Below are 455,157 nucleotides of genomic sequence, written 5' to 3'. Positions count from 1 at the left end.
TAATAGAGCTGCTGGCCCTCATCCAGTTCCAGCGAGGCCGGAAGGGACAGGCGCACCAGCATGTTCAGCAGGAAATAGGCGCCCAGCAGCAGAAGAAGCGAGGAGGACCGTTGCCTGAGCGCCGCAATCATGATCAGGCATCCTTGCCATAGGTCTTGCGCACGATATAGGCGCGCGGCTCATCATAGGAGCGGGTCAGCATTTCCGCGACGATGCCGGTGGTGATCATCTGAATGGCCGCCAGGAACAGCATGACGCCGACAAGCAGCAGCGGACGTGTGCCGATATCCTCGCCCATCAGCTTGATCACGAAGAGATAGAAGAGGATCAGCGCGCTGATCGACCCGATGAAGAAGCCGATCATGCCGAAGAAGTGGCCGGGCCTCTGGCGAAAGCGCATGAAGAACAGCACCGCCAGCAGATCGAGAATGACGCGGGCCGTGCGGGAAATGCCGTATTTCGATGTGCCGAACTGGCGGGCGTGATGGTTCACCACCGTCTCGCCAATGCGCGAGGAGGGGATGACGCTGGCCACCCAGGCTGGAATGAAGCGGTGCATGCCGCCCATGATCCGCACCTGCTTGATGATGCTCGCGCGGTAGAGCTTCAGCCCGCAGCCATAATCATGGATGCGCACGCCGGTGACCTTGCCGATCAGCCGGTTGGCGCACCAGGAGGGGATCTTGCGCAGCACCAGCGCATCCTGCCGCGCCTTGCGCCAGCCGCAGAGCAGGTCGAGATCGCGTGCTTCCATTTCGGCGATCATGCCGGGAATGTCATGCGGATCGTTTTGCAGGTCGCCGTCGAGCGAGGCGATCAACCGGCCCCGGGCGGCATCGAAACCGGCCTGCAAGCCTGCGGCCTGGCCGAAATTGCGCTGAAACTCGATGATCTTCAGGTCGAGATCGGGCCGTGCCAGATAGGTCTGCGCGCGGCTCAGCGTGCGATCGGTGGAGCCGTCGTCGATGAGGATCAATTCCCAGGGCTTGCCGAAATCCTTGAGCGCTTCGGCGATGCGCTCGATCATCCGCCCGACATTTTCCTCCTCGTTCATGAAGGGCACCACCACCGACAACTCGATTTCGGGTGCGGCAACGGCTGGCGAGGAGGTAACGAAGTGATCGGTCGGCACGCGGGGACTCCGGAAAAGACTTAGCCTTTGTATGGCCGGGTGTTATAGGAAGCCGCGCCCGCGCGCAATTCGGAACCTTGGGACGCCATGACGCTGACTGCCAAAGAAACACAGAAATCATGGCTTCGCCGCCACGGCGTGTCGCTGATCGCGGTCGTTGCCATCGCCGCCTACACGGTTTTCGTGCAATGGATCTGGGGCTGGGCCTCTGTGTTGTCGGAATGGCGGCAGGTGGGGCTTTCCACCGTGGCACTGGCGCTGCTGCTCCTCGTCTCCACCGCGCTGGTGCGCGCCTGGCGCATCTATGATTACTTCCCGGCAGAGACGGCGGGGCGGTTCACCGCGCTGTTTCATCTGGCGCAGGTGCATAATCTCCTCAACATCATGCTACCCTTTCGCAGTGGGGAAACCAGCTTTCCGCTGCTGATGCGCAGCGAGTTTTCCGTACCGTTGCTCAGAGCCTCCTCGGCGCTTCTCGTCATGCGGCTGCTTGATCTGCATGCGCTGCTGGCCGCGGCGGGCCTCGGTATCGTGTTGCAGCGGGACGCCTGGATGCTGCCGCTTCTGGCCTGGCTCGGTTTCCTGCTGCTACCCATTCTCGGTTACTTTCTGAAAGGCCCGGCCTTAAAGTTTGCCCGTGCCCGGCTTTCCGGCAAGGCGCTGGCGCTGGTGGAAGGAGTGGAGGCCGGGCTGCCGATCCGGTTTGCCGATTTTCTGCGCGCCTGGGCCATGACGGTGGTGAACTGGGCCACCAAGGTTCTGGTTTTTGCCTGGGTGCTGAGCCTGATGGGCGTTCAGCCGCTGATGGCTGCCTTTGGCGGTGCTTCCGGCGGGGAATTGTCCTCGGTGCTGCCGTTCCATGCCCCGGCGGGTGTCGGCACCTATCCGGCAGGCATTGTTGCGGGGGCTGCGGCCTTCGGGGCCGCGACGAGCAATGATCTGGCGCGCGCCGCCGTCAATCTGCATCTCATCGTGATCATCTCCGCGCTGACCAGCACGGTTCTGTCGCTGGTGCTGAGCCACGCCTTTCCGTCTAGAGCACGTCCCATGAACACGGGTTCACCGGACGTGCTCTAAGCTTTTGTTTTTACGCATTTCCGGACGGAAAACCGCCACTACACTTTTCCTGGAAATGCTCTACAGCGCCGTGCGTTTTATAAAACGCATAAAGGACGCTGTAAGACTTTAAATCTGCTGCATAATTTTCGCCTTAAATCGATTCCGATTTAAGGAATTATGCAGTAGGCGCGGGTGAGCGGGAAAATCCTTCCGACAGCTCGAAAAGGGAAGCGATTTCCCTTTTCGTATCTGCCCGGCCATCCGATTCTTACTGGAAGGCGGTCTCGAAGAAACTTCTGAGCTTGCGGCTATGCAGCTTTTCCTGCGGCATTTCGGCAAGCTTTTGCAAGGCGCGGATGCCGATCTGCAAATGCTGGCTCACCTGCGTGCGGTAAAAGGCGCTGGCCATGCCCGGCAGCTTCAATTCGCCATGCAGCGGTCGGTCGGAAACGCAGAGCAGGGTGCCATAGGGCACGCGGAAGCGGAAACCATTGGCGGCAATCGTTGCCGATTCCATATCGAGCGCGATGGCGCGCGATTGCGACAGCCGCTTTACCGGTCCGCGCTGGTCGCGCAGTTCCCAGTTGCGGTTGTCGATGGTGGCAACGGTGCCGGTGCGCATGATCCGCTTCAATTCGAAGCCCTGATAGCCGGTCACCTCCTCCACCGCCGCTTCCAGCGCCACCTGCACTTCCGCCAGTGCTGGGATCGGCACCCAGACGGGCAGGTCGTCATCCAGAACGTGGTCTTCGCGCACATAGGCATGGGCCAGCACGTAATCGCCCAGCCGCTGGCTGTTGCGCAGCCCGGCGCAGTGGCCCAGCATCAGCCATGCATGTGGCCGCAGCACGGCGATATGGTCGGTAATCGTCTTGGCGTTGGAGGGGCCGACGCCGATATTGACCATGGTAATGCCGGCATGCCCCTTTTTCTTCAGGTGATAGGCCGGCATTTGCGGCAGGCGGGCCAGCGGCGAACCGGAAGACGGCGCGCTTTCACCGCTTTTGGTGATGATATTGCCGGGTTCGACAAAGGCGTAATATTCTTCGCTGCCCTCTGCCATCAAAGCGCGGGCATAGGCGCAGAACTCGTCCATGTAGAACTGGTAGTTGGTGAAGAGCACGAAATTCTGGAAATGCTCCGCCCCGGTGGCCGTGTAATGCGACAGGCGCGCCAGCGAGTAATCGATGCGCTGCGCCGTAAAGGGCGCAAGAGGATAGGGCTGGTCAGGCGCTGGCTCGTAATCGCCGTTGGCGATCTCGTCATCCGTGGTGGAAAGGTCCGGCGTATCGAAAATATCGCGCAGCGTAATATCTGCGAGACCGTTGCCTTCCGCCTCCACATGCGCGCCTTCGCCAAAGGCGAAATGCAGCGGGATCGGCGTGGCCGATTCCGACACCCGCACCGGAACCTGATGGTTGCGCATCAGAAGCTCAAGCTGTTCCTGCAGGTAATGCCGGAAGAGATGCGGTCTGGTGAGCGTGGTGGTGTAGAGGCCGGGCGAGGTCACGTGACCATAGGAAAGGCGCGTATCGAGATGGCCGAAACTGTTGGTTTCGATGCTGACCTGCGGATAAAAGGCGCGGTAGCGCCCGGCAACCGGCGCTCCCTTGGCAAGCCCTGTAAAGGCGCCGATCAGGAAGCGGGTGTTGCGATCGTAAATTTCCGTCACGGCGTCGACCGCGGCGGCAGCGTCGGTGAAATAGCGCGCCTCATAGGCGGGCGGGCTGACGAAGTTCAAAGGTGTGTTGGGCGTGATTCGTGTGTTCATGAGACTTTATATAACGGTCTCTCTGACAAGCAAACGACAGGTGTCTCTTCAGAAGCAGCTATCCCGCCTTGCCACTGTTATCGCTCAGGATCGCGGAAAAGCCGCCGCCATGGCCATGGCGAAGAGGCCGGTTGTGATTGAGCACCAGCGTGGAAAAGGACACGGCAAACACGGCCATCAGCGCAGTAATGGCTGTCAATCGAATCGCTACAGGCATCATCGGCATATCCCCCTTGAATGTTGTTTTATCATAAAACAATCGGGCTGGTGCGAAGCTGTTGCCAGTACGCGGGTTGGTTGGGGCCAAGCCATATCCGGATGGCCCCGGGCCTGACAGTCTGTTCAAGAATTGCTGCTGGCCTGGCGAAAATAGTGATTTCGAGAACCGGAACGGAGCGTACTTAGAGCGCTTTTCGATCTGATTAAATCAGATCGGCGCTCTAAGCTTCTATTTTTGAAGCATAATCTTGCCGATCCTCGTTTCACTCCGGTCGGATTATGCTCTAACGTACGTGAGTACCGGAAGCGCAGAAATTGCCATTTGCAGACGGCCAGCGGCGATTCTTGGACGGAGTGTGAGGGATCAGAGCTTCGTCCAGGTCTGACTCTTGCATAGAACCGCCAGAACGCAGCCCTTCAATTGCAGCGAGGTGCCGGAGACTTCGGCGGAGCCGGTATAGGTCTTGTCGTTGGTGGGATCTGTGATCTCGCCCTTATAGCTTGCGCCGGTACCGGCCAGCTTGCCAATCATCTTGCCTGCATGCTTTCCGGTTTTCAGCGTGATGCAGAAATCCTTGCCGCAGATGCCAATGGCCGCGGTTTCGCCGCTGGCGGTTTTCCAGTTGCCCTCGATCGGCTCGGCGGCAAACGCGCTTCCGGCGGCAAGGGCTGTGATGAGCGCCGCAACGGCTGCAAAGTGTTTCATGGGTTTCCTCCTTCTCCTCCGATGATATCGGAGCCGCATCTTGTGGCAGGCGGTTTGAAAAGTAAATGACGCGCACGTAAGCGTAAGAATTTTCCCTGTTCCTGTTTCAGAAGGGTGCAGCCCAACCGCCAACGTGGTGAACAAAGGCTTAATCCAAACCCGTGAACATCCGGTAAAATTAACCGAAAGCCCCGGGATTGCAGGGCCTCTACGCTGGCTGGCAATACAGGTTTACAAAAGGTTTTCACAGTGTTTTCAGAGCATTAATCATGGATTTTAAGCGGATCTTGGCAGGGCGGTGGCATGATGGGTTTCAAGAAGCGCAGGGCAAACCTGCCGAATAAAAACAAGACAGGCGAGATGAAATCTGCGGGGTAAGCCGCCGGAAGAGCGGCTCCCCCGCCAGCATTCAAACAGGAAGATCCAATGGCAAAGCTGGACATGATGACCGAGAGCAAGATCGCCGGGAAAGGCGAGAGCCAGGCCGATACCTACCGCGTTCTGGGGCTGATGTATGCCACCGGCAAGGGCTGCGACCGCAACCTTGTGGCCGCCCATAAATGGCTGAACATCGCCGCCATCAAGGGCTGCGACAAGGCGGCCAAACTGCGCGCCGATCTGGCCAGCGCCATGCGCAAGGACGAACTTGCCGAAGCGCTTCGCGAAGCGCGGGAATGGATGACCATTCATTGATTTTTACTGCATAATTCCTGAAATCGGAATCGGATTTAAGGATAAAATTATGCAGCAGATTTAAAGCGCTACAGCGCCGTGCGCCATACATGGCGCACGGCGCTGTAGCGCGTTGTAAGCCGCTTATCTCAACGCCGCCAGCACCTTGGGCAGGCTTTCCGCAAACAGATCGAGATCGGGCTCCAGCCCTGCGCTGACGCGAATGCAGCGATTGAGCGGGGCGACCCCCGGCATGCGGATGAAAACCCCGTGCTGCATCAGGCCATCGACGATGGCGCGGGCAAAGGGCTGATCGCGCCCGCAATCGATGGCCACGAAATTCGTGGCCGAGGGCAGGGCGGTGAGCCCGTTTTCCGTGGCAATTGCCGCAATTCTCTCCCGTGCCACGGCAATTCTGCCGATGACCTGCCGCAGATAGGCCTGATCGGAGAGTGCCGCCAGCGCTGCCGCTGTCGAGCTGCGCACCATGCCGAAGTGATTGCGGATCTTGTCGAAAGCCGAAACCGTTCCCGGCATGCCGATGGCATAGCCGATCCGCGCCCCCGCCAACCCGTAGGCCTTCGAGAAGGTGCGCATGCGCAGCACATTCGGCAGATCGATCAATGCATCCGCCGGGGGAATGGCGTTGGCCGGCGCCGTCTCACCATAGGCTTCGTCGAGGATGAGCAAACACGTTTCCGGCAGGGCGCGGGCAAAACGCACCACATCGGTCGCATCCCACCAACTGCCCATGGGATTGTCCGGATTGGCGAAATAAACGAGCGGCGCATTTTCGCGCTTCACGGCCTCCAGGAGGCCATCCAGATCCTCGCGGTCATCGCGATAAGGCACGGTGACCAGCCGCCCGCCAAAGCCGTTCACATGAAAATTGAAGGTGGGGTACCCGCCGAAGGATGTAACCACCGGCAGGCCGGGCTCGATGACCAACCGCACCGTCAGCCCCAGCAGGTCGTCAATGCCCTCGCCGATGGCAAGATTGTCCGGTTTTACACCGTGATGGGCGGCAAGTGCCATCTTCAATGCGTGATTCTCCGGATCGTTGTATTTCCAGATGTCAGCCGCCGCTTCGCTCAGTGCTGCCATGGCGCGAGGTGAGGGACCGAAACCACTCTCATTGGCCCCGATCCGCGCCAGCACCGCCTTGCCCGTCTGCCGTTCGATGGCTTCGGGTCCCACAAAGGGCACGGTGGAGGGAAGAGATGCGATGAGCGGCGTGAAACGGCAAAAGCTTTGACTGGACATGGCAACCGGACTTAGACCAGGGCGAAGACGCCCCGCCTGGAATTGAACCACCACCATGCCCCAAGGCATCGGATGGCTATGGGTTTAAGACCGGCATTCCTAGAGCATTTCCAGGAAAAGGGGAAGCCGGTTTTCCGTTCGGAAATTCGTAAAAACAAAGAGTTAGAGCGTTTCGATGTTTCCGTGAAACACTGAAACGCTCTAACAGGTCGAAATCGACCTCACAATCACCTGGGACACGTCCGGTGAACATGGGTTCACCGGACGTGTCCCAGGTGATTGCTTTTACGCATTTCCGGACGGAAAACCGCGATTGCACTTTTCCTGGAAATGCTCCAGGCTGTTACCGCTGCAGGCGGCCTGTTCCGGGCTGTACCGTCTTTTGCCCTTGTTCCTTGTTGCCACCCATCACGAAATCCGTGCGGATGATGCGCTGAAGCAGTTGCTCGGAAATCGGCATGATGAATTTCACCCCGGCGCGGTTGCCGTTGCGATAAACCTCCGCACAGCCGATGCGCGTCGCAAGCCCGAGAATTTCCAGATAATAATGCGAGGGCAGGCCGATGCCCGTATCCATCTCGATCCCGGCGCCGCCGCGGGAAATATCCAGCACGGTGGCGCTGCGCATGGTGATGCCGCTCAGGCCTGGCCGCACCGCCATGATGCGCGCGGGACGGCGCACATAATAGCGCTCCCAGCGGCGCTCATACATTTCAGACGTCACAGTCGCCAGATGCGTTCCCGGAAGCATGGCATCTCCATGAAAAGGAATGGGATGATGATCACTTTGGCTGCAATCTCTTGCATTCAGGCAAATAATATGTGCTGCATTTTACGCAATTCGCCGATTTCGGGACGGTGGCGACAGGCTCAAATTTCAAAAGACAGCTTCACCACATGGTGCAGGAATTCGGCATCGATCAGCATGTTGAAACCGATCACCACCTTTTCCTGCTCGCGGCGCATCAGTGTGCAGCCGATTTCATCGCGAATGCCGAGGATTTCCAGATAGAAGTTTTTCGGCACCGGCAGGTAACGGCTCACCTCGAGCTCCGCGCCATGCAGCGAGATGGTGCGGATCAGGCAGCGCACCGTGGTGCGAGTGCTGAGATGATGACCAACAAAGATGATACGCCCGGGGCGATCCACTGTGAATTTTTGAAACACCTGATCGCGCGGGATCGTCTTCTTGGCATTGGGAACTGTCTGCAATGACATGACACCCTCCTGAATCTTCGTGCCATGACCTTAATTTACAGCAGCTTTCCTAATGCTTTATCTTCATTCGCCGTTAAAATTGCATTTTGCAACTTCATGGAAAGTCGCTGGGTCGCCGCCGCTTGACGCTCCCGGCTGGACTGGATAGGCCTGCTTCAAAACGAGATTGCCGGGCCGCAAGCCCGCGGAGGCTTTATGGCGGATCCAGTCATCATCATCGGCGCCGGTCAGGCTGCCTTTTCTTTTGCAAACCGGCTGCGCCAGCTGGGCCATGAAGCACCCGTCACGATGATTGGCCTTGAGCCGGAACCGCCTTACCAGCGTCCGCCACTCTCCAAGAAATATCTGCTGGGCGAGATGAGTTTCGACCGGCTGCTGCTGCGCCCTCTCTCCTGGTATGAAGAGAATGGTGTGGAGTTGAGGCTCTCCACCTGGGTGGAGGAGATCGACCGGGATCAGCGCCAACTGTGCCTGCAAAACGGCGAGCGACTCTCTTATAAAACATTGGTTCTGGCCACGGGCGCGTCTCCCCGCACGCTTCCCGCGCCAATGGGTGGCGATCTTGCGGGTGTCTACACCGTGCGAGACAAGCAGGACGCTGACAGGCTTGCCACGGTGATGCGGCCGGGCGCGCGCCTGCTGATCGTCGGCGGCGGCTATATTGGCCTGGAAGCCGCAGCCGTTGCCCGCCATCTCGGTCTGGAGGTGACGGTGATCGAAATGGCGGAGCGCATTCTCGCCAGGGTCGCAGCTGCGGAAACGGCGGATGCGGTGCGCGCGCTGCATCAATGCCATGGCGTAACCATACGGGAAAAGACCGGTCTCTCCCGCCTGATCGGCGAGGCAGAGCGGGTGGTGGCTGCCGAGCTTTCCGATGGCAGCGTCATCGAGGTGGATCTCGTCATCGCAGGCATCGGCGTTACGGCCAATGACGTGCTCGCTCGCAAGGCCGGGCTTGCCGTGCAGAATGGTATTGTCGTGGACGCGCATGCGCGCACCTCCGATCCCGATATCTTCGCGGTGGGAGATTGTGCCATGCTGCCCTATCAAGGCGCGCTCATCCGGCTCGAATCGGTTCAGAACGCTGTGGATCAGGCCGAAGCCGCCGCCGCCATGGTGGCTGGCGGTGACAAGCCTTATGAGCCGAAGCCCTGGTTCTGGTCCGATCAATATGATGCAAAACTCCAGATCGCCGGACTGAATCTCGGTTATGATGAAACGCTGACCCGGGCAGGCACGCGTCAGGGAAGTCTTTCTGTCTGGTATTATCGCCAGGATCGCCTGATCGCTGTCGATGCGATCAATGATGCAAAAGCCTATGTCACCGCCAAGAAGCTGCTGGACCAGGGCTTGAGCGCCGACAAGCAGATCGTCGCCGATCCGCAAAGCGATCTCAAACAGCTTCTGGCCTGAGCAACCTCCTGGCTGACAACAAAAAAGCCGCCCGATGGGCGGCTAAACGCTTGAAGTCTATGGCGGAGAGGAAGGGATTCGAACCCTCGATACGCTTTTGACGTATACTCCCTTAGCAGGGGAGCGCCTTCGACCACTCGGCCACCTCTCCGGTGCGGGTTGATTAGGGTGAAGCCGCTCCGATTGCAAGCGCTTTTCTCTCTTTCAACGGAGAAAAAGATAGGTCTCCACAGATGAGGTTGCGTGGGCTCAGTCTCTCCCCTTCGAGGGAATCAGCAAAGGCAAAAGCAGAATCGCTGTCCAGATTCGCGACAGGTCCACAGGCGAAAATGGCGCCTCGCACCGGTTCGCTTTGCTGCGGGCCGGTCCGGTCATGTCCGTCCAAGGTCGATTTTAAGGCCAGAATCATCGGTCACACCCGGTTTTCCCCAGGTCGGCAACTTCAGGCGCGAGGAAAGCCAGCCATTCTTATTTATTGTTTTTGAAGGCGTTTCTTAACGAAGTGTAAAAATTTAACGACGTCGGACGGGCTCTTTGTGTCCTTTAAGCAACATCGCTTCGGGAAGGGTAGCTGGAAAAGGGCCGGAACCGTGTTTGCCAATTGCATGGGCGGCAGCCTTTTGTATTTTCAGCATCAGAAGTCGATCGAGGCCGTTCGACTTCGCAGATCACAGGGGACGAGGCAGGGGACGCTGCCTTCAGCCGGTAAACAGATCAAAGAAACTTGACTGGAGGTCAATATGAACATCAAGAGCCTTCTTCTCGGCTCCGCTGCCGCTCTCGCTGCAGTATCCGGCGCTCAGGCTGCCGACGCAATCGTAGCTGCCGCTCCCGAGCCGGCTGAATATGTTCGCGTTTGCGACGCTTTCGGCACGGGCTACTTCTACATCCCGGGCACCGAAACCTGCCTTCGCGTTAAGGGCTATGTCCGTTTCGAAGTTCAGGGCAACAGCAATGACGGCGACTCTTCCTGGTCCGGTAGCCGCGACTGGAACGCCCGTACGCGTGGTCTCGTAACCTTCGACGCCAAGAACGACTCCGAACTCGGCACGATCGGTTCCACGATCACCGTTCGTACCTGGGCTGACGAAAACGGCGGCAGCCTCGAACTCGACGAAGCCTTCATCCAGGTTGCTGGCTTCCAGGTTGGTTCCTTCTACAACTACTTCGATACGGGTCTGTCCGGCGAAACCGACGACCTGGGTTCGAACCGTCTGAACTCGATCGCCTACAACTACAAGTCCGACGCCTTCTTCGCTGGCATCGCTGTTGACGAGCTGACCGGCTTCTACAGCCGTACGCGTGACCTCACCACTGGTCTTGCTGATCCGTATGGCAAGAACAACCGCGTTGGCGTTGAAGGCCAGATCGGTGGTTCCTTCGGTCCGGTTACCGCAACCCTGCTCGGCGGCTGGGATGCTGCTGCCAACGACGGTGCCGTGCGTCTGCTCGCTACCGCCAATGTTGGCCCGGGTGTTCTCGGCGTTGCCGGCCTGTACTCGACCGGCGCTTCTGCCTACTACGACAAGGCTGAGTGGACCATTGCCGCTGAATACGCTGCAAAGATCACCGATCGCCTGACCCTGACGCCTGGCGTTCAGTACTTTGCCAACACCGAAATCACCAGCACGTCCGGTGATTACGGCGGTCGCGACATCTGGAAGGGTGGTCTGACCCTCGACTACAAGCTTGCTGAAGGCCTGACCACGAAGGTCTCCGCTCAGTACCAGGATCATTCCTGGAGCAACAACGACGACGTATGGTCTGGCTTCGTTCGCCTGCAGCGTTCGTTCTAATTATCTCTTAGGAGATAAGAATAAGGCCAGGCCCCGTCGGGATACGGGGCCTGGTCTATATGCCGGGGGGCAAACAGCAAGAGCGGTTCATAGAGAGTTCTTCTCTATTTCCTAAACGACAAACTGGAGATCAAACATGAATATGAAGAGCCTTCTTCTCGGCTCCGCTGCTGCTCTGGCAGCAGTTTCCGGCGCGCAGGCTGCCGATGCTATCGTTGCCGCTGCCCCGGAACCCGCTGAATATGTCCGCGTTTGCGACGCCTTCGGCACCGGCTATTTCTACATCCCCGGCACGGAAACCTGCCTGCGCATCAAGGGCTATGTCCGCTTTGAAGTTCAGGGCGCCAGCGATAACAGCCTCGGCGATGACCGTAACTGGAACGCTCGTACGCGCGGTCTGGTGACCTTCGACGCCAAGAACGACTCCGAACTCGGCACGATCGGTTCCACGATCACCGTTCGTACCTGGGCTGACGAAAACGGCGGTAGCCTCGAACTCGACGAAGCCTTCATTCAGGTTGGTGGCTTCCAGATCGGTGAATTCTACAACCCTTGGGATAGCGATCTCTCCGGTGAGACCGACGATATCGGTTCGAACCGTCTGAACTCGATCGCCTACAAGTACAAGGCCGACAACTTCTTCGTATACGGCTCTGTTGACGAGCTGACCGGCTTCTACAGCCGCACCGGCGACCTCGCCATCGGCTACGACCCCTACGGCAAGAACAGCCGCGTTGGTCTTGAAGCTCAGGTTGGTGGCACGTTCGGCGTGATCAACGCCAACCTGCTCGGTTCCTGGGACTTCGCAACGAACGACGGTGCCGTTCGTGGTTTGGCCACGGCTGAAGTTGGCCCGGGCGAATTTGGCATTGCTGCCATCTACTCCACCGGCGCTTCGGCTTACTATGACCTTGCCAAGTGGACCGTTGCTGCTCAGTACGCTGCAAAGATCACCGACAAGCTGACCCTGACCCCCGGCGCTCAGTACTGGGGTGAAACCGAAGTTGACGGCCGTGGCGAATACTTCGGTCGCGACATCTGGAGAGCTGGTCTGACGGTTGACTATAAGCTGGCTGAAGGTCTGACCACCAAGGTTTCCGCTCAGTACGAAAACCACAACTGGTCTGGTGACGACGACGTTTGGCTCGGCTTCGTTCGCCTCGAGCGCTCGTTCTAATTCCAGAACAGCTTACGGAAAGCCCGGCCATTGTGCCGGGCTTTTTGCATTTTCAGGTCTCAATCTGGAGAGGCCGAAAACGGGCATTCGGCCAGATGTTTACCGTCAGATCATTGCCTCTATGATCTGGCAGGTCGCGTCTTAGAGCATAATTCGACCGGAGTGAAACGAGGATCGATAAAATTATGCTTTAAAAATAAAATGTTAGAGCGCCGATCTGATTCCATCAGATCGGCGCTCTAAGCATGTGACCAAACATCAAGCCAAAAAATGGCCAATCGTTGCTGCGAGAGGATCGAGATGCAGCACAGGGGTATGACCTTGGCCCGTTGCCACGATTTCCCGCGCGTCGGGATGGCGATTGATCATGTCCGCACAGGTCGCCTTTGAAAGAAGCCTGGAGTGTTCCCCGCGGATGATGAGCAGGGGAAATTGACGCAAGCTTTCAAATTGTTCCCAAAGCTCAGGAATGGGCTTATCGAAATCGATGGCGGTGATTTGCGATGCAATGGCTGCATCATAGTCGGAGCTGAAGTGTCCTCCGTCTTCGCGATAGATCGCCCGGCCCATCTCATCCCAGTCATCAGCGTTAAGAATCGGAAAAGCCGCTCCATGGATTTTTCGAAGCCAGTTGGCGCAAGCCTCCCAAGACCTGAGGGTGGGGCGCTCTGAAAGATAGGCCTTGATGTGTTGAAGGCCTTCAGCATCGATACGCGGACCGATATCATTGAGGACGATCCGACGGATCAGGGCAGGGCGCACCGGCGCCAGCAGATGCAGGATCAGTCCACCCCGGGAAGAGCCGATAAAATCGGCTTGCTGCACGCCTATCTGATCCAGCGCGGCCATCACATCCTGGGTTTCCTGCCAGAGATTGTAGTGGGCCGGATCGGGGTCGCGATCGGAATTGCCGCGACCGCGGGAATCCATGGCAATCACCCGCCGATGAAAGGGTGCGGCGGCCAGATACCTGGCCAGGCCATCGAAGTCGCGGTGGTTTCGGGTCAGTCCCGGCAGGCAGACCACGGGTGGCTGAGCGCTGTCGCGCCCATAAATCCGCAGATAGAGGGTTAGCCCATCCGCTGTCTTCACCCATGTATCCTGCACGTCGATCTGCTCTTCCATCAGATAACTGACCTTTCTTCTGCCGCAACGTTCATCGTCATGTTTCGGCAGAAGAAAAGAGACGTCAAGGGGCGCATTGCCGGGCGCGCCCTACCGTCCGAAGCGAAGGTCGTGCTCGATATCGGGCTGCTGGCCGAGACGGGTCTTGTAGATCTGATAGTTCTCCATGACCCGCTGCACATAGCTGCGGGTTTCAGGGAAGGGGATGCGCTCGATCCAGTCCACAACGTCATCGATTGGCATGCCGCGCGGATCGCCATAACGGCCCATCCATTCCGGAACGCGTTTCGGCCCGGCATTATAGGCGACGAAGGTGAGGATATAGGAGCCGCCAAAGGCGTCGATCTGCTCGCCGAGATAATGCGCCCCAAGCGTTGCGTTATAGGCAGCATCCTGGGTGAGTTTGTCCGGCGCAAAGGCCAGCCCATGCCGTTGCGCCACCGCCTTGGCGGTGGCCGGCATCAGTTGCAGCAGGCCCTTGGCATTGGCTGCTGAAACCGCTGCCGGGTTAAAGGCGCTTTCCTGCCGGGCGATGGCATAGGCAAGCGCCTTGCCGGAGCCGGATATATTGGCACTGGCGGGAATGACGCCGACCGGGAAGGCAAGGGCGGGCACGTTGATGCCACGGCCATAGGCGGTTTTGCCGATTTGCAGCGATAGTTGATGATTGCCCGCGCGTTCGGCCTTGGCCGCCAGCAGCGCCAGTTCGCCGGGACTGTCCAATTGTTCGGCCAACGCCCGATAGAGGCTCGCCGCACGCCAGCCATGCCCCGCCGCCTCATAGCGATCGATGGCTTCCACAGCCTCCCGATTGGCAAAATGGCTGCGCTCTTCCTGCGTCGGGGAGGGGTAGCGAATATCCAGCCGGGTCCGTTTCAGCCGCGCACCAGCCAGTTGTCCGTAGAAGGTGCCGGGATAATCCGCCGCCTTGGCAAAATCTTCCCGTGCGGCGGCGCTATTGCCTTGCGCTTCATCCGCACGGCCCAGCCAGTAGTAAGCCCGCGAGGCAGAGAGCGGTCGATTGGAGGCGGAGAGAATGCGGCGGAAATGCTGACTGGCCGTGCGCGGATCGTTCAAACCTCTCAGCGCGTACCAACCCGCGTGGAATTCCGCATCAACGATATCGACGGGATCGGTGGCCGAGTGGCGCGCCGCGACCTGATAGGCCGCTCGGAACTTCCCATCATCGGCAAGGCCTCGCGCCACGATCCGCCGCTCGTTCCACCATTCCCCAGGATTGACCAGTTGTGCGGGATCTCGCGGCGCCTGCATCAGAAGCTTGGCGGCTTCCTCATAATTTTCCTGCCGCCGCTGATATTCGATCCGCGCAAAGAGCAGCGCCGGGTCGGAGGCCCAACGCGCATCCACGGCCTTGATCAGCGCCACCGCGCGCGATGATTTGCTCAGCACCGCATCCCAGGCAGCATAGAGCGATTGCGCCTGACCGAGACCTGCAAAGCGTTTGGCTTGGCTGGTGCGGCCCCGATACATCAACAGGTCCATGCGGGCCTTATGGTCGGCGGCAGACAGAAGCGGTCCAAATTCCTTGAGGATCCGGTCTTCCGTCGCTGTATCCAGCGTCTCTTTCCGCCAGAGCGGCTTGATCAACTGCGCGGCCTTGCCCTGATCGCCTTGCGTCATGTGGGCCCGCGCCAGGATGATCGTGCCTTCGGTCGTCTCCGGCCGTGTGCCGCCAAAGGCGGCGATCACGGCACCGGGCTCCGGATTTTCGCGGTAAAGCGCCTTTTCCGAATTCGAGCGGAAGGCCGAAAGCCCCGGCCAACCCGCCAGTTCGCGCTGGGCGCGGGCAATTTCGGCAGAGGGAATGCCCGGCAGGCCGGACATGGCAATCGACCAGGTCAGCATGTGGCGGTCGAGCCCGTTCGGCATGGAATCGCGGATCGCAAGCGCCTTCAGCCCGTCACGATCCGAAAGCGCATCCAGCCCGGCTTTGAGGGCTGACGCCTGCACCGGCTGCGGCACGGTGCGGGGAATAGAGCCGGTGACGTCTGTGGTGGAGACGCTCGCGCCTAATGAGGGTGGGCGGTTGGCGGGCAGCGGCATATCCGGCGCGGCAAAGCCAACTGAGCCGCCGGTCAGCATGACAAGGCAGAGCGATAAAGCGGTGCTGAGCGGAAAGGACCGTCTCATCATTGGTCTCTCGGATGAAAACTGCATGCCTTCCATTAGCGTTCAGCCTGCTTAACGAAAGCTTACCATAGTGCTGACAATCCCGTGTTTCAATGAAAAGACCCTCCGGGCTTTTTCCTGACTTGATGATTGCAACGAAAGACAATGCTTCATGGACACCGTTCTTCCCGGGAGTGGGAGCGTCTTTCACAGCAAAATACGGCAATTGCGGGTCCTGCAAGGTTGAAAACCCGCTAAAGCGCGCTTGTATGGCTTTGATCTCGGCAGTAATGTCCGCGTTTATGGAGATATGGCACGGGGAGGAATCGCCGGCTTTGCTCCGGTTTATTGTGTTGCGCATCCTTCCCGAAAACCGGCTGGCACCTTTGGGCATGCGCTTTGGTGGAAGATACGGCCTTTGCATCAGGTGGCCGTCAGGAGTCTAGAATGTTCCAGGGATCCATTCCCGCACTGGTAACCCCCTTCACGGATAACGGAGCAATCGACGAAGCGGCCTTTGCCGCGCATGTGGAATGGCAGATCGGGGAGGGCAGTTCCGGCCTGGTGCCGGTCGGCACCACCGGCGAATCGCCGACCCTTTCCCATGCCGAGCATAAACGTGTCGTCGAACTGTGCGTCGAGGTGGCGAACAAGCGGGTGCCGGTGATCGCAGGTGCGGGCTCCAATAATACCGTCGAAGCCATCGATCTTGCCCAGCATGCCGAAAAGGCGGGCGCCGATGCGCTGCTGGTGGTGACGCCTTATTACAACAAGCCGACGCAGAAGGGCCTGTTCGCCCATTTTTCCGCCGTGGCGCAATCGGTTTCCCTGCCGATCATCATCTACAACATTCCGCCGCGTTCGGTCATCGACATGAGCCCGGACACGATGGGCGCGCTGGCAAAGGCGCATCAGAACATTGTCGGCGTCAAGGATGCTACTGGCAAGATCGAGCGTGTGTCCGAACAGCGCCAGGCCTGCGGCAAGGATTTCATCCAGCTTTCCGGCGAAGACGCGACAGCGCTGGGCTTCAACGCCCATGGTGGTGTTGGCTGTATTTCCGTGACCGCCAATGTCGCGCCGCGCCTCTGTTCCGAGTTCCAGGCCGCCATGGCGGCTGGCGATTACAAGACCGCGCTTGACTACCAGGATCGCTTGATGCCGCTGCACAAGGCGATTTTCCTTGAGCCGGGCCTCTGCGGTGCGAAATATGCGCTGCATCGGCTGGGCCGCATGGGCCGCACCAGCCGCCTGCCGCTGCTCTCCACGCTGGAACCCGCAACCGAAGCGGCAATCGATGCCGCCCTGCAACATGCCGGGCTCCTGAATTAAGGTCTGGTGCAACATGGAAAAGAGCTGTCTGGTTGTGGCGGCTCTTTTTTCGAGTGTAGCCTTGCACTACATAATACCAAGGCTCGAAGATGCTTACGCATCCTCGCCATGAAGAATTCGCAGTGGCAGTTCCCGTTGCCGCTTCTGCATGAAAGAATTGGAATTGGATCATGGCACCCAAAGGCAGCCAGCGCGTCGTCAGGAAAATTGTCGCGGAAAACCGCAAGGCCCGCTTCAATTACGAAATCATCGATACCTATGAGGCGGGCCTGGTGCTGACCGGCACGGAGGTAAAGTCCCTGCGCGATGGCAAGGCCAATATTGCCGAATCCTATGCCTCGGACGAGCATGATGAAATCTGGCTGATCAACTCGCATCTGCCTGAATATCTGCAGGCCAATCGCTTTAATCACGAGCCGCGCCGCCGCCGTAAGCTGTTGCTGAGCAAGCGTGAGATCAACCGCCTGCGGGCCGCGATCAATCGCGAGGGTATGACGCTCGTGCCGCTGAAGATCTATTTCAACGACAAGGGCCGCGCCAAACTGGAACTGGCGCTGGCCAAGGGCAAGAAGCTGCATGACAAGCGCGAGACCGAGAAGGAACGCGACTGGAACAGGCAGAAGAGCCGCCTGCTGAAAAGCGGCTGAGTTTCAAATTCCAGACAAAACAGAACAGGGCCTTATACGAACGGTCATTGAAGATGACCGTTCGTATTCCCTTTTCGAATATCTCAAGCCTCAGATGCAGTTGAGATATTCGAAATTCCTTCAAGGCGAGGATGCACTACAGCGCCGTGCGTTTTATAAAACGCACAAAGGACGCTGTAAGACTTTAAATCTACTGCATAATTCCTTAAATCGATTCCGATTTAAGGAATTATGCAGTAGCATCTTCGAGCCTTGGTATTACGGCCCTGTTTTGATTCCGTCTTATTCGCGGGGAAATTCCAGCCCCATTTCGCGGAAGCGTTCGGGATCGTCGCCCCAGTTTTCGCGCACCTTGACGAACAGGAAGAGGTGCACCGGCTGTTCCAGGATTTCGGAGAGTTCCTTGCGGGACGCGGTGGAGATGGACTTGATTGCCTCGCCATTCTTGCCCAGCACGATCTTTTTCTGGCTGTCCCGCTCTACATAGATGACCTGTTCGATGCGAACGGAGCCATCCTTGCGCTCCTCCCACTTTTCGGTCTCGACATGCGAGGAATAGGGCAGTTCCTGATGCAGCCGCAGGAAAAGCTTTTCACGGGTGATTTCGGCGGCAAGCTGGCGCATCGGCAGGTCAGAAATCTGATCCTCCGGATAGTACCACGGGCCTTCCGGCAGAGTTTCGGCCAGATAGTCCATCACATCCGTGCAGCCGGAGCCGGTGGTGGCGGAAATCATGAAGGTGCGCTCGAACTTGACCTGTTCATTGGCGGCAGAGGCGAGCTTCAGCAACTGCTCGGGCTGAACGCGGTCGATCTTGTTCAGCACCAGCAGTTTCGGCTGCGGCACATCCTTCAGGCTTTCGAGAATGGCCTCGGCATCGCCGCGCAGGCCGCGCTCGCTGTCGATGAGCAGCAGAATGACATCGGCATCCTTGGCTCCACCCCAGGCGGAGGTGACCATGGCGCGATCCAGTCTGCGGCGCGGCTTGAAGATGCCGGGCGTATCCATGAAAACGATCTGCGCCTGGTTATGAATGGCAATGCCGCGCATCACCGCCCGGGTCGTCTGCACCTTGTGGCTGACGATGGAGACCTTGGCCCCCACAAGCCGGTTGACCAGCGTGGACTTGCCGGCATTGGTGGGGCCGATCAGCGCCACGAAGCCGGAATGCGTGGCCGCGCCCGCAGCCGCGCTCTGGTCTTGTGAAGGGGTCGTGTCAAACTCGGTCATGGATATCCGTTCAAAGTGAGCGCTTCACGGCGTTCGTAAGCGCCTTATCTTTCTTGTGCATCGGATTTCCCCGAAAACCGGTTTCGACGTCTCGGTCCGATGCTCTATTTTCGCATGTCATCAGGGCAGGCCGCAACCCATTGCTGGGGGGAAGATTTACCGTGCGGACTGTGGCGGCTGCTCCGCCGCCTCCCACACACCTTCCCGCTCCAGCAGGCGTGTCGCTGCCGCCTGTTCCGCCGCCCGCTTCGAGCGGTCGATACCCTTTTCCGGCTCAACCCCTGGAATTTCCACCGTCACTGTGAAGCGCGGATCATGGTCCGGGCCGGAGCGCTCGGCAATGCGATAGACGGGCGTGGTCGCAAATTTCGCATGCGCCCATTCCTGAAGCTCTGTCTTGGCGTCACGCCGTCCGGCATTGGCGCCGCTGGCCCGTTCGGCCCAGAAGCGCAGCACGAAACGGCGGGCAGCCTCCAGTCCGTCATCGAGATAGATGGCCGCGATCAGGCTTTCCACCACGTCGGCCCGCACGTTCAGCATGTGCTTGCCGGTAAGTTTCTTTACGTCGGCACCGGTGCGGATGAAGCGATGCAGCTCCAACTCGTCGGCCACGGCGGCACAGGTCTCGGCGCTGACCAACTGGTTCAGCCGCACCGAAAGCTCGCCTTCGCTGGCGGTCTTGAACTGCCCGAACAAATGTTCGGCCACGCAGAGGCCAAGCACACGGTCGCCCAGAAATTCCAGCCGCTCATAGTCACTGCCCTTGGACGGGCGGGCGCTGGCATGGGTCAGCGCCCGGTCCAGCCGCTCCTTGACGGCGAAGCTATGGCCGATGGCGGTCTCGATCTTCTGCCGGTCGTCAGGTGAAAGGGCCTTCGGCGCCTTCATCGAACCACCCTGAAAATGCGATCCCAGCGCATATTGGACGGCCATTTCCAGATTTCGCGGAAGGACGTGTCGTTGCCGAGCGAGAAGAAGATGACCGAGGCGCGGCCCACGAGATTTTCGGCGGGCACATAGCCTACGTCGAAGCGGCTATCGAGCGAGTTGTCGCGGTTATCGCCCATCATGAAGTAATGGCCGGGCGGCACGACAAATTCCTGGGTATTGTCACCGCGCGAAAACGGCGTCTGGTCCAGCGTGTCATAGGTCACGCCATTGTCCAGGGTTTCGCGGAAGACGGGCACGTTGATGCCGGGATCCAACCGGTAATCGGAGGTGAAGCTGCCGTCCGGCACCTTCGGCACTGGCTGACCATTGACGTTCAGCACGCCGTTGATCACCTGGATACGATCACCCGGCAGGCCGACGAGGCGCTTGATGTAGTCGACATCCGGATTGGGTGGAAAGCGGAAAACCACCACATCGCCCCGCTTCGGCTCGCTGGAGAAGATGCGGCCCGAGAACAGATTGAGCGAAAACGGCAGCGAATATTTCGAGTAGCCGTAGGCGAACTTGTTGACGAAGATATAGTCCCCCACCAGAAGCGTCGGCATCATCGAGCCGGAGGGAATGGTGAAGGGCTGGAACAGCAAGGTGCGGATCACCATGGCCAGCACCAGGGCCTGAATAATGACCTTGATGTTTTCCCAAAGGGCACTCTGCTTCTTCTCGACCTTATCCGTCACGCCTGTCTCTTTCCTTGTTCATCAGACAAGGCTTCTCTAGTCCCTAAACAGGGCCTCGGCAACGGAAAAACCGTTGTATCACGCGGATGCGACAATCGCGGACCGGGCATGAGCCGCAGGAGATCAGGGATAAAAATCATGACGGGTGTCAGAGGTCGATCATGACCTCGATCAGGCGGCGATCGCGCCGCCTCGATAGGTGCATCCGAAGGCAGATGCTTTCCATGTCCGCCGGAGGCGCATGCCACCGGACAGTCTCTCCGCGACTGGCCATCAAAACCGCAGGCCAGCCATGCATTCACTGAATAGCGTTAGACGCTGCGGCGGAACATGCCGGTGTCGATCTGGCGCTGGCGAAATTCGAGATCGAGACGATCCTGAGCGCCGCTGAGATAGGCCATTTCCCGTTCCTGAACGCTGGGAACGCGGAGAGCGCGGGCGAATTTGCGAATGGGACCAAACATTGTCGTGTTTCCTTTTCCTCGTTTGCAAGGAAAAGATAATGCTGCTGCGCACAAAGCACCAGTTCCAAGCTGCTGGATCAGCTATGCGTAAAACGCATGTCAACGGATTTGTTGCCGGTATTTTACCTGGATATGATCATTTTTTGATCATATCCAGGCGGGTCAATCATAAACCCGCTTGGCCGTGGCAATGCAGTCCAGCTCCTTCAGTTGCGACAGCAGCTGGTTGAGCTGGCGCAGATCCCAGACCTCGAGGTCGAAGGCCATTTCCGTGAAGTCGGCGGCAATGCGCACCATGGTCAGCAGGCGGATGTTGATATCCAGCCCGGCAATCAATTGCGCCACCTTGGCCAAGGTACCCGGCTCGTTGATGGCATTCACCAGCACGCGGGCATAGAAGCGCGACTTGTTGGCCTCGTCCAGATCCCAGCGCACGTCGATCCAGCGTTCCGGCTCATCATCGAATTTCTGCAGCGCCGAGGCCTGGATCGGGTAAATGGTAATTCCCTTGCCCTCTTCCATGATGCCGACGATGCGATCCCCGGGCACGGCGCCTGCCGGGGAGAAGTGCACCTCGATATTGTCGGCCAAACCGCGAATGGGCAGGGGGTCGGGCGTCTGACTGTCGCCCGCGCCATTCTCCGCCGGGGTATCGGCCTTTTTGCGGCCCTCCGGCAGCTTGAACATCATGCCGCTGGCCGAACGCATGTTGAACCATCCCTGGTCCATGGCCGGTTTCACCGTGACGCGCTCGTCCTGATAATCCGGGAAGACGGCGCGCAGCACATCGAGCGAGGACATCTCGCCCCGTCCGACGGCGGCAATGGCATCCTCGACGTCGCGATGCGCCAGACGATGCAGCACCGGCTTCATCAACTCCTTGGAGAAAGGCTTTCCGGCACGCTCGAAGGTGCGCTCCAGAATACGATAGCCGAGGCCGGAATATTGCTTGCGGATGGCCATGCGCGTGGCGCGGCGAATGGCGGCGCGCGCCTTGCCGGTCACCACGATCTCTTCCCATGCGGCTGGCGGCACCTGCACGCCGGAGCGGATGATCTCCACCTCGTCGCCATTGTTGAGCCGGGTGACCAGCGGCATGATGCGGCCATTGATCTTGGCGCCCACACAGGTGTCGCCGATATTGGTGTGAACCGCATAGGCGAAATCGATGGGGGTGGCGCCGCGCGGCAGCGCAATCAGCTTGCCCTTCGGTGTGAAGCAGAAGACCTGGTCCTGGAACAGTTCCAGCTTGGTATGCTCCAGGAATTCTTCCGGATTGTTCGCCTCCGCCAGCGCCTCGATGGTGTGGCGCAGCCAGGAATAGGCATTGCTTTCCCGCGGCAGCAACTCACCTTCGCCGCTGGTCGGTGTTTCGCCGTCCTTATAAAGCGCGTGCGCAGCAATGCCGAATTCCGCGATCTCATGCATGCGCCGGGTGCGGATCTGCAGCTCGATACGCTGGCGGGACGGGCCGACGATGGTGGTGTGCAGCGAGCGGTAATCGTTCTGCTTCGGCGTGGAGATATAGTCCTTGAAGCGCCCGGGTACCACGCGCCAGCGCGTGTGGACGATGCCAAGCGCTCGGTAGCAGGAGGAAACGTCATCCACCAGCAGTCGGAAGCCATAGACATCCGACAGCTGTTCGAAGGAAAGTGACTTCGACTGCATCTTGCGGAAGACGGAGTAGGGCTTTTTCTGCCGCCCTTTGACCCCCGCGCCCAGCAGGCCGTTCGCCACCAGCAATTCGCGCAGTTCGTCCTCGATCTTGGTGATCAGGCCCTCATTGCGGCGGGAAAGCTCCTCCAGCCGCTTGGTGACTGTTTCATAGGCTTCCGGATTGATATAGCGGAAGGAGAGATCCTCCAACTCGTCGCGCATGTCCTGCATGCCCATGCGGCCCGCCAGCGGCGCATAGATTTCCATGGTTTCTTCGGAAATACGGGCGCGCTTGTCATCGCGCATGTGCTCCAGCGTGCGCATATTGTGCAGGCGGTCAGCGAGCTTCACCAGCAGCACACGCACGTCGTCGGAGATGGCCAGGAGCAGCTTGCGCAGGTTTTCCGCCTGCTTGGCCTTCTTGGAGACGAGATCGAGCTTTTTGAGCTTGGTCAGCCCCTCGACCAGCCGCCCGATATCCTCGCCGAACAGTTCGTCGATTTCCTGGCGGGTGGCGGTGGTGTCCTCGATGGTGTCATGGAGAAGCGCAACCGCAATGGTCGATTCGTCCAGATGCATGTCGGTGAGGATGGCGGCCACTTCCAGCGGATGCGAAATATAGGGATCGCCACTGGCGCGTTTTTGCTGACCATGCTTCTGCATGGCATAGACATAGGCCTTGTTGAGCAGCGCCTCGTTTGCGTCGGGCTTGTATTTTTGCACCCGCTCCACGAGCTCATATTGCCGCATCATTCCAAGGCTACTCCATCAAAAGAAAAAGCGCGCCAATCCGCAAGCGATTGGCGCACAGGAAACAGGCCGTGGGGAAACGGAAAAAGCCGGACCGTTGCGGCTCTTTCCCGGTTCCAATCAGTAATCGTCGCTCTTTTCCGGCGGTACGAGGCCTTCGATGCCGGCCAGAAGCTCTTCTTCCGACATCTGGTCGAAGGTCAGCGTCTCGGGCAGGTCGTCTTCCTCGTCGGCGCGGCCAATGATCTGGCCGGACTGCGGCTGGGCATCCTGCTCCGGCTCGTCCACTTCCACATGCTTCTGCAGCGAGTGGATCAGGTCTTCCTTCAGGTCGTCGGGCGAAAGAGTTTCGTCTGCAATTTCGCGTAGTGCAACTACGGGATTCTTGTCATTGTCACGATCGACGGTAATCTGCGATCCTTGCGAAATCTGCCTGGCTCGATGACTTGCGAGCAAAACAAGCTCGAATCGGTTATTAACCTTGTCAATGCAGTCTTCAACGGTGACGCGGGCCATTGCCTGTCCTTTTCGTTCTTTTTCCTCGAGGATTGGAACGGCGATACTAGGAATGGACCTAAAATTCAAGTTTTTCGTTCGTACCCCCAAAAGAGGGAGTACGGAACGAGTACCAAAAAAGGTCATGCAAAAAGGGCTTCTCAACCGACAGGTGCTTGGAATAAGCACTATCCTGCTTTAAATGAATCGTATATGAATAAATCATAATACATCGGTTTGATGACAAGTCTGATGTATGTCCGATGCGCCCGGGGGCAGCGTCGATGACGTAGGCAAGGAATGTTCGAAAATGTTTGATCCAAGGGAAAAGATCGCTCTCTTTATAGATGGTGCCAATCTTTACGCAGCATCGAAAAGTCTGGGCTTTGACATTGATTATAGAAAGCTTCTCAAGGCCTTCCAGAAGCGCGGCTACCTGCTGCGTGCCTACTATTACACCGCTTTGATTGAAGACCAGGAATATTCATCGATCCGCCCGTTGATCGACTGGCTGGACTATAACGGCTACAAGGTCATTACCAAACCCGCCAAGGAATTTACTGACTCCATGGGGCGGCGCAAGGTAAAGGGAAACATGGATATCGAGCTTGCCATCGATGCCATGGAGCAATCAGAAACTGTGGATCACCTGGTTTTGTTCTCGGGGGACGGGGATTTTACAACCTTGGTGGAGGCGTTGCAGCGCAAGGGTCGCAAGGTTTCGGTTGTATCGACGATGGCAACTCAACCGCCGATGATTGCCGATGATCTGCGCCGTCAGGCTGATCACTTCATCGATCTCATCTCGCTGAAGCCGGAAATTGGCCGTGATCCGAGCGAGCGCCCGATGCGCGCTGCCGAACCTCTGGCGGCGGATCCTGCATAAATCAGATACTCAGCTGTCCTCAGGGGCATGTGTTGGTTTTTTCAACGAAAAGCGCGGCTTTCAAGGGCTGCGCTTTTCGTTTTGCGCATGTTGACCGGCGGGCCGGCTTCTTTCTTGCGCACATCATCAAGCGTGATGACATTCATCTCAAACATTCGTTAGACGATTTGGGGTCTCTGCGGCATTCTGCCGCTGCGTGAAGAGGCAATCCACCTTCTCGCGCTGGTTTTCCGCCACCTGCGGAAACCCTTCAGCCGACGGCAGAGGCCGTTTTCGTCAACCCCCAAGCTCGTTCGTTGCGTGGTTCTCCCCCGCCACGGATTTTTGCGTCTAATCACGAGAACATGAGATGAACATTCAACGGAAATCCCAGATGGGCCTGCTGCGGCAGGTGGCGCGCCTGCTCGTCCAGCCCGTCGCCCTCATCAGCCGCCTGAACTTTCGGCGGCGGCAGGTGAATTCAGTGGCCGAACTCTCGGCGCATCAGTTGCGCGACCTGGGCCTGCAATCCCAGGCGCCCCCCTTCGATGCGGAGGAGCGGCTGCGGCAAGCAAAGCTTGACGCCAGCCTGCTGATGTTTGGCCTGAATGGACGATAATACCAAGGCTCGAAGATGCTGATGCATCCTCGCCTTGAAGAGATTTCGAATATCTCAAATGCATCAAGGCTTGAGATATTCGAAAAGGGAATATGAAGGGTCATCTTCGATGACTCTTCGTATAAGACAGATGCCGCCAAGCAGACATGCTTGGCGGTTTCATGCCGTTATTCGATTGGCAATGAAGCGGGTGATGCTGGGGCCAAGCGCCAGGATCAGCAGAAAGCGCACCGTTTGCAGGGCCATGACGAAGGGCATGTCCACCTTGGTGGAGGCTGCGATAATGGCAACGGAATCCAGTCCGCCGGGGCTGGTGGCCAGATAGGCGGTCAAAGGATCGACACCGAGGAAAACTGTGAGAAGGGCGGCAAGGCAGCCGCCAAATCCGATCAGCACCAGAACCGAGGCCAGCACCTGTGGAAATGCCCGAGCGGCATGGCGCAGGAGACGGCGGGTAAAGGCGAGCCCGATACGCCAGCCCACCATGGCATAGGCCAGTGCCAGCAGCCATTGCGGCAGCTCGATGGGAATGATGTCCAGCGAGTGCAGGAGCGCCATGGCGACCATCGGCACCATCATCGTGCCCGCTGGAATTTTCAACCGGTATCCCAGGGCCGAAAAGCAGCCGGTCACGACCAGAGTGATCCCCAAGGCTTTCCAGTCGACAGGGGGAAATAGCACAAAGGCAGGGGCGTGACCGCCCGGAACCTGAAAGATGAAGGCCGCCATCACCGCCGCTGTCGAGGCCACGCAAACCACGCGCAGATATTGCATGAAGGCGACGAGGCGGGCATCGGCTCCATAGGCCTCGGCCATCAGCACCATGGCGGAGGCAGCCCCCGCCGAGGTGCCCCAGACGGCGGTGGTGCCGGGCAGCACCTGCCGCCGCGCCATCAGATAGCCGATCAGCGAACTGAGCAGAATGACGGAGAGCACCGAGCCGAGGAAGATCGGCCAGTCCTGAAGAAAGCGCTTGAGAATATCGGCGTTCAGCGCCTGCGCAATCAGGCAGCCGACGATTGCCTGGGCGGCCAGATAGGGCAGACGCGGCAGCGACAGCCGCGCCCCGTTGGTGCCGAACACGATGGCGGCAATCATCGGCCCAAGCAGCAAGGCTGCCGGCAGACCGGCATATTCCAACGCGCCACCCAGGATCACCGAGAGCAGCACCAGCAGCCCCCATTTTACGGGCGTGGGCAGGCTGGTCAGCAGACCATCCGGCACTGCGGGATCGGTGGCTTTTTCGGCGGGGGGCTGTGAGGGCAGGTGATCAGGCATTCTCAAAAAATTCCGTGCGTCAGCCGGGTGCTTTCCCGCCGCCGCTTTCGGTTGCATATCGTGGTCGCATGAAAAGGTACATGGCCTCATCAGCAGGCGCTACCCCGGATAAAGGACGTCTCTTGCCTTATGGCAAATCCGAAATCGACACGCCATGCTTTTAAAGCATTTCCAGGAAAAGTGCGCAGCGGTTTTCCGTCCGGAAATGCGGAAAAACCAGAGAGTCAAAGCATTTCCAGGAAAAGTGCGCAGCGGTTTTCCGTCCGGAAATGCGGAAAAACCAAAGAATGAAAGCAGTTCCAGGAAAAGTGGAAACCTGTTCCCTCTGTCCCAGCCTATGCTGTATAAGCAATTCTATGGAATGGACGGATCAGGCGATTGTGCTGGGCGTGCGCCGCCATGGCGAAAACAGCGTCATTGCGGAGATGATGACGCGTGAGCGCGGGCGGCATCTGGGGCTGGTGCGCTCTGGCCGGTCGCGCAGCATGCAGCCCGTGTTGCAGCCGGGCAATGTGGTGGAAGCGGTCTGGCGCGCGCGGCTGGAGGAGCATCTGGGGGATTTCCGGCTGGAGCCCCTGCGGCTGCGTGCCGGAAAGCTGATGGAGAGCGCAACGGCTGTCTATGGTGTGCAGGCGCTGGCCGCCCTGCTGCGGCTGTTGCCGGAGCGCGATCCGCATCCCCATCTCTTCGAAGCATTGGATGTGATCCTCGATCACCTGGATGAACCGACGGCGGCGGGTGAGCTTTTCATCCGCTTTGAACTTGCCGTGCTGAACGATCTGGGATTCGGGCTTGATCTGGAGCGGTGTGCGGCGACGGGATCGGCGCAGGATCTGGCCTATGTTTCGCCGAAGACGGGGCGCGCCGTATGCCGGGTGTCCGGAGCGCCTTATGCGGATCGGCTTCTGGCCCTGCCTGATTTTCTGGTGCCGCAGGCCCAAAAGGCTGCTAGCCGGTCATCCCTGATGACGGGATTTCGATTGACCGGCTATTTTCTCGATCGCCATGTTTATGAGCCGCGCGGCCTGGATTGCAGCGCCGCACGCGAAGGCTTTCTTCAGGCAATGCTCAAGGCCTTGGCCCGTGTGCCTGCGCCAGACGAAACCGAGGCCAGGGCCTGAGCGGCTTCGCTGCTCTTCCGCAGGTGATTGCCGATGGCGCGACGCAGTTCCGTGACATTGCCATAAACGCCGCCATCCAGTTCGATCACCGGATACTTCACGGCGATGAACTTGATCCGGTTGCCTTCCGGAACGCTGATTCCGACGGGTACACCGCCATATTCGATAACTTGCTTTTCCATAATACGATCCCCGCCCGCGCAATGCAGGCCAACAGATGTTTCGATTGTGATGAGGTCAGCTACGATTGACGCGTCACATTCGACAGGTGTCGAGGCCAATCCGTTTGGATGTGCCGAGCGGGCAAAGGTGCCAGGAGCGCGCGGCAGGGTGCGATGAAAAACGCATATGCTTTACCTCCTTAATGGCGTGCCGGAATGGTCCGGCAATTCTGACTAAACTTGTCCATTGGACTGGGACAAAGGTAGGTTGAGACCGCGATTTCGTCAATGGGAGGAGTGCGAAAAATAAAATAAATTTTTGCGACAGCCGTTTTGAGGCGGAATAGGGGCAAAATGAATCCGTGGTGCCGCATTTGTTAAAATAGCTTTCGCCTCGCGCCGCTATGGCACAGGTGTAACGAGTTGTGGGGCAGCCTCTTCGCGGATGGGCCAATGGACCAGCGCAGCAAACAGGCCAAGACCCACGCCAAACCACCAGACCTCATCATAAGTTCCCATACGGTCGTAAAGATAACCGCCCAGCCAGACGCCGAGGAAGGAGCCGATCTGGTGCGACAGGAACACGATGCCACCCAGAAGCCCCAGATGGCGTGTGCCGAACATCAGCGCCACCAGCGCATTGGTGGGCGGCACGGTGGAGAGCCAGAGCAGCCCCATGACGATGGCGAAGAGGATCACCGACAGCGGCGATTGCGGCAGCAGCAGAAAGGCGGTGACCGCTATCGAGCGCGCGAGATAGATCAGCGCCAGTACATAGCGCTTGGGAATTTTCTGCCCGATCATACCCACCGCCAGCGAGCCGATGACATTGAAAAAGCCGATCAGCGCCATGGCAATGACGGCATAACGCGCGTCGATGCCGATATCCCCGAGATAGGCGGGAAAATGCGCGGTGATGAAGGCCACCTGAAAGCCGCAGACGAAGAAGCCGCTGGCGAGCAACAGATAGCTGCGATGGCCCAAGGCTTCCTGCAGCGCTTCACGCACGGTCTGCTCCCGCTCCATGCCGGAGCGCGGGCCGGATTTGGCATTGCCGCGCAGCGGATAGGCCAGAAGCGGCACGCCGAGCATGATGATGCCGAGCCAGGTGAGGCTGTCCGACCAGCCGAGATGGGCAATCAGCGCCTGCGAGAGCGGCGCAAACAGAAACATGCCGGCCGAGCCCGCCGCCGTGCCGATGCCGAAGGCCAGCGTTCGCTGCTCCGGCGTGACATGCCGGGCGAAGGCCGAGAGGATGATGCCGAAGGAGCCTGCCGCCACCGCAAGCCCAACCAGAATGCCGCCCCCAATATGCAGCCAGATCGGCGCTGCCGCATGCGCCATGACGAGAAGACCCACCATATAGAGAAGGCCGGAGAGGGTGAGCACCTTGGCCGTGCCGTATTTATCCGCAAGCGCACCGAAAAACGGCTGGCCCACACCCCAGGCCAGGTTTTGCAGCGCCATGGCGAGGCCGAAGGTGGAGCGGTCCCAGCCGGTATCCTGTAACATCGGCAGCTGGAAAAAACCCATGGCCGAGCGCGGCCCGAAGGTCAGCATGGCGATGAGCGAGCCACTGGCGATAACGGTAAGCGGCAGAGACGGGGCGCGGGCTGCGGACATGAGATTCTCCTTTTCGCCACAATGGCGGCAGGAACCGCAGATCGCAAATTCTAATTTATCAAGCAAACATCAAGACAATTGAACCTCATGCGCCGCCACGCCGTTTGATCGGCCAGCCTTCGGGGCGTTCTTCGAGCAGTTCGACGCGATCGCCAGTCGAAATCTGGCCGCTTCCACGCGGAACGGCATTCCATCCGAAGAGCGGTCCCGGCACGCGCCGGTCGCCGGACATGCGCAGACGGCCCATGGCGGGCATGGGAGAGGCGCCGTCGCGGGAGCCGCTCTCCTGGTCCTGGGTGATGATAATGCAGCGTGCGCAGGGTTTGACGAGGTCGAAGCGAATGCCGTTGATGGCAAGTGCCGCCCACCTGTCCTCGGCCCAGGCCTCCTCGCAATCCACCACGATATTCGGGCGGAAGCGCTCCATGCCAATCTGTCCCTCGCCTCGGCGCTCCATATCGGCATTGAGGGCCGCCAGCGACCCGGTGGTGGTGATCAGCACCGGATAGCCATCGGCAAAGGCAAGCGGGGCATTAGGCCCTGCCCATTCGGGATTTGCCACGCGCTCGGATGCCTTATCGAAGAACACCAGGGAAAGTTTCTGTCCCAGCCAGTCCGAAAGGGTCCGGTTGACAGGATCCGGAGCGCATGCTGCATCCACCGTGCTAGACCACACGGTGACGGCGCGCCGGCCTGCGGCCTTGCTTTCATGAAAGGTCAGGCTGCGGCCATCGTTCAGCGTCAAGGTTACCTGTCCTTCGCTCAACTGCGCCTGAAGGCGGGCGAGACCGGGAAGGCTGCGCTGGCTTGCAAAGGTTCCGCTTTCATCCACCAGCATCATGCGCCGGTCGCCTCTCAAGCCTTCCGGTGTGACGGGCGAGGTACGCAAGCCGATGCCGCGGGCGCTTTTCAGCGGATAGATCGCCAGTTTGCTCACCTGCATCGTCATGCCGTAATCTCCCGCAGAAAGTCCGTGTAAAACCGTTCCAGGCTCTCGTGCCGTTCTTTCGCCAGCCGCCGCCCGGTTTCGGTCTGAAAACCGTCACTCAGCTTCAACAGTTTTTCCACGAAATGATCGAGCGCAAAACGGCTGCCATCGAGCGACCGGTCGGCAGCCCGGGGATCGATCGGGTCATAAAGGCCCGATTTCATCCGTCCTGCTGTATAAAAGCATCGCGCCACGCCCATCAGGCCTATCGCATCCAGACGGTCGGCATCCTGCAAGATCTTTGCCTCGACGCTTTGCGGTGCAATGCCTGCCGAGAAGCTGTGGGTGAGAATGGCATGAGCGACCTGATCGATCCGCTCCTTTTCCCAGCCCATGTCCTTCAGGACGTGGCAAGCCTTTTCCGCCGCCAGCCGGGAAGCCTCGGACCGGAGCGGAGAATTCTTTTCCACCGAAACGCAATCATGCAGCAAGACGGCGGCGGCCAGCACGTCCGCGTCGCCGCCCTCCAGCGCCTGAATACGCATGGCATTGTGAAACACCCGTTGCAGATGCGCCAGATCATGCGATCCGTCATCGCTGACACCGGCATGCGGCAGGAGTGCCGCGGCCAGATCCTCGAAAGGGGCGAAAGGGTTGGGCAGGTGTGTCATGAATTGAGTCTCGTTTCCGGCGGGGGTGAGAGAACCTAGAGCATAGGACCGAAAAGTGGGAACCGGTTTTCGGGAGAATCCGATGCGAAAGAATAAATCAGAGCATAGGACCGAAAAGTGGGAACCGGTTTTCGGAAGAATCCAATGTGAAAAGACTAAATTAAACTCGCCCGGACAGTCACGGCTCTTGTGGGTGGAGCGCCATCTTGCCCGCACCTGTCCGGCCCTTCTGCCAGAGACCGACCAGCAGGCGGCGCGATGGCATTTCGATCAGCCGGTTGCTGAGCATGGCGGCGGCGAGCGCTGCCAGGAGAGAGATGAGGATGGCCGGAGCCGGGGCAAGCGCTGCCAGCGGCCCCTTTCGCAGGAGAAACATCACCGGCACATGAAAAAGATAAAGCGAAAAGCTGATGCGCCCGAGCAGCCGCAGCGCAGGCGTGCTGAAAAAAGCTTTTGCAAAGGCCGGTTCAGCCGCCAGCAGAAAGACGATGCAGGCGGCGATGGCTGCCGTCGTCAAACCCCAGAAGGGAGCAAAACCCGGAAAGACAAGGCGGCTTGCAAAGAAAAAGCCCAGCAGGAAGAGGCTGGTCATGCCTTCGACCGGGCCACGGCCAGCGGCAAGGCCCAGGCCATAGGCTCTGCCGGCCAGTGCGCCCAGCAGGAAATAGGGGAGTTTCGAGGGCAGCAGAATGCCGGGGCCGGGAAAGCCGAAATAGGCAAGCACCAGACAGCCGGCGGCGATGAAGCCGCCCAGCCATGCAAACCGTCCGATGTCGGAAAAGACAAGCCATAGCAGCAGGAAGAACAGGTAGAACTGGATTTCCGGCGGGATGGACCAGAAGACGCCGCTGGAGCCCAGCATGGCGAGATGGCGCAGGAGATCGAAGCCGGACGGAATGGGCTGCACATAGGATAGCTGCGGCAGAAAGGAGAGGGCGGCCACCAGCAGCACTGCCAGCGCATAGACCGGATAGATACGGGCAAAGCGGTGGACGAGATAATCGATTGCCGTCGCTGTGGTCAGCTCCTTGCCGCCATAGAGATAGGCCATGAGAAAGCCGCTCAGGGCGAAAAACAGCGCCACCGCTTCATCGCCGATATAGGCGCGCGGCCACCACGCCGCCTCCGGGAAAATCAGCGGCACATGCGACAGAACCACGGCAAAGGCCGCAAGCCCACGCACCCCATCCAGCGTTGCGATATGCCTTGGCGTCGAAACCATGCTTCAGCCCCCCTTAGAGCATGTCGCGCAAAAGTGTGCAGCGGTTTTGCGATAACGACATGCGTTAAAACAAGAACGTAAAACACGTTGCATGAGGCTGATAAGCCGCAACGTGCTTTAGTAAATGAGGGGTGAATGATTAGCACGTTCTTGGCGCAGAACGCTGCAATTGCAGGGACATGGTAAATACGATGGGTTATTGAAGATGGCAGTTCGTATTCCTTTTTGGAATATCTCAAGCCCTTGACGCACTTGAGATATTCGAAGTCTCTTGAAGGCGAGGAGGCTGACGCATCTTCGAGCCTTGGGATAAGGTGCTCCGGGTCGCTACACGCAGTTCACGAACCCGTGATGGTTTCAACTTTTACAAATTATTATCTATAACAATTGGCTTTTGACGAGGTAGCCCAAATCAGTCTAGCCATGGGGGGCGTCTTTCCTGTGCCGAGTATTCCGGACGCATAACAACAACCAGGTTAGACAGGGGTTTTCCATGACGAGTGTGTCTTCTGCCGCAACGTCGATCTTATCATCCTACACCACCTCCACCTCCAGCCTCGATACGGATGGTGACGGCACCGTTTCCTCCGCGGAACTCGCCGCCGCCGGTATCACCCGTACGCAGGACCCGACTGTGTTGACGGACAGTGCCGCGACCAGCGCGACCTCCCAGCTTTCCGGGGATATGGCGCTTCTGCTGGCGGGCGATGATTCGTCTTCCACCTCTTCCATCTCTTCCATGCCCACTCCGCCCTCTGCTGAAGAGCGCTTTGACAGCATGGACAGCGACGGCGACGGCAAGGTCACGGAAGAAGAGTTTACCGCAGCTGCCCCCGAGGGCGTTTCGGAAGAGCAGTCTGCGGCGCTGTTCGAAAAGCTGGATAGCGAAGGGACGGGCTATATTACTGAAGACCAGTTGGCTGCCGATCAGCAGCAGGGTGGGCCGCAGGGTGGACCGCCGATGCCGCCGAGCGATATGTCTTTGGCCAGCAGCCTTACCGATGACACCGACAGCGATTCCGACCTTCTGGGGATGGATGACATCTTCTCCCAGATGCGCAGCGTAATCGAAGCCTATCAGGCAAATGAGGCCTCGACGGCAACCACAACCACGACTGAGCAGGCCGCCTGATTGGTATTGTCTCCACTCACGGCGTCTTTCCGATGCGCTGCGCCATGATCGCGTAGGGCATCCGGACTTCTCTACAGCGCCGTGCGCCATATATGGCGCACAAAGGTTCGCTATAGCACTTTAAATCTCCTGCATAATTTTATCCTTAAATCGATTAGGATTTAAGGAATTATCCATTAGGAATTAAGGGTTTTGTCCCGCGGGGCTTTTTCCGTCTTCGATCGTTCATCCTGCCCGCTCCAGAAACCATTCATGGTTTCCAGCGCCAGATGCGGATAGGGAGCATGCAGGCCGTTCGCCTCGAAATCCCGGCGAATGCGTTTCATGAAATCACAATTCACCGCCCAGAAATCACCTGCCGCCGTCCAGTAGCGCAAGGTCAGCCCGACGCTGCTTTCTCCGAGATCGGCAATGAAGATTTCAGCCTGCGGCGTGGTCAGCACGCGGCCATCCTTGAGCAGCGTGCCCAGAAGATGCTCAGCGATGTTCAGATCGTCACGATAGGAAATCCGCAAGGTGATTTCATTGCGCCGCGTCGGCTCGCGGCTGAAATTGGTGATCGGCACATTCCACAGCGTCGAATTCGGCGCCAGCCGGTAGACCCCATCCGCCGTCTTCAGTTGCGTCGCGAAGAGCCCGATCTCCACCACAGTGCCCGCCACGCTGCCGGTATCGATATATTCCCCGACACGAAAGGGCCTCAGCACCAGAAGCATGATGCCCGCCGCAATATTTTGCAGCGTACCCTGCAAGGCAAGGCCGATGGCCAGCCCGGCGGCACCCAGGGCGGCAATGATCGAGGCGGTCTGCACGCCAAACTGGCCCAGCACGGTGATGAAAACCAGGATCAGCACGGCATAGCGCAGCGCGGTGGAGAAGAAACGGGTCAGCGTCTCATCGAAACCGCGAATGCGGCGCATACCGTCATAGCTCAAACGTTGCAGCAGATTGGAGAGATACCAGCCGCCCAGCAGCAGCAGGATGGCCCCTACCACCGAAAACGAATATTGAACCGCCAGCGCGCCCAGTTGCGCCAGCGCGGTGCGGGTGGCGAGAATGAATTCGGAAGCCTGTTCATCCATGAAAATTTTCCCGTTTGCCGATCATCTCAAACCGTCGGGGCGGCTTGAGTGTTTCCAGAAAAGGTGGAGTCCGGTTGTTCCCCCGGAAACGCATAAACATTTTAGGATGCCGAAATTCTCAGGGTTTTGAACCCTGGTGCGGCAAAGGGGAAAGAATTTCAGGCCAGGGATGTTCCCGCGAAAAGAGCAAAATCCGGCAAGGGTAGCACAAAGGGTGCATTGCCATCGGCGTCGCGCCCCCTGCCGATTCGGGTCACGGCATCCACCAGCCGGCCCTTGCGCTCCAGCAGCGCGTCGCCAATCTCGATCAGCCGCCGGTTCGGCGTTGCATAGGGAGAGGCTTGCCGCAGCCGCTGTGCCAATGCGGCGTCTTCCTCCTCGGGATAAAGGGAAAGGCTGGCGATCAGCGCCGCCGCCGGTGAGCGGGAAACGCCCATCCAGCAGTGAATGAGCAGCGGCGAGGCGCGATCCCAGGCGCGCGCAAAGCCTATCAACTGCCGCACATGCTCTTCCTGCGGCGCGATGAGATTGCCGGTTCCGGCAAAGCTGATGTCATTCATCACCAATTGCAGATGCCGTCCCGGCTCGATCACGGCAGGCCGATGAAAGGCATGGTTCTCCGCCATCAGGCTGACCATGTCGCGCGCACCGTGGCGCACTGCCATCTCCGCGATGCGGCCAAGCGGACTGACGAGAATGGCCGTCATGCCGCATGGTCCTTTTCCGCCCGGCGCGCGGCTTCGATGGTGTCGAAGCGGTCGGCAAACAATTTCTGGGCTTCGGTCGCGGGCAGGGGGGCAAGCGGCAGCATGTCCAGCGTAATGGCGCGGGGCTGGCCAAAGAATTTTCGGGCTTCCTCCTGCGTAAAGCCCGCCAGCACCGTCGCCTCGAAATAGGCAGCGATGGAATCGGCCTTCTTGATCAGCGCCTTGAGCGTGGCAGAGGGATGGGCCGGAAGGCCAAAGCGCAGGTGAATGGCAGCCTCCAGCCGCCGCTCCACCGTTTTGTAACCACCGCCGACCACGGCCTTGAAGGGCGAGATCATGTCACCGATTACATATTCCGGCGCATCATGAAGCAAAGTCATCTGCCGCTCGGCAGCGCTGGCCTTGGGATTGCAACGATGGAAAATCTCCTCCACCACCACGCAATGCTGGGCTACCGAAAAGGCGTGGTCGCCATGGGTCTGGCCATTCCAGCGCGCCACGCGCGCCAGTCCATGGGCAATATCGGAAAGCTCGACATCAAGAGGCGAGGGGTCGAGCAGGTCGAGCCTGCGGCCAGACAGCATGCGCTGCCAGGCGCGACCGGGGAGTGCGGCGCTCACGCCTCCTCCTCCGCCGTCGTCGGAAAGCTAAGCCCGGTCCAGGCCGGGAGGTGAACTGTCACCGCCACGTCGCCAGCCAGGATCGCCACGCCCGCCGCCATGGCTTCACCAGCCCTGTCGATGCGGATGATCGCCAGCGCCTGATCTGCGATGACCGTGCCGAGCGTCCCGAGTGGCTTGCCATTGGCCGTCAGGGCCGTACCGGTTGCGGGCAGGGCGGACGTGCCGGTGACGGTTGCCACGCGGCGGCGCGCCGTTTTGCGGTGATGCATGCGCGACACCACTTCCTGCCCGACATAACAGCCCTTCTTGAAGGACACGCCGCCATTCACATCCATCAGCACATCATGGGGGAAGGCGTCCTGCAGCGGATAGTCAAGCCCCGCCTCGGCAATGCCATGGGCAATCCGCAGGCGATGATAGGGGCTTGCATCGGGCTGCCCGGTCAGGCCCATCACGCGCCAGACCTCAAGCCCTGCCGCTGCGAAACGGCGGTCACGCCGGGCACCTTCGGGGGCAGGCTCATCCCAGCAGACGGTGACGCCCTCGGTCTCCTCCAACGTGATCGTCACCTGGGCGCGCAGCTTGTAGAGCGTCAGGCGACGCAGCAGCGCCTCCCGTTCGCAGGACTGAACCTCCAGCAGCAGATCGGCACCGTCACGCCAGATCAGGAATTCAAACAGAATCTTGCCCTGCGGCGTCAGCAATGCGGCAGGCAAAGCGTCATGCGCCTCCATGCCGGTGACATCGGCTGTCACCAGATTGTTGATAAAATGCTCCGCTTCCGGCCCATGCAGGCGCAGGAAAGAGCGATCAGGAAGCGCAATGGCTGGCATGGGGCACCGACTCGTCTTGTCCACTCGCTGAACATATGACGCTGAAACCCGCCCGTTTCAACGATGACCCGGATCAATCCCCGGCGGAGAAGAATTTCCACTGGCCATTGGGGGAAATGCCGATGCGGAAGAAATTGTAATTGCCGTATTCCAGCATGTTTTCAAAATCGCCGGCGGTCACCAGACGCATCAGTTCCACCTTTTCCGGCGCGGTCAGCGTATTCAGCGGCTTTTCGGCGAAATAGGGCCAGACATAGGCCTCATCCGGCGTTCCGGCATTCACATGCGCAAAACCGGTGGACAGGACATCCAGCATGATTGCCAGCACTTCCAGCCCATCCGGATCGCCAGAGACGCTCTTGATGATCTGGATGGGGTCGCTGCCATTGTCCTCGCCCAGCGCCAGTTGCGTGCCGTCCTTGCCCTGGGTAATGAGTTCGCGCAGGCGTTCCGGATCGCCGGAGGCGGCAGCCTCGACCATGCGTTCCCGCATCTTGCGCACGGCCTCCGGGGCCTTGCTGATGTCGTAGATCACCTCGACGGGCGGATCCTGCTTCTGCGGCGCGGGTGCCTCGGCGGCAGGCGTGGCGGGCTTGGTATTCTGAACCGGCTCCGGCTGCGGCAGGGTGGCGCCGCCCTGGGCGGGTGCCGGTTTTTCAGCCTGGGCCTCCTGCGGTTTTCCCTGCAATTCCGAAAGCGCAAGCGCCGGGGCGGGAAGGATCGCTGCAGAGCTTGCCAGGAGCGCGGCGCAAAGCATCACGCGGCCAGCCGTTGCGCGCCGGATAGTCCACAAATACTGCATGGAGTGCCTCTTACTGAATAACGCGCTTGGGCGAAAATTCGCCTGCCAGCATCCGTGCCCGCAGGGATTCGAGCATGGCTTCCGCGCCATCTTCACCATGAATGCGTATCGTTTCGCGCATCGCCAGCGCAATGGCAGCATCCGCAATGATTTCCGGCTCGATACCGTCCGCCATGCCATCGGCCCAGGCTTCATTCTGATATTCGAGGGCAGCCTGCATCTTTTCATGAACGATCATGTCGTCAATCTCGTTGCGGCGTGGTTCCATACTGCAGTCCTCGAAGCGTCTCGAATTACTCAACTGTTAAAGAGTTTATCAGTCTTTTACCAAAACGACATGGTCCGAAGCTTGATCAGGTGAATAATTGGTTAATTCCCGAAGCGCGCCGTCATTTCATCAACGACTGTTGCGCCCTCGGCACGATATTGGCTTTCTGCCATCCGCGCCGCCGATGTGCAAGTGGTATGCACTGCAGCAAAGGCCCTGTACCCCCGGTTGAAGGAGGCGGTCAATGCCTGTTTTCGGACAGGTTCCTTCTCTGCATCCTCGGCAATCAGCTTTTCCATGCTGGCCCGCCATTGCGGCTCGGCCTCCGTACCGCAGAGATTGCGCAGATAGGTGACGGTGCCGAGAATTTCTGCCAGCCGGTTGAGCTTGGCATCATAGGGCGTGGTTTCCGGATTTTCCGTCGGCGCCGATTGCGGCATGGGCGCCTGTATCGCCGTCGGCGGCACCGAGGCCGACATCAGGCAGAACACGGCAATCGTAAGAGGCAGCATTCTGGTCACGGTCTATCCATTCATCCGGCAGTCGAAACTTGGTCTAATCGCTCACAGCATTCCAGCACGCTATCCGGCACAGGCAGCCGGCGCACCTCTTCCAGTGTAAACCAGCCCAGGGAACCGGCATCGCTTGCCGCCACCGCCTCGCCGCCGGTGGATTCCACCCTGACCAGAAAAACCGAAAGCAGGAAATGGTGATGTGGCGGCCCCTCTGGCTCCGGCAGTAACTCATAGGTGGCAAACAGTTCAGGATTATGGCCGATCAACCCGGTTTCCTCGCGAAGTTCCCTAAGGGCTGCTTCTTGCGGTGATTCGCCGGGCTCTGCCTTGCCGCCCGGAAAGGCGTAGAGATCGGCAGCGGGCGGGTTGGAACGCTGCACCAGCAAAAAGCGCCCGTTGCGGACAACAATGGCGGAGGAGGCGGGGCGAGGGGCGCGCATCGGCGAGAGTTCCATTTATACCAAGGCTCGAAGATGCTAACGCATCCTCGCCTTGAAGGGATTTCGAATATCTCAATTGCGTTAGAGGCTTTAGATATTCGAAAAAGGAATACGAAGAGTTATTTTCAATGACTCTTCGTCTTAGGGTGTGTGGACATTCGCCCTTGAGCGGGCTGCAAACGGCAATTTCCTGCGCTTCCGGTGCTCATGTACTCAAGTACACTCCGCGCCGGTTCTCGAAAATCACCGTTTTCGCCACGCCCAAAGCCGAATGTCCACACACCCTAGAGCGGATTGCTTGACCTTGGGCGATGAGGCTGCCACACAGGACGCATGTGCGGACGTTTTGCCCTGACTGCCACACCCAATCAAGTGCGGGAGACCTTCGGCCTTGTGGAGGTCGATGGCTTTCCGCCGCGCTTCAACATCGCGCCCACCCAGCCGATTCTCGCGATCACGCAGTCCAACCGGCCCGATCCCGGCAGCAATCTGCCCGATCGTGAGGCCCGGCTGTTGCGCTGGGGTTTCCTGCCCGGTTGGGTCAAGGATCCTCGCGATTTTCCGCTGCTGATCAATGCCCGATCCGAAACCGCCATCGAGAAGGCGTCCTTCCGGGCGGCGATGCGCCATCGCCGGGTGCTCATTCCCGCCAGCGGGTTTTACGAATGGCGACGCCCGCCCAAGGAAAGTGGGGAAAAACCGCAGGCCTATTGGATCCGGCCACGGCAGGGCGGCGTGCTTGGCTTTGCCGGCGTGATGGAAATCTGGGCCAGCGCCGGTGGCAGTGAAGTGGAGACGGGCGCCATTCTCACCACGGCGGCCAATCATGCCATGCGGCCCATTCATGACCGCATGCCGGTGGTGATCGCGCCCGAGGATTTCACGAGATGGCTGGATTGCCGGACCCGTGAACCGCGCGAGGTTCAACCGCTGCTGAAAGCAGTGGACGATGATTTCTTCGAAGCCATCGCCGTTTCCGACAGGGTCAACAAGGTGGCCAATATGGGGCCTGAACTGCAAGAGCCCGTGGCGCTTGAAGATCCGAAACATGCCGCATCGGCACCCAAGCAGGACAGCACCCAACTCTCGCTTTTCTAAGCTCTTGTTTTTACGCATTTCCAAACGGAAAACCGGTTCCCGCTTTTGCTGGAAATGCTTTAGATTTTGAGATCAGGGTCAGAGCCGGACGCCGGTTTGGCGGTGCCTCTACTTCATGCGGCTTTTTTCACCGGCTTGCGCTTCAGCATCAGCGCAGCTGCGATGACGGCCTTGAGGCCAAGCGGGCGGTAATTGCTGGTGAGTTCCGGCTTGGCCGGGGCGGCGGTGTCTTTTGCGTGCGTCGTCATCGTTTTGCTCCCTCAAAGAGCGCTTCCCTAGAGTGATTTCTTGTCAACTCATCTGCTCACCCGCCGGGCGAAACCCGGTGAGAGCGATTCGACAGTCATGCGGCTGTCATAGGAGAACATGACAAACGGGAGCTTAACGCAACTTAATTTAGATCAACGGCAAACATATTTTGTGAGTTGCAAACTCAAAAAAATCACAACCCCCTGTCCATGGCCGCGCCGTCGTGGTCATGCGGCTCCTCTACGGTCAGGGTTCCGTATTTGCGCTTCCAGGCGCGCGCGCCGAAGGGGAGGGACAGAATGTAGAGAATGGCCGTGGCCGAGAGCACTTCCCAGGTATAGCTCATCAGCAGCGCCACATAGAGCACCACACAGAGCGTGAGCGGCAGCACGAGATCGCGGCGCACCTTCTTTTCCGACTTGCCGGACCAGACCGGAAGGCGGCTGACGAGCAGAATGGCAATCAGAATTGTGTAGGCGGCGGAGATGAAGGCAAAGCCAGGCGTTGCGGGCACGCCGAGAAAGCCGAGATAGACCGGCAGCAGCACGAGAAGCGCGCCTGCCGGTGCCGGAACACCGACAAAATAGGCCGATTGCCACGGCGCCTTGATGCCGCGCTCTTCCATGACGTTGAAACGGGCAAGCCTGAGACCCGCGGCGATGGCGAAGATCAGGGCGGCGATCCAGCCGAAGGAACGGGCCTGATCGAGAATGAACACATAGAGCACGAGCCCCGGAGCCACGCCGAAATTGACGATGTCGGCGAGCGAATCCATCTGCGCGCCGAATTTCGACGTCGCCTTCATCAGCCGGGCGATACGCCCGTCAATGCCATCGAGAAAGGCCGCGACCAGCACCATGCCGACGGCAAGCTCGAACCGCCCCTCGAAAGCCAGCCGCACGCCCGTCAGGCCCGCGCAGATGGCCAGAACCGTGATTAGGTTCGGCACCATCAGCCGGAGCGGAATTTCCCTCAGCCTTGGCCCGCGCGAGGCATCGCTGGAGCCGGTCTGGGGAGAATTGCTGTTCGGTGCGTCACTGCTCATGCTGAAACGATCTTCCGTTCTGTGTGGTCCGGGAGGCGCGCTTCTACGGTCCCGGACCCATGCCTTTCATGCTAGAGCGCTTCATTGTTTCACGGAAACATTGAAGCGCTCTAAATCTTTGTTTTTACGCATTTCCGGACGGAAAACCGGTTCCCACTTTTCCTGGAAATGCTCTAGGGTGTGTGGACATTCGGCTTTGGGCGTGGCGAAAACGGTGATTTTCGAGAACCGGAGCGGAGTGTACTTAGGTACATGAGCACCGGAAGCGCAGAAAATTGCCGTTTGCAGGCCGCCCAGGGGCGAATGTCCACACACCCTCTCAAGAGCGTCGGCTGATAACCGGGCCCTTGTTCGAGCCATATTCGGCGAGAACGGTTTCACCCCCCACCGAACGCTGGCCGACCGAGACACGCGGCTCGCCGCCTGCCGGGACATAGACATCAAGGCGCGAACCGAAGCGGATCAGGCCGAAGCGCTCACCGGCATCCAGCGGCTGGCCGGCTGTGGTCCAGCAGACGATGCGCCGTGCCACGAGACCGGCGATCTGAACAACGCCCAGTGCGCCATGCGGACCTTCGATCACCAGGCTGTTGCGCTCATTGTCGGTGCTCGCCTTGTCCAGCTCGGCATTGACGAACTGGCCTTCGCGGTAGACGGCGCGCACCACCGGGCCGCGCACCGGGGCGCGGTTGATATGGGCGTCGAAGACATTCATGAAAATCGAAATGCGCAGCATCGGATCGGTGCCAAGCTGCAATTCCTCCGGCGGCACCACCATCTGGATGGAGGAGACGCGGCCATCGGCCGGGCTCACCACCAGATCGTCATCCTGCGGTGTGGAGCGCTCGGGATCGCGGAAGAAATAGGCGCACCACAGCGTCAGCACCAGGCCGATCCAGAAGAGCGGCGCCCACAGCCAGCCCAGCACCACCGCGCCCAGGAAAAACGCCAGCACGAAGGGGTAACCTTCCTTGTGCACGGGCACGATTGTGTTTCTGATCGTATCGAACAAGGACATCAGCCGGATTTCTCCTTATGTGCCATGGGCGAAAGGCAGGCCAAGGCCGTGAACCGCCATCCCATGTGTTTAAAAACCTGAAGCGTGAGTAACCCGAAAAGCCTTGAGGAGCAATGCCGCGGGGCCTCAGTGCCGGTCAACTTGCCGGGGACATCCGTACCACAACGCCCAGATCGTCGCTTTCCCGCACCTGCCGCAGATGTTCTTCAGCCTCCGTCGCCTCCCGCTGGCGGTTCCACATCGAGGCGTAAAGGCCGTTTTGCGCCAGAAGTTCCGCATGGGTGCCGCGCTCGGCAATCTCGCCCGCGCGCAGCACGATGATCTGATCGGCATTGATCACGGTGGAGAGACGGTGGGCGATCACGAGCGTGGTGCGGTTTTTCGAAACGAGATCGAGTGCGGTCTGGATTTCCTGTTCGGTGGTGGTGTCCAGCGCTGAAGTGGCTTCGTCAAGAATGAGAATGGGCGGCGCTTTCAGCACGGTCCGGGCAATGGCGACACGCTGCTTTTCGCCGCCGGAGAGCTTCAGGCCGCGCTCACCGACCAGCGTGTTGAAACCCTGCGGCAGATCGCGGATGGCGCGGCCCACCTGGGCGATATCGGCGGCGGTTTCCACCTCCGTATCGGAGGCGTCCGGCCTGCCATAGCGGATATTGTAGGCAATCGTGTCGTTGAACAGCACCGTATCCTGCGGCACCATGCCGATGGCGGCCCTCAGCGAGGCCTGAGTGACCTGTCGCAAATCCTGCCCATCGACGCTGATCACCCCCTGCTGCACATCGTAAAACCGATAGAGCAGCCGGGAGATCGTGGATTTCCCCGCGCCCGAGGGGCCGACCACTGCCACTGTCTTGCCGGCCGGGACGGTGAAGGAAATGCCCTTGAGGATCGGACGGGCGGGATCGTAGGCAAAATGCACGTCGCGAAAGACGATCTCGCCCTTGTCCACGGCAAGCGGTACCGCATCGGCTGCGTCCTCGACTTCAGGCCGCACGCTCAACAGATCGAACATCTGTTCGATATCGATCAGCCCCTGGCGGATTTCGCGGTACAGCATGCCGATAAAGTTGAGCGGCACGGAGAGCTGCAGCAACAGCGCGTTGACAAAGACGAAATCGCCGACCGTCTGTTCGCCGCGCTGAACGGCAAGTGCCGAAAGCACCAGCATCACCGTCATGCCGATGCCGAAGATCAGGCCCTGGCCGAAGTTCAGCCAGCCAAGCGAGGTCCAGACCTGGGTGGCGGCCTTCTCATATCGCGCCATGGAGGCATCGAAGCGGCGGGCTTCCATGGCCTCGTTGCCGAAATATTTGACCGTTTCGAAGTTCAGCAGCGAATCGATTGCCTTCACATTGGCATCGGTGTCGCTGTCATTCATCGAGCGGCGGATGGCAATGCGCCAGTCCGAGGCCTTCACCGTGTACCAGCAATAGGCCAGGACGGTGAGCGCGGTGACGAGAAGATAGGAAAAACCATAGGCCCACCAGAAGATCGCCGCCGTCAGGGCAAATTCCAGAATGGTGGGGATGGAGTTGAGAATGGTATAGCGGACAATCGTTTCGATGCCCTTGGTGCCGCGCTCGATGATGCGGGACAGGCCGCCGGTCTTGCGTTCCAGGTGAAAGCGCAGCGACAGCGCGTGCATATGCACGAAGGTCTTGTAGGCCAGACGCCGCACCGCATATTGACCGACACTGGCAAACAGCGCGTCCCTTAGCTGGTTCAGCCCCCATTGCGCGATGCGGGCAAAATTATAGGCAATGACCAGCATGACGGCAGACAGCATGAAGACCGGCAGAAGACCCGTTGCATCCATCCGCCCGTTCAGCGCATCGGTCGCCCATTTGAAGAAATAGGGCACCAGCATCAGAACCAGCTTGGCGAGCACCAGAAACAGGCTGGCCCAGAGGACGCGATTTTTCAGATCCTGCCGTTCGGCGGGCCACATATAGGGCCAGAGATTGACGATGGTGCGCCAGGGATTGCTGGAATCGGCCGAAACCGTCTTGCCTTGCTGCTCAGTGGGCCGTTGCATGGAATTTCCGTTGATTGCCGCTGCGGCGCGGGGGAGTTGGCGCCAAAAAAGAAGCGGCCCGAACCAGAGCATCGTGCCGAAAACCGGAATCGTCACGATGCTCTGGATTCTTGTTCTTACATCGGATTTTCCCGAAAACCGGTTCCCACTTTTCGGTCCGATGCTGTAGCCGCTTCATACATCACTTATACCAAGGCTCGAAGATGCTAACGCATCCTCACCTTGAGGGGATTTCGAATATCTCAATTGCGTAGGAGGCTTGAGATATTCGAAAATGGAATTTGAAGAGTCATTTTCAATGACTCATCAAATTAATCAATCGAACCGCTGCTTTCAACGCTTGTGCTCCAGCATCCACTTACGGTGAATGGCCTCGGCCTCGTTATCCGGCAGCGACTGGTCCGGCACGTTGAAGGTCTGGCCGGGCTCGATCAGGTCCGGATTGGTGATCTGTTCGGCATTGGCCATGTAGATCGTGGTGTAGCGCACACCCTGGCCGTAGACGCGGCGGGAAATCTGCCAGAGCGTGTCGCCCCGGCGGATGATGACCGTGTTCGGCGAGGCCGTCAGCGGTGCTTGCGAGATGGTGGGCGGTTCACTGCCATTGCCGCTGGTGCCTTCCACCGGCTGGGTGGTCTGGGCTTGCAGCGTGGCCGGAGGCGTTTGCGGCTGCGGCATGGGTTCAAGGGCTGCCTCCACCAGCGGCCTGATCTTCGGCAAAGCGTCCGCCATGGCCGGGATAGAGGCCGAGGGAACAGCCTTCAGTGCTGCGAGCGCCTTGCCGGCATTGGCAGCCATACGGCTCATGAAGGCGGCGCTGTCAGCATCGCTGGCCGGGGCGGGGCGGAAGTCCGAGACAGCCTTCAAGGCAAATTCCGTGGCCGAGCGGGCTGCTGCCAGCGCATCCAGATCTGGCGTCTTGCCATCGGCAAAGAGATTGCTCAGAAGCGTGAAGGACTTGGCCAGCGTATCGCGCTGCCGGTCAAAGAAGCTGCGATCCGGGGAGACCGGAGCGGCACCGCCGGAGGCGGGTGCGCTTTGCGGCGCAACCACGGCGACCTGATCGCCTTCCGGACGGTTGAAGGGGACAGAGGCGCGCAGCGTAACCTTGCCGCTGGCATCCTTCAGGTCAACGCTGATGATGTGCTGGCCAACAGCCAGCGCAAGCTCGCCTTCCACCACGAATTTACCGTTCTGGTCCACATCGGAATCGCCGATCTTCTGGCTGTCGACAAAGGCGGAGACGGCGCGGCCCTTCGGCGCATTGCCGGCCACGAAGATCTTGTTGCCTTCCAGTTCCACGGCGGTGATCTGCAACTGTCCGCCCAGGGCTGCGGGAAGCGTCTGCCGCGTCGCGTCGGCTGGCGTATTGGCGCTATCAGCGACTGCGGGCATGTTTCCGGCGGTTGCCGCAGGCACACGGCCCTGCTTGGCGGCGTCGTTGATCTGATCCGGTGTCGACAGCAGGCGGCTTGCCTCGCCGGGCTTGCTGACCATGGCCAGCACATCGCCCTGGCTATTGGCCGGAACGGAGACGGTGGCCTGTTCCTCCGACTTGATCACTGCGCCGTCCTTTGTGGTGGCGCGCAGATCGAGCGCGTGGTCACCGGAGGGCAGCGGCTGATCGAGCACGATGGCAAAATCACCGCTTTGCGAGGCCGTGGCGCTGGCAATCGGCTTGTTGCCATCCACCACCTCGACCTTCGAGCCCGGTGCGGCGCTGCCGGCAATCACCGTCGAGCCATCCTTTTCAACGCGCAGCACGTCGAAACGCGGCGTGTTCGGGTCGCTCAAGGCTTCGCCCCGCAGCGTGCGGCCAACATCGGCGATGGCAGCGGCGGCATCGGCGGGCGAGGCAGGCAGCGAGGCCAGGAAGGCCAGCGCCTTGGCGGCCTGTTCCTTCGCCTTGGTGGCGCTGGCAGCAAGGCCTGTTTCAAGGCCTGCGGGAATGTCCTGGTCGGCCAGCGCCTTCAGTGCCGTCATCGCGGCGAGCTTGGCGGCGGAATAGGCATCCGGGGCGGGCGTCTTGCCATCGGCAAACAGGCCCTCCAGCGCGGTCACCTGCTGTTCGGCGGCGGATTTCAGCCGGGCCATCTTGGCGGCGGGGGCTTCAGAACTGGTCTGAGCCGGAGCTGCGGGCTCGGATGGTGTTTCCACCGGCGCCGTCTGCTGCTGGGCCTGCTCTTGTCCCGTTTGCTTGCCGCGGATTTGCGGCAGCACGAAAAAAACCATCAAGACTGTCGCAATGGCCAGCACGCCAAGGGCCAGCCAACCGGCACGATTTTTCATCACTCACGTCTCCGGGCGGGTCATTCCGCCATATCCCTCAAGAACTGCTAGCCATTTACGCTTCTTTTCACAAGCGACGCCGCAAGAGCCGCGCCAACCTGCCAGAGTGTTTCGCTTTTTCACGGAAACACCGAAACGCTCTAACTCTTTGTTTTCACGCATTTCCGACCGGAAAATCGGCCTCCACTTCTCTTGGAAATGCTCTGGGAATTATCGCCAGCTTTCCTTGCCCGTCGCTGTCCATGCCCCAGAAAAAGCAGCTGTTGACCTTGGACGAGCCCGGCTGGCATTGTGGCGCCATGACCATTCATAACAGCTCGATTCGATCCATCTGCGTCTATTGCGGCTCCAGGCCGGGGCGCGATCCCGCCTATATCGCCGCTGGCCGCGCACTTGGCCGGGCCATTGCGGCCAACGGCTTGAGGCTCGTCTATGGCGGCGGCACCAAGGGCATCATGGGTGCGGTGGCCGCAGGCGTTCTGGCCGAAGGCGGCCACGTCACCGGCATCATACCCGAATTCCTGGTGGATATGGAAGCCACGCGCCATTCTCTCGGACAGTTGAACGAGTTGATCGTGACGGCGGATATGCATGAGCGCAAGCACAAGATGTTCGAGCGCGCAGATGCCTTCGTGACGCTGCCGGGTGGCATCGGCACGCTGGAGGAGATCGTGGAAATCATGACCTGGGCTCAACTCGGCCGTCATGAAAAACCGATGGTCTTCGCCAATGTCTGCGGCTTCTGGAAGCCGATGCTCGATCTCATCACGCATATGCGCGAAGAGGGCTTCGTCCATACCGGCCACAAGGTGCAGCCGCTGGTGATTGACGATATCGAGGCCGTGGTGCCGGCGATCATGGATCGCTGGAACGAGCTTGGCTGGTTGAAAGGCGATGAAGAAGTCATCGCCCGGCTTTGAATTGAGAGCATTTCCAGGAAAAGTGTGCAGCGGTTTTCCGTCCGGAAATGCGTAAAAACAACTAGTTTGAGCGCTTCAGCATCGGCAGCGTGTAGATCACCAGCGCTGCCCAGATCAGCGGAAAGGCGATGGCCTTGGCGGTGCTGAAATCCTCCTCGAACACGAAGACGGCGATCAGGAAGATCATGGTCGGCGCGATATATTGCATGATGCCGATGGTGGAGAGGCGCAGCAGCTTGGCGCCGTTGGCGTAGAGAATGAGCGGCACCGCCGTCACCAGCCCGCTTGACGCGAGTAACAGGCTGTCTCCCATGTCTCCCCGCAGGAAATGCGCCTGACCGGTGATGGTGAGATAGATCAGATAGGCCGCCGCAAAGGGCGCCAGCAGCAGCACTTCCAGCAGGAAGCCCTGATTGGGGCCGATGGGCAGGGTCTTGCGGAAAAACGCATAGAAGCCCCAGGAGAAGGTAAGGCTCAACGCAATCACCGGCAGTTTTCCGGCATCGACGGTGAGAATGACCACGGCCACCACCACCAGCGCCAGCGCTGCGATCTGCGCCGGTTTCAGCCTTTCCTTCAAAAGAACCGCGCCGAGAAACACCGAAAACAGCGGGTTGACGAAATAGCCAAGGGCCGTATCCAGCGCATGTCCCGCGCCGATGGCCCAGACATAAATGCCCCAGTTGATGCTGATCAGCGCTGCGGTGACGGCAGCCATGCCCAGCATTTTCGGCGTGCGAAAGGCAAGTTTCAGATCATCGACCCGCTTCAGCGCGATCAGCACGATGCCAGCCACCGGAATGGACCAGAGCACGCGATGGGCAATGACTTCCGTGGGCGGAATGTGCGCAACCGCCTTCATGTAGAAGGGCAGGAAGCCCCACAGCACATAGGCTGACAGGGCGAAGAGAAAGCCTCTCATGCCATCGCCCTTATCCGCCGTCGTTACGACTTCCGTCATGTCTCTACCCGCCTCGTCCTGTTCATATGGAAAAGGCGTTACTCTTCCAACGTGGGAAGCTCCAATTCATTCCATTGAAGCATGGTTCAGTCGCGGTGATGGATACTCATTCCGCTGCGATTCGTCCTGCCAGCGACCGGTTCTTCATCAGCTTGTAGATCAGCGCATCCATCAGCGCCTGGAAGGAGGCGTCGATGATGTTTTCCGAAACGCCGACCGTCCACCAGCGCTGGCCGGTGGCATCGCCGGATTCGATCAAAACGCGGGTGATGGCCTCGGTGCCGCCATTCAGGATGCGGACCTTATAGTCCTTGAGTTCCAGATCGGAAATTTCTGCCTGGAACTTGCCGAGATCCTTGCGCAGCGCGATGTCGAGCGCATTGACCGGGCCGTCGCCTTCCGCCACCGACATCACCGTTTCGCCATCGATGATGATTTTGACCACTGCTTCCGACACGGTCTTGAGCTTGCCGTGGCTGTCGAAGCGGCGCTCCACCATGACGCGGAAGCTTTCGACGGCAAAGAAATCCGGCACCGTGCCGAGCGTGCGCCGCGCCAGGAGCTCGAAACTGCCGTCTGCCCCTTCATAGGCATAGCCGGAAGCCTCGCGCTCCTTCACCAGTGAGATCAGTGTGTCGAGGCGCGGATCGTCCTTGGCGACATCGATGCCGCGCCGCTTCAACTCGTTGATGAAATTGGCCTTGCCGCCCTGATCCGACACCATCACCTTGCGGAAATTGCCGACAGAGCCGGGCTCGACATGCTCATAGGTCTTCGGGTCCTTCAGCAGCGCCGAGGCGTGGATACCAGCCTTGGTGGCGAAGGCCGAAGCGCCGACATAAGGGGCCTGATGGTTGGGCGAGCGGTTCAAAAGCTCATCGAAGGCGTGGGAAAGCCCGGTCAGTTCCACCAGTTTTTCCCGGTCGATGCCGATCTCGAACCGGCTGGCATAGGTCTCTTTCAGGGCCAGTGTCGGGATCAGGGTCGTCAGGTCGGCATTGCCGCAGCGTTCGCCAATGCCGTTCAGCGTGCCCTGGATCTGGCGCACGCCAGCCTCCACCGCGGCCAGCGAATTGGCAACCGCCTGTCCGGTATCGTTATGGGCGTGAATGCCGAGGGAGGAACCTGGAATGCCCGAGGCGATCAGCGTGGTCACGATGTCACGCACCTCCGGCGGCTGTGTGCCGCCATTGGTGTCGCAAAGCACGATCCAGCGGGCACCGGCCTCGTAAGCCGTTTTGGCGCAGGCCAGCGCATAGGCCGGATTGGCCTTGTAGCCGTCGAAGAAATGCTCGCAATCCACCAGGGCTTCCTTGCCGGAGGCCGTGACGGCGGTGACGCTGTCGCTGATCGCCTCCAGATTTTCCTCGTTGCTGCAGCCGAGCGCCACCTTCACATGGTAATCCCAGCTCTTGGCAACGAGACAGACTGCATCGCTTTTTGCCTGCAACAGCGCGGTGAGGCCGGGATCGTTGGAGGCGGAGATACCGGCGCGCTTCGTCATGCCAAAGGCGACAAAGCTGGCCCGGCCCGTGCGCTTTTTCGAGAAAAACGCCGTATCCGTGGGGTTCGCACCCGGATAGCCGCCTTCCACATAATCCAGCCCGAAATTGTCCAGCATGGCGGAAATGGCGATCTTGTCCTCGACGGAAAAATCAATGCCCGGCGTCTGCTGGCCATCCCGGAGCGTGGTGTCGAAGAGGGTGATCTTTTCACGGGTCATGCTTGCCTCCTTAAAGGCAGAATAGGAGGTTATACGGGCTTTCCAGCAAACCGGTCAGTGGCGCGGATCAGCTGGTCGAGAATGCCGGGCTCGCTCATCGCGTGGCCTGCTGCCTCGATGATGTGAAAATCGGCATCCGTCCACACCTGCGACAATTCGTAGGCATAGCGCAACGGGCAGGGCATATCATACCGGCCATGCACGATCACCCCCGGAATGCCGTTGAGCGTGTGGGCGTTGTTCAGCAATTGCCGTTCTTCCAGCCAGCCTCCATGCATGAAGAAGTGGTTTTCGATGCGGGCAAAGGCCAGCGCATAAGTGTCCTCACCGAAATCTTCGATCCGCTGGAGATTGGGCACCAGCGAAATCGTTGCGCCCTCCCACTGGCTCCAGGCGCGGGCGCATTGCATCTGCACCGCCTTGTCGTCGCCGGTCAGGCGGCGGTGATAGGCCGCCATCATCTCATGACGCTCTTCCGGCGGAATGGGCGCAATGAAGTGCTGCCAGCGGTCGGGATACATCTGCGAGACGCCAAACTGATAATACCAGTCCAACTCGCCTTTGGTCAGCGTGTAGATGCCGCGCACCACCAGTTCGCTCACGCGCTCGGGATGGGTTTGCGCATAGGCCAGCGCCAGCGTCGAGCCCCAGGAGCCGCCGAAGACCAGCCATTTGTCCACGCCGATCATCTGGCGCAGCCGCTCGATATCCGCCACCAGATGCCAGGTGGTGTTGGCCTCCAGATGCGCATGCGGGGTGGAACGGCCGCAGCCGCGCTGGTCGAACAGGATGACATCATAAAGCGCCGGATCGAACACTCGCCGCTGGTGGGGATTCACCCCGCCGCCGGGGCCGCCATGCAGGAAGACGGCAGGCTTGGCGCCCCTGGTGCCGACGCGTTCCCAATAGATCCGGTGGCCGTCGCCGACATCGAGAAAACCGGTCTCGAAGGGTTCAATTTCAGGGTAAAAACCGCGCAATACTTCGCTCATGCCTCATCCTCCGGGGGCCAGTGGTCAGTGTCGTGATCGGGATGCTGCCAGCTTTCGATTGCTGCCCATTTGGCATCGTATTCCGGGCTGGAGAACGCCGTCTTTTCGAAAAGATGATCGATCCAGGGAAGGCGCTTGCCGTAATTCACCTGGATTTCCGGCTCGATCCTTTCGGGATGGTCGAAGGCGCCGATGGCCAGTTCTACCGCCTCGTCCGACTGATAGGTCAGCGGCGTGCCGCACTTGTTGCAGAAGCCGCGCTTGATCTTTGCAGACGAGCGGTAAAGCGTCGGCTGCCCGCGCGTCCAGGTCAGATGCGCCTGATCGGCGGTCACCAGCGGCGCGAAAAAGCTGCCAAACTGTTTCTGGCACATGCGGCAATGGCAGATGGACGGACGGCCAAGCTTTTCGGCGCGAAACCGCACTGCGCCGCATTGGCATCCGCCGGTAAAGGCTTCGCTCATGATCTGCTCCTATTCATCGCCGGGTTGGGAGAGCGGACCGCGCCAGAAGGGCGTATCCGTATCCGGATGCTGGTTTGAGACGATATCCGTCAGGAAAGGCGCGCTTTCAATGTCGAATTCCGTGCGGTGGCCCGGCAATCTTGCCAGATGATCCGTGAAGGGCAGCTTGCCCTCGATGCCGTACTGAACGGTGGGAGGCAGGGCTGCGGGATCATCGAAGGCACCAGCGGCAAGCGACAACCCATCTGGCGCTTCATAGGTGAGCGGCGTGCCGCAATCTGCGCAAAAGCCGCGCGTGACGAAGTTGGAGGAGGCGAAGTGTTTCGGCGCCCCGCGCGTCCACTCCACATCCGCCGGGTGGCAGGAGGCGAAGGGTGCGAAATAATTGCCGAACGCCTTCTGGCACATGCGGCAATGACAGATGGACACATCCTTCGGCTTGCCGTTCAGGCGAAAACGCACCGCCCCGCACTGGCAGCCGCCGGTATAGGAATAGATGGCCATGTCAGGTTTCCTCCGTCTCTTCCGCCAGCCAGTTTTCGAGCGTCAGGCCGGGTACCCGCGCAAATGCGCGGGTGTTGTTGGTGAGCAAGTCACTTGCGCCGGTCAAGCCTCATGCGTTAACCGCATCATCGTCAAGGCAATTCAGCGTTTCACCTCCCAGGTCGTCACCCGTTCGCCGCTCTCCTTGTCCTTGCCGTCCTTCAACTGAATGCCCTTGGCGGCGAGGTCGTCGCGGATCTTGTCGGCTTCCGCGAAGTTCTTTGCCTTCAGCATTTCCAGCCGCATGGCGACCAGCGCTTCGATGGCAGCTTTAAGGTCGTCGCTCACCTCAGCCTTTTTCGGCTGCACACCGAGAAGGGCAGCACTTGCCGCGAAAACGGCGAGCTTTTCAGGGTCGGCATTGGCCTCGCTTGCAAGCCCGTGCAGGGCCTGAATGGCAGCCACCGTGTTGAGATCGTCGTGAAGCGCCTCCAGAACACAGGCATCGGGCCTTGCCTGCGGATTGGCATCGGCCATGTCGATGGCGGGCCATTTCGACAGCAGTCGTTCTGCTTCCTCCAGCCGCTTCACCGAAAAATCGATCGGCTCGCGATAATGCGTCATCAGCATGGCGAGGCGCAGCACCTCGCCCGGCCATTTGCGTCCGCCGAAAGTTTCCGCGTCCAGAAGCTCGTTGATGGTGAAGAAGTTGCCCTCGGATTTCGACATCTTGCGGCCTTCCACCTGCACGAAGCCGTTATGCATCCAGACATTCGCCATCACCTCCGTGCCATTGGCGCAGCAGGATTGGGCAATCTCGTTTTCATGATGCGGGAAGATCAGATCAAGACCGCCGCCATGAATATCGAATATCTCGCCCAGATAGCGCCGGGACATGGCCGAGCACTCGATATGCCAGCCCGGACGGCCTCTTCCCCAGGGGCTGTCCCAGCCCGGCTCATTATGGCTGGACAATTTCCACAGCACGAAATCGCCGGGATGCTTCTTGTGCGCTTCCACCGCAATGCGGGCGCCCGCCTGCTGCTCATCGAGATTGCGCTTAGACAACTGCCCGTAATTGGCCATCGACCGGGTATCGAACAGCACTTCGCCGGATGCCACGTATGCATGGCCCCGGGCAATCAGCGCCTCGATGATCTCGATCATCTGGGCGATATTGTCTGTCGCCCGCGGCTCTACGGTGGGGGGCAGATTGCCCAGCCGGGCGACATCGGCATGGAATTGGTCCGCCGTTTCCCGGGTCACGCGGGCAATGGCCTCGTTCAGCGGCAGGTCCGGATAATCGCGCAGCGCACGCGCATTGATCTTGTCGTCCACATCGGTGATGTTGCGGGCATAGGTGACGTGGTTTTCGCCATAGATATGCCTGAGCAGCCGGAAGAGCACATCGAAGACGATGACCGGACGTGCATTGCCGATATGGGCAAAATCATAAACGGTGGGACCGCAAACATACATGCGCACATTCTGAGGATCGATGGGGCTGAACTCCACCTTCTCGCGCGTCAATGTATTGTAAAGCTTGAGGCCTGCGGCCATGGTCTACTCCCGAAATGATAATTCCCGGCTGGACCGGGTCGTTTGTCATCTGGAGCTTTCAGGAGACGAAAACGGCCGGGCCAGCGAAGCGCTAGCAAATAATGATCCCGCAGATGATGCAGAGGCTCGTTTTCATGGTTGCGAGTTATGGCGTGCTCTCCGGCGGCGGTCAAGGGGATGGCTGAACCGGAACGCGCCGTTTTTATGGGAAAAATTTGCTTTTCGAGCTTTGTCGCGTCAAAGCCCTTTTCTTCGCCCAGCTTCTTTGCGATAGCCCGAAACAGAATGCGCATATCGCAAAAAAGTGAGGTTCTGTGAAAGGCGCAAGCCCGGACTTGGAGATTGCCATTGGCGAGGCGGCCCGGCTGTTGTCGGATCGGCCCATTGCGATTTCCGTTTCCGATCCCGATGGCGTTCTGGGGCCATCGCCGGTGCTGGAATTTCGCCGCCATGGCCGCGTGCCGCAAAGCCTGCATCGCACGCTGCTCATCCGGGGCAGGGGCCGCTTTTTTGGGTGGACGCCGGATGATCTCGACGCCATTCGCCTGATCCCCTGCGTGGCGGCGCGGCCCGCAGGGCGTGCGCCTGTCGTGCGCTTGCGCCAGATGAGGCTTGTGGAAATCGGGGCGAGGATCGGCTTGGCCAGCCCCCGGGCGTTGATCCGTCTCGCCAAGCTTTTCGTGGCCGGAAACAGCAAGGGTGTCATCTTCCGCTTTGTGCGCTTTTTCGAGGGGCTGAGTGAGCCCTCCTATCGCGACTGGGTCTGGGCGGAGGGTGAGCGCCGCAAGGCGGAGGCACGCAATGCGCTCTCCGCGCCGCCACCGGTGACGGTCACCATCACCGGCGATGCCGCGCTTGCCGCGCTGAGCCGTGAAAGTCTCTCCCAACAGACCTATCCGGCCATCCGCGAAAGTGACGGACCGCCGCCAGACGGGCATGGCTTCTGGATGCGGCTGCCTGCCGGTGTCAGGCTCGCTCCGCAGGCGCTGGAAGATATGGTGCAAAGCCTGCTCGCCCGTTCCGCCGCTGCCGCCGTCTATGCCGATGAGGATGTGATGGAGAGGAGCGGACGCCGGCACAGCCCCTTCTTCAAACCGGCCTGGGACCAGCCGTTGGCTGAGGCCGGCTGGCTAAAACCCGATGCCGCGCTGATCCGCGCCAGCGCGCTGCCGCAGGATGTCGATGCCGTTTCCCTCACCAGCGCTGCGCTGCTGACGCGTGTTGCTGCACGGGGAGCAATCCTGCATCTTCCCCGCGTGCTTCTGCATCGCCCTGGTTTGGCAAAGCCTGCGTTGAATACCCGCCGCCCGTCGCCGGTGCTGAAGCCGGTGAGCGTCATCATTCCCACCCGCGACCGGGCCGATCTTCTGGCGGCCTGTCTCGAGGGGCTTTTGAACCGCACCCGCCATGCCGGGCTCGATATCCTCGTCATCGACAATGACAGCCGCGAGGATGCGACATTGACGCTCCTGTCGCGGATCGAGGCGGAGGGGCATATCCGGCGGGTGTCGATGCCGGGGGCGTTCAATTTCTCCCGCGCCTGCAATCTCGGTGTTTCGGAGGCCCGGCACGAGGCGGTGCTGCTGCTGAACAATGATGTGGAACCGCTTCAGGATGGCTGGCTGGCCGAAATGCTGGGCGAGATGGAGGATCCGCGCGTGGGTGCGGTGGGGCCGCTGCTGCTGTTTCCGGATGGTTATGTGCAGCATGGCGGCGTGATTCTCGGCCATGGCTCCATTGCCCGGCACAGTTTTCACTTCCATCATCCGGACGGCGGCGAGGATCGCGGGCTGTTATCCTTGCGGCGCAATCTCTCCGCTGTCACGGCAGCCTGTCTTCTGACACGCCGCAGCCTGTGGCAGGCTGTGGGCGGCATGAATGAAGAAATGTTGCCCGTTGCCTTCAATGATGTGGATTATTGCCTCAAATTGCGCAAACAAGGAGCGGTGATCCGCTGGACACCGCATGCGCGCCTGCTGCATCGGGAGTCGGTCTCCCGCGGCACGGATAATACCGATGCCAAGCGCAAGCGTTTTGCCGCTGAAGAGAAATATATGTTCGAGACCTGGGGCAGCCTGCTGCTGAACGATCCTTGCCATAATCCCAACCTGTCGCTGGCGGCGGGAGAATTCGTGCTGAGGGGCGCGCCGCGCGATGCCGCTGCCCGGAGCAGCGAATGCTGAAGGAAGGCTCGCGGGCTTCCTGCCTTCTCGATAAAGTGTTGACGCGGCCTCGCCTTCAGGGGCCGGGCAAGGGAAGGCCGCGCCGCCCGGTCAAGCGGATCATCGTGTTCGGGCGCATGCCCAATCCAACCTTCGATTATTATCTGGCCGCGCGGCTTGAAGCCCCCGGCATGCCGCCTTTTCAGGTCTGCGATATTCGCAGCTTTCGCGCCGAGGATCTGGAGGCGGAAGGCAGTTTCGTTCTGATTTGCCGCTATGCCTCCACCGCCGTTCTGCGGTGGATCGAAAGCCGCCATGCCAATCTTGCCGGTGTGGGACTGTTTCTCGATGACGATATTCCGGCGGTCATTACTGGCGACGATGCCGATCTGCCCTATCGGCTGTTTCTCTGGTATCGCGCCATTTTTCCGCTGCGGCGGCTGAACCGGCACCTGGATTGTCTCTGGCTGTCGACGCCCCGGCTGGCGGATGCCATCGGCGAGCCTGGCGCAAAACTCCTGCCGCCCGCCCCGCCCGAAAGGCTGTGGCGAAGCGCCAGCTTTGAGCTTTCCGTGGATCAGGTGGTGATCGCCTATCACGCCACCGGCGTGCATGTGGCGGAGCATCACTTCCTGAGGCCGATCATCGAAACGGTGCTGGCGGCGCGCCCGCAGGCGCGTTTCGAGGTGGTGGCGGGGCCAAATGCAGCTGGCATCTGGCAGGGGCTTGAGCGCTGCCATGTGCTCTCGCCGACGTCCTGGACCGATTATCTTGAAAAAATGGCCTCGGCGCGGGTGGATATTTTTCTCGTGCCGCTGACGCCCTCTGCCGTCAATGACTGCCGCGCGCCGACCAAGCGCATCGACGCGGCGCGGCTCAATGCCGCCGGGCTCTACTCCGCCTCGCCAAGTTACGGCTTCGGCCATGACCGGGGAGAAATCCATCTTGCCCATGAGGCGGAGGATTGGGTGCGTGCCATTCTGGCGCTGATCGACAATCCCGCTGAACGCAAGGCCGTGGCTGCCGCAACCTGCGCGGAAGTGGCCGCCATGACGGCGCTGGCCCGCGATGGGCTGCCGGGGTTCTAAATCTGTTTTTAAAACCGGTTCCGAATTGTTCTGGAACGCGCTCTGTTCCCTGAATCGGGAGGCTTTTGCCTCCCGCCATCAGGCAGGCATGTGGTAATCGACGATCCGGTTCTCGCGCACCACGAAGAGCTTGCCGGTTTCGGTCTGGTCAGGCCCCACCAATGGCAGCAGGGTCTTCGCCACGTCTGAAGGATGCGGCAGGGTGTCCGGGTCTTCGCCCGGCATGGCCTGGGCGCGCATGGCGGTGCGGGTGGCGCCTGGATCGACGGAGAGGACGCGCAGCGGCAGGCGCTGGCTTTCTGCCGCCCAGGTGCGGGCGAGCGCTTCCACGGCGGCCTTGGAGGCGGAGTAGGGACCCCAGAACGGCTTGCACTTATGCGCGGCGGCAGAAGAAAGGATCAGCGCGCGGCCCTGGTCAGATTTGGTGATCAGCGGATCGATGGAGCGGATCAGCCGCCATGTGGCGGTGACATTGATCGCCATGACCTTTTCGAAGACCTTGGCTTCCACATGGCCGATGGGCGAAATCACGCCCAGCACACCGGCATTGGCCACCAGAATATCCAGCTTGCCCCAGCGCTCGAAGATCGAGCCGCCCAGCGCATCGATGGCACCCATGTCGGCGAGGTCGAAGGGCACGAGGGTCGCGGACCCGCCGACGGCCTTGATGGCGTCATCAAGCTCTTCCAGCCCGCCCACGGTGCGGGCGCAGGCAATGACGTGTGCGCCTGCGCGCGCCAGTTCCAGCGCCGTGAAATAGCCGATACCGCGCGAAGCGCCGGTGACGAGCGCAATGCGGCCCTTGAGATCCACTGTCATGTTCTGCCCGCCCTGTCAGCCGTTGCTGGCAAGAACGGAAACCTTGCGGCCCATTTTCTCGCCTTCCTTGTCCAGAAGCCGCACCGGATAATCGCCGGTGAAGTAATGGTCGGTGAATTGCGGGTTTTCCGGATTGCGCGGCTCGCCGCCCACGGCCTTGTAGAGCCCGTCGATGGAGAGGAAGGCGAGCGAATCCGCGCCGATATATTTCGCCATGGCCTCTTCATTGGCATATTGATTGGCCAGCAGCTTGTCGGCATCCGGCGTGTCGATGCCGTAGAAATCCGGATGATAGATCATCGGGCTTGCCACGCGGATATGCACTTCCTTGGCGCCGGCATCGCGGATCATCTGGACGATCTTCAGCGAGGTTGTGCCGCGCACGATGGAATCATCCACCAGAATGACGCGCTTGCCTTCGATCATCGCCCTGTTGGCGGAATGCTTGAGCTTGACGCCGAAGGCGCGGATCTGCTGGGTCGGCTCGATAAAGGTGCGCCCGACATAATGGTTGCGGATAATGCCGTATTCGAAGGGAATGCCGCTCGCCTGGGCGTAACCCAGCGCGGCGGGCGTGCCGCCATCCGGCACCGGCACCACGACATCGCCGTCGCAGGGGGCTTCCAGCGCCAGGTTCTGGCCCATGTTCTTGCGCGTCTGGTAGACATTGCGGCCGCTGACCACGGAATCCGGACGGGCGAAATAGACATATTCGAACAGGCAGGGACGCTCCGGCACGGGCCGCGCAGGCGGGCGGGCGTCGATGGTGATCGAGCCATCCGGCTGAATTTCGCAGATGATCACTTCGCCATTCTTGACGTCGCGCACGAATTTCGCGCCGATAATGTCCAGCGCACAGGTTTCGGAGCAGAAGATCGGCTTGCCGTCGAGATCGCCCATCACGAGCGGGCGGATGCCCACCGGATCGCGCGCGGCGATCAGCTTGGTGCGGGTCATGGCGATCATCGCATAACCGCCTTCCATCTGCCGCATGGCGTCGATGAAGCGATCCGTGGTGGAGCTGTGGCGGGACCGGGCGATGAGGTGCAGCACCACTTCCGAATCCGAGGTGGACTGACAGATGGCGCCGGTGGCGATGATCTGGCGGCGGAGCGTCAGACCGTTGGTGAAATTGCCGTTATGGGCAATGGTAATGCCGCCTTCTTCCAGCTCAGCGAACAGCGGCTGTACGTTGCGCAGCGCCACTTCGCCGGTCGTGGAGTAACGGGTATGGCCGATGGCGGCAGACCCCGGCAGCTTCGCCAGCGTCACCGGGTTGGTGTAGTGATCTCCCACCAGACCCATATGCTTTTCGGTATGGAAGTGCCGTCCATCGAAGGACACGATGCCTGCCGCCTCCTGGCCGCGATGCTGGAGCGCATGCAGGCCCAAGGCTGTCAGCGTCGCGGCATCCGGATGGCCCAGAATGCCGAATACGCCGCATTCTTCATGCAGCGTATCGCCTTCGAGATCTTCGAGAAAGGTGGAGGAGGAATGGATCATCACAGCCGGCCTTTGTGAGGGTCAAAAGAAAAACGGTGTTCGTCCGCGAAACCTCTACCTTAGATAATAGGTCGCACGGCTCAATTCCATACTGCGCCTGAAAGGCGCAGCCAGTCCTGTCAGTTTCCGGTGGCCGGGGCGTCTTCGGCAGGCGCTTGCGCCTCCGGTGCCTGAGGCTGTTCCTTGCCGAGAATGCGGGCGCGCAATTGCGGCTCGATATCATCCGGCAAGACGGCTTCCAGCTTCATGACGAGCGCGTCGATGAAGGGCTTGGATTTTGCATTGTTGACCCAGGCCGGGCGCTGCTTGACGTCGATCAGCCAGTTCCAGAAGGCGACGGCGACAACGAGAAGCAGAAGACCGCGTGCCGCCCCGAACAGGAAGCCCAGCGTGCGATCCAGCGCGCCGATACGGCTGTCGATGATGAAATCGGCAATGCGCGACGTGATCAGCGAGATCAGGATCAGCGCCACGATGAACACCGCGCCTGCCGCACCCGCCATGGCGATGCGGTGATCGGTGGTGTATTTTTCCACATAAGGCAGGACGATCGGATAGAAGTAATAGGCGGCGGCAACCGCGCCCACCCAGCTTGCGATCGACAGGATCTCGCGGGAAAAGCCGCGGATCATCGCCAGGACGGCTGAAAACAGCACGACACCGATGACGACACCGTCGAAAATCGTAATGGGCATTCAGTTCAACTCCAGGGGCAGGCCGCACAGGCGGCACCCGCTTTTTCGTCAACATCCGGCTTTTTCGATCCGCTGCGGGTCTTTGCGGTCACCTTCCGGCTTCGGCAAAGATGCAGTGCACCAAGGCGGCCTCTCCTTACACCACGAATGAACGAAGTAAAAGGCGCAAAGGCGGCGCATTTCTATCAAAATTGTGAAGCTCGCCGTGGAAATTATCCAAGGTCTTTCATTCCGCTTCCGCCGCCTTCAATTTCCGCCCCGCAATCTGCACTACAAGGTCGGCAAGACTGTCGATGCGGCTGACGCGGCTGGCGCTCTTCGGCAGGTCGGCGGAGGCCGCAGGCAGCACCGCACCGGAGAAGCCCAGCTTCTCAGCTTCTTTCAGCCGATGCACGGCCTGCGAGACCGGGCGCACCGCCCCGGAGAGGCTGACCTCGCCGAAATAGACGCAATCGGCAGGTAGCGCCACGCCCGCCAGAGACGAAACGAGAGCGGCGGCAATGGCGATATCGGCGGCGGGCTCGGCAATGCGGTAGCCTCCGGCAATGTTGAGATAGACATCGTGCTGGCCAAGGCGCACGCCGCAATGGGCTTCCAGCACTGCCAGCACCATGGCGAGGCGGCTGGAGTCCCAGCCGATCACCGCCCGGCGCGGTGTGCCGAGCGAAGTGGGGGCAACGAGCGCCTGCACCTCGACCAGAACCGGGCGCGTGCCCTCCATGCCGGCGAAGACGGCAGCGCCCGGGGCCTTTTCGTTGCGCTCTCCAAGGAAGAGTTCGGAGGGATTGGCGACCTCCCGCAGACCCTTGTCAGACATTTCGAACACGCCGATTTCATCCGTCGGGCCGAAGCGGTTCTTCACGGTACGAAGAATGCGATAGTGATGGCCGCGATCGCCTTCGAAATAAAGAACCGCATCCACCATATGCTCGACCAGACGCGGACCGGCGATCTGGCCTTCCTTCGTCACATGGCCCACCAGCACCATGGTGGCCCCGGTCTGCTTGGCAAAACGGATCATGGCCTGCACACCGGTGCGCAATTGCGTGACGGTGCCGGGCGCGGAATCGGCAGTATCGCTCCACAGTGTCTGGATGGAATCGATGATGATCAGGTCAGGCCGCTTGCCCTCGGAAAGCGTGGCCAGAATATCCTCGACATTGGTTTCTGCTGCCAGCAGCACATCGGTATCGGCAGCCCCCAGCCGCTGCGCCCGCAGCCGCACCTGCGCCACCGCTTCTTCACCGGACACATAGATGACGCGCTGCTTGCGGCGCGACAGCGCCGCTGCCGCCTGCATCAGCAGGGTGGATTTGCCGATGCCCGGATCGCCGCCGATCAGCACTGCCGAGCCGCGCACGAAGCCGCCGCCGGTGGCGCGGTCCAGTTCGCCCATGCCGGTTGGAATGCGCGGCGCTTCCTCGATCTCGCCGGAAAGGCTGGTGAGCGTGACAGGACGGCCCTTTTTCGGCGCAACCTTGCCCGGCCCGCCGCCAATACCGCCCATCAGATCTTCTTCGACAATCGTATTCCATTGGCCGCAGCCGTCACACTTGCCCGCCCAACGATTATGGACGGTGCCGCAATTCTGGCAGACAAACTGGGTCTTGGCGCGGGCCATGCTGATCTTTCGCAATGAGAACAGAAAGTGAACTTTCTTTCAGTTAAGCGAAAGCGCCTGGCGAGACAAGGGGGCAGTCAATATTATTCGGCATCCAGATAGCGGCGCTCATAGCGCAGGCCAAGGCCGGTCAGCAATTCATAGCCGATGGTGCCCGCCGCCCGCGCCACATCGTCCACCGGCATGTTGGTTCCGAAAAGCTCGATATAATCACCTGCCTGAATGGCATCCGGGGGCAGATCGGTGACATCGAAAATCGTCATGTCCATGGTGATACGGCCAACGATCGGCACCTTGTGCCCGGCAATGAAGCCCTGGGCGCCGGCAAGGCCGGTCTGGCGCAAGGCCACGCCATGCCCGGAAAGATTGCGCAGATAGCCATCCGCGTAACCGGCGGCGACGATAGCAAGGCGGCTGTCGCGGGACAGCGCGTGGCTTGCGCCATAGCTTACCACCTGTCCCTTTTTCGCCTCGCGGATTTGCAGGATGCGTGCCTCTGCCGTCACCACCGGGCGCATGGGGTTTGCCACCCCTTTGACCGCTTCGCCGCCATAAAGGGCAATGCCTGGGCGGGTAAGGTCGAAGTGATAATCGCTGCCGAGAAAGGTGCCAGCCGAGGCGGCAAGGCTTGATTCAATCCCTTCAAAAGCGGCGCTAAGGCTGCGAAAAGCCTCCAATTGCTGCCGGTTCATCGGTGAGGCCGGGTCGTCGGCGCAGGCAAGGTGGCTCAGCACCAACACCGGCGAGAAGCTGGCGGGCCGAGAGACATCCTCTGCCAGATGCAGCGCCTCTTCCAGCGGCAGGCCGAGCCGGTTGAAGCCGGTATCGACATGCAGCGCGCAGGGGTGGTCGCCATGCTCGGAGACCGTCGCCATCCAGAAGGCAAGCTGTTCTTCCGAGGCGATGACCGGCACGAGGTCATGCTCGAAGAACAGGTGTTCCGTGCCCGGCCAGACGCCGGACAGCACGAAGATGCGCGCCTCCGGCGCATGCGGGCGCAGCGTCACGCCTTCTTCCGGCACAGCCACGAAGAAATCCCGTGCACCGGCATGGTAGAGCGTCTGGCCCGCATCCTCGATGCCGACCCCGTAAGCATCGGCCTTGACCACGGATGCGGCCCGCGCTTTGCCCGAGCGCCGCGCCATGTCGCGCCAGTTATCCGCCAGCGCACCGAGATCGATGGTCAGTCTCAGCGGCGCGCTGGAAAACGCATCGTCGGGATCGGGAATGTCGGGATCGGGAAGGAAGAAGGAATCGGTCATGAGGGCCTGCCGGATGATTTTTGGCAAACCTATCACTTTTCGACAAGACGAACATGGCGGTGCAGCATAAAGTGGCGTCATGTCCACCGTTTCGAACCCGGAATCCGAAGCTTATGCTGCGCCACGCCGTGAAGAATGCGTGCGCTTCTGGCGCGACACGCGGCTGGGCGGGCTGGAATGCATGTCTGCCCACTTCGTCACCCATCGGTTTTCCCCGCATGCGCATGAAAGCTTCGGCATCGGCGCCATGGAGGAGGGGCGGAAGGTGGCGACCATTCGCGGCGTGACCGAACATTCCGGTCCCGGCGATCTCTACCTCATCAATCCCGAAGCCATGCATGATGGCGGACCGGATGGCGGCGCCTATCGCTACCGGATGATCTATCCGGATACGGCCATGATGATGCGGCTGATCGAGGAGCTGACCGGCAGGCCGGTCAGCGGAACGCCGTTCTTTCCCCGTCAGAAGCTGACCGATCCGGCGCTGGCGGAAGCATTTCTTTCTGCCCATCAGCGTCTGGAGGCCGGTGGCGGCAGGCTGGAGGCCGAAGAGGTTATCTTGCGGCTGCTGGCAGCTATTCTGGGTCGGCATGCCGGTGCGCCGTTGCAGCTCGACAAAAGCCTGTGCAGCCGGGCGGCGGAAACCGCCAGGGATTATCTCGAAGCCCATTTTGCCGAGGATATCAGCCTCGACCGGCTGGCGGCGCTGGGTGGGATCAGCCGGGCGCATCTCATCCGCAGTTTTCGCAAGCTGTTTCATATCACGCCGCATGCCTACCAGACGCATTTACGCATCCGTCAGGCCAAGGCCCTGCTGCGTCAGGGGGAAAGGCTGGCGGAGGCGGGGTTTGCCTGCGGCTTTTCCGATCAGGCGCATTTCACCCGCGCCTTCAAGGCGCTCAGCGGCATGACGCCCGGGCTTTACCGGGCGGCTGCGGGATAATACGAACAGTCATTGAAAATGGCAGTTCGTATTCCCCTTTTTGAATATCTCAAGCCCTTGATGCATTTGAGATATTCGAAATTCTTTCAAGGCGAGGATGCGTGAGCATCTTCGCCTTGGTATAAGCGCGCTTCGGATCAGTGCCCGACAGGTGCTGCGGCCATGCGCCTTTCCAGATATTTGGCGGTGCGGGACAGCGGATAGCAGATGACGAAATAGAGCAGCGCCACCAGACCATAGACGGTGAAAGGCTGATAGGTGGCATTGGTGACGATGGTGCCCGCCTTGGAGAGTTCCACAAAGCCGATGATCGAGGTGAGCGCCGTGCCCTTCACCACCTGCACCGAAAACCCGGCTGTCGGCGCAATGGCAATCCGCAGCGCCTGCGGCAGAATGATCAGCCGCATCTGCTGGCTATAGGTGAGCGCCAGGCTTTTTCCGGCTTCCCACTGGCCCTTCGGCACGGCCTCCACGCAGCCGCGCCAGATTTCCGCCAGGAAGGCGGCGGTCCACAGCGTCAGCGCGACGCCCGCCGCAAGCCAGGCCGGAACGTCGATGCCGAACAGGCCCAGTCCGAAGAAGGCGATGAAGAGCTGCATCAGCAGCGGCGTGCCCTGAAAGAATTCGATGATACAGCGCGCCACCATCCTTGCGGTCCAGGCGGCGGAAATGCGCAGCATCAAAAGCGCAAGCCCCACCAGGCCGCCGCAGATAAAGGAGACGAGGGACAAGAGCAGCGTCCAGCGGGTGGCGAGCAGCAGGTTGCGGGCAATATCCCAAAGCGTGAACTGGATCATCGTGTCGACACCTGCGGAAAGAGGCGCTTGCCGATCATCGCCAGAAGCTGGCGCAGCAGAATGGCGAGCAGCAGATAGGTGAGTGTGGAGACCAGATAGGCCTCGAAGGCGCGGAAGGTGCGGGACTGGATGAAATTGGCAGCATAGCTCAGATCTTCCGCCGCGATCTGCGACACCACCGCCGAACCCAGCATGACGATGACCAGTTGCGAGGACAGCGCGGGCCAGATGCGTTGCAGCGACGGCACCAGAATGATCAGCCGGAAGGTTTGCATGGGTTTGAGCGCCAGCGCCGCCCCGGCCTCGAATTGGCCTTTCGGCGTGGCCTCGATCCCGGCGCGGATGATTTCGCAGCTATAGGCGCCGAGATTGATGATCATCGCCAGATTGGCTGCCTCCATTTCCGTCAGCTTGAAGCCCGCCGATGGCAGACCGAAGAAAATGAAGAAAAGCTGGATCATGAAGGGCGTGTTGCGGATCAGCTCCACATAGAGCGCAACCGGCGCGCCGGCCCATTTCGGCCCCAGTGCCCGGCACCAGGCGCAGACTACGCCAAGCGCCACGCCAAACACGCCGCCGATGGCGATCAGCTCGATGGTGACGCCGATGCCCTTGAGAATGATCGGATAATACTCAAGAAGCCAGCCGAATTGAAAGACATAATGCATGACGTGCAACCTTGCTGCGCCTCCCCGCCGGATCTCCTGCGGGGAGGCGGGCTGGAAGTAGAGCACGTCTTGTGAACACCGGTTCACCGGACGTGCTCTAAGTTTTGTTTTTACGCATTTCCGGACGGAAAACCGCGACTACACTTTTCCTGGAAATGCTTTATTACAGCTTTTCCGGCAGCGGCATGGCCAGCCACTTTTCCGAAATCTTGTTCAGAGAGCCATCGGCAATGGCGCCCTTGATGATCTCGTTGACCTTGCCCTTCAGCGCGGCTTCATTCTGGTTGAGGCCGATATAGCAGGGCGAGTTCTTGATCAGGAATTTCGGCTCCGGCTTCTTGGGCGGGTTCTTGGCGACGATGGCGGCGGCCACGACATTGCCGGTGGCGATCACTTCGACCTGGCCGGACAGGAAGGCGGAGATGGTGCCGTTATTGTCCTCATAGCGCTTGATGGTGGCATCGGCAGGAGCGATCTTCGTCAGTTCCAGATCCTCGATGGCGCCGCGCGTCACGCCGACCGTCTTGCCGGAAAGACCGGCGGCATCTTTGATGGCGACATCTGCGGGGGCGAAGACACCATTATAGAAAGGCGCATAGGCATCGGTGAAATCGATGACCTTTTCACGCTCGGCATTCTTGCCGAGGCTGGAAATGACCAGATCGACCTTGTTGGTCTGGAGATAGGGAATGCGGTTGGCGCTGCTCACCGGCACCAGTTCCACCTTCACCTTCAGCTTTTCGCCGATCAGGTTGGCCATGTCGATGTCATAGCCGGAGGGCTGCATATCCGGGCCGACACTGCCGAAGGGCGGAAAATCCTGCGGCACGGCCACGCGGATCGTGCCGCGCGCGGTGATATCGGCCAGCGCATCGGCATGGGCCGCACCGGTAAAGCCGATCATGGTGGTGAAGAGAGAGGCGGCAAGAAGCATGCGCCGGGAAAATGTCATGGCATTATCCTTTTCTAAGCTGAAGCGTGGTCCGGGTGGTGGGGATGGGGGCGCCGGGCACCGGTTTGTCCGGTGTCCGGGATGGCAGGGAAAGCGATTGCCGAAGATCGGCGAGCGGATCGCGGGTGAGCGTCAGGTCCAGCCCGGTTTCCACCTCGTCCAGATGCTGAACGGCCAGGGCGGCGGCGGCGGAAAAATCGTCGCGCTCGATGGCCTCGGCAATCCGGCAATGGCCTTCATGGGATTCGATGGCGTGAAACTCCGACTGGTACAGCATTGAAATCAGAATTGTGCGCGCCGTCAGGTTCTGCAGAATGTGGGTGAGGATGGGGTTGCCCGCCAACTCGGCGATGCGGATGTGGAAATCACCCATCAGAAACGTGAGCGTCTGCCGGTCACCTTCGGCAATGGCGGCCTTCTCTTCGGCAAGGTGATCGCGCAGCACCTGCTTTTGCGGCTCCGTCAGCGGCTTCATGGTGTTGAGAAGCCCGACCTCGACGATGCGTCGCGCCGCGTAGACCTGCATCGCCTCCGTGGTGGAAGGCTCATGCACATACCAGCCGCGCTTGGGGCTGACATGCACGATGCCGCGTGCCTCAAGCCGCATCATCGCCTCGCGCACACGGGTGCGGGAAACGGAAAAGAGCTCTGCCAGCTGGCTTTCGCCCAGCCGCGCGCCGGGCTTGATGCGCGCCGACAGGATCGCATTCAGGATCGCGCTGTCGATGCTGTCGGGAGGTTGGCCGGTTCGTGTCTTTTTATCTTGCATACAAGATTGGTAAGCAATCGCCGTGCCAAGTGGTTCTGGATGCCGAAATCACTGAAATTCAATGGCGGGTTGCAATCTTGCTGCTGGCTTCTGCCTAAATGTGCGGCGCTGACCTCAGCAAATGCCGCGCGGACAGGCATATAAAAACCCGCGCATATGTCGATGCGCGGGTTGAAAAATCGAATAATGCAAGTGCGGATCACGGCTCTTCGTATTGAATGAAGCTCGGGTCGGCGAGGTCGGCGAAGCGGGTGAATTCGGCCTGGAAGGCGAGCTTCACCGTGCCGGTCGGTCCGTGACGCTGCTTGGCGATGATGACATCCGCCGTGCCCTTGACCTTTTCCATCTGCGCTTCCCATTCCGCATATTTCGGATCGGCCGGATCGCGCGGTTCGGCGTTCTTCACGTAATATTCTTCACGGAATACGAAGAGCACCACGTCGGCGTCCTGCTCGATGGAGCCCGATTCGCGAAGGTCGGAAAGTTGCGGGCGCTTGTCATCGCGGCTTTCCACCTGACGGGAGAGCTGCGAGAGCGCGATGATCGGAACGTTCAACTCCTTGCCCAGCGCCTTAAGCCCCGTGGTGATTTCCGTGATTTCCTGCACACGGTTTTCGCCGGATTTTTTCGAGCCGGTCATCAGCTGTACGTAGTCGACCACCAGGCAATCGAGGCCGCGCTGGCGCTTGAGGCGGCGGGCGCGGGCCGCCAGCTGGGCGATGGAGATACCACCCGTCTGGTCGATGAACAGCGGCACCTTCTGCATGGTCTGGGAGAAGCCCACCAGCTTTTCGAATTCATGTTCGGTAATGTCACCGCGGCGGATTTTCGAGGACGACACCTCGGTCTGCTCCGACATGATACGGGTGGCGAGCTGTTCGGACGACATTTCCAGCGAGTAGAAGCCGACGACGCCGCCATTCCTGGCCTTGAAGGAGCCATCCGGCATGACCTCCGGCTCATAGGAGGCGGCGATGTTCCAGGCGATATTGGTGGCAAGCGAGGTTTTACCCATGCCCGGACGTCCGGCCAGAATGATCAAGTCGGAGCGCTGCAAGCCGCCCATCTTGTTGTCCAGCGAGACGATGCCGGTGGAAATGCCGGAGAGATTGCCATCGCGTTCGAAGGCAGCCCCCGCCATGTCCACCGCCAGCGCCACGGCATCGTTGAAGGACTGGAAGCCGCCGTCATACCGGCCATTTTCCGCCAGATCGAACAGGCGGCGTTCCGTGTCTTCGATCTGCGCCTGCGGCGGCATGTCCAGCGGCGCATCATAGGCGATGTTCACCATGTCCTCGCCGATCTGGATCAGCGCGCGCCGCAAAGCGAGGTCGTAGATAGCGCGGCCATAATCCTCGGCATTGATGATCGACACGGCTTCGGCGGCAAGGCGCGCCAGATATTGCGCAACGGTCAGTTCGCCCACTTTTTCATCGGAGGGCAGGAAGGTCTTGATGGTGACGGGGTTGGCCGTCTTGCCCATGCGGATAATGTCGCCCGCCACCTCGAAGATCTTGCGGTGCAGCGCTTCATGAAAATGCGGCGGCTTCAGAAAGTCCGAGACGCGGTAATAGGCATCGTTGTTCACCAGAATCGCGCCGAGGAGGGCCTGTTCAGCCTCGATATTGTTCGGCGCTTCCCGGTAATGCGGTTCGGCCGATGGAGCAGGGCCGAGCCTGCGCGCAGCGTCGTTCATGGTCGTCTTTCCATTTCGTCAGATGAGGGGCCATCTTACCCCAGGCGGCGGGCGGATAAATGCCGGCTGGTGATTCACACAGTGATTCACAGGCGCCTGCAGAAAGTACCGCCTCCGCGCCGATTCCGGTTGACTGTAACATCCCCGCGAATCAACGGGTATTATAAAGCAATGCATAAAAAAACGCCCGGCGAACCGGGCGTTTTCCTTCTCGCCTTACGGCCGAGGCTTATTCTTCGTCGCCGTCGCGGTCTGCATCCGGATCGAAGAAGTCTTCCGGACGAAGAGCGTCTTCGTCAACGCCGTAGATGGCGTCGGCGGAGGTGAGGCTTTCGCCCTTGGCCTGGCGCTCGGCTTCTTCAGCGGAACGGGCAACGTTGATTTCAACGGCGATTTCGACTTCGGCATGCAGGTGCATGGTGACCTTGTGCAGGCCGATGGTCTTGATCGGCTGGTTCAGCTCAACCTGGTTGCGGGCAATGGTGAAGCCTTCGGCGCCCAGTGCGTCCACGATGTCGCGGGCAGCAACGGAGCCGTAGAGCTGGCCGGTTTCGCCAGCGGCGCGAACCATGATGAAGGATTTGCCGTCCAGAACGTCGGCAACCTTCTGGGCTTCCGACTTGCGCTCGAGGTTGCGGGCTTCCAGCGTAGCGCGTTCGGCTTCGAAGCGCTTCTTGTTGGCGTCGTTGGCGCGCAGCGCCTTGCCGAGCGGCAGCAGGTAGTTACGGGCAAAGCCGTCGCGAACCTTGACGGTTTCACCCATCTGGCCGAGCTTGGCGATGCGTTCGAGAAGAATGACTTCCATTGTCGTTTCCTTTCAGTTCAAGTGCTTGTTTCGGGACCGTCAGCGACAGCCCCTATGCGGTGTTGCCGTCATTGTTGTCGCTCGCCCTCGGTGGCGTGAGGGCAACCGTCCGCCTGGTATCGATGAGGCCGAGAATCATGATGAAGAGAGCCGGCAGCGCCATGGCTGCGGCCATATAGGCCAGAATCAGCGCCGGAAGACGCCAGTCGCGGCCCCGGGTTCTCTGGTGGATCGAGGCAAAACCGGCCAGCAGGAAGCCCGCGCCGAAGGTGCCGCAGATCGTTGCTCCGATCAGCGCCGGAATGCCGCCAACAAAGCAGGCGATGATGCCGATCAGGAAGATGAAGGGGGTATTGCGGTTCATCCGCAGCGCCGACGGCAGGTCTTCGCGCGGGCGCAGACCCTGGCCCGAGGCACTGACGATGCGGGTGGCGATGTAATAGGCCGCAAACAAAAGCAGCACCCACATGCCACCTTGCGCGATCGGCAGGGTCAGCAGCAGGCTGGACTTGACGCTGCCGATGTTTTGCACCGGAAACGGCGTGCCCTGCTCGGCCATCGCCTGCTGCAGCCCATCCACCAGTGCCCCGACAAAGGCGGCGTTATAGCCCATCATCGCGCCCATGAAGATCAGGCTGATGGTGACCAACGCGCACAGATGCATCAGAATATCCGAGAGCGGATACCAGGCGAGAAGATTGTCAGGCCCGCCGATTTCCTGGGCCGGGCGCGCCAGATTGGCAAGATGGCTCAGCCAGCCTGCTGGAAGCAGGGTGGACATGAAAACGGAGAGCGCAAAGAGCGGCGAAACCAGGATCGCGCCCGCAATGGCTGCCGTGACGATTGCAACGATGGCGGTGAAATTGCCCCAGCGCAGGCCGACGATCAGCACGGGCAGGGCGGAAGCGGCGAAGAAAAGCGCCGAAAAGGAAAGCTGCACCGTTGCCGCCATGACCAGAAACACGGCGGTGATCCCGGCCAGAATGCCGGTCAGCAGCAATTTTCCATTCAAAGTCTTCACGTCGCTGTCCTGCTCTCAGGCAGTTAGAAAAGGCCGGTCTGGCGCTTCTCAACATAGGTTTGGAAAATTCCGATCCGCGCCCACCGCGAAAGGGAAACACCTCCGGCGGAACCGGAGGTGTAAAGTCTCATATTAAGCGACCACGTAGGGCAGCAGGCCCAGGAAGCGGGCGCGCTTGATGGCGCGAGCCAGTTCACGCTGCTTCTTCTGCGAAACGGCGGTGATGCGCGAAGGCACGATCTTGCCGCGTTCGGAGATGTAGCGCTGCAGCAGACGCACGTCCTTGTAATCGATCTTCGGAGCGTTGGCGCCGGAGAAGGGGCAGGTCTTGCGACGGCGATGGAAAGGACGGCGAACCGGGGAAGAAGATACGTCAGCCATTGTCAAATCTCCTTATGCACGGTCTTCGCGCGGACGGCGCGGACGGTCGCCAAAGCCTTCACGGGCCGGACGGTCGCCATCGCGGCGCGGACGGTCGTCGCGGTCGCGCTTCTGCATCATGGCAGACGGGCCTTCTTCGTGGGCTTCCACGGCGATGGTCATATAACGAAGAACGTCTTCGTTGATGCGCATCTGACGCTCGATTTCGTGGATGGCGGCTGCCGGAGCATCGATATCCATGAGAGCGTAATGAGCCTTGCGGTTCTTCTTGATGCGGTAGGTGAGGGACTTGAGGCCCCAGTTTTCTACGCGCCCGACTTTGCCGCCGAAGGATTCGATAACGCCCTTGTACTGTTCTACGAGGGCATCGACCTGCTGTGCGGACATATCCTGCCGGGCAAGGAATACATGTTCATAAAGAGCCATGGTGGTCTTGCCTTTCTTGCGGTTGTCTCACCCGGAACGGCGCTAAGCCTCAACGACTGCTCCTGATCGGCGATGCCGAGGCAAGAAAAGCGTTTGAACGAGACGGTCGAGAGCGGAGACACGGGAGGCCGGAACCCTTATGGTTCCTGCGGTTCCAAAAATGGAACCGGCCCTCCGTTCAGCCACCAGCCGAAGGACCGGGTGTTGCGAACAGCGCGCTTATACGCATTTTCGCGCCAAAGGCAAGGGTAGGGAGGCGGAATTACAGAATTCGCAGCACCGTATTGCCATTGTCCTCGCCAAAGGCGAAAGCGGGGGCAGAGCCCGTGGCGGCATCGCCTTCCAGCGACAGCGTTATTCTGTCTTCCGAGTTCTTGAAGGTGATGGTGAGGCGATCCTTTGAGGCGCTCACCGTCATATCGCTTGCCGTATATCCGCTGAAGCGCAGCAGAAGCGGCCCATCGGTCGTCACCTTGTCCTTGCCGTCGCCTGCGGCAAAGGTCAGCTCGGCGGTGCTGTCTGTTCCGGTCTGGTGGATGTCGATCGTGTCGTCACCCGTGCCGCCGCTGGCAAAAATACGGCTGCCTTCCAGATAGAGGGTATCGTTGCCGCTGCCGCCATCAATGCCGATCAGGGCCGAGCCGGAGGCCTTGATGGTATCATTGCCATCGCCACCGGCGATGGTCATCAACAGCTTGCCGAGCAGTTGCACATCATCGTCGCCCGAGCCCGCATCGAGACCGGTGATCGCACTGGCCTCGGCCTTGACGCTGTCATTGCCGTCTCCGGTAGAGATATTGGCCATCAGGCCGGTCTTCACCGCCAGACTGTCATCGCCGCCGCCGGTTTCGACATTATACAATGCGCGGCCTGTCAGCGTCAGGTTTTCATCCCCTTCCGTGCCGGAGACGCCGGTGACATAGCCCAGGCTCTCATTCACATCCGCGCCGTCCTGGCTTTCGCCATCGGCAAGGCTGAGAATTTCGATGATGCGGGCCAGCGCCCGCTGTCCGGCATCGCTGCGCGTTGAGGCGGTTCCGGTTGCTGGAAAGGAGGTGGCCAGGGAGGAGGGGGCGGGGGAACGGGAAAACAGCGCCGAGACATAGAGCGCCGCATTGGGATCGCGATAGAAGCTGTTGATGCTGGTCATGTCCCACTCTTGTTCCAACAGATATTAATTTAGGACTATCTGCTGAAATTGCCGCCGAGGCCAGCGATGGATGGGAACGGGGTAAGCGACAGGTTAAAGAAGCCGATCCTTGACCGCTTTGCGCAGCGCTTCGGGAACGAGGTTTTCACTCACCTCCACGCTGCGCTCACCAAACCGTTCCGGCCAGGTGATGCGGTAGCGGAACCCGTCCATGGAGCGGGTGGCAAGCGGATTTCCCTCGAAAAAGGTTTCGATGAGCGACCGTTCGGCATCGTCCAACTGCTCGGCGGCATAGACGCCGCAGCATTTCAGCTTGGCGCCTGCGCCGCCAAAGCCTGCAAATCCGCCGAGTTTTTCCAGATGCAGATCGCCCATCGCTATCCGTCTTCGGGGTTAGAGCATAATCCGACCGGAGTGAAACGAGGACGATCAAGATTATGCTTCAAAAATAAATCACGGTCATGAGGTTTCGGCGTCTGCCGGGGTTACGCCGACATCGCGCCAGGCTTTGTCAACGGCTGCCCGGACCGCTTGTTCCCCACCGAACAGCGCATCCGTGGCGCTCAGTGTCGCACCCGCGAACTGCGCCATGGTCATGTCCGGCTGGGTGCCGTTTTCCGTCATGGCATGATACCAGATCGGCCCGGCCTTGTCCCAGCTTTTTCCGCCGAGCGCCATGGCGGCCTTGTAGAAGGCGAGATTGGGAATGCCGCTCGATTCATGCGGATCCATACCATCGCGATACTGGCGAAAATGGCTGACCTGACCACCCATGGCGTGCGCAGCTTCGGGATCGGCCATGTCGCGCAGGCACGTATATTTGGCTTTGGCGGCAGGTCCCAGAATTTCATTGCCGATCAGCCAGTCGGCCTCCGTCACCGTTTCCTGGCGCAGCCATTGCTTGAAGATGGTGCCGAAGACGTCGGACAGGCTCTCGTTCAGGCCGCCCGCCTGATTTTCGTAATTGAGCCCGAGCGTGTATTGCGTCACGCCATGGGTCAATTCGTGGCCCACCACATCCGTGCCGCGGCAGAAGGCCACGAAGATCTGGCCATCGCCGTCGCCATAGGCCATCTGCGTGCCGTTCCAGAAGGCGTTGTTGTATTCCTCGCCATAATGAATGGAAGATAGAATGGTCATGCCATTGCCGTTGATGGAATTGCGGTCAAAAATCTCTCTGAAGAAGCGCGCCACACCCGAGGTGGTTTCAAAGGTAGTGCGGGCATCGGCATCGCGGGAGGAGGCCGGATCGGCAATCTGGACGCCGGGCAAGGTCATGCTGTGATTACAATCATAGACCGGAATCGACGGTTCCCGCGCCACCGTCACGGAAAAGGCGTGAAAGGCCTGCTTGGCCAGGGTCAGCTCCCGTGCGCTATCGCGAAAGCGGCGGATTTGCTGGTCCAGATTGAGCGTCTCGCTCAGCCGGTTGCGGGCGTCTTCCGGCAGGTCTGGATCCTCAGCGAGTGCAATCAACACTTTTTCAGGAACGATGCGGCACATCTGGCACATGAAACACTCCCTTGGATATGGACGATGTGGAAAATCTAAAATTCAATCTGGGGTTTATGGGTGTTTCAATGCGGGATTGCGGCAAGAGTTCCGTGTCAGGCAAACCATTACAGCGCCGTGCGTTTTATCAAACGCACAAAGGACGCTGTAACACTTTAAATCTGCTGCATAATTCCTTAAATCGATTCCGATTTAAGGAATTATGCAGTAGAAAAAATAAAGGGACCGGCATGGGAATGCCGGTCCCTTTGTCGTCTTGTGTGATCCGGTGCTGTCAGATCGCCATCGGATATTGCCGATGGATGCGTGCAATACCGGCCAGCACCTCGTCGGAAAGCGTAAGCTGTGCTGCACCGATATTGATCTTCAGCTGCTCCATGGACGTCGCGCCGATAATCACCGATCCCATGAAGGGCCGCGTCAGGCAGAAGGCGAGCGCCATTTGCGAAGGGTCGATATCATGGGCCTTGGCCAGCTCCACATAGGCGCGGGTGGCGGGTTCCTGGTGTTCGGTCAGCCGTCCGCCGAGATCGCCATTGATGGAGCCGCGCGAACCGGCGGGCTTGACGCCGCCCAGATATTTTCCGCTCAGCAGGCCTGCCGCCAGCGGCGAATATGCCAGCAGCGAGACGTTCTCATGGTGGGAAAGCTCCGCCAGATCGAGATCATAGCTGCGGTAGAGCAGGTTATATTCGTTCTGGATGGTGGCAACGCGCGGCAGCCCGTGCTTTTCCGCCAGCGTCAGGAATTGCTGCGTGCCCCAGCAGGTCTCGTTGGAAAGGCCGATGGCGCGGATCTTGCCGGCCTTGACGCAGGCGTCGAGGGCTTCCAGCTTCTCCAGCATTTCGGCATGCACCCTCTCCGTCACCTGGTTGGACGGATCGTAATTCCAGGCGGCCCGGAAATGATAATGACCGCGATTGGGCCAGTGGATCTGGTAGAGGTCGATATAATCCGTCTTCAATCGCGTCAGGCTGGCGTCCACCGCTTCGCGAATGGTCTTGCCGTTGATCGGCGCGCCCCCGCGAATATAGGGTCGACCGGCACCCGCAACCTTGGTGGCGAGGATCACATCCTTGCGCTTGCCGGTTTTGGCAAACCAGTTGCCGATCAGCTTTTCCGTATCGGTATAGGTGTCGGCCGAGAGCGGCGTGGTGGGGTAAAGTTCGGCGGTGTCGAAGAAATTGACGCCTTCGGAAAGGGCGTAATCCATTTGCTCGAAGGCTTCCGCCTCGCTGTTCTGGCTGCCCCATGTCATGGTGCCGAGGCAGATTTCCGAGACCGAGAGATCGGTACGGCCGAGTGTCCTGTATTTCATGCTGTCATCTCTATGGGCTTTGATGCGCTTGGGAGGCGCCGGGAGGATCGCGGAGCAATGTAGCCCGAAAATGACACACGGCAAGGCCATATAAACCATATAAACCCCGGATACTGTGTGGGGAGGCCTGTGCTAAGGGATGGGTCACGGGTTGACTCTCGAAGACAGTTTGTGAATTGGAGTGGGGAAAAGACAAGGGAGTACCCCAATGGGTGTGGCATTTACATTTCCGGGCCAGGGCAGCCAGGTCGTCGGAATGGGCAAGGATCTGGCGGAGGCCTTTCCGGAGGCGCGCGCCGTCTTTGATGAAGTGGACGAAGCGCTGGGTGAAAAGCTCTCCGCCGTCATGTTCGACGGACCGGCCGAGACGCTGACGCTGACCGCCAATGCGCAGCCGGCGCTGATGGCCGTTTCGATTGCGGTGCTCAGGGTCATGGAAGCGCGCGGCTTTTCGCTGAAGAACAAGGTCTCCTACGTGGCAGGCCATTCGCTCGGCGAATATTCGGCGCTCTGTGCCGCCGGAACCTTCAGCCTGGCCGATACGGCGCGGCTGCTGCGCATTCGTGGCAATGCCATGCAGGCTGCCGTGCCGGTGGGTGCTGGCGCCATGGCCGCCATCATCGGGCTGGAGCATCCCGATGTCGAGGCTGTGTGTTCAGAGGCCACCGCTTTCGGCGCCGTGCAGATCGCCAATGACAATGGCGGCGGGCAGCTGGTGATTTCCGGCGAAAAGGCGGCTGTGGAAAAAGCAGCGGCGCTGGCCAGCGAAAAGGGCGCAAAGCGCGCCATCATGCTGCCGGTATCCGCGCCCTTCCATTCGAGCCTCATGGGCCCGGCGGCGGATGCCATGCGCGAGGCCATTGCTGCCGTCGAGATGAAGGCGCCGGTGGTGCCGTTGATTGCCAATGTGCGGGCAGCCCCCGTCAGCGATCCGGCGGAGATTGCCCGGCTGCTGGTGGAGCAGGTCACCGGGCAGGTGCGCTGGCGCGAAACGGTGGAATGGTTTGGCCATAACGGCGTTTCTGTGCTGTACGAGATCGGCTCCGGCAAGGTGCTGACCGGGCTCGTGCGGCGCATCGACAAGAACCTGACGGGTACGGCGGTCAATGCGCCGGCGGATATCGAGGCAGCGCTGACGGCGCTCTTGGCTTGAACAGGACAGCAACGAGGAAAGACACATGTTCGATTTGACCGGCCGCAAGGCTTTGGTGACCGGCGCTTCCGGCGGCATCGGCGAGGAAATCGCCCGGGTGCTGCATGCGCAGGGTGCGACCGTCGGCCTGCATGGCACGCGGGTGGAAAAGCTGGAGGCGCTCGCCACCGAACTTGGCGAGCGCGTCAAGATCTTCCCCGCCAACCTCTCCAGCCGCGATGAGGTGAAGGCGCTGGGCCAGAAGGCCGAGGCCGAGCTGGAAGGTGTGGATATTCTCGTCAACAATGCCGGCATCACCAAGGACGGCCTGTTCGTGCGCATGTCGGATGCCGACTGGGATGCCGTGCTGGAGGTCAACCTCTCCTCCGTCTTCCTGCTGACGCGGGAACTGACGCATCCGATGATGCGCCGCCGCTATGGCCGCATCATCAACATTACCTCCATCGTCGGCGTGACGGGCAATCCGGGGCAGACCAATTACTGCGCCTCCAAGGCGGGCATGATCGGTTTTTCCAAGTCGCTCGCCCAGGAAATCGCGCCGCGCAACGTCACGGTCAACTGCGTGGCGCCGGGCTTTATCGAAAGCGCGATGACCGGCAAGCTGAACGACAAGCAGAAAGAATCCATTATGGGGGTCATCCCCATGAAGCGGATGGGAACCGGCGCGGAAATCGCGTCCGCCGTTCTCTACCTCGCATCCTCGGAAGCCAGCTATGTCACAGGGCAGACCCTGCATGTGAATGGCGGCATGGCGATGATCTGAACCGGTTTTCAGGCGCCTTGCCCGGGCAGGTTCCGGGTGGGCGGTCTGAAAGGGAAGACCCGTTGCGCCTTCGGCCCGACACGTCGGGAGAAAGCGCATCGGGGCCAGATCCGAGGTCGGGTGAACCCGGCCCCAATGGTGAAGGTATGCCGGGAAAGCCTCCATTTTCGGGCTTTGCGGCGAACTTAAACCATGTTAAGCGGGCGAGGACTGTGAGCAGTCGTCCCGGAAGCGGCAGGCCTCGCCTGCCCGTGAGCACGGAACGAACGTGTGAAGAGCGGGTTCAACGGGAAATGCCGGCTTGGGTATCATGCCCCTGCCGGCGCAAGACAGGGTGGGGATGCCATTACGGCTCCCTCGTGAAGAAGAGGTCGAGGAAACCGACATGAGCGATATCGCAGAACGCGTAAAGAAAATTGTTGTTGATCATTTGGGCGTTGAAGCCGACAAGGTTGTTGAAGGTGCCAGCTTCATCGACGATCTGGGCGCGGACTCGCTCGACACCGTTGAGCTCGTAATGGCGTTCGAAGAAGAATTCGGCGTTGAAATTCCGGACGATGCCGCTGACTCCATCCTGACGGTCGGCGACGCCGTCAAGTTCATCGAGAAGGCCCAGGCCTGATTGGTGGCAACAGCCATGCTGAAGGAGCCGGCTACTGCGCAATGTCTTGAATCGACATCGATTTAAGACAGCATTCCGCGGCGGATCCGATGTGTTATAGCATTCTGCGCTCTTGAAAGCGCAGAATGCTGTATACCGCTCCCGAAAGGCCGCTTGCGTGGCCTTTTTTATTTGACCTTCCAAGGCTTTCGGAACCGTCGTTCCAACGTTCTGGAAGAGGCGCTGAGGCGCGCATTCAGGCAGACCACGACCGAATAAGGATTTCGGACATCCGGCAGAGCCGCCGTGGCAGTGGTGCTGTGCATAGTTTTCAACGCGCATCCTTTCCGAAAACGCTTCACACTTCGGGATGCGCTCTAGCGAGTGGGGTGAACAGGCGCATGAGACGTGTCGTTATCACGGGAACCGGCATGGTTTCTCCTCTGGGGTGCGGAACGGAGATCACCTGGCAACGGCTGTTGGCTGGCCAGAGTGCGGCCCGCAAGGTCACCGAATTCGAGGTCGAGGATCTCCCGGCGAAGATCGCCTGCCGCATTCCGGTGGGCGATGGGACGGACGGCACCTTCAATGCCGATGACTGGATGGAGCCGAAGGAACAGCGCAAGGTCGATCCCTTCATCGTCTACGCCGTTGCCGCCGCCGATATGGCGCTGGCCGATGCCGGCTGGAAGCCCGAAAACGATGAAGACCAGTGCGCCACCGGCGTCTTGATCGGCTCCGGCATTGGCGGCATCGAAGGCATTGTCGAGGCGGGTTACACGCTGCGCGACAAGGGCCCGCGCCGCATTTCGCCCTTCTTCATTCCCGGTCGCCTGATCAACCTGGCTTCCGGCCATGTTTCGATCAAGCACAAGCTGCGCGGCCCAAATCACTCCGTGGTCACGGCCTGCTCCACCGGTGCCCATGCCATTGGCGACGCGGCGCGGCTCATTGCGCTCGGCGATGCCGATGTGATGGTGGCGGGCGGCGCCGAATCGCCGATCAGCCGCATTTCGCTGGCCGGTTTCGCAGCCTGCAAGGCGCTGTCCACCGATTACAATGATGAGCCGCAGCGCGCATCGCGTCCCTATGACCGCGACCGTGACGGCTTCGTCATGGGCGAAGGCGCTGGCATCGTCATTCTGGAAGAGCTGGAACATGCCAAGGCGCGTGGCGCCAAGATCATTGCGGAAGTGGTGGGTTACGGTCTCTCCGGCGATGCCTTCCACATCACCGCCCCCTCGGAAGATGGCGAGGGCGCTTACCGCTGCATGGTTGCCGCGCTGAAGCGCGCCGGGATTTCGGCGGATGAGATCGATTACATCAACGCGCATGGTACTTCCACCATGGCCGACACGATCGAACTCGGTGCCGTGGAACGTCTGGTCGGCGATGCCGCCCCGAAGATCTCCATGTCCTCCACCAAGTCGGCCATCGGCCATCTTCTGGGCGCTGCCGGCGCCGTGGAAGCGATCTTCTCCGCGCTCACCATCCGCGACGGCATGCTGCCGCCGACGCTGAATCTCGACAATCCCGATGTGGAAACGCGGATCGATCTGGTGCCTTACAAGGCGAAGAAAAAGGAAGTGCGCATCGCGCTTTCCAATTCCTTCGGCTTCGGCGGCACCAATGCGTCGCTGGTGCTGCGCCGCTACGAGGGCTGAAAAGCCTCGGTAAGAGAAATACGTGGCAAGGCGGTACCTTCGGGTGCCGCCTTTCGTGTTTAAGCAAGCGCCTGCCCATCACCTATTTGGCGAGGTTCTAACGGCATAATCGGCTTTTGCCGTACCGTTCATCCCCGTTTTGCCGTATTGCTTGCCCAAAAGCGGCGGGTTCGAATCGAAGAGGAGTGCCGGTGAACAACAGCATGGATCACGAGACCGCATCGACGAACGGCTCTTCCGGGGCCTCTGCCAAGGCATCGCCGCTGCCGAAATCTGCATCCGAGGCGCTGCGCCCGGAGCGGGTGCCGCAGCCGCCGAAGCGCTCGCGGCGCGCCCGCAGCCAGTTGATCGTTTTCCTGAATTTCGTGATGACGATGATGGTGTTTGCCGCCCTCGTCGCGGTTGCCGGTTTCTATTATGTCGTCTCCGCTTTCCAGGCGCCCGGACCTCTCTCCACCAATGCAAATTTCGTGGTGCGCAGCGGCTCCGGCCTCTCTGAAATTTCCAGCAATCTCGAACGCAACGGCATGATCAGCGACAGCCGGATCTTCCGCTATATGAGCGCCACCTATCTGAAGGACGGCGATACGCTGAAGGCCGGTGAATACGAGATCAAGGCCGGGGCTTCGATGAAGGACATTCTGGAGCTGCTGCGTTCCGGCAAGTCCATTCTTTATTCCGTCACCCTGCCGGAAGGCCTGACGGTGAAGCAGATGTTCGACCGGCTGAATTCCGATCCGGTTCTGGAAGGGGAATTGCCCGCCGAACTGCCGCCCGAGGGCAGCCTGCGGCCCGATACCTATAAATTCTCCAGGGGAACGCGGCGCACGGAAATCCTTGCGCAAATGCGGGAAGGCCAGCAGAAGCTGGTGGATCAGCTGTGGGAGCGCCGTGCGCCGGACCTGACGCTGAAGACCAAGCAGGAATTCCTGATCCTGGCTTCCATCGTCGAGAAGGAAACCGGCAAGGATGACGAGCGCGCCCATGTCGCCTCCGTCTTCCTGAACCGTCTGCAAAAGGGTATGCGCCTGCAATCCGATCCGACCATCGTCTACGGTCTGTTTGGTGGCGAGGGCAAGCCCTCGGACCGTCCCATCTATCAATCCGATCTGCAGAAGCAGACGCCCTACAACACCTATGTGATCAAGGGCCTGCCGCCGGGACCGATTTCCAATCCGGGACGGGCGGCGCTGGAAGCAGTGGCCAATCCCTGGCGCACCAGCGATCTCTATTTCGTGGCCGATGGCACCGGCGGGCACGTGTTTGCGGCAACGCTGGAGGAGCATAATGCCAATGTGCGCCGCTGGCGGCGGCTGGAGGCGGAAAAGGGCGCCGATCCCGCGACGGCTGTCGATGGCCAGCCCGAGGCCGATCCGGCCACTGTTCCGAAACCGGCCAAACGCAACTGAGCACAAAGCCGCTCTGACGTGTATTGATACTTGTCGTCCGAGGCAGGAGGTCGTAAAGCCAGTTTGGACCATTTACGGAAACTGGGAAGCCGAATGCATCTTCAATCCATGACCGGCTTTGCCCGTAGCGAGGGCACGACTGGCCGCTGCCGCTGGGCTTGGGAATTGCGATCCGTGAATGGCAAGGGCCTCGACATCCGGCTGCGGCTGCCGCAGGGGCTGGAGGCTTTGGAAAGCGATATCAGAGCCATTGTCGGCAGCCATTTGACGCGCGGCAATCTCCAGGTCAGCCTGACGGTCAATACGCTTGAGAACCGCATGGAAGCGGTGGTCAACGAGGATGCGCTGGCCGCCGTGCTGGCGTTGCGCGACCGGCTCGGGCCGCAGGTGGTGTCGCCCGCGCCGCTGACGCTGGATACGCTCATCAGCATTCGCGGCCTGGTGGATTTCCGGGAGGCTGAGGAAGACCAGGCCACGATTGCCGCCCGTCATGCCGCTCTTCTCGAAGGCCTGCGCACGGGCGTGGAAGCGCTGGCCGCCATGCGCGAGCGCGAAGGCGAGGCGCTTTCCACCATCTTGCTGACCCATGTGACACGGATTGAAGAACTGGCGCTGGCGGTGGAGGCCGATCCCTCCCGCAGCGCGGAGGAAATCGTTCATCGTCTGGAAGCACAGCTTGCCGCCCTTCTTTCGGCAGCGCCAACGCTGGACAAGGACCGGCTGCATGCGGAAGCCGCACTTCTGGCCACCAAGGCCGATCTGCGTGAGGAGATCGACCGGCTGAAGGCGCATGTCGCCGCAGCCCGGGAGCTTTTGGCCGCCGGTGGTCCGGTGGGACGCAAGCTTGATTTTCTCGCCCAGGAATTTAATCGGGAATCCAATACGATCTGCTCAAAATCCAACGCCGCTGCCGTCACGGCGGCTGGCATCGAACTGAAAGTCGTCATCGACCAGTTCCGTGAGCAGGTGCAAAATCTGGAGTAGCGCATGAGCACGGTCGCCTCGACTTCCGTTACCATAGCCCGCCGGGGGCTGATGCTGGTGATTTCTTCGCCGTCCGGCGCGGGCAAATCCACGATTGCGCGCACGCTGCTGGAGCGGGACAAGCACATCGGCCTCTCCGTCAGCGTCACGACCCGCCCGCGCCGCCCCAGCGAGATCGAAGGCGTGCATTACCATTTCATTTCCCAGCGCGAATTCGAACGGTTACGGGAGTCGGATTCGCTGCTCGAATGGGCGCAGGTTCACGGCAATTTCTACGGCACGCCGCGTGAGCCGGTGGATGCCGCCATGGCCGAGGGCCGTGACATGCTCTTCGACATCGACTGGCAGGGCGCCCAACAACTACAGGAAAAGATGCCGGCGGATGTTGTCTCCATCTTCATCCTGCCGCCCACGATGCGCGAGCTGCAATCGCGTCTGCACCGTCGTGCCGAGGATACCGAAGAGGTGATCCAGACCCGGCTGAAAAATTCCCGGGCGGAAATCGAGCACTGGCGCGAATATGACTATGTCATCGTCAATGACGATCTGAACACCGCCTTCAATGCCGTGCAATCCATCGTGCAGGCCGAGCGCCTGCGCCGCGATCGCCGTCACGGTCTCTTCGATTTCGTGACGACGCTGGTGACGGAAGATCCGTTTACCGAGTAATCTCCTGGACGTCTGCCCCTCAGAGCAGGTTGGCCAGCCGGCAGAATTCTTCCACAGATAGTGTTTCGGCGCGCCGCGCCGGATCGATGCCGGCTTTGATCAGCAGGGCTTCGCCACCAAGCGGTTTCAGGCTGGCACGCAGCATTTTGCGGCGCTGACCGAAGGCGGCTTGCGTCACTTTTTCCAGCTTGGCGAGATCGCAGGGCAGGGGATTGGCGCGTGGCGTCAGATGCACCACGGTAGAAGTGACCTTCGGCGGCGGCGTGAAGGCTTGTGGTGACAGGTCGAAGGCCATATGCGCCTCGGCCCGCCAGCCGCACAGCACGCCAAGCCGTCCATAATGGTCGTCATCTGCCTGCGCCACGATGCGTTCACCGACTTCCTTCTGGAACATCAGCGTCAGGGATTGCCAGAAAGGCGGCCATGTGCGGGGCATCAGCCAGTTGATCAGCAATTGCGTGCCGACATTATAGGGCAGGTTTGCGACGATCTTCACCGGCCCCTCGGGCGCCATGGCCTCGAAATCGGTTTTCAGGGCGTCACCCTCGATCACCTCCAGACGGCCAGGATAGTGTTCGCCGATTTCCGCCAGGGCGGGAAGGCAACGGCTGTCGCGCTCGACGGCAATCACCTTTTTGGCGCCAAGCGCCAGCAGGGCGCGGGTCAGGCCGCCCGGGCCGGGGCCGACTTCGAACACCGTTGCCTCGGTCAGGTCGCCCGCCGTGCGTGCCACCTTCTGGGTGATGTTGAGATCGAGCAGAAAATTCTGGCCAAGCGCCTTCTTCGCATCCAGGCCGTGGCGCTGGATGACCTCGCGCAGCGGCGGCAAACCATCGAGAGCCGCCATCAGTCCGCGCCAGCCTTGCGGGTCAATTGATCGGCCAGCTTCAGCGCGGCCACGAGGCTGTGCTCGCGGGCAAGGCCCTGACCGGCAATGCCGAAGGCCGTGCCGTGATCCGGCGAGGTGCGCACGAAGGGCAGGCCGAGTGTGACATTGACGGCGCCGTCGAAATCCAGCGCCTTGACCGGGATCAGGGCCTGATCGTGATACATGCAGACCGCAACGTCATAGCGCCTGCGGGCCTCGTCATGGAACATCGTATCGGCGGGCAGGGGGCCGAAGGCATCGATGCCCTCGGCGCGCAGCCGCTTCAATGCGGGCGCGATTACGGCATCATCTTCCTTGCCCAGCGCCCCGCCTTCACCGGCATGGGGATTGAGGCCGGAAACGGCCAGCCGGGGGGCGCTGAGGCCAAAACGGCTGGTCAGATCGGCATGAATGATCCGGCAGGTCTCGAGGACCAGATCCTCGGTCACGGCGGCCGGCACATCCTTGAGCGGGATATGAATGGTGAGCGGCACGGCGCGCAGTTTCTCGCCCGCCAGCATCATGACCGGACGATAGCTTTGCCCTTTTGCCTTCGAGGCAAGATCGGCCAGAAATTCCGTATGGCCCGGAAAGCCGAAGCCTGCCTCATACAGCACGGCTTTGGCGATGGGATTGGTCACGACCGCGCGGACGCGATTGTCCATGCAGAGCGAAACGGCGGTTTCGATGGCGGAAATCGTGCCGCGGGCGGTTGCCACATGCGGCTGCCCGGCCACCACGTCGATCCCCACGGGCACCGGCAGCACGGGCAGGGCATCGGCAAAATCGGCCTCTGCCTCTTCCGGAGAGGAGAGCTTGAGGGTGAGCGGAATGTCGAGCTTGCGCGCCCGGCTCTCCAGCACCTTCGGATCGCCGATGAACAGGAAGGGTTGAAGCGCCAGCTCCTTGCGCTGTTGCCACGCCGCCAATGTCACATCCGGGCCGATCCCGGCGGGATCGCCCTGTGTCAGCGCCAGCGGCGCCGTACCCCCGTGTTCAGCCATGGCCCTACCGTCAGTGTTCGATGATCTGGGCCTTGGACTTCAGCTCGGCCAGATATTTATCGGAATTGGGATCGCTCTTCGACTGCTGTGCCTTGCCGATATCCTCGGCGCGGAACACGGCCTCCGCCGCCAGATCGTCCGAAACCTGACGCTGGTTGCAGATGGCCAGATATTCGACGCCGCGATCGGTGACGCGGGTGCCCGTCGTGTTGCCCTTGGCGTTTTCGATCAACGGCGCCCAATCCGGCGGCAGTTCCGGCTTCATGACGCGGCCAAGATCGCGGATCGAAACATCGAGATAGTTGCGGGCGAAATCCATGGCCTGATCGCAGCCCGGGAATTTGCCGCGCGAGGCTTCTGCCTCGGCCTGACGCTTGCCCATGATGGCATTGCGCTTGGCCGTCGGAACGACGAAGATCACCTGCTTCAGGTAATATTCCGTAGTGACCGGCTTCTGCTTGCTTTCAAGCATCTTGGTCACCATTTCCTGATTGGTCATCTTGTTCTTGCCATAGCGGGCATTGACCAGACGCGGCCAGCTCATCTGCACGGCGATATAGTTCTTGAAATGCTCGGCGCCGACGCCCGCGCGATCCAGAATCTGGGTCATCTGCTGGACGGAGAGTTTGTTCGAGTTGGAAAAGCGCGCGAAAGCGGCATCCACTTCATCCGTGCTGACAGACATGCCGACGCGCGCGATTTCCTGGCGCTTCAACTGCTCGTCGATCATCTCTTCCTTGGCCTTCTGCTGAAGGTTGCCGGTTTCGTGACGCAGTTTGAGGAAGGCCATGCGGCGAGCCACGTCACCGCTGGTGATTGCGACCTTGTTGACCACGGCGGCGACATCCGTAGCGGCCAGTGCGGGGCGAACCGATGCGGGGCCAAAACCCGTCACGCCCGCAAAGGCGACCGTCCCCAACATTGCCACGCGCAGTATCCTATTGATCATCGCCAGTTCCTTTTCCCACGCCGCAGTCCTGAAAAGGCCGCGCCGCACCCTATGCGTCTATATTTCGGATGGTTTGCACAAAGCCTAAGGCGAAACAATGACTTTTTTAAGCAACGGCCATTGACATTTCTGCCTTGCGGAATGGCGAAGGCTCCGGAACGCCGATTTTTGAAATCCGCTTTCCGGAGCCTTGAACTCCATCAGTTGAAGCTTGCCACATCCGTATTGCCAACCTTCACATCGCCCAGGGTGCGGAAGGTCAGACGCGCGCCAATCGTCCAGTCATTCGCCGATTCGTCATCCGTATCGCGCTTGTTCTTGTAGACGATGGAGAAGATCGTGCAGTCATCCGCATAGGATACGCCGATCCCGTAGCGGTTGATATCGCTCTTCTTCACGTCCCAGGTCACGGAACTGAAGATCGACCAGAAGTCGCCAACCTTGACCGAACTGGTGTTCTGCACTTCCTCACGCTCGTAATCATAGCCGTAATTCGGCTGTGCGGCGATCTGGGTGTAGATGAAGTTGGTCTGGAAGGTGTCGTTATGATAGCCGACCGCCGAGTCCGTGCGCTGCACTTCGAAGGTCTTCTCGTCGAAGCGGCCATTGACCGAAGCGGTGATGCCGAGCGGCGTGTCGATGCCGAACATGCCGACATAATCCGACACGCTGGTTTCGAGGCCCGACTCGTTGCCCGCATAGACCAGATCCTGCGAGGCAAACGAGTTCTTACCCGCCAACTGATAGGACTGGCCGAAAATGCTCTTCAGCGTATAGCCGTTGTCGAAGGAGCCGGTATAGCGGAAGCCGACATTGGCGCGCGTGCCGCCCTCGACCCGGTCGTAGCCGGAGAACTTGTCCCGCTCGAACAGGTTGGTCGCGTCGAAGACGAAGCTCTGGGCATCCTCGTTCGGCAGCCGCCCGGCCATCTGCTCGTTCGGGCGAACGAAGATCTGGGCGATCGGCTCGATGACGTGACTGCTGTTGGCAGTGCTGAGCAGCCAGGGATACCGCACTTCAAGCCCTGCGGTCACCATGCCGCGCGTATTGGCGGTGGTGTCGTCATAGCTGCCGGCATAGCTGCTCGGCGCGCGCATATCCACGCCGAAGGCATCGCCGCGTGCAGCCAGGATCGGCGTGAGCAAGATGCCTTGCGGTGTATCGAAGGTGCGCTTCCATTCCGCTTCGGCGGAAAGGCGGCTGTCCGTGCCCTTCAGCCCCTGATACCGGTTGTTGCCGTTATTCAGGTTCAGAATGTCGTCATTGTAGCGGGTCAGCGTCGTGAAGTTGATGTTCGCCGACAATTCGCCGCCATAGACCGGTTCCGGCGCATAATAGCTGTAGTCGATGGTCGGCCAGACGATCGGCTGCTGGCGCTCGGCGACATCCTTCAGATCGGCATCCTGCACGTCGAAATAATAGGCGCGCATGTCGAAGAAGTTACGCTCGCCAAGCCCGGTCAGGTAGACTTGGTTGGTATGGGTCTTCTGGTCGAAGCCTTCCAGCCCGTAGGTGCGCGAGAAATTGTTGTCGCTCTGCACCATGGCGTCCCAGCCGAAGGTCCAGCGCGGATTGATCTGGAACTCGCCGGTCGAGCCCACCATGCCGCGGAAGTCCTTCTCCGCATCGGTGGTATTGGCGTCGAACTTGCCCGGATTGAGCTGGTCAATGCCTGCGAAGCGGAAGGTCGCAAGACCATCCTCGAACTGATGGCGTACTTCCGTATCGATGAGAACGCCCTGGCTGGTATAGCCGCCGACCTTGATGGTGGCATCGGTCTGCGGCGAGATCGCCCAGTAATAGGGGACCTTGAGGCCGAAACCGAGGTTTTGCGTCGTGCTCATTTCCGGGAAGAGGAAGCCGGACTTCCGCTTGACCGTATTGTCCGGCACTTCAATGGCCGGGATGGAGGCGATGGTCTGGCCAAACAGCTGGAAACGCGCCTTTTCCAGGCGAATCGTATGGGTCTTGCCGTTCTGCACGACACGCTCGGCCTTGATCTGCCAGAGAGGCGGACGGTTCTGCTCCGAACAGGGCAGGCAGGCCGTGTAGACGCCCTTATAGAGGATCATCTGGTCGCCGTTGACACGCTCGCCCTTCTGGGCGGCAAGACGCGTGTTGTCGGTTGTTTCAATGCGCAGGGCATCGACGAAACCATTGGCGAAGTCATCGGTGACGTCGAGCTTGTCGGAATAGATCCGGTTGCCGCCCGGCTCGATCAGCTCGATATTGTCATAGGCCATCATGCGGCCGGACTTCTGGTCGTACTCGACCCGCCGGGCCACCATCTGATAGCCGCCGTAATTCATCTGGACGCCGCCGGTGGCGACGACTTTCTGCGCATCCTTGTTGTAGACGAGCTCGTTCGCTGCGAGCATCAGCTTCGCATCGTCTGCAATCTTGGGCTTCAGCATGCCCTGGCCTGCCGCATCCTGGGCGCTTGCGCGTCCGGGCGGAACAACGGTGACGCCGATGGCGACACCAGCCAGAAGGGCCGTGAAAAGCCTCTTTAAATTCTTGCGGTCACTTGCCGCCACTAACCATCCTCCTGATGAAGCAGGATCGTCGCTCCGAGCGCCGTCGCTACGATGACGGGAACCCAGGTTGCGACGAACGGAGGCACCACGCCACTGCTTCCGAAAGCCTTCACGAGCACCGTTGCCACATAAAGCACGAAGCCCGAAATGATTCCACCCAGAATCACCGATCTCGATTGGTTGAACCGGCTGAATTTGAGCGACACGGTTGCCGCGATCAGCGTCATAGCAACGAGAAGGAACGGTGTGGAGAGCAGCGAATGAAACTGCGTTTCCAATGTCTTCGTCGATACGCCGAAGGATCGCGCAACAGCGATTTTCTGAGAAATATCATAAAAAGCAACGGTTTCCGGCTGTGCCAAACGCTCCTGCACAAATTCTTTTTTCAAATTGGTACGAACCTGTGTCGATGCCAGCCGCACCGGTGCTTCGCCCTCGCGGGTTTCGATCACCTCGTTAAGCAACCAGTAACCATTTTGCAACTTCGCGGTCCGCGCATCCTGTCTCAAAATGATCTCACCGTGGCTGTCGAAGTGGATAAACACGGCCTGCATCAAAAGCGAGCCGTTTTCCAGCACCGAACTTGCCCCGATGATCACATCGTCCTTGCCGGAGATCTGCCGCATCCAGGGAATGGAATTGCTGCCGGGGTCGGGTTTGCGCGAATCGCGCCAGTCGGCCTCCATGCGGGCCGCCTTTTCCTGGCCCATGGCCGCGAGCGGGTTGAGAACCACCACGCTGCCGACACCGAAAAGAAAGGCGCCGAACAGGAAGGGCGCCATGAATTGCCACACGGAAATACCGGCGGCCCGCGCCACCACAAGCTCGGAGCGGCGGTTGAGCGCAATCAGCGCCGTCATGCCGGCAAACAGGCTGATGAAGGGCACTGTCTGCAGCAGAATGGCGGGCAGGCGCACCAGCGTCATCAGGAACACGCCGAACAGCGTCGAATCGGCATTGTCGGAAAAGCGGCCGCTGACCTCGCTGAAATCGATGAGGAAAATGATCGAGCCGATGCCGATCAGGAACCAGAACACAGTGGTGACGTACCGCTTGAGGAAATAGCGGCTGAGCGTGCTGAAGATCACGATTGACCTCCATCCTGATTGCGCAGCGCCTTCGGCAGCCGTCCACGAAGCTGCTCCAGGGCGCGTTCGCCCAGCAGCCGAAGCGGGGCGGGCATGCGCGATTTCTTTTGCCGGATCAGGGCGGCCGTGGCGATGAAGCCGCTCAGCAGCGGTGTCGCATACATGAGAATGATGAAGGCGCCATTGTTCTCCGCCTTGTTGGCGGCATAAAAGGCCAGCCATCGGAGCAGCAGTGCCAGCGTCAGCGCCGAGACCATGGGATGCAGCCGCGCTTCCCTATGCGATCGGGCGTCACCGGCAATCGCCAGCGAAATCAGGGCGAAGGCCAGCGGCAGCAGCCATTCCGTCAGGCGTTTGTGCAGTTCGGCCCGGTACTGGCCGGGATGATCCTGATAGTCCTCGTCACTCGGGTCCGGATTGAGCAGGAAGCCGAGATCGCGGTCGCTCGGGCGCATCTTCGCCTTGCCGCGCGTTTCGGTGAGGTCCGACAGGTCGAAGGCGTAGGAATCGAAACGGACGATGGAGACGCTGCCGCCGGGCGCCTTTCGATGCACTTCGCCATCATGCATGATCAGCGCCGTGCCGGTCTCGTCCACCGCGCCTTCGCGGGCATAATAGATCAGCGCGTAGGCAGGATCTCGGTAATCGGCAACGAACAGACCTTTCAGCACGCGGCCCGCAAGCCGCTGCGAAATCTGCACGTAAAGCCCGTCCTCGATTTTGCGGAAGGTCTTTTCCTCGATCACCGTGGAGAGAAGGTCGGCATAGGCATTGGCGATCATCTGCCGCGCCGCCACCTTGACCTTGGGCTGGATGACATTGGTGATCACCAGAGTGATCAGGCTGATGGCGATGGCGAAGATCAGGAGCGGCCGGATGATGATCGAACGCGGCGCACCGGCGGCATCGATGACCGCCAGTTCCGAATCGTTGTTCATCGCCGTCAGGCTCTGGGTGATGCCGATCACCACCGCAAAGGGCATGACGATGGGAATGATGGTGGGCAGGATCAGCGTGGCGAGCGTTGCGAAGGAGCCGATCGACTGGCCGGTATCGGTGACGAGATTGATGCGCGCCAGCACCTGGGTGGTCCAGATGATCGCCAGCACCGGCAGAAGCGCCGTCAGGAACATCTGCGCCACACGGCGGGTAATATAGAGTTCGAGAAGTTTCATGCCGGACCCTTGCACGCTCGCTTAACGCTCAAGACCGCCACGGGCCTGCCGGAACCGCAGGCACATCACCATGAGCGAGGGCACCGCCGTCAGGGCATGGCCTGTCATGCGGCATTGCCGGAACCGGTCCTGGGGTCTGTGCATGAGCAATCCTCGGCCCTTGGGCATTTCCCGCCCGGAAATGCATGACAACAAAGAACTGGTTGCTACGCCATGCCGTCAGGAAGGACATTGGTCAAACGCGAGCCAGAACCATCACAGTCGAGGCGCTTCGATCTTCCCCATCGATCAAAACGGCCTTACTTCATCGTGCCGCAGCGACCTCACGGCGCCGGGCAACCGACCCTATTTGCCCACTGAGTGACGAAAAGACAAGTCCCACACCATCATTCCCCTGTTGAGGACGGGGCGGAACCCGATGCGCTCCTGCGGTTTTTCCGACGCTCTTGCCATTGTGCCACAGCCACGACGATGGCGAAGACGACGGGCGAGGACAGCCAGCCCAGCACGGCATCCGAAAGATAATGCGCACCGAAGGAGACCCGCAGAAGCGGCGTGAGCAGCGACACCACGATGATCGGCAGACCGAGGAAGCGCCGCGCCCGCACCGGCAGGAGCGGCAAAAGACAGATCAGCCATCCCGCACCGGCGGCTTCGCCGGAGATGAAGGAACAGTTCTGGTCACAGGTGCCGAAGGGGCTGCCCGCCGGGACGAAAGCGAGGTGGCCGCCGAACAGGTCCGTCTGGTTGGGGCGCGGTCGGCCCCAGTCTTCCTTCAGATACATGTTGACCAGCAGATAGGGGCCGATCATCACGCTGGTCAGCGCCAGGAAGAGCGGTTGCAGATGTTTGCGATCCGCCATGCCGCGCGCGCGCCTCAGGCCAATGATGAGCGCCACCAGCACGACCACCCCTGCGACATGCGGCATGTAGAACAGCAGTTTGCGCACCGCGCCGAGAAAGCCGTTCTTGCTCAAGGGAAAGGTGCCGCAGACGGCAGCGGCATGCTCCGGGCTGCAGGCCGTGCGGAAAAAGAAGAGCTGCGCCACATCGATATCGATCTGCGGCAGAGCATAGAACAAGGCCAGCAGCATGAACCATGCGCCAGTGAGAAGAATAGCTGCCCGGCCCGGATTGCGCTCCAGGGCGGTCAGGTCGTGAAAGAAAGAATGCGCCGCCATGAATTGAAAGCCGTCCCCAAGCTTCAAGATCACCCTGGCCATTCCCTCATTCCGGGGATGGCCTTGAGCGGCTGCTTATACATGCACTGATCCGAAAGAGCCACACACAGATGCGGGCAACCCGCGTTCACATTTGCCGGAGTGCTGGAAAAGTTTGGGTTTGCCGTTCCGGCTGTTGCATTCCGGGCCAAAAGGCTGATGATCTGGCGCTTGAAAAAACGGTATGACGGAGTGCCAAATGCCCGCAAAGATTGAGATTTCCTTCACAGACACTGCCGCGCTCTCCACGGGGCTGGCGCTGAGCCTCAAGGAAAAGCAGGCGGGCGGCATTGCCGCAGCGTCCCTTCTCGACCCGGGTTCCGTGTTTGAAAAGGCGGCAGCGACCGCGAAGTTTACCGGCAAGGCGCTTTCCGTGCTGGACCTGATCGCGCCCGCGGGCTCGCCCGCCGAGCGGCTGGTGATTCTGGGCGCAGGCAAGGCTGAGGATCTGACCGCGCATGACTGGCTGAAGCTGGGCGGCACCGCCAGCGCCAACCTGAAGGGGGCAGGCGAAGCGACGATCTTTCTCGATGCGGAAGGCTTGCAGCCGGGCGGGCGCGAGGCGGCGGATTTCGCGCTGGGCATGCTGTTGCGCAACTACGCCTTCGATACCTATAAAACCAAAAAGAAGGATGAGGACGACAAGCCGCCGGTCAGTGTGAAGGTGGAGATTGTCACCGATGCCGCCCGTGATGCGCACGCGATTTTTGAAAGCGATAGCAAGGGCGTGGCTGAAGGCGTGATCCTTGCCCGCGATCTCGTCAACCTACCGCCGAATGTGCTGGGGCCGGTGGAATTTGCCGAGAAGGCGAAGGCATTGGAAGCGCTTGGCGTCGAGGTGGAAATCCTCGATGAGGCGGCGATGAAGGCGCTTGGCATGGGCGCGCTGCTGGGGGTTGCGCAAGGCTCCGTGCGGCCGCCGCGTCTTGCGGTGATGCAGTGGAAGGGCGCTGGCGACGACCGCCAGCCTCTGGCCTTTATCGGCAAGGGCGTGGTGTTTGACAGCGGCGGTATTTCCATCAAGCCCGCTGGCGGCATGGAAGACATGAAGGGTGACATGGGTGGCGCTGCCGCCGTGATCGGCCTCATGCATGTGCTGGCGGCGCGCAAGGCCAAGGTCAATGCCGTCGGCATTCTCGGTCTTGTGGAGAACATGCCGGATGGCAATGCCCAGCGCCCCGGCGATATCGTCACCTCCATGTCCGGCCAGACCATCGAGATCATCAATACCGATGCGGAAGGCCGGCTCGTGCTGGGGGATGCGCTGTGGTACTGCAAGGAGCGCTTCAAGCCCGCCTTCATGATCAATCTCGCCACGCTGACAGGGGCGATCATGGTGGCGCTCGGCAATCTGCATGCCGGGCTTTTCTCCAATGATGATGCGCTGGCGGAAAACCTGCTGAAGGCCGGGGCGGAGACCCAGGAGCGTTTGTGGCGCATGCCGCTCGGCAAGGATTACGACAAGCTGATCGATTCGAAATTCGCCGACATGAAGAATACCGGCGGACGCTATGGCGGCTCCATCACCGCTGCGCAATTCCTGCAACGCTTCGTGGGGGATACGCCCTGGGCGCATCTCGACATTGCCGGTACGGCCATGGGCTCGCCCAATGACGAGATCAATGCCTCCTGGGCCTCTGGCTTCGGCGTGCGGCTTCTCGACCGATTGGTGCGGGACGCCTATGAGGGCTGAGGCAGCCGCCATGCAGGTTCTCTTCTATCACCTGACGGAAACGAAGCTGGAAGATGCCTTGCCGGCACTTCTGGAAAAGAGCCTGGAACGGGGCTGGCGGGTGGCGGTGGAAATGCGCGATGCCGCCCGCCGCGACCGGCTGGACCAGCATTTATGGACCTATCGCGAGGAAAGCTTTCTGGCGCATGGCACGGAGGCGGGGGGCTTTGCCGCCGAGCAGCCCGTGCTGCTGACGCTATCGGCCGCCAATGACAACAGCGCCACCGTGCGCTTTTACGTGGATGGTGCGGAGCCTTCAGGCGACATGGATTATGACCGCGTGGTCTTCGTCTTCGATGGCCACGACCAGGCGGAGCTTGAGCGTGCCCGCGCGCAATGGAAAAGGCTGAAGGCCGAAGGCCATGATCTGACCTACTGGCAGCAGAATGCCCAAGGCCGGTGGGAGAAGAAGGCCTGATGAGAGCGTTTCATTGTTTCACGGAAACATTAAAACGCTCTAACTCTTTGTTTCTACGCATTTCCGGAGGGAAAACCGGTTTCCACTTTTCCTGGAACTGCTCTAGCTATGTCCCGCCACTTCCGGCGGGGCAGAGGGGCGCTGATAGTGCAAAGTCACCACGGTGTAGCCCTCGGCGGCGAGGCGGTCCAGCAGCAGCGGCAGCATGGTGATTGTGCGGGCGTGGATGTCATGCATCAGGATGATGCCGCCCTGTTTCTTGTTCAATTCGGTCATGGCCCGGTCCAGAACCTGGGACGGGTCGTTCTTGAAATAATCCTTGGTGTCGATGTCGACATCCAGAACCACGGTGGAGCGGGCCGCCAGCGCGTGGCGCAGTTGCGGGGTATCCGAGAGATAGGGGAAGCGGAAGAAGCCGACCTCCTGCGCGCCCGTCGCCTGCTTCACGGCGTCACGGCCCATGTCGATTTCCTGCATCGCCTGTTCGAAGGCCATGGCCTTCAGGTCGTGATGATGAAAGGTGTGGCTTCCAGCCTCATGGCCGTCCTGAACCACGAGTTTGGCAAGATCCGGATGCGCCTTGGCCATTTCTCCCAGCATGAGGAAGGTGGCTTTCACCTGATATTGATCGAGAATGGCGAGGATCCGGTCCGTCTTTTTCGGGGCGGGACCATCATCGAAGGTCAGGGCCACTTCCTTGGGCTGAAGCTTCAGATCCTTCAGGCTGGAGACGATCAGCGTGCGTCCGGCCAGGGTGTTCGGCTTTTTGGCCTCGCCCGTCCACTTGCGCGGTTCCATCGGCACCGGATCATCGGCCTTGAGCGGCGCATGCGGCTCTGCGGCGGGCGCAAAGGCCGTCTGGGCGGAAAGCTTGGGCTTGGCCTGGCCACCGGCGCAGGCGGACAGGCTGAGAACGACGGAAGCGGCGGCAAACAGGCGGAGAAGCATGGAGGAAGGCTGCGCAAGAGAGGAGAAGCGGGGCAGGGCCTGAAACGAGGACGAAAACCAGGATGGTCGCCCCCGCGCTCAAGCTTATGCCGTGACTGGAAGAGCCCTGACAAATCGCTGCCTGTTGCATCTATCTCTAGGGGCGTCAGGGTTAATGTTTTCTTACTCGTTCATGTAGGTTTTAGAGCATGTCGCGCAAAAGTGTGCAGCGGTTTTGCGATAACGACATGCGTTAAACCAAGAACGTAAAGCACGTTGCATGAGGCTGATAAGCCGCAATGTGCTTTAGGAATTTCAACAGTATCGGGAGCGCCTTTCTGACGCTCCCGATCCTGGCTCATCCTGCTGCCCGCAGGCTTCCCGATGCACGGACGGAGCTGCCGCTGCGGCGGTTTTCATTGGCGGACAGCTTGAAATGCGAAATCAGCCGAGCCAGCGTTGCCGTGTCGTCGGCCAGCCGGTTGGTGCTGGCGGTGGTTTCTTCCACCATGGCGGCGTTGCGCTGGGTGACCTGATCCATCTGGCCGACGGCGGCATTGATTTCTGTCAGCTTGCCGGATTGTTCGCGGGCGGCATTGGCCATTTCATGCATCTGCGCATTGATTTCCACGACATGCTCGCGGATGCGCCCAAGCGCATCGCCGGTGGCGGTGACCAGCCGGACGCCGGAATTCACCTCGTCGGCGGATTTGGTGATCAGCGTCTTGATGTCCTTGGCCGCGCCCGCCGAGCGTTGGGCCAGTTCCCGCACTTCCTGCGCCACCACGGCAAAGCCCTTGCCGGCTTCGCCTGCGCGGGCGGCTTCCACACCGGCATTCAGCGCCAGAAGATTGGTCTGGAAGGCAATCTCATCAATGACATTGATGATCTTGCCGATTTCACCCGAGGCCTGCTCGATCCGCTCCATGGCGGCCACCGTGTCGCTGACGACGGAAGCGGACTCCTCCGTGCTGACGCGGGCGGCATCCACCATGCGGCTGGTTTGCGTGGCCCGACCGGTGGAGGTGTGGATGGCGGAGGTGATTTCCTCCAGCGCCGAGGAGGTTTCCTCCAGGGCTGCCGCCTGCTGTTCGGTGCGGCGGGCGAGGTCATCCGAGGCCGTGCGCAATTCGCCGGAGCCGGAATTGATCGTGTCGATCGCCGCTCGAACTTCTCCGACAATGCTCCGCAACTGGGTCATGGTGTTGTTGACATTGGCTTGAAGTTCGGCGAAGGCGCCCTGGAATTCGCCCTGCATGGCATCCGTCAGATCGCCATCGGCCAGTGAGGCAATGACCCGGCGGGTTTCGCCAAGGCCGGTATCGATGGATTGCACCAGGGCATTCATCGAGGCGGCAAAGGCATTGAGATCGGGAAACTCCAGATCCGCGACGATGCGGCGGGAAAAATCGCCGGTGACGGCGGCATTGACCACTTCGGCCAGCCGGTCGCGCAACTCGTCGCATTTGTCGCGCATATGCAGTTCCTGGGCGTTCATGGCGATGACCTTCAGGCCGTTTTCGCGGAAGACTTCCACGGCGCGCGCCATGTCACCCACTTCGTTGTCCTGATTTAGATAGGGCACGGTGAGCTTCAACTCGCCGCCCGCCAGTCGTCGCATCAGCGCCGTCAGCCGGGCAATGGGCGCGGAGACGCAGCGGAAGACGAAGATGATGGCGGAGACTCCGGCGATGGCGCCGAAGGCCAGGATCAGGGCATTTTCCAGCACGGCCCAATTGAAAGCCCGGGCGGCATCGGCATACATGGCCTTGGCGGCGTCCACATTGGCATCGCGAAAGGTATCGGCCTGATCGTCCATGGCCTCATAGACCTTGACCATCTCGCCAGTGAGAAGGGCTGCGGCCTGATCCTTGGCGCCTGCCTTGGAAAGGGCCACCATACGGCGGTCAAGGACGAGATAATCCTCGAGAAGCCGCTTGAACTCGCTATAGGCCTTCATTTCTTCCGGCAGCGAGACAAGCGTGTCATAGGTTGCCATGCGGCTTTTGAGCTTGGCGATTTCCTTGTCTATGGCCGTGCTGGCTGCGTCGATGGCTTCGGGCGTGCGGCTCAGCACATGGCGCGTTTCCAGCCCGCGCAGATTGGCCAGCGAGATATTGAGACGGTTGGTGATGTCGACGCTGGGAACGGCATCTTCCGCCAGGCTGGACACATTGGAGAAAATGCCGCGCATGGAGCCGAGCGCAAAGGCGCCCTGCAACAGCAGCAGCAACATCAAGACTGCGAAGGCACTGAAAAGCGAAGTTCTAAGCGAGAGATGTGCAAACACGTAGCCTCCTGTCAGCCGCGCGCGGGGGAGGACCGCAGACGGCTTTGTCAAAGAAAACCGGCAGGCTCTGCCTGCCGCTCTGGTTGCAGTGAAGCGCGCACGAAATCGCCTCCCGCCGGGGGCGAGCGGAAGGAGTGGGAGGAAGTGTGGCGCTGGCGAATTTCCCGCTTAGTTTGTGTATTAATTATTTAAAATATATTAAAGTAACCGGGCGAATTTGCCCTCCATTTTTAAGGGTAGCGTTTTCCGTGGGGAAAGGAGCAGGCGGCATCCTCATTTCGAGCTGCGGAGCGGCAGGGGGCCCTTGCCGTGATAGCCTCCGCGATGCCTGCGGTGGTGGAGTATATCTCCCGAACGTTTCGTAAAGCACCGAAATCAATCATTTCAGAACAGGTGGGCGAATTGTTCCGTCATTATTGCCGGAAATTTGATGTAAATATTTCAGATTATAAATCTGTAAATGAAGCAAGATGCTTTATTTGTGTGTGATTTTATTTTTTTTACATAATTTAACGATATGATATATTTATATTATAAAGGAAATTCTATATTTTATAAGTATAATATTTTTAATCATCGCACAGGTTTTGTAACGTAGAAATTGCAACCTTGTATTTCGAGGGTCATAGTGATGATATAAGAAATTTAGAACGAGCACGTTATGAAGAAAAAATTTTCGTTTTTCGGGGTGAGTGCCGAAATATTATTATATAGAAACGTCTATGTAATAATATTATTGATGATTTCCGGATTTTTGATTTTTTTCTGTCTGCTGTTTGCTTTGGTTGCAAATCGAATTTATGCCAAAGAGCAAGATTTTACACCGGCGAGTGTAAGAGATTTGCGTGGTGGAGGGCATCATGCCCATCGCTTTGAGGCGGTGACTTTACCATCGCCGCTTGAGGCATCCCAAGTATTGTACCCGGCCAAACATACTCATCTGGCCTCTGCCCCTGCGGCAAGTGGTCTGAAAACCATCGACGCCGGTTTGCCCTCCATGCCTTTCAGGCTGGTTCAGGCGGGTTTTTCTCCTTCTTTTTCCGGAGGAGGAAGCTGGATCTGGAATGTGCTGGAACTGGTGTTCATCAGTCTGACGGCCATTGCCACTGTCCGGCCGCTGATCGTTTCGGCCCTTGCGGTCTACTGTCAGCATTCCGGGCGGCTTTTCTTTCCAGCGGTCACGGGACGAACGGATCCTGCGGATTTTACGGCTTCTCTGGCTGTCAGCGTTCTGGTTCCGGCCTATAACGAGGCCAAGGTCATCGAAGCCACCGTTCGGCGCCTGTTGGAAAGCAGAGGTGTCGCCTTCGAAATTCTCGTCATCGATGATGGTTCGCAGGACGAAACGGCTGATATCGTCCGTAGAGCCTTTGCGCATGAGCCCCGTGTGCGGTTGATCGAGCAGGCGAATGGCGGCAAGGCATCGGCTCTCAATCACGGTCTGCACCTGTCGAGCGGAGAGATTGTCATCGCGCTGGATGCCGATACGCATTTCGAGGCGGAGACAGTGCTCTCTCTCGTTAAATGGTTCATCGACCCCGGGATCGGCGCCGTTGCCGGCAATACCAAGGTGGGCAATTGTCACAACGCCATCACCCGCTGGCAGGACATTGAATATGTCACGGTACAGAATCACGAGCGGGTGGCCTTTTCAAGCTTTGGCGCCATGATGGTGGTGCCGGGTGCCGCCGGTGCATGGCGGCGTTCTGCCCTACTGCAGGTTGGCGGATTTCCGCTGGACACGCTGGCCGAAGATCAGGATGCGACCATTGCCTTGCAGGCGCACGGCTGGAAGGTGATTTATGACGCCGAAGCAGTGGCCTGGACGGAAGCGCCCGATCGCTTTCGCGACCTGATGAAGCAGCGGCTGCGCTGGAGCTATGGCACCGTGCAATGTCTGCTGAAGCATCGAAACCTGTGCTTTTCCAGCAAGGTGCCGGGAATCGGCTGGATCGGCTTGCCTCAGGTCTGGTTCTTTCAGATCGGGTTTGCGATTGTCGCGCCGCTGATCGACCTGATGATGATCGTCACGGGTGGCGCGACGATGTTCTGGCTGATCAGGCGTGAGATGCTGCTGCCATGGATGCAGCCTGACAAGATGCTGTTCTGTTTTTCCAGCATGCTGCTCATCGAGCTCATTTGCGGCTCGATCGCCTGCCGGCTGGAACAGCGCCCCCATCGCTTCAATAGTTTTTCGTTCCTCACCCAACGCTTCGCCTATCGGCAAAGCATGTATCTGGTGGTGCTGAAGTCGCTCCATGCGCATGTGCTGGCACGGCAGGTCGGCTGGGGAAAACTTCCGCGCTCCGGCCTGTGCATCAGCCCCGAGCAGCACCCCGTTTCAACTATCATCAAGGAGGAACAATAGAGTCTTGTCCCGAGAAAACCGGACCCCATTTTTCTCAGGACAATGCTATTTGTTTTGCGCATTTCCGGACGGAAAACCGGACCCCACTTTTCCTGAAAATGCTCTATCTATTTGTTTTTACGCAGTCCGGACGCAAAACCGCTAACGCACTTTTGCTGGACATGCTCTAATCGCTCATCGCCTCTTCATATTCGGCGGAAAGCTCCAGCCATTGCTCCTCGGCATCAGCAAGCTTTGCGGCGGCTTCACCCCGCTGCTTTGCCTTTTCCGCGGCCTTGGCGGGGGATTTTTCGTAAAGGGCGGGATCTGCAAGTTCTGCATCAAGACCTTGAATCAAAGTCTCCAGCTTTTTCGTCAGGGACTCGATTTCGTTGATCTTTTTCTTCAGCGGCGCAAGGCTGGCGCGCTTGTCGGCGGCGGCCTTGCGCTGGTCGGCCTTGTTGACCTGGGCTGCGGGATTGTCCGGCTTGTCGTCGGCGCTCTTCTTGCCGGAGGCGAGGATGAGGCTGCGATATTCCTCCATGTCGCCGTCGAAACTGGAGACGGTGCCGTTATTGACCAGCCACAGCCGGTCCACCGTCGCCTCGATCAGGTGGCGATCGTGGGAGATCAGGATGACCGCGCCTTCGTAATCGTTCAGCGCTTCGATCAGCGCCTTGCGGCTGTCGATGTCCAGATGGTTGGTCGGCTCGTCGAGGATCAGCAGATTGGGCGCGTGGAAGGCGGCGAGCCCCATCAGCAGGCGGGCCTTTTCACCGCCGGACAAGTCCTTGGCGGCGGTATCCATCTTTTCGGTCGCAAGCCCCATCTGCGCCACGCGGGCGCGAAGCTGCGCTTCGCCTGCCTGCGGCATCAGGCGGCGAATGTGATCCACCGGCGTTTCATTGGGCACAAGATCGTCCAGTTGATGCTGGGCGAAAAAGCCGATGCTGAGATGCGGCGCCAGCTTGATCTCGCCCTTTTCCGCCTGCAAGCGCCCGGAGATGAATTTGGCGAAGGTGGATTTACCATTGCCGTTCGAGCCGAGTAGCGCGATGCGGTCATCATTGTCGATGCGCAGGCTGAGGTTCTTCAGGATCGGTTTGCCCGGCGCATAGCCCACGGCGCCGCCGGTGATGGCGACGATGGGCGAGGCGGGAAGCTTTTCCGGCTTGGGAAAGGTGATGGGGTGGACGTGATCTTCCACCACGGCGGCCACCGTGCCCATGCGCTCCAGCGCCTTGATACGGCTTTGCGCCTGCTTGGCCTTGGTGGCCTTGGCCCGGAACCGGTCGATGAAGCTTTGCAGATGCTTGCGGGCGGCGTCGTTCTTCGCCTTGGCCTTCATCTGCAATTCGTCGTTTTCGGCCTTTTGCCGCTCGAACTGGTCATAGCCGCCGCGATAGAAGGTCAGTTTCTTCTGGTCGAGATGGATAATGGAATTGACGGCGGTGTTCAGCAGGTCGCGGTCATGGCTGATGATGATGACGGTGTGCGGATAGCGGCGCACATAATCTTCGAGCCACAGCGTGCCTTCCAGATCGAGATAGTTGGTCGGTTCGTCGAGCAGCAGAAGGTCGGGCTCGGCAAACAGGACCGCCGCCAGCGCCACGCGCATGCGCCAGCCGCCGGAAAAGGAAGAGGCTGGGCGCAACTGTGCCTCGTGATCGAAGCCGAGGCCGGAGAGAATGGTGGCCGCCCGCGCCTCCGCCGAATGCGCGCCGATATCGGCAAGCCGCGTCTGGATGTCTGCGATGCGGTGCGGATCAGTCGCGGTTTCCGCTTCCGCCAGAAGGGCGGCGCGTTCCTTGTCCGCTGCCATGACGATGGAAATCAGCGAATCTTCCGTGCCCGGCGCTTCCTGCGCCACCTGACCGATGCGGGCCTGTTTGGGAATGCCGATCGAGCCGGTCTCGGCGGCAAGATCGCCGGTGATGATGCGAAACAGCGTGGATTTTCCCGCACCATTTCGCCCCACCAGACCGGCCTTGGTGCCGGCGGGCAGGGACAGGCTGGCATGGTCGATCAACAGGCGGCCGGCGATACGGGCGGAAACATCGGAAATCGTAATCATGGCCGGTGTTTTGGCGGATCAACCCGCCAAAGGCAAGAGGGGCTATGCCTGCTTCGGAAGCCGCTGGAAATAGACCAGATCAAGCGCCAGAGACGGTTTGCCCAGCACGGTGAGGATCATATGCGCCTGTCCGCGATGATGGGTCTGGTGATTGAACATATGCGCCAGCGTCTGGCCGAGCGGTTGACGCACCGGGTCCGGCGAGGTGACCGGGCGATATTCGATTTCGCCGGTGAGTTTCTCTTCCGTCAGCGTCTCGCAGAACTGACGCAGGCGGGCATCGGTTTCCACACGCGCCTGATGCAGGCTCTGGAAATCCGCACAAGGCTTTGCGTTCAGGCTGGTGTGTGTAGGACCTTCGCCGCTAAGGCGGCGCAGCCAGATCTGGTCGGCGACCACAAGGTGGCTGAGCGTGCCGAAGAGCGAGCCGAAGAAGGCGCCGGTTTCCCGGTGCAGCTCCTCCTCGCTCAGCGTGGCGGCGGCCTCGTAGAGCTTCTGGTTCGCCCATTCGTTATAGGCGGCAAACATGGTCCAGTGGTCCAGCATCTCGTCCTCCGATAGCGCTTTGAAAGCCATATCACTGATGAAGTACAATGGGGTTGATAACATGTATGAAATTTCCTGATTTGATTTTTGCGGGCATCTGGCCTGAACTCTGCGCGCAACAGGAGAGTTTTCATGACCATTACACTCTATTCGCTGGCCGGTGCCGATGTCTCGCGCCCCTTTTCACCGCATTGCTGGAAGGTGGTGATGGCGTTGCATCACAAGGGGCTGGCTTTTCAGGAAAAGCCCTTGCCCTTTACCGGCATCGCCACGGTGGAGGAGGGTTTTTCCAAAACCGTACCCTTGCTGAAAGATGGCGCGCATCTGGTGTCGGACAGTTTCAGGATCGCGCTTTATCTCGAAGAGACCTATCCGGAGCGACCGAGCCTGTTCGGCGGCGAGGGCGGCAAGGCCATGGCGCGCTTTGTGGAAGGGTTTTCCCAGACGGTGATCCATCCGGTCATCACCCGCATCGCGGTGGGCGATATTCATGCCATGCTTGCGCCTACCGATCAGGCCTATTTTCGCGAGAGCCGTGAAAAGCGGTTGGGCCAGACACTGGAGCAACTGGCCTCAAGCCGCGAGGCGCATGTGCAGGATCTTCCCGGTCTTTTGACGCCGCTGCGGCACATGCTGGTAAACCAGCCCTTCATTGGTGGGCAAACGCCGCTCTTTGCCGATTACATCGTCTTCGGGGCGCTGCAATGGTTGCGGATCGTTTCCGGTCTCGTGCCCCTGCCGGAGAGCGACCCGGTGCGCGGCTGGTTCGAAAGCCTGCTTGATCTTCACGATGGGGCTGGCCGGAAGGTGGCGTAATACCAGGAGTCATCGAAAATGAGCCTTCGAGCCCCAGAGCATGTCGCGCAAAAGTGTGCAGCGGTTTTGCGATAACGACATGCGTTAAAACAAGAATGTAAAGCACGTTGCATGAGGCTGATAAGCCGCAACGTGCTTTAGTATAACAGGCTGGTTTATGACGCGCAGGTGAAATTCCGCATTGCCTCTTGTCTTCACGAATCGCTCCGGGTAGAAACCGCCCACTTTCCCGGAAAACAAAGGAAGAAACGATGGCGATTGAACGCACTTTTTCGATGATCAAGCCGGACGCAACGAAGCGCAACCTGACGGGCGCCATCACCAAGGTTTTTGAAGACAACGGCCTGCGCGTCGTTGCCTCCAAGCGCGTATGGATGAGCAAGCGCGAAGCTGAAGGCTTCTACGCCGTGCACAAGGATCGCCCCTTCTTCGGCGAACTGGTGGAAGGCATGACCTCCGGCCCGACCGTCGTTCAGGTTCTGGAAGGCGAAAACGCCATCCTCAAGAACCGCGAACTGATGGGCGCCACCAACCCCGCCCAGGCTGCAGAAGGCACGATCCGCAAGCAGTTTGCCCTATCCATCGGCGAAAACTCGGTTCACGGCTCTGACGCCCCGGAAACTGCCGCTGAAGAAATCGCCTACTGGTTCTCTTCGACCGAAATCGTCGGCTGATTTCCAGCCCTCAATCTGGGCTGAAAAAGGCCGCTCGCGATTATCTGCGCGGGCGGCCTTTTCCGTTTAGGATCAGGCATCAGATTTCGGTGATGGATGCGAGATGCGCCAGCGCAGCTTCCACCCGGTTCTTGGCGTCTTCGGAAATGGGTAGAACAGGGCGCGGCGGTGCCGCTTCAAACAGGCCGAGGATCGCGCCTACAGCATACATAACTCGGAAGCTGCCATGCGCCTGGAAAAGTTGCCAGAGCGGCTCGAAACCCTTGTCGATTCTTGCCGCCTCGACCGCGTTGCCCTTTTGTGCAGCGCGTGTCAGCGCCAGGGCGGGCTTGGGAAGCAGCCCGGCAACCACGCTATACCAGGTATCTGCCCCGGCCAGCAGTGCCTCGCGCGCGCCCCAGTCTCCGCTATAACCAACCGCAAATGCTTCGGGCAGTCGACGGCGCAGGCTGGCAATCTCCGCCGCAAATCCACCATTGGCGGGTAGCGGCATCTTCACGGAAACAATTGTCGGCAGCTGCGACAGCCGCTCGATGAGATCGCCGGAGAAGGTAAAGCGGGTGGTCGTCGGGTTGTTGTAGATGACTAATGGCAGGTCGGTTGCACCCGCCACGGCTGCGAAATGCTGGTAAACCTCTTCCTCCGTCAGCGGCGTGTAGGAAACCGGCGCAAGCAGCAGGGCGGAAGCACCGCAGCTTGCGGCATCTCGGGCCAAAGCCTGCGCGTCATCCGTCCGCATAGCGCCGACGCCAACCAGAAGCGGAACTCGGTTTCCCACCGCATCGGCTGCGGCCTTCACTGCGCACCGTCTTTCTTCCCGTGTCAGAAATGCATAGGCTCCGGTGCTGCCCAACAGACCGATTGAGTCCACTTTTTCGGCAGCCAATCGTTCGGCGAGCCGGGCCACGGCAACACTGTCAACCCTCCCGGCTTCATCGGTCGGCGTTGGTGGAAATGCAGATAATCCTTCAAACATTGTGGTGATTCCCGAAAAAATATCATCATTTATGATGTATCAGGCTGCCCGAAGCCCGGCAATATACAGAGGGGGCGATCCTGTGCCGGAGATAGACTGACGGTGTCTCTGGCTGTGGCTGTGGCTGTGGCTGTGGATCTACTGCCACTTCGTCAGCGCCGCATCGTCGGCGTCGCGGGCGGCCACCCAGTCGCCTGCCTTGCCATCGGTGCTGTGTTCTTTCTTCCAGAAGGGCGCTGCGGTTTTCAGGAAATCCATGACGAAATTCGCGCCGTCAAAGGCGGCCTGCCGGTGGGAGGCCGCGGCAATGACCAGAACGATCTGGCCGCCGGGCTCGATCCGCCCGTGGCGGTGGATGGCGGTGAGGCCAAGAAGGTCGAATTTTTCGATGGCGAGGCCGGCAATGCGGCGCATCTCCGCCTCCGCCATGCCCGGGTAATGTTCCAGTTCCAGCGCGGCAAGCCGGTTGCCCTCGCTGCGGCAAAGCCCGGTAAAGGCAACCACGGCGCCGATATCGGTGCAACCGGCGGTCAAAGCTTCGGTTTCGATCGCGGTATCGAAATCCTCGCGCTGCACGCGAATGGTGGGCGCCACCATCTCAGCCACCGGTCATCGGCGGGAACAGGCCAATTTCGCGCGCGTCCGAAATCGGTTCGTGATGGTCCACATGTTCCTGATTGATGGCGATGCGGATCGCTTTCGGAAACTGAAAGGCCTCGGCGTAGTTTTCGCCAAGGCCAGTCAGATGGGCAATCAGGTCGGTGCCGGTCTTGACTGTATCCGGCAGGTCCAGCTCTTCCTCATCCTTGCCGATCCGCTCCCGCACCCAGGCGAAATAGACAAGCTTCACCATCTCATTCATCCACCATGTGTTTCAGGCCGGCCTTGAAGTAATCATAGCCTGTATACATGGTCAGAAGGGCGGCGATCCACAAGAGCGCGATGCCGATATGGGTGGTGTGCGGCAGCACCTTGTCGCCCGCCGGGCCAGCCAGCAGGAAGGCGAGCGCCAGCATCTGCACGGTAGTTTTCCATTTGGCGATGCGGGTGACCGGCACGCTCACCTTCAGTTCGGCCAGATATTCGCGGAGCCCTGAGACCAGGATTTCACGGCACAGAATGATGATGGCAGCCCAGAGCGACCAGCCTGCAATGGTTTTTTCCGTATCGGCGGCCATCAGGATCAGGCAGGTGGCGACCAACAATTTGTCGGCAATCGGGTCCAGCATGCGGCCGATATTCGAGGTCTGGTTCCAGATGCGGGCCAGATAGCCGTCGAAGAAATCAGTGATCGAGGCGACGACGAAAATGCCAAGCGCCGCCCAGCGGGCAAAATCCGTGCTCTGCAACTGACCTTCCAGAAAGAAGCAGACGACGATGAGGGGAACCGCCAGGATGCGGCCATAGGTCAGCAGATTGGGAATGCTATAAGTACGGGAGGCCATGATGCTCTATCTTTATGCGGTGCGGCGGAAGATGGCGGGGAAGGGGGGCAGACGTCAAGCCGGGAAAACCATAAAGTGGAAGTGGACGGCGGCAGTTTTATGATCGCAGGCCTTAATCCGTGCCGCTCTCATGGAAGTGATTGTAGATCTGCCGCGCCACGGCCTCGGAAATGCCGTCCACCGCCATAAGATCGCTGATCGCGGCGCGGGAAACGGCCTTGGCCGTGCCAAAATGCTGGAGCAGCGCCCGCTTGCGCGAAGGGCCGATGCCGCTGATCTCATCCAGCGGGTTCTTGACCATTTCCTTCTTGCGCCGCGCCCGGTGCGAGCCGATGGCAAACCGGTGCGCTTCGTCGCGCAGGCGCTGGATGAAATAGAGCACCGGATCGCGCGGCGGCAGGGAAAAATCCGGCTTGCCCGCCACGAAGAAGCGCTCGCGGCCTGCCTCGCGGTCCATGCCCTTGGCCACGCCGATGGCCGTTACGCAGTCCTCGATGTCCAGTTCCTTCAAAATTGCCCGCACGGCGGTCATCTGGCCCTGGCCGCCATCGATCAGGATCACGTCCGGCCAGGCGGGAAAGGCGGCGTCAGCGGCATCTTCCGGCAGGGGCTCGTTGCGATCCGGCTTGCCTTCTTCCTTCAGCAGCCTGGAAAAGCGCCGGGTCATCACCTCGCGCATCATTCCGAAATCGTCACCGGGGGTGATGTCGGTCGATTTGATGTTGAACTTGCGGTACTGGCTCTTCACGAAACCGTCCAACCCCGCCACCACCATGCCGCCCACGGCATTGGTCCCCATGATGTGGGAGTTGTCGTAGATCTCAATGCGGCGCGGCGTATAGGTGAGGTTGAAGGTCTCGGCAAAGCCCTTCAGCAACCGCGCCTGCGACGAGGTTTCCGCCAGCTTGCGCCCATGCGCCTCGCGGGCATTGGCCACGACATGATCCACCAGATCCTTCTTCTCACCGCGCTGCGGCACGAGGATCGTCACCTTGTTTCCGGCCTTTTCGGAAAAGGCGAGCGCCAGCAACTCCTGCTCTTCGACACTCTCCGACAGGAGGATCTGTTTCGGCACGGGCTTGTCGTCATAAAACTGCGCCAGAAAGGCGCTCAGCACCTCGGCGCTGGTAAATTGCGGATCGGCCTTCGGAAAATAGGCGCGGTTGCCCCAGTTCTGACCGGTCCGGAAGAAGAAGACCTGAATACAGGTCAGCCCGCCCTCGTGATGGACGGCAAAAATATCGGCCTCTTCCACGCCCGCCGGATTGATGCCCTGATGGCTCTGCACATGCGAGAGGCCTGCCAACCGGTCGCGAAAAACGGCAGCGCGCTCGAAATCCAGATCTTCCGCAGCCTCGTTCATGGCCTTTGCCATGGCTTCCTTGACGTTCTGGCTCTTGCCGGAAAGAAAATCCTTGGCCTGCTTCACCAGCAAGCCATAATCCGCATCGCTGATTTCATGGGTACACGGGCCGGAACAGCGCTTGATCTGGTAGAGAAGGCAAGGCCGGGTTCGGGTTTCGAACACGCTGTCGGTACAGGTGCGCAGCAGAAAGGCGCGCTGCAGGGAGTTGATGGTGCGGCCCACGGCGCTGGCCGAGGCAAAGGGGCCGAAATAATCCCCCTTTCGGGCCCGTGCGCCACGATGCTTGTAAATGGCGGGTGCGCGGCCATCGCCGGTAATCAGGATATAGGGAAAGCTCTTGTCATCGCGCAGCAGCACGTTGAAGCGCGGGCGCAGCCGCTTGATGAGATTGGCTTCCAGAAGCAGCGCCTCCACCTCGGTGCGGGTGGTGACGAATTCCATATGCACGGTTTCCCGCACCATGCGGGAGAGGCGGTTGGAGTGCACGCGGCCTTGCGCATAATTGCTGACGCGCTTCTTCAGGCTGCGGGCCTTGCCCACGTAAAGCACATCGCCCGCCGCGTTCAGCATGCGGTAGACGCCGGGGCTGTTGGGCAGTTTCTTGACGAATTCGGCGATCAGCTCGGCCCCGGTGAGGCCGGTATCGCTGAGGCTGTCTTCCGTCCATTCAATGCTCGGCAGGAGAGGCGCGCTCTCGATGGCGAGATCGTCGTCCTCCTCTTCCGTGCCATCATAGAGAATGCCGCCTTCCGGCTGCCTTCCTCCGTTCATTCCGCAATCTCCACACCATTCGCGCCCGGCCAAATCAGGTGCTGACCGCCATCGAGCGTGATCATTTGGCCCGTCATCGAGGGTGTGTCAAAAAGAAAGCGAATGCTGCGGCCGAATTCATCCAGCGACGGACCGCGCTTCAAAGGCACACTGTCGATCTGGGCCTGGAAATCCTCCTGCAATTGCCGCTCACTTTTCAAGGTAGGGCCGGGGCCGATGGCATTGACGCGCACGCGCGGTGCAAAGGCCTGGGCCATGGTGCGCGTGGCTGTCCAGAGCGTCGATTTCGATATCGTATAGGAAAAGAAAGTCGGTTTCAGCGCCAGCACCCGCTGATCGATGATATTGACGATCAGCCCTTCCTGCATATCCGGCAATTGCCGCAGAAAGCGATCCGCCAGAAGTGCTGGCGCCCGCACATGAATATCGAAATGCATGGCGAATCGTTCGGCGTCGAAGGCGTCGGCATTGTCCTCCGCAAAAATCGAGGCATTGTTGACCAGAAGCCCGATCGGGCCGAGCGCTGCATGCGCCCGCTCCAGCAACGTCCCCGTTTCCTCGAGATCGCGCAGATCCGCCTTGAAGGCTGCGGCAGTGGCGCCCTTTGCCCGAAGCGCCATGGCCAGCGCCTCGGCCTCCTCCAGCGAGGTATTGGCGTGAATGGCAACGGCAAAGCCATGGGCGGCAAGGTCTTCGGCAATGGCTCGGCCCAGGCGCTTGGCCGAGCCGGTAATAAGAGCAGTTTTCGCAATGGGGGAAGACAAGCAGAACTCTCCGTCAATGGTAAAGGTCATATAATGCATCGCAAGCCCGGTGGAAGAGCCGCACAGGCTGAAAGGGACCTGTAGAGTGCAGGGCGCTCTGCAACTATTAAAATCTATCGGGATAATCTGCCATTCGGATCAATCAGGGTAGAAAATAATAGCGGGCCGGATTCACCCTTTCAGCCTTCATCCATGGCGGGGATCCTTTTTCTCCTGAATTTCCAAGTATTAAAGATATGAACGGCAGTAAGAAGAAATTTACGAAAAATTAGGGTTAACAATTACCCTGTTGCAGGTAAGCAACGTCTCATTTTTGCCTGCCGCTTGCCGCAAAGAATTCACATTTCGGCTCTTTCAATTCCGTATTTGCAGCCCATTTTGATACACAAGCGAGCAGGAAATGTCCTGCAAGTGTCCGGGCCAGATGAGACGATGTTCGCCGGTGGCACGGGTGAAGCGGCAGAGCAGGGGACATGGTGGTCCCACTGACCCGCAAGAGATGAAATGGAAGTTTTTGACCGCTCCCGGGTGAAAAGCTTCAGAAGGAGAATTGGTATGCGTACTCTCGTTATGATTTTGCTGGCTTCTTCGGCTGGTCTTTCTTTCGTCACTGGCGCTCAGGCAGCTGACGCCGTCATGCAGGTGCCGGAAGCTCCGGCAGCCGTCGATACCCCGGCCCCGACCGGTTGGGCAGGCGCCTATGTCGGCGGCGCCGGTTCCTACACCGCTGGCCGTTCGCATGGCAGCGATTTCAGCGCCCGCGCTTTCGGCGGTCAGGTCTATGGCGGCTACAATCTCCAGAACGACAAGATCGTCTACGGCGCTGAAGCCGATGTCGGTTATTCCGGTCAGGATTCGGTTTCCGGCGCTGGTCTGAAGGGTAAGGAAGGCTGGAACGGCTCCGTTCGCGGTCGCGTCGGCTACGATCTGAGCCCCTTCATGGTTTATGGCACGGCCGGTGTTGCTGCTGCTGACACCAAGATTTCCGGTGCTACCGGTTCCGACAGCAAGACCCCGCTCGGCTACACGGTCGGCGCTGGTGTTGAAGCTCAGGTAACCAACAACATCACCGCCCGTGTCGAGTATCGTTACACCGACTACCAGAACAAGGACTACGATATCGGTGGTTCCAAGGTATCGCGCGGCTTTGACGATCATTCCGTCCGCGTCGGTATGGGCGTGAAGTTCTGATTGATCGGATAGAGTACCGAAAAAAGCCGGGCAGTCGCCCGGCTTTTTTTGTTTTGTTGAAGTTTCATACCAAGGCTCGAAGATGCTAACGCATCCTCGCCTTGAAAGAATTTCGAATATCTCAAATGCATCAAGGGCTTGAGATATTCGAAAGGGGAATACGAAGAGTCATTTTCAATGACTCTTCGTATCAGGCCTGCGGCCGCAGCAACTGATAGTTTTCGAACTTCTTGGCAAACAGCGAGGGCCATTCCGCTAGCGCCACATGGCCGTTTTCCCATTCGCCGGGGAAGCGCAGCATCAGGTAGCCCATCATGCCTGCCATGGCGAAATGGCCGCCATGCAGCTTCTTGCCGGTCTTGGGCATATGGGCTTCGAGATGGTCCAGGCCACGCGTCACCTTTTCCCATTGCCGGTCGATCCAGGGCTGATGCACCTTTTCCGGCGGGCGGAAGCGCTTTTCATACATGATCGCCACCAGACTGTCGGCAATGCCGTCGCACAGGGCTTCGAGAAGCTCGGCTTCGGTGCGCTTCTCATCCTTCTTCGGATAGAGCTTGCCGCCGGAAAGCCGGTCGAAATAATGCATGATCGAGCGGCTGTCGAAAATGCCCTGGCCCGCATCCGTCACCAGAGCGGGGATCTTGCCGAGCGGGTTGGCCGCGATCAGTTCCGCCGGGTTGGCGGTGGTATCGACCTTGATCGCCTCGATTGTCAGGCCGAGATGGCTGGCAGCCATGCGCACCTTGGCGGAATAGGGAGAGGCGGGAGAATAGAGCAGTTTCATGTTCTTACTCTTGGGCTTTTGTTGACATTCATTCTTCCCCCCGCAGCCAGAAGCAGCGCTGCGAGGCAAAACGGTCTTCCGCCAGGATCTGCTTGAGCTCCGGCAGCAGGCTGTGCAACTCATCCTTCAGGGTGAAGGGCGGGTTGACGATGATCAGGCCGGTGCCGGAAAGCCCCGTGCTATCGCGGTCGCTTTTCACCGACAGTTCGGCGCAGAGGATTTTCGGAATGCCGGTTTCCTTCAGCGCCTCGTGAAAGGCTGCAATCGGTGCGCCGCGCTTGATAGGATACCAGAGGCAATAGACCCCGGTGGAAAAGCGCCGCCAGGCTTTCGACAGTCCCTCGACCAGCCGTTCATACTCGCCCTCCACCTCGAAAGGCGGATCCACCAGCACGATGCCACGCTTTTCCTTGGGCGGCAGATGCGCGCCCAGCGCCAGCCAGCCGTCCAGTTCGGTGATGCGCGCCTGGAAATCGCCTTCGAACAGCCGGTAGAGGGCGCGGTAATCCTGCGGATGTAGTTCCATGGCCGAAAGCCGGTCCTGCGGGCGCAGCAGCATGCGGGCAAGCTTGGGCGAGCCGGGATAAAGCGCAACGCCGCCTTGCGGGTTCAGCATCCGCACGGCATCGAGATAGGGCGCAAGCAGTTCGGCGCTCCTTGCGGAGAGATCGGCGCTCAGAAGCTTGCCGATCCCGCCCTGCCACTCGCCGGTCTTCTGCGCTTCTTCGCTGGAGAGATCGTAAAGGCCGATGCCCGCATGGGTGTCGAGCAGGCGGAAAGCCTTGTCCTTCTGCTGAAGATAGACGATCAGCCGCGCCAGGATGGCATGTTTCAGCACATCGGCGAAATTGCCTGCGTGGTAGATGTGGCGGTAATTCATAAGCCGTTCCGATGCATGTCATGAAATCTCGCGATGGGCCTTTTGGGCACGGCGGCATTGGCCTATAAATCCATCCATGAACATCATGAATCCCATCCGCAAATCCTCCCTTGGTCATACGGCCTGTCCGCATGACTGTCCATCCACCTGCGCGCTGGACGTTGATCTGACGGCGGAGGGACGCGTTGGCCGTGTGCGCGGCGCGGCGGACAACAGCTACACCGCTGGCGTGATCTGCGCCAAGGTGGCTCGCTATGCAGAGCGGCTTTATCATCCCGACCGGCTGATGAAGCCAATGAAGCGCAAGGGTGCGAAGGGAGAGGGCGCCTGGCAGGAGATTGCCTGGGACGCTGCGCTGGACGAGATTGCCGAGGCCTTTCTCAAGGCCGAGGCAGCCCATGGCAGCGAGGCGGTCTGGCCCTATTTCTACGCGGGCACCATGGGACTGGTGCAGCGCGATTCCATCGAGCGGCTGCGCCATGCCAAGCGCTATTCCGGCTTTTTCGGCTCCATCTGCACCAATACGGCCTGGACGGGCTATGTGATGGGCACCGGCACCCTGCGTGGACCGGACCCGCGGGAAATGGCGGTCTCCGATTGCATCGTCATCTGGGGCACCAATGCGGTGGCGACGCAGGTCAATGTCATGACCCATGCAGTCAAGGCCCGCAAGGAGCGCGGCGCCAGGATCGTCGTCATCGACGTCTATGACAATCCGACCATGAAACAGGCCGATCTCGGCCTGATCCTCAAGCCCGGCACGGATGCGGCGCTGGCCTGCGCCGCCATGCATATTGCTTTCCGCGACGGCTATGCCGACCGGGCCTATATGGCGAAATACGCCGACGACCCGGCGGGGCTAGAAGCACATCTTCAGACGAAGACGCCGGAATGGGCCGCCGGGATCACCGGCCTTTCGGTGGAGGAGATCGAAACCTTCGCGCGGCTTGTGGGCACGACGAAGAAGAGCTTCTTCCGTCTTGGCTATGGCTTCACCCGCAGCCGAAATGGCGCAGTCTCCATGCACGCGGCCCTGTCGCTCGCCACCGTTCTCGGCAGCTGGCAATATGAGGGCGGCGGGGCTTTTCATTCCAACAGTGATATTTTCGGCCTCAACAAGGCCGAACTTATGGGAACGGCTTTTGTCGATCCTGAGATCCGCATGCTCGATCAATCGCAGATTGGCCGGGTGCTGACGGGTGACGCGGAAGCGCTTCGCCATCGCGGCCCGGTGGCGGCCATGCTGATCCAGAACACCAATCCGGTCAATGTCGCGCCCGAGCAGCGGCTGGTGAAGCAGGGCTTTCTGCGCCCAGACCTGTTCGTTGCCGTGCATGAGCAGTTCATGACCGAGACGGCGGAACTGGCCGATCTGGTGCTGCCCGCCACCATGTTCGTGGAGCATGACGATATCTATCGCGGCGGCGGCCAAAGCCATATCCTGCTGGGTCCGAAGCTGGTGGAGCCGCCGGAGACGGTGCGCAGCAATCTCTTCGTCATCGAGGAACTGGCGAAACGCCTGGGCGTGGCGGATCGGCCGGGCTTCGGTCTGAGCGCGCGCGACCATATCGAGCATATTCTCGCCGCCAGCGGCAGGCCGGATCTTTCCTTCTTCGAGGCGGAGAAATGGCTGGATTGCCAGCCCGCCTTTGAAGAGGCGCATTATCTGAACGGCTTTGCCCATCCCGACGGCAAATTCCGTTTCCGGCCGGATTGGGAGAGGACGCCCGCGCCAAACAAGCCGCCCGCGCGGCTGGGCTCGCTCGGGCCAGTATCGGCTCTGCCGGTGTTTCCCGATCAGGTGAATGTCATCGAACTGGCCGATGACGAGCATCCCTTCCGCCTAGTGACCTCTCCGGCGCGCAACTTCCTCAACTCCACCTTTGCCGAGACGAAGACCTCCGTGGCCAAGGAGGGCAGGCCGGAAGTGATGATCGCGCCGCAGGATGCCGCCCGCCTGGGCATTGCCGAGGGCGATATCGTCCGCCTTGGCAATCGGCGCGGCGTGCTGCGCATCCATGCCCGCATCACCGAGGCAGTGAAGCCGGGCGTGCTGGTGGCGGAAGGGCTCTGGCCCAACAAAGCCCATCTCGATGGCGAAGGTATCAACGTGCTGACCGGCGGGGATGCCGTCGCCCCGCATGGCGGCGCGGCTTTCCACGACAACAAGGTCTGGTTGGAGAAAGCGACCGCATGAAAATTGCCGATGAAAAGCGCATCGAGATCGTCGAGGACAAGACCCTGTGGAAGGGCTGGAGCCATCTGCGCAAGCTGGTCTTCGATTATCGCAAGCAGGATGGCGAAACCGCGCGGCTGAGCTGGGAGGTGTTCGACCGGGGCCATGCGGTGGCGGTGCTGCTCTACCACGCCGGGCGCGGCACGACGCTGCTGGTGCGGCAGTTTCGCATGCCGGCCCATATCATGGGCGATACGCCCTTTCTGCTGGAAGTGCCCGCCGGCATGACCGATGGCGAGGAAACCGAAAAGGCCGCCCGCCGGGAAGTGCTGGAAGAGACGGGCTATGCGGTCAAGACGTTGAAATTCCTGTTCTCCTCCTACATGTCGCCGGGGGCGGTGACGGAGAAGCTGCACTTTTACGCAGCAGAGGTGACGGACGCCGAAAAGGTCGCCGCAGGGGGCGGCCTTGCAGAAGAAAACGAGGATCTGGAACTGGTGGAACTGCCGCTATCACAGGCGATTGCCATGATCGACAGCGGCGAGATCGTCGATGCCAAAACGATCATGCTGCTGCAATGGGCGGCGCTTCACCTCTAACGCAGATGATGCCTTAAAATATTCTTAGATTTCAGTCGGAAAATCGCTGCGTTTTTTCTGAAATGCTCAAAGCTTTTCAGCCGCTGATCAGAAAATCCTTTGCATCGGCGGCAAAGGCGCTGCGTTCCACCTTGCCGTCGGCGGTCATACGCACGCGGCCTTCGGCCACCAGCGTCAGCGCCAGCGGATAGCTGCGGTGTTCGACGGTGAGCACGCGGGCGGCAAGGCTGTCGGCGGTGTCGGTGGGCAGGATGGGCACGGCGGCCTGGGTGACGATCGGGCCTTCGTCCATGCCTTCGGTTACGAAATGCACTGTGCAGCCGGCAAGCTTCATGCCCGCGTCCAGCGCCCGCTGATGGGTGTGGAGGCCGGGAAACAGCGGCAGCAGGGATGGATGGATATTGAGAATCCGGCCCTGATAAGGGCGGATGAAGTCAGGCGAGAGCAGCCGCATGTAACCGGCAAGGCAGATGAGATCCGGCTGGACCGCATCGAGCGCGGCCAGGATGGCGGCTTCATGGGCGGCCTTGTCCGCATACGCTTTGCGAGGGAAGGCCTGAGCGGCAATGCCAAGCTCACGCGCCTTTGCAAGGCCGCCTGCCTCCGGTTTGTCGGAGAAGACCGCGACGATTTCAGCGGGAAAATCCGCCTGCTCGCAGGCCTTGGCAAGAGCCAGCATGTTGGAGCCGCCGCCGGAAATCAGCACCGCGACGCGTTTGCGGGGGCCGGTCATAGGGCGAGCGTGCCCTTGTAGATCGTGCCATGGGCGCCGTCTTCCCGCGCCACCATCCGGCCAAGGCGCATGACGGTTTCGCCTTCGCCAGCCAGCACGGCGGAAACCTCTTCGGCCTTGTCGGCGGGCACCACGACGATCATGCCAACGCCGCAGTTGAAGGTGCGCAGCATTTCATTCTGCGCCACGCCGCCGGTCTTGGCTAGCCACGAGAAGACCGGCGGAACCGGGATGGCCGACAGATCGATTTCCGCCGCCAGATGCTTGGGCAGCACGCGCGGAATGTTTTCAGGAAAACCGCCGCCGGTGATATGGGCAAGCGCCTTCAGGGCCCTGGTTTCGCGGATCGCCTTCAGGAGCGGCTTCACATAGATGCGGGTCGGCGTCAAAAGGGCGGTGCCGAGCGAAATCCCGGCATCGGCAAACGGGGCCTGCGCCTCCCAGGTGAGGCCGGACAGGCCGACGATCTTGCGCACCAGCGAATACCCGTTGGAATGAACGCCCGAAGAGGCAAGGCCCAGAATGACATCGCCTTCGGCAATATCGCCCGCCGGCAGCAATTCGCCGCGCTCGGCGGCGCCGACCGCAAAACCGGCGAGATCATAATCGCCGCCTGCATACATGCCCGGCATTTCCGCCGTCTCGCCGCCGATCAGCGCGCAGCCTGCCTCACGGCAGCCGCTGGCAATGCCGCCGACAATGGCCGCACCCTGATCCGGATCCAGCTTTCCGGTGGCGAAGTAATCGAGGAAGAGCAGGGGTTCAGCCCCCTGAACCACCAGATCGTTCACGCACATGGCGACGAGGTCGATGCCCACCGTATCGTGGAGATTGGCGTCGATGGCGATCTTCAGCTTGGTGCCGACACCGTCATTGGCGGCCACCAGGATCGGGTCCTTGAAGCCTGCGGCCTTGAGGTCGAACAGGCCGCCGAAGCCGCCGATTTCGCCATCCGCGCCAGGGCGGCGGGTGGAGCGCACGGCAGGCTTGATCTTCTCGACCAGCAGGTTTCCGGCATCGATATCGACACCGGCGTCGCTGTAGGTCAGGCCGTTCTTGCCGTGCTCGCTCATCATGCGTCTCCCAGGCTCAGAATAGAAATCCAACAGAATAGGCGGAGAAAGCGCGCCCGTGAGCGAAAGCCCGCCGGAGGCGCTTCGGCCTTTGGCGCTGCCCTTCGCACGAAGACGGCGCGGTTTCAAGCGGCTGGCCTGCAAAACATGGCTTTTCCGCGCTTTTCACGGCTTCTCCCATGCTGTTCTCGATGCCCGCCTTGACCGCTGGGGAAAGCGCACTTTATCTCTCGTGGAAACCTCTTTGGAAGGAATGGAACATGGATAAACGCGTCAGCGGCTCGGTCCTGTGGCGGCAGGTGCTTTTTGCACTGGCGACGCTGGCGGTGATCGTCGTCTTTCTTTTCCTGTTCAGTTCCGTCCTGCTGCCTTTCGTTGCGGGCATGGCGCTCGCCTATTTCCTGGATCCGGTGGCGGACCGGCTGCAAAAGCTCGGCCTCTCCCGGCTCATGGCCACCATCGTCATTCTGACGTCCTTTGTCGTTGTGTTCGCGCTGTCGCTGATGATCATCATTCCGGTGCTGGTCACCCAGCTCAATGATTTCATCAGCAATGTGCCGGGCTATGTCAGCCAATTGCAGACGCTGATCACCAAATCCAATACCTGGCTGCCGAAGTGGCTGAACAACCAGATCGCCGGGCAGATGACGGCGATCAAGGGCAATTTTTCCCGTTATCTGGCCGAGGGCGCCGGTTTCATCGGCACGCTGCTGTCGCAGATCTGGAATTCCGGCAAGGCGCTGCTCGATATCCTGTCGCTGCTGGTGGTGACGCCGGTCGTCGCCTTTTACCTGCTGCTTGACTGGGACCGGATGATGGACAAGCTGGATAGCCTCATCCCGCGCAATCAGGTGGGTGCGGTCCGGGAAATCGCCCGCGATATGAACCGCACCATTGCCGGTTTCGTGCGCGGCCAGGGCTCGCTCTGCCTCATTCTCGGCATCTATTATGCGCTGGGCCTTTCGATCATCGGCATCAATTTCGGCCTGCTGATCGGCTTTTTCTCCGGCATGATCAGCTTCATTCCCTATGTTGGCTCCACCGTGGGGCTGCTGCTGGCGCTCGGCGTGGCAACGGTTCAGTACTGGCCGGATTACATCTATGTGGTGATCACCGCCGTGTTCTTCTTTTCCGGCCAGTTTCTGGAAGGCAATGTGCTGCAACCGAAGCTCGTCGGCTCCAGCGTTGGCCTGCATCCGGTCTGGCTGATGTTTGCGCTGTTTGCCTTCGGCGCGCTCTTCGGTTTTCTGGGGGTTCTGGTGGCGGTGCCGTGCTCGGCGGCCATTGGCGTGCTTGTTCGCTTTGCCGTGAAACGGTATCTTAACAGCGATCTTTACTACGGCGAACCGGCGACCATGATCGAAGAGGTTCGCCCTCCCGTGATTTCAGAGAAGTGAATGCGTGATATCAACAAGGGGGCGGCGCGTCGCACATCGGGCGAACAATTGCCGCTGGCATTTGCCCATCAACCCGCCTCCGGGCGGGAGGATCTGCTCGTGTCCGAACGTCTGGCGGCAGCCGTCGCCATTATCGATTCCTGGCCGGAATGGCCTTCTCCGGTGGTCATCCTCACCGGGCCGCAGGGCTCCGGCAAATCGCATCTGGCGGAGGTGTGGCGCAGCGAAAGCGGAGCGTCGGACATCCTGCCGCTTTCGGGCAGCAATGCTTCGGTCAAGGCGGGCGAGGGGCCGGTCTTGTTCGAGGATGCCGACCGGGCCGGCTTCGATGAGGTCGAGCTTTTCCACGTCATCAACAGCGTGCGCCAGCATGGCACCAGCCTGCTGATGACCTCGCGCAGTTGGCCGCTCTCCTGGAATGTCGCGCTGCCGGATCTGCGCTCGCGCCTCAAGGCGGCAACGCTGGTGGAAATTGGAGAGCCGGACGAGGCGCTGTTGTCGCAGGTGATTTTCAAGCTGTTTTCCGACCGGCAGCTTTCGGTGGATGACCGGATCATTGCCACCATCGTCAGCCGTATGGAACGCTCGCTGGCGGCGGCGCAGGAGGTGGTGGAGCGTATCGACAGGCTGGCGCTGGCGCGGCGTGCCCGCATTACCCGGGCGCTGGCGCTGGAGGTTCTGGCCGAGATGAATCCCGTTGATGACAGCCGGGGGGAATAACGCATCGTTCGTCACAGGAACGTCGTGTTGCTGTTATAAATCGCACGGAAGAATCGGGAATTTTTCGGGGAAGGAAGATTATGGACGGCGTGGCAACCGAGGCAGTCGCGGGCGAAATGGCGGAGAACGAACCGCGTGAGGATCTGCTCACCAGCCCCAGCCGGTTCATCAATCGCGAATTTTCCTGGCTGCAATTCAACCGCCGTGTGTTGGAAGAAACGCTGAACACCGCCCATCCGCTTCTGGAGCGCGTGCGGTTTCTTTCCATTTCCGCCGCCAACCTCGATGAGTTCTTCATGGTCCGCGTTGCGGGTCTGGAAGGCCAGGTGCGCCAGGGCATTGCGGTGAAGAGCCCCGATGGCAGGACGCCCGCCGAGCAGCTTGAGGACATTCTCAAGGAAATCGACAATCTACAGATGGAGCAGCAGGCTTCGCTCGCCGTGCTGCAACAATATCTCGCCAAGGAAGACATTCTGATTGTGCGCCCGGCAGCACTTTCGGATGAGGATCGCGCCTGGCTGGAAGGTGAGTTCGAGCAATCGATCTTTCCGGTGCTGACGCCGCTTTCCATCGATCCGGCGCATCCGTTCCCCTTCATTCCCAATCTCGGCTTTTCCATGGGGCTGCAATTGCTCAGCCTGCGCGGCAAGGAGCCGATGACGGCGCTTTTGCGCCTGCCGACGACGCTGGACCGCTTCATCCGCCTGCCGGATGACAAGACCACCATTCGCTACATCACGCTGGAAGACGTGGTGGGCATGTTCATTCACCGGCTCTATCCCGGCTATGAGGTCAAGGGCTACGGCACGTTCCGCATTATCCGCGACAGCGATATCGAGGTGGAGGAAGAGGCGGAAGATCTGGTGCGCTTCTTCGAAACCGCGCTGAAGCGCCGTCGCCGGGGCTCGGTGATCCGCATCGAGACGGATTCGGAAATGCCGGCGGCGCTGCGCCAGTTCGTGGTGGAGCAGCTTGGCGTGCCGGACAATCGCGTGGCCGTGTTGCCGGGTCTTCTGGCGCTCAACACCATGTCGGAAATCACCAAGGCGCCGCGGGAGGATCTGCGCTTCGAACCTTACAATGCCCGCTTTCCCGAGCGTGTGCGCGAGCATATGGGCGATTGCCTGGCTGCCATCCGCGAAAAGGACATGGTGGTGCATCACCCCTATGAAAGCTTCGATGTGGTGGTGCAGTTCCTCATTCAGGCTGCGCGCGACCCGGACGTGCTGGCGATCAAGCAGACGCTCTACCGCACCTCCAATGACAGCCCGATCGTGCGGGCGCTGATCGATGCCGCAGAGGCCGGTAAATCCGTGACGGCGCTGGTGGAGCTGAAGGCGCGGTTTGACGAAGAGGCCAATATCCGCTGGGCGCGTGACCTGGAGCGGGCGGGCGTGCAGGTGGTCTTCGGCTTCATCGAACTGAAGACCCACGCCAAGATGTCGATGGTGGTGCGGCGCGAGGATGGCAAGCTGCGCACCTATTGCCATATCGGCACCGGCAATTACCACCCGATCACGGCGAAGATCTATACGGACCTGTCCTTCTTCACCTGCAATCCGAAGATCGCCCACGACATGGCCAATGTCTTCAACTTCATCACCGGCTATGGCGAGCCGGAGGAAAATATGAAGCTCGCCGTTTCGCCCTATACGCTGAGAACCCGCATTCTCAAGCATATCGATGAGGAAATCCGCAATGCCAGCGAGGGCAAGCCCTCCGGCATCTGGATGAAGATGAATTCGCTGGTCGATCCCGAGATTATCGATGCCCTCTATCGCGCCAGCCAGGCGGGCGTGGAGGTGGATCTCGTGGTGCGCGGCATCTGCTGCCTCAGGCCGAAAGTGCCGGGGCTTTCCGAAAATATCCGCGTCAAATCCATTGTCGGGCGCTTCCTGGAGCACAGCCGCATCTTCTGCTTTGCCAATGGTCATCGGCTGCCCTCGGAAAAGGCGCTGGTCTATATCGGCTCGGCCGACATGATGCCGCGCAATCTCGACCGCCGCGTGGAAACGCTGGTGCCGCTCGTCAATCCCACCGTGCATGAGCAGGTTCTGTCACAGATCATGCTTGGCAATCTGATTGACAACCAGCAGAGCTACGAGATATTGCCCGATGGAACCTCCAGGCGCATGGATGTTCGACCCGGTGAGGAACCTTTCAACGCGCAACACTATTTCATGACCAATCCCAGCCTGTCAGGCCGGGGAGAAGCATTGAAATCGAGCGCGCCGAAGCTGATCGCCGGGCTCATTTCGGGCCGGAAGTAAGCATACGGATATTCATGACCCAATCAGAAGCGCAGGGGCGTTTGCCCGGCATAGCCCCGGTTTCCGTTGTCGATATCGGTTCCAATTCCATTCGACTGGTGATCTATGAGGGGCTTGCCAGAGCCCCGACCATTCTCTTCAACGAGAAGGTGCTGTGCGGCCTTGGCAAGGGTCTGGCCACCACCGGCCGGATGGATGACGAGGGCGTGCAGCGGGCGCTGGCCGCCTTGCGGCGCTTCCATGCGCTGTCGAAACAGGCGCGCGCCGTGTCCATGCATGTGCTGGCGACGGCGGCGGCGCGCGAGTCGGAAAACGGTCCGGCTTTCATTGCCGAGGCCAGCCGCATTCTCGATCATGACATTCGGGTGCTGACGGGCGAGGAAGAGGCGCTCTATTCCGCCTATGGCATCGTTAGCGGCTTTCACGATGTGGATGGCATTGCCGGTGATCTCGGTGGCGGCTCGCTGGAACTGGTGGATATTTCCGGCAAGCAGATCGGCAAGGGCATTACGCTGCCGCTGGGCGGCTTGCGGCTTTCCGAACAATCGGGCGGCGTGCTGGAAAAGGCGCGCGCCATAGCCCGCAAGCATGTGAAGGACGCCGCCCTGCTGAAGAAGGGCAAAGGCCGCGTTTTCTACGCCGTGGGCGGCACCTGGCGCAATATTGCCAAACTGCACATGGAAATCCGCGATTACCCGCTGCACATGATGCAGGGCTATGAATTGCCGCTCGGGGAAATGCTGCTGTTTCTCGATGAAATCATCTCCGGCGTGGCCGCCAAGACAGCCGCCTGGCAGACGATTTCCAAAAGCCGCCGGGCTTTGATGCCCTTTGGCGCCGTGGCCATGCGCGAAGTGCTGGATGCCATGCAGCCCGCGACCATCTGCTTTTCCGCGCAAGGCGTGCGTGAAGGCTATCTCTATTCGCTGATGAGCGAGGAGGAGAGGGCGCTGGACCCGCTGCTTGAGGCCGCCGATGAACTGGCGATCCTGCGCGCCCGCTCGCCCGAACATGCGCGGGAACTGGCCCGCTGGACCGGGCGGATGATGCCGCTGTTCGATGTGAGCGAAACCGAAGAGGAAGCGCGCTACCGGCAGGCGGCCTGCCTGCTGGCGGATATCAGCTGGCGCGCGCATCCGGATTATCGCGGGTTGCAGGCGCTGAACCTGATTGCCCATTCTTCCTTTGTCGGCATTACCCATCCGGGCCGGGCCTTTATTGCGCTTGCCAACTACTACCGCTTCGAAGGCTTGCATGATGACGGGCAGACCGGGCCGTTGGCAACGATTGCCACGCAGCACTTTCTGGACCGGGCAAAGCTTCTGGGCGGGCTGTTGCGCGTCGTCTATCTGTTTTCGGCGTCCATGCCCGGCGTGGTCGACCACCTTTTCTTCGAACGCTCAAGCCGCAGCGATCTCGATCTCGAATTCGTGGTGCCGAAGGGCTATGGCGATTTTGCCGGCGAACGGCTTGATGGACGCTTGCAGCAACTGGCAAAGCTGACGGGGAAGCGTCTCGCTTTCCGGTTCGAGTAGTTTCATTTGTTTTTTCTTATATACGAGAAGGCCAGATTCCGCTTTTTCCGTATATTCTCTAAGCCTTGCCGCTGGCCAGCGCCCGGCGAAAGGCATCCAGCGTTTCGGCGCTGACATAATGTTCGATGCCTTCGGCGTCGATGCGGGCGGTGCGCTCATCGACGCCGAGCATTTTCAGGAAGGCCTCGACGATCTCGTGGCGCTCGCGGCTTTCGCGGGCAAGCTTTTCACCGGCCTCAGTCAGAAAGACGCCGCGATAGGGCTTGCGGGAGATGAGCCCGCTTTCGGAGAGCCGCGCCAGCATCTTGGCCACCGTCGGCTGCGCCACCCCCAGCCGCTCGGCAATATCCACCTGCCGGGCTTCCTGGCCCTCGGCGATCAGATCGGCAATCAGCTCGACATAATCCTCCACCAGCGCGGCGCGCTGCGCTTCCCGCGTCTGGCGAAAGCCCTCGCAATGCTCTTCGGCTTCGGGAAGCGCGCTGCGACGGGAGTTATTCTGCAGATTGCGCGCCACCGGCCCTTCCTCGCTTCGTTGTGCTTCCCTTGGCCTATAACAATCCTTGGCTCGCTTGAACAGCTTAAGCGATGGCTTTCCAAGGTTGCATTCTTTTTATAAAGCCCCTGCAATGAATTATAGCCTATTGCATAATTCTTGAAATCGCGGCAGATTGTTGCAAATCATTCTCAACAAGGTTTTTGCAATGACGCAGTCGCAGATGGGGACCATGGCAGAGCAGGGCTGGAAATTCACCGGATCCGTACCGGACCGGGAAAGTCTGTCGGAAGTGCATGCCAGTGTCCGGGTGCCGAAGAGCGGATCCTGGGTGCGCAAGCTCTTTGCCTTTGCCGGGCCGGGTTACATGGTGTCCGTGGGCTATATGGATCCGGGCAACTGGGCCACCGATATCGCCGGTGGGTCGGCCTTCGGCTACACGCTGCTGTCGGTGATCATGCTGTCCAATCTCATGGCGATCCTGTTGCAAGCGCTGTCAGCGCGGCTGGGCATCGCCACGGGGCGCGATCTGGCGCAGGCCTGCCGCGATCACTATTCGCCGCCGGTACGCATCTGTTTGTGGATTGCCTGCGAACTGGCCATTATTGCCTGCGATCTGGCGGAAGTGATCGGCACGGCGATTGCGCTGCAGCTGCTTTTCGGCATTCCGCTGGTGATCGGTGCGGTGATCACGGCGCTCGATGTTTTCCTGCTGCTTCTGTTGATGAACAAGGGTTTCCGCTTTCTGGAAGCTTTCGTGGTCTCGCTGCTGTCGATCATCGCGCTCTGTTTCATCGTCCAGATCGCCATGGCGCAGCCGCCGATTGCCGAAGTGCTGAACGGCTTCATTCCGAAGAGCGAGATCCTCACCAACAAGGAGATGCTCTATGTGGCGATCGGCATTATCGGCGCCACGGTGATGCCGCATAATCTCTATCTGCATTCCTCCATCGTCCAGACCCGCGCCTATGAGCGCAATGACGAGGGCAGGCGAGAGGCTATCCGCTGGGCAACGGTGGACAGCACCGTGGCGCTGATGCTGGCGCTGTTCGTCAACGCTGCCATTCTCATCGTCGCGGCGGGCGTTTTCCATGCCAAGGGCCATACGGATGTCGCGGAAATCGAGCAGGCGCACCAGATGCTGTCGCCGCTGCTCGGCTTTGCCATTGCTTCGACGCTGTTTGCCGTGGCGCTGCTCGCTTCGGGCATCAATTCCACGGTCACGGCAACGCTTGCCGGGCAGATCGTCATGGAAGGGTTCCTGCGGCTTCGAATTCCCGATTGGGCGCGCCGCCTGATCACCCGCAGCCTTGCGATCATTCCAGTGGTTGTCGTCACCTATCTTTACGGTGACAAGGGCACGGCGGAACTTCTGGTGCTGAGCCAGGTGGTGCTGTCCATGCAATTGCCCTTTGCTGTGGTGCCGCTGATCAGCTTCGTCACCGACAAACGCAAGATGGGCCGGTTCGTGATTTCAAAGCCCGTGGCGGTGCTGGCCTGGGTGGTGGCGGCCATCATCATCGCGCTGAATATCAAACTGCTGTGGGATACGTTCAGCGGTTAATGATATCCGTAGCCAACAGGTCGCCCCAATCAGCGCGGCGGGCGGCCTTGAAGGCCTCGCCGTCGCGACGGCTCAGCATCACTTCGGCAAGCTGCCCGTCGCTCTCACAGAGTTTCAGCCGGGCAACGCCGCCGGCAATGCGCGGCGGCATCAGCACCCGCGCACCTTTGATGGTGGCGGGCTTGCGAGCAGCGGCGATGAAGATGTATTTCTCGTCTTCCCACGGCACCTCTCCCTGCTTGACCTGCCGGTGCAGACGCGAACGCGCGACGCGGCGGGAGAAATGGCACCAGTCCGATCCGTGTACAGGACAGGCGGCGTTATGGGTGCAGGGCGCCAGGATATGCGCCCCTTGATCGATGAGTGTCTGTCGGGCCACGAGAATGCGTTGAAAGCCCGCCGGGGTGCCGGGTTCGATGATGGCGATCACATCCCCCGTCATGGCCCAGAGCCTGGTCGTGACCTTTGCCACCGCATCCACCGGCAATTCATCGAGCACATAGGCCAGCGTGACGAGATCGGCTGGGGGCAGGGCTGGCAGGTTGCGGGTTATATCGCCCGCCTGCCAGTCGCATGCAAAAGGCAGGGCTGCGGAGAGTGTCTCTCCGACTTTGCGAATGGCTGGGCTTGCCTCCACCAAGGTTGCCCTTTCCAGCCCGTCCCAGCAATCGCTGGTGGCCCACAGCGCGGTGCCGGGGCCTGAGCCGACATCCAGCAGCGTCTTCGGCGCAAAATCGCTGCGGCTTTCCGCAACGGCTTCCAAGGCGGCGCGCACGGCGGCAAAGGTCGCGGGCAGGCGGGCGGCCAGATAGGCCTTTGCGGCCAGATCGTCGCCAATATGCAAGACCCCATCCCGCACCTCACGGCGATAGCGGCTGGACAGCCGCTCCGCCGCCTTCATCAGCGGCTCAAGCGGCTGGTTTTCAAGCAGGCGCTCCACGGCGCTTTTCAAGGAGGCGGGCAGTTCCACGACGAAGTTCCAGTGATTTATTGGGCGGTCTTACGCCAGATCGCGGGTTGCCGCCAGAGCCTGCCATTCCGGCTGGAGCAGTGACATCTGCACGAGGTCGGTAAAGCGGCCGTCCGGCCAGCCATAGGCGCCGCATTGCACGCCTTCCTGCCGGAAGCCAACCTTTTCATAAACCCGCTGCGCACGAAGATTATGGGCATGTGCACTGAGCCACAGGCGATAGGCGTTCAACTCCGTGAAGGCCCAGTCCGTCACGCTCTGCATCATGGCCGTGCCGATACCATGACCAGCCTGCTCCACCACGACACGTTTGATATAAATATTGCGGAAATGGTGGTGGATGTTTTGCAGAATGACCAGCCCCACGGGCACGCCGTCATCCTCACCGATCATCACGGCGGAATCGGCTTTCGCCATTTCCGCCCGGTATTCATCCTCGGTAAAGCGGCCTACCAGTTCCGCATAGCCGGGCTGCCGTTCCGCCGACATCATGAAGTCGATATCGGTCTCGCTTGCACGGCGCATGCGGATGGCTGGCATCAGGCAAGCTCCACGGCCTCGATCTTCTTGCCGACGAAGCGCAGCGCCACGCCGCCATTGATAAGCTTCAGCGCATAATCGCCGAAAAGCTCGCGCCGCCAGCCGCTCATGGCCGGAACCTCGGCCTTTTCGCCGTCCAGCGCAATCTTTTCCAGATCGTCGGTATTGGCGATCATCTTGGCGGCCACGCCATGCTTTTCGGAGGTGAGCCGCAGCAGCACCTTGAGAAGCTCCACCGCCGAGGCCGTGCCTTCGGGCACATGCGCCTGCCGCTGGATCTGCGGCCATTCGGCCTTGGGGATGGCGAGCGCGGCATTGACGGTCTCGACAATGGCAGAACCCGAAGACGAGCGTTCCCACCCCTTCGGGATCGTGCGCAGACGGCCCAGCGCCTCGGCATCCTTCGGCTGCTGTTGGGCAATTTCAAAGATCGCATCATCCTTCAGCACGCGCGAACGCGGCACGTTGCGGGCGCGGGCCTCGCGCTCGCGCCAGGCGGCGACGCCTTTCAGCACCATCAGTTCCTGCGGCTTGCGCAGCCGCATTTTCAGCCGCTGCCAGGCGTCATCCGGATGCAGATCATAGGTTTCGCGGGCTTCGAGGATTGCCATTTCCTCCTTCAGCCAGCCAGCGCGGCCTTCGCGCTCCAGTTCATCGCGCAGCTTCAGATAGACATCGCGCAGATGGGTGACATCGGCCAAGGCGTAATCGAGCTGTTTTTCCGAGAGCGGGCGGCGGCTCCAGTCGGTAAAGCGGGAGCTTTTGTCGATCTGCACATTCTTGATCTTCTGGACCAGCTGGTCATAGGACACGCTGTCGCCAAAGCCGCAGACCATGGCCGCGACCTGGGTGTCGAAAATCGGATGCGGAATGAGATTGCCGAGGTGAAAAATGATTTCAATATCCTGCCGGGCGGCGTGAAACACCTTGGTGACGGCGGAATTGGCCATGAGTTCGAAAAACGGCTTCAGATCCAGCCCTTCGGCCAGGGGATCCACGATCACCTCCAGCGTCGGGCTGGCCATCTGGATCAGGCAAAGCTCCGGCCAGAAAGTGGTTTCCCGCAGGAATTCAGTATCGATGGTGATAAAATCGGATTGCGCGAGTGTGGCGCAGGCCGCTTCCAAATCTTTGGTTGTAACAATCATTTCGCCCCAGCGTCTTTTTCGTAATCAGTCTTTAGTTCTCCCTCACACAGCGGATGTCAAGTTCATGACATGTTTGTGAGGACGCTTTGGCGGGCATCCACGATAATTTGAAGGCGATATAGCCTAAACGACACGAATATAGGACGTCATGCCGGTTTTCTGGTGTTCGATGATGTGGCAATGCAGCACCCAATCACCCGGATTATGCGCCACCAGGGCAAGCTGAACCTTTTCATCCGGCAGGACGAGATAGGTATCGGAGATCAACGGATCGACCGGGCCTTTCGATGAAGCGACCACCTTGAAATTCATGCCGTGCAGGTGAATGGGGTGGGCATGCGGCGTGGTGTTGACGAGATCGAAGACATAGCTTCGCCCCTGTTTCAGCTCGGCCAGCGGCGCCATCGGATCGGGCGTATCGCCCGGCCAGACCACCTTGTTGATGGCCCAGAAACTGTAGCCCAGTGTGCCGCAGATCGAATCGCGCGCGGCGTTTTCCGCCGTGGAGCTGAGGACAAGCGGAATATGCTCGGCGCTGCCGAGATCCGGTTCCTCGAAGGGATTGGGCTGTAGGGCCGGGGTATCGGAAAGCGTCCGCTTGAGGGAGGCGCCTGCCGCCTGGAAGCGCGCCACCACCTTCGGCGTGCTGGGGCGCAGGTCGACGAGGCTTGCTTCCTGTCCCTCGCTGTCGGGCATGCGGATGGCAAGATCGAGCCGCTGGCCGGGCGCGACCACCGCCATATCCAGAGGTTTCGGCTTTGCCAGCGGCTGGCCGTCCAGCGCCAGCACCATGGCCTCCGCGCCGTCGAGCTTCAAATTATAGATGCGGGTGACATCGGTGGCCGCCAGCCTCAGCCGCACCAGCCCGCCTGTGGGGGCCTGCATGCGCGGTTCCACCTGCCAGTTCGCGCCGCGCACCGTGCCGAAGGTTCCGGCGCGGGCGGTATCGCGCGGCTTGAAAAGCTCGATGAACTGGCCGTCTGACCCCAGCCGCCAGTCCCGCAGGTTGAGCGTCAATTCCGCATCGAACACCGGATCCTTAGGGTCTTCGACGATCAGCAGGCCGGTCATGCCATGGCCCATCTGCTCCAGCGTGCTGCAATGGGGATGATACCAGAAGGTGCCCGCATCCGGCGGTGTGAAGGCATAGTCGAAGTGATCGCCCTTGTAGACATAGGGCTGGGTGAGGAAGGGCACGCCATCCATGGCGTTTGGAATGCGAAGCCCGTGCCAGTGAATGGTGGTGGCATCGTCCAGCCGGTTGATCAGCCGGGCGGCAAAGGGCGCGTTCCGTTTCAGGCGCAGCACCGGCGGCATCGGGGAGGACTCACCGGGCAGGCTGTAGGTGAAAACGTTCTTCGTCGTATTGCGCCCATCCAGAATGGCGGTGGTGGTCTTCGCCTCGATTTCCAGCGGCGCTGCGGCCACGCCCGCCTCAGCAAAGCGATTGGCGGCAGCAAGGCCAAGACCGTAAGCACCGATGAGCGCTGAACCTTTAAGAAGCGTGCGGCGGGAAAGAGACGGCATGACAGGCTCCGAAACTGAATGTTCCCTCTTAAAGTTGAGGGGCAAATTCATCAATAGGGCGCGAGGCCGCAGGAATCACGAATCGTGTCACGCAGGCGGATGCGTGCCACAGAAGCGAAACCCGAGGAATGCGGGAGGAATGGGCGATCCGCCTTGACAAATCAGGCGCACCATGCGCGTTTCCGCCCAAATTCTCCGTTGCGGGCCGTGGGCTTTTCGAAGTCCGGGCCATGCCAAGATGTAAAGTCCAGGAACCTCCACAATGCATCGTTATCGCAGTCACACCTGTGCCGCCCTTCGCAAAGCCGATGTCGGCTCGACCGTTCGCCTTTCCGGCTGGGTTCACCGCGTCCGTGACCATGGCGGCGTTCTCTTTATCGATCTGCGCGACCATTATGGCATTACCCAGGTGGTGGCCGATCCCGACAGCCCGGCCTTCAAGGCGGCTGAAACCGTGCGCGGCGAATGGGTCATTCGCATCGATGGCGTGGTGAAGGCCCGCACCGACGAAACCGTCAACAAGACCATGCCGACCGGCGAGATCGAGCTTTACGCCCACGAGATCGAAGTGCTTTCAGTGGCGAAGGAACTGCCGCTGCCGGTGTTCGGCGAGCCGGATTATCCGGAAGACGTGCGCCTGAAATATCGCTTCCTCGATCTGCGCCGCGAAACCCTGCACCGCAATATCGTCAAGCGCACGCAGATCATTTCCGCCATGCGCAAGGGCATGGGCGAGATCGGCTTTGCCGAATACACGACGCCGATCCTGACAGCCTCTTCACCGGAAGGCGCGCGCGACTTCCTCGTGCCGAGCCGTATCCATGAAGGCAAGTTCTTCGCGCTGCCGCAGGCGCCGCAGCAATACAAGCAGCTGCTGATGGTGGCCGGTTTCGACCGCTATTTCCAGATCGCGCCCTGCTTCCGCGATGAAGACCCGCGCGCCGACCGTCTGCCGGGCGAGTTCTACCAGCTCGACGTGGAAATGAGCTTCGTGACCCAGGAAGATGTCTGGGAAACCATGGAACCGATGATGACCTCGGTCTTCGAACAGTTTGCCGAAGGCAAGCCGGTGACGAAGAACTGGCCGCGCATTCCCTATGACGAAGCCATCCGCAAATACGGTTCCGACAAGCCGGACCTGCGCAACCCCATCGTCATGGAAAGCGTGACCGAGCATTTTGCCGGTTCCGGCTTCAAGGTCTTCGCCAACATGATCGCTTCCAACCCGAAGGTGGAAGTCTGGGCCATTCCGGCAAAGACCGGCGGTTCCCGCGCCTTCTGCGACCGCATGAATGCCTGGGCGCAGAGCCAGGGCCAGCCGGGCCTGGGCTATATTTTCTGGAAGGAAGAAGAGGGTAAGGTGGCAGGCTCGGGCCCGCTCGCCAAGAATATCGGCGAAGAGCGTACCGCCGCCATTGCCGCCCAGCTCGGTCTCGGTGCGGGCGACGCCTGCTTCTTCGTGGCCGGTGAGCCTTCGAAGTTCTACAAGTTCGCCGGTGAGGCGCGTAACCGTGCGGCGGACGAGCTGAACCTGATCGACCGCGACCGTTACGAATTCTGCTGGATCGTTGATTTCCCCTTCTACGAGTGGAACGAGGACGAGAAGAAGATCGACTTCGCGCACAACCCCTTCTCCATGCCGCAGGGTGGCATCGAAGCCTTCGATTCCAAGGACCCGCTGGAGCTGAAGGCTTATCAGTATGACGCGGTGTGCAACGGCTTCGAAATCGCGTCCGGCTCGATCCGTAACCAGTCGCCGGAACTGATGGTCAAGGCCTTCGAAAAGGTCGGCCTCAGCCAGACGGATGTGGAAGAACGCTTCGGCGGTCTTTACCGTGCCTTCCAGTACGGCGCACCTCCGCATGGCGGCTGCGCCTTCGGCATCGACCGTGTGGTGATGCTGCTGGTGGGGGCGAAGAACCTCCGCGAAATCTCGCTCTTCCCGATGAACCAGCAGGCGCAGGATCTGCTGATGAACGCGCCGAGCCCGGCTACCCCCACCCAGCTCAGGGAGCTGGCGCTGCGCGTCGTGCCATCCAAAAAGGATTGATCGCTGGCGGCGGCCGGGCCGCTCAGGTGCAGTACCGGTATGTCTTATGAACCCTTGGTCGCGTCGGCGGCCAAGGGTTTTTTATTGCGGCCAGCAGGTGTGCCTGCTCGCTGCCGAAGTATTCAAGGATTTATTCTATATAGATTGAAATTCATATTTACTTACATCAAATAATAATAAAATACATATTGCTTAAATATATGTATTATATTCAAGTTTAATCTTTTTTTCAGAAACTTCGGAATAGTTTCGGCAATCTCAGGTAGAGAATTTTGGTTGCAAGGCGTGGGTTTCGGCAGGTGTCAAACCCATCCTGTTCACGCCGGTAAGGGCGGCGCATGCAGCCATGGCTCCTCTCCTGATTCATGCAGTTTCTATCATCCGCGCTTTTGATGAGCGGGGTCCGGGGGTCTTATGAGTATTCTGAGCAGAATCGGTATCGGCACGAAGATACTGGGGATCGTGCTGCCCTTGTGCGTCATCGGCATTGGCGCGTCAGCGCTCTTGTCGTTGAAGTTCAACGATTCGCTGGAGGTGAACAAACGCTTCATCGACGTCGATCAGGCAGCTGCGGTGACCCTCTCGCGTATCACCCGCAATTATCAGGGCGTCGGTTACCGGGCCTATGAGGTCTATGCGCGTCCGGCAACATCGGTCGGCGGTCAGCAGGCCCTGGCCAAGTACAAGGAAAACCGCGAGCAGTTGTTGACGCGGATCGATGAGTTCCGCCGCCTGAAGCCGGAATATGACGCTACTTTCCTGCCGGTGGTCGAGAAGACGCGCAAGGTTCTGGCGCTGGTCGACCAGTCTGTCGAGGCTGGTGCGAAGGATCAGAACGATCTGGCCTTGAGCCTTCTCGATCAGGCAGGTGATTTGATGACGCCGGTCGAGGACGATCTGCGCAAGATGCTGCAAAAATTCGTCGACCAGACCGCCACGGAAGCGTCCAAGCTGAAGTCAGACGCCGATAGTTCGATCCGCATCATTCTGGCCGGTCTTGGCGTTGTGTTTGCATTGATGATCGCCGCCACGGTGATCGTGTTGCGCAAGGGCATCCTGCATCCCCTGCATGCCGTTCGCCAGCGCATGGAGGCTCTGGCCAAGGGCGAGACAGCGGCTGAGGTTCCCGGCGTGGATCGTGCCGACGAATTGGGCGAGATGGCGCGCGCCCTGCTGGTCTTCCGGGAGAATGCACTGGCCCGCATTGAGGCCGAGCGTCGCGCCGATGAGCAGCGCAGCCTTTCCGAGGAGGAGCGGCAGGCCCGGGATGCCCAGAAAAACCGCGAGGCCGAAGAGATTCGCTTTGCCGTGGAGCAGCTTGGCGCCGGCCTTCGTCACCTTTCGGACGGCGATGTGGCTTACCGGATCGAGACGCCGTTTGCCGAGCGTCTGGACATGCTGCGCCGCGACTTCAACGAATCGGTGATGAAGCTCAACCAGACACTCACCGCCGTGGGCGAAAATGCCCGTGCCATCGATGCCGGTGCCAATGAAATTCGTGCGGCTGCCGATGATCTCTCCCGCCGCACGGAGCAGCAGGCAGCATCGGTGGAAGAGACCGCTGCCGCGCTTGAGCAGATCACCACCACCGTCAAGGATTCCACGCGCCGGGCGGAGGATGCCGGAAGCCTGGTCGAGCGGGCCCGCACGGGTGCCGAACATTCCGGTGAAGTGGTGCGTCAGGCCGTCGAGGCGATGCAGGAGATCGAGAAGTCCTCTGCGGCCATCGGCAATATCATCGGCGTCATCGATGAAATCGCCTTCCAGACCAATCTTCTGGCGCTGAATGCAGGCGTTGAGGCCGCGCGCGCCGGTGAAGCGGGCAAGGGTTTCGCGGTCGTTGCCCAGGAAGTGCGCGAGCTTGCCCAGCGCTCGGCCAATGCCGCCAAGGAAATCAAGACACTGGTGGCCAATTCCAGCGCACAGGTGGAAAACGGCGTGTCGCTGGTGGATCGCACCGGTCAGGCACTGGTGCAGATGGTCGAGGAAATCCAGGACATCAACCGCAATGTTCGCGCTATCGTGGAAGCCGCCCGTGAGCAATCCGTCGGCTTGCAGGAGATCAATACGGCGGTGAACTCCATGGACCAGGGCACGCAGCAGAACGCCGCCATGGTGGAGCAGCAAACGGCGGCAAGCCACAGCCTTGCCCGGGAGGCGGCTTCGCTCAACGAATTGCTCTCGCACTTCAAGCTGGGGCAGGGGGCCGGGCAGGCGCTGAGGCCCGCCACGAGCGCCAAACCTGCCGAAGCGGCGGCGGTGCGGCCAGTCACCAGCACGAGCGCCAAGCCTGTGGCTGCGGCAAAGGGACAAAGACCCATTACCTCACCCGCCCGCGCCATGGCCAGCAAGCTCGCACAGGCCTTCTCCGGCAAGGCCACCAGCGCAGCGGCTGTGGAGGCCTCCTGGGAGGAGTTCTGAGACCGAGTTGGACGGTTGATGTAAAACGAGAAAAGCCGGGGCAGTCTGCCCCGGCTTTTCTCTTTCAAGAGAGGCGCAAAGCGCGCTTCCTTGCGTTCTCCCTTATCATTGTGTGTTTTCACTCGGCCTCGTTGGCCGTGACCTTCGCACCCAGGAGTTTCGGCAGGGTTTCCGGTGCGCCCATGGCCGCACCCGCGATCATCGGGAAGGGCACCGGGTTTTCCGGTTCCGCGGAAATATCCAGGCTCTTCGGGTTATCGAGATAGGCGTTGACCGCTGCCGAAAGCTCCTGCTGGAACGCACCAAGCTTCGCCTGGGCCAGCATCATCGGCACCATGGCCTTGATCATCTGCGTCATGTCCTTGCCGGAAACGCCCTGCTGGGCACCGGCATAATCGAGCGCCCGCTTGGTAATGCCGGCATCGTCGAAGCGAATATCGGCGCCGAGGAAGGACATCTGCTGTATCAGGCCCAGCATGGCAATGCCGGCGGCCTGCTGTGCCTGCTGGCGAGCCTGCTCGTCGCCGTTCACCTCTTCCATGCGCTTGGCGGTTTCCTGGAACTGCTTCACCAGGTCCAGCGTGTAGCCGGAGAGGCTGAAGGCCATGCTGAGCTTGCCGACCCGATCGAAATTCAGGGTGTAATCTTCTATATCGATGGTGCCGGATTGCAGCTCCCAGCTTCCCTTCATCGCGACTTCACCCGACAGCGTCTTGAGATCGAGCTTCTCGATCGTCTCCTGGGCCTTCGGATCCTTGACATCGCTCAGGTCCACCTTGATGCCCTTGACGGCGCTGTCGAAGGCGAGCGATGCGCCGTCATCCTCCACCGACGTATTCACATCGGCGCTGGCGACGCTCACCACCGGCTTGCCCTCGCTGGTGATGCTCATGGGGCCGGCATGCGCCTTCTCATAGGTCATCATGGACGCAATCGTGTCGCCATTGGTGTTGGCGGGGATGGAAACGCCGGTCATGTAGAGATTGTCAGCCCGGATAGAGCTGGTTTCCTGCGTCATGTTGAGCGGCTGGAAATCCACCCGCTCGATTTCGTAGGAACCATCTTCATTGGCGGTGACGCCGCTGAGGCGCACGTCGCCCACCGGAATGGCGCTGGCATTGGGGCCGGAAACGGCAAGTGTCGCGCCCTTGAGCACGGCGTTGTCACCGGAAATATCCACGGAGACGGCGGCAAGCTTGACGCGGCCATCGCCATAGGCGGCATTGATCTTTTTCAGAAGGTCCTGGCCGTCCAGCGCCCAGGCGAAGGAGGGCATGGCAAGAATGGCGGCTGTCGCCATGAGGCGGCGGGTAAAATGAAATGTCATGGCGAAGTCCCCTTGAAATAGCTTTGCGCACATTTTTTCCAAGACGCGCGCTGAACTCGAGCCTGGAGCGCCGGTCTATCCGGTCGGACCGATACTTGATCCTGCCCCTCTCCAAGCAGCATGGTTTTTATAAGGCGGCTTATGCTGCCGCCAAGCGTTTTTGTGGGGCGCATGCAGATTTCGCAAAATATCGTAAGCTTGGGCAAAGCTGCTCATCCACAGGCAGAACCCCTTGAATCCTTGCTGTTCCGGGGCATCTCGGCTAGGGAAGAAACATGGGAAAAAGTCTTTTACCGCCTGATGACGGCGGCGATCACATCACTCCGGTCGATCTGAAGTCGGCGCTGGAAGAGCGCTATCTTGCCTATGCGCTCTCCACCATCATGCATCGGGCGCTGCCGGATGTGCGCGACGGGCTGAAACCGGTGCACAGGCGAATCATCCACGCCATGAGCGAGATGGGCATCCGGCCCAATTCCGCCTTCAAGAAATGCGCCCGTATCGTCGGCGACGTGATCGGTAAGTTCCACCCGCATGGCGACCAGTCGGTCTATGATGCGCTGGTGCGTCTGGCGCAGGATTTTTCGCAGCGTTATCCGGTCGTGGACGGGCAGGGCAATTTCGGCAATATCGATGGCGACGCCGCCGCCGCCTATCGTTACACCGAAGCGCGGATGACCGAGGTTGCAGCGCTGCTGCTGGAAGGCATCGATCAGGATGCGGTGGATTATCGGCCCACCTATAACGAGGAAGACGATGAGCCGGTCGTGCTGCCCGGCGCTTTCCCGAACCTCCTGGCCAACGGCGCGTCCGGCATTGCGGTGGGCATGGCCACCTCCATTCCGCCGCACAATGCTCATGAAATCTGCGATGCGGCGCTTTATCTGATCAAGAACCCCGGCGCGCCCGTGGAGGAATTGCTGGCGGACCCCGCCCATCCCGAGCGCGGCGGTATCGAGGGACCGGATTTCCCGACCGGCGGCATTATTGTCGAGAGCCGCGCCAGCATGGTCGAAACCTACCGCACCGGGCGTGGCGGTTTTCGCGTGCGGGCGAAGTGGGAGCAGGAGGATCTGGGCCGGGGCGGCTATCAGATCATCATCACCGAAATTCCGTTCCAGGTGCAGAAATCCCGGCTGATCGAAAAGATCGCAGAACTGCTGATTGCCCGCAAACTGCCGCTGCTGGAAGATGTTCGCGATGAATCGGCGGAAGATGTGCGCATCGTGCTGGTGCCGAAAAGCCGGACGGTGGATGCGACCCTGCTGATGGAATCGCTGTTCAAGCTCACCGAGCTTGAAAGCCGCATTCCGCTCAACATGAATGTGCTGAGCCAGGGCAAGGTGCCGAAGGTCATGGCCCTTAATGAGGTGCTGACCGAGTGGCTGGGGCACCGGAAGGACGTGCTGGTACGCCGGTCGCGCTTCCGGCTGGCGGCCATCGACCGGCGTCTGGAAATTCTCGGCGGCCTGCTGATTGCCTATCTCAATCTCGATGAGGTGATCCGCATCATCCGCGAGGAGGACGAGCCGAAGGACGTGCTGATCGCCACCTTCTCGCTCACCGACAACCAGGCCGAGGCCATCTTGAACATGCGGCTGCGCAATTTGCGCAAGCTGGAAGAGTTTGAAATCCGCAAGGAGCATGAGGCGCTCTCCGCCGAAAAGGCCGAGATCGAGACGCTGCTCGCCTCCGATGACAAGCTCTGGCAGACGGTGGCCTGGGAAATCGGCGAGGTGAAGAAGAAATACGCCAAGGCCACCGAGCTTGGCCGCCGCCGCACCGCCTTTGCCGATGCCCCCGATGCCGATCTGGAGGCCATTCAGCAGGCGATGATCGAGAAGGAGCCGATCACCGTCGTCGTTTCCGAAAAAGGCTGGATCCGGGCGCTGAAGGGACATATCTCCGATACGTCCGGTCTGACCTTCAAGGAAGGCGATGGGTTGAAGGTGGCCTTCCCGGCCCAGACGACCGACAAGATCCTGCTGGTGACCACCGGCGGCAAGGTCTACACGCTGGGCGGCGACAAGCTGCCGGGTGGCCGCGGCCATGGCGAGCCGATCCGTATCATGGTGGATATGGAAAACGACCAGGACGTGCTGACGGCTTTTGTGCATGATCCCGCCCGCAAGCTGATCCTGGCATCGACGGCGGGCAATGGCTTCATCGTGCCGGAGAGCGAAATTGTTGCCAATACCCGCAAGGGCAAGCAGGTCATGAATGTCAGCCTGCCGGATGAAGCCAAGCTCGTGGTGCCCGTGATGGGCGATCACATGGCCGTGGTGGGAGAAAACCGCAAGATGGTGGTGTTCCCGCTGGCGCAGGTGCCGGAAATGACGCGCGGCAAGGGCGTGCGCTTGCAGCGCTACAAGGATGGCGGCATTTCCGACATCAAATGCTTCGCGTTGAGCGATGGCCTGACCTGGGAAGACAGCGCCGGTCGCAGCTTCAGCAAGAACAAGGACGAGTTGATCGAGTGGCTGGGTGACCGCGCCAGCGCCGGTCGCACCGTGCCAAAGGGCTTTCCGCGCAGCGGCAAGTTCAGCGGTTGAGTTTTGACCCTGCTGCATAATTCCTTAAATCGGAATCGATTTAAGGATAAAATTATGCAGCAGATTTAAAGTGTTACAGCGTCCTTTGTGCGCCATATATGGCGCACGGCGCTGTAAAGCCCTTCTTTTGAATAAAACAAGCGGGGCAAAAAGCCCCGCAGCGTTTTGGAGCGATCACGCCTTCGCGGCGCGCCCTGCGGCACTGCGACGCTGTTTGCCGGAATCTGTCGTGGCATCCTGCCCGAAAACCTCCGGCGGAACTGGCCTGCCCATCAGGTAGCCCTGCACGTCATCGATCCGGAACCGGCGCATCAGCGCCAACTGCTCTTCGGTTTCGATGCCCTCCACCAGAATACGGTTGCCGCGATGGCGGATGAGGCTGATAATATCCCGCAACATGGTCTTGCCCATCTGCGTATCGCAATCCAGCAGGAAGGATCTGTCGATTTTCACGGTGTGAAAGTTGAAGAGCCGCAGCCAGGACAGACCGGCAAAGCCGGTGCCGAAATCATCGAGCCAGATCCGGATGCCGAGCGTTTCCAACTCTTTCAGGCAGCGCAGGATGTCGGACTGGCCCTCCATGTCGATGCCCTCGGTGATTTCAAAGGCGAGTTGGCTGCCATCCACACCGGTTTCCTGCAAAATGGTTTTGACGGCGGCAGCAAAGCCGCGCGCCTTCAATTGCAGGGGGGAGACATTGACGCTGACCAGTGGGGCTTTTCCCGTTGCCAGCATATCCTCGCAGGCCTGGCGAATGCTCCAGAGGCCAAGGCTGATGATGGAGCCGGTACGCTCGGCAATGGGGATGAAAAGGGCAGGGCCGACGGGGGAGCCGTCCAGCATCTTCAACCGCATCAGTGCTTCCGCTGCGGCCACTGCGCCGGTTTCCAGATTGTAGATGGGTTGATAGACCAGCGAAACCAGTTTGCGGCTGATGGCGACCTTCAGCAGCGCGGCGATGTTTTCGCTCTCGTCGCTGCTATGCGGATCGTTCGGATCGAAAAGCCGCACGCAGTTGCGGCCATTTGCCTTGGCGCTGTAGAGGGCGCGGTCGGCTTCGGAAATCAGCCGCTCCAGTTTCGGGCCCATCTGCTCGCGCGTATAGGCCGCGCCAACGCTGACGGTGATGATGGAGAGGCCGTCGCGGCGCTGATCATGCACCAGGGCCATGCGCTCCACGGTGGAGCGCATGAGTTCACACAGGGCGCGCACCTGCTGCTGCCCGGAAACCTCTGCCAGCACAATGAACTCTTCCCCGCCATAGCGTCCCAGCGAGGCATTATAGGGTAGCAGCGCTTCGTTCAGCGCATTGGTGACCAGAACCAGACACCGGTCTCCAGCCTGATGGCCATAGCAATCATTGTATTTCTTGAAGAAATCGACATCGACCAGAATCACGGAAAAGGCCGTACCGCTGGTTTGCCAGGCGCTCCAGCAATCCCTGAGGCGCTGGTCGATGGCGCGGCGGTTGTCGATGCCAGTGAGGTAATCGGTGTGGGACAGCCGGAACAGCGCCCGCCCGCGCTCTGTCGCCTCGCGATGCTGGTGCTCTGCCTCCAGAGCGTTCAGGAACACCTGATAGCGCTCCCGGTTCAGCCGCCAGTTCACGTAGGAGGTAAAGGTGAAGCAGGCGATATAAAACGTGCCGAAGGCGACGCTATAGTAGAATTCCCCTGGAAAGACCTGGGATACCGCCAGCGCAAACATCGCCATCACGACGCAGGATGTGACGACCGACAGCCAGAATTCGAAGCTGAAAAAAAGGTTTGCTCCCATCATGAAAATGGCGCCGAACACCATATAGAAGCGGAGATTGTCGATCTCGGCCGTGCCTGTCGCAGGATAAAGCCAGAAACCATAGCCGGCGATCAGGGCGAGAGCGCAAGTCAGGTCCAGCCACTGCGCCTTGGTGCCGCTCGCAACCTGTATTTCCATCATGACCAGCGCCCCGATGCCGACCACCAGGCGGGCAATGGTCGTTTCAACGATAACATCTTGCAAAAGAACATAATCGCTGAACGCAAACAGCAGGTAGACAAAGACCGAAACCCAGAGACCGTGGCGGGTTGCGGCAGCCCGGGTCTCTTCCGTGCGGGTTCTGTAGAGTTTCCACACCTCTGCCGGTGTCGGCAGCTCCCCCAAGGGCGCCGGTGCTGCCTCCATGGTCTGTGGCAGGGGCTGCTTCATGCCGTGATCCATCTGTTAACGCCGGAATCACCTGAGATTCGCGTCGAAAGCGTTGATTCGACGTTACTTGAGGCGGGCCATCCCTGTCTATTCGTTAGACACAGGTGTTTTTCCCGCTTCTGAAAAATTGTCCCGTTACGGGGCGGATCTGGCGAAAAATGCGTCACATGTATTATTCTAAAACGTTTAAGTCCAATAATGTGCACAAATATTGGTAGAATTAACCTTACCGCTACAAACTGGAGAAGACCAGTCGCATTTCGAAAAACCCCAATTATAGTAACCAAATTATTAACACCTCCCATAATTTACTAGCAAATAAGGAATGCCCCATATGAGAAACGTCGAAATTGCCTTGGACGGAGAAAGCCTGATTACCCCTGAGTCCATCGCCGCCGAGGTGGCCTCACCCGCCAACAGCCAGTTGGACGAGGCTGAACTGGCGCTGGCCCGCACCGAACTCGCCCTGGTTCTTGCCATTTCTCTGCAGCAGTTCGAACAACAGGTCGATCCGGCGCAGATCATCGCGCGCACGGCGATGGCGCTTCACGACATCCGTATCAAGACATCGCCGCTGGTTTGGCAGGCGCTGATCCCGATTGCCCAGAACCATCCGGTTTCCCGCTATTTCCAGCAGGATCCCTTCACTCGCTGGTCTTTTGAAAAGCCGCGCGGCTATTCCGGCGATGCACAATTGCTGGACTTCATCTACGGCCATCCGAGCGTTGCCGGCGAGATTGCCGCCTCGACGCCGCTGGGGCTCGCCCTTTACGATTACACCAAGAATGCATCCTCCTCCGTGGCCGTACGCGAGCGCCGCGATATCCTGACCCAGCATGTCGATGAGATTGCCGGTTCGCGTGGGCCCCAGGCCGAAATTCTGACCATTGCCGCCGGGCATCTGCGCGAGGCAAACCGGTCCAAGGCGCTGGCCGAGGGACGGCTGAAGCGCTGGGTGGCGCTCGATCAGGATCCCTTGAGCGTCGGCTCCATCGCTCAGGATTTCGCAGGCACCTGCATCGAGCCGATCGAAGGCTCCGTGAAGGACATTTTCACCGGCAAGCACCAGCTCGGCACCTTCGATTTCGTCTACGCTTCCGGCCTTTACGACTATCTGAACGATAAGGTCTCCATCAAGCTGACGCGCAAATGCATGGAGATGCTGAAGCCGAACGGCGTGTTCCTCTTTGCGAATTTCGCGGAAGACATCGTGGTGGACGGCTATATGGAAACCTTCATGAACTGGGCGCTGCTGCTGCGCACCGAGGCCGATATGTGGCGCATCATCAAGGGCAGCACGCAAGAGGGGCAGGTTGAAGCGCAGGTTCGGTTCGGCGCCAACCGTAACATCGTTTACGGCATCATTCGTAAACTCGGCTGAATTTTCCTACAGCGCCGTGCGCCATATATGGCGCACAAAGGTTCGCTGTAGCACTTTAGATCTGCTGCATAATTTTACCCTTAAATCGATGCCGATTTAAGGAATTATGCAGTGGCAGCTTGAAGCAGTTTCCGTTTTCCTCCCGGCGATAGAAACTGCTTTCTTTGCAAGGCGAGCTATCAAAAGCATCAGCCGGTCCGCTCAATGGGCCGGCTTGTTTTATTCTCCGGCATCCTGCTGGTAGCGCGTCCAGCCCTGGCTCATCAGATGTTCCTGCGGTAGAAAGCGCACCTTGTAGCCCATCTTGCGCGAGCCGTTCACCCAGTAACCGAGATAGACATGCGGCAGGCCCATTTCATTGGCGCGCCGTACATGATCCAGCACCATGAAGGTGCCGAGCGACCGGCGCTCCATGTCCGGGTCAAAGAAGGAATAGACCATGGAAAGGCCGTCGCTCATGATGTCCGACAGCGCCACCGCCACCAGTTGCCCCGGACCATCCTGACCCTCTTCCGGGCGGCGGCGATATTCGATCACCTTGGTGCGGACATGGGTGTCTTCCACCATGATGGCGAAATCCAGCGCCGACATGTCCGACATGCCGCCCTGCTGGTGGCGATGATCGAGATAGCGGCGGAAAAGTGAAAACTGTTCGGTAGAGGGCTGGGCCGGATAGGCTGTCGATACCAGATCGGCATTGGCCGCCTCCACCTTCCGCATGGTGCGGTTGGGTTTGAATTCCTTTGCCAGGATCCGTACCGAAACACAGGCGCGGCAGCTCTCACAGGCCGGGCGGTAGGCGATGTTCTGGGAACGGCGGAAGCCGCCCTGGGTCAGAAGATCGTTCATTTCCGTGGCGCGTGGCCCCACCAGATGGGTGAAGACTTTGCGCTCCATCTCGCCCGGCAGATAGGGGCACGGCGCGGGCGCCGTGAGATAGAATTGCGGAGAGGTCGTGGCCTGCGTGTTCATGCGCCGAAATCTGCCTTCTATTTCGACTCCTTAAACTACAAGCATGGCGCAAGTTTTACAAACGTCAACCGTCTGGAGAGCGAACGATCGGCAGGCTTACCGTTATCTGCCAGCCTCCGTACTTGTCTCTCTGCCCAAAAATGGTCTTCAGGCAGCGTTTGGCGGGCTTTGCTTACGAAAAACCCTATAGGGAGGAAGGATTTAGTTTGATCGCATAAAATCTGTGGATGTGTCGAAAGCCGCCTCATTGTCACATTTTGCAATCAATGGGGGTTGAGTTCGGGCGTGATTCGTCTTTAGAACGCAACATGAGTATTCCAGATTGCAAATCATCCATGGATTCCAGACATCTTCTGGATGTGTTCATTGCGGGGGTTCAGAAGGGCGGCACCACGACCCTTTTCAGCTATTTGCGCGAGCATCCGCAGATCAATGCCCCTAGCGGGAAAGAACTGCACTTCTTCGACAATGAGAGCATGGATTGGGAGAAGCCGGATTATCAGCTTCTCCAAGGGTTCTTTCCCGAGGCGCGTCCTGATGCGCTCGGAATGGATGCCACGCCCATCTATTGTTTCTGGCCGCAATCGCTGGAGCGGATCAAGGCCTATAACCCGCAAGCGAAATTCATTTTGCTGTTCCGGGACCCGTTCGAACGGGCCTGGTCGCATTGGTGCATGGAATATGCGCGGGATATGGACAGCATGCCATTCGCCGAAGCGATCCGGACCTATGAGACGCGGGTCGCGGGACTGGCAGAGAATGCAGCTGAAAGGCGGGTTTTCTCCTATCTGGAGCGCGGACGCTACGGGCAGCAGGTGGAACGGCTGCTCTCGCTTTTCCCACGGGAAAACCTGTTGTTTCTTCTCTCCGATGATCTCAAAAGCGACCCGCACGCAACCCTTCGGAGGATCTGTGGCTTCCTGAAGATCGAAGCCTTTGCCCACATCACCGAAAAATTCGAACATGTCAGGAAGGCGATCGACTATCCGTGTGCGCCGACGGAAGAGGATCTGCGCTTCTTTCAGGAGCGTCTTGGGGACGAGATGATGACGTTCCGTGCCCTGAGCGGGCTGGATATCGGGCATTGGCCGATCGTCACCGGCCAATGCAAGGCAATTTCAGTGCAGGCTGCCGAGCCGGTTCCGCTCAGAAAAGTCAGCGGATAAAGCCGGGGGAAACCCGCACCGCCGCTGTTCCCAGCAGCAGGTCATGGATCAAACGCGAGCGTTCGATGAATAGCCCGGCCAGCAGAATGAGCGGGGTGAGAACCGAGTTCAGGATCCAGAACAGTGCCAGATGGGCGATGGCGGTGACGAAGTCGATCCGCCCGCCGTCCAGCCGGATCAGGGCAATGCCCATGGCGCGCATGCCGGGCGTGGCCTGGGCGGGGCTGGCCATGGAAAGGCCGAAATAGAGACCCGCAACGAGAAAGAACAGGATGGGATAGAGCAACCAGCCCAGCCCCAGCGTAATGATGCCCAGAAAGAACACGGCCACGATGGCCACCAGCATCAGCAGGCCAACCAGCACATAATCGATCATGAAGGCAAAGACCCGCCGGGACAGCACACCGCTATAGGCGCGCCAGTCGGAGGGAACAGCGGTTGTCATCTGCGGTTCATAACTCATGATCGTCTCCTTCAACGTCGAAGGAATATATGGGAAGCCGGAGGGCGGAATGCAAATGACAGTGATGTCCTTGAGAAAAGGAGAATACGATTTTCCCTCCGGAAAAAACGTAGAAATCAGCCCTTGGCCAGTCGCCGCGCTGCCTCCACCGCAAAATAGGTGAGAATGCCATCGCAGCCGGCGCGCTTGAAGCAGAGCAGCGTTTCCATCATCACCCGGCTTTCATCGATCCAGCCATTCATGCCCGCCGCCTTGATCTGCGCATATTCGCCGGACACCTGATAGGCGAAGACCGGCAGGCTGAAGGCTTCCTTCAGCCGCCAGCAGATATCGAGATAGGGCAGGCCGGGCTTGACCATCAGCATATCCGCGCCTTCCTCCACATCGAGAGCTGCATCGCGCACGGCCTCGGTGCCGTTGGCAGGGTTGACGTAATAGCTGTTCTTGTCGCCCTTCAGCAGGCCTGCGGTGGAAATCGCCTCGCGATAGGGGCCGTAATAGCCGGAAGAGAATTTCGTGGCATAGGACATGATGCCCACCGACTGGTGCCCGGCGGCATCGAGCCCGTGGCGAATGGCGCCGATACGTCCGTCCATCATTTCCGAAGGGGCGATGATGTCCGAACCCGCATCCGCCTGCAGGATGGCGGCCCGCACCACCTGGTCCACCGTTTCGTCATTGACAATCTCGCCCTCACGCAAAATGCCGTCATGGCCGTGGCTGGTGAAGGGGTCGAGCGCCACATCCGTGATCACGCCGATATTCGGCACCGCCTTCTTGATCGCTGCGGTGGCCTGGTTGAGCAGATTGTTGGCTTCCAGAATATGTGAACCGGTCTGGTCCCGCAGGTCCATTTCAATATTCGGGAAGGTGGCAATGGCCGGAATGCCGAGATCGGCGGCTTCCTTGACGGCTTCAACGGCCTTGTCCACGCTCATGCGGTTCACACCCGGCATCGAGGCGATGGGATCGACGATGCCGCTGCCCGGCACCAGGAAGATCGGCCAGATGAGGTCATCCACCGTCAGGCGGCTTTCCTGCACAAGACGCCGCATCCAATCCGCCTTTCGATTGCGGCGCATACGCCGATGGCCGGTGATATGATCGACGAGATGGGTCTTGTCCTGCATGATGATCTCCGCGCCCGAAGAGGTTCGGGTCTGTTCCAAGATGAGCGCATGGCTTGAAAAAAAGCGGTTTGCCGTTTCCTTTGCAATGCGTTCCGGTCTGACACGGGCTTGCGATACCGCAAGTCTGCCCGCGTGTTAGCATTTCCCTTGCCGCTTGCCCATCATCGTCATTGACATGTGATCAGATGTCGCGTGCAGGGGCGCTGCCGCTTGTGCGGCAAGCGGCCGGCGTCTATCCTCGCCTCATGCAAGATGAGAGCGTTCATACCCCCAAACCAAGCCTCACGGATCTGTTGTTCGTGATCTTCCTGCGCATCGTTGCCGTCACGGGCCTGTGGCTTGGGCTGCAATTCTGGGCCTTGCTGGTGGGCTTCTCCCAGAACGGGGCAGGGCGCTTCGATCTCATGACGATCCCCTGGCGGGTGGCTGCCACTTCGCTTGCGGTGGTGTTTCCCGTGGCCTCCATCGGGCTGTGGATGACGGTTTCCTGGGGGGCGGTGATCTGGACGATCGGGGCGCTGGCGCAGCTTGCCATGCACCTTGGCTGGCCCGGAATTTTCGGCCCCAACATGCTGATCGTGCTGATGCATTGCGTCATCGCGCTCGTCTATCTGGCCTTCCGTCTGGCGCTGTTTCTGGAGTGGCGCCGCAAGGAAGAGGTAAGGCTTGATTTACCGTGATAAAATGAGACACTTCGGTAAGCCTCTGTTAAGCCTGCGTTTTAAATAGAATTTTATCGGTATTCGATACTGTCCCTCACAAGGCGGGAAAAAACAAAGCCGCCAGCGAAAACAGTGAGGCAAACAGTCATGACCAATACCAAGATCAAGCCGCAGGTGCCCGCTCTCGACCAGGACGAGCAGACCATCCGCTCTCTCTATCTTGATTCGCTGCATCTGGTGGAGCGTCTGCACCGCCGCCTGCTGGACGTCATCAAGGACGAATTCGACCGTCAGGGCCGCAATGACGTCAATGCCGTCCAGGCGCTTCTGCTGTTCAATATCGGTAACTCCGAACTGACGGCGGGCGAGCTGCGGTCGCGGGGTTACTATCTCGGCTCCAACGTGTCCTACAACGTCAAGAAGCTGGTGGATCTCGGCTTCATCAACCACGCCCGTTCGCGCGTCGACCGCCGCTCGGTGCGCATCTCGCTGACGCCTGCCGGCCAGGACATCGCCGAAACGGTTGCTAGGCTCTATGAGCGCCATGTCGGCTCCATCCAGAAGGTCGGCGGCATCGGCCCGGAAGAGTTCAACCAGATGAACAAGCTGCTGCAGCGTCTGGACCGCTTCTGGAACGACTCGATCATGTATCGGCTGTAAAATCCGCATTCGAAAAGGCGGCTTTCGCCGCCTTCGAAGGTTCCGTGTGCGGCATATGAATTTTATAATCCTGAAGCATGCATTCAACACACTGTTGTGACCGTTTCGCAACTGACAAGCTTTGGCCATATTGATATGGGAGCGCCAAAGTTTAGAAATGGCTGAAAACTTGGGTATCCCCCGCCATTTGCAATGGCGCGCATGGGCTCTATCTGAAGCATCATGGATGATGCGCACAGCCTGTTGGGTGAGCTGAGGGATTGAAGGACGATGGCAGACAAGAACAATCTGGTTGCGGTATCGCGCAGGGCCTTGCTTCGGGGCGCTGCGGGTCTCGGTGTGGCCACTCTGGCCGGCCAGGCTTTTGCGCAATCTGCTGTCGATGAGCTGATCAATGCACGCTCTCGCGGCAACTGGGACGATCAGTTCGACTCTCAAGGCTCGCGGGCTTCCGCGAAGGTCCTGTCCAACACGCCGATCCTGAGCCCGAACAATCTGCCTTACGTGCAGCAGGCCATCACGGCCTATCAGCAGATCGTGGCTGCCGGCGGCTGGCCCGCCATTCCCCAGACCTCCGTTCAGTTGCGCCTTGGGGTGATCGATCCGGCTGTGCAGGTTTTGCGCCAGCGCCTGGTCATTTCCGGCGATCTGGCCCAGGAAGCGGGCATGTCCAGCTCCTTCGACACCTATGTGGACGGTGCGGTCAAGCGCTTCCAGGCCCGCCACGGCCTGCCGATGGACGGCCAGCTTGGCGAATATACGCTGAAGGCGCTGAACGTGCCTGCGGATGTGCGCCTCAACCAGCTCAACACCAATCTGGTGCGCCTGCAATCCATGTCCGGCGATCTCGGCCAGCGTTATGTGATGGTCAACATTCCGGCCATGTATATCGAGGCTGTGGAGAACGACCGCGTGGCGCTGCGCACCAATGCGGTGGTGGGCCGCATCGACCGCCCGACGCATGTCATCAATTCGAAGATCTACGAAGTCATCCTGAACCCGTACTGGACCGCGCCGCGCTCGATCGTCGAAAAGGACATCGTGCCGCTGATGCGCAAGGATCCGACCTATCTGACGCGCAACAATATCCGCCTGTTCGATGGCAAGGGCCAGGAAGTGGCGCCGGAAACCGTGGACTGGAATGCGCCGAAGGCCCCGAACCTGATGTTCCGCCAGGACCCCGGCAAGATCAACGCCATGGCCTCGACGAAGATCAACTTCCACAATCCCAACAACGAATATCTGCACGATACGCCGCAGCAGGGCTTGTTCAACAAGCTGATGCGCTTCGAATCCTCCGGCTGCATGCGCGTGCAGAATGTTCGCGACCTGACGACCTGGCTGTTGAAGGATACGCCCGGCTGGCCGCGCCAGGAAATCGAACGCGTGATCTCCACGCGCCAGAACAATGTGATCAAGCTTTCGCAGGAAGTGCCGGTCTATATCGTCTATATCACCGCCTGGTCCACCCGCGACGGCGTGGTGCAGTTCCGCGATGATATCTACCGCCGCGACGGCGACCAGCAGCTTGCCCTTCAGTCCAATATCGGCGTGGAGCCGGTGCAGGGCAGCATCGAAGACGATAACCTGCCGCGTTAAGCGGAAGTGACAGGGTCTGGCCCGCTTCGGCGGGCCTTTTCTTTCAGGATTGCTGTCCGTGAAACCGCCCCGGTGATCCACCGGATTGTGAGCGCGTAGAATGCATTGCAAATGTCGCGCTCTGTATTGCTCTCGGCTGTCCGTAGCGCTACAGCAAGCAGCAGAAAAACCTTGAGCCCGGCTCGGGCTTTCGTTTCGTGTCTTGCCGCAGATCCGCTTAGAAAAACGCTTCACAGTTTTCGGCGGGCGGGGTAAGACGCCACGGCATCAACGCCTTCAGGAGATTGCGATCATGTCCAACACCGAAGCCTTCTTTTCCCGCCCCCTGGCTGAAGCCGATCCGGAAATCTTTGGCGCGATTGAAAAGGAACTCGGTCGCCAACGCCATGAGATCGAACTGATCGCCTCCGAAAACATCGTCTCGCGCGCCGTTCTGGAAGCGCAGGGCTCGATCATGACCAACAAATATGCCGAGGGCTATCCGGGCAAGCGCTATTACGGCGGCTGCCAGTTCGTGGATATCGCCGAGGAACTGGCAATCGAGCGCGCCAAGAAGCTGTTCGGCGTCAATTTCGCCAATGTCCAGCCGAATTCCGGCTCGCAGATGAACCAGGCCGTGTTTCTGGCGCTGCTGCAGCCCGGCGATACCTTCATGGGCCTCGACCTCAATTCCGGCGGGCACCTGACCCATGGTTCGCCGGTCAATATGTCCGGCAAGTGGTTCAACGTCGTCTCCTACGGCGTGCGTGAGGAAGACCACCAGCTCGACATGGAGGATATCGCGAAGAAGGCCGAGCAGTACAAGCCGAAGCTGATCATTGCTGGCGGCACGGCCTATTCCCGTATCTGGGACTGGAAGCGCTTCCGCGAAATCGCCGATTCGGTTGGTGCCTATCTGATGGTGGACATGGCCCACATTGCCGGTCTCGTCGCCGGTGGCCAGCATCCGTCGCCGTTCCCGCACTGCCATGTGGCCACCACCACCACGCACAAATCGCTGCGCGGCCCGCGTGGCGGCATGATCCTCACCAATGACGAGGATCTGGCGAAGAAGTTCAATTCCGCCGTTTTCCCCGGCCTGCAGGGCGGTCCGCTGATGCATGTCATCGCCGCCAAGGCCGTGGCCTTCGGCGAGGCGCTGCAGCCTTCCTTCAAGGACTATGCCGCCCAGGTGGTCAAGAACGCCAAGACGTTGGCCGAAACACTGATCTCGCACAATCTGGACATCGTGTCCGGCGGCACCGATAACCATCTGATGCTGGTGGACCTGCGTAAGAAGAACGCCACCGGCAAGCGCGCCGAGGCTGCTCTTGGCCGCGCCTACATCACCTGCAACAAGAACGGCATTCCCTTCGATCCGGAAAAGCCCTTCGTCACCTCCGGTATCCGTCTGGGTACCCCGGCGGGCACGACGCGCGGTTTCAAGGAAGCCGAGTTCAAGGAAATCGGCAATCTGATCGCCGAGGTTCTCGATGGTCTGAAGGTCGCCAATTCCGACGAGGGCAATGCCGCCGTGGAAGAAGCCGTGCGGGGCAAGGTCGTGACCTTGACCAATGGCTTCCCGATGTATCCCTACCTCTGAGCCAGGGTTTCGATGCGCTGCCCGTTTTGCGGTTCTGATGATACCCAGGTGAAGGATTCCCGCCCGGCGGAGGATAATACCTCCATCCGCCGGCGTCGGATCTGCCCGGATTGCGGCGGACGCTTCACCACCTTCGAGCGGGTGCAGCTTCGCGAATTGACGGTGCTGAAGAAGACCGGCCGCAAAGTGCCCTTCGATCGCAACAAGCTGGTGCGGTCCTTCGAAATCGCACTGCGCAAGCGGCCGGTGGATCGTGATCGCATCGAGCGGGCCGTTTCCGGCATCGTGCGGCGGCTGGAAAGTTCGGGCGAGACGGAAATTTCCTCCGAACAGATCGGGTTGCAGGTGCTGGAAGCGCTCAAAAGCCTGGATGACGTGGCCTTCGTGCGTTACGCTTCGGTCTACCGGGATTTTTCCCATGCCGAGGATTTCGAGCAGGTGATCAGCGAGATCAATGCCAAGATTTCCCGCGATAGCGATATCGAGTAGAGCGTGAACGACAGCATCCAGGATCGTCATTACATGGCAGCGGCCCTTCGCCTTGGCCGCTCGCATCTTGGGCAAACCTCTTCCAATCCCTCCGTCGGCTGCGTCATCGTCAAGGATGGCGAAATTGTCGGCGAGGCCGTCACCGCTGTCGGCGGCAGGCCGCATGCAGAAACCCAGGCGCTTGCCATGGCCGGGCCAAAGGCGCATGGCGCCACCGCCTATGTCACGCTGGAGCCCTGTTCCCATCATGGCAAAACCCCACCCTGCGCCAACGCCCTGGTTGCGGCGGGCGTTGCCCGCGTGGTGATTGCGGTGGAAGATCCGGACCCGCGCGTCAGCGGGCGCGGCACACGGATCTTGCGTGAGGCCGGGATCGAGGTGGTGACCGGCGTGCTGGCGCAGGACGCGCGGCGCCATCTTGCCGGCTACCTGATGCGGCATATCCAAAAACGCGTGCATGTGACTCTGAAACTTGCCGTTTCCGCCGACGGCATGCTGGGGCGCAAAGGGCAGGGGCAGGTGGCGATTACCGGCCCGATTTCCCGGGCGCAGGTGCAATTGCTACGGGCCGAAACGGATGCCATTCTGGTGGGGATCGGCACGGCAAGGGCAGATGATCCGGAACTGACCGTGCGGCTGACCGGTATGGCGCATCTGTCGCCGCTGCGTATCGTACTGGACCGGCGGCTTGAACTGCCGCTGACCTCGCGGCTGGTGACGGGGGCCCGGCAGTTCGCTTCCGTTTGCGCCTGCTGCGGCGGTCAAGGCTTTCTGGCCGATGACGGCCAGTGTGTCAGGGCAGCGGCGCTGGCTGAAAAGGGTGTCGAAATCATTGAAATGGCCGATGTGCCTGAGCTTCTTGCTCACCTGGCGGCGCGGGGCCTCTCCACCTTGATGGTCGAGGGCGGGGCAATGGTCGCAAAGACTTTCCTCGATCAGGGGCTGGTGGATCGCATTCATCTTTACGAGGGAGCGGATTTGATCGGAGCCGAGGGTATTGCGTCGCCGCTGACGAGGGCCAATATACCGAAGGATTTTGTGCTCTCCCGGCGCACCAGCTTCGGTGCGGACCGGTTTCATGAATATGAAAGAGATTTCTGATGTTTACAGGCATAGTCACGGATGTCGGCACGGTGGAGGCGGTCACGCCTTTGAAGGAAGGCGTGAAACTGCGCATCGCCACCCAGTATGATCCGGCCACGATCGATCTCGGCGCATCCATTGCCCATTCCGGCGTTTGCCTGACGGTAACGGCACTTTCCGATGCGTCCAGCAACAGCCGCTGGTATGAGGTGGAGGCCTGGGAAGAGGCGCTGCGGTTGACGACCATTGCCGGCTGGACGGCGGGGACCCGCGTCAATCTGGAGCGCTCGCTGAAAATCGGCGACGAACTCGGCGGCCATATCGTCTCCGGCCATGTCGATGGCAAGGCGGAAATCCTGACCATCCAGCCGGAGGGCGACGCCACTCGCTTTACGCTGCGCGTGCCCGAACATCTGGCGCGCTTCGTTGCGCCGAAGGGGTCCGTGGCGCTGGATGGCACGTCGCTTACCGTCAACGCCGTCAACCAGTGCGATTTCGATATCCTGCTGATCCGGCATACGCTGGAAGTGACCACCTGGGGTGAGCGGCAGGTGGGCGATTTCGTCAATTTCGAAGTGGATACCATGGCGCGTTATGCGGCGCGGCTTGCGGAATTTCCGCGGGTGACCGTGTGAAGAATCTTAGAGCGCTTTTCGATCTGATTGAATCAGATCGGCGCTCTAACATTTATTTTTGAAGCATAATCTTGTCGATCCTCGTTTCACTCCGGTCGGATTATGCATTACAGCGCCGTGCGCCATATATGGCGCACAAAGGTTCGCTGTAACGCTTTACATCTGCTGCATAATTTTATCCTTAAATCGATTCCGATTTAAGGAATTATGCAGTAGACGGCGATCCGGCTCCCCGTGCGGATCACGGGGAGCGTTTGTTCTCAGACGTGATAGAAGGTGATCGCGCCATCCTGCGTGCTGCTGGCGGCGACGATGCGGGTGACGTCAACATTCTGCGCTTCGATCTGCATCATCAGCCTTGGATTGGCGATGATCGAGGCCTGAAGGTTGCGCGCTTCCGGCGCATGCGGGTCAAGCGTCGGCAAGCCGTAGCTTGCGCCGCTCGCGGCGTCGATGGTCTGCACCGGTACGATATTGAAGCGCTTGAGGCTCAGGCTGCTCACGGCATGCCCGTTGTTTTCCTCGATCTGGGTGTCATTGGCAGCCATGGCCTCACCCCCAAAGGCAACGGCGGCCAGGGTGGAAGCGCTCAAAAATTGTCCGAAACGGTTCATCGCAATTCTCCTGTTCAACGATGACGATCGCTTTTTTCGCAACCGCAACATCAATGTGAAACCGGATCGCGGCCTTTTCCAGAGGGGTAGCAGCATGGCGGGCATTACAAATTCGTCACATTGACGATCATCAAAATGCCAGCTTTAGGGCGGGCTGAATTATCACATTGCCGCCTGTGGGAGCAGTCTGGATATCTTCGCCTTTACAAGGCGTTATGCATGGATCTTGCCCTATGCCCGGGTTGTGCTTTCTTGGTATGCGGCGGCGCAAGGGGCTGGGAAGAACACCTTTGTGAGGATTTCCCATAAACATCACTTTATCGTGTAGCAGCCTTGCGATCGCGGCGCGACATTTCAACGTCTGATCCAAGCTTTCTGGAAAAACACTTGCCATTCCGTGCGGGGCGTGGTTTGACCGCCCATCCAAATCATCGAAATTCACCTTCTGTCCGTTTCCGGGGTAATCGCTCATGGCTGACCAGTCTTCCGCGCCACATCTTCTTATTGTCGAAGCGCGTTTCTACGACGACATGGCCGATGCGCTTCTGGAAGGCGCAACCGCCGCGCTCGACGAAGCTGGCGCCAGCTATGACGTGATCACCGTGCCGGGGGCGCTGGAAATCCCGGCAGCCATTGCCATGGCGCTGGACGGCGCCGATAATGGCGGCATTGTTTATGATGGTTTCGTGGCGCTGGGCATGGTCATTCGCGGCGAGACCTATCACTTCGATATCGTCGCCAACGAATCCTCCCGCGCGCTGATGGATCTCTCCGTCTCCGAATCGCTGCCGATCGGCAATGGCATCCTGACGGTCGAGAATGACGAGCAGGCCTGGGCGCGCGTGAAGCGCACGGACAAGGACAAGGGTGGCTTTGCCGCACGTGCGGCGCTGACGATGATTGCTCTCAAGCAGAAATTCGGTGGCTGACAGCATGAGTTCCGAGCAGAATACCCCGCAAGTAAAAACCGCCAATCAGCGTGGCGCAGCAAGGCTTGCCGCCGTGCAGGCACTTTATCAGATGGATATCGGCGGCAGCGGCGTGCTGGAAGTCGTGGCCGAATATGAAGCGCACCGCCTCGGCCAGGAACTGGATGGCGAAACCTATCTCAAGGCCGATGCTTCCTGGTTCCGCTCCATCGTCTCCGGCGTGGTGCGTGACCAGACGAAGATCGACCCGCTGATCCGCTCTGTCCTGCAAGACGACTGGTCGCTGTCGCGCATCGACAGCACTGTCCGCGCCATCCTGCGCGCCGGCACCTTCGAGCTTCTGGAGCGCAAGGACGTGCCCGTTGCGGTGATCGTCACGGAATATATGGAAATCGCCCAGGCCTTCTTTTCGGAAGATGAGCCGAAGCTCGTCAATGCGGTCCTTGACCGGATTGCCAAGCAGGTGCGTGCCGCCGCGCCCAAGACGTAAAGGATCGTGCGATGGATGCTGCGCTTACTCTGGACGGACAGTTGCAGTCCGCGAAGCGCAACATCGCCTTTCTGACCGCAGCACAGGCGCTGCTCGGCTCTGTCGCACCGCTCTCCTTTTCCGTCGGCGGTCTTGCCGGTTATGCGCTGCTGGGTGAGGAAAAATCTCTCGCCACGGCACCCCTTACCGGCTTCAATCTCGGCGTGGCGCTCGGCGCTGTCGTCGTGGCGGTGACCGCCCGCTTTCTTGGCCGCAAGGCCGGTTTCATTCTGGGCGCCGGATTTGCCGCCACCGGTGGCCTGCTCGCGGCGCTGGCGCTGTTTCGCCAGGATTTCTGGCTCTTCGCCTCAGGCCTGCTGCTGATTGGTCTTTCCAGCGGCTTTACCCAGAAGATCCGCTTTGCCGCCGCCGATGCCTCGCCGAGCTTTTACAAGCCCAAGGCGATTTCCTGGATCCTTGCTGGCGGTATCGTCTCGGCCATTCTCGGCCCGCAACTGGCGATCTGGCTGAAGGATGCCTTCGCGCCGGTGCTGTTTGCCGGAGCCTTTCTCGGTCTCGTACCGCTTGCAGCGCTTGCAGCCATCGTTCTGTCCTTTCTCAAGCTGCCGCAGAAGCAGTTGGGAGGTGGCGATGCAGCGCTTGCCGCACGGCCGCTCACGGAAATCGTGCTGACGCGAAAATTTCTGACCGGCATGATTTGCGGCATCTCCACCTATGCCCTGATGACCTTCATGATGACGGGCGCGCCGCTGGCCATGGTGATCGGCTGCAATTTGCCCGCCGATATGGCGACGCTTGGCATTCAGTGGCATGTGATTGCCATGTTCGCGCCGAGCTTTTTCACCGGCATGGTGATTGCCCGCTTCGGCGCGGAGCGGGTGGTCGGCTGCGGGCTTGTCATTCTCATGGCATGCGCGGTGGTGGCGCATGCGGGCGTGGAGCTATGGAATTTCTGGGGCGCGTTGGTGTTGCTTGGCATCGGCTGGAATTTCGGCTTCATTGGCGCGACAGCCATCGTGGCCGCAAGCTACCGCCCGGCAGAGGCGGACAAGGTGCAGGGCTTCCACGATATCTTTCTGTTCGGCACCGTTGCGCTCTCGTCCTTTTCCTCCGGCAAGGTCTTTACCGCCTATGGCTGGTCGGTGATGAATCTGGCGATCTGGCCGGTGACGATCCTGTGCCTTGGCCTGATTCTCCTGCAATTGCGCGCTGAAGGCCGAAAATCCTGAACGGCTGAATGGCGGCAGTGTTCCTCCTGTCCAGGCCTTTCTGCGATAATTTCTTAACATTCCCTCAATGACTTGACGCCGCCCTTCAACAGGGCGCAGTCTGCCGCTTGCGCTTTGGAGGAGGCGCTGGTTTCGGTTTTGTCGCCATCGCCCAGAAACCGAAGCTCGCAGCATGGGCGAATCATGTTTGTGAGGGAGAGAGGAATGGCAGTTTTGACAGGCGTAATCCTATGCGGCCTGGTGTCGGTGGCCTATGCCATCTGGGCCACAAGGGCGGTTCTGGCGGCCGATCAGGGCACGCCGCGCATGCAGGAAATCGCAGGCTATATCCGCGAAGGGGCGCAGGCCTATCTGGCGCGGCAATATCTCACCATCGCCGTGGTTGGCGCCGTGGTTTTCGTCGCGGCCTGGCTTCTTCTATCCGGTGAGGCAGCCATCGGCTTCCTGATCGGCGCGGTGCTCTCAGGTGCCGCCGGTTTCATCGGCATGCATGTCTCCGTCCGCGCCAATGTGCGCACGGCGCAAGCCTCCGCGCAAAGCCTGTCTGCGGGGCTCGACATTGCCTTCAAATCCGGGGCCATCACCGGCATGCTGGTGGCAGGCCTGGCGCTGCTCGGCGTCTCCCTCTACTACCTCGTGCTGACGGCGGGGCTTGGCCATGCTCCCGGCTCGCGCGACGTGATCGATGCGCTGGTGGCGCTCGGTTTCGGCGCTTCGCTCATTTCCATCTTCGCCCGTCTCGGCGGCGGTATCTTCACCAAGGGGGCCGATGTCGGCGGCGATCTGGTCGGCAAGGTCGAGGCCGGTATTCCCGAGGACGATCCGCGCAATCCGGCCACCATTGCCGATAATGTCGGCGACAATGTCGGCGACTGCGCCGGCATGGCTGCCGATCTTTTTGAAACCTATGCGGTTTCGGTGGTCGCCACCATGGTGCTGGCGGCCATTTTCTTTGCCGGTTCGGCCATTCTCGAACAGGCGATGATCTTTCCGCTCGCCATTTGCGGAGCCTGCGTGCTGACCTCGATCATCGGCACCTTTTTCGTCAAGCTCGGCGTCAATGGTTCCATCATGGGCGCCCTTTACAAGGGGCTGATCGTCACGGGGCTGCTGTCCATCGGCGGGCTGGCGCTGGCCACCCAGGTTACGGTCGGCTGGGGAGAGATCGGTACGGTGGCGGGCATGCGCATCACCGGCACCAATCTCTTCGCCTGCGGAATTCTCGGCCTCGTGGTCACCGCGCTGATCGTGGTGATCACCGAATACTATACCGGAACCAACAAGCGTCCGGTCAATTCCATCGCCCAGGCATCCGTTACCGGTCACGGTACCAATGTCATCCAGGGTCTGGCGGTTTCCCTTGAGTCAACCGCGCTTCCGGCGCTGGTGATCGTCGGCGGCATTATTGCCACCTATCAGTTGGCGGGTCTTTTCGGTACGGCCATTGCCGTGACCACCATGCTGGGGCTGGCGGGGATGATCGTCGCGCTCGATGCTTTCGGCCCCGTCACCGACAATGCCGGTGGCATCGCGGAGATGGCGCATCTTCCCCCGGAGGTCAGAAAATCCACCGATGCGCTGGATGCCGTGGGCAATACCACCAAAGCCGTAACCAAGGGCTATGCCATCGGTTCCGCCGGTCTCGGCGCGCTGGTGCTGTTTGCGGCCTATTCCAACGACCTGCAATATTTTGCCGCCAACGGACAGACCTATCCCTATTTTGCCGATGTCGGCGAGATTTCCTTCAGCCTCGCCAATCCCTATGTCGTGGCCGGGCTGATCTTCGGCGGCCTCATTCCCTATCTCTTCGGCGGCATTGCCATGACCGCCGTGGGCCGGGCAGGGGGTGCCGTGGTGGAAGAGGTTCGCCGCCAGTTCCGCGAGAAGCCGGGCATCATGGAAGGCCGTGACAAGCCGGATTATGGCCGTGCCGTGGATATGCTCACAAGGGCGGCGATCCGCGAAATGATCCTGCCCTCGCTTCTGCCGGTGCTGGCGCCGGTCGTCGTTTATTTCGGCGTGTTGCTGGTGTCCGGCTCCAAGGCCTCGGCCTTTGCGGCACTGGGGGCGTCGCTGCTCGGCGTCATTATCAACGGGCTGTTCGTCGCCATTTCCATGACCTCCGGTGGCGGTGCCTGGGACAATGCGAAGAAGAGCTTCGAGGATGGTTTCGTCGACAAGGACGGCACGCGCCATCTGAAGGGGTCCGAGGCGCACAAGGCTTCCGTTACCGGCGATACCGTGGGCGATCCCTACAAGGATACGGCAGGCCCGGCGGTCAATCCCGCCATCAAGATCACCAATATCGTGGCCTTGCTGCTCTTGGCGATCCTGGCCGGATGACATGAAAAAACCCGCGGCAGAAAAGCCGCGGGTTTTTTTTGGGGCAATTGTTAGCGGGCTTACTTGAAGCCCAGCATGTTGCGCACGCTGTTGGCTGCGCTGCCTGCGCCGCCGGAGAGGATTTGCTGCAGGAAGGTGAGATCCTTGCCGCCCGTCGGGGTGGTGCGGGAAATCATGTCGAAGACCTTGCCATCCTTCAGCGTGTAGTTGGCGCGCTGTGCAACGGTGCCATCCTTGCTGAAATAGATCGCCAGAACCTGCTGGTCCACCAGTTGCGGCTTCATGAACGCCACGGGGCGCTTGCGGGTCTGGGAGATATAGTAGAACACCTCGCCGTCGAAGGTGGCGGTGGTGGATGGCGTGCCGAGCGTCAGGAGCACCTGTTCGCGGCTGGAGCCGGTTGGCACCAGGGCAAGAGCCTTTTCATCGATGATATAGCCGTTGTGATAGACTTCCCCGGTGGGCAGCACATTGGCCGTGGTGCAGCCGGAAAGGCCAGCCGCAATCATGACCGTGGCCGCCGCCATGCCGCGAAGAGCGGGACGGCCGGATCGACGCGGAGCAGATCTTTGATCGCCTGGAGTGTTTTCGCGTGTTTCCGGACGGAAAACCGGTTCCCACTTTTCCTGGAAACAGGCTAGCATCGGATTTTCCCGGACATCGGCCCCCAACCCCTGGTCCGATGCGCACGCGCCCGGCCGCAAATACCGTCTCTTCAAGGATGCGTCTCCCATCATATTCTCTGTCTTTGGCCGTTCGCCCAGTCGTTCCGCCGTCATGGCCATATCATTGTGGCCTTTCCGGGGACATGCCGCGGGCTTTTCAAGCTTCCCTGCACCGGATTTTGCGCATCCCGCCGTTTTCCCCGGTGGAGCCTGCAGGGCAGGAGGCCTGAAACCGATTGCAATTCGTGACTGCTTCGGTAAACCAGCTTTCGAAATCATGCAACATCGGCAAAGTGCCGCGTGCAAGTAAACCGACAAGGTTTTGGGGATGATATTCGGCCTTTTCCGGCAGCGGAAGAACAATCGCGCCATCATTGACCGGCAATACGCCACACTGACGGCGGCGGCGCGCCAGCCTGCCTTCTATGCGGCGCTTGATGTGCCGGATACGGTGATGGGCCGCTTTGAAATGCTGTCGCTGGTGATGATTCTCTATTTCCGGCGCACGGCGCGGTGCGAGAGAAGCGGTCAGGAAGTGGCACAGGCCATTGTCGACGCCTTCTTCGAGGATATCGATCATTCGCTGCGGGAACTGGGGATTGGCGATCAATCGGTGCCGAAACGCATGAAGAAACTGGCGGGAATGTTTTACGGACGCCTTGAAACCTATGGCAAGGCTCTCGATTTAGGGGACAGGACTGCCCTTGCCGCAGCTTTGAGGCGCAATATCCATCCTGAGCGGACGGATGCCCCGGACATGGCCCTGCTGGCCGGCTGGGCGCTTGAAGCGGAAGAGCGGTTGCGCGATAGCGCCGAAGAGGCCGTGCTGACGGGAGCCATCGACATTGTCCCGCCGTCACAGGAACAGGTTCAATCATGAAGATACACGAGCGGGGCGAAGACGCGCCCTTTTCCTACCCGGTCAAGGTCGGGCACATTTCCGCCAATCCGGTGCAGGTGCATGTGGAGGCCAACGAGGCCGAGCGGCAGGGCCTGGCAAAGCTCTGGCGGGTGCTGGCGGTCAAGTCGCTCAAGGCGGACTTGAAGATTTCGCGCTGGAAAAGGGACGGGGTGCGCATCAAGGGCACCGTGGAAGCAGAGATCGAGCAGGCCTGTGTGGTGACGCTTGAGCCGGTCGCCTCTTCCATTCGCGAAGACTTGGAGCAGGTCTATGTGCCGGAAGGCTCGAAGCTTTCCCGGTTGATGACCGAGGGGCAGGGCGAAATGGTGCTGGACCCGGACGGGCCCGACCTGCCGGAATCCTTCAGCGGCGACAGCATCGATGCCGGCGTGCTGGTCAGCGAATTTGCGGCGCTGGCCATCGATCCCTATCCGCGCAAGCCGGGAGTTGAATTTTCCGGCCATTCGGAAGATACCGGCGCGGAAGTCATACGACCGTCGCCATTTGCCGTCTTAAAGGACTGGAAAAAAGACTAGCAGTCGTGGTGGAAGGTCTGGCGTGGCCCAAAATGGATCACGGCGCGCTTTGACGGGAAAGTCCGGGGGCTTGAATACGGGAGCCATATTGTCTCTCAGGGTAAAACCGGTATTTTTGCCGGAATTTCGCCCCCGGTGAAAAAGAAGGAATAAAGGACGCGTGGTCAAGATTTCTCTCGATGTGATGGGGGGCGATGTCGGTCCCGAGGTTGTCATTCCCGGTGCCGCCAAGGCGCTGGAGCGGCATCCCGAGATCAGCTTCGTTCTGTTTGGCCAGAAGGCGCGCTGTGAGGCGCTCATTGCGCGTTATCCCAAGCTGAAGGAGCGCTCCGTCTTTCACGATTGCGAAGTGGCCGTCGGCATGGATGAGAAGCCGAGCCAGGCGCTGCGCCGTGGCCGCTACGTTTCCAGCATGTGGCGGTCCATCGAGGCTGTGAAGACCGGCCAGGCCGATGTCGCCGTCTCCGCCGGCAATACCGGGGCGCTGATGGCCATGGCAAAATTCTGCCTGCGCACCATGGCGAATATCGAACGGCCTGCCATCGCTGCCATCTGGCCGACATTGAAGGGTGAGAGCATCGTGCTCGATGTCGGCGCCACGATCGGCGCAGATGCCCAGCAGCTTCTCGATTTCGCAGTCATGGGCGGCGCCATGGCCCGGGCGCTGTTCGAGATCGAGCGTCCGTTGATCGGGCTGCTCAATGTCGGCGTCGAGGAGGTAAAGGGCCAGGAAGAGGTGCGCGAGGCGGGGCGGATGATCCGTGAGGCAGGCCTCGATACGCTCAATTATTTCGGTTTCGTCGAGGGAGACGATCTCGGCAAGGGCACGGTGGACGTGGTGGTGACCGAAGGCTTCACCGGCAATATCGCGCTGAAGACGGCGGAAGGTACGGCCCGGCAGATCGCCACCTATCTGCGCTCCGCCATGTCGCGCAGCCTGCTCTCCAAGATCGGCTATTTCTTCGCCAAGGGCGCGTTCGATCTGCTCAGGGAAAAGATGGATCCACGCAAGGTCAATGGTGGGGTTTTTCTGGGGTTGAACGGAATTGTGATCAAGAGCCATGGTGGCACCGACGCCGAGGGTTTCGCCGCGGCAATCGAGGTTGGCTATGACATGGCGCGGAACGGCCTGACGCAGAAGATCGAAAACGATCTGAAGCTCTACCATGCCCGTTTTCCCTCCAGTGTCGGCCCTGAAGCAGCTTGATGGATAGGATAGGAAAATGATTCGTTCAGTCGTGCGTGGATTCGGCTCCGCTCTTCCGCAGCGTGTGGTGACAAACAAGGAGCTGGAATCGCGCGTCGAAACCTCCGACGAGTGGATCGTCCAGCGCACCGGCATCAAGCAGCGCTATATCGCGGGCGAGGGGGAAACCACCGCCTCGCTTGGCGCCGATGCCGCAAAGGCCGCGCTCGACAAGGCCGGTCTTACCGTTGCCGATATCGATCTCATCATCTGCGCCACCTCCACGCCGGATAATACCTTTCCGGCCACGGCGGTGAACATTCAGGCGCGGCTCGGCATGACCCATGGTTTTGCCTTCGACGTGCAGGCCGTCTGCACCGGCTTCGTCTATGCCGTGACCACGGCGGATGCCTATATTCGCGGTGGCTTGGCCAAACGGGCGCTGGTGATCGGCGCCGAGACCTTTTCCCGCATTCTCGACTGGAATGATCGCACCACCTGCGTGCTCTTCGGCGACGGCGCAGGCGCCATCGTGCTGGAAGCCCAGGAGGGTCAGGGCCTGACGGCGGATCGCGGCGTGCTTTCGGCCCGGCTGCGCTCCGACGGTTCGCACAAGGACAAGCTCTATGTCGACGGCGGCCCTTCGACCACCGGCACGGTGGGACATCTGCGCATGGAAGGCCGCGAGGTTTTCAAGCATGCCGTGGGCATGATCACCGATGTCATCGAGGAATCCTTCTCCTCCTCCGGCCTTTCGGCGGAGCAGGTCAACTGGCTGGTGCCGCACCAGGCCAATCTGCGCATCATCGACGGCGCGGCCAAGAAGCTCAATATTCCCATGGACAAGGTGGTGGTGACCGTGGACAAGCACGGCAATACATCGGCCGCCTCCATTCCGCTGGCGCTGGCAACGGCAGCTGCCGACGGGCGTATCAAGCAGGGTGATCTCATCCTTCTGGAAGCCATGGGCGGCGGTTTTACCTGGGGTGCGGTGCTGCTGCGCTGGTAAAGCCGTAAAAACAAGTTGTTAGAAGAGCTTGACCGCAAAGGGCTCTATCAATACTCTCTCACGTTAACGATCAGAAGGATAATTGGACGGGATGCGATGGCTGGGAAAACAGTAACGCGGGCGGATCTGGCGGAATCGGTCTTTCGAAAGGTTGGCCTGTCTCGGACCGAGTCGGCGGAACTCGTGGAAACCGTCATCGACGAAATCTGCAACGCAATCGTTCGCGGGGAAACGGTCAAGCTTTCATCCTTCGCCACCTTCCAGGTGCGCAGCAAGAATGAGCGCATTGGCCGCAACCCGAAAACCGGCGAGGAAGTGCCGATTTCGCCGCGCAAGGTCATGACCTTCAAGGCCTCCAACGTTCTCAAGCAGCGTATCCTCAGATCGCATCTGGCCCGTAAGGCCAAGCAGAAGCCGCAGAACCCCGCCGGTTGATGCTACGTGCTTTAGGTTGTTGTTTTAACGCTTGTCGTTATCGCAAAACCGCTGGACACTTTTGCGCGACATGCTCCAGCTTTGATTGAAGAATCGGATTTGGCCGAAAGCCGGGTCCGATTTTCGGTCAGGCGCCCTATGCGGCAGTGATACGGAGAGTCATTGAAGATAACTCTCCGTATTCGCTTTTCGAATATCTCAAGCCCCTGATGCATTTGAGATATTCGAAATTCTTTCAAGGCGAGGATGCTTGAGCATCTTCGAGCCTTGGTATGAGTTGTGATCTTGCCTCAGAAGAGGCTTGAATTCTCTTTAACAAGCCTTTGAAATGGTAGCGATCCGGATTCGAGAGATTCGGTGCTGCCTTTTTGAGGAGTTTGCCTTGGACAAGAGCCCGGATGCTTTCCGCACGATCAGCGAAGTGGCGGATGATCTCGATCTGCCGCAGCATGTGCTGCGCTTCTGGGAAACCCGTTTTCCGCAGATCAAGCCGCTGAAGCGCGGCGGTGGCCGGCGCTATTATCGGCCGGATGATGTCGAACTGTTGAAGGGCATCCGGCATCTGCTCTATGATCACGGCTATACGATCAAGGGCGTTCAGAAGCTTCTCAAGACCAATGGCAATAAATTCGTGATGGCGGTCGCCACCGGCGATGTGGCCACGATGGAAGCGCTGGTGGCGGCGGGTCAGTCGCATGGTGACGATCCCAAGCTTGGCGATGACGATCAGGTCGTCGGCCAGCCCAAGGCGCGCGCCAGCCGCTTTTTCGGCTTTGGCGGCGGCGATGACGATATTCCGGAAGTGTCGCTGGGCAAGGGGTCGATCAACAAGGAGGACAGGGCTCTTTTGCAGGAGACCCTGTTCGATCTGTTGGAATGCAAGCGCCTGCTGGATCAGGTGCGGTAGAGCATTGTTCCGAGGAAAGGCGGAACCGGTTTTCCTGGAAATGCTCTGCAAACGCAACGGCGCACCCCTTGGTTGAAAAAATTTTCTTTTGTCAATTTTTTCGACCGGCATCTTTCAATATATGTTCGAAAGTGCTAACAAAACCGTGACCGCAACGGCGCGGTGATTTTGGCACGCCTGGACCATTTAGGTCCGGCCAAGCTTTTCCGGACACCATGACCAAAGACGCAACCATTGCCGTGGCGGCTGACGCGCCATCCTCTTGCCGTGCCTGCAATTCTCGTCTCTCGGGCCTGTGTGCCACCCTTTCGATCGAGGAATTAGTGGGGCTCAGCAGATATTCAGCCCGCCGCCGTTTGGAGCCGGGAGAGGAGATCATCGGGCAGGGAGAGATGATTCTGACCTGCGGCAACATTTTGAACGGTGTCATCAAGCTTTCGAAGATGACGGCGGATGGCCGTCAGCAGATCGTCGGCCTGCAATTTGCACCGCATTTCCTGGGCAGGTTGTTTGCCGAGCAAAGCGGTCTGACGGCGGAGGCGGCGGTGGAAAGCTATGTCTGCTCTTTTCCGCGCACGGCCGTTCACAAGGTTCTGGGGGATAATCCGGATTTTGAGCGTAAGCTGCACGAGCAGTCGCTTGCAGAGCTGGATCAGGCACAGGAATGGATGCTGACGCTGGGCCGCAAATCGGCTCTGGAGAAGGTAGCGAGCTTTCTGGTGCTGGTGGCCACCGAGATCGATCAGCGTGAAAGTTTCAGCACCAGTTTCGACCTGCCACTGACACGGCTGGATATTGCGGATTTTCTAGGGCTCACCATTGAAACGGTCAGCCGCCAACTCACGAAATTGCGTAAGGAAAAAATAATCACGCTTTCCGGCACTCGCCACGTGAACATTTCGGCGCCGAAGCAGTTAATGCGTCTGGCCGACAATGGAGATTACCTCAAATAAGGGTGAGGCAACACGGGCTACTCCATCGAGCCCGTGCCGGGATTGTAACGCTTGCCGCCCATCTGGCGGGTGAGGTCGATGATCTCGTCAACATCATCCAGCCCGCTATCGGCGAGGCGGTGCGCAAGGTCCAGTGCGTTCTCCAAGGCTTCCGGAGAAGTCATGAAGTCCTGGAAGGTTTTTAATCGGTCTGCTGCTTCCGCAGCCACGCGGTCTGGTGTCATGATCTCCCCAACATCTTCTGCGGCTTTCTAAGAATTTTATAGGGTTGCCGCTCTCCCACCGCCCGGCGTTGGACGGTCTGCCCCAAAACGTGTTGGCGATATTTCAACCTCGCTTTTCACGTCTCAGGTCCTGGTTCTGCTTGCATGCCATCATCGCAAGCCGCTGCACACTTCTGTCAGCGAGCTAAGCCAAGCTGTCTCCGCCTTTGGAGTCGCCGATTACGAACCCTGAAAATCGGCTTAAAAGAACTGTTCCAAAGGTACCAAAAAAAGTCGAAATTGATACCCCTAAAAAAATGGGGTATTTCAAAATTTCTTGAAGGGTTGCAGATGGCTTGTTCAATGGTTCGGACGGCGAACCATCCTGTGGAATCAGACAGATGCGGCTCATTGCCTGCGCGCATGCGGACATTTTCAGCGCATGCGTTGATGCGAGGTTAAAGCAACATTGCTTCACCCTATAAGCAATCATAGCACGTCCTTGGTCCTCAATTATGACGAAAAGGAAAAAACTAGGAATTTCTGATTTTTTCGCGCTAAAATGGTATGGTTCTGGATATCTGCTACCGTTGGCGCCGCCCTGAAGAGCAAATATCAAATGCGCTCCGCTGGAGCATTTCCGGTAAAAGTGGAAACCGGGTTTCCCTTCGCAAAGGCGTGGACACAAGGATCTAGGGTCAAAACTCAATAAGGATGGGTGTTCTGTTGAACGGGATGGGATTGAATGGCCGCGAACAAGCGCAAGGCAAGGCCCTGAGGCCTTGTCGAGCATTGTTCGCAATCAGGCTGCCCATCCCGCTCAACCCTTCGGGCAAGGCGTATTTTGCGCCTGCGGGCGTCGGAAAGGTTTGAAAATGATCGGCATTTCCTGCACCTTTCCTCCTACTCAGACACAAAATACGCCTTGCAGAACACCCATCCTGATTGAGTTTTGACCCTAGAGCACGTCAGCGCCCTCCGGGCAGGGAGGATCGGTCCGTAGGCCCTGCGGGCAGTTTTTCCTCGGTATTCTGCCTGTCTGCGGGAAGTGTGGGGGCGGCTTGGTTGTTTTGGTTGAGGCCATACCAGAGCCCGGCGCAGATCAACAGAACGATGACCATACCCAGCAACGGCAGCAGCGCTTTCTTGTCGTTCATGATCGTTTCTCCCTGTTTTGCCCTGGGGTGTGTCAGACAAACCGCGGTTTACGGCTGCTGTTCCCCGGCAGGTGAGCCACAGCTCTTTCATTTCAGGACTTTGCGTGTTTTTTGACTGCAATCCGTGTTTTTGCCCTTGCGCCGCCTGCGCAAAGACTCTAAGTGAACCTTGCTCTTGGAGCAGGTCGGAGCGTAGCGCAGCCCGGTAGCGCACTTGACTGGGGGTCAAGGGGTCGCTGGTTCAAGTCCAGTCGCTCCGACCATTTCTTCCCCCGTTACCATCTCATTGAATGAAAACGCTTTGTTGTCTCGCAGTTTGAAAATGCGGCGAGTTTTTGCTGTTTCTGTCTTGCGTTCTGTTTTTGTAATGTTATTACATTTCAAGCATGGAAACCGGGTAGGTTTTCCGGCAAACGGTGTAATCACGCTTGACGCCTCGCTCTGCCTTTCTTTAACTGGAAGGTGACGGTTCCCCGACCGCGAGGCGTTGGGGATGAAAAGGGAACACGGTGAGGGCCACCCGCATGGGACCAAGGCCGTGGCTGCCCCCGCAACTGTAAGCGGATTGCCGTCCATCCTCGTGTCCGCAAGGGCATGCCACTGTGCAGACGCCGGTTCGACCGGCCAGCGTGGGAAGGCAGATGGGCGACAGATATTCGTGAGCCAGGAGACCTGCCGTCCAACATAGTCCATCGTCACGGGCGGGGATGCCCGGAACAGGAGCAGATCATGGCTTTTTTCCTTGCCGCGCCAGGGCGCGGTCCAACGTGTTCGTCCATCCCGAGCGATCACGCCTGTTGGCTTTCTCTTGCCTGAGAAGCCGCCTTTCAAATCTTCTTGCAGTCAATTCCAGTCCTGAACCCGCAAGGCGTTCGGGTGCTGCTTTTCCATATCGGGAGACTTCCATGCTATTTCGTGGTTCGCGGCTTTTTTACGCCGTTCTTGCCGCTTCCGGCCTGACCCTTGCCGCGGGCGCGATGCCAGCTTTTGCCGAACAGACCCATTATCCGCTGACGCTCAACAATTGCGGGCGCAGCATTACCATTCAGCACGCGCCGTCTCGCACGGTTTCCATCGGGCAGAGCAGCACGGAAATTCTCTACACGCTCGGTTTGGCGGATAAGGTGGTGGGCACCGCCGTCTGGGTGGGGCCGGTGTTGAAGGGATATGAGGAGGTCAATGCCAGGGTGCCGAGGCTGGCGGATAATGATCCGAGCTTTGAAAGCGTGCTGGCCCGCAAGCCGGATATGGTGACGGTGCAGTTCCAGTGGCATGTCGGTCCGCAGGGGGCGGTGGCCAAGCCGGAGCAGTTTCAGGAGCTTGGCATTCCTGTCTACATCTCGCCATCGGATTGCGTCGGCAAGGAAAACGCCGCCGGAAGCGATGGCGTGCGCCATGACCGCTTTACCATGGACCTGATCTACCAGGAAATCCGCGAGCTTGCGGCCATTTATGACGTCAGCGACCGTGGCGAGCAGGTGGTGGCCGATCTCAAGGCGCGGGAGGCTGCGGCACGCGCCAAGCTCGCCTCTGCCAAGGGCAGGCTGTCCGCTGTGTTCTGGTTCTCCAGCCAGAAGGATGCGGACCCCTATGTGGCTGGCCGCAATGGCGCGCCGGGTTATATCATGGAGGCGCTCGGTTTGAGGAATGTGGTGGAAACCGACGACGAATGGCCCACCGTCGGCTGGGAAACGCTGGCCAAGGCCAATCCCAGCATGATTGTGGCCGCCAGCATGGATCGCCGCCGCTATCCGCTGGACAGTATCGAGGCCAAGCGCGATTTCCTGAAGAAGGATGCCGTCGCCAGCCTGATGCCAGCGGTCAAGGCGGGCCGGGTGTTTGAGATGGATGCGCAGTCCATGAACCCCACCATCCGCACCATTGATGGCATTGAAACCCTTGCCAGCGCCATCGCCGCCTCGGATCTCGGCCAGTGAAGGCGTCAGCAAGCCAGAGCATCAACCGCACCGGCCTTGTCAGAAACAAGGCCGGAGTGACGATCCTGTTGAAATGCGTGCTGGCGATCCTGGTTCTGCTGTGTGCCCTGTGGCTGGGGGCGGCGATTGGTGAAACCTCCATTCCTTTCTCCACCGTCGCCAAGACGGTGGCGAACCGGCTATGGGACGCGGGCTATCCGCTGGAGCCCATCGATGAAGGCATCGTCTGGAGCTACCGCCTGAGCCGCGCCGTGGTGGCGGCCTGCTGTGGCGGGGCGCTGGCGGTATCCGGCGCCGTGTTGCAGGCACTTCTCCGCAATCCGCTGGCCGATCCCTATATTCTCGGGGTTTCGGCAGGCGCTTCGACCGGGGCCGTCTCGGTTGTCATTCTCGGCATCGGCGGTGGGATTATCGGCCTGTCCACCGGTGCCTTTCTGGGCGCGCTGCTGGCCTTCGGCCTTGTCAGCCTGCTGTCGCTGAAGGCGGGCAGGGCGAGCAGCATGATCATTCTGGCCGGGGTGGCGGGCTCCCAGCTTTTCAACGCACTCACCTCCTTCATCGTTGCCAAATCCGCGACGGCGGAGCAGGCGAGGGGCGTGATGTTCTGGCTGCTCGGCAATCTCTCCGGCGTGCGCTGGCCGGATGCGGGACTTGCGGTTCCTGCGGCGCTGATCGGCCTGGTCATCTGCCTCACGCAGGCGCGGGCGCTGGATGCTTTCACCTTCGGGCGCGATTCCGCGGCCTCGCTTGGCATTTCCGTGCGGCGCACCGCCGCGCTGCTGATTGCCGCCTCGGCAATGATGACCTCCGTCATGGTCTCCCTCGTCGGGGCCATCGGCTTTGTCGGGCTGGTCATTCCCCATGCGGCGCGGTTGCTGGTCGGGTTTCGCCACGGGGCCTTGCTGCCGGTATCGGCGCTGATCGGCGCGGTGTTCATGATCCTTGCCGATATTCTCTCGCGCATCGTCATTCCCGGTCAGGTTCTGCCGATCGGCGTGGTGACCGCACTGGTCGGGGCACCAGCCTTTGCCATCATTCTCACCCAAAGGAAGGCCAGGTCATGATGCTTTCGGCACGCAATCTTTGCTGGGGCACGGGTGGCCGCACCATTGTCGATCATGTGAGCCTCGATATCCGCCGGGGGGAGTTTTTCGGCATTATCGGCCCGAACGGTTCGGGCAAGACCAGCCTGATGGCCTTGTTGGCCGGGCTGCGCCGCCCGCAGGCAGGCGAGGTGTTGCTGGAGGGGATGCCGCTTGCCGTGCTTTCTCCCCGCGCCATTGCCTGCAAGCTGGCACTGGTGGAGCAGCAGGCCGAGACCGGCGAACGCCTGACGGCCCGGCAGGCGGTGGAATTGGGTCGCACTCCCCATCTTGGGCCGTTATCGCCCTGGTCCAGTGCTGACGATGCGGTGGTGGAGGCCGCGCTGGAGGCTGTCGATATGGCGCCGCTTGCCGCCCGCGCCTGGCACACATTGTCCGGCGGGGAGCGGCAGCGCCTGCATATTGCCCGGGCCCTTGCCCAGCAGCCGCAGGTGCTTTTGATGGACGAACCCACCAACCATCTCGATATCGGCCATCAGCTTGGCCTTCTCGATCTGGTCAAGCAACAGTCGCTCCAGCATCGGACCGAAAAGTGCCAAGCGGTTTTCGGAGAAATCCGATGCGAAAACGAGGGCTCAGAACATCCTGACGATTCTCCTTTTCGGCACGATGCTCTCACCGTGGTGGCGGCGCTGCATGATCTGAACCACGCCGCCATGTTCTGTGACCGGATTGCCGTGATGCATGGTGGTCGGCTGGTGGCGCTTGGCACGCCGGATGCGGTGCTGACACCGGAACTCTTGCGCAAGGTGTTTGCTGTCGAGGCGGAGATTGCACCCTGTGCGCTCGGCGGTGGCCTTGCCATCCGCTATCTGCCGCCGCAATTTTCGAGAACGGCCGGCGCTCACGCGGCAGCCGCCGAATAACCCGACTTTTCGAGAGATCGGTCTTTTCTGCAAGGCTGCTTTTCAAGCGGCCCGGCAATCTTCTGCTCGCAAAGCCAACTTCTTGCCCTATATTGGTTGCAGTGCAGCATGTCCTTGATGAAGCGCAAGCGGTTCCTTGGGGTCGTTTCGCTTCCGGGTGCATGGCGTCTTCATCCATCGCATGCACCCATTCTTGTCAATTTACGTCTATCCTGGAGACTTCACCGTCCCGGATCGGCCCGAAGGACCATCATGCGCTTGAAAATTCCGAAATCCGTCTCCTCCATGATTCGTCAGCAGCGCCAATGGCAGAAGGCCGTGAACAGAGTGGTGCAGCAGGCGGGGCTTGGCCTGGGGCAGGAAGCCGCGAAGCCCAGAGCCAAACCGGCATCCGCCAAACCGGCGCCGCATCTGGAAGAGGTCACCGCCTTTGGCAGCAATCCCGGCCATTTGCGCATGCTGGCCTATGTGCCGCCGGGGCTGAAGCCCGGCGCGGCGCTGGTGGTGGTGCTGCATGGCTGTCAGCAGACGGCGGAGGAGTTCGACAGGGCCAGCGAATGGTCGGTCCTGGCGCGCAAGCATGGCTTTGCGCTGCTCTATCCGGAGCAGCGCCATTCCAACAATCCCAATCTCTGTTTCAACTGGTTTCGCCCAAGCGCCGTGGCCGAAGATCGCGGCGAAATCGGCTCCATCCGCCAGATGATCGATTTCCTGATTGAAACCCATGATCTTTCGCAGACAGCGGTGCATGTCGTGGGGCTGTCAGCCGGTGGCGCCATGGCGGCAGCCCTGCTGTCCGTTTATCCCGAGCGTTTCCGGGCGGGGGCGATCATGGCCGGGCTGCCGTTCGGCGCGGTGCGCGATGCCATGGGTGCGCTCGCCATCATGCGGCAGGCGCCGCAGAAATCCCCGCAGGAATGGGCGGGGCTGGTGCGTCAGGCAAGCCCCGAAACCGTGAACTGGCCGGATATCTCCATCTGGCATGGCACGGCGGATGAGGTGGTGGATATTGGCAATGGTCAGGCGCTGGTCAGCCAGTGGTTAGGGCTGAACGGGCTTGAGGATGTCGCTCCGCAAAGATCGGTGTTTCCCGGCGGCGAGCGGCTGTCCTGGCGCAATGCGCGTGATGATATCAAGGTGGAATATGCCATTCTCGATGGCTTTGCCCATGGCTTTCCGATCAGCCAGAAACAGGAAAGCCAGCCCTTCATGCTGGCTTTTCCGCTGTCGCTTGCCCACCTTCTGGTGGAGCGCTGGGGACTTTCACCGGCGGGACGCAAGGCGGCCTGAGGCCGTCCCTTCTGCCCAATCTTATTTCTGCTCGACCTTGACACCGTCCTGGCCGATGCTGAGTTCCACGCCCTTGGGCTTGGTCTGCTCATGGTAGATATAGGCGCCGAGACCGGCGACGACGACGATAAGCGCGCCGATGATGAGGTAAAGGCCGTTGCTGCGGTTCATGCCTGCTTTTTCTCCTGCTGAGACCTGTTGCCAGAGCAAAATGCGGCAATTTGAAGATTGTTCCATAAAAGCATGTCGCGCAAAAGTGTGCAGCGGTTTTGCGATAACGACATGCGTTAAACCAAGAATGTAAAGCACGTTGCATGAGGCTGATAAGCCGCAACGTGCTTTAGGGTCAAAACTCAATCAGGATGGGTGTTCTGTTGAACGGGATGGGATTGAATGGCCGCGAACAAGCGCAAGGCAAGGCCCTAAGGCCTTGTCGAGCATTGTTCGCAATCAGGCGGCCCATCCCGCTCAACCCTTCGGGCAAGGCGTATTTTGCGCCTGCGGGCGTCGGAAAGGTTTGAAAATGATCGGCATTTCCTGCACCTTTCCTCCTACTCAGACACAAAATACGCCTTGCAGAACACCCATCCTGATTGAGTTTTGACCCTAGAGCCCGACGGCCTGCTTCATGACGGGGTGACCCGGCAGCGTGTCAGTCTCTTCTACCCGCTTTCTCACCACGCGGCCCGGCAGCAGTTCGCCGTAGACTGTCAGGGTTTCCTGAACCATGGTTTCCAGCCGGTAGCCATGGCGGCGGGAAAGCGCGCCTGCGGTCAATCTGGCCCGGATAAGCGGATCGGCAAGCCGCAGCATGGCGCGGCTGAGCGGGCCGGGGTCGTCGCTATTGGCGACAAGGCAGCCATTCACATCATGCTCCAGCACGGTGCTGGCGCCACCCACCTGGGTGAGGATCAGTGGCAGACCGGCCGCTGCCGCCTCCAGCATCACATAGGACATGGCCTCGTAACGGCTGGGCGCAACCAGCGCATCGAAGGCCTGCATGGCGTCGTGACCGGCCATGTCGCTCTGGAGCCGCACCGTCTTTTCCAGCCCCTTGCGGGCAATAAGGCTGCGTAGGTTCGTTTCCATCTCGCCTTGGCCGATCATCAGCAGATGGGCGTTCGGCATGGCGGCCTTCACCTCGGCAAAGGCTTCGATCAACCGCTCCGGTGCTTTTTGGGCCACCAGCCTGCCGACAAAGCCAAACAGGAAATCGTTCTTGTCCAGCCCCAGCCGGGCACGCAAGGCACTGCGGTTCTCCGATGGCGGATAGGCCACGCCGTTGACGACGATGCGCAGCTTTTCCGGCGGGATGCCAAGACTGGCCGCATGGTGAAACTCATCCTGTGAAACACAGATGATCCTGTCGCTCAGAAAACGGCCCAGCATCCGCTCCACCGTGCCGTACAGCCGATGGCCATTGCGGCCAAGGGCCGGGTCCATGGTGCGGAAGGCGTGCGGCGTGTAAACAACCGGCGCATTGCCGAAGCCGCGCCCCAGCCGGGTCAGCGCGCCGGCCTTGGAGCTGTGGCCGTGGATCAGGTCAAAGGCGCCATGCTGGCGGATGATCTGCCGGAGCCCCATCAGGTCCTTCGCATCCCACGGGCCAACGGCGCGGCGCATGGCAAGCGGCACGACCCGGTAGAGGCCAAGCCCGTAAAGCTCCTCGATGAAACGGGTTTCCGCCCTGAGCGGCGAATAGACGGCGGTAACCTGATGACCGGCGCGGGTGAGCCCACCGCACAAATCAATAAAGTGGCGGCCCGAACCGCCGCCGCTCGGTTCCAGCACCTGCAAAAGCCGCAATGCCTCAGTGTCAGCCATGGATCCCCCCGGATAGATTTTGTTGTTGTTGCAGCCTTTGAGCCTGCCGGTCAAAGCGATGCTCTGGTTCTTTGTTTTCGCGTCGGATTTGTCCGAAAACCGGTTCCCGCCTTTCGGCCCGATGCTCCAGCCCCCGGCAGCCCCAGAGAATGCCCAGCAGCAGATAGACGTGGCGCCAGTGATCGATATCGATGACATTGCCGATACCGGCATGGCCGATCAGCACGATCCAGGCGATCATCAGATAGGGTTGCCACGGGCGGTTCCGCAGCAGATGCTTGAAGCCGAAGCAGATGCTCCAGGCCAGCAGCGAGACGAAGCAGGCAAGCCCCAGCCAGCCATAGCTCGTCAGGCATTTCAGCCAGATATTGTGCTCGTCTTCCGGAAAGATCTTGCTGAACACCATGGGGCCGATGCCGAGCGGCTTTTCCATCGACATCAGGAAGCCGATCTGGTGGCGTTCGAACCGGCCGAGATGGCCGCCATCATAATCCTGCACCAACTGGGTGCGGTTGGCGAAAAGGGCGCTGACCTTGTCGAACTGCAGCGCAATCCCCAGCGCCGTCACCATCAGCACGCCTGCAATCAGCGCCAGCATCAGGATTTTCAGGCGGAAGGCCGTGCTGCGCTCCTTGAGCAGCAGGATGAACACCATGGCCACCGCCGAGAACAGAAACAGCGCCCAGGCCGCGCGGGAAAAGGAGAGAAAAATGCCGAAGGCGATGATCAGCAGGCCGAGGATTTTCCAGGGCGCATCCATCAGCCTGCCGGTCAGCACGCCATGCATGAGATAAAGCGCAGGCGCGATCAGGAAGGGGCCGAAAACGTTCGGATCCTTGAAGGCGCCCATGGCGCGGTCGTAGCGGGTGAAAATGTCCGCGCCCGGAAAGGCATGGAAATAGCCGAGAATGCCAAGCGATGCCGTGATGACGGCGGCTGCCGCCCAGGCCTTGAACATCAGTTCCAGCCGCTTCGGCTCGTCCTCGATGATGGCGGCGAAGAACATGGAGGTCAGCGCCAGGAAGGCGGAGATGGCCATGTACATCGGCCCTTCGTCCAGATCGTCCATGACGGTCAGAGACATCAGTCCGCCGACATTGAAGACGAGAAGCAGCACGACCAGCGGCGCCACAGCCCGGGAAATCTTCAGCCCCAGCAGGAACCACAGCGGAATCAGCAGGCCCATGTAAAGCTCATGCGGCGCGGGCTCGTGAATGACGAAGCCCTGCAAAAACACGCCGAACGCCACCGCGCCGTTGCTGATGAGCTTGACCAGCGCCATGCCCGGGCGGAAACTCGCCCGGCTATGATGATCGACGGCGCTCAATAGGCATTTTCCGTATTCATGAGGCGGATGGGGGTCAGCAGCAGGATCTTGAGATCGAACAGCAGGGACCAGTTTTCGATGTAATAGAGGTCGCAGGCCGTGCGGGCCTTGATCTTGTCATCGGTATCCACCTCGCCGCGCCAGCCGCTGATCTGCGCCCAGCCGGTGACGCCCGGTTTGACGCGGTGGCGGGCAAAATAGCCCTCGACAATCTCGCCATAGAGCCGGTCGCGGGTCTGGGCGAGAACTGCATGCGGACGCGGACCGACCAGCGAAAGATCGCCGCGCAGCACGTTGAAGAGTTGCGGCAATTCATCCAGCGAGGTCTTGCGGATGAAGCGGCCAACGGGCGTGACGCGCGGATCGTTTTTCGTCACCGCAAGCTTTGCGGTGGGGTCGCTCATCTCCGTATACATGGAGCGGAATTTCAACACGTTGATGACTTCATTGTTGAAGCCATGGCGGCGCTGCACGAAGAGCACCGGCCCCTTGGAGGTGAATTTTACCGCCAGCGCCGTTGCCACCATCACCGGCCAGAGCAGCAGGATGGCGAGCGTGGCGAAGAACAGGTCAAAAGCGCGCTTGGCCACGGAATCCCAGTCGCGGATCGGCTTGTCCATCAGGTCCAGCATCGGCACTTCGCCGACATGGGAATAGGAGCGGGGCCGGAAACGCAGATTGTTGGCATGGGCCGCCAGCCGGATGTCCACCGGCAACACCCAGAGCTTTTTCAGCAATTGCAGAATGCGATCCTCGGCGCTGATCGGCAGCGAGATGATCAGCATGTCGATGCGGGTGCCGCGGGCAAATTCCACCAGTTCCGCCACGGTGCCGAGCTTGGGATAACCGGCGACGATATTGGGCGAACGGTCGCCGCCGCGATCGTCGAAAATGCCGCAGATGCGGATATCGTTGTCTTCCTGCTGTTCCAGTGCGCGGATCAACTGCTTGGCGGGCTCGCCGCCGCCGACGATGACGGCGCGGCGTTCGATCAGCCCGTTGCGCGTCCAGCGCTTCAGCGCCAGCGCCAGAGCGAAACGGCCAAGGCCGAAGATCAGGCAGGCGGCAAGCCCGGTGCCGGGCAGCCAGGACATCAGAAACGGTGTTGGCGCAAGCACAGGCGTTGTGATGCCCGCCAGCGCAAAGCTCAGCACCAGTGCAATGATGCAGCGTTTGACCGAGCGCAGCGGCTGGCGCAGCGTGGTGATCTGATAGCTGTCCGCCATGTGGCTGAGCAGGCTGTAGCCAAAGGCGATGGCGGCGGCGATGCCCAGTTGCGGTAGAATACCATCGGTTCCCGCAGTGAGAACCAGGCCCAGGATCGTCAGCGCAAGCAACAGCGTGAATTCGAAAATGCCGAGCTGGCCGATCAGCATGGCCGGAGATTTGTGCGTCTCGCGAAACTGGCTGGCAACCCGGTTGGCTGCCGGTGACAGCGTCGTTTCCGCCAGCGTCACGTCGCCCGCCGCTTCCGCGGTTTCCCGCAGTTTGCGGCGCAATTTCGCAACATCCAGAGATTCAAGATTGCTCATGACCGACATCCCTCCGGCAGGGCATGTCACGCAAGAGCGGCGGGCGGTATGGTCAGGTCCGGTAAAGGCGTGCCGCCTTTGCCGGTGTCCATCTGCCTGCTGCGCCTCATGCGCATGACCCGCATGGCCTGAAGCGTGCTTCTCAATCCCGGTTTCCCGAGGCACGCTTCAAGTCTTATTCCTGGGCATGACGTTCCCGCAAAACCGCTGAACACTTTTGCGCGCCATGCATTAGCAAGCCATAGCGGAGAGACGCTAAGAAACACCTAGTTAAAATGGTGGTTTTTTAGTTACCGGCCAAAGCCTGTTACAAAACGGGGCGGGAGGGGGCTTCCCGTTCCTCCGGCATTTGCGATCTGTAAAGCTCCAGCATGTTCGCGGCCATGGTGGCTGCGGAGAAACGCTGATGAAACGCCTCATGCTCTGGCATGGTGCGGGCCTTCCAGCCGGGCGAGGTGAGCGCCTCGGTCATGACGGCAGAGAGCCGGTCGGGATCGTCAGGCGGCACCAGGGCTGCGCTCTCCTTGCCCAACGCTTCCGGAATGCCACCGACGCGGCTGGCAATGACCGACTTTCCAGCCGCCACGGCCTCCAGCACGATATAGGGAAAGGATTCCGCCCGGCTTGGCACCACGACGATATCGGTCAACTGAAACGCTTCCGCAACGCGCATGGCAGGCAAGAGGTGGATGCGCCGCCCGAGGCCGCGCTTTTCGATCATGCCGGCATATCTGTCGCGATCCGGCCCGTCGCCGACGATTACGGCGGAGAGCGGCCTTTCAAGACGGCGTTCCGTGCGCTGAAAGGCATCGATGAAGACATCCGGGCCTTTCAGGTCGCGCAGCATGCCGATGAAGCCGAAATCCACGGCATTGGCGGCGGGCGGCACGGGCGCGAATTCGGCCTCGGCAATGCCGTTATGGATCAGCCGGAAGGTGTGGCGCGGCGGCCCCACCTTGCGCACATAATCCCGCTGCTCATGGGCGCAGACGAAGGCAATACCCTCCGTCTGGCGCTCCAGCAGCCGTTCCAGCGCAAAGATGGCTTCGCCCGCAAGCGTTCGCTTGCGGTAATGCAGACTGCCCCCATGGGGCGAATAGAAGCGGGCAACGCGAGACCCTTGCACCCGCAGCACTGAACCGATGATCCGGGCCAGAGCGCCACCCTTGGCGCCATGACCATGCAGAACATCCGGTCGCAAACTCTTGATCTGGCGATAGCAGGCATGAGCCGCGCCGATATCGCCAAATCCAACCGCCCGCCGGATCGGCAGACGGGTGAGGCCAAGCTTCAGCCTCGGTGTCAGCGCTTCGAAAAGCGCTTGTTCATAAGCCCCGCCCGTCAGGCTGTCGCAGATCACGCCCACCTCATGGCCCGCCGCATCATGCTGCTCCACCAGATCGCGGACATGGCGGAAAATACCGCCAATGGGCGAGCGGAAGCAGTGGATGATGCGAAGCGGGCGGGCTTCCTGCATCAGAACAGCCGTTCACGTACGTAAAGCGTATCTCCCGCCAGGATCGGATCGGTCACCGGCACCCGGCCGGTGGCAATGGTGCCGTTGACCTTGCGCGTCACATCCACGTCCCGCTGGTTGGCACGGCTGGTAAAACCGCCCGCGACCGCCACGGCATTTAGCACCGTCATGCCCGGCACATAGCTGTATTGCCCCGGCTGGCCCACTTCGCCCATGACGAAGATAGACCGGTAGCGATCCACCTCGATGCTGACATCGGGATTGCGCAGATAGCCCTGGCGCAGCTTCTGGGCCAGCGCGTTTTCAAGCTGCGGCAGCGTCAGGCCGCGTGCGGCCACCTGGCCGACAAGCGGAAAGGCAATGTAACCGGCCTGGTCCACGGTATAGGTATTGGTCAGGCTTGCCTGCTCGAAAACGGTGACACGCAGCCGGTCGCCGCTGTCCAGCCGGTAGGGCTGGATGGTCGCCTCATTGAAGACCTTCGGCGCGGGCCGGTAGGTCGAGCAGCCTGCAACGCAAAGGCAAAGCAGGGCGGCAAGTGCCAGAAACAGACGTTTCGCCATGGTTTTGCAGTCGCGCTCCCAGTCAGAATGGGTCTCTTATCGGTGATTATGGTTAACGGAGCGTAAAGTAGCATGCCCGAAGACTGATATTTCTCGAATTAACCCTTGAGTTACCATGTTGATTTACGGTCGCGTTACATTCGGGCGTGCGCTCAGGCGGAGCGCGCGCAAATCACCCATCCTGATTGAGTTTTGACCCTAAAGGAGCGCCGGAATGCCGGTTGGACCGAACACAGCGGATCAGGATGTCGACATCGACTTGGCCCAGCTTCTGCGCGCCGTCTGGCAGCGCAAGGGCAGGGTTGCACTGATCACCTGCCTGATGGCGGGGGCGGCCTTTGCCGGTGCAAGCCTCATCAAGCCGACCTATCGCGCCGAAACCACGGTGCTGATCGAGCCGCGCGCGCCGAATTACGATGCCGAAAACGCAAAATCCGCGGCCTCCGAGCCGGTTCTCGATGAGTTGAATATCGCAAGCCAGGTCCAGCTTTTCCGCTCCGCCGATCTCATCCGGCAGGTGGTGAAGGATCTGAAGCTTTATGAATTGAAGGAATTCGATCCCGATCTGCATCCATCGGCGCTGAGCGACCTGATGGTCATGCTGCATCTGAAGAAGAACCCGCTGGAGTTGAAGCCGGAAGACCGGGTGATCAAGACCTTCCTGGACAAGCTGCAGGTCTATCAGGTGGAAAAATCCCGCGTTATCGGGGTGGAGTTCTCCTCCAAGGATCCGAAGCTGGCGGCGGCCATTCCCAATGCCATGGTCAATGTCTATCTCGCCGTGCAAAGCGGCGCCAAGCTCGACAGCAATGAAGATGCCGCCCGCTGGCTGGAGCCGGAAATCGCCAATCTGCGCCAGAAGGTTGCCGATGCCGAGCAGAAGATCGCCGATTACCGCAAATCCTCCGATCTCATTCCGGCTGGCGATGCCAGTTCCTTCGCCTCGCGGCAACTCAACGATATCTCCGCCGAACTGGTGCGGGTGAGGGCGGATCGCGCCAATGCCGAAGCGCGGCTGGAAAACCTGAAGGCCGCCGTGAAAAGCGGCAGGGCGCCGGATGATCTCGATGTGGTCATGGCCTCGCCCGCCATACAGAGCCTGAAACAGAGCGAGGCGGCGCTGAAGGCGCAGATTTCCGACCTGTCGATCACGCTTCTCGACAATCATCCGCGTCTCAAGGCGCTGAAGGCGCAGCTTGCCAGCATGGAAACGCAAATCCAGACGGAGACGCGCAAGCTGCTCTCCAATGTGGAGAATGACGCCAATATCGCCCGGCTGAAAGAGCAGCAGTTGATGCAGCAGCTTGCGACGATCAAGACCGACACGGCGACGGCGGGTGAGAAGGAAGTGGGGCTGAAGGCGCTGGAGCGCGAAGCTGCCGCGCAGCGGCAATTGCTGGAAACCTATCTGGCTCGCTACCGGGAAGCCTCCAGCCGGATCGATCCCAATGCGACGCCTGCGGATGCGCGGGTGATTTCCCGTGCCATGGAGCCGGGCGAGCCGAACTTTCCCAAGGTTCTCCCCATCACCATCGTCGCTGGTGTGGCGACCTTCGTGGTCAGCACCGTCATCATCATGATTCTGGAACTCTTCAGCGGCAGGGCGTTGAAGCCGGTCGGTCCGGTGCCGCTGCCGGGCCGTGGCCCGATCCGCCGCCGGGAAGAGCCCGAGGTGGAGCCAACGGCCTTCCCGCACGCTCCCGAGCCTGCTCACCGCCCTTTAGAGCCCGCCATTGCCGCCTCGGCTGCAACGGCGCTCGCCGAAGGGGAGAGTACTGACATTAAGTCAGCACCGCTTCCTGCGGAAAGCGAATTTTCGATTGCCTCGGTGGCGCGGTATCTTTCCAAGCGCGGCGTTTCCAAGGCCATTGTTCTGTCGCCCGGCGGCGATGAGGGCTCTGCGGCCACCGTCATGCTGGCGCGCGAGGTGGCGGAAGCCGGGCGCAGCGTCATCCTGATCGATATGACCGGCTCTGCTTGTCCGACCCTGTTGATGGCGGCGCATCCCGATCTGCCGGGCGTGACCGATCTTCTCTGCGGCGATGCCGCCTTTGGCGAGACGATCCACCCGGATCGGCTTTCGCCCGCGCATATCGTGCCGCAGGGCGCAAGCGACATTCGTCAGGCGCTGCGCGGCATCGACCGTCTGTCGATGATTACCGATGCGCTTGCCGATGCCTATGATCTGGTGCTGGTGGAATGCGGGGCCGCAAGTGTAGACAATATCGCCCGGCTGTGCCGTGGCCGCGAGCAGGAAATCATCCTCTCCATACCCGAGCCGCAGGAAGAGGGGCTAGCGGCGCTGATGGAGGCGTTTGACGCCATTGGCCAGAGCGATGTGCTGCTGATGAGCGACAAGGCCGATCTGCCGTCCGACGCGGTGGAGGAGCGCAGTTTCGGTAAGGCGGTATAATTCTTACTCTTCTTCCGCGGTTTTGGCATCTTTCTCCGCCCTGAACCTCTGGATCAGGGCGTAAAGATGCGGATTGCCCTTGATTATCGTCTTGGTGCGGGTCACGCCGCGATGGGCAAGGGCGGCGAGCCGCCCTGCGGTGGTGATTGGCAACAGAACGTCGTGCTGAACGGTTTCGATGCTGCACCAGCGGCGCTTATAGGGCTGGTCGCCAAGGCCGAAATCGAAGAGGGCGACGCCATCTTCCAGGGCCTGTTCGATCACCAGCCAGAACAGCAGTTCGCCCGGGCTTGCTTCCGGCGCCAGGGCTTCATCGATGGAGCCAAACTGGCAGATGATGTGATCTCCCTTTCGCGACAGGCCGGCAATGGCCGCGATTTGCCCGTCCAGCGCACCGCGCATTCTGATGGCATGCAGTTCCAGCGGCACATCATAGCCGCCGGAGGACATTTGTGTGACGAGGTGGAAGAACGCCTGCGTCTCCGGGGCCTGAAAGACATTCGGCAGCCCGAGGGACCGGAAGCGATCCGCTTTCTGGCGAAAGAAACATTCGAGAAGGGCAGTTTTTTCGTCCTCGCCGGAGGCGACGACATGATCGAAGCCGCCTGCCGCTTCGATCTTGCGCAATTGATTGCGATATTTCTTGCGGCGGCGCTTGGCATTCAGCGGGGCGATCGTTTCGGCCATGCTGCCGCTGAGCGGCAGTTGGAAACTGTGATTCTGGTGCTCCACCGCATTCACCCCTGCAAAGGGATGGCGCTCCCCCCGCCAGTCGAACGGGATATTGGTGAGCGCTACAAGATCGGCCTCGTCCTTCAGTGCCTTGGAAATGGCATCCACCAATATTTTCTGCCGGGCAGCATCCGCGGTGCTGCGGTAGCAGGGGGTAAACAGGCCCGTATTGATATTGGTGAAGCGCGTGCCGATGAACTGCGCCTGCCGTACAAGACCGGTCCGCACCACTTCCAGCGGCAGGATAAATACGGTTTCGCCCTGCATGCGACCGCGCAAAATGGCGAGGTGGCTGCCATGGGTCTTTGTCCAGGCCCTGCACCAGTCATAGCCCTGATGCAGGGATGCGTAATTGTCCCTCTGCAAAAGCCGCCATTCCCGCTCCAGCGGCTCCATGGCGCGGTGCAACTCCACCGTCAGCATGGTTGGCTCGGACGTGTGATGGACGCTGTTGCTTTCAGGCGATAGGTGGACCACGTGTTTGTCCCGTGAGGCTGATGTCGCACGCGCAGTCTTCTCCGGCAGGATTTAAGCTTTTGCTATGAAATCCTGTGTTCTTCGCTTTGACCAGCACTTAGCGTTAAGATGCTGCTAAAGCATGTCGCGCAAAAGTGTGCAGCGGTTTTGCGATAACGACATGCGTTAACACAAGAACGTAAAGCACGTTGCATGAGGCTGATAAGCCGCAACGTGCTTTAATGCTGCTCATAGCGGTCCAGAAACGCCTCGGCGGAGAGGGTGCGGAAATCCTCGAGCGCTGCAAAAAGCCGGTCATGGTCCCAATCCCACCATTGCAGGCGATCCATGCGCTCGGCGACCGGGGCGGGAAAGCGCTCCCGGATGAGCTTGGCTGGAACGCCGCCGACAATCGTATAAGGCGCAACGGATTTCGAAACCACAGCGCCCGCACCCACCACCGCGCCATTGCCGATGGTGACGCCCGGCAGCAGCGTTGCGCCGTGACCGATCCAGACATCATGGCCGATCACCACCCGGTTTTCTCTTCGCCAGGCGAAGAAGTCCCCATCATTTTCCGCGCCCTCGAAGTAATCGGCGGCGCGGTAGGTGAAGTGGTGCAGCGTGGGCCGCCAGGTGGGATGGTTGGTGGCGTTGATGCGGACGGCGGCGGCGATATTGGCGAATTTGCCGATGGTGGCGCACCAGATGCTGCCATCCTGCATGATATAGGAATAGTCATCCATCTCGCAGTCTTCCAGCCGGCAGCGGGCGGCGACTTCGGTGTAGCGGCCAAGGGTGGAGTTGATGACGCTTGCGGTCTGGTCCACCAGCGGCTGGAGGGAGAGTTTGGTTGCCATGGGAAGCCTTGCGGGTTTGTTGCGCTAAAGCCCGTTGCGGCTTATCAGCCTCATGCAACGTGCTTTACGTTCTTGGTTTAACGCATGTCGTTATCGCAAAACCGCTGCACACTTTTGCGCGACATGCTGTAAACATCCAAGCATAAAGACCCATAGCATCACACTCTGATGACAGAGCCGTCACAGGATCATGACAGGCGCTATTGCCCTATGATCTATGAACCGGCCCAGCCATCCACTTGATCAGGAACATGGCGGGCACCACCCAGAAGACGCCGGACCCAAGGAAATAGAGGAGATGCACCCACCAGGGCGATTGCGCCAGTGCCAATGTGGCAATGGTGGTGGCGATCAGGGCGTAGAGAATGACCAGGGCTACGATCAGGAAGGTGCCGATGAATTTGCGCAATCTGACAGGCATGTGGATCCCTCCTCCTGGAAACTCGGACAGTTCTAGAGCATTTTCAGGAAAAGTGGAATTCGGTTTTCCGTCCGGAAATGCGTAAAAACAAAAAGTTACAGCGCTTCAGTGTGTCCATGAAACACTGAAGCGCTGTAGAGCATTCCTGCAAAAGTGTAGTCGCGGTTTTGCTTCGCAACTGCGCGCCGTCACAAGCGACTCCTTGTCGCAAAGGTCTGCCCTTGTCAGACAGGCCGGGCTGATGCACATCTTCAGCGGAAGAAGAGGTTTGACAAATGACAATGACCAGCACAGCCAGCCAGGCCACCCTCGTCGCAGACATGGACCGCCAAAGCCGCAATCGCCGCGCCGTGCGCCTCTGGCTTTGGGTGGTGATTGTCGCGGTGTTTTCACTGGTTCTGGTGGGTGGGGCGACGCGTCTGACGAATTCCGGTCTTTCCATTACCCAATGGAAGCCTATCCATGGGGTGATCCCGCCGCTGAATGCCGCGGAGTGGGAAGAGGAATTCGCGCTCTACAAGCAGATCCCGCAATATGAGCTGGTCAACAAGGGCATGACGGTGGAGGAGTTCAAGACCATCTTCTGGTGGGAATGGGCGCACCGTTTTCTGGCCCGCAGTATCGGGGTGATCTTCGCGCTGCCGCTACTGTTCTTCTGGCTTACGGGGCGCATCGAGCGGCAATTGCGCTGGCCGCTGGTCGGTATTCTGGCGCTTGGCGGTTTGCAGGGCTTTATTGGCTGGTGGATGGTGTCTTCCGGGCTCACAGAGCGAACCGAGGTGAGCCAATACCGATTGGCAACCCATCTGATCATGGCGTGCCTGATTTTTTCCTCGTCCGTCTGGGTGATGCGCGGTGTTTCCCACCACAGCAGCGATCATGCCGGGCAGCCCACGGCGCGGCGCTGGGCCTGGGTCTTGCTGGGGCTTGCCTTCCTGCAGATCTATCTCGGCGCGCTGGTGGCGGGGCTTGATGCGGGCCTTTCCTACAATACCTGGCCGCTGATGGATGGCGCGCTGGTGCCGGGCGACCTGCTGGTGCAGACGCCCGCCTGGATCAACTTCTTCGAAAACCCGAAAACCGTGCAATTCATCCATCGCCTCGGGGCCTATACGCTGCTGCTCGTGGCGCTGGCGCATATGGTTTACAGCCTGAAGACAGCACCCGGCACCACCCATGCCCGCCGCAGCGTCGTGTTGTTTGTGCTGATATGTCTGCAGGCCAGCATCGGCATCGCCACGCTGCTTTTGCATGTGCCGCTGGATATGGCGCTGACCCATCAGGGTGGCGCGCTGATCGTGCTCGGCTTTGCCGTGGCGCATCTGCGCGGTTTCTACGGGGAATATCCCGCAGAAACCCAGGTTCGAGTGACAACGTGAAAAATTCAGGTCAGCCGAAACGATAGCCCGAATACGGCTTGCCCATGAAACTGCCGCGAAACACGCGTTTTGCCGCATCCGTGCCGCCTGCACCGGCCGCCACAAACAGGGGCACGAGGTGATCGTGATCCGGCACATGGCAGGCGCGCGCATCCGGGTTTTCGGCCCAGGTCGCCAGCCGTTCGGCGCGGGCTTGCGGATCCGAAAGTTCCACGGCTTCGGTCAGCCAGTCATCGAAACGGACCGCTTCGCTGACATGCTCCGGCAAGGCGCGGCGGAATTCACGCATATTGTGATAGCTCATCCCTGAGGCGAGGATCAGCACATCCTCATCCCGCAGCGGGGCGAGCGCCTCGCCGATCTTGAAGTGGCTTTCCGCATCCAGCGTGTTTTTCAGGGAAATCATGGTGATCGGCACATCCGCTTCGGGATAGATCAGCATCAGCGGAATGAAAACGCCATGGTCGAAGCCGCGCTGGGCGTTTTCGGCGCTTTCTATGCCAACGGCGCCCAGCAGTTCGCGCGCTCGCGATGCCAGATCCAGCGCATTGCGGGCCGGATAGCTCAGTTCATAGGTATGCGCCGGGAAGTTATAGTAATCGAACAGCATGGGCGGGTTGGGCGCGGTGCTGACGGTGGGAACCGGTTCGGTTTCCCAATGGCCGGAGACGACCAGAACCGCCTTGGGCCTGCGGCCGATCTCCGCATCCAGCCCCTTGAGAAAGGCGCCGAGATCATCCCAGGGGCCGTGACCCTGGGCATCCTTTGGAAACTCCATAAAGGGCCAGGGTCCGCCGCCATGGGGAATGAAATAGACGGGAAAACGCTCACCCATTGCCTGCTCCAGTTCTCTTACGGAGAGCCGAGCAGCCTGCGGCCACACCTCTCCATTCCGCAAAAATTATGAAGCAAAAATAGCAAAGGGAAGAGGGTTGAGCGACCCCCGGAACGGCTGACGGATCGTTCATAAAAAATGAACGATCCCCCTTGATGGGCCACAGTGGTGGTGAACGATGTCAGGCCGACAGCATCAGATTCATGTTCTGCACGGCAGCACCGGATGCTCCCTTGCCGAGGTTATCCAGCAGGGCGACGAGATTGACCTGATCGCCGCCCGGCGTGCCAAACACGAAGAGCTTCATCGTATCCTTGCCCGCCAGTTCCTCGGCGTCGATACGAGAGAGCTTGCTGCTTTCCTCGAGTGGCACGACGGTGACGATGTCCTGTCCCGCATAGTGAGCAACCAGCGCGGCATGGATGGTTTCCAGCGTTGCGCCATTGCCCAGCGCCGGCAGCAGCAGCGGCACCTGCACGATCATGCCCTGCGGAAAACGACCGACTGACGGCGAAAACAGCGGCGCCTGCTGCAACAGGCCATGAACCTTCATTTCCGGCAGGTGCTTGTGCTTCAGCGTCAGGCCGTAGAGGAAATGATTGGCGGTGATGGCGTCTTCGCGGGTGGAATCCTCCATCTGCGCAATCATCTGCTTGCCGCCGCCAGTATAGCCGGAAACGGCATTGACCGTGACCGGATAGGTGGCAGGCAGCAGGCCGGCGGCGCTGAGCGGGCGGATAAGCCCCACCGCGCCGGTGGGGTAGCAGCCGGGATTGGCAACAAAGCGCGCCGACCGGATCTTCTCCGCCTGCGCCTTGTCCATTTCCGCAAAGCCATAGGCCCAGTCCGGAGAGACCCGGAAGGCTGTCGAGGTGTCGATGATCCGCACCCGGTTATTGGCCGATACCATGGAAACGGCCTCTTTCGAGGCGTCGTCCGGCAGGCAGAGAATGGCGATATCGGCACTGTTCAGCAGGTCTTCGCGGAGCGCTGCATTGCGACGCTCGGCTTCAGGGATGGACAGCAATTCCACATCGCGGCGTTCGGCCAGGCGGCTGCGGATCTGCAGGCCGGTGGTGCCGTGTTCGCCATCGATGAAGATTTTCGCTGTCATTTCATCCTCGCTTTTTCAAAGGCTTGCCGGAGCTTTCGGACTCACTCTAGAGCGGTTCAATGTTTCACGGAAACATTGAACCGCTCTAAAACTTTGTTTTTACACATTTCCAGACGGAAAACCGGTTCCCACTTTTCCTGGAAATGCTCTAGCAAGCATCTGATTCTTTTTGTTAACGGGCGCGCAGCCTCTTGGCACGCAGGCCCAGCATATACATGGCGATGGTTGCCCCCGCAATGGCCGTAATATCGGCATGGTCATAGGCGGGCGCGACCTCCACCACATCCGCCCCGCACAGATCGAGCGGGCTCAACCGTTGCAGGATGGAAAGCACCTTGGCACTGCTCGGGCCTCCCGCGACCGGCGTGCCGGTGCCCGGCGCGAAGGCCGGATCGAGGCAGTCTATGTCGAAGGTCAGATAGGCCGGATGCGGGCCGACATGGGCGATAATGCGTTCAGCCACCTGGGCCGCCGTCATCTCCTCCAGTTCATGGCCGAAGAGGATGCGAATGCCGCAATCTTCCGGCGCATGGGTGCGAATGCCGATCTGGATGGAGCGGGCCGGATCGATCAGCCCCTCATGCACGGCACGGCCGACAAAGGAGCCGTGGTCGATGCGCTTGTCATCATCGAACCATGTATCCTGATGGGCATCGAACTGGATGAGGGCAAGCGGCCCATGCTTAGCCACATGGGCTTTCAAAAGTGGCCAGGTGATGAAATGGTCGCCGCCGAGTGTCAGCAGGAAATTGACATTGTTCAGGAGGTGCGAGGCCTCCCGCTCGATGGTAGCGGGTGTTTCCCAGTGATTGCCGTAGTCCAGACGGCAATCGCCGTAATCCGCCACGGGCATCCGGGAGAACAGGTCGAACTCCCAAGGGTACTGCGGATCATTGTCGAAGATGGCCGAGGCGCGGCGAATGGCCTGGGGTCCGAACCGGGCGCCGGGCCGGTTGGAGGTCGCGGCGTCGAAGGGAATGCCCCAGATGGCCGTGTCCACACCGGTCAAATCCTTGGTGAAGCGGCGGCGCATGAAGGACAGCGCGCCTGCATAGGTGGGATCGGATGCGGCGCTTGTCAGGTCGGAGGCCGTGAAAGCGTGATCAATTGATTTTTGTACCAATGAATACCCCATATCGTCATCATGCGCCGCCGATATCCGGCTTAAGCGCTTTGAACATGCTCACATCTGTTTCGCCGGGTTTTCGGTGCCTCATGCCCCGTCCATCGCTGATCCCTCTCTCCTGCAATCAAAGATGGAAATATTGCCATGGGCCAGCCGCTTGAACGCCCGATCTCCGCGAAACCGCCAGTGTTTCTTTCAGAAAAAGCGCTCGTGTTAACTGACATAGATCAAGTCTTGGAAGAAGGGGTGTTGCTTGTCAAAATATAAGTTTAACAAGTCCTGATTTTTCGATGAAACATCTTTCCTGCGATTGTAAGCTTTAACACATTATTTCATAGGAAGGATCATTAGACACCCTCATTTGTGGGTGATAAGTCCTTCTCTGCATTCGTCATAAATTGCTTTACCCCAAAAATTAGGGGTAAAAAGAACTTTTGTAAACAGGCTAGGTGTTAAAAAATGTTCGCTACATCTTTTCCGCGTTCATCATGAGGTGGCGAAGCTCTCCGTGCGGCCGCGGTAGCAAGGGTTGTTGAAAATGTTTCTTGACAGAGCGCAGGCTGGCCGACGGAAAATGGGCGCGTTTACCAACTGCGTGCGTGCCCCTTATCGGCGTTCAAAGCCATAGGCGCGCTCGACGCGCGCAATGCGCACCTCATAGCGCTCATACCAGTCAGACCGGCCTGTCTTCTGCGCGATAACATGGTCGGCATGCTGTTTCCATGCACGGATGCTGTCTTCGTCGCGCCAATAGGAATTGGTGATGCCGAATCCGTCCGGACCGCGGACGGTTTCTCCGCCGAGATATCCTGGTTGCTCGCCGGCCAGGGCCTCCATCAGGTCAGCCATTTCGCCGTAGCCATTGTCTCCTGCCGTTCTGATGGAGGAAAAGCTGACGACGTAATAGGGCGGGGCGGGCAGGTTGGCGAAGGGGGATGTCATGACCTACGATCCCTATGGTGCGAAAATGGCGTCGATCGCAGGGTCCATCTTTAGGCTGTGATGAACAAATTCAATTTCCTGATGGGTGGGCGACGGTTCGCCATGTCATCGAGGAATTTTCTCTTGAAGCCACGAGCAAACAAAAAAGCGGAGCCGAAGCCCCGCTTTTGTCGTGGATGCAATGAAGCCAGCGATTAACGCTTGGAGAACTGGAAGGACCGGCGGGCCTTGGCCTTGCCGTACTTCTTACGCTCGACAACGCGGCTGTCGCGGGTCAGGAAGCCACCCTTCTTCAGAACGGAGCGCAGGCCCGGTTCGAAGTAGGTGAGGGCCTTGGAGATGCCGTGACGAACGGCACCGGCCTGACCGGAAAGGCCGCCGCCGTGAACGGTGGCGATGATGTCGAACTGACCGGAACGGGCAGCGGCCACGATCGGCTGCTGCAGGATCATCTGCAGAACCGGACGGGCGAAATAGGCGCTGTATTCCTTGCCGTTGATGACGATCTTGCCGGTGCCGGGCTTGACCCATACGCGGGCAACGGCGTTCTTGCGCTTGCCGGTGGCGTAGGAGCGGCCCTGCGCATCGACCTTGCGCTCATGGGCGGGAGCGGAGCCCTGAGCAGAGCCCAGATCCTTGAGGGAAGAAAGGTCTGCCATGATCAGGCGCTCCTTACGTTCTTGCTGTTCAGCTTGGCGACGTCGAGAGCGACGGGCTGCTGTGCTTCATGGGGATGGTTCGAACCGGCATAGACGCGCAGGTTCTTCATCTGGCGACGGCCAAGCGGGCCGCGCGGAATCATGCGCTCGACAGCCTTTTCGAGAACGCGCTCCGGGAAGCGGCCTTCGATGATGGCGCGTGCGGTGCGCTCCTTGATGCCACCCGGATAGCCGGTGTGCCAGTAATACTTCTTGTCCTGATACTTCTTGCCGGTGAAGACGACCTTCTCGGCATTGATGACGATGACATTGTCACCATCATCGACGTGAGGCGTGTAGGTCGCCTTGTGCTTGCCGCGAAGGCGCGTGGCGATCAGGGTGGCGAGGCGACCAACAACGAGGCCTTCGGCATCGATGATGATCCACTTCTTCTCCACCTCGGCGGGCTTCTGAACGAAGGTAGACATGGATTTCTGCTTTCCATCTGGTCCCTGGCAGCCGTGCCGCAGGGCGCTTTTTGTTGCTTGTCTTGCGGCTTGCAACCACAAGAAAAATGCCCAAAGGCCAACGGCTTTTGCGCTGGCGGTCTTATAGTGGCGGCTTCTGTTGCAGTCAAGCGGTGGCGATACCGCGGTCTTTTTGAAAAATCCATGTAATTCAAAGGGTTGAGTATATGGTATTATAATACCGTAAATTTTCCTTTTTGCCTGACGCCTTCCGGGTCTGGTTATGCTCTCCGGCTGGTTGATGATTTGATGGCGCAGGCGGTACTGAGCTTTGCCGCAATGGTTAACGGCTGGACCAAAGCTGCACAGGCAAAAGGTTTGCAATATAAATCGATTAAATTCGAAAACACGCAGGCTCGCTCCGCGTGCGGAAAGTTGAGAGGAAAAATCCCTTTTATGCCAAGGCCTAAGCATTTCGTTGAGCGCTAAATTACCCAAGAACAGATGCCGAATATTTAAGATACAAAAAGCGAACGATGTCGCTGCTTTGTGATCTGTGTCACACGCGGCAAAATGAGCCCAAAAATGGACGTTCATGGTGACAGCGTTAACATATGCCGGCCTCGTCCTAGGAAAAAGCGTCTTTTCAGCCTTTGGTTGAGTGTTTGGAGTTGCAATTTTGTGGAAGCGGCCTGTTTCGAAAGAAAACAGGCGGCGGCAGCTTCAAACGAATGCTCTTTCGCACTCCTTAAAGAATGAGGGGTATGATGACAGGCGGGATAGAGACGGGATGATCTTTGGGTCGGCTTGATGCCGCGAAAGGAGACGTCATGAACCATGATGCCTATGACAATGGGTTCCTAAGGCAGATTCTCTCCCGGGTGCACACAATTGCCGTGGTTGGCGCGTCTTTGCGAGACGACCGCCCGAGCCATTGGGTCACGGGCTTTCTCCTTGGAAAGGGATATAGGGTCTTTCCGGTCAATCCGGCAGCGGCGGGTCGGCATATTCTGGGCCAGCCTGTTTATGAGAGCCTGGCGGCCGTGCCGGAGCCCATCGATCTTGTCGATGTCTTCCGCAAGGCAGATGCCTTTTCGGGTGTGGTGGACGAGGTTCTCGCCCTTCCGCATCGTCCTCTGGCGATCTGGGGTCAGCTTGGTGTGCGCGACGACGCCGCTGCGGCCCGTGCCGAAGCCGCAGGCATTGCCATTGTCATGAACCGGGCGCTGGTCGCGGAATACCGGCTGGTCTATGAGGCGCAACATCCGGCTGCGCATCATGGAACGGAGCAATTTACACAGCCAGCCTCTTGAGGTTTCAGAGGCGGTGGTTGGGGATGATCCGCAGGAAGCCGGTGTCCAGATCCTCGATGGGCTGGCAGTTCAGCACCGGGCAGGCCGGGTTGTCGCGGGTCGGCACGGTGGCGCGCTCGGCATATTCATTGGAATTGCAGAAGCCGCGATCGCGCACATAACGGTCATAAAGCGTCATACCGGCCACGCGCTTGGAAGGATAGCGCAGGATGGTCGCGCCTTCGCTCCGTACTGCCTGGCGGACGCCTTCGCAGGTCATTGTGGTGCTGTTATAGCGCTGAATGGCGAGGGCGTCGGTGGCGACGAACGAGACGGCGAGCAGGACGCCGGCTGAGAACATGGATTTCATTGTCTTCTCCCTGTGAGCCCCATGGGCATGGCGGCTTTCATCACAAAGTCGATCGCGCCCCTTTTTGTTTCAAGAGTAAGGGGTATGTTTAACGCCTGTGTTTTCGGCATGAGGAGATCCCCGATGAATCATCAAGCCTATGACGACGCCTATCTGCGGGAAATCCTGACCAGCGTAAAGGTCATCGCCATGGCGGGGGCGTCTCCCAATCCGGATCGTCCGAGTTTTGGCGTCATGCGCTTTCTGCTGCAGAAGGGCTACCGTGTCATTCCGGTCAATCCCGGGCAGGCGGGCAAGGAGATCCTTGGGCAGAAAGTGGTTGCCCGTCTTGCCGATATCACCGAGCCGGTGGACATGATCGATGTGTTTCGCGCATCCGAGCATGTGGCGGGCGTGGTGGAGGAGGCGCTTGAGATGCGAGAAATGCCTGCTGTTATCTGGACGCAACTTGGTGTCAGCGATCCGGCAGCGGCGGCCCGGGCAGAGGCGGAAGGGTTGAAGGTGGTGATGAACCGCTGCCCGGCCATCGAATATCCCAGACTGATCGGCGGTGCGCCTCATTCTTGATCCTGGAGATCGTTCCAGGCAGCGGTTTTGCCGCATAACGCTTTGCAGGCAGATCAATCTGCCTCGAAACCGGTTGTAAAACGCAAAGCTATTCGTTTTCTTGACGATCTGGCCGGATAAGATCACCGCGTCCGCCGCGAGGTTTTTGTCTTCGTTGCGCAAACCGGTCAAATTGAAATCAAGAGATTTACATCAGAAAAATCTGATGGATAGGGGAGGATACCATGTCTCAGACCAATCCGGGGTTTTCAACGCTTGCAGTGCATGCCGGGGCGGAGCCCGATCCGACGACGGGTGCGCGCGCCACGCCGATCTATCAGACCACGGCCTATGTATTTCAGGATGCCGATCATGCGGCGGCGCTGTTCGGTCTCAAGCAGTTCGGCAATATCTATACCCGCATCATGAACCCCACCCAGGCGGTGCTGGAAGAGCGGGTGGCCGCGCTTGAAGGCGGTACGGCGGCACTGGCGGTGGCCTCAGGTCATGCGGCGCAGCTTCTGGTGTTTCACACCCTGCTCAATCCGGGCGATAATTTCATCGCGGCAAAGAAGCTCTATGGCGGCTCGATCAACCAGTTTGGTCACGCCTTCAAGAGCTTTGGCTGGGAGGTCCGCTGGGCCGACACCGCCGATCCGGAAAGCTTCTCGGCGCTGGTGGATGAGCGCACGCGGGGCATTTTCATCGAGAGCCTTGCCAATCCCGGCGGCACTTTCGTGGATATCGCCGCGATTGCGGCGATCGCCCGGCGTCATCGCCTGCCGCTGATCGTCGACAACACCATGGCCAGCCCCTATCTGGTGCGCCCGCTGGAGCATGGTGCGGATATCGTGGTGCATTCTGCCACCAAATTCCTCGGCGGCCATGGCAATTCCATGGGCGGCATTATTGTAGATGGCGGCACGTTCGACTGGTCGGAGCCGGGGCGCTATCCGGCCCTTTCGGAACCGCGCACCGAATATGGTGGGGTCATTCTTCAGGAAGCCTTCGGCAATATCGCCTTTGCCATCGCCGCCCGGGTGCTGGGTCTGCGTGACCTCGGCCCCTCCATCGCGCCGATGAATGCCTTCCTGTTGCAAACCGGCATTGAAACGCTGCCACTGCGCATGCAGCGCCATTGCGACAATGCGCTGAAGGTGGCGCGCTGGCTGAAGGACCATCCCAAGGTGGCCTGGGTAAGCTATGCCGGTCTGCCGGATGATCCGAACCACGCTCTGCAGCAGCGCTATTCGCCGAAGGGGGCAGGGGCTGTCTTCACCTTTGGCGTCAAGGGTGGTTATGCCGCCGGCAAGGCTCTGGTGGAAGGGCTGGAACTCTTCTCGCACCTTGCCAATATCGGCGATACGCGCTCCCTCGTCATCCATCCGGCCTCCACCACTCATGCGCAATTGACGCCGGAGCAGCAGGTGGCCGCTGGCGCCGGACCGGATGTGGTGCGGCTTTCCATCGGTATCGAAGATCCCGAGGATATCATTGCCGATCTCGAGCAGGCATTGGAAAAGGCGTAAACCCGATGTTTCTTCAACCTTTCGATCTGACGGGCATAGAGCCGGAGGAGGGCGCGCCCGCGCCCGACCGGCTGCTTGCCGGGGACCCGCAGTTTCTCAGCTGGAACCTCGAGGAGCGCGACGGCCTCTATTGCGGTGTCTGGCAGGCGACGCCGGGAAAGTGGCGGGTGGTCTACGACGAATGGGAGTATTTCCACATTCTCGAAGGGCACTCGATCCTGACACGGGATGGCGGCGAGCCCGTGCACCTGCGCAAGGGCGACCGCCTCATCCTGCGTCCGGGATTTACCGGGACATGGGAAGTGGTGGAGACCACCCGAAAGGATTATGTGATTCGTCTATAAAGACCTTTCACCACGTCAGGTCCAGCCGCTCCAGCCCGTGAAAGTGATAGACATCCTTGACGCTTGGGGGAGCGGCGAGCCTGAGCTTCGGCAGGCGCTTGAAGAGCAGGGGCAGGACGATGTTCAGCTCAAGCCTCGCCAGCGGCGCACCGATGCAGAAGTGGATACCGGCGCCGAAGGAAAGATTGGCGCCTTCATTGCGCTGCGGCTTGAAGGTCAGCGGATCGGTAAATTTCAGCGGATCGAGATTGGCGGCGGCAAGGATAAGGCCGATCCTGTCGCCGCGCTTCAGGGTAACGCCATCGATCTCACAGGGCTCCAGGCAATGGCGCTGGAAGATGTGGACCGGCGCGCAGATGCGCAGGCATTCCTCCACGGTGCGCTCGGTGGCCGCTGCATCCCGGAACAGATCCTCAGGAGCGAGCCCGCTTTCGAGAATGATGCGCACACTGTTGCCGATCTGGTGAACCGTCGCCTCGTGCCCGGCATTCAGCAGCACGATGGTGGTGGAGATCAGCTCGTCTTCGGTCAGATACTGGCCCTTGTGCTCCGTGTGGATCATGTGGCTCAACAGATCCTCGCGCGGCGTTTTCCGGCGCTCGGCAATCACCTGCCGCACGTAATCGGCAAATTCCCGGGCGGAGCGGTCCGCGGCATCCTCGTCGGCGCGGCTGCGCTTGAACATGTACATGCCGACATAGTCATGCGACCATTTCAGCAATTGCGGTCCCATATCGTCCGGTATGCCGATCATCCGGCCAATCATGGTCACGGGAATGATATCCGCAAAAGAGGAGAGCAGTTCCGTTTCACCGGTTCCCGCAAAATCATCGATCAGCCGGTTGGCGAGATCGGCGATCTCGCCGCTCATCTTTTCCACATGTCGGGAGACGAAGGCGCGGTTGACCAGAGTGCGCAGCCTTGTGTGCTCCGGTGGTTCAAGCTCGAGAAGCGACCATTCCTCCGCCTTGTCGAAGTGACGTGTATGGGCGGCCGGTTCCGGCAGACCCAGCTCCTCACGCGTGGCAATATGCAGGATCTGCCGGCCGAAGCGCTTGTCGCGCAGCAGGCCGTTCACCGCGTCGTAGCCGGTGAAGAACCATTGTTTCTGTTCCTGCCAGTAAAAGGTGGGGCTTGCCGCATGCAAGGCGGCATAGACGGGATTGGGATCGGCGTAAAAAGCGGCATCGCGCGCATCGAGGCTCACCTGTCTCGATGTCGCGTCGATGGAAAGAAAGGGAAAGGGCGAAACCCTATGCTGGCCGGTCATGAATACTCATCCGATGGAAAATGGCGCTTTTACGCCGGAGGCGTGATGCGCTTCGACAGCCGGCGCAGCGCAGCCACCTGCCGGTCTGCCTCGGAATCGATGGCGGCGGGCGTGCCGCTGTCTTCCGTCGGCGTAAGGCAGAAATAGCTGCTTTCCTTCGCCACCGCCACACGGTTTCGTCCCTCGGCCTTGGCGGCGTAAAGGGCGGTGTCGGCTCGGCTCATCATCTTATCGAAGTCGAAGCTTTCGGGAGGGCTGGCGCACAGACCGGCGCTGACGGTCAGCCGCACGATGCCGCTTTCGGTGGCAATCGGCGTGACGGCCACCATCTGACGGATCTGCTCTGCGTGAAACGCAGCCTGACGCAATTCGTCCACCGGCAGAATGGCGCTGAATTCCTCGCCGCCGCTGCGGGCGAACAGGCCCTTCGAGCCAATTGTGCCCCGCACCATGGTGGCGAAGGCCGTCAGCACCGTATCACCGGACTGATGGCCAAAGCTGTCATTGATATGTTTGAAGAAGTCGAGATCGAACACCAGAAGCGCCAGTTGCCTGTCCTTGCCGCATCTGGCTTTCATGGCTGGCAGCGATTCGATCAGGCCGCGCCGGTTCAGGGCGCCCGTCAGTGGATCGGTTCGCGCCAGATCCTTCAGACGCAACTCGCTCTTGTCCATGATGATCTTGGTCAACAGCACGATGGCCGCCACCAGGCAGATAATGCCGAAAACGCCGATATAGGGCACGATGGTCAGTTCCGCGAAAGAACCGGGCTGGTTCATCGCGGCATAGACGGCGACAAGAAGGTTGTTGAGGGCCTGGATAGACCAGACGCCTGTGAGGAGATGCCGGTATTTAGGGCTGCTGACCCGGCTCGTCGCAACGATCCGCGCCATGATCAGAAAGCCGACGATGTTCGGAACCTGATGCAGGACCACCTGAATGTAATAGATGTCGCGCGGCAGCGGCAAAAGCATGGCCATCGTCCAGACGGCCAGCGGCAGCAGCGATGCCAGGGAGGGGGATCTGTCGTCCAGCCGCCGAAGGCCCGTGATCCAGAAGGCCAGACCCAGCATGGCCAGAAGAGTAACGGTATGTGGCGGAATATTGAAAGGCAGCAATGGCCTTATGCCCACCACCACCACGCCGAGCCCATGGGCCGCAAAGCCGAGCGCAAGCCAGATGTAATAGGAGCGTTGCCGGTCATGCAACCATACGGTGATCAGCAGAATCGCGAGCGTCAGGGCCTGGATGCCCCAGATCAGGAAAGCGGTTCTGACATCGAACACGGCGGCCAGCCTCGAAAAGAAAGTTTTTCAAGTCTTATCGAACTGCAAAGGTGAACGTCCAGTTAAATTTCCCCGGTATTTCAGAGGGTTTGAAAAAGAGGAAAAAGTGATGATTTGCCAAAAAAGACAAATGAAAACAGAAATAAAACACGTTTTGCGAGATGGATGAAAAACTGCACGCCCTGGTGTTTTCCAGGGTGGTTGGAGCTGTGGCGAAAGCCTGTTTTTCTTGACCTCTCATTCACCATAGACTCGCTTTTCTGTGCGCCTTGTACAACCATTCTTGTGCCTATCCGGGTTTGGCAGGCGCAGCCCGCTCCGCTTGTGCTATGGAAAGCTCATATGTGCCGGAACTGCATGCCAGACATGCGGTGTGGGCATGATGGGGCAGCAGGGCATGGCCCGGATGTGGAGAGGCTTTGGAAAGCGGCGGCGGGAAGGCCTTGATTTAAGGATATCCCGGCCTGCAGTCTTGAAGTCGGGGGACCGGACGCTCTATGTAGGGATTGACATGAGAGGATTGATTCCCGCCCTGCATGGGTCTGGAATGGGTTGAAAAGGACGGACATGAAAAATCCAGTTGATACCGCCATGGCCCTGGTGCCGATGGTTGTGGAGCAGACCAATCGCGGCGAGCGCTCTTATGATATCTACTCGCGTCTGCTCAAGGAGCGCATCATCTTCCTGACCGGCCCGGTTGAAGATCACATGGCGTCGCTCGTCTGCGCCCAGCTGCTCTTCCTTGAGGCCGAGAACCCCAAGAAGGAAATCGCTCTCTACATCAATTCGCCGGGCGGCGTCGTGACGGCAGGCATGGCGATTTACGATACCATGCAGTTCATCCGTCCGGCTGTTTCCACGCTTTGCGTCGGTCAGGCTGCGTCCATGGGATCGCTGCTTCTGGCTGCCGGCGAAAAGGGCATGCGTTTTGCCACGCCGAATGCCCGCATCATGGTGCACCAGCCCTCCGGCGGCTTCCAGGGCCAGGCGTCCGACATCGAGCGTCACGCCCGCGACATCATCAAGATGAAGCGCCGCTTGAACGAGGTTTATGTCAAGCACACGGGCCGCACCTATGAAGAGGTTGAACAAACGCTCGATCGTGACCATTTCATGGAAGCGGGCGAGGCCAAGGATTGGGGCCTGGTCGACAGGATCCTCACCACGCGGGCGGAGATCGAAGGAGTAACGGCTTCTTGATCGGCTCTGCCTCTTGACTGCCCTTAATCCAAGGTCTGATCGGAACAAGGGCTTTAAAGGGTGGCCGAACGCGCGATGAAACGGTATTAAGGCTATGTTGAATTTTTATGACATAGTCTGGAGTTCGAGGTCGGAGGTTGTCGTTGCCGCCGGTTCGCTTATCTAAGGGTGTGAACTGGAGAGTCCCTTCGATTGAAATTCGCCCCGGCCACTGAAGGGGTGGCTGCCGGGGCGGTGTAGTGGACCGCGTGGCTTGACGCTGGCGCGGCGTGCTGGAAGGAAAAAGTTATGAGCAAAGTCAGCGGAAGCAACGGCGGTGACTCGAAGAATACCCTGTATTGTTCGTTCTGCGGCAAGAGCCAGCACGAGGTCCGGAAACTGATTGCCGGGCCGACGGTATTCATCTGCGATGAATGCGTCGAACTCTGCATGGACATCATTCGCGAGGAAAACAAATCCTCGATGGCGAAGTCCCGGGACGGCGTTCCGACCCCGCAGGACATCATCAAGATCCTGGATGAATATGTCATCGGCCAGAAGCAGGCGAAGAAGATCCTCTCCGTCGCTGTGCACAACCACTACAAGCGCCTCGCACATGCCTCCAAGGGTGGCGATGTCGAGCTTGCGAAGTCGAACATCCTGCTGGTCGGCCCGACCGGCTGCGGCAAGACCTATCTCGCCCAGACGCTGGCCCGGATCATCGATGTTCCCTTCACCATGGCCGATGCGACGACGCTGACGGAAGCCGGTTATGTCGGTGAAGACGTCGAGAATATCATCCTGAAGCTGCTGCAGGCTGCCGACTATAATGTCGAGCGCGCCCAGCGCGGCATCGTCTATATCGACGAAGTGGACAAGATCAGCCGCAAGTCCGACAACCCGTCCATCACCCGCGACGTGTCGGGCGAGGGCGTGCAGCAGGCCTTGCTGAAGATCATGGAAGGCACCGTGGCTTCGGTTCCGCCGCAAGGTGGCCGCAAGCATCCGCAGCAGGAATTCCTGCAGGTGGACACGACCAACATCCTCTTCATCTGCGGTGGCGCCTTCGCCGGTCTCGACAAGATCATCTCCGCGCGTGGCGAAAAGACCTCGATCGGCTTTGCCGCGACGGTTGCAGCGCCGGATGATCGCCGCGTCGGTGAGGTTCTGCGTGAACTGGAGCCGGAAGATCTGGTGAAGTTCGGCCTTATCCCGGAATTCATCGGCCGTCTGCCGGTTCTGGCGACGCTGGAAGACCTGGACGAGGACGCTCTGATCCAGATCTTGTCCGAGCCGAAGAACGCCCTGGTCAAGCAGTACCAGCGCCTGTTCGAGATGGAAGACGTGGAACTGACCTTCCACGAGGACGCCCTGCGCGAGATTGCCCGCAAGGCCATCGTCCGCAAGACCGGTGCCCGTGGTCTGCGTTCGATCATGGAAAAGATCCTGCTGGATACCATGTTCGAACTGCCGGAACTCGAAGGCGTGCGCGAAGTGGTCATTTCCGACGAGGTGGTGAAGGGTGCGTCCCGTCCGCTTTACATCTACGCCGATCGTCAGGAAGAAAAGGCCAACGCTTCGGCCTGATCACCGGCATCAATACCGATCAGAAGCCCGCCTTGTGCGGGCTTCTTGATTTCTGCAATGTGCAAACCGTCGTTTCCCCTGTGATTTTCCTGATCACACGCGCTTTCGGCCTATTTGCGCCAGCCGTTGAATGGCGATAGGATCGGCAAATGCCGTGATGCCGAAGAATCGCCTTTTGTCTCTCCAGTGTGGCGTAGGCTTCGGCATGCATCATGAAATTGGCCCACGGAAAGATCCCGGCGTTGCCGCAGGTGTTTCCACCTCGCGCCGCCTGGTCTCTGAGGGGCATGTGAACGATTTCGGGCTTGAATTGTACCTCTTCTCTCTCCACTTCTAGGAAGAGACAGGACCATGTCCCCCGCGGCTTTGATAGCGCGGATTTGGGTCCCGGCAACGGGACGATGAAAGGAACTGGAATGACTAAAGTGACCTCTGTCGCTGGCGAAACCAATACCTATCCGGTATTGCCGCTCCGCGACATCGTGGTGTTCCCGCACATGATCGTGCCGCTCTTCGTAGGGCGCGAGAAGTCCATTCGTGCCCTTGAGGAAGTCATGGGCTCCGACCGTCAGATCATGCTGGCCACACAAATCAACGCAGCCGATGACGATCCGGAACCTGCCGCCATTCACAAGGTGGGTACGGTTGCCAATGTGCTGCAATTGCTGAAACTGCCCGATGGCACCGTCAAGGTGCTGATCGAGGGCAAGGCGCGCGCCCGTATTTCCAGCTATACCGGTCGGGAAGACTTCTACGAAGCCCAGGCCGAAGTGCTGGCCGAGCCGGAAGAAGATGCCGTCGAGGTGGAAGCCCTGTCGCGTTCGGTGGTTTCGGAGTTCGAAAACTACGTCAAGCTGAACAAGAAGATTTCGCCGGAAGTGGTTGGCGCCGCAAGCCAGATCGAGGATTACTCGAAGCTCGCCGACACGGTGGCTTCGCACCTCTCCATCAAGATCACCGAGAAGCAGGAAATGCTGGAAACGGTGAGCGTGAAGACGCGTCTGGAGAAGGCGCTGGGCTTCATGGAAGGCGAGATTTCCGTTCTGCAGGTGGAAAAGCGCATCCGGTCGCGCGTCAAGCGCCAGATGGAAAAGACGCAGCGCGAATATTACCTCAACGAGCAGATGAAGGCGATCCAGAAGGAGCTTGGCGACGGTGAAGACGGCCGTGACGAGATGGCCGAACTGGAAGAGCGTATTGCCAAGACCAAGCTTTCCAAGGAAGCCAAGGAAAAGGCCGACGCGGAACTGCGCAAGCTGCGCCACATGAGCCCGATGTCGGCGGAAGCCACGGTGGTGCGCAACTATCTCGATTGGCTGCTCGGTCTGCCCTGGGGCAAGAAGTCCAAGGTGCGGGTCGATCTGAACCTTGCGGAGAAGATCCTGGACGAGGACCATTTCGGTCTCGACAAGGTCAAGGAGCGCATTGTCGAATATCTGGCCGTGCAGGCCCGCGCCACCAAGATCAAGGGGCCGATCCTGTGCCTCGTCGGCCCTCCCGGCGTCGGCAAGACCTCGCTCGCCCGCTCGATTGCCAAGGCGACCGGTCGTGAATATGTGCGCATGGCGCTGGGTGGCGTGCGCGATGAGGCCGAAATTCGCGGTCACCGCCGCACCTATATCGGCTCCATGCCCGGCAAGGTCGTGCAGTCGATGAAGAAGGCCAAGCGGTCCAACCCGCTCTTCCTGCTCGATGAAATCGACAAGATGGGCATGGACTTCCGCGGCGATCCTTCTTCGGCCCTGCTGGAGGTTCTGGATCCGGAACAGAACTCGACCTTCATGGACCACTATCTTGAGGTGGAATACGACCTCTCGAACGTGATGTTCATCACGACGGCGAACACGCTGAACATTCCCGGTCCCTTGATGGACCGCATGGAAATCATTCGCATCGCCGGTTACACCGAGGATGAGAAGCTGCAGATCGCCAAGCGGCATCTGATGCCGAAGGCCATCAAGGAACATGCCCTGAAGCCGGAGGAGTTCTCGGTTTCGGACGACGCCATCGTTGCGGTGATCCAGCAATATACCCGGGAAGCCGGGGTGCGCAGCTTCGAACGCGAGTTGATGAAGCTCGCCCGCAAGGCCGTGACGGAGATCATCAAGGGCAAGACCAAGTCGGTGGCGATCACTGCGGCCAACATCCATGATTATCTCGGCGTGCCGCGCTATCGTCACGGTGAAGCCGAGGGTGAGGATCAGGTCGGGATCGTCACGGGTCTCGCCTGGACGGAAGTGGGTGGCGAACTGCTGACCATCGAAGGCGTGATGATGCCGGGCAAGGGCCGCATGACCGTCACCGGTAATTTGAAGGACGTGATGAAGGAATCGATTTCCGCCGCCGCATCCTATGTGCGCTCGCGGGCCGTTGATTTCGGCATCGAGCCGCCGCGGTTCGACAAGTCCGATATCCACGTTCACGTTCCGGAAGGTGCGACCCCGAAGGATGGTCCGTCTGCGGGTGTGGCCATGGCAACGGCCATCGTCTCTGTCATGACCGGTATTCCGGTCAACAAGGATGTGGCGATGACCGGCGAAATCACGCTGCGGGGCAGGGTTCTGCCGATCGGCGGCCTGAAGGAGAAGCTTCTGGCCGCCCTGCGCGGCGGCATCAAGAAGGTGCTGATCCCGCAGGAAAACGCCAAGGACCTGGCCGACATTCCAGACAATGTGAAGAACGGTCTGGAAATCGTGCCGGTGTCGCGTATGGGCGAGGTGATTTCACATGCTCTCATTCGCGTGCCTGAGCCGATTGAATGGGATGGTACGGTAGAAACGCCCGCCATCGGCTCGGTGGAAGCCACCGAAGATTCGGGCGCAACCGTGGCACATTGAGGCCATTTGGCCTCATGCCTGCCTTAAATCCTCAAAAACCCAAGGGGCTGGCGCTTTTGCCAGCCCTTTTTTTGTGTAAATGCGCTGAGAACCCTTGTTTTTCAGGCAATACAGGTGCTTTTGGCTTGTGACGGGCCGGTGGATCGACGAGGTTCTCCCGGTTTGACGTTTTTGAGTCGTTTCATGCCATACAGAAAGGGTGGAAACATGAATAAGACTGAACTCGTATCCGCAGTCGCTGAAAAAGCCGGCCTGACCAAGGCTGATGCCGCGTCTGCGGTCGATGCCGTTTTCGACACGGTACAGGCTGAGCTGAAGAATGGCGGTGATGTACGCTTGGCCGGTTTCGGTGCCTTCACGGTATCGCGCCGCGAAGCCTCCAAGGGCCGTAACCCGTCGACGGGTGCTGAAGTGGACATTCCGGCGCGCAACGTGCCGAAGTTCACTGCCGGCAAGGGCCTGAAGGACGCCGTTAACGGCTGATGGATCGAGGAGGAAGTGATGGCCCTGGAGCATTTCCAGGAAAAGTGAAAACCGCTTTTCCCTCCGGAAATGTGTAAAAGCAAACCGCCGCACTTCTCTCCTGACAATCCTGGATAAATATCTGCAAAAAGCCCGGCCTCGTGCCGGGTTTTTTGTTTTGACGCATTTCCGGACGGAAAACCGAATTCCACTTTTCCTGGAAATGCTCTAATCCGGCAAATGAAACGCGCGGCGGAAATAGGAGCGGAAGGCCATCATGGCCGGGCTGAACTCCACATTGCGCCGCCAGGCAAGGCCGACATCCATGGAGGGGACCGGATCGCTGAGATTGATGGTTTCGATCCGCCGCCCTTCCAGCGACCAGGGGCGATGCACCATATCCGAAAGAACCGCCACGCCCTGGCCATTGGCCACCATGGATCGCACGGCTTCTACCGAAGAGGTTCTGAGCGTGATGCGCGGCAGATAGGGCGTCTGGCTCCAGTATTTCAGCGAGGTGTGCGAGGCCTCATCCACCGTCAGCATGATGTAATCTTCCTCCGCCACATCCTTGAGGCCGATGGCGGGCAGGGAAAGCAGCCGGTGGCGCGAGGGCACCCAGAGCCTGCGCGCCGAGCTTAAAAGCTTTTCCGTCGTCAGTTCCGAATTGAGAATGTTCGAAGTCAGCATCACGGCGATGTCGTAGCGGTTGGTCAGCAAGCCTTCCTCGACGCTTTCGCGGTTTAGTTCGAAGAGCTTGATGGTGATGCCGGGAAACTGCCGCCGCAGCCTTTCCATATGCTGAGGCAGAAAATAGCCGATCACCGTATAGCTGGCCGCAACGGTCAGGCTGCCTTCAACATCGCTTGCCGGCAGGGCAAGCTTGGTCATTTCCTCCACTTTCTGAAGGATGTCATAGGCCTGGGACAGCAATTGCCGCCCGGCAATGGTGAGATCCATTCCGTGAGCCGCGCGCTCGAAAAGCGCCGCGCCGACGGTTTCCTCCATGTCCTTGATGGCCGTGGTCACCGCCGACTGCGAAATGGCGAGATTGACCGCCGCCTGCGAGACCTGTCCCGCCTCCGCCGTGGCGACAAAATAGCGAAGTTGCTTGAGGCTGAGCGCCATGGAAAGGATCTCTTCCTGTATCTGTTTTTTTGATATTGATCTTCAAAAAACAGTATTTTTCAAATGAAAAAATCTTTCCTAGTCTCTGCCCATATCGCAAGCAGACCCTCTGATTGGGTAAATAACAGGCAGGTGGGACATTTCAGTGAAAGAGATAGTCGATATCAATTGCGACATGGGTGAAGCTTTCGGGCGCTGGCATGTAGGCGATACCCAGGATAGCGCCCTGATGGAACTGATCAGTTCCGCCAATATCGCTGCCGGGTTTCATGCAGGCGATCCCAATCTGATGGATGAGACGGTGCGGCTGGCGGTGTCGCATGGGGTGGGAGTGGGTGCCCATCCGGGTTATCGCGACTTGCAGGGTTTCGGTCGCCGCCGCATTCAGGGCACGGCGCGGGAACTGGTGAACGACATCGTCTATCAGGTAGGCGCCATTCGCGAATTTGCCCGCCGTCATGGGGCAAGCCTCCAGCATGTAAAGCCGCATGGGGCGCTTTATATGGAAATGGCCGTCAATAACGAGTTCGCGCAGATCTTCATCGATTATATGCGGGCGGTCGCCCCCAATGCCTATGTGTTCTGCATGGCCGGGTCCGCCACCGAGCGCGCGGCGCGGGAAGCGGGCCAGCCGGTTGCCCGCGAATTTTACGCCGACCGAGATTATGACGAAAGCGGCTCCATCGTCTTCACCCGCGATGCCGGCAGGCCCGACCCTGCCGCCCTGGCGCGCAAGGTGGTGCGGGCCTGCCGCGAAGGCAAGGTCACGACCGTGACCGGCCGGGATATCGACATTCCCTTCGAGACGATCTGTTTCCACTCCGATACGCTCGGAGCGCTGGACATCGTCAGGCAGATGCGGGCCGGGCTGCTGGCCGAGGGCATTCGCATCGCGCCGATTTCCGAAATTCTGAGAGCATAATTCGACCGGAGTGGAACGAGCACGACCAAGATTATGCTTCAAAAGCAAATAATTAAAGCGCCGGTCTGATTCAGTCATATCGAAAGGCGCTCTCAATAACCACAAAAGCGGAGAACAGCATGAGCACGCTGGAGATCAAATCCCCTTTGCCGGGCACTTTTTATCGCAAGCCGTCGCCGGATGCCGCGCCCTTCAAGGCCGATGGCGAAACGGTTGCGGCTGGCGAGGTGATCGGCCTGATCGAAGTGATGAAGACCTTCCATGAAATCCGGGCGGATGTCTCCGGCACGGCTGTCGCCTTCCAGGTGGATGATAATGAGCCGGTGATGGCCGGGCAGGTGCTGGCGGAGGTTCAGGCATGAGCATCACATCGCTGCTCATTGCCAATCGCGGGGAAATAGCGGTGCGCATCATTCGCGCCGCCCAGGCCATGGGCATTCGCACGGTGCAGGTTCATTCCGCAGCCGACCGGGATATGCTGGCGGTGAAGCTTGCGGATGAGGCGGTCGAAATCGGCCCGCCATCGGCAGCAAAGTCCTATCTGAACATTGAGGCTGTGCTGAAGGCGGCGCGGGAGACGGGCGTCGAGGCCATTCATCCCGGCTATGGGTTTCTTTCGGAAAATGCCGGTTTTGCCAAAGCGGTGGAAGAGGCCGGGCTGATCTTCATCGGCCCCAGACCGGAAGCAATCGCGCTTTTGGGCGACAAGGTGGAAGCGCGCAAGATTGCTGCTCGGGCGGGTGTTCCCACCGTCCCGGGTTCGGATGGTCGGGTGGATTCACTTGAAAAGGCCCGTCCGCTGGTCGAGGCTATCGGTTTTCCGGTGATGATCAAGGCTGCCGCCGGTGGCGGCGGGCGCGGCATTCGCATTGCCGAAACGCTGGAAGAGTTCGAACGGCTGTTTCCGCAAGCCTCCGCCGAAGCCCAGGCTGCCTTTGGCGATGGCGGGCTTTACATCGAAAAAGTCATCACCCGCGCCCGGCATGTGGAGGTGCAGATTCTCGCCGACGGGCAAAACGCCATTCACTGCTTCGAGCGCGAATGCTCGCTGCAACGGCGGCGGCAGAAGGTGTGGGAGGAAGCCCCCGCTTTCCGCCTGCCGGACGAGGCCAGAAAGGCGCTGTGCGAAAGCGCCGTGCGGCTGGCCCGCGAGGTGAATTACCGCGGCGCCGGCACGGTGGAATATTTGTACGACGACGAGACGGGCGATTTTTATTTCATCGAGGTCAATACCCGTATCCAGGTGGAGCATCCGGTGACGGAAATGATCACCGGCATTGATCTCGTCCAGGAAATGATCAGGATTGCTGGCGGCGCGCCGCTCTCCATCCGGCAGGAGGATGTGGTGGTGCGCGGCCATGCCATCGAATGCCGGATCACGGCGGAAGATCCCGCGAAAAACTTCCTGCCCGCGCCCGGCACGGTCTCGACCCTCACCATTCCGCAGGGGGAGGGGCTGCGCTTCGACAGCTTCCTCTATGAAGGCTACAGCGTGCCGCCTTTCTATGATTCGCTGCTGGGCAAGCTCGTCGTCTGGGGCGAAGACCGGCAGGCCTGCATTGCTCGTCTGAAGACAGCGTTGGCGGCCACTGACATAGGCGGCCTTGCCACCACCGTGCCGCTGCATGTGGCGCTGGCTGAGGAGCCTGCCGTGCTGGCGGGCGATGTCCATACCCGCTTTCTCGAACCCTGGCTGGAAACGGCCTTTCCCGCCACCCCGTCCAAGGAGCTTGTCTGATGCCGATGCGCTATACATTCGGGGGTGACGAACACCTCTTCGTGGAATGTAGCGAGGAGATGTCTCTGGAGGCTTTCTTCGCTTCGCTTTCCATGACCAACGGGGTGCGCCAAGCTGCCATCAAGGGTGTGACGGAAATCTGCCCGGCCAATGCCTCCTTCCAGATCAAGTTCGATCCCGACATCATCGATCCCGCCGACATGCTGCGCGAAGTGCAGGCCATCGAGGCGGCGGCAGCCCGCGCCGAGCCGGTGATTTCGACACGGATCATCGAAATTCCGGTGTTTTATGGTGATCCCTGGACGCATGAGACGCTGATGCGCTTTCGGGAGCGCCATCAGGACCCCGCCGGAACGGATCTGGACTATGCCGCGCGGGTGAACAACTACGGCACGGTGGAGGATTTCATCGCCGCTCATGCCGGTTCGCCCTGGTTCGTTTCCATGGTCGGCTTCGTTTCCGGCCTGCCCTTCATGTACCAGATGGTCGAGCGGCAGCGGCAGATCCAGGTGCCGAAATATCTGCGCCCGCGCACGGATACGCCCCGCCTGACGGTAGGCCATGGCGGCTGCTTCGGCTGCATCTATTCAGTGCGCGGTGCGGGCGGTTATCAGATGTTCGGCATCACTCCCATGCCGATCTACGATCCCACCCAGAGCATTTCCTATCTCAAGGACTTCATGGTGTTTTTCCGTCCGGGCGACATCGTCAAGTTCAAGCCGATCGATCGGGACGCCTATGATCAGGCGGTGGAAGATGTGGACAAGGGCCGCTTTACGCCGCCGATCCGCGAGGTGCTGTTCGATCTCAGGGAATTCCAGAAGGATATCGACGGTTACAACGCCAAGCTGGAGGAGGCGCTCCATGGCCATTAAGGTTCTTCATCCCGGGCTTGCAACCTCCATCCAGGATCTTGGCCGCCCAGGCTATTTCCATCTCGGCATTCCCCAGGGCGGGGCCATGGACCGGCTGGCCTTGCGGGCGGCCAATCTGCTGGTGGGCAATGAGGAAGGGGCAGCAGCCCTGGAAGCGGTATTTCTCGGCCCCAAGCTCGAATTCCAGCGGGATGCCGTGGTGGCCGTCACCGGGGCCGACATGCCGATCAAGCTGGACGGCAAGGAAAAGCCCGGCTGGACCGGCTTTGCCGTGCGCAAGGGGCAGGTTCTGTCGTTTGATTTTCTGCGCAAGGGCGCACGCATCTATATCGCCGTTTCCGGCGGGATCGACGTGCCGCTGGCGCTGGGGTCCCGCTCCACCTATGCCATTGGCGCGCTGGGTGGGTTCAAGGGCAGGGCGCTGGCCGAAGGCGATGAACTGCCGGTGGGCGCTGCAAGCAGCATTGCGGAAGGCCGCAGCGTGCCGGAAAAACTGCGCCGCGCGCCCGGCATGCTGGCGGAGTTGCGTGTTCTGCCCGGCCTTTACTGGCATCGAATCACCGAATCCGCAGGGCGCAATTTTTTTGAGGATGAATGGAAGGTGGCGCCCGAGGCCGACCGCATGGGCTATCGCTTCCGTGGCGGGCGCAAGCTGGATTTCGTGGAGCGTGAGCAACCCTTTGGCGCAGGCTCCGACCCCTCCAACATCGTCGACAGCTGCTATCCGTATGGGTCCATTCAGGTTCCGGGCGGGACCGAGCCGATCATCCTGCACAGGGATGCCGTTTCGGGCGGCGGCTATTTCATGATCGGCACGGTGATTTCCGCCGATATGGACCTGATCGGCCAATTGCAGCCGCATACGCCCACGCGTTTTATCAAGGTAGGCATGGAGGAAGCGCTTGCGGCGCGCCAGGCAGCCCTTGCGGATGTGAACCGGATTCGTGCGCTTTTCTGAGCATTTACAGGAAAAGTGGAGTCCGGTTTTCCGTAAAAAAATGCGGAAAGCCTCAAAACTGTTTCAAGCATCGGGCTTTTCGAGCCCGATGCTTATTAGGGGATATTGGCCGGTCATGCACCCGTTTCCGACCGCCGGTTGGCCTCGGCGGATGCCTTTATAGCGTCCCAGTCATCCGGGGTCGTGACGACCTCCTCGATCTTCGGCGGGATGTATATGCGGCCCGTCGGCGACGACTTTATATAAAGGTTCACGGTGTCGTTGACCGTTCGCGACAGCATCTCGTTGATGTTGTCGGTCTGTTTCTTGAACTCTTTTTCCTGTTTGATGCTCTGATAGATCGCAAGCCCGGCCCAAGCCGCCCAGGAGACGGCCCCCGCAACGGCAAAGACGGTCGAAAACACGCCGGTTGCGAGACCAATGGCTGCGCCGGTGCGGCCAAGAAAGGTCGAGTTTGCCAGCATATAGGCAACGCCGGTGATGCCTTCGAAGGCGCCCACCGTATCCGCTGCCGTTCCAATGCCCATGAAAATCAGATCCACAGGATCGCCGCCGCCCTGGTCTATGGCCTTGAGGAACTGATAATATTCCACCGGCAGCCAGCCCACCGCGGCAATGCCGCCCGCAATGGTGCCGGTATTCTTGAAAAAGGCTGTGATAACCTTGTTTTCCGCCACGGCCAGTTCACCGGCACTGCCTGTCAGTGAACCGATGAAGCTGAGATTGGACGATTTGACGGCGTCTCCCAGTGCCGCAGCGGTGGTCGCCAAGGCCGAGACGCTATGAATGATCACAAGGCCGATGCTGTCCCAGGTCGGGTTGGTCATGTTGAGACCGGCATAGATTGCTCGCGAGGCATTCAGCACCGTGGTCACGCCCGACAGCAAGGTCTCCTTGTATTTCGCGGAATCAACGCCGGCTGGCGCTGACGTTACGGTCTGGTCGATCAGTTTGCTGATCTGGGCCTTGATGGAATCGACACTGCCGCCCGGTTTCAGCAATCCCCACATCGCGGCGAAGATAGTGGTAAAGTTGCTTTTGTATTGAGCAATCGCATCCGCATTATTGGCGAAATAGGTATTGGCCAAGGCATCGGCACTGGGGGCGATGATCTTATCAAGAGCTGCTTTTTCGTCAGCTGTCGTGATCACGATGGGATCGATGATATTCGTGTCACCCAGCAATGTTTTCACAAGATTGGAGATCGTTTGCGACGTGCTTTTCAGGCTCGACTGCAGCAGATCCTTATCCAGGTAGGAGAGGTTGAGGTTGCTGACGGTCTTGCTCCAGGCCTTGTTATCCACCCCGAACATCGTTTTGGCTATCCCGGCGCTTGCCGTGCTGCCGATGAAGAACGGAGAACTGCCCCCGCTTGCCGCCATTCCTTGGCCCGCCAGCCCGGTGGCTTCCGTCAGCATGGTGATGACATCGTTGACCGAATAGGTGGACAGGTTGCCCGTTGCGCGCATGACCCGGGCCATGCCGTCTGTTTCGTTCGTCGGGACTTTCGAGACGAGACTGGCGCCCAGCAGCAGTCCCTGAAGAGCGGTCTGCACAAGGTTCTGATAGCCGTTCACATCGCCGCCAAGCGATTTCAACCCTGAAACGGCGCGCTCCAGATTGCCAGCAAGATCGGCGAGGCTCATTTCACCGGAAGCGGCTTTTTCCAGCAGAGGCTCCAACCGGTTGAGCACATCCTGCTTGAAATGTTCGCGGTCCTTGGCCTTGTCTGCGCCGGTACCATACCACTGCTCTGCCATGGCCTCGACGCTGGCGTCGAACAGCCGCGAGACGCCATCGCCATCCTTGTAGTTCACATCGGATTCGGCCACCTTCTGCAAGGCTGAAAGGTCGATATGGAGATCGCCAAAGACGTCTCCGCCCTGTTTCACCAGGCTGCTGTCCAAAACCGGAATGATGGAACCCAGACCCAGCTTCTGGTTGTCTGTCAAGCCGGTGCCCAAACCTTCATTGATCAGCCCATCGAGAGTCTCCTTGGCGTCGCTCATATGGGTGATGATGTTCTTGTCGAAAAATTCCGCGTATTTTTTCGCTGCCGCACTCGCCCCGGCCTTCACCATGTCGTCGGGCAGTACCATCGAATAAAAACTAAGCGCGGTGTTGTATTCCTGGCTGATGGTGTTGATATCCTTGCCTGCGGCAAGGCCCTCATCCAGAATGCCCCCCTGCACCACGTCCTTCTGATAGGCATCGAGGATTTTTTGCCTCAACGCCTTCATATTATTGTCCCGCGTCATCGTCTGATCCATCAGCGTCATCACATCCTGGTCCGTATCGGCCGGCGAGACGCGATAGCCTTCGAAAATCAGCTTATAGGCTTTCAGAACCTTCTCGGTCATTTGCGCCTTCACATCCGGGTCAGCGCCCAGAATCGCGATGGCATTGTTCAGATCGCCATTGACCTCATCGCCATTATTCGTGCCCCGTTCATTGTCGCCCAGATGATCGACATACTGGTGATAGGTCGACTGCGTCTGCAACAGATCGAGATACATGATGAGCTTTTGCTCAGGCGTGTAATTCTGCGGATTGCGCAGTACGTCCAGGCTTTCGAATGATTTGTCCTTCTGCTTGAGGCCATACATGAAGCCCTCGTTGATTTCGGTCATGAAATCAGAGTTGAACAGCAGATCAATCGTATCTTGAATCGGTGCCGTCGGATCTTCCGTACTGGTATCCGTGGTGGACGCCAACGAAACGAAGGAGGCTTTTTCGTCTCCTGTCGTCGTCAGGGAAAGGTTCGAGGTCGTTCCGTCCTTGATCGAATAAGGTGAGATGCGTGTGGTAGACGTGCCGGATTTGGATGACGATGTTTTTTCACTGCTCGAATCGTCGCCGGTTTGCTGCGGCGTAACGATGAGTGACGAATAATCCAGTGTATTCACGGTGGTGGTGACAGCCATTTCGTTCCCCTTATACGAAATATATGGCTGAGCCTGATTGCCCCTCATTGTTGAAAATTGATATGAAAGGTAACTTCCGCTCAATATTTCGTTTTTAGATTTTTCTAAAACATAAACCATTAAGGTTAAGTTTCGTAAATAAATAAACGTTGCTTTCACAGATCTGTCAATATTGTCTTGATGAGGAGGAAGATCTGCCGAATGCGAAAGTGACGGCTCCGCCGTCGCGTTGAAGCGATGGGTCGGTCTATGACCATTTCCAGGAAAAGTGCAGTCGCGGTTTTCCCTCCGCACATGCTTTATGATGCCGATAGGGAAGGGCGCGCCAGTATGCAACTTCATCGACGCTCCGCGCTCAAAGCCGTATGAGACGTTTGCGGCAATTGGGTGTGGGAGGGTCGCTTGATCGTTTGCTGGAGGTAAAGACGCTGAGCTGATACGACGGAGCCGCAGCCACGAAAGACCCCGGCTGCGCAGCGCAACACAGAGGCAAATAATCGAGCGTAACATAAGGAAAAATGGTGGGCGATGAGAGACTCGAACTCCCGACATCCTCGGTGTAAACGAGGCGCTCTACCAACTGAGCTAATCGCCCTTCGCGTTTTGCAGCTTGTCGCCGCCGCGTCGGTGGCTGTGATGTATTTCGTGTTTGCAAAAACCGCAAGAGTGTTGTGACGATTTTTTTGCATTTTTGGCGGATTTGCAGCCAAAATCGATCTAAATATATGAAAGAAAACAGTTCTAAATCGCTGTGTTTTGAAGGTCTTGGCCTCGTCTCCCGGTTTTCCCCAGGCATGTCTCCAAGAAAATTCAAAGGGTCACGATTTTGTCTTGAATGCTGCTTGACACCCATGAAGGAAGGACTTAGTTAGCCGCTCATCGAACGGCGGTTGCCGCTTCGGTGAGAGAGGAAAGCTTCTTTCCTTCAAGATTAGCGGGTGTAGCTCAGTCGGTTAGAGTGCCGGCCTGTCACGCCGGAGGTCGCGGGTTCGAGCCCCGTCACTCGCGCCATCTTGTCTCTCACGGTAAGTTGAATGGTGATCCATTCGGAAGTCTTCGGGCTTCATAATGCGCGGGTGTAGCTCAGTCGGTTAGAGTGCCGGCCTGTCACGCCGGAGGTCGCGGGTTCGAGCCCCGTCACTCGCGCCATTTTTCTCCACTTTATCCGAGTTGGTTGTCTCTTGTAGTTCTCGGAATTTAGCCTCTGTTCACACTTGCCTGAAGTGTTTATTAAACTCTTCATGTGCATGTGCGAAATGCATTTCGCGGACTTGCGCAACCTCTCAGGCTGCGCTAACCACGGCTCGTTGCAACAGTCTTTTTTCGCCTGCCGGCCCAAGGGCCGTAGATGTCGCCAGACGTTTTTTGCAGGCAGGGATGGATATGATGACTGAACTCCTCAGTTCCTACCTTCCGATCGTGGTTTTCATCGCCATTGCGATGGTTATAGGCCTCGCTCTCCTGATCACCCCCTTCGCAGTCGCATTCAAGGCGCCCGATGCTGAAAAGCTCTCCGCTTATGAGTGCGGTTTCAATGCCTTCGACGATGCGCGCATGAAGTTCGACATCCGATTCTATCTGGTGTCCATTCTCTTCATCATCTTCGATCTCGAAGTGGCTTTCCTGTTTCCGTGGGCGGTTTCGTTCGGTGCGATCGGCTGGTTCGGCTTCTGGTCGATGATGGTCTTCCTCGGTGTGCTGACCATCGGCTTTATCTATGAATGGAAGAAGGGAGCCCTGGAATGGGAGTGACCCGTCAGACAGGAACCCTGGTGGCGCCGCAGCCCAAGGGTATTCTCGATCCGTCGACCGGCAAGCCGATCGGCAATGACAGCGCCTTTTTCGGTGAAATCAATGACGAGCTGGCCGATAAGGGCTTTATCGTTACCTCGACCCAGGCTCTGATTACCTGGGCGCGGACCGGCTCGCTGATGTGGATGCAGTTCGGTCTGGCCTGCTGCGCCGTGGAAGGTCTGATGCAGGCTTCCGGCCCGCGTTATGATATGGAGCGCTTCGGCGTTGCGCCGCGTGCGTCTCCGCGCCAGTCGGACGTGATGATCGTGGCCGGTACGCTGACCAACAAGATGGCGCCTGCGTTGCGCAAGGTCTATGACCAGATGCCGGAGCCGCGCTATGTGATTTCCATGGGCTCCTGTGCCAATGGCGGCGGCTACTACCACTATTCCTATTCCGTGGTGCGTGGCTGCGACCGGGTCGTGCCTGTCGATATCTATGTGCCGGGCTGTCCCCCCACGGCAGAAGCGCTGCTCTATGGCGTGCTGCTGCTGCAAAAGAAAATCCGCCGTACCGGTACGATTGAACGGTAAGGGCGAGGGACCGAAGCTATGAGTGAAGCCCTTCTGGAGCTTTCGAACCACATCAGCGAAAAGGCAGCTGGCCTCATCACGGCTGCCGAGGTGGCGTATGGCGAGTTGACCGTCTCGACCACGGTGGACAAGCTGATCGAACTGGTGACCTTTCTGCGTGACGATCCGCGCTGTGGTTTCATCAATATTGTCGACGTCTGCGGCGTTGACTACCCGAAGCGGCTCGACCGTTTCGATGTGGTCTACCACTTTCTGTCGCCCAGGCAGAACCAGCGCATCCGCGTGAAGCTGCAAACGAATGAAACCACGCCGGTTCCGTCCATCTGTCCGATGTTCCCCGGCGCTGACTGGTTCGAGCGCGAGGCCTGGGATCTTTACGGTATCCTGTTCACCGGCCATCCGGATCTTCGCCGCATCCTCACGGATTACGGTTTCGAAGGGCACCCGCTGCGCAAGGATTTTCCGCTGACCGGTTTTGTCGAAGTGCGCTACGACGATACCGCAAAGCGCGTCATTTACGAGCCTGTCGAACTGAGGCAGGAATTCCGCAATTTCGACTTCCTCTCGCCCTGGGAAGGCACGGATTACGTGCTGCCCGGTGACGAGAAGGCTGCCAAGTAAGGGAGCGTGAAAGTCAGGCTCATGACCGAACATTCCGTCCGCAACTTCACGATCAACTTCGGCCCCGAACATCCTTCGGCCCATGGCGTTCTGCGTCTGGTCCTTGAGCTGGATGGCGAAATCGTCGAGCGCGTCGATCCACATATCGGCCTTCTGCATCGCGGCACCGAGAAGCTGATCGAGGCGAAAACCTATCTCCAGGCATTGCCCTATTTCGACCGGCTCGATTACGTCGCGCCGATGAACCAAGAGCATGCCTACTGTCTCGCGGTTGAAAAGCTGCTGGGGCTGAACATTCCGATTCGCGGTCAGTTGATCCGCGTGCTTTATTCGGAAATTGGCCGCATCCTGTCCCACATCATGAACGTCACGACGCAGGCCATGGACGTCGGCGCAATGACGCCGCCGGTCTGGGGCTTTGAAGAGCGTGAAAAGCTCATGGTGTTTTATGAGCGTGCCTCCGGCGCGCGCATGCACGCGGCCTATTTCCGTCCGGGGGGCATCCATCAGGATATCCCGCCGGAACTGGTCGAGGATATCGGTGCCTGGTGCGACCCCTTCCTCAAGGTTCTCGATGATATCGAAGGCCTGCTGACCGAAAACCGCATCTTCAAGCAGCGTAACGTCGATATCGGCGTTGTCAGCCTCGAGGACGCCTGGCGCTGGGGCTTCTCGGGCGTGATGGTGCGCGGCTCCGGTGCGGCCTGGGACCTGCGCAAGGCGCAGCCCTATGAGTGCTATTCCGAAATGGATTTCGACATTCCGGTCGGCAAGAATGGCGACTGCTATGATCGCTACCTGATCCGCATGCAGGAAATGCGTGAGGCGGTGAAGATCATGAAGCAGTGCGTCAACCGGCTGCTGGGAGATGCGAAGACCGGCCCCGTCTCCTCGCTGGACGGCAAGGTCGTGCCGCCGAAGCGCGGGGAAATGAAGCGTTCGATGGAAGCGCTGATCCACCACTTCAAGCTCTACACGGAAGGCTATCACGTGCCCGCCGGTGAGGTCTATGCCGCCGTTGAAGCCCCCAAGGGCGAGTTCGGCGTCTATCTCGTCGCCGATGGCACCAACAAGCCCTATCGTTGCAAGATTCGCGCTCCGGGCTTCGTGCACCTGGCGGCCATGGATTTCCTGACGCGCGGCCATCAGCTGGCCGACGTCACGGCGATCCTCGGATCTCTCGACATCGTGTTCGGTGAGGTGGACCGCTGATGCCAGCCGGGTTGCTGATGGATGAGACGGGATTTGCCGGTGCGGCTTGCCGCGCCGGATCCACCTTGTCGTCGGCTGCCGTTTTTCAAGACAAGACGGTCCGCGTGCCGCTTCGCTGTCGCGAAGCCCTGGCCTCGGCCGATAAACTGAATAAGGCGTGAGGAAGCATGTCCGTTCGTCGTTTAGCCGAAGATCAATTTCAGCCCGCGGCTTTCGCGTTCAACGCGGAAAATACCGCTTGGGCCGAGGCCACTATCCGCAAATATCCAGAGGGCCGTCAGCAATCGGCGGTCATTCCGCTGTTGATGCGGGCACAGGAGCAGGATGGCTGGGTCACCAAGGCTGCCATTGAATTCGTGGCCGAAAAGCTGCAGATGCCTTATATCCGCGTGCTGGAAGTGGCGACCTTCTATACCCAGTTCCAGCTGAAGCCGGTGGGCACGAAGGCGCATATCCAGATTTGCGGCACGACGCCCTGCATGCTGCGCGGCGCGGAAGATCTGATGCATGTCTGCAAGCGTAAGATCAACGCGGAGCCCTTTGAGCGCAATGCGTCCGGCACGCTGTCCTGGGAAGAGGTCGAGTGTCAGGGCGCCTGCGTCAATGCACCGATGGTGATTATCTTCAAGGACGCCTATGAGGATTTGACGCCGGAGCGTCTCGAGGAAATCATCGACGCGTTCGAGGCAGGCAAGGGCGCCGAGGTGAAGACCGGTCCGCAAATCGCGCGTGATTTCTCCGCCCCTGAAGGTGGCTTGAGCACGCTGACGCAAGAGATCAAGCCGGTTCGCTGGGCGGATGGCAATGGTGCACCGGTCCAGACCGAGGGCAGCGAGGTGCCGCCGTCCAATGCTGCGCGTCCGCAGACGGATACGCCGGTGACCGATCCGAAGCTGAAAACGCCAGCGACGGACAAGCCTGCCGCAGCAGAGAATGCGAAAGTCTCCGGCGACAACGCCGACAAGGCCAAGGGTTAAGATATGTTACAGGATCAGGATCGCATCTTTACCAATATCTACGGCCTGAAGGATAAATCCCTGAAAGGCGCGATGAGCCGCGGCCACTGGGACGGCACCAAGCAGATCATCGAAAAGGGCCGGGACTGGATCATCAACGAGATGAAGGCTTCCGGTCTTCGCGGGCGTGGCGGCGCAGGCTTCCCGACGGGGCTGAAGTGGTCCTTCATGCCCAAGGAAAGCGATGGCCGTCCGCATTACCTCGTCGTGAATGCCGACGAATCGGAGCCCGGGACCTGTAAGGACCGCGACATCATGCGCCACGATCCGCACACGCTGATCGAAGGCTGCGTGATCGCCGGTTTCGCCATGGGTGCGCATACCGCCTATATCTATGTGCGCGGCGAATATATGCGCGAGCGTGAAGCGCTTCAGGCGGCCATTGACGAGTGCTATGACTACGGCCTGCTCGGCAAGAACAACAAGAACGGCTGGGATTTCGACATCTACGTCCATCATGGCGCGGGTGCCTATATCTGCGGCGAGGAAACAGCACTGCTCGAAAGCCTGGAAGGCAAGAAGGGCCAGCCGCGCCTGAAGCCGCCGTTCCCGGCCAATATGGGTCTGTACGGCTGCCCGACCACGGTCAACAACGTTGAATCGATCGCGGTTGCGCCGACCATCTTGCGTCGTGGGGCCAGCTGGTTTTCCGCTATTGGCCGCGCCAATAATGTCGGCACGAAGCTGTTCATGGTGTCGGGCCATGTCAACAAACCCTGCACCTTCGAAGAAGCCATGGGCCTGTCGTTCCGAGAGCTGATCGAACGTCATTGCGGCGGCATTCGCGGCGGCTGGGACAATCTGCTGGCTGTCATTCCCGGCGGCGCGTCCTGTCCGGTCGTGCGCGGCGAGGACATGGCCGATGCGATCATGGACTTCGACGGCATGCGGGAGGTGAAGTCTTCCTTCGGGACCGGCGGCATGATCGTGATGGACAAGTCCACCGATATCATCAAGGCCATCTGGCGCATCTCGGCTTTCTTCAAGCATGAGAGCTGCGGCCAGTGCACGCCCTGCCGCGAAGGCACGGGCTGGATGATGCGCGTTCTCGGCCGCATGGTAAAAGGCCAGGCGCAAAAGCGTGAAATCGACATGCTGTTCCAGGTGACGAAGCAGATCGAAGGGCACACGATTTGCGCCCTGGGCGATGCTGCTGCCTGGCCGGTTCAGGGCTTGATCCGCAATTTCCGTCCGGAAATCGAAAAGCGGATTGACGAATATACCCGCAACGCCACCGCGCATGGCGCGGTCATGGAAGCAGCCGAGTAAGGACTGGGATCATGGCAGAGGCTTCACGCAAGAGATCGGATGCAGCATCGGACATGCCGGTGGATATCGCGCCGGTGCTCGAGTCCCTGAAGGATCTGCCGACCCCGCCGCTGCATCCGCTGATGGCGCATCCGGTTGCAGCCGCGACGGCCGCCACGGTGATCGGACTGGGCTTTGCCAGTCAGATGGCTGGCGCGATGATGGGAAGCTGGCAGAATGCCATGCAGGCCATGTTGCGCGGGCAAGAGCCGGAGCTGGTTGCGGAGAAGGAGGACCTGCCGGTCGAGCGTGAGGAGCCGGTTGTCGTTGCGCCAATCGAGCCCATCGCTGACGTCAAGGCTGCCATGCCTGAAAAGCCGGTGAAGAAGGCGGCGCCCGCTCCGCGCGCGAAAGCGCCGAAGGTCGACGTCAAGCCGAAGGCACCGGTCTCCAGGCGGGCAAAACCCGCGGCCCGTGAGGATCTGAAGGCAATTGCCGGCATAGGTCCAAAGGTCGAGGAGATGCTGCGCAAGGCAGGTGTGACACGGCTTTCTGACATCGCGCGCTGGAGCGTGGATGATGCGAAACGCATCGATGCAGAGTTAGGACTTGACGGACGCGTCCTGCGGGACGATTGGGTTGGTCAGGCAAAGCAAATCACGGGCGTCACCCCCTGACGCCCAAGGGTCGGGGTGAGGGTATCACCTTCACCAGCTAATCAGGAACTCTGGTGTCAGCCATGCATGTCGGCCATGGTGGACGGTGTCAGGGAACCGGAACAAGGACATGCGCAGCCGGGACGGAGACATCCGCCCGTGCCGCCTTTGTGCGGTTGTTGCGATGGACGTGAGACAGGAAGGCGAAAATGGCAAAGCTGAAAGTCGACGGTAAGGAGATCGAGGTTCCGGATCATTTCACGCTGTTGCAGGCGTGTGAGGAAGCCGGCGCCGAGGTTCCGCGCTTTTGTTTCCACGAGCGGCTGTCCGTCGCGGGCAATTGCCGTATGTGTCTCGTGGAAGTAAAGGGCGGCCCGCCCAAGCCCGCAGCCTCCTGCGCCATGGGCGTGCGCGATATTCGCGGCGGCCCGAACGGGGAATTGCCGGAAGTCTTCACCAATACGCCGATGGTCAAGAAGGCCCGCGAAGGCGTTATGGAATTTCTGCTGATCAACCACCCGCTGGATTGCCCGATCTGCGACCAGGGCGGTGAGTGCGACCTGCAGGACCAGGCCATGGCCTTCGGCATCGACAGTTCCCGCTATGGCGAAGACAAGCGGGCCGTCGAGGACAAGTATATCGGGCCGCTGGTAAAGACCGTGATGAACCGCTGCATTCACTGCACGCGCTGCGTCCGCTTCACCACGGAAGTGGCAGGCATCGCAGAACTCGGTCTGATCGGTCGTGGTGAAGACGCCGAAATCACCACCTATCTCGAACAGGCCATGACCTCGGAACTGCAGGGCAACGTGGTTGACCTGTGTCCGGTTGGCGCTCTCACCTCCAAGCCCTTCGCCTTTACAGCGCGTCCGTGGGAACTGGGCAAGACCGAATCCATCGACGTGATGGACGCTCTCGGGTCTGCCATCCGTGTCGATACGCGCGGCCGCGAGGTCATGCGCATCATGCCGCGAGTCAATGACCAGATCAACGAGGAGTGGATCTCCGACAAGAGCCGTTTCATCTGGGATGGCCTGAAGACGCAGCGTCTGGATCGTCCCTATGTGCGCCGCAATGGCCGTTTGCAGCCGGCAAGCTGGCCGGAAGCCTTTGCCGAGATCAAGACGGCAGTTGCTCAGACGAATGGTTCGAAGATCGGTGCGATCGCTGGTGATCTGGCATCGGTTGAAGAGCTTTACGCCCTGAAGGAACTGCTGGTTTCGCTCGGTTCCACCAGCTACGACTGTCGTCAGGATGGCGTGGCGCTGGATCCGTCGCTCGGTCGCGCCAGCTACCTGTTCAATCCCACCATCGAAGGGATCGAGCAGGCCGATGCGCTGCTGATCGTTGGCGCCAACCCACGCTTTGAGGCCGCTGTTCTCAATGCGCGCATCCGCAAGCGTTGGCGTCGTGGTGGCTTCCCGATCGGTGTGATCGGCGAAGCCGGTGAACTGCGCTATGAGTATAGCTATCTCGGTGCTGGTCCGGATACCCTGGCCGAAGTCGCCAATGGCAAGAACAGCTTTGCCGAGGTTCTGAAAAAGGCCGAGCGTCCGCTGATCCTCGTAGGGCAGGGGGCTCTGACGCGCGGCGATGGCGCTGCCGTTCTCTCGCAGGTGGCGGCGCTTGCCGTATCGGTCGGCGCGGTCAAGGATGGCTGGAACGGTTTTGCCGTTCTGCATACGGCAGCGTCGCGGGTTGGCGGTCTCGATCTCGGCTTCGTGCCGGGACAGGGCGGCAAGACGGCTGCGGAGATGCTGACCGCCATGGATGTTCTGTTCCTGCTCGGCGCGGATGAGATCGATCTTTCGGCAAAAACCGCGAAGCTCACCGTCTATATCGGTTCGCATGGCGATCAGGGTGCGCAGAATGCGGATGTCATTCTGCCAGCAGCCGCCTACACCGAAAAGTCCGGAACCTGGGTGAATACCGAGGGCCGCGTCCAGATGGGCAATCGTGCCGGTTTTGCTCCCGGCGAGGCGCGCGAGGATTGGGCCGTTATTCGCGCCCTGTCTGATGTGCTTGGCAAGAAACTGCCGTTCGACTCACTGTCGCAACTTCGCCAGAAGCTCTACCAGGCCTATCCGCATTTCGCTGAAATCGATGAGATCGCCGCCGGCGATGCGGCATCGATTGCCGCGCTCGCCAAAAAAGGCGGAGATATGTCTCAATCTGGGTTTGCTTCGCCGATCAAAGACTTCTATTTGACGAACCCGATTGCACGCGCTTCCGCGGTCATGGCCGAATGCTCGGCCCTGGCGCGCAACAATTTCAAGGCTGCGGCAGAGTAAGGGCAAGGGATCATGGATTCGTTCTTTTCTAGCTATGTATGGCCAGCGGCCATCATGATCGGCCAGTCGCTGCTGCTGCTGGTCTGCCTGCTTGTGTTCATCGCCTATATTCTGCTGGCAGACCGCAAGATCTGGGCTGCCGTTCAGTTGCGTCGTGGTCCGAACGTGGTGGGGCCCTGGGGTCTTTTCCAGTCCTTCGCGGATCTTTTGAAGTTCGTGCTGAAGGAGCCGATCATTCCGGCTGGCGCCAACAAGGGCGTGTTCCTGCTGGCGCCGCTGGTGGCCGTGACGCTGGCGCTTGCAACCTGGGCCGTCATTCCGCTGAATGATGGCTGGGTGATCGCCAATATCAATGTCGGCATTCTCTATGTCTTCGCCATCTCCTCGCTCGAGGTCTATGGCATCATCATGGGCGGTTGGGCGTCGAACTCGAAATATCCCTTCCTGGGTGCTCTGCGCTCTGCCGCACAGATGGTGTCCTATGAAGTGTCGATCGGTTTCGTCATCGTCACTGTTCTTCTGTGTGTCGGCTCGCTAAACCTGACGGATATCGTCCTGGCGCAGAAGTCCGGTCTCGGCACCATGCTCGGCCTGCCGCCGTCCATTCTGGACTGGCATTGGCTCGCCCTGTTCCCGATGTTCGTCATCTTCTTCATTTCGGCACTGGCTGAAACCAACCGTCCTCCATTCGACCTTCCTGAAGCAGAGTCCGAACTCGTTGCTGGCTTCATGGTCGAATATGGGTCGACGCCGTACATGATGTTCATGCTGGGGGAATATGCCGCCATCGTGCTGATGTGTGCGCTGACGACCATTCTGTTCTTGGGCGGCTGGCTTCCGCCGCTCGACATTGCGGTTCTGAACTGGGTTCCGGGGATTATCTGGTTCGTGATCAAGGCTGCGCTGGTGTTCTCGATGTTCGCCATCACCAAGGCTATCGTGCCGCGCTATCGCTATGACCAGCTCATGCGCCTCGGCTGGAAGGTGTTCCTGCCGTTGTCGCTGGTCATGGTCATCATCGTTGCTTTCGTGCTGAAGCTGATGGGTTGGGCGTGATGCGTGCAGCCTTTCCCTTCCGCAGATTTGGAGTTTGAAGATGGCAAGTCTCTCCCAGGCCGTCCGCTCGCTGTTTCTGAAAGAATTCGTCGGCGCGTTTTTCCTGTCGATGCGCTATTTCTTCAAGCAGAAGGCGACGGTGAACTATCCCTTCGAAAAGGGACCGGTCAGCCCGCGTTTCCGTGGCGAGCATGCGCTTCGCCGCTATCCGAACGGTGAAGAGCGCTGCATTGCCTGCAAGCTGTGCGAAGCAATCTGTCCCGCCCAGGCGATCACCATCGAAGCCGGCCCGCGGCGCAATGACGGCACCCGCCGCACGGTGCGTTACGATATCGACATGGTGAAGTGCATTTATTGCGGCTTTTGCCAGGAAGCCTGCCCGGTCGATGCCATTGTCGAAGGACCGAACTTCGAATTTTCGACGGAAACCCGCGAAGAACTCTATTTCGATAAGGCGAAGCTGCTGGCAAATGGCGACCGCTGGGAGCGGGAAATTGCCCGCAACATTGCGATGGACGCGCCTTATCGCTGATCGATTGAAAGAAGCCGGAGGGAGGGTTTTCATCCTCGCTTCGGCTTGACATCCGGAATCCAGGCTGGCCGCTCGGGTCTGCCGCATTTCAAGGGAGTTGTCGCCCAAGCGTCACTCCCGGGGAAGATGAAAAGGCACCATCATGGGTCTTCAGGCTATCTTTTTCTACCTTTTCGCCTTTGTCGCGGTGGCGTCGGCGTTCATGGTCATCTCATCCCGGAACCCGGTTCATTCCGTTCTGTTCCTGATCCTCACCTTTGTGAACGCAGCTGGCCTGTTCCTGCTGACGGGCGCCGAGTTCCTGGCGATGATCCTGCTGGTCGTCTATGTGGGCGCCGTCGCGGTTCTCTTCCTCTTCGTGGTGATGATGCTCGACATCGACTTCAACCAGTTCAGGGCGGGCGCGCTGAAGCATGCGCCGATCGCCGCGCTGATTGGGGCCGTGGTGGCCGCCGAACTGGTGTTCGTAATCGGCGGTTCGACGCTTTCGCCGCAGGCCAAGCAGGCCATCACCATGCCGATCCCGGCGCTGACCGAGCGTCAGAACACGGCAGCTCTCGGTGACGTGCTCTATACGAATTACGTCTACTTCTTCCAGATCGCCGGCCTCGTCCTTTTGGTCGCCATGATCGGCGCCATCGTGCTGACGCTGCGGCATCGCCAGAACATCAAGCGGCAGGTGATCGCCAACCAGGTCGCACGCGGACCGGCAACCGCCATCGAGGTGGTCAAGGTCAAGCCGGGGCAGGGGCTCTGACGGAGCGCAAGAGGTTTCAAGGATACGACTATGGAAATCGGACTTTCCCACTATCTCACCGTCAGCGCGATCCTCTTCATGCTCGGCGTTTTCGGTATCTTCCTGAACCGGAAGAACATCATCGTCATCCTCATGTCGGTGGAACTCATTCTTCTTGCGGTCAACCTGAATATGGTGGCGTTCTCGTCATTCCTCAATGACATCGTCGGTCAGGTTTTCGCGCTTTTCATTCTGACCGTCGCGGCCGCGGAAGCTGCGATCGGCCTTGCAATCCTTGTCGTCTTCTACCGCAACCGCGGTTCTATCGCCGTTGAAGACGTGAACATGATGAAGGGCTGACACGGCTATGTTAGTGTATAAGGCAATTGTCTTCCTCCCGCTGATCGGCGCGATCATCGCAGGCCTGTTCGGGCGCCAGATTGGTGCCAAGGCTTCCGAGGTGCTGACCACCAGCCTGATGGTGCTGGCCGCGGCCCTGTCCTGGTATGTCTTCCTGTCCGTCGGTTTCGGCGAGCATGTCGAAACCATCAAGGTTCCGGTGCTGCGCTGGATCCAGGTCGGCGGCATCGATGTCGAATGGGCGCTCAGGGTCGATACGCTGACGGCTGTGATGCTGGTGGTGGTGAACAGCGTCTCGACGCTGGTCCACCTCTATTCCATTGGCTACATGCATCACGATCCGCATCGGCCGCGTTTCTTCGCTTATCTGTCGCTGTTCACCTTCGCCATGCTGATGCTGGTCACGTCCGACAACCTGCTGCAGATGTTCTTCGGCTGGGAGGGCGTTGGTCTTGCCTCCTATCTGCTGATCGGCTTCTGGTTCAAGAAGCCGTCGGCAACGGCTGCTGCCATGAAGGCCTTCATCGTCAACCGTGTGGGTGACTTTGGCTTCATTCTCGGTATTTCCACGGTCTTCGTGCTGTTCGGCTCGATCAATTTCGAAACGATCTTCGCTGCCGCCGCGACCTATCTGCCGCATGAAGGCGCTGCGCCGTCTGAAGCTGTGATCAATCTCTTCGGCATGCAGCTTGACAAGGCGCATGCGATCACCGGCGCCTGCCTGCTGCTGTTCATGGGGGCCATGGGTAAGTCGGCACAGTTCCTGCTGCACACCTGGCTGCCGGACGCCATGGAAGGCCCGACGCCGGTTTCGGCGCTGATCCATGCCGCGACCATGGTGACCGCGGGTGTTTTCCTGGTGGCGCGCATGTCGCCGATCTTCGAACTGTCGCCGGATGCCCTGACCTTCGTCACGATCATCGGTGCAATCACAGCCTTCTTTGCCGCGACTGTCGGTCTGGTGCAGAATGACATCAAGCGTGTCATTGCCTATTCTACCTGTTCGCAGCTCGGCTATATGTTCGTGGCGCTTGGTGTTGGCGCTTATGGCGCTGCCGTGTTCCACCTCTTTACGCATGCCTTCTTCAAGGCGCTGCTGTTCCTTGGTGCCGGTTCCGTTATCCACGCCGTGGATGGTGAGCAGGACATGCGCCACATGGGTGGTCTCAGGAAGCATATTCCCGTCACCTTCTGGGCCATGACCATCGGGACGCTGGCGCTGACGGGGGTCGGCATTCCCGGAACCGTCATCGGTACCGCAGGCTTCTTCTCCAAGGACGCCATCATCGAATCCTCCTACGCCGCGCACGGCGCTGCCGCAGGGTTTGCCTTCGTGATGCTGGTGATTGCCGCTCTGTTCACGAGCTTCTATTCCTGGCGTCTGGCCTTCCTGACCTTCTTCGGCAAGCCGCGTGCTTCGCATGAGGTCATGCACCATGTGCATGAAAGCCCGCAAATCATGCTGATCCCGCTCTATGTGCTGACCATCGGCGCTTTGCTGGCTGGCTTTGTCTTCCACGAATATTTCTACGGCGAAGCCTATGCGGAATTCTGGAAGGGTGCTCTCTTCACCAGCGAGCACAACGAGATCCTGCATGAACATCATCATGTGCCGGTCTGGGTGCAGGTCAGCCCCTTTGCGGCCATGCTCATCGGTTTCGTGACGGCCTGGTTCATGTATATCAAGTCGCCGGAAACGCCGAAGAAGCTCGCCGAAAGCCAGTGGGTTCTCTACCAGTTCCTGCTCAACAAGTGGTATTTCGACGAACTCTACGATTTCCTCTTCGTCCGCTCCGCCAAGGCCCTTGGCCGGTTCCTGTGGAAGAAGGGTGACGTGGCGACCATCGATGCCTATGGCCCGAACGGCGTTGCCGCCGGCGTGGCAGGCCTGACCCAGCGCGTCGTGCGTCTGCAGTCCGGCTATCTCTATCATTATGCGTTCGCGATGCTGCTCGGTATCGCCGCGCTCGTTACCTGGATGATGCTCGGGAGTTCCTTCTGATGACCGATTGGCCCATTCTTTCAACGGTCACCTTCCTGCCGCTGGTGGGCGTCGCGCTGCTGCTGTTCATGCGCGACGACACCCAGTCCGGCCGCCGTAATGTGCTCACCATTTCGCTGCTCACAACGGTTGCGACATTCATCGTCTCTCTGTTCGTCTGGATTGGTTTCGATAATTCCAATCCGGGCTTCCAGATGGTGGAGTATCACGAGTGGCTGAATACAGGCATCGCTTACCATCTGGGCGTTGACGGCATCTCGATGCTCTTCGTGGTTCTGACGGCTTTCCTCATGCCCTTCTGCGTGCTGGCGAGCTGGGAATCGGTTGAGAAGCGCATCAAGGAATACATGATCGCCTTCCTCATCCTGGAAGTGATGATGGTCGGCGTGTTCGTTTCGCTCGACATCGTTCTCTTCTACGTGTTCTTCGAAGCGGGCCTCATTCCGATGTTCATCATCATCGGCGTCTGGGGCGGCAAGGATCGCGTTTACGCGTCCTACAAGTTCTTCCTCTACACGCTGCTTGGCTCCGTGCTGATGATGCTGGCCATCATGGCGATGTATTGGGATGCAGGCACGACCGACATCACGAAGCTGCTGGCGCACACGTTCCCGGTCCATCTGCAGATCGTGCTATGGCTGGCCTTCTTTGCCTCCTTCGCCGTGAAGATGCCGATGTGGCCGGTGCATACCTGGCTGCCCGATGCCCACGTTCAGGCGCCCACGGCAGGGTCCGTCATTCTGGCGGGTATCATGCTGAAGCTTGGCGGATACGGTTTCATCCGCTTCTCGCTGGCCATGTTCCCGGTGGCCTCGGATTATTTTGCGCCCTTTGTCTTCGCGCTTTCCGTCATCGCTATCATCTACACCTCGCTGGTGGCGCTGATGCAGGAAGACATGAAGAAGCTGATCGCCTATTCCTCGGTGGCGCATATGGGCTATGTCACCATGGGCATCTTTGCTGCAAACCATCAGGGTCTGCAGGGTGCGCTCTTCCAGATGATCAGCCACGGATTCGTATCCGGTGCGCTCTTCCTCTGCGTCGGTGTCATCTATGACCGCATGCATACCCGCGAAATCGCGGCCTACGGCGGTCTGGTCAACAACATGCCGAAATATGCGCTGGCCTTCATGGTGTTCACCATGGCCAATGTCGGCCTGCCGGGAACTTCGGGCTTTATCGGTGAATTCCTGACGCTGATTGGTGTCTTCCGCGCCAATACCTGGGTGGCGCTGTTTGCGGCCACTGGCGTGATCCTCTCGGCTGCCTACGCGCTCTGGCTCTATCGCCGGGTCATCTTCGGCGCGCTGGAGAAGGATGCGCTGAAGGGGCTTCTGGATCTCTCCGTCCGCGAAAAGCTGACGCTTTATCCGCTGATCGCGCTGACCATCCTGTTCGGTGTCTATCCGGCTCCGATCTTCGATGCGACCACCGCGTCCGTGAACATGCTTCTCAATAACTATTCCGCCGCATTGCAGGCTGCGCAGAATGTTGCGCTTCTTGCGAACTGACGACAGGACCCCTCGACATGACTGCTGAAACTCTCCTTGCAAGCCTGCATATCGTCACGCCGGAGTTGATCCTGGCGGTTGGCGCGCTGGCCCTGCTGATGATCGGGGTCTTCACGGCGCGGGCGGCTCTCGTCTCGGCGCTGGCGGTGATCCTCATGCTGGTGGCAGCTCTCGTCATCCTGCTCTCGCCGGCAGAGGGGCTGGCCTTCGGCGGCGCCTATATCGCCGATGGTTATGCGCATTTCATGAAGGTGCTGGCGCTGCTCGGCTCGATCGTGACGCTGCTGATGGCATCGGGACTGGCCAAGGCCAACAATCTCGACAAGTTCGAGTTCCCGGTGCTTGTGGTGCTGGCGACCCTCGGCATTCTGCTGATGATCTCCGCCAACAGCCTGATTTCGCTCTATCTGGCGCTCGAACTGCAATCGCTGGCGCTTTACGTCGTGGCTGCCATCAATCGTGACAGCCTGCGGTCGACTGAGGCCGGTCTGAAATATTTCGTGCTGGGCGCTCTGTCTTCGGGCATGCTGCTCTACGGCATGTCCCTGGTCTATGGCTTTACGGGCAATGTCGAGTTCGGCAAGATTGCTTCGGTTCTTAGCGCCGAGCATGTGAACCTTGGCCTGATCTTCGGTCTGGTCTTCGTGCTTGCCGGTCTCGCCTTCAAGATTTCCGCCGTTCCCTTCCACATGTGGACGCCGGATGTTTACGAAGGTGCGCCGACCCCGGTAACGGCCTTTCTGGCGGCTGCTCCCAAGGTTGGCGCCATGGCGATCACGGTGCGGATCGTCATCGAGGCCTTCCAGCCGGTGCATGGCCAGTGGCAGCAGATCGTCGTGTTCATTGCGATTGCCTCCATGGTTCTGGGCTCAGTTGCTGCCATCGGTCAGCGCAATATCAAGCGCCTGATGGCCTATTCTTCGATTGGCCACATGGGCTATGCGCTGGTGGGGCTGGCCGCCGGGTCCCAGACGGGTATCGAGGGCCTGCTGATCTACATGGCGATCTACCTGGTGATGAACCTCGGCAGCTTTGCCTGCATCCTGTCGATGCGGACCGCTGAAGGTGAAACGCTGGAAACGGTGGACGATCTGGCTGGTCTTTCCCAGACCAATCCGTTCATGGCTTTCGTGCTGACGGCTCTGATGTTCTCGCTGGCCGGCATCCCGCCGCTGGCCGGGTTCTTCGGGAAGTATTTCGTCTTCCTGGCAGCCATCGAAGCCAAGCTGTACGCCCTTGCCGTGATCGGTGTTCTGGCCTCTGTTATCGGTGCCTACTACTATCTGCGAGTCGTCAAGGTCATGTGGTTCGATGAGTCCAAAGTGCAGTTTGCCCGCACCTCGGCTACGCTCCGGGCGGTCTTCGGCCTGTCCGGTCTGTTCGTCATCGCCTATGTGCTGATCGGTGGTCCGGTCGGAACCGCTGCTTCGGCTGCCGCTGCGACACTGTTCCGTTGAGCGGCGTTTTCCGTGATAGCCGGAAGGCGCTTGACGCCTTCCGGCATGATGCTTTGGATGTGGTGCAATCCACCAATCTGGAATGTCTGGCGCGCGCGCGCGGTGGCGATGCCGGGCATTTGTGGATCACCGCCCGCGAGCAGACAGGCGGCAAGGGACGGCGTGGGCGTCCCTGGGTGTCCAATCCTGGAAATTTGTATGCCTCGCTGCTTCTGATCAATCCGGCGCCGCTGGAGCGCATGTCCTCGCTGCCGCTTGCGGTGGCGATTGCCGTTCATCAGGCGGTTCGCGCTGTGCTGCCTGCCGATGCTCCGCCGCTGGAAGTGAAGTGGCCGAATGATGTGCTGATCGGGCGCGCCAAGACCTGCGGCATTTTGCTGGAAGCTGAAATCATGCCGTTTGGCCAGCATGCGTTGGTGATTGGCATTGGCATCAATATCGCCGCCAAGCCCGATCAAACGCCCTATGCCACGACATCGCTGGCCGATCATGGTGCTTCGGTATCGCCGGAGGAATTGTTTGCTCATCTCTTCGGATCTATGGCGGATATTCTGGCGTTGTGGGATGAAGGCAGAGGCGTTGCGGAGGTGACGCACCGTTGGCGATCGATCGCCTGCGGAATTGGTGAGAAAATCACCGTGAATTTGCCTGATCAATCGATCTCCGGGATCTTTTCGGGAATCGACGATCATGGAATGCTGCTGCTCGATAGGGGATCGCAGGGTATCATGCCGGTTGCGGCGGGCGATGTTTTCTTCGAGCCGAATGGGCCAAAAGCAATATGACAGATAAAAACGAACTGGTGTTTCTGCCGCTTGGCGGCGTTGGCGAGATTGGCATGAATCTCGCGCTTTATGGCTATGGCACGCCAAAACACCGCGAATGGATCATGGTCGACTGTGGCGTCACCTTTCCAGGCCCCGATCTTCCGGGGGTCGATCTGGTGCTGCCGGATATTCGCTATGTCCTCTCCGAGCGCAAGAACCTCAAGGGCATCATCATCACCCATGCCCATGAGGACCATTATGGCGGCTTGAACGATCTGTGGAGGGGGCTGAACGTCCCGGTCTATGCATCGGCCTTCACCGCCGGGATGCTGGAAGCGAAGCGGGATTACGAGGGCTCGCGGGTGGAAATCCCGGTGACGCCGTTCAAGCCTGGTGACAAGCTTCATCTCGGCCCTTTCGTGGTCGAGGCCATTGGCGTCAACCATTCTATTCCCGAACCGATGTCGCTGGTGATCCGCACGCCGCTCGGCAATGTCGTGCATACGGGGGATTGGAAGATCGATCTCGATCCCTCACTGGGGCCGCTGACCGATGAAAATGCCTTCCGCACGCTGGGTGATGAAGGTGTACTTGCGGTGATGTGCGACAGCACCAATGCCATGCGGGAGGGAATTTCCCCGTCCGAGCAGGAAGTGTCTGAAGGACTGCAGAAAATCATTGAGAGCGCCGAGGGCAGGGTGGCCATCACCACCTTCTCCTCCAATGTCGGCCGGATTCGTTCTATTGCGCAAGCCGCGGAGGCGGCTGGCCGTGAGGTGCTGCTGCTCGGCAGTTCGCTGAAGCGCGTCGTGACCGTGGCTGACGATATTGGCCTGATGGACGGGATCAGGCCCTTTATCGCCGAGGATGAATATGGCTATATCCCGCGCGACAAGATCGTGGTGATCCTGACGGGCAGCCAGGGTGAAAACCGCGCAGCGCTCGCCAAGCTTTCCCGCGATGAAATGCGCAATGTGGCGCTCGCCAAGGGCGACACGGTGGTGTTTTCCTCGCGTACCATTCCCGGCAACGAAAAGGCGATCAACGACATCAAGAACGGCCTGATCGAACAGGGCGTCAAGATCGTGACGGACAGCGATGCGCTCGTGCATGTGTCGGGCCACCCGCGCCGCCGCGAATTGCTGCAGATGTATGAATGGACACGGCCACAGATTCTTGTGCCCGTGCATGGCGAGGCGGCGCATTTGATGGCGCAGCAGCAGTTGGCGCTGGAGGCTGGCATTGGTCAGGTGCCGCGTGTGCGCAATGGCGAGGTCTTGCGGCTTGCGCCGGGCAAGGCGGAAGTCATCGACGAAGCACCGCACGGGCGTCTGTTCAAGGACGGCAAGCTGATCGGTGATTTCGAGGAAATGGGCATTGGCGACCGCCGCAAGCTCTCCTTCGTTGGCCATGTCTCGGTCCATGTCCTGCTGGATGAGCGCTATGATTTCCGCGGCGATCCTGAAGTGGTTCCCGTCGGCTTGCCGCAGGAGGATGCCGAAGGGGATGACATGGAAGACATTCTCTATGATGCCGTGCTCGGCGCCGTGGAGAGCATTCCGCGTGCCCGGCGCAAGGATCTGGGCGCATTGCGTGAAAGCATTCGCAGAGCCGTGCGCTCTACGGCCAATGAATGCTGGGGCAAAAAACCGGTCGTGACGGTTTTTGTAACCAAGGTCTGATTGCGGACGCGGTCTTGGGCTGCTTATCTCGGCCAAAAGGGAGAGAGTTCATGCTTGGCCGCATCAACCATATTGCCATCGCCGTGTCGGATCTCGAGCCTGCGGTGAAGACCTATCGGGATGTTTTGGGCGCTGAGGTGTCGGTACCTTTGCAATTGCCCGATCACGGCGTGACGGTGGTCTTTGTGGAGCTTGCCAATACCAAGGTGGAACTGCTGGAGCCTTTGGGCGAGGCATCGCCCATTCGGGCTTTCCTGGAGAAGACTCCAGCGGGCGGCATGCATCATATCTGTTATGAAGTGGACGATATTCTTGCGGTGCGAGACAGGCTGCGTGCTACTGGTGCGCGTGTCCTCGGCGATGGTGAACCGAAAATCGGCGCCCATGGCAAGCCAGTGCTGTTCTTACATCCGAAAGATTTTTGCGGCACGCTGATCGAGCTTGAACAGGTTTGAGGCTTGAAGCCCATTGCGCAAAAGTGTGCAGCGGTTTGCGATAACGACATGCGTTAAAACAAGAACGTCAAGCACGTTGCATGAGGCTGGTAAGCCGCAACGTGCTTTGGCAGGTTTGACAGTACCCGCGCATCGGACCCGTTTTTCCGTTTTGTGAATTTCCTGACACAAAAAACGCTACATGCTTTTGATCGGCATGCTTTAAACAGGAAATGGATCGTAGAGGAGGAGAATCATGTCCTGGGTTACGGGAGGCGCCATCTATTTCATTCTGTGGTGGGTATGCCTTTTTGCCGTTCTGCCTTTCGGCGTGCGGACGCAGGATGATGCCCAGGAACTGGTGCCCGGCACCATCGGCAGTGCACCGGCCAAGTTTCGCTTCTTCCGCGTGATGGCCATCAATACGCTGGTTTCGCTGGTGATTTTCTTCGGCTGGAATATTGCCTCAAGCTATTACGGCTTCAGCTTTGAGGATGTGCCGCACATCATGCCGGATATTCGTTAGAGACTGTCCCAAGAAAAGGGAAAGCCGATGTTCCTGTAAAGGCCCTGAGTGCATTTGAGCATCAGGCTATTTCGGCAGAAGGCCAAAAAAAAACAAGGTCCGAAGACCTTGTTCTCAAGCATCGCGTGATCTTTCACCATTGCTGGGGCAGCGAACGAGCGCGCCTAAGATCTGATCCTCCCAAGACTTTACCGCGAACCGGCAGAAATTTAAGCTTTCTGCCTCTTTTGTGAGCGTAAATTAGCTCAAGAAATCCACCTTGTCATCCAATTTTTTGCAAAATTGCGACAGGCTGTGAAAAAAAATCCCTGAGCGAAAAAAGATAGGAGGCTGTCAAGTTTTTGACATGGTTGTCGTGCGGGCAAATGCTCACACTGCTTTGCGAATGCACGTCTTCAGTCTCTGGGCTACCCATTCGCGCGGGTTTTCTTCGCCTGCAGAACCCGTTATAGCATCGCAACGAAGAGCAGCGACCGGTTTTCGACGAAAGCCGGTGTGAAACGACACGCTTCAGCATCGGGTCGTTTCCAGTTTCGCCTGCGATGCTGTAGAAGGCTTCACCGAACAACATTGAAGGGCTGATTCCGCTGTTTTGCGGGCAGCCAAGGATACGGAAACCAGTATGCGCCTGTCTCGCTACTTTATGCCCATTCTCAAGGAAAACCCCAAGGAAGCGGAGATCGTCTCGCACCGGCTGATGCTGCGCACCGGCATGATCCGCCAGCAGTCACAGGGCATTTATTCCTGGCTGCCGCTGGGAAAGCGCGTGCTGGACAAGGTGAATGCCATCATTCGCGAGGAGCAGAACCGGGCCGGCGCCATTGAACTTCTGATGCCGACGCTTCAATCGGCGGAACTCTGGCAGGAAAGCGGGCGTTACGACGCCTATGGCAAGGAAATGCTGCGGATCAAGGACCGTCAGGACCGGCCCATGCTCTATGGCCCGACGAATGAGGAGATGGTCACCGACATCTTCCGCTCCTACGTCAAGTCCTACAAGAACCTGCCGCTGAACCTCTATCACATCCAATTGAAGTTCCGTGATGAGATCCGTCCGCGCTTCGGAACGATGCGCTCGCGCGAATTTCTGATGAAGGACGCCTATTCCTTCGACCTGACCAAGGAAGGCGCCGTCCACTCCTACAACAAGATGTTTGCGGCTTATCTGCGCACGTTCAACCGGCTTGGCCTGCGCGCCATTCCCATGCGTGCCGATACCGGCCCGATTGGCGGCAATCACAGCCACGAATTCATCATTCTGGCCGATACGGGTGAATCGGAAGTGTTCTGCCACAAGAGCTTCCTCGATCGCTCCATTCCCGGCGAAGATACCGATTTCGACGATGTTGCCGGTCTGCAGGCTATTTTTGAAGACTGGACGAAGGATTACGCGGCGACCTCGGAAATGCATGACGAGGCGGTTTATGACGCGATGCCCGAAGGTGAGCGCATCAGCGCCCGCGGCATCGAAGTCGGTCACATCTTCTATTTCGGCACCAAATATTCCGAGCCCATGGGTGCCAAGGTGCAGGGTCCGGATGGCAAGGAACATCTTGTCCACATGGGATCCTATGGTATCGGACCGACCCGCCTTGTTCCGGCCATCATCGAAGCCTCCCATGACGAGAACGGCATCATCTGGCCGGAATCGGTCGCTCCCTTCGATGTCGTGGTCATCAACATGAAGGCCGGAGACGAGGCATGCGATGCAGCGAGCGAGACGCTCTATGCAGCGCTGGCCAAGGCTGGCAAGGATGTTCTGCTGGATGACACCGATGACCGCGCGGGAACGAAGTTCGCCACCGCCGATCTCATCGGGGTGCCGGTGCAGGTGATTGTCGGTCCGCGTGGCGTCGCAAATGGCGAGGTCGAGCTGAAAAACCGCAAGACCGGCGAGCGCGAAACCATGACGATCGAAGCCGCCATCAATCGCCTGGCAGGCTGATATCCTTGCAGGAGACGAGAGTGAGTAGCGAAACCGCAAGCGCCGCTGCCATGGAGCACACAAGCCTGGCATCCGCGAAACCCTTCAGCGCTTTCGAGCGCATGGTGGCATGGCGTTATCTGCGCGCGCGGCGCAAGGAAGCGGTGATTTCCGTCATTGCCGGTTTTTCCTTCGTCGGCATCATGTTGGGGGTTGCCACGCTCATCATCGTCATGGCGGTGATGAACGGTTTTCGCACGGAACTCATTTCTCGAATCCTCGGCATCAATGGTCATATGATCGTCCAGCCGGTGGACAAGCCTTTCGACGATTATCCGGAGCTTGCCAAGAAACTCGCCGCAGTGCCGGGTGTGACCATGGCGCTGCCGCTGGTGGAGGGGCAGACGCTTGCTTCCGGCAAAGGCGGTGCAGGCACTGGCGCTCTGGTGCGCGGCGTGCGGGCCGATGACCTCATGAAGCTCAAGGAAGTCTCCGGCAATATCAAGACCGGCGACATGGTCGGCTTCACCTCCGGGCAGGGCGTGCTGATCGGCAGCCGCATGGCCAATGATCTGGGCCTGCAGGCAGGTGATACCATCACCCTGGTTTCTCCCGAGGGAGATGTGACGCCGATGGGGGTCAATCCGCGGGTGAAGTCCTACAAGGTGTCCGGGACGTTCGAGATCGGCATGTCGGAATATGATGCGTCAATCATCTACATGCCGCTGGAAGAAGCGCAGCTTTATTTCAATGCCGAAGGTCTGGTGCAATCCATCGAGCTTTTCGTTTCCAATCCGGATGACATCGATGCGCTGCGCCCGAAGGTGGAAGAGGCTGCCGGACGGCAAATCTTCATCAGCGACTGGCGGCAGCGTAACCAGACCTTCTTCTCGGCGCTGCAGGTGGAACGCAATGTAATGTTCATGATCCTGACGCTGATCGTGCTCGTCGCGGCTTTGAACATCATCTCCGGCCTGATCATGCTGGTGAAGGACAAGGGCAGCGACATCGCCATTCTGAAGACGATGGGTGCGAGTTCCGGATCGATCCTGCGCATTTTCTTCATGACTGGGGCGGCAATCGGTATTGCGGGTACATTGGCCGGTGTGCTGCTGGGCGTCATCGTCTGTCTCAATATCGAATCGATCCGCAGCTTCTTCTCCTGGGTGTCGGGAACGGTGCTGTTCGATCCGCAGCTCTATTTCCTCAGCAAACTGCCCGCGGATATGAGCTGGGGTGAGACGATTTCGGTCATCCTCATGTCGTTGACCCTGTCCTTCCTGGCGACGATCTTTCCTGCATGGCGGGCCGCAAGGCTCGATCCTGTGCAGGCTCTCCGCTACGAATAGGGACCATTGCCGGCCTTGATCGGGCCAAGGACGCAATCGAATTAGAGCGAATTGATGCGAAAACAGCCAGTTCTCGAACTTTCCGGCATTGATCGTACCTATGGACAGGGCGAGACGCTGCTGACCATTCTGAAAAATGCCGGTCTCAATCTCTATGAGGGCGAGACGGTGGCGCTGGTGGCGCCATCGGGAACCGGCAAATCGACGCTGCTGCATATCGCCGGCCTGCTGGAGCACCCCACTTCCGGCCAGGTGGTGATCGGCGGGCAGGATTGCACGGCGCTTTCTGAAGAGGGACGTACCGCCATGCGCCGAAGCCATATCGGCTTCGTCTACCAGTTCCACCATCTGCTGCCGGAATTTTCGGCGCTCGAAAACATCATGATGCCGCAGATGATTGCCGGTCTTTCCATCCCCGAGGCCAAGGAAAGGGCGAAGGCGCTGCTCGATTACATGCGGATCGGCCACCGCGCCGAGCATCGCCCTGCCGAGCTTTCCGGTGGTGAGCAGCAGCGCGTGGCGATTGCCAGAGCCGTGGCCAATGCACCGCTGCTGTTGCTGGCGGATGAGCCGACGGGCAATCTCGATCCTGAAACGGCGGCCTATGTCTTTTCCGCGCTGGAGGCGCTGGTGCGCCAATCCGGTCTTGCGGCACTGATCGCGACCCATAATCATGAACTTGCTCAGCGCATGGATCGCTGCGTGACGATCGTCGACGGTCAGGTCGTCGATCTGAAGCTCTGATATCACGGCCTTGCCAATCTGTTTTGATGGCCCCGGACGCCCCCGCGTCCGGGGCTTTTTTATTCCAAGGAGCGGGCAGGAACATTGCGGAACTTTTGAGTTGACGAGGAAACAAAAATAGAACAAATTAAAAACAGAAAGAGACAGGAGAAAGCCATGACTGACATTCTGCATGACGTCGCCGCATTCGCCTCCATCGCTGTTTTCATCGCCAGCCTGTCATTATTGGCCATGGCGATGTGATCCCCGGACGATTTGAAGGGGATAAGCCCTTTGCTTTCCCTCCTGCTCTGGACAGGGAAGGCAGGTGTCAGCACAATGAGGTGCTGATGCAGGACATGAAGACGAGTCCTGTCATATCCATGGTGTTTGCCGGGTTAGCCCGGTTTCATGGGGCAAAACATCATTCGATAGGACTTGAGAGACATGGGCGACGCTTCCGCGACGGTATCTTCCGCTGGCAATGCAGGGATTTCGGGCGGGCAAGGTCCGGGTTTCGTGCATCTGCGGGTGCATTCGGCCTATTCCCTGCTGGAAGGAGCCCTGCCGCTCAAGAAGATCCTGGGCAAGGCGGTGGCCGACCAGCAGCCCGCCATTGCGATTACCGACACCAACAACCTTTTCGTTGCGCTCGAATTTTCCCAGAAGGCGCTCGGGGATGGAATCCAGCCCATCGTGGGTTGCCAGCTTTCCATCGATATGGAGGATGGCAGCGAGGACAAGCGTGGCTTTTCCAAGTTCCCGGCCATCGTGCTGCTGGCGGCGGATGAGGCCGGCTACGAGCGGCTCGTCGATCTGGTCAGCCGGGCCTATCTGGAAGGCGACAACAGCCAGCCGGTGCATATCAAGCTGTCCTGGCTCGAGGAGGGCGGCACGGACGGCATGATCCTCCTGACCGGCGCATCCGGCGGGCCGGTGGATCTGGCGATGAAGGACGGACACGCGCCGCAGGCCAAGGCGCGGCTTCTGGCCTTGAAGGCGCTGTTTGGCGACCGGCTCTATATCGAGTTGCAGCGGCAGCAGGGGTATGACCGCCAGCATGAGAGCCGCATGGTGGCTCTTGCCTATGAGCAGGACATTCCGTTGGTCGCCACCAATGAGGCCTTCTTCCCATCCAAGGATGATTATGATGCCCATGATGCGTTGATGGCGGTGGCGCATAACTCCATCGTCTCCGACGACCGGCGTTTCCGGCTGACCCCGGATCATTATCTCAAAAGCCGCAAGGACATGCAGGCCCTGTTCAAGGATCTGCCGGAGGCTTTGGCAAATACGGTGGAAATCGCCAGCCGCTGTTCCTTCGTGCTCGATACCCGTAAACCCATTCTGCCGCGCTTTACCGGCGGCAGTGACGATCCGGAAGAGGCCGAGCGCGCCGAGGCTTCGGAATTGCGCCGCCAGGCGGTGGAAGGTCTGGATGAGAGACTGGCCGCGCTCGGCATGGCGCCGGGCTATACGGAAACGGATTACCGCGAGCGGCTGGATTTTGAACTCAGCGTTATCGAGCGCATGAAGTTTCCCGGTTACTTTCTCATCGTTTCCGACTTCATCAAATGGGCAAAGCAGCATGATATTCCCGTCGGTCCGGGCCGTGGTTCCGGTGCGGGGTCGCTGGTTGCCTACGCGCTGACGATTACCGATGTCGATCCGCTGCGATTTTCGCTGCTGTTCGAGCGCTTTCTCAATCCCGAACGCGTCTCGATGCCAGACTTCGATATCGACTTCTGCCAGGATCGCCGCGAAGAGGTGATCCGTTACGTGCAGCGCAAATATGGGCGCGAGCAGGTGGCGCAGATCATCACCTTCGGTTCGCTACAGGCGCGCGCGGCGCTGCGGGACGTTGGGCGCGTGCTGGAAATGCCCTATGGGCAGGTGGACAAGATCTGCAAGCTGGTGCCGAACAATCCGGCCAATCCGACGCCGCTCTCCAAGGCCATCGAGGAAGAGCCGCGTCTGCAGGAAGAGGCGGAGAAAGAGCCGGTGGTGGGCCGTCTTCTGGATATCGCCCAGAAGATCGAAGGCCTTTACCGTCACGCGTCCACGCACGCCGCCGGTATCGTGATCGGCGACCGCCCGCTGTCGAAGCTGGTGCCGATGTATCGCGATCCGCGTTCCGACATGCCCGTCACCCAGTTCAACATGAAGTGGGTGGAGCAGGCCGGGCTGGTCAAGTTTGACTTCCTCGGGCTGAAGACGCTGACCGTTTTGAAGACGGCGGTGAATTTCTGCAAGCTCCGCGATATCGACATTGATCTTGCCGCCATTCCGCTGGATGACGAGAAGACCTACCAGATGCTGTCACGCGGCGAGACGGTCGGCGTGTTCCAGGTGGAAAGTGCCGGCATGCGCAAGGCGCTGATCGGCATGCGGCCGGACTGTATCGAGGACATCATTGCGCTTGTGGCGCTTTACCGTCCGGGTCCGATGGAAAATATCCCGGTCTATAATGCCCGTAAGCATGGTGAGGAGGAGATCGAGTCGATCCATCCGAAGATCGATTATCTGCTCAAGGAAACGCAGGGCGTTATCGTTTACCAGGAACAGGTCATGCAGATTGCGCAGGTCCTGTCCGGCTATTCGCTTGGCGAAGCCGACTTGCTGCGCCGCGCCATGGGTAAGAAGATCAAGGAGGAGATGGACAAGCAGCGCGCCCGTTTCGTGGATGGCGCCGTGGCCAACGGTGTCTCGAAGAACCAGGCCGATGTGATCTTCGACCTTCTGGCCAAATTCGCCAATTACGGCTTCAACAAGTCGCATGCGGCGGCCTATGCCATCGTCTCCTACCAGACCGCCTATATGAAGGCGCATTATCCGGTGGAATTCCTGGCCGCGTCGATGACCCTCGATATGGCCAACACGGAAAAGCTGGTGGATTTCCGCCAGGATGCGAAGCGTCTCGGCATCGAGGTCATTCCGCCTTCGGTGCAGACCTCGTTCCGGCACTTCCAGACCGGCCCGAACCGCATCTATTACGCGCTCGCTGCCATCAAGGGCGTGGGCGAATCCGCGGTCGATCACATTGTCGAGGTGCGGGGTGAGACGCCCTTTGCCGATCTTGAGGATTTTTGCCTGCGCATCGATCCCAAGCAGATCAATCGCCGGGTGTTTGAAAGCCTGATCTCGGCAGGCGCTTTCGATTGCTTCGGGCGCGATCGCGCCGAGCTGATCGCCGGGCTTGATCGTATTATCGGCTATGCGCAGCGCGCCCAGGAAAATGCGGTGAGCGGCCAGTCCGACATGTTCGGGGCAGGGGCTGCCACCGGACCGGAGCGGATTTCCTTTCCGCCTTACACGCCCTGGCTTTCCTCGGAAAAGCTGATGCGTGAGTTTCAGGTGCTGGGCTTTTACCTGTCGGCCCATCCGCTCGATGCCTATCATCAGGTGCTGGAAAAGCTGCGGGTGCAGAATTTCGTGGATTTTGCCCAGGCGGTGAAACAGGGGGCGAGTGCCGGACGCCTTGCCGGGACGGTGATTTCACGCCAGGAGCGCAAGACCCGTACCGGCAACAAAATGGGCATCGTCACCTTCTCGGATGCCTCGGGCCAGTTTGAAGCCGTGCTGTTTTCGGAGGGGCTTAACCAGTATCGTGACATGCTGGAGGCGGGGAAATCGCTTGTGATCACAGTGGCGGCCGAAGAGCGACCCGAGGGCATCGGCCTGCGCATCCAGACCGCGCAGTCGCTGGAGGAAAAATCCCTGCAGATGCAGAAGGCTTTGCGCGTCTATCTGCGGGATTCCGCCCCGCTCCGGGCGCTTGCCGCCCATCTCAACACCAAGGGTGATGGGCTGGTTTCCTTCGTCGTGATCAAGGAAGACGGCCGCCGGGAAATCGAGGTGGAACTGAACCAGCGTTATCGCATCACCCCGGAAATCGCCGCCGCCATGCGCTCCGCGCCCGGCGTGGTGGATGTTGAACTGGTTTAGGGTTTATTCGCTCGGACCTGCGTTTCTGATTTCGTCGGGCGCCTGTTGACGACTGCACAATTCCTTAAATCGGAATCGATTTAAGGAATTGTGCAGTAGCCTTTGTGTTTCATCATTTTAATTTTCTTTATTTGTAAAATATCTACGATTAAAAGCTGCATTTTTAGTGTATCCATTTGAAATAAATTTCTATTTATATTTTTTATATATTTAAATTTGTAAAATATGTTTTATGTAACTATCAAAAATCTGTCATTTCCCTGATGCGAGGCATCCTCATCTTCATGCCAGGGCCAATCCAAACGGCCTGGACATGATGTGGGAAAGCCAATGACCGATAAAGTGACTGTCGATGGGGCAACGAGCACCCCTACGGACCACAACGCCAACACGATCAACTATGACAGCCTGAAGCGCGACGCGCAGCCATCCCAGACGCGCAAGGTGAGCCCGCATGATCGCTATCAAAATCTATCGCCGAACGACCGGATCGTTCAAGCTCTGCTCAATCACGACCGCTCGGTCGCTGATGACCTTCCCGAGGTCAATGCCGAGGATTACACGCCTGCGGCAGATCCGCCCGAGGTGACGCAGTCCGACATTCTGATCAGCGAGCACTGGATCGGTATGGCGGACCCCTCCGATACCTATGACAGTGACATTCAGACCCTGGAGGATACAAAGTTCTCTCTCGTCAAGGATGCGCTGGCGGGCGTGGACCGAGGCTTCGTCAACCCAGATAACATCAACAATCTCGGCAGCCTCTCGAACGAACAGAAGGCGGCGCTGCTGGTCGATCTGCTGGATATCAAGCAGGAATATAACGGCTATATGGACCAGTATGGCGATAGCGTTCCCGATGGTGAGGCCGCGGGCAAGGCAATCGACGACCGGATCAATGCCCTGATGGCCGATCAGGGCACGCAGGACTATCTGTCCGATCTCACCTCCAAGGTGTTGAAAGATTATCTGACCCGTCCCGAAAACGCCGGAATGCTGCAGCGGCTGGAAATGACCTATATGGAAGACATTGTCGGCGGCAAGGCCGTGGATCGCGCCCTGGCCGCAGGCAAATCCAAGGAAGATGCGCTCGGCGATTATCTGAGCGAACTCAAGACACTGACCAGCATCCTGCCCTCCGATTTCGTTGAGGATAAGGTGGGCTCGGCGACCGCGACCTATTCCAAGATCACCAATGACATGTTCATGGGCGATGGCACGCCGGGCGATCTCTCTGCCTTTACGCCGGATGCCAATGGCAATAACGCCGCCATCGACCCGGTGGTGCAGGCGATGATGCTGACCTTCCTGGGAGAGAATGCCGGAAATTCGAAGATGTTCGGCCCGGCGATTCAGGTCAATTACGCGCAGGATGTGACGCGCAACTTCAACTCCGTCATTGGCCTGATGCGTGGCGGCATGAAGCTTGATGATGCGCTGGCCAGCGCCATGAAGGCGTTCAAGGAAAAACCGGCCCCGCTGGGTGTTGAAAATGATGCCTACAAGGCCGGTGTAGCGCATGCCGTGCAGGTGCTGGCGGCAAGCGCGGTGCTCGTTTCCAGAAGTCTTGCACCGGGCCAGAAATGGCAGGCCGCCGATATTGCCGGTGCCATGGCCAGTGCCGTTCAGATCGTCGGCCAGACGACCGAGGGGCTTGCCAAGAACCTCGATTCTGCCGGCAAGGCGTTCAGCCTGTTCGGTACGGCCTCGGGTTCCTGGGGCCGGAACGTCGCTTCCGTCATCAATCCGAAAAATCTCGAGGCAGGCGGCAAGATCCTTGGCGGCCTGGGGGGCTTGGCGACGGCGGGCCTGTCCTTCTTCTCGGCCTCCCGCTCCCTGAAGGCGGGGGATGATCCCAAGGCCGCACTGGAGATCATCAGCGGCACCGCGACCCTTGCCAACAGCCTGATCGGCTTCAGCGAGGCCGCCATGCAGTTGACCAACATCGTGCCGCGCGTGTTCAACGCCGTTGCTGTGACCACGCCGGAATTCGTGACGCAGGCCACCAGCGTTCTGAAATACGGCTTGGCGGTCGCCGGAACAGCGACCGGTCTCGTTGCTTCACTGGCCGGAATGGCCCTTGGTATCTGGGATATGGCGAAGGGTGTGAAGAAGCTGGACAAGCTGGAATCCGACCTGGATGACAAGCTTTCGAAATATACCGGTCAGGAGGTGCATTTCGAATTCGGCCCCGATCCGAGCTTTATCTGGTAAGAACCATCGACTTTAACGATCATATATAGAAGGGGCATCTTCTGTGCCCCTTTTTTTATCTGGAAAGCACGGTGATGAAGTCGGTGCCATCCGCCGTTTCATCGCCCAGGCCGTGATCGCTGATAGTGATGGAGGTGCCTGCGGCAAGCTGGTGCTCTACGGTTTCCCGCAGCTCCTCAGGAATGTGAATGCGGTCCATGACGGCGGTGAGCGTCTGCCCGGGCGCCTGTTCCAATGTCATTGCCTGCCAGTCGGCATCACCGGTGGCGTGGTTGACCTTGGTGGCTTCCAGAAGGTGGGTGCCAAGCGGCTTGTCCGGCTGGTCGATCACAATGGCCTGTTCGGTGACAGGCGCAAACTTTCGGCGGATGAGAATTTGTCCCGCCGGGGGAACGGGCCTGCCTGTCGCTTCCCGCAAGGCCGCAAGCAGTTCCGGGGTCAGCATCGGCCCCTTGAGAGGCAGGTTTTTCCACCGCTTGAAGCCTTGAATAGCGTCCCGCGTCAGCTTTCCGGCCTGTCCGTCCACGCCGCCTGTTTCAAAGCCCAGTTCCAGTAATTGCTCCTGCACGTCATGCAGCATTTCCCGCTGGCCGCGGAGTGTAATGAGGATGCGCAGCGGCACGTCCGGGATGTCCACTTGAGGCGCGGCCGGTTCCGCCATCGCCACTTCCACAGGCTGCTTGCTTGCCATCGGCGGCACGCCGCGCAATTGCGCGTCGGAGAGAAGTTGCGGCCCCTGCTGTTGCCGTTCCGGGAAAAACAGCATGGGATGACCGATCGGAGCCGGGGCGACCGGCTGGTCGGTGATGACCACATGCGCCCCCAGCGCCGTCATGGCATAAAGCTTGCGGGCAAATTCCGCCGGCAGGCGCACACAGCCATGGGAGGCGGGAAAATTGGGAACACTGGAGGATTCATGCAGCGCAATGCCAGACCAGGTCAGCCTTTGCATCCATGGCATCGGCGCATTCGAGTAGAGATTGGATTCGTGATATTTCGCCTTCTGGATGATCGAGAAAATACCCGAAGGCGTATCATGCCCCTCCTTGCCAGTGGAAACCCTGGAATTGGCGACCGCCTTGCCATCCTCATAGACCGTCAGGGATTGCGTCTGTTTCGAAACGACAATCTGGATCGTGGCGGGATTGGCCGCAAGGGCAGGGGTGCACAGTGTCGACGCCGCAAGGGCAAGCAGAAGGGAGCGGACCGTCATGGTTCCTCTATATTCCAAAGCGTTTCCGGCTTTCGTGGAAACGCTTTCTCTTGAATTTGGGCAGCAGAGCCGTTGTAAAAAAGGTATGTGAAGTGTTAAGAATGGCAAAGGAAGTTTAACGACAGGTTTCCGCCTGTCGCATTTATCCCTGTCTCCCTGGCTTGTTTGCGCCAAAGGTGAAGCCCGTCTCAACCGCAGGCTTGCCAAATTTCTGACGCAGCGCATCCATGGCGGCTTCCGCCTTGGCGCGGCGGGTGGCATTGGCATCGACCAGATCGGGCGGATCGGCCAGCGCCGGATCGGCAAAATCGCTGACGCCGATGCCGATCAGGCGAAAGGCGGTGCCATCGGTCTCCTTTTCCAGAAGCTGCAGGCCAGTGCGGAAAATCCGGTCGGCGAGACGGGTGGGGTCTTCCAGTCGTCGATTGCGGGTGCGCAACTTGAAATCCGCCGTCTTCAGCTTCAGCACCACGGTATGGCCCGCCAGATCGCTTTTCTTCAGCCGCCAGGCTACCTTTTCGGAGAGCTTGCGCAGCACCGGCACCAGATCATCGAACCGGGCGATGTCGTCGGAAAAGGTGGTTTCGGCGGAAATGCTTTTCGCCGGATCATTGGGGTGCACCTCGCGGTCATCCACGCCGCGTGCCAGGCGGGCGAGACGCTGCCCCATGCTGCCATAGCGGCGCATCAGGTCGGTTTCCTCCATGGTCTGCAACTGGCCGATGGTGCGAATGCCGTCGCGTTCCAGCGTGGCGGCGAAGGCCTTGCCGACGCCCCAGATGGTGGTGACCGGCCTCGGCGCCAGAAAAGACAGGGCCTCAGCTTCGCCCAGCACGGAAAAGCCACGCGGCTTTTGCAGATCGGAGGCGACCTTGGCGAGAAATTTGCAATAGGAAAGCCCCACGGAAACGGTAATGCCGATCTCCTGCTCCACCCGCCGGGCAAAGCGGGCCAGCACCAGGGCAGGCGGTGCGTGGTGCAGCCGCTCCGTGCCCTTCAGTTCCAGAAAGGCCTCATCGATGGACAGAGGCTGAACGAGCGGCGTCAACTCCTCCATCATCGCCCGGACCTGCCGGCCGACGGCGACGTATTTCTCCATATTCGGCTTGATCACCACGGCGTCGGGGCAGGCCTCCAGCGCCTTGAACATGGGCATGGCGGAGCGCACGCCATGAATGCGGGCAATGTAACAGGCGGTAGAGACGACGCCCCGCTTGCCGCCGCCGATGATCACCGGCTTGTCGATCAGGTCCGGATTGTCGCGCTTTTCGATAGAGGCATAAAAGGCGTCGCAATCGATATGGGCAAGCGTTAGCTGGAAGAGTTCCGGATGGTAGACGAGGCGCGGGCTGCCGCAGGCGCCGCAACGCTTGCGCCCCGCCGGTTGCAGGGCAAGACAATCACGGCAAAATCCCTGATCGATCGGCGCGGCGGTCATGGCGAAAGGCCCGGAACATAAGTTGAACAAATTCACCTTATGCCGTGCATGGACAGTGCGCAAGCGCCTATGCCGGTTGCAAACAGCTATCGCTTACAGCGCCGTGCGCCATATATGGCGCACAAAGGTTCGCTGTAGCACTTTATATCTGCTGCATAATTTTATCCTTAAATCGGAATCGATTTAAGGAATTATGCAGAAAAGTGGCCAAGCAAGCGCTGTTCGGCATCCTCCCAGTCCATGGCGCGCACCACATTGGGCCCCGGTTTCGGGGCGTGGCGGTGAATTTCCGATTCCGGCATCAACTGCACCAGCAGGCAGTGCGGCACGGCTTCGCCGACCGAGTGGAGATTATGCGCCATGTCATCGATAAAGGCCACCGGCAGGGCGCGGTCACCGTGCAGCCGGTTAACGACCGGGCCTTTCGGGCTTTCGGTCGCGACCAGCGGAAAATCCAGTCCCAGACCGTCCAGAAGGGCGCGCCGATGTTGCGCATAGCGTGGCGGCATGGCGGTGAGAAACACCACATCGGCGCTCTGGCCGATGCGCTTCAGGCTTTCCACAGAACTGCCGAAAGGCTTTTGCCAGGTGATCTGGTTTTCGAAGAAGGCGTGCAGAATGTCCGTCACCAGCCCATCTTCCAGCGCGCGCTCGTCGGTACGGCTGATAATGTTGCCGTGCAACCGGAAAGAGCGCGGCAGCAGCCGGTGGCCGAGGCTTTCCAGATAGGCTTCGAAGGGACGCAGAAATTCCAGCACCACATCATCCACATCGCAGACGGCCAGCGGCCTTTGTGAAAGTGTGACATGATCGAGATCGGTCAGTTCGCTCATGGTCAGATCTCCCCGGAATCGAGGCCGGGCTTGACGTAATGCGCCCAGGCTGCCGCCACCGTTTCCGGCTTGGTGCCGCTTGCCTCTGAGAAGGCGAGAAGGCTTGGCTCATGCTGCATCAGAAAGTCCAGGAGACCGCCCAGAAAGGCAGGGCTGCCCATGGCGTCCCGCAATTGCTGCGGCTCCACCCCCGTCAGCGCCAGAAACCGGCCCAGCATATCCGGTTCTCCGGCCAGCCAGCCGAGTACGGCAATGGCGGTCTCTTCCGCAGCGTCGCCGCTCAAGGTTTTCTGCATGCCTTTGTCTTTCATCGCCAAGCCGTTTACCTTTTTCTCAACCAAATGCCGTTAATGTGCCGTTTCAGGAAGAATGAAATCTTTACGATGTTATCCTCCTCTTCCACCAGGAAGGCGGAGAAGGCAAGGAATGAAAATGCCGAAGAAGGTCATGATTGTTGAAGACAACGAGCTCAATATGAAGCTTTTCCGTGACCTTATCGAGGCATCCGGCTATGCCACCATTCAAACCCGCAACGGAATGGAAGCTCTCGATCTGGCCCGCAAATACCGGCCTGACCTGATCCTCATGGATATCCAGCTTCCGGAAGTCTCGGGTCTTGAGGTGACGAAATGGTTGAAGCAGGACAGCGAACTGCATGTCATTCCGGTGATCGCCGTAACCGCCTTCGCCATGAAGGGGGATGAGGAGCGCATTCGCCAGGGTGGCTGCGAGGCCTATGTCTCCAAGCCGATCTCCGTGCCGAAATTCCTGGAAACCATCAAGACCTATCTGGGCGACGCTTAAGGAGAAACGCCATGACCGCCCGGGTTCTGGTCGTCGATGATGTTCCGGCCAATGTGAAGCTGCTCGAAGCGCGGCTTTTGGCGGAATATTTCGACGTGTTGACCGCCGAGGACGGTTTCAAGGCGCTGGATATCTGCGCCAAGACGCAGGTCGATGTCATTCTGCTCGACGTGATGATGCCGGGGATCGATGGTTTCGAAGTGTGTGAGCGGCTGAAGGCCAATCCCCGCACGGCGCATATCCCGGTGGTGATGGTCACGGCGCTGGACCAGCCCTCCGACCGTGTGCGCGGACTGAAAGCCGGGGCGGATGACTTTCTGACCAAGCCGGTCAACGATCTCCAGTTGATTTCCCGGGTGAAAAGCCTCGTGCGGCTGAAGATGCTGAGCGACGAGTTGCGGATGCGTGCGGAAACCGCGCGCACCATCGGCATGGAAGAATTGCTGCGCATGACGGAAAACCGTCTGGACGAGGCGGGGCAGGTGCTTCTGGTGGATGGACGCGCCAGTTCGCAGGAGCGCATCATCAAGACACTCAAGCCGATTGCAGAAATCGCCGTTCTCTCCGATGCACAGGCGGCGGTGTTCGAGGCAGCGGAGCGGCCCTTCGACCTGATCATCGTCAACAGCAATCTTGAGGATTACGATCCGCTGCGGCTATGCTCGCAATTGCGCTCGCTGGAGCGCACGCGCTTCATTCCCGTGCTGTTTATTGCCGAGCAGAATGAGGAGAGCCGGATTGTTCGGGCGCTCGATCTCGGCGTCAATGATTATATCGTCCGGCCTATCGATCCGAATGAGCTGGTGGCACGCAGTCTGACGCAGATCCGCCGCAAGCGTTACAATGACCGGCTGCGGATGAGCGTGCAGCATACGATAGAACTGGCCGTAACCGACGGTCTGACTGGGCTCAATAATCGCCGCTATCTGGATAGCCATTTGCGGGTTCTGTTCGACCGGGCGACGGCGCGGAACCGGCCATTGACGGTGTGCCTGACGGATATCGACCGTTTCAAGCAGGTCAATGATACCTATGGGCATGAAGCGGGTGACGATGTGTTGCGGGAATTTGCGACCCGCATCCGCTCCACCGTGCGAGGCGCCGATCTCGCCTGCCGCTTCGGCGGGGAAGAATTCGTGGTGGTCATGCCGGACACGGCGCTGGATGCCGCCGCGAAAGTGGCCGAGCGCCTGCGCGAGGTCATCGAGCAGAAACCCTTCCGCCTGCAGGACGGAACCGAACTATCCATCACAGCTTCGCTCGGGCTGGCGGCCATTGCGCCTGAACTGCCTTCACCCGAGCATCTGCTGCGTCAGGCTGACCGGGCGCTTTATCAGGCCAAGAACAGCGGTCGCAACCGGGTTGTGGCGCTGGCGGCCTGAGACACTCATGCGGATGACGGTTGTCCGGCGTTGACGTCTTTGCCGTGGTGCACGGGCCGGAATGTTATCCACAGGCTTCTTCAGGTAGAAACCCCCCTCATTCGAAGGGTTCAAGATCCCGCGCATTCAGCATGGGTCCAGAGGGCCGCTTCATGCCGCCTGAGGTGGAGCGCTGCCGGTCGAGGCACACGAATCCTTGTCTCACACAGATTTTTTTAGCCCGTGATGCGATAGCTTATTCGAATATACATCTTCTTATGTTATAGAGAAACCGGGAATTCAGGGGGCCATTTACGTCTCGCGATGATGCACTCTTATTAAATACCCTAAAAATACGGGGGATTAATTTCAATGAGGTAATTATATTCCGTATTGCTTTGTCAAGGCGTGGTAAAGGCGCGGGAATTTGACAAAAGAAGAATTTTTTTTATTGAATATCTTCTGAAATAAGCTCTGAAAGGATTGAGTTCATAGCTTGTCAGTGATCGTTTTCTTGCCTGAAGTTTTTAACCATAAACCGGCGAGAAAAATACAACAGTTAAGAAAATCTTGCTTTTTTTTATAATATGCGCTTAGTTGGGACATCGACAGAGGCAAGACGGCTTGGCCGTAATGCTGTCTGTCTCCAGCATACCCCATGATGCTCAGGTCCGCCGCATCTCCTGGGTCGTGGGGTCGGTCGGCTGGCATGCGATTGTTCTACGGTTCCTCGTGCCGTTATTGCATGCCTGCCGACCCCCGATCAAAGCATCGTCCGAGAAAAGTGGAACCTGGTTTTCCCTCCGGAAATGCGTAACAGTAAAACGCCGCCCGCTCCGCAAGGAGCGGCGGCGTTTTTGCTTGCATCTACAGAGTTCTGTGTGCGTCTGATAAAATGCACGGCGCTGCAGAGATCATGACAAACAAAAAGCGCGCCACTGGGGCGCGCTTTTTCTGAAACGGGAAAGATCAAGCTTACTTGATCTTGGTTTCCTTGAATTCAACGTGCTTCTTGACGATCGGGTCGTACTTGGTCTTCGTCATCTTTTCCGTCATCGTACGGCTGTTTTTCGTCGTGACGTAGAAGAAACCCGTATCGGCTGTCGACAGCAGCTTGATCTTGATGGTGGTAGCCTTAGCCATGGTCGTCCTGCCTTACATGAAATAAACGAGCCGTGAACGACCGGTATGGCCCACGGCGAAGATGCGGCGGAAACTACAAATCGCTGCCGAAAAGTCAACCCCGCGAAGACTTGAAAAACAGTCTCGACACCGAAAGAAGCACATAAAGGCCGAAGAAACCGGAAATTGCCCAGGAGAAGCCCTGGTTGCCTGCCAAATCCATGGCGCTGCCCACAGCCTGAGGCCCGGCCACCGTGCCCACGGCGTAGCAGAAGATGAAGGCCGCATTGGCTGCTGCAAGGTCTGATCCCGTGAGTCGGGAGCCGAGATGGCTGAGGCCGATGGTATAAAGCCCGGAGACACAGCCGCCCCACAGCAAGAGCAGCAAGGCCATGGCCAGCCAGCTATGGGCAAGAATGGGGATGAGCAACGAGCCGCACAGCCCGATCAGCGCCAGCAGGAAGAGCAGCAGTCTGCGGTCCTTGAGAATGTCTGACAGCATGCCGAGCGGGATCTGGAAGACCATGTTGCCGACGCCCATCACGGTGAGCAACAGGGCCGATTGCGCCTCGGTAAATCCTGCCCGTGTCGCATAGATCGGGAAGAGCGAGAGCCCGCCCACCGAAGCCGCGCCGAAGACGAAGACGGCAGCGGTCGCGGTTGGCACCAGGAAGATGTAGCGGAAGAAATGCATGTCCGGCTTTTCATCCAGTACCGGGCTTTCATTGCGTGCCAGGAAGATCGGCACTGCCGCCAGGAGGATCGTCGCCGCGCCAATGGCGAAGGGCAGGATGCCCTCGCTGCCGAGGAAGGAGAAGAGGAAGGGGCCCGCCGCAAAGCCTATGGAAAGCACGGTGGAATAGATGCCGAGCACCAGCCCGCGCCGTGAGGGAGGAGCCGCCGCATTGATCCAGAATTCGGAGAGGATGAACAGCGTGGTTGTGGCACCGTGGAAGAAGAGCCGCAGCGGAAACCACATCCAGAAGGCTTCGGCATAATAGAAGCCGAGCGCACTGATGGCGGCGACGATCACCGCCCCGATCATGGTGCGCGCCACGCCGAAATCATGGGCAAGCCGTGTGGTGACCGGTGCCGCCATCATCGAGGCAATACCGGCCATGGCGGAGTTCAGACCGATCAGGGTGGACGGAATGCCGCGCTTTTCCAGGATCATGCTCAGCAAAGGCAGGCCAAGCCCTATGGCGATGCCAACGGCCGAAATGGAGGATATGGCGGCAATGAGCGATGGCCAGTGAATATCCTCGCGGTGCCCGTCGGTACAGTCTTGTTTCGTCATCGGCGATCGGTCGTCCCCTGGCCGGTCCTGAAGTGTGCTTACGCAGAGTGCCACCCAGGCGCCTTGCACCCATAAGCGCGGCATGGTCTGGAATGGCGCGGCATGTTCACACTCGAAAAGCCCCGGCTGTCAAGCCGAGGCGGTCGAATTGCTTATACTAACCCCTTTAAAGGCAGGAATCGGTCAAGCGGGCGGAAAACGATCCGCATCATCCTCCGGCCTGTCGTCTTCACCGCCGAAGCCATGCATGCGCAAGGCCCACTGCAGGCCGATCACCCCGCCCTTGATAGGCTGGATAATGGCGAGCGACAGGATGACCGCGATAGGCGACCAGATGGCAAGATGCGCCCAGGGAGAGATGTTGAACTGCATGTCCGTCAGCATGAAACCGGTGAGCAGCACATGCCCGACAATGACGATGACGATATAGGGCGGCAGGTCATCGGACCGCTGGTGCGAATAATCCTCGCCGCAGACGGCGCAGCGATCCACGGGCTTCAGATAGGCGCGGAACAGCTTGCCCGTGCCGCAATGCGGGCAGGAGCAGGCAAGGCCACGCTTGATGGCAAGACCGAGCTTGCGCTCACTGTCCTGCCCGCCGCCGAACCTTTGCGGCGCAATGCTTCCGGTCTTGTCCATGCTTTTCTCCCACGGTTATGCCGTCTTACCGTCTGCCGCGCCTCCTTGCGGTGCCGGGTATCTTCGGCCTGCGCGATGCCTTATGGAAGGAGCGGGTGCCGGCCGGCATTTTCCGCCCCTCGCTCAACATTTCAAAGCGAAGCGCGCCCGCCAGCGGCACGGCTTCCGCCAGTCGCACGCTGACGCTATCGCCCAATTGATAGCCAAGGCCGCTCTTTTCACCCGTCAGCGCCTGATGGGCCTCATCATAGAGGAAATAGTCGCGCCCCAGCGTCGAGACAGGGATAAAGCCATCTGCGCCGAATTGCGGCAATGTGACAAAGAGCCCCGATTTGGTGACGCCGGAAATCTGCCCGTCGAATTCCTCGCCCACACGCTCGGCAAGGTGATGAGCAATCAGCCGGTTGATGGTGTCGCGCTCTGCGGCCATGGCGCGACGCTCGAAGGTGGAGATTTCGGCGGCGATGTCATCGAGCGCGGCTTCTTCGTCCGGCGTGATGCCGCCTTCGCCAAGCCCCAGAGACCCCACCAGAGCGCGATGCACGATCAGGTCGGCATAACGGCGGATCGGGGAGGTGAAATGCGCATATTTCAAAAGATTGAGACCGAAATGGCCGATATTTTCCGGGCTGTAGACCGCCTGGCTCTGGGAGCGCAGCACCATTTCATTGACCATGGTCTGATGCGGCGTATCCAGCGCCTTGGCGAGAATGCCATTGAAAGAGTTGGAGCGCAGATTGCCCTTGGCAAGCGAAAGCCCGATCGTGCCGAGAAACTCGCGCAAGACCTCCTGCTTGGACAGCGTGGGTGCGTCATGCACGCGGTAGATCAGCTTCTGCTGCTTCTTTTCCAGCGTTTCGGCGGCGGCCACATTGGCCTGGATCATCATTTCCTCGATCAGCTTATGGGCATCCAGCCGATCGGGAATGAAAACGCGGTCCACCGTGCCGTCCGGCTTCAGGATGATCTTGCGCTCCGGCATGTCCAGTTCCAGCGGCTGGCGGCGGTCGCGCCCGCGCTTCATGGTCGCATAGGCGACCCAGAGCGGCTTGAGGATCGGCTCCAGCAGCGGGCCGGTCTTGTCATCCGGCTTTCCATCGATGGCGGCCTGCGCCTGCTGATAGGAGAGTTTGGCCGCGCTCTTCATCATGATGCGATGGAAGGTGTGGCCTGCCTTCCTGCCTTCCCTGGAAAACACCATGCGCACGGCAAGGGCCGGGCGGTCAACGCCTTCGCGCAGCGAGCAGAGGTCATTGGAAATCCGCTCAGGCAGCATCGGCACGACCCGATCCGGGAAATAGACGGAGTTGCCGCGCTTCAGCGCTTCGCGATCCAGCGGCGACTTGGCTCGGACATAATAGGACACATCGGCAATCGCCACCGTCACGATCACGCCCCCGGGATTATCCGGGGAGGGGTCAGGCTCGGCATAGACGGCGTCGTCGTGGTCCTTGGCATCTGCCGGGTCTATGGTGATCAGCGGCACGTGCCGCCAGTCTTCCCGATGCGCCATGGTGGCAGGCTTGGCCGCTTCAGCTTCGTCCAGCACCGATTGCGGGAAGATATAGGGAATGCCATGGGCATGAATGGCAATCATGGAAATTGCTTTTTCGGAGGCGACGGAGCCGACGACCGAAAGAACCCTGGCGCGCGGCAGGCCAAGGCGGCTACCAGCGCGGCCGACTTCCACCTCGACCAGATCGCCATCCTTCGCATCGCCGAGATCGGCGGCCTCGATGACCATTTCCTCGCCACGCCGCTCAATGGGCATCAAACGACCGCCGCCGCCCGGCATTTCCCGGAAGACGCCGAGCAGCGCGCCGCGCCGCTTGTCGATAACCTTGATGACGCGGGCCGTATAGGCGGGACCGGCGCGATCCTTGGAGGGGAAGATCTTGGCGAGAACCCGGTCGCCCAGCCCGCCCACCGGCGTCTTGCCCTTTTTCATGTCGGAGGAGGACTGGCGGATTGCGACGGCGGGAGCAACACCCAGTTCTTCTGGCCATTCGGCGGGCCGCCCGATCAGGTCGCCATCCTTGTCGCGGGTGGTGATGTCCAGCACCGTGACCGGCGGCAGCGCGCCGGGGCGGGTCAGGGACTTGCGGCTTTTCTGCACCAGCCCATCCTGCTCCAGCGCCTTGAGCGCTTCCTTCAGCTCGATCCGCGCATCGCCCTTGAGGCCAAAGGCCTTGGCGATTTCGCGCTTGGAGGCGCGGTCCGGGTTTTCGGAAATGAATTCCAGCAGCACTTCACGCGGCGGCACCGCCCCGTGAATGATCGGCTGTGGTGAAGCACTGCCCGCACCCTCCGCCTTGCGGCTCCGTGCTTTTCCGGTGCCGGTGGTGCGGATTTTCGGGCGCGGTAGTTTCGTCACTCTGAGCTCTTCTTCTTCGTGGTTTTCGCGGCAGGTTTCGCCTTGGTCGCGGCCTTCTTCGCCGGGGCCTTTTTAGCGGCTGCCTTCTTCGGTTTGTCTTCGCTGGCCTCGTCGCCCTCGGCCTTCGCCGCCTTCGGCTTGGCGGCGGCCTTGCCCTTGGCGGGGGCCTTCTTGGTTTTGCCGGCGCCTTCCTTGGCGGCGCGTTCGGTAATCAGGGCCAGTGCCTCTTCCACCGTCACGCTCTGCGGGTCCTTGCCCTTGGGCAGGGTGGCATTCACCTTACCCCAATTCACATAGGGACCATAGCGCCCATCGCGTACGGTGATGGCGCCGCCATCGGGATGGTCACCCAGTTCCTTCAGAGCCGCAGCCGTTGCGCCGCGGCCACGCGCGCCGCCCTTGGACTGCTTTTCCGCCAGCACCGTCACGGCCCGGTTGAGGCCGATGGTGAACACGTCTTCAATACTCTCGACATTGGCATAGGTTCCGTCATGCAGGATGAACGGTCCATAGCGGCCAAGCCCAGCGGTGATCAGCTTGCCGGTTTCCGGATGCTGGCCCACCTCGCGCGGCAGCGAAAGCAGGTTCATCGCCTTTTCGAAATCCATATCCGCTGGCGACCAGCCTTTCGGCAGCGAGGAGCGCTTGGCCTCCTTGCCATCGCCACGCTGTACGTAAGGTCCGAAACGGCCCGACCGCAGCGTGATCTCCTCGCCGGTGGCAGGATCCTGGCCCAGCGCCTTCGGCTCATTGCCCACGGCTTCCGCCTCCGCGCCGCCTTCGGACGAAAGCTGACGGGTGAAATTGCATTCCGGATAATTGGAGCAGCCGACGAAAGCGCCGTAACGCCCGAGCTTCAGCGACAATTGCCCGGTGCCGCAGACCTGGCAGGTGCGCGGATCGGAGCCATCCTCGCGCTTGGGGAAGACCAGCGGCGCCAGCGCCTCGTTCAGCGCGTCCAGCACGTTGGTGACGCGCAATTCCTTGGTGTCTTCGATCTGGGAGAAGAAATTCTCCCAGAACTCCCGCAACACGTCCTTCCAGTTCAGTTCACCGGCGGAAATCTTGTCGAGCTTCTCCTCCAGATCGGCGGTGAAGTCATATTCCACATATTTGGTGAAGAAGCTTTCGAGGAAGGCGGTGACGAGACGGCCCTTGGGCTCGGGGATCAGCTTGCGCTTGTCGATGGTGACATATTCGCGGTCACGCAGCGTTGCCAGCGTTGCGGCATAGGTGGAGGGGCGGCCAATGCCCAGCTCTTCCATCTTCTTGATCAGCGAGGCTTCCGAATAGCGCGGCGGCGGCTCGGTGAAGTGCTGGCTGGCATTGATCTTCTGCTTGGCAAGGCTTTCGCGGGCATTGATCTCCGGCAGGCGGCCATCCTCGTCATCATCGGCCTGCTCGCCGTCCTCCTTCTGATCGGTATAGGCGGCAATGAAGCCATCGAAACGGATGACGGAGCCTACGGCGCGCAGGCCTGCCTTCTCACCCTTGTTGTCGGCGAGGATCTCAACGGTCGTGCGCTCGATTTCGGCGGACGCCATCTGGCTGGCAATGCCGCGCTTCCAGATCAGGTCATAAAGACGCAGCTGGTCGCCATCGAGAGTGCGGCGGACCTGATCGGGTGTGCGGCGGAAATCGGTGGGGCGAATCGCCTCGTGCGCTTCCTGCGCATTCTTGGCCTTGGTGGAATAAAAGCGCGGCGTATCCGGCAGGTAGCGCGGACCGAACTGCTCCCCAATGGCGGCGCGGGCGGCCTGAACGGCCTCTGGCGCCATCTGCACGCCATCGGTACGCATATAGGTGATGAGACCGACGGTTTCGCCGCCGATATCCACACCTTCATAAAGCTTCTGCGCCACCTGCATGGTGCGCGAGGCCGAGAAGCCGAGTTTGGAGGAGGCTGCCTGTTGCAATGTGGAGGTTGTAAAAGGTGGCGACGGGTTGCGCTTGACGGGCTTCGCCTCCACCGATTCCACGGCAAAGCTTGCACCTTCCAGCAGCGCCTTCAGGCGGTTGGCGCTTTCAGCATTCTGGATGCCGCGCGCCTGCAACCGCTTGCCATCGGCAGAGACGAGGCGGGCCTCGAACTCATCGCCGCGCGGCGTCTTGAGCAGGGCGGAAAGGTTCCAGTATTCCTCGGAGACGAAGCGTTCGATCTCGCTTTCCCGGTCGCAGACCAGGCGCAGCGCCACAGATTGCACCCGGCCAGCCGAACGCGCGCCCGGCAACTTGCGCCATAGCACGGGAGAGAGGTTGAAGCCGACAAGATAGTCCAGCGCGCGCCGGGCCAGATAGGCATCCACCAGCGCCACATCGATATCCCGGGGCGCGGCCATGGCATCCAGCACAGCCTTCTTGGTAATGGCGTTGAACACCACGCGCTTCACCGGCTTGTCGCCCAGCACCCGCTTCTTTTTCAAAAGGTCGAGAACATGCCAGGAAATGGCTTCTCCCTCGCGATCCGGGTCGGTTGCGAGAATGAGGCCATCGGAGGATTTCACCGCATCGGCAATATCCTTGATACGCTTCTGCGAGGCGCCATCCACCTCCCACAGCATTTCGAAATCCTGATCCGGCAGCACGGAGCCGTCCTTGGCGGGCAGGTCGCGGACATGGCCGAAGGAGGCGAGCACCTTATATCCCGATCCGAGATATTTGTTGATCGTCTTCGCTTTGGCGGGAGATTCGACAACTACGACATTCATTGTGCTTCTCTGAACATGCCCCGTTTCAATACGCAATGCTGACAGGTCCGGCGGGATTCCAAAACCAGTTGTCCGACATGGACAGGGATTGGAGCGCGGTCAAGTCCCCCCGATAAATTTCTCGCCTACACGTTGATGCAACCAAAAATATAACAAGAAGTTTGTTGCAATCTTAAATGCACGCGTTATCATGAGATGTATGGTTGCAATAATGCATTTTCAAGTTGCATTTTCGGGTGCGAGACAGGGCAATGGCCGGCAAACGGGGCGCAGACATTCAACAGGGCGAAAGCATCGCCTACATCACCCAGATGCTGGGGGAATTGCGGGCGGTTGCCGAGAGGGAGGGGGCAGAGATGCTCTGCTACCTGATCGAGATGGCCTATATGGAGGCGGGCGACATTCTCAACGGCCGCCGGAGCCTGTCAATCGAGCATATTGACCGAGACAAGGCCCCCGGCGTGCCGGTTTAGCCGTCCGGCAATATCCAGTTCCAGGAGAACGAGATAGACGGCAGAAGCCGAGAGGCCGGTATGGCGGATGATGTCATCCACCTCGACCGGTGTGGGGCCAAGAGCGTTTACAACCATGGAGCGCTCTTTCTCATCCGGCGGCTCGTGCCAGGTCTCGCTCTCTTCATAAACCGGTTCCTCCACCTGCGGCGGGCTGAAAAGATCGATCTTGCTCAAGGGCGAGAGCGCTTCCAGAATGTCGCGAGGCTCGGTTGTGACGGTTGCACCGTTCTTCAAAAGCCCATTGGTGCCATGGCAGCGCGGGTCGAGCGGAGAGCCGGGCACGGCAAAGACGAGGCGGCCAAAATCGGCGGCAAGGCGTGCGGTGATCAGCGAACCGGAGCGCTGCGCCGCCTCGATGACGGCGACCCCCAGCGAAATCCCCGCAATCAGCCGGTTGCGGCGGGGAAAATCACGGGCACGAGGTTCCCAGCCAAAGGGCATTTCGCTGACCGCGATGCCCTTGCCATCCCAGATTTCCCGCAACAAGTCGATATTTTCCGGTGGATAGGGCTGGTCCAGACCGCCCGCCAGCGCGGCAATGGTGCCGGTTTCCAGGCTGGCGCGATGGGCGGCGGCATCGATACCCCGGGCAAGGCCGGATGTAATGGAATAGCCCGCCACGCCACAATCGCGCGCCAGCAGGCTTGCCATCTTCACGCCGCTGATCGAGGCATTGCGGGAGCCGACAATGCCGATGGAGGGGCGCTGGGCAAGTTTGAGATGGCCCTTCATGGCCAGAAGCGGCGGTGCGGCATCGATCTGCCGCAAGGCGGGCGGATAGTCCGGCTCGCCGATGCCCACAAGAGCGGCGCCGAACCTGGCGGCAAATTCCAGTTCACGCTCGGCTTCTTCACGGCTGGCGATGCGCACCGGCTTTGCGGCACCGCCCCGGCGGGAGAGCTCCGGCAGGGCGTCCAGCGCCCGCTCGGCGGTGCCGAAATTGTTGATCAGGTCCCGGAAGGTGGCGGGGCCGACATTGTCACTGCGGATCAGTCTCAGCCAGGCCAGTCGTTGTCTTTCCGTCAGGGCTATCCCTGTCCGTCCCGAACCGCCTGCCGTCATTCCGCTATCCCTTTTGACCGATCTTGCCTTCCGTGCCGGAGATCAGCCGCTCGATGTTTTCCTTGTGCTTCCACCAGGTGATCACCGTCATCGCGGCTGTTACCAGCGCCGTTTCCGGTTGATGGAGTAACCACAATGCAACCGGAATGACAAGGGTCGCAACCAGTGCGGACAGCGACGAGTAGCGGGAAAGTTTGGCGACCGACAGCCAGACGATGGCAAAGACCAGCACCATCAGCGGAAAGACGCCGAGCAGCGTGCCGATATAGGTTGCCACGCCCTTGCCGCCCTTGAAGCGCAGCCAGACGGGAAAGAGGTGGCCGATAAAGGCGGCAAAGCCTCCCAGCAGCCCCGGCAGGTGCACGGTTTCCGATCCGAACAGCGCCTGCGCCAGCACCGCCGCGACGGTGGCCTTGAGGGCATCGAGCAGGAGTGTTGCGGCAGCGAGCTTCTTGTTGCCGGTGCGCAGCACATTGGTGGCGCCGATATTGCCGGAGCCGATCTTGCGCACATCGCCAAGCCCCGCCATGCGGGTGAGGATGAGGCCGAAGGGAATGGAGCCGAGCAGGTAGCCGATGGCAAGAGAAGCGACCAGCGCGGTCATCGGAATCTGGCTGTAATCAATGCTGGGCATGGGGTGGCTCTTCAGGCAAGAGAGTGGACAAGGCGGCCGCCGACATAGGTTGCGACAGCGCGGCCGGAGAAACGGGCATCTTCGAACGGGGTATTCTTGGAGCGGGAGAGAAGGGCATCCTTCGCCACGATCCATGGCTCATCGACATCGATCAGCACGATATCGGCCTTCGCGCCCGGCTTCAACGTACCGGCCTCGAGCCCGAAGATTTCCGCGGGACGGGTGGACATGGCATGGATGAGGCGCGTCAACGGCACCTGACCGCTGTGATGCAGCCTCAGCGCCGCCGCCAGCATGGTTTCAAGGCCGATGGCGCCGTCCGCCGCATCCCCGAAAGGCAGGCGCTTGGTGTCCACATCCTGCGGATCATGGGCGGAGACGATGATGTCGATGTCACCCTTGGCAAGGGCCTCCACCATGCCGGTGCGGTCGCTTTCGGTGCGCAGCGGCGGATACATCTTGAAGAAGGTGCGGTATTCGCCGATGTCGTTTTCATTGAGCGACAGGTGGTTGATGGAAATGCCGCAGGTGACGTTTGCGCCGCGCGCCCGCGCCAGACGAATGGCTTCCACCGATTCCGGCACGGAAATCTTGGCGGCGTGATAGCGCGCTTTCGTCAGTGTCGCGATCCGCAGATCCCGCTCAAGCGGGATGAGCTCGGCCTCCTTCGGAATGCCGGAAAGGCCGAGCCAGCTTGCGAACAGCCCTTCATGCATGACGCCGTTGCCTAGATATTTTTCCCGCGCCTCCAGCGAGATCACTGCGCCGAATTCCCGCGCATAGGTCATGGCCCGGCGCAGCACCAGCGAATCGGAGAGCCCTTTGCGGCCGTTGGTGAAGGACACCGCACCGGCTTCCTTCAGCATGCCGATCTCGGTCATTTCCTCGCCATGGAGCCCCTTGGTCAGGGCTGCCGCCGGATGGATACGCACGGGCGAGCGGTCGCGCGCGCCGTTGCGGATGAATTCCACCAGCGCGATGTCGTCGATCACCGGATCGGTGTCGGGCATCATGATGAAGGAGGTGATGCCGCCTGCCGCGGCCGCGCGCCCGGCGGAGGCCAGCGTTTCCCGGTGCTCGGCGCCCGGCTCGCCCAGAAAGACCTGCGCATCGACCAGACCCGGCGCCGCGACGAGGCCGCTGGCGTCGCGGATCTCCGCGCCTTCCGGTGCACCCTGGTTCCGGGCCTCGCTGCCTGCGGCGAGAATGACGCCCTCGGCATCGACGATGATGCTGCCCATCTCGTCGAGGGAGCGGGAGGGATCGATGATGCGGGCATTGTTGATGACGAGCGGCTTGTTCATCTTCATTACCTTTAAGCGCGGGGCCGTTAAGCGCGGGGACCGTTGTTTTCGGAAACCAGCAGGGCCTCCATCACCGCCATGCGCACGGCAACGCCCATTTCCACCTGTTGCTCGATCACGCTTTGCGGACCGTCGGCCACGTCGGAGGCGATTTCCACGCCCCGGTTCATCGGGCCGGGATGCATGACCAGCGCATCCTCCTTGGCGGCTTTCAATTTTTCGGCATCGAGGCCATAGAAGTGGAAATATTCGCGCACCGAAGGCACGAAGGCCCCTGCCATGCGCTCCCGCTGCAGGCGCAGCATCATCACCACATCCGCATCCTTCAGGCCTTCCTTCATGTCGGTGAAGACCTCGACGCCCATCTCCGCAATGCCGGAGGGCAACAGTGTCGAGGGCGCCACCACCCGCACCCGCGCGCCCATGGCGTTGAGCAGCAGGATGTTGGAGCGCGCCACCCGCGAATGCAGCACATCGCCGCAGATGGCGACGATGATGCGCGACAGCTTGCCCTTGGCGCGGCGAATGGTCAGCGCATCGAGCAGCGCCTGGGTGGGATGTTCATGCTGGCCATCACCGGCATTGACCACCGAGCAGGCCACTTTCTGCGACAGCAGTGCGGCGGCACCGGCGGAGGAATGACGCACCACCAGCACATCCGGGCGCATGGCGTTCAGTGTCATGGCGGTATCGATCAGCGTTTCGCCCTTCTTGACCGAGGAATTGCCGACCGACATGTTCATCACATCCGCGCCCAGCCGCTTTCCGGCCAGTTCGAAGGAGGATTGGGTGCGGGTGGAGGCCTCGAAGAACAGGTTGATCTGGGTCAGCCCGCGCAAGGTCGTGGTCTTTTTCTCGCGCTGGCGGCTGATCTTGACGGCTTCATCCGCTTTGTCGAGAAGAAAGGTGATATCGGCTTCGGTAAGGCCCTTGATGCCAATGAGATGGCGATGGGGAAAGAAGACCATGGCTATACCCTCCGGAAGCGTTGCGGGGTCTATACTGGATGGAGGGCGCTAGGGGCAAGCCTCCACCACGCTCGCCCGTGTTTGTCCCCCGTTTTGGACCGCTTGCAGGAGTGGCCCATGTCGCATTCGGGCGGAAACATGTTAAAGACGATGGAAATCACTTATTTGCAGGCAGGTAAACGACCCGAATCTGGTGCCGGTGCCGCTGAAAGAACAAGAATGTTGGAACGCGTATGAGCCGGACGGAAGACATATTGCTGGAACTCAATCAGCCGAAGCCATGGTCCGGCGTGAATGCGTTCCGCACCGATCCGCTGCTGGTGGACCTGACCAGCGGGCTGAACCGGGCGCTGCGCGAGGATTACGATGCCCTTGGCCGTTATGTGACCTCGCACGAGGCGCAGGAACTGGCGCGCATGGCCAACCACAACCCGCCGGAGCTGCGCACCCACGGACCGCGGGGCGAGCGGCTGGATGTGGTGGAGTTTCACCCCGCCTGGCATGCGCTGATGCGCCGGTCCATGGCCAATGGCCTTCATTCCTCCGTCTGGGAAAACCTCCCCGAAGTGCGCGGACAGGATCACAAGGCGCGCGCCGTGCGCTTTTATCTCACCGCCCAGCTTGAATGCGGCCATCTCTGCCCGCTCACCATGACCAGCGCGTCCGTGGCGGCGCTGATGGCCTCGCCGCGCGTGCAGAAGGAATGGGCGCCGAAAATCCTCGCCCGCAAATATGACAGTTCCAACCGTCCCGCCATGCAGAAGACGGCGGTAACCATCGGCATGGGCATGACGGAGAAGCAGGGCGGCACCGATGTGCGCGCCAATATCTCCACGGCAGCCCGGGTGGGCGAGGGGATCTACCGGCTGTCAGGCCATAAGTGGTTCATGTCCGCGCCGATGAGCGATGGCTTCGTGATGCTGGCGCAGATGCCGGAAGGCATGGGATGCTTCCTCGTGCCGCGCCTTCTGGAGGATGGCAGCGCCAATGGCCTGCGCTTCCAGCGGCTGAAGGACAAGGTGGGCAATCGTTCTAACGCCTCCTCCGAAGTGGAATTCAGCGATGCCTTCGGCTTCCTGCTGGGCGATCCCGGCAGCGGCATCCGCACCATCCTTGAAATGGTGACGCTGACGCGGCTCGACTGCGCGCTGGCCTCCGCCGGCATCATGCGCGCCTCCATGGCGGAGGCGGTGCATCATGTGCGGGGCAGGGCGGTGTTCGGCAAGAAGCTGATCGACCAGCCGCTGATGATCCGCGTGCTGGCGGACATGGCGCTGGATGTGGCCGCCGCCACGGCGCTTTCCTTCCGCCTCGCCGAAGCCTTCGATCGCGCCCGCGAACGGGCGGCGGATGCGGCCTATGCGCGGGTGATGACGCCGGTGGTAAAATACTGGGTCTGCAAAATGGCGCCGCCGCTGATCTACGAGGCGATGGAATGCATTGGCGGCAGCGGCTATGTGGAAGAGCGCGCCATTGCCCGCCATTACCGCGAGGCCCCGGTCAACGCCATCTGGGAAGGCTCCGGCAATGTGATGGCGCTGGATGTGCTGCGGGTGCTGTCTCGCGGCAAGGATCTGTTCGACATGGTCTTTGCCGAACTGGAGCGCGATCTCGGCCCCTCGGGCCGCAAGACCATCGAAGTGCTGCAGGCTGCCATGGCGCTCTGCGAGCGCGACGAGGGTGCGGCCCGCCTGCTGGTGGAGCAACTGGCGCTCGCCGCCGCCGCCGCCGAACTTTACCGCATGGGCGCAGGCAAGATTGCCGATGCCTTTCTGGAAACCCGCCTGACGGGCGGCTGGCGCAATACCTACGGCGTGCTCGATGCGCGATTCGATGCGCGCTATCTCGTGGATCTGCTCTATCCGCCGGTGGATTAGAGCGCTTTTCGATCTGATTGAATCAGATCGGCGCTCTAACATTTTATTTTTGAAGCATAATCTTATTCGTCCTCGTTTCACTCCGGTCGGATTATGCTCTAGCTGATTTCTTCGTAAGTGAGGGCATTTGTTTCAAACCCGGATTTTCTGCCCATGAAATCTCAGGTCAGGACAGGTCATCCACAGCCCACCTCCAAAAATTAACCTTAACAAAAGGTTTACGTTGCCGCAGCGGCCTTAACCGCTCACTCTGTTTTCATTCAAATTGTTGGAAACGGGCGATGATGACGGGCCTGGGAAAATTGATGCTGCTGATCGTTATGATGACGTTTTTTGCAGTTCTGGCGCTGGATGTGGTGGTGCCCGCCGTGGTGCTGAGTCTCATGGCGGCATCCGTATGGCTGGTGGAGCGCTTGCCGGACGACCTGTTTTCGCGGGAGTTTGCGCCCCGGAAAGGGAGGGCGGCATGAAGTTCCTGCTGATCTTCTGGGCGGGGCCGATCCTGCTGCTTGGCAGCTGGTATTATCTTTCCCTGAACGACATGAGCTTCGGCGTCTTCATGCTGACGCGGCAGGCGCATGATCTGGTGTTTCAAGTCTATGGCAATATTCTCGGCCTTGCGCCGGAGACGATCCCGCCGCTGGTCATGCGGGCTATTGTGGTGGATAGCGCCGTGCTGTTTGCGCTTCTTGGCTTTCGCCGCCGGAAAAAGATCATGGCATGGATCACTGCGCGCCAGGTTCATACCAAGGCTCGAAGATGCTAACGCATCCTCGCCTTGAAGAGATTTCGAATATCTCGAATGCATTAAGGGCTTGAGATATTCGAGAGGAGAATACGAAGAGTAACTTTCAATGGCTCTTCGTATCAGTCCCGCCCGGCGGTGATCGAGAGCAGCCTGTCCAAGGCGCCCTGAAGAATGAAGCTCGCGGCAGCCGAATCGATGCGTTCGGCCCGTTTGGCGCGTGAGACATCCATTTCCAGCAGCGCCCGTTCCGCCGCCACGGTGGAAAGCCGCTCATCCCAGAAGACGAAGGGAATATCCGTCTTTTCCGACATGGAGCGCACGAAGGCGCGGGTGGCCTGAACGCGGGGGCCGGATGATCCATCCATGTTGATCGGCAGGCCGATGATGAAGGCCGCGACCTTTTCCTTGTCCGCAAAGCCCAGCAGCAACTCGGCATCCCTGGTGAATTTCACCCGTTTGATGACGGGCCTCGGGCTTGCGAAGCGCCGCCCGAGATCCGACATGGCAAGCCCGATCGTTTTGGTTCCGAGGTCGAGACCGGCCACGGCCTGGCCGGGTTGCAGCGTTGCCGCCAGTTCCTCGATGGTCAAAACCGTCATGATCGTCTTCCTGTCGTGAATACTGTGTTTATACCAAGGCTCGAAGATGCTCACGCATCCTCGCCTTGAAGGAATTTCGAATATCTCAAATGCGTCAGTGGCTTGAGATATTCGAAAAGGGAATACGAAGAGTCATTTGCAATGACTCTTCGTATGAGTCCTTTTCTCAGCCGACTTATGCCATATCTCTTGCCACCGGAACCATTTTCATCACCTGAAGAGGAAACTCCATGAAACTCACCTGGCTCGGCCATGCTGCCTTCCGTCTTGAAACGGCCAAGGCCAAGATCCTCATCGACCCGTTCCTGACCCATAATCCCGGTTTTGCCGGGCTGGACCTGAAGGATGCCGCCAAGGATGTGACGCATATCCTGCTCACCCATGGTCATGGCGATCACGTCGGCGATACCATCGCCATCGCCAAGGAAACGGGCGCAACCGTGCTTGCCAATGCCGATCTGGCGGGCTGGCTCGGCTCCAAGGGTGTCGCAAAGCTTGAAATGGGCAATACCGGCGGCACGGTGCATTTCGATGGCTTTACCGTAACCTTCACCAATGCGCTGCATTCGTCCGCGCAGATCACCGAGGACGGCGTTTCCCATGCGCTCGGCAATCCGAACGGCTTGATGATCCATTTCGATGATGAGGCCTCGCTGCTGCATATGGGCGATACCGACATCTTCTCCGACATGGCGCTGATCAACGAATTGCATCAGCCGGATCTCGGCATCGTGCCAGTGGGGGATCGCTTCACCATGGGTGGTGCCGTCGCAGCCCTTGCCTGCCAGCGTTTCTTCAATTTCAAGACCGCCATTCCCTGCCATTACGGCTCGTTCCCGATCATCGACGCCACGGCGGAGAAGTTCATTTCCGGCATGGAAGGGTCAAAAACGGCGGTGCAGGCACCGAAGCCGGGCGAAACGCTGACGCTTTGAAGGTGGAAATGCCGCGCAACGGGAAGCTCCCCGTTGCGCGTCTTTGGTTCGGACAGTATAGCGGGTGGCATAACTGATCTGGAGAATGCCGATGTCCGTTGATCTCGCCACCGTCAAACGTGTCGCCAAGCTTGCCCGCATTGCCCTGCCTGATGAAGAGGCCGAAAAGATGATGGGCGATCTGAATGGCATTCTGGGCTTTGTCGAGCAGCTTTCGGACGTGAATGTCGATGGCGTCGAGCCCATGACCTCCGTGACCCCTATGACCATGAAGAAGCGCCAGGACGCGGTGACCGATGGCGACAAGGCCGAAGACATCGTGGCCAATGCGCCGGAAACAGACCGGCATTTCTTCCTCGTCCCGAAGGTCGTCGAATAAGGCTTGATCGCCTTTTTCCGTCCATCCTCATTGCCTGCCGCGCGGCTGCGCGCGAAACACCGAAGCGAACCGATCATGAGCGAACTGACCCGCCTCACCATTGCCGAAGCCCGCGCCAAACTGGCCGCGAAGGAGATCAAGGCCGTTGAACTGACGGATGCCTATCTTGCCGCCATCGAGGCCGCCAATGACGCGATCAATGCCTATGTGACGGTGACGCCGGAGATTGCCCGCGACATGGCCAAGGCCTCCGACGAGCGCATCGCATCTGGCAAGGCCGGGGCTCTGGAAGGCATTCCGCTGGGGATCAAGGATCTTTTCGCGACGCGGGATGTGCATACCCAGGCCTGCTCCAACATTCTGAACCGCTTCAAGCCGAAATACGAATCCACCGTCACCCAGAACCTCTGGAACGAGGGCGCGGTGATGCTCGGCAAGCTGAACATGGATGAGTTCGCCATGGGCTCTTCCAACGAAAGCTCTTTCTACGGTCCCTGCGTCAATCCTTGGCGGGCCGCGGGTTCTGAGGAAAAGCTGGTGCCCGGCGGTTCTTCCGGCGGCTCTGCCGCTGCCGTTGCCGCTCAGCTCTGCGCAGGCGCGACAGCCACGGATACCGGCGGCTCCATCCGTCAGCCTGCGGCCTTCACCGGCACGGTCGGCATCAAGCCGACCTATGGCCGCTGCTCGCGCTGGGGCATCGTCGCCTACGCCTCCTCGCTCGATCAGGCCGGTCCGATTGCGCGCAATGTGCGCGATGCCGCCATCCTGCTGAAATCCATGGCCAGCACCGACGAGAAGGACACGACCTCCGTTGATGTTGCAGTCCCGGATTACGAAACGGCCATTGGTCAGTCCGTGAAGGGCCTGAAGATCGGTATTCCGAAGGAATATCGCGTCGATGGCATGCCGGAGGAGATCGAGGCCCTGTGGCGTCAGGGCATGGAATGGCTGAAGGCAGCCGGTGCCGAGATCGTCGATATCTCGCTGCCGCATACCAAATATGCGCTGCCGGCCTATTACATCGTCGCCTCCGCCGAGGCTTCGTCCAACCTTGCCCGTTATGACGGTGTTCGCTACGGCCTGCGCGTCGACGGCAAGGACATTGCCGACATGTATGAAAAGAGCCGCGCGGCAGGCTTCGGCAAGGAAGTGCAGCGCCGTATTCTCATGGGCACCTATGTGCTTTCGGCTGGTTATTACGATGCCTATTATCTGCGCGCCCAGAAGGTCCGCACGCTGATCAAGCGCGATTTCGAACAGGCCTTTGCCGCCGGGGTCGATGCCATTCTCTCGCCGATCACGCCCTCTTCGGCCTTTGCCATCGGCGACAAGGATCTCGCCGCCGATCCGGTGAAAATGTATCTGAACGACATCTTCACGGTCACGCTCAACATGGCGGGCCTGCCGGGCATTTCCGTGCCGGCCGGTCTCGACAAGAAGGGCCTGCCGCTGGGCCTGCAATTGATCGGCAAGCCTTTCGAGGAAGAAACCCTGTTCAAGACCGCCCATGTCATCGAAAGCGCCGCTGGCACCTTCACCCCCGCCAAGTGGTGGTGAGCCTCTGCATTTCCGGCTGATGGAAGAGGTTGACCGCGAGGCGGTCGGCCTGCTGGGCTGGGAGGCCTGGCGCTCCAATGGCCCCTTGGATCGTGGCATGGCCGATCCGAAAGTGGCGCAGAAGGTGCGGGATGCCTTTCTGCGCTTTCCCTTTGAGTATGCCAGGCCGATCATTCTGGCAGAGCAGCAGGGCAGGGTCGTCGGCTGGACCGCCCGGGACATGGCTGCGGACTCTCTTTCCGATCTGTGGATTGCCCCGGATCATCAGGAAAGGCGCGTTGGGCGGGCGCTGCTTGACCATGTCTGCGCTCAGATCGCCGCCGAAGGCTCAGGGCAGGCGGTGATTTCCACCCACCAGAACAATTTCCGCGCCATCGGCCTCTATAAGAGCTGCGGCTTCGACATCATCTGGCAGGGTATGGCGAAGGATTTCGTCATGGCCATCGAGATTCCACAGGTGCGGCTGCGTCGCAATCTGGGATAGAGACGCTCTGCCTCTGGTCATTTCAGTCCACCAATGTTCTAATTTCTGACGTGGGACATTGGAGGCAATCGTGGCTGCGATTCGTGGGGCGCATCCGGACGAACTGGGCATTCTGGCCGAAATCGGATTTCGGGCCTGGGAACGGGCGATGATTCCCGTCGGCGAAAGCCGGGCCATGGTGGAAAACGCCCGCATCGCCTTCAAGAACTTCACCCGGTCCTCACCCATCACCATTACCGTGGTGGAAAATCATGGCAGGCCCATGGGCTGGGCCGCACGGGAGATGCTGGACGAGCGTATTTCCGATTTCTGGATCGATCCCGATCATCTGCGCAAGGGTTACGGATCGGTCCTGCTGTCGGCGGTGGAAGATGCTATCCGCCATGCGGGCTATGAGGAAACCCGGCTGGAAACTCATGCCCGAAACCGCGAGGCCGTGCAGTTTTTCAAATCCCACGGCTTCGGCATTCAGTGGTTATCGGTGGTCTACAATCCAAAACTCGACCGGGACATGGAAACCGTGGGCATGGCCAAGCGGCTGGTGCAGGATGAGCGCCTGACCTATGGGCCGGGCGCTATATATTAACCCACCAGGTTGGTCAGGCAGTTCGCCGGCAGCGCATAGGCTCTGAGCCGCTTGCCGGCCAGATAGCCTTCATGCGGGGTGAGATCGGCCACCGCATCCAGCATCACGCCATGGCAGGCGACTGCACCTCCCGTTACGTAAAGCACCAGGGCATCACCCCTTGAGGATGTCAGCGGAAACTCCTGTTCATAGTAGTTTTTCGGAAATCCGCCCTGGGTGCGGGCAAGCACCGTGAAGGGTTCGTTGCGCAGCGTATGGAAGAGGTCTGCCAGAACATCGCGATTGTCCGCGACGATGGTGGCGGTGCCGACCTTGGTGGCTGTCTCGCCGATCTGGCGGGAAAGCTCCGCGCGGCCCAGATAGCGCGCCAGAACTGGCTTGCCGTTCGGCAGCCTGACCTCATGGGCATAAACGGTGAGCAGCGGGAAGAGCAACGCGACGATGCCGTTGATCGCCAGCGAGGCTTTCAGCCAGCGCGGCGAATGGTGCAGCAGATAGAGCACGGCCAGCATGGTGCCCGCCGCATAGGCGGTGGCGGCCCAGTTGGCATAGGCCCGGGACATCAGCGCCTGGAAGACGATGGCCAGCACAATCGGCCAGGAGAGAATGAACAGGTGCTTTTCCGAAGGTGTTGCTCGTCCGCGCACCAGCCGGATGAACACCACGATCATTGCGGCAAACAGCACCGGCCCGATCACGCCGAACTGGCTGCCGAGGAATTCCAGCGCCTTGCCGATCTTGAAGTTCAGCCCATGCCAGTCGGCATTTTCAGACGTATGTTTCAGCGTTGCGCCGCCATGGGTGGCGTTCCACCAGATATTCGGGGCAATCACGGCAAGAGTCGCAATGGCGGCGATCAGGCAGTCGCGCAGCGCCAGCCGCGCCTTGGGAATGAAGATGGCCGAAAGGGCCGCCGTGCCGACGAAATAGAGCATGGCATATTTCGAGAGCGTGCCGAAGCCGATGGCGATGCCCATCAGCAGCGCAAAGCCTGCCGAGCGCCGCTCGATCAGATGCGAATAGGCGTAGAGCGCCAGCGCCAGAAAGGGAAACAGCACCGTATCCGTGGACATGAAGACGGAAGAAAGCGCCACGCCCGGCAGGGTGACATAGCTCAGCCCCGTCCAGTATCCGGCCTCTTTCGAGCCGGTGAGGCGGGCGGTGGCCGGAATGAGGATCAGCGCCGTTGCCATGTGCAGAAGCGGGCTCGCCACCCTGATCCAGAAAATGTCGCTGGAGCCGCCCAGAACCGTAAACAGATGAATGACCCAGGCAATCATCGGCGGCTTGGAATAATAGCCGAAATCGAGCTGCCGCGACCATTGCCAATATTGCGCCTCATCCACGAACAGATCGGTGCCGTCGAAATGCAGCATCACAATCCGGTAGAGCGTGATGAGAAGAATGAGCGCAAGGCTCAGGCGCAGCGACAGCTTCATGGCGTCTCAGCTTTCCCGTTCGGTCGGCAGATCGGTCTTGCGGCCCTGATGCACCAGCATCAGGTTGCGGATATAGACAATGATGCCAAGCCCCTGGCCGAGAATGATGATCGGCTCGCCGCGATGGACGCCATAGGCCAGCAGCATGACGCCACCGATCAGCGAAAACCACCAGAAGGCCGTGGGCATGACGGAGCGCTTGGCCTTTTCCGATACCAGCCACTGAATGATGAAGCGCAGCGAAAACATCAGCTGCGCGATCACACCGAGGCCGAGCCAGACGAGATCGCTGGTGGAGTGGATTTTGAAATAGGCGAGAAGGTCGCTCATCAGGCTTTCCCGATTTCCTGCGGGCGCACGCGCTTGCGGCGTTTGATCAGCCATACCACGCCGATCAGATCGTAAATGCCGACAAGGCCCCGTTGCAGGTTGTTGTAGTTGGAGGTGCCGGCATGGCGATGCCGATGGCTGACATCCACATGCGCCACGGCCCAGCCATGGGCGGTGAAAAGTGCCGGTAGATAGCGGTGCATGTGGTTGAAGAAGGGGAGTTCCAGAAAGGCATCGCGGCGGAAAGCCTTTAGCCCGCAGCCGGTGTCGCGAGTGCCGTCGTTCAGCAGGCTCTGGCGAATGGCGTTGGCGGCCTTGGAAGCGAGCCGCTTCGAGAGCGTATCCTGCCGCTTGACGCGCTGGCCCGCAACCAGGCCAAGCGTGGCGGGACAGTCCGGCGCGATCAGCGGCGCAACGAGGCGCGGAATTTCGGCAGGCGGGTTCTGGCCGTCGCCATCCATGGTGCAGATGACGGTCGCGCGGGCAGCCTTCACGCCGGAATGGACAGCGGCCGATTGTCCGCCGGAGGCGGGATGATGCAGCGCCCGGACCCAGGGCAGCCGCGCCATGGCCTGTTCCAGCTTGGTCCGCGTGGCATCCGTCGAGCCGTCATCGATGAAGATCGCCTCGAAATCGAACCCCTCGCAGGCGGTGCCGATCTCGGAAATCAACAGATCGATATTGTCCGCCTCGTTCTTCATGGGAACGACGATGGAAAAGCGCGGGGTCGTGTCAGCGGGCATGGGGGTTCCAAAGGGTGAATATCGCGGGCTCCTTAACCTGTTTTCCGTGCCTCGTCACCAGAATTGCGGGGTTTGTGGCGCATTTACGCGGACCAATCCACGGCGAATGCTGCGATCGGAGCCGGTGGTTGCGCCGAAGTCTTGCACCTCGGGGCCAATTGCTCTAACCGGGAAGGCCAATACCATTCCGATAGAAGAGCATGTCATGACCCTTGTCGATACGCGCACGCCCGACCCGAAACGCCTGATTCCCGGCGCCACCGGCGACTGGGAAGTCATCATCGGCATGGAGGTTCACGCGCAGGTGTTGAGCCAGTCCAAGCTGTTTTCCGGCGCCTCAACCGTGTTCGGCAATGCGCCGAATTCCAACGTTTCGCTGGTGGATGCCGCCATGCCGGGCATGCTGCCGGTGATCAACGAGGAATGCGTGCGCCAGGCCGTGCGCACCGGTCTCGGCCTCAAGGCAAAGATCAACAACCGTTCGATCTTCGACCGCAAGAACTATTTCTATCCCGATCTGCCGCAGGGCTACCAGATTTCGCAGTTCAAGGACCCGATCGTCGGCGAAGGCAAGATCGTCATCTCGCTGGGGCCTGACCGCCAGGGCAATTTCGAGGATATCGAAATCGGCATCGAGCGTCTGCATCTGGAGCAGGATGCCGGCAAGTCCATGCACGACCAGCATCCCACCATGTCCTATGTGGACCTGAACCGGTCCGGCGTGGCGCTGATGGAAATCGTGTCCAAGCCGGACATGCGCTCTTCCGACGAAGCCAAGGCCTATATGACCAAGCTGCGCTCCATCGTGCGCTATCTCGGCACCTGCGACGGCAATATGGATGAAGGGTCGATGCGCGCCGACGTCAACGTTTCCGTGCGCCGTCCGGGCGAGGCTTTCGGCACGCGCTGCGAGATCAAGAACGTCAACTCCATCCGCTTTATTGGCCAGGCCATCGAATATGAGGCCCGCCGTCAGATTGCCATCCTGGAAGACGGCGGCGTGATCGATCAGGAAACGCGCCTGTTCGATCCCGGCAAGGGTGAGACCCGCTCCATGCGCTCCAAGGAAGATGCGCATGATTACCGCTACTTCCCCGACCCGGATCTGCTGCCGCTGGAATTCGACGACGCCTTCGTGGCCGAACTGAAGGCGCACCTGCCGGAACTGCCGGATGACAAGAAGGCCCGTTTCGTGGCCGAGCTTGGGCTTTCGGTCTATGATGCCTCGGTTCTCGTTTCCGAAAAGGCGATTGCCGATTATTTCGAGGCCGTGGCCGAAGGCCGCGACGGCAAGATGGCTGCCAACTGGGTGATCAACGACTTGCTGGGCGCCTTGAACAAAGCGGGCAAAGCCATTGAAGAGACTCCGGTTTCCCCTGCCCAGCTCGGCGGGATTATCGATCTCATCAAGGACGGCACGATTTCCGGCAAGATCGCCAAGGATCTCTTCGAAATCGTCTGGAACGAAGGCGGCGATCCGGCTGAACTGGTCGAAAGCCGCGGCATGAAGCAGGTGACGGATACCGGCGCCATCGAAAAGGCTGTGGATGACATCATCGCCGCCAATCCGGATCAGGTCGCCAAGGTCAAGGCCAAGCCGACGCTTGCAGGCTGGTTTGTCGGCCAGGTCATGAAGGCCACCGGCGGCAAGGCCAATCCGCAGGCCGTGCAGGCGCTGGTCAAGGCCAAGCTCGGCATTGAAGAGGAATAGGACGTGTTTTTCGTCCGCACCGCCACCGAAGGCGATCTGGAAAAGGTGCGCAGGCTTCTCTGCGAAACCTGGCACGCGACCTATGACGCGATCTATGGCGCGGTGAAGGTAGAACAGATCACCAGCCAGTGGCATTCGCCTGCTGCGCTTAAGGCACGGCTTGAACGGCGGGACGGCGAATTTCTGGTGGCCGATGATGGCCGCCAGATCGGCGGCATGGCCTTTGCGGCCATGGCGCCGAACATGGCCAAGACCGCCATGCTGCACCAGCTTTATGTGCATCCTTCCTTTCAGCGGCAGGGCATTGGCCGCGATCTGTTCGCGGAACTGGAAACATGTTTCCCCGATGCCGAGGTCATGCGGCTGGAGGTGGAGCCGCAAAACAGTGGCGCCATCGCGTTCTACACAGCCCATGGCTTTGTCGAGGTGGACCGGATCGACAATTGCGGCGGGGAGGCCAATGGCATTCCCGTGCTCGTGATGGAAAAACCGTTGGTGTAAGCCATGCAGCCCGTCATCATCCGCGAAGCTGAAGAAAAGGACGTGCCCGCCATCGTCGCGCTGTTTGCTGCAGACGCACTGGGCGGCCATGGCGATACGACCGATGCCGAGGCTTTGCCGTCGTATTTCAAGGCGTTCCGGCGGATAGCGGATTCAGACTGTCAAACGCTTTACGTTGCGGAACGCGCGGGCGAGGTGGTTGGGACCTTTGAAACCATGATCTCCACCACCATGACAGGCCGCGGCGGCTCCTCGATGATCATTGAGGCCGTGCAGACCCGCGCCGATTGCCGGGGGCAGGGCATTGGTGGCCAAATGATCGAATTCTGCCTGGAACGGGCGCGACGCGAAGGCCTGCGGCAGGTGCAGTTGACGTCCAATGCCGCACGGGTGGATGCGCATCGCTTCTACGAGCGGCTAGGTTTTGCCAAGAGCCATTTCGGCTTCAAATTCAAGCTGAAATGACGGTGAACACACCCGCTTTTGCTGGACAATCCCGCCGTGAGGCGTCATAAGCGGAACAGAATGAAAGCTGCCAGCGCGGCTGGCAGAGCCGAGGACGAGACATGAAGCAGCTTCTGTTGCAGATTTTCACCTGGTGGAGCGGCCAGACCGTTGGAACCCGTTTTTTCACCTGGCGCCATGGCAAGCGCGTCGGTGAGGATGAATTCGGCAATGTCTATTATGAGGGTCCGCTGTCCAGCTACGGCCTTCCGCGCCGCTGGGTGGTGTATAAGGGCTATGCGGAAGCCTCTGCCATTCCTCCGGGCTGGCATGGCTGGATGCATCATCGCACCAATACCCCGCCGACCCAGGATAATTACAAGCCGCGTGAGTGGGAAAAGCCGCATCACGCCAATCTGACCGGCTCGGCTCAGGCCTATCGCCCTCAGGGTTCGCTGGCCGCCACGGGTGAACGTCCGCGCGTCACCGGCGATTACGACGCCTGGACCCCGGGAAACTGAGGGCGTTGCAGGCTTTGGCCATAATTGCTGCGTAAAGCTGATAAGGCCGGTGGGACATCCTTCCGGCCTGCTTTTGTTGAAGTCTTCGGGTGGCAGCCCGGGCTTCGCGTTTATTGTCCGCATTTGCCTTGGATGCTCTCGTGGCGATCGCTGAAGGCGGTGCTCTGGTCAGGGAATGATGTTTCCATGCTGAATCTTCGGGTGCGCCACAGGCTGGTATCCGCTGCCGCTCTGGCGCTGGTGTGGGTTGCTGGTGTTTCCGAGGCACAGGCCGCGCGCATTGCCAATCCCGTGGCCGTGTTTTCCGGGCTCGATAAAATTACTGGCCGCATCACCGAATTCGACGTCTATGTCAATGAGACCGTGCAGTTCGGCGCGTTACAGGTGACGCCGAAAGCCTGCTATTCCCGCGATTCCAGCGAAGCCCAGCATGTGGATGCCTTCGTCCAGATCGATGAAATCACCCTCGATCGCAAGATTCGCCGCATCTTTTCCGGCTGGATGTTTGCAGACAGCCCCGCCCTCAACGCGGTGGAGCACCCGATTTACGACGTGTGGCTGAAGGACTGCAAACAGAATTCCGACGTGCCGAAGCCGAGCGGCAAATAACCTTTCGTTTCGGGAGAAGGGGGGAACTGATGTTCCGCCCTGAAAGGTTTCGGATGTTACGACAGCTTCATCACGATCATGCCAGAGAAGATCAGCATGGCCGCCAAAACGCGGGCGGCGGAAAGCTGGTCTGAAAAGAACACGATCCCGGCCACGAAGGCGCCGAGCGCGCCAATACCCGTCCAGACCATATAGGCCGTCCCAAGCGGCAGAGTGCGCATGGCAAGCGCCAGCAGGCCGAAGGAGCCCGCCATGGCGGTCAGCATGATCGCAGATGGGATGACGCGGGTAAAACCGTGGGATTGCTTCATGGCAATGGCCCAGATGATTTCAAGAAGACCGGCGATAAAGAGAAAAATCCAGGACATGACAAACCCCTTGCCGGGCCGTCCCGAGATTTCGACCGATTGGGGGGCAGGTCGTCCTGCATCACTATTGATATGGTGTAAACGCCTGATCGTTCAAGCCCGTTCGTCAGCTTCTCCTGGCAGCAGAAACGGCCTGTGATCCACGGCAACGGCCTTTTCCAGCATCAGGCTGTAGGCTGCCTTGGGAATGTCGATCGCGCCCAGGGTCTTCAGATGATCGGTGGTGAATTGCGTGTCGAGAAGTGTAAAGCCTTGCAGCCGCAACCGCTCCACCAGATGCACGAGACAGATTTTCGAGGCGTTGCTGCGGCGGGAAAACATGCTTTCCCCAAAGAAGGCGGCGCCCAGCGAAACGCCGTAAAGGCCGCCGACGAGTTCACCGCTTTCCCAGGCTTCCACGCAATGGGCGTGGCCCATGCGAAACAGCGCGCCATAGAGATCGCGAATCGTCTGGTTGATCCATGTGTTTGGCCGGTCCGGTGCCGGTTCGGCGCATTTGTCGATGACCAGATCAAAGGCTGTATCGAAGCGAATGTCGAAGGTTTTTTGCCGGACGGCCTTGGCGAGGCTCTTGGACACATGAAATCCGTCCAGGGGAATGATGCCGCGGACTTCGGGCTCGACCCAGAAGAGTTCCGGATCATCGGCGGCTTCCGCCATGGGAAAGAGGCCGATGGAGTAGGCGCGCAGCAGGATTTCCGGTGTAATGCCTGAATCCCTGCCGCGACGCCGTCCCATGAAACCTCAATCCTGTTTGCCAGCCAGATATTTCTCCAGCCAGTGGATGTCGTAATCGCCATTGGCGATATCAGGATTGGTAATCAGATCCTGAAACAACGGCAAGGTGGTCTTGATGCCGTCGATGACAAATTCGTCCAGCACGCGGCGCAGGCGCATCATGCATTCCACGCGCGTCCGGCCATGCACGATCAGCTTGCCGATCAAGCTATCGTAATAGGGCGGGATCTTGTAGCCGGCATAGGCACCGGAATCGACGCGAACGCCAAGTCCGCCCGGAGCGTGGAAATGGGTGATCTTGCCCGGCGAGGGCGCGAAGGTGCGCGGGTCCTCGGCATTGATGCGGCACTCGATGGCATGGCCATGGAACACCACTTCTTCCTGGGTGACCGACAGACCGGCGCCGGAGGCGACACGGATCTGCTCGTTCACCAGATCGATGCCGGTGATGGCTTCGGTCACCGGATGCTCCACCTGCAGACGGGTGTTCATTTCGATGAAATAGAACTCGCCGTTTTCATAGAGGAACTCGATGGTGCCCGCGCCGCGATATTTCAGCTTCTTCATGGCGTCGGCGCAGATCTGGCCGATCTTCATGCGCTGTTCGACATTGAGCGCCGGGGAATTGGCCTCTTCCAGAACCTTCTGGTGGCGGCGCTGCAGCGAGCAGTCACGTTCCCCCAGATGGATGGCATTGCCTGCACCGTCACCGAAAACCTGCACCTCGATATGGCGCGGCTTTTCGAGATATTTCTCCATATACACCGCGTCGTTGCCGAAGGCGGCAGCCGCCTCGGTACGTGCGGTGTTGAAGGCTTCCATCAGGTCGTCTTCGGTCTTGGCGACCTTCATGCCGCGTCCGCCGCCGCCGGCGGTGGCCTTGATCAGCACCGGGAAGCCGATCTTGCGGGCAATGTCCAGGGCCGTCTCGGGACGCACTTCGCCGTCCGAGCCGGGAACGACGGGGATGCCGAGTTCCTGGGCGGTCTGCTTGGCGGTGATCTTGTCGCCCATCAGCCGGATATGTTCCGCCGTCGGGCCGATGAAGGTGATGCCGTGGGCTTCGAGAATTTCGGCAAATTTGGCATTTTCCGACAGGAAGCCATAGCCGGGGTGAACGGCATCCGCGCCGGTGATCTCGCAGGCGGCTACGATCTGATGAATGTTCAGATAGCTTTCGCGCGAGGGCGGGGGGCCGATGCACACGCTTTCATCCGCCAGCCGCACATGCATGGCGTCGGCGTCGGCGGTGGAGTGAACGGCAACGGAAGCGATGCCGAGCTCTTTGCAGGCGCGCAGGACGCGCAGCGCGATCTCGCCGCGATTGGCTATGAGGATCTTCGAAATCGTGCTCATGCGCTTACTCGATGATGACCAGCGGTTCGCCGTATTCCACGGGGCTTGCGTCATCCACGAGGATTTCGACGATCTTGCCCGAACGCGGCGAAGGAATCTGGTTCATGGTCTTCATGGCTTCAATGATCAGCAGCGTCTGACCTTCCTTGACCGTGGCGCCGACTTCGATGAACGCACGGGCGCCGGGTGCCGGCGACAGATAAACCGTGCCGACCATGGGCGCGGTGACGGCCTTGGAAAGATCGCGGCCTGCGGGAGCCGCCGGGGCTGCAACTGCTGCCGGAGCAGCAACCGGAGCCGGTGCGGCAACGGCCTGCGGTGCATAGGTCTGTACCGGTGCGCTGATGATCTGCGGCGCGGCGCGAGAAACGCGGATACGCAGATCTTCCTGCTCGACCTCGATCTCGCTGAGATCGGTTTCATTCAGGATATTCGCCAGTTCGCGGATCAGCGCCTGGTCGATGCCGGATTTCTTATCTGCCATGGAAAGAGGTCCCTGTGTTTCTTCTTTTATCGGGTGAGGTTGTCCAGCGCCTGCAGCGCCAGGATATAGGAGTAAGGTCCGAAGCCGCAGATGACACCCTTGACCGCCGGAGCGATCATGGACTTGTGCCGGAATTCCTCGCGGGCGTGGACGTTGGAAATGTGCAGTTCCACCACCGGAACGGAAATGGCGCGGATAGCGTCATGCAAGGCAACCGACGTATGGGTGTAGGCGCCTGCATTGATGGCGACGCCAACCGCCTTGTCGGAGGCTTCATGCAGCCAATCCACCAGATCGCCTTCGTGATTGCTCTGGCGAAAATCGATGGTTACGCCCTGCGCTTCCGCGAATTGCCGGCACTCGGCTTCGATGTCGCTCAGGGTCTTGCCGCCATAAATCCCCGGCTCACGCTTTCCCAGCATGTTGAGGTTGGGGCCGTTCAGCACGAAAATGGTTCTGGTCATATACCGTTCCGTCGCGTTTCAACCGCCTCCTATAGACCGGCCAGCACGAGAGGAAAAGACCTTTTGGGTCTTCCTCATCCCGATGCCTATTCCTAAAGAGGCTTATCGTTCAATCCTATTTGGGAAAACTAGCAGGTTGACTTGCCGCAGCTGCGAAGGTTCTTCAGCTTCTGCTCCAGCTCGTCGGCGCCCACTGCACCGGAAATCACTTCATTTCCGACAATATAGGCGGGCGTACCGTTGATGCCGAGGTTCTGCGCCAGCTGATAGGCTTGCTGCACTGCCGCATCATTGGGGTTGTCGGCCATGGCCTTGCGCAGATCGGCTTCCTTCAGGCCAAGCGAGGTGGCGACCTCCATGGCGCTGGCTTCGGTGGCGCGGCCACCGCTGCCCAGAAGCTCACGATGAAATTCCCCGTATTTTTCCGGGGCAAGCTGCTTCAGCGCAGCCGAAACACGATGCGCCGCCACGGAATCCGGCCCGAGGATGGGGAATTCCTTCAGCACGAAGCGGACATTCGGATCTGATTTCAGGATCTGGTCCATATCCGACAGGGCGTGGCGACAATAGCCGCAATTGTAATCGAAAAACTCAACGATCGTGACATTGCCCTTGGGATTGCCGAGCGCGATATCCGTCTTGGCGTTGAAGATTGCGTCCTTGTCGGTCTTGACGGCCTGCTCAGCCGCGACCGCCCGGGCTGCTTCCTGCTTCTTTTGCAGCGCGTCCTGCACGTCCAGCATGATTTCCGGATGGGCGATCAGGTATTCCTTGATGAACTCGCCCATTTCCTGTTTCTGCTTGGCGTCCAGCGCATGCGCCGCGGAGGTAAAGCCGAGACCCGCGCTGAGGAGCGCGATCAATGCGGTGCGGGAAAACAGGCTCTTCATGTCGATCCTTCCGGGGATTGGTTTGTCCCGTTTTTGCCAGCGCGTTCCGCCAAGGTCCAGTGGGCTCGCACATTTCCCCAAGGAAACAGCAGAAAAAGGGCAGAAGCCGGCAATCTCACACTTGTGATCGCAAACGCGCTGGGAGAGAACGGGGCCTCATCGGAATTCAATAGTGAGCAAGCCGTGCCCCTTCTTTCCAATCGCAGCGCTGTCGATCCCTTTCATGCCATGGATGTGCTGGCGGAAGCCAATCGCTGCAAGGCAGAGGGCAGGCCGGTGCTGTCGCTGGCGGTCGGCCAGCCCGGCGCACCAGCCCCACGGCTGGCGGTGGAGGCGGCGGAAGCCGCGCTGAAGACCGGGCGGATCGGCTATACCGATGCGCTGGGCCGGGCCGATCTTCGAGCGGGCATCGCCAGCCTTTATCGCAGCCGCTACGGCGCGGATGTCGATCCGGCACGGATCGTTGTCACCACCGGCTCTTCCGCAGGCTTCAATCTTGCTTTTCTGACGCTGTTCGATCCCGGTGACGCCGTGGCGATTGCCCGGCCGGGCTATCCGGCCTACCGTAACATTCTGAAGGCGCTTGGCCTGACGGTGCTGGAAGTGCCGGTCGGCCCGGAGACCGACTATACGCTGTCACCGGAAAGCCTGGAGGCCGAGGCGCGGGCGGCAGATGTGCGGCTCAAAGGCGTGCTGCTGGCCAGTCCCGCCAACCCCACCGGCACCGTGACCGGGCGGGTGCAGCTAAAGCGGCTGGCCGACTGGTGCCACGACCGCGACATCGCTTTCATCTCCGATGAAATCTATCACGGTCTCACCTATGGGGCGGACGAAGCCAGTGCGGCGGAATTTGCGCCTGAGGCCATCATCATCAATTCCTTCTCGAAATATTACCGCATGACCGGCTGGCGTATCGGCTGGATGGTGCTGCCGGACACTCTGGTGCGCCCGGTGGAGTGCCTGGCGCAGAGCCTTTATATCTCCGCGCCGGAGCTTTCGCAGATTGCAGCGCTTGCGGCGCTCGAGGCGGGGGAGGAACTGGAAATCTACCGCCGCGCCTGCCGTGATAACCGGGATTTCCTGGCAAAGCGCCTGCCGGAGATCGGGTTGCCGTTGCTCTCGCCCATGGACGGAGCTTTCTACGCCTATGTGGATGTCAGCCGCTTCACCAATGACAGCATGGAATTTGCCCGCCGCATGCTGGTGGAAACCGATGTGGCCGCAACGCCGGGCCTCGATTTCGATCCGCTTGAGGGACACCGCGCCATGCGTTTTTCCTATGCCGGAACGCTTCAGGACATGACCGAGGCAACGGACCGGCTGGCTGCCTGGCTTCGTTGATTTTGCTTTGTTTTTCAGTGTCGGGGTGGTTAACAATTCCATAACGATCAAAAGCAAAAAGCCGTCCGCTGAGCGGACGGCTTTTTTCATTTCGCAAAACGGTAGCGGCTTAGAGCGTTTCATTGTTTCACGGAAACACTGAAACGCTCTAAGTCCTTGTTTTTACGCATTTCCGGACGGAAAACCGCAGTGCACTTTTCCTGGAAATGCTCTAGAGAAAGCCGCGCTTCTGCCACCAGCCGCCCTTCTTGGGCTTTGGCGCTTCCTCGCCAGAGGTAACCGACGTCACCACGGGCTCGGAGAAGGTCACATTCGACTCGCGATTGGTCCGAACCGGCTTGTCAGCCTCGGTGGTCTCCGGTTCAGCCGCTTCGGCGGGTTTTTCCTCTGCCGGGGCAGGGGCCGCTTCCACGGTTTCCACGGCCACGTCTTCGGCAATCACAGCGTCTGCCGGTGTCTCGGCGGGAACGGTCTCCACAGGCTCGACCGTCACAACGGCCTTGGCGCCGCGAGAGCGGCGCGGCTTGGCAGCCGGGGCTTCCTCAGTGACGGCTTCCGGTGCGGCCTCAGCGATAACGGCTTCTGTGACATCGACGGAAACGGCCTCGTCTGTGGCTTCCGTTTCAGCGGCGTCGTCGGCCTCGTCACCGTCCCCATCAGCCTCATCGCTGCCGTTTTCAGCCGCAAGACCATTCTCATCGCGACCGCGACGGCCTCCGCGCTTGCCACGGCGGCGGCGTTTACGGCGCTGGCTATCGCCATTGCTGCCGTCTTCCGATCCGTTTTCCGCTTCAGCGGTTGCAGCGCCTTCGGAATCCTCGGCATCGGCCTCATCGGCGTCGCCGTCAGCATCATCTTCGTCAGCGTCATCGCTGCCCTGAGCGTTCTGGGCGTGATCGCCATTGCCGTTGCGGCCACGACGGCGGCGGCGGCGCTTGCGCTTGCGGCCATTGCCGTCCTCGCCATTGCCCTGGCTTGCCTGGGCGGCGGGTGCTGCCTCGGCTGCCGTTTCGTCTTCGTCCTCTTCGATCTCGACGATCGGATCGTCTTCCTCAATCTCGGTGAAGAGCGGCATCAGGCTTTCGATCTTCACCGGATTGGCAACGGGTTCGCCGCGCTCGATGGCAAAATGCTGGTGACCGACGCTGCCATCCGCATCGATGACGATGGAAACGCCGAAGCGCTTTTCATAATCAACAATGGTGCCACGCTTGTGGTTCAGCAGATAGAGCGCCGTTTCCGGCAGGGTGCGCACGGTAATATCGTGCGTGGTGCTCTTCAGCAGGAATTCCTCGATACCGCGCAGAACGTGCAGCGCTACGGAAGATTGCGAACGAATGAGCCCCGTGCCGCTGCAATGCGGGCAGGTCTGGGTGGTGGATTCCAGCACGCTGGCGCGGATGCGCTGGCGCGACATTTCCAGCAGGCCGAAATGCGAAATGCGGCCCACCTGGATGCGCGCGCGGTCGTTCTTCAGGCAATCCTTCAGCTTCTTCTCGACAGCGCGGTTGTTGCGCTTTTCTTCCATGTCGATGAAGTCGATGACGATCAGGCCGGCAAGGTCGCGCAGGCGCAACTGGCGGGCCACTTCTTCCGCCGCCTCCAGATTGGTCTGCAAGGCTGTGTCTTCGATGGAATATTCGCGGGTCGAGCGACCGGAGTTCACATCGATTGAAACCAGAGCTTCCGTCTGGTTGATGATGATGTAGCCGCCGGATTTCAGCGTCACCTGCGGCTGCAGCATGCGGTCAAGCTGCGCCTCAATGCCGGAACGCGAGAAAATCGGATGAATGTCGCGATAAGGCTGCACCACCTTGGCATGGCTCGGCATCAGCATCTTCATGAAGTCTTTCGCTTCACGATAGCCTTCTTCACCGGACACGACGATTTCGCTGATGTCCTTGTTATAGAGGTCACGGATGGAGCGCTTGATCAGCGAGCCTTCCTCATAGACCAGGCAGGGCGCCGTCGAGTTCAGCGTCAGGGTGCGAACATTTTCCCAAAGTCGCATCAGATATTCGAAATCGCGCTTGATCTCGACCTTGGTGCGGTTGGCGCCTGCGGTCCGCAGGATAACGCCCATGCCCTGCGGCACGTCCAGCTCGCGGGCAATTTCCTTCAACCGCTTGCGGTCGGCGGGCGTGGTGATCTTGCGGGAAATGCCGCCGCCGCGTGCTGTGTTCGGCATCAGCACGGAATAGCGTCCGGCCAGCGAAAGATAGGTAGTGAGCGCTGCACCCTTGTTGCCGCGTTCTTCCTTCGCCACCTGCACCAGCAGGATCTGCCGGCGCTTGATCACTTCCTGAATGCGATACTGCTTGCGCGGCATCCGGCGCACGCGATCGGGAACCTCCTCCATCGCGTCTTCTGCGCCGACGGATTCGATGACTTCCTTTTCGCCTTCATCCTCTTCGTCGTCATCATCATCGTGCTGACGACGGCTATCCGCCTCTTCGGAAATCGAATCCGTATCGACCATGGCGGCAATGCTGCCCTTGCCGGAACCGTCATCCTCGCCGCCTTCGTCGCTTTCAACGGCAACGGGGGCAGCGGCTTCGCTTTCCTCGGTGGTTTCAGCGGCCTTCTTGGCACGGGGCTTGCGAGGACGGCGAGCTTTCGGCTTGACCTGTTCTTCTTCGACAGGAGCTTCAGCGGCCACCGGTTCCGCAGTTTCCGCGGGGGCAGTGGCTTCGGCTTCCGCAGCCTGCTCGGCGGCAGGCACAGCGTCCTCTACAGGCTGCGTCTTGGCGGCAAGGCCTGCAACCTCTTCGGCTTCATTGGCGAATTCTGCCGGGTCCTGAATGCTCGGCTGATCTGCATGGGCCGGATCGACACCGGCGGGCTCGAAATCACCATCTTCGTGGCGATTTTGCTCTTCGGCTTCTGCTTTCAGCAGGGCCTGACGATCAGCAAGCGGGATCTGGTAGTAGTCGGGATGGATTTCGGCGAAAGCCAGGAAGCCGTGGCGGTTGCCGCCATAATCGACAAAGGCGGCCTGAAGGGAGGGTTCGACCCGCGTGACCTTTGCCAGATAGATATTGCCGCGGATCTGTTTCTTGTGCTGGGATTCGAAGTCGAATTCCTCGATCCTGTTACCGCGTACGACAACGACGCGCGTCTCTTCCTCGTGAGACGCATCGATAAGCATTTTGTCTGCCATGGAAGTTCTGCTCCTCGGCGCGATCGGGTGCGAGGAATGCCGCGGGCCTGATGCCTGGCGGTGCTGCTCTCGAAGGCGATGCGCCGGATAAAGGTGCGCTTGTCAGTGGGGTTCTTCCGGGCAGCAGCGCGTCAGGAACCGGACCCTTGAAGGCCCATCTTCTGACGGAACTGAACATAACCTGCTGCAACGACATCAAATACCAAACAAGCGCGTCAATACCAAAGGCCCTGGGGCCCGATGAATGCTCTAATGAGCGGGTGGCGGTTTCCCGCCTTTGCTGTTTGCCGGCTAACCGGCCATTCGATTCAGTGTCGGGACAAAACATGCCTTGGCGGAGGATGAAACATCGGACAAAAGGCGCCAGGTCCCTCTAGGTTGGCAGCCACCACGACGATTCTATCCCGTCGACAATTTTAACCCTTATTTGCGTTGTATGTTTTCTCTGTCACAATGGCAAGCGGGAAACGGATGCGGCCATAATATTGATAAGAAGTGTAATTTAGGTGCGATGCAACAGGCCCGTTGCCCGAAAGGCGCAAAGGGCGGTAAGGATGAGCGTGCATTGCATCGGGGCTTTGAGAGGAGATCGGGTGAAGTCTGTTTTGCGTCTTGCCGTGCTGATCCTGCTGGCGCTCGGTCTCGGAGCTGCCGCTGCGCGGGCGGAGCCGCTTGCGGCCTATGCGGCGCGCATTGCAGGCGACGATGCCCGCACCCGGATCGTCATCGATTTCGATAAGAGGCCCGAGATTGCCATTCGCTACATCGCCAATCCGGATCGGATCGTGGTGGATCTGCCGGCCACCTCCTTCAGTTTTCCGGCGGATGATCTGGCGGCGCGGGGCCTGTTTCGCGCCATCCGTTTCGGCGCCATCGATGCGCGTCAGTCGCGGCTGGTGCTGACGGCGGGTGCCCGTCCGGCGAAGATAGTGCTGTCGGAGGTGCGCCCCAATGAGGATGGCAAGGGTTTCCGGCTGGTGCTCGATGCCGAGATGACGGATGCCGAGACCTTCGCCAAGCTGGTCAAGCCCGAGGCATGGAGCGATCCCGCCGCCCAGGTGGTGGCCGATCCGCCGAAATCCACAGGCGATTTCGTGATTGCCGTTGATGCCGGGCATGGCGGTATCGACGCCGGCGCAACCGGCAAATCGACCCAGACACCGGAAAAGACGATTACACTTGCCTTCGCCAAGGCGCTTGCCGAGAGGCTGAACAAGCAGAAGGGGATCAAAGCGTTCCTGACGCGGGACAAGGATGAGTTTCTCTCGCTGTCGCAGCGGGTGACGCTGGCGCGCCAGCACGGCGCCAATCTCTTCATTTCTCTGCATGCCGACATGCTGGGGCAGGCGGGTATTCGCGGCGCCACCGTCTACACGATTTCCGACAAGGCATCCGACCATCTTGCCGCCGCCGCTGCCGAGCGCGAAAACCAGTCCGATGAAGTGGGCGGCGTCGATGCCTCCAGCGAGCCCCCGGAAGTCTCGGATATTCTGGCGGATCTGACGCGGCGGGAGACGCAGGCCTTTTCCATTTCCATGGCGAAATCCGTGGTGACCTCCTTCGAAGGGCAGATCAACCTGATCAACAATCCGCACCGCTTTGCGGGTTTCCGGGTTTTGCAGGCGCCGGATGTGCCGTCCATCCTGCTCGAGCTTGGCTTCCTGTCAAACAAGGATGATGAGAAGCTGCTGCTCGATCCGGCCTGGCGGGGGCGTGTTGCGGATTTGCTGGTGAAGGCCGTCAACAAATATCGTGCGCCGCTGGTTGCCAATGGCGGGTGAAGCAATGTGATGGCGATGCGGTCTGTGTCAAGAATGACAGGCCAGGGGTTTCGATCCTCGAGAGCGCCGCAAACAGGTATCAAATGTCAAATTCATTCCAGTAGAAGGAAAGTTGAACGAAAGGGTTGTGGGTGAAGTGCTTGCGGCCCTATTTTGCTCACATTATCGCCGGAACAAGGATAAGACTTGCGCGGCATGCAGGCGTGATTTGCGAACTGCCTTGTAATTGCGGTGCGGCTATGCAAAACGCCAAAGCACATTGGAGCATGCCGTTGCAGAAAGCGTGCAGCGGTTTTGCGATAACGACATGCGTAACAAGTGCCGGTTCGTCTCGCTGTTTCCTGGAGCCTGTGAAACGATCCGAGTGGGGCTGACAGACCATCGCATGATAACCGAGAGCCACTGCCGGTAGCGGAAAAATGATAAGATTGATTGGATATCTCTTCGGACTGGCTTCGGTCATCGCCCTTTGCGTTGCCGGTGTCGGTGCCCTCTACCTGGCAAACCTCACCCGGGATCTTCCCGATTACGAGGTTCTCAGCCGCTACGCGCCGCCGGTCACCACCCGCATCCACGCCGGCAATGGTGCGCTGATTGCCGAATATGCCCATGAGCGGCGCCTCTTCCTGCCGATCCAGGCGATCCCGGACCGCGTCAAGGCGGCTTTCCTGTCGGCGGAAGACAAGAATTTCTACACTCATCCCGGTGTCGACCTTTACGGTCTTGGCCGCGCCATCCTCGTCAACCTGCAGAATTTCGGTTCCGGTCGCCGTCCGGTCGGTGCATCGACCATTACCCAGCAGGTGGCGAAGAACTTCCTGCTCTCCGCCGACCAGACCATGGACCGCAAGATCAAGGAAGCCATTCTCTCTTTCCGGATCGAACAGGCCTATTCCAAGGACAAGATCCTTGAGCTCTACCTCAATGAAATCTTCTTCGGTCTGAATGCCTATGGCATCGGTAGCGCCGCGCTGACCTATTTTAACAAGCCGGTCACGGAACTGACCATCGCCGAGACCGCCTATCTGGCGTCTCTGCCCAAGGGCCCGTCCAATTATCATCCCTACCGCCATACCCAGGCCGCCCTGGAGCGCCGCAACTGGGTGATCGACCGGATGGTGGAAAATGGCTTCGTGAGCCAGGCCGATGGCGATGAGGCGAAAAAGGAGCCGCTCGGCGTCAATCTCCGCCGGGGTGGCGGCAGCGTCTTTGCGTCCGAATATTTCTCGGAGGAAGTGCGCCGTCAGGTCATCGATAAATATGGCGAGAAGTCTCTCTATGAAGGTGGCCTTTCCATCCGAACCTCGCTCGATCCGCGCCTGCAGGTGGCGGCGCGCAAGGCGCTGATCGATGGCCTGATCAATTATGACGAGCGGCGCGGCTATCGCGGCCCCGTCAAGTCGATTGAGCTGGGGTCTGATTGGGGTGTGCCGCTGGCGGATGTGCCGACCCTGAGCGATGTGCCGGAATGGGAACTGGCGGTGGTGCTGTCGGTCTCGCCGAAGGAAGTGCAGATCGGCCTGCAGCCCGACAAGGACGCCGCCGGCAAGGTGGTGCCTGAGCGGATGACCGGGACGATTGCCGCTGCCGACATGGAATGGGCCTATCGCTCCGGGCGCGGCGACCGCAAAACGGCGAAATCGCCTGACGGCGTGCTGAAGACCGGCGATGTCGTTTACGTCGAGCGTCTGGGCGATGAAAATTCCAAACGCTTCCGCTTGCGCCAGCCGCCGAAAGTGCAGGGCGGCCTGGTGGCCATGGACCCGCATACCGGCCGCGTGCTGGCGCTGGTGGGCGGCTTCTCCTATGCGCAATCGGAATTCAACCGCGCCACGCAGGCCATGCGTCAGCCCGGCTCTTCCTTCAAGCCCTTTGTCTATGCCGCCGCACTCGATAGCGGTTATACCCCGGCTTCGGTTGTGCTGGATGCGCCGATCGAGTTTGTTTCCGGCGGACAGGTGTGGCGGCCGCAGAACGACGGCGGCGGTTCGGTGGGACCGGCGACGCTGCGCTTCGGCATCGAGCATTCGCGTAACCTGATGACGGTGCGTCTGGCCAATGACATGGGCATGAACCTTGTTGCCGAATATGCCGAGCGTTTCGGCATCTATGACAAGATGAACCCGGTTCTCGCCATGTCTCTGGGCTCCGGCGAAACCACGGTCATGCGCATGGTCTCCGCCTATGCGGTGATTGCCAATGGCGGCAAGCAGATCAAGCCGACGCTGATCGACCGTATTCAGGACCGTTATGGCAAGACCATCTTCAAACATGAGGAGCGGGTCTGCGAGGGCTGCAATGCCGAGACCTGGAACAATCAGGACGAGCCGGTGATCGCCGACAACCGTCTGCAGGTTCTCGATCCGATGACGTCCTATCAGATCACCTCGATGATGCAGGGGGTCATCCAGCGCGGCACGGCCTATGGCAAGGTCAAGCTGGACCGCGATGTGGCCGGCAAGACCGGCACCACCAATGATGCCAAGGATACCTGGTTCGTCGGTTTCACGCCGGAACTCGTGGCAGGTCTTTATATCGGCTACGACTCGCCCACGGGCCTTGGCCGGGGTGCGACCGGTGGCTCGCTGGCAGCACCTGTGTTCAACGAGTTCATGCAGGCTGCCCTGAAGGGCACGCCGCCCTCCAAGTTCCAGGTGCCGGACGGCATGCAGATGATGGCCGTAAACCGCAAGACCGGCATGGCCGCAGTCGAGGGCGATCCCGATACCATCGTCGAGGCCTTCAAGCCAGGGACAGGCCCGGCGGACAGCCTGTCCGTGATCGGCATGGACAATCAGGTGGCTCCGGAAGAAATCCTGCGGTCTTCGCCGCAGGTCAATCAGGCTGTGCAATCGGGCACGCCGGGTCTCTTCTGATCCGTCCTGAAGAGAGCGAGACTGCGGACTTTACTTCCACCGTCTCACTCTCTATGTCGGGCTCACGCAATCCATAGAACTGAGACAGGACAATGCGCAGCGAAATCGAGAATGTGGTTGATGAAATCAAGCAGGCCATAAGCCTGCTGAGGAGGCATCTTTGACTGGGATCAGGCGGTAAGACGACTGGACTGGTTGAATAACAAGGCAGAGGATCCCTCCCTCTGGAACGATGCCCAGGAAGCCCAGAAGCTGATGCGCGAGCGCCAGCAGCTTGATGAGAGCATCAATGGCGTAAGACGCCTCGAACAGCAGATGAAGGAAAACATCGAGCTGATCGAGATGGGCGAGGAAGAGGGCGATCAGGATATCGTTCGGGAAGCCGAGGAGGCGCTGAAAAGCCTTCGCGCCGAATCCGCACGCCTGCAGGTGGAGGCCATGCTGTCTGGCGAAGCTGACGGCAACGACACCTATCTGGAAGTGCATTCCGGCGCAGGTGGCACGGAGAGCCAGGACTGGGCCAACATGCTGTTGCGCATGTATATCCGCTGGGCGGAGCGCAATGGCTTCAAGGTCGAGGTGCTGGAAGTGCATGACGGGGAAGAGGCTGGCATCAAGTCGGCGACGATCCACGTCAAGGGCCACAATGCCTATGGCTGGCTGAAGACCGAATCGGGGGTGCATCGTCTGGTGCGCATCTCGCCCTATGACAGCAATGCGCGCCGTCACACCTCCTTCTCTTCGATCTGGGTCTATCCGGTGATCGACGATACGATCAATATCGAGGTGAACGAGAGCGATTGCCGCATCGATACCTACCGCTCCTCCGGTGCGGGCGGCCAGCACGTCAACACCACCGACTCGGCGGTGCGTATCACGCATATTCCGACCGGCATCGTCGTGGCTTGCCAGCAGGAACGTTCGCAGCACAAGAACCGCGCCAAGGCGTGGGACATGCTGCGCGCCCGCCTCTACGAGCAGGAACTGAAAAAGCGCGAAGATGCTGCCAATGCCGAAGCGGCGTCCAAGACCGATATCGGCTGGGGCCACCAGATCCGCTCCTATGTTCTCCAGCCCTATCAGCTGGTGAAGGATCTGCGCACCGGTGTGGAAAGCACCGCGCCTGATGACGTGCTGAATGGCGAGCTGAACCCCTTCATGGAGGCCGCATTGGCTCACCGAATCAGCGGCAAGGCAGATGCAGTCGCGGATATCGACTGATCGTTCTCATTCCTTTCAGAAGATTGACGGCGGGCTTGTCCCGCCGTTTTTTTGGCTTAGTGGCTTTCGCGGTCCACGCTGATCTCGCCGAAATCATCGACGACCACCGTCCAGGAATCGGCCTCCAGCGCTTCGGCATCGGTTTTCAGAAAGATGGTGGCGGAGAAGCCGAGGCCGCGATTGAGGCCGGAGGAATCATCCGGTCTGAGATCGGTAATGAAGGCATGCAGGGCGGTAATTTCCTGCAATTCTATGCTGTCGGCCAGCCGGGGGCCTTCCTCGGTCGCTTCCATCTGCTGCAGATAGACCTTTGCCGTCCGATCCGGCTGGCGGAGCGAAACCAGCCGGTAATAGCCGCGTTTTGCCTGGGCTCCCTTAAGGGCGGCAACATTGCCCGGTACCTTGATGATGCCATTGCTGGCGGCCACGCCGGGATCTTCCCAATAGCCGCCGCTGATGGCAAAGGTCACGTCCGGCGCCAGATGGGCAACATCCTCGGCCAGAGCAGGCAAGGCGCAAAAAGCCAGAAGCAGGGGAAGGGCGCTGAGAGTGATCCGCATCCCGTCGCCCTAATTGGCAAATTGTTCGGCGAGAATCCGTTCCGACCAGGAGTGATCCGGATCGGAGAGAATACGCGCCGTGACATCATCGGCCTGCTGGACTTTGACCGCGACCACCGATTTCACCTCGACATTATCCGCCACCGCATTCACTGGCCGCTTTTCCGATTCGATGATTTCGATATCCACCGTCACGCGGTCCGGCAGCAACGCGCCACGCCACCGGCGAGGGCGAAACGGGCAGACAGGCGTCAGCGCCAGAAGCGGCGAATCGAGCGGCAGGATGGGGCCATGTGCAGAAAGATTATAGGCCGTGGAGCCGACCGGTGTGGCAACGAGCAGCCCATCGCAAATCAATTCGTCCAGCCGCTCCTGACCGTCGATCAGCACGCGCAGCTTGGCCGCCTGATAGGACTGACGAAGCAAGGACACCTCGTTGATGGCCAGGGCCGTCGTCTCCGCGCCGTCGGCACTCACCGTCGACATTTTCAACGGATGAAAATCATTCTCGCTGGCTGCGGCGATTCGTTCGGGCAAGCCATCCAGACGGTAGTCATTCATCAGAAATCCCACCGTGCCGCGGTTCATGCCGTAGACCAGCTTGCCGCTGTTCATGGTTTCGTGCAGCACCTGCAGCATGAAGCCGTCGCCGCCCAGCACCACCAGCACATCGGCTTCTTCCCGCGGGCTGTTGCCATAGACGCGAATCATCTGGTCGCGGGATGCCTGCGCCTCCGCGGTGCCGGCGGCGAGAAAGCAAAGCGAACTGAAAGAACGCGCCATTCGGAAGGGACCTGTTGAAATCGGCTTTAGCTCTTAATTCGTCGCATGTGCGTTATCGTTTAACTGACGACAATTAAACGCGACCTGCTTTAGGTACATGATAACGCTGCGCGCCGCCAAGACTTTTCGCAGGCGCGGAATCCGTCCCGCCCATATGACAATTTTTGCTTTACACCGGTCAGAAATCTGCTAGGCAAGCGCCATGCCCTTGTAGCTCAGTTGGTAGAGCACCTGATTTGTAATCAGGGGGTCGCGGGTTCGAACCCTGCCGGGGGCACCATTTTTTCCCAGGAAAACAAGCTCACATTTGCGGAGCAAGATAGGCATAATAGGCCCATACGGCGGCAATGGCTGCGACAGCTGCGCCGATCTGCGCCGCCCGCCTCAAGCCCGGTCTCGGCTTTTTCGGCGGTTTGGGTTTGCGAAACTGGATGATATTGTCGTTCATGACCTCTCCCCGATCCATTACAGCGCCGTGCGTTTTATCAAACGCACAAAGGACGCTGTAACACTTTAAATCCGCTGCATAATTTTCCCCTTAAATCTCTCCGATTTAAGGGGAAAATTATGCAGCAGGTTGTGAATCTATCCAAATTACAGGCGGGTTCAAGTTCATCCCTTGAATTAGGCGCGCGCATAAAAACGAAAGCCCGCCATCGGGGCGGGCTTTCTGCCGGGGCATTTTTTACATGATCAAGCCATTCCCGCAGGATCGCCAGCGGGAAAGAGAGCCGGGTTCGGCACGGGATCGTTGGGGTTTTTCGTATCGCCTTTGTCTTTCACCGGCGGAGTGATCTTGCCATCCTGGGTCCGGTCCGGAATGCCCGGAGTAGACTGGGGCCCGCGCGGCGTGTCCTCCGGAGACGAAGGCGGGATCGTTGTGGGCATGGTCTTCCTCCTTTCCTGTGGAAAAGGAGAAACGAAGGGGAAGGGGGCTTGGTTCCAGCCCGCCTTCCCGTGAAATCAGCTCTTCAGCAGAAATTGCCGCGCCGCATAAAGCGCGATGGCGGCGGCATTCGAAACATTGAGCGATTTGATCGCACCCGGCATGTCCAGCCGTGCCAGAGCATTGGCGGTTTCCCGTGTTTTCTGGCGCAGGCCCTTGCCTTCTGAGCCAAGGACAAGAGCGATCTTTTCACCGCTGAAGGTACCTTCCAGCGGCTGTGGTCCTTCCGAATCAAGCCCGATCGAGAAGAAGCCGAGCTTGTGCAATTCGCCGAGCGCATCCGCCAGATTGGTAATCTGGATGTAGGGAATAAGCTCAAGCGCACCGGAGGCCGATTTGGCGAGGACACCGGATTCTGTCGGGCTATGACGCTGGGTGGTAATCACGGCACCCGCACCGAAGGCGACCGCGCTGCGCATGATCGCGCCGACATTATGCGGATCGGTAACCTGATCGAGAACCAGGAGAAGCGGACTTTCCTTCAGCGCTTCCAGCCGCCGCACGGGCAGGGGGCGTGTTTCCAGCATCACGCCCTGATGGATGGCCTCCGGTCCAAGAACGCGGTCAATATCCTGTGGACTGACGATCTCCAGCGGAAAGGCGGGTTGATCCGTTCCAAGCTCCAGCCGCTGCAGGGCATTTTGCGTGGCGGACAGCTTGATGATCTGGCGTTCCGGATTGTCCAGCGCCGCGCGCACCGTATGCAGGCCATAGAGAAAGACCTGATCGGGCTGAAGGCTCGGCGGTGTCCATTCCGCATTGGATTTTCGCCGCTTTTGCGGGGGTGTCGGTATCTCGCCGCGGTCACGCTTGGCGTCGCGCACCTGGCGGCGCAGCGTCGCGTAATGACTGTCGCGGGCGGAGTGATCTTTGGCTTTATCCTTGGTCATGCGGCTTTATAACGGCATGCGCGCGGCGTGCATAGGGCAGGTAAAGGCGGGGTTACCCACAGGCTGAAAAAACTTCGAAATTTTCGACAAAGGGCGTGTTGACATCTGGGTTTCGCCCGGTCATATAGCCGCCACGGAACACGACGCGAGGCGCTTCGGTTCCAGAGTAAGCTTGGTCGCTTGATCCGGTCGAATAGCTGGAGGGATGCCCGAGTGGTTAAAGGGGACGGACTGTAAATCCGTTGGCTCAGCCTACGTTGGTTCAAATCCAACTCCCTCCACCATTTCGACATTCGGATCGAACACCGCGGGTATAGCTCAATGGTAGAGCAGCAGCCTTCCAAGCTGAATACGCGGGTTCGATTCCCGCTACCCGCTCCAAGATATCTTCTTCTGCACTGATTTCCTTAGGTTTTCTCTCAATTTTGCGCGCTTTCGGCATTTTGCCGCTTCAGCCGCAGGCCTCTTGCGCATTTATAGCTTGCGCAATCCCCCCGAAAGCCTTAAACGGCGGCGCTAAACCGGTTCGCCGGGTCAACTTTTTTCGATCATAGGAAGAGTTCAAATGGCAAAGAGTAAGTTTGAGCGCAACAAGCCGCACGTTAACATTGGCACGATCGGCCACGTTGACCATGGCAAGACGTCTCTGACGGCAGCAATCACGAAGTTCTTCGGCGAGTTCAAGGCGTATGACCAGATCGACGCTGCTCCGGAAGAGAAGGCTCGTGGTATCACGATCTCGACGGCGCACGTTGAGTATGAGACGGCTGCTCGTCACTACGCTCACGTTGACTGCCCCGGCCACGCCGACTACGTTAAGAACATGATCACGGGTGCAGCGCAGATGGACGGCGCGATCCTGGTTTGCTCGGCTGCTGACGGCCCGATGCCGCAGACGCGCGAGCACATCCTGCTGGCCCGTCAGGTTGGCGTTCCGGCGATCGTTGTGTTTCTGAACAAGGTTGACCAGGTTGACGACGCCGAGCTTCTGGAACTCGTCGAGCTTGAAGTTCGTGAGCTTCTGTCGTCCTACGACTTCCCGGGCGATGACATTCCGGTTGTGAAGGGCTCTGCTCTTGCTGCTCTGGAAGATTCCAACAAGACGATCGGTGAAGACGCGATCCGCGAGCTGATGGCTCAGGTTGACGCCTACATCCCGACGCCTGAGCGTCCGATCGACCAGCCGTTCCTGATGCCGATCGAAGACGTGTTCTCGATCTCTGGCCGTGGTCCGGTTGTGACGGGCCGCGTTGAGCGTGGTATCATCAAGGTTGGTGAGGAAATCGAAATCGTTGGCATTCGCGCCACGACGAAGACGACCTGCACGGGCGTTGAAATGTTCCGCAAGCTGCTCGACCAGGGTCAGGCCGGCGACAACATCGGTGCGCTGCTGCGCGGTGTGAACCGTGACGGCGTTGAGCGTGGCCAGATCCTGTGCAAGCCGGGTTCGGTCAAGCCGCACAAGAAGTTCAAGGCTGAAGCCTACATCCTGACGAAGGAAGAGGGCGGCCGTCATACGCCGTTCTTCACGAACTACCGTCCGCAGTTCTACTTCCGCACGACGGACGTTACGGGCATCGTGACGCTTCCGGAAGGCACGGAAATGGTTATGCCGGGCGACAACGTCACGGTTGACGTTGAGCTGATCGTTCCGATCGCGATGGAAGAAAAGCTGCGCTTCGCTATCCGCGAAGGCGGCCGTACCGTTGGTGCAGGTATCGTTGCCTCCATCATCGAATAAGTCATACGGTTGCCTCTTCTGAGGTGACTGAAAAGACAGAAGCCCTGCCGGCAACGGCAGGGCTTTTTCGTTTTGAACATGTGACTGTTGCTCAAGTTTTCCTGCGCCTAGGCAAATCTTGTGATCAAGGCATTTGTTGTTTGTTAATGCATCTCCGGGTCGGCAATGATACCGAAGGAGCCGAGCAAGCCTTCCTTCCGCCGAAATTCCCGAATGGTGTGAACGGCATAGGGCTGAAAAAGGGGCTGTCGCTCGGCTCTGTCATCCATTAAGGATGACGGCCATTCCAGATGATTTCAGGAGTATGATCGTGGACAACAAGCTTCGGATTTATATCGGCTTTGATTCCAAGGAGGTGGTTGCCTACCATGTTCTGGTTCAAAGCATTCTCGAACATTCGAGCGTGCCTGTGGAGTTCACTCCGATTGTGCTCAGCAATCTCGGTGGCATTTTCACCCGTGAACGCAATGCCCTGCAATCCACCGAGTTTTCCTTCTCGCGCTTTCTGGTGCCCTATCTCAGCGGCTATCAGGGCTGGAGCATGTTCATGGATTGCGACATGCTGGCCCGGGCTGATCTAGCCGAGTTGTGGGCGCTGCGCGATGACAAATATGCCGTGATGTGCGTCAAGCACGATTACCAGCCGAAAATCGAGACGAAGTTCCTGGGCCAGACGCAGACCAAATATGAGAAGAAAAATTGGTCCAGCGTGATGTTGTTCAACAATGCCAAATGCACGGCGCTGACACAGGATTACGTCAACACGGCCACCGGCCTGCAACTGCACCAGTTCAAGTGGCTGGAGAGCGACGACCTGATCGGTGGCCTTCCAGTGCAATGGAACTACCTCGTCAATGAATATGACTATGACGAAACGGCGAAAATCGTGCATTTCACCGACGGCGGCCCCTATTTCGAAGAATACAAGAATGACGATTACGCCCAGGAATGGTTCGACGCGCGCGAGCGCATGCTGCACGTAACCCAAAGAACGGGTTGAAGATGTCGGAGCAGGGGATGGCGGGCGCGTTGCAGCCCTCGACGGCAGGGCTCTCGGATTTTGTCGGGTGGCAGGCGCTGTTTCAGCCTTTCAGCCACATTGTGCTCGTGGCCAACAGCGCCGAGGCCGATGTCGCACGGCTGGAGCGGGAACTGCCCGCCACCACGCTGTTCGTGTTTTTCAACAAGGTCTACAAGGTTCTGGATAAGCCCTTTGCCCGTCCGTCCCTGCTCGTGGCCCGCAGCGGATCGGTGGGCGCCAATATCGTCTATCGCAAGGAAGTCGCCGACGTCCTGCGCTATTTTCCTGGCTCCGATTTTCTCGGCATCATGAATATCCGCGCCCATCCGGGCGAAGTGTTCAGCCCCGCCGACCGGTTTGAACAGGCGGCTGTTGGGCATCTCGATCTCGGCAGCTATCTCTCCAGCTTCTATCCGGGCGATCATATCCCCACCAGCGGCTTTGCGCTGGCATTGTGGATGAGCGAGATGTTGCCTGGAAAATCTATCCTTCTCGAAGGGTTTTCAGCCAAAAGAAGCGAAAAATGGAAGATATTCCATTTGCACGACTGGACCTATGAACAGGTCGTGCTGCGGCTCTTCATCCATTCCGGCAGGCTGATTGCGCCAGGTGCGGCGGAAGAGAATCACTACGCCGCGCTGTTGAAGCGCTTTCCCGATCTCGATGCTGGCGCCGTTGCGCTTTCCGCCGCTGATGTGCTGGCAAGCCGGCTGGAAGGTGCCAATCAGGAAATCGACAAGTTGATCTCCGTGACGAAGCTGCAGCGCTGGTTCTACCAACTGTCGAAAAAGCTGAAACCGAAGACCCGCAAGCAGCGGCTCAACGCCAAAAAAGCGAAAAGCAAGCCTGCGGCGTGATAGGCTGCCCTGTTACGCTGCATTGCAAAAATGTGATTGGCCCTGTCGCCCAAATTGTATAGTTTATTCGATATATGATCGAGAGGTCCTGACCCGCAGCGCTGGGTTGGGGCGGCGTGTTTTACAGCCCAAGAGCAGCCATGATTCGTAGTATTGCAACCGCTTCGGCGGTCGTGGCCTCCTGTTGCCTTTTCCATTTTTCCTTTGCGCAGGCGGCCGAGATAGAAAAACCCCTGATCTGGCAGGTCAGCAAAAACGGTACCTCCGGTGTTGCGATCACCACCGGCGTGCGGTTGAAGACGGTTTATGAGCCGAAAATCGGCGTGGATACGTCGATTATCGCCACGCGAGCGGGCACGGTTGATTCGTCCACGCTGCCCATGCGGCTTTGGGGAAAGATTCGTCTCGATGATGGACGGCCGGTGGCTGTCGGGGCAACCTACCTTACAGCTGATTTCGATCCGAATGCCGGGGCCACAAGCCTTTTCCTGCAGCAGACGCATAACTGGATCGTTACGCCATCGCTTGATCTGGGATCGAGTCGCGTCCTGAAGGCGCACAGGATCAGCGGGGAGGGGGCCGGGCTTTTAGCCAGCCAGCGGTTCGATCTTTCCCTGTCCGATTTCAGAACCTCCGTTTTTACGGAAGCTTCCCTTGATTCGCTGGATTGGATCAGCACCGGAAGTATTGGAATCGAAAAGAAAATCTTCTCCGGCGCCTCGCTGTCCGCTTCGATTATCAATCTCACGGATACGCCACAGCCCGCCTTCAACGCCAGTTTCCGGCGGAACTGGTAGGGCAGGACGGCCTGTCGCGGCAGTGAGCCTCTGCTGAAAGCGGGAAAATGAAAAATTACGCTTGCCAATCGCTCGGCAGTCTCTTAAAGGAGCGCCGTACCGGTGAACGCGACGACACTGTCAGGCGCAGATGATGCCGGATACGAAGGGGTATAGCTCAGTTGGTAGAGCGGCGGTCTCCAAAACCGCAGGTCGGGGGTTCGAGCCCCTCTGCCCCTGCCATTTCCTCAAGGTTTGAATATCCTCGGATATCTTTGGGAATATGTGGCTTTTGAACGAAACGTTGTTTTTTCACTTGTATGTTGGCAAAACGGCGTTTATGTAGGCGAAAAACAGACACGCGGTGCGTGGGGCTGGTTGTTCAGCTTTACGCGCCGTAAATGCGTGGGCATTAGATGGCATCGAAGACCAATCCATTTGCGTTTCTGCAGCAGGTTCGTGCTGAGACATCCAAGGTAACCTGGCCTTCGCGCCGGGAGACGGGGATCTCCACGGCCATGGTCCTTGCCATGGTTTTCTTTGCCTCGCTGTTTTTCTTTGCGGCAGACCAGCTGATTGGTTGGGTTCTCAGCCTCGTGCTGAATGCCAGCATCTAAATCAAGGGCGGAGACGAACATGGCGGCGCGTTGGTATATCGTCCACGCTTATTCAAATTTTGAGAAGAAGGTCGCGGAAGACATCGAGAACAAGGCTCGCCAGAAAGGGCTTGAGCACTTGTTCGAGAAAATCCTCGTGCCGACCGAAAAGGTTGTCGAGGTGCGTCGCGGTCGTAAGGTCGATAGCGAACGCAAGTTCTTCCCTGGCTACGTGCTGGTGCGGGCGAACCTGACGGATGAGGCTTATCACCTCATCAAGAATACGCCGAAGGTTACCGGTTTCCTCGGTTCCGATAATAAGCCTGTTCCGATCCCGGATCACGAGGCTGATCGGATCCTCGGCCAGGTTCAGGAAGGTGTCGAGCGGCCCAAGTCCTCGGTTTCCTTCGAGATCGGCGAGCAGGTTCGCGTATCCGACGGTCCTTTTGCCTCCTTCAATGGCATCGTTCAGGATGTCGATGAGGAGCGCTCGCGCCTCAAGGTCGAGGTTTCGATTTTTGGCCGCGCGACGCCGGTCGAACTGGAATACGGTCAGGTCGAAAAGGTCTGATCGCTCGGGGCAAGTGCCCCGGATCGCGTGGGAGGATGGCGGCCTGAAGCCGGGCTTTCCAGACGTACCACGCAACCGCAGCCGCCAGCCGAGGCTGGCATAGGGGATCGGGAAACCGGTCCAAAGTGAAAGGCAGAGAGAAATGGCTAAGAAAGTTGCAGGCCAGCTCAAGCTGCAGGTCAAGGCAGGGTCCGCTAACCCGTCCCCGCCGATTGGCCCCGCACTTGGTCAGCGTGGCATTAACATCATGGAATTCTGCAAGGCGTTCAATGCCGCCACGCAGGAAATGGAAAAGGGTATGCCGATCCCGGTCGTCATCACCTATTACCAGGACAAGTCCTTCACCTTCGCAATGAAGCAGCCGCCGGTGACCTACTGGCTGAAGAAGGAAGCCAAGATCCAGTCCGGTTCCAAGACTCCGGGCAAGGGTGCCAAGGCTGGTTCCATCACCAAGGCTCAGGTTCGTGCAATCGCCGAAGCCAAGATGAAGGATCTGAACGCTGCCGACGTTGAAGGCGCAATGGCAATGGTTGAGGGCTCTGCCCGCTCCATGGGCCTGGAAGTGGTAGGTTGATCATGGCTAAGCTTGCAAAGCGTGTGCAGAAGATCCGCGAAGGCATCGATCCCACCAAGCTCGTTGCCCTGACGGACGCCATCGCCCTCGTCAAGGAGCGTGCGACCGCCAAGTTCGATGAAACCATCGAAATCGCCATGAACCTCGGCGTTGATCCGCGTCACGCAGACCAGATGGTCCGCGGCGTTGTCAACCTGCCGAACGGTACGGGCCGTGACGTTCGCGTTGCTGTTTTCGCTCGTGGCGCCAAGGCTGACGAAGCCAAGGCTGCCGGTGCAGACATCGTCGGCGCCGAAGATCTGCTGGAAATCGTTCAGGGCGGCAAGATCGACTTCGATCGTTGCATCGCGACCCCGGACATGATGCCGCTCGTCGGTCGTCTCGGTAAGGTCCTCGGCCCGCGTGGCATGATGCCGAACCCGAAGGTCGGCACCGTCACCATGGACGTGGCTGGCGCGATCAAGGCTTCCAAGGGCGGCGCTGTCGAGTTCCGCGTCGAGAAGGCTGGTATTATCCATGCCGGTATCGGCAAGGCTTCCTTCGACGCCAAGGCGCTTGAAGAAAACATCAAGGCCTTCGCTGACGCCGTTATCAAGGCAAAGCCGGCTGGCGCCAAGGGCAACTATGTCAAGCGCGTGGCGATTTCCTCGACCATGGGCGTTGGCGTCAAGGTTGATCCGTCGAGCGTTTCGGCCTGATTTCCGGGGCCGGAGACATCCGGTCCTCGCATAAAGTTTTCCGGTCCTTCGGGGCCGGGAAAATATCCGGCCTCAGGCCGGATATTCCTGTCCGAGATTGTGGGTGGCTCCGGCCTTAATATTCGCCTGCATGAGACGGGTTAGACCCGAGTTTTTAAAACGTCTGTAGACGTCTTGATGTTCGGTTCGAGCCTTCGAGCCTTGTGCCTGGATCATCCAGTGCCGGGGGACAGGATCCTCAAGCGTCGCTTGGGATCTTCATCGAGATCCCTCGCGGCAAAGGCAAACCCGGCAATTCTCTCTTGAGGGGATTGTCAACTGGAGACAGACAGTGGAAAGAGCGGAAAAACGCGAATTCGTCACGGAGCTGAACGAAGTCTTCAAGGCTTCCGGTTCGGTTGTCGTGGCCCACTATGCTGGTGTCACCGTTGCGCAGATGAACGACTTCCGTTCGAAAATGCGCGCTGCTGGCGGCACCGTCAAAGTCGCGAAGAACCGTCTGGCCAAGATCGCTCTTCAGGGCACGGAGTCGGAAGGGATGATCGATCTCTTCAAGGGCCAGACGCTGATTGCATACAGCGCCGACCCGATCACGGCTCCGAAGGTCGTCATGGATTTCGCCAAGACCAACGACAAGCTCGTTGTCCTCGGCGGTGCCATGGGTTCGACCACGCTTAACGCGGAAGGCGTCAAGTCGCTTGCGACCCTGCCTTCTCTGGACGAACTGCGCGCCAAGCTGCTGGGCCTTCTTCAGGCTCCGGCAACCAAGGTTGCAGGCGTCGTTCAGGCCCCGGCAAGTCAGCTTGCCCGCGTTTTCGCGGCCTACGCAAAGAAGGACGAAGCCGCTTGAGGCGGTTTTTCGCTGTTGAAAATTTTACCAGTTCGAACCGAACACAAAAGGAACTAGAAAATGGCTGATCTCGCTAAGATCGTAGAAGACCTGTCCTCCCTGACCGTTCTGGAAGCTGCTGAACTTGCAAAGCTTCTCGAAGAAAAGTGGGGCGTTTCCGCTGCTGCTCCGGTAGCTGTTGCTGCCGTTGCTGGCGGTGCAGGTGCAGCTGCTCCGGCTGAAGAAGAAAAGACCGAGTTTGACGTTATCCTCGTTGACGCTGGCGCCAACAAGATCAACGTCATCAAGGAAGTTCGCGGCATCACCGGCCTTGGCCTCAAGGAAGCCAAGGACCTGGTTGAAGGCGCTCCGAAGCCGGTCAAGGAAGGCGTTTCCAAGGCTGAAGCCGCTGACCTCAAGAAGAAGCTTGAGGACGCTGGCGCCAAGGTTGACGTCAAGTAATCTTGAAGTGTGGAAGGGAGAGAGGGTTTCCTCTCTCCCAACCTGCATTTCTCTGGAAGTTATTACCCAAAAGCCGGTAAAACGGCTTTTGGGTAATGGGTTCTCAAGAGGATGGTTGCGAATCGGCGTGCAAGGCAATCCGGCCTGCACAAGGATTTCGGAACGAGATTGACGATCCATGATTGACGGTGTCGCCTGGCCAGCGGTGACCGTCTGTTGCAGGCCCGGGTGCAAACTGACAAGGAGCGACGATGGCTCAGACCCTTACCTTTAACGGTCGCAGGCGCGTACGCAAGTTTTTCGGAAAAATTCCAGAAGTCGCAGAAATGCCGAACCTTATCGAGGTTCAGAAGGCATCTTATGATCAGTTCCTCATGGTTGACGAGCCCAAGGGTGGCCGTCCCGACGAGGGGCTGCAAGCCGTTTTCAAGTCTGTCTTCCCCATCACCGACTTTTCCGGTGCTTCGATGCTCGAATTCGTATCCTACGAATTCGAGCCGCCGAAGTTCGACGTGGATGAGTGCCGCCAGCGCGACCTGACCTATGCCGCGCCGCTGAAGGTGACGCTGCGCCTCATCGTATTCGATATCGATGAGGATACGGGCGCCCGCTCGATCAAGGACATCAAGGAACAGTCCGTCTACATGGGCGACATGCCGCTCATGACCAACAACGGCACGTTCATCGTCAATGGTACCGAGCGCGTCATCGTTTCGCAGATGCATCGCTCTCCGGGCGTGTTCTTCGACCACGACAAGGGCAAGAGCCACTCCTCGGGCAAGCTATTGTTCGCTGCCCGCGTTATCCCCTATCGCGGTTCCTGGCTCGATATCGAATTCGACGCCAAGGACATCGTTCACGCCCGTATCGACCGCCGCCGCAAGATCCCCGCGACCTCGCTGCTGATGGCGCTTGGCATGGATGGTGAAGATATTCTCTCCACCTTCTACTCCAAGGCTGTATACCAGCGCGACGGCAAGGGCTGGCGCGTTCCCTTCCAGCCGGAAACGCTGAAGGGCGCCAAGACCATTGTCGACATGATCGACGCCGATAGCGGCGAAGTGGTTGTGGAAGCCGGCAAGAAGCTGACCCCGCGCCTGCTGCGTCAGCTTTCCGAAAAGGGCCTGAAGGCTCTGAAGGCCTCCGATGAGGATCTTTACGGCAACTATCTGGCTGAAGACATCGTCAACTTCCGCACCGGCGAAATCTACATGGAAGCCGGCGACGAGATCGACGAAAAGACGCTGCCTGTCATTCTCGATGCCGGTTTTGAGGAAATCCCGGTTCTGGGCATCGACCATGTGAATGTCGGCGCCTATATCCGCAACACGCTGGCTGCCGACAAGAACGAGAACCGTCAGGACGCTCTGTTCGACATCTACCGCGTCATGCGTCCGGGTGAGCCCCCGACCATGGAATCTGCGGAAGCCATGTTCAACTCGCTGTTCTTCGACGCCGAGCGCTATGATCTCTCGGCTGTCGGCCGCGTGAAGATGAACATGCGTCTGGACCTCGACGTTCCGGATACCGTTCGCGTCCTGCGCAAGGAAGACATTCTCGCTGTCGTCAAGATGCTCGTTGAGCTGCGTGACGGCAAGGGGGAAATTGACGATATTGACAACCTCGGAAACCGCCGCGTTCGCTCGGTCGGTGAGCTGATGGAGAACCAGTATCGCCTGGGTCTGCTGCGCATGGAGCGCGCCATCAAGGAACGCATGTCGTCTATCGAAATCGACACCGTCATGCCGCAGGACCTGATCAACGCCAAGCCGGCTGCTGCTGCCGTTCGCGAATTCTTCGGTTCGTCGCAGCTCAGCCAGTTCATGGACCAGGTGAACCCGCTGTCGGAAATCACCCACAAGCGCCGTCTTTCGGCCCTTGGTCCGGGTGGTCTGACCCGCGAGCGTGCAGGCTTCGAAGTCCGCGACGTTCACCCGACGCATTACGGTCGTATCTGCCCGATCGAAACGCCGGAAGGCCCGAACATCGGTCTGATCAACTCTCTGGCGACCTTTGCCCGCGTCAACAAGTATGGCTTCATCGAAAGCCCGTACCGCAAGATCGTTGACGGCAAGGTGACGAGCGACGTGATCTACCTCTCCGCCATGGAAGAGGCGAAGTATTACGTGGCCCAGGCCAATGCGCCGCTGGAAACGGATGGCTCCTTCTCGGAAGAATTCGTGGTCTGCCGTCATTCCGGCGAAGTGATGCTCGCTCCGCGTGACACCATCAACCTGATGGACGTTTCGCCGAAACAGCTCGTCTCCGTTGCTGCCGCTCTCATTCCGTTCCTGGAAAACGATGACGCCAACCGCGCGCTCATGGGCTCGAACATGCAGCGTCAGGCCGTGCCGCTGCTGCGTGCCGAAGCTCCGTTCGTCGGAACCGGCATGGAGCCGATCGTGGCGCGTGACTCCGGTGCTGCCATCGGCGCTCGTCGCGGCGGCGTGGTGGACCAGGTGGATGCGACCCGTATCGTTATCCGCGCCACCGAAGATCTCGATCCGTCCAAGTCCGGCGTCGATATCTACCGGCTGCAGAAGTTCCAGCGTTCGAACCAGAACACCTGCGTCAACCAGCGTCCGCTGGTGACCGTCGGTGACGTGATCGGCAAGGGCGACATCATCGCTGACGGTCCGTCCACGGATCTGGGCGACCTGGCGCTTGGCCGCAACGCGCTCGTCGCGTTCATGCCGTGGAACGGGTATAACTATGAGGACTCGATCCTCATGTCCGAGCGCATCGTTTCGGAAGATGTCTTCACCTCGATCCATATCGAGGAATTCGAAGTCATGGCCCGCGACACCAAGCTCGGCCCGGAAGAAATCACCCGCGATATTCCGAATGTTTCGGAAGAAGCGCTGAAGAACCTCGATGAAGCCGGTATCGTCTATATCGGTGCTGAGGTTCAGCCGGGTGACATTCTGGTCGGCAAGATCACGCCGAAGGGCGAAAGCCCGATGACGCCGGAAGAAAAGCTTCTGCGCGCCATCTTCGGTGAAAAGGCATCCGACGTTCGCGATACCTCCATGCGCATGCCGCCCGGCACCTTCGGGACGGTCGTCGAAGTTCGTGTTTTCAACCGCCACGGCGTTGAAAAGGACGAGCGCGCCATGGCGATCGAGCGCGAGGAAATCGAGCGTCTCGCCAAGGACCGTGACGACGAACAGGCGATCCTGGACCGCAACGTCTATGGCCGTCTGCTCGACATGCTGCGCGGTCAGGTGTCGATTGCCGGTCCGAAGGGCTTCAAGAAGGGCGTCGAACTGTCCAACGCCGTCGTCTCCGAATATCCGCGCTCGCAGTGGTGGATGTTCGCCGTCGAGGATGAGAAGGTTCAAAGCGAGCTGGAAGCCTTGCGTGGCCAGTACGACGAATCCAAGTCGCGCCTTGAACAGCGCTTCATGGACAAGGTCGAAAAGGTCCAGCGCGGTGATGAAATGCCTCCGGGCGTGATGAAGATGGTCAAGGTCTTCGTCGCCGTGAAGCGCAAGATCCAGCCGGGCGACAAAATGGCCGGCCGTCACGGCAACAAGGGTGTCGTCTCGCGCATCGTGCCGATCGAAGACATGCCGTTCCTGGAAGACGGCACGCATGTCGACATCGTGCTGAACCCGCTTGGCGTTCCTTCGCGTATGAATGTCGGTCAGATCCTTGAAACCCACCTTGCCTGGGCTTGCGCCGGCATGGGTCGCAAGATCGGCCAGATGCTTGAGGATTATCGCAAGCATCTTGATATCAGCGAGCTGAAGGAGACCCTGACCGACGTCTATGCGAGCCAGTCGCATGACGAGGTGTCGAAATTCGATGATGACGCGCTGGTGCGTCTGGCCGAGCAGTCGAAGCGCGGCGTTTCCATCGCAACGCCGGTCTTCGACGGTGCGCATGAAACGGATGTTTCCGCCATGCTGACCAAGGCCGGGCTCGATCCGTCGGGTCAGTCGGTTCTCTATGATGGCCGTACAGGCGAACCCTTCGACCGCAAGGTCACGGTTGGCTACATGTACATGATCAAGCTGAACCACCTGGTCGACGACAAGATCCACGCTCGTTCGATCGGTCCTTACTCGCTCGTCACCCAGCAGCCGCTCGGTGGTAAGGCGCAGTTCGGCGGTCAGCGCTTCGGGGAAATGGAAGTCTGGGCTCTGGAAGCCTATGGTGCTGCATACACCCTCCAGGAAATGCTCACCGTGAAGTCGGACGACGTGGCAGGCCGTACCAAGGTCTACGAGGCGATCGTTCGCGGCGACGACACGTTCGAAGCCGGTATTCCGGAAAGCTTCAACGTTCTGGTCAAGGAAATGCGCTCGCTCGGTCTCTCGGTGGAGCTGGAAAATTCCAAGCTCGCGCCTGAAGAGGCGGCCAGCGAATTGCCGGACGCTGCGGAGTAACAGAGACAGTGGGGCGCGCGCCCGATTGGCGCGCGCCATGTCTCCTTCTGGTTGAAGAATTTCAATCAGAAGGGGACTTTTGCCGCATTCAGCGGTTATTGTCGTTTTAAGGTTCCTTTCGGCATCCCGGGAATTTGCCGTGAGTGAACCAAGCTCGAGGGCTTTAGGCCCCATAAGGAGATAGGCATGAACCAAGAGGTCATGAACCTTTTCAACCCGCAGATGCCTGCACAGCACTTCGATTCCATCCGGATTTCGATTGCGTCCCCTGAGAAGATTCTCTCCTGGTCCTACGGCGAAATCAAAAAGCCGGAAACCATCAACTACCGCACGTTCAAGCCGGAGCGCGACGGCCTGTTCTGCGCGCGCATCTTTGGTCCGATCAAGGACTATGAGTGCCTGTGCGGCAAGTACAAGCGCATGAAGTACAAGGGCATCATCTGCGAAAAGTGCGGCGTGGAAGTCACGCTGTCGCGCGTTCGCCGTGAGCGCATGGGCCATATCGAGCTCGCTGCGCCGGTTGCCCATATCTGGTTCCTGAAGTCGCTGCCGTCGCGCATTTCCACGCTGCTGGACATGACGCTGAAGGATGTCGAGCGCGTTCTTTATTTCGAGAACTACATCGTCATCGAGCCGGGCCTTACCGCACTGAAGCAGAACCAGCTTCTGTCCGAAGAAGAATACATGATGGCGGTCGATGAATATGGTGAAGACCAGTTCACGGCCCAGATCGGCGCCGAAGCGATCTACGAAATGCTCGCTTCGATGAATCTTGAGCGCATCGCGGGCGATCTGCGTTCGGAACTGGCGGATACCACGTCGGATCTGAAGCAGAAGAAGCTGATGAAGCGTCTGAAGATCGTCGAGAACTTCATGGAATCCGGCAACCGTCCGGAATGGATGATCATGAAGGTCGTTCCGGTGATCCCGCCGGATCTGCGTCCGCTCGTGCCGCTGGATGGCGGCCGCTTCGCGACGTCGGACCTGAACGATCTCTATCGCCGCGTCATCAACCGTAACAACCGTCTGAAGCGGTTGATCGAACTGCGCGCTCCGGGCATCATCATCCGTAACGAAAAGCGCATGCTGCAGGAATCGGTGGACGCGTTGTTCGACAACGGTCGCCGTGGCCGCGTCATCACCGGCGCCAACAAGCGCCCGCTGAAGTCGCTGTCAGACATGCTGAAGGGCAAGCAGGGCCGCTTCCGCCAGAACCTGCTCGGCAAGCGCGTCGACTATTCCGGCCGTTCGGTTATCGTGACGGGTCCGGAACTGAAGCTGCACCAGTGCGGCCTGCCGAAGAAGATGGCGCTGGAACTGTTCAAGCCGTTCATCTACGCCCGTCTCGACGCCAAGGGTTACTCCTCCACCGTCAAGCAGGCCAAGAAGCTGGTCGAAAAGGAAAAGCCGGAAGTCTGGGATATCCTCGACGAGGTCATCCGCGAGCATCCGGTTCTCTTGAACCGCGCACCGACGCTGCACCGCCTGGGCATCCAGGCCTTCGAACCGATCCTGGTCGAAGGCAAGGCCATCCAGTTGCACCCGCTCGTCTGCACGGCCTTCAACGCCGACTTCGACGGCGACCAGATGGCCGTTCACGTGCCGCTGTCGCTGGAAGCCCAGCTCGAAGCCCGCGTGCTGATGATGTCGACCAACAACATTCTGCACCCGGCCAACGGCGCGCCGATCATCGTTCCGTCTCAGGACATGGTTCTCGGCCTCTACTACCTGTCGATCATGAACCAGAACGAGCCGGGCGAAGGAATGGCCTTCTCCGATCTCGGCGAGTTGCATCACGCGCTGGAAAACAAGGTCGTCACCCTGCATGCCAAGATCAAGGGTCGCTTCAAGACCGTTGATGCCGAAGGCAAGCCGGTGTCGAAGATCTATGAAACCACGCCTGGCCGCATGATCATCGGTGAACTGCTGCCGAAGAATGCCAATGTGCCCTTCGACATCTGCAACCAGGAAATGACCAAGAAGAACATCTCCAAGATGATCGACACGGTCTATCGTCACTGCGGTCAGAAGGACACGGTGATTTTCTGCGACCGGATCATGCAGCTCGGCTTCCGCCATGCCTGCCGCGCCGGTATTTCCTTCGGCAAGGACGACATGGTCATCCCGGATTCGAAGGCGAAGATCGTTGGCGACACCGAAGCGCTGGTGAAGGAATACGAACAGCAGTACAATGACGGCCTGATCACCCAGGGCGAAAAGTACAACAAGGTTGTCGACGCCTGGGGCAAGGCGACCGAAAAGGTTGCCGAAGACATGATGGCCCGCATCAAGGCCGTCGAGTTCGATCCGGAAACCGGTCGTCAGAAGCCGATGAACGCCATCTATATGATGTCCCACTCCGGTGCGCGTGGTTCTCCGAACCAGATGCGTCAGCTGGGCGGCATGCGCGGCCTCATGGCCAAGCCGTCGGGTGAAATCATCGAGACGCCGATCATCTCGAACTTTAAGGAAGGCCTGACCGTTAACGAGTACTTCAACTCGACCCACGGTGCCCGTAAGGGTCTGGCAGACACCGCCTTGAAGACTGCAAACTCGGGTTACCTGACCCGCCGTCTGGTCGACGTGGCGCAGGATTGCATCGTCAACCTCGTAGATTGCGGCACCGACAAGGGCCTGACCATGACGGCCATCGTCGATGCCGGTCAGGTTGTTGCCTCCATCGGCGCGCGCGTTCTCGGTCGTACGGCTCTGGACGATATTGATCATCCGGTCACCGGTGAGCGTATCGTCGATGCCGGACGCATGATCCTCGAGGCCGATGTCATCGAAATCGAGAAGGCTGGCATTCAGTCCATCCGCATTCGCTCGGCCCTGACCTGCGAAGTGCAGACGGGCGTCTGCTCGGTCTGCTACGGCCGTGACCTTGCACGCGGTACGCCGGTCAACATGGGTGAGGCCGTCGGCGTTATCGCCGCACAGTCCATCGGTGAGCCGGGTACCCAGCTGACCATGCGTACCTTCCACCTGGGCGGTACGGCGAACGTTGTTGACCAGTCGTTCCTCGAAGCCTCTTACGAAGGCACGATCCTGATCAAGAACCGCAACATGCTGCGCAATTCTGAAAACGTCTTCGTGGCGATGGGCCGTAACATGGCCATCACCATCCTTGACGAGCGTGGCGTCGAACGGTCTTCGCAGCGCGTTGCCTATGGTTCGAAGATCTATGTGGACGACGGCGACAAGGTGAAGCGCGGTCAGCGTCTGGCGGAGTGGGACCCCTATACCCGTCCGATGATGACGGAAGTGGCTGGTGTCGTGCAGTTCGAGGACCTGGTCGACGGTCTCTCCATGCAGGAAGCGACCGACGAATCCACTGGTATCACCAAGCGTCAGGTTATCGACTGGCGTTCGACCCCGCGCGGTTCCGACCTCAAGCCGGCCATCGTCATCAAGGACGCTTCCGGCAACGTGGTTCGCCTGTCGCGTGGCGGTGAAGCCCGCTTCCAGCTGTCGGTTGACGCCATTCTCTCGGTCGAGCCGGGTCAGAAGGTCAGCCAGGGTGACGTGCTTGCCCGTTCGCCGATGGAAAGCGCCAAGACCAAGGACATCACCGGTGGTCTGCCGCGCGTTGCCGAACTGTTCGAAGCCCGCCGTCCGAAGGATCACGCCATCATCGCCGAGATCGATGGTACGATCCGCCTGGGACGCGACTATAAGAACAAGCGTCGCGTCATCATCGAGCCGGCGGAAGACGGTGTCGAGCCGGTCGAATACCTGATCCCAAAGGGCAAGCCCTTCCACCTTCAGGAAGGCGACTATATCGAAAAGGGTGATTACATCCTCGACGGTAATCCGGCGCCGCACGACATTCTGGCGATCAAGGGCGTGGAGGCTCTGGCTTCCTACCTCGTGAACGAAATCCAGGAAGTCTACCGTCTGCAGGGCGTTGTCATCAACGACAAGCACATCGAGGTGATCGTTCGCCAGATGCTGCAGAAGGTCGAGATCACCGACGCTGGCGACAGCCAGTACATCGTTGGTGACAATGTCGACCGGATCGAGCTGGAAGATGCCAATGAGCGGCTCATCGAAGAAGGCAAGAAGCCTGCCTTCGGCGATCCTGTTCTGCTCGGCATCACCAAGGCTTCGCTGCAGACGCCGTCCTTCATCTCGGCTGCATCCTTCCAGGAGACCACCAAGGTTCTCACGGAAGCTGCCATTGCCGGCAAGATGGACACGCTGCAGGGTCTCAAGGAAAACGTCATCGTCGGTCGCCTTATCCCTGCTGGTACCGGCGGCACCATGACGCAGATCCGCCGCATCGCCACCTCGCGCGACGACCTCATCCTTGAGGAACGCCGCAAGGGAACAGGTGCGGATATCGCAACCCCGATGCTGCGCGACATGGCGGGCGAGGGTGCCTCCGCTGCCGAATAAGGCTTGCGGAGCTTGGAAATAGAAAAGCCGTCGGGAGCGATCCCGGCGGCTTTTTTGTTGTTACGCATGTCTGGATCGAAAATCCCTTTCCTGTTTCCTGGAATGCTTTTGCACTCAGGAAGGTTGAGAAAGGAGGGGCAGGGCGATGGCGTGGCCATAGCCCAATAGTTTGGCGGCGTGCGTAATGGGTATCCAGGTGAAGGCAAGCCTGATCGGCGCATCACCGCCCGCCGGTGTCATTTCAAAATGCTCCCAGGCTTCTGGGGGTGTCTCTTTCACAGGCAGGTGAAAGAAGTGCCGCCGGTGAATGAATGTCCCGGTGATGGCTGGATCGTGAAAATCAAAACAGTTCAGAAATCGAATGTCGCCGGTGACGGGGAGGCCGGTTTCCTCCTGAAATTCCCGAAGAGCGGCCTCGCGAGGCATTTCACCTTCTTCGATCGTGCCGCCGGGCACTTGCGGCAGAAGATGAGGGTCATCGGGCTCGGTAAAGGCGAGCAGGCGGTCCGCAAAGGTTGCGTAGATCAGGGCCTTGTGCTTGACCGCCGCTTGCATGATGTTTTACCCAAAGCGAATGATCGCCACTTCGCCTTCCAGCGCGCCCTGATAGGCGGAGGCATGCGGCTCTTCCTCCGGCACTTCCATCACCATGCCGATCTGGTCGAGGTCGGCTTCCAGAAAGCCTTCTTCCGCAAGCGCGTTCAGCGCTTCGCGCACGGCCGTATCATCATCCGGGGCCTGCAGAAGAATATGAAGGTCTATACCGGTATCATCGCCTTCCTCATAGGCTTTGGCAATGATGATGAAGACCATCGGAGCATCAGAATTATTGTCATTGACGGGTGGCGTGATCATCCGATCGTCCTTGAGTGAGATGTGCTTCAGGTTTGGCCTGTCTGTTCTCAAACGCGCCGTGAAGCCGGAAGTTCACCAAGGTCGAAGACAGTGCAGACAGCGCGATTCGCATGTGGGGTAACGACCCGGCAACACACGCTGGCGCTTGCCTGAAGTCTTAGCGAAACAGCGGCCAAATGCGAGCGGAAATCCATTGCCTTCCCGGGAAAAAAGCTGATAAGAAGACATATGAACGTCACAAACCGGCGAAACCGGGTTTGCCGCCATTAATTTGACGCCAAGGCTTGACGGAACGGGGTGAAAACAGTAGTACGCCCCGCATCGGAGCCAATGTGAGGTTACGCTTTTCGGAACGCCTCGTCCCGGACTTTTCCTCAAACAGGGCTCCAAGCGCACATTGAACAGACGAATGCTGCACGCATGACGCACCTTTCGGTGCGTCCTCTGCTTTTTGTGGTCCATCCGGAAATGCGGATCGGGCCACATTCGCGCATGACGCAAGAGTGCGGCCACCGCCGGAAACGGCAAGACACCGGGCCTCGAAGGGGCCTCAGACTTAAAACATAAGGGATGGTTAGATGCCTACCGTAAATCAGCTGATCCGCAAGCCGCGTCAGGCGCAGGTAAAGCGTAATAAGGTTCCTGCCCTGCAGGAAAATCCGCAGAAGCGTGGTGTTTGCACCCGCGTTTACACCACGACCCCGAAGAAGCCGAACTCGGCTCTGCGTAAGGTTGCCAAGATCCGTCTGACCAATGGCTTCGAAGTCATCGGTTACATTCCGGGTGAAGGCCATAACCTGCAGGAACACTCTGTCGTCATGATCCGTGGCGGCCGCGTCAAGGACTTGCCGGGTGTGCGTTACCACATCATTCGCGGCGTTCTCGATACGCAGGGTGTCAAGAACCGTAAGCAGCGCCGTTCCAAGTACGGTGCGAAGCGTCCGAAGTGATTTCGGTCGTTTATTGAGTTTTCCGGCGCTGCGCGAGGTTCTCCGCGTGGTAAAGCGCCTTAACGTTTGAGAGACAAGAATATGTCCCGTCGCCATAGAGCTGAAAAGCGCGAAATCAATCCGGATCCGAAGTTCGGGGATCTGGTTGTCACCAAGTTCATGAATGCCATCATGCTGCACGGCAAGAAGTCTGTTGCCGAAAGCATTGTGTACGGTGCCTTCGACGCCGTACAGGCAAAGTCCAAGCAGGAGCCGATCGCAATCTTCCATCAGGCGCTCGACAATGTCGCGCCGCATGTTGAAGTGCGCTCGCGCCGCGTTGGTGGTGCAACCTATCAGGTCCCGGTCGACGTGCGTCCGGAGCGCCGTCAGGCGCTCGCAATCCGCTGGCTGATTACCGCTGCCCGCAAGCGCAACGAGACCACCATGGTTGATCGTCTTTCCGGCGAATTGCTGGATGCTGCGAACAATCGCGGCTCCGCCGTCAAGAAGCGTGAAGACACGCACAAGATGGCAGACGCGAACCGCGCCTTCTCGCATTACCGCTGGTAATCAAGACGATCGTATTTCGAAAGGCAGTCCAAAATGGCTCGCGAATATAAAATCGAAGACTACCGCAACTTCGGCATCATGGCGCATATCGACGCCGGCAAGACGACCACGACCGAGCGTATCCTGTACTACACAGGCAAGTCGCACAAGATCGGCGAAGTTCACGATGGCGCAGCCACGATGGACTGGATGGAGCAGGAGCAGGAGCGTGGTATCACCATCACCTCCGCTGCCACCACGACCTTCTGGAAGGGCCGTGACGGCAAGATGCGCCGCTTCAACATCATCGACACGCCCGGCCACGTTGACTTCACCATCGAAGTCGAGCGCAGCTTGCGCGTTCTCGACGGTGCCATCGCGCTGCTCGACGCCAATGCCGGCGTTGAGCCGCAGACGGAAACCGTATGGCGTCAGGCTGAGAAGTATCATGTTCCGCGCATGATCTTCTGCAACAAGATGGACAAGACCGGTGCTGACTTCTACCGCTCGGTGGAAATGATCAAGACCCGTCTCGGCGCCACCGCTGTTGTCATGCAGCTGCCGATCGGCGCTGAAACCGAGTTCAAGGGCGTTGTCGACCTGATCGAGATGAATGCTCTCGTCTGGCGCGATGAATCGCTCGGCGCTCAGTGGGATGTCGTTGAAATCCCGGACGATCTGAAGGACAAGGCCGAAGAATATCGCGAAAAGCTGATCGAGACGGTTGTCGAGATCGACGAAGAAGCGATGGAAGCCTATCTGAACGGCGAAATGCCGAGCAACGACAAGATCCGTGAACTGGTTCGCCGCGGCACGATCGACGTCAAGTTCCACCCGATGTTCTGCGGCACGGCCTTCAAGAACAAGGGCGTGCAGCCGCTGCTCGACGCCGTTGTCGATTACCTGCCGTCCCCGCTGGACATTCCGGCCATCAAGGGCATCGACTTCAAGACCGAAGCCGAAATCGAGCGTCACGCTGACGACAGCGAGCCGCTTTCGATGCTGGCCTTCAAGATCATGAACGACCCCTTCGTCGGTTCGCTCACCTTTGCCCGTATCTATTCCGGCAAGCTCGAAAAGGGCGCTTCGGTCATGAATACGGTCAAGGACAAGCGCGAGCGCGTCGGCCGTATGCTGCAGATGCACTCCAACAGCCGTGAAGACATCGAAGAAGCCTTCGCTGGCGACATCGTTGCTCTGGCCGGTCTGAAGGAAACCACCACGGGTGACACGCTCTGCGATCCGCTGAAGCCGGTTATCCTCGAGCGCATGGAATTCCCCGAGCCGGTCATCCAGATCGCGATCGAGCCGAAGTCCAAGGGCGACCAGGAAAAGATGGGCCTCGCGCTCAACCGTCTGGCTGCTGAAGATCCGTCCTTCCGCGTGAAGACCGACCATGAGTCCGGTCAGACCATCATCGCTGGCATGGGCGAACTTCACCTGGACATCATCGTCGACCGCATGCGTCGCGAGTTCAAGGTTGAAGCCACGGTTGGTGCTCCGCAGGTTGCTTACCGCGAAACCATCACCAAGGCGCATGAAGAAGATTACACGCACAAGAAGCAGTCCGGTGGTACCGGTCAGTTCGCGCGCGTCAAGATCATCTTCGAACCGAACCCGGAAGGCGAAGACTTCAAGTTCGAATCCAAGATCGTCGGCGGTGCTGTTCCGAAGGAATACATCCCGGGCGTTCAGAAGGGTATCGAAAGCGTTCTGACCTCCGGTCCGCTCGCTGGCTTCCCGATGCTCGGCGTCAAGGCGACGCTGGTCGACGGTGCATTCCACGATGTTGACTCGTCGGTTCTCGCCTTCGAAATCGCATCGCGCGCCTGCTTCCGTGAAGCAGCCAAGAAGGCTGGTGCACAGCTGCTCGAGCCGATGATGAAGGTCGAAGTCGTCACGCCGGAAGACTATGTGGGTGACGTGATCGGCGATCTGAACTCCCGCCGTGGTCAGATCCAGGGCCAGGAAAGCCGCGGCGTTGCCGTGGTGATCAACGCTCACGTGCCGCTGGCGAACATGTTCAAGTACGTCGACAACCTGCGCTCCATGTCGCAGGGCCGCGCTCAGTACTCCATGGTGTTCGACCACTATGCGCCGGTACCGAACAACGTCGCCGCCGAAATCCAGGCAAAGTACTCCGGTCAGAAGTGACCGGAGCCACTTAACCTTAAAAAACAATAGTTTTCCCGAACAGGGATAAAGAACGGAGAGCCGAAAATGGCAAAGAGTAAGTTTGAGCGCAACAAGCCGCACGTTAACATTGGCACGATCGGCCACGTTGACCATGGCAAGACGTCTCTGACGGCAGCAATCACGAAGTTCTTCGGCGAGTTCAAGGCGTATGACCAGATCGACGCTGCTCCGGAAGAGAAGGCTCGTGGTATCACGATCTCGACGGCGCACGTTGAGTATGAGACGGCTGCTCGTCACTACGCTCACGTTGACTGCCCCGGCCACGCCGACTACGTTAAGAACATGATCACGGGTGCAGCGCAGATGGACGGCGCGATCCTGGTTTGCTCGGCTGCTGACGGCCCGATGCCGCAGACGCGCGAGCACATCCTGCTGGCCCGTCAGGTTGGCGTTCCGGCGATCGTTGTGTTTCTGAACAAGGTTGACCAGGTTGACGACGCCGAGCTTCTGGAACTCGTCGAGCTTGAAGTTCGTGAGCTTCTGTCGTCCTACGACTTCCCGGGCGATGACATTACGGTTGTTAATGGCTCTGCTCTTGCTGCTCTTGATTATTCCAACAAGACTATCGGTGAAGACGCGATCCGCGAGCTGATGGCTCAGGTTGACGCCTACATCCCGACGCCTGAGCGTCCGATCGACCAGCCGTTCCTGATGCCGATCGAAGACGTGTTCTCGATCTCTGGCCGTGGTACGGTTGTGACGGGCCGCGTTGAGCGTGGTATCATCAAGGTTGGTGAGGAAATCGAAATCGTTGGCATTCGCGCCACGACGAAGACGACCTGCACGGGCGTTGAAATGTTCCGCAAGCTGCTCGACCAGGGTCAGGCCGGCGACAACATCGGTGCGCTGCTGCGCGGTGTGAACCGTGACGGCGTTGAGCGTGGCCAGATCCTGTGCAAGCCGGGTTCGGTCAAGCCGCACAAGAAGTTCAAGGCTGAAGCCTACATCCTGACGAAGGAAGAGGGCGGCCGTCATACGCCGTTCTTCACGAACTACCGTCCGCAGTTCTACTTCCGCACGACGGACGTTACGGGCATCGTGACGCTTCCGGAAGGCACGGAAATGGTTATGCCGGGCGACAACGTCACGGTTGACGTTGAGCTGATCGTTCCGATCGCGATGGAAGAAAAGCTGCGCTTCGCTATCCGCGAAGGCGGCCGTACCGTTGGTGCAGGTATCGTTGCCTCCATCATCGAGTAATAGCTGATCCCCAGATTGAATGGGCGCGGCCGTTAAGGCCGCGCTTATTTTTTGAAGACCATGTTGACGATTCGGGTGGGACGGTGTATGCCCCGCCTCACACAAAACAGACGGGCAGTTTGTTCGTCTGTCTTTTGGCTCTGCTAGGTTTTGTGGTTCTTTGGAACTGCGCGGGTAGGGCCCTGATACGGTAAAGTGACAGAGCCTCTGCTCTGTGATTTTTGACAATACGGGGCCGACCAGCATTGGTAATTCACTGTCTCTGCGCATGCGGGACGCAAGAAAAGAAACAAGGACAAGTCGAATGAACGGCCAGAATATCCGCATCCGCCTCAAGGCGTTTGATCACCGGGTTCTCGATGCCTCCACCCGCGAGATCGTTTCGACCGCGAAGCGCACCGGTGCAAGCGTCCGCGGCCCGGTACCGCTTCCGACCCGTATTGAAAAATTCACTGTCAACCGTTCGCCTCACGTCGATAAGAAGAGCCGTGAACAGTTCGAGATGCGCACCCATAAGCGCCTTCTCGATATCGTAGATCCGACCCCGCAGACTGTCGACGCGCTGATGAAGCTCGACCTTGCTGCCGGCGTGGACGTCGAAATCAAGCTTTAAGAAGAAATTCCGGCGAGAGCCGTAATAACAAGGAAGGTACGTGGCAAGACCTGCCAACGTCTTCTCGAAACGGGAAACCTGAAGGTCCGGAAGGGCTGGAATGGAATCCTTAAACAAAGAGGCAAGTCCGGGCTGTGAAGCCTCGACGGGACTCTCAAGAGGAATGAACCTATGCGTTCAGGTGTTATTGCACAGAAAGTAGGGATGACCCGGGTCTATAATGACGCCGGCGAGCATATCCCGGTGACGGTACTGCGCTTGGATAACTGCCAGGTGGTTGCTCAGCGCACCGTAGACAAGCACGGCTACACCGCTGTTCAGCTCGGTGCTGGTCAGGCCAAGGTCAAGAATACGTCCAAGGCCATGCGCGGCAATTTCGCAGCCGCCAATGTCGAGCCCAAGGCCAAGCTGGTCGAGTTCCGGGTGACGGAAGACAACCTCATCGAGGTTGGTTCGCAGCTTACCGCCGGTCACTTTGCTGCCGGTCAGCTCGTCGACGTTACCGGCACCACGATCGGTAAGGGTTTTGCCGGTGCCATGAAGCGTCACAACTTCGGTGGTCTTCGCGCAACGCACGGCGTTTCGATCTCGCACCGTTCGCACGGTTCGACGGGTTCGAACCAGGATCCGGGCCGCGTTTGGAAGGGCAAGCGCATGGCTGGTCACATGGGCCAGACGCGCGTCACCACCCAGAATCTCGAAGTCGTTTCGACCGATGAAGATCGCGGTCTGATCCTTGTGAAGGGCGCTGTTCCCGGCTCCAAGGGTTCCTGGATCATCGTGCGCGACGCCGTCAAGTCGGCTGCGAAGTAAGGGAGCCCGTTATGGAACTCAACGTCAAGACACTCGATGGCAAGGACGCAGGCAAGGTTTCTCTGTCCGACGCCATTTTCGGCCTCGAGCCGCGTGAAGACATCATTGCCCGCATGATCCGCTGGCAGCTCGCCAAGAAGCAGCAGGGCACGCACAAGTCCAAGGGCCGTTCGGAAGTCTCCCGCACCGGCTCGAAGATGTACAAGCAGAAGGGCACGGGTCGCGCTCGTCACCATTCTGCCCGCGCTCCGCAGTTCCGCGGCGGTGGTAAGGCTCATGGTCCGGTTGTCCGCAGCCACGAGATCGATCTGCCGAAGAAGGTTCGTGCGCTCGCTCTGCGTCACGCTCTGTCGGCAAAGCTCAAGGCTGACGAACTGATCATCGTCGATCAGCTGGTTGCTGCAGAAGCCAAGACCAAGGCGCTCGTCGGTTCGTTCGAAGCTCTCGGCCTCAGCAATGCGCTGGTAATCGGCGGCGCTGAACTCGACAGCAATTTCAAGCTCGCAGCCCAGAACATCCCGAATGTCGATGTTCTCCCGGTCCAGGGCATCAATGTTTACGACATCCTGCGTCGCGGCAAGCTCGTGCTTTCCAAGGCTGCGGTTGAAGCTCTGGAGGAGCGGTTCAAATGACTGATCTTCGCCACTACGACGTGATCGTATCTCCTTCGATCACGGAAAAGTCCACTCTGGTATCGGAACAGAACCAGGTGGTCTTCAACGTTGCCAAGACTGCTTCCAAGCCTGAAATCAAGGCTGCCGTAGAAGCACTCTTCGGTGTCAAGGTCACGGCCGTGAACACGCTCGTCCGCAAGGGCAAGATCAAGCGTTTCCGCGGTTTCGCCGGTAAGCAGAAGGACGTGAAGAAGGCGATCGTTACGCTCGCCGAGGGTCAGTCCATCGACGTCACCACCGGTCTCTGAGGAACAGAAAAATGGCATTGAAAAGCTTCAATCCCACGACTCCGAGCCAGCGTCAGCTGGTCATCGTTGACCGTTCGGGGCTCTGGAAGGGCAAGCCGGTCAAGACTCTGACCGAAGGTCTGTCGAAGAGCGGTGGCCGTAACAACTTCGGTCGCATCACCGCCCGCTTCATCGGCGGCGGTCACAAGCGCAGCTACCGCCTGGTAGACTTCAAGCGTCGCAAGTTCGACGTTGAAGGCACGGTCGAGCGTCTGGAATATGACCCGAACCGGACCGCGTTCATCGCGCTGATCACCTATACCGATGGTGAGCAGGCCTATATCCTGGCTCCGCAGCGCCTTGCTGTCGGCGACAAGGTCATTGCTTCGGACAAGGCTGTGGACGTCAAGCCCGGCAACACCATGCCGCTGCAGTACATCCCGGTTGGCTCGATCGTTCACAACGTTGAAATGAAGCCCGGCAAGGGTGGTCAGATCGCTCGTTCGGCTGGCACCTACGTTCAGCTGGTCGGTCGCGATGCAGGCATGGCGATCCTTCGCCTGAACTCCGGCGAGCAGCGTCTCGTTCCGGGTTCCTGCCTGGCCACGGTTGGCGCTGTTTCCAACCCGGACCACGGCAACATCAACGACGGCAAGGCCGGTCGTACCCGCTGGCGCGGTAAGACCCCGCATAACCGCGGTGTTGTCATGAACCCGGTCGACCACCCGCACGGTGGTGGTGAAGGCCGCACCTCCGGTGGCCGTCACCCGGTTACCCCGTGGGGCAAGCCGACCAAGGGCAAGCGCACGCGCAAGAACAAGTCGACCGACAAGTTCATCATGCGTTCTCGCCACCAGAAGAAGAAGTAAGAGAGGTAGTCAGAAATGGCTCGTTCAGTATGGAAAGGCCCGTTTGTTGACGGCTACCTTCTCAAGAAGGCTGAGAAGGTTCGTGAAAGCGGCCGCAGTGAAGTCATCAAGATGTGGAGCCGTCGCTCTACCATCCTGCCGCAGTTCGTAGGCCTGACATTCGGCGTCTACAACGGCAGCAAGCACATCCCGGTCAGCGTCAACGAAGACATGGTTGGCCACAAGTTCGGTGAATTCGCTCCCACCCGTACCTATTACGGTCACGGCGCGGACAAGAAGGCGAAGAGGAAGTAACGATGGGTAAGGCAAAAGCCGAACGTCGGCTGAAGGACAACGAGGCGCAGGCCGTTGCGCGTACGCTCCGCGTCAGCCCCCAGAAGCTCAACCTGGTTGCCGCGATGATCCGCGGCAAGAAGGTTGATCGCGCTCTGGCCGATCTGACCTTTTCTCGCAAGCGCATTGCCGACACGGTCAAGAAGACCCTCGAGTCTGCAATCGCCAACGCTGAAAACAACCATGACCTCGACGTCGATCAGCTGATCGTTGCCGAGGCCTATGTTGGCAAGTCGATCGTGATGAAGCGTTTCCACGCCCGTGGCCGTGGCCGCGCATCCCGCGTCGAAAAGCCCTTCGCGCATCTGACGATCGTTGTTCGCGAAGTTGAAGCCAATGGGGAGGCCGCATAATGGGTCAGAAAATCAATCCGATCGGTTTCCGTCTGGGCATCAACCGCACCTGGGATAGCCGTTGGTTCGCCGACAACGCGGAATACGGTCAGCTTCTGCACGAAGACCTGAAGATCCGTAAATACGTGATGCAGGAACTGAAGCAGGCCGGTATCGCCAAGGTGGTGATCGAGCGTCCGCACAAGAAGTGCCGCGTCACGATCCACTCGGCTCGTCCGGGTCTGATCATCGGCAAAAAGGGTGCGGACATCGAAAAGCTGCGCAAGAAGCTTTCCGAAATGACGAACTCCGAAACGCACCTCAACATTGTTGAAGTGCGCAAGCCGGAAACCGACGCTACGCTGGTTGCTCAGTCGATCGCCCAGCAGCTTGAGCGTCGTATCGCTTTCCGTCGCGCCATGAAACGCGCCGTTCAGTCTGCCATGCGTCTGGGTGCCGAAGGCATCAAGATCACCTGCGCAGGCCGTCTCGGCGGGGCTGAAATCGCCCGTACGGAATGGTACCGCGAAGGTCGCGTGCCGCTGCATACGCTGCGCGCCGACATCGACTACGGTACGGCCGAAGCTGAAACCGCTTACGGCATCTGCGGCATCAAGGTCTGGATCTTCAAGGGCGAAATCCTTGAGCACGATCCAATGGCCTCTGAACGCCGCTCGCTCGAAGGTGACAATCAGGGCGCCCCAAGCCGTGAACGCGGCGAGCGCCGTCGCGAAAACGCTTGATTGACGCTGGCGAAAGATAAGCTCGGAGAAGTAAGAAAATGTTGCAGCCAAAGCGTACCAAGTATCGCAAGCAGTTCAAGGGCCGCATCAAGGGCGTAGCCAAGGGTGGTTTTGAACTGGCTTTTGGCGAATTCGGCCTTAAGGCTCAGGAGCCGAACCGCGTGAATGCACGGGAAATCGAAGCGGCCCGCCGCGCGATCACCCGCTACATGAAGCGCGCCGGCCGCGTGTGGATCCGTGTTTTCCCGGATGTTCCGGTCACCGCAAAGCCCACCGAAGTCCGTATGGGTAAGGGTAAGGGCTCTGTCGAGTACTGGGCATGCCGCGTAAAGCCCGGCCGTATGATGTTCGAGATCGATGGCGTGAGCGAGGAAATCGCTCGTGAGGCTCTGCGCCTGGGCGCAGCCAAGCTCTCGGTCAAAACGCGCTTTGTACAGCGCATCGCAGAGTAAGGATCAAAGCCCATGAAAGCCGCAGAGGTTCGCGCCATGAGCGCCGATCAGTTGAAGGACGAGCTGGCCAAGCTGAAGAAGGAGCAGTTCAACCTGCGCTTCCAGAAGGCAACCGGTCAGCTGGAAAAGTCCTCCCGCATCAACGAAGTTCGCAAGGACATCGCCCGCGTGAAAACCATTGCCCGCCAGAAGGCGGCAGAAGCCAAGGCCTAAAGGAAGAAAAATATGCCGAAACGCATTCTGCAGGGCGTAGTTGTCAGCGACAAGAACGACAAGACCGTTGTTGTCCGCGTCGAGCGCCGTTTCGCTCACCCGCTGCTTCAGAAGACCGTTCGCCGGTCGAAGAAGTACAAGGCGCATGACGAGAACAACCAGTACAAGGTTGGTGACGTGGTTTCTATCGAGGAATGCGCACCGATCTCCAAGGACAAGCGCTGGACGGTCGTTGCCGCCCAGGCCTGATTTGCAGAGATTTTGGCCGGAGCCCTTGCGCTTCGGCCAAAAATCTGTATGAAGCACCGCAACGGCGCATGAACGCTCGCAAGGGCGTTCTTTTGCTTTGAGCGCAGGGAAGGTCCCTCAGAGGAAACCGCCTTGGCAAGATCCCCCTTCGCTCCAATTCCCGCGCACATTTGTTGCCTTTCCAGGCAGCGAATCGGTGCGCATCAAGCTATTACAGCGTCCTTCCCGTCACGGACGGGTTTGACGTGGTAAGTAATCCAGAGGCTGGATTAGGGGGCTTTGGCCCAACCGGTCCAGTATAACGAGAAGGCGACCTGACATGATTCAGATGCAGACTAACCTCGACGTTGCCGATAATTCCGGCGCGCGTCGTGTCATGTGCATCAAGGTGCTGGGCGGCTCCAAGCGCAAGTATGCTTCGGTCGGCGACATTATCGTCGTTTCGATCAAGGAAGCTATTCCGCGCGGCCGCGTAAAGAAGGGTGACGTGATGAAGGCGGTTGTCGTTCGCACCGCCAAGGACATCCGCCGCCCCGATGGCAGCGTCATTCGTTTCGATAACAACGCAGCTGTTCTTATCGACAACAAGAAAGAGCCGATCGGCACGCGTATCTTCGGACCGGTTCCGCGCGAACTTCGCGCCAAGAACCACATGAAGATCATCTCGCTGGCTCCGGAAGTCCTGTAAGGAGCGATGACGATGCAAAAGATTCGTAAGGGCGACAAGGTCGTCGTACTCACCGGCAAGGACAAGGGCCAGTCTGGCGAAGTTCTGCAGGTTCTGCCGAAGGAAGACCGTGCGGTCGTTCGCGGTATCAACGTCGTAAAGCGCCACCAGCGCCAGACGCAGAGCCAGGAAGCTGGCATCGTGAGCAAGGAAGCTCCGATCCATCTGTCCAACCTCTCCATCGTCGACAAGGACGGCAAGCCGACGCGCGTTGGCTTCAAGGTCGTTGACGGCAAGAAGGTTCGTTTTGCCAAGCGTTCGGGAGATGTGATCGATGGCTGAGACCAAGTACGAGCCCCGGCTCAAGGTTGAATATGTAAGCCGTATCCGTAAGGCTATGCAGGAGCAGTTCTCCTACGCCAACGAGATGCAGATCCCGAAGATCGAAAAGATCGTGATCAACATGGGTGTGGGCGAGGCAACCGCTGACTCCAAGAAGCCCACTGTTGCTGCTGCCGACCTCGCAGCCATTGCAGGTCAGAAGCCGGTGATCACCCGCGCACGCAACTCCATCGCTGGCTTCAAGGTCCGCGAAGGCATGCCGATCGGTGCGAAGGTTACTCTTCGCGGCGCCCGCATGTACGAGTTCCTGGATCGCCTGGTCAACATCGCGCTGCCGCGCGTTCGCGACTTCCGTGGTCTGAACCCGAAGAGCTTTGACGGCCGTGGCAACTTCGCCATGGGCATCAAGGAACACATTGTGTTCCCTGAGATCAACTACGACAAGGTTGATCAGATGTGGGGCATGGACATCATCGTTTGCACGACGGCCACCAAGGACGACGAAGCTCGGGCTCTTCTGAAAGAGTTCAACTTCCCGTTCCGTCAGTAACCGTAACGACGAGCGTAGAAGAGGAACTTCGATATGGCGAAGACAAGCGCAATCGAAAAGAATAAGCGCCGCCGCAAGACCGTCGCTCAGCAGGCCGAAAAGCGTGCTGCCCTTAAGGCGGTCATCATGAACCAGTCTCTTTCCATCGAAGAGCGGTTCAAAGCCACCCTGAAGCTGGCAGAACTGCCGCGCGATGGCTCCAAGACCCGTATTCGCAACCGTTGCGAAGTCACCGGTCGCCCGCGTGCATTCTATCGCAAGCTCAAGATGTCGCGTATCGCGCTTCGCGAGCTTGGCAACCTCGGCAAGGTGCCGGGCGTTGTGAAGTCGAGCTGGTAAGGAGACGGGTAACATGACGATGACTGATCCGTTGGGCGATATGCTCACCCGCATCCGGAATGGTGCCGCTCGCCGCAAGGCTTCGGTATCCACGCCGGCCTCCAAGCTCCGTGCCCGCGTTCTGGACGTCCTTCAGGCTGAAGGCTACATCCGCGGTTACTCCCAGGTCGATTACGGCAATGGCAAGTCCGAGTTCACGATTGAACTGAAGTACTACGAAGGTGCTTCGGTCATCCGCGAAATCGGTCGTGTTTCGAAGCCGGGCCGCCGGGTTTATGTCTCGGTTAAGTCCATCCCGCAGGTCGCGAACGGCCTTGGTATCACCATTCTGTCCACTCCGAAGGGCGTTATGGCTGATCATCAGGCTCGCGAACAGAATGTTGGCGGCGAGGTTCTCTGCTCTGTCTTCTAAGACAGCGCGGAGATCTCCCTAACGAACAGACAGGATAAAAACATGTCTCGTATCGGTAAAAAGCCCGTTCAGGTTCCTGCAGGTGTGACGGCGGCTGTCGAAGGCCAGAAGGTCACCGCCAAGGGTCCGAAGGGTGAACTTTTCTTCGTCGCGAATGACGACATCTCCGTGTCGCTCGAGAACAACGCTGTTGTTGTCAAGCCGCTCAACGACAGCAAGGAAGCTCGTTCCAAGTGGGGCATGTCCCGCACGATGGTCGAGAACATCCTGAAGGGTGTCAAGGACGGCTATGAGCGCAAGCTCGAAATTAACGGCGTCGGTTACCGTGCCGCCATGCAGGGCAAGAACCTGCAACTGGCTCTCGGTTTCTCGCACGACGTGGTTTATGAGCCCCCGCAGGGCATCACCATTGCCGTTCCGAAGCCGACGGAAATCGTGGTTTCGGGGATTGACAAGCAGCAGGTCGGTCAGGTCGCTGCCGAGATCCGCGAATATCGCGACCCCGAGCCCTACAAGGGCAAGGGCGTCAAGTATGCCGAAGAGCGGATTGTCCGCAAAGAAGGCAAGAAGAAGTAAGGAACGCGCGAAATGGCAAGCAGAAAAGAAGCACTTGTTCGTCGTGCCAACCGCGTACGGCGTCAGATCAAGGCGGTGGCCAATGGCCGTCCGCGTCTGTCGGTACATCGCTCTTCGAAGAACATTTACGCCCAGGTCATCGATGACGTGGCAGGCCGCACGCTGGCCGCTGCCTCGACGCTCGATACCGGCCTGAAGTCTTCGCTGAAGACGGGCGCCGATGTTGCAGCCGCCGCAGCCGTTGGCAAGCTCGTCGCCGAGCGCGCCACCGCAGCCGGTGTGACGGAAGTCGTGTTCGATCGTGGCGCCTTCATCTACCACGGCCGCATCAAGGCTCTGGCAGACGCTGCCCGCGAAGGCGGTCTGTCCTTCTAATAAATTGACGCCCGGGTCTTGTGATCCGGGCGCTTTTAGGGCATTAGCCCGTGTCTCGATTTCGCTTCCTAAACTCGAAAGAGGGTAGGGGCGAAATTTTTTGTAAACTGCCGTTTGCACCCGGAAAAGAAAAAGGAAAAGGACAATGGCACAGGATAAGCGTGGTTCGCGCGAAGAGCGTCAGAACCGTGAAGAGCGCGATAGCGAATTTGTCGACAAGCTGGTCGCCATCAATCGCGTCGCCAAGGTCGTAAAGGGCGGCCGTCGTTTTGGCTTTGCCGCTCTCGTCGTCGTTGGCGACCAGAAGGGCCGCGTTGGTTTCGGCCATGGTAAGGCTCGCGAAGTTCCGGAAGCGATCCGCAAGGCGACTGAAGCTGCCAAGCGCGATCTGATTTTCGTGCCGCTGCGCGATGGTCGTACGCTGCATCACGACGTCAATGGCCGTCACGGCGCCGGCAAGGTTCTGCTGCGCTCCGCCAAGGCCGGTACCGGTATCATCGCCGGTGGTCCTATGCGCGCTGTTTTCGAAACGCTCGGCATGCATGACGTCGTTGCCAAGTCCACGGGTTCTTCCAACCCGTACAACATGGTTCGCGCCACGTTCGACGCCCTGAAGCACCAGGTACATCCGAAGGACATCGCTGCTCAGCGTGGCCTGAAGTATGCGACCCTGCAGGCTCGTCGCGCCGCATCCGGCAACGCTTCTGAAGAATAAGGAGCTGGATAATGGCTAAGACTGAAGCAAAGAAGACGATCACGATCGAGCAGATCGGTTCGCCCATCCGCCGCCCGGAGATTCAGCGCAAGACGCTGATCGGCCTGGGTCTCAACAAGATGCACCGGGTCCGCACGTTGGAAGATACGCCTTCGGTTCGCGGCATGATCCGTGCTGTCCAGCATCTCGTTCGCGTCGTCGACGAGAAGTGAGACGGAGGAATTTGTCATGAAACTGAATGAAATCAAGGACAACGAAGGCGCCTCCAAGGATCGTATCCGCGTTGGTCGCGGTATCGGCTCCGGCAAGGGCAAGACCGGTGGTCGCGGCGTCAAGGGTCAGAAGGCTCGTTCCGGCGTGGCCATCAACGGCTTTGAAGGCGGTCAGATGCCGATCTATCGCCGTCTGCCGAAGCGCGGCTTCAACAACATCTTTGCCTCTGAATTCGTGACCGTATCGCTCGGCCGCATTCAGACCGCAATCGATGCTGGCAAGCTCGATGCCAAGGCAACGATCGACGCCGCTGCTCTCAAGGCTGCTGGCGTGATTCGTCGCCCGAAGGACGGTGTTCGCGTTCTGGCCGACGGTGAATTGACCGTGAAGGTCGCTCTGGAAGTGGTTGGTGCTTCCAAGGCCGCTGTTGAGAAGATCGAAAAGGCCGGTGGCTCGATCAAGCTGCTCGGCGCTGCCGAATCGGCTGAATAATTAAGACTGAGATCGCCCGGGGTGCTTCACACCGGGCGATTTTTCTCCCATATGTGTGCCTCGCGACCCACGGACGGTAAAAACCGTCTTCCGGGAGATTCGGAAAGCAGAGGGTGAGGCATTTGGTTGCATGGCAACCCTTCCGTCTCCCTGTTTTCTGCGAGTTGATGTAATTTTTCCTCCGTCTAGGCTTGCCAGCAAGCGCGAGCCTTCGGATGCTGTGACGCGGAGAATTGGATGGCTTCTGCAGCGGAACAATTGGCCTCGAACCTCAATTTTTCAACCTTTGCCAAGGCAGAGGATCTGAAGAAGCGACTGTGGTTCACGCTGGCCGCCCTTCTGGTCTATCGGCTCGGAACACATATTCCGCTGCCCGGTCTCAATCCGGAAGCCTATGCGCAGGCCTTCAAGGGGCAGGCAGGTGGTATTCTCGGCCTGTTCAACATGTTCTCGGGTGGTGCCGTTCAGCGCATGGCAATCTTTGCGCTCGGTATCATGCCTTATATTTCCGCCTCTATCATCGTGCAGTTGATGACGTCGGTCGTTCCTTCTCTGGAGGCTCTCAAGAAGGAGGGGGAACAGGGGCGCAAGATCATCAACCAGTACACGCGTTACGGAACCGTACTGCTCGGCACCTTGCAAGCCTATGGTATTGCGGTCGGCCTTGAGCATGGCAACGGTCTGGTGACCGATCCAGGTTGGTTCTTCCGAATTTCGACCGTCGTGACGCTTCTGGGCGGCACCATGTTCCTGATGTGGCTGGGTGAGCAGATCACCTCGCGCGGGATCGGCAATGGCATTTCGCTGATCATTTTTGCCGGTATTGCCGCAGGTCTGCCTTCGGCGCTCGCTGGTACCCTTGAACTCGGCCGTACGGGTGCGCTCTCGACGACGTTGATTCTGACCGTGATTGTCGTCGCGATCCTTGCCATTGCAATGATCGTGTTCTTCGAGCGGGCTCAGCGCCGGTTGCTGATCCAGTATCCGAAGCGCCAAGTCGGCAATCGCATGTTCCAGGGCGATACGTCGCACCTGCCTTTGAAGCTGAACACTTCCGGTGTGATCCCGGCGATTTTTGCCTCGTCTCTGCTATTGCTGCCGGCGACGGCGGTGGGCTTCACGGGCAGCCAGTCGCTGCCGGCCTGGGCGACGACGATCATCAGCGCCCTTGGGCATGGCCAGCCTGTCTACATGGTCTGCTATGCCGCGCTGATTGCCTTCTTTGCATTTTTCTACACGGCGATTGTTTTCAACCCCAAGGATACTGCGGATAATTTGAAGAAGCATGGCGGCTTCATCCCGGGCATTCGTCCGGGCGAGCGGACCGCCGAGTACATTGACTACGTGCTCACCCGCATCACCGTGGTCGGCGCGATCTATCTCGTCATTGTCTGCATCCTGCCTGAAATCCTCGTCGCAAATACCGGTGTGCCATTATCCCTTGGTGGTACATCGCTTTTGATTGTTGTCAGCGTCACGCTCGATACTGTAGCACAGGTACAGGGACATCTGATTGCCCAGCAGTATGAAGGCCTGATCAAGAAATCGAAGTTGCGTGGAGGAAAGAGGGGACGATGAGAATCATTCTTTTGGGACCGCCGGGGGCGGGCAAGGGAACGCAGGCGAAGCGCCTGACGGAAAAGCATGGCATCCCCCAGCTCTCAACGGGTGACATGTTGCGCGCGGCGGTTGCCGCGGGCACCGATATCGGCAAGCGTGCTAAGGCGGTCATGGATGCGGGAGGACTCGTTTCCGACGATATCGTCAACCAGATCGTTGCCGAGCGGATTCAGGAGCCGGACTGCTCCAAGGGCTTCATTCTTGATGGCTATCCGCGCACCGTGCCCCAGGCCATTGCGCTTGCCGAAAACATGAGCGCAAGCAATCTGAAACTCGACGCGGTGATCGAGCTTAAGGTTGATGAAGAGGCTCTAGTCGGCCGAATCGAGCGCCGTGTCGCCGAGACGATTGCAGCCGGTGGCACTGTTCGGGCCGATGACAATCCGGAATCCTTCCGTAAGCGGCTTGGCGAGTACCGGGAGAAGACGGCGCCGCTCTCGGAGTATTACCGTGGACAAGGCCAGTTGGTGGTTCTCGACGGCATGGCGGAGATGGATTCGGTGACCGATGCCATTGAGCGGGTGCTGGAGAAGGCTTAAACCCTCAGCGAGCTTCATGCTTTCGCAACAAGAATCTTCGCGGGGCCGGTTGCTTTTGTCAGCCGATTCCGTTAAAGACCGCGCCAACTCGCGACATTGAAGCGACCGGCGCGATCTTCCAAAGCTGGAAGACGGGTTCGGTCTTTTTGACTGTTGAGAACCCATTTTGTAATTGCGGCTCTTTCGGGCCGTGTAACGAGACACCACTTGCCGGATGGCAACTGGAACGCAAGGAGAATAGACGTGGCACGTATCGCTGGCGTCAACATCCCGACGGCAAAGCGCGTTGTAATCGCTCTGACCTATATTCACGGGATCGGCCCTAAGTTCGCTCAGGAGATCATGGACAAGGTCGGTATTGCTGCCGATCGTCGCGTTCATCAGCTGACCGACGCTGAAGTCCTGGCAATCCGCGAAACCATCGACCGTGACTATCAGGTCGAAGGTGACCTGCGTCGCGAAACCGCGATGAACATCAAGCGTCTGATGGATCTCGGCTGCTACCGTGGCCTGCGCCATCGTCGTGGTCTGCCGGTTCGCGGTCAGCGCACGCACACCAATGCCCGCACCCGCAAGGGTCCGGCAAAGGCGATTGCTGGTAAGAAGAAGTAATTTCCGGAGAATTCCGGGGAACGAGGCCGGTGCGACAGTGCCGGCCTTCTTTGAGTTTGGAGGGCTGGTGTTCCGGCTTTCCGGTGGAGCCGCTGGTGTTACGGCGGTGAAGAGATCAATGAAAGGAAATTGAATGGCCAAGGAAGCCACTCGCGTCCGCCGTCGCGAACGCAAAAACATTTCGTCCGGCGTTGCGCACGTCAACTCGACGTTCAACAACACCATGATCACCATCACGGATGCGCAGGGCAATGCGATTGCCTGGTCTTCCGCAGGTGCAAAGGGTTTCAAGGGCTCGCGCAAGTCCACGCCGTTCGCTGCTCAGATCGCTGCCGAAGACTGCGCCAAGAAGGCTCAGGAACATGGCATGAAGTCTCTCGAGGTAGAAGTCTGCGGTCCGGGTTCCGGTCGCGAGTCGGCTCTGCGCGCGCTGCAGGCTGCCGGTTTCATGATCACCTCCATCCGCGACGTTACGCCGATCCCGCACAACGGCTGCCGTCCGCGCAAGAAGCGCCGCGTCTGATCATTCTTCATCCCGCCGGCTTTCAGCTCCTTGCCGGAGCCGGTGCTTCTCATGCTCGGTCGTCACGATTGGATGGTGACGACGAACGGAAGGTAAAAATATGATTCAGAAGAATTGGCAGGAATTGATCAAGCCGAACAAGGTGGAGTTCACCTCGTCCGGCCGCACCAAGGCGACGCTGGTTGCAGAACCGCTGGAGCGTGGCTTTGGTTTGACGCTGGGCAACGCGCTGCGCCGCGTTCTCCTGTCGTCTCTGCGTGGCGCAGCTGTTACGGCTGTGCAGATCGATGGCGTGCTGCATGAGTTCTCCTCGATTCCGGGCGTTCGTGAAGACGTGACGGACATCGTGCTGAACATCAAGGAAATCGCCATCAAGATGGATGGTGACGATGCCAAGCGCATGGTCGTGCGCAAGCAGGGTCCGGGTGTCGTGACCGCTGGCGATATCCAGACGGTGGGTGACATCGAGATCCTGAATCCAGACCACGTGATCTGCACGCTGGACGACGGCGCCGAGATCCGGATGGAATTCACGGTGAACAACGGCAAGGGCTATGTTCCGGCCGAGCGTAACCGGGCGGAAGATGCGCCGATCGGTCTCATTCCGGTGGACAGCCTGTATTCGCCGGTCAAGAAAGTGTCCTACAAGGTGGAAAACACCCGCGAAGGTCAGGTTCTCGACTACGACAAGCTGACCATGACGATCGAGACCAACGGTTCGGTGTCGGGCGAGGATGCGGTAGCGTTTGCTGCGCGCATTCTTCAGGACCAGCTCTCGGTTTTCGTCAATTTCGACGAGCCGCAGAAGGAAGTCGAGGAAGAGTCGGTTACGGAACTGGCCTTCAACCCGGCGCTGCTCAAGAAGGTCGACGAACTGGAACTTTCGGTCCGTTCGGCCAACTGCCTCAAGAACGACAACATCGTCTATATTGGCGATTTGATCCAGAAGACCGAGGCGGAAATGCTGCGGACGCCGAATTTCGGCCGCAAGTCGCTGAACGAGATCAAGGAAGTCCTGGCTTCCATGGGCCTGCACCTCGGTATGGAAGTGCCCGCCTGGCCGCCGGAAAACATCGAAGACCTCGCCAAGCGCTACGAAGACCAGTACTGAGCCAATAAGAAAGGCAGGTTTATCTCTGCCTTTTCCAGTCAAACTGCAGGCGCATGCCTGTATGTGTCAGGAAACGGCAGGAACGCCAGCGAGCGAAACCTGCGATAAAGGAGAATAGCAATGCGCCACCAGAATGCCGGCCGCAAGCTCAATCGTACCGCCAGCCACCGCAAGGCAATGTTTGCCAACATGGCTGCTTCGCTCATCACCCATGAGCAGATCGTCACCACCCTGCCGAAGGCGAAGGACCTGCGTCCGATCGTCGAGAAGCTGGTAACCCTCGGCAAGCGTGGCGACTTGCACGCTCGTCGCCAGGCCATCTCGCAGATCCGCGATCAGGATGCTGTTCGCAAGCTGTTCGATGCCATCGCAACCCGTTACGCTTCGCGCAACGGTGGTTACCTGCGCATCATGAAGGCTGGCTACCGTCAGGGCGACAACGCCCCGCTGGCCGTCATCGAGTTCGTAGAGCGCGATGTCGATGCCAAGGGTGCAGCCGACAAGGCTCGTGTTGCCGCTGAAGCAGAAGCTGCTGAAGCCGCATAAGTTGTTGCTCCGGTTTCGGAGACAGAAGGCCGGGTGAGCGATCACCCGGCTTTTTTGTATTTACGGATAAAATAAAGCGCGTTTTGGTAAACTGGGGCGTTTCTGCTCGCTTGAGTTAAAGCATGTCGCGCAAAAATGTGCCACGGTTTTGCGATAACGACATGCGTTAAAACAAGTACTTAAATCGCGTTCCATGAGGCCGATAAACCGCAACGTGCTTTAGTGGGATTGCTGTGGCTGCACGAATTTACGTTTATCCGCTTTTCTGCGCATCAGGGCGGGCCGTATCATTCGGTAGCCCAAAAGCAGGATAACGATGCCGGTATAAAAGGCGGGCTCCAGCGTGAAGGATTTGCGGGACAGCACGAAATGCAGCAGCCCGGCGGGCAGGATGATATAGACGGCCTTGTGGAGGGTGATCCAGCGGGGGCCGAGCTTGCGCATCGACCAGCGATTGGATGTCAGCGCCAAAGGGATCAGCAGAAGCAGGCCCAGCATGCCCAGCATGATGTAGGGACGCTTGAAGATATCGCTGGCGATGGAGGCGAGGATCATGCCGCGATCGAGCGTCAGATAGATCGTGAAATGCGCCAGAACGTAATAAAAGGCGAGCAAGCCGAGCGCGCGGCGATAGGCGATCAGGTTCAGGCGGGCGAGATCGCGCAGGGGCGTGATCAGAAGACCGAGGCACAAGAAGCGCAGCGCCCATATGCCGAGGCTATGCTCGAAGGTGCGAACGGGATCTGCGCCCAATTGATCGGTGAGACCGAGATAAAAGGCGTAAATCCCGGGCAATAGACCGAGGATGTAAAGCGCCCAGATCGACGGTTCGCGATAGCGGGCAGGGGGTGCGTAGGCGGCCATGGTCAGTAATACTTCGTCAGATCCATGCCACTATAGAGGCTTGCCACCTCATCGGCATAGCCATTGAAGGGCAGGGTGTCGATCCGCTTGCCGCCGAACAGGCCGCTGCCTTCACCGATGCGGCGCTCTGTCGCCTGGCTCCAGCGCGGATGGTCTACCTTCGGGTTCACATTGGCGTAGAAGCCATATTCATTTGGGGCCAGAATATTCCATGTGCAGGGCGGCTGCTTTTCCGTGAGTGTGATCTTCACGATGGATTTGATGCCCTTAAACCCGTATTTCCATGGCACGACGAGACGGATGGGGGCGCCGTTCTGGTTTGGCAGCGTTTCGCCATAAAGGCCGGTGGCGAGAATAGTCAGCGGATGCCGGGCCTCGTCCATGCGAAGGCCGTCGAGATATGGCCAATTGATTGGCTGGAAAAAGCCGCTTTGCCCAGGCATTTCCTCCGGGCGAACGACGGTCTGGAAGGCCACGTATTTCGCATTGCCAAGGGGCTCTACCTTGTCCAGCAAAGCCGAAAGCGGAAAACCGATCCAGGGGATAACCATGGACCAGGCCTCCACACAGCGCATGCGGTAGACCCGTTCCTCCATGGGGAAAGAGGAGAGGATTGTTTCGATATCGATGGTTTGCGGCTTGGCAACGAGCCCGCCCACTTCGATGGTCCAGGGGCGTGGCTTGAACTTGCCGGAATTTGCGGCGGGATCGCTCTTGTCCGTGCCGAATTCATAGAAATTGTTATAGGTGGTCACATCCTTCTGCGGCGTCAGCTTGTCAGCAACCTTATACGCGCTGGGTTTGGCAGCAAGCGGCGCGGCCAGGGCCTTTCCCGCCAGCCCAAAAGCCAAGCCGCCCGCAGCCGCGCCAATCAGGCTGCGGCGGGAGAGGTAGAGATCATGCGGCGTGATTTCGCTTGAAGGAATATGGGGAGGGCGAAAGGCTGGCATGAAGCGGGCTCCTCGAAGAATGTCCGGGTTATGTGATACTATACGTAGGGCGGGACGATTTGGTTTCAGCTTGGAATTATGCCAGAAATAAAAGCGGTTCTCCGCAAGAAACATCACGTTCGCGTGTTTTACCAAGGCTCGAAGATGCTAACGCATCCTCGCCTTGAAGGAGTTTCGAATATCTCAAATGCATCAACGGCTTGAGATATTCGAAAGAGGAATACGAGGTGTCATTTTCAATGACTCCTCGTATGAGCTTGCGTACCGTTTTCCGCCCTGCCGATAGTGACAGGCCCGGTAATTTACCCTAGGAAAACACAAAATCAGCGACGATATCGCGCGTCGCGCAGAACTTTCGAGGTAACGCCCATGCCAGCCTATCGTTCAAGAACCACGACCCATGGCCGCAACATGGCCGGTGCGCGCGGCCTTTGGCGCGCCACGGGCATGAAGGACAGCGATTTCGGTAAGCCGATTATTGCCGTGGTCAATTCTTTCACCCAGTTCGTGCCGGGCCATGTGCATCTGAAGGATCTTGGCCAGCTCGTGGCCCGCGAGATCGAGGCGGCTGGCGGCGTGGCGAAGGAGTTCAACACCATCGCCGTGGATGACGGTATCGCCATGGGGCATGACGGCATGCTGTATTCGCTGCCTTCGCGTGAGATCATCGCCGACTCGGTGGAGTATATGGTCAATGCGCACTGTGCCGATGCCATGGTCTGCATTTCCAACTGCGACAAGATCACGCCCGGCATGCTGATGGCCGCTTTGCGGCTGAACATTCCGGCGGTTTTCGTTTCCGGCGGCCCGATGGAAGCGGGCAAAGTGGTACTGAACGGCAAGACCCATGCGCTGGATCTGGTGGACGCGATGGTGGCTGCCGCCGACGACAAGGTCTCCGACGAGGACGTGAAGGTTATCGAGCGGTCTGCCTGCCCCACCTGCGGCTCCTGCTCGGGCATGTTCACGGCCAATTCCATGAACTGTCTCACCGAAGCGCTCGGCCTGTCCTTGCCCGGCAATGGCTCGACGCTGGCCACCCATGCCGACCGTAAGCGGCTGTTCGTTGAGGCGGGTCATCTCGTCGTCGATCTCGCTCGTCGCTATTATGAGCAGGAAGACGACAGCGTGCTGCCGCGCAAGATTGCCTCCAAGCAGGCTTTCGAGAACGCCATGGCGCTGGATATTGCCATGGGCGGCTCCACCAATACGGTTCTGCACATTCTCGCCGCCGCCTATGAGGGCGAGGTGGATTTCACCATGGATGATATCGACCGCCTCTCCCGCAAGGTGCCGTGCCTCTCCAAGGTCGCACCGGCCAAGAGCGATGTGCACATGGAAGACGTACATCGCGCTGGTGGCATCATGCGCATTCTCGGCGAACTGGATCGTGGCGGGTTGATCAATCGCGATTGCCCGACGGTTCACGCTCCGACGCTGGGTGATGCCATTGACCGTTGGGATATTACCCGCACCCATTCCGAAACCGTGCGCGACTTCTTCCGCGCTGCGCCCGGCGGCGTGCCGACCCAGGTTGCCTTCTCGCAAAGCGCGCGCTGGGATGAACTGGATACCGACCGTGAAAACGGCGTGATCCGTTCTGTCGAGCATCCTTTCTCCAAGGATGGCGGTCTTGCCGTGCTGAAGGGCAATATCGCGCTGGACGGCTGCATCGTGAAGACGGCAGGCGTGGATGAATCCATCCTGAAGTTCACCGGCCCGGCCAAGGTCTATGAAAGCCAGGATGCCGCCGTGAAGGCGATCCTTGGCAACGAAGTCGTGGCCGGTGATGTGGTGGTGATCCGCTATGAAGGCCCGAAGGGCGGGCCGGGCATGCAGGAAATGCTCTATCCCACCAGCTATCTGAAGTCCAAGGGCCTCGGGAAGGCTTGCGCGCTGATCACCGATGGCCGCTTCTCCGGTGGTACGTCGGGCCTTTCCATCGGCCACGTCTCGCCGGAAGCGGCCAATGGCGGCACGATCGGTCTGGTGCGGGATGGCGACACCATTGAGATCGATATTCCCAACCGCACCATTCAACTGGCCGTTCCGGAAGCTGAACTGGCCGCGCGTCGCGCCGAGCAGGATGCCAGGGGCTGGAAGCCCGAAGCCCCGCGCAAGCGCAATGTGACGACGGCGCTCAAGGCCTATGCGGCCTTTGCCACCAGCGCCGACAAGGGCGCGGTGCGCAAGCTGCCGGAATAAGGTGTTTTACAGTCATCTATGACAAAAGGGCCGCATGTGTTGCGGCCCTTTTTGTTTGTGTTCTGCTGTTCCGATGGATCCTCGGGTCAAGCCCGAGGACGACGGTGAAGGGGATATATCGGCCACTGCATAATTCCTTAAATCGGAAACGATTTAAGGATAAAATTATGCAGCAGATTTAAAGTGTTACAGCGCCGTGCGTTTGATAAAACGCACGGCGCTGTAAGAACCGATGGCGTTATCGAAAGTTGCGACTGCCTTCAAATCGCGCCGAAATCGTTGCGCAGCATCTGGAGCAGTTCCATCTCGGAGATGGGCTCCACCAGTTCCTCCCAGCTTTCCACCGGGGAGAAGCCAAAGCGCTGATAGAGTTGCAGGGCGCGGGGGTGGTCCAGGGTGTTGGTCATCACGGTGACGGTTTCCGGGGCGGTGGACCAGGCGGCGTAAAGGGCTTGCAGCAGGAACCACTTGCCGATGCCAAGGCCGAGCGCGTGTTCGAACAGGCCGAAATAGGAAAGCTCCACCAGCTTGTCGTTTTCCTGCGAAAGCTCGAAGAAGCCCGCCGGAGCGCCGTTGACGTAAAGTACGGACACGGAAACCTTGGGATCGTGGATGATCGTCTTCAGGTCCGGATCGGAAAGGCGAAGACGTTTGTACCAGTGCCAGCGCCCGCCCACCTGACGATAGAGGAAGCGGTAGAAGGGCAGCGGAATTTCCGTGGCGCGGATGATCGCGGTCTGGATATTGACCGGCACCGGCAGGCTCGCCTTGGGCGGGCTGGTCATTTCCAGTTTCGTCACATGCGCAGTCAGTGGTTCCGGCAGGGCTACATCCAGCTTGGCCGCCGGGCCGGTCACCACCGGCGTATCCTTTTTCGAGCCCCATTCCGACCAGGAGCCATCATAGAGGCTGTTGTCACGGTGGCCAAGGGATTCCAGCGCCAGTGTCACCACAGCCGCCGTGACACCTGAACCGCAACTGGTGACGATGGGCTTGGTGAGATCGACGCCGGCCTCGTGGAAGATCGAGCGCAGGGTGGCGAGATCCTTCAACCGGCCATTTTCGCCAAGAACGGAGGCCGGTACAGATCGTGCTCCCGGCATATGGCCGGAGCGCATGCCAGCGCGGGGCTCGGCCTCATCTCCGGTGAAGCGGCCAGCGGGACGGGCATCCGCCACCTGCTTTTCCGCGTTTTCAACGATGTCGCGCATCTCCAGATAGCTGGTGACGCGCTCTTCCTTGAAGACGGGGTTAAAAGTGACGGGCTTCGGTTCCGGCAGGTCGGTTTCCAGCGAGCGGTTCTCCGCTTTCCAGCCGTCCAGGCCGCCATCCAGCACGAAGACATTGGGGGCACCCATGATGCGGAGCATCCACCATACGCGCGGCGCGGAATAGAGGCCTGGACCGTCATAGACGACGATCGTATCGGTTTCGGCAATGCCGAGCTTGCCGATAGCCTCAGCAAAAGATTCCGGTGAAAGTAGCGTATGCGGCAGGCCAGAGGAGTGATCCGCAATCTGGTCGTGATCGAAGAAAACTGCGCCTGGAATATGGCCTGCCGCATATTCGGCAGCGGCATTACGATTATGGGACGGGAGGTAACATGACGCATCCACAATCCTGAACTGCGGGGCGCCGAGCTGTTTTTGAACCCACTCGGCAGAAACAATGAACCGGCTTCTTTCCGCAGACATGCTTCTCTCACTTTCGCTGTCATGGCCGAGGCGAAGGTGATCCGCAGGATCCGTGATCGCCTCGGAGGTTTTGTTTGCGTAGGAGGCAATTCGAGAAGAGGTGGAGGCCGTTATTCCGGCACGCCGAAGCGGATGCGGAAACGCCGGTTTTCCTTGCCCTTCTTTTCGATTTTGGCGATGTGAATCGCCCCCACTTCCTGTGTTTCAGAAACATGTGTGCCGCCGCAGGGCTGGCTGTCAACGGCGGAGTTTTCACCGATGCAAACAAGGCTAACACGTCCTAACCCCATGGGCGGACGGACATTCTTGCTCTTGACGATACCGGGATTGGCGGCAAGCTCGGCATCCGTAATCCAGGTGACGCTGATGGGGTGATTTTCGTTGACGAGCCGCATCAGTTCCGCGGTCACGGCATCCTTGTCGATGGTTTCCGACATGTCGAAATCCACCCGGCTTTCCTCCTCGCCAACGGCAGCGCCGGTGATGGGGAAGGGGCAGACGACGGAGAGAAGATGGCAGGCCGTGTGCATGCGCATCAGCCGGTAGCGGCGCGGCCAGTCCACATGCAGCACCAGCTTTTCCCCTACCACCGGAGCGGACTGATCCGCCGTCGGGTTTTTAAGCATGTCCGAGTGGAAAAGCTCCAGCGGATGATGCAGGATGATGCTCTTGTCGGCGCCGTGGCGCGTCTCTCCCAGCATGATCCGGCTGCCATCGGCCCGCTCCAGAAAGCCGGTATCGCCCGGCTGTCCGCCAGAGGCGGCGTAAAAGCAGGTCTGGTCCAGCTCTATTGCGCCGTCGTCATGCACGGCGCTGACATATGCCTCAGCCGTCGAGAGATAGAAATCGTCACGATAGAGAGGCAGTGTGGGCATGAAGGATCAAACCTGTTCGTAGGGTACGGTCATTTCACTCTTCTGCGTCAGCCAGCCGGGCAGGGGCAGACCCTTATCCTTCAGGAAAGACGTGTTGAAGAGCTTGGACTGGTAGCGATTGCCATAGTCGCACAGAATGGTCACGATGGTGTGGCCGGGGCCGAGATCGCGGGCCAGCCGGATGGCGCCGGCAATATTGATGCCGGAAGACCCGCCAAGGCACAGGCCCTCTTGCTCCACCAGATCGAAAACGATGGGCAGCGCCTCTGAATCAGGGATCTGATAGGCGAAATCCGGTGTGAACCCTTCGAGATTGGCGGTGATGCGGCCCTGGCCGATGCCTTCTGTGATGGACGAGCCGGAGGATTTCAGTTCGCCGTTCTTGTAGAACTCGTAAAGGGCTGCGCCTTCCGGATCCGCCAGGCCGATCTTCACGCCGGGTTTGAGGTTTTTCAGGCCAAGCGCCGTGCCAGCCAGCGTACCACCCGAGCCGACCGCGCAGATGAAACCATCCACCGCACCGCCGGTCTGCTCGAAGATTTCACGGGCTGTGGTTTCCACATGGGCGTCCCGATTGGCGGTGTTGTCGAACTGGTTGGCCCAGATTGCGCCGTTTGGCTCTGTCTTGGCCAGTTCGGCGGCAAGACGCCCGGACAGTTTCACATAGTTATTGGGGTTTCTGTAGGGAACGGCAGGCACTTCCACCAGTTCCGCGCCGAGAAGCTTCAGCGCATCCTTCTTTTCCTGGCTCTGGGTTTCCGGAATGACGATGACGGTGCGATAGCCCAGCGCCTTTGCCACCATGGTCAGCCCGATACCGGTATTGCCAGCGGTGCCTTCCACGATGACGCCGCCGGGCCGCAGCAGACCACGCCGCTCGGCATCACGGATGATGTAAAGTGCTGCGCGATCCTTGACGGACTGGCCCGGGTTCAGAAACTCGGCCTTGCCCAGAATGGTGCAGCCCGTGGCCTCGGATGCGGCCTTCAGGCGGACCAGTGGGGTGTTGCCGATAGCGTCGATAACGGAAGGATGAAATGCCATGGATGTGCTTTCTGTTTCCGGAAAGATAAAGAGCGTCTTTTCGGTCTACAAGCCTTGCATGACAAGAAATGCAATTTCCTTCCACCCGACCCCTTGGGAAAAGCCTACTCCCGCACCCCGGATTTTGCCCCCGCGCTGATCTCCTGATAGGCAGAGAGCGCCGTTTCCCGGGCCTTACGGTGGTCGACAATCGGTTGTGGATAAGTTTCGCCCAGCACAACCCCGGCCTTGCGCAGCACCTGTTCCGGCGCCTCGAACGGCTTGTGAATGAATTCATTCGGCAATTTTGCCAGCTCCGGCAGATAGCGCCGCACGAATGTGCCCTCCGGGTCGAATTTTTCGCCCTGGGTGATGGGATTGAAAATCCGGAAAAAAGGCGCGGCATCGGCGCCGGACCCTGCCACCCATTGCCAACTGGCGGCATTGGAGGCGGGATCGGCATCCACGAGCGTATCGGCAAACCAGGCTTCGCCGTCGCGCCAATCCACCATCAGATCCTTGATCAGGAAGGAGGCGGTAATCATGCGCAGCCGGTTATGCATGTAGCCGTGCTGCCACAATTGCCGCATGGCCGCATCGACAATGGGGTAGCCGGTCCGGCCCTTCTGCCAGGCCCTCAGGCCTGTCTTATTATCCCGCCAGGGAAAGTCGTCAAAGCGCGCATTCCAGTTGCGGCGGGGAAGCTCCGGGAAGTGAAAGAGAAGGTGGTAGGAGAAATCCCGCCAGACCAGTTCCTTGCGGAAATGCACATAATCCTCTGCGGCAACGCTGGCTGGCAGGCCGATGGTGGCATGCCAGATCTGGGCCGGGGAAATTTCCCCCAGCGCAATATGCGGCGATAGCATGGAGACATGCGGTTCCGCCGGAAAATCGCGCCCGCGCCGATAGCCGCGCAGGCCCTTCGATATAAAATGCTTCAGCCGCTGATGCGCCCCGGCTTCTCCAGGGGTCCACATCTCCCGAAAGCCCCCCGCCCAGTCCGGCTTGGTCGGCAGAAGAGCCCAGTCGTCCAGCGCCTCGCTGTCCGGCCACCGATCCGGTGCGGCAATCGCTTTGGGTGCGTCGATGGGCGCGGTCGGGTCGCCACCCGCATCCACAGCCTTCCAGAAGGGCGTATAAACCCGGAAAGGCGTGCCGCCGGTCGTCTTCAGCCGGGTTGGTTCATGCAACAATTGCCCGCCAAAGCTTTCCACCGTCAATCCGGCGTCGCGGAAATGCTGTTTCAGCGGTCCGTCGATATCCATGCCTACCGGTTCATAGCGGCGGTTCCAGTGCAGGGCTTCAGCGCCCGTTTCCTTAACGAGGGCTTCCAATACCTTTTGCGCGTCACCGCGCCGGAGGATCAGGCGGCTGCCACGCGTCTCCAGATCCTTGGAGAGCGCGGACAGGGAATGATGCAGCCACCAGCGTTGCGCCGAACCCATCGGCCCCGTGCCGCCGTCTTCGGGTTCAAGAATAAAGACCTGTATCACCGGACCGCCCCGGGCGACCGCTGCGGAAAGAGCGTGATTGTCGGAAAGCCTCAGATCCTTTCGGAACCAGAGGATGGTCGGGGAGGAGCGCTGCATGAAATCTTCCTGATCGTTTGGGCGCATTACGATGCACACAGGTGGTCGGATCACTTTTTGGGATTGGAAGCGCCGTGTCCCATCAGGCGTCCGATGACGCCCAGCACGAGAAAACAGGAGAGGGATGCAATGGCCCCGATAACCCAGAAGCCGAAGCCGAGCGCCAATCCAACAGCGCCGGAAAGCCACATGCCGGCCCCCGTCGTCAGCCCGTGGACGGTGCCCTTGGAAAAGACGATCATGCCAGCGGCCAGAAAGGCAACACCCGATGTTACCGCTTCAACCACCCTCAAAGGGTCGATCTGCGCAAGATTGGCGTTGAAGATCGGCATATGCGCCGCTTCCGTGGAGAGAATGGCAAAAACGGCGGCAGCGAGCGAAATCAGGATATGGGTCCGTAGCCCTGCCGCCTTGTCGTGGCGTTCCCGTTCGATACCGATCAGGGCGCCGAACAGCATGGCCCCCATCATGCGCGCCAGCATGATGGAATAGGGTAGCCTGTGGGCGGGAAAGAGTTCGTTCAGCAGGGTGTCCATGGCCACAAAAAGCGGCTGCATGGCAAAGGTTCCCTGCGCCTTCTCAGGCGTATTGGGCAATCTTGGCCTGGCGCTTCTGTTCCGCGGCGATCATCTGCATGATCTGCGTGGCGCTTTCACGGGCATAGAGCCGGTGAGGGTTTTCCGAAACCCGGGCGGTGGTGATCAGGCAGGTGAAATTGTCCCGCTCATACCAGCGAAAGTCCACGACGTTTTCCATGTTCACAAAGAAAGGGAATCCATCACCATCGTGAAGCTGAAGCCACATCGTACGTCCATTCTTCTTGTTTATCGTCAAAACCTCATGAACAGATGTAGCAGGTAAAAATGAACGAGCGGTTGCGCCTGCCGGAACTCCTGTTCTCGTCTGTGGTTCGCCTGAAGAGGCCCTTTCTGGAAAATCAGGAGAACGACCATGGACGAAAAGACACCCCGCGCGCCATCCGCCATGCCGCCGGGTACGCCCGATCGCGAACTGACCAATCGGCAGGGGCATCCGATCAGCGATAATCAGTCGCAGAGAACCATCGGCAGCCGGGGACCGGCAACGCTGGAAAACTATCAGTTCCTGGAGAAGATCACGCATTTCGATCGTGAACGGATACCGGAGCGTGTGGTTCATGCCAGGGGTTTCGTCTGTTACGGCGTGTTCGAGGCAAGCGGAAAGATTGGTGAGGAGCCAGCTTCCACCTATACCCGGGCCCGGCTTTTTCAGGAGGCTGGCAAGAAGACGCCGCTCGCCATCCGCTTTTCCACCGTCATCGGCGGGCGGGATTCCTCCGAGGTGGCCCGTGATCCACGCGGTTTTGCGGTAAAGTTCTATACGGAGGAAGGCAACTGGGATCTGGTCGGAAACAATCTCGCCGTCTTCTTCATCCGCGATGCCATCAAGTTTCCGGATGTGATCCATTCGCTGAAGCCCGATCCGGTGACCTTCCGGCAGGAGCCGAACCGAATCTTCGACTTCATGAGTCAGACGCCGGAATCCATGCACATGCTGACCCATCTGTTCAGCCCGAGGGGTATTCCGGCCAGCTATCGCCACATGGAAGGCTTTGGCGTCAACACCTACAAGATGGTCAACGCCAAGGGCGAGACGGTCCTCGTCAAATATCATTTTCATCCGCGTTGCGGGCTTGCCAGCCTGACGGCGGCGGAAGCGGCAAAGGTACAGGGCGAGGATCTCGGCAGCGCCTCTCGCGACCTTTATGAGGCCATTGAACGCGGCGACTATCCGCAATGGGACATGTTCGTTCAGATCATGCAGGATCATGATCATCCGGAACTGGACTGGGACCCGCTGGACGATACCAAGATCTGGCCGGAAAAGGATTTTCCGCTACGCCATGTGGGTGTGATGACACTCAATCGCAATGTCGATGATTTTTTCAACGAGAATGAGCAGATCGCCATGGGCACCGGTGTTCTGGTGGACGGGCTGGATTTTTCCGATGACAAGATGCTGGTGGGCCGCACCTTTTCCTATTCGGATACGCAGCGCTACCGGGTGGGGACCAATTATCTGCAATTGCCCGTCAACCAGCCCAAAAACGCGCGTGTTGCCACCAATCTCAGCGGCGGTGCCATGTCCTTCCGCCGTGATATTCCTGAGGGGCAGAACCCCCATGTGAATTATGAGCCTTCTTTGCATCACGGCCTTGAGGAAAGCCGCCGTGAGGAGCCGAACAATCCGCCGGAGATTCACGGGCGACTGACCCGAAGCGTTCTCGAGCGCCGCAACGATTATCTGCAAGCGCGGGGACGCTATTGCACGATGATGGATTGGGAGCGGGATGATCTGGTGCAGAACATGGGGGATCTCCTGTCGCAATGTGAGCGGGATGTTCAGGAGCGCATGGTCTGGCACTTTTTCATGGTGCATGACGATTATGGCCACCGTGTTGGGGAGAGAATTGGCCTTGCAGCCGAAGATGTCGCGCATCTCGAGCCTTTATCGACCCAAGTGCTGACGGAGGGCGAGAAAGTGCGCCTTGCAAACCTCGGTCGTAATGGCGATGCCATAGACAAGACCGTTTGGGGACAATGGACCAGTTCGGTGGAAAATTATGCCGCCACGGCTGAGGATGTGTTGCACGGGCGGTTACCGTCGAAGCGCTCCGCGTAAGCTTTAAAGAAAAAAGGCCTGCGCAATGCGCAGGCCTTTGAAAACTGGCTCCCCGGGCCGGATTCGAACCGGCGACCTGTCGATTAACAGTCGAATGCTCTACCGCTGAGCTACCAGGGAATGTTGCGGTCGGTTCGTTTCGTGCCGTCCGCGTCGGTGAGTGGGCTTCTACTCAGCCTTTCCACGTTTGCCAAGCCCCTTTTTGAAAAAAAGTGCAGGCTTGTTTTCTTTTCCCGCCTTTCCCATGTCTCGGATGTGGATAACGCAGCATGACTGGTCTCGGGAAGGCATGGAGATTATGCGGAAACGCTCGATATATCATGTGGATACGCAAAGAGGCCGCCTGGTGATGGGTCGGGTGGAAGTGCCGTTTCCGCGTAGCCGGACAGGGCGGATCGCCACAGGAGGCCTGCTGATTGCCGGTGGCTGTCTCGGCTTTCTGCCGGTTCTGGGCTTCTGGATGGTGCCGCTCGGCGTCATCGTGCTGTCGCATGATTTGCATAGTGTCCGGCGCTTTCGCCGCAGGACGAGCGTGAAGTGGAAACGGTGGCGCAAGGGGCGTGAGGGCGCTCAGGCGAAGTAGCGGCGGCGCGGTTCCACGGCCCGGGTTTCCTGTACGGCGGGCAGGCTTTGCAGCACGCGTTTTGCCGGGAGAATGGCAATGACCTCTGTGCCTTCTCTCAGTTTGGAATTGAGCTTGAACTCGCCGCCATGCTTGGTCAGGATGGCCTGTACGATCGGCAGGCCCAGTCCCGTGCCCTGTTCGGCACTCTTGATGGCAATGGAGCCCTGACCGAAAGCGGAGAGAACCACCGGAATCTCTTCCTCCGCAATGCCGGGACCATTGTCCTTGATGGCGATGTACTGGCCGCCGCCAGCCGTCCAGCCAACCCGCACGCGGATCTCGCCGCCCTGGCTGGTGAATTTCACGGCATTGGACAGAAGATTGAGAATCACTTGCCGCATGCCTTTCTCATCGGCCCAGACGGGCGGCAGATGCGATTCGAATTGCTGGACGATGTGGATGCCCTTGGACTTGGCGCGCAACTGCACCATGCCCACACAATCCTCGGCGATTTCCAGCAGCGATACCGATTCTTCCGAAAGGTCGTATTTTCCCGCCTCGATGCGGGAGAGATCGAGAATCTCATTGATGAGATTGAGCAGATGCTGCCCGGAGCGATGGATATCGCCGGAATATTCCTTGTAGAGCGGATTGTTCAGCGGCCCCAGCACCTCATTGGCCATGACCTCGGAGAAGCCGAGGATCGCGTTGAGCGGCGTGCGCAACTCATGCGACATCGAGGCCAGGAAGCGGGACTTCGCCATATTCGCCTCTTCCGCCCGCCGCCTTGCCTCATCCGAGAGCGATTTGGCCACTTCCAGCTCGGCGATCAGATCGTCTTTCTCACTCTGGAAAGAGAGAAGTTTGAGGTTCGAGGCATAAAGCCGGCCGGTGATGTAGATAAAAAACAGAACGCAGGTGGCGAAAGTGGCAGCCAGCACCAGATCCCCGGTCTGCCGGGTGAGCGTGGCCTGCAAGGTCAGCGTTGCGGCAGTGGGCAGAAAGCCGAAAAGCACCGCCTGCCGCAGCATCAGATTGTTCATCGCCGTGACGCAGAGTGTCACCAGCAGAATGCTGCCCTTGAGGTAGACCTCCATGGTGGGCCCGCAGAGCTGGCAGCGCGGCAGCACAAAGGCTGCCCAGCAGCAGCCCATGGCAAATTGCCCCGCCAGCAGCGCGCTACGCCAGCGTCCCTGGTGGTGGGAGGCAGACAGGCGTTTGCCTGCCTTGCTGATCAGCAGCAGGTGAAGGGCATGGATGCTCAGCGTCAGCAGCGCCCAGGCGTAATAGACCGGATTTGCGGTGAGATAGATGGCAAGGCCTGCGGCAATCATCACCAGAAAGGGCGTGACACCGGCATTTTGCAGACAGGCCTGAATATGAAGAGCCAGCAGATCCTTTTCGAAGGCGGGCTGGCCGCCATGGCCGGATTGCAGGCGTTCTCTGGTCGCGCGAACGGCCTTCGCGGTCGCCTTGTTACGAGAACCGCGTGAAAGATCGACAATATTCTTGTCTGTCGAGTGAGAGATGCCGTATCCCATGATGGTTGTAAATTTTCCGCGGATGGCCTCAGACTAGCCATGAAGTCTTAAGAGTACCTTTCTGGAAACGCTTTGTTTGCCACTTTCGCAAACACCCTGTTATGAAAAAGGGCTGGATTGTGACATTGCCATACCGGCCAATCCTTGCTGCAGTTGCCGTTCTGGCCCTGATTGCGGGGGTGGCGTTGTTTTTTCTGAACCGGCCGGACGTGGTTCTGACCGGGCCTTTCATTGCAGCCGATGGCGAAACCGTGCTGACGCGCGGCGCGCGCCTGCGGATGAAAGGCTATGACGCGCCCGAGCTTGGCCAGCGCTGCCGTCGCGAGGACGCCATGCCCTGGCCCTGTGGCGCGCTGTCGCGGGCGGAGCTGCAATCGCTTCTGGCCCAGGCCGGTGTCACCTGCCGGCAGGTGGATACGGATGATCTCAAGAGGCTGGTGGTTTTGTGCGATGCCCAGGGCCGTGACATTGGCGCGGAGATGGTGCGCGCCGGTCTTGGTCTCAACAATGGCGGCTACGAAGCGGAAGAAAAGGAAGCCCAGACCCGCAAGGCGGGGCTCTGGTCCGGCAGCTTCGAACGACCGGAGGAATGGCGACGGCTTCACCCGCGCAGCGAAATCAACCGGATGGATAAAAACTGAGGCCGCCTATGTCTTTTGACGGAGCGGGTGAGCGGGAGGTGGAGATGCTACGGCAGGCCATTCTGGGCTGTCGCCTCTGCCGGGATAGGCCGCTGGGGGGAGAGGAGCGCCGCCTGCCGCATGAGCCACGCCCGGTGGTGCAGATGTCTGCCAAGGCTCGAATCCTGATTGCAGGCCAGGCGCCCGGCAAGCGGGTGCATGAAACAGGCATTCCTTTCAACGATCCGTCCGGCGAGCGGCTTCGGGATTGGCTCGGCGTCGACCGGCAGGCCTTCTACGATCCGGCGCGCTTTGCCATCATTCCCATGGGGTTCTGCTTTCCCGGTTATGATTCCAAGGGCTATGATCTTCCGCCGCGACGCGAATGTGCGCCGCATTGGCGGGCACGGGTCATGGCGCTCTTGCCGCAGGTGGAACTGGTGATTGCCATCGGTCAGCATGCGCAAAAATACCACCTCGGCAAACGGGCGAAGGCCGCAATGACGCAGACGGTGCAGCATTGGCGGCATTATCTGGAGCCCATGGAAGGCGGCCCGCCCGTGCTGCCTCTGCCGCATCCGAGCTGGCGCAATAGCGGCTGGCTGAAGCGGCATCCCTGGTTTGAGGCGGAATTGCTACCCGTGCTGAAAAAGGAAGTGGATCGTCTTGGTACATGAAAGCATTTTGCTTTCATGTCGGGATTTTTGCGCTATACCGGAAAAAAATTCCGAAGGGGTACCGATGGATCGCCTGGACCGTAAAATTCTTCGTATCTTGCAAGAGGACTCCACTCTTGCCGTTGCCGATCTGGCGAAAAAAGTCGGCCTCTCGACGACGCCCTGCTGGCGCCGTATCCAGAAAATGGAAGAGGATGGGGTGATCAAGCGCCGCGTGGCGCTGCTGGACCCGGTCAAGGTCAATACCAAGGTCACTGTCTTCGTCTCGATCCGCACCAACAGCCACTCCATCGAATGGCTTAAGCGATTCTCCGAAGTGGTGGCGGAATTTCCCGAGGTGGTGGAATTCTACCGCATGAGCGGCGATGTGGATTATCTGCTGCGCGTGGTGGTGCCGGATATCGCGGCCTATGATGCCTTTTACAAGCGGATGATTTCCAAGATCGAGATCCGCGATGTCTCCTCCGCTTTTGCCATGGAGCAGATCAAGTACACCACGGAATTGCCGCTGGATTACATGGTGCTGGACAACCAGAAATCCGGCGAGGAATAATACGAAGAGTCATTGAAAATGACTCTTCGTATTCCCTTTTCGAATATCTCAAGCCCCTGATGCATTTGAGATATTCGAAATCTCTTCAAGGCGAGGATGCGTTAGCATCTTCGAGCCTTGGTATAAGAGCCGCAAACGGAAAGGGCAGCTTGCGCTGCCCTCTTGTCTTGTTTTGCCGTTTACAGAAAGGCTCTATTTTTCCAGACGCGCCAGCAGGGACGACGTATCCCAGCGATTGCCGCCGAGCTTCTGCACATCGCCGTAAAACTGATCGACCAACGCGGTGAGCGGCAGGGTAGAGCCATTCTGGCGCGCTTCCGCCAGCACGATGCCCAGATCCTTGCGCATCCAGTCTACCGCGAAACCGAAATCATACTTGCCCACGGCCATGGTTTTGTGGCGGTTTTCCATCTGCCAGGACCCGGCGGCCCCCTTGGAAATCACCTCGACCACCTTTTCGATATCAAGACCGGCCTTCTTGCCGAAGTGAATGGCTTCCGCCAGCCCCTGAACGATGCCGGCAATGCAGATCTGGTTCATCATCTTGGTCAACTGGCCGGATCCTGCCGGACCCATCAGGCCGACCATGCGGGCATAGGCATCGATCACCGGCCTTGCCTTGGCAAAAACCGCCTCGTCACCGCCGACCATCACGGTCAGGACGCCGTTTTCCGCACCGGCCTGGCCGCCGGAAACCGGAGCATCGAGAAAATTGCAGCCCTTTGCCCTGGCGGCTTCATAAAGCTCGCGGGCCACCTCGGCAGAGGCGGTGGTGTTGTCGATCAGCACTGCGCCGGGCTTCATGCTGGAGAGCACGCCATCGGCGGCAATGGTCACCGAACGCAGGTCGTCATCATTGCCGACGCAGGTGAAGACGAAATCGGCCTCTGCGGCGGCTTCTGCCGGTGTCTTGCCAAGTGCGCCGCCGAATTGCTTGACCCAGGCCTCCGCCTTGGCGGTCGTGCGATTATAGACCGTCACCTCGTGGCCGCCCTTGACCTTCAGGTGACCCGCCATGGGATAGCCCATGACGCCGAGCCCGATGAATGCAACCTTTGCCATGATAACTCCTTGGTAATTTCTCTCCGGGAATGGCAGCATCAACCGCGCAAACGGGCAATGACCAGATGGCCGGGCGAGGGCTCGCCGTCCTGCATGCGCACATTGATGTCGGTGATTTCCAGCACGTCGAAGCCGGTTTCATCCAGACGCTGGCGGATATAGCTTTCCGCATGCACATAGCGCTGATGCGGGCCAACCTTATAGGCCTCGCCTTCCCCCATGGTCTCGGAGGAAAAGGCAAAAATGCCGCCCGGTTCCATGTTTTCCGCGGCCCCGAAGAAGATGGGCTCCAGGGCGCCAAGATAGGGCAGCACATCGGTGGCGGTGATCAGATCGAAGGGAGCTTCGTCGTTATCTTCAAGGAAATCCTCGACCTCAGCCACGAACAGGGTCTCGTAAAGATCCTTTTCATGGGCGATTTCGACCATGTTTTCGGAGATGTCGATGCCGGTGATGTCCTCCACCATATCGCGAAGCGCGCCGCCGGTGAGGCCGGTGCCGCAGCCAAGGTCCAGCATGCGCTTGAAGGGACCGAGTTTCAGCGCCTGGAAGCGCTGGCGCAGCGCCATCGGCACGGCATAGCCCAGCTGCTCCACCAGAATATCCTCGAAGCTTTCGGCATGCTGGTCGAACAGCGTCTGCACATAGGCATCCGGTGCGCGCGGCGGCGAGATGCCGCGCCCAAGGGCTGCAAGGCGGACGGACGCGCCGCCGTGATCGTCCGGATCAATTTCCAGACATTCATGATAGGCGGCAACGGCGGCATCGACATCGCCGGATTTTTCCAGAGCCAAAGCCCGATTATAGGCTTCGGCCAGTTTTTCCTCATCGATCTTCGCCATCGCGCATCTCCATCTTTTATGCTGGAGGCTGTAATGGCTTAAGGGCGATTTTGCAATTGCGCGGGCGACGGAAGCGTCAGTGCAGAATGAACTCCCCCTTCAGGGCGCGCCATTCATTCGCGGCAATCAGCTTGCGGTGGACATAGCGCACCGAGTGCAGCGGCCCATCGAGCTTCTCCTCCCAGAATTTCAGAAATCCGCGCATCTCCGGAAAGTCCGGGGCGAGATCGTAATGCTGCCAGATATAGGTTTGCAGCAGTGTTGGGTGGTCGGGCATTCGGTAGAGAATCTGGGCCGTGGTGAGACCATAGCCTTTCAGCATCATTTCCATGTCTGCATTCATGGCGTCCTCGCATCATGTTCCCTTTGGATTGCGCGGCGAGCCTTTCCTCGTGCCAGCCGTGCATATCCAAGGGTTACAGTACATGCTTAACCAAGGCTTAACTTGGGCGTCACAAATGTCATATTCCCAAATAAGATCAGGATGTTAGCAGCATGTTGCGGAGAGTGCTGCCATTCCAGCTATCTTTTCAGATGCTGTGTCAGGCGCCGCTCGATGGCAGCCCAGCTATGGCGCAGCACCTCAACGATCGTGAGGTAGAAAATCGCTGCCCAGAGATAGGTCTGGTAATCGAAGGTACGGGAGAAGGCATATTGGGTTTCTCCCATCAGGTCCAGCACCGTGACGATGGACACCACCGCCGAGCCCTTGATCATCAGGATGATTTCATTGCCATAGGGGCGCAGCGCCACGATCAGCGCCTGCGGCACGATGATCTTGCGGAAGGTAACGCCTTTGGGCAGGCCAAGCGCCGCAGCCCCTTCGCGCTGGCCGCGCGGCACGCTGCGAATGGCGCCGCGCAGGATTTCCGCTTGATAGGCAGCGGTGTTCAGCGTCAGCGCCAGAATGCCGCAATACCAGGCATCGCGGAAAAACCACCAGAGATCCATGGCCTGCAGCACGGGCCGGAAGCTGCCGAGCCCGTAATAGATCAGGAAGAGCTGCGCCAGCAGCGGGGTGCCGCGAAAAACGTAGACATAGGCATAGCTCACGGCACCCGCCAGCCGATTGGACGACATGCGCCCGAAGGTGATCGGCACCGAAAGAAGAGCACCGAAGACAATGGAAATGCCCACGAGCGACAGGGTGGTCCACAGGCCCGAGAGGAAGCGCGGGCCGTAGCGGAGGAATTTTTCCTGGTCCCAATTGCTGATCATCATGGCAATGAGACCGAGCCCGAGACAGATCCACAGCAGCATCATCGCGCCGCCGATGACCCTTGCGGGCGTGGTGGGTCTGCCGGCTTGCGGCGGGGCAGGGCGCGGCGGAATCAGTTCCTTCACGGTGCTCATCGGCTGACCTCCGCGCGCTTGCTGCGTTTTTCAATATAGCCGATGGCGATGGAGGAGAGCACAGCCAGCACCAGATAGAGCCCGCAGGCAAGGCCGTAAAAATAGAAGGGCTCCTTGGTGACGCGGGCGGCAACCCCCGTCTGGCGGATCAGATCTGTCAGGCCCACCACCGAAACCAGCGCCGTGTCCTTCAAAAGATTCATCCAGAGATTGACGATGCCCGGCAGGGCGATGCGAATGAGCTGCGGCAGGATGATGAAGATCATGGTGCGCACATGAGAAAGCCCGATGGCATAACCCGCCTCATATTGGCCGCGCGGAATAGCCTTGAAGGCCGATTGCAGCACCTCGGAACAGTAGGAGGAAAAGACCACCGAAAGCGCGATCATCCCCGCCACGAAGGCATTGATCTCGATTCGCTCCTCGATCCCCATGCTCGCCAGCACGAATTGCAGGAAGATCTGCAGGCCGTAATAGACGATGAACAGCGTCAGCAGTTCCGGCAGGCCGCGAAAGATCGTGGTGTAGATCCCGGCGGCGCGGCGCAGGATCGGCTCCTCGCTCTGGCCAGAGAGCGCAATCAGGAAGCCCAGCACCAGACCAACGGGCAGGGTGGCCGCCGCCAGCGTTACCGTCACCTTGAAGCCGAAGGCCACTTCATCGCCCCAGCCGGTATCACCGCAGGCCAGAAGGCTGCCTTGGCCGAAGAGGGTGAAGACCCCCGCCGGTCCGCAGAACGGATCGAAATAATAGGAAATGGAGGCCCAAAGACCCCCGAGCGCGGAAAGCAATCCGCCCATCAGCCATATCCCCTGTGAGGCTTATGCAAGCCTTCTGTTGTTTTAGAGCGCTTTTCGATCTGATGGTATCAGATCGGCGCTCTAAGTTATTGTTTTTCCGCATTTCCGGACGGAAAACCGGTTTCCACTTTTCCTGGAAATGCTCTAGACGCCGAGCCCGGAAATTTCCGGCTGCACACCGGATTCCGCTTTTCTTGAGGCGTTCTGTCGTTTTCATGCATTATCGAATCTGAAAACAGCCCGGCGGCGTATGCCTTCGCCACCGGGCTGCCGCTCATAGCTTACTTGGCGTCGCCACCATAGACGTCGAAGTCGAAATACTTCGCATTGATCTTCTGGTAGGTGCCGTTGGCGCGGATGGCGTCGATGGCCTTGGAGAAGCGGTCGGCAAGCGCGGTTTCGCCCTTGCGCACGGCAATACCTGCGCCGACGCCGTTGATCTGCTCATCGATCGGCAACGGGGTGAGGATCTTGCAGCAGGCGCCGGCTTCGCTCTTGGTCCACTCGGTCAGCACGACGATATCGTCCACTGCTGCGTCGATGCGGCCGTTGGAAATGTCGAGCTTGTATTCATCCGCTGTCGGATAAAGCTTCAGCTCGGAATTCGGCATGTGCTTTTCCACGTAGTTGGCGTGGCTGGTGGAGGTCTGCGCCCCGATGATCTTGCCCTTCAGGTCGTCGACGCTCTTGATCGGCGAATCCTTCGGTACGGCCACGGCCGGCGGCGTGTTGTAGTATTTCTTGGAGAAATCGACCTTCTGCAGGCGCTCCGGCGTGATGGACATGGAGGCGACGATGGCGTCGAACTTCTTGGCCTGGAGGGCGGGGATGATGCCGTCCCAGTTATTGGTCACGAAGGTGCAGGTCACCTTCATTTCCGTGCAGAGCGCCTTGGCGATATCGATATCGAAGCCGGTCAGCGTGCCATCGGCTTCCAGATTGTTGAAGGGCGGATAGGCGCCTTCCGTGCCGATCACGAGCTTTTCTTCGGCCATCGCGCTGCCGGAAAAGAGCGACAGGGCAACCAGCGAAGCGGCGGCCAGAAAACGGGTGGAGATACGCATGAGATCCTCTCTGTTGGTTGCCGGAGCCTGGGTTTTTCTTTCTCCGGCGTCGCGACCGGCCAAGTTTGGGTGAATGGCCGGAACGTTTGGCCAGTTTTTCCGTTTTTGCGAAAATTGCAACCTGGAAAGTCACCTTGCCGCCTTTCTCTCCCCAAATTGAAAACAGTGTTCAGATGCGGTTCATTCTGCCTCGGCCATTTTCTTGCCTGGGATTGGGCGTGTAACGGTGCCGGTGTGATTTGCAGCTAAACTGGAATAACGCACGATACTTAACCATAATGAGGAACACTTCATGGCAGGACAGGTGAAACTGACAGGTCCTATACTGGTTGCGATGGCAGCAATCGCAACCTCGTCGTTCCCGGCCTTGGCGAATACTTCTTTCGCGACGGCCATGTCTTCGGATGCACACGCGACGAAACTTGCACTCGCCTCCAGCACGGCGCTGCCCGATGGAGACGGCGTGGACCTGATGCGGGTGGGCGGCGTGGTGCTGGCCCAGGCCGAAGAGCAGGTGACGCCTGAGGAATTGCTGAAGCGCCGCCAGAAAGAGAAGCAGGGCGGCCAGGGAGAGGGCGAGCCGCAGCAGCGCCAAAAGCCGCAAGGCGAAGGTGAGCAGCGCCGTCCGCAACGCGAGCCGCAGGCCGAGCCGCAAAATGCAGCCCCGCAGCAGCAGAAGCAGAAGCAGCGCGGCGAACCGGCACCTGCCGAGCCGCAGCAGCAACAGCGCCCGCGCGGCGCCCCGGCTGAGGGCATGCCGCCGCAGCAGGAAAAGCGCCGCCAGCCTCAGGCTGAAGGCGGCCAGCCGTCCGAACCCGCGCAGATGCGGCAGCAGGGCGAGCGGCCGGCAGAACCCATGCCCGGCGCTGACCCGGCGCAGATGCCGCCACAGAAGCGCCAGAAGCCAGCCAATGCCGAAGCGCCGCAGCAGCCTCAGCCGGGTGAGCCCACCGGCCAGCCGCGCCCTGAAAAGCCAGCCGCAGCGCCAAAGGCAAAGCCTGCCGAAGCTCCGGCCAATGCAGCAGAGCCACCAGCCGCGCCACAGCCCAAGCCGCAGGACCAAAAGAAGCGGCCTGCCGCAGAACCGGGCGCCGAGCCTGCGCCTCAGGGTCAGCAGCCGCAAGCAGCCCCTGTTCCGGGCGGTGAGCCGCAGCCGCAGCGCCAGCAGCCGAAGAATGGCCAGCCGCAGCCGGCAAACCCTGCCCAGCCGCCCGTTCCCGGTGCCGCGCCAGAAGGTCAGCGCCCGCAAAACGGCCAGCCGCAGCAGCCGCCCAAGGGCGAGAAGCCCGCCAGCCAGCCAACGGGCGAGCAGCCAGCGATGCAGCAACAGCGCGAGCAGCCGGGCGCGCGTCCGGGTGAGCAGCCGCAGCCCAATGCCGTGCCCGGTCAGGCTCCCGGCCAGCAGCGTCCGCCGTTGCCGCCCGGCGCGGGGCAGGGTGCAAACCCGAATGGTCAGGATGCCAACAGGCCGCAGCAGCAGGGTGACAATCGCAACCGTCAGCCGGGCCAGCCGGGTCAACCCGGACAGCCTATCCTGCCGCCGCTGACCGCCACACAGGGCCAGCCGGTGCAGGGGGCACCGGGCCAGCCTCTCCCTCCCGGTCAGCCGGTCAAGCCGGGTGATCCGCGCCGGATCGAGGAAGCGGTCACGCCGCGCTTCTCCGACCAGCAGCAACAGCTTTCGCCGCAGGAAATCCAGCGTCTCAAGCGTCTGGCCGACCGCCCGCAGGATACGGATGAAACCATCATCCTGCCGGTGGATCGAGGCGCGCCGGTGCTGGACAGCGACAAGGACAATAACTGGCGTCGTGGCCTTTCCGATGACCAGTTGCGCCGTCTGCGCCGCGAAGCGGACCGCAATTATGTGGTGCCGCAGACCGATGAACAGGCCCAGCAGGAGTTTTGGAGCGAGCGCCGCGAAGATGTTCGTATCGAACGGATCGACCGGTTCCAGGGCCGCCGTCTGGATGCGCCGCCGCGTTACGATTATCCGGAGGATGTGCGCATCGAGCGCCGCTTCGACGACGACCGCGCCGTGATGGATTACGGCGGCCAGATCGTCATCCGTAGCGACGATAACCGCCGCTTTGCCGAATATGGCCGTCCGCCGGTCTATGAGGATGTTGGCAATGGCCGGGTGCGTGTCACCGTGTTTAAGGAAAACGGCGACCGTATCGTCACGCTGCGCAACCGCTATGGCCAGTTGATCCAGCGGTCCCGCATCGATGCCAACGGGCAGGACTATGTGCTGTTCTTCTCGCCGGATCTCTATTACGCGAATGACAGCCAGCCCTATGTCTACCGCGATCCGGGCGCCAGCCTGCCGCCAATGCGCCTTCGCGTGCCGCTCGACCAGTATATCGTCGATGTAGCCAGCGAACCGCAGCGGGATTATTACGACTTCTTCGAGCAGCCGCCGGTGGAGCCGGTGGAGCGGGTCTATACCATCGATGAAGTGCGTAACTCCGCCCGTATCCGCGACAAGATGCGCCGCGTGGACCTCGACACCATCACTTTCCCGACGGGAAGTGCGGAAGTGACGATGAACCAGGCGGGCACGCTGAAGCGCATTGCCGACGGTATCAACAAGGTGCTGCAGAAGAACCCGGCGGAAACCTTCATGATCGAAGGCCATACCGATGCCGTGGGTTCGGCTGAGTCCAATCTTGTGCTGTCGGACCGCCGCGCCGAGGCCGTGGCCAATATTCTGACCCAGGTCTACAATATTCCCCCGGAGAACATGGTGACCCAGGGCTATGGCGAGCAATTCCTGAAGGTCATGACCTATGGCCCGTCGCAGGAAAACCGCCGCGTAACCATCCGGCGCATCACGCCGCTGGTACGCCCGGTGGAAACCTCGCAGCAGTAGGCGACACGTGAGAGCCCCCCGGAAGGTTCAGCCTTCCGGGGGGCTTTTTAGAGCGCTTTTCGATCTGATTGAATCAGATCGGCGCTCTAACATCTTATTTTTGAAGCATAATCTTTTCGATCCTCGTTTCACTCCGGTCGGATTATGCTCTAAACCGAAAGCGGCGGCAGGGTTTTCAGGACCGTTTCGATGAAGTCTGCAATCCCTGCCGTATCGTTAAGGTCAAAGACCGGAAGCGGGGTCTCTTCCACTGCATGATCGGCGGCGATGGCGAGGATCAGCGGGTCGTCGGGCGCAAGCGGCGTCAGGCGTTTTGCCTCCAGCCGCCGGGCCTCGATTTTCGGGATCGGCTCGCGCTTGTAGCCTTCCACCAGCACCAGATCACAAGGGGAAAGCCGGGCGAGGATGGCCGTCAAGGGCGGTTCCGGTGCCCCGCGCAATTCGTGCATGATCGCGAAGCGCTGGTCCGACACCAGAGCCACCTCCCGCGCGCCGGCCTGCCGGTGGCGGTGGCTGTCGGCGCCGGGGCGGTCGATATCGACATCATGGTGGGCATGCTTGACGGTGGAGACCGTCCGGCCACGGGCGGTAAACTCCTGCACCAGCCTTTCGGTCAGTCCGGTTTTGCCCGAATTCTTCCAGCCGGTAATGCCAAAGACGTGCTGATGTCTCATGATTCGTCCGTGAGAGCGGCCTCGGCTATCGCAAGGTCATCCCGGGTGTTGATGTTGAAAAAGGGATCGAGCGCGCCTGCTGATGTGGGGGTGAAGTTTACCGGAACCACCCGATGCTGGGCCAGAAAATCCGTGACCCTGCGGCTTTCGCCCTCGCTCAACCAGCGATGCAGCGTTTCTCCAAGGCCTGTGGGCCAGAGTGCGGCCACCGGATGCAGCCGTCCGCCGGAGGAGGCCACGGCAATCGTTTCCGCATCCTCCAGGCCGCTTGCAAGCCGCGATACCAGATCGGTGGGCAGAAAAGGGCAATCCACGGGCGCTGTCAGCACATGGGGGCAGGCATTTCCTGCCGCAAAGCGCATGGCGGCGGCGATGCCCGCGAGAGGGCCGGGACGGTCCGGAAGATCATCGGCCAGCAGAGGATAGCCTTCCGCTTCCAGTACAATATTGCTGTTGATGGCAAGCAGGCTCACCTGTGGCTGAAGCCGTTCGATGATGTGGTGAAGCAGCGGCCTGTTGCTGAGCATGACATTGGCCTTGTTCTCGCCCATGCGGCGCGACAGGCCACCAGCCAGAATAACGCCGGGAAATGTCGGGCCTGCCGTCATGCCTCGCCTTCCGTGACCGCCGTTGCGGCGATAATGGTCCGACGCTTCCTCTCCCGGCTGAACATGTAGAGGCCGGAGGCAACGACGATCATCATGCCGATCAACATCGGCAGGTCCGGCACCTCATGAAAGATCAGGAAGCCGAGCCCGATGGCCCAGAGCATGCTGGAATAACGGAAGGGGGCGATAAAGGAAATCTCGCCGCTGCGCATGGAAAGAATGATGCACTGGTAGCCCCCCATCAACATCAGTGCCGCTGCAGCCAGCAGCGCAAAGGACGGCAGGTTCACGGGTTGCCAGCCCTGATAAGCCATGAGCCCGAAGCCCGCCACGCTGTTGCCCATGGCCGTCAGCAGGGTCACCACGATGGACGGCGTATCGGCATGAATACGCGTGGTGACGAGATCGCGCGTGGCGGCCAGGAAAACAGTCATCACCACATAGAGCGCGGGCAGGGTAAAGCCCTCCGCGCCGGGCCGGATGATGATCAGCACGCCGACAAAGCCTGCAATGATCGCAAGCCAGCGCCGCCAGCCCACCGGATCGCGAAAGACCAGAGCGGCGCCAAAGGTCACGGCCAGCGGCAGGGACTGCAGGATGGCGGCAGCATTGGCCAGCGGAATAAGGGAAAGCGCCGTGAGATAGCAGACGGAAGAAAGCATTTCACAGGCCACGCGCACGCTGATCAGCGGATTGCCGAGCGGTTTCAGCGATGGGCGAATGCCTTGGGCGCGCATCAGAAGATAGATGAACAGACAGGCCAGCGCGCCGCGAAGGAAGATGATCTGACCCACGCCCAGGCTATGCGTCAGGCTCTTGGTCATGGCGTCGTTAATGGTAAAGCCCGCCATGGCCGCCGCCATGAACAGCGCGCCTTTCCTGTTGTTCATGCCTGTCATGCTATCCCCTGGAGCCATCGGCCCCTATAAAACCAAGGTCGATTCCCATGGTTGGGGTGAGACTGCGGCAAAAACAACCGGCAGGCAAGCCTCTCAGCCGCCGGTCACGCTCATATGGCGAGCCACGGCCGGCTGGCGGGTGCGCCGGTCGATAATGAAATCATGGCCCTTCGGTTTGCGGCCGATGGCCTCGTCGATGGCTTCTGACAAAAGCTGGTCATCCGGGCTGGCGCGCAAGGCGGAGCGCAGGTCGGCGGCATCGTTCTGGCCGAGACACATGTAAAGCGTACCGGTGCAGGTAAGGCGAACGCGATTGCAGCTCTCACAAAAGTTATGCGTCATCGGCGTGATGAAGCCCAGCTTGCCGCCGGTTTCCGCCACCGTCACGTAGCGGGCAGGGCCTCCCGTACGGTAGGGAATATCCTTAAGCGTGAAGAGCCCGGCCAGCCTTTGCCTGACCTCCGTCAGCGGCAAGTAGCGATCCGTGCGGTCCTCATCGATCTCTCCCATCGGCATGGTTTCGATCAGGGTGAGATCCATGCCGCGCCCATGGGCGAAACGCAGGAGATCGGGGATTTCCGCCTCGTTGAAATCCCTGAGCGCCACGGCATTGAGCTTGATGTGAATGCCAACGGCCAGCGCTGCTTCTATGCCCTCCATCACCCGCGCCAGATCGCCCCAGCGGGTGATGCTGCGGAATTTGCCGGGATCGAGCGTATCCAGCGAAACGTTGATGCGCTTCACGCCGGCCTTGGCCAGATCCTTTGCATGGCGGGCCAGTTGCGAGCCATTGGTGGTCAGCGTCAGCTCCGTGAGTGCGCCACTTTTGAGATGGCGCGACAGGCTTTCTATGAGGAACATGATATTCTTGCGCACCAGCGGTTCGCCGCCCGTCAGCCGCAGCTTGCGCACGCCCTTGGCAATGAAGGCGGAACAGAGCCGGTCCAGCTCTTCCAGTGTCAGCAGGTCTTTTTTCGGCAGGAAGGTCATGTTTTCCGCCATGCAATAGGTGCAGCGGAAATCACACCGGTCCGTGACGGAAACGCGCAGATAGGTGACCGCACGTCCAAACGGATCGATCATTTCAGACGGGTGTTCGCCCAAAGCCGGATGATGCGACTGCTGATGCTCCGGGATAAGCCCCCGATCGCCGGACCATTGATTCACTGAGAACCTCCTGCACTACAGCGCCGTGCGCCATATATGGCGCACAAAGGTTCGCTGTAGCGCTTTATACCTGCTGCATAATTCCTGAAATCGATTCCGATTTCAGGAATTATGCAGTAGCCCGTTATGTGGCGAGAGGATTGGCATGCGTCAAGCCGATTGATGAAAAACAGTTGCATCCTGAGGAGCTGAGGAGTAGCCCAAGCTGAAACAGACAGGATCGGGATTGCTGCTGATGCAAGACGCTTGGCCCACGGAAATCCGCATTTCACAGGATCGCCGCAGCCTCACCATCACCTTCGATGACGGGCAGAGCTTTCCGTTGAGCGCGGAAATGCTGCGCGTGCTTTCGCCTTCGGCGGAAGTGCAGGGGCATGGGCCGGGGCAGAAGATCACCGTACCGGGCAAGCGCCATGTGGCTATTCGCGCCGCCGCGCCCACCGGCAACTATGCCGTCCGTCTCGCCTTCGATGACGGCCATGACAGCGGCATTTTCACCTGGACCTATCTGCGTGAACTTGGCGAGACGGGCACGGAAAAATTCGCCGCCTATGAGAAGGAATTGGCTGAAAAGGGCTTGAGCCGGGACTGATACGAAGAGTCATTGAAAATGACTCTTCGTATTCCTTTTTCGAATATCTCAAGCCTCTGACGCAATTGAGATATTCGAAATCCCTTCAAGGCGAGGATGCGTAAGCATCTTCGAGCCTTGGTATGAGTGACGGGAACAGCCCGTTCCGGGGTCAACTTTGAACCGTCTCACCGGCGGTAGATCAGCCAGCTTTTGCTGAATTCCTTCTGCATGCCCGCTTCGAAGAGGCGGCTGCAATTGCGTCCGGAATTCTTGGCGCAATAAAGCGCCAGATCGCTGCGGCTGTAGAGTTCGTTGCCGTCCTCGCAGTCCGCGGCCATGGCAAAGCCGAGCGAAACGGTGACGGGGCCGTAATTGAATCCCGTTCGCGAATTGCGGAAAGGCGTTTGTTCCAGGCTGATACGGATGCGCTCACACAGCATCTGCACCTCATGTGCCGAAATGCCTTCCAGGATGACCGCGAATTCTTCACCGCCGGTGCGAGCCACAAAGGCATCGAGATGCACATTGTTGCGAATGACGCCGGCCACGGTTGCGAGGATCTTGTCGCCGACGGGATGACCGAAACTGTCATTGATCTTCTTGAAGTGATCGATGTCGATCAGGATCAGCGCCGTCGAGGCAAGGCCGACGGAATGGCTGAACAGGGCGGCAAGCTTTTCATCGAAAGCGCGGCGGTTTGCCAGCCGCGTCAGCGAATCCGTGTTGGCGATGCGCTTGTACTCATCCAGTTCCCGGCGCACGGCGTCCATTTCCTGGGATTTCTGGCTGACGCTTTCCGCCGTCTTTTCCCCATGGGCCATGGTGTCGCCCGTGGCGCGGGAGAGGATGGTGATGGCGTTGCGGATGATATCGACGCTCGCCACATTCTTGGCATCGATACGGGAATAGGTCTCACCGAGAATCTTGCTATAGGTCTCCAGCGAGTCCTGCTCCTTCTTCAAAAGGTGCAGCAGGCTTTCCAGCTCCGATGCCAGCCGCGAATGCGCGCTTTCGATGATCTTTTCCGAGCTGTGCAGGCCGAATTGAACGGCGATTTCGTCCAGCTCTTCCTGGGTGGTTCGGCTGCCGAGCGCGTTCAGCCTGCGCGTCAGCGCCGGGTTGGAGCCGATATAGGCCTCATAGAACAACTCGTAATTGCGGGGAATGGGCGGCAGGCCCATGGAGCGCATGGCAAAGGTAATCTGTGCTGCGATGTCGGCACTTTGCGCCTTTGGCGTCGCTACCGTGCTCATGACGTGCCCCACTCTTTTCGTCATATTTTGATAGAGCCTTATGCAAAAATAGTGTTCAAACGCTTAAAGCGGAAGCATATATTTTACGATATATTTTCGCTATTCTGCTAGTGGATTGATTTTTCTGCGGTTGCCACACCCACGCCGAAAGCTGAGTGAAATTCATATCTGCATTTTTGAACGGTTTTACACGCCGTGCAAGGGGTATCTCGCTGCACATTATTGGGTGTATCCGGTTGATGCTGGTATATTTTTATAGGGAAATTTACTTTTTTAGTTTCTTCGCGTAATCGGCAATACAGCTTTTACGGTAAAGACTAGCAACTTAAAGAGATGTTTTCTACCTTATGCAACCGAAAATCTCTTAATAAACTGCGTAAAAATTTTATGATCCGGTTGTGGATATCTCAAAAAAAGAGCGAGGACAAAGCATGCCCTCGCTCTGGTAGATCGCCGGGTACGTGCCTCAGATCAGAGATTGAACTCCTGGAAGAAGTCGTTGCCTTTGTCGTCGGTGACGATGAAGGCGGGGAAGTCTTCCACTTCGATCTTCCAGACGGCTTCCATGCCAAGCTCCGGATATTCCAGCACCTCGACCTTGCGAATGCAGTCCTGCGCCAGACGGGCTGCCGGGCCGCCGATGGAGCCGAGGTAGAAGCCGCCATGGGTCTTGCAGGCCTCACGCACGGCACGCGACCGGTTGCCCTTGGCCAGCATGACCATGGATCCGCCGAAGGATTGGAACTGATCGACATAGCTGTCCATGCGGCCAGCCGTTGTCGGACCGAAGGAGCCGGAGGCGAAACCTTCCGGTGTCTTGGCGGGGCCAGCGTAATAAACCGGATGGTTCTTCATGTAATCGGGCATGCCTTCGCCCTTTTCCAGCCGCTCGCGGATCTTCGCATGCGCCAGGTCGCGCGCCACGATGATCGTACCGGTCAGCGACAGCCGCGTCTTGACGGGATGTTTGGTCAGTTCGGCCAGGATGGCGCTCATCGGCTGGTTCAGGTCGATCCTGACCACGGAGGAGGAAAGCGCGCTTTCATCGATATCGGGCATGTATTTCGACGGATCGGTTTCAAGCTGCTCGATGAAAATGCCATCCTTGGTGATCTTGCCCTTGGCCTGGCGGTCGGCGGAACAGGAGACACCGAGACCGATCGGCAGCGATGCGCCGTGGCGGGGCAGGCGGATGACGCGCACGTCATGACAGAAATACTTGCCGCCGAACTGCGCGCCGACGCCGAGCGACTGGGTGAGCTTGTGAATTTCCTGCTCCATCTCCAGGTCGCGGAAAGCGTGGCCGGATTCGGAGCCTTCGGTGGGCAGGTCGTCCAGATAGCGGGCGGAGGCGAGCTTTACCGTCTTCAGGTTCATCTCCGCCGACAGTCCGCCGATGACGATGGCAAGATGATAGGGGGGACAGGCCGCCGTGCCGAGCGACAGGATCTTGTCCTTGAGGAAATCGATCATCCGGTCATGGGTCAGAAGCGAAGGCGTGCCCTGATAGAGGAAGGTCTTGTTGGCCGAACCGCCGCCCTTGGCCATGAAGAGGAATTTGTAGGCGTCCTCGCCTTCTTCATAAAGGTCGATCTGGGCGGGCAGATTGGTCTTGGTGTTCTTTTCCTCGAACATCTTCAAGGGCGCCAGCTGCGAATAGCGCAGGTTGCGCTTTTCGTAAGCATCGCGAACCCCCTTGGCGAGCGCCTCGTAATCGCCGCCCTCGGTCCAGACCCGGCGGCCCTTCTTGCCCATGACGATGGCGGTGCCGGTATCCTGGCACATCGGCAAAATACCGCCCGCGGCAATATTGGCGTTCTTCAAGAGGTCATAGGCCACGAAGCGGTCATTGTCGGTCGCTTCCGGGTCTTCCAGAATGGAGGCCAGTTGCTTGAGATGGCCGGGGCGTAGCAGGTGGTTGATATCGGAGAGCGCGGTCTCGGCCAGAAGCCGCAGGCCCTCAGGATCGACGGTCAGAATTTCCTGACCTTTGAAGGTTTCGACCGAGACGTAATCCGAGGTGAGCTTGCGGTAAGGAGTCGTGTCTTTGCCGAGAGGAAAGAGATCATCAGCCATCGCGGGACCTTTCATGCCGGAAGGGAGTGCATTCCGGTTTTCGTTAGTCCCGCGAAGGGCTGTTTGCAAATGATTCTAAAGTGGAGTTTGCGGCGCAACATTTGCGCCGCAACAATCACTTCGGTCCGATCATCAGTTCGGGCCGCACATACTGGTCGAATTCCTCATTGGTCAGATAGCCGCCGCCCACGGCTTCCTCGCGCAGCGTCGTACCGTTCTTGTGGGCGGTCTTGGCGATCTTGGCGCAGATGTCGTAGCCGAGTTTGCTGTTCAGTGCCGTCACCAGCATCAGCGAATTTTCGACGCCCTTCCTGATATTGTCTTCGCGGGCCTCGATGCCCACCACGCAATTATCCGTGAAGGAGACGGCGGCGTCGCCCAACAACTGCACGGATTGCAGGAAGTTATAGGCCATCATCGGGTTATAGACATTCAGCTCGAAATGGCCCTGGCTGCCCGCAAAGGTAATGGCCGCCTGATTGCCGAAGATATGGGCGCAGACCTGGGTCATGGCCTCCGATTGGGTCGGGTTGACCTTGCCGGGCATGATCGAGGAGCCGGGTTCGTTTTCCGGCAGCGCCAGCTCGCCGAGACCGGCGCGGGGGCCGGAACCGAGGAAGCGGATATCGTTGGCGATCTTGAAGCAGGCGGCGGCGGCGGCATTGATGGCGCCATGGGCAAAGACCATGGCATCATGGGCGGCCAGCGCTTCGAATTTGTTGGGAGCCGTGACGAAGGGCAGGCCGGTGATCTTGGAGATTTCTTCCGCCACCTTTTCGGCAAAGCCGACCGGTGCGTTCAAGCCGGTGCCGACGGCGGTGCCCCCTTGCGCCAGTTCGTAAAGGCCGGGCAGGGTCAATTCGATCCGCTTGATGGCGGAGGCGACCTGGGCGGCATAGCCGGAAAATTCCTGCCCCAGCGTCAAGGGTGTTGCATCCTGCGTATGGGTGCGGCCGATCTTGATGATATGGGCGAAGGCTTTCGCCTTGGCATCCAGGGCTTCATGCAGGTGCTTGAGGCCCGGAATGAGGTGATGCACCACATGTTCCGCCGCCGCGATATGCATGGCGGTGGGATAGGTGTCGTTGGACGACTGGCTCATATTGACGTGATCATTGGGATGGACGGGCTTCTTGGAGCCCATCACGCCGCCCAGCATTTCAATGGCGCGGTTGGAGATGACTTCATTGGCGTTCATGTTGGATTGCGTGCCGGACCCGGTCTGCCAGACCACCAGCGGGAAATGGTCGTTGAGCTTGCCCTCGATCACCTCCTGCGCAGCCTTTATGATAGCCTCGCCCAATGCGGGATCCAGCACACCCAGCGCCATGTTGGCGCGTGCCGCCGCCTGCTTGACGATGCCAAGCGCACGCACCACCGGCAAAGGTTGTTTTTCCCAGCCGATCTTGAAGTTTCCGAGCGAACGCTGGGCCTGCGCGCCCCAATAGCGGTCGCTGGCAACGTCGATGGGGCCGAAGGTATCGGTTTCGGTGCGGGTGGCGGTCATGATGTCCTCAATTCAGTCATTGCGTGCAAGGCACTCAAAGGGGATGGTTTCAAGCTACCCCGATAAAACATGAGTATGTGATACATGTTTTTTCCTCAGGGTCAAACACCGTCAGATCGCGCAGATGTCATCAAAGTTTGATGCAGATCGCGGCGTCATGGTTACTAATCCTTAACCGGTTTCTCCGTTAAAGTTGACGGGCGTTAACTATATGTAGGGCGTTAGCTTGAAATGCGATGGGTCCCTTTGGGGATCGTTGTCACGCCCCGGCAAGGCGTTCCGGCGCGATGGGGCGTATCATGGGTGTGTTGTGCAGATATCACGCCCAACCACTGAAAAGGGCAGAGGACGAAACATGCCTTAAATGTGCATTGCCAGTGAAAGGCGAAGCACATTAAGGGAACCGGCAATGAATGCGGACATTTTATTCCGAGTCTGCCCACGGTCTTTCTGAATGGGGAAGCAGTTGCATAAAGCCAAGTTTCACAGGGCGCTGGTCGCCGCCCTCCTGACAAGCGCGACACTGGTGGCGGGCCTGCCGCAGCAGGCAAGCGCCACCACGCTGATGGATCTTCTGCGCGGCGGTCCTGCCGCCCAGAAGCGCCAGGCTCCGCCGCAGGAGGTGATCCCGCCGCAGCAATTGGCGGATCCGGAGCCCTTGCCCAAGGTTTCTGCTCCGAAATATTACACCTACAAGGCCGAAGCCCAGCGTCCGATCGTGATCAAGGCGCCGGAAACGCCGATCCCGGTTTTCGGCACCGATCACGATATTGCCCAGGCGCAGCTAGCGATGTCGCAGGTCAAGGTTTCGGCCACGCCGGACGTCGCCCAGGCAGTGGAGACCTATTACAACAACAAGGGCGCGTTGATCTGGACGACCGATGCCGGTCCGACCGACAAGGCCAAGCAGGCAATCGACGCGCTGGCCGCCGCCGATACGGTGGGGCTGGAGCCTGCCGATTACGCGGTCAAGGCTCCCGAGGGGCTGGACGGCCTTTCGGCGGATGCCCGCCGTGTCGAGTTGATGAAGTTCGAACTGGCGCTTTCAGCCAAGCTCCTCACTTATGTGCAGGACACGACCCGCGGCCGTATCGACCCCAACAAGCTCTCCGGCTATCACGATTTCAAGCGCAAGGCCGTTAATCTGACGCCGGTGCTGGACATGGTCCGCACCAGCCCGGACGTTGCCGCTTATCTGCGTGGCCGCGATCCGAACAACGCCCAGTTTGCCGCCCTGAAGGCGGAACTGCAGAAGCTTCTGAACGAAGATAAGCAGGAACAGCAGCAGCCTGTGCGGATTGCGCCGAAAACGCTGGTAAAGCCCGGCGATACCAGTGCCGAACTGCCGAACATCATTGCGGGCGTAAAGGCCTATGGCAGCGATGCGCTGAAGACCGAGCACGCGCTGACGCTGACCAATTATACCGGCAGCCAGGATTATACGCCGGAACTGGTGGCTCTCGTGGAAGGCTATCAGAAGGAGCGGGGCCTGAAGGCCGATGGCGTGGTGGGCAATGCAACCATCCGCACCATGGTTGGCCATAGCAATGCCGAGAAGATCGAAAAGCTGGTCGTGGCCATGGAGCAGATGCGCTGGCTGCCCGCCGATCTCGGCCCGCGCTATGTCTTCATCAACCAGCCCGCTTTCGAGGCCTATTACATCAATGACCACCAGCAGCAGCTGGCCATGAAGGTGGTTGTGGGCTCGCCGCAGCACCAGACCTTCTTCTTCCAGAACATGATCCAGACGGTGGAATTCAACCCCTATTGGGGCGTGCCGCGGTCCATCATCGTCAACGAGTTCATGCCGAAGCTGCGGCAGGATCCGAGCTATCTGGACCGGCTGGGTTATGAGGTGAGCTATAAGGGCCGCAAGGTGTCCTCCTCGCAGCTCGACTGGAACAGCAATCCGGATGTGGATGTGCGCCAGCCGCCGAGCAGCGACAATGCGCTGGGCGATCTGAAGATCCTCTTCCCCAACGCGCATGCCATCTACATGCACGATACGCCGGCCAAGAGCTTCTTCAAACGTGACATGCGGGCACTGAGCCATGGTTGTGTGCGTCTGGCCGAGCCGCGCGTCATGGCCGCTGCCGTCATGGGCACCACCGTGGATGACATCAACCAGCAGATCGCATCCGGACAGAACCGCGCCGTGCAGGTGCCGCAGAAATTCCCGGTCTATGTGGCCTATTTCACCGCATGGCCGGATAAGGATGGCGTGGTGCGCTATTACGACGACGTCTATGGCCGTGATGAAGCCACACGCAAGGCCTTCGTTACGACTTCGGAAGCCCGTGCCGCCCAAAGCTGAGGCGGGATCGTTTAAGAGCTAAGAAAAAGCCCGGTTTTCCGGGCTTTTTCTTTGTATTTAGAGCGTTTCATTGTTTCACGGAAACAATGAAACGCTCTAAATCTTTGTTTCTACGCATTTCCGGACGGAAAACCGGTTTCCACTTTCCCTGGAAATGCTCTAGGCCAGTAGCCGCTCAGCCAGTGGCACGGTCAGTTCGTCGAAATGCGAAATGACCAGTGTTGCGCCCAGCGTGTGGATATCCTCGTCCGAATAGCCGAAGGGCACGGCAATCGAGGGAATTCCGGCATTTTTTGCGGCAAGGATGTCATTGACGCTATCGCCCACCATCAGCGCCGGGGCGCCTGCGGCTCCGGCCCGTTCCAGCGTGCCCAGAATGTGTCCCGCGTCGGGCTTGCGCATGGTGAAGGTGTCGCCGCCGGTAATGGCCGCGAAATAATGGGTGAGGCCAAGGCCGTCTAGCAAGGTGCGGGCGAGGCCCTCAAGCTTGTTGGTGCAGACCGCAAGGGTGAAATCTGCCGCCTTCAGCCGGTCGAGCGCCTGCACAAGGCCGGGATAGGGCTTGCTGTCACCCGGCATATTCGCCCCGTAATGGGCGATGAAGCGGTTCATCAGGTCAGGCATTTCCTCATCGCTCACGCTCTGGCCGCGCAGCCGGAAGGCGCGCTCGATCATCATCCGTGCGCCCTGGCCGACCAGATGGGTCAGATCGTCATAGGTGACGGGCTCAAGGTCGCGGGCGGCGATGGTGTGGTTGAGGCTCGCCATCAGGTCGGGAGCGGTATCGACGAGGGTGCCGTCGAGATCGAATATGATAACCGGCTTGGTCACGCGCATCTCTTTTTGTCTATCGGTTTTCAGGGCAGGGCGCCTGCATAGGGGTAGGGGGCGAAAGGGTAAAATGCAATGCCGCTTGCACCGTGCAATGGCCATGAAGGGGCTTTTGTTTGTCGTGCGGGACGTGTAAGAGCAGGCACGACCGGGTGACGGTCTGACAGACAGGGGATAGGGCATGGATGTTCGCCAGATGAAGATCAAGGCAGCGGAGACCGCCTTGTCTTACGTCGAGGACGGGATGCGGCTTGGCATCGGCACGGGCTCGACAGCGGAAGAATTCGTGCGTTTGCTGGCCGAAAAAGTGGCGAACGGCTTCCAGATTCAAGGCGTGCCGACATCGGAGCGCACGGCCCGCCTCTGTGTCGAGCTGGGGGTGCCGCTGAAATCCCTCGATGAAATGCCGGAACTCGATCTCACCATCGACGGCGCGGATGAGCTTGACGCGCATCTGACCCTGGTGAAGGGCGGTGGAGCCGCCCTGCTGCGGGAGAAGATCGTGGCGGCTGCCTCCAGCCGCATGATTGTCATTGCCGACGAAACCAAGGTCGTTGAAACCTTGGGCGCCTTTCCGCTGCCCATCGAAATCAACAGTTTCGGCGCGGTTGCCACCCGCATCGCCATCGAAAAGGCGGCATCCAGACTTGGCCTTTCCGGCAGCGTCGCGTTGCGCAAGGCGGGCGACGAGGTGTTGCGGACGGATGGCGGGCATTACATCATCGATGCTTCTTTTGGCCGCATTCCTGATGCAGTGGCCCTTTCAGCAGCATTACACGCGATTCCCGGTGTCGTGGAGCACGGGTTGTTCATTGGCATGGCTTCGCTTGCCGTTGTCGCCGGTCCGGCGGGCGCGCGCGTGGTCGAGCCCCTTCGTTAACAGGAGCATGAGTTTATGAAGAAATATCAAGCGTTCGGCCGCATGGCCGCCGGTGTCATGGTTGCAGCATCGCTTCTGGCGGGTCCGGCAGCAAAGGCCCAGGATGTTTCGGATGCTCAGGTGCAGGCCGCTCGGGCTGCGATCACCTCGCTCGGCGTCACCAACATCTTTGACAATATCCTGCCCAACCTTGCAGCGCAGCTGAAGGGCCAGCTCATTCAGGGCTATCCGAACCTGCAGGACCAGATCAACAAGACGGTGGACCAGCAGGCGATTGCGCTGGCCTCGCGCCGTGGCGATCTGGAAAAGGAAGCGGCTGTGGTTTACGCCAAGGCCTTCACCGAGGATGAGCTGAAGCAGATCTCCGCCTTCTTCAACAGCCCCGCCGGAAAGAAGCTGCTCAAGGATCAGCCGGTGGCCAATCGCGAACTTGGCAAGGCTGCCGATATCTGGGCCGCCGGCATTGCCCGCGACCTGGAAAAGAACACCAATGACGCCCTGACCAAGATTGCCGGCGCACAGCTGAAGGATGCCAAGATGCCTGCCGCCGATGCTCCGGCTGCCCCGGCACCGGCCCCCAAGCCCTGATGGCTTGAAGCAACGTTAGAGCATAATTCGACCGGAGTGAAACGAGGATCGATAAAATTATGCTTCAAAAATAAAATGTTAGAGCGCCGATCTGATTCAATCAGATCGAAAAGCGCTCTAAATTCGGAAAAGCCTGGTTCGTCCGGGCTTTTCTTTTTTGTCCTGCCTTCCGGCTCGCTGTCGATGAAAATGCCGAAGCCATCCTATATAGGGAGGGTGGTTCTTCCTCGCGTCGCTTTCCCTTTTTATCCCGGAGTTCCCATGGCGTCTTTCGATTATGATCTCTTCGTTATCGGTGGTGGTTCCGGCGGCGTGCGCAGCGCCCGCCTTGCGGCGGCCATGGGCAAGCGGGTGGCGATTGCCGAGGAATACCGCTTTGGTGGCACCTGCGTCATCCGCGGCTGCGTGCCGAAAAAGCTCTTCGTCTATGCCTCGCAATATCATGAGCATTTCGAGGATGCGGCAGGCTTCGGCTGGACGGTCGGTGAAAGCCGCTTCGACTGGAAAGCGCTGATTGCCGCCAAGGATCAGGAGATTGCCCGTCTTGAGGGGCTCTACCGGCGTGGCGTCGAAAATGCCGGTGGTGAGATCATCGAAAGCCGGGCCGAGTTAACGGGGCCGAATAGTGTGCGCATCGTCAAGACGGGCAGGGAGGTGACGGCGGAGCGGATCGTCATCGCCGTCGGCGGCGCCCCCAATCCGCATGCCTCGCTGCCGGGTCATGAGTTGTGCATTTCCTCCAACGAGGCTTTTCATCTGGAAGCGCTGCCGCGCTCCATCGTCATTGCCGGCGGTGGCTATATCGCCGTGGAATTTGCCAATATCTTCCATGGGCTGGGGGTGGATACCACCCTGATCTATCGCGGTGCCGAAATCCTATCCCGTTTCGATGGCGATCTGCGCCGGGGCCTGCACAAGGCCATGGAGGAGAAAGGCATTCGTATTATCTGCTCGGATGTCCTGGAGAAGGTGGAAAAGACGGCCGCTGGCGGGCTGGTTGCCCAGACCAGGAATAATGGCCAGCTTTCCGCCGACCAGATCATGCTGGCGCTGGGGCGCGATCCCAACACCACCGGTCTTGGACTGGATGCGGCGGGCGTTGCCACCGATCAGCGAGGCGCCATCATTGTCGATGCCTATTCCCGCACCAATGTGCCGAGCATCTTTGCCCTTGGCGACGTCACCGACCGGGTGCAGTTGACGCCTGTGGCAATCCACGAGGCCATGTGCTTCATCGAGACCGAATACAAGGGAAATCCGACCTCTCCCGATCATGATCTGATCGCGACGGCGGTGTTTTCCCAGCCGGAAATCGGCACGGTTGGCCTCAGTGAGGAAGAAGCTGCGAAAAAATTCACCGATGTCGAGGTCTATCGGGCGGAATTCCGGCCGATGAAGGCAACGCTGTCCGGGCGGGCGGAAAAGATGATCATGAAGCTGATCGTCAACAGCGCGGACCGGAAAGTGGTTGGCGCGCATATTCTTGGCCATGATGCGGGCGAGATGGCGCAGCTTCTCGGCATTACGCTGAAAGCGGGCTGCACCAAGGATGATTTTGACCGGACCATGGCCGTGCATCCGACGGCAGCGGAAGAACTGGTGACGATGTATAGCCCGAGCTATCGCATCAAGAACGGCGAGCGTGTGTAACCGGAAAAAGTCTTTCGGCCTTCGCGTTTCAGGCGCGAAACTTCTGCTTTCCAAGCGCCTGTTAAGAGTTTATAAGCCCGCCATTCAAAAGCGGCCGTTGTGCGGCCGCGTTATTATCGGGTGAAGACGATGGCGCAGAATTGGACACCGAACAGCTGGAGGCAAAAGCCTATCAAGCAGGTTCCGGCCTATCCGGATCTGGAGGAGTTGAAGACGGCGGAGCAGAAGCTCGCCTCTTATCCGCCCCTCGTTTTTGCCGGTGAAGCCCGCCGCCTGAAGAAGGCGCTGGCCAATGTGGCGGAAGGCAACGGCTTCCTGCTGCAGGGCGGCGATTGCGCCGAAAGCTTTGCCGAACACGGTGCCGATACGATCCGCGACTTCTTCCGCGCCTTCCTGCAAATGGCTGTCGTGCTGACCTTCGGCGCCCAGCAGCCGGTGGTGAAGGTTGGTCGCATCGCCGGTCAGTTCGCCAAGCCGCGCTCCTCGGATTTCGAGAAGCTGGACGGCGTGGAACTGCCGAGCTACCGCGGCGACATCATCAACGGCATCGAATTCACGCCGGAGGCGCGTATTCCCAATCCGCATCGTCAGCTCATGGCCTACCGCCAGTCGGCTGCGACGCTGAACCTTTTGCGCGCCTTCGCCATGGGTGGCTATGCCAACCTGGAAAACGTGCATCAGTGGATGCTCGGCTTCGTCAAGGACAGCCCGCAGGCGGACCGCTACCGCAAACTGGCCGACCGGATTTCCGAAACCATGGACTTCATGAAGGCCATTGGCATTACATCGGAAAACAATCCGAGCCTGCGCGAAACGGACTTCTTCACCAGCCATGAAGCGCTGCTTCTGGGCTATGAAGAAGCGCTGACCCGCGTCGATTCCACCTCGGGCGACTGGTACGCCACCTCCGGTCACATGATCTGGATCGGCGACCGTACCCGTCAGGCCGATCACGCCCATGTGGAATATTGCCGCGGCATCAAGAATCCGATTGGTCTGAAATGTGGCCCGTCGCTGCAGGCAGACGATCTGCTGAGCCTGATCGACATTCTGAACCCTGCCAACGAAGCGGGCCGTCTGACGCTGATCTGCCGTTTCGGTCATGACAGGGTGGCCGACCATCTGCCGCGCCTCATTCGCGCTGTGGAGCGGGAAGGGCGCAAGGTCGTATGGTCCTGCGATCCCATGCATGGCAACACGATCACGCTCAACAACTACAAGACCCGTCCGTTCGAACGGGTTCTGTCGGAAGTGGAAAGCTTCTTCCAGATCCATCGCGCCGAAGGCTCTCACCCGGGCGGCATCCATATCGAGATGACCGGCAAGGACGTGACGGAGTGCACCGGCGGTGCGCGCGCGCTCTCCGCCGAGGATCTGCACGACCGCTACCACACCCATTGCGACCCGCGCCTCAATGCCGATCAGGCGCTGGAACTGGCCTTCCTTCTGGCCGAGCGCATGAAGGGTGGGCGTGAAGAAAAGCAGATGAAGGTTGCTTCGGCTTAACAGCTGCAAACATAGCCTTTAGAGCGCCGATCTGATTGAATCACATCGGCGCTCTAACCTTTTATTTTTGAAGCATAATTTTGTCGATCCTCGTTTCACTCCGGTCGGATTATGCTCTAAACCGGAGCTTCATCCGGCTATGGAATGACGAAAAGCCGTGCGGTGGCAACACCGCACGGCTTTGTCAATTTTGGCATCTTGAAGCGTGGAGGCGTTACTTGCCTCCGGTTCCGTCCAGTGCATTTTGCTGAAGACCGGACAGAAGATGCTCGCGCTCGAAAGCGATGTGGCGGCGCAGGCCTTCGAAAAAGCCGCGCAGCATATAGCCTACGGCCTCCACGTTCACCTGATCGCCACTGCCCAGTTTCAAGAGCGCATCGGTGAGTTCCTCGGCGAAGCACTCGTCTTCGCAATGCTCGAATTTCAGGCGGTTCAGCGTGTCCTGAAGGGTCTGGTTGCCGCCATTGCTGCGCTCCAGCCCGGCAAAAAGCACGGTCTCCTCGTAATGGTGCGCGCCCTGAATGAGCGGCCCTAAGGCCTTGGCGGCATAGATACATTTTTGCCGGTTGACGTTTGCAGGCAGCGAGTCGGCGATTTCCTCAAGCTCGCGACACAGCGCCAGTTGTTCGTCATGCGCGCGCGCCAGCCATTCCAGCCCACCCTCGCAAGCAGGGGCAGCAAAAGTCAGCGGAGAATTCTGGCTATTGTCGTTCATGCTATTGGCGTTGCGTTGCATCCTGCGTCTCCAACGGTCAGCCGAAAGCCGGCCTTTACTGGCGATGGTTTCGGGAAGTTTATGCAATTTTTGATTGCGTTCCCAAGGTTGGGAAAAGGAGGCCTGCTGCAACAGACGCTTCTTTCCCTTGTTGTCCTGTATCGTTCCGAGCCCGCTGAAATGCATTGATTTAAATCAAGGCTCCTTGCGCTTCCCGGTGGCACACCAGCAACGACGCGGGGACTCTCCGCTCTCGCACACCAAGCGTTGGGGGATGCCAACAATGAACTACACTTTCGAGACCCTGGTGCTGGCCGTTCTGGCCTTCGCCGCGCTGCTCGGGGCGGGTTTCGCCTATGACAGCCTTTTTGCCGCCCATATGTGGGTGGCCTTCTTCGTGCTGCTGGCCGGCACGGTTTTCATGCTGCGGCATATCAAGTTCGCACCGCTGGCCGTGGTCAGCGGCGAGCGTCAGGCCGCGGTTTCCAAATCCGAATATTTCGATGATCCGATCCGCTACGGCGTCATCGCCACGGTCTTCTGGGGTGTGGTTGGCTTTCTGGTGGGTGTGCTGATTGCTGCCCAGCTCGCTTTTCCCGATCTCAATGTTGCGCCCTGGTTCAACTTCGGCCGCCTTCGGCCGCTGCACACCTCGGGCGTTATCTTCGCCTTTGGCGGCAACGCGCTGATCGCCACCTCCTTTTACGTGGTACAGCGCACATGTCGGCAGCGCCTGTTTGGCGGCACCCTCGGCTGGTTTGTGTTCTGGGGTTATAACCTGTTCATCGTCATGGCCGCCACCGGCTATCTGCTGGGCATTACCCAGGGCCGCGAATATGCCGAGCCGGAATGGTATGTGGACCTGTTCCTCACCATCGTCTGGGTCGGCTATCTCGTTGCCTTCATGGGCACGATCCTGACCCGCAAGGAGCCGCATATCTATGTGGCCAACTGGTTCTACCTCGCCTTCATCGTCACGATTGCCATGCTGCATATCGTCAACAACCTGGCGATCCCGGTCTCCTTCCTTGGCGTGAAGAGCTATTCGGCCTTCTCCGGCGTACAGGATGCGTTGACGCAATGGTGGTATGGCCACAATGCCGTGGGCTTCTTCCTCACCGCAGGCTTCCTGGGCATGATGTACTATTTCGTGCCGAAGCAGGCTGGCCGTCCGGTCTATTCCTACCGCCTGTCGATCATCCACTTCTGGGCCCTGATCTTCATGTATATCTGGGCCGGTCCGCACCACCTGCATTACACCGCCCTGCCGGATTGGGCGCAGACGCTGGGCATGGTCTTCTCGATCATGCTGTGGATGCCCTCCTGGGGCGGCATGATCAACGGCCTGATGACGCTTTCGGGCGCCTGGGACAAGATCCGCACCGACCCGATCATCCGCATGATGGTCATTGCCATCGCCTTCTACGGCATGTCCACCTTCGAAGGCCCGATGATGTCGATCAAGGCCGTCAACTCGCTCAGCCACTATACCGAATGGACCATCGGTCACGTTCACTCCGGTGCGCTCGGCTGGGTCGGCATGATCACCTTCGGTGCCGTCTACTACCTGACGCCGAAGCTGTGGCACCGTGAACGGCTCTATTCGCTGCGGCTGGTCAACTGGCACTTCTGGCTCGCCACCCTCGGCATCGTCGTCTACGCCGCCGTCATGTGGGTTGCCGGTATCCAGCAGGGCCTGATGTGGCGCGAATACGATAATCAGGGCTTCCTGGTCTATTCCTTCGCCGAAGTCGTCGCTGCCATGTTCCCCTATTACGTGCTGCGCACGCTGGGCGGGGCGATGTACCTGGCCGGCGGTTTGATCATGGCCTGGAACATCTTCATGACCATTCGTGGCCATCAGCGGGTTGAGGCTCCCATTCCGGGTGCTGTCATTCCGGCTCATGTCCAGCCTGCCGAATAAGAAGGAGGGCTTCCATGTCCATTCTTGACAAACACCAGATCCTTGAAAAGAACGCCAGCCTTCTCTTTCTCGGCTCGCTGCTGGTCGTGACGATCGGCGGTATCGTGGAAATCGCACCGCTTTTCTACCTTCAGAACACCATTGAAAAGGTGGAGGGCATGCGCCCTTACAGCCCGCTGGAACTGGCGGGCAGGGACATCTACATCCGCGAAGGCTGCTACCTCTGCCACAGCCAGATGATCCGTCCGTTCCGCGACGAGGTGGAGCGCTACGGTCACTACTCGCTGGCGGCGGAAAGCATGTACGACCATCCGTTCCAGTGGGGTTCGAAGCGGACAGGGCCTGACCTTGCCCGCGTCGGTGACCGTTACTCGAACGAATGGCATGTGCAGCACCTGAGCGATCCGCGTTCCGTGGTGCCAGAATCGATCATGCCGAAATACGCCTTCCTCAAGGAAACGCCGCTGAAGATCACCAATGTCTCCATGGACCTGAAGGTGAACAGTGAAGTGGGCGTGCCCTATAGCCAGGAGATGATCGACAACGCCAAGGCCGATCTGATGGCGCAGGCTGATCCGAATGCCGATACGGCGGGTCTGCTGGCACGCTATCCCAAGGCCAAGACCGGCGATTTCGACGGTGATCCCACCCGCGTCACCGAAATGGACGCGCTGATCGCCTATCTGCAGATGCTCGGCACGCTGGTGGACTTCACCAAGTATGACGACGCAACAGGCTATCGGTGAGGTGCGGCCATGGAAGGAACCGAAATCTACACGGCCATGCGCCATTTCGCCGATAGCTGGGGTCTGCTGGCCATGACCCTGTTCTTCATCGGCGCAGTCATCTTCGCCTTGCGGCCCGGCGGCAAGAAAAACGCCGATGAAGCCGCCAGCATCCCTCTGAGGGAGGACTAATCATGTCGGAAAAACATATTGACGAAATCAGCGGCGTCGAAACCACCGGCCATGAATGGGACGGTATCCGCGAACTGAACAATCCCATGCCGCGCTGGTGGGTCTATACCTTCTACGCCACCATCGTCTGGGCCATCGGCTATACCGTGGTCTATCCGGCCTGGCCCACGCTGACCAGCAATACCAAGGGCCTGCTGGGCTATACCAACCGTGCGGCCGTGACGGAAGAAGTGGCCGCCGCCAAGAAGGCGCAGGCCGTGTTTACCGACAGGATTGCCGCGCTGCCGGTGAAGGATATTCTGGCCGACAAGGAGCTGACCCAGTTTGCCCTGTCCGGCGGTGCTGCGGCCTTCAAGGTCAATTGCACGCCCTGCCACGGCTCCGGTGCAGCGGGCGGCCCCGGCTATCCCAACCTCAATGACGATGATTGGCTGTGGGGTGGTGATATCGACGCCATCTACACCACGCTGCAACACGGCATTCGTTACACCAGCGATCCGGAAACCCGGACCTCCGAAATGCCGGCATTTGCCGAGATCCTGAAGCCGGAAGAAATCCGTCAGGTCGCGGCCTACGTGGTCAGCCTCACCGGCACGCCTTCCAATGCGGCGCTGGTGGAGCCGGGCAAGGCGGTTTTCCAGGCCAATTGCGTGGCCTGCCATGGTGAAAAGGCAGAGGGCAACCGCGATGTCGGCGCTCCCAACCTTGCCGATGCCATCTGGCTGAAGGTGAAGGGCGAAACCGAGATTGCCCAGCAGGTGGCCCATCCCAAGCATGGCGTCATGCCTGCATGGTCGGCCCGCCTCGGCGATACCACCGTCAAGGAACTGGCGGTTTACGTCCACTCGCTTGGTGGCGGTGAATAAAGGGCTGGCTGCGGATACCGCAGCCAATCACCTCAAGCCATTTCAGGCTCCGGCTGCAAGGCCGGGGCCTTTTTCGTTTTGTGCGTCAGTTCCTTCGCTGCCCGCCAGACGCGCAGGAAATTGCCGCTATAGACCTTGCAGATCCGCTCCTCCGGCCAGCCTGCCTCCAGCATGGCGCGGGTGAAATTGCGCAGATCCGCGCCGCTCTGCATGCCGGTGGGAATGCTGCAAATGCCGCCATCGAAATCGCTGCCGAAAGAGAGATGGTTCCACGGGTCATCCGTGATGCCCATGGAGGCGATGAGATCGGCAAGCCGCTCGTAATAATGCACCACGAAGGCCAGATCAGCGTCGCGGTCGGGCTGTCCATTGGGCAGGCGGCTGTGCTTCAGGAAATAGGGGGAGAGGATCACGCTGATCGTGCCGCCGGTTTCCACGATGGCGCGCACGGCGTCGTCGGAGAAACCGCGTGACAGATGCCAGGACCAGCGTTTCTCACCGGCTGCTGTGACGCTGCGGGCGGCGGCATGCGAGGCGAGCAGCGGTGCGCCCCGCCGCTTGCAAAGCTCAGCGACCTCAATGACGGCCTTGCTGCAACTATGGGAAACATCGATCATCAGCCCCAGATCGATGCAGCGCTCCACGAAGCGGCTGCCGAAGGCGGAAAGGCCATCGGCGCCAAGACGCCAGGGGTTCATCGGCTTGTAACCGGTCTTGCAGATGTCCGTATGGCTGAAGTGGTTCAGGGTAATGTAAGCAGCCCCTTCCCGGGCAATCTGTGCAAGGCGCTCCAGCCGCAGCGCTTCGCTTTTGCGGCCATAGCCGCCCAGCACATGCGCGCCTTCCACGGCGAGAATGACGCTTCTCACCCCTTCCGCCTTTGCCTCGCTCACCTGCTGCGGTGTCGTCGTCAGCCGCAGCAGGCCCCGGCTTTCGGCTATGATCCGCGCGACATAGCGCTGATGCTCCTTCCAGTTTTCCCAAGGGTCGAGCAGGAAGGCGGGCAGGAGGTTTTCCCAGAGCGCATGGGCGCTGAAACAGGCGCCGCCATAGCCGCCGGCCAGAAAATCCGGCCCGCTCACATGTTCGCAGATCGGCTTGTTCTGGCCCTTCGGGGTGGTCTTCTTGATCAGTTTCAAGCTCAGCGGCTCGGCGCGGGGCTTCCAGTCGCCCTTCCAGAAATCGTAATCCCCAAGCCAGCTGAGATAGAGTGAATCGAGATGCGTATCGATGGGATAGGCTTTTGCATGGACTTTTTCGAGATAATCGTCGCGCATTGCCCTTGTGCGGGCGGTCGCCTGCTGCTTTGTCATGATTGCCCCCAATCCAAAATTTGAGAAAAATTCAATTAAAATAATCTATTAAGCCGTCTCCACACAGTGGTGTTCATAGCTTAAAAGCAAAAGTCGTGCCACTTTTGATGGTAGGTTTTGCTTTCCTGGGGTCTCCGGCTTTTTCCGGGGGCAATCTTGCGGCGCTTCGCCGCTGCTTGATTTAAGTCAAGGTGTCTTTGTCCTGTCCGGGAGAAAAGGGAGCCTGAAGCATGAGGTCAGGCCCCGATGAAGAACCAAAACCCTAGCGATCCAGCTGATCTGCCCGTGATCGAGCGGGCGGATGTGCAGCCCGTAAACTCTGCAAAGGTCAGAAAGCCTCTTTATGAGGCACGCAAGAAGATCTTTCCCAAGCGTGCCAGCGGTCAGTTTCGCCAGTTCAAATGGCTGGTCATGGCCGTCACGCTCGGGATTTATTACCTCACGCCCTGGATCCGCTGGGATCGCGGTGCTTATGCGCCGGATCAGGCGGTGCTGATCGATCTGGCGCATCGCCGCTTCTATTTCTTCTTCATCGAGATCTGGCCGCAGGAATTCTTCTTTGTCGCGGGCCTTCTGGTCATGGCGGGGTTCGGGCTGTTTCTCATCACCTCTGCGGTGGGCCGGGCGTGGTGTGGTTACACCTGTCCGCAAACCGTGTGGACCGATCTCTTCCTGGTGGTGGAGCGCTTCATCGAGGGCGACCGCAATGCCCGCATCAAGCTCGACACCGCGCCCTGGAGCTTCGACAAGCTGCGCAAGCGGGTGGTCAAGCACGCCGTCTGGCTGGTGATTGGCGTGCTGACGGGCGGGGCCTGGATCTTCTATTTTGCCGATGCCCCGAGCCTTCTGAAGGAGGTGGTGACGGGCGAGGCCGCGCCCGTGGCCTATATGACCATCGCCATCCTCACCGCCACCACCTATCTGTTCGGCGGACTGATGCGCGAACAGGTCTGCATCTACATGTGCCCCTGGCCGCGCATTCAGGGCGCGATGCTGGATGAGAATTCGCTGGTTGTGACCTATAACGACTGGCGCGGCGAGCCGCGCTCGCGCCATGCCAAGAAGGCAGCGGCGGCGGGGCAGGCGGTGGGGGATTGCGTCGATTGCAATGCCTGCGTCGTCGTCTGTCCCATGGGCATCGATATTCGCGACGGTCAGCAGCTCGAATGCATCACCTGCGCGCTGTGCATCGATGCCTGCGATGGTGTGATGGACAAGCTGGGCAAGCCGCGCGGTCTGATCGCCTATGCGACCCTTGCCGAATACCAGAGCAACATGGCGCTCGCGACCGATAATGGTGCTGGACCGATTGATCCGCAGCGCGTGCGCAAGGCCGATGGCGGTTTCGTGGATCAGGTGCGCCATTTCGACTGGCGGGTGATTTTCCGGCCCCGGTCGCTGCTTTACCTCGGCGTCTGGTCGGCGGTGGGCATTGCCATGCTGGTGGCGCTGCTGACCCGCGAGCGGCTGGAAATAAACGTTCTGCACGACCGCAATCCGCAATATGTGCTGGAATCCAGCGGTTCGATCCGCAACGGCTATACGCTGCGCCTGCTCAACATGATCCCCGCGCCGCGCGACATCACCGTCACCCTCGATGGCCTGCCGCAGGCGGTGATGAAGGTGAATGGCATGCAGGAAGAACCGGGGCGCGCCTTCATCGTCTCCGTCGAGCCGGATGAGGCGACCACCCTCAAGGTTTACGTCACGCTGCCCGGTGAAGCCGTGGTGGAGCGGGCCGAAAGCTTCCGCTTTATCGCCAGGGATCCGCAATCGGGCGAGCAGGCAATCTACAAGGCCACGTTCAATGGTCCGGAGCAGGGCCGTGGAGGCAGGAAATGAGCGCGAATACCGAAAAACCCTTCGTCTTCACCGGCTGGCACATGCTGGCCACCATCTGCAGCTTCTTCGGTGTGATCATCGCCGTGAACTTCACCATGGCCTATTACGCCACCCATAGTTGGAGCGGCATCGTGGTGGAAAACACCTATGTCGCCAGCCAGCAGTTCAACGATACCACGGCCCGCATCCGCGCCATTCTCGATAGCGGCGTCGAGGGCCGGATGAGCGTGAATAAGGGGCTGATCGTCTATGATCTGGATATTCCGGGCAAGGGGCCGGTGATCGCCGATAAGGTAACGGCGAATTTCAAGCGGCCCGTCGGCACTGCGCAGGATTTCAGCATCGAGCTACAGGCGGAAGGGCCGGGGCATTTCGTGGCCCGGCATGAAATGGGTTCCGGTCACTGGATCTATGAAATCATCGCGCTTCGCGATGGCCAGATGGTCATGCATGAAGCCAACCGCATGGCGGTTCTGGAGGAAAAATAATGAGCTGCTGCGCGCCCGGCACCGAAAGCGCCCTTGAAATGGCGCGCTCGTCACTGCCTTCTGTCGAGGAGATCCGCCTGTCCAGCCGCGCGCTGGGCAATGGGCTCAGCCAGATCGATTTCAGCGTTCCGGGGGTCTATTGCGGCACCTGCATCACCAGTCTGGAGGCGGCGCTGAAGGCGGTGCCCGCCGTGGAGCGGGCGCGCGTCAACCTCTCCACCCGCCGGGTCTCGGTGGTCTGGCGGGAGAAGGAGGGGTTCGACCCGCAAGATCTCGCCCGGGCCATCGTGAATACCGGCTATGGTTGCCATCTTTTCAGTCCCGACGAGGAGCATTCCGATGCGCTGCTGAAGCAACTGATCCGTGCCGTTGCGGTTTCGGGTTTTGCGGCAACGAACATCATGTTGCTTTCCGTCTCCGTCTGGTCCGGCGCGGATGCCAGCACGCGCGATCTCTTTCACTGGATTTCCGCGCTGATCGCCGCACCGGCGCTCATCTATGCCGGCCGCTTCTTCTATCAATCCGCCTGGAGCGTGCTGCGTCACGGGCGCACCAACATGGATGTGCCGATCGCCATCGGCATTACCATGTCCTACGGCTCCTCGCTGTGGGAGACGATCCATCACGGCGAGCATGCCTATTTCGATGCCACGGCCTCGCTGCTCTTCTTCCTGCTCATCGGCCGGGCGCTGGACCATATGATGCGCGACCGGGCGCGGTCTGCTATCAGCGGTCTTGCCCGGCTCAATCCGCGCGGCGCAACCGTCATCCTGCCGGATGGCAGCCGCGAATACCGGCTGGTGGATGATCTGAAGGTGGGCGACCGGATTGCCCTTGCCGCCGGTGAACGGGTGCCGGTGGATGGCGTGGTTCTGTTCGGCGCGAGCGATCTGGATCGCTCCATCGTCAATGGGGAGAGCACGCCGCATCCGGTCAAGGCGGGTGATGCCGTGCAGGGCGGCACGCTGAACCTGACCGGGGCGCTGACGCTGGAAGCACGGGCTGAGGCGCGCAATTCCTTTCTGGCGGAAGTGGTGCGGCTGATGGAGGCTGCCGAAGGGGGAAGGGCGCGCTATCGGCGCATTGCCGACCGTGCCGCGCAGTTCTATTCCCCCGCCGTGCATCTTCTTGCCATTACCGCCTTCTTCTCCTGGGGGCTTTATGATGGTGACTGGAAACATGCCATGCTGGTGGCGATTGCCGTGTTGATCATCACCTGCCCCTGTGCGCTGGGGCTGGCGGTGCCGGTGGTGCAGGTGGTGGCGGCGGGCCGCCTCTTCCGCAACGGCATCATGGTCAAGGACGGATCGGCCATGGAGCGGCTGGCGGAGATCGATTCCATCGCCTTCGACAAGACCGGCACGCTCACCCTTGGCCGTCCGCGTCTGGTGGAGACCCAGGGCGCAACGGAGAAGACCCGCGCCATTGCAGCCGGTCTTGCCGCCGCGTCACGCCACCCGCTGTCGCTGGCGCTTTATGAAGCCATTGGCGGTGGGCGCAGTTTTGAGGAGGTGCGGGAAATTCCCGGCGCGGGTGTCGAGGCTGTGAGTTCCGAAGGTGTGTTCCGGCTCGGCAGCCGCAGCTTTGCCTGTAACGGCGATGTGGTGGAGCTCAAGAATGCGGCTTTGTCAGAGGTGGTTCTGTCATTGAACGGGCGTTTCATGGCTGCCTTCCGTTTTGAAGACAGTCTTCGTCCCGGTGCCGAACAGGCGGTGGCGTCTTTGAAAGCCAAGGGGCTGCGGCTTGCCGTGCTTTCCGGTGACAGGGCCGCTGTGGTGCGGGCTCTGGCCGAGCGGCTGGGGCTCGCCCGGGCGGAGGCCGAACTGTCTCCCGCTGACAAGGCGCGTTTCTGTGCGGAGGCGACCGGCGCCGGATGCAAGCTGCTGATGGTGGGCGACGGTATCAACGATGCCCCCGCTCTGGCTGCGGCACATGTGTCCATGGCCCCCGCCACGGCGGCGGATGTGGGGCGGCAGGCGGCGGATTTCGTGTTCATGCATGACGGCCTGGAGGCGGTGCCCTTCGCCATCGACATGTCGCGTCGGGCCGGACGGCTGATCCGCGAAAACTTCGTGCTCGCCATCGGCTATAATGTCATTGCCGTGCCGATTGCCCTGCTGGGCTATGCCACTCCGCTGATTGCCGCCGTCGCCATGTCCACTTCCTCGATGATCGTGGTGGCCAATGCGCTGAGGCTGAACGCTTTCGGTCTTGCGGAACGCAGGAAAAATGCCGCCACCGCCGCGCCCCTCCAACCCCAGCGCCAGCCGAGGCTTGCCGCATGAACATGCTGATCTACCTCATTCCCATTGCGCTTTTCATGGGTGGACTCGGGCTTTTCGCCTTTCTCTGGTCGCTGAAAAGCGGCCAGTATGATGACCTGGAAGGCGCGGCCTGGCGGGTGATCACCGATGATGATGAGCACCCTTCTGCCTGATTATCGGGCAGTTCAAACGTTTTTATAGGCAGTTCAAGGGGGGAAGCCTTGAAAAATTTGTCTGCCTGCCAATTGTTGTTGCACTTGCCCACTCCACCGAGGAGTGCCAAAACAGGCATCCTTCCTTGGTAAAAAAATATTGGAGCATGAATATGCAACAAGCGGAAATCGGACTGATCGGTCTCGGCGTCATGGGGTCCAACCTGGCGCTCAACATTGCCGAGAAAGGCAACCGCATTGCGGTTTTCAATCGCACGCCGGCGCGCACCAAGGAATTTCTCGGCGAAGCGGGCGATCTTGCCGCCAACATCATTGGCTGCGAAACCATCAAGGAGTTCGTGGCTGCCATTCGCCCGCCGCGCCCGATCATCATCATGATCAAGGCCGGTGATGCCGTGGACCAGCAGATGGAGCAGTTGAAGCCCTATCTGGAAGCCAATGACATTCTGATCGACGCTGGCAACACCAATTTCCGCGATACGATCCGCCGTTTCGACCATCTCAAGGGCTCCGGCCTGACCTTCATCGGCATGGGCGTTTCCGGTGGGGAAGAGGGCGCACGTCACGGCCCTTCCATCATGGTGGGCGGCACGGAAGAGAGCTGGAAGCGCGTTGAAAAGGTGCTGACCTCGATTTCCGCCAAATTCAATGGCGACCCCTGCGTGGCCTGGCTCGGCACCGACGGTGCGGGCCATTTCGTCAAGACCATTCATAACGGCATCGAATATGCCGACATGCAGATGATTGCCGAAATCTATGGCATTCTGCGCGACGGTCTCGGCATGAGCGCCCAGGACATTGGCGGTGTGTTCGGCCAGTGGAATACGGGGCGTCTGAACTCCTACCTGATCGAGATTACCGAAAAGGTGTTGAAGGCCAATGATCCGATCACCGGCAATGCCATGGTCGACATGATCGTTGACGCCGCCGGCCAGAAGGGCACCGGCAAGTGGTCCGCCATCGAAGCGCAGAACATGGGCGTTGCGGCAACCGGTATCGAGGCCGCTGTGGCAGGCCGCGTGCTGTCGTCGCAGAAGGCCGAGCGCGAGGCTGCGGAAAAGATTTTCGGCCTGCCCGCCCCGGCGGACAAGCCGCATGACGGCATGGCCTTCCTCGCCGATCTGGAAAATGCGCTGCTGGCTGCCAAGATCGCCGCCTATGCCCAGGGCTTCGCCGTCATGGCCGCTGCTTCCAAGGAAAATGGCTGGTCGCTTCCCATGCCGACCATTGCCCGCATCTGGCGCGCAGGCTGCATTATCCGCTCGCAGTTCCTTGATGAAATCACCTCCGCCTTCACCAAGCAGCCGGATGTGGCCAACCTGATCGTCACCCCGGCCTTCTCGCAGATGGTGAAGGATACGGATGCATCGCTGCGCCGTGTAGTCTCGTACGCCGCTCTTTCCGGTATTCCGGTTCCGGCGCTCTCTTCCGCCCTTGCCTATTTTGATACCTATCGCCGGGCACGCGGCACGGCCAACCTGATCCAGGCCCAGCGCGATTTCTTCGGCGCCCATGGTTTCGACCGTGTGGACGGCAAGGATTATCACCACGGCCCATGGGGCTCGGGTGCGGCCATCTACTAATAGATTTTGTGGTGATGACGGAGAGCCCCGCTGTTTTAGCGGGGCTCAGACTGCGGACAAAAGGGCCGCAACCTCTCCTCGGTCATGGTCGGGCTTGATCCGACCGTTCATAAGTCGTTGAAACCATGGATCCTCGTGTCAAGCCCGAGGGTGGCCGAAGGACAACACAGAGGTTGCAGCATGTCGCGCAAAAGTGTGCAGCGGTTTTGCGATAACGACATGCGTTAAAACAAGAATGTAAAGCACGTTGCATGAGGCTGATAAGCCGCAACGTGCTTTATTCATCAAGCTGAAAAGATGAAGCCGATGTCCGATACCCTCACCATTCTCGGCAGCAAGGGTGGCCCCGCCATCCGTCCAGGCGGCCCTAACCCCACCTCCATGCTGCTCTCCCTTGCAGGGCGGCAGATCGTTATCGATTGCGGCCTTGGCGTCACACGGGGGCTGGTGGAGACCGGGCTGTCGCTCAAGCAATTGGATCTGATCTTCATCACGCACTTGCATTCCGATCATGTTCTGGAGCTTGGGCCTTTGTTGCATACGGCCTGGACGACAGGCCTTGCATCGCCTGTCCACCTCTATGGTCCGGCGGGAACGCGGCAGGTCTGGCAGGGATTTCTCGCCTCGCTCGACTATGACATCCGTACCCGCATCGAGGATGAGGGCAGGCCGGATCTTTCGAGCCTGGTCAAGATCATCGAATATGGCGAAGGGCCAGTCTTTTCGGAAGCTGGGCTCACGGTCATCGCTCTCCGTGTCGATCATCCCCCGGTGACGGAGTGTTTTGCCCTTCGCTTCTCCGATGGGCTGAAAACCGTTGTGCTCTCCGCCGATACGGCCTTCTTTCCGCCGCTGGCGGATTTTGCCGCCGGTGCCGATCTGCTGGTGCATGAAGCCATGCTGCCGGAGGGAGTGGAAAGCATCATTGCCCGCACCGGCAATGGCGCAAGGCTGCGCGAACATCTCCATGCCTCGCATACGCTGGCGGCGGATGCCGGACGCATCGCGGCTGAGGCGGGGGTGCGGACATTGGTGTTGAACCACCTCATTCCGGCGGATGATCCCGCCTTTAGCGAGGAGGATTGGCGCCGCGCCCTTGCGCCGGTGTGGAACGGCCCGCTGGTGATCGCCCGGGACGGTCTTTCCGTCGCGCTTTGAGCGCGGCTCTTATCCCCAGACCGGCTGGCTGATGCTTTGCAGCATATCGGGGCTGATGCCGTCGATACTGGCAATGACAGCCTTGGCGAGTTCGCGGCCCGCATGGCGGAAGTCTTCCGTGGCGGTAATGATGCCGGGGGTGATCCAGGAGAGGATCGGCACAGATTGCTTGGAGACGAGATCGAGATCGCGCCCCGTCATCTTGCCTGCGGCTTCGATCCCGGCATTGACGGCGATGGCCGCACTGCCGGCTGAGGCAATGATCCCGTCCGGCGCATCGGGTGCGCGCATCAGCGCCTCGATGGCATTGCGGATTTGCTCCAGCGGGGCATCGATGTTGATCGTGACCGGCACCTCCGTTGCGCCGCAGGCGCGCAGCCCGGCCACGAAGCCGTCGCGGGTGTGGCGGTAATAGGTGAGCTTTTCCGGCGGCGGCAGCAGGGCGATGCGCTTGCGGCCACGCTTCACCAGTTGCTCCACGGCCTGCCGGGCAAAGGCTTCATTGTCATAATCATGGAACGGGTGGACAAGGCCGGACGCCGTGCGCCCATGGGTGGCGAACGGCATGCCGCGTTCGGTCAAAAGTCGCACGCGCGGATCGTCCGGCTCGGTGCGGGAGATGATCACGCCATCCGCTGATCCGGTTTCCAGGATATATTGAACCGGCAGCATGGGGTCCTTGCTGTGAGAGTGTGGGGTGACAACCACATGGTAAGGCGTGCCTGACAGCACCTCCGAGATCCCGAAGATAATTTGGCTGCTGAAGCCCATGATTTCCTCGTCGATGCTGAGCACCAAGGCGATGACATTGGTCTTGCCGGTTCTGAGGCGCACCCCGGCGCGGTTGGGCTGGTAGCCCACCTGCCGCGCCACCATGCGAACTCGCTCCTTGGTTTCGGCACCGATATCCGGCGCATCCTTGAGTGCGCGGGAAACCGTGGTGATGCCAAGCCCGGTCATGAAGGCGATCGTCTTCAGTGTCGGGCGTTCGCGGGATGGGGCGGTATGCTTCAGATCGTCGTCCATGGGTATTCCGTCGCAAGGCGGTTTTGCTGGAGACTGGATTTCTTGGCCCGTTACGGAAACGCCAAGCGATCCAGATCTGTCTTTTTACGCATTTTCAGATGGGATGCTCCCAATTTTTCTGAAAACTCCTCTTCCGTCTTCTTGTCCAAGGGGACGTTTTGACAGTTGCGGTGTTTTCGCCCGGAAAAAACTGAAACGATACAGTTATTGTGATGCCTGAATTTGACGCGTTTGCCTACAACTTTTGGAGGATTTTCCTCTGAAAAACATATTGCGCCGCCGAAGGCTGTGGCGAAGGTATGGGCAAAAATGACTGATTTTTATGCGGATTTCGGATTGATGCGGTGCAAATTCGCCAGTTTTGAAGGCGAATTTGCTTCTGGTTTCGCCCTTTGTTCTTCCCGAAAAAATCATGACTAAAAAAATGTAAGCCGGTGGTTGCGTGGGCTTTCACTTTGCCGTAGGTTTTTCCGGCAACGTTTCAGTGAGGGAGGAGACTCAATGAATTTCCGGTGCATCGCGGCTGTTCTGGCAGCCAGCGTCGCCGTGCCTTTCGGTGCGGCCAGCGCGACAGATCTGGAAGTGACACACTGGTGGACCTCGGGGGGTGAGGCCGCCGCCGTTAAGGAACTGGCCAAGGCTTTCGATGCCACGGGCAATAAATGGGTGGATGGCGCCATTGCCGGGTCCGGCGGTACTGCCCGTCCCATCATGATCAGCCGGATTACCGGCGGCGATCCGATGGGGGCCACCCAGTTCAACCATGGCCGTCAGGCGCAGGAACTGGTGGAAGCAGGTCTGATGCGTGACCTGACCGATCTTGCCACCAAGGAAAAGTGGAAAGAGGTCATCAAGCCGGCAAGCCTGCTGGATAGCTGCACCATCGATGGCAAGATCTATTGCGCGCCGGTGAATATCCACAGCTGGCAATGGCTCTGGCTGTCCAACGAGGCCTTCAAGAAGGCTGGCGTCGATGTGCCGAAAAACTGGAATGACTTCGTGGCCGCGGCGCCTGCGCTGAAGAAGGCCGGTATCCAGCCGCTGGCGCTCGGCGGGCAGCCCTGGCAGGCCAGTGGTCTCTTCGACACGCTGGCGCTGTCTTTGGGCGGCAAGGACCTTTACATGAAGGTCTACAAGGATAAGGACGCCGATGCAGCAGGCGGCGCCGATATGGCGAAGGTCTTCAAGGCCGCCGCCGACGCCCGTGACATGGCCAAGGGCAGCAATGTTCAGGACTGGAACCAGGCGACCAACCTCGTCATCACCGGCAAGGCTGGCGGACAGATCATGGGTGACTGGGCGCAGGGCGAATTCCAGCTTGCCGGACAGACGGCAGGAAAGGATTACAGCTGCCTTCCCGGCCTCGGCCTCAGCGATTACATCACCACCGGTGGCGATGCCTTCTATTTCCCGCTGTTGAAGGACAAAGAGAAGGCGAAGGCCCAGGAAGTGCTGGCCTCCACCATCGTCAGCCCGAAAGCGCAGGTGGCCTTCAACCTCAAGAAGGGGTCGCTGCCCATTCGCGGTGACGTCGATCTTGCATCCGCCAATGACTGCATGAAGAAGGGCCTTGCCATTGTGGCCAAGGGCAATGCATTGATCAGCACCGACCAGTTGCTCTCTGCCGATACGCAGAAGCAGAAGGAAGATCTGTTCTCGCAATTCTTCGCCAATCCGTCGATGACGGCGGATGCCGCGCAGAAGCGCTTTGCCGAGATCATCAGCAGCGCGGACTGACAGTTTGCTCACCTGAGGAGTGCGCTGCGGCGGGTCCGTTTACATGGGCCTGCCGCACGGTTCCTCATGGCGAAAGGCATGCTGTTGCGATGAGAGAAGGAGGCTCCCATGGCGGCCACGGGCCGGACCGGCAGACCCAACCAGTTATTTCGCAATCTCAATGCAAAGATTGCTTCCATTCCCATGATCCTGATCGCGCTGGTCGTCTTTCTCGGCGGCAGTGTCTGGACGGTGGTTTATTCCTTTACCAATTCCAAGCTCCTGCCGCGGCTGAATTTCGTCGGCCTCGATCAATATGATCGCTTGTGGGCGTCCGCCCGCTGGATCGTCTCGATCCAGAATCTGGCGATCTACGGCATTCTTTCGCTGATTTTCAGCCTGGTCATCGGCTTCGTGCTGGCGGCGCTGATGGATCAGAAGATCCGTTTCGAGAATGTCTTCCGCACGATTTTTCTCTATCCCTTTGCGCTGTCCTTCATCGTCACCGGTCTGGTCTGGCAATGGGTGCTCAATCCGGAATTCGGCATCCAGTCCGTCGTGCGTTCGCTGGGCTTTACGGACTTTACCTTCGATCCGCTCTATAATCCTTCCATCGTCATCTACGGCATCCTGATTGCCGGGCTCTGGCAGGGCACGGGGCTGGTCATGTGCCTGATGCTGGCGGGCCTGCGTGGCATTGATGAAGACATCTGGAAGGCTGCCCGCGTCGATGGCATCCCGATGTGGCGAACCTATCTCTTCATCATCATTCCGATGATGCGCCCGGTGTTCATCACCACGCTGGTCATCATCGCCAGCGGCATCGTCAAGGTTTACGATCTCGTCGTCGCCCAGACCAGCGGCGGCCCCGGCATCGCTTCGGAAGTGCCCGCGAAATATGTCTATGACTACATGTTCCAGGCGCAGAACCTGGGGCAGGGCTTCGCCGCCTCCACCATGATGCTGCTCACCGTCGCCATCATCATCATTCCCTGGGCCTATCTGGAATTTGGAGGGAAGAAGCGTGGCTGATCACTCCGCACTCAATTCGGTCGCCGCCGGCCTCGATCCTGCGAAATCCCGGCTGGGCGAGGGCCCGAGCGGGCGCAAGCCGAAGCCGATCCTGTCCCGGCGTAACATCATTCTCTATGGCCTGTTGTTCGTGGCCGCCGCCTATTACCTGCTGCCGCTTTACGTGATGGTCGTGACCTCGCTGAAGGGCATGCCGGAAATCCGGATGGGCAACATCTTTTCCCCGCCCATGGAAATCACCTTCGAGCCCTGGGTGAAGGCCTGGGCTGAGGCCTGCACGGGCCTCAACTGCGACGGTCTTTCGCGCGGCTTCTGGAATTCGGTGCGCATTCTCGTGCCGTCGGTGCTGGTGTCGATCATCATTGCCTCCGTCAGCGGCTATGCGCTGGCCAACTGGAAGTTCAAGGGCGCGGAACTGTTCTTCTCCATCCTTGTCATCGGCGCCTTCATTCCCTATCAGGTGATGATCTATCCGATCGTCATCCTGCTCCGCGAAATCGGCATTTACGGCACGCTGACGGGTCTGGTGATCGTGCACACCATTTTCGGCATGCCGATCCTGACGCTGTTATTCCGCAATTACTTTGCATCGCTGCCGGAGGAATTGTTCAAGGCGGCACGCATCGACGGCGCAGGCTTCTGGCAGATCTATTTCCGGATCATGCTGCCCATGTCGCTGCCGATCTTCGTGGTGGCCATGATCCTGCAAGTGACCGGCATCTGGAACGACTTCCTGTTCGGCGTCGTCTTCACGCGGCCCGATACCTATCCGATGACGGTGCAGCTCAACAACATCGTCAATTCGGTGCAGGGCGTGAAGGAATATAACGTCAACATGGCCGCCACGATCCTGACCGGCGCCGTTCCCCTCATCGTCTATTTCATTTCCGGGCGTCTTTTCGTCCGCGGCATCGCTGCCGGTGCTGTGAAGGGATAATCCATGAATACCAGTGTATCCATTCGAGACCTTTCGCTGAATTTCGGCGCCGTCACGGTGCTGAAAGACCTGAACCTCGATATCAATGACGGCGAGTTTCTGGTTCTGCTCGGCTCTTCCGGCTGCGGCAAGTCCACTTTGCTCAATTGTATCGCGGGCCTGCTCGATGTGTCGGAAGGGCAGATCTTCATCAAGGGCCGCAATGTCACCTGGGAAGAGCCCAAGGATCGCGGCATCGGCATGGTGTTCCAGTCCTATGCGCTCTATCCGCAGATGACGGTGGAGAAGAACCTGTGCTTTGGCCTTGAAGTGGCCAAGGTGCCGAAGGCCGATATTGAAAAGCGCGTGGCGCGAGCTGCCGAAATTTTGCAGATCGGCCCGCTGCTGAAGCGCAAGCCCGCTGCCCTTTCCGGCGGCCAGCGCCAGCGCGTGGCCATCGGCCGGGCGCTGGTGCGCGATGTCGATGTGTTTCTCTTCGACGAGCCTCTTTCCAACCTCGATGCCAAGCTGCGCTCGGAGCTTCGCGTGGAAATCAAGCGGCTGCATCAGTCGCTGAAAAACACCATGATCTATGTAACGCATGACCAGATCGAGGCGCTGACGCTGGCCGACCGCATCGCCATCATGAAGGGCGGCGTGATCCAGCAGCTTGCCGATCCGATGACGATCTATAACCGCCCGAAAAACCTCTTCGTCGCGGGCTTCATCGGCTCACCGTCGATGAACTTCTTCCGGGGCGACGTGGTTGAGCGTGGCGGCAGGCTGGTCTTTATCGTTGGCGGCCAGGAATTTTCGCTGGATGGCTATACGGCGGAAACACCGCTGGCCCCCGGTCAAAAAGTGGTGCTCGGCGTGCGCCCGGAACATATCGCCGTCGATGGCGATATTGCGCCGGGGCAGGAGGCGCATGAAGCCGTGGTGGATATCGAGGAGCCGATGGGCGCCGACAACCTGTTATGGCTGAAGCTTGCCGGGCAGGTCATTTCCGTCCGCATTGCTGGAACCCGCCGCTATGCGCCGGGCAGCAAGGTTCGCCTTGCCTTCGACATGTCGGTCGCCTCGCTTTTCGATGCGGGGACGGAAGAGCGGATTTGAGACACGAGAAGGAGGCAGCCCCCATGCCCAATGATCTTGATCTTTCCGGCCGCTGGGGCCTTGCCACGACGGGCGGAGACCATTCTTGCGAAATCCCTCTGCCCGGCGATGTGCACTCGGCGCTTCATGCTGCAGGCATTATTCCCGATCCCTATTTCGGGCGCAATGAGGAGGTTGTGCAATGGGTCGCCCATGAAGACTGGGTGCTGACACGAACGTTCAGCCTCGATCATGTCGATGGCGGCTGGTATCTGGATGTCGATAATCTCGATACGGTGGCGGTGGTCTTCATCAACGGCATTCCGGTTCTGTCGGCGGATAATTGCTTCCGCCGCTATCGTCCGGATATTTCCGAGGCGCTTCAGCCCGGTGAAAACACCATCCGCATCGTTATCCATTCATCCATCAAGGCCGGTGCCGAGCGGCAGGCGCGCCAGCCGTTTTATATTCCCTACCACCCCGGTAATTCGCCGATTGCCAATGGCAATATGCTGCGCAAGCCGCAATGCCATTTCGGCTGGGACTGGAATATCGCCATCGCCCCGCTCGGGCTTTATGGCCGCATTGCTATATGCAAACTCGATCCGGCACGCATCGAGCATGTCGAGGTCAGCCAGTTGCACCATGCGGAAGGTCGCGTGGATGTGACCGTGAAGGCGACCCTTTATGCCCGCGAGCCTGCCGTGGTGCCAGTGCATTTCGAGCTGGAAGGCGAGCGGGTACGGCTGGATTGCGGCATCAATGCCGGTGAAACGGTGATCACCCATGTGTTCGAGGTGGATCATCCGCGTCTTTGGTGGCCATCCGGCAGCGGGGAGCAGGCGCTCTACGATCTCAGGGTCTCGGTACCGGGCGCAACCGTTGAAAAGCGCATCGGCCTTCGTACTGTCGAGCTTCTGACCGATGCGGATGAGGTGGGCAGCCGTTTTGCCCTGAAGGTCAACGGACGGGAAATCTTCTGCCGGGGCGCCAACTGGATCCCTGCCGATGCTCTTTATTCGCGCTCTGATGCATCAAAGGTGGAAGATCTGCTGCAATCCGCCAAAGACGCCAATATGAACATGATCCGCGTCTGGGGTGGCGGCTTTTATGAGGCGGACTGGTTCTACGCGCTCTGCGACCGGCTGGGTCTGATGGTCTGGCAGGATTTCATGTTTGCCTGCAATCTCTATCCCTGCTCGGAGGATTTTCTGGAAAATGTCGCTGTGGAGGTCGATTATCAGGTCCGCCGCCTGCAATCGCATCCCTCCATCGCGCTCTGGTGCGGCGATAACGAACTGGTCGGCGCGCTCACCTGGTTCGAGGAAAGCCGCACCAACCGGGACCGCTATCTGGTGGCCTATGACCGGCTGAACCGGGTGATAGAGCAGGGCGTCAAACGGGCCTTTCCGCAGGCCATCTGGTGGCCGTCAAGCCCCGCTTCCGGCTATCTGGATTACGGCGATGCCTGGCATGCCGATGGCTCCGGCGACATGCATTACTGGTCCGTCTGGCACGAGAACAAGAGCTTCGACAATTATCGTTCCGTGCGCCCGCGCTTCTGCTCGGAATTCGGCTTCCAGTCCTATACCTCGCTGCCGGTTATCGAGAGCTTTGCCGAGGCGAAGGATATGAACATCGCCTCGCCGGTGATCGAACTGCACCAGAAGAATGCCGGTGGCAATGAGCGCATTGCCGGCACCATGTTCCGCTATTTCCGCTTTCCCAAGGATTTCGCCAATTTCGTCTATCTCAGCCAGATCCAGCAGGGGCTGGCGATCAAGACGGCGGTGGAATATTGGCGCTCGCTGAAGCCGCACTGCATGGGCACGCTCTATTGGCAGCTCAACGACACATGGCCCGTCGCCTCCTGGTCCAGCCTCGATTATGGCGGCAACTGGAAAGCCATGCATTACATGGTGCGGCGCTTCTTCCAGCCGGTAACGGTGGCGGCCATTCCGAAGGAAGATGGCCGCACGATCGATTTTTCCATGGTCAACGATACCGCCGAGGCGGTGGACATGGAAATCGATATCTTCGCGCTCACCCTGCAAGGCAAGCAGATCTGCCTGAAGGCCGCCAAGGGCCGCTGCCCGCCGGATCGGGCGGAGATCATTGCCAGCATCGCGCTTGCCGATCTGCCGGAGGCAAGCCTGGTCGGCTGGAGTTTCACCGCCGGAAACGGCATGACGGGCGAGGGGCATTATGCTCCGGTGAGCTACAAGACGTTGGACTTGCAGCCCTCGGGTGTCAGCCTGACGAGCCGGATGCTGGAAAATGGTTCGGTGGAACTGACCGTTTCCGCCACCGGTCTCGCGCTCTTCGTGATGATCGAAAGCCGGATACCGGGTCGCTACAGCGACAATGCCTTCGATCTGGCGGCGGATGAAAGCCGCAGAATCATCTTCACGCCGCAATCGCCGCTGGAGGGCGGTGTGGTGCCGCAATTCACCCTTTACGATCTTCAGTCCTGCCAGGCGCTGGGCTGAGTTTGGTTCTTATACGAAGAGTCATTGAAAATGACTCTTCGTATTCCACTTTCGAATATCTCAAGCATTTGACGCAATTGAGATATTCGAAATCCCTTCAAGGCGAGGATGCGTTAGCATCTTCGAGCCTTGGTATTATACCTGCCGGAAATTCCCCGGCAGGCTTTCCTGAGGAGGAGTCCCCCCATGTCCGCTCTTGGTTTTCAACTTTACAGCGCACGCAATTTTCAGCCCTTTTCCCATATTTTCCCGAAACTGAAAAAGGCCGGTTACACCCATGTGGAAGGCTATGGCGTGCTCTACGCCGAAGCCGACGAGGCCGGGCTGAAGGCCCTGAAGGATGATCTGGACCGGAACGGTCTGACCATGCCTACTGCCCATTTCAGCCTCGACATGCTGGAGAAGGAGCCGCAAAAGGCGCTGTCCATCGCCCGCACCCTCGGGATCGAGGCGATTTATTGCCCCTATCTCATGCCCGACCAACGTCCCAATGACGCCGCAGGCTGGCATGCTTTCGGCCAACGGCTGGAAAAGGCCGGTAAGCCCATCGTTGATGCTGGTTTGACCTTCGGCTGGCATAATCATGATTTCGAATTCGTGGCGCTGGCCGATGGCTCTACCCCGCAGGACCAGATTTTCGCGGGCGGACCCAGCCTCAAATGGGAGGCCGACATCGCTTGGGTCATTCGCGGTCTTGCCAATCCCTCCGACTGGATCGAGCGCTACGGCGACCGCATCACTGCCGTGCATGTGAAGGATATCGCCCCTGCCGGCGAGAATGCCGATGAAGACGGCTGGGCCGATGTCGGTCACGGCACCGTGGACTGGAAGACGCTGACGCCTGCGCTGCGCAAGCTGAACGTCAAGCATTTCATCGTCGAGCATGACAATCCGAACGATATCAACCGGCTGATCGACCGCTCCGCCGCTTCCTTCAAATCCTACTGAAACCTATCAGGATATTCTCCCATGACTGGTGAACTTGGTGTCGGCATCATCGGATGCGGCAATATCTCTGCGGCATATTTCACGCTTGCGCCCCTCTTCAAGGGGTTGAAAGTGGTGGCCTGCAGCGATCTCAACATGGCGGCGGCAGAGGCCCGCGCCGCCGAATTTGGCGTAAAGGCCCAGACCGTGCCGGAGCTTCTCGCCAATCCGGATGTGCATGTGGTGGTCAACCTGACCATTCCGGATGCGCATTATCCCGTTTCCAAACAGGCGCTGGAAGCAGGCAAGCATGTCTATTCCGAAAAGCCGCTGGTTCTGAGCCTCGAGGCAGGGGAGGATCTGCGCCGCCTTGCCAAGGCAAAGAACCTTTCCGTCGGCTGCGCGCCGGATACGTTTCTGGGCGGGGCGCATCAACTGGCACGGCGCTATATCGATCAGGGCGGCGTGGGCCGCATCACCTCCGGCACCTGCCATGTGATGAGCCCTGGCATGGAAATGTGGCATCCCAATCCGGATTTCTTCTTCCTGCCGGGTGGCGGGCCGATTCTGGATCTTGGACCTTACTACATCGCCAACCTCATCAACCTGATCGGGCCGGTGAAGCGCGTCGGCGCGTTGACCTCCATGGCCAGCGAAACGCGCACCATCACCAGCGAACCGCGCAATGGCGAGGTCATCCCGGTGAAGACGCCGACCAATATCCATGCTCTGCTGGAGTTCGTGAGCGGCGCGACCATCACGCTTTCGGCAAGCTGGGATGTCTGGTCGCATCGCCATGCCAACATGGAGCTCTATGGCACCGAGGGTTCGCTGTTCGTGCCGGATCCCAACTTCTTCGGCGGCACGGTCGAGGCCTCGGGCCGCAACAAGGATATTCAGCCGCTTGACGGCTGGGATCACCCCTTCGGCATCAACAACCAGGAAAGCCCTCATGGCCCCCGCGCCAATTACCGCACGGCAGGCCTTGCCGACATGGCGGTGGCTATCCTTGAGGGCCGGGATGCACGCTGCTCGCTGGACCGGGCGCTGCATGGCGTCGATGTAATGACCTCTATCCTCAAGTCCGGGGAAACGGGCGAGTTCATCACGCTTTCCACCACCTGCACCCAGCCGGCTGCCCTTGGCGAGTTAGAGGCGCGGGCGCTGCTGAAGTAAGATATTGCTGACGCATTGAAAGAGCACCGGCTCGCAAAAGCGGGCCGGTGCTCTTGTATTCTCGACTCATTCAGTCGAAAACATCAGCCGCGGCGGGAGGCTCCCAGATCCCGCCCGATAAAACGGAGGAATCCCCATGTCCTGGCAAGCTGCCGAAAATCGCTATGAACGGATGATCTATAACCGCTGCGGCAAGAGCGGCCTGAAGCTCCCGGCCATTTCGCTTGGCCTCTGGCACAATTTCGGCGATGACACGCCGCATCAGTTGAAGCGCGACATGTGCCGCCGCGCCTTCGATCTCGGCATTACCCATTTCGATCTCGCCAACAATTACGGCCCGCTGCCGGGTTCGGCGGAGCTGGCCTTCGGCGAAATTCTGAAAACCGATTTTGCGGGCCTTCGCGATGAGCTGATCATTTCCTCCAAGGCAGGCTATCACATGTGGCCGGGGCCTTACGGAGAATGGGGCAGTCGCAAATATCTGATCTCTTCCTGCGACCAGAGCCTGAAGCGCATGGGGCTGGATTATGTCGATATTTTCTACTCTCACCGGTTCGATCCGGAAACGCCGCTGGAGGAAACCTGCGGTGCGCTGGACCATATCGTGCGGTCGGGCAGGGCGCTTTATGTTGGTATTTCCTCCTATAATTCCCAGCGCACCCGCGAAGCCGTCGCCATCATGAAGGAGCTCGGTACGCCGCTTCTGATCCACCAGCCCAGCTATTCCATGCTGAACCGCTGGGTGGAGGATGACACGCTGCTCGATACGCTGGACGAGGTGGGCATGGGCTCCATCGTCTTCTCGCCGCTGGCGCAGGGCATGCTGACCACCAAATATCTGAAGGGCATTCCCGAAGACAGCCGTGCGGCGCAGAACCACTTCCTCAAGAAGGATTTCATCCGCCCCGAGATCATCGACAATATCCGCAAGCTCAACGAGATTGCCGAGAAGCGGGGGCAGACGCTGGCGCAAATGGCCATTGCCTGGGTGCTGCGCGGCGGTCGCGTCACCTCGGCGCTGATTGGCGCTTCCCGCGTGTCGCAGATCGAGGATTGCGTGAAGGCGCTCGACAAGCTGGATTTCACCGAGGCTGAACTGGCCGAGATCGAGGTCTACGCCAAGGAGGCCGATATCAATCTCTGGGCGCAGTCGGCAGAACTGGATAAATAACAACAAAAAGCCCGCCGGTCTTGCGAGCGGCGGGCTTTTCAAATTCTGACATCACTCAAACCAGACGGCTGCGCACCACAGCGGCTTCGATGAAGCTCTTGAACAGCGGATGCGGTTCCAGCGGGCGAGATTTCAGTTCCGGATGGTACTGAACACCGATGAACCACGGATGATCGGGATATTCCACCGTTTCCGGCAGCACACCATCCGGCGACAGGCCCGCAAAGACCAGACCGCAATCTTCCAGCCGCTCGCGATAATCGATATTGACCTCGTAGCGATGGCGGTGGCGCTCGGAAATCTCAGTCGAGCCATAGACCTCGGCGATCTTCGAGCCTTTCTTCAGGCTGGCCTTATAAGCGCCGAGACGCATGGTGCCGCCGAGATTGCCGGAGGCGGACCGCTTCTCGAGCTCATTGCCCTTCATCCATTCGGTCATCAGGCCAACCACCGGTTCCGCCGTCGGGCCGAATTCGGTGGAGGAGGCCTTTTCGATGCCGGCAAGATGGCGGGCTGCTTCCACCACGGCCATCTGCATGCCGAAGCAGATGCCGAAATAGGGCACCTTGCGTTCACGGGCAAACTGCGCCGCCAGGATCTTGCCTTCCGAACCGCGCTCGCCAAAGCCGCCCGGCACCAGAATGCCGTTGACCTTTTCGAGATAGGGCGCCGGGTCTTCCTTTTCGAAAATTTCGGACTCGATCCACTCGAGCTTGACCTTGACCCTGTTGGCGATGCCGCCATGGTAAAGCGCCTCGATGAGCGACTTATAGGCGTCCTTCAGGCCGGTATATTTGCCGACGATGGCGATGGTGACTTCGCCTTCCGGCGTGCGGATACGGTTGCAGACCTCTTCCCAGGCATCGAGACGCGGCTTGGGCGCGGGTTCGATGCCGAAGGCCGCCAGCACTTCGTTGTCGAGGCCTTCACGGTGATAGGCCATCGGCACGTCGTAGATATTCGCCACATCCAGCGCCTGGATGACGGCTGAGGGCCGCACATTGCAGAACAGCGACAGCTTGCGGCGTTCAGCCTCCGGGATTTCCCGGTCGGCCCGCACCAGCAGAATGTCGGGATGAATACCGAGCGCCTGCAATTCCTTGACGGAATGCTGGGTGGGCTTGGTCTTCAATTCGCCTGCCGCCGGAATATAGGGCATCAGCGTCAGATGCAGGTAAACGGCGGTGCCGCGCGGCAGCTCATTGCCAAGCTGGCGAATGGCCTCCACGAAGGGCATGGCTTCGATATCGCCGACCGTGCCGCCGATTTCGCAGATCACGAAATCATAGTCTTCATTGCCTTCGATAATGAAGTCCTTGATCTCGTTTGTGACGTGCGGAATGACCTGCACGGTTGCGCCGAGGTAATCGCCGCGCCGTTCCTTGTCGATGATGTTCTTGTAGATGCGACCCGTGGTGATGTTGTCGGTCTTGGTGGCAGAACGGCCCGTGAAGCGTTCGTAATGGCCAAGGTCGAGGTCGGTTTCCGCCCCGTCATCGGTCACGAAGACTTCGCCATGCTGCGTCGGGCTCATCGTGCCCGGATCGACATTGAGATAGGGGTCCAGTTTGCGCAGGCGCACGCGGTAGCCCCGCGCCTGCAACAATGCTCCGAGTGCCGCGGCCGCAATTCCTTTACCAAGAGAGGAAACCACGCCGCCAGTGATGAATACATATCGCGCCATGGGCTTCACCGGATACCGTTTCAGATTCGATTCCGCCAGTCCTAATTTCATCAGACCACGGAAATACACACAAAGAAAAACCGGCGGGCTGTTTTTTAAGCCCGCCGGAGCGAAGGGAAGGTCAGGCGATCAGTTGCCCGTCGGTACGGAACCCGGCTGTGCCGGAGCAGGCGTTGCGGCATTTCCGGCCGGAGCAGGGGTTGCTGCGCCATTGGTCGCCGGAGCCGCGGGCTGGGCCGGGTTTGCCGGCTGAGACGGCGCGCCGGGAAGCTGATCGAGGATATTGCCGGCGGGCGCCTGCTGACCGCTCGGAATGCGGTCCAGAATATCGGTCGGACGCGATTCGTAGCGGGAGAGAATGCCAAGCGCCAGCGAGGTGATGAAGAACAGCGTGGCCAGAATGGCCGTGGTACGGGTCAGCGCATTGGCCGTGCCGCGCGCCGACATGAAACCGGAACCGCCGCCAATACCGAGACCGCCGCCTTCGGAACGCTGAATCAGCACGACGCCGACAAGCGCGATCACGATCATGAGGTGAATGACGATCAATACGGTCTGCATGGATTTTCCATCCTGCCCTTATCGGGCCTGTTCTAAAAAAGCATTCGGCGGCTCTCTACACGAGGAACCGCCGTAAAGAAAGCCCCTTTGCCCAAGTCCCTGAAACAAGTTCCTGAAAACTGCAGGGGCGTTTTGCTGATCCTGCTGGCCTTGGGGCTGGCCGGATCAGTCCAGAAGCTCGGAATAAGCCCCATAGATGGCGAGGAAGTCGGTCGCTTTCAAGCTGGCGCCGCCGATCAGCGCGCCATCGACATTGGCCACGCCCATCAGTTCCTTCGCATTGCCCGGCTTCACCGATCCGCCATAGAGAATGCGCATCTTCCGGCCGTTTTCACCGAAGCGCTTGACCAGTTCGGCACGCATGAAGGCGTGAGCTTCCGCGACATCATTGGCGGTCGGCGTCAGTCCCGTTCCGATGGCCCACACCGGTTCATAGGCAATAACGGTATTATCCGCAGTGGCATTGTCCGGCAGCGAGCCCGCGAGCTGGCGCTTGAGGATGTCCAGCGTCTGGCCCTGCTTGCGCTCATCTGCCGTTTCACCGATGCAGACGATAGCCACCAGCTCGGCGGCATGGGCGGCTTCGGTCTTGGCGCGCACCAGGTGATCGGTTTCGGCATGGTCGGTGCGGCGCTCGGAATGGCCGACGATGACATGCGTGCCAAAGCAATCGGCAATCATTTCGGCTGAAATATCGCCCGTATGGGCGCCGGCGGCGTTCTGGTGGCAATCCTGGCCGCCAATGGCGAGCGGGCTATCTTCGCAGAGCGCGGTGGCCACATAGAGCAGCGTGGCCGGTGGGCAGATGAGGCTTTCGACCTTTTCAGACAGCGGGCCCTTGACCCCTTCGGCAATCGCCTTGATCTGGTCCAGCGAGGCGCGCGTGCCGTTCATCTTCCAGTTTCCCGCAACAAGCGGGCGTACATCCGGTGTCATATTTCGTCCAACCCAACCCAATTCCGTTGAAAAACAGCAGTGACAGAATAGGAGGCAAGTTGCAACGCAACATGCCTTAAATCAAGGCAGAAGAGCAAAACGCCCTTAATTTCTGTCATAAAACTGCAAGAATGGCGGAGAATCTGCCGTTTTGCGCATGTTTGACTGTGGAAAGTGACTGTTTTATCGCCATGCGTGTATTTTGTGTTTTTACGCCTTACCGGAGAAGCCAGTTCAGGACGGCGCGCCAGTCCGTCATTCTGACCGGCGTGCCATGGGTGCCGGTGAGGAACAATGTGAATTTGGTGGGATAGCCGCCGCGATGCAGCCGCTCGTAAAGGCCGGTTTGATCGCCCGCCGCATAGACATTGTCGCGGCTGCCATGGGTGAACCAGATCGGTAGTTTGGCGCGGAAAGCTGCACTGGTGGTGAAATTGGGATCCGTTGCGCCCCCCATGATCGCCATGCCGGAAAGGGCGCGCACCGCCTGTTCCTCTCGCGTCATGCCCCAGCAGATGAAACTGCCCATGGACGCGCAGGCCAGCACCACCGGCTTGCCGCCAGAGCGGTTGTGCGCCTGTTCGATCAGGGCGGCAATCTGATCCACGCCCATCTTGTCGAACGAGCGTACCGTCGGGGCATAATAGGTGCCGCCATTTTCCACTGCCAGATTTTTCAGCCGGTTGAAATTGCCGCCGAACTTGTAGTCATCGGATCCCAGTCGCCGGTCACCGCCGCGGCCATGAATGAAAATCACGGTGAATGCGGCACCATCCGCCGGGCCTGTGCGGGTGACGTCCAGCTTGCCTGCCGCGCCCAGATCCAGCGTCTCATCCTTCTGATATTTGCGAACGCCTGAAGACACGTAGGGCGCCTTGACGCGCCGCTCCGGGATCTGGTCGCGCCCATTGATGTCACGCATTTCCTGATAGTCGATAATCTGGAAATCGCCGTTATCGCGGCTTTCCAGCACGGTCTGGCCGGAAAAGAGATCATCCTTGAAAGGCATCAGATTGGCGGCGGAAGCGGGTGCTCCCGCGAGGCACAGCCCCGTTGTGGCAAGGCAGAGCAGGGCGCGGCGGAAATCAATTGTGGACATCTGCATGAGGCAAGAAACTCCTTCGGCAAGCAGCCTTGCCATGGGTGCTCAGGAAACGCAAAGATTTCCGCACATTCGGGGCGGTGAGCGGCTCAGTGTTCAACGAGGCTCGGCTGCGAAAGTTGCAGCTGATATTGCCTTGGGGCCGCCGGACGGGTAGAAGGCGAACAAACCGGAAACTCCCTCTCTGTCCGGTGCTTCAAGCGCCTTCCGCCTGATCGCGGGTTACAGAAAGCGATAGAACGACACGATGGACGATAACGATCTCTTTGGCGATTTGCCGCAGGCCGTTCCTGCCAAGCCGGAAACGGTGAAGCCGGAGGCAAAGCCAGCTCCACCCGCGCCGCAGGGCGGCGATGAATACGGTGCTTCTTCGATTCGCGTTCTCGAAGGGCTGGAGCCGGTGCGCATGCGTCCCGGCATGTATATTGGCGGCACGGACGAGAAGGCGCTGCACCATCTCTTCGCGGAAGTCATCGACAACTCCATGGACGAGGCGGTGGCGGGCCATGCCAATTTTATCGATGTCCATCTCGATGCTGAGGGTTTCCTGACCGTCACGGATAACGGGCGCGGCATTCCGGTGGAGAACCATCCGCAGGTGCCCGGAAAATCGACGCTCGAAGTCATCATGACCAAGCTGCATGCCGGCGGCAAATTCGATGGCAAGGCCTATGAAACCTCGGGCGGTCTGCATGGCGTGGGCGTTTCGGTCGTCAACGCGCTGTCCGACAGCCTGGAAGTGGAGGTGGCGCGCAATCGCAAGCTCTATCGCCAGCGCTTCTCACGCGGAATTCCGCAGGGCGGGCTGGAAGAACTGGGCGATGTGCATAACCGGCGCGGCACCCGGGTGCGGTTCCATCCCGATCCGCAAATCTTCGGCGATCATGCGAAATTCGATCCGGGCCGCATTTTCCGCATGGCCCGCTCCAAGGCCTATCTGTTCGGCGGTGTGGAAATTCGCTGGTCCTGCGATCCGGGCATCCTGCCTGCGGGCGGGGATATTCCGGAAAAGGCCGTCTTCCATTTTCCAGGAGGTCTGAAGGATTATCTGGCGGCGACGCTTGGCAAGGAATTCACCGTTACGCGGGAAATCTTCGCCGGAAAGTCGGACAAGACCAATGGTCATGGCGCGCTGGAATGGGCCATCACCTGGTATGGCGGCGATCCGCAGGTTCATTCCTATTGCAATACCATCCCCACGCCCGAAGGTGGCACGCATGAGGCGGGCCTGCGCATTGCGCTGCTCAAAGGCTTGCGAAACTACGGCGAACTCACGCAAAACAAGCGCGCCCAGCAGATTACCACCGATGATGTGATGATTTCGGCAGTCGGCATGCTGTCGGTCTTCATCCGCGAGCCGGAATTCGTGGGTCAGACGAAGGACAAGCTGGCGACGGTGGAAGCCCAGCGCATCGTTGAAAACGCGCTGCGCGATCCCTTCGATCATTATCTGGCGGATAATCCGGCGGAAGCGGCGAAGCTCCTCGATTGGGTGATCGAGCGCGCCGAAGAGCGGCTGCGCCGCCGCAAGGAAAAGGAAGTCAACCGCAAGACGGCGGTGCGCAAGCTGCGCCTGCCGGGCAAGCTTGCCGATTGTGCGCAGAACACGGCGGAAGGGGCGGAACTCTTCATCGTTGAGGGTGACTCGGCTGGTGGCTCCGCCAAGCAGGCGCGCAATCGCGCCAATCAGGCCATTCTGCCGCTCAGGGGCAAGATCCTCAACGTGGCCAGCGCCGGACGCGACAAGCTTTCCGCCAATCAGCAGATTGCCGATCTTATCCAGGCGCTGGGCTGCGGCACCCGCACCAAATATCGTGAGGAAGATCTGCGCTATGAGCGCATCATCATCATGACCGATGCGGATGTGGACGGCGCCCATATCGCCTCGCTGCTCATCACCTTCTTCTATCAGGAAATGCCGGAATTGATCCGGGGCAGCCACCTCTATCTCGCCGTGCCGCCGCTTTATGTGCTGCGGCAGGGGGCGAAGACGGTCTATGCCCGCGACGATGCCCACCGCGCCGAACTGATGGAAACCACCTTCAAGGGCAAGAAGGTCGAAGTGGGCCGCTTCAAAGGTCTGGGCGAAATGATGCCGCAGCAGTTGAAGGAAACCACCATGGACCCCGCCAAGCGTACGCTGTTGCGCGTGGCCATTGATGATGTCGATTTCGAAGGTACCCGTGATGCGGTGGATGCGCTGATGGGCACCAAGCCGGAAGCCCGTTTCCGCTTCATCCAGGATCGTGCCGCCTTCGCGGAAAATCTGGATATCTGAGGCGCTTTCCGCTTCGTTTCCCCGAATAGCTACGTTTTTTCAAATGCCGCCCTTGGGCGGCATTTCGTTTTCACGCGTTTCCGGACAAAAAGCTGGTTCGCACTTTTGGGTCCGCTGCGCTGCAGCCGCAAACGACAAAGGCCGCGAAACGTGAAGTTTCGCGGCCTTTGTTCATTGTGCTTGAATAGGCTTAGTTGAAGCGGCCTGCGGCATGGGCCAGCATGGTATAGACCTTGCCGGTGTCCGAGGTCAGGTAGGACTGGGTGATGGTCTTGTCCCGGTCCGTACGCGCCACATCCGAGAGCAGCTTTTCGAAATCAGCGATGTAGCGATCGACAGCGGTGCGGAATTCCGGTTCGCGGTCGTATTTGCGCTTGATCTCATCGAAGGTCTGCTGACCCTTCAGCGTGTAGAGGCGACGGGTGAAGACATCGCGCTCGCCACGCTGGTAGCGCCGCCACAGTTCCACAGACGCGTCGTGATCGATGGCGCGGGCGATATCGACCGAAAGCGAATTCAGCGACTCGACCATGTGGCGCGGATTACGGGTATCGGTGGTGCGCTGCGGCTCTGCGGGCTGACGCGGCTGGGCCGGGCGGGCGGCGGGCGAGACGATGGTCTGCTCTTCGCGGGATGCGCCGCGCAGCAGGTCGCTGATCCAGCCGCCACCCTGGCCGGACTGCGAGGCCGGAGCGGAAGTCTGCATCGGTGCCTGCTCCACGGAGAGGCTGCCACGCAGGCCAAGCGGAGCCTGGCTTGCCTGTTGCGGAGCAGGGCGGGCTGGAGCCGGTGCGGTTTGCTGGCTGTAGGACGCTTGCGGGGCAATGGCAGGCTGCTGCGGACGGGGTGCCGCCGGTGCAGGTGCCGGACGCGGCGCGGGTTGCGAGGCGCGGGGAGCGGCTTCGGCGATTTCCATTTGCTGGGCCGAGCGGCCAACCAGTTGCGAAATATCCTGCAAGGCCTTTATCTGCTCGGCCACGGCGCGACGCATGGCGCTGGCGCTTTCCTTGGCCTCTTCCGGCAGGTCGAAGGCGCCACGCTTCAATTCCGAGCGGGTCAGATCCAGTTCCTTGCGGATTTCCTGGGCGGAGCGGCGGATTTCGTCGGTCGCGCCGGAGAAGCGGTTCATTGCTTCTTCGACCGCAGACCGGACGGCCTCCTTCATCTGTGTCGCCGTGCCATCCGACTTCTGACCGGCCTCTGCCAGGATGCGATCCACATCGGAGAGCGAGGAGGCAAGACCACCGCGCAGGCGATTGGCAAGCTCGGTGGAACGCTTCTCGGCTTCGGAGAGGGTCCGCTCGATGGAGCGTGTGGCCTCTTCACCGGCGGCCAGCAGCGAATCCCGCATGGAACCGGCCGTCGATTTGGCCTGCTGCTCCGTCTCGCCCAGAATCTGGCCGAGATCGGCAAAGGACGACTGGATGGTGTTGCGCAGATTGCCGCTCATCTGGCCGGAGCGCTGCTCCAAGTGGTCGAAGGCACCCTCGACCATGCCAGCCAGCGACCGCATTGTGTTTTCGATTTCCTCGGAGCGCTTGACGAGACCGATGGAAAGATCGCGCAGCGCCTGCTGCCGCTCTTCCAGCGTTCCCGCCAGATTGGACTGGGCCGCAGCCAGAAGATCGGAGGCCTGACCCAGCACCTTGGCGTGATCGCCGAAGCGCCCGACAATGCCGGTGACCTGCGACAGCGCCTGATCCGACACATTGGACAACCGCTCCAGATTGCTTTCCAGCAGGCGTCCGGAGGTGGACAGCACGTCCGCAGCACGGTTTGTGGTGGCGGCAAGCCGTTCGGTGGTTGCGCCGAACTGCCGGTCGGCATCCGAAACGGTCTGGGCAGCCTGCTCGACAAGACCGGTGAGGGCCTGATTGGTCTCGGTCATCCGCTCGATCATGTGACCGGCGGTGCTGGTCAACGATTCTTCCGCTGCGTGCAACTGACGGGCGGCATGCGACGCGCGCGCCGTAATGGCGTCGGTCACCTGGGCATTTTCCTGCCGCAGGCGCTCGGCGCTCTGTTCGGCAGCCTGGGCGATGCGCTCGGCGGCTTCACGACCGATTTCGGCATATTGCTCGACCGTCGGCTTTGCCTTCTCCTCGATGAGGCGGGCAAGCTCGGACGAGCGACCGGCCAGCATGGAGTTGAGCTCGCGGGTCCGTTCGTCCAGGGTAGAGCGGATGGCGTTTCCGCGTGCATCCAGCGCCTTTTCGACGCTGTCCAGCGTAGAGGAAATCTCGCCCGAGGTGTTTGCAAGCGCAGAACGCAGCGCTGCTGCCCGTTCTTCCAGCGCCCGTTCGGCTTCGGTCATTGCGCCGGTGATCGAGCCTGCTCGGGCGGCGATGCTGTTCTCGGCCTCGGACGCCTTGCGGATAATGGCATCGCCAGCTTCGGCGAAGTTCTGCACGAGACCCGCGCTTTGGCCGGAAAGCTGCTCGTGCGTCTGGCTGATCCGGCGGGTCAGATCTTCGGTCTGCTGACGGATCGAGCGGGTGAACTCTTCGTTGCGGGCATTGATGGTCTGAGAGAAATCCTCGCTGGTGCGACCGAGCGTTTCGGCGGATTTCTGTGCCTGCTCATCGATTTCACGGGCAGCACCCACCACGGCGTCACGCAGCGAGGTGGCAAGCCCTGCGGCCTTGCCTTCAATAGTGTTGTTGACGTTCTGAAGGCCGATATTCAGCGCACGATCCATGGTGGACAGGCGTTCGTCGATCATGGACGTGCCACTGTCGAAGGTCTCGGCCAGGCGCTGGCTGGCGCCGCCCAGCGTTTCTTCCAGCCGCTGCGTCGCATCGCTGCTGACCCGTTCGAGGTCGGAGACCTTTTCCGTAAGCTTGGCCGCCACGCGTTCGCCCGCATCCGTAACCTTGGCATCGACGCCGTCGAGGCTGCCATGGATACGGTTTTCCAGCGAGCCGAGGCTTGTTTCGATCCGCGCCGTGGTGTCGTTGAGACGTCCGGCAACACCGCTGATCGAACCTTCGATCCGGGACGAGAAGTCCTCGGCGGTGCGGCTGATCTCGTTGGCGGCCTCGCCGAACTGGCTGGCAATGGTGCCGGCAGAGCCGCGAAGACGCTCTTCAAGCGCGCGGCTGCTGGCGTCGATGGTGGCGCGCAAGCTGTCCTGCTGCTCTTCCAGCGTCATTTCCAGCATGCCGGCGCTGGCGGCAATGGTGGCGCCAATCGCCGTCCCCTGTTCCGACAGCGTATTTTCCAGGGCGTCACGGGCATCCTGCAGGCTGGAGGAGAGAGCGGCGCTGCGCTCGTCCAACGTCGAGCGGATGCGGTCGTGATTGTCCTCGAAGGTGCTGGACAGGCGGCTGACCGAGCTGTTCAGATCGTTTTCGATCTTCGATACCCCTTGGCCCAACAGGCTTTCCACGCGCTCGGCGGATTGACCCAGCGTCTCGGCGAGGCGCTGTGAATGGGCGTCGAGCGACTGGTCGAGACGGCCCTGATTGTCTTCGTAAGCCGCGCGGATCGCATCGGCCTTGTTGCCAAAGGCGAGCGCAATGCGGATATCGGCTTCGGTCGCCGTATCCATCAATTCCGTCATACGGCCATCGATCAGATCCTTGAGCTGGCCGTGATTGGCTTCATAGGCCGCACGGATTTGCTCGGCCTTGCTGCCCAGGGCTTCCTCGATCCGCCGATCCGCCTGACCGACGGTGTCAATGAGGTCACCGACCTTGGCGTCGATGGTCTGGGCAAGACGGCCTTCATTTTCCTCGTAAACAGCCCGGATGGCGTCAACACGGTTACCGAGTGCCAGTTCGATCCGCATATCCGCCTCGCTGGCGGTATCGATGAGCTGTTCCACCTTGCTGTCCAGCGTCGCGGTTAGGCGCGCCTGGCTTTCCTCGTAAGCCGCGCGGATGGCATCGGCTTTGCCGGTCAGCGCCTGCTCGATCTGAATGTCGGCCTGACCGACGGTCTGGATCAGGTCGCCGACCTTGGCGTCGATGGTCTGGGCGAGGCGGTTCTCATTTTCCTCGTAAACCGAGCGAATGGCATCGACGCGGTTTCCAAGCGCCAGTTCGATGCGCATATCGGCTTCGTTGGCGGTGTCGATCAATTGCTCGACCTTGTTGTCGAGTGCAGCCGTCAGGCGGCCCTGGCTTTCCTCGTAAGCGGCGCGAATGGCGTCGGCCTTGCCGGTCAGCGCCTGCTCGATCTGGCTGTCGGCATTGCCGACGGTCTGGATGAGTTCACCCACCTTGGCGTCGATGGTCTGGGCGAGGCGGCCTTCGTTTTCCTCGTAAACTGAGCGAATGGCATCGACGCGGTTTCCAAGCGCAAGTTCAATGCGCATATCGGCTTCATTGGCGGTGTCGATCAATTGCTCGACCTTGGTGTCGAGCGTTGCCGTCAGCCGCGCCTGGCTTTCCTCGTAAGCGGCGCGGATGGCATCGGCCTTGTTACCGAAGGCGTCTTCAACACGGCGATCCACTTCGGCGGCGGTTTGGGCAAGCTGTTCGACCTTGGCGTCCAGAACCGATGTCAGCCGCTCGTGATTGGTCTCGTAAGCAGCGCGGATGGCGTCCGCCTTGTCGGAAAGCGCCGCCTCGATCTTGGCGTCCGCGCCTTCGGCAGCCTGGATAATGCTGTTGGCCTTGTGATCCAGAGTGGCGCTCAGGCGGCTTTCACCCGAAGCAATTGCCTCGGAAATGCCGCTGGAGACGGAGTTGAGCGTTTCCGAGATGCGCGCTTCGCTGCCCACCAACTGGTTGACGATGGCATCCGAACGGCTGCCAAGCGTTTCCTCGAAGCGCTCATGCGTGTTGCTCAGCGCCTGGGTCAGCGCGCTGCCACGCTCTGCCATGACCTGATCGATACGGCGCTGTGCTTCGGAAATCGTGTCGTCCAGCTGCTTGCGGCGCAGTTCCAGCGCTTCAGCAAGCGCACGCGAGTGCGTGGCAAGCGCTTCCGCCATGACCTCCTGCGAACCGCCGAGCGTTGCGGCAAGCGCCAGCGACTGATTGGTCATGTTCGAGCCCAGGCGCTCGATAGAGGTGGTAAGAATGCCGTCGATGGCATCCGAGCCGCCCTTCAGCGTTTCGTTGATGCGCGACAGGCTTTCCATCAGCTTGCTGTCCAGCGAACCGGCGCGCTGATCGAAGGCATTGGCGAATTCCGCCATACGATCATCGAAGCTGGCATTGATCTGGCCGATGGTGGCCTGCAGGCGATCCTCGAACAGGCCGGAGCGCAGATCGATGTCGACAATGGCTTCGTCGGCATTGTTCTGCAGGCTCTGGCGGAAGTTGACGGCCTTTTCTTCCAGCGAGTTGTTCAGGCGGTTCAGCACGCCGTCCAGGCTGGTGTTGATCTTGGTTTCACCCTCGGTGAAGCTCTGGGCGATCTCGCGGGTGCGTGCCACCAGCGTTTCATTGAGCTGCTTGGAGCGCTCGATGAGGGCGGCATTGAGCTTGTCGGTGCTGGCGTCCAGCGTCGATGCGCGGGTTTCGAACTGGCGAAGGATTTCCTCGCCATGGGTCGACATGGAGCTGGTGAGCGTTTGCAGGCGGTTGTCGAACTCGCTGGTGAGCGAGAAGCCGGCAGCGCCCAGCGCTTCCACCATTTCATCGGTCTTGGCGGTGAGGATGGTGCCGAGCGATGCGGCGGCGGCATCGGATTTTTCCATGATCGAGGCAGCACGCATGTCGATCATCGAAGCAAAGGCTTCGCCGGAGGTGGCCAGCCGCACGCCGATCTCTTCGGTGGCGAGAGACAGTTCTTCCTTCAACTGGTCATGGGCGCCGACGATGGACGAGCGAATGCGATCGGCATGGTTGACGATGGCATCGCGCTCTGCGGCCAGTTCCTGCACCAGGGTGCGCACGCGCAGCTCATTATCCGTATAGCTGCGTTCCAGCGCCGTCACTTCGGAATGAACGAGCGTTTCCAGTTCGGTGGCGCGTGCAATGGTGCGCTCGATGCCCTCGTTCATGGCGGAAACTTCGCGGCGCACCGCCTGACCCACGGACATGATCCGTTCGGAGGCGATGGTTTCCGGCTCCGCCAGCCTGAGCGCCACTTCCGCCATGGAGCGGGCGGCGTTGCGCAGGTCACTGGCCCGCGACATCATGATGGCAAAGGCGAAGAAGACGAAGATCGGCAGGATGGTGCCGACGAGAATGGCAATGATACCCGGATTGGCGATGAAGGCCGCAAGCCCGCCGGACCAGATGGATGAGCCGTAAAGGATCTGCGACAGCGCAAAGCCGCCAAGGCCCCAGATCACGGATACGACAGTGGCATTGCGAAGCGCCGCCCCCATGGAGGCACCTTCCAGCGATTTCAGGATGGCCTGAGGCGCCTTGCGCGACCCGTCATTGGCGGGCGCAAGTGCTGGCGATTTCGGCGCGGGTTCTGCTGCTGCACGTTCCGTGCGCTGCGGGCGAGGGTCGGCAGGCGTGGTGCGGGCAGGCTGCTGCTTGGCCGTTTCAGGCATCTTGGCCTCCGGGGCTCGTGGCCGTGCGGGCGGCGCAGGCGTATCGTCTTCCTCCTCGAAGTCGATCCGCAGGGCTGCCTCAAGGGCCTGGAAAGCGCTATCGTCAATCGATTCGCTTGTCTTTTTGTTCGCCATAGGTACGCCTCGCTTACGCCTACTCAGACCGCTCGCGGGCCTGATCGCTTTCGCGGCCCGGCAATGCGGCTAACCCTTGAGATCCCGGCTCACCGCCATCCCGAGCCGGATCCCGGCAGTCTCATGGCCATGCTTCCTGCGGAAAATGACGGTCTACCCATACCACCAGAAGCCGCGTTCACAAAGCTGGACACACTTTGCCTGCCTATCCGTTCCGTAGTGACACATTCCAGATAACGATACAATTAACGGCGCATGTTATCCCACGGTCTTCCTTTCATTATTAACACTTTTTAAACATGTTGAACGGGTGAAAGTGGCGGATTTGGCGGCATTTGATGAAAATTAACCATAAGGCAATTTTTCTTCATGAGCGGTGCCTGAATTTAACCCCAATCCCACCCTTTGAAGGCGATCCTCACAAACAACGTCCATCAAGAGAGGATGCCGTTTTCCATGCCCGCTGCTCCCGCCGTTTTTGAAAGCCCTGATCTGCCTTCCGAGCCAAGCCTGCCCGGGGCGCGGCCCATCGATCTTGCGCATCTGGCGGTGCAGACCATGGGGGATCGTGCGCTGGAAGCTGAAGTGCTTCAGCTTTTTGCCCGCCAGGCGCGTGGCAGCCTGCAGGAACTGGCCGCGGATAATGCCAATCGCAAGGCCGTTGCGCACAAGCTGAAGGGCGCGGCTGCCGCCGTGGGAGCCTTCAATGTGGCGGCGGCTGCAGCCCTGGTCGAAAGCGGGCAGCAGGATGCCGCAGCGCTCGCTGCCGTAGGGGCGGCCGTGGTAGAGGCGGAACACTTCATTCTCAAATTGCTGCGCGGCTAGAGCGTTTCATTGTTTCGTGGAAACATTGAAACGCTCTAACTCTTTGTTTTTAAGCATTTCCGGTGGGAAAACCGGTTTCCACTTTTCCTGGAAATGCTCTGGAGTTTGTCAGGGAAAAGCAGAATCTGGTCTTCCCGAAAAGACATCTGAAATTCAAAAAGGCCCGGCAGACCGGGCCTTCAATCCTATTCCTTGATGGAGCTGACCGTCGTCTGGTCCATCTGACGGTTGAGCCTGAGCCCGATGACAGGGATCATCCGGTCTTCCACCTTCACGGAAATGGTGATGTTCATCGCCTTGTCGTCCTCGACGCTGGCCACCATGGCGCCGTTCAACTTCTGGCGGTTGATGCCCATGACGGCCTTGGAGCCAGTGATCTGGCCCGAGACGATATCCAGCCCCTTGCCGTCGGCGCCATCCAGGAACTTGCCCTGATAGCTATTGCCTTTCAGCGAGATGACCGCATTCATCGGCTGCGAGAACACGCCGACCCGGCAGGTGCCGCCGAGCTTGATGCCGACATCGGAGCCGTCCGCCGGTTCACCGGTGAGGTTGCAGGTGAATTTCGTGCCCTTGTATTTTCCGGCGACGATTTCACCCGGACCGCTCCACAGACCGGCAACGGATTGGAAAAATTCACGATCCTTTTCCGCAGCAAAGGCTGCGGAAGCGGGGAGGGCGGCGGCACATGCGATGGCAAGACTGCCGAGAAGCGAAAACAAACGGGAGGGCATCGGCTTTCCTTGGCGCGATCGACACAAATTCATGATCCCAACATACGCCAAAGATGGTTAATTTTCCCTTTCACTTCCGGTTTTGTCCGTAACGCCTCATCAGGCACACGCGTTGCAGCATTGCGTTCAAGTCTCTGTTTTATTTTTGTTTTTGTCGGTCATGGAGGGTGTGAGGTCGGAGGCGAAATCACTAATGCCCGGCCTTTTCAGAGCCTTGAATTCCAAGGGGCGGCAGAGATCCATGGCAGCAATGCCGATTCTTGCGGTCATCAGACCGTTGATGACACCCTCGCCCAATCGGGCGGAAAGGCGTGAAGCAAGTCCATGGCCCAGCACCTGCTGGGCAAGGCCGTCGCCGATCGCAATCGATCCGGTCACGGCCAGATGGGCGAAGACATCCTTCAGCAGCCGCAGCATGCCGAATGAGCCCGGCCTGCCGCCATAGAGTTCCGCCATGGCCCGCACCAGCCTCACCACTTCGAAGAGGACATAGGCGAGGTCCACCAGTGCGCGCGGGCTGACGGCGGTGACCACGGAGACACGCTTCGATGAGTTGACGATCAGCATCCGCGCCTTGGCATCCAAAGGTCCAAGCAGTTCACGTTCCGCCAGCGCGATCAGGTGCGGAGCGTCGATCACGTCACTCTCGGCCTCTTTCAGGGTCGTGCGTCCGCGCGCCGTTTCCGGGCGGTGACCCGTCAGCGCGATGACCTCGCCCACCAGCTTGCGGGCTTCGGACGCCGTACCTTGCAGCATCAGGCCGGATGCCTTTTCCTTGATCGACTGCACCGCATTCAGCCGGTAGATACCTGCTACCTCGCGGGCCACCACCGCAAAAAGCGCCAGAAGGCCGATGCCCAGCACGGCAAGTGCTGTGTAGCCAAGCCAATCGGACCGGTTGAAGAGGTCGCGGATCAGGTCGTCGATCCAGACACCGAGCGCCAGTGAAAACAAGGTGCCGAAGGCGGCAGCCGCCAGCCTGCCGAAGGAAAAGCCGCGCTTGCGCCGCACCGGCAGCGGCGGCGGCGGATCGGCTGCGGTGAGTTCCGATAGAAACGGGTCCTCGTTCTCCGGCACGAGTAGGACGGCGCTGTCGAAGCTTTGCGGCGGGCGCTTGATCTCCTCGGCACGAAGCTGCCCCTGGTCTTCGTCCAGTGCGAAGGCTGCGGGTCGGCGGCGCGCGCGGTCATCCATGGGGGGCTTGGTCATGCGAGACGGTCTCCGAGCAGGAATTGCAGGGCGCGGTCCAGACGGATATGCGGCACCGAAAGCGTGATGCCGCCACCGGTTTCTTCCAGTTCCGGCGGACGGAAACGAACGATGTTGAGGTCGGGAAGGTCCTGAGTGTCCACCTCCCGCCCTTTCTTGCCACCGAAGAGAAGGGAGATGTCCCGCGGCAGGTCGCCGGGGAAAACAGCAGTCTTGCGCTTGCCGTCGAAGCGCTCGCGGCCAATGGTTTCGCCTTCCATCGGCGTACCCACCACCACGGGCAGGGCCTGACCGTCCTGCTTGACGCTGGCCTCGCGGGTGGCGCGCACGGAGGCCAGCGCCAGCACCTCGATGCCAGCGCCTGCCATGCCCATGCGGGTGATGGCACCATCCACCAGCCGCCTGGTGATGGCCTGCAATTGTTCATGGCTTTCATGATGCAGGTGATCTGCCTTGGTGGCGGCGACCAGCACCTTGTCGATGCGTCTGCCGATCAGGCCGCGCAGCCAGCTGCTGGTGCCGGGACGGAAGCAGGAGAGAACGTCGCCAAGCGCCTTTTCCAGATCCTGAACGGCTTCCGGCCCGCGATTGATGGCCTGAAGCGCGTCGATCAGCACGATCTGCCGGTCAAGGCGGGCGAAATGTTCGCGAAAGAACGGTTTGACCACCACGCTCTTATAGGATTCGAAGCGCCGCTCCATCATGGCCTGTAGCGAGCCGCGCACCGCCTTGGCACCGGGTGCCAGCGGCAATGGCGCGAAGGTGAGGGCAGGCGAACCTTCCAGATCGCCAGGCATCAGGAAGCGTCCCGGCGGCAGCGTGGAGAGCGAACGTGAGTCTGCCTTGCAGGCCTTCAGATAATCGGCAAAAGCCGCCGCCAGTTCGCGTACCTCGGCCTCATCGGCGGGGGCATCGGGATCGAGCCTGCCGGCCAGCGCCAGCCAGCGGGCGGACAATTCGGCGCGAATGCCGGTTCTGGCCAGTTCGATGGTGTTGGCGCTGAAGGTGCCATAGTCCTGCGCCAGCAGTGGCAGATCCAGCAGCCATTCGCCGGGATAATCGACGATATCGATGGCAAGCTTGCCGCGCGAGAGCAGCCTGCCCCAGCCGCTGGCGCTCTGGTAATCCACCACCAGCCGCAATTCCGAAATCGCCCGCGTCGAATCCGGCCAGAGACGGTCGCGCACCAGGGCGCGGATGTGGTCTTCATATTGAAAGCGGGGCACGGCATCGTCCGGCTGCGGTTCCAGCATCACGCGGGATATGCGGCCACTCTGCATGGGCTCGAACAGCGGCAACCGGCCCCCATTCAGCAGATTATGGACGAGCGAGGAAATAAACACCGTCTTGCCCGCACGGGAAAGGCCCGTCACGCCCAGGCGGATGGAGGGATAGAGGAGGTTCGAAGCCCGGTCGGTGAGGTTGTCGATGGCAATGCGCGTTTCATCGGCGAAACTGGTCAGGGATGGCGTCACGATCCGGCGGGTCCTGTCTTCGGTTTGACCTGTCATCGGACGGGAAGCGAAGTGAATGCTCCCCGTCTTTGCTGTACGGCGGCAAGGCGCGCCAATCCCGCGACCGGCATGGGCCGATGGCGGATGTCGGTGGTTTATATAAGGTGTTTACACGCCGTTTGAAGACGGAGATCAGGCCGCCACAAAATCAACGAGATGCCAACCGGCTCGGGTGTCATCGTTCCCGGTGATTGCATCGAGCACGGCGAGACCTGCTGGCGGATAACCCTGCGGAATGGCAGAGGCCAAAACGTCGCCGCCGGCCAGCAGATGAAGCAGTTCCTCCATGGCTGGATTATGTCCGATCATCATGACGGAAGCGGCGGGGCCAGAGGACTGCAAGAGTTCGAGATAGGTTTCCACCGGAGCGTTATAGAGCGCATCGATAAACCGGAAGGGCACATCCATGCCGCAGAGCCCGCGCGCCAGCGCATCGGCGGTTTCGCGGCAGCGGCGGGCGGTGGAAGAGAGCACGAGATCGGGGCGGTATCCCTTGTCCAGCGCCTTGTCGGCCACCACTTCCGCCTCTGCATAGCCATGGCCGTTCAGGGCGCGATCAAAATCCGTCTCCCCGGGCTTTGCCCAATCGGCGCTGGCATGGCGGAGCAGAAAAATACGGAAGGGCGGCGGAAGAACGGCTGGCATGCACGAGGATCCCGAACTGAAGCTATTTTTTCTTTAGAGCATTTCCAGGGAAAGTGGAAACCGGTTTCCCGTCCGGAAATGCGTAAAAGCGGACGCGCATTTCCAGGGAAAGTGGAAACCGGTTTTCCGTTCGGAAATGCGTGCCCGCAAAGAAACAACAACAAGATTGGGGATGGAGGAAAATTCCGGGAGCCCAAATATTAGGCAGAGGACTTGTTGCCTCTTGTATAAACGATAACGGTCTTCACCGGATAAGGCGTGGCCAGGGTTAAAACAGGACGCTGTCACCCGAAAATGACTTGCCTTCCTATCCGCAGAATTGCTTAAAAACAGGGACTTAACCCCGGAACATGTTGGTGGCAAGACGGTTGGATGACGGTTTCAGACCGGCCATGCAGTGCGCAAACACGCCCCTGGAATGGCATGGGTACTGATTGTAAAACCGATTAAAAACTAGTCCTTTAGCCGATTTTTATGACAAATTTAAAAATGGTTCCAAGCCTTTCTTGAGGCTTGAATGCGACCCTTTGAAGAGCTATACACCCGCCAGTGAGATGTTCTTCAGGAGAATCGCGTTGAGTGAGAAGATCAATCTTAGCGACTATGTGCTCTCGGAAGACGATGAGTTCATGAACGCCAATCAGCGCGCTTACTTTCGCGCTAAGCTGATTGCCTGGAAGAATGACATTCTACGGGAAGCGAGGGAAACCCTCGATCATCTGGCCGAAGAAAGTGCAAATCATCCGGACCTCGCGGACAGGGCTTCGTCGGAAACCGATCGTGCCATTGAGTTGCGTGCCCGTGACCGCCAGCGCAAGCTGATCTCGAAGATCGACGCGGCGCTTCAGCGGATCGAAGATGGCACCTATGGCTATTGCGAGGAAACCGGGGAGCCGATCGGTTTGCGGCGCCTGGATGCACGGCCGATTGCAACGCTTTCGATTGAGGCGCAAGAGCGCCACGAACGACGCGAAAAAGTCTATCGCGACGAATGAAGAAGGATCAAGGGCTCGCTTCGGCGGGCCTTTTTGTTGATCGAAAGTGATGGCTGCTGTTTAGAGCATTGTCCGGCCGGAGTGAAACGAGGGCCGAAAAGCGCTCCAACCTTTGCTTGCGCATGCGAGCCTTGGGTTCGGACCATAAACGAGAACATAGAAAAAGCCGCTCAAGCCTTGGCCTGAGCGGCTTTATTCATGTGTGCGTCAATTCTTGGTGGCGTTCATTTCCCCGAAAATTCGGGCAATTTCATCCTGAAGATTACCATCGGCCGGTTTTTCCTTCTCGACCGTTGACTGACCTGCAGGCTGCGGCGGGCGGATGGGCGGCACAGCGCGCGCCACGGGCGGCTCGATCGTGGGTCTGGCGGGACGTGGCGGTGTGATGTCCGCTTCCGTCTGCATTTGCGCATCCAGAATTTTTTCAAACTCACTGCGCAGCTTGGCGTCATCCGGCTCCGGGCGCGCCTGCGGTTCGGGTGCTGCGGGGCGCGCGGCAAAACGTTCCGGCGGAAACGGCTGTACCTTGGGTGTCAACACCCGGTCGCGAGCGGCGTCCAGAATGGCGGAAGCGTCTTCCGATTTCAAAGGTGCCGCTACGGGTTCGGGTTGGACCTCAGTTTTCGCGGCCTCGGGGGCGGGCGGAGCCGGTTCGGCTTTTACTGGTTCATTCCGGCTGGCTTCAGGCTTTTGCGGCGGCTGAGCCGTGACCTCGGGGGCCGCAACCGGCGGAACGGCAGCTTCCCGCACCACGGGGTCTGCCTCTACGGAGGGAGTGGTGCGGGCTACAGCTGCTTCCGCTTTGGCAACGGCGGTCGCAGCAGGAGGCTCGGGAGCGCGGGGGGAAGCCGCTGGGCGCGGCTCGGCCTTCACAGGGGCAGTTGCTTGCGCTGCCGGGCGCGGCTCTTGAGGCTTGACGCTCGGGACAGGCTTCTGCGCTTTTTCGGCGGGAGCAGGTGGAATGATGGGCTGTGCCGGTGCTTCTGGCGCAAGAGCGCGCGGCGCGATCTGCTGCTCTGTCTGCTGCTGATCGGTCACGGTGAGCGGCGATGCCGCCAGTTGCTCCGGCTGGCGGGCAGCAAGAGCCGCCTGGGTCGCGAGTTCTCCTGCCAGATAGGTCTTGGGCTCTCCGATGCCGCTTTCAATAACGATGTCGCTGGGACCGCCGATCAGGATCAGATGTTCGATATTGTCCCGTCGCACCAGAACCAGTCGCCGTCTCGCATCCACCGCCGCCGCATCCAGAACCTGCAGGCGCGGCTGACGATTGCGACCGCCGCGAACGAAAGGCGAGGGCGCGCGATTTTTCAAAATCCAGAGCACGACCACAAGCACCGCCAGCGCCAGAAACACGCCAAGCGCGGCAATCAGAAAGCGGCCTCCATAGGCGTTCATAATATCGTCCATCATGGTCGCTGTCTCCGTCGCATCCTGAACTCACATCGGCAAGGAATGATCGCAGCATTCCCGCTCTCTCACGAGCCTCTATTTCGTTTATCCCCTCAGGAAAACCGTTTTCCCCCGTTCCTGACAGATTTCGTAAAGAGGCAGCCGCACCGGCCAGCCTCTCTTCACGGGAGCTATGTAACGCGGTTTAACCACTTGGGAAGGTGGCATGGCCCACAAGAATGCGGCAAAGCTGAGGGATTGGCTGTGAATGGCCGTATTTGTGGGGGTGCCGGAGCTTTTTGACGGTTCCGCAAGTTGATAAAGATAGGTGTGGCAGCGATTCTCGCTGCCGGGGCGTTTCCACTGCCGAAGCGCGCGCCTTAAGCCTGATGAGGAACGAATGACCAAGCCGCCGCAGACCGATGACAGCCTCGGGCCGCTCGTCGATCGCCGTCCGCATGGCGGGGCCGCCGTGAGGATCATTATCCTCGCCTTCGTGCTTCTGGCGGCCGCCGCAGCGCTGGTCGTCTTCAAGAATGCCCTGGACAATCAGATCGTTCTGGGCGTGTTGGGCATTCTGGCGATCGTCGGCATCTTCTTTCTTGTCTCAGCCGTCATTGGCTTTATCGAGGTCATGCCGCAAACGCCCTCGGACGGTCTGGGCCGCGCCTTTCTCGACAGTCAGAGCGAAGGCACGGTGATTACCGATTCCCGGGGCCGGATCATCTATGCCAATGCCGCCTATGGCCGGATGACGGGCGCGCGCCGCGCCACAGACGTGCAGACGCTGGAAACCCTGCTCTCGCGCCATCGCGAGGCGGGCGAGGCACTCTACAGGCTGATCAATGGCCTGCGGGAAGGGCAGGAGGGCTATGAGGAATTCCGGCTGCTGAAGCCGCTTGGGCCTTATTCCGATAACGGTTCGGGGGCGCACTGGTATCGGCTGCGCGCGCGCCGCCTTGTGGGGCAAGGCGACGGCCTGCAAATCTGGCAGATCGCCGATATCACCTCCGAGCGGGACGATCAGGAGCGGTTTTTCAAGGAGTTGCAGAACGCCATCGATTATCTCGATCACGCGCCTGCCGGCTTTTTCTCCGCCGGGCGCAAGGGCGAAATCTTCTATCTCAACGCGACGCTGGCCGAGTGGCTGGGTGTGGATCTTACACAGTTTTCTCCCGGCTCCGTTTATCTCGCCGATCTGGTCGCGGGCGAGGGCATGGCGCTCATTCAGTCTGTACAGGCGCAGCCCGGGCTGACACGTACGGCAACGCTCGATCTCGATCTTCGCCGGGCCGATGGCCGCAGTTTCCCGGCGCGGCTTGTGCATCGCGTCCGCTCCGCGCTGGATGGCGCGCCCGGCGAAAGCCGCACCATCGTGCTTGCCCGGCAGGAAGCCAGCAACGGCGACCGCTCGGACACCGTCGCCTCCATGCGGTTTACCCGCTTCTTCAACAATACGCCGATGGCAATTGCCTCGGTGGATGGCGCTGGCCGCATTCTCCGCACCAACGCTCCGTTCCTGAAGTTTTTCGCCGATGTGGTGTCGCGGGACGAAATCGACCGGAAGGCAAAGCTGGAAGTGGTGCTGCATGCAAATGAGCGTGAGCGCTTTGAAGAAGCGCTGTCCGCCGCGCGTGACCGGCAGGTGGATATCGCCCCGATCGATTCCCGCCATCCCAACGACGACAGCCGCCACTTCCGCTTCTATGTGAATGCGGTGATCGACCAGAGCGATGAGGCGCCGGAAGAGGCGGCTATCGTTTACGCCGTGGATGTGACGGACCAGAAGGCACTGGAAACCCAGATGGCCCAGACGCAGAAGATGAATGCCGTGGGCACGCTGGCGGGCGGCATTGCCCACGACTTCAACAACGTGCTGACGGCCATCCTCCTGTCCTCCGACCATCTGCTGCTGCAGGCACGGCCCTCCGATTCCAGCTTTGCGGACCTGATGGAAATCAAGCGGAATGCCAATCGTGCCGCTGTGCTGGTACGGCAATTGCTGGCCTTCTCGCGCAAGCAGACCATGCGCCCGAGCGTGCTGAACCTGACCGATGTGATCGGCGATCTGCGCATGCTGGTGGATCGGCTGATTTCCGGCACCAATGTGAAGCTGCATGTGGATTACGGGCGCGATCTCTGGCCGGTGAAGGCCGACCTTTCCCAATTCGAACAGGTGCTGATCAATCTCTGCGTCAATGCCCGCGACGCCATGCCGGAAGGTGGCCGGATCACCATCAGCACCCGCAATATTGCCTCGGTCGAGGCGGCGGCCTTCAATTATCGCGGTCTGCCAGCAGAGGAATTCGTGCTGGTGGAAGTTTCCGATAACGGAACCGGTATTGCGCCGGAAATCATGGACAAGATTTTCGAGCCCTTCTTCACCACCAAGGAGGTGGGCAAGGGAACCGGGCTCGGTCTTGCCATGGTCTATGGCATTATCAAGCAGTCCGGCGGCTACATTTATCTTGAATCGGAAGTGGGTGAGGGAACCTCCTTCCGCATCTTCCTGCCGCGCTTCATTCCCGAAACTGCTGCCGTTGCGGCCGCTATTGCCGCGCCGCAGGAAGGCAAGGAGGCCGTCGTGCCTGCGGCGAGCGTGCCGGTCTCGCAAACCTCGGGGTCCGAAAACGAGCCTGCCGATCTCACAGGTAAATCTGCCGTGGTTCTCCTGGTAGAAGATGAGGATGCGGTGCGCCGAGGCGGCAAGCGCATGCTGGAAACCCGGGGTTATACCGTGCATGAGGCAGGTTCCGGTGTCGAGGCACTCGACATCATGGAGGAACTGGACGGCAAGGTGGACATCGTGGTGTCCGATGTGGTGATGCCGGAGATGGATGGACCGACCCTGCTCAGGGAATTGCGCAAGAAATATCCGGACCTGAAGTTCATCTTCGTTTCCGGCTATGCCGAAGACGCCTTTGCCCGCAACCTGCCGGCGGACGCGAAGTTCGGCTTCCTGCCCAAGCCCTTCTCGCTCAAGCAACTGGCCGTCGCCGTGCGGGAAATGCTGGACGCCTGATAACTGGTTTGGCCAGCGCGCATGAAAAAACCGGGCCGATAGATGATCGGCCCGGCTCCTTATTTTTCAGCAGTCATTCGATTTCAGCTCATCGCCACGGCAATTTCCGCCGCCAGACGGGCATTGTTTTCCACCAAGGCAATATTGGTGGCGAGGCTGCGGCCTTCCGTGAGATGGAAGATGTTGTCCAGGAGGAAGGGCGTAACTGCCTTGCCCATAACCTCTTCGCGCTCAGCATTGGCAAGGGCGCGGCCGATATAGATTTCCATTTCCTCGCGCGGAATTTCATCGTCCTCCGGCACGGGATTGGCAATCAGCATGCCGCCATCGATGCCCAGTTGTTCACGCACCTTCTGGAAATTGGCAATGGCTGCCGGGCTTTCGAGCGTCAGCGGGCTCTTCAGGCCGGAATCCCGCGACCAGAAGGCGGGGAAGACGTCGCTGTCATAGGTCACGACCGGCACGCCACGGGTTTCCAGCACTTCCAGCGTCTTCGGAATATCGAGAATGGCCTTGGCGCCGGCACAGACAACGATGACCGGCGTCTTGGCAAGTTCTTCAAGGTCGGCGGAAATATCGAAGCTCTCCTCCGCGCCGCGATGCACGCCGCCGATGCCGCCCGTGGCGAAGACGGAGATATTGGCGCGGGCGGCGGCAATCATCGTGGCGGCAACGGTGGTTGCCCCTGAGCGACGCTCGGCAATGGCAAAGGCCATGTCGGCCCTCGATACCTTCATCACATGTTTGAGCTGGGCCAGCTTTTCAAGTTGATCGCCCTCAAGGCCGACATGCAGAACACCTTCGATGATGGCGATGGTGGCGGGCACCGCACCGTTTTCGCGGATGATCGCTTCCACGCTTTTCGCCATCTCAACATTCTTCGGGTAAGGCATGCCGTGGGTGATGATGGTGGATTCCAGCGCGACAATCGGCGCATTCCGGCTTTTGGCCGCAGCCACTTCACGGGAATAGACAATGGGAAGAAGCGGGGAGGTGACTCGGGTCATGATCAATCCGGATTATGGCTTTGGCAGGTGGCAGCTTCAAAGTCTTGAAGGCTGGGGCACCTGCCGGAGAGCTGTGGCAAGCATATCGGCGTCGAGATTTTCGACGGTTGCGTGAGGGGATAGCAGGGTAAGCCCTGCCAAGGCAACACCATGACGCAGGGCTTGCCCCAGATCCTGGCGCCGCGAAAGCCCAAAAAGCACACCGGCGGCAAGGGAATCACCCGCGCCGGTCACATCGGCAATGGCGGCAAGGGGCGGGGGTTGCAAAATCCAGGCTTCCATCCCGGCAAAGGCCACCACGGGACCGGCGCCATGGGTTACCACGCCGCCTTTAAGCCCCGCCTTCCGCAGCAGGTCCGGCCACTTCGACGGATGGTCCGCCTCGGCCGCAGCTACGACGGCGGCTTCGGCGCGGTTGAGGAAGAGATAATCCAGGCCTTCCAGGCATGATGCATAATGTCCGACCTTGGCCGGGGAGATGGCAATGGCTGCGAGAGGACGGTTGAGTTGGCGCGCGCGGGCTGCAATGGCCGCCAGGGTTTCCGCCGGAAGATTGGCATCTACCAGCACGGATTTTGCATCCTCAAAGGCGGCGCGAACGGCTTTGATCTGAAGGCGGCGCGGGGTGAAGAGGCGATAGAGTTCCATATCGGCAAAGCCGATCACCAGATTGCCGTCCCGTTCCAGAATGGCGGTGTAGCTCGGCGTGGCGCGGTCGAGAAACGTGAAAGGCCGGTCGTCGATCCCGGCATCCCGTGCCGCCTCTCCTACCCGCTCGCCCAGTCCGTCGCCGCCGCGCGGTGTGATCATGGCGATGTCCAGACCAAGCCGCGAAAGCGCGCGTGCGGCGTTGAAGGCGCCTCCACCGGGTTCCTCGATCCACGTGCCCGGATTGGAGGCACCCGGAACGGTCTCGCCGCTGATGCGGCCACGCCGGTCTATATGGGCTCCGCCCAGCACCAGAATATCCATCGTCACGCGCAATCCTCGCTCGGTTTTACGCCGAATCGCTGTCCGTCCAGACCGTCGCCACATACTCTGGAAAGACCGAGGGGCCTCCCGGCGAAGTCTATGAAAACATTAAGAGAACAAAACCCGGAAAAAGAAATGATGGCAATGGGTTGAGCCAGGGTTGAAATATGAGAACAAAAAGAGTACATATTCCGCATCGGCTGCTTCGTTGCCTACGAGGCTTCAATAACCTAAAGGTGGTTACCATGTCACAAAATTCTTTGCGGCTCGTAGAGGACAAATCGGTGGATAAAAGCAAGGCATTGGAAGCAGCTCTGTCGCAGATCGAGCGCAATTTCGGCAAGGGCTCGATCATGAAGCTCGGTGCCAATGAAAAAGTGGTGGAGATCGAGACGGTATCGACCGGCTCTCTCAGCCTGGATATTGCGCTTGGCATTGGCGGTCTGCCCAAGGGGCGTATCATTGAAATTTACGGCCCGGAAAGCTCGGGTAAGACGACACTTGCGCTGCAGACCATTGCTGAAGCGCAGAAGAAAGGCGGCATCTGCGCCTTCGTGGATGCCGAACATGCGCTGGATCCGGTCTATGCCCGCAAGCTCGGCGTCGATCTGCAGAACCTGCTGATCTCCCAGCCGGATACGGGTGAGCAGGCGCTGGAAATTACCGACACGCTGGTGCGCTCCGGCGCAATCGACGTCCTCGTGGTCGACTCGGTGGCGGCGCTGACACCGCGTGCCGAAATCGAGGGCGAAATGGGCGATAACCTTCCGGGCATGCAGGCGCGCCTGATGAGCCAGGCGCTGCGCAAGCTGACGGCTTCCATCTCCCGCTCAAACTGCATGGTCATCTTCATCAACCAGATCCGTATGAAGATCGGCGTGATGTTCGGCTCGCCGGAAACGACGACAGGCGGCAATGCGCTGAAATTCTACGCTTCCGTGCGTCTTGATATTCGCCGTATCGGCGCGGTCAAGGAGCGGGAGGAGGTGGTGGGCAACCAGACCCGCGTGAAGGTGGTGAAGAACAAGATGGCGCCGCCCTTCAAGCAGGTGGAATTCGACATCATGTATGGCGAAGGCGTTTCCAAGACGGGCGAACTGGTCGATCTGGGCGTGAAGGCGGGCATTGTCGAAAAGTCCGGTGCCTGGTTCTCCTATAACAGCCAGCGTCTGGGGCAGGGGCGTGAGAACGCCAAGACCTTCCTGCGGGACAATCCGCAGCTTGCGCAGGAAATCGAGATGGCGCTTCGGCAGAATGCGGGTCTCATTGCGGAACGGTTCCTGCAAAATGGCGGCCCGGACGCCAATGATGGCGATAGCGCCGAAGAATAAGGATCTGTTCTGACGGGCGGATCGAAGACATGAAGGGCCGGAGATATCGAATCTCCGGCCCTTTGCTTTCTCCTGCTGGACAGGCGGCATGACGGGCGATAAAAGCCGGTGGTTTCAAAGGTTCGTCCGGTTTGGACATTCTATCAAGGGCATCCCATGAGCGGCGTAAACGACATTCGATCGACCTTCCTCAATTACTTCAAGGCCAATGGCCATGAGGTGGTTGCGTCGAGCCCGCTCGTGCCGCGCAACGACCCGACGCTGATGTTCACCAATGCGGGCATGGTGCAGTTCAAGAACGTCTTTACCGGCCTGGAGCAGCGCAGCTATTCCACCGCCACCACGGCGCAGAAATGCGTGCGCGCCGGCGGCAAGCATAACGACCTGGACAATGTCGGCTATACGGCGCGGCATCACACCTTCTTTGAAATGCTGGGCAACTTCTCCTTCGGCGATTACTTCAAGGACCGCGCCATCGAACTGGCCTGGAACCTGATCACCAAGGAGTTCGGTCTGGCGAAGGACAAGCTCTGTGTTACCGTCTATCACACCGATGACGAGGCCTTTAATCTGTGGAAGAAGATTGCCGGCCTGCCGGATCACAAGATTATCCGCATCCCGACCAGCGACAACTTCTGGGCCATGGGGGATACCGGCCCTTGCGGACCCTGCTCTGAAATCTTCTACGATCACGGCGATCATATCTGGGGTGGCCCGCCCGGCTCGCCGGAGGAAGACGGGGATCGCTTCATCGAGATCTGGAACCTCGTTTTCATGCAATACGAGCAGATCAGCAAGGAAGAGCGCATCGATCTGCCGCGCCCATCCATCGATACAGGCATGGGTCTGGAGCGCGTCGCTGCCGTTCTGCAGGGCGAGCACGACAATTACGACATCGATCTGTTCCGGGCGCTCATTCAGGCCTCTGTTGAACTGACGGGCGTAAAGGCGGAAGGCGAGCGTCGGGCAAGCCACCGCGTCATCGCAGACCACCTGCGCTCTTCTGCTTTCCTGATTGCCGATGGCGTGCTGCCGTCCAATGAAGGCCGTGGCTATGTGCTGCGCCGGATCATGCGCCGCGCCATGCGCCATGCCGAGCTTTTGGGTGCGCGTGAGCCGATCATCTACCGGCTGTTGCCGGTGCTGGTGCAGCAGATGGGCCGCGCCTATCCGGAACTGGTCCGGGCCGAAGCGCTGATCTCGGAAACGCTGAAGCTTGAGGAAACCCGCTTCCGCAAGACGCTGGAGCGCGGTCTGGCGCTTCTGGCCGATTCGACCTCCTCGCTTGCCAAGGGCGACAGCCTGGACGGCGAGACCGCCTTCAAGCTCTACGATACCTATGGCTTCCCGCTTGATCTGACGCAGGATGCGCTGCGTGCCCGAGGCATTGGTGTGGATATCACCGGTTTCAACGATGCCATGCAGCGCCAGAAGGCGGAAGCCCGCGCCAATTGGGCCGGTTCCGGCGACAAGGCGACGGAAACCGTGTGGTTCGAGCTGAAGGAAAAGTTCGGTGCCACGGAATTCCTCGGCTATTCCGCTGAAACCGCGGAAGGGGAAATCCAGGCGCTGGTACGCGATGGTGCGGTGATCGAGACGGCCAGCGCGGGTGAAACCGTGCAGATCGTCGTCAATCAGACGCCGTTTTACGGTGAGTCCGGCGGTCAGGTCGGCGATACCGGTGAAATTATCGGCGAAGGTTTTGCACTCGACGTTACCGATACGCAGAAAAAGGGCGAGGGTCTTTTTGTCCATATCGCCCGGGTTCGTGAGGGCAGCGTCAAGGCGGGCGAGCCCGTTACGCTGAACGTCGATCATGCCCGCCGTGGCCGTCTGCGCGCCAACCATTCCGCAACTCATTTGCTGCATGAGGCCTTGCGCGAAGTTCTCGGCACGCATGTGGCCCAGAAGGGTTCGCTAGTTGCGCCTGAGCGCCTGCGTTTCGATATTTCCCATCCCAAGCCGATCACCGCGGAAGAACTGAAGCGGGTCGAAGAGATGGCCAATGAGATCATCGTTCAGAATTCGCCGGTGACGACCCGCCTGATGGCCGTGGATGACGCCATTGCCGAGGGCGCGATGGCGCTGTTTGGCGAAAAATATGGCGATGAGGTTCGTGTGGTTTCCATGGGCACCGCTACCCATGGTTCCAAGGCCGGAAAGCCTTATTCCATCGAGCTTTGCGGGGGCACGCATGTGTCTGCGACGGGCGATATCGGCCTCGTGCGGCTCGTTTCGGAAAGCGCCGTGGGTGCTGGCGTGCGCCGCCTGGAGGCATTGACGGGCGAAGATGCCCGCGCCTATCTGGCTGAGCAGGATGAGCGGGTGAAGACGCTCGCGACGGCGCTCAAGGTGCAGCCCGGTGATGTCGTGACGCGCGTCGAGCAATTGGTGGACGAGCGCCGCAAGCTGGAGCGGGAACTGGCCGAAGCCAAGCGCAAGCTTGCCATGGGCGGTGGTGCCAGTGGTGGCGATGCGCCGCGTGATGTCAACGGCATCAAGTTCATCGGCAAGGCTCTTTCGGGCATTGAAGCCAAAGATCTGAAGGGCATGGCCGACGACGCCAAGGCCGCTTTGGGCTCCGGTGTCGTGCTGCTGGTGGCTGTCGCGGATGACGGCAAGGCAAGTGCTGTCGTGGGTGTGACCGCTGATTTGACGGAGCGCTTTTCGGCCGTGGAACTGGTGCGTGTGGCGTCCGCTGCCCTGGGCGGCAAGGGCGGCGGCGGTCGCCCGGATATGGCACAGGCAGGCGGTCCCGATGGCTCCAAGGCTTCCGACGCCGTGGAAGCCGTGGCTGCAGCCTTGTCGGCTGGGTAACGGCTCAGGCCTTTGAGAGAATTTTCGAGAGTTGCAAATCCTCCGGTGAAATCTTTCACCGGAGGATTTTTTATTGGGCTGCCATCTGCGCTCCGCGACAGGCACAAACTCCTGAAGGTGAAGAATTGGCGCCGTGAAGAGGTTTTTACTGCTGCGCCAGAAACCCCAGTAGCACCTTCATTGCCGCCTCTGCACGGGCAGGATGGGCCTGCTGGATGGCCCGGATGACAGTCACATGGAGCGAAACGGACTGGTCCATTTTTTCCAGAGACGCACCCGCATACCAGATCCGGCGGGAGTGGGTTTGCAGCGGTTGAAGGGCGGCGATCAGGAAGGAGTTGGGGCAGGCGGCCTCCATGACGTCATCGAAGAGCTTGTCGGCAGTCAAAAATGCCTCGATGTCACCTTCCGCCGCAGCACCCGTCATGGCCTTCGCGCACTCCACCAGGGATTGACGCTGGCCTTCCGTTGCTGCGTCAGCCACCAGAGCCGCTGCCATGGGCTCCAGTTTCTGACGAACAGCCATGATCTGCTCATGATGTTCCGGATGAATTTCGGAAATCTGCAAGCCGACGCGGGGGCGGACAAGAATGAGCCCTTGCCATTCCAGTTTCTGAATGGCCTCCCGCACAGGCGTTCGGCCCTGGCCCGCAAGCTCTATCAATTCCTTCTCCGTGACAGTCAGTCCCGGCGCCAGTTTCAGAGTAACGATAGCCTGCTCAAGACTCCGGTAGGCTTGACGGCTCAGTGACGTCGGCATGTCCTGCATGAAAAAGCGTGTCCTTTTTTGATGCAGAGATTATACCTGATATATCACAAAAGGCCAGCACTAACTGAATTCCATGGTTGCTGATATATCTCAGAAGAAAAGCCAGCGCCCGCACATACGGTCGCTGGCTTTGCCTAGGGGGAGATAAGACTCATAGAGCATGTCGGGTGACACGGGTTCACTGGACATGCTCTAATTTCTTGTTTTTGCGCATTTCCGGACGGAAAACCGCGACCCCACTTTTCTCGGGACAATGCTCCAGGTTACCGGAGGACTTTTCAGGCCGTCACCACATCAATCCAAGATATAGATGACGAAGAGGCAGTTAGAATTGCCTGCTGCGTTCTACCAACATTTTCATTTCTTCTTGCTCGCGGCGCAACGCGGTGACCGTCGAAATAACAGAAGCGACGAACATGGCGCTGATCAAGGCAGCAAGAACACAAAGAATAAAGAACATGATCTTATCCTTTCTGCTCGTGTTCTTCATGCAGCTAACGTTTAGACTGCGCTAAAGTTCCCGAGCGGAAAAACATGCTCTTAAACTTTGTTTTTACGCATTTCCGGACGGAAAACCGGTCCCCACTTTTCTCGGGACAATGCCCTTATCTGTCATGTCGGTATAAACTGTACTCGCGAAGCCGTGATGGGCGCGCTACAATTTGGCCTTTTTCATCGGGAAAAAAAGATGAAGCGCGTCAGCGGATAACCGCGACACGCTTCATCATCAGTCTGGATGGATGCCGCTTGGCTTCATCGCCACCGGATGGTGAGATCGATGCGGCACGAAGCCAGCGAAAATGTCTTAGCGCATGCTCTCGTAACGGGCAGTTACAGAGGGGCCATACATGGAGGCAGTCTTTTCCTCGTTCATGTGAAACCCGATGCTGGTTGCGAGCATAGCGCCGATCATGGCAGTCCATACCAAGTTAATCATCGTCACTTTGTCGAGCATTGATTTCATCCTTTTGTAAGGCTTATCGGAACGGTCTACCCTCGTGACCGCCTTGCCCCCGATAAGCAGTGAACTCCATTTACGATGGCCGGGCTGAAGCTGCCCTTAACACTCCGTTCATCTGGCGTTCATCTTTCCCGCCATCAGAAGGTATGCCTGCCGTCAATGATCGGTTCCGAGATCCAGCAGAAGTTCGAGAAGAAGCGACGCGAAAATTGCAACGATAATAGTAACCGCAAGCATTCTTCTCTCCACTGGCCTCGTTTCCGGCCATGGTCAAAGGTATAAGCCCTTGGCTCTGAAACGGTGCTGAATGCGGCATTCATCCGGCATTCATGCGGTCAGCCGCCCAAAAGATGAACGGCGCCATTCATTTTCGCCGCTTGCGGAGCGCCAGCCGGCATGACAAGAAGTGACGCGGGGCGGGTGTCCCTGAACACGCGTGACCCCCGCAGGACACAGGTGGCCTCAGGCTTTTAAGGGCGGACCGCCGATGAGCATAATAGGGTGAAAATGACGATTGCCTTTTATCCCGGCTCCTTCGATCCGATGACCAACGGGCATCTGGATGTTCTCGTTCAGGCGCTGAATGTCGTGCCTCGGGTGATTGTCGGCATCGGCGTTCATCCCGGCAAGGTTCCGATGTTTTCCTTTGAAGAGCGCGCGGATCTGATTCGCCGCAGCCTTCACGAGGTGCTGCCGCTCCGGGCAGGGGATATCGAGGTGATCGCCTTTGACGGTCTTGCGGTGGATGCGGCGCGTGGCCATGGCGCGACACTTCTGGTGCGCGGTCTGCGCGATGGCTCGGATCTGGATTATGAAATGCAGCTAGCCGGCATGAACCGGCAGATGGCGCCGGATATCCAGACGATTTTTCTGCCCGCTGGCACGGCTTCCCGGCCCATAACGGCCACATTGGTGCGTCAGATCGCCACCATGGGCGGTGATGTGAGCGCCTTCGTGCCGAATGCCGTCCTGCAGGCGCTGAAATCGCGTATTTGAGGGCGGGGTTGCCGTTCTCGCACAGTCAAGGCGGGCCGAGGAGTGCCCCCTTCAACGGAGTCTTTCATGAAACTGATCAAATTCGCCCTTGCGGGGCTTGTGACGCTGCTGGCCTCTTTTTCACTGGCCAGCGCCCAGTCTGCCGATAATTATCTGACCATTCAGTTGAAGGATGGCCCCGTTGTCATCCAGTTGATGCCGGATGTGGCGCCCAAGCATGTGGCCCAGATCAAGAAGCTGGCCTCCGAAGGGCAGTACGACAATGTTGCCTTTCACCGCGTGATCGAGGGCTTCATGGCGCAGACTGGCGATGTTCAGTATGGGAATATGAAGAATGGTTTCGACAAGGCGCGCGCCGGTACCGGCGGCTCGAAGCTGCCCAACCTGCCGGCAGAGTTTTCCAAGGTGCCGTTCCAGCGCGGCACGGTTGGCATGGCCCGCTCGCAGGATCCGAACTCCGCCAATTCCCAGTTCTTCATCATGTTTGCCGACGGTAGCTTCCTGAACGGTCAGTACACGGTGGTCGGCAAGGTCGTGTCCGGCATGGAATTCGTGGACAAGATCAAGCGCGGACAGGGCGGCAACGGCGAAGTGTCGGATCCGGACCGCATGGTCAAGGTTACGGTTGGCCGTCCGCAATAAAGATGATAAGGGCGGCGGCATGAATGGCCGCCGCATCGTGGAAACGGCGGCAGGATAAGCCGTAAACGGGCGGGAGCCCGCCAAAGGAGAGAAACATGGCCGAGATCAAGGATCCGGAAAACACCATCATCATGGAAACCACCAAGGGCAAGGTGGTCATCAGCCTGTTCCCGGATCTGGCCCCCGGCCACGTGGCCCGGATCAAGGAACTGAGCCGCGAAGGTGCCTATGACGGCGTTGTTTTCCACCGCGTCATCGAAGACTTCATGGCCCAGACCGGCGACGTACAGTTTGGCAAGAAGGGTGCGGAAACCTTCAACCCGGCCCGCGCCGGCATGGGCGGCTCTTCCAAGCCGGACCTGAAGGCTGAATTTTCCGCAACGCCGCACGTTCGCGGCACCTGCTCCATGGCGCGTTCGCAGATGCCGAACTCCGCCAACTCGCAGTTCTTCATCTGCTTCACCGATGCACCCTGGCTGAACAAGCAGTATTCGGTCTGGGGTCAGGTCATCGAAGGCATGGACGTGATCGACCAGATCAAGCGCGGCGAGCCGGTGAAGGATCCCGACTCCATCGTTTCGATGAAGGTTGCTGCCGACGCCTGATGTCGTCCTTTTTGAAAGCCCGTCTAGAGCATTTCCAGGAAAAGTGTATTTGCGGTTTTCCATCCGGAATTGCGTAAAAACAAAAGCTTAGAGTACGTCCGGTGAACCCGTGTTCACCGGACGTGTTTTAGCGTGATCATGCTGGGCGGGTTTTCGCGTTTCCAGATGTGTGAAAACCATGCGTGTAGATCTGTTCGATTTCGACCTGCCGGAAGACAATATTGCGCTGAGGCCCGCGAGCCCGCGCGATCATGCGCGTTTTCTTGTCGTGCGCCCGGGGGCTGAGCCGCATTTGCAGGATGCGCATGTCTATGATCTTCCTTCTTTTCTGAAGCCCGGCGACGCTCTGGTGTTCAACGACACCAAGGTTATTCCCGCGCAACTGGAGGGATTGCGGCTGCGCGACGGGGCTGAGCGCACACCGGTCTCTTGCACCTTGCATATGCGGGTCGCCGCCAATCGCTGGAAGGCCTTTGCCCGCCCCGGCAAGCGCATCAAGGAAGGCGATCGCATCGTATTCGGCGGTTCTGACAACAATGCCTGCATGCTGGGTGAACTGATCGCCACCGTGGCGGAAAAAGGCGAGGCAGGTGAAATAGACCTGGCCTTCGATCTTTCCGGGCCTGACCTCGATCAGGCGATCGCCACGGTCGGGCATATTCCGCTGCCGCCCTATATCGCGGCCAAGCGTGCCGAGGACGAGAAGGACCGCAGCGACTACCAGACCATTTACGCCCGTGAGGAAGGGGCGGTTGCCGCACCCACCGCTGGGCTGCATTTCACGCCGGATCTTTTTGCCGCCCTCGACAGGGCCGGGATCGAGCGGCATTTCGTGACACTGCATGTCGGGGCGGGAACCTTCCTGCCGGTGAAGGCGGATGATACCGCCGATCACAAAATGCACCACGAAATCGGCCATGTTTCGCAGCAGACGGCAGCGGCGCTGAATGCCGTTCGCGCCCGGGGAGGGCGTATTGTCTCCGTTGGCACCACCTCGCTTCGCCTTCTGGAAAGTGCGGCGTCCGAGAGCGGCGAAATCCTGCCCTGGTCTGGCGCCACGGACATCTTCATCACGCCGGGCTATCGTTTCAGGGCGGTGGATATGCTGATGACCAATTTCCACCTGCCGAAGTCCACGCTGTTCATGCTGGTCTCGGCCTTTTCGGGGCTTGAGACGATGCAGGGCGCCTATGCCCATGCCATTCGTGCCGGCTACCGTTTCTATTCCTATGGCGATTCCAGCCTGCTCTTCCGGAAAGACAAAGAATAATGAGCGAGCAGTTCACCTTCACCCTCAAGGGCACCAGCGGCAAGGCGCGGCTGGGCGAGATCACCATGCCGCGCGGCACCATCCGCACGCCTGCCTTCATGCCGGTCGGCACAGTGGGTACGGTCAAAGCGATGTATCTGGATCAGGTGCGGGAAGGGGGGGCCGACATCATTCTCGGCAATACCTATCACCTGATGCTGCGCCCCGGGCCGGAGCGCGTGGCACGGCTTGGCGGTTTGCACGAACTGATCCGCTGGCCGCATCCGATCCTCACCGATAGCGGCGGTTTCCAGGTGATGTCGCTCTCCGGCCTGCGCAAGCTCAACGAGCAGGGTGTGACCTTCAAGAGCCATGTCGATGGCTCGCTTCACCATATGTCGCCGGAACGCTCCATCGAAATTCAGGGCCTGCTGGATAGCGATATCCAGATGCAACTGGACGAATGCGTGGCGCTTCCCGCCGAACCGCGTGAGATCGAACGCGCCATGGAGCTTTCGCTTCGCTGGGCGGAACGCTGCCGTGTTGCCTTCGGCAACCAGCCGGGCAAGGCGATGTTCGGCATCGTGCAGGGCGGCGATCAGCCCGCTTTGCGCGTCCGCTCGGCGGAAGGGCTGAAGCAACTGGATCTGAAGGGCTATGCTGTCGGCGGCCTGGCCGTGGGCGAGCCGCAGGACGTGATGCTCTCCATGCTTGACATCACGCTGCCGGTTTTGCCGACGGAAAAGCCGCGTTACCTGATGGGCGTCGGCACACCGGATGATATTTTAAAATCCGTGGCGCGCGGCATCGATATGTTCGATTGCGTCATGCCCACCCGCTCCGGCCGCCATGGTCTTGCCTTTACCCGGCGCGGCAAGGTGAATATCCGCAATGCGCGCCATGCCGAAGATATGCGTCCGCTGGATGAGCAGTCATCCTGCCCTGCGGCGCGCGATTATTCCCGCGCCTATCTGCATCACCTCGTGCGCTCGAACGAGGCGTTGGGCGGCATGCTGCTCTCCTGGAACAATCTTTCCTACTATCAGGAGCTCATGCAGGGGATTCGCGCCGCGATTGCGGAAAACCGGTTTGAGGATTTCATGGCGGAAACCATGGAAACCTGGGCCAGAGGCGATATCGATCCGGTTTGATCAGCGGTCAGTGCTGTGCTGGCCGCTGCGGCTCGGCTGCATAAACTGCAGCTTCAAAGCCCTGAAGGCTTTCATCGCTGCGCAAGGTCAGCGCTTCCAGAATGCTTTGCTGGATGGCTTCCCGCAATTGCTGTGATGTTTTGATCGTCTGTTTTTTATCCAGCCATTGTGCCGCCTGCATCAGATTGGCGCCTTCACGCACCATGATGCGATGGGCTCTTTCAAGAGCCCAATTCTCCCATTGATCGACAGTAGACATATCATGTGCCCCGTATTGCCCGCCGCATTCAAATCGATCTGTCAGCGATTCATTCGCTAAAAGAACAATACCAAAAGTTATGATTCGCTAAAAAGCATTTTTGTTCCGTGTCTTGAGTATAAAACCCGCAAAAAATTGGGGGTCGATTATATGTTTGTTTTCACTTACCTTTTTGGCTCGTCATTCTGGAGTGCCGGGAACATGCTCCCGAAAATGGAGCAAAGTCATTTGCTCAAGACCTTGCAGGGTCACAATAAAAAACCCGGCCTGAGAGCCGGGTTACTGTTTTAAAACTGCAAGTTTTACCCTTTTCAAAGGATAAAGACGTCAGAATTTGTATCCGACCAGCAGGCCAGCGCGCGTCATGCCGTCATTGGGATCGCACAGATTGGCGTTGGATGTATGCTCGATCTGACCGACCAGGCTCCAGTTCTTGTCCAGACGATAGCCGACAGCCGCATGTTCGCGAAACAGCACGCGGCAGCCGAGATCCGGGCCGTTTTTATGCTGATCGTCAATGGCGCCATCATGGACGACGCCGCCAAGACCGATTTCGGTGAAGATCCGGTCTGAAATATCGAAGGTCCAGGCCAGACCGCCATAGAGCTGGTTGTTCATGCTGCTGGTGCCAACTTCACCGCCGAGGAAGGGGCGGGGATGTTTGAGGCTGTCCATCAAGCTGGGAGCATCGCCCCGATCAAAGGGATCGAAAAAGGCCGTTCCCTCGAAAGCGACACCGGTTTCATGGTCCTGAAGTGAGCCCACAGCGCCAAGCCGCACTTCATCCAGAATGTGGTCGCTGCCGGCAAAGGAGGGGAAAGCAAACAGTGTGGAAGCCGCCAAAATCATCATGGCGGTTGCTGTGCTCTTCCTGCATATCATAAGGGTTGTCCCCGGAAATCCATTGATTCGTAGGGACATATTGCGCGGATTTTTCGGCTCATGGAAAGTGACAAAAAGGCACTTCCGACATTTATTGGCAATTACGGCTGCCCGTAGCCCAGCGTTTGACGTCGGTGGAAATGCGGGCAGAGAGAGGCTCATTCATCAGCGGGCCGAAGGCTTGCAGCCGTGCAGGCTGACCTTCTGCCATGACCACCAGTTGCGGTCTTATGTCAGACGACCCCTTGCGGACAAGGAGAACGCGCGGCTGGCCGGAAAAGGAATTCAGTTCCGCATCCATACGGTATGGCTTGAAGGCCGGGTCGCCGGATTTGAACCAGCAGGCCGCGGCCGCCATGGTAATGCCTTCCATGGTCTGCAGCGCGGAACGGTTTTGCGGCGGCGGGGCGCTCGGTTTGCAGCCCGCGATAAAGGAAAGAGCGGCCAGGGCGCTGGCCAGCAGTATCTTGCGCATTCACGTCCCCCGAGCGCTCCGGTGCTGACACAGCCACGGCCTAGCTCATTTCATAGAGCGCCGTGCCGGAAACCGAAATCGTCACGAAACTCTAGTTTCTTGTTTTCGCATCGGATTTCTTCGAAAACCGGTTCACGCTTTTCGGTCCGATGCTGTAGTCATGCCTTAAAGCCCGTTGCGGCTTATCAGCCTCATGCAACGTGCTTTACGTTCTTGTTTTAACGCATGTCGTTATCGCAAAACCGCTGCACACTTTTGCGCGACATGCTTTAGTGCCCGGCCTGTCCCAATGGGACAATCCAGGCACTTTCCCGTAGGGATGGATTATGTCCGAAGCGTGTTATGCTGCTGCAATAACATCGAGAGCGGAGGCAAAGATACCGCGTCCGTCATTGCCGCCATGGGCGGCTTCGATCAGGTTCTCCGGATGCGGCATCATGCCGAGAACATTGCCACGGGTGTTGATAACACCGGCAATGTCGTTCAGCGAGCCGTTGGGGTTGGTGCCCTCGGCATAGCGGAACACAACCTGACCGTTATCTTCAAGCGATGTGAGCGTCTCTGTGTCGACGAAATAATTGCCGTCATGATGGGCAACGGGGCAGCGGATGATCTGGCCCTTTTCATAGGCGCGGCTGAAATCCGTGTCGTCATTCACCACTTCAAGCTTCACCTCGCGGCAGACGAATTTCAGCGATGCATTGCGCATCAGCGCGCCGGGAAGGAGGCCTGCTTCCACCAGGATCTGGAAACCGTTGCAGACGCCCAGAACCTTCACGCCCTGTTCGGCTTTGGCCTTGATGGCCTGCATCACCGGCATCCGTGCGGCAATGGCGCCGCAGCGCAGGTAGTCCCCATAGGAGAAGCCGCCGGGAATGACGATCAGGTCGACATCCGGGATCTCGGTTTCCGTCTGCCAGACGGTGATCGGCGCCTGTCCGGAGATCTTGGTCAGCGCGGCAATCATGTCGCGGTCACGGTTGAGGCCGGGAAGTTGAACGACGGCTGATTTCATGGCTCTTGCTGACACCTTGCTCGGGGTTGAAGATGAAGTCCGGGTGGTATCCTCCGGCGGCAGGGCCGCCGGCGGTCGCACTCAATCGAGTGCGATCGTGTAGTTTTCGATCACGGTATTGGCTAGAAGCTTTTCGCACATGGCCTTCAGCTCTTCTTCGGCCTTTGCCTTATCGGCGCTGTCCAGAACCAGATCGAACACCTTGCCCTGACGAACCTGATTGACGCCGTCGAAACCCAGCGCGCCGAGCGCGCCTTCGATGGCCTTGCCCTGCGGATCGAGAACGCCGTTCTTGAGGGTGACGGTCACGCGTGCCTTAATCACTATCTGTCTCCAAAACCTTACTTGACCAGAACCGGGCCGGTACCGCGCACGGGTTCGTTCTCGTTGATAATGCCCAGACGGCGGGCCACTTCCTGATAGGCTTCCAGAAGGCCGCCCATGTCATGGCGGAAACGGTCCTTGTCCAGCCGTTCCTTGGTCTCGATGTCCCAGAGGCGGCAGCTGTCGGGGGAGATTTCGTCCGCCAGCACGATCCGCATCATGTCGCCTTCGTAAAGACGGCCGCATTCGATCTTGAAGTCCACCAGCTGGATGCCGATACCGAGGAACAGCCCGCTCAGGAAATCGTTGACGCGGATGGCGAGCGCCATGATGTCATCCAGCTCGGCGGGGTTCGCCCAGCCGAAGGCGGTGATATGCTCTTCGGAGACGATCGGATCTTCCAGTGCATCGGACTTGTAATAGAATTCGATGATGGAGCGCGGCAGAACCACGCCTTCCTCGATTCCCAGGCGGCGGGAGAGCGATCCGGCGGCGACATTGCGCACCACGATCTCCAGCGGAATGATCTCCACTTCCTTGATCAGCTGCTCGCGCATGTTGATGCGGCGGATGAAGTGGGTGGGAATGCCGATCTTGTTCAGATGGGTGAAGACATATTCGGAAATGCGGTTGTTGAGGACGCCCTTTCCGTCGATGACGTCATGCTTCTTCTTGTTGAAGGCGGTGGCGTCGTCCTTGAAGAACTGAATTAGCGTGCCCGGCTCGGGACCCTCGTAAAGGATCTTGGCCTTGCCTTCGTAAATACGGCGGCGACGGTTCATAACGGCTTGTCTCTGCGGTTGGCGTCTCGCGGGGGACGCGAAGTGTCACTGTTGAGGCGGTCCCTTAGCGGAAAACGCGGGTTTTCACAATGCAGCGATTGACCCTTCCTTCGATTTCGTTGTGACAAGATTTTGCGGCATTTCAGGCACCGCACTTCTTCTTACATCGTTTTGCGGCAATGGGGAACGAAGCTCACGGTTCAGGCCGCGAGAAAGCGGGGAAAACCCGCCTTCGCTGCGTTTAATACCAAGGCTCGAAGATGCTAACGCATCCTCGCCTTGAAGGAATTTCGAATATCTCAAATGCATCAGGGGCTTGAAATATTCGAAAAGGGAATACGAAGAGTCATCTTCAATGACTCTTCGTATAAACCGTCACAACTTGCCAAGGAACTGGGCGAAGACCATCGTGCCTTCGGGCCAGGGACCGTGGCCCGACTCGCTGTTGATATGTCCGGCCTCGCCTGCATCGATCAAAAGGGCTCCCCAGGCTTTGGCGATGTCTTCGGCATGATCGTAGCTGCCGAAGGGATCGTTGCGGCTGGCAATCATCAGCGTTGGAAATGGCAGGGGATCACGCGGATAAGGCCCGAAGGTCATGAGGTGTTTGGGGCGGATGGCGGGATTGGCGACATCCGGCGGCGCCACGAAGAACGCGCCGGCCACCTTCTTGCGAAAATGCGGAACGGCGTGAACCGCCGTGGGCACGCCCAGCGAATGCGCGACCAGCACCACGGGCTTTTCCGCACTATTCACCTCGGTCACCAGCCGTTCGACCCAGTCTTCACGGACCGGTTTCGACCATTCGGCCTGCTCGACGCGGCGGGCTGAGGAAAGTTTGTTCTGCCAGCGGCTCTGCCAATGGTCCGGACCGGAATTGGTATAGCCGGGAACGATGAGGATATCTGCTTCTGATGACTTCATGGGCCTTATCTGCGTGTCTGCGGCGCCGACGTCAAGAGAGGGGTAGCCTGCGACAGATTGTGCTTGTTCTGGTTCAAAACCGGAAATAGAGTGCAACTTAATACTCGCATTATTCTTTCCTTTATCAATTCCCTCTAAAAACCTTCTATATTTTGGGGTTTTCTCAAGTGGCTTCGCTCTTCTACGTTCCAACATTAATGTTATGCCTGCTGGCAGGCTGGGTCATCATCGGCTCGCTCACCTTGATCGGGTGGCGGCGCGAGAGAACCCGGCTGGAGCTTTGGGTGTGGAGCCTCGGCTTTTCGATCGGCGCGGTTGGCGTGCTTTTGCTGGCGCTGCGGGGGATTGCACCTGCTCTGTGGTCCATCGGCTTTGGAAATGCGCTGGTGTCCATCGGCGTGGGGTATGTCTGGCAGGGTTTTCGGGCCTTCGATGGCAGGCGGGTCTTTCATGTGCCGGTCGTGATGACGGGTGTGCTGTGGATGGCCGCCTATCTCGGCAGCCCCGCCTTTGCCGCCGACATCAATGCGCGCATCGTGCTGAGCTCGTTGCTTCTGGGTATTCAGCTTGGATGGCTGACCTATGATATCTGGTCCGGCTATCGTCAGGAACCCTTGCCCACGAGACCGGTGCTGGCGGTGTTGATCGGAATCTACGCTCTGCTCAATCTGTGCCGGGTACCGCTCAGTTTTATCTTTCCGGTGCAGGAGATGGGCAGCACCACAGGTTCCATATGGTACGGACTGCTGACCTTTCTGCTGCATATCGTCTCTCTGCTCAGTGGTATCGGCATTTTTTCGCTCAGCCGAGAGCGGGTCATGCTGCAATACAAGATCGCCTCGGAAACCGATGCGCTTACCGGCATTCTCAATCGGCGCGCCTTCATGAAACGGTTGGAGCACGAACTGCCCCGTGGCGGCTTTCTTGTCTTGATGGACGTGGATCACTTCAAGAAAATCAATGATACCTTCGGCCACATGGGCGGCGATACCGTGCTTGCCGGTCTGACCAGCCATGTGCGCTCGCAATTGCCGCCTGACACGAACTTCTGCCGGTTCGGCGGTGAAGAATTTGCCCTGTTTCTGAAGGATTGCAGCCGCCAGACCGCCTGGGAGTTCTGTGAAAACCTGCGTCTTTCCCTTGAGCAGACGGTTTTTAGATGGCAGGACAAAACCATTCGTGCCACGGTGTCCATCGGCGTGCGTCGGGCGGCAAGCGGTGGCGCGGATATGGAAGCGGTTGTTCTCGGCGCTGACCGGGCGCTCTATGCGGCCAAGAACGCCGGGCGCAACCGTGTCGTCCTGTGCGACGACCGCCCGCTGGACGATATGCACCTCGACAATCAGGCTTCCTCTTCTTTCGTTGCGGATGTGGCGCTCGAAACCGACAAGCATGTTGCCTGAAAGCCGTTTTCTCTTCCGTTACATAGCTTTGGGCCTATTGCTTACTGCATCATTCCTCAAATCTGATTGGATTTAAGGATAAAATCATGCAGCAGATGCAAAGCGCTACAGCGCCGTGCACAAACGCGTGTCCTGTGAAAATCCAGGTTTGACAAATTCCATTCGGCGGTGATTTTCTTCCAGCGTATTTTGGAGGAGTTCATGCTTAAATCTATGACTGGCGCAGCCTTGCTGTCGCTTGCTTTTCCTTGCCTTTCCTATGCCGCCACTTGCGAAGACATTGCCGCGGAAGGCAACCATCCCAAGGGGATGACCATCACCACGGCCCAGTCCAAACCGCAGGGCGATGCCGATACCAAGATTGCCTATTGCCTTGTGCAGGGGCAGGTGGCGCCGCATCAGGGCATCGATGGGCGCGCCTATGCCATCCATTTTGAAATGCGCCTGCCGGATCAGTGGAACGATCGTTTCGTGCATCAGTTCAATGGCGGCAATGATGGCAAGGTGCTTCCCGCAACCGGGCCGCTGCTGGGGGGCAACAAGGCCGATACCGCGCTCAGCCGCGGTTATGCGGTGGTCTCCAGCGATGCGGGCCACGATGAAAAGGCTTTTGCCGACAAGGGATTGGCCGGCGGTGCTGCCTTCGGCTTCGATCCGCAGGCCCGCAGTGACTATGGTTATGGCGCGGTCGAGAAGCTCAATCCGCTGGCCATGGCGCTGGTCGAGCAATATTACGGCAAGAAGATTGCCTATCGTTACGGTATCGGCGGATCGAATGGCGGTCGCCACGGCTTGATGGCAGCCACCCGCCTGCCGGATCAGTTCGACGGTATTCTCGTTGGCTATCCCGGCATGAACCTTCCGCGCGCCGCCATCCAGCATGCCTGGGACGTACAGTCCTGGTCCAGTGTCGATAACGACATTACCAAGGCCTTCAGCCCGGCAGATATGGCCTTGCTGGCCAAGGCCATTGTCAAGGCCTGCGATAAGCTCGACGGGCGGGAGGATGGTCTGGTGGGTGACGCTGCGGCCTGCCAGAAGCAGTTCAATATTTCCAGCCTGCAATGCAGCGGCGACAAGACCGCAGATTGCCTGAGCAAGCCGCAGATCGACGCCCTGCGCAAGAGCCATGCAGGCCCCAGCGACAGCAAGGGCAAGGCACTTTACAGCAGCTGGATCTGGGATCCGGGCATGGCCTCGCGCAATTGGCGCGGCTGGAAGCTGGAAAGCCAGGTTGCTCCCTGGCAGAACAAGCCGATCATCGCAGTCATGGGGGCGGCTTCGCTCTCGCAGGTCTTCACCACGCCGCCGACCGATCCGGGCAAGGATCCCGATTCGCTGATCGCCTATTTGCGCAGCTTCGATTTTGACAAGGATGCGCCGAAGATCGATGCGAAGACAGATGTTTTCAAGGAATCCGCCGTGGATTTCATGATCCCGCCCGGTACGGATAATCCGCGTCTTTCCGCCTTTGCCAAGGCGGGGCACAAAATGATCGTCTTTCACGGCAATGCCGATCCGGTATTTTCCGTGGTCGATACCGAGCGCTGGTATGACCGGCTGAACCGTAATCATCATGGCAAGGCGGGCGAGTTTGTGCGTTTCTACGCCATTCCCGGCATGCCGCATGGCGCAGGCGGTCCGTCCTATGACGATTTCGATTTCTTCTCGCCGCTGGTGGACTGGGTGGAGAAGGGCAAGGCCCCTGAGGGCGTCAAGGCCACGAAAACCGCAGGCAATGCCGAGGCTGCCGCGCTTTCGGCGCCGGATTACCTCTATTGCCCCTATCCGAAGGTGGCGCGGCCTAAGGGCAAGTCGGCTGACGCTGGTCTAGCCTGCCGATAAAGCGGGTATGCATCATGAAAAAAACTGGCCGGAAAACTCCGGCCAGCTTTATTTTGGTGATTATGTTCAAGCCGCCACGGCTGCCCGGTTGCTGGCCGCGCCCAGCTTGCGCTCGGCCCGCTCTTGCTGCGGTGAGCGGCCAAAGAGCTCGCGGTAGCATTTGGAAAAATGCGAGGCGGAGACGAAGCCGCAGGCCACGGCCACTTCCACCACCGGCATCGAGGATTGCACCAGCAGATGACGGGCGCGGTCGAGGCGGATTTCCAGATAATAGCGGGCAGGGGAGCGGCCCATTTCCTGCCGGAACAGCCGTTCGATCTGGCGGCGGGAGAGATCGACCTGATCGGCGATTTCCAGAAGCGACAGCGGCTCGGAAAGGTTGGCTTCCATCAATTCGATGATCTGCAGCACCTTGTTGTTCTGCACGCCAAGACGGGCGCGCAGCGGCAGGCGCTGGCGATCATTGGCAGCGCGGACGCGGTCCGTCAGATGCTGCTCGCAGACACGGTTGACCAGCGCTTCGCCAAAATCCTGGCCGATCAGATTGAGCATCATGTCAAGAGAGGCGGTGCCGCCGGCGCAGGTGTAAAGATTGCCGTCCACCTCATAGAGATCGGCATAGACTTCCGCCTGCGGGAAGGCTTCCGAGAAGCCCGGCAGGTTTTCCCAATGGATGGCGCAGCGCTTGCCGTTGAGCAATCCGGCCTGCGCCAGCACATGTGCGCCGGTACAGAGGCTGCCGATGGCCACGTTGCGGTTATAGGCTTCGCGCAGCCATGCATTGACGGATTTGTTGTTGAAGTCTTCCACATAGACGCCCGAACAGACGATGGCCATGTTCGGCCGGTTTTCACCGGAGAGAAAGCGCCGCTCATCGGCCAGCGAGGTGTTCACCTCTATGCTGATGCCGGAAGAGGAGGAAACCTTTTCCCCGTCCGTGGAGGCAAGCCGCCATTCATAGGCATTGTAGCCCAGCATGCGGTTGGCGATGCGCAGGGTTTCGATGGCTCCCGCAAACGGCAGAAGCGTGAAATTGGGAACGAGAAAAAATACGATACTGCGTTTCGTGGAAGGGGTTTTGCTCATCTCGACACCGTGCTCTTGACAGAAGCCAAAGGTTGCGCGGATTTCGCAGCCCTGATGGCTCAAAAGCGACAATAGCATGAGCTATAACGCCATCAACGGCTACCCGGGGTTTTTTACAGACCTTTTATGGTGATGATTGTCGCCATGGCTGAAAAATAAGCGGAAACAGCGGGTAATGACTGCTTTTTCATCGGTTTTTGAAGCTTTTAAAAGCAAACGGCGCCTGCCGCTGGATCGGCAAGCGCCGCTTTTTGATCAAATTTCATACGCGCTACCGTCTTATCGTTCGCCAGCCGGCCAGCCGATGTCCTTCAGCGTTTCCGGGGCAAGCGACTGAATGGCGCGTTCCGTTGCCCGGCGTTCCCGCCGCGCACGATAGCTCAAGAGAGCCCGCAGGAACCATTCCTTGCCTGCCGCAAAGATGGTGGCTGCAAAGGATGACCGGCGTTGCCGGGAAAGGGAATAGGGGCTGCTGATCAAGGCCATGGGATATCCTCCTTCGGTGTTGGGTTTGCCTTTCCATGCGTGATGCCTGATAAATATCCATCACAAAAGCGAATGTTTTTGATGTCTGTCATCGCTTGTCGTGATGTCAGGTTGTTTTCACGAGCTGGATTGTCTGCCGCCTTTGACATTCAGGCAAACGAAATGATATGAAGGAATGGTACAGAAAAATTGAAGGTGGATGATGACATCCTTTCAGCGCCCAAGCCTGCCGCTTCTCGAAAACGACGTATTGCGCACCTTTGTTGCCATCTCCGAAACCCGCAGCTTCACCCAGGCTGCGGAGCAGGTTTTCCGCACGCCCTCGGCGGTATCCATGCAGATCAAGAAGCTGGAGGAGCAGCTTGGCGTGCCTCTGTTCCGCCGCGATGCGCGCTCGGTGTCCCTGACGCCGCACGGAGATCTGCTGTTGAGCTATGCCAAGCGCATGCTCTCGCTGAACAACGAGGCGGTCTCGCGCTTCCTGACACCGGAAATGAGTGGCGTGGTCCGGCTCGGCGCGCCGGATGACATTGGCGAACTGCTGCTGCCGGGCATTCTGACCCATCTTGCCGAGACCTGGCCGCAACTGGCCATCGATGTCACCATCGACAACTCCATGCCGCTGCGGCGTGCGGTGGAGGAGAAGCGGCTGGATTTGACGCTGTTCAATTTTCTGGATGGCATGGCCAGCGATCCCTCGCTTACCATCATGCGGGAAAAGCTGGTCTGGGCGGGCAAGAAGCATGGACAAGCACATCTGAAGACGCCCCTTCCGATCTCTGTGTGGAATGAGGGCTGCGTCTGGCGGGTGCGGGCGCTGGAGGAATTGACGAAGCAGGGCCGGGAATTCCGGATTGCCTATTTCTGCGGCCACCGCATGGGCCAGGTCGCGGCGATCAAGGCGGATATCGCCGTGGCGCCGCTGGCGCGTTTCCTGTTGCAGGATGACATGATGGAACTGACGGAGCGCGACGGTCTTCCCGATCTCGGCACTTACGACATCGGCCTTGCAACACGCGACGACGCCCCCCAGCCCGTCAAGGCCGTTGCGGATTACGTGCGCTGCGTGCTGGGCGACAAGAGCGTCACCTCGGAGTTTCTGGCGGCCTGATATTCCGCTGCCTGCATTGAAACGCCTTAATCGATTTCTACATGTAGCGGGTCGATCAAGGGAGATGCCGATGACTGTGCAGCAAAGTTTCGAAATCTCGCCGCAAAGCCCTGGCGTGGTTTCCAGTCGTCGATCGCCCCTTCTCACCATTGCGCGGTTGATCCGAAATCCGCTGGAAGCCATCCCGCCGGAAGTTTTTGTGCATCCGCTGGTCTATGCGGAATTCGGCAACGCCCCGCGCCTCTATATCTCCGATCCGCATCTCATCCATGAAGCGTTGGTGAAGAACAGCGCCTCGCTCAGCAAGGGCGAGGATGTGCGCCGCGCTTTGGGTCCCGCCCTTGGCGACGGCTTGCTGACAGCGGATGGCGCACACTGGAAATGGCAGCGCCAGGCTGTGGCCTCCGCCTTTCAGTGGGAAAAGCTCAAGAGCTTCCTGCCCACCATGATCGATGCCGCAGAGCGACGCCGCGATCTGTGGGCGCTTTCCCATGACAGCGCTCTCGATATCGGCCACGAGATGATGCAGACCACCTTTGATATCATCGTTGAAACCATGATGTCGGGGCGCAACAACATTGATGTCGAGGCGGTTGAACGCAGCGTCAGCGATTATCTGGAGCCGAGCAGTTGGGTGGTGGCGCTCGGGCTTTTGAAAGCGCCGGAATGGGTGCCCTATCCGGGCAAATCCCGGGCGGGAGCTGCCGTGACCTATCTGCGCCAGGCCATGCGCACCATGCTGGAAAAGCGTCGGGCAAACCCGGATTCGCGCGATGACCTCGTGGCCATGCTATTGAATGCCCGTGACCCGGAGAGCGGACAGTCGATGGATGACGATCAGATCATCGACAATCTGATGACCTTCATGACAGCAGGCCATGAAACGACGGCGCTGGGTCTTGCCTGGACCTTCCATCTCCTTTCCCGGCATCCGGAGATCGAGCAGCAGGTCTGCCGCGAAATTCATGAGGTGGTCGGCAAGGGTTCGGTCCAGCCCGAGCATATCGACCAACTGACTTATACCAAGCAGGTCTTCAACGAGGCCATGCGGCTTTACCCGCCAGCCCCGATCATCGTGCGCACGGTGGAAAAACCCTTCCGTCTGGGAGAGCATCTGCTGCCGAAGGGTCTGGTGCTGCTCATCCCCATTTACGCCATTCACCGCCATCAGGCGCTGTGGGATGAGCCGTTGCGCTTCGATCCCTCCCGTTTTAGCGAGGAAGAAGCGAAGGGCCGTCACCGCTATGCCTTCATGCCCTTCGGTGCGGGGCCGCGTGTCTGCATCGGCAGCGCCTTTGCCACCATGGAAGCGGTGACCATTCTGGCTGTGCTGCTGCAGCGCTTCCGTCTGCAATCCGTCGGGGATGAAAAGGTGGAGCCGCTGATGCGCATCACGCTTCGCCCGAAAAAGCGGCTGTTCATGCGATTTTCCGAGCGGCCACCTTTCTGTGCCATATCCTGAAGAAGGTTCTTACAGTCCGTCCAATAATCGCCGCTGGCCGTCTGCAAATGGCAATTTCTGCGCTTCCGGTACTCACGTACGTTAAGTACGCTCCGTTCCGGTTCTCGAAATCACCATTTTCGCCAGGCCAGCAGCAATTCTTGAACAGACTGTTACCAGATACCTTTGCTCACGCCGTTCCAAACCCAGGCCCAGAGCGTCGGCGGAAACCGCAGGGCAGAGGGGCCGGATGCGGGCTTGGGCCTCAGGTTTCCAGTCAAGGCATCCTCAATCGCCTGACAGACACTGGGCAGGGCAGCGGCGGTGAGCAGCATTGGATAGGTGGAGAGGAAATCTCCGGCAGCGGGTTCTGTCCGCGCTTCATAAAGCGTTTCCCCCGTATCGGTTCCGGCATCGACGAGGTGGATCGTTGCGCCGAAATTCTCTCTGTCGCCCAGAACCAGCGACCAATAGCCGCCCATCTGGCCGCGATAGATCGGGTTGATCCCTGCATGCAGGTTCAGTACCGGGCAGGGCATGGCAGCCAGCATGCTGCGGGTCATCAGTCTGGTGCTGACAAGCAGGATGACGGCAGGCTGAAGGGCCGTGACAGCCTCCAGCGTTTCCGGCGCATTGATGCTGCGCACCGAGGTGACGGGCAGGGTAGTATTGAAACGTGGATCGGCACCGTGCTGTTGGCAGATCGCTTCCATCCTGCGGCCTGCCGCTCGGCGCAGCAGCTTGGCGGCGGCCATGGTGGCTAACTGCCCGGCCGCTTGCAGCCGCCCAAGGCGTTTTGCTCTTCGACGGAATATCTCGCCCTTGCCTTCCGGCTCCTCGATCAGCACCTGCACGGCATCGAAACGCTGTGCCAGCGCATTGATCACCATCCACGGATTGGGGCCTCCGGCAGTCATCACCAGGATAGGGCTTTTGACCGGTGATGGGAGGGCATCAGTGCTCATCTCGATCTCCTTTTGAGAGACGAGCTTTATCGCAAGAGGTTAAATTCCTCCTACAGCGCCATGCGCCATATATGCCGCACAAAGTCGCTGCCTTGTTTTGAACTTTTTTCGTTCAGCCGCGTTGTTCCATTCGCAAAGCACGCCCTGTGCATCAAAAAGAGGATTGGGATATGAACTCGAAGAAACTTGCCGCCGCCGCTGCCGTGTTGATGGCTGTCGCCACTCTGTCATCTTGCGGCAACACGATCCGTGGTATGGGTAAAGATGCTGCAAACACGGTGAATGCGACCGAGGATGCTGGCCATCGGGTCAAGCGGGCTGCACAGTAAGCATGCATCCACGCGCCGCATGAGGCCAAGCAAAGGACGTGCCGCCGGACCAACCGCGCGGCGCGCCAAAAAAAGGGTGAACGCGTAGTCTTTCGGTGAAGATGAGGGAGGCAATCATGTCACTCACCAGTCTGGCGAAGCTCAGTGCAGCCTATATGTTCGTTGTCATGGCCTCGGCCTTGGCCCATACGGCGTTTCAGGCGCAGCCAACCCATATGGCCGGTAATCTGGTTCAGGAAGCGGGCCAGAGCGCAAACGGCAATACCGTCGCGCTCCAGTAGACGCCATCAGGCCGCTTTTTTCACAGCCGCTGCCTTTTTGACTGAAGGCGTGCGAACGGCCTTTTGCGGCACCAAAGCTAAAATTTCATCCGTCAGGCGCTCGGCGTTTTCAATCGCCTTTTTGACGTTGCTGACTTCGCTTTCCTTCAGCCCATGCAACAGACCGCCCTTATCGAAAATATCGCGATAGGCGGCGCGCTCGGTAATAGCCGTCGCCAGCACCGGAATGCGAAGTTCGCCAAGAAATTCCCGTGCGGCATGAAGAGCCCTGGTGGTAACGGCAGCGTTGACGCGGGTGAGCACCACGGAATGCGGGATTTTGACCTGGCAGCGCAGATCGAGTTCTTTCAGCAGGTCCAGAACTTCCGCCGCACCTGCGGCATCCATGGCGCAACCCTGCACCGGAATGAGCACATGATCTGCAAGCCCCACGGCCTTGGCCAGCAAGGCATCATGCGACGATGGCAGATCGATCAGGACCTGCCCGCCCTTTTTCTTCGCCTTGGCCACCACATCTTCAATGTCGTCTTCGCAGGCTGGCAGGACGGAAAGGCCCTTTATTTCCTCGGAAATATCCAGCCAGCGGCTGATCCAGCGGCGCGGGTCGGCGTCGACTATCGTCACGCGCTGGCCGCGGCGCACAAGATCGGAGGCCACGAGCAGAACGGCAGTGGTCTTTCCGGCACCACCCTTGGTATTGGCAAATGTGATCAAAGGCATGATGAAAGATCCCTTACGGAGGTGGAGGGGTTATTTTTCGCATGTCATTCTCGCAAAACCCCTGCGCGTTCTGGGAGATATACCCAGGGGTCTCGCCCGCATGTTCTTGAAATCGCTGTCATGAATCGGCGACATAAGGATGATTGTTAAGGAAAAGTTAAAATTGTAAAGATCGGTTACTTGACCTAAGGTAAGTGGTGCGTGACCTGTCAGGAAACGACGCTTCTCACATGAGATGAATATGCATCGATATTTGTTTGTTATTGCTATTCTTTCTTTGTTTTTAAGTGCGGCGCAGATTTCTTCTGCGGAGCTTGCGCCAAGCTGTGGAGACGAAGTCTGGCAGGGTGCAACCTATACGATTTGCCGTTTTGATCCGGCGAAGGAAACCATCCGGATCTATAATAAGCGCACGGACGGCACGCCTTACGGCAATTTCGATTCGCTCATTCAGGGGCTCTGGCAGGAGCATCACATCCTCACCGTCGCGATGAATGGCGGCATGTATGAGGACGATCTTTCGCCTGCCGGTCTGTTCATGGAATATGGCCAGATCCGTCACCCCGCTAACCTGAGGGATGGCTGGGGCAATTTTCATCTGAAACCGAATGGTGTGTTCTATGTGGCCGCAGACAAGGCAGGCGTGATGGAGACCTCTGCCTTTCTGGCGCAGGTTGGCCGGGCCGATTTCGCCACCCAATCCGGCCCGATGCTGGTCATCGATGGCAAGATCCATCCGCGCTTTCTGCCCGATAGCGACAGCCTGAAGATCCGCAACGGGGTCGGCGTGGACGTTAACGGGCAGGTCTTTTTCGCCATCAGCCAGGGCCCTGTGCGCTTCTTTGACTTTGCCACGTTGTTTCGCGACAGGCTGAAGACGCCGAATGCGCTTTTTCTCGACGGCAGTATTTCCAGCCTCGCAATCCCGGAGCAGGGACGCATCGATCGCGGCTTTCCCCTTGGCGTCATCATCGCCGTCATCGGCACGCGGCCCTGATCAGGGTTGGAATGGCTCAGTCCGTACCGGCAGGGCAGGCACATCGAAGGCGGCCGGGGCCAGGCCCGCCCGCTGCCGCTCCACCATCATCTCATAGGCCCGCTCCAAATGGCGGGTAAAACGCTCGGTATCGAAAAGCGGCGCCATGAAACGATTGGCCTCAATCTTTTTTCGCAGGGCCAGACGTTTTGCCGTGTCCGTTGCAAGCTCTATCGCCAGCGCTTCATAGCCGGCCTCATCCTCTGCCAAGAGTTCCGGGACATTCAGCGCGCTGAGCAGGCTTTCGGAAACACGGGAGGCGAAATTGCTGCCCCTGCGGGCAATGACTGGCAGGCCTGCCCAAAGCGCATCGGACGTGGTGGTGTGGCCATTATAGGGATGGCTGTCCAGCGCGAGGTCTGCGGCCCTGAGCCGTGCGATGTGGCTGGCATAATTGGCGCGGGTGGCGAAAGCCACCTGATGCGAAGCCACGCCGTGAGCGTCCAGAAATGTCAGAATATTGCGCTGCGCCACCGCATCACCGCACATCATCCACAGTACGGCATTCGGCACCGACCTCAAAATGGTTGCCCAGGAGCGCAGCGTTGCAGCGTTCAGTTTGCGGATGCCGTTGAAGGAGGCAAGGATGAGCGCCTCTTCCGGCAGGCCGAGTTGCGAGCGTAAAGTCGCCTCGGGCAAAGGGCGCAGAAAGGCATCGTTTGACTGGTAGCACTCCGGCAATCGGCAGAAGGCTTCGTGGTAATGCGGCTGCATGCCATCGGCCAGCACGATCCGGTCTCCGATGACATAGTCGCAATCAATGCCGTAAGCGCTGCCCGGAAAGCCAAGATAGGCCGCCTGGACCGGCGCAAGCCCGCGATTGACCAGATCGACACGAGCATCGCGTGTATGGCCCTTCAGATCGACGAGAATATCGATGCCGCGGGCACGGATCACCTCTGCGGCGCTCTCGTCATCAAGATCGGTGATAGAGACGAGATTGGGACAGGATGTGCGAAAGCCCTGATCGGTCGCGGCCACATCCGGATCGGTATAGCAGAACAGCGTCACATCGAACCGCGCCGGATCGTGGCTGGCCAGCACACCGCGAAACAGAATCATGGTGGCATGCTGGTCGGAGACATCATTGCTGAGATAACCGATACGGATGCGCTCTGCCCACGCATGCGGCATGGCCCGGCGCGCGCTGCGGCTTTCCGCCGTAAAGGCCGTTCCCGTCGGCATGCGCCGGTTCAGCCCGTTCAGCGCCTCATCGGCGCACCACATGATGTGTTCGTGCGGATCGTCCACCAGAAAGGCCTGGGGAGCGCCGCGCTGCATCAGGGCTAGCAACTCGGCATCACCTGCCTCGATCTCGTCCAGATAGGCCTGTTCCCGCAACAGACGGCGGAAGGTGGTCAGACTTTCGACATCAAAGGGCCGCATCGCCTGCGAGCGGCGCATCAGCGCCAGGGCAGCTTCCTTCTGATGAAGATTGAAAAGCAGCCGCGCCGCCATCAGCAGAAGGGTCGGCGCTTCTGCCTGATGCACATCGGCAGCCTTTTCATAGTAGTGCGCAGCCTCCGCATTTCGCTCGAGCTTGACGCTCGCCTGGGCCGCCATAAGCAGCAGCGCCGGATGCGGTTTGGGAGAGCGCAACAGAGGTGCTGCAAGCGTCAGGCAGTGATCATAGGCGCCATTTCGATAGGCTTGTACGACCTTTTGAAAGGCGTCCGTCATCGGCTTCCTATACCTTTGCCTTGGGATAGGCGCGTTCCAGGCCGCCGGAGCGTTTCAGCCCCTGCTGAAAGGCCTGATAGGCCGGTTCCTGGCTGGATTTGGCAATTTCCATCAGCCTTACCTGCACCCGGCCCGGGGCCTCGTTGCCCAGCCACTCGCCGCACCGTTCCAGTTTCAGCGAGTTCAGGAAACGCGATTTCGCAGCCGCATCGAGATAGGCGAAAACGCCTTCGGCCAGGGCTTCATCCTGCTGCGGATTCTCGAAAAGCAGCTTCAGGAAGGACTGATCGGCTTCGCCAAGAGCGGCAAGCTTATCGGCGACGGTCTGGCGATCGGGAAAGGGCGATGACGACATGGATGCTCTCATAATAGGCAGATATTGGATGTAGGAAACCAACTAAGGCCGCTAAGCTTGAGCCGGGCTTGCCCTTTCGCCAATGGAAAAGGGCGTGCTGCGCGGCGGCTCGGCAGGCACGGCAAAGTCGGCGGGTTCCAGGCCCTGGCGGGCGCGTTCGATCATCATGGAGAACGCTTTTTCCAGGTGCCGGGCCATGCGTTCGCTATCGAACAGCGGCATGAGTCGCCGGTTGCGGCGCAGCTTTTCGCGAATCTCCAGCCGCTTTTGCCCGTTCTGCGCCAGCTGAACGGCACGGGCGACGAAATTTTCCTCGTCGTGCGCCACCAGTTCGGGTAGGCCCACGGCGCGGAGCAGGCTTTCGGAAACGCGCGAGGCAAAATTGCTGCCCTGTCTGGTCAGAACCGGCAGGCCCATCCAGAGCTGCTCCGAGGTTGTCGTGTGGCCACTACAGGGGAAGGTGTCCAAGGCCAGATCGGAGGCGGGCAGCGCGGCGAGATGATCGAGATGGGACAGTGTCGGTCTGAAGACGATCCGGCTCGTATCGACGCCAGCTCTGGACACGGCGCCCAGAAACCGGGCATTCGCGCCATCATCGCCGCCCAGAAGGTAAAGCAGACTGTCCGGCACCGCCTTCAGCACCCGCATCCACAGGTCGAAGGTTTCCGGGGTGATCTTGCGGATGGTGTTGACGGAGGAAAACACCAGACGGTCTTCCGGCAATCCCAGCGCAGCGCGGCTGAGGGGCGGTGGCAGGGGGCGATACACCATATCGTTGGGCTGATAGCTTTCCGGCAAAAGACAGAAAGCCTCATGATAATAAGGCCTGCTTGAGGGGGGCGTGACGACGGCATCCGAGAGAATATAGTCGCAATCAATGCCCCGCGCCGAACCGGGAAAGCCGAGATAAGCCACCTGAATCGGTGCCGGACCGCTATTGACCAGATCGATCCAGGCGCCACCGGTATGGCCTTTGAGATCGACAAGAATATCCACCCCCTGCGCCCTGATCAGCCGATGCGCGTCTTCGGTGGAAAGATCCTTGAGATCAACGATCCGCCCGGCATGGCGCTGGCGAAAGCCCTGGTCAGCCCGTTTCAATGCCTGTGGCGTATAGCAGAACAGCGTAAAATCGATCGCCTCGGGATCGTGAAAATCCAGAACACCCTGAAGCAGTTGGATCGTCGCGTGGCAATCGGAAAGATCGTTGGAAAGATAGCCGACGCGGGGCCGTGCGCCGAAGACATGCGGTCTGGCGCGGCGTCTCAGCCGGTCTTCTTCACGATAGGGCTTGCCGCCCTGCATGCGGGTGACGGCGCGATTGAGAGCTTCGTCTCCGCACCAGTAGAGGTTTTCAAGCGGGTTTTCGATGGCTGCGGCAAAGGCATCGCCCGCCGCAAGGGCGGCGCGAAGGCTGGCATTGGAGACGCGCGCCTCATCCACATCCAGCCGGCGATGCAGGCAATGGCGATAGACAGCTGCCGCGTCAGCATTCTGCGGATCGAGCGCCAGCAGAGCCTTGGCGTAATCGAAGGCATCGCGGGCGCGGTCGGCCTTCAGCATCAGCGAGAGGGCCAGGGACAGCATCAGCTTGCGATCCGCTTGCGGGTCATCGGCTGCGCGCGCAAAGAGATGGGCCGCCGCTTCCGCTTCGCCAAGCTTGGTCTTGGATTGCGCCAGAAGCAGAAGTGCCTGCAAGGAAAGAGGGGTGGCAGCGTCCTCGGCCAGAAGAAGGTTTGCCGCTTCTGCATGCCGGTTGCTGCGATAGAGTTCCGCGGCCTGCGCGATCACCTTGGACATTTCGTCTCGATTCCCCTGCTGTCGGGGCCATTTGTGGTGCTGGCGCTGGCGCGAGCCTTGCGCTCCCCTTCTGCCCTTGGTTGACTTTGTTGGTCTCACAGCAAAGTCTGGGCGAATAAACGGAATCACTTGCCTTCGCATCTTGCTTAAATACGTTCTCTGGACATGCGGAAAACCGGTTCCTACTGTTTTGATGATTGCCTGTTGGAGACCTCATGCCGCAACTGACCGTCTGCCTGATCAGCCCCCGCGATTTTACCGCAGCACATCCATCCATCGATCAGGCGCTGGCCTTCGCAGCCGCGCGGGATGCGTTGCTGGTGCTGGCCGATCTGGCGGGCGATCCGCAAAAGGCGGCCTATGCGCAGGAAAAGGGCGAGGGCCGGGTTCGGACCCTGTCCGGCGATACACTGAGCGGCGCACTTCTTGCCGCAGCGCAGGCTGCCGAGACGCCATTCGTCTTCATCGCTACCGATGGTGATCGCCTGTCAGCCGATCCCACAGCCATGCCCTTCGATCTTGAAGACCTGCCTTTCGACCATATCGGCGTCCTCCCAATGCTGGAAGAGGTCATCGGGGCGGGTGAGAACCCTGCAAGGCTCTCGATTGTTCTTAATCAGGCCGCGCCGGGCGAGCGGCTTGCAGCCTATGCCGGAGCGCTGCCGCCCGGTCATCCGGGCCTTCATGCCATCTGGCGGCGAGAGCCGCTGATCGCGGCGCTCGATCTGTTCCACCGCATGCACCCCACCAGGGGCGCCTACGCCTTGCCGGCGCTTTCGCTGGCGTTGATTGCTTCGGCGAAAATGGCTGAGGATCGCTCCATCGTCTATCATCGTGCTGCCGATGGCTGGGCAAGTGCGCCTGATATCGAAGCGTCCCGCCGCCAGCAGTTCGAAGCAGCGGGGCTGCCGGAGCAGGCGGCCCGCTATCGAAACCTGTTCCGCTATCTCGATCTCTTTATTCTGGTGAACAAGGCAGGCTCGCCGCTTTCCATTGACGAGCGGCAGCGGCTGGGCACCGATATTTCCAATCTGTTTCTCGGCGCTTTCATCCGCGATGTCGCTGACAATGCCGAAGCCTATGACAGCTCGATCATCGATATGGCGCAGATGGCATTGGAGGAGGCCGACAATTTCAACCGCTTCCAGATCGGCATGGTGATGGCCGATCGCGCCATGCCCGGCCTCAAGGACCGCTACGTGGCTTTCGTTCAGGCTGCCGTTTCCGGCACCTGAACGAAACATATTATCTCAAGGCAAAGATGCATCCGCATCTTCGCCTTGAGATATGCGGAAATGGAATACGAACTGTCATTTTCAATGATTTTTCGTAGGTCCGGTTTTATTCAGCCGCAAGCGCCATGGGCGGCGCGGTCCTGTTGACCATGGCGCCGACGATGCCGGAAAGATCGATGGTGCCGATGATTTTTCCGGTCTTGTCGGTTACGTGGGCGGCGCTCACTTCGCTTTCCACCATGGCTCTGGCAGCGGTTTCCAGCGTCGTTGCGCCCCTCAGCTTGAGATGGGAGGAGAGCGTGCGCGGTTGGCTCATGATGGTGGAAATGCGGATCACCCGGCCTCGATTGACCTCGCGTACGAAGGCGGAAATGTAATCATTGGCGGGGTTCAGCACGATGTCCTGACCGCTGCCCTGCTGCACCACTTCGCCATCGCGAAGAATGACGATCTTGTCACCCAGCCGCAGCGCTTCATCCAGGTCATGGGTGATGAAGACCACGGTCTTCTTCAATTCGTCCTGAAGGTCCAGCAGCATGGTCTGCATATCGACGCGGATCAGCGGGTCCAGTGCTGAATAGGCCTCGTCCATCAGCAGGATATCGGCATCATTGGCCAGCGCCCGCGCCAGCCCGACACGCTGCTGCATGCCGCCGGAAAGCTGGTTGGGATAGTGGTCCTCATAGCCGTTCAGGCCAACGCGTTCCAGCCAGTAGCGGCCCGTCTTCACACTTTCACTGCGCGGCACGCGCTGGATGTCCAGGCCGTAAACGGCGTTTTCCATAACGGTACGGTGGGGCAGAAGGCCGAACTTCTGGAACACCATCGCCGTCTTGCGGCGGCGGAAGTCTCTGAGCGCCGAAGGCGTCATGCGGCAGACATCGTCGCCGTCATAGAGCACCTCACCCGCCGTCGGCTCGATCAGGCGATTGATGTGGCGGATGAGCGTCGATTTGCCCGAGCCGGAAAGGCCCATGACCACGGTGATTTCCCCGCCGGGCATGGAGATGTTGATATCGCGCAGGCCGATGACATGGCCGGTATCACGATTGAGCTCGGTCTTGCCGATGCCGTTTTTCGCCGCCTCCAGATGCCGGTCCGCCTGTGGACCGAAGATCTTGTAGAGATTGCGGATTTCAATGCCCTGGCTCGAGCGGTTTTCAGTCTTGTTCATGCCGTTTCTCCGCGCCGGGTTGAAAGGATCGGGTGAAGGTGTGCAGCAAGGCAATCATCCATGCACCACCTCCGTATGCTTCTGCAGACGGCGGCCATAGGCCTGGCTGGCGCGGTCGAAAATGATGGCGATGGCGACGAGCGCAAACCCGTTGAGGAAGCCCACCGTGAAGAACTGGTTGGTAATCGCCTGCAACACGTTCTTGCCCAGACCGCCCACGCCAATCATCGAAGCGACGACCACCATGGCCAGCGACATCATGATCGTCTGGTTGATGCCGGCCATGATATTGGGCAGTGCCAGCGGCAATTGCACATTGAAAAGCTTCTGGGTGGACGAGGAGCCAAAGGCATCCGCCGCTTCCAGCGCTTCCCTGTCCACCAGCCGGATCCCGAGATTGGTGAGACGGATAATCGGTGCGACGGCATAAATCACCACGGCAATCAGCCCCGGCACCTTGCCGATGCCGAAAATCATCACCACCGGAATGAGATAGACGAAGCTCGGCATGGTCTGCATCACGTCCAGCACCGGGTTGAACACCGTCTGTGCCCGGTCGGAACGCCCCATCCAGATGCCGAGCGGAATGCCGATGACGACGGCGCAAAGCGTGCAAACGGTCACCATGGCCAGTGTCACCATGGTGTCTTCCCAGAGACCGACAAAGCCGATCATCAAAAGCGCTGCCGCCGTGCCCAGCGCAATTTTCACATTGCGGCTCAGGGCCAGCACGATCAGCGCAAAGGCCAGGATCACCAGAAACCAGGGGCTGTCGGTAAAGAGATGCTGCAGCCAGTTCAAAAACCATTGCAGTGGTCGGGTCAGCGTATCGAGTATATCGCCATAAGAGCGGACGAAGCTTTTGAAACCGTTGTCCACCGTCTGGCGGAAGCTGCGCATGATGCCGCTATCGATTTCCGGAAAGCGGCAGAGTGCATGCGGCAGAAAAGTGCAGAGTGCAGAAGCCATATGCATTCCTTTCTCTGAGGTGCTCCGGCTGGGCGATGATGGCGCCACCCGGATATTTTGAAAAACAGGAACCCTTATCTGCGCCGGGATGGGCGCAGATCCGAATTTGTTCGGAGGTCCGTGACCGGTTGTCGGTCAGGGCAGGGCGTCGAATGTGGACTCTATCGTCCGGATTCGCCTCTGATTAAAGCTCCGCCTTGACCTTCTCCGCCACCTCGGGCGAGACCCATTTGGTCCAGACGTCCGGGTAGGTCTTCAGGAAATATTCGGCGGCTTCCTCGTTATCGGCCTGGTTTTCGCTCATCCAGGCCAGTACCTTGCCGATGGTTTCGTTATCCCACTGGCGCTGCTTGACGTAATCCATGGCAACGCCCGCCTTTTCGGCGAATTTCTTCGTGACGACCGTATAGACATCGGTGACCGGATAGTCGTTGACCTTGGGATCGGTGCAATCGGCCACCGAGGTGCAGCGGTCCCACTCGGCCTTGTCGAAGGCGACCGGCATGCTGAGCTTGACCATTTCATATTTGCCAATCACCGGCGTCGGCGCCCAATAATAGCCAAGCCAGCCTGCCTTCTTCTCGAAAGCATTGGCAATGGAGCCGTCCAGAGCCGCAGCCGAACCGCTATCGACCAGCGTAAAGCCCTTGTCCGAGGCTTTCAGCGCCTTGTAGAGATTGTTGGTGGTGATCTGGCAGGCCCAGCCAGAGGGGCAGTTCATGACTGCGCCCTTGGAGGGATCTTCCGGCGCCGGGAAGAGTTCCGGGTGCTTGAGGGCGTCTTCCACCGTCTTGATATCCGGATGGGCATCGGCCACGAATTTCGGGATCCACCAGCCTTCGACACCGCCATCCTTGAGGATCGCCGCCGCCTTGATCAGGCGACCTTCCGAAACGGCATCGGCCAGCGGTTTCTGAATGGTGTTGACCCAAAGTTCCGGCGCCAGATCCGGCTCGCCCTTCTCGTTCATCGAGGTGAAGGTCGGCATGGTATCGCCGGTGACCATGTTCACATCGCAGCCATAGCCTTCCTGCAGGATGAACTTGTCGACATAGGCGGCCACGCCCGCCGAGGCCCAGTTCATTTCCGCTATGGAAACGTCACCGCATTCCGCTGCCTGCGCCGAGCCTGCAAGTCCATAGACCCCGGCGGCGAGAATGGTGGAAAGGAACAGGTTTTTCATATCGGTCTATACCCCTTTTTGAATGTGTGCCCTTCTGGACCCCGAGCCGGTTTCCGCACGCGCGGATCAGGTTGCAAACCGGCTGCAAACTTTGCCCGAAACAATGGAAGGAGCAGGTGCTCCTTGCGGATGAGAAAGGAACGGGCGGGAAATATTTTTCTCTTTGCGACGCCGGGAACCTACGGAATTTCGTCGGAAGATCAACCTCTTTGTGGAAATTTTTTGAACAATATGTCGCAAATGAGCTATGCGTGGGGCGGGCACGTAAAAGAATTGGCCGGTAATTTTGCCGGGTTTCCAGGCGGTTGAAACTCTGGTGGTATGGTCCCCTCGGCATTGCGCTCCCGTCCCTGGCCATTATAACTCCCCAATCATGTAACGCTTCTTCTTCTTCCCTGTTCCATGGGAAGGGAAGGATTTTCTAAAGCAGACTCACAAGGGATACGGTATGGCGCGCAAGGTGATGTTGCAGGGAACGGGATCGGATGTCGGAAAGACAGTTCTGGTCGCCGGTCTTTGCCGTCTGGCGCGTCTTAAGGGGCTTTCCGTCAGGCCATTCAAACCGCAGAACATGTCCAATAATGCCGCCGTCACCGATGACGGCGGCGAAATTGGCCGGGCGCAGTGGCTGCAGGCGCTGGCCTGTCAGGTGCCTTCTTCGGTGCACATGAATCCCGTACTTTTGAAGCCGCAAACCGAGACCGGAAGCCAGATCGTCGTGCAGGGCCGGGTCTTCGGTCAGGCGGCCGGGCGGGATTACCAGCGGCTGAAACCGCAATTGCTGGCCTCGGTTCTGGAAAGCTTCGAGGAGGTCAGCCGGGGGGCGGATCTTGTCATCGTCGAAGGGGCTGGCTCTCCCGCCGAAATCAACCTGCGCGCCGGTGACATTGCCAATATGGGCTTTGCGACCCGCGCCGATGTGCCGGTGGTGCTGGTGGGGGATATTGATCGCGGCGGCGTCATTGCCTCGCTTGTCGGCACCCATAAAGTGCTGCCGGAGGAAGACCGGCGCATGGTGCAGGGCTATCTGATCAACAAGTTTCGCGGCGACCAATCCTTGTTTGCCGATGGGATTACCGCCATCGAGGCGCATACCGATTGGCCCTGTTTCGGCATCGTGCCGTGGCTAAAGGCTGCGGCGCGGTTGCCCTCGGAGGATTCGGTGGCGCTGGAGCGGTTGACGCGGCAGAGGGAGGGCGCGCTGAAGATTGCCGTGCCGGTTCTTTCCCGCATCGCCAATTTCGATGATTTCGATCCGCTGGCTGCCGAACCTGCCGTGGAGCTTCACTATGTGCGCCCCGGCGAACGGCTGCCATCGGATGCCGCGTTGGTCATCCTGCCCGGGTCGAAATCCACCATTGGCGATCTGGAGGATTTGCGCGCCCAGGGCTGGGATCAGGATCTTGCCCTGCATTTGCGCCGCGGCGGGCGCATCATCGGCATTTGCGGCGGCTATCAGATGCTGGGCCGCACCGTGGCCGATCCGCTGGGGCTGGAAGGCGCGCCGCGCATGGTGGCGGGCCTTGGGCTGCTGGATGTCGAAACGGAAATGGCTCCGGAAAAGACGGTGCGCAACAGTCAGGCGCATTCGCTGGAGTTCGATGTGGACCTGACCGGCTATGAAATTCACCTCGGCCTGACCACCGGGCCGGATTGCGACCGGCCAGCGCTTGCCATCGAGGGCAGGGCGGACGGCGCCTGTTCGGCGGATGGGCGGATCATGGGCACCTACCTGCACGGGCTCTTTGCCAATGATGCCTATCGCACCGCCTTGCTCAGAAGCTTCGGTGTGAGCGACACCACGGAAAATTACCGCGCTGGCGTCGAAGCCGCACTGGATGACGTGGCGCGGGAGTTGGAAAGCGTGTTGAGCCCGCGTTTCCTGGAAATGCTGTTTGGGTAATACGAAGAGGCATTGAAAATGGCAGTTCGTATAAGGCCCGATATCACTCTTCCGGCGCTTGGGAGCGGCGATTTTTATTCAGGTAATCGGCAATCAGCCAGACGATCAGTGCCCAGGCGCTGCCCACTGTCCAGCCGGCCATGACATCGGTGGGCCAGTGCACACCAAGAAAAATCCGGCTGATACCGATCAAGAGCGTCAGAAAGACGCCGCAGCCGAAGACAAAGGCGCGCAGCCGCCAGTTTGGCTGGCTTCTGGCCAGCATCGCACCGAGCGTCAGATAGGTGATTGCGGACATCATGGCATGGCCGCTCGGGAAGCTCATGGTCTGCACTTCCACCAGATGCGGCACCACGTCTGGCCGGGCGCGAGAAAACAGCAGCTTCAGACCCGTTTCCGCCGCAGCCCCCAGAGACATCGCCAGCGCAATCAGCGCCGCATTGCGGTATTTGCCCGCCGCCACGAGATAAAGCACGGAAAGCACCGTTACCAGCGTGATGATGGTAAAGCCGCCAAGGCTGGTCATGTCGCGCACGGAATTGATCAGCCAGGGCGGACCGACGGATTGCGAGAGATCGCTGTTATTGCGGAGCGCCAGCAAAATGGCACGGTCGAAGGCGTGGGAATCCTGATCGAACACATCCTCTGCCAGCTTGCCAAACAAAAGCAGCAAACCCGCCACAAGCGCCAGGCTCGCCAGAAGCTTCGGCTCCAGCCGGTTTCTGATACTGAGAAGGTCGAGCAGGCGTTCCATCGATTCCTTTTTCCCTTACAAAGCCTTGGTCTCCTTTTCGGAGGTAGCAAAGCACCATGTCCGCTTCAGGGCCGCGTAATCATAAAGCTCGAGCAGGATCCCCTCTGTTGAGGCTGTCAGCCGGAGCTGGCTCGGCGCACGACCGGCAACCGCGGTGTTGCTGGCCCAGAGCAGATCATTATTGCGGCTCATGAAAACCAGATTGCCATCGGCTTCAACGCGCAAGGTGCCGGGGAGTTCTGTATCTTTTGTCGTCTCAAGCATGGCCCAGACCACCTGACCGTTATTATCGGTCAGCAATGGCCCTTTTTCCGGGTGGTTCGTCAGCCGTGCCGCGCCATTGAAGGTGGAAAGCGATTGTCCGGGGGCGAGCATGGCATTGCCGCGATTGTCGAGGCGGCTGAGATCGGCCATTTCGCCCACGAGGGGCAGTTGCATGAGAAATTTCACATCGGCAAGCCGCCAGCCATTGGCTTCGGCGGCGGCGAGCAGCACCGTCAGCTTGGCAAGGGAGGCGGAAGGGGTCATGTCCACCGGGTTCAGCGCCCCGATCCCGGGAAGCCAGGCCCCGGCGGCATAGGCGTTGTAATCCACCGCGCCATGCTGAACCTGCGTATTGTCCATGATGATGACGCCTGCCTCATTGGCGGCGGAAAGCGCCTTGTAGATCGCGCCTTCCTCCGGCGTTCTCGGATGACCGCTTGGGAAATTACCCGCGCCATAGGACCGCAGCACCAGTCCGCGCACGCCTTGGGCCACGAAACCGTTGATCAGGTCGGCCAGCAGAGCGGTGCCCTGTTCGGGATGATAGGGCGCGGGAAAGGCACTGAGTTCAGCCACCCTGAGGGCGGGCAAGGCATTGCGGATGGCAACAAGTTGCGCGGCCGTGGCTGCCCGGGCTGCCCTGTCGTCAAGGCTGGCGGTGCGCGAGACCGGTGCCGGTGGCAGAACGCGGGCATCGAGCGTGAAGCGAATGCCGTGACGGCCCAGCGGTCCATTATTCGGCGCATCGAAACCGCGAAACTGGCCGGTATCCGTCTTCACCACCCGCGAACCGCGAAACAGCAGGCTGTCAAAGAAAACGCAGACATCCGGAATGCCGGATTGTGCGGCGGCGATAGCGCCGCAGACATTTTGAAAGGCATCGGT

At 59.6% G+C, this 455,157-nt stretch carries 427 protein-coding genes, 10 tRNA genes and 1 riboswitch (2 of these 438 only partly in view); of the genes, 226 read left to right on the top strand and 211 right to left on the bottom strand.

Annotated features, from left to right (window positions below; all coding sequences use genetic code 11):
- Both QO005_RS02735 and QO005_RS02730 read right to left on the bottom strand, forming a co-directional pair.
- On the bottom strand, window positions 1-131 hold the start of the coding sequence (locus QO005_RS02735; RefSeq protein ID WP_307156409.1) for an ArnT family glycosyltransferase. The gene continues 1,357 nt to the left of window position 1, outside the view; only the first 131 of its 1,488 coding nucleotides appear in the window; it begins with the start codon at window positions 129-131; the stop codon falls past the left edge of the window.
- A gap of 2 nt (window positions 132-133) precedes the next feature.
- On the bottom strand, window positions 134-1,132 hold the full coding sequence (locus tag QO005_RS02730) for a glycosyltransferase family 2 protein (RefSeq protein ID WP_307156408.1): 999 nt from the start codon (window positions 1,130-1,132) through the stop codon (window positions 134-136).
- A gap of 87 nt (window positions 1,133-1,219) precedes the next feature.
- Between QO005_RS02730 and QO005_RS02725 the strand changes: the two genes are divergently transcribed.
- Window positions 1,220-2,209 carry a lysylphosphatidylglycerol synthase domain-containing protein gene (locus QO005_RS02725; RefSeq protein WP_307156407.1) on the top strand — a complete coding sequence of 330 codons (990 nt, stop codon included), beginning with the start codon at window positions 1,220-1,222 and terminating at the stop codon, window positions 2,207-2,209.
- A 250-nt stretch (window positions 2,210-2,459) separates the two neighbouring features.
- On the opposite strand, the gene QO005_RS02720 is transcribed toward QO005_RS02725, so the two are convergent.
- The 3 genes from QO005_RS02720 to QO005_RS02710 form a co-directional block, all read right to left on the bottom strand.
- Window positions 2,460-3,962, bottom strand: a complete 1,503-nt coding sequence (locus QO005_RS02720; protein ID WP_307156406.1) for an AMP nucleosidase — start codon at window positions 3,960-3,962, stop codon at window positions 2,460-2,462.
- Window positions 3,963-4,020: 58 nt separating this feature from the next.
- Entirely contained in the window at window positions 4,021-4,182 is a 162-nt protein-coding gene (locus tag QO005_RS02715) for a hypothetical protein (protein WP_307156405.1), read from the bottom strand.
- Window positions 4,183-4,545: 363 nt separating this feature from the next.
- Complete coding sequence (locus QO005_RS02710) at window positions 4,546-4,887, bottom strand: DUF2147 domain-containing protein (RefSeq protein ID WP_307156404.1); 342 nt, start codon at window positions 4,885-4,887, stop codon at window positions 4,546-4,548.
- 426 nt (window positions 4,888-5,313) lie between these two features.
- Here QO005_RS02710 and QO005_RS02705 point away from each other — a divergent pair, with 426 nt between their 5' ends.
- Entirely contained in the window at window positions 5,314-5,580 is a 267-nt protein-coding gene (locus tag QO005_RS02705; RefSeq protein WP_307156403.1) for an SEL1-like repeat protein, read from the top strand.
- 123 nt (window positions 5,581-5,703) lie between these two features.
- On the opposite strand, the gene QO005_RS02700 is transcribed toward QO005_RS02705, so the two are convergent.
- From QO005_RS02700 to QO005_RS02690, 3 genes are all read right to left on the bottom strand, one after another.
- The gene (locus QO005_RS02700) at window positions 5,704-6,822 is read right to left on the bottom strand and encodes a pyridoxal phosphate-dependent aminotransferase (protein WP_307156402.1); all 1,119 of its coding nucleotides are present in this window, start codon (window positions 6,820-6,822) and stop codon (window positions 5,704-5,706) included.
- A 343-nt stretch (window positions 6,823-7,165) separates the two neighbouring features.
- The gene (locus QO005_RS02695) at window positions 7,166-7,573 is read right to left on the bottom strand and encodes a PilZ domain-containing protein (RefSeq protein WP_307156401.1); all 408 of its coding nucleotides are present in this window, start codon (window positions 7,571-7,573) and stop codon (window positions 7,166-7,168) included.
- Window positions 7,574-7,692: 119 nt separating this feature from the next.
- Window positions 7,693-8,040: a hypothetical protein gene (locus tag QO005_RS02690; RefSeq protein ID WP_307156400.1), complete on the bottom strand. Its 348-nt coding sequence runs from the start codon at window positions 8,038-8,040 to the stop codon at window positions 7,693-7,695.
- Window positions 8,041-8,235: 195 nt separating this feature from the next.
- On the opposite strand from QO005_RS02690, the gene QO005_RS02685 reads away from it, so the two are divergent.
- Window positions 8,236-9,453, top strand: a complete 1,218-nt coding sequence (locus QO005_RS02685; protein WP_307156399.1) for an NAD(P)/FAD-dependent oxidoreductase — start codon at window positions 8,236-8,238, stop codon at window positions 9,451-9,453.
- Window positions 9,454-9,513: 60 nt separating this feature from the next.
- Here QO005_RS02685 and QO005_RS02680 read toward each other — a convergent pair.
- Window positions 9,514-9,604: transfer RNA gene (locus tag QO005_RS02680), tRNA-Ser, on the bottom strand.
- A 589-nt stretch (window positions 9,605-10,193) separates the two neighbouring features.
- On the opposite strand from QO005_RS02680, the gene QO005_RS02675 reads away from it, so the two are divergent.
- Together QO005_RS02675 and QO005_RS02670 are read left to right on the top strand one after the other, a co-directional pair.
- The gene (locus QO005_RS02675; RefSeq protein WP_307156398.1) at window positions 10,194-11,249 is read left to right on the top strand and encodes a porin; all 1,056 of its coding nucleotides are present in this window, start codon (window positions 10,194-10,196) and stop codon (window positions 11,247-11,249) included.
- A 136-nt stretch (window positions 11,250-11,385) separates the two neighbouring features.
- Window positions 11,386-12,426: a porin gene (locus QO005_RS02670; protein WP_307156397.1), complete on the top strand. Its 1,041-nt coding sequence runs from the start codon at window positions 11,386-11,388 to the stop codon at window positions 12,424-12,426.
- Window positions 12,427-12,684: 258 nt separating this feature from the next.
- On the opposite strand, the gene QO005_RS02665 is transcribed toward QO005_RS02670, so the two are convergent.
- Both QO005_RS02665 and QO005_RS02660 read right to left on the bottom strand, forming a co-directional pair.
- Window positions 12,685-13,551, bottom strand: a complete 867-nt coding sequence (locus tag QO005_RS02665) for an alpha/beta fold hydrolase (protein WP_307156396.1) — start codon at window positions 13,549-13,551, stop codon at window positions 12,685-12,687.
- Between the two features lie 90 nt (window positions 13,552-13,641).
- Window positions 13,642-15,654: a lytic transglycosylase domain-containing protein gene (locus QO005_RS02660; protein WP_370877994.1), complete on the bottom strand. Its 2,013-nt coding sequence runs from the start codon at window positions 15,652-15,654 to the stop codon at window positions 13,642-13,644.
- A 474-nt stretch (window positions 15,655-16,128) separates the two neighbouring features.
- Here QO005_RS02660 and dapA point away from each other — a divergent pair, with 474 nt between their 5' ends.
- On the top strand, window positions 16,129-17,013 hold the full coding sequence (dapA, locus tag QO005_RS02655; RefSeq protein WP_307156395.1) for a 4-hydroxy-tetrahydrodipicolinate synthase: 885 nt from the start codon (window positions 16,129-16,131) through the stop codon (window positions 17,011-17,013).
- A 170-nt stretch (window positions 17,014-17,183) separates the two neighbouring features.
- Entirely contained in the window at window positions 17,184-17,660 is a 477-nt protein-coding gene (gene smpB, locus QO005_RS02650) for an SsrA-binding protein SmpB (RefSeq protein ID WP_307156394.1), read from the top strand.
- 282 nt (window positions 17,661-17,942) lie between these two features.
- Here the strand turns inward: smpB and era are convergent, their stop codons facing one another.
- From era to rpoZ, 6 genes are all read right to left on the bottom strand, one after another.
- Entirely contained in the window at window positions 17,943-18,890 is a 948-nt protein-coding gene (gene era, locus QO005_RS02645) for a GTPase Era (RefSeq protein ID WP_307156393.1), read from the bottom strand.
- A gap of 156 nt (window positions 18,891-19,046) precedes the next feature.
- Entirely contained in the window at window positions 19,047-19,778 is a 732-nt protein-coding gene (gene rnc, locus QO005_RS02640; protein WP_307156392.1) for a ribonuclease III, read from the bottom strand.
- Complete coding sequence (gene lepB, locus QO005_RS02635) at window positions 19,775-20,518, bottom strand: signal peptidase I (RefSeq protein WP_307156391.1); 744 nt, start codon at window positions 20,516-20,518, stop codon at window positions 19,775-19,777. Before lepB ends, rnc begins: the two co-directional genes overlap by 4 nt.
- A gap of 311 nt (window positions 20,519-20,829) precedes the next feature.
- A complete protein-coding gene (locus tag QO005_RS02630) occupies window positions 20,830-20,982 on the bottom strand; it encodes a DUF3563 family protein (RefSeq protein ID WP_307156390.1) in 153 nt (50 codons plus the stop codon).
- Window positions 20,983-21,144: 162 nt separating this feature from the next.
- Window positions 21,145-23,391, bottom strand: coding sequence for a RelA/SpoT family protein (locus tag QO005_RS02625; RefSeq protein ID WP_307156389.1), 2,247 nt, complete (start codon window positions 23,389-23,391; stop codon window positions 21,145-21,147).
- Window positions 23,392-23,508: 117 nt separating this feature from the next.
- Window positions 23,509-23,904, bottom strand: a complete 396-nt coding sequence (gene rpoZ / locus QO005_RS02620) for a DNA-directed RNA polymerase subunit omega (RefSeq protein WP_307156388.1) — start codon at window positions 23,902-23,904, stop codon at window positions 23,509-23,511.
- 289 nt (window positions 23,905-24,193) lie between these two features.
- On the opposite strand from rpoZ, the gene QO005_RS02615 reads away from it, so the two are divergent.
- Window positions 24,194-24,769: a LabA-like NYN domain-containing protein gene (locus tag QO005_RS02615; RefSeq protein WP_307156387.1), complete on the top strand. Its 576-nt coding sequence runs from the start codon at window positions 24,194-24,196 to the stop codon at window positions 24,767-24,769.
- A 349-nt stretch (window positions 24,770-25,118) separates the two neighbouring features.
- Window positions 25,119-25,367: a YjiS-like domain-containing protein gene (locus tag QO005_RS02610; protein WP_307156386.1), complete on the top strand. Its 249-nt coding sequence runs from the start codon at window positions 25,119-25,121 to the stop codon at window positions 25,365-25,367.
- Between the two features lie 159 nt (window positions 25,368-25,526).
- Here QO005_RS02610 and QO005_RS02605 read toward each other — a convergent pair whose 3' ends face one another.
- Window positions 25,527-26,645 (bottom strand): AbrB family transcriptional regulator, encoded by a 1,119-nt coding sequence (locus tag QO005_RS02605; RefSeq protein WP_307156385.1) that lies wholly within the window; start codon window positions 26,643-26,645, stop codon window positions 25,527-25,529.
- Between the two features lie 356 nt (window positions 26,646-27,001).
- Between QO005_RS02605 and recO the strand changes: the two genes are divergently transcribed.
- Window positions 27,002-27,766 carry a DNA repair protein RecO gene (recO, locus tag QO005_RS02600; RefSeq protein WP_307156384.1) on the top strand — a complete coding sequence of 255 codons (765 nt, stop codon included), beginning with the start codon at window positions 27,002-27,004 and terminating at the stop codon, window positions 27,764-27,766.
- On the opposite strand, the gene QO005_RS02595 is transcribed toward recO, so the two are convergent.
- The 5 genes from QO005_RS02595 to QO005_RS02575 form a co-directional block, all read right to left on the bottom strand.
- Window positions 27,703-27,948, bottom strand: coding sequence for a hypothetical protein (locus tag QO005_RS02595; protein ID WP_307156383.1), 246 nt, complete (start codon window positions 27,946-27,948; stop codon window positions 27,703-27,705). The genes recO and QO005_RS02595 overlap by 64 nt on opposite strands.
- A 381-nt stretch (window positions 27,949-28,329) precedes the next feature.
- Entirely contained in the window at window positions 28,330-29,550 is a 1,221-nt protein-coding gene (locus QO005_RS02590) for an MFS transporter (protein ID WP_307156382.1), read from the bottom strand.
- An 85-nt stretch (window positions 29,551-29,635) separates the two neighbouring features.
- Window positions 29,636-30,493: an MOSC domain-containing protein gene (locus tag QO005_RS02585; protein WP_307156593.1), complete on the bottom strand. Its 858-nt coding sequence runs from the start codon at window positions 30,491-30,493 to the stop codon at window positions 29,636-29,638.
- A 2-nt stretch (window positions 30,494-30,495) separates the two neighbouring features.
- Window positions 30,496-31,149, bottom strand: a complete 654-nt coding sequence (locus QO005_RS02580) for an HD domain-containing protein (RefSeq protein WP_307156381.1) — start codon at window positions 31,147-31,149, stop codon at window positions 30,496-30,498.
- Window positions 31,150-31,327: 178 nt separating this feature from the next.
- On the bottom strand, window positions 31,328-32,371 hold the full coding sequence (locus QO005_RS02575; protein ID WP_307156380.1) for an acyltransferase family protein: 1,044 nt from the start codon (window positions 32,369-32,371) through the stop codon (window positions 31,328-31,330).
- A 493-nt stretch (window positions 32,372-32,864) separates the two neighbouring features.
- On the opposite strand from QO005_RS02575, the gene QO005_RS02570 reads away from it, so the two are divergent.
- Window positions 32,865-33,503: an EF-hand domain-containing protein gene (locus QO005_RS02570; protein ID WP_307156379.1), complete on the top strand. Its 639-nt coding sequence runs from the start codon at window positions 32,865-32,867 to the stop codon at window positions 33,501-33,503.
- 176 nt (window positions 33,504-33,679) lie between these two features.
- On the opposite strand, the gene QO005_RS02565 is transcribed toward QO005_RS02570, so the two are convergent.
- The 8 genes from QO005_RS02565 to QO005_RS02530 all read right to left on the bottom strand — a co-directional run bounded on the left by QO005_RS02565 (window position 33,680) and on the right by QO005_RS02530 (window position 38,773).
- On the bottom strand, window positions 33,680-34,585 hold the full coding sequence (locus tag QO005_RS02565; RefSeq protein ID WP_307156378.1) for a mechanosensitive ion channel family protein: 906 nt from the start codon (window positions 34,583-34,585) through the stop codon (window positions 33,680-33,682).
- A gap of 158 nt (window positions 34,586-34,743) precedes the next feature.
- Complete coding sequence (locus QO005_RS02560; protein ID WP_307156377.1) at window positions 34,744-35,292, bottom strand: tyrosine phosphatase family protein; 549 nt, start codon at window positions 35,290-35,292, stop codon at window positions 34,744-34,746.
- Window positions 35,289-35,876, bottom strand: a complete 588-nt coding sequence (locus QO005_RS02555) for a YfbR-like 5'-deoxynucleotidase (RefSeq protein ID WP_307156592.1) — start codon at window positions 35,874-35,876, stop codon at window positions 35,289-35,291. The genes QO005_RS02560 and QO005_RS02555 overlap by 4 nt, the downstream gene beginning before the upstream one ends.
- Before the next feature lie 32 nt (window positions 35,877-35,908).
- Window positions 35,909-36,748 (bottom strand): CAF17-like 4Fe-4S cluster assembly/insertion protein YgfZ, encoded by an 840-nt coding sequence (ygfZ, locus tag QO005_RS02550; RefSeq protein WP_307156376.1) that lies wholly within the window; start codon window positions 36,746-36,748, stop codon window positions 35,909-35,911.
- A 73-nt stretch (window positions 36,749-36,821) separates the two neighbouring features.
- Window positions 36,822-37,550: a hypothetical protein gene (locus tag QO005_RS02545; protein WP_307156375.1), complete on the bottom strand. Its 729-nt coding sequence runs from the start codon at window positions 37,548-37,550 to the stop codon at window positions 36,822-36,824.
- A 10-nt stretch (window positions 37,551-37,560) separates the two neighbouring features.
- Entirely contained in the window at window positions 37,561-37,818 is a 258-nt protein-coding gene (locus QO005_RS02540) for a hypothetical protein (protein ID WP_307156374.1), read from the bottom strand.
- 101 nt (window positions 37,819-37,919) lie between these two features.
- The gene (locus QO005_RS02535; protein ID WP_307156591.1) at window positions 37,920-38,330 is read right to left on the bottom strand and encodes a TIGR02301 family protein; all 411 of its coding nucleotides are present in this window, start codon (window positions 38,328-38,330) and stop codon (window positions 37,920-37,922) included.
- Between the two features lie 20 nt (window positions 38,331-38,350).
- Window positions 38,351-38,773, bottom strand: a complete 423-nt coding sequence (locus tag QO005_RS02530) for an NUDIX hydrolase (protein ID WP_307156373.1) — start codon at window positions 38,771-38,773, stop codon at window positions 38,351-38,353.
- A gap of 333 nt (window positions 38,774-39,106) precedes the next feature.
- On the opposite strand from QO005_RS02530, the gene QO005_RS02525 reads away from it, so the two are divergent.
- Window positions 39,107-39,871 (top strand): SOS response-associated peptidase, encoded by a 765-nt coding sequence (locus QO005_RS02525; RefSeq protein ID WP_307156372.1) that lies wholly within the window; start codon window positions 39,107-39,109, stop codon window positions 39,869-39,871.
- 113 nt (window positions 39,872-39,984) lie between these two features.
- Here QO005_RS02525 and QO005_RS02520 read toward each other — a convergent pair whose 3' ends face one another.
- The 5 genes from QO005_RS02520 to QO005_RS02500 all read right to left on the bottom strand — a co-directional run bounded on the left by QO005_RS02520 (window position 39,985) and on the right by QO005_RS02500 (window position 46,507).
- Window positions 39,985-40,119: a hypothetical protein gene (locus QO005_RS02520; RefSeq protein ID WP_307156371.1), complete on the bottom strand. Its 135-nt coding sequence runs from the start codon at window positions 40,117-40,119 to the stop codon at window positions 39,985-39,987.
- A gap of 194 nt (window positions 40,120-40,313) precedes the next feature.
- Window positions 40,314-41,165, bottom strand: a complete 852-nt coding sequence (locus tag QO005_RS02515; protein ID WP_307156370.1) for a CDP-alcohol phosphatidyltransferase family protein — start codon at window positions 41,163-41,165, stop codon at window positions 40,314-40,316.
- A gap of 319 nt (window positions 41,166-41,484) precedes the next feature.
- The gene (locus QO005_RS02510) at window positions 41,485-42,183 is read right to left on the bottom strand and encodes a phosphatidylserine decarboxylase (RefSeq protein WP_307156369.1); all 699 of its coding nucleotides are present in this window, start codon (window positions 42,181-42,183) and stop codon (window positions 41,485-41,487) included.
- Between the two features lie 136 nt (window positions 42,184-42,319).
- Window positions 42,320-44,218, bottom strand: coding sequence for an ABCB family ABC transporter ATP-binding protein/permease (locus QO005_RS02505; RefSeq protein WP_307156368.1), 1,899 nt, complete (start codon window positions 44,216-44,218; stop codon window positions 42,320-42,322).
- A 333-nt stretch (window positions 44,219-44,551) separates the two neighbouring features.
- Window positions 44,552-46,507 (bottom strand): Ig-like domain-containing protein, encoded by a 1,956-nt coding sequence (locus QO005_RS02500; protein ID WP_307156590.1) that lies wholly within the window; start codon window positions 46,505-46,507, stop codon window positions 44,552-44,554.
- Window positions 46,508-46,806: 299 nt separating this feature from the next.
- Between QO005_RS02500 and QO005_RS02495 the strand changes: the two genes are divergently transcribed.
- Window positions 46,807-47,427, top strand: a complete 621-nt coding sequence (locus QO005_RS02495) for an LOG family protein (protein WP_307156589.1) — start codon at window positions 46,807-46,809, stop codon at window positions 47,425-47,427.
- A 61-nt stretch (window positions 47,428-47,488) separates the two neighbouring features.
- Here QO005_RS02495 and rarD read toward each other — a convergent pair whose 3' ends face one another.
- From rarD to cysS, 6 genes are all read right to left on the bottom strand, one after another.
- Window positions 47,489-48,388 (bottom strand): EamA family transporter RarD, encoded by a 900-nt coding sequence (rarD, locus tag QO005_RS02490; protein WP_307156367.1) that lies wholly within the window; start codon window positions 48,386-48,388, stop codon window positions 47,489-47,491.
- A gap of 106 nt (window positions 48,389-48,494) precedes the next feature.
- The gene (cimA, locus tag QO005_RS02485) at window positions 48,495-50,111 is read right to left on the bottom strand and encodes a citramalate synthase (RefSeq protein ID WP_307156366.1); all 1,617 of its coding nucleotides are present in this window, start codon (window positions 50,109-50,111) and stop codon (window positions 48,495-48,497) included.
- Between the two features lie 29 nt (window positions 50,112-50,140).
- Window positions 50,141-51,103: a prolyl aminopeptidase gene (gene pip / locus QO005_RS02480; RefSeq protein WP_307156365.1), complete on the bottom strand. Its 963-nt coding sequence runs from the start codon at window positions 51,101-51,103 to the stop codon at window positions 50,141-50,143.
- A complete protein-coding gene (locus QO005_RS02475; protein ID WP_307156364.1) occupies window positions 51,100-51,567 on the bottom strand; it encodes a GFA family protein in 468 nt (155 codons plus the stop codon). The genes pip and QO005_RS02475 overlap by 4 nt, the downstream gene beginning before the upstream one ends.
- Window positions 51,568-51,576: 9 nt before the next feature.
- On the bottom strand, window positions 51,577-52,065 hold the full coding sequence (locus tag QO005_RS02470; RefSeq protein ID WP_307156588.1) for a GFA family protein: 489 nt from the start codon (window positions 52,063-52,065) through the stop codon (window positions 51,577-51,579).
- 147 nt (window positions 52,066-52,212) lie between these two features.
- Window positions 52,213-53,610, bottom strand: a complete 1,398-nt coding sequence (gene cysS / locus QO005_RS02465) for a cysteine--tRNA ligase (RefSeq protein ID WP_307156363.1) — start codon at window positions 53,608-53,610, stop codon at window positions 52,213-52,215.
- A 314-nt stretch (window positions 53,611-53,924) separates the two neighbouring features.
- Here cysS and QO005_RS02460 point away from each other — a divergent pair, with 314 nt between their 5' ends.
- A complete protein-coding gene (locus tag QO005_RS02460; protein ID WP_307156362.1) occupies window positions 53,925-55,793 on the top strand; it encodes a glycosyltransferase family 2 protein in 1,869 nt (622 codons plus the stop codon).
- Window positions 55,787-56,860 carry a glycosyltransferase family protein gene (locus QO005_RS02455; RefSeq protein WP_307156361.1) on the top strand — a complete coding sequence of 358 codons (1,074 nt, stop codon included), beginning with the start codon at window positions 55,787-55,789 and terminating at the stop codon, window positions 56,858-56,860. The genes QO005_RS02460 and QO005_RS02455 overlap by 7 nt, the downstream gene beginning before the upstream one ends.
- Before the next feature lie 78 nt (window positions 56,861-56,938).
- Here the strand turns inward: QO005_RS02455 and QO005_RS02450 are convergent, their stop codons facing one another.
- From QO005_RS02450 to alr, 5 genes are all read right to left on the bottom strand, one after another.
- Window positions 56,939-57,679, bottom strand: coding sequence for an SDR family NAD(P)-dependent oxidoreductase (locus QO005_RS02450; protein ID WP_307156360.1), 741 nt, complete (start codon window positions 57,677-57,679; stop codon window positions 56,939-56,941).
- Between the two features lie 15 nt (window positions 57,680-57,694).
- Window positions 57,695-59,182 (bottom strand): amidophosphoribosyltransferase, encoded by a 1,488-nt coding sequence (gene purF, locus QO005_RS02445; protein WP_370877985.1) that lies wholly within the window; start codon window positions 59,180-59,182, stop codon window positions 57,695-57,697.
- Between the two features lie 119 nt (window positions 59,183-59,301).
- Window positions 59,302-59,877: a CvpA family protein gene (locus tag QO005_RS02440; RefSeq protein ID WP_307156359.1), complete on the bottom strand. Its 576-nt coding sequence runs from the start codon at window positions 59,875-59,877 to the stop codon at window positions 59,302-59,304.
- A 226-nt stretch (window positions 59,878-60,103) separates the two neighbouring features.
- On the bottom strand, window positions 60,104-61,498 hold the full coding sequence (gene radA / locus QO005_RS02435) for a DNA repair protein RadA (RefSeq protein ID WP_307156358.1): 1,395 nt from the start codon (window positions 61,496-61,498) through the stop codon (window positions 60,104-60,106).
- Window positions 61,499-61,581: 83 nt separating this feature from the next.
- Window positions 61,582-62,760: an alanine racemase gene (alr, locus tag QO005_RS02430; protein ID WP_307156357.1), complete on the bottom strand. Its 1,179-nt coding sequence runs from the start codon at window positions 62,758-62,760 to the stop codon at window positions 61,582-61,584.
- A 79-nt stretch (window positions 62,761-62,839) separates the two neighbouring features.
- On the opposite strand from alr, the gene QO005_RS02425 reads away from it, so the two are divergent.
- Window positions 62,840-63,703: a helix-turn-helix transcriptional regulator gene (locus QO005_RS02425; RefSeq protein WP_307156356.1), complete on the top strand. Its 864-nt coding sequence runs from the start codon at window positions 62,840-62,842 to the stop codon at window positions 63,701-63,703.
- A gap of 137 nt (window positions 63,704-63,840) precedes the next feature.
- Here QO005_RS02425 and QO005_RS02420 read toward each other — a convergent pair whose 3' ends face one another.
- The 13 genes from QO005_RS02420 to QO005_RS02360 form a co-directional block, all read right to left on the bottom strand.
- On the bottom strand, window positions 63,841-64,500 hold the full coding sequence (locus QO005_RS02420) for an amino acid ABC transporter permease (protein ID WP_307156355.1): 660 nt from the start codon (window positions 64,498-64,500) through the stop codon (window positions 63,841-63,843).
- A complete protein-coding gene (locus QO005_RS02415; protein ID WP_307156354.1) occupies window positions 64,497-65,168 on the bottom strand; it encodes an amino acid ABC transporter permease in 672 nt (223 codons plus the stop codon). The genes QO005_RS02420 and QO005_RS02415 overlap by 4 nt, the downstream gene beginning before the upstream one ends.
- 163 nt (window positions 65,169-65,331) lie before the next feature.
- Window positions 65,332-66,120: a transporter substrate-binding domain-containing protein gene (locus QO005_RS02410; protein WP_370877984.1), complete on the bottom strand. Its 789-nt coding sequence runs from the start codon at window positions 66,118-66,120 to the stop codon at window positions 65,332-65,334.
- 4 nt (window positions 66,121-66,124) lie between these two features.
- Window positions 66,125-66,889: a GntR family transcriptional regulator gene (locus QO005_RS02405; RefSeq protein ID WP_307156353.1), complete on the bottom strand. Its 765-nt coding sequence runs from the start codon at window positions 66,887-66,889 to the stop codon at window positions 66,125-66,127.
- A 199-nt stretch (window positions 66,890-67,088) separates the two neighbouring features.
- A complete protein-coding gene (locus QO005_RS02400; protein WP_307156352.1) occupies window positions 67,089-68,585 on the bottom strand; it encodes a replicative DNA helicase in 1,497 nt (498 codons plus the stop codon).
- A gap of 229 nt (window positions 68,586-68,814) precedes the next feature.
- Window positions 68,815-69,390, bottom strand: a complete 576-nt coding sequence (gene rplI, locus QO005_RS02395; RefSeq protein WP_307156351.1) for a 50S ribosomal protein L9 — start codon at window positions 69,388-69,390, stop codon at window positions 68,815-68,817.
- 52 nt (window positions 69,391-69,442) lie between these two features.
- Window positions 69,443-70,411 carry a DUF2232 domain-containing protein gene (locus QO005_RS02390; RefSeq protein ID WP_307156350.1) on the bottom strand — a complete coding sequence of 323 codons (969 nt, stop codon included), beginning with the start codon at window positions 70,409-70,411 and terminating at the stop codon, window positions 69,443-69,445.
- A gap of 132 nt (window positions 70,412-70,543) precedes the next feature.
- Window positions 70,544-70,792, bottom strand: a complete 249-nt coding sequence (gene rpsR / locus QO005_RS02385) for a 30S ribosomal protein S18 (RefSeq protein WP_307156349.1) — start codon at window positions 70,790-70,792, stop codon at window positions 70,544-70,546.
- 12 nt (window positions 70,793-70,804) lie between these two features.
- Window positions 70,805-71,218 (bottom strand): 30S ribosomal protein S6, encoded by a 414-nt coding sequence (gene rpsF, locus QO005_RS02380; RefSeq protein WP_027486072.1) that lies wholly within the window; start codon window positions 71,216-71,218, stop codon window positions 70,805-70,807.
- Window positions 71,219-71,480: 262 nt separating this feature from the next.
- The gene (locus tag QO005_RS02375; protein ID WP_307156348.1) at window positions 71,481-72,368 is read right to left on the bottom strand and encodes an RTX toxin; all 888 of its coding nucleotides are present in this window, start codon (window positions 72,366-72,368) and stop codon (window positions 71,481-71,483) included.
- Window positions 72,369-72,461: 93 nt separating this feature from the next.
- The gene (locus tag QO005_RS02370; protein WP_307156347.1) at window positions 72,462-72,743 is read right to left on the bottom strand and encodes a protealysin inhibitor emfourin; all 282 of its coding nucleotides are present in this window, start codon (window positions 72,741-72,743) and stop codon (window positions 72,462-72,464) included.
- 84 nt (window positions 72,744-72,827) lie between these two features.
- Window positions 72,828-73,880 carry a M4 family metallopeptidase gene (locus QO005_RS02365; RefSeq protein WP_307156346.1) on the bottom strand — a complete coding sequence of 351 codons (1,053 nt, stop codon included), beginning with the start codon at window positions 73,878-73,880 and terminating at the stop codon, window positions 72,828-72,830.
- Window positions 73,881-74,154: 274 nt separating this feature from the next.
- Complete coding sequence (locus QO005_RS02360; RefSeq protein WP_307156345.1) at window positions 74,155-75,198, bottom strand: aldo/keto reductase; 1,044 nt, start codon at window positions 75,196-75,198, stop codon at window positions 74,155-74,157.
- A gap of 208 nt (window positions 75,199-75,406) precedes the next feature.
- Here QO005_RS02360 and fabD point away from each other — a divergent pair, with 208 nt between their 5' ends.
- The 7 genes from fabD (at window position 75,407) to gmk (ending at window position 82,441) form a co-directional block, all read left to right on the top strand.
- Complete coding sequence (gene fabD, locus QO005_RS02355) at window positions 75,407-76,351, top strand: ACP S-malonyltransferase (protein WP_307156344.1); 945 nt, start codon at window positions 75,407-75,409, stop codon at window positions 76,349-76,351.
- A 25-nt stretch (window positions 76,352-76,376) separates the two neighbouring features.
- Entirely contained in the window at window positions 76,377-77,114 is a 738-nt protein-coding gene (fabG, locus tag QO005_RS02350) for a 3-oxoacyl-[acyl-carrier-protein] reductase (protein ID WP_307156343.1), read from the top strand.
- Between the two features lie 385 nt (window positions 77,115-77,499).
- Entirely contained in the window at window positions 77,500-77,736 is a 237-nt protein-coding gene (locus QO005_RS02345; protein ID WP_027486077.1) for an acyl carrier protein, read from the top strand.
- 380 nt (window positions 77,737-78,116) lie between these two features.
- Window positions 78,117-79,379 (top strand): beta-ketoacyl-ACP synthase II, encoded by a 1,263-nt coding sequence (fabF, locus tag QO005_RS02340; RefSeq protein WP_307156342.1) that lies wholly within the window; start codon window positions 78,117-78,119, stop codon window positions 79,377-79,379.
- A gap of 203 nt (window positions 79,380-79,582) precedes the next feature.
- Window positions 79,583-80,788 carry an endolytic transglycosylase MltG gene (mltG, locus tag QO005_RS02335; RefSeq protein WP_307156585.1) on the top strand — a complete coding sequence of 402 codons (1,206 nt, stop codon included), beginning with the start codon at window positions 79,583-79,585 and terminating at the stop codon, window positions 80,786-80,788.
- Between the two features lie 93 nt (window positions 80,789-80,881).
- On the top strand, window positions 80,882-81,772 hold the full coding sequence (locus QO005_RS02330) for a YicC/YloC family endoribonuclease (RefSeq protein WP_307156341.1): 891 nt from the start codon (window positions 80,882-80,884) through the stop codon (window positions 81,770-81,772).
- 3 nt (window positions 81,773-81,775) lie between these two features.
- Window positions 81,776-82,441, top strand: coding sequence for a guanylate kinase (gene gmk, locus QO005_RS02325; protein ID WP_307156340.1), 666 nt, complete (start codon window positions 81,776-81,778; stop codon window positions 82,439-82,441).
- 19 nt (window positions 82,442-82,460) lie between these two features.
- Here gmk and rsmA read toward each other — a convergent pair whose 3' ends face one another.
- From rsmA to QO005_RS02285, 8 genes are all read right to left on the bottom strand, one after another.
- Window positions 82,461-83,288 (bottom strand): 16S rRNA (adenine(1518)-N(6)/adenine(1519)-N(6))-dimethyltransferase RsmA, encoded by an 828-nt coding sequence (gene rsmA / locus QO005_RS02320; RefSeq protein ID WP_307156339.1) that lies wholly within the window; start codon window positions 83,286-83,288, stop codon window positions 82,461-82,463.
- The gene (gene pdxA / locus QO005_RS02315) at window positions 83,288-84,313 is read right to left on the bottom strand and encodes a 4-hydroxythreonine-4-phosphate dehydrogenase PdxA (RefSeq protein ID WP_307156338.1); all 1,026 of its coding nucleotides are present in this window, start codon (window positions 84,311-84,313) and stop codon (window positions 83,288-83,290) included. Before pdxA ends, rsmA begins: the two co-directional genes overlap by 1 nt.
- A gap of 10 nt (window positions 84,314-84,323) precedes the next feature.
- Window positions 84,324-85,235: a SurA N-terminal domain-containing protein gene (locus tag QO005_RS02310; protein WP_307156584.1), complete on the bottom strand. Its 912-nt coding sequence runs from the start codon at window positions 85,233-85,235 to the stop codon at window positions 84,324-84,326.
- 227 nt (window positions 85,236-85,462) lie between these two features.
- Complete coding sequence (locus QO005_RS02305; protein WP_307156337.1) at window positions 85,463-87,799, bottom strand: LPS-assembly protein LptD; 2,337 nt, start codon at window positions 87,797-87,799, stop codon at window positions 85,463-85,465.
- The gene (lptG, locus tag QO005_RS02300) at window positions 87,799-88,887 is read right to left on the bottom strand and encodes an LPS export ABC transporter permease LptG (RefSeq protein ID WP_307156583.1); all 1,089 of its coding nucleotides are present in this window, start codon (window positions 88,885-88,887) and stop codon (window positions 87,799-87,801) included. The genes QO005_RS02305 and lptG overlap by 1 nt, the downstream gene beginning before the upstream one ends.
- Window positions 88,884-90,062 carry an LPS export ABC transporter permease LptF gene (lptF, locus tag QO005_RS02295; RefSeq protein WP_307156336.1) on the bottom strand — a complete coding sequence of 393 codons (1,179 nt, stop codon included), beginning with the start codon at window positions 90,060-90,062 and terminating at the stop codon, window positions 88,884-88,886. Before lptF ends, lptG begins: the two co-directional genes overlap by 4 nt.
- Window positions 90,063-90,083: 21 nt before the next feature.
- Complete coding sequence (locus QO005_RS02290) at window positions 90,084-90,206, bottom strand: hypothetical protein (RefSeq protein ID WP_307156335.1); 123 nt, start codon at window positions 90,204-90,206, stop codon at window positions 90,084-90,086.
- A 242-nt stretch (window positions 90,207-90,448) separates the two neighbouring features.
- Window positions 90,449-91,285 carry a phosphatase PAP2 family protein gene (locus QO005_RS02285; protein WP_307156334.1) on the bottom strand — a complete coding sequence of 279 codons (837 nt, stop codon included), beginning with the start codon at window positions 91,283-91,285 and terminating at the stop codon, window positions 90,449-90,451.
- Between the two features lie 196 nt (window positions 91,286-91,481).
- On the opposite strand from QO005_RS02285, the gene QO005_RS02280 reads away from it, so the two are divergent.
- Together QO005_RS02280 and QO005_RS02275 are read left to right on the top strand one after the other, a co-directional pair.
- Window positions 91,482-92,975 (top strand): leucyl aminopeptidase, encoded by a 1,494-nt coding sequence (locus QO005_RS02280; RefSeq protein WP_307156333.1) that lies wholly within the window; start codon window positions 91,482-91,484, stop codon window positions 92,973-92,975.
- Between the two features lie 10 nt (window positions 92,976-92,985).
- On the top strand, window positions 92,986-93,432 hold the full coding sequence (locus QO005_RS02275) for a DNA polymerase III subunit chi (RefSeq protein ID WP_307156582.1): 447 nt from the start codon (window positions 92,986-92,988) through the stop codon (window positions 93,430-93,432).
- Window positions 93,433-93,534: 102 nt separating this feature from the next.
- Here QO005_RS02275 and QO005_RS02270 read toward each other — a convergent pair whose 3' ends face one another.
- Both QO005_RS02270 and QO005_RS02265 read right to left on the bottom strand, forming a co-directional pair.
- The gene (locus tag QO005_RS02270; RefSeq protein ID WP_307156332.1) at window positions 93,535-94,380 is read right to left on the bottom strand and encodes a polysaccharide deacetylase family protein; all 846 of its coding nucleotides are present in this window, start codon (window positions 94,378-94,380) and stop codon (window positions 93,535-93,537) included.
- Between the two features lie 337 nt (window positions 94,381-94,717).
- Window positions 94,718-96,649: a HAMP domain-containing methyl-accepting chemotaxis protein gene (locus QO005_RS02265; protein ID WP_307156331.1), complete on the bottom strand. Its 1,932-nt coding sequence runs from the start codon at window positions 96,647-96,649 to the stop codon at window positions 94,718-94,720.
- A 661-nt stretch (window positions 96,650-97,310) separates the two neighbouring features.
- Here QO005_RS02265 and QO005_RS02260 point away from each other — a divergent pair.
- Window positions 97,311-99,017, top strand: coding sequence for a glycosyltransferase family 2 protein (locus QO005_RS02260; RefSeq protein WP_307156330.1), 1,707 nt, complete (start codon window positions 97,311-97,313; stop codon window positions 99,015-99,017).
- A gap of 166 nt (window positions 99,018-99,183) precedes the next feature.
- On the opposite strand, the gene QO005_RS02255 is transcribed toward QO005_RS02260, so the two are convergent.
- Together QO005_RS02255 and QO005_RS02250 are read right to left on the bottom strand one after the other, a co-directional pair.
- Window positions 99,184-101,070 (bottom strand): ABC-F family ATP-binding cassette domain-containing protein, encoded by a 1,887-nt coding sequence (locus tag QO005_RS02255; protein ID WP_307156329.1) that lies wholly within the window; start codon window positions 101,068-101,070, stop codon window positions 99,184-99,186.
- Between the two features lie 42 nt (window positions 101,071-101,112).
- Window positions 101,113-101,616 (bottom strand): DinB family protein, encoded by a 504-nt coding sequence (locus tag QO005_RS02250; RefSeq protein ID WP_307156328.1) that lies wholly within the window; start codon window positions 101,614-101,616, stop codon window positions 101,113-101,115.
- A 132-nt stretch (window positions 101,617-101,748) separates the two neighbouring features.
- Between QO005_RS02250 and QO005_RS02245 the strand changes: the two genes are divergently transcribed.
- Together QO005_RS02245 and ndk are read left to right on the top strand one after the other, a co-directional pair.
- The gene (locus QO005_RS02245) at window positions 101,749-102,432 is read left to right on the top strand and encodes a glutathione S-transferase family protein (RefSeq protein ID WP_307156327.1); all 684 of its coding nucleotides are present in this window, start codon (window positions 101,749-101,751) and stop codon (window positions 102,430-102,432) included.
- Window positions 102,433-102,683: 251 nt separating this feature from the next.
- A complete protein-coding gene (ndk, locus tag QO005_RS02240) occupies window positions 102,684-103,106 on the top strand; it encodes a nucleoside-diphosphate kinase (protein ID WP_027486096.1) in 423 nt (140 codons plus the stop codon).
- 79 nt (window positions 103,107-103,185) lie between these two features.
- Here the strand turns inward: ndk and QO005_RS02235 are convergent, their stop codons facing one another.
- The 6 genes from QO005_RS02235 to QO005_RS02210 form a co-directional block, all read right to left on the bottom strand.
- The gene (locus QO005_RS02235; protein ID WP_307156326.1) at window positions 103,186-104,082 is read right to left on the bottom strand and encodes a dihydrodipicolinate synthase family protein; all 897 of its coding nucleotides are present in this window, start codon (window positions 104,080-104,082) and stop codon (window positions 103,186-103,188) included.
- A gap of 138 nt (window positions 104,083-104,220) precedes the next feature.
- Window positions 104,221-104,679 carry a molybdenum cofactor biosynthesis protein MoaE gene (locus QO005_RS02230; protein WP_307156325.1) on the bottom strand — a complete coding sequence of 153 codons (459 nt, stop codon included), beginning with the start codon at window positions 104,677-104,679 and terminating at the stop codon, window positions 104,221-104,223.
- A gap of 1 nt (window position 104,680) precedes the next feature.
- The gene (gene moaD / locus QO005_RS02225; protein ID WP_307156324.1) at window positions 104,681-104,935 is read right to left on the bottom strand and encodes a molybdopterin converting factor subunit 1; all 255 of its coding nucleotides are present in this window, start codon (window positions 104,933-104,935) and stop codon (window positions 104,681-104,683) included.
- A 1-nt stretch (window position 104,936) separates the two neighbouring features.
- Window positions 104,937-105,527 carry a CDP-diacylglycerol--glycerol-3-phosphate 3-phosphatidyltransferase gene (gene pgsA, locus QO005_RS02220; RefSeq protein WP_307156323.1) on the bottom strand — a complete coding sequence of 197 codons (591 nt, stop codon included), beginning with the start codon at window positions 105,525-105,527 and terminating at the stop codon, window positions 104,937-104,939.
- 112 nt (window positions 105,528-105,639) lie between these two features.
- Window positions 105,640-107,664, bottom strand: a complete 2,025-nt coding sequence (uvrC, locus tag QO005_RS02215; protein WP_307156322.1) for an excinuclease ABC subunit UvrC — start codon at window positions 107,662-107,664, stop codon at window positions 105,640-105,642.
- Window positions 107,661-108,458, bottom strand: coding sequence for an SDR family oxidoreductase (locus tag QO005_RS02210; RefSeq protein ID WP_307156321.1), 798 nt, complete (start codon window positions 108,456-108,458; stop codon window positions 107,661-107,663). The genes uvrC and QO005_RS02210 overlap by 4 nt, the downstream gene beginning before the upstream one ends.
- 525 nt (window positions 108,459-108,983) lie before the next feature.
- On the opposite strand from QO005_RS02210, the gene QO005_RS02205 reads away from it, so the two are divergent.
- Window positions 108,984-109,619, top strand: a complete 636-nt coding sequence (locus QO005_RS02205; protein ID WP_307156320.1) for an outer membrane protein — start codon at window positions 108,984-108,986, stop codon at window positions 109,617-109,619.
- Window positions 109,620-109,809: 190 nt separating this feature from the next.
- Here the strand turns inward: QO005_RS02205 and QO005_RS02200 are convergent, their stop codons facing one another.
- Window positions 109,810-110,406, bottom strand: coding sequence for a glutathione S-transferase (locus QO005_RS02200; RefSeq protein WP_307156319.1), 597 nt, complete (start codon window positions 110,404-110,406; stop codon window positions 109,810-109,812).
- A gap of 28 nt (window positions 110,407-110,434) precedes the next feature.
- On the bottom strand, window positions 110,435-111,286 hold the full coding sequence (locus QO005_RS02195; protein ID WP_307156318.1) for a 23S rRNA (adenine(2030)-N(6))-methyltransferase RlmJ: 852 nt from the start codon (window positions 111,284-111,286) through the stop codon (window positions 110,435-110,437).
- A 76-nt stretch (window positions 111,287-111,362) separates the two neighbouring features.
- On the opposite strand from QO005_RS02195, the gene QO005_RS02190 reads away from it, so the two are divergent.
- Both QO005_RS02190 and QO005_RS02185 read left to right on the top strand, forming a co-directional pair.
- Window positions 111,363-113,483 (top strand): molybdopterin-containing oxidoreductase family protein, encoded by a 2,121-nt coding sequence (locus QO005_RS02190; RefSeq protein WP_307156317.1) that lies wholly within the window; start codon window positions 111,363-111,365, stop codon window positions 113,481-113,483.
- Window positions 113,480-114,061, top strand: a complete 582-nt coding sequence (locus tag QO005_RS02185) for an NUDIX domain-containing protein (RefSeq protein WP_307156316.1) — start codon at window positions 113,480-113,482, stop codon at window positions 114,059-114,061. The genes QO005_RS02190 and QO005_RS02185 overlap by 4 nt, the downstream gene beginning before the upstream one ends.
- A 76-nt stretch (window positions 114,062-114,137) precedes the next feature.
- Here QO005_RS02185 and purN read toward each other — a convergent pair whose 3' ends face one another.
- Entirely contained in the window at window positions 114,138-114,794 is a 657-nt protein-coding gene (purN, locus tag QO005_RS02180) for a phosphoribosylglycinamide formyltransferase (RefSeq protein WP_307156315.1), read from the bottom strand.
- Window positions 114,791-115,867 carry a phosphoribosylformylglycinamidine cyclo-ligase gene (gene purM / locus QO005_RS02175; RefSeq protein ID WP_307156581.1) on the bottom strand — a complete coding sequence of 359 codons (1,077 nt, stop codon included), beginning with the start codon at window positions 115,865-115,867 and terminating at the stop codon, window positions 114,791-114,793. Before purM ends, purN begins: the two co-directional genes overlap by 4 nt.
- A 260-nt stretch (window positions 115,868-116,127) precedes the next feature.
- Here purM and QO005_RS02170 point away from each other — a divergent pair, with 260 nt between their 5' ends.
- The 4 genes from QO005_RS02170 (at window position 116,128) to ppx (ending at window position 121,789) form a co-directional block, all read left to right on the top strand.
- Window positions 116,128-117,264, top strand: coding sequence for an AI-2E family transporter (locus tag QO005_RS02170; RefSeq protein ID WP_307156314.1), 1,137 nt, complete (start codon window positions 116,128-116,130; stop codon window positions 117,262-117,264).
- The gene (gene hdaA / locus QO005_RS02165; RefSeq protein ID WP_307156313.1) at window positions 117,265-117,984 is read left to right on the top strand and encodes a DnaA regulatory inactivator HdaA; all 720 of its coding nucleotides are present in this window, start codon (window positions 117,265-117,267) and stop codon (window positions 117,982-117,984) included.
- 80 nt (window positions 117,985-118,064) lie between these two features.
- Window positions 118,065-120,254: an RNA degradosome polyphosphate kinase gene (locus QO005_RS02160; RefSeq protein ID WP_307156312.1), complete on the top strand. Its 2,190-nt coding sequence runs from the start codon at window positions 118,065-118,067 to the stop codon at window positions 120,252-120,254.
- 14 nt (window positions 120,255-120,268) lie between these two features.
- A complete protein-coding gene (ppx, locus tag QO005_RS02155; protein WP_307156311.1) occupies window positions 120,269-121,789 on the top strand; it encodes an exopolyphosphatase in 1,521 nt (506 codons plus the stop codon).
- Between the two features lie 58 nt (window positions 121,790-121,847).
- Here ppx and mntR read toward each other — a convergent pair whose 3' ends face one another.
- On the bottom strand, window positions 121,848-122,306 hold the full coding sequence (gene mntR, locus QO005_RS02150) for a manganese-binding transcriptional regulator MntR (protein ID WP_307156310.1): 459 nt from the start codon (window positions 122,304-122,306) through the stop codon (window positions 121,848-121,850).
- A 202-nt stretch (window positions 122,307-122,508) separates the two neighbouring features.
- Here mntR and QO005_RS02145 point away from each other — a divergent pair, with 202 nt between their 5' ends.
- Window positions 122,509-123,849: an Nramp family divalent metal transporter gene (locus QO005_RS02145; RefSeq protein WP_307156580.1), complete on the top strand. Its 1,341-nt coding sequence runs from the start codon at window positions 122,509-122,511 to the stop codon at window positions 123,847-123,849.
- Here QO005_RS02145 and QO005_RS02140 read toward each other — a convergent pair.
- The 4 genes from QO005_RS02140 to QO005_RS02125 all read right to left on the bottom strand — a co-directional run bounded on the left by QO005_RS02140 (window position 123,839) and on the right by QO005_RS02125 (window position 128,034).
- Window positions 123,839-124,819 carry a small ribosomal subunit Rsm22 family protein gene (locus tag QO005_RS02140; protein WP_307156309.1) on the bottom strand — a complete coding sequence of 327 codons (981 nt, stop codon included), beginning with the start codon at window positions 124,817-124,819 and terminating at the stop codon, window positions 123,839-123,841. The two genes, QO005_RS02145 and QO005_RS02140, sit on opposite strands and share 11 nt — an antisense overlap.
- 30 nt (window positions 124,820-124,849) lie before the next feature.
- The gene (locus QO005_RS02135) at window positions 124,850-125,359 is read right to left on the bottom strand and encodes a GNAT family N-acetyltransferase (RefSeq protein WP_307156308.1); all 510 of its coding nucleotides are present in this window, start codon (window positions 125,357-125,359) and stop codon (window positions 124,850-124,852) included.
- Complete coding sequence (gene rnd / locus QO005_RS02130; protein WP_307156307.1) at window positions 125,359-126,507, bottom strand: ribonuclease D; 1,149 nt, start codon at window positions 126,505-126,507, stop codon at window positions 125,359-125,361. The genes QO005_RS02135 and rnd overlap by 1 nt, the downstream gene beginning before the upstream one ends.
- Window positions 126,508-126,630: 123 nt before the next feature.
- Window positions 126,631-128,034 (bottom strand): multicopper oxidase family protein, encoded by a 1,404-nt coding sequence (locus tag QO005_RS02125; RefSeq protein WP_307156306.1) that lies wholly within the window; start codon window positions 128,032-128,034, stop codon window positions 126,631-126,633.
- A gap of 262 nt (window positions 128,035-128,296) precedes the next feature.
- Between QO005_RS02125 and aspS the strand changes: the two genes are divergently transcribed.
- Window positions 128,297-130,084, top strand: coding sequence for an aspartate--tRNA ligase (gene aspS, locus QO005_RS02120; protein ID WP_307156305.1), 1,788 nt, complete (start codon window positions 128,297-128,299; stop codon window positions 130,082-130,084).
- 414 nt (window positions 130,085-130,498) lie between these two features.
- A complete protein-coding gene (locus QO005_RS02115; protein ID WP_307156304.1) occupies window positions 130,499-132,505 on the top strand; it encodes a methyl-accepting chemotaxis protein in 2,007 nt (668 codons plus the stop codon).
- A gap of 118 nt (window positions 132,506-132,623) precedes the next feature.
- Here QO005_RS02115 and QO005_RS02110 read toward each other — a convergent pair whose 3' ends face one another.
- Entirely contained in the window at window positions 132,624-133,832 is a 1,209-nt protein-coding gene (locus tag QO005_RS02110; protein WP_307156303.1) for an aq_1923 C-terminal domain, read from the bottom strand.
- 275 nt (window positions 133,833-134,107) lie between these two features.
- On the opposite strand from QO005_RS02110, the gene parC reads away from it, so the two are divergent.
- Window positions 134,108-136,384, top strand: a complete 2,277-nt coding sequence (gene parC / locus QO005_RS02105) for a DNA topoisomerase IV subunit A (protein ID WP_307156302.1) — start codon at window positions 134,108-134,110, stop codon at window positions 136,382-136,384.
- Window positions 136,385-136,558: 174 nt separating this feature from the next.
- Here the strand turns inward: parC and QO005_RS02100 are convergent, their stop codons facing one another.
- A complete protein-coding gene (locus QO005_RS02100) occupies window positions 136,559-138,583 on the bottom strand; it encodes a putative bifunctional diguanylate cyclase/phosphodiesterase (RefSeq protein ID WP_370877983.1) in 2,025 nt (674 codons plus the stop codon).
- 322 nt (window positions 138,584-138,905) lie between these two features.
- Between QO005_RS02100 and QO005_RS02095 the strand changes: the two genes are divergently transcribed.
- The gene (locus QO005_RS02095) at window positions 138,906-139,952 is read left to right on the top strand and encodes a class I SAM-dependent methyltransferase (RefSeq protein ID WP_307156301.1); all 1,047 of its coding nucleotides are present in this window, start codon (window positions 138,906-138,908) and stop codon (window positions 139,950-139,952) included.
- A 219-nt stretch (window positions 139,953-140,171) separates the two neighbouring features.
- Here the strand turns inward: QO005_RS02095 and QO005_RS02090 are convergent, their stop codons facing one another.
- On the bottom strand, window positions 140,172-140,924 hold the full coding sequence (locus tag QO005_RS02090) for an arginyltransferase (RefSeq protein ID WP_307156300.1): 753 nt from the start codon (window positions 140,922-140,924) through the stop codon (window positions 140,172-140,174).
- Between the two features lie 335 nt (window positions 140,925-141,259).
- Between QO005_RS02090 and QO005_RS02085 the strand changes: the two genes are divergently transcribed.
- The gene (locus tag QO005_RS02085) at window positions 141,260-142,090 is read left to right on the top strand and encodes a sulfotransferase family protein (RefSeq protein WP_307156299.1); all 831 of its coding nucleotides are present in this window, start codon (window positions 141,260-141,262) and stop codon (window positions 142,088-142,090) included.
- On the opposite strand, the gene QO005_RS02080 is transcribed toward QO005_RS02085, so the two are convergent.
- Window positions 142,080-142,553: an RDD family protein gene (locus QO005_RS02080; RefSeq protein WP_307156298.1), complete on the bottom strand. Its 474-nt coding sequence runs from the start codon at window positions 142,551-142,553 to the stop codon at window positions 142,080-142,082. The two genes, QO005_RS02085 and QO005_RS02080, sit on opposite strands and share 11 nt — an antisense overlap.
- Before the next feature lie 116 nt (window positions 142,554-142,669).
- Window positions 142,670-143,683, bottom strand: coding sequence for a porphobilinogen synthase (hemB, locus tag QO005_RS02075; protein ID WP_307156297.1), 1,014 nt, complete (start codon window positions 143,681-143,683; stop codon window positions 142,670-142,672).
- 245 nt (window positions 143,684-143,928) lie between these two features.
- Between hemB and QO005_RS02070 the strand changes: the two genes are divergently transcribed.
- The 7 genes from QO005_RS02070 to QO005_RS02040 all read left to right on the top strand — a co-directional run bounded on the left by QO005_RS02070 (window position 143,929) and on the right by QO005_RS02040 (window position 150,393).
- Window positions 143,929-144,363 (top strand): DUF6163 family protein, encoded by a 435-nt coding sequence (locus tag QO005_RS02070; RefSeq protein ID WP_307156578.1) that lies wholly within the window; start codon window positions 143,929-143,931, stop codon window positions 144,361-144,363.
- Between the two features lie 129 nt (window positions 144,364-144,492).
- Window positions 144,493-145,005 (top strand): transcriptional regulator LdtR, encoded by a 513-nt coding sequence (gene ldtR / locus QO005_RS02065; protein WP_307156296.1) that lies wholly within the window; start codon window positions 144,493-144,495, stop codon window positions 145,003-145,005.
- 270 nt (window positions 145,006-145,275) lie between these two features.
- Window positions 145,276-146,604: a L,D-transpeptidase family protein gene (locus tag QO005_RS02060; protein ID WP_307156295.1), complete on the top strand. Its 1,329-nt coding sequence runs from the start codon at window positions 145,276-145,278 to the stop codon at window positions 146,602-146,604.
- A gap of 292 nt (window positions 146,605-146,896) precedes the next feature.
- Window positions 146,897-148,186 carry a serine hydroxymethyltransferase gene (glyA, locus tag QO005_RS02055; protein ID WP_307156294.1) on the top strand — a complete coding sequence of 430 codons (1,290 nt, stop codon included), beginning with the start codon at window positions 146,897-146,899 and terminating at the stop codon, window positions 148,184-148,186.
- A gap of 12 nt (window positions 148,187-148,198) precedes the next feature.
- Complete coding sequence (gene nrdR / locus QO005_RS02050) at window positions 148,199-148,675, top strand: transcriptional regulator NrdR (protein ID WP_307156293.1); 477 nt, start codon at window positions 148,199-148,201, stop codon at window positions 148,673-148,675.
- Window positions 148,676-148,678: 3 nt separating this feature from the next.
- Entirely contained in the window at window positions 148,679-149,776 is a 1,098-nt protein-coding gene (ribD, locus tag QO005_RS02045) for a bifunctional diaminohydroxyphosphoribosylaminopyrimidine deaminase/5-amino-6-(5-phosphoribosylamino)uracil reductase RibD (protein WP_307156292.1), read from the top strand.
- A complete protein-coding gene (locus tag QO005_RS02040) occupies window positions 149,776-150,393 on the top strand; it encodes a riboflavin synthase (protein WP_307156291.1) in 618 nt (205 codons plus the stop codon). Before ribD ends, QO005_RS02040 begins: the two co-directional genes overlap by 1 nt.
- A 260-nt stretch (window positions 150,394-150,653) precedes the next feature.
- On the opposite strand, the gene QO005_RS02035 is transcribed toward QO005_RS02040, so the two are convergent.
- Window positions 150,654-151,007 carry a hypothetical protein gene (locus QO005_RS02035; protein ID WP_307156290.1) on the bottom strand — a complete coding sequence of 118 codons (354 nt, stop codon included), beginning with the start codon at window positions 151,005-151,007 and terminating at the stop codon, window positions 150,654-150,656.
- Between the two features lie 130 nt (window positions 151,008-151,137).
- Complete coding sequence (locus QO005_RS02030) at window positions 151,138-151,479, bottom strand: hypothetical protein (RefSeq protein ID WP_307156289.1); 342 nt, start codon at window positions 151,477-151,479, stop codon at window positions 151,138-151,140.
- Here QO005_RS02030 and ribH point away from each other — a divergent pair.
- From ribH to QO005_RS02010, 4 genes are all read left to right on the top strand, one after another.
- Window positions 151,478-151,936, top strand: coding sequence for a 6,7-dimethyl-8-ribityllumazine synthase (ribH, locus tag QO005_RS02025; RefSeq protein ID WP_307156288.1), 459 nt, complete (start codon window positions 151,478-151,480; stop codon window positions 151,934-151,936). The two genes, QO005_RS02030 and ribH, sit on opposite strands and share 2 nt — an antisense overlap.
- Before the next feature lie 4 nt (window positions 151,937-151,940).
- A complete protein-coding gene (gene nusB, locus QO005_RS02020) occupies window positions 151,941-152,426 on the top strand; it encodes a transcription antitermination factor NusB (protein ID WP_307156577.1) in 486 nt (161 codons plus the stop codon).
- Between the two features lie 11 nt (window positions 152,427-152,437).
- On the top strand, window positions 152,438-153,655 hold the full coding sequence (locus QO005_RS02015) for an MFS transporter (RefSeq protein ID WP_307156287.1): 1,218 nt from the start codon (window positions 152,438-152,440) through the stop codon (window positions 153,653-153,655).
- Window positions 153,656-153,859: 204 nt separating this feature from the next.
- Window positions 153,860-155,998, top strand: coding sequence for a sodium-translocating pyrophosphatase (locus tag QO005_RS02010; RefSeq protein ID WP_307156286.1), 2,139 nt, complete (start codon window positions 153,860-153,862; stop codon window positions 155,996-155,998).
- A 59-nt stretch (window positions 155,999-156,057) separates the two neighbouring features.
- Here QO005_RS02010 and QO005_RS02005 read toward each other — a convergent pair whose 3' ends face one another.
- Window positions 156,058-156,525, bottom strand: coding sequence for an outer membrane protein assembly factor BamE (locus QO005_RS02005; protein WP_307156576.1), 468 nt, complete (start codon window positions 156,523-156,525; stop codon window positions 156,058-156,060).
- Between the two features lie 466 nt (window positions 156,526-156,991).
- Between QO005_RS02005 and QO005_RS02000 the strand changes: the two genes are divergently transcribed.
- The 7 genes from QO005_RS02000 (at window position 156,992) to QO005_RS01970 (ending at window position 162,590) form a co-directional block, all read left to right on the top strand.
- Window positions 156,992-157,543, top strand: a complete 552-nt coding sequence (locus QO005_RS02000; RefSeq protein WP_307156285.1) for a ubiquinol-cytochrome C chaperone family protein — start codon at window positions 156,992-156,994, stop codon at window positions 157,541-157,543.
- A complete protein-coding gene (locus tag QO005_RS01995) occupies window positions 157,540-158,100 on the top strand; it encodes a YceD family protein (protein WP_307156284.1) in 561 nt (186 codons plus the stop codon). Before QO005_RS02000 ends, QO005_RS01995 begins: the two co-directional genes overlap by 4 nt.
- Before the next feature lie 160 nt (window positions 158,101-158,260).
- Window positions 158,261-159,307: a phosphate acyltransferase PlsX gene (plsX, locus tag QO005_RS01990; RefSeq protein ID WP_307156283.1), complete on the top strand. Its 1,047-nt coding sequence runs from the start codon at window positions 158,261-158,263 to the stop codon at window positions 159,305-159,307.
- A 16-nt stretch (window positions 159,308-159,323) separates the two neighbouring features.
- On the top strand, window positions 159,324-160,295 hold the full coding sequence (locus QO005_RS01985; protein ID WP_307156282.1) for a beta-ketoacyl-ACP synthase III: 972 nt from the start codon (window positions 159,324-159,326) through the stop codon (window positions 160,293-160,295).
- A gap of 96 nt (window positions 160,296-160,391) precedes the next feature.
- Window positions 160,392-160,730: an integration host factor subunit alpha gene (locus QO005_RS01980; RefSeq protein ID WP_307156281.1), complete on the top strand. Its 339-nt coding sequence runs from the start codon at window positions 160,392-160,394 to the stop codon at window positions 160,728-160,730.
- Window positions 160,731-161,112: 382 nt separating this feature from the next.
- Window positions 161,113-161,637, top strand: a complete 525-nt coding sequence (locus QO005_RS01975; RefSeq protein WP_307156280.1) for a MerR family transcriptional regulator — start codon at window positions 161,113-161,115, stop codon at window positions 161,635-161,637.
- 215 nt (window positions 161,638-161,852) lie between these two features.
- Window positions 161,853-162,590 carry a helix-turn-helix domain-containing protein gene (locus tag QO005_RS01970; protein ID WP_307156279.1) on the top strand — a complete coding sequence of 246 codons (738 nt, stop codon included), beginning with the start codon at window positions 161,853-161,855 and terminating at the stop codon, window positions 162,588-162,590.
- A 17-nt stretch (window positions 162,591-162,607) separates the two neighbouring features.
- Here the strand turns inward: QO005_RS01970 and QO005_RS01965 are convergent, their stop codons facing one another.
- The 3 genes from QO005_RS01965 to QO005_RS01955 form a co-directional block, all read right to left on the bottom strand.
- Window positions 162,608-162,814 carry a hypothetical protein gene (locus QO005_RS01965; RefSeq protein ID WP_307156278.1) on the bottom strand — a complete coding sequence of 69 codons (207 nt, stop codon included), beginning with the start codon at window positions 162,812-162,814 and terminating at the stop codon, window positions 162,608-162,610.
- A 184-nt stretch (window positions 162,815-162,998) separates the two neighbouring features.
- Entirely contained in the window at window positions 162,999-163,412 is a 414-nt protein-coding gene (locus QO005_RS01960) for a hypothetical protein (protein ID WP_307156277.1), read from the bottom strand.
- A 349-nt stretch (window positions 163,413-163,761) separates the two neighbouring features.
- Entirely contained in the window at window positions 163,762-163,950 is a 189-nt protein-coding gene (locus QO005_RS01955) for a hypothetical protein (protein ID WP_307156276.1), read from the bottom strand.
- 186 nt (window positions 163,951-164,136) lie between these two features.
- Between QO005_RS01955 and QO005_RS01950 the strand changes: the two genes are divergently transcribed.
- The 5 genes from QO005_RS01950 to QO005_RS01925 all read left to right on the top strand — a co-directional run bounded on the left by QO005_RS01950 (window position 164,137) and on the right by QO005_RS01925 (window position 169,146).
- A tRNA-Pro gene (locus QO005_RS01950) sits at window positions 164,137-164,213 on the top strand.
- 186 nt (window positions 164,214-164,399) lie between these two features.
- A riboswitch (cobalamin riboswitch) is annotated at window positions 164,400-164,644 on the top strand.
- Window positions 164,645-164,927: 283 nt separating this feature from the next.
- Window positions 164,928-165,887 carry an ABC transporter substrate-binding protein gene (locus QO005_RS01945; protein ID WP_307156575.1) on the top strand — a complete coding sequence of 320 codons (960 nt, stop codon included), beginning with the start codon at window positions 164,928-164,930 and terminating at the stop codon, window positions 165,885-165,887.
- A 56-nt stretch (window positions 165,888-165,943) separates the two neighbouring features.
- Window positions 165,944-166,951: a FecCD family ABC transporter permease gene (locus tag QO005_RS01940; protein ID WP_471667930.1), complete on the top strand. Its 1,008-nt coding sequence runs from the start codon at window positions 165,944-165,946 to the stop codon at window positions 166,949-166,951.
- Complete coding sequence (locus QO005_RS24180; protein WP_370877982.1) at window positions 166,948-167,856, top strand: ABC transporter ATP-binding protein; 909 nt, start codon at window positions 166,948-166,950, stop codon at window positions 167,854-167,856. The genes QO005_RS01940 and QO005_RS24180 overlap by 4 nt, the downstream gene beginning before the upstream one ends.
- A 252-nt stretch (window positions 167,857-168,108) precedes the next feature.
- Window positions 168,109-169,146, top strand: a complete 1,038-nt coding sequence (locus tag QO005_RS01925; RefSeq protein ID WP_307156275.1) for an extracellular catalytic domain type 1 short-chain-length polyhydroxyalkanoate depolymerase — start codon at window positions 168,109-168,111, stop codon at window positions 169,144-169,146.
- A gap of 21 nt (window positions 169,147-169,167) precedes the next feature.
- Here QO005_RS01925 and QO005_RS01920 read toward each other — a convergent pair whose 3' ends face one another.
- The 6 genes from QO005_RS01920 to QO005_RS01895 form a co-directional block, all read right to left on the bottom strand.
- Window positions 169,168-169,317 (bottom strand): hypothetical protein, encoded by a 150-nt coding sequence (locus QO005_RS01920; protein ID WP_307156274.1) that lies wholly within the window; start codon window positions 169,315-169,317, stop codon window positions 169,168-169,170.
- Window positions 169,318-169,752: 435 nt separating this feature from the next.
- Complete coding sequence (locus QO005_RS01915; RefSeq protein ID WP_307156273.1) at window positions 169,753-170,970, bottom strand: glycosyltransferase family 4 protein; 1,218 nt, start codon at window positions 170,968-170,970, stop codon at window positions 169,753-169,755.
- A complete protein-coding gene (locus QO005_RS01910; RefSeq protein WP_307156272.1) occupies window positions 170,963-172,297 on the bottom strand; it encodes an O-antigen ligase family protein in 1,335 nt (444 codons plus the stop codon). Before QO005_RS01910 ends, QO005_RS01915 begins: the two co-directional genes overlap by 8 nt.
- Window positions 172,294-173,838, bottom strand: a complete 1,545-nt coding sequence (locus tag QO005_RS01905) for an undecaprenyl-phosphate glucose phosphotransferase (RefSeq protein ID WP_307156271.1) — start codon at window positions 173,836-173,838, stop codon at window positions 172,294-172,296. The genes QO005_RS01910 and QO005_RS01905 overlap by 4 nt, the downstream gene beginning before the upstream one ends.
- A 298-nt stretch (window positions 173,839-174,136) precedes the next feature.
- Window positions 174,137-175,306, bottom strand: coding sequence for a glycosyltransferase family 4 protein (locus QO005_RS01900; RefSeq protein ID WP_307156270.1), 1,170 nt, complete (start codon window positions 175,304-175,306; stop codon window positions 174,137-174,139).
- The gene (locus tag QO005_RS01895; protein WP_307156269.1) at window positions 175,306-175,869 is read right to left on the bottom strand and encodes a polysaccharide biosynthesis/export family protein; all 564 of its coding nucleotides are present in this window, start codon (window positions 175,867-175,869) and stop codon (window positions 175,306-175,308) included. The genes QO005_RS01900 and QO005_RS01895 overlap by 1 nt, the downstream gene beginning before the upstream one ends.
- A 214-nt stretch (window positions 175,870-176,083) precedes the next feature.
- On the opposite strand from QO005_RS01895, the gene QO005_RS01890 reads away from it, so the two are divergent.
- Window positions 176,084-178,282 carry a GumC family protein gene (locus QO005_RS01890; RefSeq protein WP_307156268.1) on the top strand — a complete coding sequence of 733 codons (2,199 nt, stop codon included), beginning with the start codon at window positions 176,084-176,086 and terminating at the stop codon, window positions 178,280-178,282.
- Between the two features lie 3 nt (window positions 178,283-178,285).
- Here QO005_RS01890 and QO005_RS01885 read toward each other — a convergent pair whose 3' ends face one another.
- From QO005_RS01885 to QO005_RS01875, 3 genes are all read right to left on the bottom strand, one after another.
- Complete coding sequence (locus tag QO005_RS01885; RefSeq protein WP_307156267.1) at window positions 178,286-179,491, bottom strand: GNAT family N-acetyltransferase; 1,206 nt, start codon at window positions 179,489-179,491, stop codon at window positions 178,286-178,288.
- Between the two features lie 218 nt (window positions 179,492-179,709).
- Window positions 179,710-180,330, bottom strand: coding sequence for a DapH/DapD/GlmU-related protein (locus QO005_RS01880; RefSeq protein WP_307156266.1), 621 nt, complete (start codon window positions 180,328-180,330; stop codon window positions 179,710-179,712).
- A 208-nt stretch (window positions 180,331-180,538) separates the two neighbouring features.
- Window positions 180,539-180,751: a DUF2842 domain-containing protein gene (locus tag QO005_RS01875; protein WP_307156265.1), complete on the bottom strand. Its 213-nt coding sequence runs from the start codon at window positions 180,749-180,751 to the stop codon at window positions 180,539-180,541.
- Between the two features lie 275 nt (window positions 180,752-181,026).
- Between QO005_RS01875 and QO005_RS01870 the strand changes: the two genes are divergently transcribed.
- Entirely contained in the window at window positions 181,027-182,130 is a 1,104-nt protein-coding gene (locus tag QO005_RS01870; protein WP_307156264.1) for a COX15/CtaA family protein, read from the top strand.
- Between the two features lie 10 nt (window positions 182,131-182,140).
- Here the strand turns inward: QO005_RS01870 and QO005_RS01865 are convergent, their stop codons facing one another.
- The 6 genes from QO005_RS01865 to rplM all read right to left on the bottom strand — a co-directional run bounded on the left by QO005_RS01865 (window position 182,141) and on the right by rplM (window position 187,273).
- On the bottom strand, window positions 182,141-182,965 hold the full coding sequence (locus QO005_RS01865; protein WP_307156263.1) for a DODA-type extradiol aromatic ring-opening family dioxygenase: 825 nt from the start codon (window positions 182,963-182,965) through the stop codon (window positions 182,141-182,143).
- A 181-nt stretch (window positions 182,966-183,146) separates the two neighbouring features.
- A complete protein-coding gene (gene argC / locus QO005_RS01860; protein ID WP_307156262.1) occupies window positions 183,147-184,079 on the bottom strand; it encodes an N-acetyl-gamma-glutamyl-phosphate reductase in 933 nt (310 codons plus the stop codon).
- A 172-nt stretch (window positions 184,080-184,251) separates the two neighbouring features.
- Window positions 184,252-185,202 (bottom strand): agmatinase, encoded by a 951-nt coding sequence (gene speB / locus QO005_RS01855; protein ID WP_307156261.1) that lies wholly within the window; start codon window positions 185,200-185,202, stop codon window positions 184,252-184,254.
- A 609-nt stretch (window positions 185,203-185,811) separates the two neighbouring features.
- Entirely contained in the window at window positions 185,812-186,147 is a 336-nt protein-coding gene (locus QO005_RS01850) for an antibiotic biosynthesis monooxygenase family protein (protein ID WP_307156260.1), read from the bottom strand.
- 194 nt (window positions 186,148-186,341) lie between these two features.
- Window positions 186,342-186,806: a 30S ribosomal protein S9 gene (gene rpsI, locus QO005_RS01845; RefSeq protein ID WP_307156259.1), complete on the bottom strand. Its 465-nt coding sequence runs from the start codon at window positions 186,804-186,806 to the stop codon at window positions 186,342-186,344.
- A 2-nt stretch (window positions 186,807-186,808) separates the two neighbouring features.
- Window positions 186,809-187,273 (bottom strand): 50S ribosomal protein L13, encoded by a 465-nt coding sequence (rplM, locus tag QO005_RS01840; protein ID WP_307156258.1) that lies wholly within the window; start codon window positions 187,271-187,273, stop codon window positions 186,809-186,811.
- A 288-nt stretch (window positions 187,274-187,561) separates the two neighbouring features.
- Here rplM and QO005_RS01835 point away from each other — a divergent pair, with 288 nt between their 5' ends.
- Entirely contained in the window at window positions 187,562-187,741 is a 180-nt protein-coding gene (locus QO005_RS01835) for a hypothetical protein (RefSeq protein WP_307156257.1), read from the top strand.
- Between the two features lie 341 nt (window positions 187,742-188,082).
- Complete coding sequence (locus QO005_RS01830; protein WP_307156256.1) at window positions 188,083-188,565, top strand: CoA-binding protein; 483 nt, start codon at window positions 188,083-188,085, stop codon at window positions 188,563-188,565.
- 4 nt (window positions 188,566-188,569) lie between these two features.
- Here QO005_RS01830 and QO005_RS01825 read toward each other — a convergent pair whose 3' ends face one another.
- Entirely contained in the window at window positions 188,570-188,914 is a 345-nt protein-coding gene (locus QO005_RS01825) for a hypothetical protein (protein WP_307156255.1), read from the bottom strand.
- A 123-nt stretch (window positions 188,915-189,037) separates the two neighbouring features.
- Here QO005_RS01825 and QO005_RS01820 point away from each other — a divergent pair, with 123 nt between their 5' ends.
- The 3 genes from QO005_RS01820 to QO005_RS01810 all read left to right on the top strand — a co-directional run bounded on the left by QO005_RS01820 (window position 189,038) and on the right by QO005_RS01810 (window position 191,333).
- On the top strand, window positions 189,038-189,481 hold the full coding sequence (locus QO005_RS01820) for a CoA-binding protein (protein ID WP_307156254.1): 444 nt from the start codon (window positions 189,038-189,040) through the stop codon (window positions 189,479-189,481).
- Window positions 189,482-189,705: 224 nt separating this feature from the next.
- The gene (locus QO005_RS01815; RefSeq protein WP_307156253.1) at window positions 189,706-190,989 is read left to right on the top strand and encodes an O-acetylhomoserine aminocarboxypropyltransferase; all 1,284 of its coding nucleotides are present in this window, start codon (window positions 189,706-189,708) and stop codon (window positions 190,987-190,989) included.
- 5 nt (window positions 190,990-190,994) lie between these two features.
- Window positions 190,995-191,333 (top strand): cupin domain-containing protein, encoded by a 339-nt coding sequence (locus tag QO005_RS01810; RefSeq protein WP_307156252.1) that lies wholly within the window; start codon window positions 190,995-190,997, stop codon window positions 191,331-191,333.
- A 7-nt stretch (window positions 191,334-191,340) separates the two neighbouring features.
- Here the strand turns inward: QO005_RS01810 and QO005_RS01805 are convergent, their stop codons facing one another.
- Window positions 191,341-192,603 carry a cytochrome P450 gene (locus QO005_RS01805; protein WP_307156251.1) on the bottom strand — a complete coding sequence of 421 codons (1,263 nt, stop codon included), beginning with the start codon at window positions 192,601-192,603 and terminating at the stop codon, window positions 191,341-191,343.
- 29 nt (window positions 192,604-192,632) lie between these two features.
- Entirely contained in the window at window positions 192,633-193,889 is a 1,257-nt protein-coding gene (locus QO005_RS01800; protein ID WP_307156250.1) for a GGDEF domain-containing protein, read from the bottom strand.
- 567 nt (window positions 193,890-194,456) lie between these two features.
- Here QO005_RS01800 and clpP point away from each other — a divergent pair.
- The 4 genes from clpP (at window position 194,457) to hupB (ending at window position 199,975) form a co-directional block, all read left to right on the top strand.
- Window positions 194,457-195,089, top strand: coding sequence for an ATP-dependent Clp endopeptidase proteolytic subunit ClpP (gene clpP, locus QO005_RS01795; RefSeq protein ID WP_307156249.1), 633 nt, complete (start codon window positions 194,457-194,459; stop codon window positions 195,087-195,089).
- A 288-nt stretch (window positions 195,090-195,377) separates the two neighbouring features.
- Window positions 195,378-196,655 carry an ATP-dependent Clp protease ATP-binding subunit ClpX gene (gene clpX / locus QO005_RS01790; protein WP_307156248.1) on the top strand — a complete coding sequence of 426 codons (1,278 nt, stop codon included), beginning with the start codon at window positions 195,378-195,380 and terminating at the stop codon, window positions 196,653-196,655.
- A 416-nt stretch (window positions 196,656-197,071) separates the two neighbouring features.
- Window positions 197,072-199,492: an endopeptidase La gene (gene lon / locus QO005_RS01785; protein ID WP_307156247.1), complete on the top strand. Its 2,421-nt coding sequence runs from the start codon at window positions 197,072-197,074 to the stop codon at window positions 199,490-199,492.
- Window positions 199,493-199,699: 207 nt separating this feature from the next.
- Window positions 199,700-199,975, top strand: a complete 276-nt coding sequence (gene hupB / locus QO005_RS01780; RefSeq protein WP_307156246.1) for a DNA-binding protein HupB — start codon at window positions 199,700-199,702, stop codon at window positions 199,973-199,975.
- Between the two features lie 207 nt (window positions 199,976-200,182).
- On the opposite strand, the gene QO005_RS01775 is transcribed toward hupB, so the two are convergent.
- A complete protein-coding gene (locus QO005_RS01775) occupies window positions 200,183-201,082 on the bottom strand; it encodes a LysR family transcriptional regulator (RefSeq protein WP_307156245.1) in 900 nt (299 codons plus the stop codon).
- Window positions 201,083-201,227: 145 nt separating this feature from the next.
- Between QO005_RS01775 and QO005_RS01770 the strand changes: the two genes are divergently transcribed.
- The 5 genes from QO005_RS01770 to QO005_RS01750 all read left to right on the top strand — a co-directional run bounded on the left by QO005_RS01770 (window position 201,228) and on the right by QO005_RS01750 (window position 205,575).
- Complete coding sequence (locus QO005_RS01770) at window positions 201,228-202,004, top strand: 5-oxoprolinase subunit PxpA (RefSeq protein ID WP_307156244.1); 777 nt, start codon at window positions 201,228-201,230, stop codon at window positions 202,002-202,004.
- A 119-nt stretch (window positions 202,005-202,123) separates the two neighbouring features.
- Window positions 202,124-202,366 (top strand): acetyl-CoA carboxylase, encoded by a 243-nt coding sequence (locus tag QO005_RS01765; protein ID WP_307156243.1) that lies wholly within the window; start codon window positions 202,124-202,126, stop codon window positions 202,364-202,366.
- Window positions 202,363-203,742, top strand: a complete 1,380-nt coding sequence (locus QO005_RS01760; RefSeq protein ID WP_307156242.1) for an acetyl-CoA carboxylase biotin carboxylase subunit — start codon at window positions 202,363-202,365, stop codon at window positions 203,740-203,742. Before QO005_RS01765 ends, QO005_RS01760 begins: the two co-directional genes overlap by 4 nt.
- Complete coding sequence (locus QO005_RS01755; RefSeq protein ID WP_307156241.1) at window positions 203,742-204,617, top strand: 5-oxoprolinase subunit B family protein; 876 nt, start codon at window positions 203,742-203,744, stop codon at window positions 204,615-204,617. Before QO005_RS01760 ends, QO005_RS01755 begins: the two co-directional genes overlap by 1 nt.
- The gene (locus QO005_RS01750; protein WP_307156240.1) at window positions 204,607-205,575 is read left to right on the top strand and encodes a 5-oxoprolinase subunit C family protein; all 969 of its coding nucleotides are present in this window, start codon (window positions 204,607-204,609) and stop codon (window positions 205,573-205,575) included. Before QO005_RS01755 ends, QO005_RS01750 begins: the two co-directional genes overlap by 11 nt.
- Window positions 205,576-205,688: 113 nt before the next feature.
- On the opposite strand, the gene QO005_RS01745 is transcribed toward QO005_RS01750, so the two are convergent.
- A complete protein-coding gene (locus tag QO005_RS01745; RefSeq protein ID WP_307156239.1) occupies window positions 205,689-208,841 on the bottom strand; it encodes a hypothetical protein in 3,153 nt (1,050 codons plus the stop codon).
- Between the two features lie 177 nt (window positions 208,842-209,018).
- Window positions 209,019-209,094 (bottom strand) — tRNA-Val (locus QO005_RS01740).
- Between the two features lie 339 nt (window positions 209,095-209,433).
- Between QO005_RS01740 and QO005_RS01735 the strand changes: the two genes are divergently transcribed.
- From QO005_RS01735 to QO005_RS01610, 26 genes are all read left to right on the top strand, one after another.
- A tRNA-Asp gene (locus tag QO005_RS01735) sits at window positions 209,434-209,510 on the top strand.
- A 61-nt stretch (window positions 209,511-209,571) separates the two neighbouring features.
- Window positions 209,572-209,648 (top strand) — tRNA-Asp (locus QO005_RS01730).
- Window positions 209,649-209,876: 228 nt separating this feature from the next.
- Window positions 209,877-210,251, top strand: coding sequence for an NADH-quinone oxidoreductase subunit A (locus tag QO005_RS01725; protein ID WP_307156238.1), 375 nt, complete (start codon window positions 209,877-209,879; stop codon window positions 210,249-210,251).
- Window positions 210,242-210,826, top strand: coding sequence for a NuoB/complex I 20 kDa subunit family protein (locus QO005_RS01720; RefSeq protein ID WP_307156237.1), 585 nt, complete (start codon window positions 210,242-210,244; stop codon window positions 210,824-210,826). The genes QO005_RS01725 and QO005_RS01720 overlap by 10 nt, the downstream gene beginning before the upstream one ends.
- Before the next feature lie 18 nt (window positions 210,827-210,844).
- Window positions 210,845-211,447, top strand: coding sequence for an NADH-quinone oxidoreductase subunit C (locus tag QO005_RS01715; RefSeq protein WP_307156236.1), 603 nt, complete (start codon window positions 210,845-210,847; stop codon window positions 211,445-211,447).
- Window positions 211,448-211,468: 21 nt separating this feature from the next.
- A complete protein-coding gene (locus tag QO005_RS01710) occupies window positions 211,469-212,659 on the top strand; it encodes an NADH-quinone oxidoreductase subunit D (protein ID WP_307156235.1) in 1,191 nt (396 codons plus the stop codon).
- Between the two features lie 167 nt (window positions 212,660-212,826).
- The gene (gene nuoE / locus QO005_RS01705; protein WP_307156234.1) at window positions 212,827-213,636 is read left to right on the top strand and encodes an NADH-quinone oxidoreductase subunit NuoE; all 810 of its coding nucleotides are present in this window, start codon (window positions 212,827-212,829) and stop codon (window positions 213,634-213,636) included.
- Window positions 213,637-213,639: 3 nt separating this feature from the next.
- Window positions 213,640-214,944 carry an NADH-quinone oxidoreductase subunit NuoF gene (gene nuoF, locus QO005_RS01700; protein WP_307156233.1) on the top strand — a complete coding sequence of 435 codons (1,305 nt, stop codon included), beginning with the start codon at window positions 213,640-213,642 and terminating at the stop codon, window positions 214,942-214,944.
- Window positions 214,945-214,955: 11 nt separating this feature from the next.
- Window positions 214,956-215,600 (top strand): helix-hairpin-helix domain-containing protein, encoded by a 645-nt coding sequence (locus tag QO005_RS01695; RefSeq protein WP_307156232.1) that lies wholly within the window; start codon window positions 214,956-214,958, stop codon window positions 215,598-215,600.
- Window positions 215,601-215,788: 188 nt separating this feature from the next.
- A complete protein-coding gene (gene nuoG / locus QO005_RS01690) occupies window positions 215,789-217,870 on the top strand; it encodes an NADH-quinone oxidoreductase subunit NuoG (RefSeq protein WP_307156231.1) in 2,082 nt (693 codons plus the stop codon).
- Between the two features lie 12 nt (window positions 217,871-217,882).
- Complete coding sequence (nuoH, locus tag QO005_RS01685) at window positions 217,883-218,926, top strand: NADH-quinone oxidoreductase subunit NuoH (protein WP_307156230.1); 1,044 nt, start codon at window positions 217,883-217,885, stop codon at window positions 218,924-218,926.
- A gap of 40 nt (window positions 218,927-218,966) precedes the next feature.
- Complete coding sequence (gene nuoI / locus QO005_RS01680) at window positions 218,967-219,458, top strand: NADH-quinone oxidoreductase subunit NuoI (RefSeq protein WP_307156229.1); 492 nt, start codon at window positions 218,967-218,969, stop codon at window positions 219,456-219,458.
- A 142-nt stretch (window positions 219,459-219,600) separates the two neighbouring features.
- Window positions 219,601-220,215: an NADH-quinone oxidoreductase subunit J gene (locus tag QO005_RS01675; RefSeq protein ID WP_307156228.1), complete on the top strand. Its 615-nt coding sequence runs from the start codon at window positions 219,601-219,603 to the stop codon at window positions 220,213-220,215.
- 30 nt (window positions 220,216-220,245) lie between these two features.
- Window positions 220,246-220,554, top strand: a complete 309-nt coding sequence (nuoK, locus tag QO005_RS01670; protein WP_027486185.1) for an NADH-quinone oxidoreductase subunit NuoK — start codon at window positions 220,246-220,248, stop codon at window positions 220,552-220,554.
- A 7-nt stretch (window positions 220,555-220,561) separates the two neighbouring features.
- Window positions 220,562-222,556, top strand: a complete 1,995-nt coding sequence (gene nuoL / locus QO005_RS01665; protein WP_307156227.1) for an NADH-quinone oxidoreductase subunit L — start codon at window positions 220,562-220,564, stop codon at window positions 222,554-222,556.
- Complete coding sequence (locus tag QO005_RS01660) at window positions 222,556-224,067, top strand: NADH-quinone oxidoreductase subunit M (RefSeq protein ID WP_307156226.1); 1,512 nt, start codon at window positions 222,556-222,558, stop codon at window positions 224,065-224,067. Before nuoL ends, QO005_RS01660 begins: the two co-directional genes overlap by 1 nt.
- A gap of 17 nt (window positions 224,068-224,084) precedes the next feature.
- On the top strand, window positions 224,085-225,524 hold the full coding sequence (gene nuoN / locus QO005_RS01655; protein ID WP_307156225.1) for an NADH-quinone oxidoreductase subunit NuoN: 1,440 nt from the start codon (window positions 224,085-224,087) through the stop codon (window positions 225,522-225,524).
- The gene (locus QO005_RS01650) at window positions 225,521-226,309 is read left to right on the top strand and encodes a biotin--[acetyl-CoA-carboxylase] ligase (protein ID WP_307156224.1); all 789 of its coding nucleotides are present in this window, start codon (window positions 225,521-225,523) and stop codon (window positions 226,307-226,309) included. The genes nuoN and QO005_RS01650 overlap by 4 nt, the downstream gene beginning before the upstream one ends.
- Window positions 226,306-227,973 carry a ribonuclease J gene (locus tag QO005_RS01645; RefSeq protein WP_307156223.1) on the top strand — a complete coding sequence of 556 codons (1,668 nt, stop codon included), beginning with the start codon at window positions 226,306-226,308 and terminating at the stop codon, window positions 227,971-227,973. Before QO005_RS01650 ends, QO005_RS01645 begins: the two co-directional genes overlap by 4 nt.
- Before the next feature lie 50 nt (window positions 227,974-228,023).
- Window positions 228,024-228,428, top strand: coding sequence for a methylmalonyl-CoA epimerase (mce, locus tag QO005_RS01640; RefSeq protein ID WP_307156222.1), 405 nt, complete (start codon window positions 228,024-228,026; stop codon window positions 228,426-228,428).
- Window positions 228,429-228,663: 235 nt separating this feature from the next.
- Entirely contained in the window at window positions 228,664-228,933 is a 270-nt protein-coding gene (locus tag QO005_RS01635; protein ID WP_307156221.1) for a DUF1467 family protein, read from the top strand.
- Window positions 228,934-229,555: 622 nt separating this feature from the next.
- Window positions 229,556-230,878, top strand: a complete 1,323-nt coding sequence (gene proS / locus QO005_RS01630; RefSeq protein ID WP_307156220.1) for a proline--tRNA ligase — start codon at window positions 229,556-229,558, stop codon at window positions 230,876-230,878.
- 50 nt (window positions 230,879-230,928) lie between these two features.
- Complete coding sequence (locus QO005_RS01625; RefSeq protein WP_307156573.1) at window positions 230,929-232,206, top strand: lipoprotein-releasing ABC transporter permease subunit; 1,278 nt, start codon at window positions 230,929-230,931, stop codon at window positions 232,204-232,206.
- 54 nt (window positions 232,207-232,260) lie between these two features.
- Window positions 232,261-232,950, top strand: coding sequence for an ABC transporter ATP-binding protein (locus tag QO005_RS01620; RefSeq protein ID WP_307156219.1), 690 nt, complete (start codon window positions 232,261-232,263; stop codon window positions 232,948-232,950).
- A 426-nt stretch (window positions 232,951-233,376) separates the two neighbouring features.
- On the top strand, window positions 233,377-236,874 hold the full coding sequence (gene dnaE / locus QO005_RS01615) for a DNA polymerase III subunit alpha (RefSeq protein ID WP_307156218.1): 3,498 nt from the start codon (window positions 233,377-233,379) through the stop codon (window positions 236,872-236,874).
- A 330-nt stretch (window positions 236,875-237,204) separates the two neighbouring features.
- Window positions 237,205-239,088 carry a hypothetical protein gene (locus QO005_RS01610; RefSeq protein ID WP_307156217.1) on the top strand — a complete coding sequence of 628 codons (1,884 nt, stop codon included), beginning with the start codon at window positions 237,205-237,207 and terminating at the stop codon, window positions 239,086-239,088.
- A gap of 55 nt (window positions 239,089-239,143) precedes the next feature.
- On the opposite strand, the gene QO005_RS01605 is transcribed toward QO005_RS01610, so the two are convergent.
- From QO005_RS01605 to QO005_RS01590, 4 genes are all read right to left on the bottom strand, one after another.
- Window positions 239,144-240,301: a L,D-transpeptidase family protein gene (locus QO005_RS01605; RefSeq protein ID WP_307156216.1), complete on the bottom strand. Its 1,158-nt coding sequence runs from the start codon at window positions 240,299-240,301 to the stop codon at window positions 239,144-239,146.
- A 142-nt stretch (window positions 240,302-240,443) separates the two neighbouring features.
- Complete coding sequence (locus QO005_RS01600; protein WP_307156215.1) at window positions 240,444-241,739, bottom strand: DNA polymerase IV; 1,296 nt, start codon at window positions 241,737-241,739, stop codon at window positions 240,444-240,446.
- Window positions 241,740-241,930: 191 nt separating this feature from the next.
- Window positions 241,931-242,572: a hypothetical protein gene (locus QO005_RS01595; protein ID WP_307156214.1), complete on the bottom strand. Its 642-nt coding sequence runs from the start codon at window positions 242,570-242,572 to the stop codon at window positions 241,931-241,933.
- Between the two features lie 2 nt (window positions 242,573-242,574).
- Window positions 242,575-242,868 (bottom strand): DUF3572 domain-containing protein, encoded by a 294-nt coding sequence (locus tag QO005_RS01590; protein ID WP_307156213.1) that lies wholly within the window; start codon window positions 242,866-242,868, stop codon window positions 242,575-242,577.
- 136 nt (window positions 242,869-243,004) lie between these two features.
- Here QO005_RS01590 and QO005_RS01585 point away from each other — a divergent pair, with 136 nt between their 5' ends.
- Window positions 243,005-243,376 (top strand): response regulator, encoded by a 372-nt coding sequence (locus tag QO005_RS01585; protein ID WP_027486203.1) that lies wholly within the window; start codon window positions 243,005-243,007, stop codon window positions 243,374-243,376.
- An 11-nt stretch (window positions 243,377-243,387) separates the two neighbouring features.
- Window positions 243,388-244,758 carry a PleD family two-component system response regulator gene (locus QO005_RS01580; RefSeq protein WP_307156212.1) on the top strand — a complete coding sequence of 457 codons (1,371 nt, stop codon included), beginning with the start codon at window positions 243,388-243,390 and terminating at the stop codon, window positions 244,756-244,758.
- Window positions 244,759-245,712: 954 nt separating this feature from the next.
- Here the strand turns inward: QO005_RS01580 and rpmG are convergent.
- The 5 genes from rpmG to topA all read right to left on the bottom strand — a co-directional run bounded on the left by rpmG (window position 245,713) and on the right by topA (window position 252,877).
- Entirely contained in the window at window positions 245,713-245,880 is a 168-nt protein-coding gene (gene rpmG, locus QO005_RS01575; protein WP_026619335.1) for a 50S ribosomal protein L33, read from the bottom strand.
- 94 nt (window positions 245,881-245,974) lie between these two features.
- On the bottom strand, window positions 245,975-247,156 hold the full coding sequence (locus QO005_RS01570; protein ID WP_307156211.1) for an MFS transporter: 1,182 nt from the start codon (window positions 247,154-247,156) through the stop codon (window positions 245,975-245,977).
- 183 nt (window positions 247,157-247,339) lie between these two features.
- On the bottom strand, window positions 247,340-247,795 hold the full coding sequence (locus QO005_RS01565; protein ID WP_307156210.1) for a DUF983 domain-containing protein: 456 nt from the start codon (window positions 247,793-247,795) through the stop codon (window positions 247,340-247,342).
- A 25-nt stretch (window positions 247,796-247,820) separates the two neighbouring features.
- The gene (gene rnr, locus QO005_RS01560) at window positions 247,821-250,169 is read right to left on the bottom strand and encodes a ribonuclease R (protein ID WP_307156209.1); all 2,349 of its coding nucleotides are present in this window, start codon (window positions 250,167-250,169) and stop codon (window positions 247,821-247,823) included.
- Entirely contained in the window at window positions 250,166-252,877 is a 2,712-nt protein-coding gene (gene topA, locus QO005_RS01555) for a type I DNA topoisomerase (RefSeq protein WP_307156208.1), read from the bottom strand. The genes rnr and topA overlap by 4 nt, the downstream gene beginning before the upstream one ends.
- Window positions 252,878-253,128: 251 nt before the next feature.
- Here topA and QO005_RS01550 point away from each other — a divergent pair, with 251 nt between their 5' ends.
- Window positions 253,129-253,350 carry a hypothetical protein gene (locus tag QO005_RS01550; protein WP_307156207.1) on the top strand — a complete coding sequence of 74 codons (222 nt, stop codon included), beginning with the start codon at window positions 253,129-253,131 and terminating at the stop codon, window positions 253,348-253,350.
- Here the strand turns inward: QO005_RS01550 and dprA are convergent.
- From dprA to QO005_RS01530, 4 genes are read right to left on the bottom strand one after another with little or no spacing between them, the layout of a single operon-like run.
- Window positions 253,303-254,454 (bottom strand): DNA-processing protein DprA, encoded by a 1,152-nt coding sequence (dprA, locus tag QO005_RS01545; protein WP_307156206.1) that lies wholly within the window; start codon window positions 254,452-254,454, stop codon window positions 253,303-253,305. The two genes, QO005_RS01550 and dprA, sit on opposite strands and share 48 nt — an antisense overlap.
- A 4-nt stretch (window positions 254,455-254,458) precedes the next feature.
- Complete coding sequence (gene plsY / locus QO005_RS01540) at window positions 254,459-255,088, bottom strand: glycerol-3-phosphate 1-O-acyltransferase PlsY (protein WP_307156205.1); 630 nt, start codon at window positions 255,086-255,088, stop codon at window positions 254,459-254,461.
- 11 nt (window positions 255,089-255,099) lie between these two features.
- Window positions 255,100-256,392, bottom strand: coding sequence for a dihydroorotase (locus QO005_RS01535; RefSeq protein ID WP_307156204.1), 1,293 nt, complete (start codon window positions 256,390-256,392; stop codon window positions 255,100-255,102).
- Window positions 256,393-256,418: 26 nt separating this feature from the next.
- Entirely contained in the window at window positions 256,419-257,360 is a 942-nt protein-coding gene (locus QO005_RS01530) for an aspartate carbamoyltransferase catalytic subunit (RefSeq protein WP_307156203.1), read from the bottom strand.
- A 233-nt stretch (window positions 257,361-257,593) separates the two neighbouring features.
- Between QO005_RS01530 and QO005_RS01525 the strand changes: the two genes are divergently transcribed.
- The 3 genes from QO005_RS01525 (at window position 257,594) to QO005_RS01515 (ending at window position 260,003) form a co-directional block, all read left to right on the top strand.
- Window positions 257,594-259,237: an acyl-CoA dehydrogenase family protein gene (locus QO005_RS01525; RefSeq protein WP_307156202.1), complete on the top strand. Its 1,644-nt coding sequence runs from the start codon at window positions 257,594-257,596 to the stop codon at window positions 259,235-259,237.
- 281 nt (window positions 259,238-259,518) lie between these two features.
- Complete coding sequence (locus QO005_RS01520) at window positions 259,519-259,707, top strand: hypothetical protein (protein WP_370877981.1); 189 nt, start codon at window positions 259,519-259,521, stop codon at window positions 259,705-259,707.
- Complete coding sequence (locus tag QO005_RS01515; RefSeq protein WP_307156200.1) at window positions 259,704-260,003, top strand: DUF6105 family protein; 300 nt, start codon at window positions 259,704-259,706, stop codon at window positions 260,001-260,003. The genes QO005_RS01520 and QO005_RS01515 overlap by 4 nt, the downstream gene beginning before the upstream one ends.
- Window positions 260,004-260,104: 101 nt before the next feature.
- Here QO005_RS01515 and ruvX read toward each other — a convergent pair whose 3' ends face one another.
- On the bottom strand, window positions 260,105-260,584 hold the full coding sequence (gene ruvX, locus QO005_RS01510) for a Holliday junction resolvase RuvX (RefSeq protein WP_307156199.1): 480 nt from the start codon (window positions 260,582-260,584) through the stop codon (window positions 260,105-260,107).
- A 230-nt stretch (window positions 260,585-260,814) separates the two neighbouring features.
- On the opposite strand from ruvX, the gene QO005_RS01505 reads away from it, so the two are divergent.
- The 5 genes from QO005_RS01505 to QO005_RS01485 all read left to right on the top strand — a co-directional run bounded on the left by QO005_RS01505 (window position 260,815) and on the right by QO005_RS01485 (window position 264,525).
- The gene (locus QO005_RS01505) at window positions 260,815-261,519 is read left to right on the top strand and encodes a metal-dependent hydrolase (RefSeq protein WP_307156198.1); all 705 of its coding nucleotides are present in this window, start codon (window positions 260,815-260,817) and stop codon (window positions 261,517-261,519) included.
- Window positions 261,520-261,610: 91 nt separating this feature from the next.
- Window positions 261,611-261,898, top strand: a complete 288-nt coding sequence (gene gatC / locus QO005_RS01500) for an Asp-tRNA(Asn)/Glu-tRNA(Gln) amidotransferase subunit GatC (RefSeq protein WP_307156197.1) — start codon at window positions 261,611-261,613, stop codon at window positions 261,896-261,898.
- A 75-nt stretch (window positions 261,899-261,973) separates the two neighbouring features.
- Window positions 261,974-263,455, top strand: a complete 1,482-nt coding sequence (gatA, locus tag QO005_RS01495) for an Asp-tRNA(Asn)/Glu-tRNA(Gln) amidotransferase subunit GatA (protein WP_307156196.1) — start codon at window positions 261,974-261,976, stop codon at window positions 263,453-263,455.
- Window positions 263,406-263,939, top strand: coding sequence for a GNAT family N-acetyltransferase (locus tag QO005_RS01490; protein WP_307156195.1), 534 nt, complete (start codon window positions 263,406-263,408; stop codon window positions 263,937-263,939). The genes gatA and QO005_RS01490 overlap by 50 nt, the downstream gene beginning before the upstream one ends.
- A 70-nt stretch (window positions 263,940-264,009) precedes the next feature.
- The gene (locus QO005_RS01485; RefSeq protein WP_307156194.1) at window positions 264,010-264,525 is read left to right on the top strand and encodes a GNAT family N-acetyltransferase; all 516 of its coding nucleotides are present in this window, start codon (window positions 264,010-264,012) and stop codon (window positions 264,523-264,525) included.
- Here the strand turns inward: QO005_RS01485 and QO005_RS01480 are convergent.
- Genes QO005_RS01480 through QO005_RS01470 form a run of 3 tightly spaced genes read right to left on the bottom strand, consistent with a single transcriptional unit; the run spans window position 264,522 to window position 267,037 of the window.
- The gene (locus QO005_RS01480) at window positions 264,522-265,964 is read right to left on the bottom strand and encodes an ArnT family glycosyltransferase (RefSeq protein WP_370877980.1); all 1,443 of its coding nucleotides are present in this window, start codon (window positions 265,962-265,964) and stop codon (window positions 264,522-264,524) included. The two genes, QO005_RS01485 and QO005_RS01480, sit on opposite strands and share 4 nt — an antisense overlap.
- A gap of 6 nt (window positions 265,965-265,970) precedes the next feature.
- Entirely contained in the window at window positions 265,971-266,294 is a 324-nt protein-coding gene (locus QO005_RS01475) for a lipid-A-disaccharide synthase N-terminal domain-containing protein (RefSeq protein WP_307156193.1), read from the bottom strand.
- Window positions 266,294-267,037 (bottom strand): glycosyltransferase family 2 protein, encoded by a 744-nt coding sequence (locus QO005_RS01470; RefSeq protein WP_307156192.1) that lies wholly within the window; start codon window positions 267,035-267,037, stop codon window positions 266,294-266,296. The genes QO005_RS01475 and QO005_RS01470 overlap by 1 nt, the downstream gene beginning before the upstream one ends.
- Before the next feature lie 205 nt (window positions 267,038-267,242).
- On the opposite strand from QO005_RS01470, the gene gatB reads away from it, so the two are divergent.
- The 5 genes from gatB (at window position 267,243) to QO005_RS01445 (ending at window position 270,823) form a co-directional block, all read left to right on the top strand.
- Window positions 267,243-268,748, top strand: coding sequence for an Asp-tRNA(Asn)/Glu-tRNA(Gln) amidotransferase subunit GatB (gatB, locus tag QO005_RS01465; RefSeq protein ID WP_307156191.1), 1,506 nt, complete (start codon window positions 267,243-267,245; stop codon window positions 268,746-268,748).
- Window positions 268,749-268,751: 3 nt separating this feature from the next.
- Window positions 268,752-269,249: a GNAT family N-acetyltransferase gene (locus QO005_RS01460; protein ID WP_307156190.1), complete on the top strand. Its 498-nt coding sequence runs from the start codon at window positions 268,752-268,754 to the stop codon at window positions 269,247-269,249.
- A gap of 3 nt (window positions 269,250-269,252) precedes the next feature.
- Window positions 269,253-269,714, top strand: coding sequence for a GNAT family N-acetyltransferase (locus QO005_RS01455; protein ID WP_307156189.1), 462 nt, complete (start codon window positions 269,253-269,255; stop codon window positions 269,712-269,714).
- A gap of 101 nt (window positions 269,715-269,815) precedes the next feature.
- Window positions 269,816-270,214, top strand: coding sequence for an NADH:ubiquinone oxidoreductase subunit NDUFA12 (locus QO005_RS01450; protein ID WP_307156188.1), 399 nt, complete (start codon window positions 269,816-269,818; stop codon window positions 270,212-270,214).
- A gap of 186 nt (window positions 270,215-270,400) precedes the next feature.
- Entirely contained in the window at window positions 270,401-270,823 is a 423-nt protein-coding gene (locus tag QO005_RS01445; protein WP_370877979.1) for a DUF2155 domain-containing protein, read from the top strand.
- 56 nt (window positions 270,824-270,879) lie between these two features.
- Here the strand turns inward: QO005_RS01445 and QO005_RS01440 are convergent, their stop codons facing one another.
- The 6 genes from QO005_RS01440 to QO005_RS01415 form a co-directional block, all read right to left on the bottom strand.
- Entirely contained in the window at window positions 270,880-271,191 is a 312-nt protein-coding gene (locus QO005_RS01440) for a DMT family transporter (protein WP_307156187.1), read from the bottom strand.
- Between the two features lie 93 nt (window positions 271,192-271,284).
- A complete protein-coding gene (gene aat / locus QO005_RS01435) occupies window positions 271,285-271,929 on the bottom strand; it encodes a leucyl/phenylalanyl-tRNA--protein transferase (protein ID WP_307156186.1) in 645 nt (214 codons plus the stop codon).
- Window positions 271,930-271,935: 6 nt separating this feature from the next.
- A complete protein-coding gene (gene accC, locus QO005_RS01430) occupies window positions 271,936-273,285 on the bottom strand; it encodes an acetyl-CoA carboxylase biotin carboxylase subunit (RefSeq protein WP_307156185.1) in 1,350 nt (449 codons plus the stop codon).
- Window positions 273,286-273,289: 4 nt separating this feature from the next.
- Entirely contained in the window at window positions 273,290-273,769 is a 480-nt protein-coding gene (accB, locus tag QO005_RS01425; RefSeq protein ID WP_307156184.1) for an acetyl-CoA carboxylase biotin carboxyl carrier protein, read from the bottom strand.
- 26 nt (window positions 273,770-273,795) lie between these two features.
- The gene (aroQ, locus tag QO005_RS01420; RefSeq protein WP_307156183.1) at window positions 273,796-274,233 is read right to left on the bottom strand and encodes a type II 3-dehydroquinate dehydratase; all 438 of its coding nucleotides are present in this window, start codon (window positions 274,231-274,233) and stop codon (window positions 273,796-273,798) included.
- Between the two features lie 128 nt (window positions 274,234-274,361).
- Window positions 274,362-275,123, bottom strand: coding sequence for a DsbA family protein (locus QO005_RS01415; protein ID WP_307156182.1), 762 nt, complete (start codon window positions 275,121-275,123; stop codon window positions 274,362-274,364).
- Window positions 275,124-275,306: 183 nt separating this feature from the next.
- Between QO005_RS01415 and QO005_RS01410 the strand changes: the two genes are divergently transcribed.
- Window positions 275,307-276,464, top strand: a complete 1,158-nt coding sequence (locus tag QO005_RS01410; protein WP_307156181.1) for a pyridoxal phosphate-dependent aminotransferase — start codon at window positions 275,307-275,309, stop codon at window positions 276,462-276,464.
- A gap of 211 nt (window positions 276,465-276,675) precedes the next feature.
- Here QO005_RS01410 and QO005_RS01405 read toward each other — a convergent pair whose 3' ends face one another.
- Window positions 276,676-279,624 carry an Rne/Rng family ribonuclease gene (locus tag QO005_RS01405; RefSeq protein WP_307156180.1) on the bottom strand — a complete coding sequence of 983 codons (2,949 nt, stop codon included), beginning with the start codon at window positions 279,622-279,624 and terminating at the stop codon, window positions 276,676-276,678.
- A 554-nt stretch (window positions 279,625-280,178) separates the two neighbouring features.
- On the opposite strand from QO005_RS01405, the gene QO005_RS01400 reads away from it, so the two are divergent.
- From QO005_RS01400 to prfB, 3 genes are all read left to right on the top strand, one after another.
- Entirely contained in the window at window positions 280,179-281,405 is a 1,227-nt protein-coding gene (locus QO005_RS01400) for an N-acetylmuramoyl-L-alanine amidase (protein ID WP_370877978.1), read from the top strand.
- Between the two features lie 419 nt (window positions 281,406-281,824).
- Window positions 281,825-284,281, top strand: coding sequence for a penicillin-binding protein 1A (locus QO005_RS01395; protein WP_307156179.1), 2,457 nt, complete (start codon window positions 281,825-281,827; stop codon window positions 284,279-284,281).
- 92 nt (window positions 284,282-284,373) lie between these two features.
- A protein-coding gene (prfB, locus tag QO005_RS01390) for a peptide chain release factor 2 (RefSeq protein WP_307156178.1) occupies window positions 284,374-285,502 on the top strand; the annotation gives its coding sequence in 2 pieces (ribosomal slippage) (window positions 284,374-284,442 and window positions 284,444-285,502; 1,128 coding nt in all).
- Window positions 285,503-285,558: 56 nt separating this feature from the next.
- Here prfB and QO005_RS01385 read toward each other — a convergent pair.
- Together QO005_RS01385 and QO005_RS01380 are read right to left on the bottom strand one after the other, a co-directional pair.
- Window positions 285,559-286,062 (bottom strand): hypothetical protein, encoded by a 504-nt coding sequence (locus QO005_RS01385; protein WP_307156177.1) that lies wholly within the window; start codon window positions 286,060-286,062, stop codon window positions 285,559-285,561.
- A 9-nt stretch (window positions 286,063-286,071) separates the two neighbouring features.
- Entirely contained in the window at window positions 286,072-286,845 is a 774-nt protein-coding gene (locus QO005_RS01380) for an NAD kinase (RefSeq protein ID WP_307156176.1), read from the bottom strand.
- Window positions 286,846-287,049: 204 nt separating this feature from the next.
- Here QO005_RS01380 and QO005_RS01375 point away from each other — a divergent pair.
- Window positions 287,050-287,125 (top strand) — tRNA-Thr (locus tag QO005_RS01375).
- A gap of 21 nt (window positions 287,126-287,146) precedes the next feature.
- Here QO005_RS01375 and QO005_RS01370 read toward each other — a convergent pair.
- The 3 genes from QO005_RS01370 to rlmB all read right to left on the bottom strand — a co-directional run bounded on the left by QO005_RS01370 (window position 287,147) and on the right by rlmB (window position 288,681).
- A complete protein-coding gene (locus QO005_RS01370) occupies window positions 287,147-287,293 on the bottom strand; it encodes a hypothetical protein (protein WP_307156175.1) in 147 nt (48 codons plus the stop codon).
- Window positions 287,294-287,538: 245 nt separating this feature from the next.
- On the bottom strand, window positions 287,539-287,733 hold the full coding sequence (locus QO005_RS01365) for a hypothetical protein (protein ID WP_307156174.1): 195 nt from the start codon (window positions 287,731-287,733) through the stop codon (window positions 287,539-287,541).
- Between the two features lie 75 nt (window positions 287,734-287,808).
- Window positions 287,809-288,681 (bottom strand): 23S rRNA (guanosine(2251)-2'-O)-methyltransferase RlmB, encoded by an 873-nt coding sequence (rlmB, locus tag QO005_RS01360; RefSeq protein WP_307156173.1) that lies wholly within the window; start codon window positions 288,679-288,681, stop codon window positions 287,809-287,811.
- A 199-nt stretch (window positions 288,682-288,880) separates the two neighbouring features.
- Here rlmB and QO005_RS01355 point away from each other — a divergent pair.
- The 16 genes from QO005_RS01355 to rpoC all read left to right on the top strand — a co-directional run bounded on the left by QO005_RS01355 (window position 288,881) and on the right by rpoC (window position 305,595).
- Window positions 288,881-288,965: transfer RNA gene (locus QO005_RS01355), tRNA-Tyr, on the top strand.
- 23 nt (window positions 288,966-288,988) lie between these two features.
- Window positions 288,989-289,062: transfer RNA gene (locus QO005_RS01350), tRNA-Gly, on the top strand.
- Window positions 289,063-289,246: 184 nt separating this feature from the next.
- Window positions 289,247-290,422, top strand: coding sequence for an elongation factor Tu (tuf, locus tag QO005_RS01345; protein WP_307156172.1), 1,176 nt, complete (start codon window positions 289,247-289,249; stop codon window positions 290,420-290,422).
- A gap of 23 nt (window positions 290,423-290,445) precedes the next feature.
- Complete coding sequence (locus QO005_RS01340) at window positions 290,446-290,694, top strand: hypothetical protein (RefSeq protein ID WP_307156171.1); 249 nt, start codon at window positions 290,446-290,448, stop codon at window positions 290,692-290,694.
- 32 nt (window positions 290,695-290,726) lie between these two features.
- Window positions 290,727-291,422: a glycosyltransferase family protein gene (locus tag QO005_RS01335; RefSeq protein WP_307156170.1), complete on the top strand. Its 696-nt coding sequence runs from the start codon at window positions 290,727-290,729 to the stop codon at window positions 291,420-291,422.
- A gap of 2 nt (window positions 291,423-291,424) precedes the next feature.
- Window positions 291,425-292,300, top strand: a complete 876-nt coding sequence (locus QO005_RS01330) for a 3-deoxy-manno-octulosonate cytidylyltransferase (protein WP_307156169.1) — start codon at window positions 291,425-291,427, stop codon at window positions 292,298-292,300.
- A 116-nt stretch (window positions 292,301-292,416) separates the two neighbouring features.
- Entirely contained in the window at window positions 292,417-293,097 is a 681-nt protein-coding gene (locus tag QO005_RS01325; protein WP_307156168.1) for a hypothetical protein, read from the top strand.
- A 146-nt stretch (window positions 293,098-293,243) separates the two neighbouring features.
- Window positions 293,244-293,319: transfer RNA gene (locus tag QO005_RS01320), tRNA-Trp, on the top strand.
- 173 nt (window positions 293,320-293,492) lie between these two features.
- Window positions 293,493-293,693, top strand: a complete 201-nt coding sequence (gene secE / locus QO005_RS01315) for a preprotein translocase subunit SecE (protein ID WP_307156167.1) — start codon at window positions 293,493-293,495, stop codon at window positions 293,691-293,693.
- Between the two features lie 19 nt (window positions 293,694-293,712).
- Entirely contained in the window at window positions 293,713-294,243 is a 531-nt protein-coding gene (gene nusG / locus QO005_RS01310) for a transcription termination/antitermination protein NusG (protein WP_307156166.1), read from the top strand.
- A 142-nt stretch (window positions 294,244-294,385) separates the two neighbouring features.
- On the top strand, window positions 294,386-294,817 hold the full coding sequence (gene rplK / locus QO005_RS01305) for a 50S ribosomal protein L11 (RefSeq protein ID WP_307156165.1): 432 nt from the start codon (window positions 294,386-294,388) through the stop codon (window positions 294,815-294,817).
- A gap of 2 nt (window positions 294,818-294,819) precedes the next feature.
- Window positions 294,820-295,515, top strand: coding sequence for a 50S ribosomal protein L1 (gene rplA, locus QO005_RS01300; protein ID WP_307156164.1), 696 nt, complete (start codon window positions 294,820-294,822; stop codon window positions 295,513-295,515).
- 331 nt (window positions 295,516-295,846) lie between these two features.
- The gene (gene rplJ / locus QO005_RS01295) at window positions 295,847-296,365 is read left to right on the top strand and encodes a 50S ribosomal protein L10 (RefSeq protein WP_307156163.1); all 519 of its coding nucleotides are present in this window, start codon (window positions 295,847-295,849) and stop codon (window positions 296,363-296,365) included.
- Between the two features lie 60 nt (window positions 296,366-296,425).
- Complete coding sequence (gene rplL / locus QO005_RS01290; protein WP_307156162.1) at window positions 296,426-296,806, top strand: 50S ribosomal protein L7/L12; 381 nt, start codon at window positions 296,426-296,428, stop codon at window positions 296,804-296,806.
- A gap of 251 nt (window positions 296,807-297,057) precedes the next feature.
- Window positions 297,058-301,197 (top strand): DNA-directed RNA polymerase subunit beta, encoded by a 4,140-nt coding sequence (gene rpoB / locus QO005_RS01285; protein WP_307156161.1) that lies wholly within the window; start codon window positions 297,058-297,060, stop codon window positions 301,195-301,197.
- A gap of 186 nt (window positions 301,198-301,383) precedes the next feature.
- Window positions 301,384-305,595 (top strand): DNA-directed RNA polymerase subunit beta', encoded by a 4,212-nt coding sequence (gene rpoC, locus QO005_RS01280; protein ID WP_307156160.1) that lies wholly within the window; start codon window positions 301,384-301,386, stop codon window positions 305,593-305,595.
- Between the two features lie 114 nt (window positions 305,596-305,709).
- On the opposite strand, the gene QO005_RS01275 is transcribed toward rpoC, so the two are convergent.
- Both QO005_RS01275 and QO005_RS01270 read right to left on the bottom strand, forming a co-directional pair.
- A complete protein-coding gene (locus tag QO005_RS01275) occupies window positions 305,710-306,150 on the bottom strand; it encodes an NUDIX hydrolase (RefSeq protein WP_307156159.1) in 441 nt (146 codons plus the stop codon).
- Window positions 306,151-306,156: 6 nt separating this feature from the next.
- A complete protein-coding gene (locus QO005_RS01270; protein WP_307156158.1) occupies window positions 306,157-306,450 on the bottom strand; it encodes a transcriptional regulator in 294 nt (97 codons plus the stop codon).
- 578 nt (window positions 306,451-307,028) lie between these two features.
- On the opposite strand from QO005_RS01270, the gene rpsL reads away from it, so the two are divergent.
- From rpsL to rplQ, 31 genes are all read left to right on the top strand, one after another.
- A complete protein-coding gene (gene rpsL, locus QO005_RS01265; protein WP_003507760.1) occupies window positions 307,029-307,400 on the top strand; it encodes a 30S ribosomal protein S12 in 372 nt (123 codons plus the stop codon).
- 81 nt (window positions 307,401-307,481) lie between these two features.
- Window positions 307,482-307,952 (top strand): 30S ribosomal protein S7, encoded by a 471-nt coding sequence (gene rpsG / locus QO005_RS01260; protein ID WP_307156157.1) that lies wholly within the window; start codon window positions 307,482-307,484, stop codon window positions 307,950-307,952.
- A gap of 33 nt (window positions 307,953-307,985) precedes the next feature.
- Window positions 307,986-310,085 carry an elongation factor G gene (gene fusA, locus QO005_RS01255; RefSeq protein ID WP_307156156.1) on the top strand — a complete coding sequence of 700 codons (2,100 nt, stop codon included), beginning with the start codon at window positions 307,986-307,988 and terminating at the stop codon, window positions 310,083-310,085.
- Between the two features lie 66 nt (window positions 310,086-310,151).
- The gene (gene tuf / locus QO005_RS01250) at window positions 310,152-311,327 is read left to right on the top strand and encodes an elongation factor Tu (protein WP_307156155.1); all 1,176 of its coding nucleotides are present in this window, start codon (window positions 310,152-310,154) and stop codon (window positions 311,325-311,327) included.
- A 304-nt stretch (window positions 311,328-311,631) separates the two neighbouring features.
- Window positions 311,632-311,940, top strand: coding sequence for a 30S ribosomal protein S10 (gene rpsJ / locus QO005_RS01245; RefSeq protein WP_006728688.1), 309 nt, complete (start codon window positions 311,632-311,634; stop codon window positions 311,938-311,940).
- A 171-nt stretch (window positions 311,941-312,111) separates the two neighbouring features.
- Entirely contained in the window at window positions 312,112-312,753 is a 642-nt protein-coding gene (rplC, locus tag QO005_RS01240; protein WP_307156154.1) for a 50S ribosomal protein L3, read from the top strand.
- Window positions 312,754-312,764: 11 nt separating this feature from the next.
- Complete coding sequence (gene rplD, locus QO005_RS01235) at window positions 312,765-313,385, top strand: 50S ribosomal protein L4 (RefSeq protein ID WP_307156153.1); 621 nt, start codon at window positions 312,765-312,767, stop codon at window positions 313,383-313,385.
- Complete coding sequence (locus QO005_RS01230; RefSeq protein WP_307156152.1) at window positions 313,382-313,675, top strand: 50S ribosomal protein L23; 294 nt, start codon at window positions 313,382-313,384, stop codon at window positions 313,673-313,675. The genes rplD and QO005_RS01230 overlap by 4 nt, the downstream gene beginning before the upstream one ends.
- Before the next feature lie 11 nt (window positions 313,676-313,686).
- The gene (gene rplB, locus QO005_RS01225; protein WP_307156151.1) at window positions 313,687-314,523 is read left to right on the top strand and encodes a 50S ribosomal protein L2; all 837 of its coding nucleotides are present in this window, start codon (window positions 313,687-313,689) and stop codon (window positions 314,521-314,523) included.
- A 15-nt stretch (window positions 314,524-314,538) separates the two neighbouring features.
- The gene (rpsS, locus tag QO005_RS01220; protein WP_307156150.1) at window positions 314,539-314,817 is read left to right on the top strand and encodes a 30S ribosomal protein S19; all 279 of its coding nucleotides are present in this window, start codon (window positions 314,539-314,541) and stop codon (window positions 314,815-314,817) included.
- Window positions 314,818-314,819: 2 nt separating this feature from the next.
- Complete coding sequence (gene rplV / locus QO005_RS01215; RefSeq protein WP_307156149.1) at window positions 314,820-315,209, top strand: 50S ribosomal protein L22; 390 nt, start codon at window positions 314,820-314,822, stop codon at window positions 315,207-315,209.
- Window positions 315,209-315,931, top strand: coding sequence for a 30S ribosomal protein S3 (gene rpsC / locus QO005_RS01210; protein WP_307156148.1), 723 nt, complete (start codon window positions 315,209-315,211; stop codon window positions 315,929-315,931). Before rplV ends, rpsC begins: the two co-directional genes overlap by 1 nt.
- Window positions 315,932-315,969: 38 nt before the next feature.
- A complete protein-coding gene (gene rplP / locus QO005_RS01205) occupies window positions 315,970-316,383 on the top strand; it encodes a 50S ribosomal protein L16 (protein ID WP_027489068.1) in 414 nt (137 codons plus the stop codon).
- A 12-nt stretch (window positions 316,384-316,395) separates the two neighbouring features.
- Window positions 316,396-316,596 carry a 50S ribosomal protein L29 gene (gene rpmC / locus QO005_RS01200; RefSeq protein ID WP_307156147.1) on the top strand — a complete coding sequence of 67 codons (201 nt, stop codon included), beginning with the start codon at window positions 316,396-316,398 and terminating at the stop codon, window positions 316,594-316,596.
- A gap of 12 nt (window positions 316,597-316,608) precedes the next feature.
- Window positions 316,609-316,845: a 30S ribosomal protein S17 gene (rpsQ, locus tag QO005_RS01195; RefSeq protein ID WP_307156146.1), complete on the top strand. Its 237-nt coding sequence runs from the start codon at window positions 316,609-316,611 to the stop codon at window positions 316,843-316,845.
- Window positions 316,846-317,164: 319 nt separating this feature from the next.
- Window positions 317,165-317,533: a 50S ribosomal protein L14 gene (gene rplN, locus QO005_RS01190; protein ID WP_018328276.1), complete on the top strand. Its 369-nt coding sequence runs from the start codon at window positions 317,165-317,167 to the stop codon at window positions 317,531-317,533.
- A 12-nt stretch (window positions 317,534-317,545) separates the two neighbouring features.
- Window positions 317,546-317,854: a 50S ribosomal protein L24 gene (gene rplX, locus QO005_RS01185; RefSeq protein WP_307156145.1), complete on the top strand. Its 309-nt coding sequence runs from the start codon at window positions 317,546-317,548 to the stop codon at window positions 317,852-317,854.
- Window positions 317,847-318,404: a 50S ribosomal protein L5 gene (gene rplE, locus QO005_RS01180; RefSeq protein ID WP_037068444.1), complete on the top strand. Its 558-nt coding sequence runs from the start codon at window positions 317,847-317,849 to the stop codon at window positions 318,402-318,404. Before rplX ends, rplE begins: the two co-directional genes overlap by 8 nt.
- A gap of 33 nt (window positions 318,405-318,437) precedes the next feature.
- The gene (rpsN, locus tag QO005_RS01175; protein WP_307156144.1) at window positions 318,438-318,743 is read left to right on the top strand and encodes a 30S ribosomal protein S14; all 306 of its coding nucleotides are present in this window, start codon (window positions 318,438-318,440) and stop codon (window positions 318,741-318,743) included.
- Between the two features lie 13 nt (window positions 318,744-318,756).
- Entirely contained in the window at window positions 318,757-319,155 is a 399-nt protein-coding gene (rpsH, locus tag QO005_RS01170; protein ID WP_307156142.1) for a 30S ribosomal protein S8, read from the top strand.
- Between the two features lie 42 nt (window positions 319,156-319,197).
- A complete protein-coding gene (rplF, locus tag QO005_RS01165; RefSeq protein WP_307156141.1) occupies window positions 319,198-319,731 on the top strand; it encodes a 50S ribosomal protein L6 in 534 nt (177 codons plus the stop codon).
- A gap of 12 nt (window positions 319,732-319,743) precedes the next feature.
- Window positions 319,744-320,106 (top strand): 50S ribosomal protein L18, encoded by a 363-nt coding sequence (gene rplR / locus QO005_RS01160; protein WP_307156140.1) that lies wholly within the window; start codon window positions 319,744-319,746, stop codon window positions 320,104-320,106.
- A gap of 145 nt (window positions 320,107-320,251) precedes the next feature.
- Entirely contained in the window at window positions 320,252-320,821 is a 570-nt protein-coding gene (gene rpsE / locus QO005_RS01155) for a 30S ribosomal protein S5 (protein WP_307156139.1), read from the top strand.
- Between the two features lie 11 nt (window positions 320,822-320,832).
- Window positions 320,833-321,033, top strand: a complete 201-nt coding sequence (gene rpmD, locus QO005_RS01150) for a 50S ribosomal protein L30 (protein ID WP_307156138.1) — start codon at window positions 320,833-320,835, stop codon at window positions 321,031-321,033.
- 16 nt (window positions 321,034-321,049) lie between these two features.
- Complete coding sequence (rplO, locus tag QO005_RS01145; RefSeq protein ID WP_307156137.1) at window positions 321,050-321,526, top strand: 50S ribosomal protein L15; 477 nt, start codon at window positions 321,050-321,052, stop codon at window positions 321,524-321,526.
- A 237-nt stretch (window positions 321,527-321,763) separates the two neighbouring features.
- Entirely contained in the window at window positions 321,764-323,104 is a 1,341-nt protein-coding gene (secY, locus tag QO005_RS01140; protein WP_307156136.1) for a preprotein translocase subunit SecY, read from the top strand.
- Window positions 323,101-323,685: an adenylate kinase gene (locus QO005_RS01135; protein WP_307156135.1), complete on the top strand. Its 585-nt coding sequence runs from the start codon at window positions 323,101-323,103 to the stop codon at window positions 323,683-323,685. The genes secY and QO005_RS01135 overlap by 4 nt, the downstream gene beginning before the upstream one ends.
- Window positions 323,686-323,928: 243 nt before the next feature.
- Window positions 323,929-324,297, top strand: a complete 369-nt coding sequence (gene rpsM, locus QO005_RS01130; RefSeq protein WP_307156133.1) for a 30S ribosomal protein S13 — start codon at window positions 323,929-323,931, stop codon at window positions 324,295-324,297.
- Between the two features lie 133 nt (window positions 324,298-324,430).
- Window positions 324,431-324,820 (top strand): 30S ribosomal protein S11, encoded by a 390-nt coding sequence (gene rpsK / locus QO005_RS01125; RefSeq protein ID WP_015915761.1) that lies wholly within the window; start codon window positions 324,431-324,433, stop codon window positions 324,818-324,820.
- 100 nt (window positions 324,821-324,920) lie between these two features.
- Window positions 324,921-325,931: a DNA-directed RNA polymerase subunit alpha gene (locus tag QO005_RS01120; RefSeq protein WP_027489083.1), complete on the top strand. Its 1,011-nt coding sequence runs from the start codon at window positions 324,921-324,923 to the stop codon at window positions 325,929-325,931.
- Window positions 325,932-326,051: 120 nt separating this feature from the next.
- Window positions 326,052-326,477 (top strand): 50S ribosomal protein L17, encoded by a 426-nt coding sequence (gene rplQ / locus QO005_RS01115; protein ID WP_027489084.1) that lies wholly within the window; start codon window positions 326,052-326,054, stop codon window positions 326,475-326,477.
- A gap of 219 nt (window positions 326,478-326,696) precedes the next feature.
- Here the strand turns inward: rplQ and msrQ are convergent, their stop codons facing one another.
- Window positions 326,697-327,341 (bottom strand): protein-methionine-sulfoxide reductase heme-binding subunit MsrQ, encoded by a 645-nt coding sequence (gene msrQ, locus QO005_RS01110; RefSeq protein ID WP_307156132.1) that lies wholly within the window; start codon window positions 327,339-327,341, stop codon window positions 326,697-326,699.
- 2 nt (window positions 327,342-327,343) lie between these two features.
- The gene (gene msrP, locus QO005_RS01105; RefSeq protein ID WP_307156131.1) at window positions 327,344-328,291 is read right to left on the bottom strand and encodes a protein-methionine-sulfoxide reductase catalytic subunit MsrP; all 948 of its coding nucleotides are present in this window, start codon (window positions 328,289-328,291) and stop codon (window positions 327,344-327,346) included.
- Window positions 328,292-328,660: 369 nt separating this feature from the next.
- Here msrP and ilvD point away from each other — a divergent pair, with 369 nt between their 5' ends.
- On the top strand, window positions 328,661-330,496 hold the full coding sequence (gene ilvD, locus QO005_RS01100; RefSeq protein ID WP_307156130.1) for a dihydroxy-acid dehydratase: 1,836 nt from the start codon (window positions 328,661-328,663) through the stop codon (window positions 330,494-330,496).
- A gap of 260 nt (window positions 330,497-330,756) precedes the next feature.
- Here the strand turns inward: ilvD and sseA are convergent, their stop codons facing one another.
- The 6 genes from sseA to QO005_RS01070 form a co-directional block, all read right to left on the bottom strand.
- Window positions 330,757-332,190: a 3-mercaptopyruvate sulfurtransferase gene (gene sseA / locus QO005_RS01095; protein WP_307156129.1), complete on the bottom strand. Its 1,434-nt coding sequence runs from the start codon at window positions 332,188-332,190 to the stop codon at window positions 330,757-330,759.
- A gap of 110 nt (window positions 332,191-332,300) precedes the next feature.
- Complete coding sequence (locus tag QO005_RS01090) at window positions 332,301-333,065, bottom strand: alanyl-tRNA editing protein (RefSeq protein WP_307156128.1); 765 nt, start codon at window positions 333,063-333,065, stop codon at window positions 332,301-332,303.
- Between the two features lie 6 nt (window positions 333,066-333,071).
- Window positions 333,072-334,109: a cysteine synthase A gene (locus tag QO005_RS01085; protein ID WP_307156127.1), complete on the bottom strand. Its 1,038-nt coding sequence runs from the start codon at window positions 334,107-334,109 to the stop codon at window positions 333,072-333,074.
- Between the two features lie 104 nt (window positions 334,110-334,213).
- Window positions 334,214-335,677 carry a cryptochrome/photolyase family protein gene (locus QO005_RS01080; protein WP_307156126.1) on the bottom strand — a complete coding sequence of 488 codons (1,464 nt, stop codon included), beginning with the start codon at window positions 335,675-335,677 and terminating at the stop codon, window positions 334,214-334,216.
- 50 nt (window positions 335,678-335,727) lie between these two features.
- The gene (locus QO005_RS01075; RefSeq protein WP_307156569.1) at window positions 335,728-336,213 is read right to left on the bottom strand and encodes an MgtC/SapB family protein; all 486 of its coding nucleotides are present in this window, start codon (window positions 336,211-336,213) and stop codon (window positions 335,728-335,730) included.
- Between the two features lie 43 nt (window positions 336,214-336,256).
- Window positions 336,257-336,421 (bottom strand): hypothetical protein, encoded by a 165-nt coding sequence (locus QO005_RS01070; protein ID WP_307156125.1) that lies wholly within the window; start codon window positions 336,419-336,421, stop codon window positions 336,257-336,259.
- A gap of 207 nt (window positions 336,422-336,628) precedes the next feature.
- On the opposite strand from QO005_RS01070, the gene QO005_RS01065 reads away from it, so the two are divergent.
- Window positions 336,629-338,338 (top strand): catalase, encoded by a 1,710-nt coding sequence (locus QO005_RS01065; RefSeq protein ID WP_307156124.1) that lies wholly within the window; start codon window positions 336,629-336,631, stop codon window positions 338,336-338,338.
- Window positions 338,339-338,383: 45 nt separating this feature from the next.
- Here the strand turns inward: QO005_RS01065 and QO005_RS01060 are convergent.
- Window positions 338,384-338,458: transfer RNA gene (locus tag QO005_RS01060), tRNA-Asn, on the bottom strand.
- A 178-nt stretch (window positions 338,459-338,636) separates the two neighbouring features.
- Here QO005_RS01060 and QO005_RS01055 point away from each other — a divergent pair.
- Window positions 338,637-338,921, top strand: a complete 285-nt coding sequence (locus QO005_RS01055) for a hypothetical protein (RefSeq protein ID WP_307156123.1) — start codon at window positions 338,637-338,639, stop codon at window positions 338,919-338,921.
- On the opposite strand, the gene QO005_RS01050 is transcribed toward QO005_RS01055, so the two are convergent.
- Window positions 338,909-340,444, bottom strand: coding sequence for a sensor histidine kinase (locus tag QO005_RS01050; RefSeq protein ID WP_307156122.1), 1,536 nt, complete (start codon window positions 340,442-340,444; stop codon window positions 338,909-338,911). The genes QO005_RS01055 and QO005_RS01050 overlap by 13 nt on opposite strands.
- Window positions 340,445-340,563: 119 nt before the next feature.
- Between QO005_RS01050 and QO005_RS01045 the strand changes: the two genes are divergently transcribed.
- The 3 genes from QO005_RS01045 (at window position 340,564) to QO005_RS01035 (ending at window position 342,294) form a co-directional block, all read left to right on the top strand.
- Complete coding sequence (locus QO005_RS01045) at window positions 340,564-341,085, top strand: thermonuclease family protein (RefSeq protein WP_307156121.1); 522 nt, start codon at window positions 340,564-340,566, stop codon at window positions 341,083-341,085.
- 8 nt (window positions 341,086-341,093) lie between these two features.
- Complete coding sequence (locus QO005_RS01040) at window positions 341,094-341,741, top strand: uracil-DNA glycosylase family protein (protein ID WP_307156120.1); 648 nt, start codon at window positions 341,094-341,096, stop codon at window positions 341,739-341,741.
- A gap of 64 nt (window positions 341,742-341,805) precedes the next feature.
- Complete coding sequence (locus tag QO005_RS01035; RefSeq protein WP_307156119.1) at window positions 341,806-342,294, top strand: Lrp/AsnC family transcriptional regulator; 489 nt, start codon at window positions 341,806-341,808, stop codon at window positions 342,292-342,294.
- Window positions 342,295-342,486: 192 nt separating this feature from the next.
- Here the strand turns inward: QO005_RS01035 and QO005_RS01030 are convergent, their stop codons facing one another.
- From QO005_RS01030 to QO005_RS01005, 6 genes are all read right to left on the bottom strand, one after another.
- Window positions 342,487-343,356 (bottom strand): NAD(P)-dependent oxidoreductase, encoded by an 870-nt coding sequence (locus QO005_RS01030; protein ID WP_307156118.1) that lies wholly within the window; start codon window positions 343,354-343,356, stop codon window positions 342,487-342,489.
- A 38-nt stretch (window positions 343,357-343,394) separates the two neighbouring features.
- A complete protein-coding gene (locus QO005_RS01025) occupies window positions 343,395-344,198 on the bottom strand; it encodes a class I SAM-dependent methyltransferase (RefSeq protein ID WP_307156117.1) in 804 nt (267 codons plus the stop codon).
- 76 nt (window positions 344,199-344,274) lie between these two features.
- Window positions 344,275-344,541 carry an usg protein gene (locus tag QO005_RS01020; protein WP_307156116.1) on the bottom strand — a complete coding sequence of 89 codons (267 nt, stop codon included), beginning with the start codon at window positions 344,539-344,541 and terminating at the stop codon, window positions 344,275-344,277.
- Between the two features lie 179 nt (window positions 344,542-344,720).
- On the bottom strand, window positions 344,721-345,551 hold the full coding sequence (locus QO005_RS01015) for an ABC transporter permease (protein ID WP_307156115.1): 831 nt from the start codon (window positions 345,549-345,551) through the stop codon (window positions 344,721-344,723).
- The gene (locus tag QO005_RS01010) at window positions 345,548-346,351 is read right to left on the bottom strand and encodes an ABC transporter permease (RefSeq protein WP_307156114.1); all 804 of its coding nucleotides are present in this window, start codon (window positions 346,349-346,351) and stop codon (window positions 345,548-345,550) included. Before QO005_RS01010 ends, QO005_RS01015 begins: the two co-directional genes overlap by 4 nt.
- 281 nt (window positions 346,352-346,632) lie before the next feature.
- Complete coding sequence (locus tag QO005_RS01005; RefSeq protein WP_307156113.1) at window positions 346,633-347,415, bottom strand: ABC transporter substrate-binding protein; 783 nt, start codon at window positions 347,413-347,415, stop codon at window positions 346,633-346,635.
- Window positions 347,416-347,707: 292 nt separating this feature from the next.
- Here QO005_RS01005 and QO005_RS01000 point away from each other — a divergent pair, with 292 nt between their 5' ends.
- A complete protein-coding gene (locus QO005_RS01000) occupies window positions 347,708-350,284 on the top strand; it encodes an OmpA family protein (RefSeq protein ID WP_307156112.1) in 2,577 nt (858 codons plus the stop codon).
- Window positions 350,285-350,433: 149 nt separating this feature from the next.
- Here QO005_RS01000 and mobB read toward each other — a convergent pair whose 3' ends face one another.
- From mobB to moaA, 4 genes are all read right to left on the bottom strand, one after another.
- Window positions 350,434-350,958 (bottom strand): molybdopterin-guanine dinucleotide biosynthesis protein B, encoded by a 525-nt coding sequence (gene mobB / locus QO005_RS00995; protein ID WP_307156111.1) that lies wholly within the window; start codon window positions 350,956-350,958, stop codon window positions 350,434-350,436.
- The gene (gene mobA / locus QO005_RS00990; RefSeq protein WP_307156109.1) at window positions 350,955-351,566 is read right to left on the bottom strand and encodes a molybdenum cofactor guanylyltransferase MobA; all 612 of its coding nucleotides are present in this window, start codon (window positions 351,564-351,566) and stop codon (window positions 350,955-350,957) included. Before mobA ends, mobB begins: the two co-directional genes overlap by 4 nt.
- Window positions 351,563-352,465 (bottom strand): DMT family transporter, encoded by a 903-nt coding sequence (locus QO005_RS00985; protein ID WP_307156108.1) that lies wholly within the window; start codon window positions 352,463-352,465, stop codon window positions 351,563-351,565. Before QO005_RS00985 ends, mobA begins: the two co-directional genes overlap by 4 nt.
- Window positions 352,466-352,558: 93 nt before the next feature.
- Window positions 352,559-353,548: a GTP 3',8-cyclase MoaA gene (moaA, locus tag QO005_RS00980; protein ID WP_307156568.1), complete on the bottom strand. Its 990-nt coding sequence runs from the start codon at window positions 353,546-353,548 to the stop codon at window positions 352,559-352,561.
- A 319-nt stretch (window positions 353,549-353,867) separates the two neighbouring features.
- Between moaA and QO005_RS00975 the strand changes: the two genes are divergently transcribed.
- The gene (locus QO005_RS00975; RefSeq protein ID WP_307156107.1) at window positions 353,868-354,224 is read left to right on the top strand and encodes a gamma-butyrobetaine hydroxylase family protein; all 357 of its coding nucleotides are present in this window, start codon (window positions 353,868-353,870) and stop codon (window positions 354,222-354,224) included.
- A 167-nt stretch (window positions 354,225-354,391) separates the two neighbouring features.
- Here QO005_RS00975 and QO005_RS00970 read toward each other — a convergent pair whose 3' ends face one another.
- From QO005_RS00970 to fumC, 3 genes are all read right to left on the bottom strand, one after another.
- Complete coding sequence (locus tag QO005_RS00970) at window positions 354,392-355,459, bottom strand: GGDEF domain-containing protein (protein ID WP_307156105.1); 1,068 nt, start codon at window positions 355,457-355,459, stop codon at window positions 354,392-354,394.
- 471 nt (window positions 355,460-355,930) lie between these two features.
- Window positions 355,931-357,535: a fumarate hydratase gene (locus QO005_RS00965; protein WP_307156104.1), complete on the bottom strand. Its 1,605-nt coding sequence runs from the start codon at window positions 357,533-357,535 to the stop codon at window positions 355,931-355,933.
- A 115-nt stretch (window positions 357,536-357,650) separates the two neighbouring features.
- On the bottom strand, window positions 357,651-359,042 hold the full coding sequence (gene fumC / locus QO005_RS00960) for a class II fumarate hydratase (RefSeq protein WP_307156103.1): 1,392 nt from the start codon (window positions 359,040-359,042) through the stop codon (window positions 357,651-357,653).
- Window positions 359,043-359,496: 454 nt separating this feature from the next.
- Here fumC and QO005_RS00955 point away from each other — a divergent pair, with 454 nt between their 5' ends.
- On the top strand, window positions 359,497-361,356 hold the full coding sequence (locus QO005_RS00955; RefSeq protein WP_370877977.1) for a L,D-transpeptidase family protein: 1,860 nt from the start codon (window positions 359,497-359,499) through the stop codon (window positions 361,354-361,356).
- Between the two features lie 159 nt (window positions 361,357-361,515).
- Here QO005_RS00955 and gph read toward each other — a convergent pair whose 3' ends face one another.
- Complete coding sequence (gene gph / locus QO005_RS00950; protein ID WP_370877976.1) at window positions 361,516-362,193, bottom strand: phosphoglycolate phosphatase; 678 nt, start codon at window positions 362,191-362,193, stop codon at window positions 361,516-361,518.
- 175 nt (window positions 362,194-362,368) lie between these two features.
- Between gph and rpiA the strand changes: the two genes are divergently transcribed.
- The 4 genes from rpiA (at window position 362,369) to QO005_RS00930 (ending at window position 366,811) form a co-directional block, all read left to right on the top strand.
- Window positions 362,369-363,067 carry a ribose-5-phosphate isomerase RpiA gene (rpiA, locus tag QO005_RS00945; protein WP_307156101.1) on the top strand — a complete coding sequence of 233 codons (699 nt, stop codon included), beginning with the start codon at window positions 362,369-362,371 and terminating at the stop codon, window positions 363,065-363,067.
- Window positions 363,068-363,082: 15 nt separating this feature from the next.
- The gene (locus QO005_RS00940) at window positions 363,083-363,655 is read left to right on the top strand and encodes a DUF2059 domain-containing protein (protein WP_307156100.1); all 573 of its coding nucleotides are present in this window, start codon (window positions 363,083-363,085) and stop codon (window positions 363,653-363,655) included.
- Between the two features lie 261 nt (window positions 363,656-363,916).
- Window positions 363,917-365,305, top strand: coding sequence for a glutathione-disulfide reductase (gene gor, locus QO005_RS00935; protein ID WP_307156099.1), 1,389 nt, complete (start codon window positions 363,917-363,919; stop codon window positions 365,303-365,305).
- 129 nt (window positions 365,306-365,434) lie between these two features.
- On the top strand, window positions 365,435-366,811 hold the full coding sequence (locus tag QO005_RS00930) for a class II 3-deoxy-7-phosphoheptulonate synthase (RefSeq protein ID WP_307156098.1): 1,377 nt from the start codon (window positions 365,435-365,437) through the stop codon (window positions 366,809-366,811).
- 214 nt (window positions 366,812-367,025) lie between these two features.
- On the opposite strand, the gene QO005_RS00925 is transcribed toward QO005_RS00930, so the two are convergent.
- Entirely contained in the window at window positions 367,026-367,547 is a 522-nt protein-coding gene (locus QO005_RS00925; RefSeq protein ID WP_307156097.1) for a hemerythrin domain-containing protein, read from the bottom strand.
- Between the two features lie 262 nt (window positions 367,548-367,809).
- Here QO005_RS00925 and ccoN point away from each other — a divergent pair, with 262 nt between their 5' ends.
- The 4 genes from ccoN to ccoP are packed head-to-tail and all read left to right on the top strand — an operon-like array spanning window position 367,810 to window position 371,233.
- The gene (gene ccoN, locus QO005_RS00920) at window positions 367,810-369,450 is read left to right on the top strand and encodes a cytochrome-c oxidase, cbb3-type subunit I (RefSeq protein ID WP_307156096.1); all 1,641 of its coding nucleotides are present in this window, start codon (window positions 367,810-367,812) and stop codon (window positions 369,448-369,450) included.
- A 14-nt stretch (window positions 369,451-369,464) separates the two neighbouring features.
- Window positions 369,465-370,196 (top strand): cytochrome-c oxidase, cbb3-type subunit II, encoded by a 732-nt coding sequence (ccoO, locus tag QO005_RS00915; RefSeq protein ID WP_307156095.1) that lies wholly within the window; start codon window positions 369,465-369,467, stop codon window positions 370,194-370,196.
- 9 nt (window positions 370,197-370,205) lie between these two features.
- A complete protein-coding gene (locus tag QO005_RS00910; RefSeq protein ID WP_307156094.1) occupies window positions 370,206-370,367 on the top strand; it encodes a cbb3-type cytochrome c oxidase subunit 3 in 162 nt (53 codons plus the stop codon).
- A gap of 2 nt (window positions 370,368-370,369) precedes the next feature.
- Window positions 370,370-371,233, top strand: coding sequence for a cytochrome-c oxidase, cbb3-type subunit III (gene ccoP / locus QO005_RS00905; protein WP_307156093.1), 864 nt, complete (start codon window positions 370,370-370,372; stop codon window positions 371,231-371,233).
- 32 nt (window positions 371,234-371,265) lie between these two features.
- Here ccoP and QO005_RS00900 read toward each other — a convergent pair whose 3' ends face one another.
- Window positions 371,266-372,546: a membrane dipeptidase gene (locus tag QO005_RS00900; RefSeq protein WP_307156092.1), complete on the bottom strand. Its 1,281-nt coding sequence runs from the start codon at window positions 372,544-372,546 to the stop codon at window positions 371,266-371,268.
- A gap of 246 nt (window positions 372,547-372,792) precedes the next feature.
- Here QO005_RS00900 and ccoG point away from each other — a divergent pair, with 246 nt between their 5' ends.
- The 6 genes from ccoG (at window position 372,793) to QO005_RS00870 (ending at window position 380,054) form a co-directional block, all read left to right on the top strand.
- Window positions 372,793-374,388, top strand: coding sequence for a cytochrome c oxidase accessory protein CcoG (ccoG, locus tag QO005_RS00895; protein ID WP_307156091.1), 1,596 nt, complete (start codon window positions 372,793-372,795; stop codon window positions 374,386-374,388).
- Complete coding sequence (locus QO005_RS00890; protein ID WP_307156090.1) at window positions 374,385-374,876, top strand: FixH family protein; 492 nt, start codon at window positions 374,385-374,387, stop codon at window positions 374,874-374,876. The genes ccoG and QO005_RS00890 overlap by 4 nt, the downstream gene beginning before the upstream one ends.
- Window positions 374,876-377,161: a cation-translocating P-type ATPase gene (locus tag QO005_RS00885; RefSeq protein WP_307156089.1), complete on the top strand. Its 2,286-nt coding sequence runs from the start codon at window positions 374,876-374,878 to the stop codon at window positions 377,159-377,161. Before QO005_RS00890 ends, QO005_RS00885 begins: the two co-directional genes overlap by 1 nt.
- The gene (ccoS, locus tag QO005_RS00880; protein WP_307156088.1) at window positions 377,158-377,313 is read left to right on the top strand and encodes a cbb3-type cytochrome oxidase assembly protein CcoS; all 156 of its coding nucleotides are present in this window, start codon (window positions 377,158-377,160) and stop codon (window positions 377,311-377,313) included. Before QO005_RS00885 ends, ccoS begins: the two co-directional genes overlap by 4 nt.
- Before the next feature lie 125 nt (window positions 377,314-377,438).
- Window positions 377,439-378,896, top strand: a complete 1,458-nt coding sequence (gnd, locus tag QO005_RS00875; RefSeq protein ID WP_307156087.1) for an NADP-dependent phosphogluconate dehydrogenase — start codon at window positions 377,439-377,441, stop codon at window positions 378,894-378,896.
- Window positions 378,897-379,202: 306 nt separating this feature from the next.
- On the top strand, window positions 379,203-380,054 hold the full coding sequence (locus tag QO005_RS00870) for an MBL fold metallo-hydrolase (RefSeq protein ID WP_307156086.1): 852 nt from the start codon (window positions 379,203-379,205) through the stop codon (window positions 380,052-380,054).
- Between the two features lie 9 nt (window positions 380,055-380,063).
- On the opposite strand, the gene QO005_RS00865 is transcribed toward QO005_RS00870, so the two are convergent.
- Complete coding sequence (locus tag QO005_RS00865) at window positions 380,064-381,080, bottom strand: LacI family transcriptional regulator (protein WP_307156085.1); 1,017 nt, start codon at window positions 381,078-381,080, stop codon at window positions 380,064-380,066.
- A gap of 501 nt (window positions 381,081-381,581) precedes the next feature.
- On the opposite strand from QO005_RS00865, the gene QO005_RS00860 reads away from it, so the two are divergent.
- The 8 genes from QO005_RS00860 (at window position 381,582) to mgrA (ending at window position 391,602) form a co-directional block, all read left to right on the top strand.
- On the top strand, window positions 381,582-382,817 hold the full coding sequence (locus QO005_RS00860; RefSeq protein ID WP_307156084.1) for an ABC transporter substrate-binding protein: 1,236 nt from the start codon (window positions 381,582-381,584) through the stop codon (window positions 382,815-382,817).
- Between the two features lie 108 nt (window positions 382,818-382,925).
- Window positions 382,926-383,828: a carbohydrate ABC transporter permease gene (locus tag QO005_RS00855; RefSeq protein ID WP_307156083.1), complete on the top strand. Its 903-nt coding sequence runs from the start codon at window positions 382,926-382,928 to the stop codon at window positions 383,826-383,828.
- Window positions 383,821-384,765, top strand: coding sequence for a carbohydrate ABC transporter permease (locus QO005_RS00850; protein WP_307156082.1), 945 nt, complete (start codon window positions 383,821-383,823; stop codon window positions 384,763-384,765). Before QO005_RS00855 ends, QO005_RS00850 begins: the two co-directional genes overlap by 8 nt.
- 3 nt (window positions 384,766-384,768) lie before the next feature.
- Entirely contained in the window at window positions 384,769-385,860 is a 1,092-nt protein-coding gene (locus tag QO005_RS00845; protein WP_307156081.1) for an ABC transporter ATP-binding protein, read from the top strand.
- 23 nt (window positions 385,861-385,883) lie between these two features.
- Window positions 385,884-388,328: a beta-mannosidase gene (locus QO005_RS00840; protein ID WP_307156080.1), complete on the top strand. Its 2,445-nt coding sequence runs from the start codon at window positions 385,884-385,886 to the stop codon at window positions 388,326-388,328.
- 186 nt (window positions 388,329-388,514) lie between these two features.
- Complete coding sequence (locus QO005_RS00835; RefSeq protein WP_307156079.1) at window positions 388,515-389,276, top strand: sugar phosphate isomerase/epimerase family protein; 762 nt, start codon at window positions 388,515-388,517, stop codon at window positions 389,274-389,276.
- 21 nt (window positions 389,277-389,297) lie between these two features.
- Window positions 389,298-390,431 (top strand): Gfo/Idh/MocA family protein, encoded by a 1,134-nt coding sequence (locus QO005_RS00830; protein ID WP_307156078.1) that lies wholly within the window; start codon window positions 389,298-389,300, stop codon window positions 390,429-390,431.
- Window positions 390,432-390,567: 136 nt separating this feature from the next.
- Entirely contained in the window at window positions 390,568-391,602 is a 1,035-nt protein-coding gene (gene mgrA, locus QO005_RS00825; RefSeq protein WP_307156077.1) for an L-glyceraldehyde 3-phosphate reductase, read from the top strand.
- Between the two features lie 55 nt (window positions 391,603-391,657).
- Here the strand turns inward: mgrA and pyrG are convergent, their stop codons facing one another.
- The 4 genes from pyrG to QO005_RS00805 form a co-directional block, all read right to left on the bottom strand.
- A complete protein-coding gene (gene pyrG, locus QO005_RS00820) occupies window positions 391,658-393,295 on the bottom strand; it encodes a CTP synthase (protein ID WP_307156566.1) in 1,638 nt (545 codons plus the stop codon).
- 120 nt (window positions 393,296-393,415) lie between these two features.
- Window positions 393,416-393,847 (bottom strand): preprotein translocase subunit SecG, encoded by a 432-nt coding sequence (gene secG / locus QO005_RS00815; protein WP_307156076.1) that lies wholly within the window; start codon window positions 393,845-393,847, stop codon window positions 393,416-393,418.
- A 165-nt stretch (window positions 393,848-394,012) separates the two neighbouring features.
- Window positions 394,013-394,783, bottom strand: a complete 771-nt coding sequence (tpiA, locus tag QO005_RS00810) for a triose-phosphate isomerase (protein WP_307156075.1) — start codon at window positions 394,781-394,783, stop codon at window positions 394,013-394,015.
- 217 nt (window positions 394,784-395,000) lie between these two features.
- Window positions 395,001-395,888: an alpha/beta hydrolase gene (locus QO005_RS00805; RefSeq protein WP_307156074.1), complete on the bottom strand. Its 888-nt coding sequence runs from the start codon at window positions 395,886-395,888 to the stop codon at window positions 395,001-395,003.
- Between the two features lie 244 nt (window positions 395,889-396,132).
- On the opposite strand from QO005_RS00805, the gene parE reads away from it, so the two are divergent.
- Entirely contained in the window at window positions 396,133-398,163 is a 2,031-nt protein-coding gene (gene parE, locus QO005_RS00800; protein ID WP_307156073.1) for a DNA topoisomerase IV subunit B, read from the top strand.
- A 190-nt stretch (window positions 398,164-398,353) separates the two neighbouring features.
- Here the strand turns inward: parE and QO005_RS00795 are convergent, their stop codons facing one another.
- Window positions 398,354-404,758 carry an apolipoprotein A-IV repeat region-like domain-containing protein gene (locus QO005_RS00795; protein WP_307156072.1) on the bottom strand — a complete coding sequence of 2,135 codons (6,405 nt, stop codon included), beginning with the start codon at window positions 404,756-404,758 and terminating at the stop codon, window positions 398,354-398,356.
- Window positions 404,759-405,214: 456 nt separating this feature from the next.
- Here QO005_RS00795 and QO005_RS00790 point away from each other — a divergent pair, with 456 nt between their 5' ends.
- Window positions 405,215-405,583, top strand: coding sequence for an Hpt domain-containing protein (locus QO005_RS00790; protein ID WP_307156071.1), 369 nt, complete (start codon window positions 405,215-405,217; stop codon window positions 405,581-405,583).
- 185 nt (window positions 405,584-405,768) lie between these two features.
- On the opposite strand, the gene QO005_RS00785 is transcribed toward QO005_RS00790, so the two are convergent.
- From QO005_RS00785 to QO005_RS00770, 4 genes are all read right to left on the bottom strand, one after another.
- On the bottom strand, window positions 405,769-406,317 hold the full coding sequence (locus QO005_RS00785) for a hypothetical protein (RefSeq protein WP_307156070.1): 549 nt from the start codon (window positions 406,315-406,317) through the stop codon (window positions 405,769-405,771).
- Window positions 406,318-406,443: 126 nt separating this feature from the next.
- On the bottom strand, window positions 406,444-407,526 hold the full coding sequence (locus tag QO005_RS00780; RefSeq protein ID WP_307156069.1) for a YcjF family protein: 1,083 nt from the start codon (window positions 407,524-407,526) through the stop codon (window positions 406,444-406,446).
- Window positions 407,523-409,001, bottom strand: a complete 1,479-nt coding sequence (locus tag QO005_RS00775; RefSeq protein ID WP_307156068.1) for a YcjX family GTP-binding protein — start codon at window positions 408,999-409,001, stop codon at window positions 407,523-407,525. Before QO005_RS00775 ends, QO005_RS00780 begins: the two co-directional genes overlap by 4 nt.
- Before the next feature lie 171 nt (window positions 409,002-409,172).
- A complete protein-coding gene (locus QO005_RS00770; RefSeq protein WP_307156067.1) occupies window positions 409,173-409,685 on the bottom strand; it encodes a SixA phosphatase family protein in 513 nt (170 codons plus the stop codon).
- Window positions 409,686-410,260: 575 nt separating this feature from the next.
- On the opposite strand from QO005_RS00770, the gene dksA reads away from it, so the two are divergent.
- Window positions 410,261-410,680, top strand: a complete 420-nt coding sequence (gene dksA / locus QO005_RS00765) for an RNA polymerase-binding protein DksA (protein WP_307156565.1) — start codon at window positions 410,261-410,263, stop codon at window positions 410,678-410,680.
- Window positions 410,681-410,887: 207 nt separating this feature from the next.
- Here the strand turns inward: dksA and QO005_RS00760 are convergent, their stop codons facing one another.
- Window positions 410,888-412,090 carry a flagellar biosynthetic protein FliO gene (locus QO005_RS00760; RefSeq protein ID WP_307156066.1) on the bottom strand — a complete coding sequence of 401 codons (1,203 nt, stop codon included), beginning with the start codon at window positions 412,088-412,090 and terminating at the stop codon, window positions 410,888-410,890.
- A gap of 379 nt (window positions 412,091-412,469) precedes the next feature.
- Between QO005_RS00760 and cckA the strand changes: the two genes are divergently transcribed.
- Window positions 412,470-415,091: a cell cycle histidine kinase CckA gene (gene cckA, locus QO005_RS00755; RefSeq protein WP_307156065.1), complete on the top strand. Its 2,622-nt coding sequence runs from the start codon at window positions 412,470-412,472 to the stop codon at window positions 415,089-415,091.
- Window positions 415,092-415,174: 83 nt separating this feature from the next.
- Here cckA and QO005_RS00750 read toward each other — a convergent pair whose 3' ends face one another.
- Window positions 415,175-416,098, bottom strand: a complete 924-nt coding sequence (locus QO005_RS00750; protein WP_307156064.1) for a pseudouridine-5'-phosphate glycosidase — start codon at window positions 416,096-416,098, stop codon at window positions 415,175-415,177.
- A gap of 36 nt (window positions 416,099-416,134) precedes the next feature.
- A complete protein-coding gene (locus QO005_RS00745; RefSeq protein ID WP_307156063.1) occupies window positions 416,135-417,076 on the bottom strand; it encodes a carbohydrate kinase family protein in 942 nt (313 codons plus the stop codon).
- A 239-nt stretch (window positions 417,077-417,315) separates the two neighbouring features.
- Between QO005_RS00745 and recA the strand changes: the two genes are divergently transcribed.
- Both recA and alaS read left to right on the top strand, forming a co-directional pair.
- Entirely contained in the window at window positions 417,316-418,401 is a 1,086-nt protein-coding gene (gene recA, locus QO005_RS00740) for a recombinase RecA (RefSeq protein ID WP_307156062.1), read from the top strand.
- Between the two features lie 156 nt (window positions 418,402-418,557).
- Window positions 418,558-421,218: an alanine--tRNA ligase gene (gene alaS / locus QO005_RS00735; protein ID WP_307156061.1), complete on the top strand. Its 2,661-nt coding sequence runs from the start codon at window positions 418,558-418,560 to the stop codon at window positions 421,216-421,218.
- A 145-nt stretch (window positions 421,219-421,363) separates the two neighbouring features.
- Here the strand turns inward: alaS and QO005_RS00730 are convergent, their stop codons facing one another.
- The 3 genes from QO005_RS00730 to QO005_RS00720 all read right to left on the bottom strand — a co-directional run bounded on the left by QO005_RS00730 (window position 421,364) and on the right by QO005_RS00720 (window position 422,942).
- Entirely contained in the window at window positions 421,364-421,978 is a 615-nt protein-coding gene (locus QO005_RS00730; RefSeq protein ID WP_307156564.1) for a GntR family transcriptional regulator, read from the bottom strand.
- A gap of 334 nt (window positions 421,979-422,312) precedes the next feature.
- Window positions 422,313-422,447, bottom strand: a complete 135-nt coding sequence (locus QO005_RS00725; RefSeq protein WP_307156060.1) for a hypothetical protein — start codon at window positions 422,445-422,447, stop codon at window positions 422,313-422,315.
- A 345-nt stretch (window positions 422,448-422,792) separates the two neighbouring features.
- Window positions 422,793-422,942 carry a hypothetical protein gene (locus QO005_RS00720; RefSeq protein WP_307156059.1) on the bottom strand — a complete coding sequence of 50 codons (150 nt, stop codon included), beginning with the start codon at window positions 422,940-422,942 and terminating at the stop codon, window positions 422,793-422,795.
- A 513-nt stretch (window positions 422,943-423,455) separates the two neighbouring features.
- Between QO005_RS00720 and coaD the strand changes: the two genes are divergently transcribed.
- The 5 genes from coaD (at window position 423,456) to tgt (ending at window position 427,591) form a co-directional block, all read left to right on the top strand.
- Entirely contained in the window at window positions 423,456-423,944 is a 489-nt protein-coding gene (gene coaD, locus QO005_RS00715; protein ID WP_307156058.1) for a pantetheine-phosphate adenylyltransferase, read from the top strand.
- Between the two features lie 66 nt (window positions 423,945-424,010).
- Window positions 424,011-424,586, top strand: coding sequence for a peptidylprolyl isomerase (locus QO005_RS00710; protein WP_307156057.1), 576 nt, complete (start codon window positions 424,011-424,013; stop codon window positions 424,584-424,586).
- 95 nt (window positions 424,587-424,681) lie between these two features.
- On the top strand, window positions 424,682-425,191 hold the full coding sequence (locus QO005_RS00705; RefSeq protein WP_307156056.1) for a peptidylprolyl isomerase: 510 nt from the start codon (window positions 424,682-424,684) through the stop codon (window positions 425,189-425,191).
- 178 nt (window positions 425,192-425,369) lie between these two features.
- Window positions 425,370-426,461: a tRNA preQ1(34) S-adenosylmethionine ribosyltransferase-isomerase QueA gene (queA, locus tag QO005_RS00700; protein ID WP_307156055.1), complete on the top strand. Its 1,092-nt coding sequence runs from the start codon at window positions 425,370-425,372 to the stop codon at window positions 426,459-426,461.
- On the top strand, window positions 426,461-427,591 hold the full coding sequence (gene tgt, locus QO005_RS00695) for a tRNA guanosine(34) transglycosylase Tgt (protein ID WP_307156054.1): 1,131 nt from the start codon (window positions 426,461-426,463) through the stop codon (window positions 427,589-427,591). Before queA ends, tgt begins: the two co-directional genes overlap by 1 nt.
- Window positions 427,592-427,598: 7 nt before the next feature.
- On the opposite strand, the gene QO005_RS00690 is transcribed toward tgt, so the two are convergent.
- The 7 genes from QO005_RS00690 to QO005_RS00660 all read right to left on the bottom strand — a co-directional run bounded on the left by QO005_RS00690 (window position 427,599) and on the right by QO005_RS00660 (window position 432,252).
- Window positions 427,599-427,772: a hypothetical protein gene (locus QO005_RS00690; protein WP_307156053.1), complete on the bottom strand. Its 174-nt coding sequence runs from the start codon at window positions 427,770-427,772 to the stop codon at window positions 427,599-427,601.
- Between the two features lie 405 nt (window positions 427,773-428,177).
- A complete protein-coding gene (locus tag QO005_RS00685) occupies window positions 428,178-428,702 on the bottom strand; it encodes an acyloxyacyl hydrolase (RefSeq protein ID WP_307156052.1) in 525 nt (174 codons plus the stop codon).
- Between the two features lie 121 nt (window positions 428,703-428,823).
- A complete protein-coding gene (locus QO005_RS00680) occupies window positions 428,824-429,207 on the bottom strand; it encodes a hypothetical protein (protein WP_307156051.1) in 384 nt (127 codons plus the stop codon).
- Window positions 429,208-429,547: 340 nt separating this feature from the next.
- Window positions 429,548-430,222, bottom strand: a complete 675-nt coding sequence (purQ, locus tag QO005_RS00675; RefSeq protein ID WP_307156050.1) for a phosphoribosylformylglycinamidine synthase subunit PurQ — start codon at window positions 430,220-430,222, stop codon at window positions 429,548-429,550.
- Window positions 430,223-430,303: 81 nt separating this feature from the next.
- A complete protein-coding gene (gene purS, locus QO005_RS00670) occupies window positions 430,304-430,546 on the bottom strand; it encodes a phosphoribosylformylglycinamidine synthase subunit PurS (protein WP_307156049.1) in 243 nt (80 codons plus the stop codon).
- Between the two features lie 17 nt (window positions 430,547-430,563).
- Window positions 430,564-431,328 carry a phosphoribosylaminoimidazolesuccinocarboxamide synthase gene (gene purC / locus QO005_RS00665; protein ID WP_307156048.1) on the bottom strand — a complete coding sequence of 255 codons (765 nt, stop codon included), beginning with the start codon at window positions 431,326-431,328 and terminating at the stop codon, window positions 430,564-430,566.
- A gap of 375 nt (window positions 431,329-431,703) precedes the next feature.
- Complete coding sequence (locus QO005_RS00660) at window positions 431,704-432,252, bottom strand: RBBP9/YdeN family alpha/beta hydrolase (RefSeq protein WP_307156047.1); 549 nt, start codon at window positions 432,250-432,252, stop codon at window positions 431,704-431,706.
- 167 nt (window positions 432,253-432,419) lie between these two features.
- Between QO005_RS00660 and QO005_RS00655 the strand changes: the two genes are divergently transcribed.
- A complete protein-coding gene (locus QO005_RS00655) occupies window positions 432,420-433,655 on the top strand; it encodes a GGDEF domain-containing protein (protein WP_307156046.1) in 1,236 nt (411 codons plus the stop codon).
- A gap of 201 nt (window positions 433,656-433,856) precedes the next feature.
- Window positions 433,857-435,500, top strand: a complete 1,644-nt coding sequence (locus QO005_RS00650) for a tannase/feruloyl esterase family alpha/beta hydrolase (protein ID WP_307156045.1) — start codon at window positions 433,857-433,859, stop codon at window positions 435,498-435,500.
- A 66-nt stretch (window positions 435,501-435,566) separates the two neighbouring features.
- Here the strand turns inward: QO005_RS00650 and QO005_RS00645 are convergent, their stop codons facing one another.
- Window positions 435,567-436,586 carry a GlxA family transcriptional regulator gene (locus QO005_RS00645; protein ID WP_307156044.1) on the bottom strand — a complete coding sequence of 340 codons (1,020 nt, stop codon included), beginning with the start codon at window positions 436,584-436,586 and terminating at the stop codon, window positions 435,567-435,569.
- A gap of 279 nt (window positions 436,587-436,865) precedes the next feature.
- A complete protein-coding gene (locus tag QO005_RS00640) occupies window positions 436,866-437,072 on the bottom strand; it encodes a hypothetical protein (RefSeq protein WP_307156043.1) in 207 nt (68 codons plus the stop codon).
- A gap of 202 nt (window positions 437,073-437,274) precedes the next feature.
- Here QO005_RS00640 and QO005_RS00635 point away from each other — a divergent pair, with 202 nt between their 5' ends.
- Complete coding sequence (locus QO005_RS00635; RefSeq protein ID WP_370877993.1) at window positions 437,275-438,183, top strand: LysR family transcriptional regulator; 909 nt, start codon at window positions 437,275-437,277, stop codon at window positions 438,181-438,183.
- 70 nt (window positions 438,184-438,253) lie between these two features.
- On the top strand, window positions 438,254-439,645 hold the full coding sequence (locus QO005_RS00630) for a cytochrome P450 (RefSeq protein ID WP_370877975.1): 1,392 nt from the start codon (window positions 438,254-438,256) through the stop codon (window positions 439,643-439,645).
- A gap of 152 nt (window positions 439,646-439,797) precedes the next feature.
- Here the strand turns inward: QO005_RS00630 and QO005_RS00625 are convergent, their stop codons facing one another.
- Window positions 439,798-440,589: a formyl transferase gene (locus tag QO005_RS00625; RefSeq protein WP_307156040.1), complete on the bottom strand. Its 792-nt coding sequence runs from the start codon at window positions 440,587-440,589 to the stop codon at window positions 439,798-439,800.
- 170 nt (window positions 440,590-440,759) lie between these two features.
- Here QO005_RS00625 and QO005_RS00620 point away from each other — a divergent pair, with 170 nt between their 5' ends.
- On the top strand, window positions 440,760-440,918 hold the full coding sequence (locus tag QO005_RS00620) for an entericidin domain-containing protein (protein ID WP_307156039.1): 159 nt from the start codon (window positions 440,760-440,762) through the stop codon (window positions 440,916-440,918).
- Window positions 440,919-441,034: 116 nt separating this feature from the next.
- The gene (locus tag QO005_RS00615) at window positions 441,035-441,199 is read left to right on the top strand and encodes a hypothetical protein (RefSeq protein WP_307156038.1); all 165 of its coding nucleotides are present in this window, start codon (window positions 441,035-441,037) and stop codon (window positions 441,197-441,199) included.
- A gap of 6 nt (window positions 441,200-441,205) precedes the next feature.
- Here the strand turns inward: QO005_RS00615 and QO005_RS00610 are convergent, their stop codons facing one another.
- Window positions 441,206-441,919, bottom strand: coding sequence for an AAA family ATPase (locus tag QO005_RS00610; RefSeq protein ID WP_307156037.1), 714 nt, complete (start codon window positions 441,917-441,919; stop codon window positions 441,206-441,208).
- 241 nt (window positions 441,920-442,160) lie between these two features.
- Here QO005_RS00610 and QO005_RS00605 point away from each other — a divergent pair, with 241 nt between their 5' ends.
- Window positions 442,161-442,916: a phosphodiester glycosidase family protein gene (locus QO005_RS00605; protein WP_307156036.1), complete on the top strand. Its 756-nt coding sequence runs from the start codon at window positions 442,161-442,163 to the stop codon at window positions 442,914-442,916.
- Here QO005_RS00605 and QO005_RS00600 read toward each other — a convergent pair whose 3' ends face one another.
- From QO005_RS00600 to QO005_RS00590, 3 genes are read right to left on the bottom strand one after another with little or no spacing between them, the layout of a single operon-like run.
- On the bottom strand, window positions 442,917-444,635 hold the full coding sequence (locus QO005_RS00600) for an O-linked N-acetylglucosamine transferase, SPINDLY family protein (protein WP_307156035.1): 1,719 nt from the start codon (window positions 444,633-444,635) through the stop codon (window positions 442,917-442,919).
- A 7-nt stretch (window positions 444,636-444,642) separates the two neighbouring features.
- Window positions 444,643-444,990, bottom strand: a complete 348-nt coding sequence (locus tag QO005_RS00595; protein WP_307156034.1) for a hypothetical protein — start codon at window positions 444,988-444,990, stop codon at window positions 444,643-444,645.
- Between the two features lie 51 nt (window positions 444,991-445,041).
- On the bottom strand, window positions 445,042-446,790 hold the full coding sequence (locus QO005_RS00590; protein ID WP_307156033.1) for an O-linked N-acetylglucosamine transferase, SPINDLY family protein: 1,749 nt from the start codon (window positions 446,788-446,790) through the stop codon (window positions 445,042-445,044).
- Window positions 446,791-447,005: 215 nt separating this feature from the next.
- Between QO005_RS00590 and QO005_RS00585 the strand changes: the two genes are divergently transcribed.
- Entirely contained in the window at window positions 447,006-448,025 is a 1,020-nt protein-coding gene (locus tag QO005_RS00585; RefSeq protein ID WP_307156032.1) for a hypothetical protein, read from the top strand.
- Window positions 448,026-448,131: 106 nt separating this feature from the next.
- Here the strand turns inward: QO005_RS00585 and QO005_RS00580 are convergent, their stop codons facing one another.
- The 3 genes from QO005_RS00580 to QO005_RS00570 form a co-directional block, all read right to left on the bottom strand.
- On the bottom strand, window positions 448,132-449,199 hold the full coding sequence (locus tag QO005_RS00580; RefSeq protein WP_307156031.1) for a quaternary amine ABC transporter ATP-binding protein: 1,068 nt from the start codon (window positions 449,197-449,199) through the stop codon (window positions 448,132-448,134).
- Between the two features lie 54 nt (window positions 449,200-449,253).
- On the bottom strand, window positions 449,254-450,168 hold the full coding sequence (locus QO005_RS00575) for an ABC transporter permease (RefSeq protein WP_307156030.1): 915 nt from the start codon (window positions 450,166-450,168) through the stop codon (window positions 449,254-449,256).
- 184 nt (window positions 450,169-450,352) lie between these two features.
- Window positions 450,353-451,351, bottom strand: coding sequence for an ABC transporter substrate-binding protein (locus QO005_RS00570; RefSeq protein ID WP_307156029.1), 999 nt, complete (start codon window positions 451,349-451,351; stop codon window positions 450,353-450,355).
- A gap of 123 nt (window positions 451,352-451,474) precedes the next feature.
- Here QO005_RS00570 and QO005_RS00565 point away from each other — a divergent pair, with 123 nt between their 5' ends.
- The gene (locus QO005_RS00565) at window positions 451,475-451,660 is read left to right on the top strand and encodes a hypothetical protein (protein ID WP_307156028.1); all 186 of its coding nucleotides are present in this window, start codon (window positions 451,475-451,477) and stop codon (window positions 451,658-451,660) included.
- Between the two features lie 139 nt (window positions 451,661-451,799).
- Window positions 451,800-453,254, top strand: a complete 1,455-nt coding sequence (locus QO005_RS00560; RefSeq protein WP_307156027.1) for a cobyric acid synthase — start codon at window positions 451,800-451,802, stop codon at window positions 453,252-453,254.
- A gap of 43 nt (window positions 453,255-453,297) precedes the next feature.
- Here QO005_RS00560 and QO005_RS00555 read toward each other — a convergent pair whose 3' ends face one another.
- Window positions 453,298-454,008, bottom strand: a complete 711-nt coding sequence (locus QO005_RS00555; RefSeq protein ID WP_307156026.1) for a phosphatase PAP2 family protein — start codon at window positions 454,006-454,008, stop codon at window positions 453,298-453,300.
- 15 nt (window positions 454,009-454,023) lie between these two features.
- Window positions 454,024-455,157: the 3' portion of an asparaginase domain-containing protein gene (locus QO005_RS00550; RefSeq protein WP_307156563.1), read on the bottom strand. 447 nt of this gene lie beyond the right edge of the window; only the last 1,134 of its 1,581 coding nucleotides appear in the window; its start codon lies beyond the right edge, outside the window; it ends in the stop codon at window positions 454,024-454,026.

The sequence above is a fragment of the Allorhizobium paknamense genome, assembly GCF_030815125.1.
In the GTDB taxonomy this organism is placed as follows: Bacteria; Pseudomonadota; Alphaproteobacteria; order Rhizobiales; family Rhizobiaceae; genus Allorhizobium; species Allorhizobium paknamense.
The sequence above is the reverse complement of the archived record's forward strand: the minus strand, read 5'-3'. Positions and strand labels throughout refer to the sequence as shown.

Excerpts from the sequence above, each read along its gene's own strand:
- QO005_RS02725 (WP_307156407.1), top strand. The coding sequence starts at position 1,220 with ATGACGCTGACTGCCAAAGAAACACAGAAATCATGGCTTCGCCGCCAC.
- QO005_RS02720 (WP_307156406.1), bottom strand. The coding sequence starts at position 3,962 with ATGAACACACGAATCACGCCCAACACACCTTTGAACTTCGTCAGCCCG.
- QO005_RS02715 (WP_307156405.1), bottom strand. The coding sequence starts at position 4,182 with ATGATGCCTGTAGCGATTCGATTGACAGCCATTACTGCGCTGATGGCC.
- QO005_RS02710 (WP_307156404.1), bottom strand. The coding sequence starts at position 4,887 with ATGAAACACTTTGCAGCCGTTGCGGCGCTCATCACAGCCCTTGCCGCC.
- QO005_RS02705 (WP_307156403.1), top strand. The coding sequence starts at position 5,314 with ATGGCAAAGCTGGACATGATGACCGAGAGCAAGATCGCCGGGAAAGGC.
- QO005_RS02700 (WP_307156402.1), bottom strand. The coding sequence starts at position 6,822 with ATGTCCAGTCAAAGCTTTTGCCGTTTCACGCCGCTCATCGCATCTCTT.
- QO005_RS02695 (WP_307156401.1), bottom strand. The coding sequence starts at position 7,573 with ATGCTTCCGGGAACGCATCTGGCGACTGTGACGTCTGAAATGTATGAG.
- QO005_RS02690 (WP_307156400.1), bottom strand. The coding sequence starts at position 8,040 with ATGTCATTGCAGACAGTTCCCAATGCCAAGAAGACGATCCCGCGCGAT.
- QO005_RS02685 (WP_307156399.1), top strand. The coding sequence starts at position 8,236 with ATGGCGGATCCAGTCATCATCATCGGCGCCGGTCAGGCTGCCTTTTCT.
- QO005_RS02675 (WP_307156398.1), top strand. The coding sequence starts at position 10,194 with ATGAACATCAAGAGCCTTCTTCTCGGCTCCGCTGCCGCTCTCGCTGCA.
- QO005_RS02670 (WP_307156397.1), top strand. The coding sequence starts at position 11,386 with ATGAATATGAAGAGCCTTCTTCTCGGCTCCGCTGCTGCTCTGGCAGCA.
- QO005_RS02665 (WP_307156396.1), bottom strand. The coding sequence starts at position 13,551 with ATGGAAGAGCAGATCGACGTGCAGGATACATGGGTGAAGACAGCGGAT.
- QO005_RS02660 (WP_370877994.1), bottom strand. The coding sequence starts at position 15,654 with ATGCTGACCGGCGGCTCAGTTGGCTTTGCCGCGCCGGATATGCCGCTG.
- dapA (WP_307156395.1), top strand. The coding sequence starts at position 16,129 with ATGTTCCAGGGATCCATTCCCGCACTGGTAACCCCCTTCACGGATAAC.
- smpB (WP_307156394.1), top strand. The coding sequence starts at position 17,184 with ATGGCACCCAAAGGCAGCCAGCGCGTCGTCAGGAAAATTGTCGCGGAA.
- era (WP_307156393.1), bottom strand. The coding sequence starts at position 18,890 with ATGACCGAGTTTGACACGACCCCTTCACAAGACCAGAGCGCGGCTGCG.
- rnc (WP_307156392.1), bottom strand. The coding sequence starts at position 19,778 with ATGAAGGCGCCGAAGGCCCTTTCACCTGACGACCGGCAGAAGATCGAG.
- QO005_RS02630 (WP_307156390.1), bottom strand. The coding sequence starts at position 20,982 with ATGTTTGGTCCCATTCGCAAATTCGCCCGCGCTCTCCGCGTTCCCAGC.
- QO005_RS02625 (WP_307156389.1), bottom strand. The coding sequence starts at position 23,391 with ATGATGCGGCAATATGAGCTCGTGGAGCGGGTGCAAAAATACAAGCCC.
- rpoZ (WP_307156388.1), bottom strand. The coding sequence starts at position 23,904 with ATGGCCCGCGTCACCGTTGAAGACTGCATTGACAAGGTTAATAACCGA.
- QO005_RS02615 (WP_307156387.1), top strand. The coding sequence starts at position 24,194 with ATGTTTGATCCAAGGGAAAAGATCGCTCTCTTTATAGATGGTGCCAAT.
- QO005_RS02610 (WP_307156386.1), top strand. The coding sequence starts at position 25,119 with ATGAACATTCAACGGAAATCCCAGATGGGCCTGCTGCGGCAGGTGGCG.
- QO005_RS02605 (WP_307156385.1), bottom strand. The coding sequence starts at position 26,645 with ATGCCTGATCACCTGCCCTCACAGCCCCCCGCCGAAAAAGCCACCGAT.
- recO (WP_307156384.1), top strand. The coding sequence starts at position 27,002 with ATGGAATGGACGGATCAGGCGATTGTGCTGGGCGTGCGCCGCCATGGC.
- QO005_RS02595 (WP_307156383.1), bottom strand. The coding sequence starts at position 27,948 with ATGGAAAAGCAAGTTATCGAATATGGCGGTGTACCCGTCGGAATCAGC.
- QO005_RS02590 (WP_307156382.1), bottom strand. The coding sequence starts at position 29,550 with ATGTCCGCAGCCCGCGCCCCGTCTCTGCCGCTTACCGTTATCGCCAGT.
- QO005_RS02585 (WP_307156593.1), bottom strand. The coding sequence starts at position 30,493 with ATGCAGGTGAGCAAACTGGCGATCTATCCGCTGAAAAGCGCCCGCGGC.
- QO005_RS02580 (WP_307156381.1), bottom strand. The coding sequence starts at position 31,149 with ATGACACACCTGCCCAACCCTTTCGCCCCTTTCGAGGATCTGGCCGCG.
- QO005_RS02575 (WP_307156380.1), bottom strand. The coding sequence starts at position 32,371 with ATGGTTTCGACGCCAAGGCATATCGCAACGCTGGATGGGGTGCGTGGG.
- QO005_RS02570 (WP_307156379.1), top strand. The coding sequence starts at position 32,865 with ATGACGAGTGTGTCTTCTGCCGCAACGTCGATCTTATCATCCTACACC.
- QO005_RS02565 (WP_307156378.1), bottom strand. The coding sequence starts at position 34,585 with ATGGATGAACAGGCTTCCGAATTCATTCTCGCCACCCGCACCGCGCTG.
- QO005_RS02560 (WP_307156377.1), bottom strand. The coding sequence starts at position 35,292 with ATGACGGCCATTCTCGTCAGTCCGCTTGGCCGCATCGCGGAGATGGCA.
- QO005_RS02555 (WP_307156592.1), bottom strand. The coding sequence starts at position 35,876 with ATGCTGTCTGGCCGCAGGCTCGACCTGCTCGACCCCTCGCCTCTTGAT.
- ygfZ (WP_307156376.1), bottom strand. The coding sequence starts at position 36,748 with ATGCCAGCCATTGCGCTTCCTGATCGCTCTTTCCTGCGCCTGCATGGG.
- QO005_RS02545 (WP_307156375.1), bottom strand. The coding sequence starts at position 37,550 with ATGCAGTATTTGTGGACTATCCGGCGCGCAACGGCTGGCCGCGTGATG.
- QO005_RS02540 (WP_307156374.1), bottom strand. The coding sequence starts at position 37,818 with ATGGAACCACGCCGCAACGAGATTGACGACATGATCGTTCATGAAAAG.
- QO005_RS02535 (WP_307156591.1), bottom strand. The coding sequence starts at position 38,330 with ATGCTGCCTCTTACGATTGCCGTGTTCTGCCTGATGTCGGCCTCGGTG.
- QO005_RS02530 (WP_307156373.1), bottom strand. The coding sequence starts at position 38,773 with ATGCGCGCCCCTCGCCCCGCCTCCTCCGCCATTGTTGTCCGCAACGGG.
- QO005_RS02525 (WP_307156372.1), top strand. The coding sequence starts at position 39,107 with ATGTGCGGACGTTTTGCCCTGACTGCCACACCCAATCAAGTGCGGGAG.
- QO005_RS02520 (WP_307156371.1), bottom strand. The coding sequence starts at position 40,119 with ATGACGACGCACGCAAAAGACACCGCCGCCCCGGCCAAGCCGGAACTC.
- QO005_RS02515 (WP_307156370.1), bottom strand. The coding sequence starts at position 41,165 with ATGAGCAGTGACGCACCGAACAGCAATTCTCCCCAGACCGGCTCCAGC.
- QO005_RS02510 (WP_307156369.1), bottom strand. The coding sequence starts at position 42,183 with ATGTCCTTGTTCGATACGATCAGAAACACAATCGTGCCCGTGCACAAG.
- QO005_RS02505 (WP_307156368.1), bottom strand. The coding sequence starts at position 44,218 with ATGCAACGGCCCACTGAGCAGCAAGGCAAGACGGTTTCGGCCGATTCC.
- QO005_RS02500 (WP_307156590.1), bottom strand. The coding sequence starts at position 46,507 with ATGAAAAATCGTGCCGGTTGGCTGGCCCTTGGCGTGCTGGCCATTGCG.
- QO005_RS02495 (WP_307156589.1), top strand. The coding sequence starts at position 46,807 with ATGACCATTCATAACAGCTCGATTCGATCCATCTGCGTCTATTGCGGC.
- rarD (WP_307156367.1), bottom strand. The coding sequence starts at position 48,388 with ATGACGGAAGTCGTAACGACGGCGGATAAGGGCGATGGCATGAGAGGC.
- cimA (WP_307156366.1), bottom strand. The coding sequence starts at position 50,111 with ATGACCCGTGAAAAGATCACCCTCTTCGACACCACGCTCCGGGATGGC.
- pip (WP_307156365.1), bottom strand. The coding sequence starts at position 51,103 with ATGAGCGAAGTATTGCGCGGTTTTTACCCTGAAATTGAACCCTTCGAG.
- QO005_RS02475 (WP_307156364.1), bottom strand. The coding sequence starts at position 51,567 with ATGAGCGAAGCCTTTACCGGCGGATGCCAATGCGGCGCAGTGCGGTTT.
- cysS (WP_307156363.1), bottom strand. The coding sequence starts at position 53,610 with ATGGCCGCAGGCCTCAAGCTTTACAATACATTGACGCGCGAGAAGGTG.
- QO005_RS02455 (WP_307156361.1), top strand. The coding sequence starts at position 55,787 with ATGCTGAAGGAAGGCTCGCGGGCTTCCTGCCTTCTCGATAAAGTGTTG.
- QO005_RS02450 (WP_307156360.1), bottom strand. The coding sequence starts at position 57,679 with ATGACAGTGGATCTCAAGGGCCGCATTGCGCTCGTCACCGGCGCTTCG.
- purF (WP_370877985.1), bottom strand. The coding sequence starts at position 59,182 with ATGATCCATTCCTCCTCCACCTTTCTCGAAGATCTCGAAGGCGATACG.
- QO005_RS02440 (WP_307156359.1), bottom strand. The coding sequence starts at position 59,877 with ATGCCCATTACGATTTTCGACGGTGTCGTCATCGGTGTCGTGCTGTTT.
- radA (WP_307156358.1), bottom strand. The coding sequence starts at position 61,498 with ATGGCCCGCGCCAAGACCCAGTTTGTCTGCCAGAATTGCGGCACCGTC.
- alr (WP_307156357.1), bottom strand. The coding sequence starts at position 62,760 with ATGACCGATTCCTTCTTCCTTCCCGATCCCGACATTCCCGATCCCGAC.
- QO005_RS02425 (WP_307156356.1), top strand. The coding sequence starts at position 62,840 with ATGTCCACCGTTTCGAACCCGGAATCCGAAGCTTATGCTGCGCCACGC.
- QO005_RS02420 (WP_307156355.1), bottom strand. The coding sequence starts at position 64,500 with ATGATCCAGTTCACGCTTTGGGATATTGCCCGCAACCTGCTGCTCGCC.
- QO005_RS02415 (WP_307156354.1), bottom strand. The coding sequence starts at position 65,168 with ATGCATTATGTCTTTCAATTCGGCTGGCTTCTTGAGTATTATCCGATC.
- QO005_RS02410 (WP_370877984.1), bottom strand. The coding sequence starts at position 66,120 with ATGACATTTTCCCGGCGCATGCTTCTTGCCGCCTCTCTCTTCACCACC.
- QO005_RS02405 (WP_307156353.1), bottom strand. The coding sequence starts at position 66,889 with ATGCAAGATAAAAAGACACGAACCGGCCAACCTCCCGACAGCATCGAC.
- QO005_RS02400 (WP_307156352.1), bottom strand. The coding sequence starts at position 68,585 with ATGAACGACGCTGCGCGCAGGCTCGGCCCTGCTCCATCGGCCGAACCG.
- rplI (WP_307156351.1), bottom strand. The coding sequence starts at position 69,390 with ATGGAAGTCATTCTTCTCGAACGCATCGCCAAGCTCGGCCAGATGGGT.
- rpsR (WP_307156349.1), bottom strand. The coding sequence starts at position 70,792 with ATGGCTGACGTATCTTCTTCCCCGGTTCGCCGTCCTTTCCATCGCCGT.
- rpsF (WP_027486072.1), bottom strand. The coding sequence starts at position 71,218 with ATGGCTCTTTATGAACATGTATTCCTTGCCCGGCAGGATATGTCCGCA.
- QO005_RS02375 (WP_307156348.1), bottom strand. The coding sequence starts at position 72,368 with ATGACCAGCATCAACAGCTTCTATCGCGATCCCAATGCGGCGCTCTAT.
- QO005_RS02370 (WP_307156347.1), bottom strand. The coding sequence starts at position 72,743 with ATGGGCGATCTGCATCTGGAAAAACTCGGCGGATTTGCAGGCTTTGGC.
- QO005_RS02365 (WP_307156346.1), bottom strand. The coding sequence starts at position 73,880 with ATGTGCCAGATGTGCCGCATCGTTCCTGAAAAAGTGTTGATTGCACTC.
- QO005_RS02360 (WP_307156345.1), bottom strand. The coding sequence starts at position 75,198 with ATGAAATACAGGACACTCGGCCGTACCGATCTCTCGGTCTCGGAAATC.
- fabD (WP_307156344.1), top strand. The coding sequence starts at position 75,407 with ATGGGTGTGGCATTTACATTTCCGGGCCAGGGCAGCCAGGTCGTCGGA.
- fabG (WP_307156343.1), top strand. The coding sequence starts at position 76,377 with ATGTTCGATTTGACCGGCCGCAAGGCTTTGGTGACCGGCGCTTCCGGC.
- QO005_RS02345 (WP_027486077.1), top strand. The coding sequence starts at position 77,500 with ATGAGCGATATCGCAGAACGCGTAAAGAAAATTGTTGTTGATCATTTG.
- fabF (WP_307156342.1), top strand. The coding sequence starts at position 78,117 with ATGAGACGTGTCGTTATCACGGGAACCGGCATGGTTTCTCCTCTGGGG.
- mltG (WP_307156585.1), top strand. The coding sequence starts at position 79,583 with ATGGATCACGAGACCGCATCGACGAACGGCTCTTCCGGGGCCTCTGCC.
- QO005_RS02330 (WP_307156341.1), top strand. The coding sequence starts at position 80,882 with ATGCATCTTCAATCCATGACCGGCTTTGCCCGTAGCGAGGGCACGACT.
- gmk (WP_307156340.1), top strand. The coding sequence starts at position 81,776 with ATGAGCACGGTCGCCTCGACTTCCGTTACCATAGCCCGCCGGGGGCTG.
- rsmA (WP_307156339.1), bottom strand. The coding sequence starts at position 83,288 with ATGGCGGCTCTCGATGGTTTGCCGCCGCTGCGCGAGGTCATCCAGCGC.
- pdxA (WP_307156338.1), bottom strand. The coding sequence starts at position 84,313 with ATGGCTGAACACGGGGGTACGGCGCCGCTGGCGCTGACACAGGGCGAT.
- QO005_RS02310 (WP_307156584.1), bottom strand. The coding sequence starts at position 85,235 with ATGTTGGGGACGGTCGCCTTTGCGGGCGTGACGGGTTTTGGCCCCGCA.
- lptF (WP_307156336.1), bottom strand. The coding sequence starts at position 90,062 with ATGAAACTTCTCGAACTCTATATTACCCGCCGTGTGGCGCAGATGTTC.
- QO005_RS02290 (WP_307156335.1), bottom strand. The coding sequence starts at position 90,206 with ATGCACAGACCCCAGGACCGGTTCCGGCAATGCCGCATGACAGGCCAT.
- QO005_RS02285 (WP_307156334.1), bottom strand. The coding sequence starts at position 91,285 with ATGGCCAGGGTGATCTTGAAGCTTGGGGACGGCTTTCAATTCATGGCG.
- QO005_RS02280 (WP_307156333.1), top strand. The coding sequence starts at position 91,482 with ATGCCCGCAAAGATTGAGATTTCCTTCACAGACACTGCCGCGCTCTCC.
- QO005_RS02275 (WP_307156582.1), top strand. The coding sequence starts at position 92,986 with ATGCAGGTTCTCTTCTATCACCTGACGGAAACGAAGCTGGAAGATGCC.
- QO005_RS02270 (WP_307156332.1), bottom strand. The coding sequence starts at position 94,380 with ATGCTTCTCCGCCTGTTTGCCGCCGCTTCCGTCGTTCTCAGCCTGTCC.
- QO005_RS02260 (WP_307156330.1), top strand. The coding sequence starts at position 97,311 with ATGAAGAAAAAATTTTCGTTTTTCGGGGTGAGTGCCGAAATATTATTA.
- QO005_RS02255 (WP_307156329.1), bottom strand. The coding sequence starts at position 101,070 with ATGATTACGATTTCCGATGTTTCCGCCCGTATCGCCGGCCGCCTGTTG.
- QO005_RS02250 (WP_307156328.1), bottom strand. The coding sequence starts at position 101,616 with ATGCTGGACCACTGGACCATGTTTGCCGCCTATAACGAATGGGCGAAC.
- QO005_RS02245 (WP_307156327.1), top strand. The coding sequence starts at position 101,749 with ATGACCATTACACTCTATTCGCTGGCCGGTGCCGATGTCTCGCGCCCC.
- ndk (WP_027486096.1), top strand. The coding sequence starts at position 102,684 with ATGGCGATTGAACGCACTTTTTCGATGATCAAGCCGGACGCAACGAAG.
- QO005_RS02235 (WP_307156326.1), bottom strand. The coding sequence starts at position 104,082 with ATGTTTGAAGGATTATCTGCATTTCCACCAACGCCGACCGATGAAGCC.
- QO005_RS02230 (WP_307156325.1), bottom strand. The coding sequence starts at position 104,679 with ATGGTGGCGCCCACCATTCGCGTGCAGCGCGAGGATTTCGATACCGCG.
- moaD (WP_307156324.1), bottom strand. The coding sequence starts at position 104,935 with ATGGTGAAGCTTGTCTATTTCGCCTGGGTGCGGGAGCGGATCGGCAAG.
- pgsA (WP_307156323.1), bottom strand. The coding sequence starts at position 105,527 with ATGGCCTCCCGTACTTATAGCATTCCCAATCTGCTGACCTATGGCCGC.
- uvrC (WP_307156322.1), bottom strand. The coding sequence starts at position 107,664 with ATGAACGGAGGAAGGCAGCCGGAAGGCGGCATTCTCTATGATGGCACG.
- QO005_RS02210 (WP_307156321.1), bottom strand. The coding sequence starts at position 108,458 with ATGACCTTTACCATTGACGGAGAGTTCTGCTTGTCTTCCCCCATTGCG.
- QO005_RS02205 (WP_307156320.1), top strand. The coding sequence starts at position 108,984 with ATGCGTACTCTCGTTATGATTTTGCTGGCTTCTTCGGCTGGTCTTTCT.
- QO005_RS02200 (WP_307156319.1), bottom strand. The coding sequence starts at position 110,406 with ATGAAACTGCTCTATTCTCCCGCCTCTCCCTATTCCGCCAAGGTGCGC.
- QO005_RS02195 (WP_307156318.1), bottom strand. The coding sequence starts at position 111,286 with ATGAATTACCGCCACATCTACCACGCAGGCAATTTCGCCGATGTGCTG.
- QO005_RS02190 (WP_307156317.1), top strand. The coding sequence starts at position 111,363 with ATGAACATCATGAATCCCATCCGCAAATCCTCCCTTGGTCATACGGCC.
- QO005_RS02185 (WP_307156316.1), top strand. The coding sequence starts at position 113,480 with ATGAAAATTGCCGATGAAAAGCGCATCGAGATCGTCGAGGACAAGACC.
- purN (WP_307156315.1), bottom strand. The coding sequence starts at position 114,794 with ATGACCGGCCCCCGCAAACGCGTCGCGGTGCTGATTTCCGGCGGCGGC.
- purM (WP_307156581.1), bottom strand. The coding sequence starts at position 115,867 with ATGAGCGAGCACGGCAAGAACGGCCTGACCTACAGCGACGCCGGTGTC.
- QO005_RS02170 (WP_307156314.1), top strand. The coding sequence starts at position 116,128 with ATGGATAAACGCGTCAGCGGCTCGGTCCTGTGGCGGCAGGTGCTTTTT.
- hdaA (WP_307156313.1), top strand. The coding sequence starts at position 117,265 with ATGCGTGATATCAACAAGGGGGCGGCGCGTCGCACATCGGGCGAACAA.
- QO005_RS02160 (WP_307156312.1), top strand. The coding sequence starts at position 118,065 with ATGGACGGCGTGGCAACCGAGGCAGTCGCGGGCGAAATGGCGGAGAAC.
- ppx (WP_307156311.1), top strand. The coding sequence starts at position 120,269 with ATGACCCAATCAGAAGCGCAGGGGCGTTTGCCCGGCATAGCCCCGGTT.
- QO005_RS02145 (WP_307156580.1), top strand. The coding sequence starts at position 122,509 with ATGGGGACCATGGCAGAGCAGGGCTGGAAATTCACCGGATCCGTACCG.
- QO005_RS02135 (WP_307156308.1), bottom strand. The coding sequence starts at position 125,359 with ATGCCAGCCATCCGCATGCGCCGTGCAAGCGAGACCGATATCGACTTC.
- rnd (WP_307156307.1), bottom strand. The coding sequence starts at position 126,507 with ATGATTGTTACAACCAAAGATTTGGAAGCGGCCTGCGCCACACTCGCG.
- QO005_RS02125 (WP_307156306.1), bottom strand. The coding sequence starts at position 128,034 with ATGCCGTCTCTTTCCCGCCGCACGCTTCTTAAAGGTTCAGCGCTCATC.
- aspS (WP_307156305.1), top strand. The coding sequence starts at position 128,297 with ATGCATCGTTATCGCAGTCACACCTGTGCCGCCCTTCGCAAAGCCGAT.
- QO005_RS02115 (WP_307156304.1), top strand. The coding sequence starts at position 130,499 with ATGAGTATTCTGAGCAGAATCGGTATCGGCACGAAGATACTGGGGATC.
- QO005_RS02110 (WP_307156303.1), bottom strand. The coding sequence starts at position 133,832 with ATGACATTTCATTTTACCCGCCGCCTCATGGCGACAGCCGCCATTCTT.
- parC (WP_307156302.1), top strand. The coding sequence starts at position 134,108 with ATGGGAAAAAGTCTTTTACCGCCTGATGACGGCGGCGATCACATCACT.
- QO005_RS02100 (WP_370877983.1), bottom strand. The coding sequence starts at position 138,583 with ATGGATCACGGCATGAAGCAGCCCCTGCCACAGACCATGGAGGCAGCA.
- QO005_RS02095 (WP_307156301.1), top strand. The coding sequence starts at position 138,906 with ATGAGAAACGTCGAAATTGCCTTGGACGGAGAAAGCCTGATTACCCCT.
- QO005_RS02090 (WP_307156300.1), bottom strand. The coding sequence starts at position 140,924 with ATGAACACGCAGGCCACGACCTCTCCGCAATTCTATCTCACGGCGCCC.
- QO005_RS02085 (WP_307156299.1), top strand. The coding sequence starts at position 141,260 with ATGGATTCCAGACATCTTCTGGATGTGTTCATTGCGGGGGTTCAGAAG.
- QO005_RS02080 (WP_307156298.1), bottom strand. The coding sequence starts at position 142,553 with ATGAGTTATGAACCGCAGATGACAACCGCTGTTCCCTCCGACTGGCGC.
- hemB (WP_307156297.1), bottom strand. The coding sequence starts at position 143,683 with ATGCAGGACAAGACCCATCTCGTCGATCATATCACCGGCCATCGGCGT.
- QO005_RS02070 (WP_307156578.1), top strand. The coding sequence starts at position 143,929 with ATGCAAGATGAGAGCGTTCATACCCCCAAACCAAGCCTCACGGATCTG.
- ldtR (WP_307156296.1), top strand. The coding sequence starts at position 144,493 with ATGACCAATACCAAGATCAAGCCGCAGGTGCCCGCTCTCGACCAGGAC.
- QO005_RS02060 (WP_307156295.1), top strand. The coding sequence starts at position 145,276 with ATGGCAGACAAGAACAATCTGGTTGCGGTATCGCGCAGGGCCTTGCTT.
- glyA (WP_307156294.1), top strand. The coding sequence starts at position 146,897 with ATGTCCAACACCGAAGCCTTCTTTTCCCGCCCCCTGGCTGAAGCCGAT.
- nrdR (WP_307156293.1), top strand. The coding sequence starts at position 148,199 with ATGCGCTGCCCGTTTTGCGGTTCTGATGATACCCAGGTGAAGGATTCC.
- QO005_RS02040 (WP_307156291.1), top strand. The coding sequence starts at position 149,776 with ATGTTTACAGGCATAGTCACGGATGTCGGCACGGTGGAGGCGGTCACG.
- QO005_RS02035 (WP_307156290.1), bottom strand. The coding sequence starts at position 151,007 with ATGAACCGTTTCGGACAATTTTTGAGCGCTTCCACCCTGGCCGCCGTT.
- ribH (WP_307156288.1), top strand. The coding sequence starts at position 151,478 with ATGGCTGACCAGTCTTCCGCGCCACATCTTCTTATTGTCGAAGCGCGT.
- QO005_RS02030 (WP_307156289.1), bottom strand. The coding sequence starts at position 151,479 with ATGAGCGATTACCCCGGAAACGGACAGAAGGTGAATTTCGATGATTTG.
- nusB (WP_307156577.1), top strand. The coding sequence starts at position 151,941 with ATGAGTTCCGAGCAGAATACCCCGCAAGTAAAAACCGCCAATCAGCGT.
- QO005_RS02015 (WP_307156287.1), top strand. The coding sequence starts at position 152,438 with ATGGATGCTGCGCTTACTCTGGACGGACAGTTGCAGTCCGCGAAGCGC.
- QO005_RS02010 (WP_307156286.1), top strand. The coding sequence starts at position 153,860 with ATGGCAGTTTTGACAGGCGTAATCCTATGCGGCCTGGTGTCGGTGGCC.
- QO005_RS02005 (WP_307156576.1), bottom strand. The coding sequence starts at position 156,525 with ATGGCGGCGGCCACGGTCATGATTGCGGCTGGCCTTTCCGGCTGCACC.
- QO005_RS02000 (WP_307156285.1), top strand. The coding sequence starts at position 156,992 with ATGATATTCGGCCTTTTCCGGCAGCGGAAGAACAATCGCGCCATCATT.
- QO005_RS01995 (WP_307156284.1), top strand. The coding sequence starts at position 157,540 with ATGAAGATACACGAGCGGGGCGAAGACGCGCCCTTTTCCTACCCGGTC.
- QO005_RS01985 (WP_307156282.1), top strand. The coding sequence starts at position 159,324 with ATGATTCGTTCAGTCGTGCGTGGATTCGGCTCCGCTCTTCCGCAGCGT.
- QO005_RS01980 (WP_307156281.1), top strand. The coding sequence starts at position 160,392 with ATGGCTGGGAAAACAGTAACGCGGGCGGATCTGGCGGAATCGGTCTTT.
- QO005_RS01970 (WP_307156279.1), top strand. The coding sequence starts at position 161,853 with ATGACCAAAGACGCAACCATTGCCGTGGCGGCTGACGCGCCATCCTCT.
- QO005_RS01965 (WP_307156278.1), bottom strand. The coding sequence starts at position 162,814 with ATGACACCAGACCGCGTGGCTGCGGAAGCAGCAGACCGATTAAAAACC.
- QO005_RS01955 (WP_307156276.1), bottom strand. The coding sequence starts at position 163,950 with ATGAACGACAAGAAAGCGCTGCTGCCGTTGCTGGGTATGGTCATCGTT.
- QO005_RS01945 (WP_307156575.1), top strand. The coding sequence starts at position 164,928 with ATGCCAGCTTTTGCCGAACAGACCCATTATCCGCTGACGCTCAACAAT.
- QO005_RS24180 (WP_370877982.1), top strand. The coding sequence starts at position 166,948 with ATGATGCTTTCGGCACGCAATCTTTGCTGGGGCACGGGTGGCCGCACC.
- QO005_RS01925 (WP_307156275.1), top strand. The coding sequence starts at position 168,109 with ATGCGCTTGAAAATTCCGAAATCCGTCTCCTCCATGATTCGTCAGCAG.
- QO005_RS01920 (WP_307156274.1), bottom strand. The coding sequence starts at position 169,317 with ATGAACCGCAGCAACGGCCTTTACCTCATCATCGGCGCGCTTATCGTC.
- QO005_RS01915 (WP_307156273.1), bottom strand. The coding sequence starts at position 170,970 with ATGGCTGACACTGAGGCATTGCGGCTTTTGCAGGTGCTGGAACCGAGC.
- QO005_RS01905 (WP_307156271.1), bottom strand. The coding sequence starts at position 173,838 with ATGTCGGTCATGAGCAATCTTGAATCTCTGGATGTTGCGAAATTGCGC.
- QO005_RS01900 (WP_307156270.1), bottom strand. The coding sequence starts at position 175,306 with ATGCAGGAAGCCCGCCCGCTTCGCATCATCCACTGCTTCCGCTCGCCC.
- QO005_RS01895 (WP_307156269.1), bottom strand. The coding sequence starts at position 175,869 with ATGGCGAAACGTCTGTTTCTGGCACTTGCCGCCCTGCTTTGCCTTTGC.
- QO005_RS01890 (WP_307156268.1), top strand. The coding sequence starts at position 176,084 with ATGCCGGTTGGACCGAACACAGCGGATCAGGATGTCGACATCGACTTG.
- QO005_RS01880 (WP_307156266.1), bottom strand. The coding sequence starts at position 180,330 with ATGGCAACCAAACTCTCCCTCCAGCCGCTGGTGGACCAGACCGCAAGC.
- QO005_RS01875 (WP_307156265.1), bottom strand. The coding sequence starts at position 180,751 with ATGCCTGTCAGATTGCGCAAATTCATCGGCACCTTCCTGATCGTAGCC.
- QO005_RS01870 (WP_307156264.1), top strand. The coding sequence starts at position 181,027 with ATGACAATGACCAGCACAGCCAGCCAGGCCACCCTCGTCGCAGACATG.
- QO005_RS01865 (WP_307156263.1), bottom strand. The coding sequence starts at position 182,965 with ATGGGTGAGCGTTTTCCCGTCTATTTCATTCCCCATGGCGGCGGACCC.
- argC (WP_307156262.1), bottom strand. The coding sequence starts at position 184,079 with ATGACAGCGAAAATCTTCATCGATGGCGAACACGGCACCACCGGCCTG.
- QO005_RS01850 (WP_307156260.1), bottom strand. The coding sequence starts at position 186,147 with ATGACATCCCCCTTCGCCAACCTGCCCGCCCCGCCCTATTACGTCGTC.
- rpsI (WP_307156259.1), bottom strand. The coding sequence starts at position 186,806 with ATGGCAGACCTTTCTTCCCTCAAGGATCTGGGCTCTGCTCAGGGCTCC.
- rplM (WP_307156258.1), bottom strand. The coding sequence starts at position 187,273 with ATGTCTACCTTCGTTCAGAAGCCCGCCGAGGTGGAGAAGAAGTGGATC.
- QO005_RS01835 (WP_307156257.1), top strand. The coding sequence starts at position 187,562 with ATGGCGCAGGCGGTACTGAGCTTTGCCGCAATGGTTAACGGCTGGACC.
- QO005_RS01830 (WP_307156256.1), top strand. The coding sequence starts at position 188,083 with ATGAACCATGATGCCTATGACAATGGGTTCCTAAGGCAGATTCTCTCC.
- QO005_RS01825 (WP_307156255.1), bottom strand. The coding sequence starts at position 188,914 with ATGAAATCCATGTTCTCAGCCGGCGTCCTGCTCGCCGTCTCGTTCGTC.
- QO005_RS01820 (WP_307156254.1), top strand. The coding sequence starts at position 189,038 with ATGAATCATCAAGCCTATGACGACGCCTATCTGCGGGAAATCCTGACC.
- QO005_RS01815 (WP_307156253.1), top strand. The coding sequence starts at position 189,706 with ATGTCTCAGACCAATCCGGGGTTTTCAACGCTTGCAGTGCATGCCGGG.
- QO005_RS01810 (WP_307156252.1), top strand. The coding sequence starts at position 190,995 with ATGTTTCTTCAACCTTTCGATCTGACGGGCATAGAGCCGGAGGAGGGC.
- QO005_RS01805 (WP_307156251.1), bottom strand. The coding sequence starts at position 192,603 with ATGACCGGCCAGCATAGGGTTTCGCCCTTTCCCTTTCTTTCCATCGAC.
- clpP (WP_307156249.1), top strand. The coding sequence starts at position 194,457 with ATGAAAAATCCAGTTGATACCGCCATGGCCCTGGTGCCGATGGTTGTG.
- clpX (WP_307156248.1), top strand. The coding sequence starts at position 195,378 with ATGAGCAAAGTCAGCGGAAGCAACGGCGGTGACTCGAAGAATACCCTG.
- lon (WP_307156247.1), top strand. The coding sequence starts at position 197,072 with ATGACTAAAGTGACCTCTGTCGCTGGCGAAACCAATACCTATCCGGTA.
- hupB (WP_307156246.1), top strand. The coding sequence starts at position 199,700 with ATGAATAAGACTGAACTCGTATCCGCAGTCGCTGAAAAAGCCGGCCTG.
- QO005_RS01775 (WP_307156245.1), bottom strand. The coding sequence starts at position 201,082 with ATGGCGCTCAGCCTCAAGCAACTTCGCTATTTTGTCGCCACGGCGGAG.
- QO005_RS01765 (WP_307156243.1), top strand. The coding sequence starts at position 202,124 with ATGAGCACGCTGGAGATCAAATCCCCTTTGCCGGGCACTTTTTATCGC.
- QO005_RS01760 (WP_307156242.1), top strand. The coding sequence starts at position 202,363 with ATGAGCATCACATCGCTGCTCATTGCCAATCGCGGGGAAATAGCGGTG.
- QO005_RS01755 (WP_307156241.1), top strand. The coding sequence starts at position 203,742 with ATGCCGATGCGCTATACATTCGGGGGTGACGAACACCTCTTCGTGGAA.
- QO005_RS01750 (WP_307156240.1), top strand. The coding sequence starts at position 204,607 with ATGGCCATTAAGGTTCTTCATCCCGGGCTTGCAACCTCCATCCAGGAT.
- QO005_RS01745 (WP_307156239.1), bottom strand. The coding sequence starts at position 208,841 with ATGAAGTTGCATACTGGCGCGCCCTTCCCTATCGGCATCATAAAGCAT.
- QO005_RS01725 (WP_307156238.1), top strand. The coding sequence starts at position 209,877 with ATGGATATGATGACTGAACTCCTCAGTTCCTACCTTCCGATCGTGGTT.
- QO005_RS01720 (WP_307156237.1), top strand. The coding sequence starts at position 210,242 with ATGGGAGTGACCCGTCAGACAGGAACCCTGGTGGCGCCGCAGCCCAAG.
- QO005_RS01715 (WP_307156236.1), top strand. The coding sequence starts at position 210,845 with ATGAGTGAAGCCCTTCTGGAGCTTTCGAACCACATCAGCGAAAAGGCA.
- QO005_RS01710 (WP_307156235.1), top strand. The coding sequence starts at position 211,469 with ATGACCGAACATTCCGTCCGCAACTTCACGATCAACTTCGGCCCCGAA.
- nuoE (WP_307156234.1), top strand. The coding sequence starts at position 212,827 with ATGTCCGTTCGTCGTTTAGCCGAAGATCAATTTCAGCCCGCGGCTTTC.
- nuoF (WP_307156233.1), top strand. The coding sequence starts at position 213,640 with ATGTTACAGGATCAGGATCGCATCTTTACCAATATCTACGGCCTGAAG.
- QO005_RS01695 (WP_307156232.1), top strand. The coding sequence starts at position 214,956 with ATGGCAGAGGCTTCACGCAAGAGATCGGATGCAGCATCGGACATGCCG.
- nuoG (WP_307156231.1), top strand. The coding sequence starts at position 215,789 with ATGGCAAAGCTGAAAGTCGACGGTAAGGAGATCGAGGTTCCGGATCAT.
- nuoH (WP_307156230.1), top strand. The coding sequence starts at position 217,883 with ATGGATTCGTTCTTTTCTAGCTATGTATGGCCAGCGGCCATCATGATC.
- nuoI (WP_307156229.1), top strand. The coding sequence starts at position 218,967 with ATGGCAAGTCTCTCCCAGGCCGTCCGCTCGCTGTTTCTGAAAGAATTC.
- QO005_RS01675 (WP_307156228.1), top strand. The coding sequence starts at position 219,601 with ATGGGTCTTCAGGCTATCTTTTTCTACCTTTTCGCCTTTGTCGCGGTG.
- nuoK (WP_027486185.1), top strand. The coding sequence starts at position 220,246 with ATGGAAATCGGACTTTCCCACTATCTCACCGTCAGCGCGATCCTCTTC.
- nuoL (WP_307156227.1), top strand. The coding sequence starts at position 220,562 with ATGTTAGTGTATAAGGCAATTGTCTTCCTCCCGCTGATCGGCGCGATC.
- QO005_RS01660 (WP_307156226.1), top strand. The coding sequence starts at position 222,556 with ATGACCGATTGGCCCATTCTTTCAACGGTCACCTTCCTGCCGCTGGTG.
- nuoN (WP_307156225.1), top strand. The coding sequence starts at position 224,085 with ATGACTGCTGAAACTCTCCTTGCAAGCCTGCATATCGTCACGCCGGAG.
- QO005_RS01645 (WP_307156223.1), top strand. The coding sequence starts at position 226,306 with ATGACAGATAAAAACGAACTGGTGTTTCTGCCGCTTGGCGGCGTTGGC.
- mce (WP_307156222.1), top strand. The coding sequence starts at position 228,024 with ATGCTTGGCCGCATCAACCATATTGCCATCGCCGTGTCGGATCTCGAG.
- QO005_RS01635 (WP_307156221.1), top strand. The coding sequence starts at position 228,664 with ATGTCCTGGGTTACGGGAGGCGCCATCTATTTCATTCTGTGGTGGGTA.
- proS (WP_307156220.1), top strand. The coding sequence starts at position 229,556 with ATGCGCCTGTCTCGCTACTTTATGCCCATTCTCAAGGAAAACCCCAAG.
- QO005_RS01625 (WP_307156573.1), top strand. The coding sequence starts at position 230,929 with ATGGAGCACACAAGCCTGGCATCCGCGAAACCCTTCAGCGCTTTCGAG.
- QO005_RS01620 (WP_307156219.1), top strand. The coding sequence starts at position 232,261 with ATGCGAAAACAGCCAGTTCTCGAACTTTCCGGCATTGATCGTACCTAT.
- dnaE (WP_307156218.1), top strand. The coding sequence starts at position 233,377 with ATGGGCGACGCTTCCGCGACGGTATCTTCCGCTGGCAATGCAGGGATT.
- QO005_RS01610 (WP_307156217.1), top strand. The coding sequence starts at position 237,205 with ATGACCGATAAAGTGACTGTCGATGGGGCAACGAGCACCCCTACGGAC.
- QO005_RS01605 (WP_307156216.1), bottom strand. The coding sequence starts at position 240,301 with ATGACGGTCCGCTCCCTTCTGCTTGCCCTTGCGGCGTCGACACTGTGC.
- QO005_RS01600 (WP_307156215.1), bottom strand. The coding sequence starts at position 241,739 with ATGACCGCCGCGCCGATCGATCAGGGATTTTGCCGTGATTGTCTTGCC.
- QO005_RS01595 (WP_307156214.1), bottom strand. The coding sequence starts at position 242,572 with ATGAGCGAACTGACCGATCTCGATCATGTCACACTTTCACAAAGGCCG.
- QO005_RS01590 (WP_307156213.1), bottom strand. The coding sequence starts at position 242,868 with ATGCAGAAAACCTTGAGCGGCGACGCTGCGGAAGAGACCGCCATTGCC.
- QO005_RS01585 (WP_027486203.1), top strand. The coding sequence starts at position 243,005 with ATGCCGAAGAAGGTCATGATTGTTGAAGACAACGAGCTCAATATGAAG.
- QO005_RS01580 (WP_307156212.1), top strand. The coding sequence starts at position 243,388 with ATGACCGCCCGGGTTCTGGTCGTCGATGATGTTCCGGCCAATGTGAAG.
- rpmG (WP_026619335.1), bottom strand. The coding sequence starts at position 245,880 with ATGGCTAAGGCTACCACCATCAAGATCAAGCTGCTGTCGACAGCCGAT.
- QO005_RS01570 (WP_307156211.1), bottom strand. The coding sequence starts at position 247,156 with ATGACGAAACAAGACTGTACCGACGGGCACCGCGAGGATATTCACTGG.
- QO005_RS01565 (WP_307156210.1), bottom strand. The coding sequence starts at position 247,795 with ATGGACAAGACCGGAAGCATTGCGCCGCAAAGGTTCGGCGGCGGGCAG.
- topA (WP_307156208.1), bottom strand. The coding sequence starts at position 252,877 with ATGAATGTCGTAGTTGTCGAATCTCCCGCCAAAGCGAAGACGATCAAC.
- QO005_RS01550 (WP_307156207.1), top strand. The coding sequence starts at position 253,129 with ATGGCCGGCAAACGGGGCGCAGACATTCAACAGGGCGAAAGCATCGCC.
- dprA (WP_307156206.1), bottom strand. The coding sequence starts at position 254,454 with ATGACGGCAGGCGGTTCGGGACGGACAGGGATAGCCCTGACGGAAAGA.
- plsY (WP_307156205.1), bottom strand. The coding sequence starts at position 255,088 with ATGCCCAGCATTGATTACAGCCAGATTCCGATGACCGCGCTGGTCGCT.
- QO005_RS01535 (WP_307156204.1), bottom strand. The coding sequence starts at position 256,392 with ATGAACAAGCCGCTCGTCATCAACAATGCCCGCATCATCGATCCCTCC.
- QO005_RS01530 (WP_307156203.1), bottom strand. The coding sequence starts at position 257,360 with ATGGTCTTCTTTCCCCATCGCCATCTCATTGGCATCAAGGGCCTTACC.
- QO005_RS01525 (WP_307156202.1), top strand. The coding sequence starts at position 257,594 with ATGAGCCGGACGGAAGACATATTGCTGGAACTCAATCAGCCGAAGCCA.
- QO005_RS01520 (WP_370877981.1), top strand. The coding sequence starts at position 259,519 with ATGATGACGGGCCTGGGAAAATTGATGCTGCTGATCGTTATGATGACG.
- QO005_RS01515 (WP_307156200.1), top strand. The coding sequence starts at position 259,704 with ATGAAGTTCCTGCTGATCTTCTGGGCGGGGCCGATCCTGCTGCTTGGC.
- ruvX (WP_307156199.1), bottom strand. The coding sequence starts at position 260,584 with ATGACGGTTTTGACCATCGAGGAACTGGCGGCAACGCTGCAACCCGGC.
- QO005_RS01505 (WP_307156198.1), top strand. The coding sequence starts at position 260,815 with ATGAAACTCACCTGGCTCGGCCATGCTGCCTTCCGTCTTGAAACGGCC.
- gatC (WP_307156197.1), top strand. The coding sequence starts at position 261,611 with ATGTCCGTTGATCTCGCCACCGTCAAACGTGTCGCCAAGCTTGCCCGC.
- gatA (WP_307156196.1), top strand. The coding sequence starts at position 261,974 with ATGAGCGAACTGACCCGCCTCACCATTGCCGAAGCCCGCGCCAAACTG.
- QO005_RS01490 (WP_307156195.1), top strand. The coding sequence starts at position 263,406 with ATGTCATCGAAAGCGCCGCTGGCACCTTCACCCCCGCCAAGTGGTGGT.
- QO005_RS01480 (WP_370877980.1), bottom strand. The coding sequence starts at position 265,964 with ATGAAGCTGTCGCTGCGCCTGAGCCTTGCGCTCATTCTTCTCATCACG.
- QO005_RS01475 (WP_307156193.1), bottom strand. The coding sequence starts at position 266,294 with ATGAGCGACCTTCTCGCCTATTTCAAAATCCACTCCACCAGCGATCTC.
- QO005_RS01470 (WP_307156192.1), bottom strand. The coding sequence starts at position 267,037 with ATGCCCGCTGACACGACCCCGCGCTTTTCCATCGTCGTTCCCATGAAG.
- gatB (WP_307156191.1), top strand. The coding sequence starts at position 267,243 with ATGACCCTTGTCGATACGCGCACGCCCGACCCGAAACGCCTGATTCCC.
- QO005_RS01455 (WP_307156189.1), top strand. The coding sequence starts at position 269,253 with ATGCAGCCCGTCATCATCCGCGAAGCTGAAGAAAAGGACGTGCCCGCC.
- QO005_RS01450 (WP_307156188.1), top strand. The coding sequence starts at position 269,816 with ATGAAGCAGCTTCTGTTGCAGATTTTCACCTGGTGGAGCGGCCAGACC.
- QO005_RS01445 (WP_370877979.1), top strand. The coding sequence starts at position 270,401 with ATGCTGAATCTTCGGGTGCGCCACAGGCTGGTATCCGCTGCCGCTCTG.
- QO005_RS01440 (WP_307156187.1), bottom strand. The coding sequence starts at position 271,191 with ATGTCCTGGATTTTTCTCTTTATCGCCGGTCTTCTTGAAATCATCTGG.
- aat (WP_307156186.1), bottom strand. The coding sequence starts at position 271,929 with ATGGGACGGCGTCGCGGCAGGGATTCAGGCATTACACCGGAAATCCTG.
- accC (WP_307156185.1), bottom strand. The coding sequence starts at position 273,285 with ATGAGCACGATTTCGAAGATCCTCATAGCCAATCGCGGCGAGATCGCG.
- accB (WP_307156184.1), bottom strand. The coding sequence starts at position 273,769 with ATGGCAGATAAGAAATCCGGCATCGACCAGGCGCTGATCCGCGAACTG.
- aroQ (WP_307156183.1), bottom strand. The coding sequence starts at position 274,233 with ATGACCAGAACCATTTTCGTGCTGAACGGCCCCAACCTCAACATGCTG.
- QO005_RS01415 (WP_307156182.1), bottom strand. The coding sequence starts at position 275,123 with ATGAAGAGCCTGTTTTCCCGCACCGCATTGATCGCGCTCCTCAGCGCG.
- QO005_RS01405 (WP_307156180.1), bottom strand. The coding sequence starts at position 279,624 with ATGGCAGACAAAATGCTTATCGATGCGTCTCACGAGGAAGAGACGCGC.
- QO005_RS01400 (WP_370877978.1), top strand. The coding sequence starts at position 280,179 with ATGAGCGTGCATTGCATCGGGGCTTTGAGAGGAGATCGGGTGAAGTCT.
- QO005_RS01395 (WP_307156179.1), top strand. The coding sequence starts at position 281,825 with ATGATAAGATTGATTGGATATCTCTTCGGACTGGCTTCGGTCATCGCC.
- QO005_RS01385 (WP_307156177.1), bottom strand. The coding sequence starts at position 286,062 with ATGCGGATCACTCTCAGCGCCCTTCCCCTGCTTCTGGCTTTTTGCGCC.
- QO005_RS01380 (WP_307156176.1), bottom strand. The coding sequence starts at position 286,845 with ATGGCGCGTTCTTTCAGTTCGCTTTGCTTTCTCGCCGCCGGCACCGCG.
- QO005_RS01370 (WP_307156175.1), bottom strand. The coding sequence starts at position 287,293 with ATGAACGACAATATCATCCAGTTTCGCAAACCCAAACCGCCGAAAAAG.
- QO005_RS01365 (WP_307156174.1), bottom strand. The coding sequence starts at position 287,733 with ATGCCCACAACGATCCCGCCTTCGTCTCCGGAGGACACGCCGCGCGGG.
- rlmB (WP_307156173.1), bottom strand. The coding sequence starts at position 288,681 with ATGACCAAGGATAAAGCCAAAGATCACTCCGCCCGCGACAGTCATTAC.
- tuf (WP_307156172.1), top strand. The coding sequence starts at position 289,247 with ATGGCAAAGAGTAAGTTTGAGCGCAACAAGCCGCACGTTAACATTGGC.
- QO005_RS01335 (WP_307156170.1), top strand. The coding sequence starts at position 290,727 with ATGATCGTGGACAACAAGCTTCGGATTTATATCGGCTTTGATTCCAAG.
- QO005_RS01330 (WP_307156169.1), top strand. The coding sequence starts at position 291,425 with ATGTCGGAGCAGGGGATGGCGGGCGCGTTGCAGCCCTCGACGGCAGGG.
- secE (WP_307156167.1), top strand. The coding sequence starts at position 293,493 with ATGGCATCGAAGACCAATCCATTTGCGTTTCTGCAGCAGGTTCGTGCT.
- nusG (WP_307156166.1), top strand. The coding sequence starts at position 293,713 with ATGGCGGCGCGTTGGTATATCGTCCACGCTTATTCAAATTTTGAGAAG.
- rplK (WP_307156165.1), top strand. The coding sequence starts at position 294,386 with ATGGCTAAGAAAGTTGCAGGCCAGCTCAAGCTGCAGGTCAAGGCAGGG.
- rplA (WP_307156164.1), top strand. The coding sequence starts at position 294,820 with ATGGCTAAGCTTGCAAAGCGTGTGCAGAAGATCCGCGAAGGCATCGAT.
- rplL (WP_307156162.1), top strand. The coding sequence starts at position 296,426 with ATGGCTGATCTCGCTAAGATCGTAGAAGACCTGTCCTCCCTGACCGTT.
- rpoB (WP_307156161.1), top strand. The coding sequence starts at position 297,058 with ATGGCTCAGACCCTTACCTTTAACGGTCGCAGGCGCGTACGCAAGTTT.
- rpoC (WP_307156160.1), top strand. The coding sequence starts at position 301,384 with ATGAACCAAGAGGTCATGAACCTTTTCAACCCGCAGATGCCTGCACAG.
- QO005_RS01275 (WP_307156159.1), bottom strand. The coding sequence starts at position 306,150 with ATGCAAGCGGCGGTCAAGCACAAGGCCCTGATCTACGCAACCTTTGCG.
- QO005_RS01270 (WP_307156158.1), bottom strand. The coding sequence starts at position 306,450 with ATGATCACGCCACCCGTCAATGACAATAATTCTGATGCTCCGATGGTC.
- rpsL (WP_003507760.1), top strand. The coding sequence starts at position 307,029 with ATGCCTACCGTAAATCAGCTGATCCGCAAGCCGCGTCAGGCGCAGGTA.
- rpsG (WP_307156157.1), top strand. The coding sequence starts at position 307,482 with ATGTCCCGTCGCCATAGAGCTGAAAAGCGCGAAATCAATCCGGATCCG.
- fusA (WP_307156156.1), top strand. The coding sequence starts at position 307,986 with ATGGCTCGCGAATATAAAATCGAAGACTACCGCAACTTCGGCATCATG.
- tuf (WP_307156155.1), top strand. The coding sequence starts at position 310,152 with ATGGCAAAGAGTAAGTTTGAGCGCAACAAGCCGCACGTTAACATTGGC.
- rpsJ (WP_006728688.1), top strand. The coding sequence starts at position 311,632 with ATGAACGGCCAGAATATCCGCATCCGCCTCAAGGCGTTTGATCACCGG.
- rplC (WP_307156154.1), top strand. The coding sequence starts at position 312,112 with ATGCGTTCAGGTGTTATTGCACAGAAAGTAGGGATGACCCGGGTCTAT.
- rplD (WP_307156153.1), top strand. The coding sequence starts at position 312,765 with ATGGAACTCAACGTCAAGACACTCGATGGCAAGGACGCAGGCAAGGTT.
- QO005_RS01230 (WP_307156152.1), top strand. The coding sequence starts at position 313,382 with ATGACTGATCTTCGCCACTACGACGTGATCGTATCTCCTTCGATCACG.
- rplB (WP_307156151.1), top strand. The coding sequence starts at position 313,687 with ATGGCATTGAAAAGCTTCAATCCCACGACTCCGAGCCAGCGTCAGCTG.
- rpsS (WP_307156150.1), top strand. The coding sequence starts at position 314,539 with ATGGCTCGTTCAGTATGGAAAGGCCCGTTTGTTGACGGCTACCTTCTC.
- rplV (WP_307156149.1), top strand. The coding sequence starts at position 314,820 with ATGGGTAAGGCAAAAGCCGAACGTCGGCTGAAGGACAACGAGGCGCAG.
- rpsC (WP_307156148.1), top strand. The coding sequence starts at position 315,209 with ATGGGTCAGAAAATCAATCCGATCGGTTTCCGTCTGGGCATCAACCGC.
- rplP (WP_027489068.1), top strand. The coding sequence starts at position 315,970 with ATGTTGCAGCCAAAGCGTACCAAGTATCGCAAGCAGTTCAAGGGCCGC.
- rpmC (WP_307156147.1), top strand. The coding sequence starts at position 316,396 with ATGAAAGCCGCAGAGGTTCGCGCCATGAGCGCCGATCAGTTGAAGGAC.
- rpsQ (WP_307156146.1), top strand. The coding sequence starts at position 316,609 with ATGCCGAAACGCATTCTGCAGGGCGTAGTTGTCAGCGACAAGAACGAC.
- rplN (WP_018328276.1), top strand. The coding sequence starts at position 317,165 with ATGATTCAGATGCAGACTAACCTCGACGTTGCCGATAATTCCGGCGCG.
- rplX (WP_307156145.1), top strand. The coding sequence starts at position 317,546 with ATGCAAAAGATTCGTAAGGGCGACAAGGTCGTCGTACTCACCGGCAAG.
- rplE (WP_037068444.1), top strand. The coding sequence starts at position 317,847 with ATGGCTGAGACCAAGTACGAGCCCCGGCTCAAGGTTGAATATGTAAGC.
- rpsN (WP_307156144.1), top strand. The coding sequence starts at position 318,438 with ATGGCGAAGACAAGCGCAATCGAAAAGAATAAGCGCCGCCGCAAGACC.
- rpsH (WP_307156142.1), top strand. The coding sequence starts at position 318,757 with ATGACGATGACTGATCCGTTGGGCGATATGCTCACCCGCATCCGGAAT.
- rplF (WP_307156141.1), top strand. The coding sequence starts at position 319,198 with ATGTCTCGTATCGGTAAAAAGCCCGTTCAGGTTCCTGCAGGTGTGACG.
- rplR (WP_307156140.1), top strand. The coding sequence starts at position 319,744 with ATGGCAAGCAGAAAAGAAGCACTTGTTCGTCGTGCCAACCGCGTACGG.
- rpsE (WP_307156139.1), top strand. The coding sequence starts at position 320,252 with ATGGCACAGGATAAGCGTGGTTCGCGCGAAGAGCGTCAGAACCGTGAA.
- rpmD (WP_307156138.1), top strand. The coding sequence starts at position 320,833 with ATGGCTAAGACTGAAGCAAAGAAGACGATCACGATCGAGCAGATCGGT.
- rplO (WP_307156137.1), top strand. The coding sequence starts at position 321,050 with ATGAAACTGAATGAAATCAAGGACAACGAAGGCGCCTCCAAGGATCGT.
- secY (WP_307156136.1), top strand. The coding sequence starts at position 321,764 with ATGGCTTCTGCAGCGGAACAATTGGCCTCGAACCTCAATTTTTCAACC.
- QO005_RS01135 (WP_307156135.1), top strand. The coding sequence starts at position 323,101 with ATGAGAATCATTCTTTTGGGACCGCCGGGGGCGGGCAAGGGAACGCAG.
- rpsK (WP_015915761.1), top strand. The coding sequence starts at position 324,431 with ATGGCCAAGGAAGCCACTCGCGTCCGCCGTCGCGAACGCAAAAACATT.
- QO005_RS01120 (WP_027489083.1), top strand. The coding sequence starts at position 324,921 with ATGATTCAGAAGAATTGGCAGGAATTGATCAAGCCGAACAAGGTGGAG.
- rplQ (WP_027489084.1), top strand. The coding sequence starts at position 326,052 with ATGCGCCACCAGAATGCCGGCCGCAAGCTCAATCGTACCGCCAGCCAC.
- msrQ (WP_307156132.1), bottom strand. The coding sequence starts at position 327,341 with ATGGCCGCCTACGCACCCCCTGCCCGCTATCGCGAACCGTCGATCTGG.
- msrP (WP_307156131.1), bottom strand. The coding sequence starts at position 328,291 with ATGCCAGCCTTTCGCCCTCCCCATATTCCTTCAAGCGAAATCACGCCG.
- ilvD (WP_307156130.1), top strand. The coding sequence starts at position 328,661 with ATGCCAGCCTATCGTTCAAGAACCACGACCCATGGCCGCAACATGGCC.
- sseA (WP_307156129.1), bottom strand. The coding sequence starts at position 332,190 with ATGTCTGCGGAAAGAAGCCGGTTCATTGTTTCTGCCGAGTGGGTTCAA.
- QO005_RS01090 (WP_307156128.1), bottom strand. The coding sequence starts at position 333,065 with ATGCCCACACTGCCTCTCTATCGTGACGATTTCTATCTCTCGACGGCT.
- QO005_RS01085 (WP_307156127.1), bottom strand. The coding sequence starts at position 334,109 with ATGGCATTTCATCCTTCCGTTATCGACGCTATCGGCAACACCCCACTG.
- QO005_RS01080 (WP_307156126.1), bottom strand. The coding sequence starts at position 335,677 with ATGCAGCGCTCCTCCCCGACCATCCTCTGGTTCCGAAAGGATCTGAGG.
- QO005_RS01075 (WP_307156569.1), bottom strand. The coding sequence starts at position 336,213 with ATGGACACCCTGCTGAACGAACTCTTTCCCGCCCACAGGCTACCCTAT.
- QO005_RS01065 (WP_307156124.1), top strand. The coding sequence starts at position 336,629 with ATGGACGAAAAGACACCCCGCGCGCCATCCGCCATGCCGCCGGGTACG.
- QO005_RS01055 (WP_307156123.1), top strand. The coding sequence starts at position 338,637 with ATGCGGAAACGCTCGATATATCATGTGGATACGCAAAGAGGCCGCCTG.
- QO005_RS01050 (WP_307156122.1), bottom strand. The coding sequence starts at position 340,444 with ATGGGATACGGCATCTCTCACTCGACAGACAAGAATATTGTCGATCTT.
- QO005_RS01040 (WP_307156120.1), top strand. The coding sequence starts at position 341,094 with ATGTCTTTTGACGGAGCGGGTGAGCGGGAGGTGGAGATGCTACGGCAG.
- QO005_RS01035 (WP_307156119.1), top strand. The coding sequence starts at position 341,806 with ATGGATCGCCTGGACCGTAAAATTCTTCGTATCTTGCAAGAGGACTCC.
- QO005_RS01030 (WP_307156118.1), bottom strand. The coding sequence starts at position 343,356 with ATGGCAAAGGTTGCATTCATCGGGCTCGGCGTCATGGGCTATCCCATG.
- QO005_RS01025 (WP_307156117.1), bottom strand. The coding sequence starts at position 344,198 with ATGGCGAAGATCGATGAGGAAAAACTGGCCGAAGCCTATAATCGGGCT.
- QO005_RS01020 (WP_307156116.1), bottom strand. The coding sequence starts at position 344,541 with ATGAATGCAGACATGGAAATGATGCTGAAAGGCTATGGTCTCACCACG.
- QO005_RS01015 (WP_307156115.1), bottom strand. The coding sequence starts at position 345,551 with ATGAGCACCGTGAAGGAACTGATTCCGCCGCGCCCTGCCCCGCCGCAA.
- QO005_RS01010 (WP_307156114.1), bottom strand. The coding sequence starts at position 346,351 with ATGGGCGGATTGCTTTCCGCGCTCGGGGGTCTTTGGGCCTCCATTTCC.
- QO005_RS01005 (WP_307156113.1), bottom strand. The coding sequence starts at position 347,415 with ATGCGTATCTCCACCCGTTTTCTGGCCGCCGCTTCGCTGGTTGCCCTG.
- QO005_RS01000 (WP_307156112.1), top strand. The coding sequence starts at position 347,708 with ATGGCAGGACAGGTGAAACTGACAGGTCCTATACTGGTTGCGATGGCA.
- mobB (WP_307156111.1), bottom strand. The coding sequence starts at position 350,958 with ATGAGACATCAGCACGTCTTTGGCATTACCGGCTGGAAGAATTCGGGC.
- mobA (WP_307156109.1), bottom strand. The coding sequence starts at position 351,566 with ATGACGGCAGGCCCGACATTTCCCGGCGTTATTCTGGCTGGTGGCCTG.
- QO005_RS00985 (WP_307156108.1), bottom strand. The coding sequence starts at position 352,465 with ATGACAGGCATGAACAACAGGAAAGGCGCGCTGTTCATGGCGGCGGCC.
- moaA (WP_307156568.1), bottom strand. The coding sequence starts at position 353,548 with ATGATCGATCCGTTTGGACGTGCGGTCACCTATCTGCGCGTTTCCGTC.
- QO005_RS00975 (WP_307156107.1), top strand. The coding sequence starts at position 353,868 with ATGCAAGACGCTTGGCCCACGGAAATCCGCATTTCACAGGATCGCCGC.
- QO005_RS00970 (WP_307156105.1), bottom strand. The coding sequence starts at position 355,459 with ATGAGCACGGTAGCGACGCCAAAGGCGCAAAGTGCCGACATCGCAGCA.
- QO005_RS00965 (WP_307156104.1), bottom strand. The coding sequence starts at position 357,535 with ATGGCTGATGATCTCTTTCCTCTCGGCAAAGACACGACTCCTTACCGC.
- fumC (WP_307156103.1), bottom strand. The coding sequence starts at position 359,042 with ATGACCGCCACCCGCACCGAAACCGATACCTTCGGCCCCATCGACGTT.
- QO005_RS00955 (WP_370877977.1), top strand. The coding sequence starts at position 359,497 with ATGGGGAAGCAGTTGCATAAAGCCAAGTTTCACAGGGCGCTGGTCGCC.
- gph (WP_370877976.1), bottom strand. The coding sequence starts at position 362,193 with ATGCGCGTGACCAAGCCGGTTATCATATTCGATCTCGACGGCACCCTC.
- rpiA (WP_307156101.1), top strand. The coding sequence starts at position 362,369 with ATGGATGTTCGCCAGATGAAGATCAAGGCAGCGGAGACCGCCTTGTCT.
- QO005_RS00940 (WP_307156100.1), top strand. The coding sequence starts at position 363,083 with ATGAAGAAATATCAAGCGTTCGGCCGCATGGCCGCCGGTGTCATGGTT.
- gor (WP_307156099.1), top strand. The coding sequence starts at position 363,917 with ATGGCGTCTTTCGATTATGATCTCTTCGTTATCGGTGGTGGTTCCGGC.
- QO005_RS00930 (WP_307156098.1), top strand. The coding sequence starts at position 365,435 with ATGGCGCAGAATTGGACACCGAACAGCTGGAGGCAAAAGCCTATCAAG.
- QO005_RS00925 (WP_307156097.1), bottom strand. The coding sequence starts at position 367,547 with ATGCAACGCAACGCCAATAGCATGAACGACAATAGCCAGAATTCTCCG.
- ccoN (WP_307156096.1), top strand. The coding sequence starts at position 367,810 with ATGAACTACACTTTCGAGACCCTGGTGCTGGCCGTTCTGGCCTTCGCC.
- ccoO (WP_307156095.1), top strand. The coding sequence starts at position 369,465 with ATGTCCATTCTTGACAAACACCAGATCCTTGAAAAGAACGCCAGCCTT.
- QO005_RS00910 (WP_307156094.1), top strand. The coding sequence starts at position 370,206 with ATGGAAGGAACCGAAATCTACACGGCCATGCGCCATTTCGCCGATAGC.
- ccoP (WP_307156093.1), top strand. The coding sequence starts at position 370,370 with ATGTCGGAAAAACATATTGACGAAATCAGCGGCGTCGAAACCACCGGC.
- QO005_RS00900 (WP_307156092.1), bottom strand. The coding sequence starts at position 372,546 with ATGACAAAGCAGCAGGCGACCGCCCGCACAAGGGCAATGCGCGACGAT.
- ccoG (WP_307156091.1), top strand. The coding sequence starts at position 372,793 with ATGAAGAACCAAAACCCTAGCGATCCAGCTGATCTGCCCGTGATCGAG.
- QO005_RS00890 (WP_307156090.1), top strand. The coding sequence starts at position 374,385 with ATGAGCGCGAATACCGAAAAACCCTTCGTCTTCACCGGCTGGCACATG.
- QO005_RS00885 (WP_307156089.1), top strand. The coding sequence starts at position 374,876 with ATGAGCTGCTGCGCGCCCGGCACCGAAAGCGCCCTTGAAATGGCGCGC.
- ccoS (WP_307156088.1), top strand. The coding sequence starts at position 377,158 with ATGAACATGCTGATCTACCTCATTCCCATTGCGCTTTTCATGGGTGGA.
- QO005_RS00870 (WP_307156086.1), top strand. The coding sequence starts at position 379,203 with ATGTCCGATACCCTCACCATTCTCGGCAGCAAGGGTGGCCCCGCCATC.
- QO005_RS00865 (WP_307156085.1), bottom strand. The coding sequence starts at position 381,080 with ATGGACGACGATCTGAAGCATACCGCCCCATCCCGCGAACGCCCGACA.
- QO005_RS00860 (WP_307156084.1), top strand. The coding sequence starts at position 381,582 with ATGAATTTCCGGTGCATCGCGGCTGTTCTGGCAGCCAGCGTCGCCGTG.
- QO005_RS00855 (WP_307156083.1), top strand. The coding sequence starts at position 382,926 with ATGGCGGCCACGGGCCGGACCGGCAGACCCAACCAGTTATTTCGCAAT.
- QO005_RS00845 (WP_307156081.1), top strand. The coding sequence starts at position 384,769 with ATGAATACCAGTGTATCCATTCGAGACCTTTCGCTGAATTTCGGCGCC.
- QO005_RS00840 (WP_307156080.1), top strand. The coding sequence starts at position 385,884 with ATGCCCAATGATCTTGATCTTTCCGGCCGCTGGGGCCTTGCCACGACG.
- QO005_RS00835 (WP_307156079.1), top strand. The coding sequence starts at position 388,515 with ATGTCCGCTCTTGGTTTTCAACTTTACAGCGCACGCAATTTTCAGCCC.
- QO005_RS00830 (WP_307156078.1), top strand. The coding sequence starts at position 389,298 with ATGACTGGTGAACTTGGTGTCGGCATCATCGGATGCGGCAATATCTCT.
- mgrA (WP_307156077.1), top strand. The coding sequence starts at position 390,568 with ATGTCCTGGCAAGCTGCCGAAAATCGCTATGAACGGATGATCTATAAC.
- secG (WP_307156076.1), bottom strand. The coding sequence starts at position 393,847 with ATGCAGACCGTATTGATCGTCATTCACCTCATGATCGTGATCGCGCTT.
- tpiA (WP_307156075.1), bottom strand. The coding sequence starts at position 394,783 with ATGACACCGGATGTACGCCCGCTTGTTGCGGGAAACTGGAAGATGAAC.
- QO005_RS00805 (WP_307156074.1), bottom strand. The coding sequence starts at position 395,888 with ATGCAGATGTCCACAATTGATTTCCGCCGCGCCCTGCTCTGCCTTGCC.
- parE (WP_307156073.1), top strand. The coding sequence starts at position 396,133 with ATGGACGATAACGATCTCTTTGGCGATTTGCCGCAGGCCGTTCCTGCC.
- QO005_RS00795 (WP_307156072.1), bottom strand. The coding sequence starts at position 404,758 with ATGGCGAACAAAAAGACAAGCGAATCGATTGACGATAGCGCTTTCCAG.
- QO005_RS00790 (WP_307156071.1), top strand. The coding sequence starts at position 405,215 with ATGCCCGCTGCTCCCGCCGTTTTTGAAAGCCCTGATCTGCCTTCCGAG.
- QO005_RS00785 (WP_307156070.1), bottom strand. The coding sequence starts at position 406,317 with ATGCCCTCCCGTTTGTTTTCGCTTCTCGGCAGTCTTGCCATCGCATGT.
- QO005_RS00780 (WP_307156069.1), bottom strand. The coding sequence starts at position 407,526 with ATGACCAAGCCCCCCATGGATGACCGCGCGCGCCGCCGACCCGCAGCC.
- QO005_RS00770 (WP_307156067.1), bottom strand. The coding sequence starts at position 409,685 with ATGCCAGCCGTTCTTCCGCCGCCCTTCCGTATTTTTCTGCTCCGCCAT.
- QO005_RS00760 (WP_307156066.1), bottom strand. The coding sequence starts at position 412,090 with ATGATGGACGATATTATGAACGCCTATGGAGGCCGCTTTCTGATTGCC.
- cckA (WP_307156065.1), top strand. The coding sequence starts at position 412,470 with ATGACCAAGCCGCCGCAGACCGATGACAGCCTCGGGCCGCTCGTCGAT.
- QO005_RS00750 (WP_307156064.1), bottom strand. The coding sequence starts at position 416,098 with ATGACCCGAGTCACCTCCCCGCTTCTTCCCATTGTCTATTCCCGTGAA.
- recA (WP_307156062.1), top strand. The coding sequence starts at position 417,316 with ATGTCACAAAATTCTTTGCGGCTCGTAGAGGACAAATCGGTGGATAAA.
- alaS (WP_307156061.1), top strand. The coding sequence starts at position 418,558 with ATGAGCGGCGTAAACGACATTCGATCGACCTTCCTCAATTACTTCAAG.
- QO005_RS00730 (WP_307156564.1), bottom strand. The coding sequence starts at position 421,978 with ATGCCGACGTCACTGAGCCGTCAAGCCTACCGGAGTCTTGAGCAGGCT.
- QO005_RS00725 (WP_307156060.1), bottom strand. The coding sequence starts at position 422,447 with ATGTTCTTTATTCTTTGTGTTCTTGCTGCCTTGATCAGCGCCATGTTC.
- QO005_RS00720 (WP_307156059.1), bottom strand. The coding sequence starts at position 422,942 with ATGCTCGACAAAGTGACGATGATTAACTTGGTATGGACTGCCATGATC.
- coaD (WP_307156058.1), top strand. The coding sequence starts at position 423,456 with ATGACGATTGCCTTTTATCCCGGCTCCTTCGATCCGATGACCAACGGG.
- QO005_RS00710 (WP_307156057.1), top strand. The coding sequence starts at position 424,011 with ATGAAACTGATCAAATTCGCCCTTGCGGGGCTTGTGACGCTGCTGGCC.
- QO005_RS00705 (WP_307156056.1), top strand. The coding sequence starts at position 424,682 with ATGGCCGAGATCAAGGATCCGGAAAACACCATCATCATGGAAACCACC.
- queA (WP_307156055.1), top strand. The coding sequence starts at position 425,370 with ATGCGTGTAGATCTGTTCGATTTCGACCTGCCGGAAGACAATATTGCG.
- tgt (WP_307156054.1), top strand. The coding sequence starts at position 426,461 with ATGAGCGAGCAGTTCACCTTCACCCTCAAGGGCACCAGCGGCAAGGCG.
- QO005_RS00690 (WP_307156053.1), bottom strand. The coding sequence starts at position 427,772 with ATGCAGGCGGCACAATGGCTGGATAAAAAACAGACGATCAAAACATCA.
- QO005_RS00685 (WP_307156052.1), bottom strand. The coding sequence starts at position 428,702 with ATGATGATTTTGGCGGCTTCCACACTGTTTGCTTTCCCCTCCTTTGCC.
- QO005_RS00680 (WP_307156051.1), bottom strand. The coding sequence starts at position 429,207 with ATGCGCAAGATACTGCTGGCCAGCGCCCTGGCCGCTCTTTCCTTTATC.
- purQ (WP_307156050.1), bottom strand. The coding sequence starts at position 430,222 with ATGAAATCAGCCGTCGTTCAACTTCCCGGCCTCAACCGTGACCGCGAC.
- purC (WP_307156048.1), bottom strand. The coding sequence starts at position 431,328 with ATGAACCGTCGCCGCCGTATTTACGAAGGCAAGGCCAAGATCCTTTAC.
- QO005_RS00660 (WP_307156047.1), bottom strand. The coding sequence starts at position 432,252 with ATGAAGTCATCAGAAGCAGATATCCTCATCGTTCCCGGCTATACCAAT.
- QO005_RS00650 (WP_307156045.1), top strand. The coding sequence starts at position 433,857 with ATGCTTAAATCTATGACTGGCGCAGCCTTGCTGTCGCTTGCTTTTCCT.
- QO005_RS00645 (WP_307156044.1), bottom strand. The coding sequence starts at position 436,586 with ATGAGCAAAACCCCTTCCACGAAACGCAGTATCGTATTTTTTCTCGTT.
- QO005_RS00640 (WP_307156043.1), bottom strand. The coding sequence starts at position 437,072 with ATGGCCTTGATCAGCAGCCCCTATTCCCTTTCCCGGCAACGCCGGTCA.
- QO005_RS00635 (WP_370877993.1), top strand. The coding sequence starts at position 437,275 with ATGACATCCTTTCAGCGCCCAAGCCTGCCGCTTCTCGAAAACGACGTA.
- QO005_RS00630 (WP_370877975.1), top strand. The coding sequence starts at position 438,254 with ATGACTGTGCAGCAAAGTTTCGAAATCTCGCCGCAAAGCCCTGGCGTG.
- QO005_RS00625 (WP_307156040.1), bottom strand. The coding sequence starts at position 440,589 with ATGAGCACTGATGCCCTCCCATCACCGGTCAAAAGCCCTATCCTGGTG.
- QO005_RS00620 (WP_307156039.1), top strand. The coding sequence starts at position 440,760 with ATGAACTCGAAGAAACTTGCCGCCGCCGCTGCCGTGTTGATGGCTGTC.
- QO005_RS00615 (WP_307156038.1), top strand. The coding sequence starts at position 441,035 with ATGTCACTCACCAGTCTGGCGAAGCTCAGTGCAGCCTATATGTTCGTT.
- QO005_RS00610 (WP_307156037.1), bottom strand. The coding sequence starts at position 441,919 with ATGCCTTTGATCACATTTGCCAATACCAAGGGTGGTGCCGGAAAGACC.
- QO005_RS00605 (WP_307156036.1), top strand. The coding sequence starts at position 442,161 with ATGCATCGATATTTGTTTGTTATTGCTATTCTTTCTTTGTTTTTAAGT.
- QO005_RS00600 (WP_307156035.1), bottom strand. The coding sequence starts at position 444,635 with ATGACGGACGCCTTTCAAAAGGTCGTACAAGCCTATCGAAATGGCGCC.
- QO005_RS00595 (WP_307156034.1), bottom strand. The coding sequence starts at position 444,990 with ATGTCGTCATCGCCCTTTCCCGATCGCCAGACCGTCGCCGATAAGCTT.
- QO005_RS00590 (WP_307156033.1), bottom strand. The coding sequence starts at position 446,790 with ATGTCCAAGGTGATCGCGCAGGCCGCGGAACTCTATCGCAGCAACCGG.
- QO005_RS00585 (WP_307156032.1), top strand. The coding sequence starts at position 447,006 with ATGCCGCAACTGACCGTCTGCCTGATCAGCCCCCGCGATTTTACCGCA.
- QO005_RS00580 (WP_307156031.1), bottom strand. The coding sequence starts at position 449,199 with ATGAACAAGACTGAAAACCGCTCGAGCCAGGGCATTGAAATCCGCAAT.
- QO005_RS00575 (WP_307156030.1), bottom strand. The coding sequence starts at position 450,168 with ATGGCTTCTGCACTCTGCACTTTTCTGCCGCATGCACTCTGCCGCTTT.
- QO005_RS00570 (WP_307156029.1), bottom strand. The coding sequence starts at position 451,351 with ATGAAAAACCTGTTCCTTTCCACCATTCTCGCCGCCGGGGTCTATGGA.
- QO005_RS00560 (WP_307156027.1), top strand. The coding sequence starts at position 451,800 with ATGGCGCGCAAGGTGATGTTGCAGGGAACGGGATCGGATGTCGGAAAG.
- QO005_RS00555 (WP_307156026.1), bottom strand. The coding sequence starts at position 454,008 with ATGGAACGCCTGCTCGACCTTCTCAGTATCAGAAACCGGCTGGAGCCG.